This window comes from Bacillus sp. 2D03, assembly GCF_003946765.1.
GTDB lineage: Bacteria > Bacillota > Bacilli > Bacillales > Bacillaceae_G > Bacillus_A > Bacillus_A cereus.
This window is the reverse complement of the sequence record NZ_RPSJ01000007.1, coordinates 1-335,856: the sequence shown is the minus strand read 5'-3', so window position 1 is coordinate 335,856 and position 335,856 is coordinate 1. Positions and strand designations below refer to the sequence as shown.

The window sequence follows — 335,856 nt, the reverse complement described above, 5'->3', positions numbered from 1 at the left end:
TTAATGCAGATGTAAATGCTGCGGCTAACATTTTACGAAAAGTAATCCCAAATGCATGGACAAATGGGATAGAGGGGTTAGGCGTGAAACAGCTCGCTAATGTGTTAACTCCCCTGACGTTAATCGTCCGTTAGGTCGAAACGTTAGAAACCCCCACTTCAAGCTTTGCTAAGTGGGGGAGTGTTCATTATGTATTAAACCATCGTTACTTTTTCACAATTATTTATCCTTACGACCTGCCTCGGTTCTATATGAGATAAGTCTTCGCTATTACCGATATCTACTACAATTGTATTCGTTAGTATGTTAATAATGGAACCAATTAATTTTGTAGCATGATCGTGTCGATAAGAAAATTGAACAAAATCTCCCTTTTTAAAGTTGTGCTCTTCCATAGATAGATCCCCCTAAAAATAATGTTTATACATTATACATACACAAAATTATAAGTTTTAAACATTTATTAGTACGATTTAAGTGTTAAGCCGAGAAAGGTGTAGAAAATTTATTTATAATGAAAATAAAAAAATATGTTTAAAATTAATTTTTATGGGTAATTAAATAGTAAGAGTTTGAGATAAGGGGGCGGAAATGATGAATTTGGCAATAAATATTTTGCAAAATGATGTAGGTTATACAGTACAACTTAATGGTGAAATTGATGCATATACGGCATCAGATTTGAAAAATAAGATTATGCCTATTGCAAGCGAAAAAGAGGTTCATATTGTAGTAGATTTTACTGAGGTAGAGTATATGGATAGTACAGGTTTAGGCGTGTTTATAGCTCTATTAAAAGCAATTAAGAAAAATGATGGAAAGCTAGAGTTTATTGGTGTATCTAAAAGACTAAAAAGATTATTCGATATCACAGGACTAACAGAAATATTAAATTTGAATTCCGATTTTGAAAAAGTAGAAAGAAGGTGACTAGGGATGATGGAGAGATTTGAAAAGATAGAAATGAAAATTCCTGCAAAAGCAGAATATGTGGCTATTATTCGTTTAACAATGGCTGGTGTTGCGAATCGAATGGGCTTTGCTTATGACGATATAGAAGATATGAAAATTGCTATTAGTGAAGCATGTACAAACATTGTACAACATGCATATAAAGAAGACGTTGGAGAAATTACAATTGTCTTTGGCTTATATGAAGATCGATTAGAAATTATGGCTGCGGATAATGGAGTTAGCTTTGATTTTAATAGCTTAAAAAGTAAAGTTGGTCCGTATGATATTAATAAATCAGTAGAGCATTTGCCAGAAAATGGTTTAGGTTTATATTTAATCAATACGTTAATGGATGATATACAAATTATGCATGATGAGGGCATGACAGTTTTAATGACAAAATATATACAAAGAGAGCAGGTGGAGAATGATGGAAATCCAATCTCAACCTACAAATCTTACTAAAGAAGACGTTATTAAACTAATTGCAGACTTCCAACAAAACCAATGTGATGAAGCACAGGAAAGATTGGTTAATCACTATAAAAATCTTGTATACTCCATTGCATATCGCTATTCAAAAGGTGGGCCGATGCATGAAGATATTATACAAGTAGGAATGATAGGGCTCTTAGGTGCAATAAGAAGGTATGATTATTCGATAGGGAATGCTTTTGAGCCGTTTGCAATACCTACAATAGTAGGCGAAATAAAGAAATATTTACGTGATAAAACTTGGGGTATTCACGTTCCAAGGCGAATTAAAGATTTAGGCGGGAAGATTAGACTTGCGATAGAGGAGCTAACAGATCGTTTGCAGCGTTCACCGAAGATTATAGAGATTGCAGATCATTTAGGACTATCCGAAGAGGAAGTGCTAGAAATTATGGATGCGAAAAATAATTATCGCGTATCTTCCTTAGATGATGTAGTTGAAAATTCATCTGATGGCAGTTCGGTAGCGAGGATTGAATCTGTAGGTGAAGTAGAGCAAGGATATGAAGAGACAGAAAGGCGTCTCGTTTTAAAGGATATTTTTAACGTATTAAATGAGACAGAAAAGAGTGTTATTCATTATATATTTGGAGAAAATTTAAATCAAAAAGATACAGGGGAACGGTTAGGTATTTCACAAATGCACGTTTCTCGTATTAAAAGACAAGCGATAAGTAAATTGAAGCAAGCAGCGTTTTTAGATACATAAAAATTTTAAAGAGCTATGTTTAAAACATGAGAAAAGGGGTAGTTATTAAGTATAGGAGGAGATATAAAAATGTCACACGATGTGAAAGAACTAATCGAAGGATTGAATGAAGATTTAGCAGGAGAATACTCAGCAATTATTATGTATAACCATAATGCAGCTACAGTTTCTGGTATATATAGACAAGTGTTAAAACCTTTCTTTGAATCTGAAATTAGTGATGAACAAGGACATGCCCTATATTTAGCGGAGAAAATTAAGACGTTAGGTGGTACACCTACTACAATCCCTTTACCAGTGAAACAAGTAGAAGATGTTCGAGAAATGTTAGAATCCGCTAGACAATCAGAATATGAAACAATTAAGCGTTATGAAATGAGAAAAGAACAGGCAGCGAAATTAAATATGACAGAGTTAGTTGTAAAACTAGAAGATATGATTGCAGATGAAACTAATCATATGGAAGAATTAGATCGTCTTTTAAATGATAAAGCAATGGTGTTAAATTAAAAGTAGAAATTTATAGAGTGAAAGAACAAATTCCTATTTCTAGGGGTTTGTTCTTTTGTTGTATAAATATGTTTGAGTAAGAAATTTTCATTTTGTAACTGATTATGTAATACTAGAAAAATAGAAAATGATAATAGATTTACATTTTAAATAAGAAAAGGGGAAATAACTTGTGTCCATTTTAATTGTTGATGATAATCCGGTTAACATATTTGTAATTGAGAAGATTTTAAAACAAGCCGGATATCATGATCTTGTATCACTCAATTCTGCACAAGAGCTCTTCGAATACATACATTTTGGAAAAGATTCTTCCAGGCATAATGAAATTGATTTAATACTATTAGATATTATGATGCCTGAAATTGATGGACTTGAAGTTTGTAGGCGATTACAAAAAGAGGAGAAGTTTAAAGATATCCCTATTATTTTTGTTACAGCTTTAGAGGATGCCAATAAATTGGCCGAAGCTCTTGATATGGGGGCAATGGATTATATTACGAAACCTATAAATAAAGTTGAACTATTAGCACGTATGCGTGTAGCGTTACGCTTGAAATCGGAATTAAATTGGCATAAAGAACAAGAAGAAAATCTTCGGAATGAACTAGATTTAGCTACGCAAGTACAAAGAAATTTATTAAGTAGCCCATTAAGAGAAAATCATATAAAAATTGAAGCAAGCTATTTACCTTCATTCAAACTAGCTGGAGATATGTATTATTGGTATAAAATCGATGAAAACCGCTACGGTATTATATTATTAGACGTGATGGGACATGGTATATCTGCTTCATTAGTTTGTATGTTTATTTCGTCTGTATTACGTGAAACGATTAAATCTTTAATCGATCCAGAACTCGTCATTAAAGACTTAAATAAATATATGACTCTTTTACATAATGAGAATGACAATATTCCATATTATTTTACAACGATATACTTAGTAGTGGATACAGAAAAGAGAACAATTGAATATGTAAATGCAGGACATCCTGCTGGATACGTTTTAGTTGATGAAACAAATATGGTTGAACTGAATCGCGGGAGTTGCGCGGTAGGATTTTTTGATGAAATAAAAGTTAAAAAGACAGTTATACCTTTTGAGAAGAACGCTCAAATCATATTGTTTACAGATGGTGTTCTTGAAGCGATTGCAAATGATGAATTTGAGTCTGAAGAGAAATTACGTGCTTTTACAAAAAGGAAATGGGGAGATTTAGAAGAAGAGATAGAAGGGTTTTATAAGGAAGAACAGAAGAAAGAACAATCAGATGATATGTGCCTCATTATGATACAAACGAATGCGAAATAAAAAGCGTATGAAATCCAAATAAGGATTTCATACGCTTTTATTGTATTTTTTGATAGATTTGTTCGTTCGGATTAAATTGGATATAATGCGGCATTATATCGGAAAAACGAAGAGTTTCTTTATTTCCTAAACATAGGAATCCGTTGTGACCTAAACTTTCATAAAATAGTTGCTGTACTTGGTTTTGAAGTTTACTCGTAAAGTAAATTAAAACGTTACGGCAAAGTATAATATGAAATTCGTTAAAAGATTGATCAGTTACTAAATTATGCTGTGCAAAAATAATGTTTTGTAACAGTGATGGATTAAAATAAGCAAAACGATTATCTGTTGAATAATAGTTAGAAAATGCTTGTGTACCGCCAGCTTGTAAATAGTTTTTCGTATAAGTTTGCATTTTATTTAACGGAAGGATACCTTGTTTTGCTTTTTCTAACACATTTGTATTCATATCTGTTGCGTAAATAACAGCTTTTTCACTTAATCCTTCTTCGTGAAGTAAGATGGACATGGATAATACTTCTTCACCAGTTGCGCATCCGGCGTGCCAAATTCTAATTTCAGGATACTTTTTTAATTCAGGAATGACATGCTCTCTTAGCGCTTTAAAAAAATTAGGGTTACGAAACATTTCAGTTACGTTAATGGAGAAATCATTTAATAACTGTTCTAAAAACCCTTCCTCATGAATTACTTTTTCAATTAACTTTGAAATGGTTGGAATATTAGAGATCTGCATTCTATTACAAATTCTTCTATAAATAGATGTGCGAGCATATTGGCGAAAATCGAAGCCAGATAGTTTAAATACCGCTTCCAATAGTAATTCAATTTCTAAGTTCATGCGCTTATCCATATCTACAGATGGATCAAAATTATAATACTTATTTTCCACTCCAACTAAACCTCACTTATTTTATTAACCATACACTCATTACCGAATAGAGTTGATGTAAATTTAATGGTTTACTTATATAATCTGAAGCGCCAGCAGATAAACATTTCTCTTTATCATTTGGCATTGCTTTCGCAGTTAATGCGATAATAGGTATTTCACTTAACCCTAAGTTCATTCGGATATGTTCCATCGTTTCATAACCGTCCATATTCGGCATCATAATATCCATTAAAATAAGGTCAATATTTGTATTGTTTTTTAGTATGTCTAAACACTCTATGCCGTTTTGGGCAGTAATAATGTTGGCATGCTGTTTTTTTAATGCATTTTGTAATGCAAATATATTTCGGTGATCATCATCGACAATTAAAATAGTTTTCTCTTGGAAGACGTTATTTGTTTCGGTAGTAACGATAGTTTCCTCCACAACTTCAGCAGGAATAACATCTTCTATCGTTGCTGCAACTTCTAAATTGGATACTTGTATATCAGTTAATCCATTTGGAAGGTTAGGAATATATACAGTGAAAGTACTGCCTTCTCCTACATGACTCTCTAACGTAATCCAACCACCTAACAGTCTAGCAAACTCTTTACAAATAGATAATCCTAAGCCTGTACCACCATATTTTCGAATCGTTGCACCATCTGCCTGTTGAAAGGCTTCGAAAATAAGTTGATGCTGTTCTTTAGAGATACCAATACCAGTATCTTTTACCGAAATTTTCATCCAATCATTACTTATAGACTGCATATCATGACTCAAATTACTTATTTCTATTGAATCGAAATGTAAAGAAACGGATCCTTTTTCGGTGAATTTAAATGCATTGGATAATAAGTTTTTAATAATTTGCTCAATCCGTTTTGCATCTGTATAAAACAAATCCGGAATGGTGTCACTGTCTTTAATCGTAAATTCGACATTTTTTTGTGCAGCGATATGTAAGAAGTTTTGATGCATACTTGCTGCCATATCACTTATATTCGTTGCTTCGAAAATCACATCTAGTTTCCCAGCTTCTACTTTCGATAAATCAAGTATGTCATTAATTAAAGTAAGTAAATCTTTTCCTGATGAATGAATGACAGTTGCTAATTCAATTTCATCGTCGGATAAATGATTATCATGATTTTCTTTTAACATTTCAGATAATAGTAAAATACTATTTAACGGTGTTCGTAATTCATGTGACATATTTGCTAGAAATTCTGATTTGTATTTTGAGCTACGTAATAACTCACTTGCTTTTTCTTCTAATTCTGATTTAGTAATTTGTAAGTCAGCTGTCTTTTGCTCCGCCTCTTCCGTTCTAGACTCTAGTTGTTCATTCGTTGTTCGTAATTCTTCGGCTTGCATTTGTAGTTCTTCAGCTTGCGTTTGTAATTCTTCTGATTGAACTTGCAGCTCTTCTGTCATTGCTTGTGATTCATGTAAAAGGGTTTGAATTCGCATACGTCCCATAATGCTATGGATTGTTAAACCTAGATTATCAACGGTTTGTTGAATTAATTCTTGATGTAAGTCTGAAATCTCAGTTACACTTACTAACTCCATCACTGCGATCACTTCATCTTCAAATAAGATAGGGATGACTAGTAGGTTTTTAGGGCGTATTTCTAATAATCCGCTAGTAACATAACGAAATTCTTCTGGTATTTCTCGAAGAATAAAGCTTTGTTTTTCTAAAGCACATTGCCCAATTAAGCCTTCACCCATTTTAATGGACTGTTTTCCAACATCAGGACCTTGACCGGCGAAAGAAGCTTTTTTCACATAGTAGACAGTTTCTTCAATTTCTTCACGTACATAAAATGCACCGCAAGAAGTTTGCGTTTTTTGTATCATTCCACTAAGAATTTTGTTACCTAACATCTCAATAGAAGATACACCTTGATACATTAAAATTAATTCTGCAAGCTCAGTTTGCAACCACTCTCTTTTCGATATTTCGTCTAGTAAATGGTTCGTTGTATGAGCCAAATCTTTTATTTCATCATGGCTGTTCACATGAATTCTTTCCGTAATTTTTTCTTTAGAAGAAATGGATTTAATAACTTGAATTACATTTTTAATCGTTTTTGTAATGGAATTCGAAATATAGAGTGAAATGATAATGGAAATACAAGAAAGTAAGAACAATAAGCTGTATAACCAAATCTCTAATTTATTATTTTCAGTATCTAATTGTGCAGCTCTTTTTTTCGTTAGTTGCTCCTCTACACTACGGAAGTTAGTTAGTTGCGATTGTAATGATTGAATTTGAGTCGTGTCGATTGCTTGTACGTTATTACTATTGTGATTCGTAATGAATGGGTGAATCTCTTTATTAACCCAATTATTAATGTTTTCATTAATCTGTTTTAATTTTTCTTGCTGAGAAGGGTTATCCTCTAATAGAGCTAAAAGATTTTGATAATGTTTTTCGTAATCCTTTTCCGCAGCGTTAAGGGATTGAACGTAATTTGCATCATTAGAAGTGATAAATCCTTTCGCTTTATTTTCAATTGTTAGTAAATCTTTCTCCACTTGATTCGTTAAATTAAGAACTTTAAAATCGTGATCAATAATAAAATTACGAGATTTTTGTAAACTGGAAATCCCATTGTTTAACATAATGAAAGAAATAAGTAAGAACAAAATGATAACTAAATAACCAGCCATAATTTTGTAACGAATACTAAATTTTGCTTTCGATTTCATTAGAAATTCCTACCTTCAAGATTATTAAAAGTTTTCAATCGTAAAGAATGAAAACGTAATATATATTATATCAGTTTTCGTAAGACCAAACTAGAAATCCCCCTATTGTATTAGGGGGCTCGTTTTTCATAGAGGAAATCATTTTGAAATATAAAACTATATATGAAAAGTAACAATCGAGGGAATAGGGGATAACAAAACTTTTAAGAAGGAAAGAGTGTTCTTAAAGCTTTTTTTGCATCTATTCCTTCAAAGATAAATAATACAAGCTCTCTCTTTTTTACGGTAAGGAAAAAGGATACTAATGTGCTTAAGTTTTTAATAGAAGTAAGTGTTCCGTGTTTACTTATAAATACATTCGTTTGAAATGTTGTCATTAAAGCATAAAAATGATGAATCTGAGTTATTGTAGGTGTTTCATTATAAGAAATAGTAGTAGAGTGAATGGCGTTCATCGTAATATTCCTTTCCATATAGTAAGCATAACAATATAAACATACCCGTTTTAAAAAGTGTTAAACATATAAATAAGAAAAAATATAATTATAGTTTTTTACGTTTAGAAAAGGTTAGGAAGGGTATACATATACTACAAAGAGATTAACTGAAGATGAATTGTAAGATGTCTATGTTTAGTAGATTAGTCTATCAAAATATACTTTTACTTTAAATAAAAAGGAGCCTGGTATACATGAATGAAATGATGATTGATATTACATTTGATTTAATTTACTTGTTAAGTAGTTCACTTGTAGTGCTTTTACTATTCGCTTTTTTCGTAAATGGTTATGTTAATAAGAAGATTAGTGTATACAGAAATGAAGAAAAATAAAGATACATTATATAAAACTTTAGGAGGTTAATAGTTATGAATGTAGATAGAAAAATAGTAGGTGTCTTTAGAACAATTGATGATGCGGCACTCGTTATTAATGAATTAAATGAAAAAGGATACTCAGCAGATAACATTTCAGCTATTGCAAAGGATCAAAAGGAAATTGAACACCTTGAAGAAAAATCCGGTGAAAAAGTTAAGAATGAAACTGCACATAAAGCAGATATCTTTTCAGCAACAGGGCTTGTAGCAGGAGGAGTAGCAGGCGGACTCGGTGGTTTATTAACAGGTCTTGGTGTACTTGCCGTATCTGGACTGGGCCCAATTGTAGCAGCAGGACCTATCGCGGCAGCTATTGGGGGAGCCGGTATTGGCGGAGGAGCTGGAAGTTTAATAGGAGCATTTATCGGATTAGGAATCCCTGAAGAACATGCTAAGAAGTATGAAGAATACATTTACGATGGAAATATATTAATTTTAGTAGATGCAAAATTAGATGATAAGTTAGAAATCTATAAAATATTTGATAAGCATAATGCTTATAACTCTGATTTCTTTAAATAATATATACGTCACATATTTAAACATAATGAATATCGTTTTTGATCTTACAACTTTGGCACGGCCGAGGAGTCGTATGACTATGAGAGAGGAAGGGCTTATAGTAAAAGATCAAGTCCTATTATGATATTGAGAAGGGAAGAGGTGTCTATTCGTGATTGTAAAAATATTAAAGGATAGTAGTAATAGTTTCCTTTGTACGGTTCAAAATAAAAATGGAGAGAAGTATGTAAAGAAATGGTTTAGTAAACAGGAAAACAATGAAGAATTAGGGCGACCAACCTTTAAAGAAGTGGAAAAGGATTGGAAAGAAAATAGAAAATCGTTTATGTATCCTAACGTAAAAGCGCTTTATTAAATAATAGCCGTTTCATTCTTACAAAATTGTCACACTCCTGTAAGGTAATTCAATAGATTAGTTACTTTTTCCATGTCATAATAAAGACATAAGAAAGCTAATCAAAAATTATAATTTATAGGAGAGTGTCAGTCATGATTGTAACAACGACGTCTGGAATTCAAGGTAAAGAAATTATTGAGTATATCGATATTGTAAATGGTGAAGCTATTATGGGTGCAAATATTGTCCGCGATTTATTCGCTTCTGTTCGTGATGTTGTCGGTGGTCGTGCTGGTTCTTATGAAAGTAAGCTAAAAGAAGCTCGTGATATTGCGATGGACGAAATGAAAGAACTTGCAAAACAAAAAGGTGCGAACGCTGTCGTTGGTGTTGACGTAGATTACGAAGTTGTTCGTGATGGAATGTTAATGGTTGCTGTAAGTGGTACAGCTGTACGTATATAAGTAAATAAAAAACAGGCTCACCCCTTGAAGTTTATGCTTTGAGGGGATTTTTTTGTTTCATGATTAAAGTTAAAATGAAGAAGAGTTGATGGCGTATTATAAGTACAAAAAATAAGCAAAACGTTATTGTAAAAGATGCTAGGATTGGGGGTATTGCACGGGAATTTAGATACTAAGCAGACGCACCCGCTTATTTCAAATATAGTATATATCGTTTTCAAGGAGAAAAGTAAGAAATACAGCAATCTTTATATTTGTTTAACGAGAGTGTTAACTTTATGATAAATAAAAAAATTGTTATTTGAGGTAAGGGGAGAAATAATGGTATGAATAACGAGAGTGTATAGTTTATAGAAATAAACGATTGAGCATGTAAAGGGTTGTATTACATAAAATTTATAATGAATAGAGGCGGTTACATTATGTTTTGGTTAGGGTGTTTTTTAGGATATATTGTAGGTTCAGTTATTACATGTGCTCTACTTTACTATGGGTATAGATCCAATGAAAATAAAAAAGTGGATATACAAAAGAGGGAGGAGAGGAAAGTCAATAAAAAAGGTGTATAGGATGTGGAAGGTAAGGTGATAATGTTGATGCAACAATAAAGGACAGTACATATTTTATATGACGATTATGTACTGTTCCGCTTATTCTTTTTGGATTATGAAAAATTGTTGCCTGTCTTGCTATAAATTTCATAGGCGAAATAACCAAATAAATAGCCTATTCCAGACCCTAAACTAATGGAAAACAGTGAGAAATCTGGGGAAAACATACCGGAAATCAAACCAATCATACAGCCGACAAGCATTCCCATAGGTATGAAACTATCTAATAACAGTTGAGCTTTTTGAGATTTTTTCTTACCTAATTTTCCGTTCTTATATTTATGTTCCAATCTTTTAATTACAAATACTACAATTCCACCAACTATTACAACAGGCGCGATTGCCGTGATTAGCCACATGTGAAAATCTCCTTTCACCTTTTAATAGGATTATACCAGATACTTACAATTAGGTGTTCCTAAACGTACTATCTAGTCTATTTAAATGGCCAATCAAAAAGACTCCTTCAATTGTAGTCAGTAACCCGTCAAAAAAACTTTCCCTTTCGTTTTCTCCGCAGATTGCACAACATCAACCGCCGTTTTCACATCCGCTAAGTCATATGTAGAATGGACTTTCATAAAACGTAATTGCTCATTTTCTACTAGACGAATTAAGTGACGAAACGTCTCCTGCCATTTATATGCTGACACATTTTTATTCCAATGTCGTAAATGAAATATGTTTGCGTGTACTTTTGCTTTTGTGACAATCTCGGCCCAGTTCACTTGTATTCCTGATAGAAGACCGATCGTTAAAAAATGCCCGTTTGGACGTAAGGAAAAAGCTAATTCATTTCCATCCGGTCCTCCGATAGAATCAATCGCAGCATCCGCACCAATCCCGTTTGTTAATTCCATAACAGTTTCATAAAGCGGGGCAGTGGAAGTATCAATTACATATGCAGCACCAAGGCGCAGTAATTCTTCTGTATGCTTATTATTTCTTGTAACGGCAATTAATCGGAAATTTAAAATTTGGGATAACTGCGCAAATAGATGTCCAATAGCGGACCCACAAGCATTCACTAATAAAACGTCATTACGCTGTAAGTTTAACGTTTCTGTACAAGTAACCCACGCCGTAAGGGGATTAATATACATTTGTGCCGCTGTGAAATCATCAATGGAATCAGGAATAGGGACTACAAAATCAGCTGATGTCTTCACATATTCTTGCCAAGTACCTTCCCCGCGTAAAGGTAACACTCGTTTACCGATAAGCTCTCGAGAAACAAAAGCGCCAACATTTTCTACAATACCAACACCTTCATAGCCAGGTATGTTAGGTAAAGGAATTCTATGAGCGTACGCTCCTGTGATGGGAATTAAGTCAGATGGATTAATCGGTCTAACTAGCATACGGACGAAAACTTCATTATCTTTCAGTGGTTCTATATTTTTATATTCAACTTGTAATACGTCTTTTGGATTGCCAAACTTATGAAATTGAATGCATGTTCCAAGCAAAGTAATTTGCCCCCTTAGTTTGATTGGATTTATTATAGCATTTTTAGTTTGGGTGGTTACTTTGTTAGTGATAAATAGGGTTTTTAATTTACGTATTTATCAGAATTTTATAAAATGTGTATATAACTATAAAATGGGGGGATTTCTTCATGTGTACTAGTTTGACGTTACAAACTAAAAATTTCCAACATCTTTTTGCGAGAACAATGGATTTCACATTAGATATGAATCAGGAAGTAATAATCATTCCTCGGCGTTATCAGTGGAACAATATAACTGGTGAAACTATCCGAGCGAAAAAGGCTGTTGTCGGAATGGGAATTAATCATGAAGGAAGGGTCATTATGGCGGACGGAGTAAATGAAGCTGGTATGACGTGTGCCACTCTCTATTTCCCGGGATTCGCTACTTATAGTAACAGTATAGATAACCATAAAACGAATTTAGCGCCATTTGATTTTGTGGCTTGGAGCCTCACGCAATTTAATTCTGTTGAAGAGTTAAAAAAATCTGTTGATAACATTTCCCTTATAGATATACCATTACCAGTTTTAGGAATTACCCCACCGCTACATTGGATTTTAGCAGATAAATGGGGAGATTGTATTGTACTTGAGCCGACAACTGATGGACTAAAAATGTATGACAATCCATTAGGAGTGATGACTAATAGTCCGGAGTTTAATTGGCATTTACAAAATTTAAGACAATATATTGGACTTAAATCGCAGCCATTTGCGCCAACGGAGTGGGGAGATGTACCATTAAGTGCTTTTGGCCAAGGTTCAGGAACGATGGGACTTCCTGGAGATTTTACCCCGCCATCAAGATTTGTGCGGGCAGCATATGGCAAACAAAACATTCAAGGTATAGAGAACGAAGAAGAGGGGATATCGGCTATTTTTCATATCTTATCAAATTGTGAGGTCCCTAAAGGGGCAGTAATAACAGAAGACGGAACATTAGATAATACCATCTATACGAGTGCAATGTGTATGGAATCTGGAACATATTATTACCATACCTACGATTGTAGACAAATTATAGCTATTCATTTATTCCATGAAAATTTAGATACAGCTGAGATTAAAACTTATCCGTTTCAGCGGAAACAAAAAATATTTTATGAAAACTGAAGAGCCCCTGAAAAAGTGAAACTAATAAAAACACCTCCATTTAATTTGCATACTTAGTATGCGAATTTAGGAGGTGTTTTTTATCATTTACCAATATTCAGGTTTACTTCTTGCTATTCTATTAAGCCGAAGCCTTCTTCATTCTCTCAAGTAAACTAGACAACACATGCGTACGATAAGATTCTAGTTTTTTACCTTCATAAGTACGGATACCTAATTTTTTAAGTTCTTTTACATACCAACCTTTGCTTCCGAAATACATGTGATCGCTCCCCTTCAACTTTGTTTTTATTTATCCTGATTACATATGGAGGTACAGGAATTATAATGAAGGAAATGAATTTCGCACGAAAATGGTTAACTTTGTTGCAAAAGACATATATACTAAAGATAGTATACAACGAGGTGGACAAGACGTGATTATAGAGAAGCACGAAATTCAAATTGACCAAATTACTAGCGGTAAAGTGAATATCTTTACTTTCTATCGAAATAGAAAGCAAATTGATGATCATTTTTTACAATTGCAAGAACCATCGCTTACAGCAAACTACTTCTTCCATTTTCATTTTGATGCAGAGAGCTTGCATCTACTGCAGGAAGAGTTTCCAGGCGTATATCCGTACGACGGTAGTGAAACGATTCACGACTGGACGGAAAAGATGAAAGCAGAATTGCAACATCAGATCCAAACAGGTAAATGGAATAAACGCGTACGTATCGGTAATCGCATTCTAGATGTGGTGTTTACGTGGTGTGACGAAGATATAGTAGAGTGAAAAAGAAGCGGATGACGCTTCTTTTTTTAGCGCTGGAATAAAACGAGCTTACCTGCAGTAGATGTACAGCGATGTGTTTTTTCATACAATCCTTTTTCTTGTAAAATAGATTCACCTTTTGCTTTTGCTTCTTTTTCAGTTGCCGCCTCGAATGATTCGTCTAATGCTTTTGAACCATCTTTTTCAAAGACTGTTAGAACGTATACTCCCATGAAAATTCCCTCCAATAATTAAAATCAGAATCTTATAATTATTTTGGCATAAAATGCTACAATATGCAAAGAAATATATGACATTGCGTGGTAAAATAGAATGAAACTTTAATCATCGAGAATATTTTTATTCTCGATAATTATTAGTTTTCAGCGATTTTAATTTTGATAAAATGAAACTTTTGAAAGATAGAAAGGATCGTTATTTGTGAAACAAGTAAAGTTTATACATGCGGCTGATTTGCATTTGGATAGTCCGTTTAAAGGGATGGAGATGAATGTTGCGCAGTCTGTTTGGGAGAGAATGAAGCAAAGTACGTTTGAATCATTTGAGCGTATTGTTGATAAAGCGATTCAAGAGCGCGTTGATTTCGTATTACTAGCTGGGGATTTGTATGATGCGGAGACGAGAAGTTTGAGGGCGCAAGTGTTTGTGCGTGAGCAAATGAAGAGACTTTCGCAATACAATATCCCTGTTTTTATTATTCACGGTAACCATGATCATTTAGGGGGAAGCTGGGCAGCAATTGAGTTTCCGGAAAATGTTCATGTATTTACTGAGCCTTATGTAGAAGAGAAATCATTTTATAAAAATGGTGAGCTATTAGCTTCTATTTATGGTTTTAGTTATTTGCAGCAAGCGGTAACGGATAATATGACAGCGCAGTATACGAAAATGAGTGATGCGACTTTTCATATTGGTATGCTTCACGGAAGTGTGGAAGGAGATGCAGAGCATAACCGCTATGCACCGTTTCAAATTCGTGAGTTGAAAGAAAAACAGTTTGATTATTGGGCTCTTGGCCATATACATAAACGTGAAATTTTATCAGAAGAACCATACATTATTTATCCAGGGAACATACAAGGTCGTCATCGTAAGGAAACAGGCGAGAAGGGTGCGTACCTTATTGAACTTACGAAACAAGGAACGCAGTGTTCATTTTTCCATACGGCAGATGTTGTATGGGATGAAATCGAAGTTTGTATTGATGGACTTGAAACTGTTGATGAACTTATGACAAGCATATCTACTGCGATGAATGAATGCCGAAGAGAAGAGGAAGGTACGTTATTAACTGTCGTATTTACAGGACAAGGCCCACTTTCCCCTTATTTGCGCGACGAAAAGCGTGTGGAAGAGATTTTTCACATTTTAGCATCTGGAGAAGAGCGAAAAGACTTCGTATATGCGATGAAGTGGAAAAATGAGACGGTTTCTTTTGCGGAAATCGAACGTTTGAAAGCGGAAAATCATTTCGTCGGTAGTGTGCTAAAGGAGTTAGAAGCTTTCACTAATATGGACGGAGTATTGCGAACTATTTGGACATCTCCTGTAGCGCGTAATAGTATTGAATCTTTTACAGAAGAAGAGAAGAAAGAGATTCAGAAGGAAGCAGAAAATATTATTTTAGAACAATTATTCCAGCAAGAGAGGGATAAAAAATGAGAATTGAAAAACTCCATATTTATGGGTACGGAAAATTAGAAAATGTGGAAATGGATCTTTCCTTGCTGACAGTGTTATACGGTGAAAATGAAGCGGGGAAATCGACAATTCGCTCATTTATGAAAAGTATTTTATTCGGTTTTCCGACGAGAGGACAGCGCCGTTATGAGCCGAAAGAAGGCGGAAAATATGGCGGTGCGATCATTGTGCAAACGGAGCAGTACGGTCGTTTGAAAATTGAGCGATTGCCAAAGACGGCAGCTGGCGAGGTGATCGTTTATTTTGAAGACGGGAAAACGGGCGGAGAAGAAATTTTAAACGATATATTAAGCGGGATGAATGAAAGTTTATTTGAATCTGTCTTTTCATTTGATATGCATGGCCTTCAAAACATTCATCAGCTCGGCGAAGCGGATATTGGCAATTATTTATTTTCGGCAAGTGCAGTCGGAAGTGATGCGCTATTGCAGTTAGATAAAAAGCTAGAAAAAGAAATGGACCAGCGCTTCAAGCCGAGTGGTCGTAAACCAGAAATTAACGTGTCATTGCAAGAGATGAAGAAACTTGAAGAGAAGATGAAAGAGTGGCAAGGGAAAATCGGCACGTATGAAAAACAAGTGGAGCAGTTAAAAGAAAGTGAAGAGAAGCTTGCTTCTGTTCGCGGGGAAAAAGAGAGTGCAGAAAAACGAAAGCAAGATTATGAAATATTAGCAGCGCTTGAGCCACTCGTTATTGAAAAACGTGCGCATGAGAAAGTGTTAGAGAACGAGAGCGGGCAGTTTCCTGTAAACGGAATGGCGCGTTATGAAGGAATTAAAGCGAAGATGGAGCCGCTCCAATTACAAGTTGATTCGCTCTATAAAAAAATTGAGAATGTGCAATCGGAAATAGAATCAATTCAAATAGATGAGGATTTTTTACAAAAAGAAAGTTATGTAGAAGAACTTCGTATGCAGCATATGTCTTACGAAAATGCACGCCAAGAAATGCGTGATATGACAGGAAGTATTACGAATATAAAAGAAGAAATCGCAGAACTAGAACAACAAATTGGTGCTACTTTTGAAAAGGAAACAGTTCTGTCGTTTGATATGAGTTTGGCAACGAAAGAGTTAATTACGCAAACAGTGCAAAAGGCGCGTGAATTAGAAACGCAAAAAGCACAGCTTGATGATCGTTTTAAAGTAGCGCAAGAGCAATTAGAAGAACAAGAAGAAAATATAAGACAGATTAAGAAACAAATGTTAGTGGATGAAGAGAGAAATGTGTTAGTTGAGAAAGAGAAATCATTCCAAGATGCGGCGTTTATCGGTATGGGCGCAGAGAGAATGAAGCGTAAGTATGAGGAAAAAGCAGGAGCAGCTAAGCAAAAGAAAAAGCAGTGGCAAAGAGTTTGTCTTCTGTTACTTCTTATTAACACGCTTGTTTTATTCACAAGCTTATTTATAGATAACCGAGCGCTCTTATTTATTAGTGTCATTGTTTTTGTAGGGATTGTTCTCGCCCTTGTTTTATATAAAGATCCATCAAGTGGATTACAAGAAGAGTTCCTTACACTTCAGCAAAGTGCTGGCGGGAGACAAAGTGAAGAAGCGATGTCTGTTCGTTATCAGTTAGAAAAAGATGAAGAGGTTCGGAAGTTATTTGAGCGCGAGTCGTATAAGTTACAGCAGTTGGAACGAGCGTATGATAAAGTCGTTTCATCGTATGAGGAATGGGAGAGAGAAAAGTTCCAGGCGGGAGAACAAGTCGATGTGTATAAAGTGCGCTATATGTTCCCTGAATTTTATACGTATGCACACATATTGCCGGCGTTTGAGCGTATGGGAAAAATGCAGCAATTATATCGCGAGTTAGAGAAACAAAGTGAGCGGAAATCTTCATTATATGAAATGATTTCGCAATTTGAACATAAACTAGAAACTGTTATCGGTAGTGCGGAGTATAGTAAGCTGCACGAGGCGCAAATCCGTATGCAAAATGAGAAAGAAAAGCGCCAAACTTGTAAGCAGTTAAAAGAGAAGCTTGTGGAATGGCAAGAAGAATATGAGTTCATGCAAGAGCAATTAAAACAACTGTTAGTAGAACGAGATAGTTTATGGCATATCGCACATTCTACAGATGAAGAGATGTTTTTAAAAGCAGGTAAACTGGCAGAAAAACGTGAAGATGCTGCGCAGCAAGTCGGGCGTTTATTACCGCAAATTGATCTGTTAGAACAGCGTTTAACGAGTTTATCATTAGCTGAACATTATGAAGCTGACGGTTATGAAGAGAAATTAAAGAGAGAAATGACAGTCGTGCAAAATTGTCTGGCGCAAGAGAAAGAATTGACAGAGCGTATTGCGAAACATCGTATGGAAATTGCGAATTTAGAAGAAGGTAGTACGTACGGCGATTTAATGCATGAATGGGAAATGAAAAAAGCGCAAGTGCGTGAACAAGTGAAGAAGTGGGCTGCTTATGCGGCCGCAAAGACAGTGTTAACGAAAACGAAGCACTATTATCATGAAGTTCATCTTCCTCGTATTTTACAAAAATCAGAAGAGTATTTCGTCTATTTAACAGGCGGACGCTATAGTAAAATCTTTTCACCGTCAGAGGCAGAACCGTTTATCGTTGAACGTAACGACGGTATGCGTTTTTACAGTCATGAACTAAGCCAAGCGACAGCGGAGCAGTTATATTTATCGCTGAGATTTGCACTCGCGAAAACATTCGAACATGATTATCCATTTATTATTGATGATAGTTTCGTGCATTTTGATGCGGTAAGGACGAATCGAACGATTGAACTTATAAAGGAAATTGCAAAGGATAGACAAGTCATATTCTTTACATGTCATGCGCATTTACTCGCGTATTTTACAGAAAAACAGATTATAAAATTAACACATATGCGTAAAGAAAATGAGTTGTAGTGTGCTATACTAAAAGTAACTGATTTGGTGGAGGAATTCGAATGAAAAAGAAAATTGCAGAATATGAAGTTGGTGAACAAGTCGATATTTTCTTGTTAATTAAAACAGCGACAAAAGGTATCGCAAGCAATGGAAAGCCATTTTTAACAGTAATCTTACAAGATCCAAGTGGAGACATTGAAGCGAAGCTATGGGACGTATCACCAGAAGTTGAGAAACAATATGTAGCGGAAACAATCGTGAAAGTAGCTGGTGATATTTTAAACTACAAAGGACGTATTCAATTACGTGTGAAACAAATTCGTGTTGCGAATGAAAATGAAGTAACAGATATCTCAGACTTCGTAGAAAAAGCACCAGTGAAAAAAGAAGATATGGTTGAGAAAATTACGCAATACATATTTGAAATGAGAAACCCGAACATTCAGCGTCTAACAAGACATTTATTAAATAAGCATCAAAACGAATTTTTAGACTATCCAGCAGCGACAAAGAACCATCACGAGTTCGTATCTGGACTAGCTTATCACGTCGTATCAATGCTTGATTTAGCGAAAGCTATCTCAAATCTATATCCATCGTTAGATAAAGACTTACTATATGCAGGCGTTATTTTACATGACCTTGGTAAAGTAATCGAACTATCTGGCCCAATTTCTACAACGTATACGTTAGAAGGAAATTTACTAGGCCACATTTCTATTATGGTGAACGAAATTGGTAAAGCAGCAGACGAATTGCAAATCGATGCAGAAGAAGTATTGATTCTTCAACACATCGTTCTTTCTCACCACGGAAAAGCAGAATGGGGTAGCCCAAAACCACCATTAGTAAAAGAAGCAGAAATTCTGCATTACATCGATAACTTAGATGCAAAAATGAACATGATGGACCGTGCATTAGGACGCACAAAACCAGGCGAGTACACAGAGCGTGTCTTTGCTCTTGATAATCGTTCGTTCTATAAGCCGACGTTCCATAATTAATAGTGTGAATAAAGTGGCCTCATTAAGTGTTAATACGCTTAGTGAGGCTGTTGTATAATGATAATAAAGTTATTGAATTTTGATTATTAAAAAGCTAAGAGCCTTACTACATTCTACGTAGCAAGGCTCTTTAAAGTTGTTTCAAATTACATCCATCTGTTCGTTCAAGTGTAACTATTCGCAATTATTTGATATTATACAGGTGAATAGAAAGATACATTAAAATTTAGTTTCGTAGTTGTAAAAGGAGGTTATTTATATTATTCTCTTATAATTTTTCCAAAAAGGAGAGTTTATGAAAAAGATTATTGTTTTTGTATTAACGATATTTATATTATTCTCAGGATTTGCAACACAAAGTTATGCGTTGTCAGATTCGCAATCTGCGGCAATACAAGCGTTGCTAGATGATGCCTGTCGTATATCAGGTGTGCCGGGAATGTCAATCTCAATACTTGCTGATGATGAAGTGTTCTACTTTTCTTCAGGGTATGCAGACCGTGAAAAGGGGTTGTCTGCAAGTGAAAATACACTCTATGAGTTAGCCTCGGTCAGTAAAGCTTTTACCGGTATGGGTATTATGCTATTGGAAGAGCAAGGGCTGCTTTCAATGACTGACCCTGTCCAAAAATATTTACCTTGGTTTACATTAAAGTATCAAGGGAAACCTGTTGATATGCAAAGTCTTACACTAAATAACTTTCTTCACCATACCAGTGGTCTAACAAATATTAGGCATCTTCAAAATATTCCACAAGGCAATACACCGGATATGTTGCAAAAGACTGTGGAAATGCTCGTGGATGCTGAATTGGCGTTCCCTCCCGGTGAACAGTATAACTATGGAACCGTTAATTATGACGTATTGGGTTTGGTTATTGAGATTGTGTCGCGACAAAGCTATGAAGACTTTATGAAGGAACAGGTATTTCAACCGTTAGGTCTTCACCAGACGTATGTTTATAAAGAAGCTGCTCAAGCTACTGGACAGTTGGCACAGGGCTACCGTTCTTCCTTTTTTATGACAACTCCATTTAAAGCTCCGGATTATGCTGGGAATAAACCCGCAGGCTACATCATTTCTAATACAAAAGATATGGCTCGTTGGATGGGCATACAGATGGGTATCGTGCAGGACATACCCGAAATATTTCACACGGTTATCGAAAAATCACATAGGGGTGATATGTCTGTTTCGGCTGTCAACGGTATGTATTATGCGGCAGGTTGGTCCGTAAATGCCGATCAAACGATTATAGAACACACTGGGGGCAATCCAAATTTCAGAACCGAAGTAGTCATACTGCCAAATGAACGAACAGCCGTCTCCTTGCTGAGCAACGGCACAAATACCAATACAAACATGGTACTAAAAGTTAAAGATATATTAGAAGGCAATCTAACTCAGTCATATGAAATAAGCGGCACACAGCTTTTGGATATCATTTTGTCGTCTATCACAATTATTTTTTGCCTATTGGCCGTTTTGCTATTTCTCTTAGGATTACGCAGAAGGAGAACGAATGAGCGACAGCCAATGACAAAAAAGAGAATAACCGTAACAGTTATTTTCCTGATCGCTACGATTGCTCTGGGTATACTGTGCTGCGCTTTCGATTGGTCAACAATACTTATGTGGCAAACATATAGTGTTCTTACAGCTTTGATTTCGTCAGCATTATTAACAGCAAGCATTACATGGTTTGTATACACTCACCGATAAAATACCTCGCTCCTAAGATAAGCATAATGTTAAGTCATTAAATTTCAATTTATCCCGCTTTAATGGGCAGTAAGACCCCTAACTCAAAATTCAGCGAAAGCAAAGAATTTAGGTGGGGGTCGGGCTGCCCATAAAAGTCCGATTGGTGAGGGCTGATAATCAGTGGGGGGGGAAGAAAACCCCCACTGATTAAAGTTTCACTTTATTAAAAATGAAATAAAATAGTTAAGAAGTTCGCATGGGTGTAACGAAGAACTAATAAAACATATCTTGCCACTAGAATGGGGGCATATCAACTTTTAAATTGAGTACCGCCAGCATTTCAGAAAAAATATGTTAAGCAAAAAATACAATAAGCTGTCCATATGGGCAGCTTATTGTTATTCTACATTGTTCTTAAATAAACGTAATATTTGTTGAGCATCTGTATCCCTTATTATGTAATGTTCTAGATTTTTTTGTTCTTCATGATCTTGACGAGCAATTACAACTTTTTTATCCTCTAGCCAAATTAAATATGTTTCATTGGAACCATCTTGGTAATTTACATTCATTTGATAATCAATATTTGCTTTGGCCTCATCATCTAGCAAAAGAGGAATAACTCTTTCTCGATCCTTATCTATTCCTGTATGTTCCATGGATTTAATAATTTGATCAAACTCTAGATTTATAACTGCTTTTTTATTTTTTACCTTAGCGGATATAAGCTCAATTTTCTTTATTTCCTTTCCTTGAAAGAAAATAGGTTTATGATTTTCCTCTTGTTGTATTGAGGCAGTTTTTCCTTTTGGTTGTTCAGTAGTAGATGTACTACCAGTGTTTGTCTCAGTCGAACAAGCGGATAGATATAGGAATAATGATAAGGTCAGTAATGATATATTTTTATTCATAAATTAACCCCTTTCTTTTATGGATAATATTCCTTTTCACCATGTAATAAACCTTTTTAAAGGGGAGAAGTTGTCTACTCTTCGTATGAATACTTTATCCCGCGATAATGGACAGTAAAACCCCCACTGATTATTAGCCTTCACTTTATCATTCTCCAGTTCAAAATGTTATCCAATAAAAAAATATCTCGAATTTGAGATAAATTACTTGCTTTTTAATCACTTGAGTTGTAAAGTGATAGTAACGAAAGCGATTGAGTCATATGAAAAACATACACTCAGTTGTTTTCGAGTTAAAAACGAAAGTAACTTATGCAGTAAAAACTAAGATGAATTTACAAAAACATAATGAGAATAAATTGAACAGCTAAAAAAACATATTATTTTTTTATCATCACTTGACTAGTAAAATGAAGTGGAGGAATTACAAATGTATAAAATTAAAGGGCATCATCACATTTCAATGGTTACGAAAAATACAAATGAAAATAATCACTTTTATAAAAATGTACTTGGATTACGTCGTGTGAAAATGACAGTAAACCAAGATGATCCGTCAATGTATCATTTATTTTACGGAGATAAAACAGGAAGTCCGGGTACAGAGTTATCATTTTTTGAAATTCCTTTAGTAGGAAGAACATATCGCGGTACAAATGCGATTACTCGAATTGGATTACTCGTTCCTTCAGAGGAAAGCTTACATTACTGGAAAGAACGATTTGAGAAATTTGATGTGAAACATAGTGAGATGACAACATATGCAAATCGTCCTGCTTTACAATTTGAGGATGCTGAAGGTCTTCGCTTAGTACTACTCGTTTCAAACGGAGAAAAAGTAGAGCACTGGGAAACTTGGGAGAAATCAGAAGTTCCTGCAAAGCATCAAATTCAAGGAATGGGTTCTGTGGAAATGACAGTTCGTAGACTTGATAAAATGGCGAGTACACTTACAGAGATGTTTGGTTATACAGAGGTTAGCCGAAGCGAAGAGGAAGCAATTTTTCAGTCCATTAAAGGAGAGGCTTTTGGAGAAATCGTTGTGAAATATTTAGATGGTCCTACTGAAAAACCAGGCCGCGGTAGCATCCACCATTTAGCAATTCGCGTGAAAAACGATGCAGAGCTTGCCTATTGGGAAGAACAAGTGAAACAAAGAGGCTTCCATTCTTCAGGAATCATTGACCGTTTCTACTTTAAAAGCTTATATTTCCGTGAATCAAACGGAATCCTATTTGAAATTGCGACAGATGGACCAGGGTTTACAGTTGATGGAGATGTAGAACATTTAGGAGAAAAACTTGATTTACCACCGTTCTTAGAAAATCAGCGTGCAGAGATTGAAGCGAATTTAGCACCTATTGAAGAGAAGTAATAGAAGAAAATATACAACTTTAACATATAAATGAAACCCATTGGAGGAATATAAAATGAACCAATTAAAAGGAATTCACCACGTTACAGCGATTACAAGTAGTGCAGAAAAAAACTATGAGTTTTTCACTCACGTTTTAGGAATGCGTTTAGTTAAGAAAACAGTAAACCAAGATGACATTCAAACGTATCATTTATTCTTTGCAGATGATAAAGGTAGTGCAGGAACAGATATGACATTCTTTGACTTCCCAGGTGTTCCGAAAGGTGTACACGGTACAAATGAAATTTCAAAAACTTCATTCCGTGTTCCGACTGATGCAGCATTAGCATATTGGGTGAAACGCTTTGACCGTCTTGAAGTAGAACATACAGGAATTAAAGAGCAATTTGGTAAGAAAACTCTTTCTTTCGTTGACTTTGATGACCAACAATATCAATTAATTTCAGATGAGCTTGATAACGGTATAGAATCAGGTACACCATGGCAAAACGGACCAGTTCCATTAGAATATGCAATTACTGGTTTAGGGCCTGTATTCATCCGTATTGCAAACTTTAGTTTCTTCAAAGAAGTGTTAGAGAAAGTTCTATTATTTAAAGAGGTTGCGCAAGAAGGAGAATTCTATTTATTTGAAGTGAATAAAGGTGGAAACGGTGCTTCTGTCATTGTAGAACATAATACGGTTCTTCCAGAAGCACGACAAGGTTTTGGTACGGTTCACCATGCTGCATTCCGCGTAGAAGATCGCGCTGTATTAGAAGAATGGATTGAGAGAATCAGTAGCGTTGGACTTCCTTCATCTGGTTATGTAGACCGTCATTTCTTTGAATCATTATACGCAAGAGTTGCACCACAAATCTTATTTGAATTTGCAACAGACGGCCCAGGATTTATGGGAGATGAGCCATACGAAACACTTGGCGAAAAATTATCTTTACCTCCATTCCTAGAGCCAAAACGTGAAGAAATTGAAAAATTAGTTCGTCCAATTGATACAGTGAGAAGTACGAAGGAATTTATTAAAGAGTAAAAATAGAGATAGTAAGTAGGAGAGCAAGTAGTTTTAGCGGAGTGCTGGAACTACTTGCTTTTTTATTTATCCTAGTAAGTTTTCTGACAATTATTTCTCAAGTTATTAAAAAGGAAAAGTTTGGTATAATTAATTAAAATATTGAATTTTCTAATAATTATTTTTCAATACATAGAAAAGGAGTGGTAATATACAATTTTAATAATTGTATAAAAATCCTAATTTTGTAATTTTGGAGAAAAGGGGATGCGAGTGTATGGGAGCAGATGTAGTAACGCGGGAGCAAATGAAACATTCTTTAGATGATTGGTATCGTGTAATGTTGCAGCAAAATATAGAGAAGGCCACAGAAATGAAAGAGGAGATTGAAAGTAAGATTAGTGGGTTGGATGTGGATCAGGATGTATTACTTTATCATGCGTTGTTGAATTTTAGATATGATGCATTAGTTGATTGGATTTCAGTTAGAGAAGATAGTTTTGATAAAGTGGAATCTTTCGAAATTCCAACAGAGGGCTTTTTAGCTTATTATTATCACTTTTTTAAAGGGTTTCATTGCACATTAATTTCAAATTATAACGAAGCGAAAGAACAGTATGAGCAAGCTGAGAAGTTATTGAAATATATTGCAGATCCGATAGAACATGCGGAGTTTAATTATCGGATGGGATATTTTTACTATCAAGTATATCAGCAAATGTTAGCTTTAGATTATATCAAAAAGGCGAAAGAAATATTTTGTGAACATAAAGGTTACGAAGGAAACGTGGCGTTGTGTCATAACTTCATAGGATTATGTTGTATTGATTTTAAACAGTTTGAGTTAGCGGAGGAAAGTTTTAATACCGCAATCCATTTACTTCAACAACATGATAAAGAAGAAAAACATATTTTAATGGTTAGAAGTAACTTAGGGTGGTTATATAGTAGTCAGAATTTATCAGATTTGGCAATTAGACATTTAAGTGAAGTGACTAAGAAAATGCCTAAGCATTTTAAAGCGATTTTTACTGAAGCAGAGGAAAATTATAAACTGGGCAAAATAGAAATTGCTAATAACTTAATAGAACTAGGGCTGAAAATTTGTAATGAGTTGCAAAATAAAGAATTTCAACATCGCTTTATGATATTGAAGGAATTAAATATTAATTCGAGTGCTAATGAGTTAGAGAAAGTAACTGTGGAAAGTATTTCGTATTTTGAAGAACACTCCCTTTTAGATTGTGTTAAGGAATACGCAGAAATATTAGCTTATAAATTTTATCAAGAAGAAAAACATGAAAAGGCTAGTAAATACTTTTATATTAGTAGCCAAGCTCGAAAAAAACTTTTAAAAGAAGGAGCGCTAAAATAAATGAAAAAAATTAATGTATTGATAGCAGGTTTAGTAATACTACTTTCATTAGGGCTTACTGCTTTTACAGAGTCTGAACAACATGCTTTAAATAGAGGTGATGGTGGCGGAGCACCAGCAAGACCAGACTACGTTAACATTGGCGACACAGGAGGAGCACCAGCAGATAATAAAGGCGACGGCGGCGGAGTAAGCCAACTATAATAACAAAGAAAGGGACTTCAACATGAAGTCCCTTTTTCTATTTTCAGGTCATGTAGAGAAAAGAATTGACTTACTTTAAATCTGTAACTATAATAGTTACAGAATAACCATTAGTAATAGAAATGAGTTATATTTTTTTAGTATAATTGTAACTGTTTTAGTTACAATTAAAAAGAAAACATAAAACAACCAAAAAATGTAAAAACTTTAAATAGCAAATTGAGAAAGGAGACGGGAACTTTGAAACGGTTTAAGTTTTATTTGATTAGCGGTATTGTGCTTGTTTTGCTTATCGTATGTAACTTCGTTGATAAGCCGATTGCGAAGGTTGAAGAAGTGAAAGATACTGTTATGATGAAGCTGAATACGAAAGAGAGTATGGCGCAAATTGATGGGCAGACGATTTATTTTAAGCAAATTGGTGAGGGGAAACCTCCGTTACTCATGTTGCATGGGTTTGGTGGTTCTTCTGATGGGTTTAGTGATATTTATCCGGAACTAGTGCGAGATCATACGATTATTGCGGTTGATATTTTAGGATTTGGGCGTTCTTCTAAGCCGGTTGATTTTCAGTATTCGTTTCCTGCGCAAGTGAATTTATATTATAAGTTAATGAAGAAGCTCGGGTATGATCAATTCGCAGTACTTGGTCATTCGATGGGCGGAGAGATGTCTCTCAATTTAGCGTATTTATATCCGGATGCAGTGACGCATCTCATCTTGGCGGATGCTACAGGGATAGAGTCTTTCCAGCAAAAAGAAAGTTATGAAGTACCACCGCTATCGACGGACTTACAAACTGTAACCGAGATTACGAAGTATAATAAAAATGAAGTAAAAAATAGTCGTGATGATAAAGAGCATTATGATCAGCTTACGAAAATGAGAGAGCGCCGCATCGCGATGGAAGCCGATAAGATTAAGGTGCCGACTTTAATTATATGGGGACGACACGATAAGAGCGTTTCTTGGAAAAATGGTGAACTGTATCATGGGCTATTTGCAAATAGTACGTTTCATATTATTGAAAAAGGATACCACGCACCGTTTCGTCAAGAACCAATTGAGTTTATGGAATATGTACAAGCATTTTTCGCGAAGCATCCACAATAAAAATTTTAAGCATAAATCCACTTCTTTCCTCATAAAGTGAAACTAATAAGGCTTGTCTAAGGAAAGGAATGAAGTGATTTGGAAACTTTACCATGGTGGGTGTATCTTGTGATTGTCGGGATTGTACTAAGTGGCTACATGGTTTTATATACTTCGAAAAAAGAGCAAGATATGGATAATGAGTTTATTGAAAAAGAAGGCGAAGTATATATGAAGCGTTTAGAAGAAGAGCGTGAGAAACGTAATCAGGAAAGTGATAAAGATTCGGTATTGCTTTAATAGAAATTTTGAAAGGTTACCACCTAGTAGGATTTTACATCTCGGTGGTAGCTTTTTTTCTTCTGCGGGAGCAGTATATGTTCATCAAGCTAAGGTTATATTAGTTTAATTTTACATGTATAAGAGAGTCATCATAAACTTTTATTGATGGTATTTATATATTTTTTTACTCATAAGAATGGAACTAGTGGGGATTTTACTGGGGGGGGATTAACAATGCATAGGGATGAAACTTCATTACATCCGGATACAGGTGTTACATCTGTAATGTTTGTTGAGCGTTCATTAAATGAAATTCGTTTTTGGTCTAGAATCATGAAGGAGCATTCTTTTTTTCTTCGTTTAGGATTTAGGTGCGAGGATACTCAACTAATCGAAGAGGCGAATCAATTTTATCGATTGTTTGAACATATTGAACAAATAGCGCATTCCTATACAAATGAAACAGATCCTGAGCAAATAAAAAGATTTAATGCAGAAGTACAACAAGCCGCAACTAATATTTGGGGATTTAAACGAAAAATTTTAGGATTAATTCTCACATGTAAATTGCCAGGACAAAATAACTTTCCACTTTTAGTTGACCATACAAGTAGGGAAGCTGATTATTTTAGAAAACGTTTAATACAATTAAATGAAGGTAAATTAGATGCGCTTCCTGATGCTATTATTAAAGAAAATGTTTTCTTTTTACGGATTATGGCAGACCATGCTAAATTTATTGGCCATCTTCTTGATCCATCGGAAAGAAAGCTTGTAGATACAGCGCGGAATTTTAGCAATGATTTTGATGAATTGATGTATCAAGCAATTGACTTAGAATCTATGAAACCACAATCCCAAACAGCCCCTCTTTTAGATCAATTTTTAGATCAAAATCGTGTGTCGGTTGCATCTCTTCGGGATTTTAAGAAAACAGCACGTGATTTAATTGAGCAATGTAAAATAAAGAGTATCATTCATCCGTTATTAGCAGACCATGTTTTCCGTGAAGCTGATAGATTTCTTGAAATCATTGATATGTATGATGTTCATCTTACAAATATCCAATCACAACCTAGATATTAGAAGATAAGGAAAGATAGTATTTTACTTTCGATTGAGAAGTTAACAATTTATTGTTAGCTTCTTTTCTTTGTGATTAAAATTTTCTTTTAAGGACTACATAAATCCCTTTGACCAAATATGTAATTCTTTGTAAAATGATATATATGGAAAGATTATGAATATACAGGAAATCTATGGATAGTAGATTTTAATAAATTATTCGGGGGAAATTTATTAGTTAAGTATATTAACTTGTTTGCACTACATTTTACAAATAAAGGGGTATTAGTAATCATGAAAGCAAAGAAATTAGTAAGTTTAGCGTTACCAGTTATGTTATTGAGTGGTTGTATTACAATTGAAACTGATGGTAAGAAAGCTGAGCCAAAGAAAGAAGAAACGCAAAAGGTAGAGAAAGAGAATAAGACTTCTGAAAAAGAGAGTAAGTCAACTGATAGCAAGAAAGAGGATAGCTTATCTGTAGCGAAAGGTGAAGGTACAAACAGTAGTTCATCAAGTAGTCAACCAAGTTCTTCTTCAAATAATTCAACTTCTTCTAGTTCTTCAACTGGTAAGGTAACTGGTTCAGATGTTGAAAGGTACAAGGCAGATATCATAAATAGTGCTACTCAAATTGAAGATACAATGAAATTAATTGAAGGAATAGCAGATTCAGACGTAAAATCATATAAACAAAAGAAAAGTGAAGTACAACTGAGTTTAGGTGGAGCAAAGGCAACTGCAACGAAACTGAAGAATCTACAAGCGCCTCCTGAGTTACAGGGAGAACAGGCGAAGATAAAGCAGTCGATGGAACTATATGCGGATTGTTTTCAACTTCTCTTTGATGCATTGGACCAAGAAGACGAAAGTAAAATGCATCAATCATTAAGTAAAGCACAAGAAGGTTCGAAACTGTTTGAAGAGGCAGCGAAGAGTATCGGTAGTAAAACCAACTAAGAATAAATTATTTTAAGGGGTACTTGTGGGTGCAGTTGGTGCAAGTGAAGAGTTAGGAATTAGTTATGGAAACACATTACAAATTTATCAAATGGACGATAATGTTCGTATTCGATATGTAAAACAATAAATAATTGGTGAAAAACTCTGTAATAAATTTTACAGGGTTTTTTGTTAGTTCTAGTTTATTTTTTTTGGTCTTCCTAAGCGCTAAACATACTAGTATAAGTTGAGAAATGAACAAGAAGATTTGATGGGGAATATTGAATTTCCGATAAAAAATAACAATAGTAGACGCGTTTTTTCACGGTTTAAACCATAGTAACTGTAACCATCCAAAGCCCAATTCATACACTATGATGGAGGTTTTTTACTTACTAATCGGATGAAAAAGGAGTGTAATCATGAAGAAACGTACTGTTAATGAAGCGGGAGGGAATGTGCCACAACCAATCCGCAGCGACGGAGCGGGTGCGATTGATTCTGGACCTCGTAATGTTATGCGGGATATTCAAAATCCGAATATGCTTGTTCCGCCTATAACGGATGCAGGGTTAGTTCCTAACTTGAAGTTTTCATTCTCGGACACTTCTATGATTTTGAAACAAGGCGGGTGGTCTCGGGAGATTACTGCTCGGGAACTACCGGTTTCGACGACGATTGCGGGAGTAAATATGAGTTTAACGGCCGGTGGAGTACGAGAACTACATTGGCATAAAGAAGCGGAATGGGCGTATATGCTTTTAGGACGGGCGCGCATAACGGCTGTTGATCAAAATGGACGGAATTTTATTGCTGATGTTGGACCAGGTGATCTTTGGTATTTTCCGCCTGGTATTCCGCATTCCATTCAAGGATTGGAACATTGTGAATTTCTACTTGTTTTCGATGATGGACATTTTTCTGATTTATCTACTTTAGCTATTTCTGATTGGTTTGCGCATACGCCAAAAGAAGTGTTGTCGGCTAATTTTGGAGTACCTGAGAGTGCTTTTCATTCTATCCCTTCAGATCAAGTTTATATTTATCAAGGAGAGGTGCCAGGTTCGCTTGAAAGTCAGGAAATTCAATCACCGAAAGGAGAAGTTCCTTTAACATTTAAACATGAACTGTTAAAACAAAAGCCGATTAAGACGCCTGGTGGTAGCGTTCGAATTGTAGATTCTACAAATTTTCCTATTTCCAAAACAATCGCAGCAGCGCTCGTTGAGGTTGAGCCTGGTGGAATGAGAGAACTTCATTGGCACCCGAATAATGATGAATGGCAATATTATTTGACAGGGGAAGCGAGAATGACTGTGTTTCTTGGAAATGGTACCGCTCGTACATTTGATTATAGAGCTGGCGATGTCGGATATGTACCGTTTGCGACGGGGCATTATATTCAAAATACAGGTACCGAAACATTATGGTTTTTAGAGATGTTCAGAAGTAATCGTTTTGAAGATGTATCGTTAAATCAATGGATGGCACTGACTCCTAGAGAAATAGTGGAGAGTAATATACATGTTGGCCCGCAAGTAATGGATTCCCTGCGTAAGGAGAAGAGGCCTGTTGTGAAATATCCGGGGTTTTCATATAGTCCGAAAAATGATGAGTAAAAATGAAAATTTGCGTTATTCTTTCTGGAGACTGATAAGAAGGGATGGCGTATTTTTTATGCCTAATCTAGTCTTAACTAGTATCTGTTCGTTGTATTATTGTTTGGGAAATTATTATAGAAGAAAAATATATGAAATCGACATACTACATAGCTTTATTTTCAGGTGTAACGCACAAGTTGCACAGCTAACGCAACGACAACTCGCTTTACTCTTCATTATGTATTTGTCCATACTAGACGTAGAGAGGTGATAAACACAGTGTGATTTTTAGCGAACGTTTAAAAGAAGAACGAGAAAAACGAAATTGGTCACAAAATGATTTGGCTGAAAAACTTCATGTGAGTAGGCAATCTGTTTCGAAATGGGAGACGGGAAAGAACTATCCGAGCATTGAAATTATTATTCATTTAAGTGATCTGTTCGGTATTACAATTGATGAATTGCTAAGGGGTGATGAAGAATTGACGCAGAAAGTAATTGAAGATAGTAAGCAATTGGCGTATCCAAAATGGAAGGTGTTTTTTGATAGTCTATTTATGATAGGGGTATTTTTGTTTATTGCAAAAATCGTTGTATGGATGCTAAATAAGTTTGCAGGAGCAAGTATTACAATTGTAGCAGATGCGCCATATGTAATGAATCTTTTACCCCTTGCATTCATGATTATAGGTGGTATGGGATCGGATAAGTTGAAGAAAATATATAGATAGAGGAAAGATTTGAAAGAAATCCCCTACACTAGCTGTTCTTTTCACTTAAATTGTGTACTATAAAGGATAGGATGACATAAAGAAGGGGATATAGAGAATGGAATTTCATGAACAGAAGATTTTGCCGGCAGTGAGGCAAATTAAAGATTTGGAAAAGCTATTACATAGTTCGTATGAATATATTGTTATTTTAGATATTCATGTCGGTCAATTGAAGAGTGTTATATCGCTTGCGAAGCAATATTGTAAAAAGGTGTTTTTACATGTGGATTTAATTCATGGTTTGCAGAGTGATGGGCATGCGACGGAATATTTATGTCAGGAGTTTAGACCGTACGGGTTACTTTCAACAAAGGCGAGCGTTATTATGAAGGCGAAGCAAAAAGGTGTTGTGGCAATACAACGCATCTTTTTAATCGATTCGAGTGCGATGGAGAAGAGCTGCAATCTTTTAGATAAGACGAAACCGGATTATATTGAGGTACTTCCTGGAGCATTAACGGATGTTATTGCTGAAGTGAAAGAGCGTACTGGTGTACCGATTTTAGCGGGTGGTTTTATTCGTACTGTAGAAGATGTGGAAAGAGCTTTAAACGCTGGTGCGACAGCAATTACGACATCAAAACGCGAACTATGGAAACATTACCAAAAAAAGTGACGAAAATGTGAATTTTTTCGTTGACACCGCTTTCATTTACAGTTAACATTATAGACAAGTTAATAAACGTGACGGAGAAAAGTAGAGATCCACATTTCATTGTTTCTATATAAATTTATATAGAAGCGTGCAAGCTGTGGGTCTTTTTCTTTTGACAAAAACGAATGGCCATTCATTTTACCTCTATCACATTTGGAAGCGTTTAAATTGATTGTGGAGGGATACTATGTCAGCATTTTTAGGAGAGTTAATAGGGACTGCGTTGTTAATCGTACTTGGTGGCGGCGTTTGTGCTGGTGTAAGTTTAAAGAAATCGTTTGCGAAAGATTCAGGTTGGATTGTTATTACAATGGGCTGGGGCTTAGCAGTAGCGGTTGCAGCGTATGCGGTTGGATCAATTAGTGGGGCACATTTGAATCCAGCTTTAACAATAGGATTAGCATTTAAGGGAGCGTTCCCATGGAGTGACGTACCAGGTTATATCGCAGCACAAATGATTGGGGCAATTATCGGGGCAGTTATCGTATATTTACATTACTTACCACACTGGAAAGAAACAGAAGATCCAGGAACAAAGTTAGGTGTATTTGCAACAGGTCCAGCAATTCCGAACACATTTGCAAACCTTTTAAGTGAAATGATTGGAACATTCGTTTTAGTATTTGGTATATTAGCAATTGGTGCAAATAAATTTGCAGATGGATTAAATCCATTTATCGTAGGTTTCTTAATTGTAAGTATTGGTTTATCATTAGGTGGGACAACAGGATACGCAATTAACCCAGCACGTGATTTAGGTCCGCGTATCGCACACTTCTTCCTTCCGATTGCAGGAAAAGGCGGTTCAAATTGGAAGTATGCATGGATTCCAGTAGTTGGTCCAATTTTAGGTGGATCACTTGCAGGTTTATTCCATCAAGTTGTATTTGAAGGAAAACAAAATTCAGCACTTATTTATGTGATTATCGCAACTGTGATTGTACTAGCAATCTCTTATATGACAAGTAAAAAAAGCGGAAGCAATACAAATAGTAGAAAAGTAGCATAAGGGGGAAACCGATATGAAAAAATATATTCTTTCATTAGACCAAGGAACAACAAGCTCACGTGCAATTTTATTCAATAAAAAAGGTGAAATTGTTCATTCAGCTCAAAAAGAGTTTACACAACATTTTCCAAAGCCGGGCTGGGTAGAGCATAATGCGCAAGAAATTTGGGGATCTATTTTAGCAGTTATCGCAACTTGCTTAAGCGAAGCAGATGTAAAACCAGAACAAATCGCTGGTATCGGTATTACGAACCAACGTGAAACAACGGTTGTATGGGATAAAACAACTAGTAAACCAATTTACAACGCAATCGTATGGCAATCTCGCCAAACAGCTGAAATTTGTGATGAGTTAAAAGAAAAAGGTTATAGCGAAATGGTTCGCGAAAAAACAGGTCTTTTAATTGATGCATACTTCTCTGGAACGAAAGTAAAGTGGATTTTAGATAACGTTGAAGGTGCAAGAGAGAAAGCAGAAAACGGGGATCTATTATTCGGAACAATTGATTCATGGCTTGTATGGAAACTATCTGGTGGTAAAGCACACGTAACAGATTACTCAAACGCATCACGTACGTTAATGTTTAACATTCACGACTTACAGTGGGATGATGAGCTTCTAGACATGTTAACAGTACCAAAGAGTATGCTTCCAGAAGTACGTCCATCATCTGAAATATATGGAGAAACAATTGATTACCACTTCTTCGGTCAAAATGTACCGATTGCAGGTGTAGCTGGTGACCAACAAGCAGCATTATTTGGACAAGCTTGTTTCGGTGAAGGTATGGCGAAAAATACTTACGGAACTGGTTGCTTCATGTTAATGAACACAGGTGAAAAAGCAGTAGCTTCTGAGCACGGTCTATTAACAACAATTGCATGGGGAATAGATGGTAAAGTAAACTACGCATTAGAAGGAAGTATTTTCGTAGCAGGTTCTGCAATTCAGTGGTTACGTGACGGAATGCGTATGTTTAAAGATGCAAGTGAGAGTGAAGTGTATGCGAGTCGCGTTGAATCAACTGATGGTGTATACGTTGTACCAGCATTCGTTGGACTAGGAACACCTTATTGGGATAGTGAAGTACGCGGCGCTATGTTTGGTGTAACACGCGGTACGACGAAAGAGCACTTCATTCGTGCAACGCTAGAATCTTTAGCTTACCAAACGAAAGATGTATTATGCGCAATGGAAGCAGATTCAGGTATTGAACTGAAAACATTACGCGTTGATGGCGGAGCAGTTAAAAATAACTTCTTAATGAAGTTCCAAAGTGATATTTTAGATGTTCCTGTAGAGCGTCCAGTGATCAACGAAACAACGGCTCTAGGTGCAGCATACTTAGCTGGTCTTGCGGTTGGATATTGGAAAAACCAAGATGAAATTAAAGAACAGTGGCATATGGACAAACGCTTTGAACCAACGATGGAAGCGAAAACAAGCGAAGAGCTATATGCTGGATGGAAAAAAGCAATTGAAGCAACAAAAGCTTTCAAATAATCATAAACAGTGTTATAATGGTGACAAGTTAATAATTCGGTAGGAGATTTGGAGAGACCACAACGCGCTATAGAGGCGAAATCTATAGCGGAGTTTGTGGTCTCTTTTTTCGTTATCAAAGGGAGGAATTACCATGAAATTTTCAAGTAAACAACGTAAAGACGTATTAAACGGAGTAAATAAACAAGAGTTAGATGTGATCGTAATTGGTGGAGGTATTACTGGTTCTGGTATTGCATTAGATGGAGCAACACGCGGGTTATCAACAATTGTGTTTGAAATGCAGGACTTTGCAGCAGGTACATCAAGTCGTTCAACGAAGCTTGTACACGGTGGTCTACGTTATTTAAAACAACTTGAAGTGAAAATGGTAGCAGAGGTGGGTAAAGAGCGTGCGATCGTATATGAGAACGGTCCCCATGTAACAACACCAGAGTGGATGTTACTTCCGTTCCATACAGGCGGTACATTCGGATCATTTAGTACATCAATTGGTCTTCGTGTATACGACTTCTTAGCAGGTGTAAAACGAAGCGAGCGCAGAAAGATGTTTAACCGTGAAGAAACATTAAACAAAGAGCCTCTTGTAAAAAAAGAAGGATTAAAAGGCGGCGGTTACTACGTAGAATATCGTACAGATGATGCGCGTCTTACAATTGAAGTAATGAAAGAAGCAATTGAGCACGGCGCAAAAGCTGTTAACTATGCAAAAGTAGACAGTTTCTTATATAAAGATGGAAAAGTATGCGGTGTACGTGTAATCGATTTACTAGACGGAGAAGTATACGAAGTTTACGGTAAGAAAATTGTAAACGCAGCTGGCCCTTGGGTAGATACACTTCGTGAAAAAGATAATTCGAAAAAAGGAAAAGTACTTCAGTTATCAAAAGGTGTTCACTTAGTAATTGACCAAAAACGTTTCCCATTAGGTCAAGCGATTTACTTCGATACACCAGATAAACGTATGGTGTTCGCGATTCCTCGCGGCGGAAAAACATACGTAGGTACAACAGATACGTTCTATGATAAAGACGCAGCTGTACCACAAATGACAACAGAAGATCGCACATACATCATTAATGCGATTAACTACATGTTCCCAAGCGTGAAAATTACAGAGAAAGACATTGAATCAAGCTGGGCTGGTGTACGTCCGTTAATTTATGAAGAAGGTAAGAGTGCATCTGAAATTTCTCGTAAAGACGAAATTTGGACTTCTGAATCTGGTTTAATTACAATCGCAGGTGGTAAATTAACAGGATACCGCAAAATGGCTGAAATGGTAGTAGACTACGTAACGAACTTACTACAAAAAGAAGGTCATAGCGCATATCCGAAGAGCGACACGAAACATATGCCAATCTCTGGTGGACATGTAGATGGTTCACACGGATTCCCAGCATTCGTTGCGAAAAAAGCTGGCGAAGGTACGAAATATGGTTTAACAACAGCACAAGCAGAAGAATTCGCGAAATTCTATGGTTCTAACGTTGACGTACTATTTGACTTAGCGAAAAAACATAAAGACGAAGCGAAAGAATACAACATGCCGCTTGACGTTCTAATCCCGCTTGTATATGCAATGGATTACGAAATGACAGCAAAACCAGTTGACTTCTTCGTACGCCGCAGAGGCGCTGTATTCTTCAACATCCACTGGGTATACGAGTGGAAAGAAGCAGTAATCAACTACATGGCTGCGAAACTAGGCTGGAGCAAAGAAGAACAAATGAAATATACAGCAGAACTAGAAAAAGCACTAACAGACGCTGTTATTCCTGTAGATCAACAAGAACAGGCAGCTGCGTTAGCATAAAATAGAGAACCACCTGAAGGGGAGCCTTTAGGTGGTTCTTTTTTTATGGAATATTCTTCTGACTATATTGCATAACGACATATGTTGTTATACGATGTATATAAGGTGGTGGTATTGTTGGACAAAGAAATCTTGAAGGGAAGTATAGATATTTTATTACTTTCTATCATTGCAAAACGTGATACATATGGATATGAAATAGCTCAAAGTTTAAAGGATGCAAGTGAAGATTTGTATAGTATGGGGCAGGGAACTTTGTATCCTGCTTTAAAGAGATTAGAGAAAAAGGAGTTTCTTGAATCTTATTGGAATGAATCTGAGAATGGGATGAAAAGGAAATTCTATACTATTACAGATAAAGGGAAAAAAGAATTGCAGAAGAAAGTGAATTCTTGGGAGAGTGTAACAGCATTAATTCAAGCTTGTCAGAAAGGAGTTATTTATGAGTGAATTTGATGAGTATATTAAGTCTATTTTAGCCTATTCAGAACTTAGTGATATTGAACAGGATGAGTTATTTCTAGAAATGTATGATCACTTGAACAGCTTGAAAGAAGAATATATGGAACAAGGTATGAATGAAAAAGAAGCGATTTATAAAGCGATTCAAAGTTTTGGAGAATCAAAAGTTATTGGCGTAGAGATTAATAAATCGGTATACGAAGTTCCTAGACCATTAAAGGTATTATCAAAAATTTTATGTATTCCTTATATAATCATTTGTTTTATTGTCTTTTTAGGAACGTTTATTTCAACTTCTACATTTGACTCTGTTCGCAGTTTGACAGGTGGGACTGTCTATCATCCCATTGAATTTTGGCAGCAATTTTTACATATATCTGATTTAGAAACGTTATTACAACTTTTTGGAATAACACTTTGGCAAGTTAAAGATTTTATTGCACATCCAGGTCCTTGGGGAAACTCAACTTATTGGTTAAGTGTTTTACAACATATAATATTAGTAGTTCCATTTGGATTTTTCGTTCCAGTGCTGATTAATAAAGTGACTAACTATAAGAAAGCTCGTAAGTGGTATGTTATGACCTTTCTTGTTTGGGAGATATTACATTTACTAACTTTGTCTGATGTTTTTGATGTGTGGCGGATTGCTATAAATATGCTCGGTGCGTCGGTAGGATATCTTTTATTTATAAGCATGATACAAATAGATAATAAATTTAGGATAATGCGCAAGAAGATATTTGAAAATTAGCTTGCTATTTTGTAGTTTAAATTATACAAATTTAGTTTGATGGTAATAGAGTATTGCTGAAAACATAGGTGCTATATAGTGAGAGGATTTTTTATATTCGTAATAGGTGTTGTTCCTTGTTTACTCATTGTTATGAAGCGGGTACATAATCCGTCTTTATTGGTGCTATAAATGATGAGAGCGGCACAGCTGAGCTTGAAAAAGTCTAGCTGCGTTAGCGTAAAATAGAGAACTACCTGAAGGGGAGCCCTTTAGGTAGTTTTTCTCTTGACTAAAAATAAATAAAATGTGTTACAATGATGATAGAGTATGTAGTGTGAATTTTGCATAAAATAAAAAAGACAGAAGCCTGAGAAACTTCTGCCTTGTGTAACCTAACTTGCTATTGTGGTGGTAGTAGGTGCGGTTATAAGACAATTACATTAACGTTTTAGCCGAGAACCGCCCTTACCTTTTCCACGAAGCAGGGTGGTTCTCGCTTTTTTGTATACAGAAATTAGCCACGGACCGACGTATCTTCTACCGATGACAACGCCAGCTCCGGTTAGGATACCATACACTAATTTAATTACAAACATCGCGATTATATTATCACCTCCCCCTTTTTTCAAAATGGAAGAGATGATTGCCACACCTACTAGTTATAGCTTATTAAGTTACGTATTCATTGTATTATGTTTTAAAATAGGGAACAAGATATATGGATGAAAATTCCTAGTTTTAAATGGTGGTTGTGTAAATTGTAGTTTATCATGTATAACCTGTTTATGAATTTCCTACAAGTTAAGGTTTTCATGCAATTGCGTTATGTATAGAAGTTTAAATACTAAACTTGTATGAAGAATGTATTAGTTTTGATATTATCGATTCATCTTTGTATGGTCATGATATATTAGATTCTTTAAGTGAGCGTTAGAAAGAAGGGGGACTCGATTAAATCGGTTCTCTTTTTCATTTAGCGATGAGGGGAATCTTGATGATATAAAACTAAGACAAAATCCTTATTGTAAACTTAAAGAGCGCCTTGGGAGAAAGACGCTCTTTAGGTGAATGCATTGTAACGACTATTCGGTTTATTATATGTAATTTACTGAGGAAGTGCTTTATAAAAAATGTGATTGCCGATCGTATTTTTTTATACATTTATAAAACTTTTCCATACAGTGCGTCGTCTAATATATGGGAAGGAGGAAATGATGTGGATGAATTAACGATAGAAGCGTTTGAAATAGAAGATAAGGAGGACCTTATCGACGAAATAATGAACAAGTATGGACAAGAAGTCCTGCAGCTTGTGTATTCGTATGTGAATAATAAAGAGGTTGCGGAGGATGTAACGCAAGATATATTCGTGAAATGCTATAAATCTCTTCATACATATAAAGGGAATTCGAATTTAAAAACATGGTTATGGAGAATTGCAATCAATCAATGTAAGGACTATTTAAAAAGTTGGTATAACAAAAAGGTCGTCGTGACAGAGGATGAATCTGCTTATATAGGGGTTCAAAATGATAGTGTCGAACAAACTGTTATGCAAAATGCGGAGGACCGTGAGCTCGCGTCTGCGGTAATGAATTTACCAATAAAATATCGAGAGGTCATTTATCTATTTTATTATGAAGAATTATCAATTAAAGAGATTGCTACAGTAATAGAAGTGAAGGAAAATACGATAAAAACGAGACTGAAAAAAGCGAAGGAGCTTTTGAAGAAAGGATTGGAGGAATAATCAAATGGAAGATCGATTAAAAGGTTTGCGAAAATCAATGGAGAACACAACGTTTAAACATTTGAGTTTTTCTGATCAACATCGAAAGCGGGTACGCGAAAAAATCAATGCATCACATGAAAAGGAAGAGGACATCTCTTTAGCGATTTTACAGCTCCTCAGTAATGAAAAAACAGGGTACGAATTGTCGCAGCTACTACGAGGGAGAGGGATTCGGAAATTCGAAGGAAATGAAGGCTTTTTATATACCGTATTACATCGTTTAGAACAGAACCATTTTATCCAATCAAGCTGGGATCATGCAGGAGCGAAGTATTATCAATTAAATGATAAAGGAAGAAAGATGCTGCGAAAGGCAGAAAAAAATGCTACGAAGGTACAATTTATATTAAAAGGTTTAGTACAGGAGTGAGGCGGAATTGTATAAAAAAGGGGAGCGTTTTGTAAGCGAAGTTACGAATCATATTAAATCAAAAGAAGCAAAGAGCTTTGTAGCAACCGAACTAGATTTTCATTTAAAACAGGCAAAGAACACATGGATAGAAAAAGGTTTAAGTGAGGAAATTGCTGAAAATAAAGCTGTGGAACAAATGGGAAGTCCGAGTAAATTAGGGCGGGAATTTAATAAACTTCATAAGCCAAAGGTTGATTGGTTCTTACTTATTTTATTGGTGGCTGCGATGGGGTTAGGGTTTTTACCAGTTTTAGTTTTTGGATATACGAATGATGTAATAATGAATAAGGTGATATTTGTTATTCTGGGTGTTATAACAGCGATTGGGATGATGTTACTTGATTATCGGAAATTAGAGAGAATGGGATGGTTGTTTTACACAATCGGAGTAGTTGTCTTGTTAATTCTATACTGTTTTCCAAACGCTTCAATGATTGGAGAACCGTTAATAAAAATTGGTCCAATTGCAGTTGACTGTTTAATGGCAGTTCCTTTCTTTTTTCTAGCTTGGGCTTCTTTTTTCAATAATAATAGGTTAAAAGTTATACATCTTGTGGTTTTATATTTATTTTCTTTGTATTTATTTTTAATTGTATCCACCCTTTCGTCAATTTTCATCTATATTACGATGGTATTCGTTATGCTTTGGTGGAGTAAGCTAGGAAAGAAAACGTCGTTGATTATTACGGTTGTACCTATTTGTTTATTTATTATTAAGGTATCCGTATCATGGTCTTCAGGATACCACTTAGATAGACTTTTAGGGTATTTAAATCCTGAGAGTGATGCAGGTGGCGCAGGATTTATGTATATACGATTAAAAGAGGTAATGTCATCAGCAGGTTGGTTTGGTACATATGGAGATATGAAATTCATCCCTGCTCCGGATACTGATTTTGTATTTGCAAGTTTGACTTACTATTATGGGTATTGGCTTGCATTAATTCTTGTCTTCGTTCTTTCTCTTTTTGTAGCAAGATTAATAGTCATCTCTTATAAAATAAATGATCGGTACGGTAAATTGCTACTCGTTGGTGGATTGACTCTTTTTGTATTCCAGTTCATTTATAATGTTGGAATGATACTAGGATTATTGCCGCTTGCTGCTATATCCTTACCTTTTATTAGTTACGGATTAACGCCGACTGTATTTCATGCGCTTATAATGGGGATTGTGCTGAGTGTATATAGGCGTAAGGGTATTTCATTCAGGATTAGAAAGACACCTTGATACTTATATAAGTTGCATATAAAAGAATTCATTATTATGATCAAGTAAAAACGTAAATAGATAGTAGAAGAGGGGTATGATAAATACTCCTCTTTTCGTGTTTAAATAAGTGTACTCTCTTTAACAGAAATACATAATTCAGAACGAGATATCGATTCAGTTAGTTGTTGTAAATAGGAGTATTCTTCCGCATCTTTTTCGGAAGTGTTAGGATTTAATAAAGGTGAAGATAGAAGTACATCAAGTGTAAGAATGTCTGCATCATGAGAAGCGATACGATAACCTGCAAATACAGGGCGTTTTATGAAATTTAAGTAAGTGCGTGTTTGCATGCGTATCACTATTTTATGTACAATAAAAGAAAAGCCTCTTATGAGATGGGGAGAGAAAATTTCATGTCCAGCCAACAATTAGTGAATTTACGCATTGATTTTGCTTTTAAACAATTATTTGGCACAAGTGGAAATGAAGATATTTTAATTGCTTTTTTAAATGCGATGTTACAGGATTCTTTAGAATCACCCATTGTTTCGTTACAATTTGCAGATCCACATTTACACAGGGAACATGAAGAAGATAAGTTATCTATCTTAGATATTTCAGCTACATTAGACACAGGAACAAAAGTCAATGTAGAAATACAACTCAATAATAATCATGATATGATTAAACGTAGTTTATATTATTGGGGAAGGCTATACACAGCTCAACTTCAAAAGGGAATGCCATACAACAGGAGTTTTATGGAATCGACAACAACATAAAATATTGAGTAGTGATATCGAAGTTCACATCGTAGAGATTTCGAAACTTATGCAACAGTGGCGGAATGAACAAGTAAATCCTTGGGAAGATTTGTTTGTTCGTTGGTTATTATTACTTCCGGCAAACGAGGATGAACAACTAACCCAAACATTGGAGGACATTGCGATGAACCAAGATCCGATTTTACAAAAAGCGATGAATAAATGGGAGCGTATGAGTCAAGATTCTTCTTTCCGACAAGCATATGAGGCAAGAGAGAAAGCTTTGATGGATGAAGCCGCAAAGTTCGCTCATGCTCGTAATGAAGGAAAGAAAGAGGGAATTGAAGAAGGTAAGATTCAATTAATTCGTGGAATGCATAAAAATGGAATGCCAATCGAAGATATTGCAAAGTTTACAAATTTACGTTTAGAAGAAATACGAAGCATTTTACAAGTCTAAATGATAAAAAGAACACCTCCATTGAATTTGCATACTTAGTATGCGAATTCGGGAGGTGTTTTAATATGTGTCCCGTTTTCGGGGGTCACTTCCATCATCAAGGTGTTTTCATTATAAGCTCAAAACTCTCCGAATCAGCCCCAAGCACAAAAGGACTAACCTCGCCAACGCTATAAAGTTGTAATTCATGCATTGCGCGTGTACAAGCAGTGTAGAACAATCGACGAACGCTCTCATCGTTGTATACATCTTTAGACGCATCGTAAATAATAACGGCATCAAATTCGATACCCTTCGCTAAGTAAGCTGGGATCACGACAATGCCTTGCTCATACTCGGCTGAGTTACTCTTCACGAGTTTAATATTCTCGATAGGACTAAGTGCCTCATAGGCAGCGGCGCTTTCAGCTGCAGATTTACATATAATTGCGATCGTGTTGTGATTTTGTTTTTGTAATTCAGCAACTTTGGCAGTAATACGTTCGTGCAGTTCGCTCTCATTCGCTACTTTCGTCACTGTAGGTTTCTCACCGTCACGTTCAAAGGCGTGAATGTTCTTCCCTTCCGGTACGAGAGCACGTGTAAATTCAATAATTGGTTTTGTTGAGCGATAGCTACGAGTTAAGTTGATACCGTTCGTTTCATCTGGACCGTATAAGCTAGTAAGTGTATTGAAATTCACTGTTTCACTCGCATGAGCAAATATTGCTTGGTTAAAGTCTCCAAGTACCGTCATTCTTGCGGCAGGGAAGAGACGTTTTAAAAACTCGAACTGGAACGGCGAATAATCTTGTGCTTCGTCTACGAGTACGTGTTTAATCGATCTGTTCGTTTGGAAGCCTTCAATTAATTCTTTTAAAAGTAAGAATGGAGTCGCATCCTCATAATATAGTTTTCCTTCATCAAGCATGTTTACTGTTAAGGAGCAAATGTCATCCCACTCTTTCGTTTTTTTCTCAGTAACCCATGATGCATCTGTGAAAAGTTGTTTATATATGCCTGTGAAATTGATGAAACGCAATGTTTGAACACCTTTACGAAGGGGCTTCAATTTTTTACGGACAATCATACGTCCAAGTACTCTCGTTTCTTTTTCAAAATCATTAAAGGAGTTGTCGTCAAACTCTCCTTTTTTCTGCAAATATTTATAAGCTTTTTGGTATTCATCTTTACTAAGTAATTCAATTTCTTCTTCTACCCAAGGCTTTTTCAGTTCTGCTTTTTCAAGTGCATCTATTTGCTTATTTAGCCAATCCGTTAACTTCTCAATTCGACTATGGAAGCGGAGGGAGGAGTCGGTATTGTAAAATTGTTCTGTAATTTCTTTCGCAGAAACAATCAGTTTTCCTCTAAATTTCATTCCTCTAAATAGCATGCCTGAAGATTCAAGAGATTGTCTGTACGCTCTAATCATCTCGAAAAATTGAGTGGATGCTTTAAATCGGATGCTCGCATTTCTCGTTTTATAGGTAGGGCTATTCGTTTCAGTTAACATATATTCTAATTGCTCATAAGGATCTTCAACTTCAAATGACTTACTTAGTCTATGATTCAAATATTCTTGGAATGTAACTTGCTGCATATTTTCTTCACCAAGTTCAGGTAGTACGTTAGAAACGTAGCTATTGAACATAGAGTTAGGAGAGAAGAGAATAATTTGATCTGCTTTTAGCCATTCGCGATATTTATATAGTAAGTAGGCGATTCGCTGCAGAGCAGCTGATGTTTTACCGCTACCAGCAGCTCCTTGAACGATAAGGAGTCGGCCTTCATCGTGGCGGATAATTTCATTTTGCTCGCGCTGAATCGTAGCAACGATGCTCTGCATATGTTTGTTCGTACCTTTTCCGAGCGCTTGTTGCAAGATTTCATCACCAATTGTAAGGCTCGTATCGAACATAGAATCAATCTCGCCATTTTGAATAATGTATTGTAATTTTTTCTCCACATTACCGTGGATTACGCCGCCTGGTGTACTGTATTCAGCAGGTCCTGGTGGATAATCATAGTACACACTCGAAATAGGTGCGCGCCAGTCATATATAAGGAAGTTTTCTCCGCTTGCATCAGTAAGTGTAGCGACGCCGATATAAATTTGATCCGCGGCAGATTCTCCTTCTTCTTTGAAATCAATTCGTCCGAAATAAGGTGCTTTATGCATACGTCTTAATGCGGCAAGTCGATTAAAGGTGTGCTTATGGGTAATTTGTGTGACAGCTAGTGACTGAGCTTGTTGTCTCAAGTTGATAACTGTTTCAAGATAATCATCGAAAGTATCAGTATTAACTTTCACGTCATCCCAAAAGTGTTTACGAATATTGATTACTTCTGCCCGGCGTCTACCAGTTTCGTTTTCCAGTTTATCAATTTGCTCCGTAATTGTTTCAATTACGGTATCTAATCGTTTTTGCTCTAAATCAAGGTTTTTGTTCATACGGTAAGCACTCCTTTAAAAGTGAAAAATAGAGGTTGACTGAAGATGTGTTTTGGTGTACAATTAAGATACGGATAAATACGTTCTTTGTATTTTGTAAAACGTGTTTCTGTACTAATTTAACATAGTTTTTGAATTTAATCAATGATAATAAGATAAACCTTGGTTCTACGTGGCGTGGATCAAGGTTTTTTTGTGTTTGAAGAGGGAGTCACGCTTGTTGTCGTTTTTTGTCGGTAAGTCGATATATTTCGAAAATCGCTGATATAATTGGAGTTGCGCTGATATATTTTGAAAATCGCCGATATAATTTCATTTACCGAATCTAGATATAACTACCGGGAGAAGAGGGGATAAAAAAAGCTCGGGCCTAAGCCCAAGCTTTTTACTGCATTATTTCTTTTCGTCTTTTTTAGCGTCAGTTTTCTTCTCTTCGAAAAGATCTTTTAAATCTTTATCGTCAACTTTTACGTCAGCTTTTTTGATTTCTTTCATCATAAGATCGTTCATAAATTGGCCATCTTGCATTTTCTTTTGAACGATTTCTTTTTTGATGTCAGCTTTAGATTGTTCGAATGATTTTTCTGGTTCTTTAATGTCTGTTACTTTAATGATGTGGTAACCGAATTGTGATTTCACAGGCTCGCTTACTTCATCTTTTTTCAGTTTATAAGCAGCATCTTCAAATTCTTTAACCATTTTACCAGCAGTAAAGTAGCCAAGGTCTCCGCCTTTTTCTTTTGAACCAGTATCTTCAGAGTATTGTTTCGCTAACTCTTCGAAAGATTTACCTTGTCCAAGTTCTTCTTTTACCTTTTTCGCAGTAGCTTCATCTTTTACAAGAATGTGGCTTGCTTTAATTTCAGGCTTGTAGTTTTCTTTTAGTTCTTTATCAGTGATTGTTTTCTCGATAGCTTTTTCTTGAGCTAATGAAGCGCGAACGCCATTTTTGACTGTTTCTTCTTTAAGACCTTGTTGTTTTAATAATGTATCGAATTGATCACCGAGTTGCTTTTTCATCTCATCGTACTTTTTATCTACTTCTTTGTCGTCTACTTTGTAGTTTTTAATAAGTACTTTTTCCATAACCATGTTATTTAGTGTTTGTTTACCAGTTTGTGAATTTTTCATTTGTTCGTAGAATTCTTCTTTTGTAATGTCACCAGCTTTAGATGTAACGATTTTGTCTGATGATGATGTTCCACATGCTGATAATGCGATTACACTTGTTGCGGCTAAGGCAAGCATAGCTTTCTTCATTCAATAAACACTCCTACTATTATGTATTTTTAATTTATCCTACACCGATGAATTTTAGTTCATAAGAGCCCGATTAAGTCTCACTGATACTTTTGCTTTTTTATATTGGTAAAGCGCGCTTAACAGGGCTTACCGTGGCTGAGGATAAAGTTTTGATGAATGTTTTGTTCTATAGTATAAGCAATATGTACAAAATTTAATATATCATATTTCGAACCGTTTTCATATTGATAAAGAAAAATTAACCAGCACGTGTCAGATTTTGAAAGTGTGCCATATTGGGCGCATGCCGCATATACAGAATAGAGGAGGGGATGGGGATGAATTCTCAACTTATTTTATTACTTGTACTGTTTATTTTATTGGTTATTGTAGGTATAATTTGCTTATAGAGGAAAAAAGTGAGGAAGGGGCTTTCCTTCCTCACTTTCCATGAAATATAATTTCTATATAACTAGAAATTAATAAAATTGTTATACATACATTAATAACCCGAAAGACACCGGGCTGGCGGCTCGCAGCTATTTGTTTTCGTTCACACAGTGTATGTGTCATGAAATTCGTGTAAAATATAACAAGAAGTGCGAATGCGACAAAAACAACTGTTATAAGTGTCATGAGGCGAGACCTCCTTTTGGCTAAAATACATATACATATATTGTATCACACGATATTTTGTTCGTGTTACAAAATTCAGAAATAGAAGACTTTGTGTTAGAAAGTGAGGGAGAAAATGGACGTTGTTAGAAGATTAGAACAAGCTGAATACTATGTAGACCTATTATTTAAAATGATTGATGAAGAGAAGTGTCCATTTTATTCTTTGATCATAAAGAAAAAAGCTCGTAAAAAAGATATTGAACGTATACTAAATCTTTGTGAAAAACTGAACGAGCAATATGTAGTGGAGAAAGCAGAAGGGCTTCTTTTGTTCGATGCGCTGTTAGATCAATTTGAAAAAGCGCTTCCACATCAGCTCGAAGTACACGAAACTGCGGAAGCGCTAGCAAAACAAGGTTTATTTAAGCCGCTTATGAATGAATTCTTAAGCATGATTGCGAAAAAATAAATAGATTATTTCTTAACTAACTTTTGATCGGATTCTGTAAAGTTCTCTTCAATATCTTCTAATGATTTCTCAAAAATATCGATAAAGTCTTGTCCGTAAATATTACGCAGGATTGCAATCAGTTCGATATTTTCTGGGAACTTCCCATAAAAATTACGAAGTGCAAGAGCCCCATTAAACACTGAATTATTTTCAGGATCATACTCTTCCATTAAGCGAAGTAGTAATTCTTCCCCTTTGTCTGTAATTTCAATGTACGTATTTCGTTTATCATCTTCCTTTTTTGAGAATACAAGATAGCCGCGTTCTTCCAGCTTTTTCGAGAAGTTAAACGCTGTTGATACGTGCATAACTCCAAATTTAGCAATCTCAGAAATAGAAGCCCCTTTTAAATGATAAGCAATTGTTAAAATATGATGTTCATTAATATTTAAATCGTAAGGTTTAATCCACTGCTGCCAATCTTTCTCTACACATTTCCATAACGCTTTCGATAATTGAGCAATGCGTTGGCTGAAAATCATCGCTTCTTTTACCGAGTAATCTTTTTCTCCACTTTTCATTTACTCACCCACTTTAACATTCTTTTTTCATTACTATCTATTATGCCAGTAAAATAAAAATTAATAAAGTCTTTTTGTGAGAATTGTGAAAATTTTTCGGAAAAATGACATTCTATACAAATCATGCATAACTATGGAAGCGTTTTATGAGTCGTGAATACATACGTTGTCCTTACATGTTAAGTGATAACATATATTGTAAATGCATAAAAACACGGCATATCTATACGATATGCCGTGTCAAGGTCAATTTATATAAAAAATATTTGTTATATGCAAAAAACTAAGCAGGAATTTGTTTACGCTTTTTCTGGAACAGCTTCTTGTAGTTTCTCAATTGACTTTTGGATGTCCAAAATTTCTTTCTCAATATGGCGCTTGTTTTGAGAAATATCTTGCTTCCAGTTAGAAAGCGTGTCTTGCATGTCATCTTTTAATTCTTGAAACACTTCTTTACCTTCTGAAGCAGTTTCAATAATTTGACGCTTTAATAATTTCGTATCAGCTGTAATATCAGCTAAAGTCTTTTTAATATCATTTCCTTTTTCTTTTAACTTGCCGCGCATGTCTTTACCAGAAGAAGGAGTTGAGAAAAGAACAGCTAGTCCAGCAACTGCTCCGCCGCAAATAACACCTGTAATAAAGGATTTAGCTTTTGACATAAAAGGAGACCTCCTTATTTTTTGTTCGTATTCATGATGGGAAAAATATGCATATCTTTCTTATATGTGCTATGCACAAACAATCATCCCTGAGCATTTTAAGTAAAGAAACAAGCCATGCGGAATTTGATGACTTCAGGGAAGTGGCTTGTTATGTATTACGCCTTCTTATAGTGTCATTATTTCACACTATTTGCAATTGTACTTGCGATGTTTTGTAAATTTTCCATAGTGTATTCATTTTGATGTGATTTCCAAACAGCACCGAAACCATCTTTTTCACCGTAGCGTGGAATTAAATGAAGGTGGAAGTGGAACACAGTTTGTCCAGCTTTTTCACCGTTATTGTTAAGTAGGTTAAAGCCAACTGGATTAAACTCTGCTTTAATCGCATTTGCGATTTTTGGAACGACAGAAAAAATGTGTGATGCGATTTCTGGCGTTAACGCAAAAATGTCTTGTTTGTGAACTTTCGGAATAACAAGAGTATGTCCTTTTGTTACTTGACTAATATCTAAAAATGCAAGCACATGTTCATCTTCGTATACTTTTGAGCAAGGGATTTGCCCGTCAATGATTTTACAAAAAATACAATTGTCTGCTGTATGATTCATTGATCTCATCCTTTCAAATATCCTTAGCCGTATTTTACCATAATTACATAAGAGAACAAACACGAAAAACAGGAAGCTGACTCAGCTTCCTGTTTTCTGAAGAGGGATTGAAAAAGCATTATCGTAATTTACGTTTCGCAGACACCTCATTTATTTAAGAAATGCACGGTAAATCGGCTAAAGTTTCTGCCGTAGACACCCCATTTTCAAGTGAAATGAATTGCAATCTTTTTTAAAATGAAATTGTTTATTTTTTAAAACAGTATATGCTCTTTCAGAGACACCCCGTTTCGAAAATGAAACAAATGATCTGGTTATGTGTAAATTTCATTGTCCAACTTGGACACCCCATTTCATGATGACTTCACTATGTTGTTGTACTCATCAATAGGTGGTTGCTTTTTCAATGTGTTCCTTCTTCAATAATTATGATGTCCGCTTTCGGAAAAATATATGCTAATAAATTTAAAAATTTTTTTTGAGTACATGGATACTATGTAGTACAGCATAATTTTTGGTAAGATGAATATAGAATGAATACTAATGAAGAAAGTGGTGTCGTATGAGCGAGTTATTGCGTGTAGAAAATGTTACAGGAGGATATACGAAACGACCTGTATTAAAAGACGTTTCGTTCTCTGTTAATAAAGGCGAACTTGTCGGCTTAATCGGTTTAAATGGAGCTGGTAAAAGTACGACGATTAAACATATTATCGGTTTAATGGAACCGAAAAAAGGAACTGTCACAATTAATGGGAAAACAATTCGTGATGATATGACAGCGTACCGTTCTAGCTTTTCATTCATTCCGGAAACGCCGGTATTATATGATGAATTAACGTTAGAAGAGCATTTGAAATTAACAGCTATGGCGTATGGCGTTGATGAAAAACAATATGAAGAACGTGTAGGACAACTACTACAAGAGTTTCGTATGAAAAATCGTTTAAAATGGTTTCCATCTCATTTCTCAAAAGGAATGAAACAAAAAGTAATGATTATGAGCGCATTTTTAGTGGAGCCATCTCTTTACATAGTAGATGAACCTTTCGTTGGATTAGATCCGTTAGCGATTCAATCCCTTCTTCAAATGATGGACCAAATGAAAAAGAGTGGTGCCGGTATTTTAATGAGCACACATATTTTAGCGACGGCAGAGCGTTATTGTGATTCGTTCATTATTTTGCATCAAGGTGAAGTAAGAGCGAAGGGAACATTATCTGAACTGCAATCACAGTTTAATATGCCAGGTGCAACGTTAGATGATATTTACATCGCGCTAACAAAGGAAGAAGATTATGAATAGCACAGCGTTATGGAAAGAACGATTTCGTCACTTTCTAAAAGAAGTTCGTACATATAGTAAATACGTATTTAATGATCATTTGAAATTTATTTTCGTGTTCATCATTGGTGCGGGAGCGTATTATTACCAGCAATGGTTACAAACGTTAACAACTTCGTTTCCGGCGGCGCTCGTAATGGCAGTATTAATTGGACTCGTGTTAACGGCTGGATCCATTCAAACATTATTAAAAGAAGCGGATCTCGTTTACTTACTGCCAGTTGAAGAAAAGTTAAAACCTTACTTCACAAAGGCATTTCTTTTTACATTTATGATTCAGTTATACATAATCGCAATCGTAGCAGCTGCGCTTGCTCCGTTATACTTCCAACAAATGAAGCAAACAGGAGCGGCTTACATATGGATTGTACTCGCGTTTGTTATCGTAAAAGCGTGGAATTTATTTGTAGCGTGGGAAAAGTCATTTTTAACAGATCAAAATATACAAAGAGCGGATTGGTTCATTCGTTTTATCCTAAACGGTTTATTTGTATATTTCCTTGTAGAACGTACTTCAGTTCTTTTCATTGGTGGAATCGTCCTTCTCATGGTGTTATACCTTGCTATCATGCATCAAATGGTAAAGGGAAAGTCACTAAACTGGGAGTATTTAATTTCTGAAGAAGGTAAGAAGATGATGCTGCTGTACCGCATCGCGAACATGTTCGTTGATGTACCAGCATTAAAAGAAAGAGTAGCACGCAGAAAATGGCTCGATTTCATTCTTTCGATGATTGGTGAAAAGCGTACATATTTATACTTATATACGAGAACGTTTTTAAGATCAGGTAACTATTTTGGATTATATGTGCGTTTGCTCGCTCTTGGAGGAGTTATTTTGTACTTCATTCCGTTTTTATATGGACGATTTATCGTAAGCCTTATTTTCCTATACTTAATCGGTTATCAGCTCTTAACTTTATGGAAACATCACCGCATGAAGATTTGGCTTGATTTGTATCCGGTAGGGGGAGAAGAGAAGAAGAAAGACTTTCTTACTTTATTAAACGCGATTCTAATCATAGGGAGCGTAATCTTTACAGTTATATTTGCACTAGCAACGAAAGATTTCATGATGACAGGAATTTTACTTATCGTAAGCATATTATTTAGTATCGGTTTTGTTTACCAATACGGGGCGAAGCGCATTGAGCGTTTAAATTGAAAGGAATGAACCCATGATTACATACGAAGAGAAGGTTATAAAAGAATTGGAGCAGTGGAAAGCTACATTCATGAAAGATTCTTCTATGATGACACGGTTCTCCAAAAAAGTGCAGACGAAAGTGCAACAGCTCATTCCGGCGAAAGTACAAAAGGTACTAACAGAGACGATTCGTATGATGGTGCAAACGATCAGCGCCGGGTCAAACTTTATAAAGCCGAAGCTAAAAGAGACGACATGGTCATTGCAAAGACGAGACGATGAAGTACGTAAAAAAATGGATGAGTACAAAAAAATAGCAGCGGCAGAAGGAGCAGGGACGGGGGCTGGCGGTATTCTCCTCGGTCTTGCTGACTTTCCGCTTCTACTTACAATTAAAATTAAATTTTTATTCGATGCAGCAACGTTGTACGGATTTGATACGAGTAAACAAGAAGAGCGTCTTTTTATCCTTCACGTTTTCCAGCTCGCCTTTTCAAGTGACAATCACAGAAAAGAAATATGGAAAGCAATTGAAACGTGGGATACAGAAAAAGAAAATCATATGGACTGGGAAAAGTTCCAAACAGAATACCGAGACTATATCGATTTAGCAAAAATGCTTCAGCTCGTCCCGGTAATCGGTGCCCCAGTCGGCGCATATGCGAACTATCAATTGCTGCAAAGACTTGGAGAAGTGACGATGAATTGTTATCGTATGCGATTGCTGAATAGGGATTAAAAAGAAGGCGTCCTACATGTGTAACGTAGGACGCCTTTTCTTAGAAGCCAAGTCCGATATAGCTAACTCCAACTATAATCAATACGATAAAAAGTACAATGATTAATGAAAATCCGCTCTTACCAGCTTGTCCTGCTTCACCGCCGCCATTACCACCACTACCGCCATTACCACCAAGTCCCATATGATATCCTCCTTATTGTTATATGTTGCTTTTACTTTATAACTTTCTGTAATTTCCAATAAACACCTTCTAGAACGCTAACTAAATTGAAAATCATTTCGTTTTATTTTATAATTTACTTACCGACCGGTAAGTAAAAACAAGTGAGGTACAGTATGACGAAGAATTTACAAACATCGCAAAACATTGTAGAGGCATCATTTAAACTTATGGCAGAACACGGCATTGAGAAGATGAGTCTTTCCATGATTGCGAAAGAGGTAGGTATTTCAAAACCGGCTATTTATTATCATTTTTCTTCTAAAGAAGCGTTAATCGATTTTTTATTTGAAGAAATTTTCTCTGGATATCATTTCGTGAGTTATTTCGATAAAGAGCAATATACGAAAGAAAACTTTGCAGAAAAGTTAATTGCTGATGGTTTACATATGCTCTCTGAATATGAAGGGCAAGAAGGGATATTACGCGTTATCAACGAATTTATCGTAACTGCATCGCGAAATGAAAAGTATCAGAAACGCTTATTTGAAATACAAGAAGATTTCTTAAATGGTTTCCACGATTTATTGAAGAAAGGCGTAGAACTTGACGTAGTGTCACAACATGAAACGGAAGAAAATGCTCATACGCTAGCACTCGTGATCGATAATATGAGCAACTATATGCTCATGGGATTCCAGTTAAAGTATAAAGAAATTTGGATTCGAAATGTGAAAAACGTCATGAAGGAGGAGTAAAAATGAAAATGCAAAAAAACTGGTGGCTCGGTTTTCTTGGATTTATTGGGGTTTATAAAATACCAGGTATGATTGAAGCTTTTCAAGCGGATGGAAATTGGATGAAGTTAATCGGTTTCATTTGGCTACTTTGGTTCGGATATTTTATTCCTGAGAAGAAAGAAGATTAAATTTCAATTTTCTGTAAAGTTACGTAAAATATAGATTGAGAGAATTCATATATTAGATTACTAGATTTGGAGTGGTTACATGGATCCATTGAAAAATGAAATTCACCCTGACATGGTCAAGGTGTGGAAAGTTCGTGCTGTAATTGAAGAAGGGATCGGTATACTCGTTATTTTAGCTTACCTTTTCCTCATGATAAAGTTTGATTGGTGGGCGTGGATTTTGTATGTGATGATTGGGCTAACAGTTGTGTTCGCACCATTTGCGTACTTCTTATTCCCGAAACTACGTCAACGTTATTACAGCTACCAACTAAATGAAGAAGAACTTGAAATTCAGCATGGTCTTTTTGTCGTAAAGCGCGTATTAGTACCGATGATTCGTGTGCAGCACGTAACGATTGAACAAGGACCAATTATGAGAAAATATGGCTTAGCAGAATTACACATTTCAACGGCAGCAACTTCTCACAGCATCCCAGGCTTAACGATGTATGAAGCAGAAATGTTGAAAACGAAAATCGCAGAATTAGCGAAAGTGAGTGATGAGGATGTATAAGAGGCAGCATCCAATCACGATGTTATTAGAATTAAAAATAACAGATTTTATACCACTCATTATTTTCATGTTTAGCTTAAACGGAAAATTCCCGTTTTGGTATTTAATTCCTGCAGCATTTGGTTTACTCACCGTTTTTTCAGCATTTGAAAAATGGTATTACACAACATATTGGGTTGAAAATAACGTATTACATGTGAAAAAAGGTCTCTTCGTGAAAAAGGAAAGCTACTTAAATAAAGAACGTGTTCAAACGATTAATACAAGTTCTAACGTACTATATCAAATGCTCGGTTTGAAAAAAATTCAGATTGAAACAGCTGGTGGGGGCGATGAAGCAGAAGTTAGCTTAGCTGGTATTACGGCAGAAGAAGCGGCGGAGCTTATTGCTTTGCTAAATGAGCCAACTCCAGAAGTGAAAGCAGAAGGAACGTTAGACGAAGCAACAGAAAATGTAGTAGAAAAAGCAATTGTTACAGAGGAAAAACAAACGACAGAATATAAATTAACTTGGAAAGAGGTTTTATTAGCATCTGTTACATCTGGTCAATTTGGACTATTATTCTCTTTAATCTTTTTCGTTTATCACCAAGTAGATAAGTACATTCCGAAATGGATAGAGAATGGCGTAAAGTCGTATGTAATGGAACATGATATATATGGCTGGATTTTCATGGTAGCCATTTTACTCGTTCTTTCTTGGATTATATCTACAATCGGTTACGCGTTAAAACATGGCGATTTCACAGTGAATCGAAGAAATGACGAAGTTCGCATTTCACAAGGATTACTTGAGAAAAAAGAGCTCGTACTAAAATTGCATCGTATTCAAGGTATTACGATAAAAGAAAGTATTTTACGCCAACCATTCGGTTATTGTGCTGTGCAAGTAGAAGTCATTCAAAGTAAAGGAATGGGTGACGAAAAAGAAAAGGTTACACTGCACCCAATCATTCGAAAAGATCGAGTACAACAGTTACTCGCCCATTTACAATTACCATACGAACTGAATGCAAACATTATTGCATTACCAAAAGCAGCATTGCGCCGCTATCTCATTGATAGTTTTATCTTCTTCGCAATGCTAGCAATCCCGCTTCTTGGAATAAGTATATACTCTGAAAAGCACTTCATCATGTGGGCATTAATTCCGCTCGCAATCCTTATCTTTACACTTGGATACGCAACATTTAAAACAAATGGTTACAGTGTTAACGGAGAACAAATTACACTTGTCTATCGTAGCGTCGGAAAATATACAGGACTTATTAGAAGAAGACATGTCCAATCAATGGAGAAGACACAATCATATTTTCAGCGCCGTGCGGATTTATGTACGTATAAGTTTTCGAGTGCATCATCTAGTTACAAAATAGAGCATACGAGAGTAGAAGATGCGGAGAGAATGCAGGATTGGTATAAGAAGAAGTTAAGTGAGAATTAACCAGAGAAAGCTTGCCTATTATGAAGGGCAAGCTTTTTTGTTATAGGGAAAAGAGTGGTTTAATCCATATATTAGTACAACTACAGTATATGAAAAAAGGTAATTTGCTTCTATTTAAGGAAAATCTATGGGGTTTTTGATATAAATGGTATACTAAAATATAAATAGTATTAGGAGGTTATATATGATAAGTCAGTTGAAAAGAGAAGCACTTGATGCATTAAAAGGAAGATGGGGATTAGCGGTAGGGGCAACCTTATTAATCGGGATCCTTATTGGAGCTGTTGAAATGCTAACCACAGGTATTTTTTCGATATTTTGGGGTTGGGAAGAAGCAAGTGATTCACTTACAGTAAGTATTATTGTAATGCTTGTTATTGGTCCATTAACAATAGGTGCCTATTATCTTGTTTTAAATGCAATTCGTGGGACTGATGCTCGCATTGGTCATATATTTAGATGGTTTAGCGATGGAAGTAAGTTGATGAAGTCGTTTTTAACATATTTACTAATGTATGTATACTTGACTCTATGGACATTACTTCTTATTATTCCAGGTATTATTAAATCATTTTCTTATTCTATGACATATTTTATTTTGAATGATCATCCAGAATATACAGCGAATCAAGCAATTACTGAGAGTCGTCATATGATGAATGGACATAAAATGGATTACTTTTTACTATGCTTAAGTTTCTTAGGCTGGTTCATATTAAGTATTCTTACTATAGGAATCGGTTTCTTATGGTTAGCACCTTATTTCTACGCGACATCAGCCGCATTTTATGAAGAGATTTCAAAAGAATATTATAAAAAAGAAGGCACTACTTTCTAATAAAACATATAAACTATCTACCCTAAAGAATGTAGGGAGCAGATAGCAGATGGTTTAGGTGTTTTGATATTTGTCCTATTTTCGGGATTCACTTCAGGATAAGGTATAGATTTTTATATAGAAATGCTTCCCTCTATGTTTTATCATAGAGGGTTATTTTTTTATGTGAAAATGATAGGAAATAATGAATAATATATGTAAAGAAAAAAGCGAGGTGAATGAGAGTGAGCAAATTTTTAATACCGTATTCATTTTCTATATTAAGTTTCTTTATTTCAGCAACAGCACTTGATTTATATGATAGGATGGGAAACAATAGTGAGCTGGTTTCGCCGAACATAATTGGAAAGATAATTCAATCTACTGAGCAAATGGGAGTCCTTACATTGTATTTCGGAGTACCTATTATTTTAGGTGGCTGTCTACTTGGTGAGCTATTGTTTAGAGGTATCATTTTACGATTTAAACTAAGCTATATTATATCTTTATTATTATATCTATTTTTAGCTTTTAGTATTGTTTTCGTAACGGTAGGCATTCCAACTACATATGAAGATTCTAATACATTTTTCATGGGGATAACTATGATTTGTGCTGTTACATTCTTTGTGATTCGGAATATATGGGAAAACAAGTTAATAATGGAGTGACAAAATGAAATACACCTGTCCATGTTGCGGATATAAAGTTTCACTTTATTGGATCAGTTAGAAAACCGACTAGTGAAGATGTGAAGGATGCTAGTTGGCAGCGAATTTGTTAAGTAAAATGTTATTACTCAATTCAATGGGAGTAATAACATTTTTTATTTAGTGCTGAAAGAATTACTGCCGTCTTATAAAGTAATAAGAAGGACTAAATCGGTAAATTTTATTAATGGATATATTAGGAATGAATATGAAAGTATAGATGTATAGTCAATGTTGTGTATTTGATGTTATCATATTGAATGATATGGAAATTTTTAATAGAATAAGTAACTAAAAATTCAAAGGTAATGAAGCTTTTGTTGTATAAAGAAAATACTTAGTAGTAATCAACAATATTAAAAATAAGATTCGTATTTATATAAATTTAGTAGAAATGGGGTTTTAAAAAGGAATGAGTATAAGCATAACGCGGCAAAAGATTTTGGCGGCCGCTTCTCAAATTGTACAATGTAAAGGGGTTGCTAAATTAACTTTAGAAGCAGTGGCAAAAGAGGCGGGTTTAAGCAAAGGTGGATTATTGTATCACTTTTCAAATAAAGAAGCTTTAATAGAAGGTATGATAGTCCGAGGGGTAGAGGATTATGAAGGGGCCATTTACAATAAAGTAGCGGAAGACTCAGAGAGGAAAGGGAGATGGATTCGCTCTTTTGTAGAGGAAAGATTAAGTAATGAGAGAAGAACAGAAGAGTTGTCTAGCAGTATGATGGCAGCACTCATGTTAAAACCTGAATTACTTGAGCCATTACAACAATCATTTCAGCAACTACAAAAAAATATAGAAAATGATGAGATAGATTCAGTTTGTGCAACAATTATTAGATTAGCAGCAGATGGATTATGGTATTCGGAATATTTAGGGGTTGGAAGACTAAGCCCCGAGTTAAGAGAAAAAGTGATTCAAGCTCTTATTAGTAATTCATATAAATAGAATATACGAACTATATAATTTTAAAATGATTCACCATTGCTTCTTTAATGTAGTGGTGAATTATTTTTTTTATTAGAAAAATAGAACAATTTTATAGAGTATTGAATTATAACCGTCCAGACGGTATAGTAATATTTGGTTTAAGAGGAAAATGAAACAAAAAAAGAATAAAAGATATTTTTAGCACACTATTCGAAAGGATAGGCCGCAAAGCTTAGAGTCTACGGTAATACATATTGGTTACTAAGATCGTCTGGTTGCACATTTTTGATGCAACCGGACGGTCTTTTTTGTTATATAAATATAAAAAAATAGGAGGGAACTATGCAAATGAAAAGTACTAAAACACATATTTCAATGGTTTCATTAGTTTTTCTAGTATTATTTTCAGTGCTGAATGTGTGGGCTCCAGTTATTCAAGCTGCTGTGATGAAAAGTCCAGTGGACGAAATTAATATTTCCCGTACTGATGGCACGACATCTGAACCATATCAAGCCTCAGATGGTATGAAAGTAGAAGTGAAGTGGTCAGCTAAAGAAAAAATAAAAAGTGGAGATCAATTCACAATTGATATGCCAAAAGAGTTTCGGAAAGACCTTATGAATATGAGTTTTCCTTTAAAAGATGCTGAAGGAAAAACAGTTGGTACATGTGAGATGAAAAAGGGTCTATTAACGTGTACTATGGGTGATTACGTAGAAGGAAAGAATAACATTAAAGGTTCTTTATTCGTAGAATTCTACTTTGGTCTAGAAGCATATGATGGTGTTAAAGAAATTCCATTAGAATTTAACGTTGATGGTCAAATCGTAAATAAAGAAGTAAATGTAAGTAATACTACAGAGAGACCGAAGCCACAGCCCAATACAGATAATCTATTGAAATGGGGTTCTTATAATCAAGAAGATCCGTCCATTGCTGATTGGCTTGTATATGTAAATGCGACTGGAACAGAAATGCAAGATCTTAAATTAACAGATACATTAGGACCTGGGCATGAGTTAATTACAGACAGCGTAGTATTAGAAGAGGCTGTATTTGAAGATGGTTATGCACCAACAAATATTAAGCCAGCAGATTTATCTAACATTAAAATAAATGCAACAAAGGCTGGATTTACAATTGAATTTCCAGACAGTTCAAAAGGTTATATTTTAAGATATAAAACAAAGATTACTAATCCTGCTGCAAAGCCTCATAAAAATACTGTGAAATTAGAAGGTAAAAATATTAAAACTGAAGAAAAAGTAGGACAAGTATTTGTAAGTGGTGGAGGGGGAACCGGTTCAGGTGACGATAATCCACCTAGCATTGAAAAAAATATAGTTGATGAGAATGGCAAGCTTGTAGAGAATGAGCAGCTAACACAAATGAATCAAGTTATTCAATATCAAGTTGGTACACATATACCAAACGATCCTCCTAAATACACATCAATGGTAATTAGCGATGATTTAGAAGATGTTTTAGAAGTATTAGAGGCAAAAGTGTATGATCAAAATGGCCAAGATATTACTTCTAAAGGAACGCTAAAGATAGATAAACAAAGAAGTGAAGTAACATTTACGTTTGATGAGAATTTTGACTATAAGTCATATGAAGACCAGATAATTAATCTTAGTATCAAGGCGAAAATTAAAAATAATGCAGACTTATCTTCTTACGTAGATAAGAAGATTCCTAATAAAGCGGAATTACATTTTGATGATAAAACATTAACATCAAAAGAAGTAACTATTACACCGCCTGAAGCTCCAAAAGATGGTACAGTATCGCTTCATAAAATAGATTCTGAGAATCCGAACAAAGGGTTAAAAGGTGCCGAATTTGAAGTTCGAAATAGTGCAAATGAAGTTGTTGCAAAACTGACAACGGACGAAAAAGGTTTTTCAGTACCTCAAACTTTAGCTCCGGGGACATATAAAGTTTATGAAACAGTAGCACCAGAAGGATATCAAAAATTAACAAGCCCAGTAGAGGTTACACTTCAAGCTGGAGAAACAAAAACAATTGAAATTAAAAATACTGTGCAAAAGGGTCAAATTGAAATAAAGAAAATTGATTCGGAAAATGGTGAAAAACCATTAGCAAATGCAGAGTTTGATATAGTAAAAGACGGTGTAGTAGTCGAACATATTGTTACAGATAAAGATGGTAAGGCAACCTCTAAACCGTTAGCACTAGGAAAATATATTTTAAAAGAAACGAAAGCACCTGAAGGATACCAATTAAAAGAAACAGAGTTCGAAGTAAATGTAACAGGGGACGGCATATTCCCAATACAAGTGGAAAATGCAATGGTTGACAAAGGGAATATAGAAATCACAAAAGTGGATAAAGAAAACGGGGCAGTATTAGCGGGTGTCGAATTTGAAGTCCAAGATGAGAAAGATGGAGTAGTAAGAAAAGTAGTAACAGATAAAGATGGAAAAGCAAACGTTTCAGATCTATCAGTAGGAAAGTACAAATTAGTAGAGACGAAAAGCTTACCAGGTTATAAAAAGCTAACAGAACCAGTACCATTTGAAATTACAAAAGGTATGACAAAAACTGTATCGATAAAAGTAGAAAATGAGCAGTTAGACAAAGGCTCAGTAGAAATTACAAAAATAGATAAAGATAGCCAAAAAGTATTAGAAGGCGTAGTCTTCGAAGTGCAAGATGAGCAAGGAAAAGTAGTAACAGAAGTAAAAACAGATAAAGATGGTAAAGCAAAAATCTCAGATTTATCAGTAGGAAAGTACAAATTAGTAGAGACGAAAAGTTTACCTGGCTACAAAAAGCTAACAGAACCAGTATCATTCGAAATTACAAAAGGTATGACAACAGTCCTATCATTGAAAGTAGAAAATGAACAGTTAGATAAAGGTTCAGTAGAAATTACAAAAGTAGATAAAGACAACAAAAAAGCATTAAAAGGCGTAGTCTTTGAAGTGCAAGATGAAGCTGGAACAGTAGTAAAGGAAGTAAAAACAGATAAAGATGGTAAAGCAAAAATCTCAGATCTATCAGTAGGAAAGTACAAATTAGTAGAGAAAGAAAGTTTACCAGGCTATAAGAAACTAACAGATCCAGTATTATTTGAAATCAAAAAAGGCATGACTGAAGTTCTATCATTAAAAATAGAAAATGAAATGGTAGATACGGGAAATGTAGAGATAACAAAGATAGATAAAGATAATAAAGCACCGTTAGCGGGAGTAACATTCATCGTCCAAGATGAAAAGGGTAATGAAGTTACAAAAGTAACGACAGATAAAGATGGAAAAGCAAATGTTTCAGATTTACCTGTAGGAAAGTATGAATTAGTAGAGGTAGAAAGTTTACCTGGTTATAAAAAGCTAGAAAAACCAGTATCATTTGAAATCAAAAAAGGCATGACCGAGGTTCTATCATTAAAAGTAGAAAATGAAATGGTGGATACAGGGAATGTAGAGATAACAAAAATAGATAAAGATAGTAAAGCTCCATTAGAAAATGTTGTATTTGAAGTACGTGATTTAAAAGGAAAAGTAGTTGCAAAAGTAACGACGGATAAAGAAGGAAAAGCAAACGTTTCAGATTTATCTATCGGGAAGTATGAGTTGGTGGAAGTAGAAACACCGGCAGGATACAAACCACTAGAAAAGCCAATTTCATTCGAAATTGAAAAGGGTAGAGTAACAGCGCTAAAGCTAAGAGTAGAAAATGAATTAGTGGATACAGGAAATGTAGAAATTACAAAAGTAGATAAAGAAAATAAAGATGCTTTAGCTGATGCAGTCTTTGAAATTCAAGATGAAGCAGGACAAGTAGTCGCTAAAATAACGACAGATAAAAAAGGACAAGCACAAGTTACTAATTTATCAGTCGGCACATACAAGTTAGTAGAAGTAAAAGCACCAAAAGGATATAAACAATTAGTAGATCCGATTACTTTCCAAGTTGAAAAAGGCATGACAAAATCTCTTGCTTTAACAGTAGAAAACGAAATGTTAGACAAGGGAAATGTAGAAATCACAAAAGTAGATAAAGATAATCAAAAAGCATTAGCAGGTGTAGTCTTCGCAGTACAAGACGAACAAGGAAAAGTAGTAACGGAAGTAAAAACAGATAAAAATGGTAAAGCAAAAATCTCAGACTTATCTGTAGGAAAGTACAAATTAGTAGAGAAAGAAAGCTTACCAGGCTACAAACAATTAACAGAACCAGTATCGTTTGAAATCAAAAAGGGTATGACAAAAGTTTTATCATTGAAAGTAGAGAACGAACTGTTAGATAAAGGTTCAGTAGAGATTACAAAAGTAGACAAAGAAAGTGGCGCAGTATTAGCGGGCGTAACATTCGAAGTGCAAGATGAAAAAGATAAAGTAGTAACAAAAGTAACGACAGATAAAGAAGGAAAAGCAAAGATTGCTGATTTATCAGTAGGAAAATATAAGCTAGTAGAAGTAGAGAGCTTACCGGGATATAAAAAACTAGCGAAACCAGTATCATTTGAAATCAAAAAAGGTATGACAGAAGTCTTATCACTAAAAGTAGAGAATGAACTAGTAGATAAAGGTTCAGTAGAAATTACAAAAGTAGATAAAGATAGTCAAAAAGTATTAGAAGACGTAGTCTTCGAAGTGCAAGACGAACAAGGAAAAGTAGTAACGGAAGTAAAAACAGATAAAAATGGTAAAGCAAAAATCTCAGACTTATCTGTAGGAAAGTACAAATTAGTAGAGAAAGAAAGCTTACCAGGCTACAAAAAACTAACAGAGCCAGTATCATTCGAAATTAAAAAGGGTATGACAGAAGTCTTATCATTAAAAGTAGAGAATGAACAGTTAGACAAAGGTTCAGTAGAAATCACAAAAGTAGATAAAGATAGTCAAAAAGTATTAGAAGACGTAGTCTTCGCAGTACAAGACGAACAAGGAAAAGTAGTAACGGAAGTAAAAACAGATAAAAATGGTAAAGCAAAAATCTCAGACTTATCTGTAGGAAAGTACAAATTAGTAGAGAAAGAAAGCTTACCAGGTTACAAACAATTAACAGAACCAGTATCATTCGAAATCAAAAAAGGTATGACAAAAGTTTTATCATTGAAAGTAGAGAACGAACTGTTAGATAAAGGTTCAGTAGAGATTACAAAAGTAGACAAAGAAAGTGGCGCAGTATTAGCGGGCGTAACATTTGAAGTTCAAGACGACAAAGGCAAGGTAGTAACGAAAGTAACGACAGATAAAGCTGGAAAAGCAACAGTTGCAGATTTATCAGTAGGAAAGTACAAGCTAGTAGAAGTAGAGAGTTTACCAGGCTACAAAAAACTAGAAAAGCCTGTACCATTTGAAATTACAAAAGGTATGATAAAATCTTTAGCGTTCACTGTAGAAAATGAAATGGTAGATACGGGGAATGTAGAAATCAAAAAAATAGATAAAGACAGTAAAGCACCATTAGAAAATGTTGTATTTGAAGTACGTGACTCAAAAGGCAAAGTAGTTGCGAAAGTAGCAACGGATAAAGAAGGAAAAGCAAACGTTTCAGATTTATCTATTGGAAAGTATGAGTTAGTAGAAGTAGAAACACCAGCAGGCTACAAACCACTAGAAAAGCCAGTATCATTCGAAATTACAAAAGGTATGACGAAAGTCTTATCATTGCAAGTAGAGAATGAACAGTTAGACAAAGGTTCAGTGGAGATTACAAAAATGGCCGCTGAAAGCAAGGAAGTCTTATCAGGAGCTGTGTTTGAAGTTCATGATGAAAAGGGAAAAATAGTAGTGAAAGTAACAACAGATAAAGATGGAAAGGCAAAAATCACAGATCTATCTGTAGGTAACTACACACTAGTAGAAGTAGAAGCACCAAAAGGTTATGAAAAATTAACTAATCCAATTCCATTTGAAATTACAAATGGAATGATAAATGCAGTTCAATTAGAAGTATTAAACAAATTGAATCATTTAGCGCCACCAGGCCCAGAAACACCAGATCCAGAAAAACCTGGAACACCAGATCCAGAAAAACCTGGAACACCAGATCCAGAAAAACCTGGAACACCAGATCCAGAAAAACCTGGAACACCGAATCCGGAGAAACCTGGAACACCGAATCCGGAGAAACCTGGAACACCGAATCCAGAAAAGCCTGGAACACCGAATCCGGAGAAACCTGGAACACCGAATCCAGAAAAGCCTGGAACACCGAATCCAGAAAAGCCTGGGACACCGAATCCAGAGAAACTTGAAAAAGAATTACCGAAGACAGGGCAGAAAATGCCTGTGGAACTATATATGGGAGCACTTCTTGTAATGATGAGTTTTGGATTACTCATATTAGGTAGAAAACAGCAGAGATAATAAAGGTGAAAAGGTATCCTCAAAGTATTTGAGGATACCTTTTTTAGCATAAAAAAAAGCATCTAGCAAAAGTACTAGATGCAAATAAAAACACAAGGGAAGACAAAGTTCTTCCCTTTTCCCGTATGTAATTATATCAAAAAATTTATAAAAAACTAGCTATATTTAAAATATAATTTTTAAAAAAGTTATATACATAAATAATTGCAATACGCGCAGTTTTATCTTTCTGAAAAATCTATTTCTTTATTTTTGAATATTAAGACTAATGTTGATAAATCTTCAGATAATTAGAAAAAACACCCGAAAGGATATATAATATTGCTTAATAAATAATTTTAATGAGTTGCGTATATTTCATTTGATGTATTAATTGAATATCATAATTTAAAATTTTATTAAGCAAGAATCTCGGTTACGTATTGCATTTCTAACATAGGGTGAGAAAGAAAAATACAATAGTGTGGAGGTTTTTATAATGACGTTTGTTCTTAGTAAAATGAGTGGCTTTAGCATAGAAGAAAAGGTACATGAATTTGAATCTAAAGGATTCCTTGAAATCTCAAATGAAATCTTTTTACAAGAGGAAGAGAATCATAGTTTATTAACACAAGCACAGTTAGATTATTATAATTTGGCAGATGATGCGTACGGTGAATGTCGTGCTAGATCTTATTCAAGGTATATAAAGTATGTTGATTCACCAGATTATATTTTAGATAATAGTAATGATTACTTCCAATCTAAAGAATATAACTATGATGATGGCGGGAAAGTTAGACAGTTCAATAGCATAAATGATAGCTTTTTATATAATCCTTTAATTCAAAATATCGTGCGTTTCGATACTGAATTTGCATTTAAAACAAATATAATAGATACAAGTAAAGATTTAATTATAGGGTTACATCAAGTAAGGTATAAAGCTACTAAAGAAAGACCATCTTTTAGTTCGCCTATTTGGTTACATAAAGATGATGAACCAGTAGTGTTTTTACACCTTATGAATTTAAGTAATACAGCTATTGGCGGAGATAATTTAATAGCTAATTCTCCACGGGAAATTAATCAGTTTATAAGTTTGAAGGAGCCTTTAGAAACTTTAGTATTTGGACAAAAGGTCTTCCATGCCGTAACGCCACTTGGAACAGAATGTAGTACTGAAGCTTTTCGTGATATTTTATTAGTAACATTTTCTTATAAGGAGACAAAATGAGAGAGAATAAAATAATTATGATTTCTGGAGCCAATAGCGGTATAGGTCATGCTTGTATAAAATACTTTTTAGAAAAATCATTTCATGTAATAGCGCTTGATATTAATAATAATAACTTAATAGATTATATGAAAACAGATATGCCTTTGAAAGTAGTGCAAATTGATTTAAGTAATAGCGAAGCGATTCATAATCTTTTTACTCAATTAGATTTAGAAAAGCTTTCTCCTGATATATTAATAAATGCAGCTGGTATTCGAGAGATAACACCTGTTTTACATTTATCCGATGATATGTTTAAAAAAGTAATTGATGTAAATTTAGTAGCCCCATTTATCCTTTCTAGGGAAGTAGCTAAGCGATGGTGTGAATCGAAAATAAAAGGTTGTATTGTGAATATAGCATCGGTTTCTGGATTAATGGCTGAACCAGAGCGAGCTGCTTATGTTGCATCAAAGCATGCTTTAATCGGATTGACTAAACAGATGGCTATGGAATTTGGGAAGCAAAATATAAGGGTGAATAGCATTTCTCCCGGTGTTATTAGAACTGAACTTACAGAAGAATACTTTAGTAATACAGCCTTGATGTCTATGATAAAAAGTAATCAATCTTTAGATACTTGGGGGTTGCCGCAGGATATTGTTTCATGTATTGAGTACTTGATTTCTGATCAGGCCCGCTTTATTACTGGTTCTAATTTTGTAATTGATGGTGGTTGGACTGCTGGGAAAAATTTATAATTGAGTGTTTTTGAGGAAAAGCACCTGTCCTTTTTTAGGCTGGTGTTTTTCTCACTATAAACCGAGTTTTTATTGGAGGGGGATTAATTTGCTTCAAAAAAGTTTTAAGCAAGAGAAAACGGTACCGGCTTTAAAGATGATAGCATCAATGGTTATCTTTGGATCAGTTGGATTCTTTTCAGTTCAAACAAACTTACCTTCGTTTGAATTAGTGTTTGTAAGGTGTATTTTTGCGACAATATTTTTAAGTGTATGCTGGTTGCTTACAGGGCAATATAAACAAGATAAATGGGAACGAAAAGAAGTTATTCAAGTTTTAATATGTGGCTTTTTCTTAGTATTTAATTGGGTTTTCTTATTTAAAGCCTTTGAAAATATGTCAGTTACAATTGCTATCTCGGTTTATCATCTTGCACCAGTAATTGTACTGTTAATTGGAAGTATCGTCTTTAAAGAAAAATTAACATTAATATCTATCATTTCAATAGTTGTGTGTTTTGCAGGAGCTTTATTAATTGCTGGTATCGATGGAAGTTTCTCTGTCGGTTCATTAATGTCTTCAGGTATGATATGGGGATTTCTTGCAGCTCTCTTTTATGCATTTACAACTTTATTTGGTAAAGGGATTAACAAAATGAGTGCGTATGCAATGACATTTTTACAAACATTCTTGGGGATATTTCTTTTAATACCATTTATAGATTTAGATGCTTTTAGTGGCCTCACTCAAAGTAATTGGACATATATTATAGCTACTGGTTTTATTCACACAGGGATAGTATATTATCTGTTTTTTGATAGTTTACGCTATTTATCTACAAAAACAATCTCAATATTAGTTTTTTTGGATCCGGCAGTGGCAATATTATTAGATACTGTACTTACTGGATTCCGTCCAACTTTAATGCAAATAACAGGAATTCTTTTTATTTTTATTGGTATGACTTTAACATTAAAAAAATCTAAAGATAAAAAACTGAGCCAAAAAGAAAAGCGAATTGAAAGCGATGCTAGTATATCTCAACAATAATGAAATATATTGTGTATAAAACGATAAACCTTGCATGAATCATGTAAGGTTTATTTTAGTTCAATATAATTCATATGTATAATATATAATTTTCAAAACTGAGGTGTGTGTTTCTTTAATATGCTTTTAATTCATATATTTTTATTTGACTATAAATTTACAAAAATGTATATAAAATCTTATTTTTTGATAATATATAAGTAATAAATTTATAGAATTGGAGTGATGAGATGCAGCCGTTAGAAAGGGAGATTCATTCTAATATGCTGAAAGTGTGGCGAATTCACGCTTTAATTGGGACGGCAGTTATACTAACAGTCGTAATTGCGTATTTCTTTTTTATGATTAACTTTAACTGGTGGGGCTGGTTGTTTGGACTATTAGTAACAGGAGCTATTACATTTATTCCACTTGATTATTTTGTGTTTCCAAATTTACGTCAGCGCTATTATAGTTACAGATTAAATGAAGAAGAGATTGAGATTCAAAAGGGAATGTTCGTTGTAAAACGCGTACTTATTCCGATGATCCGTGTGCAGCACGTAACGATTGAGCAAGGGCCGATCATGAGAAAGTATAATTTAGCAGAATTACACATTTCAACAGCCGCAACTTCTCATAGTATTCCAGGTTTAACGAAAGAAGAAGCAGAACAGCTAAAAAGACAAATTGGAGAACTTGCGAAAGTGAGTGATAAGGATGTATAAGAGGCAACATCCGATTACGATATTGTTAGGTATTAGAGTTGCGAGTTTGTTGCCACTTATTATTCTTGTTTTATTTAAACCTGATGAACAAGTGGAACCTTGGTATTTATTTTATCTTTTCCTTCTGGTTGTTTTATTCATCATGGCTATTTTTTCAGCAATTAAATGGTATTTTAAAGTGTACTGGATTGAGAATAATATTTTACATATAAAGCACGGTGTTTTTGTAAAGAAGGAAAGTTATTTAAATAAAGAACGTGTGCAAAATGTTAGTACGTCTTCTAATGTCATTTATCAGATGCTTGGGCTTATGAAGTTAAATATAGAAGTAGCGGGTGGTGGTAGTGAACCAGAAGTGATGTTGGCTGGTATTAAAGAAGACGAGGCAAAACATTTAATCTCTTTATTACATAAGAAAGAAACTACTGTAAAAGAAGAAATAGAAGAGGAAGAAAGCAAGACGGTTTATCAGTTAACAGCGAAAGAGGTTTTAGCAGCAGCGATTACATCTGGTCGGTTCGGACTAGTGTTTTCTGGACTGGTACTTCTTTACACAAAGTTTGATTTTGTTCTTCCTGAAGGATTCACAAGTAAAGTAGAAGCGTATGTGATGGGAAACGGTGTTTATAAACTAATTGTAATAGCATTAATTTTAATGGCAATTTCATGGATTATTTCCACGGCTGGATATGTGTTGAAATATGCAAACTTTAAAATTGAGCGAAAAGGGGAAGAAATTCGTATCGTTCAAGGGTTATTTGAAAAGAAAGAGTTTGTCTTAAAATTGCACCGAATTCAAGCGATTACTGTAAAAGAATGTATGCTTCGCCAGCCATTTGGTTATTGCGCTGTTGAAGTGGAAGCAATTCACAGTATTGGAGCAGCAAGTAATGAAGTGATGCTGCATCCTTTTATGAAGAAAAAAGATGTACAGCACCTGCTCACATATTTAGAGTTACCTTATGAAATTGAAGCGGAGATCGCTCACTTACCAAAAACAGCGTTGCGTCGTTATTTCATTATGGGCTGGTTAATAAGTATCATACTCACAGTTCTAATTGCTAGCGTGAGTATATATTTAAAACAATATATTGCGTTATTTTTTATTTTACCGTTATTTATCGTGTTTTCGTTACTTGCGTATGCTAGATATAAAAGTGGCGGTTATGAATTAAGAGAAAATCAACTAACGGTTGTATATCGTAATTTTTCGAAATATACAGGAATAATGCGAAGAAGACATGTTCAAGCAGTAGGTTATAATCAATCGTATTTTCAAAGAAAGGATGAATTATGTACAACTCTTGTAGCGGTAGCGGGGCGGGGTTATGAAGTAAAGCATATGAGAAAAAAAGATTCACTTCGTATATATAATTGGTACAAAGAAAAAGGAAACACCGGTGTGTAATGGTGTTTCCTTTTTGTGTCATGATTTGTCGATAAGTCGATATATTCGAAGAATCGCTGATATAATTCGAGTTGCGCTGATATATTCAGAAAAACGCTGATATAATTCGAGTTGCGCTGATATATTCGAAGAATCGCTGATATAATTCGAGTTGCGCTGATATATTCAGAAAAACGCTGATATAATTCGAGTTGCGCTGATATATTCGAAAAATCGCCGATATAATTTCACATACCGCGGTTTCCGAACTCCAAACTCAAAAAAATTAAACTAATACATCAAAAGTAGTCACAAAAGAAGGGCGAGAGAAAATACTTTTCTGCTGTTCCGCATGTGGATGCGCCTGAGCCTGAGCTTGTCCTTCTGCTTGTGCAGGGCGTTTTTTATGAGCGTTTTCGAATGAACGTGATTCTGTCCAGTCTTTAAAGTTTTGCTCTGTTTCCCACATCGTTAAGATGACATATGTATCGTTACTTAATGGGCGTAGAACACGGATTGCTTGGAATCCTGGTTCGTTTTCAATAAGGCCTGCGCGGTTTTTAAAGCGGTTTTCAAATACAGGGCGACCTTCGTCTGTTACAGAAATATTGTTACAAACGATATAGCCAGGTTGTCCTTTAAATTCACCGACAGCATCTAGTACGTCATACTGAAGTGAGCCTTCTACAGATTCTTCTGTATTTTCTTTATAAAACATATTTTTCTCATCATTTTTTGCAGTGAAATGTACTTGTTCTAGAGGTGTTTCGTATGAAATAATAGCCTTCATTTTAATGCCCCCTTACTAGTTTGTTTCTATTATATCAACTCTCTTAAAAAACTTCGAAGATTATATACATAAAGATACTTCTTTTTCAAATAATAAATGTACCATCATTTGGAAAGAAGGACGATGTATGAAGAAAGTAAAGTGGACTTTATTAGGCGGCGTCGCAACGTTCGTAATAGCGATTGTACTCTATAAACTTATCGTGTTAGCTGGTGGCTATATGATGGATGAAAAGCAGCTCGTTTTCCACTCTTCATCACGTATCGTTGACCAGAAAGGGAAAGAAATTACGAAATTATATGTAGAGAATAGAGAGCTCGTACCGATCGAGCAAATTCCGAAGCATGTGCAGCAGGCATTTGTTGCGGTGGAAGATTCTCGTTTTTATGAGCATCAAGGGATTGATTATCCGTCTATATTCCGTGCTCTTTATAAAGATACGTTAGCTAGAGAGAAGGTAGAGGGCGGTAGTACCATTACGCAGCAACTCGCTAAAAACGTCTTTTTAACTCGTGAAAAAACATTTACGCGCAAATTGAAGGAAGTCGCAATTTCTCTTCAATTAGAGCAAAAATATACGAAGCAACAAATTCTTGAAATGTATATGAATCATATTTATTTTGGTCATGGGGCTTACGGTATTCAAGCGGCAGCAAAGTTATATTTTAATAAAAATGTTGAGGATTTAACAGTAGAGGAAGGGGCAATGCTTGCAGGCCTTCCGAAGTCACCAAACGGATATTCACCGTACTATTCTGCAGAGAAGAGTAAGGAACGCCGCGATCTAGTATTGTCACTTATGCATAAACAAGGCTATTTGACTGCCGAAGATAGCGTTCGTTATCAAGGAAAGACGATTGCTTTATATAAAAACTTAGACGAAAATGAGCTTGCATATATGCCGTATATTGATATGGTCATAGATGAAGCCGCTCGTTTATACGGGTTGTCTCATCAAGAAGTACTTCGCGGAGGATATACGTTTGTCGTACCTATGGATGAAAAGATTCAAAAGGTAGCATATAACCAGTTTCAAGATGCAAGGAATTTTCCTGGGAAAGAAGAAGGGGCGCAAGGTGCTTTCTTATTAATGGATAATCGTACGGGAGGGATTAAAGCGGCGATTGGGGGAAGAAAGTACGTCCCGAGAGGATTTAATCGTGTTTTTGCCAAAAGGCAGCCCGGATCTGTTTTAAAACCACTTATCGTTTATGCACCAGCACTAGAAACGAAAAAGTATAATCCGTATTCTTTATTAACAAATGAAAGAAATTCTTTTGAAGGGTATGAACCTCGAAATTATAATCATGAGTATTCAAAAGAAATGACGATGTATGATGCGATTTTAGAGTCGGCAAACGTACCGGCAGTTTCTTTATTAAATGAGTTAGGGGTAGAAGAAGGAAAGCAATATTTAGAAAAAGGAAATGTCCATATTGCAGATGCTGGTTTAAGTACAGCGCTTGGGGGACTAAAAAATGGCGTTTCAACATTTGATCTTGTAAAAATGTATCGTTCATTTTTAGCAAATGGAAATATTATTGAACCGCACGTTATTGATAAAGTATTAAACAGACACGGTGCAGTCATTGGGGAATCTCCAAAAGTAGAGACGAAAATCTTCTCGAAGCAGACAGCATGGTATATGACGAAAATGTTAGAAGGAGTTGTGAAGGAAGGAACAGCGAGAGTTGGTGTATATAACGGTGCGTTAGCTGGAAAAACGGGTACAACTTCATTGCCAAATGACGATAAGGGAGCAAGAGATATGTGGTTCGTCGGCTATACACCTAACTTAGTAGGCGCTGTTTGGATTGGTTATGATCGTACGGATAAGGAGCATCAGTTGCAAGGAGAAAGTGCATCTGCGACAAAATTGTTTAAGAAAATTTTAACGAAGGCTAATGTAGAACATAAAGAGAAGTTTATGAAGCCTGAAGGTGTGGAAACAATCGGCGCTCCGATTCGACTGCGCAAAATTGAAGATGTAAAAATGAAACTATCATTTAGCCCTTTCGGTTTATTTAAAGCAAAATTAAGTTGGACGCCACTTCCAGATAACAGAATTATGTACCGAATCTATAGAGTGGAGAACGGAATTCATACACATGTTAGCACTGTAAATGGTGCTGGGGAATATGAGGAAAAGTTCGTTAACATATTTTCAAAACCGAGCTTTTACGTTGTACCATATAATACACAAACGAATCGTGAAGGAGAAAAGTCAAAAGTAGCTAAACCATAGTTTTTCTCTGTGTTATAATAAGAATGTTGTGAAAATAGTAAGCGTTTTTAAGAATGTTTGTGTCAATTTAATGAACAACGTACATAATATTATGCATTTTGTTTTTACAAGCTGTATAGTAAAAAAAGATAAATATCGAACGTATTCGAAGCATTGGTAAGGAAGGGAGCAAGGGTCTTGGTAAGAACTATAAATGAGACATTTTTAAAAGCATGTAGGGGGGAACGTACCGATTATGTACCAGCATGGTATATGCGTCAAGCAGGTCGTTCACAGCCGGAATATAGAAAGATTAAAGAAAAGTATTCTTTATTTGAAATTACACATAATCCAGAGTTATGTGCTTACGTTACAAAATTGCCGGTTGATCAGTATAACGTAGACGCAGCAATTCTTTATAAAGATATTATGTCACCACTACCTGCAATTGGTGTGGATGTAGAAATTAAATCAGGTATTGGCCCAGTTATTGATAATCCAATCCGTTCTTTACAAGACGTAGAAAAACTAGGGGAAATCAATCCAGAAGATGACGTACCGTACATACTAGATACAATTCGTTTATTAACGACAGAAATGTTAGACGTACCGTTAATCGGTTTTTCAGGAGCTCCATTTACATTAGCGAGCTATATGATTGAAGGCGGTCCATCTCGTAACTACCATAATACGAAAGCGTTCATGTATGCAGAGCCAAAAGCTTGGTTCGCTTTAATGGATAAACTAGCAGATATGGTTATTACATATTTAAAAGCGCAAATAAACGCAGGAGCAAAAGCAGTTCAAATTTTCGATTCTTGGGTTGGAACAGTAAATGTAGCAGATTATCGCGTATTTATTAAACCAGCAATGGAGCGTATTTTTGCAGAAGTTCGTAAGATGGGTGTACCGATGATTATGCACGGCGTAGGAGCTGCACACTTAGTGAATGAGTGGCACGACTTACCGCTTGATGTAGTCGGCTTAGACTGGCGCTTACCGATTGAAGAAGCACGTGCACGTGGCGTTCATAAGGCGGTACAAGGTAATATGGACCCTTCATTCTTACTTGCGCCATGGTCTGTTATTGAAGAACATGTAAAAGGTATTTTAGATCAAGGGATGAAACAGCCGGGTTATATCTTTAACTTAGGTCACGGTGTATTCCCAGAAGTAAATCCGGATACATTAAAACGTTTAACTACATTTATTCATGAATACTCTAAAGGGCAGTTAGCGAAGTAAAGGAGAATTGCTGTATGAAAAAGAAAATTGGTTTGCTTGTAATGGCATACGGAACGCCATATAAAGAAGAAGATATTGAACGTTACTATACACATATTCGCAGAGGAAGAAAGCCAAGTCCTGAAATGCTAGAAGATTTAACAGAGCGTTACCGTGCAATTGGTGGTATTTCTCCTTTAGCTACTATTACATTAGAGCAAGCTAAGAAGTTAGAGAAGCGTTTAAATGAAGTACAAGATGAAGTAGAGTACCATATGTATCTTGGCTTAAAACATATTGAACCGTTTATTGAAGATGCGGTCAAAGATATGCATAACGACGGAATACAAGATGCAATCGCACTTGTTCTTGCACCTCACTATTCTACGTTTAGCGTGAAATCATACGTTGGACGAGCACAAGAAGAAGCTGAGAAACTTGGAAACTTAACAATTCACGGCATTGATAGCTGGTATAAAGAGCCGAAATTCATCCAGTACTGGGTTGATGCAGTGAAAGGTATATATAACGGTATGTCAGATGCAGAGCGTGAAAAAGCAGTATTAATCGTATCTGCACATAGTTTACCAGAGAAAATTATTGCAATGGGCGATCCATATCCAGATCAATTAAATGAAACAGCGGATTATATCGCGCGCGGAGCGGAAGTAGCAAACTATGCAGTAGGCTGGCAAAGTGCAGGGAACACACCAGATCCTTGGATTGGTCCAGATGTACAAGATTTAACGAGAGAACTAAATGAAAAGCACGGTTATACTTCATTCATATATGCACCAGTTGGATTTGTTGCGGAACATTTAGAAGTTTTATATGATAACGACTTTGAGTGTAAAGTTGTAACGGATGAAATTGGTGCGAAATATTATCGTCCAGAAATGCCAAATGCATCGGACGCATTTATTGATTGTTTAACAGATGTTGTATTAAAGAAAAAAGAATCTGTACTGTAAGAAGAAAGGGGGAGCCTGCTTGAGGAAAAAAGTTGTGATCGTCGGCGGAGGCATCACTGGATTAACAGCAATGTATAACTTACAAAAAAATATTCATGAAAAAAACTTGCCGATTGATACATTACTTATAGAAGCATCGGGTAAACTTGGCGGAAAAATTCAAACCGTTCGAAAAGATGGTTTTACAATTGAGCGCGGACCGGATTCTTTCTTAGCAAGAAAAGAAAGTGCAGCTAGATTAGCGAGAGAATTAGGTCTTGGCGATGAAATTGTAGAAAATACGACTGGTCAATCATTTATCCTCGTAAAAAATCGGTTACATAAAATGCCGAGCGGATCAATGATGGGAATTCCAACGCAAATTACTCCGTTTCTATTTTCCGGGTTATTCTCCCCAATTGGTAAATTAAGAGCTGGTTTTGATCTATTAATGCCGAGATCAAAGCCAGTATCTGACCAATCACTCGGACAATTTTTCAGACATCGTCTTGGAAACGAAGTGGTTGAAAACTTAATAGAACCGTTACTATCGGGTATTTATGCAGGGGATATTGATGAAATGAGCTTAATGTCAACATTCCCGCAAATGTATCAGATTGAGCAGAAACATCGTAGTATTTCGCTCGGTATGCGTACGCTCGCTCCGAAAAAAGAGAAAGCTGAACCGAAAAAGGGAATCTTCCAAACAGTGAAAACAGGTTTAGAATCTATCGTAGAATCTCTCGAAGTAAAGATGCATGAAGGTACGATAATAAAGGGAACTCGCATTGAAAAAGTTGCAAAACAGGGTGATGGTTATACGATTACTCTTAGTAACGGAAAAGAAATAGAAGCGGACGCCATCGTAGTGGCAACTTCGCATAAAGTATTGCCGTCCATGTTTGCTCAGTACAAGCAGTTTCGTTTCTTCCGTAATATTCCATCCACATCCGTTGCCAATGTCGCACTTGCTTTCCAAAAATCCGCAATCCAGCGTGATATTAATGGTACAGGATTTGTCGTATCACGAAATAGCGATTACACGATTACAGCATGTACGTGGACGCATAAAAAATGGCCGCATACAACGCCAGAAGGAAAAACACTCCTTCGTTGCTACGTCGGGCGTGCTGGTGATGAAGCGGTTGTAGAACAAACTGAAGAAGAACTCGTTCAGCTCGTACTAGAAGATTTACGAAAGACGATGGACATTACAGAGGATCCAGAGTTTACAATCGTAAGTCGCTGGAAAGAAGCGATGCCTCAATATACAGTAGGCCATAACGAGCGAATGAAACAGCTCACAACATTTATGGAGAAAGAGTTGCCAGGTATATACTTGGCAGGTAGCTCCTATGCTGGCGCTGGACTTCCAGACTGTATTAATCAAGGTGAGGAAGCTGCAAAGCGTGTATTATCTCATTTGGAGAAAGTAATAGATGCTGAATTAATCGCACAATAAACGAAACGCCTTCAATCATATTGAAGGCGTTTCGTTTGTTATATAAAATACTTATTCGCCAATAAACATATATAAGTTATTTGGCTTTATAACAGCATCTCCTGCATAAATAACCCACTCTGTTAAGTTATCAAAATCTAAATGATAACTATTTCCTTCACTCATATCTTTTATAAAATATGGTTCATTAATGAGTATTCCTTGAATGAAATCTTCCGTAATGTTTTGCATTTCAAACCACATATGTTCACTTTTTCCTTCTTCGTAGGAGACACCAAACTTAGCAAGGAAACGAAAATCTTCATTTGATTGTTCAATGTGAAAAATGTTGCTGAAATACCCAAAAGTATTTTTCGCATTGTAAGCCATACGATCGGTTTCACTATTTGTTTTATAGAACATGAGCCCTGTAGCTTCCTCGTGTTCTTTGAAAAAACTTTCAATATATTCTTCTGAAGTATTAAATTTGAATAAGAGAACGGATGGAGATTGATGGTATTCATCTCGGGCATCCATTCCGCCTAAGAATGTATTTTGTGCATCTATTGGTTGTAGTTTCACTTCTTCATCTTCGATTGAAGATAATTGGTCCATACTCGTTTTATGCCCTATATAAGATAATCCTTTTTCCCACGGAACAGCGACTGTATGTATAGAACCTTGCTGACTATGCGCGATAACGATAGGCTCATTCATAGGGACTTGTCCATTCTCAACGGCATTATTAGCAAATGTTTGAAAGAGATCGCTAATGCCGTAGTAGGAAGAAATGCGATTTGGAATAATTAACTCTATTTCAGTTACGCCTGCTCTTAAAAGACCATGTGTATGAAACCAATATTGCGTAGGCTCACCGTCTTTATCGTCTTCATAAACGGAATGAATAACGTATAAGTCAGGAATGTCAGGTAATAATTCATTTTCAACGTGATATTCAATATAGCTTCTAGATATCACTTTCATTGCTGCACTTGAATCGATTACAAATAACAAATCTGGGGCGAGATTCCATAAGAACTGTAACTGCTGGAAAAAGCAGTCCAGTACATCGCCTACAAATAGCGTACGAGTGAAAATTTCAGTGCCGAAAGCTGCATCTTCAAAATTACGATCTACGATTGTAGAATCTTGTCTATTGTACATTTTATATCCTTCTGGATCGTTCGGTTCATCAATATGCAGTTCATACGGTATGACTGTTTCACCCATATGTAATTCAACAATAAGGCTTGTCTCATCACTATAAACAATTTTTAAATCATCAACTTTAGTAGCGATTGTTTCTAGTCGCTGTTTTAACTGCTCAATTGTAATTCTAGTTGGTATAACGGCAATCATATCTGAAAAATGACGTTCTAATGTTCCATTCATAGCTGCGCGGTATGTTTCTGTTTGCACTTCCATCCAATCACTCCTATTCAAATGAATCCATTTTACATGCCAATCAAATGTCGATATTTTCTGTTTTCTCTCTCTAACATTATAGAGTGTATTTGTAGAAAGTGTAAAATTATTATTTTGTATTGTAGTTTGAAAGCTTGTAAATTAAATAAATTTTTTGTAAAACTTGTCGAAATATCATTCTATATAACGAATCATTTGTTATGATAGAAATGCTGAGAAAATATGAAATAGAGAGAGGAAAATGGCTGTGAAGAAATTGTTAAGTGTCTTTTTATCATTCTTGCTATTGCTTTCATTTACTGGAACTTTAGCGCAAGCAGAAGAAACTGCTTCTATGTCAGTAGAAAAAGCAATTCAAGTATTTAAGCAGCAAGGGAAAACGAAGGGGATAGTAGAAGGATATATTGTTGGATATACGCAAAGTTCTTCTAAATATACGAAGGATCCAGCTAAGTTTGATGATACAAACGTAGCAATTGCAGATTCGCCAAACGAAACGAATCCAGACAAAATCATGCCCGTTCAGTTACCGAAAGGTGATGTGAGAACGGCAGTGAATGTAAAAGATCACCCTGAAAATATCGGGAAGAAAGTTAGTTTGACTGGGACCCTTGAATTATATTTTAGTAACCCAGGTCTAAAATCAGTAACAGCTTATAAGTTTCAAGGTGAAGGACAAAACCGTGTTAGCGATGTAGTAGCTTCACCGAACGGTGGAGAAGTTGCTAAAGGAACAGCGGTAACATTAACGACGAATACAGAAGGCGCAACAATCTACTATACGTTAGATGGCTCTAATCCTACTAATAAAAGCGTTCGTTATAATGGACAAATTATAGTGAATGAAAATAGTGTAGTGAAAGCAATCGCAGAAAAAGAAGGACTTACTCCTTCAGCAATTTCGACATTTTCATTTATTATCGTAAATAATGAACAGGTTCGTATTCATGACATTCAAGGGAAATCACATATGTCTCCTTACAACGGGAAGAAAGTAAACAATGTGGAAGGCGTTGTCACAGCGCTTGATAAAAACGGCTTTTATATAGAAGATAATCAGCCAGATAATGATCCAGCTACTTCAGAAGGTATGTACGTATATAAAAAAGATGCGAATGTAGCAGTAGGAGATCTTATTCAAGTTGATGGAGTAGTAGAAGAATATGTTGGACCAGGATATGCAGAACGATTTGAAACAGACTTAACGACGACTGAAATTAAAGCGAGCCGCGTTGCTGTAATCGCAAAAGATCAATCTTTGCCAGCACCGATTGTACTTGGGGAAAACGGTGTGAAAATCCCGGACCAGATTATTGATAATGATGCATTTGGTTTATTTGATCCAAATGAAGATGCAATCGACTTCTATGAAAGTATAGAAGGTATGCGTGTTACGATGCCAACACCAAAAATTATTACACCTCAGAAAAACGGAAATTTATATGTAACAGTAAAAAATGGTGGAGATAAAATAGTAACACAATATGGCACACCTCTATTAGATGAAAATCAATTAAACCCAGAGCGCCTTTCTGTAAAAGTACCTCGCGATTATGTAGCAAAAGTAGGAGATACTTTTACTGGAGATATAACAGGGGTAGTAGGATATGATTACGGTTCTTTCCGTATTTCGCCAATAACAGAACTGCCAGCTGTAGTGGATGGTGGATTTAAGCAAGTAGGGGCAAATATTCAGCCACGTCTTGATAAGTTAACGGTTGCTACATATAACATTGAAAACTTCTCGGCGAATAAAAAAGAAACAACAGATGAAAAAGTAAAAGCGTTAGCGTATTCTATTAAATACAATTTAAAAATGCCAGATATTATCGGTGTAGAGGAAATGCAAGATAATAACGGATCAATTAATGACGGTACAATAGATGCGTCATTAAGCGCAAAACGTATCATTGATGCAGTTCTAGAAATTCGTGGACCGAAGTATGAGTATGTAGAAATCGCTCCAAACAATAATCAAGATGGAGGAGCACCAGGAGCGAATATTCGCGTCGGCTTTTTCTATAATCCATCACGCGTGAAATTAGCGACGGTACCGAAGTTACTTGATAAGAATGTTGTTCGTATTGGAGACGAAAATCCATTGTTTGAAAGTACACGTAAACCGCTAGCGGCAGAATTTACGTTCCAAGGACAAAACATTGTTGTCGTTGCAAATCACTTAAACTCAAAACTAGGAGATGCAACGCCATTTGGAAAAGTGCAGCCGCTCGTATTAAAGAGTGAAGACAAACGAATTCAGTTAGCACAAGAAGTAAATTATTTCGTGCAAGGAATTCAGAAAAAGAATACAAATGCACCAGTTGTTGTGTTAGGTGATATGAACGATTTCGAATTCTCTAAACCACTAAAAACACTAGAGGGAACAATCTTAAAAGATATGTTAAACACAGTGCCGAAAGAGAATCGTTACACGTACATTCACGAAGGAAATGCACAAGTGTTAGATCATATTTTAGTAACAAACAATATCGCACCACACACAATTGTAGACCCAGTACACTTAAACTCAAACATTATGAAAGAACAAGGACGTGTAAGTGACCACGACCCAGTACTTGCTCAAATTGATTTGAAGAAGGCTTCTTAAAGTGGGGAACGCTTAGGTGACTAAGCGTTCTTTTTTTGCATCGTTATAGAATAGTATAAAGAGATGATTCCTTTTTTTGTAATCTAATGATAAAATTGATTGAATATTTAGTTTTTAATAAGGAGGACAACAATGCAGTTACAAATAAATGGAAAGGTAATGAATCAGTTTGCAATTTTTTTTAGTACAATCATCATGCTTCAGTTTGTAGCTGATATAACAGGACTTACAAGCAATCTAGATATTACGTATAACTTAATACATACAGCAGCTTCTTATATAACATTTAGTTTGGCGGTTATTTTCACTTTAATAGGTGCAAGAAGAGAATTAAGTAAATATGCAATTGTTTCATTATGTTTAGTTGTAGGTATTAAAGCGATTTATTTTGTAGCGGTCGTTATTTTATGGGGGTTGGCAGGTACGCCATAAGTGAATAGTAAATAAACCCTAATTTCCAATATAGTAAGGAAATTAGGGTTTTATTATACTTGAAACGCTTTTCTACACCGCTCTCTTTTTTGCAGTCTTCTTTTATATTTTTTTCTATCCCGCTTTACTCCTTGTATATACATAAGTAAGCTAACGAAAAGGAAGAAAGCACATTGCGTCATTAAAATATATGGTGACATGCCTTGCAATGGTTGTTTCGGATCATATAAATGAAAAGGTGCTCCGCCTATTGAAGGAAGTATTGTATTTAGCAGGACGTACGGAATGGAGGCGGCTGCGAATGGAAAGAGAATTGCCATATAGTCTTTTTGTGACCATACAGATGCAGCAAGTCCTAAAAGGGCCATTAAACCTGCAAATAAAAAATTAATTCCGATATATACAGCAATGTAAGTGAGAGGCGCATCAAAATATAGGTTTGCGAACATTCCATCAGCATTTATGATGCCTGAACCAACCGTAGGTGTTCCGTCTGGAATGGTTAATTTGCAAAATAATAACGATAAGATGAATGGAAGTGTATAAAGAAATCCTCCGCAAAAAAAAGTAACGATATATTTCGCTACTGAATAAGGAAATATAGAAATCCCCTTACTCACAAACGGTTTAAAACCATCGGACTTATCCGAATTGTAACTTGTACTAAAGGGGAAACTCGCAATAACTGGCATTAATAATAAATAAACATCCATTTCATTGTCGCGAAATCCAATCCATTTTAAATCTGTTGATATAGGACCATTTGCTGCGTTTCCTAAATAACGAATTACATAATAATAGTGATAAATGCAAATAAGAACGAATCCACTAAGCATCATAATTAAAGAAATACGACTACAAAAAGCTTGCTTTATATTTAAACGAAGTGCACGCATCATGACTGAAAAAGCCTCCACTGTTTTGATAAACTTGTCTATTTTCTATATTACTATTAATTGTAAAGATTTTCTTGTTTTTTTATTTGATTATTTGAAAAAAAGGAAATTTGTTGTTGGTAAGTAAGGTTTAGCTGTATATCTCTAGAACATCTTTTCCTTTTCTCTTTTCTTCTGATAAACTATGGAAAGTATGATATACACTGACTGGAATTTTTTTATACTGGAAATAATAAAAAGAGAACTTGTATAGAATGTAAGCGTGTGGTAATATCAAAGATGTACTGATTGACTATATTATCCAATTGGTCATTTTTGGAGGTGATGATGTGGCAATAGATCGAAAACGTTCTATTATTGAGGCTGCAACAAAGTCTTTTTCAGCGTTCGGCTATAAAGCAACAACGATGGATCAAGTAGCGAAGTTAGCGAATGTAGGGAAAGGAACGATTTATACTTTTTTCAAAAATAAAGAAGAGTTATTTGGTGAAATTATTTCTAATTTAATTACAGAAATGAAGCAAGTTGCAGAAAGTGCAATTCGTTCAGATGTTTCATTTTTTGAAAATGTACATAGAGCATTATATAGCATCTTGGAATTTAGAAAAGAACATCAGCTCATGATTAAATTAATTCAAGAAGAGCGCGATATGGGAACGAAAGAAGTACAAGAAGTGATGCAACAAGTTGATGTGGAAATCGTTTCTGTTATTCAATCGTATTTAAAAATTGCGATTGAAAAAGGTGAAATTAGCAAATGTGATCCAGAAATTACAGCATTTATTATGCTTCGTCTATATGTATCGCTTATTTTTGATTGGGAAAAAAATCACGAACCGCTAGAAAAAGAAAAAATTGCAGAGTTATTTGAACTTTATTTACTAAAAGGATTGTCAAACTAAGATAATCCTTTTATTATTATAAAAAATGACCAATTGAACAAAGTGGTCATATATTTATTTTAGGAGGGATAATAGAAATATTCATTTCATAGTAAGGAACAGTTGCATAGTATAAATTCGGGGATAAGGCATATGTATGAATAGGTATAGCCTTTTTATTTGGGAGCAAATGACCATATGAACAATTTGGTCATTCAGAAAGGGGTAGAAATGATGAAATGGAATCAGTTACTTCGTAAAGAGTTTACTGAAATTATAAAAAGCAAAAAAATATTAATTCCGATTATCGCGGTTTTATTCGTACCAATTTTATATGCAGGTATGTTTTTATGGGCCTTTTGGGATCCGTATAAACAGTTAGATGATTTACCAGTGGCGGTAGTCAATTTAGATAAAGGTGCAGTATTTGATGGGAAACCAATTGAGGTCGGAAAAGGGCTTGTTGATAATTTAAAAGATAATACAAGTTTTAAATGGGAATTTGTAAGTGAAAAAGAAGCGAAAAAAGGAATGGAAGGCAGAAAGTATTACATGTTAGTACGCATTCCAGATGACTTCTCAAGTAACGCTACAACGTTATTAAAAGATGATCCAAAACCATTAAACTTAGAATATATCCCAAATGAAAGCTTAAACTTCTTATCTTCACAAATTGGCGGAACAGCCATTGAAAAAATTAAAGGTGAAGTATCAAGTACGTTAACGAAAACATATGCAGAGAAAATGTTTGATTCCATTCAAGACGTCTCAAAAGGATTAGCAGATGGGGCGGAAGGAGCAAGTAAACTACATGACGGATCAAGTGAACTGCATGATGGTTCAAGTAAAGTGACGGGTGGCCTTCATACACTTCAAGGGAAGTCTGGGGAGATGAAGGATGGAGTTGGGAAGCTATTTGATGGATCTGGGAAAGTAACAGCAGGTTTAAATACGTTAAACGGCAAAACAGGTGAGATGCAAATAGGTATCGGAAAATTAGTAGATGGATCCGGAAAAGTAACAGATGGTTTACATGTACTGAATAGCAATGCGGGTATCGGGAAATTAGTAGACGGATCCGGAAAAGTAACAGACGGTTTAAATACGTTAAATAGTAAAACCGGTGAAATGAAAAAAGGAATTAGTGAATTGCATGATGGATCTGAGAAAGTAACTAACGGTTTGAGCATATTGGTAAGTAAAACAGGTGGATTAAAAACAGGAACAACTGAACTATCAAATGGTATGGAAAAACTTGCGGGAGGGCAAAGTCAATTAGAGAAAGGTTCTCAAGAAATCCAAAAGGGTTTGCAAGAGTTAAATAATAAAGTACAAAACTCTGTTGCAGGATTAGAGGAAATGCAGTTGAAAGTTCCTGCTATATTGAATACAGTAAATGAGAAAATAGACGGGGCTGGGGCAAATGTAAATCAGTTAAATGAATTTACGCAATCAACAGCAGGAGATGCAAAAACAGCAGCGCAAGAGGTAGCGAATTTACAAAAGCAAATTGAAAGTTTACCGAAAGAGTATCAAGAGCAGTTACAACCATTCATAGCAAGTGCCGTAAAAAGTACAACGACAGTTCAGCAAAAAGCTGCCGGAGTAGCAGGTGGAACAAATAAATTAAATGAAGAAGTAAAACAATTAAAAGGTGAAATCGGTGAAAAGACAAGTGGGATGCAAAGCAAAATGCCGAATCCGGAAGATATAGGAAATTTAACGAGTGGTATTAAAAAATTAGCGAATGCACAAAACGAATTTGTAAGTAAGTTTCATGGATTAGGTGAAGGATTAGGTAATGCTAAAGTAGGTGCAGATCGATTAAAAAACGGATCAGGGCAATTAATTGATGGGGTAAATCAATTGTTTGATGGATCTGGAAAGGTAACAGAAGGCTTAGGTACATTATCTGTAGGAGCAAACCAAATGGCAGGTGGTGTAAATCAATTAGCAGATGGCTCAAGCCAAGTAACAGGCGGTTTAGGTCAATTATCTGTAGGCGTAACGAAATTAGCGGATGGTTCAAGCCAAGTAACAGGCGGTTTAGATACATTATCTGCAGGAGCAGGCCAAATGTCAGGCGGAATAATGCAATTAGCAAATGGCTCTGGCCAAGTAACAACAGGCTTAGGTACATTATCAACTGGCTCAACCCAGCTAATCGACGGCGTAAATAAATTAGCAGACGGATCTGGTAAAGTAACAGATGGCCTCGTAAAAGTAAACGATGGTTCAGGTGAACTTGCTGAGAAACTTGGCGAAGGGGCAGAGAAAACTGGTGAAGTGAAAGGAACAGATAAAACGTATGATATGTTTGCAAGTCCTGTAAAAGTGAAGACGGAGAAAATGGCGGAAGTTCCTAACTACGGAACTGGATTTACACCGTATTTCTTATCACTCGGTTTATTTGTTGGGGCGTTATTATTATCAATCGTTTATCCATTACGCGATACAGTTGGCGTTCCGAAATCTGGATTTAGTTGGTTTATTAGTAAGTTCGGCGTGTTACTATCAGTCGGTATTATTCAAGCGATTGTAGCAGATGTTATATTACTGTTCGGATTAGGTGTAGAAGTACAAAGTATTCCGTACTTCATACTCTTTAGCATCGTTACAAGTTTAGCCTTTATCGCATTAATTCAATGTTTAGTAACAGCATTCGGTGATGCAGGCCGTTTTATCGCCATCATCACATTAATTATGCAGCTTACAACAAGTGCTGGAACATTCCCACTAGAATTGATTCCGAAGTTTTTACAACCATTCAATGCGTGGTTACCGATGACATACTCTGTATCAGGACTGAAAGCAGTCGTATCAAGCGGAGACTTTTACTTCATGTGGCAAAACATAGGAATGCTCATGATCTTTATCGTTGTATTATCACTTGGAACGATCGCTTCCTTAACTTTGATGCACAAACGACAATTTAAAAATGTTGCTGAAAATCAATCGGTTGAAGCATAGATAAAAGCACCTTTTTGGTGCTTTTTTATTTTAATAGAGGGCATCTTTTCCGTAGTTCATCTATAAATCTTTCTAAAAGCTATAGAAACGAAAGAAAAGGAATTACAACAATTTACAGAGAAACATAGGGTAGAGGAGTTGATATGATGAAAGGCAATCTTACTTATTATTTTATCGTAAATCCGCTAATAATCTTTCTTGTTTATGCCCTTTCACCTATATTGTTTGATAAAGAAGTATATACAAGTATGAAAGATGCATTTGGAATACTTACGTTCTACTATGTGTTAATGGGTGGATATTACTTTATTGATATTTTAAGTGAAAAGATAAAGAAAAAAAGTGATAGAGGATAAAAAATGACTGAAAGTGAAATGAAATTCCGCGATACGACCATTCGTAACTTTTTCGATAAAGAGGATCGTTTAAAATCGATTCCAGGTCAAAAGAAGAAAAAACTAGTATTGTTAGAGCATTTAATTAGCAAGTTAGATGCTGGAAATCAATATACAGAAAAAGAAATTAATACATTTATAAAACAATATCATGATGATTTTTGTACAATTAGACGTGAATTTATTGTACATAGGTTTATGGATAGAGAGGATAATATGTACCGTATAAACGGGAGAGAAGTTTGGACGAAGTGGGAGGAGTTAAAATAATGAATCAGCGAGGGGATCCCCGCTGATTATAAGCCTGTGCTAGTCTTGCTGTTTCTTTGTAGTAAGTCTATGAACGCTTCAACATTCGAACTTGTAATGTATCCAAGCGTTATATATTCATCTTCATAGTAAAATATTATTTTTTTGTCAAAGATTCTTCTCTTCGTTTCTATGGATAGAATTTTTTCGTAATCAAATTCGGCAATGAATGTGTTTTTATATTGGCTAAAAAAGAGAAGTCTTTGATTAGTAGCAAGTAACATGCCAGGATATGGGACTTTATGCGTAATCATATAGCCAGTAAGTGAACATTTTAAAGTAGATAAAATCTTTTCTTCTTTATGTAATAGTTGTTTTGCAGCTGTTAATATTGGATTCATTGCATACATTCCTTTTATTTTGATGTATGAATATTGTATCAAGAGTAAAAAGATTCTCAATATGCAATATTGCATATTGGACGTTTTATAGTTTTAATATTATTTTTTAAAAGAAAAAGTACGAGGTGATTCAATGATACGATTAGCAAAAGAGGCTGATGCAGAAGCAATAATGAACATTAGAAAAGAAATTATATTATCGGAAAATACTACAAAGTTTTTCATAGTATCTCCAAAGAAATTACCGAATGATATTGATGCAGAAAGAGAAAAGATACGGAAAAGTAATGAGAAAGGTAATCTTTATATTGTGTATGAAGTAGATTATAAGGTGGTAGGCTTTTTACTTTTCAACCGATATGAACTAGAACGGTTACAACACGCAGGCACAATGGGAATGGGGATTAAAGAGGCGTATTGTAATCAAGGCATCGGCACGAAATTAATTGAATTTCTTATTAGTTGGGCTAAAGGGCAGAAAGGTTTAGAGAAAATTTGCTTAGGTGTAGTTTCTGTTAATGATCGGGCAATTAAAGTGTACAAACGTATGGGTTTTGTAGAAGAAGGAAGGCAACGAAAGCAAATTAAATATGAAGATGGATCATATGGAGATGATGTATTGATGGGCTTTTATATTAAATAAAGAATATATGGTATTAAGAAAAGGAATGTACATAACGTAAATTTCTAAAAGCAGTATATTGCCCCTGCATTAACAGACTTTTACCTATGTATAATATTAATATAGTAAAATCATAACAACCGATATTGCAGTTTCCAATAATATACTATATAATCAATTTAAGAAAACGTTTTCATGCAAAGGGGGAGAATTTCGTGTCGACTATAGAGGACGTGGCGAAATTAGCAGGGTTATCAAGGACAACGGTTTCTAGGGTGATTAATAATCATCCATATGTTTCAGATGAGAAGAAAAAAAGGGTTCAATTAGCAATGAAGCATTTAGGCTTCGTTCCTAATTCTGCGGCGAGAAGGCTTCGTAAACAAAAAACGGAAACAATTGCGGTGCTAGTTCCAAGGATTACAAATCCTTTCTTCAGTAGATTTATTGAAGCAATCGAGATTGCTGCTTCTGAACATAAATATAAACTGATTATTTGTCAAACAAGATATTTACCGGAAAAAGAGATGGAGTATTTACAATTATTATCTACGAAACAAGTAGATGGGATTATTCTATGTTCACTAGAAAATCCGTGGGAAGATGTAGAGCCATACTTACAGCACGGTCCAATCGTGTTGTGTAATGAATATATTGAGGAAGCAAATATTCCAACAGTGAAGTTTGATCATGCGCAAGGAGCATACATAGCTGCGAAGCATGTGTTAGATCAAGGATATCGTAATCTTATTTTTTGCCGTGGTAACGAAACCAAAGTCGTTAGCCAGCAGCGAAAAATGGGCTTTTTACGTGCAATAACTGAGAAGAGCCGCCAAGTAGAAGCGATTGACTTTCTTGAAAACGCTTTCTCTTGGGAAGATGGAAAACGAATATTCCATGAAGTATTAAAGGACAAAAAAAATCCTACCGCGATTTTGGCAGGAGGCGATGAGGTAGCAGCTGGAATTATCTCAGAGGCGAAACGCCATAACTGGAGCATTCCAGATGATCTTGCTGTTATCGGTTTTGATAATCAAATATTATCGCAGATTACAGAACCAGGTATTACGACAATTGAACAGCCAATTGATGAAATGGCCCGAAAAGTTGTCGACCTAATGATGGATAAAATCCATACGAAAAATTATCGAAAAAAAGAATTGTATGAGTTTGAACTGGAGCTCTTGGTGAAAGGTTCAACGATGAAGGATAAGATGTTATTAGCCTAGTAGACTATGTCTGCTAGGTTTTTTTATGTTCACAAACTACTATTCTTCGTGAACGCAATCGTCACATTTGTTATGGTATGCTTCGTGCTGCTCATCAATTTCTTTCCCGCAGTGTGCGCAAGTTTTCGTCGGTAAATTTCTGAAAAACTCCATTGGTTGATCGATCATGTCAATCCCTCCATTTCCATTTCTTACTATCATTGTATTAGTACAAAAAATAAAAGTCAACAACTGTTTTATAACAAAATTGAAAATTAATGAAAAAGTTTAGGAAATGGATTATAGTTAACAATGTAGGATGTAAGTAAAACATGCATTTCTACTCGGTTTTAGAAAGGATGGATACATATGAAAATGACTGTTGTCGGCTTTTGGGGCGGCTTTCCAGAAGCGGGAGAAGCAACGTCGGGGTATTTGTTTGAACACGATGGTTTTCGTTTACTTGTAGACTGTGGTAGTGGTGTACTAGCACAGCTTCAAAAATATATAACACCATCTCATATAGATGCAGTTGTACTGTCACACTATCATCATGATCATGTTGCGGATATCGGGGTATTGCAATATGCGAGATTAATTATGAGCGGGGCGAAGGGGCAACTACCGGAATTACCAATATACGGCCATACCTTTGACGAGAATGGATTCCATTCTTTAACACATGAACCACATACGAAAGGAATCGCGTACAATCCAGAAGAAACACTTCAAGTTGGACCGTTGTCGATTTCGTTCTTAAAAACTGTTCATCCTGTTACATGCTTTGCGATGCGTATTACAGCTGGAGATGATGCTGTAGTATACAGCGCTGATTCAAGTTATATTCCTGAATTCATTCCATTCACGAAAGATGCTGATCTTTTCATTTGTGAGTGTAATATGTATGCACATCAAGAGGCTGCAAAAGCAGGGCATATGAATAGTACAGAAGTAGCAAGTATTGCAAAAGATGCAAATGTAAAAGAACTTTTATTAACGCACTTACCGCATACAGGCAACCCATCTGATTTAGTAACAGAAGCAAAACAAATTTTCAGTGGCCACATTACGCTAGCGCATAGTGGCTACGTATGGAACTCATGAGGTGATACGATGTTATTTATTGATAATAAAGGAATTACAGATCCTAGAATAAACTTAGCGATTGAAGAATATTGTGTGAAAAATTTAGATATTAACGAAACATATTTACTGTTCTACATTAACGAACCTTCGATTATCATTGGTAAAAACCAAAACACAGTAGAAGAAATTAATGCAGATTACGTAAAAGAAAAAGGTATTCATGTTGTTCGTCGTCTATCAGGCGGAGGCGCAGTATATCATGATTTAGGAAACTTAAACTTCAGTTTTATTACGAAAGATGATGGAGACAGTTTCAGCAACTTCAAAAAATTTACAGAACCTGTAACGAAAGCGCTTAGTAAATTAGGCGTAAATGCAGAACTAAGTGGTCGTAACGACATTTTAGCTGAAGGTAGAAAAATTTCAGGTAACGCACAGTTCGCAACGAAAGGTCGTATGTTCAGCCACGGTACGTTACTATTTGACTCTGAAATCGATCACGTCGTATCAGCGTTAAAAGTAAAAATGGATAAGATTCAATCAAAAGGAATTAAGTCAATCCGTAGCCGCGTTGCGAACATTACAGAGTTCCTAAACGAAGAAATGACGACAGAAGAGTTTAGACAACTTCTTCTAGAAACAATTTTCGAAGGAGAAACAGAAATCCCAACGTATGAATTAACAGAAGAGGATTGGAAAGCAATCCATAAACTTTCTGAAGAACGTTACCAAAATTGGGATTGGAACTACGGAAAATCACCGAAGTTCAACTTACAACATTCACACCGCTTCCCAGTTGGACAAGTTGACGTTCGTCTTGAAGTGAAAAAAGGAACAGTAACAGAATGTAAAATTTACGGCGACTTCTTCGGTTCACTAGATGTTCATGATATCGAAGAGCGTCTAACAGGCGTTCAGTTCGATAAAGATGCATTCACTGCAGCTTTAGAAGGCGTAGATATCGCACGCTACTTCGGTAACATTACAACAGAAGATTTCTTACATTTATTCTTCTAAAAATGAGGGAGGCTTCCATAACGGGCAGCCTCTTTCTTTTTTGCGTAGATTGTCAGGTTTTGTCGGTAAGTCGATATAACTGAAAAATCGCTGATATAAATTGAGTTGCGCTGATATATTTGGAAAATCGCCGATATAAACCGAGTTGCGCTGATATATTTGGAAAATCGCCGATATAAATCGAGCTGCGCTGATATAACTGAAAAATCGCTCATATAATTTCATTTACCACAAAACATAAAATCACAGGACATTTGCCCCTCGTAAAGGAATATATATATTCAAAAGGAGGCGGATCGAAATGAAAAGGGTAATGTACGTTGTATTATTACTCAGCTTAGTTATCGGAATGACAGCGTGTAGCAGTGGATCGCCCTCAAGTCGTACAATTTTGTCTATCGGAAAACCAGCGGAGGATAATGTCATATATTTTACGCATACAGATAACAAACGAAAGATACATGATATACAAGACATGTTTCAAAATAAGAAGTGGAAAAGAAATGAAACATTCAGCACTGTTAATAAAACATCAGATGACGTCTTATCAATAGATGAAGACAATATAGGGTTACCGGCATTATATGTTACAGTTTATTTTCATGAAGATGGAGCGGATGCTCTTAACTTGCACGGAGAGCATACGACGTTAAATAAAGAGGAACTTAATAAACTTAGAGAAAAGATGAATGCATATTATCCTAAAATGATTTCTGGTCTAGTTTCATAAATTACTTGCGAACAAAATTCCCTTATCTTTCCAAAGTAAACTAAGAGAAGGTGATCTGTCTATATGCAGTTAATAGAATATCACTTGCTACTTTAATTTTCTTTTAATATAATTAATTTAGAATTTTTAAATATTCTAAATTTTATAAAGGTGGGGTTTTTGTGAATCTCGTTCAATCTTTGGCTGAAACGGCAAAAAAGAAGGGGGAAAAACCGGCTTATATATTTATGGATCAGTCGGTCTCATATGACCAATTAAACAAAATGGTCACAAGGTTTTCTAGCAATTTAGCAGAAATGGGCATTGGAAAAGGGGACAATGTCGCATTAGTTGTTGGGAACTCACCACATTTTTTGGTCGGTTTATACGGAACAATGAAAGCCGGAGCAACTGTTATTCCAGTTAATCCAATTTATACAGCAGACGAAATGCATTATATTTTACAAAATGGAGATGTAAAAACAATCATCGTACTCGACGTCCTTCTACCTGTTATACAATCTCTTACAACAAGACTTCCTTCATTAGAAAACATCATCATATGTGAAACCTCATCAGATTTTAACCATACAGAAACCGAAAAAATGAAAACGTTTACTAGTTTTGTGGGGACTGGAGATACAACTTACGAAGGTCCTGAACTAGATGAAGAAGATGTAGCGGTTATTCTATACACTTCGGGCACAACTGGAAAACCGAAAGGCGCTATGTTAACACATAAAAATTTATATAGTAATGCGAACGATGTGGCGTCGTATTTACAATATACGGCTGATGACCGCGTTGTTGCGGCACTGCCTATGTTCCATGTATTCTGTTTAACAGTTGCGGTAAATGCACCGATTGTGAACGGGGCAACGATTTTAATGTTACCGAAATTTAGTCCGAAAGAAGTATTCCGTATTTGTCGCACGTACGAACCAACGATCTTTGCTGGCGTACCGACGATGTACAATTATTTATATTTATTTGAAGAAGCAAGCGCAGAAGATGTGAAGACGCTTCGCCTTTGTATTTCCGGTGGTGCATCGATGCCTGTTGCTCTTCTGCAAAACTTTGAAAAACGTTTTAACGTTATTGTTTCAGAAGGATACGGTTTATCAGAAGCATCACCAGTTACTTGTTTCAATCCGCTAGATCGTCCTCGGAAACCAGGATCAATTGGCACAAATATTTGGCATGTAGAAAATAAAATTGTAAATGAACTTGGGGAAGAAGTACCTGTCGGCGCAGTCGGTGAATTAATTGTTCGCGGACCTAACGTTATGAAAGGATACTATAATGCACCAGAAGATACAGCTGCGACATTGAAAGACGGCTGGCTATATACAGGTGACTTGGCGAAAATGGATGAAGAAGGTTACTTCTATATCGTGGATCGTAAAAAAGATATCGTCTTAGTTGGCGGTTATAACGTATACCCTCGTGAAGTAGAAGAAGTATTATATACGCACGAATCAGTAGCGGAAGTTGTCGTAATCGGTGTTCCTGATGAAAACTTAGGAGAAGCTGTGCGAGCGTACGTCGTTTTGAAGCAAGCAAACGTAACAGAAGAAGAACTAATGCATTACTGTACGTTACATTTAGCGAAATATAAAGTGCCGAAAAGCATTGAGTTTTTAATAGAATTGCCGAAGAATACGACGGGTAAGTTGTTAAGAAGAGCATTGAGAGAGAAAGCGATGCAAGTGTAAAAATGAGGCAACCATCTTTGGAGGTGGTTGCCTCATTTTTTTTGTATTGATTAAGCGGTGGTGCCATATATTTAAACCTGTATATGACCAACAAGGAGGGGACATACGTAGATCAGAAGAAATTAACGCTTACGTCGGGTGCAATATCTTATTTGTGAAATTATGGATGAACTCTGAAAGTGATAAGAACGGTAATTTTAATCAAAATGGAGTAGTGGACTGTGAATCAATGGCTACGGTGTTAGTAAATGCATATAAATTAGAATGGAATGAAAATAGTAAGTTACCAAAAGAATTTGCTGATTTGAAAAATCATTGGGCTCAACGTATGCCAATATTTTAGTTTAATAAGAAAATTCAAATTCCAAGTTGACACATGTGAATTACAGAATTAAAATGAAAAGAAATCGAATAGAATACATTAGAAGCTAATCAGATAAACTGAAGGCGCACAATGTTCACATTTGTGAATATATTGTGTGCCTTTTTCTATTGTATAAACTAAGGGGGCTTAACGATGAAAAAGTGGGGTAAGACAGCGTTTATGAAAAGTACAGGTGTTTTATTATCAGCAGTTGTACTTTTATCAGGGTGTGGTTCGGCAACATCCACTAGTAATTCTGAAGGAAGTGGAGATAAAAAAACAGTTGAGCTTTTAAATGTTTCTTATGATCCAACGAGGGAGTTATATCAAGATTTCAATAAAGATTTTGCGAAGTATTGGAAAGAGAAGCACGGGCAAACAGTAAATGTAAAACAATCACACGGGGGATCTGGAAGTCAAGCGCGCTCTGTTATTGATGGCTTAGAAGCAGACGTTGTTACACTAGCACTTGCTTATGATATTGATGCGATTAGTAAGAAAAAACAATTAGCAGAAGATTGGCAGAAGCGACTTGCGAATAATTCCACTCCATACACGTCAACAATTGTATTTCTTGTTCGAAAAGGAAACCCGAAAGGTATTAAAGACTGGGATGATTTAACGAAAAAAGGTGTGTCTGTCATTACACCAAACCCAAAAACATCAGGCGGGGCACGTTGGAACTATTTAGCGGCGTGGGGATACGCACTGAAAAAATATAATAATAGTGAAGATAAGGCGAAAGAGTTTGTTAGCCAAATTTATAAAAACGTAGAAGTATTAGATTCAGGAGCGCGCGGAGCAACGACAACATTTGTTGAAAAAGGAATTGGTGACGTATTAATCGCATGGGAAAATGAAGCGTTATTATCCCAAAAAGAGCTTGGAAAAGATAAATTTGAAATTGTAACCCCTTCTATTAGTGTACTTGCAGAACCACCAGTAGCGGTTGTAGATAAAGTCGTTGATAAAAAAGGAACGAAAAAAGTAGCAGAAGGGTATCTTGAATATTTGTACTCAGAAAAAGGACAGGAAATTGCGGCAAAAAACTTTTATCGTCCACGTAATGAAAAAGTAGCAGAAAAATATACATCTCAATTTCCGAAAGTTCAATTATTTACAGTAGATGAACTATTTGGTGGCTGGAAAAAAGCGCAGGAGAAACACTTTAATGACGGCGGCGTATTCGATAAAATTTATCAAAAATAATGCGTACTGCTAAAGGGGGATGAGGTGAAAGAGGATGAGGAAGAAACGTGTTTTACCAGGGTTTGGATTATCGCTTGGATTTACAATGTTGTACATGAGTTTATTCGTACTTATACCACTTTCTATCGTATTTATTCAAACTTCACAGTTAGGTTGGAAGAAGTTCGCTGGGGTTATAACGAACGAGCGTGTGTTGCATTCCTATCAAGTTAGTTTTACAACTTCATTTGCAGCTGCTATTGTAAATGCCATTTTCGGTTTATTAATAGCATGGGTGCTCGTACGCTACAAATTTCCAGGAAAAAGACTATTAGATGGACTCATTGATTTACCGTTTGCACTTCCGACAGCTGTAGCTGGTATTACACTTACAACGCTTTATGCGGAAAATGGATGGATTGGGAAAATATTTAGTCTGTTTCATATAAAAGTAGCTTTTACACCACTCGGAATTATCGTTGCGCTTACTTTTATCGGTTTACCATTTGTCGTTCGAATGGTGCAACCAGTGCTGCAAAATATTGATAAAGAAGTAGAAGAGGCAGCTTCGAGTTTAGGTGCATCCCGCTTACAAATATTTGTGAAAATCATTTTACCAGAAATCTTTCCCGCTCTTCTTGCCGGTTTTTCACTCGCATTTGCAAGAGCATTAGGAGAATACGGATCTGTCGTTTTCATCGCAGGTAATATGCCGATGAAAACAGAAATTGCACCACTGATGATTATGACGAAACTAGAACAATATGATTACGCGGGGGCAACAGCTGTAGCGACCGTGATGCTTATTATTTCCCTCCTTTTCCTTCTTCTTATTAATATGATTCAAAGCTGGAGTAGAAGGCATGAACTAAAAAGTGAATAGGAGGAGAGAAAATGGAACCAACATTATTAGAAAAGAAAATAGTAAAAAGCGTATCAGCTAAAAAAGAATCTAAGCTTGTACCAGGCATATTAATTACGATTACAGTTTTATTTTTATCTCTCTTTCTATTACTGCCACTCATAACTATTTTTCTAAAAGCCTTTGAAAGAGGGATGGATGTATACATTGCTGCTATTACAGATCAAGAAGCATTTTCAGCAATTAGGTTAACGCTTCTCGTTACGTTAATCGTTGTACCGCTGAATACGGTATTCGGAATCGCAGCGGCATGGCTTATTACAAAGTTTCAGTTTAAAGGAAAACAAGTATTACTCTCTCTTATTGAACTGCCGTTTGCTGTGTCACCAGTTATCGCAGGATTAGTATTCGTTTTACTTTTCACACCGAGGGGTGCTCTTGGCGAATGGTTACTTGAACATGGAGTGAAAATCATTTTCTCTGTACCAGGTATTATTATCGCAACAATCTTTGTAACCTTCCCGTTCGTTGCACGTGAATTAATTCCGGTTATGCAGGCGCAAGGGAAAAGTGAAGAAGAGGCAGCTTTATCACTTGGCGCAAGTGGCTGGAAAATGTTTTGGCGCGTTACGCTTCCAAATATAAAATGGGGTCTTTTATACGGCATGATTCTATGTAATGCCCGTGCTATCGGTGAGTTTGGAGCCGTTTCTGTCGTATCAGGTCACGTGCGTGGCATTACGAACACGATGCCGCTCCATATTGAAATTTTGTACAATGAATATCAATTTTCAGCAGCATTTGCAGTAGCGACGTTAATGTCATTAATTGCAGTGTTTACACTCGTTATAAAAAATTGGATTGAATGGCGAATGGAAAAACGACAATAAGGGGGATTACGGTGAGTATTCAAATTCAAGGTGTATCAAAGCAATATGGTACATTTCAAGCATTAACAGACATTCATTTGGATATTCCAAAAGGTGAACTTGTTGCCTTATTAGGCCCGTCAGGTTCTGGGAAAACGACGTTATTACGCATTATTGCAGGATTAGAAGAAGCGGATGGAGGCTCTGTTTCATTTGATGGAGAAGATTTAACAGACATTCACGTGAAAAACAGGCAAGTCGGTTTCGTCTTTCAGCACTATGCGCTCTTTAAGCATATGAATGTATTTGAGAATGTCGCTTTCGGTTTAAAAGTAAGAAAGAAAAGCTTAAGACCGTCAGCAGAAGCGATAGAAGAAAAGGTAACAGAATTATTAAAGCTCGTAAAAATGGATGGCTTTGCTAAACGTTATCCAGCGCAATTATCTGGTGGACAACGTCAACGTATTGCACTAGCCCGGGCACTTGCAGTCGAACCGAAAATTTTATTACTTGATGAACCGTTCGGTGCACTCGATGCAAAGGTGAGAAAAGAATTACGAAGATGGCTCCGAAAATTACATGACGAATTTCAAATTACGAGCGTATTCGTAACGCATGATCAAGAAGAAGCGTTAGACGTTGCAGACCGCATCGTTGTAATGAATGAAGGCTGTATTGAACAAATGGGAACACCGGAAGAAGTATATGAAAACCCAGCAAGTCCGTTTGTATATGACTTTTTAGGAAATGTAAATTTATTTCACGGCCGCGTTCATAAAGGAAAGCTAAATGTAGGATCGGTCGAACTAGAAGCACCAGAGCATAAGCACGTTTCCAACGTAGACGGAATAGCCTACGTAAGGCCGCATGACTTATCAATCTCTCGTACGAAACAAAGCATAGATGCAATCCCCGCAAAAGTATCTTATTCTCACGCAGTCGGACCTGTCGTATATGTAGAATTAAAACGAGACGGAACAGATGAATATTTAGAAGCAGAAATTACGAAAGAACAGTTTAAACAGCTGAACATTCAAGCGGGTGATTTCGTATACGTACAGCCGAAAGAAGTGAAAGTGTTTATTCCGGAGGATTTTGTAATTTAAGAGTGTTTACTCTTAAATTACAAAATCTATTAATAAGAAAAGGTCTCCTAAAAGATATTTTAGGAGACCTTTTCTTTGTTTATCGTAATAACTTTTTCTCATATGAAATGTAGTAGGAAGTTTGTATATATAATAGCGGAGCGTGTTCGAACAACTATTTGATATGAGTAGTAATGAAGATATTCTTCCTACTTTCTTACATAAAATTTTTAATTTTGGATATTTGTATCATATGTTTCTGCAACAAACACAAAGTCTACATGCTCTTTATCAATAAAAATACTTGTTTTAGATGGAAGACCTGTTATGGTAGAAACAATATCAACCTCAACAAGGTCAAATCCTACACGATAAGCATCTGAAATTTCAATTCCACCAGTTAGAAAATGCAATCCATCCCCAAATGACTTAAATACAAATACATTTTCTTTCAAACTTTTATTATCCATTTCAATCCATTCTTCGTTAATATAAATCTTAAATGTCGTGCACTTTGGAACACACTCGATGTGATGTATCCCTTTATAACTATTAAGCGAAAACATATAGGTATGAGTTTCTTTAAAGTTAATATCTATCCCGTATTTAAAAGCAAAGGTTTTATATACCATTTCATAAAACAATGGCATTACAATATCATCCCATGCGTCATAGGCAAAAGCATGAATTGGTATTAGATGAGGATATAAACTTACAATCGCTTTTTGAAAATTAAGTAAGATGGTTGTATCTGTAATTTCTTTTAAAGAATCATCTATTTCATGGTCATAATCTTTCGAAATTCTGTTATCAATCATATGACAAACTCCTTACATAGTCTTCTATATACTACGTTTTTCCGCATCATCAGTTTGTGCCTTCTTCAACTAAATTGCAAGTTTAACCGATGATTCCAAAAAAGCCCTTGTCTTATTTTATCAATCGTTAAATGGGTTGGGATACTACAAGCATTAATGAGAAAAGAAATCGTCTTTTCTTTTTTTATGATAGATGTATTTATTTTTAAACTGCATTTACTTTACTCTTTATTTCATTTAGATTTGAATATGTAACATTATTGTGTTAAAAAATATTTCAGCGAGGTGAGTTTATGAAAGAAAAGAAATGGTATAGGCAATTAGTCGTGATGGTGTAGGAGAATCATCTAAGGCCATTTTAAATGTTGTTAAAACTGGTAAAAAAGTTATACAAAGTGGCGGTAGAACTAAATATACTAGTAAACAGGCTGTAGTAGTTTTAAATAAAAAAGGTAAAGTAATTACAACTTTTGCTAAAGGTTCAAAATACATAAGGAAAGGAAAAAATAAGGTTGTTTAAATTAAATAAAGAGATGCAGATTTTATTGAAACAGACATTAGAATCACAAAATAAACATTTACTATGGTTAAATGTCTATGAAGACTTAAGTATGATAGAAACTGAAAAAATAAATAAATTGAGAGATATTATAGCAGATGAATTAATGGAGAAAGGTTTTGATGAACGAGACAATATAAACGATTTGGGAAGAGCATTAGAAGAGCTAATTGATATCTTAGGAAATTTAATACCTTAGAAAATGTTAAGCTGTATTGCAAAGTTTTTAGCAGATGGAAAGTTCCGTCAATTACAGAATGAAAGATTATATAACTTTTAGCAATGCGCTTAATACGAGCGTAGCTATGATTAGAGAGTTTTATATGTGTAAAATAACTCCAAAAATATAAGGATATATTCTGAGGGCGTATGATTATATAGTATATTTACTTATTCGAATCTTTAAAAGGAGGGGGAACATGGGGAAAATAATAGGGATTATTCTGATTATAGGTGGTATGATTCCATTAATTTATGCAATGATACAAATCTATCGGCAATGGAAAGAAAAAGGGCCTTCTTTTGCTCTTAAATCAATAATTTTCCTAGCCGTAAGCATTTTGCTAGATACTGCAACAACTATTATATTGTGTATAGTAACAGTATTCATTGGTATTTGTTTAATTATCTACATATAATAAGTTCAAGAAGGCTAACTTATCGATTGGTACTAATTGGAGGAATTGTATGAACTTCATTTTACATGGATCTAAACATACAGTTTTAGCTTCCGTTTTTGACTCATTTCAAGGTAGGGAAAAAGAATTTAATTGGCTTATAACAGACATAGAGATTGTCGCACATCAGGAAGAGAAATTTATCCGAGATTATCCTAAAATGTCGCATCCAATAGTTTGGATAGCAGGTGAAGATCTTTCAAATCTCGTAAAGAAATATAATCCTCAATTTATTTGGGGCGTACTATCTGCGTTTGATAAGTCTATAAACATTGATATTAATAATTTGCTTGTAGAGCCCTATGCAAATGGAAACGAAGGGCTCTGGGTACCAAGTCCAAATATTCAGCACCCTCAAGCAAAACTTGAAATTGTTTGTTGGGATTCCAGTTTGATGTTGTTATTAAGTAACGATATAAATATTGATGATAAATTTAGAAATTACTTTAAAGAAGCTAGGGATTTAAATGCCTATAATTCGGAATTTTGATTTTAATGGAGACAACATTAATCCGTTATACGAAACAGATATGAAAAAGGGAACGGTATGCATACTCTACAAGTAGCGTATTATAAGGTGAAAAGCGGATTCTCTGTGAGGAGAATTAGATTATTATTGATTTATAAAAACAATTAGGAATAATAAACTTAATATTATTAAGTAAGAATAGGATGGGAATAAATATAACTTTGAGAGAAAAGAAGGTGTATTATGGAGTTTACATTCGAAAAGGTTCAATGTATTGAAGATGCAAATATATATCGTGTTAGTAATGTAACTGATATTTATGAAATAGATTTATTTGATGATGATAATCGTAATGTTGATAATTTAAGTTTACTTGTTCAAGAGAGGATTAATCAGTTTATTGTACATGTAGATAAATCTGAGGAAAAAAATGTGAAAGAAGAAATAGAGTCTAAAAACATTTCCTACACAGTTTTTGATTCGGGAAGAAGGAACCTTTTCTTTGTTTTTGATTCTATACCAAGGACAGAAGTATCATATATAATCAAGTATTTTTATGGTGTAAGTATAGAAAATACTTTTGCTATTATCAGTTTAGGAAATAGCGTTGGTATTAAACTAGAGGAAATAAATCAAAGTAAATTGATGAAGTGTTTAATGGGAGAATGTGTTGTACCACAAATCGAATTAGTTCCATCATCGGCGTGTGCATTTATCCAATATGATGGTGCGCTTTTAACAATTGCTAGTAATAATTTTGATATTTGTGCAACATGAAAATAATAAGATGTAATTAAATGATTTTTTTAGCGCAAGGAGATACAAGAGGATAGTTTCTAAGCTATTAAATGATAGTTTAGGATACATGACAATGTTACATATTAGTATGGTGTAGATGCAAAATGATTGTCGAATCTTTCTAGTGAAAATAGAATAGCTGCATTAAAAATTTACAATGAACCTTATGCTATAGGAAAAGAAAGAGGGAATTGTTGATGTGGATAGCGTTTCTAGAATTTTTAGAGTTTATTATAGTTTTGAGTTTAAGTCTTATATTAACATTGGTCGTTTTTTTTCAAGAAAATTATCTGTTTGATATTAAAGAAAGTATTACCAATAATAGGATCTTGTTAATTATTCAAGTCACACGTATTTTAATGGGAATGTGGATAGTATTTGTTACAGAAACTACTATAATTGCTGTCTCAAAAGTGACTGCAATTCAATTAATTATTTTACTTCTTTTTTGGGCATGCTCGAAGTATGTACAAAAAACTCGTGAAAATTGGCTAATTACTATAGTTGCTTTTGTTATTTATGGTGTTGGTACATACTTGTATATTCAGTTTGCTTTTAGAGGCTATTAATATATCACCAGAAAAGTTAGTGGTTAGAAAGATGCATTTGTTAAATGTGTATATGAAGGAAGAGCGAATATAGGCTCTTTTTTCTTTATATATAGGATAGGACATGTATCTAATCCTCGTGGGACAAATCAAAATAGAGAACGGAAGGAATTATATGAACAAAAAAGAATTAAAATTAAAGCTACTGCAAGGTCTAGGTGAAGAGTTAAAAGAAGACGGTTATAAGATTAGGATTACACAACAAGACCTGGTGAAAAAATTTGATAAAGGAAAAATCGGTATACATTTAGCCTTTATCAATCACCTAGAAGATTTTGATGTGACGGTGGATGTGGGAATTCGTTTTGATGAATTAGAAAATATGAAAAATCAATGGGCTGACGGTTTAACAATTAGAGAGAAAAAGGAGACCTATACAATTGGAGTTGATTTAGGGAATTTAGTCTATAGAGAGCAAAAAAGGTGGCGTGTTGAAAAGGAAGAAGATATTTTACCTGTTACTATGGATATTTTAAAAGAAGTTAAGGAATACTTCATTCCATATATTGATAAGTATGTAGATATGGAAAATGTATTTGATTTATGTGTAAGAGATGATGATGAGGCTGGATTAATAGGGACAATATTTGATGGGACGCGAGCACAAAATGCTATTGGATTAGCCTTGTTATTAAATAAAGAAGAGATATTAGAACAAATCATTGAGAAAAAGAGAGAGTATTTAAAGACGAGGGATAAATTTGAATTGGAGTTATTTGAAAACTTTCTTTCTAATATGAATCTAGGATAAACAAGGTTAGTTATTCATTTTCGTGATTATAGTGGGGTTAATTGTTTATATCTGGTTTTTCTGGTTGGAAAAACATTAAACTCTAGATTTTCTATTAATCATAAATATTGGTAGCCCCTAGAAGGAAACATTTGACGTTTTTATGATTAGATATAAACTTCGAATGTAACTTATAGGGGTTTTTATTTACAGGTTTTATAATACTGGAAAGCCCATATCGAATTTTAGCCGGTTTGAGATAGTGCCTGCGAGTGATGATGGTGCACTGTAACCTTGAGCAGTAGCGATAGACTTAGCCTTTGGAAGCAAAAACCCCACAGAGTCTAGTCAACTTACCTTTTTAAAAAGTGTATCAAAGAATTATTTATTTGAGCTCAATTATATTATGTGAAATAGGAGTGAGAATCTTGTTCCAAACAATAATTTACGATAAAGCTAAATATCATTATGAAGGAGATTTCCCACAAGAATTACCGATGGAGCAAGCATTTGTACATACTGGAATGTTCTTAGGTTGGATTATTGATAATAATTTATTTAGTGATGAATTTTTAGAAGAGACCGAAGAGGAAATTAATAAATTTAAGCTTAGAAAAATGACTGGGACTCAAGTTTATATGTTCTGGGATGGGGTTTTAAGCGATGACATGTTAAATGATGAAGGGAATCAATTTGCAATAGATTATTTTGATTTTGAAAAAGGTTTATATTTAGATGATTATGATGATGTATTTTTAGAGTGTGATACATTATATCAAGTGCAAGATACTTGGGAAAATTACTTTAAATTAAAAGAAGTGATCGATATTAGGTATACAGAATGGAAAAAACTTAAAAATAACGGGTAAAGAGGACTTTAAGTAATGGAATATTTTTTGTTCCAAATGAAGGTTTATTATATGCTATAGAAAAGGGGAGAAATAATGAAATTCCCAAAAGATGAAGATGGACAAGTATTAAATATGTTATACAAGCAAGGTATAGATTTTAATAAAAAACATATAGTAGATTTCTTTATTGCAATTCCTGATCAAGGTAATGGAGAAAAAATAATTGGCAGACTACAAGAGCTGGGCTTAAATTGTGAATTAGATTATAATGAAGAATTTGAAGATTGGACGTGTACTTGTTCTAAAGAAATGTTCTTAATTTATGAGGATATTGTAGAGATGCAAAAGGAATTGAATAAACTAGGTGAAGAGTTTGGTGGATATACAGATGGTTGGGGTGCATTTGTGTAATATTGAATTTATTTATCGTGATAAAATAAATTAGACGAAGTAAAGAAACTATTTACGGAAAGAAGGGCTTATATAAGTTCTTCTTTCTTTGTATATATTAAGATATCTTAGTGATAGAAACGTATATGATATGTGGGCGGGGGCTACTGGTAAAAGCCCAATTGGTAAGGGCTAATTAAAGTTTCACTTTATATAGGTTTTGAGAGAGTAAGATATATTGTTTGTAGCGGAGATCTTGAAGGAAGGGAGCGTGTGATAATTGGCAATGACGGATGAACAATTCGAAAATTATCTTGTTATGTGTTATGACAAATTAGAAAGTAAACAGCAAAAATTCATTTCAGATTATAATATCTATAACTTTGATGAGTATTGGTATGATCAAGATCAATGTATATTACAGTTTAAAAAAAATGGTCAAGTATTACTTGAATTTAGTGTTGTTTTTATAGGTTCTTGGTCTGAAAAGAGTAACAGTTGGATGTGGTCTTGGGCTAATGAGAATGTGGCTGATTATGCAAGAAGTAAGTCTAACTGTTTGAAAGATTTACAAAAGATTACAGGAAGTGAGGTTTTTATAAATCCACTTTTTGAATGCGATCAAGAAATGGCGTATGAGCTAGCAGCCTTTTCCATTAAATATTTAGATGCAGAAGGAGTGTATATAGCACCAGGTGAGAGAAGTGATGTATTTATGGCTGTTATGTCACCGTGTGCGTTGTGAGTAGAGCATATTAAAAATATAGATAAGGTAGAATGAAAAAGGAGTACAGTTTAATAAATTAATAAAAGGTATCATAGGTCCTCGATGCATGGTGATAAATTTAAAGGAGTGAATTATATTGCTTGAAGTAAAGTTTTACGATTGGAAAAAAAACGTCCTAAAAAACATTATTTGCTTGTACATGAAATTAGAATTTTTGAGCTAATTTTCTCAAAGAAAGTTAGCGAGTTTGAGATGGGATTAAGAGAGATTGAAAAAGTAACTGTCTTTTGTTTAGCTAACGAAAACACTGATATTTCATATGAAGTGAATAGAGCTTTGGGTGAAATTCGTATATATGTTCCATATGATTTTATGGACTTTTTAGCATTAAATTCAGTTGAAGAGAAATACAAAGAGTTTTGCAAATTAGTACGCCAATATGTTGTCCCTGGACTTGAAGAAAACTATACTCTTTCATCATCTGTTGTGAAAGGGTATATAGAGGAATCTTTAGATGAAATTGTGAAGCAAAACTATGAAGGAATATTTTTAGTTGGGAAGACACCTAAGAAAAGCCCAAGCCGTAAGAGGATAGCGATATTAAAAGGAATTCATCGTGTTAAAGGTTTCCAACTACGATGTGAAGTGTATGATGAAAAGGGATTAAAGATTCGAGATCAACTATTGGTGGAAGAGGTAGGGAATGAAATGGTATATTCTAGATTCTTAGGGACATTAAAATGGGAAAGTGAAAATCTAATAGTAGTTCAATCTAAATCCAGTAGTTGGAAAGAAGAAATCTATCTTTAATAACAAGGTTGTATAGTAGAAAGAGGGTTGTAGAGCATAAATGAATTTTTTTCGAAAAAATAAATTAAGTGACATTCAGAAAAAGTACTATGAACATTTTGGAGAGCCGATTCAATTTGTTAATTATTATAGCCGCGGATCGGTTATGTATTTTCAAACGGATGATAGGCTTTATTATGTTAATTTACTGAATGTATGAGGTGATAAATGTGAATGAACGTCTAAAGAAAATTGCAATGTTAAGAGAAAAGGTAGAGGAAAAGGCTACTAGAGAAAAGTTTTTAATGTTATGTCCGTCTATAAAAGAATTTGAGATTATTAGCGGGAAGAAAATTGCTTCATTAGTAAACTTTTTAATTGATGAAACACCGAATCCTATCAAAGTTATGAGTGAATTAAATGCTGAACAAGTTATCAATGAAATAAAAGAATTTGAACGTGAATTAACTAGTTTATTGTCTAAGAAGATTATTGTATGGTATGCACATGAAAATTGGGACTTTGGTGTGCAATTAGAATTAGAAGATTTCATGTTATATACAAAAGAAGTATTACATTTCATTGGATATGACGATGCTCAAAGAGGATTAATTTATTCTAGCCTTATTGTAGTAGATGAAGCAATGAGAAGTGCTTTTTCTTTTCTAAAGAATGAGTATAATGTCGAGATAGTACTATGGAAAGAAAGCTGAGTGTATTAGAGTGTTTTAAAACAAATTGGATGAATGGTTGAATTTATTATTGGAAGAAGTGGTGCGTGGTTTAGTGTGATAGAAAGAAAAAGAGAGTCTTCAAGGGATATGTATAAGAGAGTAAAGGAGAGGAAATATGTCTTTTTATAAAAAGGAAATAAAAGGGGATAAATTGATTATAAGTGACGAAAGCATTGATATTTTAATGGATGCTTTTCAAAATAAAGGTGAAGAGATGCCTAAAAATATATCATGGAATTTCATAGCGACGGTATTACTCGCGGGATCTTATTATGAATAAGTAAAAAAACGAAGAGTCTAAATAGTCCCTTCGTTTTTTTACTTATTTTTTCTCTACTAACTTTTTATTCTTCCAATCTAGTGTAAATGATTTATTAAATGTTTTTTGATCAACGTCTTTTACGTTGTTTCCAACCCAGTTTGCAGTTCCGAATGTGTAGCCTGGACGAAGTTGGTAGTCGTCGGCGTGTTTTGTATAAGCGACTTGTAAGTTAGATTGATCTGTATTTTTTTCAGAGATAACAACAGCAATCATACCAGGAGAGAAACCACTATTTGTTAATGCTGGAAGTTGATCCATCGGTATTAAATTACCTTTTGCATCAGATTCATATAGGTATGTGCGAGAGTACATAAACAGTTGGTTTCCGTATAAAGAATGGTAGGAATCACGTGTGTAAATACCCCAGTTTTGATTGTTATATCCGTTAAAGAATACGTTCCATTTTACGTTTTTGTTTGTTTGGTCAATTAAATTTGTTTTATAACTAGTTTGTTTATAGCTTACAGAGTCCGACCAAGTTACTTGACCAGTTGCACCAGCTTCACCGCTAGGGCCATTAGGCGTTACAGAAGCTTTAACAGAGCCACCAAGTTGATAAGATACGCTAGATGTTACAGTCGTTTCTTCTACAGCATTTGTAGGTGCTACGTTAAAGAAACGAGCGCTGTTATCTTGAAGGTTAAATGCAACATCATATTGTGAAGGATAACGTAATGTTGCACTAGCGCCAGGGATTGGGTAGTTATCAATAGGTGCATCACTTATAGTAGGATTTGCTTTTAGAAAACTACCAGTTGTATTAATAACGGCAATCTGTTTATCAGCGCTTGGGTCATCGATAAAAGTTACCTTTAAAGACATTGTCATATTATCAGCTTGATCATTATTAAATGTATTATAGCTCGTATGTGTTTTTGCATTTTGCCCGATATCTGTTACAACTTGCGATGTTGTTTGAGCATAAGCAGCAGGTGTTGAAAGAGTTACAGCGCTACTAGCAAAAACAGCGGATAATGCTAAATATTTTAAGTATGTTTTAGAACGTTTCATACAATCACTTCCTTTTATCTTTGTCGATATATGTCGTATTACATTTATATCGTAACATGAAAATAAAACGGAATGGATGGTTATGCATAATTGCATAGATGAGTTTTGAAGGATAAAGATAATAGAATTTCATCCAACACTTAAGACTCAAAAATGTCCATTACAGCCGTTCTTAAAAATTTTAAGACAATATGTTTATCAATGTTCTTATTCTGAAGATTGAAGCGCTTAATATTTACGTTATAAGTGCATAACAAGTTATAATAGAAGAAATCAATAAGGAGGCTGGCTGTGAAGAATCTTCGTTATCTCAATATATTTACCATATTAATTATATACACACTACTTATGTTTTACATCGGCTGGAACGGATGGGTTTGGCTTCATGCGGTATTTGGCTGGGAATCTTGGGGATATTATGCTTTTATAGTTGCATTTATTTCATATGCGTACATTCTCGTGCAAGTGTTTAAGTTTTTGCCATTTCTGCGAACGATAGGTTCGATTTGGTTTGCGGTTATACAATATGCGCTTATGCTGTTGCCATTAGCTAATATTATGGTCTTTCTTTTACAGTTTTCAGTAGAGAAAGAAGCGGCAATTATTTGGACAGGGGCGGCTGTGATAGCTGCATTTATCTTTATCTTTGCGTATGGAGTATTTAATGCGTATAGTCCGGTAGTAAGAAAGTACGAGGTGCACATACCGAAAAAGGTAGAGGGGCGTAAAAGTTTATGCATTGCGATGGCTTCTGATATGCATTTCGGTAAACTGTCTGGCGTTTCGCATTTAAAAAGACTTGTTCGTCATGTAAATGAGATGGAACCTGATATTATTTTACTGCCAGGTGATATTATCGATGATCATCCAGGTGTGTTCATTCAAAAGAATATGGGACCAATCATGAAACAAATGAAAGCACCATTAGGCGTATATGGCGTATTAGGAAACCATGAATACTACGGTAGAGCGGTTCCAGAGTTTTTACAAGAGATGGATAAGATTGATATTCGTATTCTTTTAGATGAAGTAATTACAATTGAAGGTGACTTTTATCTCGTTGGAAGAAGAGATAAAACAGAGCGAGATCGCCAAAGCTTTGAACAATTAATGAGTACGGTAGATAAATCGATGCCTGTTATCGCAATGGATCACCAGCCATTTGAGTTGAAACAAGCAGCGGAGGCGGGTGTTGATTTACTATTATCAGGTCACACGCACCGCGGACAAATGGCGCCGAATCATATTGTAACGAGAAGAATGTACGAATTAGACTGGGGATACGCACAAAAAGGTGCATTCCACGCGATTGTTTCTTCTGGATTTGGGTTTTGGGGACCACCGCTTAGACTTGGTAGTAGGTCGGAGATTGTGCAGGTAGAAGTTACATTTGAATAGGGGTTATGAAATAGAGAGCTGATGGCTCTCTATTTTTTTTAATAAAAACAAATAACAATAAATATTTATGTTGGTGCTAATTTCATAAAAGAGATACGATTATAAGACTCGATTAAAATAAAGGGGGATTGTAAGTGATCATATCAGATGTACTATACGGAGAATTTGAAGTGGATCAAGTAGTAGAAGAATTAATTTCAAGTAAGTCTATGCAAAGACTAAAGGGAATTCATCAAGCAGGCGCAAGTTACTTAATGAACGAGAAATGGAATGTAACGCGCTTTGATCATTCAGTTGGTGTTATGTTGTTAGTGAAAAAACTTGGTGGTTCAGTAGAAGAACAAATTGCAGGTTTACTGCATGACGTATCACATACTGCTTTTTCTCATGTGATTGATTATGTTTTTGATAATATAAATGAAAGTTATCATGAAGAGATATTTAGCTCCGTTGTGAAAAACTCAGAAATTCCAGTGATTCTTTCAAAGCATGGTTATAACTATAAAGATATTTTGTTAGATGATTCGAAATGGACGTTACTCGAAAGGTCAGCACCAGAATTATGCGCAGACAGAGTTGATTATACGTTACGAGATATGTATACATATGGGTATGTTTCTTTAGAAGAAGTTCACAGTTTTTTAGAGGATGTCATTGCTGTAGATGGGAAAATGGTCCTTCAAAATATCGAAATAGCTGAATGGTTTGCAGAAACGTATTACAAAGAAGTAATCGATTTCTTTATGCAACCAATGAATATTTACGGAAATGATACGTTAGCAAAAACGCTAAAGTTAGCTCTACACAAAAAGGTTATTCATGCAGATGATTTTCTTCTTGAAGATGATGAGCTAATTTCGAAATTGCAGCAATGTACTGATTCAGAAGTACATGCTTTATTAAGAAAAGTTCATCCGAATGTAAAAGTAAAAGAAGATAGAAACGATTATGATTTGTATCAGAAAAATAAAGTCCGTCTCATTGATTCTCCATTATTTCGTGAAGGTGAAGTTGTTCCATCGTCTGTTGTGTCGGAAAAAATAAGACAGATGAGCGAGGTCGCTTATGAAAAAGCGGTGAGAGGGATGTATGTGAAAGTGATTTCGGATTAAAAAGGAGAGCATATCTTTGCTCTCCTTTTCCTCATCACTGATCAAACCAATTCCAAACCTCAATATCCCCAAGAGTCGCATAACGCACATTCGGTGAGTTTTGTAATTTCAATAATTCTTTCGACGGGCCAGTAATGACCATGCCGTATACTTTAACGCCGTTATCTTTTATATACTGATAGCGCTTATCTAAGTTCAGATCCTTTTCACGAGTCCAAGTCGTTTTACTTACAGTTTCTTTATTTATAGAAAGAATGCGCATCATTTCGATTACTTCATCTTCTTTTGTGTGTAGTTTTTTTGTTTCATTTTCAGGAAGATTTATATGTTCTCGAAATCCGATAACTTCTCCGCTATGCAAGAGAAAATCGTCTTCATTTATTCTTTCTTGTCCTGTGTCTAAGGCGTACCATAAAGGAGTTGGTGGCATTTCTTGTGCTTCAAATGCGCTATATAGAATGGATTCGACTTCTTGTAAAGTGTAAACTTTATCGAAAGATATCGCTAATTCTGCAACGGTACCCTCATGTATCTTTCCAAGTGTATCCCAAACTTTTTTAGATGATTCTTTCAAAGAAGCTTCTTCCTTAATTTTTGGATGAACAAAGGAAAGTTTTTTTGAATAGGCTCTGTTTTCCCAAGATTGATTTGTGACAGTTACAGATGATAAGAAACTACGCATTGTTACTGTACCAATTGGAAATTCTTTTTTACCAATCGTTTTATATAAATCCATTTCAGTTTCTGTACGAAAGAAAGGTTTAACCTTCGTATTTCCTCCAGCGGAACGACTATTTGGCATTGTTGCTTCTATTGCGAGTGCTGGTATATCATCCACTTTCCGGAAGTTTTTCATTTCGTTCGAATAGAAGTAAAAGGAAGATGCAAAATGACCAACAAAATAGATTGCTATACAAACAGCAAGGACAAAACTAACGGTTTGCCAACGCTGTTTCCATTTTATTTTCCAAAACGGGACTTTTAGATTTTGTGGTGGTAGTCTTTTCTTTATCGGTTCACTTTTTGAAAGCAAATCATCTAAGTAATCGTCACACTCTTCACATGTTTCAATATGACTTTCTAACCGCTCTTGTTCATCCTGCGTGAGCGTTCCGTTTTCGTATTTCTCCCATAGTTTTTTAAACTTTGTACAACCCATCCTAATCACTCCTTTATGCCTTGTGTTTCTTTTCGTCCCCTGTGTAATTCAATTTTCACTTTCGCTAGTGAGAGACCAGTCATCTCTGCTATTTCCTTATACGAGAATCCGTAGTAATCTCGTAATAGTAGAACATTTCGTCTTTCAAGGGGAAGCGAAGATAAACTGTCTAACCAACTAGCAATCTCATGTTTTACAAAATAAGAGTGTTCTGTACTTGGTACGTTTGGTAAATGGAATTCTTCCACTGTCGTTGTTTTATATCTTTTTTCTTTTCGATACCAATCGATAAAGGCGTTGTAGGCAATTGTAAATAACCACGGCCTAATTTCTTCTCCTTTATAATAGTCAATATGGATGAGCATGCGGTAAAACGTTTCTTGCATGAGATCTTCCGCGTAGTGAGAATCTCCGGTTAGGGAGAGAAGATAGCGAAATAAATCTTGCATGTGCTCGGAGTAAATGTCTTCTAATGATTGTTTGCGTTTCACTACATTTCCCTCCCTTCATACATAACAACGAAATACATATCAAAAAGTTACATTTGTTTTTAAAAATATAGTAAAAAACGTCAAGAATTGGATAGGATTCTCTTTTATCATAATACATATAAGGCGGGTGAACAGAGATGGAAAGCTATGAAACACAAATTCAAAGGTCAATTGATTATATTGAGGAAGATGTCATGGAAAAACAGACGCTGCGTAATTTAGCACGTATTGCAGGTTTTTCTGAGTCGCATTTTCATCGTGTATTTCAGGCGTTAGTAGGTGATACAGTAATGGAGTATGTTCGAAAGAGGAGGTTAGCCCGGGCAGCTTATCAACTTTCTCATACGGATGAAAAAGTTATTGATATCGCATTTGAGCATGGCTTTCAATCTCACGAAACGTTCACGAGAGCCTTTAAGAAATTATTTCAAATGACACCGAGTGAATATCGAAAACAAGAAATTGAAACACCGATGTATTACAGCGTGAATGTAAAGCAAAGAAAATTAAATCCGTATTTAGGAGGCATACAAATGGAATATCGTATTGTAAATAAACCAGAATTTTTAATGGTAGGTTATGAACTGAAGACGACAAGTAAAGAAGGGAAAAACCATCAAGACATCCCAGCATTTTGGCAAGAATATTTACAAAAAGATCTTGGAACAACGATTCCGAATCGTAAAGATACGAGCCAATGGGTAGAGCTTGGATTATGTACTGATTTTAATTTAGAAACAGGGGACTTCACTTATATTATCGGAATGGAAGTTACAGACTTTGAAAATGTACCAAATGAAATTGCAAAGCGTACTTTCCCTGCAGCAACATATGCAGTATTTACAACGCCGAAAGTTCCTCATAAAGAAATGGTATCGTCTATTCACCAAACTTGGAATGCAGTATTCTCAGAATGGTTCCCACATTCAGGGTATGAACATTGCGGAGTTACAGAGTTTGAACTGTACGATGAGCGTTGCCACGAAGATAAAAGTGAGTTCGCTCAAGTAGAACTTTGGATACCGGTGAAGAAAAAATAATAGGGTAAGAGCGAATCATTGGGAGATGGTTCGCTTTTTCATAAAAGGAGAAATGGGAAAATGTTCAAAAAACTAGAATGTGTATCTATACATACGAAAGATATAGAAAGATCAGTTTCTTTCTATAAAGAAATGGGAATGAAGCAAAACTGGATGATAGAAAGAGAACTAGAAGAAGGAGCTATTTGGACGTTAATAGGATTGAAGTTTCCAGATGAAAAAAGTTCGGAGTTAGTAATAAGCAATCATCCGGATATTAATTTTATGGAAGTCGAAGTATTAGTAGAAGATGTACAACAAACGTATGAGAGTTTAAAAGATAATAAAGATGTAAAGTGGATTCGCGAACCATTTCCAACAGAATCAGGACATGTTGCCGTAATGGAAGCACCTGATGAGAATGTGTTTGTGTTAGTAGGGAAATAGCTGAAATATGGAGTGACCTTTCATAGTGAGTTATGAAAGGTTATTTTTATCCCGCTATTTGTCGGGCAGCCCGATTGGTGAGGGCTAATAATCAGTGCAGGATGAACAAAATCTCCACTGATTAAAGTTTCACTTTATAAGTGGATTGTTAAATTTGTATTTTTTTATCTGTAATACATATGAAAATGGTAAAATAAAACAGCAATTAAATATTGCGGGTGGAAGGTTATGCCCTTTCTTCATTTGGTGAAGAAAGGAGGTGTAATCGTATGGAATTTCTTTTGCAAATTTTGTTGGAAGTCACAAAAACTATAGCTAGAGAAGGTATAGTTTTGGGATTTAAGAAATTAACGGCAAAAAAGCGTAAAAAGAAGACCACCCGTCTGCCTGCGAAGCGTGGGAAGTCTTCTAAGCTCAAATAAGCTTTAGTTGCAACCTTCCACCTTACGGTAATTAGTTGCAGTGACGGGGTGTTGGAAGCACCTCGTCTACTTCATTTTATGCAAAACTTAGCTAGTTTATACTTCTATTTATAGTATAACAGTTTAGAAATGTATTTGTTAATAGTTTTATTTTTACTTTGTATAGTAGGGAGGTAGGTTAGTATTGTCGGTTTTTGTCGGTAAGTCGATATATCTAGAAAATCGCTGATATAATTCGAGTTGCGCTGATATATTCAAAAAATCGCTGATATAATTCGAGTTGCGCCGATATATTCAAAAAATCGCCGATATAATTTCATATACCGCTAAAACACCTCAAAAAAACGATCTGCATAATTTCAATTACCGAAAAACTCTCCCAGAAAAGAAAAAAAGACGCCACATAGCGTCTTTCTTACGAACGAAACGGAAATACAAGAATAATCGTCGTTCCTTTTCCGAGTGCACTATCAACGGAAATTGTTCCGTTATGAGCATGAACGAGCTGTTTTGTAATGGCTAGGCCAAGTCCAGTTCCAATGTTGCTTTCTTCTGTGTTTGTTCCGCGGTAATATCGTTCAAATAGAAGTTCTTTCGTTTTTTCATCCATTCCTTTTCCATCATCTGAAATGGAGAGTGTAAAGGAATTAGCGTTTTGTGATAGTTTTACGGTGACAGTAGTTGTTTCGTTATTATGTTTTACCGCGTTTACGAGTAAGTTTTCGATAATACGCTGGAACCATTTTTCTTCAATGAAATATTGAATTTTATTTGAGCTCGGTACGAATTCAATATTTTGATTTTGGAGTGTTGGATTGTTAATAAATTGCAATAATACTTTTTGAACGAACTGATTGATTTCAACGTTTACGTGTTGGGCAGGAAGGCTGTTATTTTTTAATTGATACGTTAAGCTTAAATCATCAATTAATGTCGTCATATATTGAGATTTCTCTTTCATAACACTACCAAATTGCTGAATATCACGATCAGTCCAGTTATATTGATTCGATTCGAGTAATAATGCGTAGCCATATATAGAGCTAAGTGGTGTTTTTAAATCATGCGTTAGACCGGTAATCCATTCTTCTCGTGTTTGCTGGAGGACATGTCTCATCGCATCATTTTTTTTGAGTGTAATAGAAAGGTGTTCTAGTGAACTTGTTACATCTCTAAACAAACGGAATGACCATTTTTCTTTACCAGATCGCCGGAACCTGACAGGTTTTCCTTTTTTACTAATAGGTTCTTCATACTTTCCACCAGCGATATTTTTAAGCCAGCGCATCGCATGTAATAATGGTTTCCCGAATTTATTACCGTACCAAATAGAAAGAATGACTAAATAAACAAATACGATAAGAAGGATTAATCCGCATCCGATGAGAAACTTCTTAGTAAATACATCTTCAATTTCGTCATTTGGATAGTAGTGCTCATTTTTTGCAGTTACAACGAGAAGGTTGCCGCTATTTGCATCGTAAAAGCTAGAAGTGTTTTCTTTATGATTCCACGGTTCTTTTTCATTAAGGGCAATTTGTATTGCTGAAAATATTTTTTTCTTTCCAGTTGGATAGGAAAAAACCTCTTCGCCATTTTGATTAAATATTTGAAGTGTTGCTTTTTCTTTAGATAGTAACTGTTTTTCTTGGTCTGTTAATGCGAACGAATCCATCGTTAAAGAGGAATGCTCCTTTTGAATTGCTGTCAGTAACGCATTGCTTTTTAACATACCACCATAAATAACAAGTGCTTTCTTTTCTTCTAATTCAATTTCCCAATATGTAAATTTATAATTGCTTTCGATATGATGTTGTATATATGCGACTAAAGATGTCTTCGTATAAGCATCCGGAACATCATTTGGTGTATTAAAGTGGTAGAGGATCTTTCCGTTTTCATCTACAACTTGGAGCCAATCATTTTTCTCCTTTATTAAATCTTGTACTTCAGATTGTAACGAAATATGCCCATCTTCTGAAGAGATGTATCTTGAAATTGTAAAACTATCAGAATCCGGAATGTTAGGTTCGTATAAAGTACTAGTAAGAAGAAAAATTAAATAAGTAAAAGCAGCAACTACAGCGATAAGTAATGTAACTAAAACAAAAACGTGTTGCATGATAAATTGAATAATAAGTCGTTTATTAAAATTCATATCGTCACCCTACTTTGTAACGAACTTATAACCAAGCCCGCGAACGGTTTTTATATATTCTGGTTTACTTGGATCGTGTTCAATTTTTTCACGTAGTTTTCGAATGTGGACCATAACAGTGTTGTCATCGCCATTATAGGCAGGTGCTCCCCAAACTTTTTCATATATTTCCTCTTTCGAAAATACGTAGTTCGGATTCTCGCAAAAGAAGAGTAGTAGTTGAAAGAGTTGAGCGGAGCATTCGACAATGTGCCCATCTACTGTTAGTTCTGCAGAGTGCTGATTAATTTCAAATCTTCCAAATGAAATTGAGTGTGGTTTTTGTTCGTGTGGTACGGTTTGTTTCATATGTCTCCGAAGCTGTGCTTTCATACGTGCTACTACTTCTAATGGATTAAATGGTTTCGTAATATAATCATCTGCACCGTATGAAAATCCGGATATTTTATCTAAATCAGATGCTTTTGCTGATAGGAAGAAAATTGGACAATCTGTTTGTTGGCGAATGATTGGACAAATATCAAAACCAGATTGTCCAGGAAGCATTACATCTAAAATAATTAAATCGTAATGGTTTTGCTTAGTTAGAGATAAAGCTATTTCAGCTGATGTTGCAGTTGTAATATGAGAAAAGCCTTCTTTTTCAAGAATGGTAGTTAGTAATTGTAAAATTGCTGTTTCATCATCAACGAGTAAAATATTTGCTTGGTACATAAATATCCCTCCTAATTTTCTCGAATATCATATCATCATTTTGTAACTTATGGAATTTTTAAGGAAATTTTAAGGTTTTCTTTCGCAAAAAATTAAGAATCAAATGATATGATAAAAGTAACATAGGGGAGGAGATGAGTGTGAACCCGTTTCAAGTGATGCGAGCTAGATATTTTTTAATTGTATTTGCACTATTAATTTTAATAGCGAGAAGTAGTGGCGATTTGCTAACAAGTATATTTCATATACAAAATTCTTCTTTTATAAATATCCTTATATTCTATATCCTTCCGATGGTATGGATTTCTTATGAGTATAGAAAGCACCACATTTCATTTTCATTATTTGTTAATAAAAATGAAACATTTAACTTGGTACAAGTTTTATACATTACGGTTATGTTATGCATGTTTAGTTACGGGTATCTTATTTTGTATATGTATAGTTTTGCATGGATTACACCGGACTTTATTATGAACGCCCTGCATGAACCAATTGTAGATAGTACTGGGGGATATGTATCTCAAGTCATTAGGGTCGTATTCATCGCACCAATTATCGGGGAATTTGTTTTTCGCGGATTTTTACTTCAACGTTTTGCAACAAAATGGGGAACGAGCATAGCGACCATCGTTGTAGCAATATTGTTTGCGTTGTTACATGTTGATTTCCTCGGTGCAGCCATATTCAGCATCGTATTGTCAATCGTATATATTCGTACGAAAAGTTTACTCATGCCAATTGCAATACATATGTTAAACAATGCATTTGTAATAGGTGCGTCTTTTCTAATAAGTAGAGAAAAAATTATGAGTTTTGCCGATTTCTCAAATTATACGACATTCTTTCCTGGACTTATTATTTTTATAACAGGATTAAACTTAGTACTTATCTTTTTATTTGTTAATCGCAAATATTGGAGTAAAGAAGTGCCAGTTATATATGCAGAGCAGAAAAAGAGCTTTTCAGATGTAGTCGGGAGTAAATAAGATGAAGAAGACGGTTGAAAAAATATTAAAAGACATTATAGATGCTACGTCTATTACAGATATGTGTGATAGAAGTGTTTGTCATTGGCTTCAACCTGTAGTAGATACGATTGTGTTTCCAGAGTATTACGTATTTTCTAGTACTCATTTAAAAGAAAATATTATTTCTCTTCTTATTGTGTTCGGGGTTTTACTAATATTTGGTCTAATTGTAGAAGAAATGATGAAGCGCATCTTCAAAAAGAATGAAGAGAAGTATATGTGGATTCATAAAGTATTCGAGAAAGTAATGGTGGCTTTCCTTTTGTTTTATGGTATGAAAACAATCATTTACTTTATAGCTTTGAAACATCATTAATTCGAAATTTGAAAGGGATGTATAAAATTATATGAATGAAACGATATCATCAAATAAGTTTTTTTATTTGATTTTACTTAGTCTAGTGTTAATAACGACAGTGAATGTTATTTTGCGCTGGGAGGAAGCTTATTTTTTCATGTATTTAGCGCTCCATTTGCTAGGGATTTTATGTATAAGTGGTGGAGTGGTTACTGAAAAAAAGAATGAAGAAAGCGTTAACTATATGTGTGTGATCGGTCTTGTTTTACTTTTAGCTGTACAGGGTATTATGAAATATAGTTCTTTCTCTTTACAAGATTTTAGTTTATTAATAGATGTACTTCCTTAAAGAGGCTTTTTATTTTATCTAAAAAGCAAGTAGGGTACGTGTTGGTTTGTAAGTGTGATCCTTATTACGGATTGTGAACCGAAGAAAGTGTCTAAAGGTAGGTAAAACTCTTCTATTTGTAGAAGAGTTTTTTTATGTAAATAAAAGGCTCTCGAGCAATTCGCATAATAAGCTTGTTCTAATTTAGCGTATACGAACTTACAATAATAATAGACAGGCAGCATAGAGGAGGGAATAGCGTGAGGAAGGTTATCGGTTGGTCGTTTTTTTTGTACGTTGGATTTGCGTTACTTATATATTGGTATTTATTTGGATGGAATCATGAACTTATTCCGGACATGTATAAAGGAACGAGTGCAGATCCAGAAACGTTTATGAGTGCTAGAGAGCTTACGCTAAGCCAAGATTATTCGCGCGTGAAAAATTTACTATACTTTTTAGCGACGCCTCTTGAATGGATTATTTTATTATTTGTACTTGTGCTAGGTATTTCAAGAAAGTTTGAGAAATGGTCGAAGGAAACGACTAAAATAAGTGTTTTGCAAGTTGCGATTTATTTCTTTTATTTATCATTATTGACAACAGTGCTTGCCTTACCGATGCAATGGATTGGCCGGAAAGTGTCCGTTGATTACGGCATTTCAACACAAAGTACACAAAGCTGGATAAAAGATCATGTTATCGGTTTTTGGGAAAGTTATGCGACTATGTTAATCGTAGTTACCGTTCTATTATGGCTTATCCGTAAATTTCCGAAGAGATGGTGGCTCGCAGGATGGGCGCTCTCTGTTCCATTTACAATCTTTTTAACATTCATACAGCCTGTCGTTATTGATCCACTGTATAACGACTTCTCGACGCTGAAAAATAAAGAATTAGAAACGAAAATTTTAGCGATAGCAGACAAAGCGGACATTCCTGCTAAACACGTATATGAAGTAAACATGTCAGAAAAAACGAATGCATTAAATGCTTACGTAACAGGAATTGGTCCTAACGCTCGTATTGTAATGTGGGATACAACGCTTAAGCAGTTAAAAGATAAAGAGATTTTATTTATAATGGCTCATGAAATGGGGCATTATGTTATGAAACATATATATTTTGGCGTTGCAAGTTATGTATTGCTATCGTTTATAGGTATGTTTTTAATTAGTCGTATTATAAATATGTGTATTCGCAAATGGGGAGATACATTGCAAATTTCAAAAGTAGCATGTTTCTCCATTTTACCTTTATTTTTCTTAATTTCTTCTGTCCTCTCTTTTGCAGCACAACCAGCAACAAACTACGTTTCACGTATAGAAGAAAGAGCCGCAGATCAATATGCTTTAAATATGACGAAGGACGGGAAATCTGGTGTGAAAACTTTTCAATATTTATCAAAAACAAGTTTAAGCCAAGTAAATCCGCCTGCGTTAGTAAAATTTTTCTTATACACGCACCCACCAATTTTTGAAAGAATTCATACGTTTGAACAATATGAGAAACAAAGCAAAAAGGAGTAGCATGATAGCTACTTCTTTTTTTATAGGGATATAAGTTTGATATTGGGAATATTTATCATTGCTTTTTATTGCGATTTTGTAAATAATAAGCTATAAAATTCTAAAAATCTATATATAAAGGAATAAAGGTGGAAAAATGTATTTTTTACAAAATTTAAAAGTGAAATATAAATTATTAGCGCTTATTTCATTAGCAGTTTTAGGTATGGTAATTATGAGCAGTGTAGCAATTAATTCTATTAATAAGATTAAGCACGATACAGAGGTTGTAGTAGATGATTATCAATATTCTGCAATTTTATTAGAAGGAATGCTTCGTACACAAAATTCATTAGAATATAACTTACTAGAATTAATTACGGCATCACAAAATGAAGTGGCAAATAAAGAGGGGATAATTGATAATATTGAAAAGGATCTTAAAAAATATGATTCTTTATTAAAAGAATATGATGATGGTTTTAATTTAAGTAAGCAAGAGGATGAACTATTTCAGAAGATGAAGAAATCTTTGCCAAGTTATAAAGATACATATAAAAAATTATTTGAAAAGGCGAAGGTAACAAATGAGCCACAAATGGTAAATGAATTTCAGAAGGAATTAAAACCGAAGGGAATAGAGTTAGCTGGTTATGCAGTGGATCTAGAATCGTATGTTTCAAATTTAGCTGACCAAGTATTTAAAGATTCTCAAAAAATGATTGATCGTTCCGTTATTACCTTTATCATTCTTGTAGTAGTTACTACAATCGTTATATGTATAGTAAGTTATATTATTAGCAAGCTCATAGTTGCTCCTTTACAAACGGTTAGTCGTATGATGGAAAGAGCGAAAGAAGGAGATTTAACCGTACATGGTGATTATACTGCTAAGGATGAATTAGGTATATTAGTAAGTAATTTTAACGAGATGATTGCAGGGCTAAGAACAAATATGCAAGAAGTAGAGAATAATATTCAGCTTTTATTCCAACATGCAGACGGAGTAGTATCTGCATCAGAAGTATCTAGTAGTGCAGCGAAGAAAATCACTATGGATATTGAAGAAGTTGCAAATGGTGCAGAGAGTCAAATGCAAGCAATGGAACAAACTGCGGGTGCGATGGAAGAGTTGACGCAAGGAATGCAGAGTATAGTCAATACATCATCCTCTGTAAATGAATTATCTGCTCAATCAGCATTAGATGCAGAGAGTGGTAACAAATTAATGAAACAAATGATTCAACAGATGGATACAATCCAAAATTCGGTACATAGCGGTGTGAAACAAGTAGAGACTATGAAAGAACAATCAGAAGAAATTGTTAAAATCATTGATGTTATGCAAGGTATTACCTCCCAGATTAACTTATTAGCATTAAACGCCGCAATTGAGGCTGCACGTGCTGGTGAAAGTGGTAGAGGATTTGCAATTGTGGCAGATGAAGTGCGGAAATTAGCAGAACAATCTAGTGATTCTGCAAAACAAATTGAGAATCTTATTACTCAAGTTATGGGAACAACGAACCATACGGTACATATGATGGGGAAAGTAGATAATGAGGTACAGGCAGGTACACAAGTAGTAATGCATACAGAAAAAGTATTTGGAACAATTACAGAAAAAGTACAGCAAGTATCTGAGCAAATTCAAACGGTATCTATGTCTACAGATGAAATTGCAGCGAGTAGTGAGGAAATCTCGGCTTCTGCAGAAGACATGGCTCAAATTTCCCAAAGATCATCTGACCGAACTGATAGGGTAAAAGAGTCTATTCAACAGCAAGAAAAATCTGTTCAAGAGATTTCGGTTTCAATTGAACATATGCATAACGCAGCAGGAAAATTAAAACAAATAGTTGCCCAATTTACTCTTCAAAAGTAGTAGCATATTTGAGTGTTAATAAATATAAAAAAATCATCCTCTTTTAAGAAAAAAGGATGATTTTTTTATCCTGTTATTTGCTGGGCAGTAAGACCCCCACCTCAAAATTCAGTGAAAAATGCTACCTCTGAAATATAAACCATGAATATAGTAACCTCCATTAGGCATCTCCTTTAGGTGCCAATAAAGGGAAGTTATAAAGTGAAAAGGAGTTTATAAAGAGATTGTAGAATGTTTTAGTATATAACACCTTAGATGTGACAACTTCCTTTTTGAAAAAGAAAGAAGGGGGTATAAAGCAGAAAGGTAGTGGAAATATTTCTTCTAGAAGATTTGCATTTTATCTTACATTCACAAAAAATAGTACTCCTGAAACAATGAAGTTCATTTTATTTGAATGAAATAGGGAGAGAGGATAATGAAGAAAAAAATATTGGGTGTAATGATGATTGCGACAATGGCAGGAGGTATATTTGCAGGGGCGAATGTGACACCTGTAAAAGCGGAAGAGTATCCACAAATGATTGTGTTTGAAGATGTTCCATACGGATTTTGGGCATATGATGCTATTATGGATTTAGCGTATCATAAAATTATATTAGGGTATGGAAACGGGAAGTATGGTGTTGGCGATCTTATAACACGTGAACAAGTAGCTGGGACTATTTACAGAACACTTGAGATAAAAGAAGAAGGGCCAGTAGGGAATCCATATAAAGATGTTTCTGATAGTACAACCACTTTTAAAAAGGAAATTTTAGCGTTAACAAAACGTGGTGTTTTTACAGGGGATGGCCAAGGGAATTTTAGGCCGAAAGCACCAATCTCTAGAGCGGAAATGGCTGTCATTTTAAAACGAGCATTTAATTTTGAAACGAAACAAAAACATACATTTAAAGATATTCCAAAAGGTCACTGGGCAGAAGATGCAATTAGTGCGTTACAATCTAATAATGTTGTGAGAGGAACTGGGAATGGCATGTATGAATTAAATCGCCCTGTACCTAGAGAACAATATGCTCAGTTTATTAATAATGCGATTATTAATTATCATTTGAAAGAAGATTGGAAGTAGAGTGAAATATGAAAGCACAAATAGAAAAATTTGTGCTTTTTTGTTTGTTTAAAAAAGAATTATTATTCGTATTTATGTATTTTTATGGTTATAAACAAGCTTTATAATCAACCCGATGAAAAAGACATGATGTGTAATATGATTCACAAAACCGTCACGAAATGTGTCGGAAAATATATTGTCACTATACCATTTATTCTGTATATTTTTAAAAAAACATATACATATTGGGGAGATAATTTGATGAGCAAAAAATTATTAAAAACAGCTACAGCATTAACAATTATGGGTGGGGTGTTATTCTCAGCAGAGAGTAATAGTGTAAAAGCGGAAAGTGCACCGTTGCAAAAGGCAAATACAATTGTATTTAAAGATGTACCAAAAGGACATTGGGCATATGAGGCAATTCATGAATTAGCGGAACAAGAAATAATTTTGGGATATGGCGATGGAATATTCGGTTTTGGGGATAATGTAACACGTGAGCAAGTTGCAGCTTTAATTTACCGTGTGTTTGATATGGAAGAACAAGATGAATATGAAAACCCATATGGAGATATCGATGAAAATTCAACAAGCTTTATCGAGGAGATATTGGCTCTAACGGAAATCGGAATTTTCCAGGGAGACGAGAATGGAAACTTTAGACCGAAGGCGACGTTAACGCGTGCGGAAATGGCACAAGTTCTTACGAATGCTTTTGACCTACAGGCAAAGGGATCTCATAACTTTAATGATGTTTCAGCAAATTCATGGGCAACGAATGCAATTAGTGCAGTACAAACAAATGGTATTACAATGGGAATCGGAGAAGGTAAATTCGGTCCGTCTATGAAGGTAACGAGAGAACAATACGCACAGTTTTTACATAGAGCAATATTGCATGATATGGAACAAGGGCAGTAATAAAGTTTAACTAGTCAAAGTGAAATTCAAAAATAATACAAAAAGGTCGTTGTTGTATAACAGCGGCCTTTTTTGTATGAAATAAAGCGCGAAAGAATGGCGTTTTGAAAAAAAACGAAATGAATTTTCGAAAAAAACTTCCTTTTCTGAAGATTTGTTATATAATATAAAACATGAAATCAAATCTGTTATAAAACAGTTTAAGAAGGGGATGCTAATATGTCGACGCAAACTTCACGGGTTACACTCGTTGGAGAAATGTTACCAGCGTACAGCGAAATATTGACACCTGAGGTGCTTAGTTTTTTGAAGGAACTACATGAGAATTTTAATGAGCGCCGCATAGAACTTTTACAAAAACGTGTAGAAAAACAAAAGAGAATTGATGCAGGGGAGTTTCCGAAGTTTCTAGAAGAAACAAAACACATACGTGAAGCGGATTGGACAATTGCCAAGCTGCCAAAAGACTTAGAGGATCGCCGTGTAGAGATTACTGGACCGGTAGATAGAAAGATGGTCATTAACGCTTTAAATTCAGGAGCGCATCTTTTTATGGCGGATTTTGAAGATTCGAATTCACCAACTTGGGAAAATGCAGTGGAAGGCCAAATCAATTTACGAGATGCAGTAAAGGGAACGATTTCACATGAAAATGATAAAGGGAAAGAATATAGATTAAATGAGAAAACAGCTGTACTCATTGTACGTCCAAGAGGATGGCATTTAGAGGAAAAGCATATGCAAGTTGATGGGAAAAATATGTCGGGTAGCTTAGTAGACTTCGGCTTGTACTTTTTCCATAATGCGAAAGCTCTTTTAGCAAAAGGGAGCGGCCCATACTTTTACTTACCGAAAATGGAAAGTTATTTAGAAGCGAGATTATGGAATGATGTATTCGTATTTGCTCAAAAATATATCGGCATTCCAAATGGAACGATTAAAGCAACTGTGTTACTGGAAACGATTCACGCTTCGTTTGAAATGGATGAAATTTTGTATGAGCTAAAAGATCATTCTGCTGGCTTAAACTGCGGAAGATGGGATTATATTTTTAGCTTTTTAAAGAGTTTCCGTAATCATAATAAATTCTTACTACCAGATAGAGCACAAGTCACGATGACGGCGCCATTTATGCGTTCGTATTCTTTGAAAGTAATTCAAACATGTCACCGCCGTAATGCACCAGCAATTGGAGGAATGGCGGCACAAATTCCGATTAAAAATAATCCAGAAGCAAATGAAGCAGCTTTTGAAAAAGTGCGTGCTGATAAGGAACGCGAAGCTTTAGACGGTCATGACGGGACTTGGGTTGCCCACCCTGGACTTGTACCGGTTGCAATGGAAGTGTTTAATCACATTATGAAAACACCAAATCAAATTTTTAGAAAACGTGAAGAAATATGTGTAACAGAAAACGATTTACTAGAGGTACCGGTGGGAACGATTACAGAAGAGGGCCTTCGCATGAATATTAGCGTAGGTATTCAATATATTGCATCTTGGTTAAGCGGACGGGGAGCAGCACCCATTTATAACTTAATGGAAGATGCGGCAACAGCTGAAATTTCAAGAGCACAAGTATGGCAATGGATTCGTCATGAAGGTGGAAAACTAAATGATGGTCGTAATATTACGCTTGAATTAATGGAAGAATTAAAAGAAGAAGAATTAGCAAAAATAGAAAGAGAGATTGGTAAGGAAGCCTTTAAGAAAGGGAGATTCCAAGAGGCGACAACGTTGTTTACAAATCTCGTTCGAAATGATGAATTCGTACCATTTTTAACATTACCGGGTTATGAAATTTTATAAAAAATGAAAAGGGGATGGAACAAATGAAAAACGAAAGAAGCGAGAAGTTACAAGAAAGCTGGGAATTAGATGAGCGTTGGAAAGGGATCACACGTCCATATTCGGCAGAAGATGTAATTCGCCTGCGCGGGTCAATTGATATTGAACATACGTTAGCGCGTCGTGGTGCTGAGAAGCTTTGGACATCGCTTCATACAGAAGACTATATTAACGCACTTGGCGCATTAACAGGAAACCAAGCGATGCAACAAGTAAAAGCTGGGTTAAAAGCGATTTACTTAAGTGGTTGGCAAGTAGCAGCTGATGCAAACCTTTCTGGGCATATGTATCCAGACCAAAGTTTATATCCAGCGAACAGCGTACCTGCTGTAGTAAAACGAATTAATCAAACGCTTCAACGTGCGGATCAAATTCAGCATATGGAAGGAAGCGATGATACAGACTATTTCGTACCGATTGTAGCAGATGCAGAAGCTGGATTTGGTGGGCAATTAAATGTATTCGAACTGATGAAAGGTATGATTGAAGCAGGTGCATCAGGTGTGCATTTTGAAGATCAATTATCTTCAGAGAAAAAATGTGGCCATTTAGGCGGAAAAGTACTACTACCAACGCAAACAGCAGTACGCAATTTAATTTCTGCACGCCTTGCAGCAGATGTAATGGGAGTGCCGACAATTATCGTTGCAAGAACAGATGCGGATGCAGCTGATTTAATTACGAGCGATATTGATCCTGTTGATAAAGCATTTATTACAGGAGAAAGAACACCAGAAGGGTTTTACCGTACGAATGCAGGTCTTGATCAAGCAATTGCGCGCGGTTTAGCGTATGCACCGTACGCAGACCTCGTTTGGTGTGAAACGTCAGAACCAAATTTAGAAGATGCAAAACGATTTGCGGACGCAATTCATAAGGAGCATCCAGGGAAGCTACTTGCATATAACTGCTCACCTTCATTCAACTGGAAACAAAAACTAGATGAAAAAACAATTGCAAGCTTCCAAAAGGAAATCGCATCTTACGGTTACAAGTTCCAATTCGTAACACTTGCTGGATTCCATTCATTAAATTACGGTATGTTTGAACTAGCACGTGGCTATAAAGAGCGCGGCATGGCAGCATACTCTGAACTACAACAAGCAGAATTCGCAGCTGAAAAACATGGCTACTCTGCAACACGTCATCAACGCGAAGTAGGAACAGGTTACTTTGATGAAGTGGCACAAGTGATTACAGGCGGAACTTCATCAACGACAGCGTTAAAAGGATCTACGGAAGAAGCACAGTTTACGAAATAAAAGGAAGGGGCACCTTTTTGAAAGGTGCCCCTTGTTATTTTCTAAACGATTCGAAAAGAGAGATTGAGTTGTCGGCAAAAAACGATACTAACTTTTCTTTATTACTAAATCAACTCCACTCAGCCCTATGATCACGAATAAACTTCATATCTTTCTCATAATGCTCTAGATGTCCTTCATCGATCATTCTTTGGAAATTCAAGTCGCCTTCTTGAGCTTTTCGTTTCATATATGTACATAACCCTTCTAATCGAAGCAACACCATTCCTAAGTAATCTTCATCCATATTTTTATCATAGGACTGAACGAACAAATTCACTCTCTCTTTAATACGATCTGCATGTTGCGATGAGTCATAATGAACGGCTTCACCGGATTCAGTATAATACACTCTACTTAAAGGCACACAAGTATAGAGTGTATAAGCGATATCCCATAGTCTTGGACCAGGAGCAGCAACATCGAAATCAATAATCCCTACTGGCTTCTCATTATTAAAAATAATGTTATATATGGCAAAATCATTGTGACATAAAACCTCAATGTTATTTGGAGTATGATCCATCGGTTTCCAATCAGCTAATAACGGAAAATCACTTACAGCATCATGGTAAAGGCGGAGCATCTTTGCTATTTTTTTTAATACATCATTAGATCGCATATATTCTTTTAAAGGATAATTGCCAGCTTCTCCTTCAATAAAGGATAAAATCTCTCTATCTTTTTCATCTACACCTAAAAACTTTGGAGCATAATGAAATCCTTTGTTTTCTAAATGTTGCAATAGCTTATGAATCTTTTCACTGCCTGGCTTTAACTCTCGCCGAACAGTATTTTCAGAACGATATACGCTTGAGACGTTTCCCCCTGTTAGCCTTTCTTCTTTAGCGTAGTTTGACATGTGAAAATTCCCCCTGTGATTAAAAAATCCAATTCCAAATAGTGAATAGACCAACAACGGCAGAAAAGAGAAGGGAAGCAAGCAATGCTAGACAGCCAAAAGGAACTAGCTTATCTTTCCATGTTTCTTTATACTCATAAATTAACTCCTCTGCTACTTTCTTCTGCACTGAAGATAAAGGTTGATCTTTATACAAACCTTTTATATGGTTAGAATCGCCTTTAAACTTTAAAGCACGTGCAATATGATGAGGACTATTTCCCATTGATTTTTCAAATAATAAACATGATTCATGCATAATATCTGTTTTATGCTCTTCTAGATACCAGTAACGTCCAGCCATTTCTGGATATTGTAATTTATAATAAATATCTCCGAGTTGTTTTCGAAGATGTAATTCATTTGGGTATGTAAAGATGAGGCCATGCAACCTATCTCTTGCTTTTCCAAGATTATTATTTTCAATATCCTCTTCAATTCTTTTTAATGTTTTTCTAGGAATTTTATTGGTCATAAATTCCTCCTTATTTAGAATAGAGATAATTATATTTTATAAGAAATACTAAAAATTAGAAATTCTATTTTCGAAAAAGATTGTACATTTTATTTTAATGTGCTATGATGATGTCAGTTGAATAGTTAAATTAAGCAATCCATATGTTATCAAGTGCTGAAAACGAACGAGAAAAAGTATGTGAGAACTAGTTTATGTTTCGTATTTGATAATGTGTGGATTCTTTTTTTAGACAGGAAGACTAAAAAATTTAAAATTTGTATTTTCTTAGGAGGAAATAATTATGGCAGTAACAGGACAAGTAAAATGGTTTAACAACGAAAAAGGTTTCGGTTTCATCGAAGTTCCAGGCGAAAACGACGTATTCGTACACTTCTCAGCAATCGAAACTGACGGTTTCAAATCTTTAGAAGAAGGTCAAAAAGTTAGCTTCGAAATCGAAGACGGTAACCGTGGACCTCAAGCTAAAAACGTAATCAAACTATAATTTTATAGTTGATGATGGAAAAAAGGATGGCTAATGCCATCCTTTTTTTGTTGTGGAGAAAGTTTTTTTAGAGCCTGTTTTTATATCTAAATCTCTTTTTCGATGTTACAACTGGTAAAAAATTATCTGGAATGCGTATTAGTTTCTGTAGAAGAATTAGTTCAGCAAGAGCATTTGCTGCGTATGATAGTAAATAACTATAAATTTGTATTCTCTGTTGAAATGGGGAAATCTTTTCCAGATAGACCTTGAGTAACATCTTTTTTGTTAGCGTTGTTGTTGGAATTTTGTACGTTTTGAGATGATGTTTCTAACAGTTGTTCTTGTTCCTTACTAGGGGTATTCAGAGCATCTGAGGGAATGCTATTAACCTGCTGATTTAATGGATTTTCTTTATCCATAGTATACAACTCCTTTGTAGAATTCGATAAAAAGCAATGTAATTATAAATAGCTACTTATATATATTGTGTTTTTGAATGACATTATATACAAAACTTATATTGCAAAGTTAACTAATTAACGAATTGTTAGTGATGGATAAAGATGTACAAATTTTAATTTTTTAATAAAAATTAAAAGCGGGTAACAAGTACAAATACTCTTTCTCATGTTTTATATAAGGATCATATTACAAATCAAAAAAGATGTAGAGAACCTTGGAAGAAAATATAGTCGTTTTTTAGGGGGAAGAAGAATAAATAAAATGATACTACGAATGTAAAAAGGCATTCCATAAAGGAAGGCCTTTTATTGTTCTTGCCCTGATTTTTTCTTCTCACGTTTTTTACATTCTGGACATTTTGATTTACGAAACGGTTTGGCAAAGAATAGCAGAATGAAAAATAAACCGAATATAATACTAGCTGAGTTTTTCACGATAATGACGCTACTATTTTTCATTTGAATCGATGGTTGGATCTCTTTTTCTTCCATAGTGGCCCTCCATATATTGGATTTACATTTTAATTATAGCAAAGTTAGTTGTTGTAATGATGTGAAATGAGGAATGGATAATAAATATTTATAGGTAGTATAAATGCTGTTTTTATAACTTTAAAATTAATTAATTTCTATATTGTGATTTTATTGTTTAACAAATGTTTGATAAATGATAAAAAATTGTAAAAAAGCGGAACTTGTAAGCTATTTCCTTTTCATAGATGCTAAAATTATATATGCAGCTGCTAATATAAATGGAAAAAAGGAGATAATGGAGTATGGAAAGTAAAGTGGAACGCTATGTCGAAAATTATGTTGTAACGAAAAATACGATGGCCTTACTTCCTGTTATTCTAAGTGAAAAGAAAATTGTTACGCGAGTCGTTGAAATGAATGATTCTTTTTTCGTATTTCAAAAACCTCTAGATATTATAGAAAGAAGTTGCCGCAAGCATGGCTCTAGTTTCTTAGGCAGAAAAGAAGGAACGAAAGAGTTAACTCATATTACACATAAAGCACCGATTGCGATTAGTCCAGCAGATCAACTTTATTTTTTCCCTACCTATTCTTACTCTAGAAAAGAGTGCGCTTGGTTGTCTCATTTTTATATTGAAAGTAATAAAGAATTAGAAGATGGAAATCTTATTATTAGATTTATAAATGGCTTTGCTGTGAAATTAGAAATATCAAAAACTAGTTTTGAAAATCAACAAAATCGTACAGCGAAATTACGTACTGAATATGAAGATCGTAGGAAAAAACAAGGGAATCCTTGTTTTAAAGAGGTCGATAAAAAAGAGGAATCAACATTAAGACCCGCTTATGAGAAGGTGTATTTTGTTAGAGAAGAAGAAGTGTAATATAGAAAAAGCTGCCTCTAGAATGTTGCTTTAAGCGGCATTCTAGGACAGCTTTTTTGCTATTTAAATATTAATAAGTTTCTTCCTTACGGGCAGCATCCATCATAATGAAGATAGCTGATAAAATATGCAAAATCATTCCTACAAACGGAATCCATGCAAGGCAAGAAGTTACAATTCCTAGCACATTACCGTTAGCGCTCATATTAGCTTTTTTAGCCAATACTAAAGTAACAATATGTAATACTAGCATGAAAAGAAGTGGTAACCAAAGTAAAGAAACAACAATAGTTCCTCCGAGTACAGGTATTCCCAGTAAAGCCTCTAAGGCACCAGTAACCCATTTTAATAATTTTACTGTGTCTTTCAAAGTATTTCCTCCTAAAAATATAAAATAAATATATTGCGATATTTAGTATAACAGATTTATGTTGTTTTTTTAATAAAAAATGTAAAAAATACTATTTTTTTATATTTAAATAAATTATTTGTAATATACTATTTTTGAAGGGATATAAGGATATTGTTGGATAGGGTGTTATTAATATGTAATATCTTGTCAAATATTGATAGATTATCATAGCTAAATAATGAAGGAATTCTTATGAAAGATATGGAAACTTTAATAAATACATCTCCGTATGTCGTATCTACCATTTCCTCTTTCATATAAGCAATGATACAGTAGGGATAGTATTTAGAGTAAAGGGGTAAAGTGTAGAATGGATTTTCAGACAATCAAAGAGTATTTTTCACCAGAAAATATGGATCATATTGTTGAGAGTTATAAAGCGTTCGGACCACTTCTTGGTATTGGTTTACCGATGATAGAGGCGTTGATTCCGGTATTACCGCTTATTGTATTTGTACTGGCGAATGCTGTTGCATTTGGCTTTTGGCTCGGTTTTCTTTATTCATGGCTTGGATCAGTAATGGGTGCATTACTTGTCTTTTTCATCATCCGCCATTTTGGTCGCAGTCGTTTCTTTTCGTTTGTAAATAAGCATGAGAGAGTACGAAAAGCAATGGGGTGGATTGAAAGGAAAGGATTCGCACCGATTTTTGTTATATTTTGTTTTCCGTTTACACCGTCAGCGCTAATAAATGTTGTCGCTGGTTTATCCCGAATTAGTGTAAAACAGTTTGGTCTAGCGTTAGCATTCGGAAAACTTGTGATGATTTTTATTTTAACGTATATCGGTCATGATTTAATGTCATTTATTCATAATCCAGTGAAATCAGTTATTGTAGGGATTGGTATTTTTATTTTATGGTATGTCGGTAAGAAAATCGAAGTAAAGTTAGAACTACATTAAGAATAGTCTTCTTTGTAAAGGAAAGCTTCAGTATTAAAGGATAAGGGGAGAAGCAGATGAAGAAAACTTTGAAAAAAGAAGGCATAGAGTGGATACGAACAATTTTAATTGGTGTATTATTAGCTGTATTTTTTCGAACGTTTTTCTTTTCAACGTATGTTGTAGAGGGGAAGTCAATGATGCCGACATTGCAAGATGGCAATATGCTAGTTGTAAATAAGGTGAGTTATCAAGTTGGGGACTTGAACAGATTTGACGTTGTGGTATTTCATGCGAATAAAAAAGAGGACTATGTAAAGCGGGTTATCGGTTTACCTGGAGATCATATTGAATATAAGCAGGATAAGTTATATATAAACGGTCAATTTATTGATGAGCCGTATTTAGAGAAGTATAAGAAAGAGATAAATGGAAGGCAACTAACAGGCGACTTTACATTAGAAGAGTTAACGAAAGAAAAGCTGGTGCCACCCGGGTTTATTTTTGTAGTAGGTGATAACCGGCTCGGGAGCTGGGATAGTAGACACTTTGGCTTTGTAAAAGCTGATACAGTTGTCGGTAAAGTTGATTTGCGATATTGGCCAATTCAAGAGGTGCAAACGAATTTTTCAAAAGGTTGATATAATGAAGTAGAAGTATAGAAAAGACAAACAACTCAGTTTGTCTTTTTTCGTGTACTATAATACAATTATAGTAGCAAACTAACGTTCGTTATGTAAGTGAAAGGTGGGGTTACATGTCACTTCGATTTGTAATTGGTAGAGCGGGAAGTGGAAAAAGTACACTTTGTTTACGCGAAGTGCAAGAAGAGTTAAAACAACGCCCGAGAGGGAAAACAATATTATATCTTGTGCCAGAACAGATGACATTCCAGACGCAGCAGGCGTTAATTGGAAGTGAGGATGTAAGAGGTTCTATTCGGGCACAAGTTTTTAGTTTTTCACGATTAGCGTGGAAGGTACTACAAGAAGTTGGCGGAGCGAGTCGTCTTCATATTGATGAAGCGGGTGTACATATGTTACTCCGTAAAATTGTAGAGTCTCGTAAAGATGGATTATCGGTGTTCCAAAAAGCAGCGGAGCAAAACGGTTTCTTTGAACATCTTGGCAGTATGATTGCAGAGTTTAAACGTTACAATGTAACGCCATCTAACGTATATGAAATGTGGCAACAATTGGATGCGCATAGTAGCAGTGCCGAACAAAAGTTACTAGCGAATAAAGTGTATGATTTACAGCTATTATACGATGATTTTGAACGTGCTTTAATTGGAAAATATTTAGATTCAGAAGACTACCTGCAATTGCTAGTGGAAAAGCTTCCGCAGTCTGAATATGTAAATGGTGCGGAAATTTATATAGATGGATTTCATTCATTCTCCCCGCAAGAGTTAGAGATTGTAAGACAGCTTATGATTTGCGGAGCGAGAGTTACGATCACGTTAACGATAGATGAAAAAACGTTAGCACAGCCAGTAAATGAACTCGATTTATTTTATGAAACGACGTTAACGTATGAAAAAATAAAACAAGTAGCGCGTGAAGAGAAAATAGAAATTGAAAAAACAATTCCACTTATGGAACAGCCGCGTTTTCATTCTCCCGCATTAGCGCATTTAGAAGCTCATTATGAAGCGCGTCCGAATGAAAAATTTAACGGTGAAGCGAGTGTAACGATTAGCACAGCTGCGAATTTACGAGCGGAGGTAGAAGGTGTTGCTCGTGAAATTCGTAAACTTGTTGCGAATGAAAAATATCGTTACCGAGATATTGCAGTGCTTCTTCGTAATGGGGAAAGTTATTACGATGTGATGCGCACGTTATTTACAGATTACAATATCCCGCACTTCATCGATGAAAAGCGCCCGATGTCACACCACCCATTAGTAGAATGTATTCGTTCTGCACTCGAGATTATTAGTGGGAATTGGCGTTATGATGCGGTGTTCCGCTGCGTGAAAACAGAGCTGTTATATCCATTAGACGTAAGAAAAGAAACGATGCGTGAAGAAATGGATGAATTTGAAAATTACTGTTTAGCGTACGGTGTACAAGGAAAGAGGTGGACTTCAGAGGATTCATGGATGTATCGCCGTTATCGTTCTCTTGATGATACGAACGGGATGATTACAGACAGTGAACGTGAAATGGAAGAGAAAATAAATAGGTTACGTGACGTTGTAAGAACACCTGTTATTCGCATGCAAAAAAGGTTAAAGCGTGCAGGAACAGTTATGCAAATGTGTGAAGCAGTTTACTTATTTCTAGAAGAGCTGGATGTTCCGAAAAAACTAGAAGAATTACGTATACGTGCAGAAGAAAGTGGAGATTTCTTATTTGCGACAGATCATGAACAAGTATGGGAAGAAGTAATGAGCCTTCTTGATACGTTTGTAGAGATGCTTGGTGAAGAGAAAATGTCTCTTTCTATGTTTACGGACGTTATGTCGACAGGTCTTGAGGCACTTCAATTTGCTAACATTCCGCCGTCATTAGACCAAGTGTTAATTGCTAATATTGATCACTCCAGGTTATCTGACGTGAAAGCAACGTTTATTATAGGTGTAAATGAGGGTGTTATTCCAGCAGCACCTATGGACGAAGGTATGCTTTCTGATGAAGAAAGAGAAGTTCTTGGTGCAGCAGGGATTGAATTAGCGCCAACGACGAGACAAACTTTGTTAGAAGAACAGTTCGTTATGTATCAAATGGTAACGAGAGCATCTGAGAAGTTATATATTTCATGCCCGCTTGCAGATGAAGAAGGAAAGACGTTACTTGCGTCTAGCTTTATTAAGAAAATAAAAAGAATGTTCCCTAATGTGAAAGATTTATTTATTACGAATGACGTAAACGATTTATCACGTTCAGAACAAATTTCATACGTAGCAACGCCAGAAGTAACGTTATCTTACGTTATGCAGCAACTACAAACGTGGAAGCGATACGGATTTGAAGGGAATTTAGACTTTTGGTGGGACGTATATAATTTCTACGTAACTTCAGATGAATGGAAACAAAAAAGTAGCCGCGTCTTATCAAGTTTATTCTATCGAAATCGTGCGAAGAAACTAAGTACAGCAGTAAGTAGAGATTTATACGGAGATATAATTAAAGGAAGCGTCTCTCGTATGGAACTATTTAACCGTTGTGCATACGCTCATTTTGCGCAGCACGGTTTATCGCTTAGAGAGCGTGATATTTTCAAGCTTGATGCGCCGGATATCGGCGAATTATTCCATGCGGCATTAAAGAAAATTGCGGACAAGTTATTGCGTGAAAACCGTACTTGGGCGGATTTATCCATAAAAGAGTGTGAGCATCTTTCTGTTTTAGTAATAGAAGAAATCGCACCGTTATTACAACGACAAATTTTATTAAGTTCAAACCGTCATTTCTATTTAAAACAAAAACTACAACAAATCATTTTCCGTACGTCAATCATTCTTCGTGAACATGCGAAGTCAAGCGGATTCGTACCAGTTGATTTAGAAGTGCCGTTCGGTATGGGTGGTACAGGCTCACTTCCGCCGATGGAATTCTCATTACCAAATGGTGTGAAGATGGAAGTTGTCGGCCGTATTGACCGTGTTGATAAGGCAGAAGATGAAAACGGGACGTTCCTACGTATTATTGATTATAAATCAAGTTCAAAAGCGTTAGATTTAACGGAAGTGTATTACGGATTAGCACTTCAAATGTTAACGTATTTAGATGTTGTTACTTCGAATGCGCAGACGTGGATGAAAAAAGGTCACGCAGCATCACCAGCTGGTGTATTGTATTTCCATATTCATAACCCAATCGTTGAGATGAAAGGTGACGCATCTGAAGCTGAAATTGAAAAAGAAATTTTAAAGAAATTTAAAATGAAAGGACTCGTATTAGGAGATGCTGACGTTGTTCGTTTAATGGATAACAAACTTTCAACAGGAAGTTCAGATATTATTTCTGCTGGCCTGAAAAAAGACGGTAGCTTTAGTGCGCGTTCAAGTATTGCAAGTGAGCAAGAGTTTAACGTACTGCAAAAATATGTACACCATACGTTTGAAAATATCGGAAAAGATATTACAGAAGGTGTTATCGATATTGCTCCTTATAAAATGGGAAATAAAGCAGCATGTACGTTCTGTAACTTCAAATCTGTTTGTCAATTTGATGAGTCACTTGAAGATAATCAGTTCCGATCGTTAAAAGATATGAAAGATAGCGAAGCGATGGAGAAAATAAGAGAGGAGGTTGGCGGAGAATGATAGAAAATTGGCCTAAAAAACCAGAAGATAGTCAATGGACAGATGACCAGTGGAAAGCTGTTGTAGCGAACGGGCGTGATATTTTAGTTGCGGCTGCAGCTGGATCAGGTAAAACAGCAGTATTAGTTGAACGTATTATTAAAAAGATTATTAATGAAGAGAATCCAGTCGATGTCGACCGCCTGCTCGTTGTAACATTTACGAATGCAGCGGCGCAAGAGATGAAAAACCGAATCGGGGAAGCGTTAGAAAAGGTATTAATTGATGAACCAGGCTCTCAACACGTAAGAAAGCAGCTGAGCCTATTAAATAAAGCTTCCATTTCAACAATTCACTCATTCTGTTTACAAGTAATTAGAGGATATTACTACATGCTTGATGTTGATCCTCGTTTCCGTATTGCGAATCAAACAGAAAATGAATTGTTAAAAGAAGAAGTGCTAGATGACATATTAGAAGAAGAGTACGGAATCGAAGATAATACAATCTTCTTTGAACTTGTTGATCGTTATACGAGTGACCGTAGTGATGATGACTTACAACGTATGATTTTAGCGCTTCATACAGAGTCAAGAGCGCATCCAAATCCGGAAAAATGGCTTGATAAATTAGTAGAAGCATATGACGTAGAAGGAAAGACAATTGAAGACTTAGTATATGCTTCTTATTTATTAGAAGATGTGAAATTCCAGCTTGAAACAGCGGAACAGCATATTCGTAAGGCAACTGAACTCGCAATGCTTCCTGACGGTCCAGCGCCTCGCATTGAAACCCTGCAAGCAGATCTAGCTTTACTTGGAACGCTATCATCAGCTGCTCATGAGTCGTGGACAAGTTTGTATGAAGCGATGCAAAACGTATCGTGGCAAACGTTAAAGCGTATTAAGAAAAGTGATTACAATGAAGATGTTGTAAAACAAGTAGACTCTCTTCGTAATAAAGCGAAAGATGAGGTGAAGAAATTACAAGAAGAGTTATTTAGCCGAAAACCTGAAAGTTTCTTACGAGATTTTCAAGATATGCACCCAGTATTAGAAAAGCTTGTTCAACTTGTAAAAGTATTTACAGAGCGTTTCCAAGCGATGAAGCGAGATAAAGGAATGGTCGATTTCACAGATTTAGAGCATTTTTGTTTGCAAATTTTAAGTGAACAAAGTGAAAATGGTGAAATGAATCCGTCAGCAGTGGCGCTCCAATATCGTAACAAATTTGCTGAAGTATTAGTCGATGAATATCAAGATACGAACTTTGTACAGGAATCCATTATTAAATTCGTAACGAAAGATTCTGAGAGTGAAGGAAACTTGTTCATGGTTGGTGACGTAAAGCAATCGATTTATCGTTTCCGACTAGCCGAACCAGGACTATTCCTAGGAAAATATAAACGCTTCACACAAGAAGGATTGGGCGGCGGAATGAAGATCGACTTAGCGAAAAACTTCCGTAGTCGTCATGAAGTACTAGCAGGTACGAACTTTATCTTCAAACAAATTATGGGTGAAGAAGTCGGAGAAATCGACTACGATGCAGACGCTGAATTAAAGTTAGGTGCTACCTATCCAGAAGGTGAAGATGTAGCGGCAGAACTACTGTGCATTCAGCAAACGGAAGAAGAAGTAATAGACGGAGAAGAAGGTGCAGAAGTCGAAAAAGCACAGCTTGAAGCTCGTCTTATGGCGCAGCGCATTAAAGCGATGGTTGATTCAGGTTATGAAGTGTATGACCGTAAAAATGATAGTATGCGCCCAGTACAATACCGCGACTTCGTTATTTTACTTCGCTCCATGCCGTGGGCACCGCAAATTATGGAAGAGTTAAAATTACAAGGAATTCCAGTATATGCAGACCTTGCGACTGGTTACTTTGAAGCGACAGAAGTAAATATTATGATGAACGTATTCCGCGTTATTGATAATCCGATGCAAGATATCCCGCTTGCAGCAGTACTTCGTTCACCGATCGTTGGATTAAATGACGAAGAACTTGCGACGCTTCGTGCTCACGGAAAGAAAGGGTCATTTTATGAAGTAATGAGCTCATTCTTAAAAGGGGCACCACTTGAAGAGGAGCAAGAACTTCATGATAAATTAGAGTGGTTTTATAACTTACTGCAAGGATGGCGTGAATTCGCGCGCCAACAATCACTTTCTGATTTAATTTGGAAAGTGTACGGTGAGACAGGTTATTACGACTTCGTTGGCGGTTTACCAGCTGGAAAGCAAAGGCAGGCAAACTTACGCGTACTATATGACCGCGCAAGACAATATGAAGCAACATCATTTAGAGGATTATTCCGCTTCTTACGTTTTATTGAACGTATTTTAGAACGCGGTGATGATATGGGTACGGCGAGGGCCCTCGGTGAACAAGAAGACGTTGTTCGCATTATGACGATTCATAAAAGTAAAGGGTTAGAGTTCCCAGTTGTATTTGTAGCTGGACTCGGTCGTCGTTTTAATACACAAGACTTAATGAAACGTTTCTTATTGCATAAAGATTTCGGTTTCGGTTCGCAATTTATCGATCCGCGTAAACGAATTAAATATACAACATTATCACAGCTTGCGATTAAGCGTAAAATGAAAATGGAATTAATTGCGGAAGAAATGCGCGTACTATACGTAGCATTGACGCGTGCGAAAGAGAAGTTAATTTTAATTGGAACAGTTAAGGATGCAAATAAGGAAATGGAAAAATGGCTTGATGCGAGGGAACATAGTGAATGGTTATTACCAGATCATATACGTGCCGGGTCGTCTTGTTATTTAGACTGGATTGCACCTTCATTATATAGACACCGTGATAGTGAAATGCTTCTTGAATTAGGACAAGGAAGTATTCCGGATGAAATTTACGGGTATGACACGAGCTGGAAAGTAGAAGTTGTGGACGGTAATACGCTACTTGCACCAGAGCCAGTTCAAGAAGAGAAACAAGAATTATTAGAAGCGCTTCGTGAGAAAAAGGCTGTGCCATTACAAAGTGAACGGAAAGAAGAAGTGTACGACAGATTAATGTGGAAGTACGGATATGAGGATGCGACATCTCATCGTGCGAAGCAATCTGTTACAGAAATAAAGAGAAATTATCAATCTGAAGAAGGTAGCGATAACGCCTTTATTAAAAAACTACGTGCACCAATTAAAACACGTCCGCGCTTTATGGAGAAAAAAGGGTTAACGTACGCAGAGCGCGGAACAGCAGTCCATGCCGTTATGCAGCATGTTGATTTGAAGAAGCCGATTACGGTTGAAGTTCTTCAAGAGCAAATTGCTGGAATGGTAAATAAGGAATTATTAACATTCGAGCAGGCGGAAGAAATAGCGATTGAAAAAGTAATTTCATTCTTTGACAGTGACTTAGGCAAAAGGGTATTAGCGGCGAAAAGTGTTGAGCGTGAAGTACCATTTACGATGATGCTTGCAGCAGAAGAAGCATATCAAGATTGGAAAGGGAATAGCGGGGAATCGATCCTTGTCCAAGGGGTTATCGACTGCATGATTGAAGAGGAAGATGGCATTACGTTAATCGACTTCAAAACAGATACGATTGAAGGGAAATTCCCAGGCGGATTCGAACAAGCGAAACCAATTTTAGAAGATCGATATAAAGTGCAGCTTTCGTTATATGCAAAAGCACTGGAGAAAAGCTTACAACATCCTGTGAAAGAGAAATGTTTATATTTCTTTGATGGGAATCACGTTGTAAATATTGAAGAATAGAGGGGCTTGAAAATGGTAACGGAAAAAACGTTAAGAACTTGTGAACAGGGACACGAGTACTATAAAAGTAGCGATTGTCCAACTTGCCCAACCTGTGAGAAAGAGAGAAAACCAAAAGAAGGTTTTCTCTCTCTTCTTTCAGCGCCAGCAAGAAGGGCATTAGAACACCATGGAATTCAAACTGTAGAAGAACTCTCAAAATATAGTGAAAAAGAAATTTCAAAACTGCATGGTATGGGGCCTGCGTCTTTGCCGAAGCTTAGGAAGGCTTTGGAGGAGAGCGGGTTATCATTTAAATAAAATGAAATAGTGCCTCTTCACTACTTACTTGTTTATACCACTATTTGTGGACAGTAAAGCTCTTGCTTATTAAAATTTTATTTTAATAATTTTGAATTAGATAAAAGAAAAAAGTAGGAGATATTCTCCTACTTTTTTTACGCTGTTCCAATCTGATCTTGATCTGCCACATCAGAATCAAATGTATTCGTTGCACTAACACCGTTAAACGTATTCACGACAAACCCAACATTGGAAGCTCCAGATCCGTTATAGGCTTTCGTGTTTTCTTTCGGAGATACGTTATAAAAATCTCCTAAGTTGAAAGAGCCGTTACTGTTTTGCACGACGAGATTTCCTACAACCGACGGCATACCATCCACCTACTTTACTAAGCTTTTTAATTACTATATGAATTATTGTGCGGAAGGTTCATCCGTAATATATTGGCGGATTTGTATAATACGAGAGTTATTAAAACCATAATCAACATTTCCAATTTGAAAGCAACCAGAATTTAAAAGTGTGCGTAATTCAACGTTATTAACTTCAATAAAAGGGCATTCATTTACAATGTTTAATTTTACATCTGTCGTTCGTTTTGGAATTGTAATGTGTTCATCTGTAAAGATTTCAAAAGCATCAAAGCGACCTTCTCCCCGTATATAAAAAGGAATTTCACGGTGGACGGCAATAGCTCTACTTTTTAATTCCATTTGGTTTGCATCTCCAACTTGAAATACAGCAGCAATCCCTAAAGAAATAATAGAAACATTTTGGACAATAGACACATGATGCAACATAATTTCTCAGTCTCCTTAACCTGGAGTAGGAGGGACATCTGTTACTAATGGTACAAATGGACCCTCTGTAACTGTTTCAAATGGTGTATCGAGAATAGAAGATAGAATGAGGAGATTTGCATCTCCAATTAAAAAGAGTGCGGACGACGATACACCGTTCATTTTAATCTGTCCGACTTTTAACTCACGGTTTACAACGTTAAGGTTCATACATACTTACTCCTTTCGGAAATTTCCCGGTATGTGCTGAATAAAGGAGAGAAAGGCTTTGTCAATATCTTGTTTCATTGCCTGAATAATGATATCTCGTAAATAATCTGGATCTGTTGAAATACCTTCATATGATTGCGCTTGTGATAAATAATAAGGGAGTCGATGCTCCATCTGTTTTTTTATGTCATCCACCATCATTTGTCGATACATTTCATCAAGCGGTGTTCGCTCTTCTTGTTCAAAATGGAGAATACGATTATATGCTTCTTCATCTAAGTATCGATGCATTTCTTGGAGGATACCTTGATAAAAGTCTGGGTTTGTTTCGGTTTCAGGGTTTACCTTCAATGTTTCTGTATCCACTTGAAGGTCTTCAATTTGTTGTCCTTTTGCTGAAAATGGGTTTAAACCAATATTTAAAGTACCATTTAAATTTTCGACTTTTAATTGATCGAATTTGTATTCCACTTTTCCTACAGAAGAGGAGGGGCGATTTTTTAATTCGTTAAGCTCTTCTTGGAGTTGGCGCACTTGATCTTCTAAATTCAGGATGGCTGCTTGTTGTGTTTGAAGAGCTTGTTGAAGTTGGTGTAAGTAAGTATATATATCTTGATTCATTTGTGAAACCTCCTTTTCAATAGGGAGGGTAAAAATATTCCTGCTATATATTTATGACAAGGATGTCTTAAGAAGAACTAGTTGATGGTTTGATAGAAATAATTTGTCCTTTCGCTTGTAATGGGCGAAGCGGCTCCGTAAATCCGCCCGTATTTGAAAATTTAGATAGGGCTTTAATACTTCCGGCAGTACCAATTTGGAACACAGAAGAGGTTGTAATGCTATCAATTTTAATGCTGTTAATGATGATGCTTTGGTTTACGTAAAAATTCAATACAATCGCCCCCTTTAAGTTGAACCAATTATCGCTTGATCGACGACATCTGAATCGTTGACAGTCGTTGCACTTTGATAATTGTAGACAGAAACGTTATCTCCAACATTAAAAGAGCCGGCCCCGGCGAAAGCACGTGAGTAACTAATAGGCCTAATCGCAAATACATCTCCAATATGAAAAATACCACTTGATCCAATATTGACGATACGAATATGTCCGACCATAGCTGGCATACAAAACACCCTTCGTTTTTAAAATTTTCTTTTCTACTATTGTATGGGCGTTTCCAATAAAATGTGTATTTTTTTGAAATAAAAGAAACACACGCATTATTGCGTGTGTGTTTTGAATGTTTGATTAGGGTGTAAATCCGTATGTACATGACAAATTACATTTAAGAGCCTGTCCAGTTCTTGGCTACAATCCACTGTTTTTTGAGAAGTCATTCCATAGCGTTCAGCAAAATAAATCATTTTTTCACGTTTTTTTTCAATCGCTTGCTCAAACATTGAAATCGGCTCCATCTCTAAATGAAATTTTTAGTATATATGTAGTACATATTATACAAAAACTTCATAAAAAAGAAATGCATTCGCTAAAAAAAGTAAAATTTCTACATTTTATGCCAAATGATAAAGGGTAACGAATAGGGTATGAGAAGAATATTGTAAAAATTAGCGTGCATGAGAAGGTTTTTTTCTTAAGGATGCGAATACAATTAAAGGGCATGAGTTTTAGGATGGAGAGTGGAAATATTGCGTTTTGTAACGGCGAAGAAAGAAGAAAAGGTATTTGTAGGTATTGTGGATGAAGAAGAAGAAAAGGTATTACACTTAAGAGAAGCGCAAAGACAAAAAGGGGAAAAGGTTACAATCCCTATTACAATGTTAGAGTGTATTGAAAGAGGGACTGAATGCTTTGAGAAAGTATGTGAAATTGTAAATTGGGCAAAAGAAAACGGGGAAGCGGCGTATTATCCGTTAACAGAGGTGAAAATATTAGCACCGATTCCAAGGCCAAGAAAGAATATTTTGTGCGTTGGAAAAAACTATCGTGAGCATGCGGTAGAAATGGGTGGAGTAGAGTCTATTCCAGAAAATATAATGATCTTTACGAAAGCACCAACAACAGTTATTGGCATAAATGAGCAAATTAATGGTCACCCTCATGCAACGGACGAACTAGATTACGAAGGAGAATTAGCTATCGTTATTGGTAAGCGAGGGAAACAAATTAAAAAAGAAAAAGCGCTTGAGCATGTTTTTGGTTATACGATTATCAATGATGTAACAGCTCGAGACATTCAAAGAAAACATAAACAGTTTTTCCTTGGGAAAAGCTTCGATACATTTTGTCCGATGGGACCGTATTTAATTCATAAATCGGTGGTTAATGCGCCGAATGCATTACACATTGAAACGGTAGTAAATGGAGAAGTAAGGCAAACTTCCAACACAAATAAAATGATTTTTTCAATAGAAGAAATTATTTCAACGATAAGTAAAGGAATGACTTTAGAACCAGGCGATATTATCGCAACAGGAACCCCGGCTGGTGTCGGAAAAGGTTTCACACCACCGAAGTTTTTACATGCTGGTGATGAAGTGGTTATTACAGTAGAAGGAATTGGTACTTTGCGAAATGTAGTGAAGTGAAGAAAAGAGCTATCTTGTTAAAAGATAGCTCTTTTTTATGGCCTTGGGTTATAGAGGTAATCAATAACGGAAAAAGTGTAAAGACCAATGAATGCAAGTGTGCAAATGCCAAATAGTATAACCGTAAGTGCGCTTTTTTCTCGTCCAAAACCAATGATAGTAAGAATAACAGCAGTCCAAAATGATGCTTTCAGTAGTGTGAATGTAGTAGGAGTTGAGTAGTGAGTAAGCCATGTTGTGGAAAGTAGGAAGCCAAAGAATGTAACTAAAATAAAAGATGTAGCTAAATAGTTAATATGTTTACCATATTTTAATAGCATATCGCACCTCCTTTACGATTTTAAAATACAGAAAATTAAAATTTCATCTTAATATAAATGAATATAAAAAGAAAGAGGTTGTCCCAACATGTCGGACAACCTCTCTATCATTACGATAATACAGCTTTAATTTTTTGGAATGCCCACTCTAAATCTTCTTCAGAGATTACTAGAGGTGGTGCGATACGAATTACGTTTTCATGTGTTTCTTTACATAGTAGACCAGCTGCTTTTAGTTGTTCACAGTAAGGACGAGCTGGCTCGTTTAATTCGATACCGATGAATAAACCTTTACCGCGAACTTCAGTGATCATTGGGTTGTCAATCTCTTTTAATTGCCCAACTAATTTTTCTCCTAATTGAAGAGAACGCTCTGTTAATTTTTCTTCTTCTAACACTTCAAGAGCTGCGATAGAAACAGCACATGCAAGTGGGTTACCACCGAATGTAGAACCGTGAGAACCTGGCTCAAATACACCTAAAATATCGCGGTTTGCTGCAACACAAGAGATCGGGAACACGCCGCCACCAAGTGCTTTACCAAGTATGTACATGTCAGGAGTTACATCGTCCCAGTCACAAGCAAATACTTTACCAGTACGGCCTAAGCCTGTTTGGATTTCATCTGCTACGAATAAAACGTTTTCTTTTTTACATACTTCAAAAGCTTCTTTTAAGTAACCAGCTGGCGGGATGTTAATTCCTGCTTCACCTTGAATTGGCTCTAAAATGAATGCTGCTGTGTTTGGTGTAATTGCGGCTTTTAATGCTTCTAAATCACCGTAAGGAATTACAACGATGCCAGGAAGCATTGGACCGAATCCACGCTTGTACTCTTCGTTTGAAGACATAGAAACAGAACCCATTGTACGTCCGTGGAAGTTATCTTCACAAACGATGATTTCAGCGCGGTTTGCTTCTACTTTCTTCACATCATAAGCCCAGCGACGAACTGTTTTAATTGCAGTTTCAACAGCTTCAGCACCTGTATTCATTGGAAGTACCATTTCTTTATTAGTTAGTTTCGCAACTTTTTCGTACCAAGGACCTAATTGATCGCTATGGAAAGCACGAGAAGTTAACGTAACACGATTTGCTTGGTCAATTAAAGCGTTAATAATTTTCGGGTGACGATGACCTTGGTTTACTGCAGAATATGCACTTAATAAGTCCATATAGCGGTTTCCTTCAGGATCTTCTACCCAAACACCTTCTGCTTTAGAAATAACGATTGGAAGTGGGTGATAGTTATTTGCTCCATATGTGTCTGTAAGTTCGATAATATCCTTAGTTTGAATCATGATTGTTCCCCCTTTTGTTATTACAAGAAGTTTGTAAATACTCTAAATATTATATCATTTAAATGTAAAAAAGCGAAACATTTCCTGAAAATAAATGAACATGTTATCATATAGAGTGAAAAAGTGTGAAAAGAGGAGGTAAGGGATACGATGGTACATATGCATATTACAGCATGGGCGTTAGGTTTAATTTTATTCTTCGTTGCGTATTCACTTTATTCAGCAGGAAGAAAAGGTAAAGGTGTACATATGGGGCTTCGCCTAATGTATATCATCATTATTGTGACAGGCTTCATGTTGTACATGAGTATTGTGAAGACAGCAACAGGTAGCATGCACATGTGGTACGGCCTGAAAATGTTAGCTGGTATTTTAGTTATCGGCGGAATGGAAATGGTTCTTGTAAAAATGAGCAAAAACAAACCAACAGGGGCGGTTTGGGGCTTATTTATTGTTGCGCTAGTAGCAGTATTATACTTAGGACTGAAATTGCCACTTGGCTGGTACGTATTCAAATAAAAATAAAACCACCTTATAATCTCAAAGACTTGGGAGATAAGGTGGTTTTTATTTTTTATGTCGCATCGATATGCAACTCTTCTCCATTTACTTTCGTAAAACGGAACATATTTTTATTTGACGTAGTGTGACGGACGAAATGGTGTTGCAGTGTACAGATCATTTCTTCGTTATCAAACAAAAGAATATTTACTCCTTCGCGTGACTCCTCTTTCGGTAAGAAAGATAAATAATTATGACAATACATGCAATCATATAAAGAGTAGTGAAGTGATTGCAATGATTCAGTTAATAATGTGAAGACAGAGTCAGGTAATTCCTCGAGCCATTCATTATAGCTAAGAAGTAACTTTTTTCGAATACGTACCATTTCACCATTTTGCAAATGGTGTTGCTCGTTGGCGATTTGTAATACATCTTGTTCATAGAAACGGGCTGGTAACCAATTGTTATTATACAAAATTTCAAACCCATCTTCGGCAATATCTTCTAATAGAAACGCTTCATCATTTTCATCATCAAAGAATACCCATTCATTGTTTATATATTCTACATTACCGACTGTATGAGCACGGGGCTGGTTATATAAAATATGTTTACGTTGTATCATATACGATTTCTCCTTTATGAAAAGTAGTTATTCCTGTTATAGACAGTTCGTGCGTTCTTTATAACTAGACACATCTAGACATAGGTGGGCATACAATAAAACACGTTTTACTGAGTGAGAATGCTATTCCATATGTGGATAGTAGGTTATCGTCAAGTTTTTCATTTTTTGATCCGCACTCTTAGGGTGGGGATTACTGCACGTTCAAGAAAAGAAATAAGATGGAAGGATGATTTATATGTGCGGGATTACAGGATGGGTGGATTATAAACGCTCATTAGAAGGAGAAAGAGATGTCGTTACGAAGATGGCTGAGACGTTAGCGAAGCGGGGGCCGGATGATAATAAAGTTTGGATTAAAGGAAATGTCGCATTTGGGCATAAACGGTTAATCGTTGTAGACCCTGAGGGCGGTAAACAGCCGATGACTTGTTTAAAAGATGAAACGAATTACGCCATTTGCTATAACGGTGAACTTTATAACACAGAAGACATTCGAAAGGAATTATTAAGAAGAGGGTATACGTTCAAAGGTCATTCTGATACAGAAGTATTATTAGCTTCTTATATTGAATGGAAAGAAGAATGTGTCGATCATTTAAACGGTATATATGCGTTTGCAGTATGGGACGAACAGAAAGAACAAGTATTTATTGCGAGAGATCGATTAGGTGTAAAGCCACTTTTTTATAAATATGATAGCGGACGCTTACTATTTGGTTCGGAGTTAAAAGCGATATTGTCGCATCCAGATGTGAAGGCGGAAGTAACATTAGAAGGGTTATCAGAAATATTCGGACTCGGACCGTCAAGAACGCCTGGCCACGGTATTTATGCTGGTATAAAAGAATTACGTCCAGGTCATGCGATGACATTTTCAAAGAACGGTTTGTGTATATGGAGATATTGGAATGTAGAAAGTAAAAAACATGAAGACTCTTTTGAAGAAACAGTAGAGAAAACGCGCTTTTTACTACAAGATGCCATTACAAGACAGCTTGTTTCTGATGTACCACTATGTACCTTTTTATCAGGTGGTGTAGATTCGAGCGCTATTACAGCTATTGCGGCGAAAGAATACGAGAGATCAGGAAAAGGACAATTACACACGTATTCAATTGATTACGAAGATAATGACAAATACTTTAAAGCGAATGCGTTTCAGCCAAATTCAGATGCTCCGTTTATTAATTTGATGACAGAGACGTTTCAAACAACCCATCATCGTTGCGTCATTTCGAATGAAAAACTAGCAGAGTATTTAACGGAGGCGGTACTCGTTCGTGATTTGCCTGGTATGGCAGATATCGATTCGTCATTATTATGGTTTTGCCGCGAAATTAAACAAGATTTTGTCGTCGGCTTATCTGGAGAATGTGCAGATGAAATATTTGGTGGATATCCGTGGTTTTATAGAGAAGATGATCTACAATCGAGTGCATTTCCGTGGATGCGCTCTACAGAAGCGCGTGAACAACTTCTAAAAAAAGAATGGAGAAATAAATTAAATTTACAACAATATGTACAAAGGCGCTATGAAGAGTCGATTCAAGAAGTTCCTATTTTAGAGGGAGAAAGTCCGCTAGAAGCGAAAAGACGCCAATTATTTTATTTAAATATGGTATGGTTTATGACAACATTATTAGACAGAAAAGACCGCATGAGTATGGGGGCAAGCTTAGAAGTACGTGTTCCATTTGCGGATCATCGTCTTGTCGAATATGCGTGGAATATTCCTTGGGAAATGAAAATGTATAAAAACCGCGAAAAAGGTCTATTACGTAAAGCGTTAGAAGATGTGCTTCCACATGACATCTTATATAGAAAGAAGAGTCCTTATCCGAAAACGCATAATCCGCACTATACGAAAGCAGTCACAGTATGGCTACAAGATTTATTAACAGATAAAGGTTCAATTTTACACGAACTATTTGATAAAGAGCAGTTGAGCGGATTGATTCAGTCTGGCGGCAGTGCATTTCAATCACCTTGGTTCGGGCAATTAATGACAGGTCCTCAACTTTTAGCTCATTTAGCACAAATTCACGTTTGGTTTAAAGAGTATGGGGTAAATATTAGGGAATAAGGGAAAAGCGACTTACTTTTATGTAAGTCGCTTTTTATTAAAGAAATTGTCAAATGAAATTTAAAATCATATTAGAAAAAATACTTATTTAGAATAATTATCTTTACGTACTTATTATTGTTTGTTATAATTGGAAACAAACGTTCTTGAAAAAGATTCTCATTTATAAAATTGAGGTGTTATATAGATGCCAAAGAAAAAAATAGGTTTACTCGTAATGGCGTATGGAACGCCAGAATCATTAGATGATGTAGAAGCGTACTACACACATATTCGCCACGGTCGTAAACCTTCCAAAGAGGCACTCCAAGATTTAATCGAGCGCTATAAAGCGATTGGTGGAATTTCGCCGCTTGCAAAAATTACGAAAGAACAGGCGCATAAATTAACAGATTCAATGAATAACATATTTACAGAGTATGAATTTACTTGTTACTTAGGTTTAAAACATATTGCACCATTTATAGAAGATGCGGTAGAAGAAATGAAGCGTGATGGGATTGAGCAAGCGATTAGTATCGTATTAGCGCCACATTACTCTACATTTAGCATTAAAGCGTATAATGACCGTGCTATTCGTCTTTCGCAAGAAATTGGTGGTCCTGTTATTGAACCAATTGAACAATGGTATGATGAACCGAAATTTATTTCGTATTGGGCAGACCAAATAAAAGAGACGTTTACAGAAATTGATAATAAAGAGAAAGCAGTCGTAATTTTTTCAGCGCATAGTTTGCCAGAAAAAATTATTGCAACAGGAGACCCATATGTAGAACAACTAAAGCATACGGCAGATTTAATTGCAGAAGCTGCAAATATTCAAAACTATACAATCGGTTGGCAAAGTGCTGGGAATACTCCAGATCCGTGGATTGGTCCAGATGTGCAAGATTTAACGAAAGATTTATATGAAGAGCATGGGTACGAATCTTTCGTATATTGCCCAGTTGGTTTTGTAGCGGAGCATTTAGAAGTTTTATATGACAACGATTATGAATGTAAAGTTGTAACGGATGAATTAAATGCCAAATATTTCAGACCAAATATGCCGAATGCACAATCTGCATTTATCGACTGTTTGGCTGAAATTGTTTCCAAAAAAGTGAAGGAAATAGTTGACAAAGATTTAGTTTTGAATAATAATTAATTTATAATAATTTTAAATAAATAATGATTACTACGAAAGAAAGAGGAGGATCCCCCTAGATGAATCCAAATAATCGCTTAACAACAAACCAAGGTGCTCCAGTTGGAGACAACCAAAATTCTCGTACAGCTGGTCGTCGTGGACCAGTATTATTAGAAGACTATCATTTAGTAGAAAAACTTGCGCACTTTGATCGTGAACGTATTCCGGAGCGTGTTGTGCATGCACGTGGTGCAGGTGCTCACGGTGTATTCGTAACGAAAAATAGTATGAAGCAATATACGAAAGCAGCATTTTTACAAAATGAAGGAACTGAAACGCCTGTATTTGTTCGTTTTTCAACGGTTATTCATGGTCAAGGTTCTCCTGAAACAGCACGTGACCCACGTGGGTTTGCTGTTAAATTTTATACAGAAGAAGGAAACTACGATATCGTAGGTAATCATTTACCAGTTTTCTTCATTCGTGATGCAATTAAATTCCCTGATATGGTACATTCCTTAAAACCAGCACCTGATACGAATATTCAAACGCCAGATCGTTATTGGGATTTCATGACGTTAAGTCCAGAATCTACACATATGATGACATGGGTATTTTCTGATTACGGTACACCAGCAAGCTATCGTGAAATGGAAGGTTTCGGCGTCCATTCATTTAAATGGATTAATGAAGAAGGTAAAATTGTTTATATTAAATACCACTGGAAACCACAGCAAGGTGTACGTAACTTAAATGCGAAAGAAGTGCAAGAAGTACAAGGGAAAGACTTCAATCATGCAACTCGTGACTTGTTCGATGCAATCGAGAAAGGAAATTACCCAAAATGGGATTTACACGTACAAGTTATGCAATTAGATGAAATGGATTCTTTAGACTTTGATCCACTAGATCCAACGAAAGTATGGCCAGAAGATCGCTTCCCATTAATGGAAGTAGGGACAATGACGTTAAATCGTAATCCGAAAAACTTCTTTGCAGAAGTAGAACAAGTAGCGTTCTCTCCAAGTGCAACTGTAAATGGTATTGAGCCATCGGAAGATAAATTATTACAAGGTCGTTTATTCTCTTACCCAGATACACAGCGTTATCGTCTTGGTGCAAATTACTTACAAATTCCTGTAAACTGCCCATACGCAGCTGTTCAGAATCAACAACGTGATGGTGCGATGCAAGTAAATCAAAACCCATCTACAATCAACTACGAACCGAGCCGTCATGCAGAGAATCCGGTTGAAGACAAAGCTTACCGCGATTCAACTATGAAAGTAGAAGGTTATGTATCTCGTGAAAAAATCGAGAAACCAAATGACTTCAAACAAGCAGGTGAGCGTTACCGTTCATTCTCTAAAGAAGAGCAAGATAACTTAATTGCAAACTTAACAAATGATCTAAAAGACGTAAATGAACGCACAAAATTATTAGCTGTTTGTAACTTCTTCCGTGCAGATCAAGAATACGGTATGCGTTTAGCGCAGGCATTAAATGTTGATATTACGCAATATGTAGGAAATGCTCCGAAATAAATAGGAAAAGACGACCGGGCTTCGGTCGTCTTTTTTGTGTGTAAATTTATGCCGGGGTATTTTTCATCTTCTTCATGTTGGAATTTGTTGGTAAATAGGTATCCTGTGTCGGAACGTCGATATATTCCTGACAGTATATTAAAAAGAGATGCAATCTACTATCGATAGATTGCATCTCTTTTTTAGTTTGCTCGCTCTGCATGTTCATAAGCCTTCTCACCATGCATTGAAATATCAAGACCCATGTGTTCTTCATATTCATCTACTCGAACAGGGAGGAAGAAGTTGATCGCTTTAATAATGGCATACGTCATGATGATTGTGAATGCATATGTTGCGCCAATCGCTATAAGTTGTTTAAACAGTAACGCGGCGTTTCCGTAAAACAATCCGTTCGCACCATCCCCGTTTACGGTAGTAGTTGCAAATAGTCCTGTTGCAATACCGCCCCAAGTTCCTCCGATGCCGTGGCATCCAAAGGCATCAAGTGTATCGTCATACCCAAATTTTGTTTTTAAGAAGAAAACGGCGCCAAAGCATAATATGCCACCAATTGCTCCGATAAGAAGGGCGGAGAAAGGTGTAACGAACCCGCAAGCTGGTGTAATAGCGACTAGACCAGAAACAACTCCGCAAGCAGCTCCCATTGCGGTTGGTTTTGATTGGAAGAACCATTCAGAAAGCATCCAAGTTAGAGCGGCGGCAGCGGCGGCTATATTTGTATTAATAAATGCAGTTAACGCTACGTCGTTTAAGGATAATGCGCTGCCGACGTTAAAACCGAACCAGCCAAACCATAATAAACCTGCTCCTAACATTGTAAATGGCAAATGGTGAGGAGAAGAACCATTTATGTTTTTTCGTTTTCCAAGGAAAATAGCTAATACAAGACCGGCAACTCCAGAAGTGATGTGAACGACGTTTCCGCCAGCGAAGTCTAGTGCACCAAGTTCCCTTAGCCACCCGCCGACGCCCCATACCCAATGAGCGACAGGATTGTAAACGATCGTTGTCCATAGAAGGATAAAAATAAGAAAGGCAGAAAATCGCATTCTTTCAGCAAATGCACCTGAAATTAAAGCTGGAGTTAAAATGGCGAACATGAGTTGAAACATCATGAATAAATTGTGAGGAATAGTAGAGGAGTAGTCTGGATTTGGTGCGTAGGTAACTCCGTTTAGACCGAACCAATCAAGTGTACCGATAAGCCCGTGCCAATCTGGTCCGAATGATAAAGAATAGCCGATAACAATCCATTGAATCGAAACGATAGCCATTGCGCTATAACTATGCATCGTTGTGCTGAGTACATTTTTGCTGCGAACCATACCTCCATAAAAAAGTGCCAATCCTGGTGTCATCAACATGACCATTACTGTCGTTACAAACATAAAAACTGTATCTCCCATATCCATGATCTCTCCTCCTGTAATGTTAGAAAAAATAACATCTATTTGTTATGTTTCATATCATATTCGAAATTAAACTAAAAATCAACTAAAAATTCAGAAAATTATATGAATGATGTCATGAAACCTAACATGAATTATTTTGTGAGGATTAAAATCGACATATGCGTTTCATTCGGATAATTGGTATAATATTCTTACAATTAAAAAACTTGGGGGATGCGTGTGGGAAAAATACGGACTAGGAAACTATTCATTTGTTTTTGCTTAGCTATTGTTTTGTTTGTACCAATACATACTTTTGCAGACGAAAAAAGAGAGTGGCGAGATGAAGTTATATACTCCATTATGATTGATCGCTTCAATAATGGAGAACCGAAAAATGACAAACAGTTAGAAGTTGGTAATTTAGAAGGGTATCAAGGAGGGGATATAAGAGGAATTATAAAAAGGTTGGATTACATAAAAGAAATGGGTTTTACTACCGTTATGCTTTCACCACTTTTTGAAAGTGGAAAGTACGATGGATTAGACGTGCGAAATTTTAAAAAGGTAAATGAACATTTCGGGACAGACAATGATGTGAAAGAACTTGTAAAAGAAGTTCATGCAAAAGGAATGAAAGTTGTATTTCAATTTCCGCTTGGAGAAAACGAACAACAGGTAATTAACGCAATGAAATGGTGGATAAAAGAAGTTGATTTAGACGGAAGTTATGTTATACATAGTGAAAAAAAGCCGCGTTCCTTTTGGGATAACGCGCAAAAAGATATGCAAGTGATAAAGAAAGATTTTCGTATTATGACAAAGGAGGATAGCGAATACAACGAAAAAATAGTAGAGTCGTTTTCTAAAGCAGATGTATCGGTGAAATCGTTATACGATGTGAGTAAAAAAGAAGGAGAATTTGTTACGTTCTTAGATAATCAAGAAACAAAAAGATATGCGCGTATTGCAAAAGAACATATGTATTATCCGCCATCACGTTTAAAACTGGCGCTTACTTATTTGTTAACATCACCTGGAATTCCGAATTTTTATTACGGAACTGAAATTGCATTAGATGGAGGAAGTGTACCCGATAATAGACGATTAATGGATTTTAAGTCAGACGAAAAGTTTATGCAACACATAGCAAAACTAGGTGAACTTAGGCAGGCGAGACCGTCTTTACGACGCGGTACGTTTGAGCTTCTGTATGATAAGAGCGGGATGAGCATACTAAAACGAAAATATAAAGATGAAGTAACTTTAGTAGCAATTAATAATACGAAAGAAACACAAAAAGTCTCCTTACCTGCAAGTGCAATTGGTGAAAAACAAGAGTTAAGAGGATTGTTACAGGATGAAATTATAAGAGAAGAAAACGGGAAATTTTATCTCGTTTTAAAGCGTGAAGAATCAAACGTGTATAAAGTTAACGGCGAAACAGGTGTGAATTGGTTATTTATCTCCTTAATCGTTGGTGTAAATGTATTATTTATTGCGTTTTTAATTGCAGTTAAAAGGAAACGTAGATGAGAAGTTGCTCGTTCTATGTTCATGTCTTCTTATTGTATTTGTAAGTTTGTTCGGCGGGGCAATAGTGTTTATTCTGTTGATATGAAATTTCTTAAGAGAAACGATGCGAAAATGAAAACTTCTCTAATGAGAGGGGGATTTCAGGTTAGGGAGAAAAAGTCTTCTTTCTAACCTGTTTTTGTGTTCATACGGATAGAGGAAGACCTTTGAAACAAACAATAATTGCAACTATATTAATTTTACATTACATTAAAAGTTAGAGAATACTCTTATACTAATATAGTGCTAAATAGTAGGTGAGCAAATGGAGTTTTACGATTTGGGTATTACCATTAAAGAGCTTAGAATTAAAAAAAATATATCACAATCCGAATTATGTCATGGAATATGTTCGCAAAGTCAAATTAGCAAAATAGAAAAAGGTGTGATTTATCCATCTAGTATATTGTTATATCAATTATCAGAAAGACTTGGTATTGACCCAAATAATATATTTGCATTAACTCAAAACAAAAAACTAAAATATGTAGAAAATGTAAAATGCGTAATAAAAGATTGCTTAAAGCAAAAACAATATAATGAACTTTATGAAATCGTGAAAAAAGAGAAAGATGAAAAGAATTTCCAGGCAAAAGAAGATAAACAATTTCTCCTATGGCATGAAGCAATTGCTATATTTGAGGCGAACAGATCCATAAAAACTGCTTTAAAGCTTTTAAATAATGCATTAAAACTAACTTTAACCAATGTTGATTTTTTATCAGAAAGAGAAATAGATATTATGCAGACAATGTCTATATTTTATGCGGAAAATAAAGAATATGATAAAAGTATTACTATATTAAGAAGGTGTTTAACTAATTTTAATAAGTTAGATTTTCCGAGAGATAAAGCGATTAAATTAAAAATCATTTTTAATTTAGCGAAATGTTTAGGTATGACCTATCAATATGAAGAGGCGGTAAAATACATTGATAAAGGAATCAAATTAGCTATTAATCTAAATACTTTATACTTATTAGGTGAACTTTACTATTTAAAGGGATGGAATTTATTAAGATTTAAACAACAGAATGAAGAAGATATTGCAAATAACATGAAAAAAGCATTATTTATATTTGAACTAACAGAAAAAGAAAATCTGATAAAAATGGTTAAAGAAAAATATTTTGAAAACCAAAATGAAAAAAGCCACTCATAATTCATTTGGGGATTACTTGAAATATAATAGAACCTACAGGGAAAATCCCTGTAGGTTCTAAACTTATAAACTTTCTTCTAAAATATTAGTGTTTAATATAAATTTTTGAATAAGAGTTTACTTAGTGTACTTTTTATTTTGAAGTCTGCATCTTTATTAACGATGTATGCTTCTTTTTAAATCCATCCGAATATTATTGGTTCAAGTCGGAGGAAGGCACTTTGGGGTGTCTTTTCTTTAGACCTTTATCATTAACTATTTAATGTTTTTTTAAATGATTACATGACATAGTTTTTTTGTACCAAGCTTTGTTGATACAGTTAGACTTATCCGTTAGTGAATTCGCATTATTAGAACATCCTACAGTATTTAGGGAGAATGTGGCCAATAAAAACCAGAGTATTAATTTCTTCATATAACCACTTCTAACTCTTTTTTAATTAACATTTTTTAAGTTCCTTATTAATTTTACATTACATTAAAGGTTGGGAAATATTCTTATACTCATAAATTGTTACGTTTTGGCGGGGGAGGAATTATGAGTTACAGCGATTTTTAAGATGACTTTGGTCTAGGGTGTAGTTACTAAGAAAAGTAATTCAAATCGAAGGGGGAAACGTCTTGAGGTGTCTTTTTCTTATTTTCAATAAGGTCTGCTAAATACATGTATAAAACAAATTCTACAATAAGGCCTAGTTTAATCATACGGTCACTTGTAAAGTATGCGTATGGTTAGACCCTGTTCACTTAGCAATTTTCACCGCATATACCTTTTTCTATAGTTTGTTCTCGTAATATTGTCTCTACAAGACAAAAAAGAAAACTCCTCTAATTAAGAGGAGTTTTCTTTTTAGCGGTAGTTAATGAACTGTACGTCGATTGGTAAATCAGCGCTACGAACAGCTGCGATTACTGCTTGTAAGTCATCACGGCTTTTTGCTGTAACACGTACTTGATCATCTTGTACTTGTGTTTTTACTTTTAATTTCACTTCTTTAATGATGTTGTTAATTTTTTTCGCGTTATCTTTATCGATACCTTGTTGAAGTGTTGCGCGTTGGCGAACAGTGTTGCCAGTTGCAGCTTCAACTTTTCCGTAATCTAAGTTCTTAATTGGAACGTTACGTTTTACAAGTTTAGAGATAAGAACGTCTTTTACTTGCTCTAATTTAAACTCGTCATCAGAAGTTAAAACAAGTACTTCTTTTTCTAATTTAATATCACTTTTACTTCCTTTAAAGTCATATCGGTTTTGGATTTCTTTTAATGCGATGTTAATTGCGTTTGTTACTTCAGGTAATTCTACTTTCGAAACGATGTCAAAAGAACTATCTTTTGCCATAGTTAGCACCTCCAAATAAATTTCTAATCTTGTTATGTACTGTACATACTAAAGTATATCTGAAAACGAGTCTAGACTTAAGTGTTTTCGTACTTATATTCATGTAACCTCATTTTATTATAGTGAATTTTGGGCAGTTGGACAAATATAGGAAAAATCATGTTATAATTAACTTTTGTTTGGAATGATAAAAAAGATAATTTTATATATATAGAAGGGAATTAAAAAATATGTATTTGCAAATAGGATCGATTGAACAGGTAACTGTTTTACGCGAAACGGAAATCGGATATATGGTTGGGAATGAAGAAGAAGAAATTTTCCTACATAAAAACGAAGTAGCTGGAGAAATTGAAGAAGGCGATACGATTGATGTATTCTTATACCTTGATCACCAAAATCGTATTTCAGCAACAATGAAGGAACCAATTATTACAACTTATGATTGGAACTGGGTAAAGGTTGTAGAAGTTATTCCTAGTTTAGGTGTGTTTGTTGATATTGGTGTGTCAAAAGATATACTAATTCCAGCTGATGAGTTCCCGATTTATATGCCAGTATGGCCAGAAGTAGGCGACGAATTATATTGTACGTTAAAATTAACGAATCGTGATCGTTTAATTGCTCTTCCGGCAAGAGACAGTGATATGCAAGAAATTATCGTAGATGCAACGCCATCTATGCGTAATAAAAACGTAAATGGACGTGTATATCGTTCGCTTCAAGTAGGTTCATTCGTTTTAACAGATGAACATTTCCGTGCTTTCTTACACCATACAGAAAGAAAAGAACAAGTCCGCATCGGTCAGCGTGTAACAGGCCGTATTATTGACGTAAAAGATGACGGTACAATTAACATTTCACTTCTTCCTCGTAAAGAAGAAGGAATGGAAGACGATGCTGCAGTAATTTATGCATATATGGAAGAACGAGGCGGAGCAATGCCGTTTTGGGATAAGAGCCATCCAGAAGATATTAAAGAACGCTTTAACATGAGTAAAGCTGCATTTAAGCGTGCACTTGGTAAGTTGATGAAAGAAGAAAAGGTTTACCAAGAAGAAGGTTGGACTTACTTTAAGAAATAAGATAAAAGATTAAAAAGCACAACCTTATCTAAAAAAATAAGGTTGTGCTTTTTTTAATTTCCTTGCGGAGAAACAAGAGTAAATGTATCTTTCAAATCACTATCATTTATTTTAATATTTGCCTTTTTTAATTCCTCTTGTAACAATTTTTTGCTGAATACAGGATCAGCAGTACGTTCTTCCTCTAAGTTTTTGCGAATAGAGTTTTTTACTTCATCGTAAGGTTTTAAATCTTTTTTATCAGTTAATTTAATAACGTGATAACCGTTTGATGATTTTACGGGGTTGCTAATTTGTCCAACATTTAGTTTGTAGGCAGCCGTTTCGAATTCAGGAGCCATTGTACCTGAATTGAAGTATCCAAGGTCTCCGCCTTTATCTTTTGATAGTAGATCTTGTGATTCTTGTTTTGCTAATTCTTCAAATGAAGCACCAGCATCTAGTTTACTCTTTATTTCTTTCGCTTCATTTTCGTCACTTACTAAAATGTGACTCGCTTTAATTTCTGGCTTATAGTGGTCTTTTACGTCTTTCTCTGTAATGCTTTTCTTAATCGCTTCATTCATAGCAAGTTTGAACTTAATTTGATTTTTAAAATCCTCTTCATCTTTTAAACCATTATTTTCTAATACTTTTTTGAATTGATCTCCATATTGTTTTTTTACTTTTTCTACTTCTTTATTTACCTCTTCATCAGATACTTTATATTTTTTTGTGATGACGTCTTGTGCCATCATTTCGTATAGCATGTCTTTTCCGTAACGATCTTTCAATTGTTTTTCGAAGTTATCCTTTGTAATGGTCGAGTCTGTTGCTGTAGCGACTGTAGCTGAGCCGTTTTTTTGTCCGCAAGCAGATAACATCAATATACTTATTAGTGCAGTAATAATGAAAATATGTTTCCCTCTCATGCCAACACCTCATCCGAATATGTTATCGCTATTGTAGAATATAGAAGTGAACATGAAGTGAATTTTTAATGTTTTTTTCCTTTAAAATGTAAAAAAGTACATCAACATAATTGTTGATGTACGATGGAATCAAAGGTGATCGGTCTTTTTAGAGTATGCACGTTTACCTTGCTGAATATTTTTTTGCTCTTGCTCATTTTTTTGTGTGCGTTTTGCGTTATTATCGCGTGCTTTTTTGTCGTTATCACTCGTATGTGGCATATGTATCAACTCCATTTCTAAACGTTGTACGTTTATCATTTCCTTTTTCGTAAAGACTATGTATAGCGGTGCATTTATGAAGGGTAAAGGTGGATTCCAAATGGATTTGAAGTTGAATTATACTGAACTTATAAAGAAGTTAATCGTTGTAATCATCGCAGGTTTATTAAACGCGATTGGGATGAATTTATTTTTAACGCCAGCAAAAGTGTATGCGAGCGGCTTTGCTGGATTGTCTCAATTATTATCGCAAATATTAGGTGATTTTTTATCGATTCACATATCTACGGGAGTATTGTTTAGCTTATTTAATATTCCTGTCGTTATTTTAGCGTGGAAAAAGGTTGGAAAGGCCTTCACCTTTTTTAGTTTTCTTTGTGTTATATTTATGACTCTGTTTCTAGAAATCATCCCTGTTAGAGCGGTTTCGAATGATATCATATTAAATGCGATTTTTGGCGGGATTATTTCGGCAATTGGAGTAGGGATTGCTTTAAAGTGGGGTGCTTCTACAGGTGGATTAGATATTATCGCCATGATTTTATCAAAAATAAAAGATAAGCCTGTCGGTACATACTTTTTCTTTTTTAATGCAATTATCATTATCGCTGCTGGCTATGTATATGGATGGGAAAAAGCGTTGTATACGCTAGTGACTTTATATGTATCAACGAGAATTATTGATGCAATTCATACTCGTCATGTAAAGATTACAGCATTAATTGTTACGAAGAATGGGACAGACGTAAGAAAGGCGATTCACTCGCGATTAGTAAGAGGGATTACAACGATACCAGCAACAGGTGCTTATACGAATGAAAATAAAGAAATGTTAATGATGGTTATTACCCGTTACGAGTTATACGAATTAGAGAGGATTATTAAACAAGTGGACCCAGGTGCATTTACAAATATACTGCAAACAGTTGGGGTGTTCGGATTGTTTCGGAAAGATTAAAGAGGACCAAAGTTGGTCCTCTTTTTTAATGTAAATTCGTGATGTTTTGCAATTGCTCTTGCATTTCACGGAGCTGAACTTTTTCAGCAGTTGAAGAGTTTGCGTAAGCGGATTGCAAAGCATTTTTTGCTCTATACACGAGATCTTGTTGCTCAGTACCGCTTGAACAAGATACGGCATTTTCAACAGCATCTCTAGCTTGTTGGAATAGTAAGTTCCCCATTTAAACCCCTCCAAAAGAAGAGTTACTTCTTGCTTTTTCTGCCTCAGCTAATGTACCTCTGTACGGGAATCTTGCATCATGCTTCATAACAGCATCGGCTCCTTGTTGGATAAAACGTTTTGATTTGTTCTTTTTACCCATTCGAAAAACCCCCTTTATTTAGCTGAAAACAATCGACGCAATGTCTCATGCGTCTACTTATAGTATGGACATTTGGCAGGAAACTATAAGTAGGGAATTTTTAGATTACAACCCAAGAACCTCTTCTAAATATAAAGCAATACCATCTTCTTCGTTCGTTAACGTCGTATGGTTTGCGAGTGATTTTAATTCAGGGATGGCATTTCCCATTGCGATGCCGTGACCAGCAAATTCAATCATTTCAAAATCATTATCTTCATCACCGAAAGCAATAATTCGCTCTTGTGGAATGTTGTAATGACTAGAAATTTTTTGTAATCCAACCGCTTTATTTAATCCGCTTTTCACAATTTCAATAATTGGCCAAGGTGCGCCCCATTTTCTATGGTCGATTACTTCCGCGTGCATATCGGTTAAATGTTGACGAATTGCAGTAGAATGCTCGTCATGTGCGTCAATTAATAAGCAAGTTGGATGATCGTTTAAAATATTTAATAAGTCTCCCGTAAAAATCTTAGGAGAGCCGAATTCGAAAATATGTTTTTTATCTTCATCAATTTCACGAACATACACATCGTCCATTACTTCCGCGTATATATTTTTTACGCCAAAATCAAAGCAAGCTCGGACAATTTCTTGCGCTGTTGCTAGCTCAAGAGGAGAGTGATGTGTTCCCCAGTTTGAATCAAGAGGATGATGTACGTAAGCGCCGTTAAAGTTTACAATAGGTGTGTTAAGATCAAGTTCTTTATAGTAATCATAACTAGCACGGAATGGACGTCCTGTTGAAATAACAACAATATGTCCCTGTTCCTTTGCTTTTGCAATTGTATGTTTCGTTCGAGTGGAAATTATTTTGTTGTCTGTTAATAAAGTGCCGTCTAAGTCTAATGCGATTAAATGTTGTTTGTTCATAATTTCACCTCTTATAATAATTTTTTTGTATCTATCTGTATTTCCGTTTTTAATATGCAGAAATAAGAGGTTAGACTCGGTGAAATCACCATAGATGGAAATTTCACTATATATCCATCTTACGTCTCAAAGTGCTGTGGTGTCTACTATTTATCGTTGGAAATTAAGAAAAGTCAACATCTTTTTAGAAAGTTCAAACAATGTTTCTTTCATTATGTACAAATTGTGAAAAGGGTTACATTGCTCGTGTGATGAGACATATAATGAACATGTAATCTTCTCGTATATGTTTGACTCTCCTTTGAAACTAGCCTAGGGTAGGTTGGTTTCTTTTTTTTTCTACAAGTAAGAAAGAAATCCCTGCTTACGCTTGTGTCATTCATATATATGTACAAGAATGAGATGTAGTACTGTTTCCTAAACATGACAGAAAAGCTTTCTTTTAAAATGGATATACTAATGAGGCAAGACGTCATGGAAGGAGAATGAAGATGGGACAAAATCGCAGGTTTCGTTCTGGACAAAAAGCGCCGAATGATGGCATTTACGTAGAAATTGGTGAAACGGGAAGTATGGTGAAAGATCCGCAAATGGTGAAATTAACTGCCGGTGAAAAGTTTCCGGATAACACGAATCATAACCGCCAGTGGACATATAAAAGAAAACCGTAACAGAAGCCGCAATCATTATTGCGGCTTTTTTGTCGTTACACATTGTAATTTCATTTACCGTATTTTTAGCAGTATAATGAATGCTCTCTTTTTCTTTTTCAAATAATAAGTTTGAAAATACATAGGCAAAATTATTGTATAAAAAAGTCAGTTGGCGTATAATCAAATAAAAGGTCAAAGAAAGTCAAACTTTTGGAGGGCTGTAAAGATGGACTTAAATCAAATGACAACAAAAACACAAGAGGCGATTATGAGTGCCCAATCTTTAGCGGTATCTCATCATCACCAAGAGGTGGATACTGTTCATCTATTACTTGCATTATTAGAAGAGCAAGATGGATTAGCAGTACGTATATTTCAAAAAATGAATGTTGATATAGAAGCATTAAAGCAAGGTGCTGAAAGTTTAATTAAAAAGAAACCTTCTGTAACGGGGAGCGGTGCAGAAGTTGGAAAATTGTATGTAACGAGCGCTCTGCAACAACTGCTTGTAAGAGCAGGGAAAGAAGCAGAAAAACTGCAGGATGATTACATTTCAGTAGAACATGTATTGCTTGCTTTTTCTGAAGAAAAAGGCGATATAAATCAATTATTTACAAGATTGTATATTACGAAAGATAACTTATTACAGTCTTTAATGACAGTTCGGGGGAATCAAAGAGTGACTAGTCAAAATCCAGAAGCAACTTATGAAGCGTTAGAAAAATATGGCCGTGATTTAGTGGCGGAAGTGAGAGCAGGGAAAATCGATCCTGTAATCGGCCGTGATAGTGAAATACGACGTGTAATTCGTATTCTTTCACGTAAAACGAAAAACAATCCTGTTTTAATTGGGGAGCCAGGTGTTGGTAAAACAGCAATCGTTGAAGGGCTAGCACAGCGTATTGTGAAAAAAGATGTACCTGAAGGATTGAAAGATAGAACGATTTTTGCGTTAGATATGAGTGCGCTCGTAGCAGGTGCGAAATTCCGTGGTGAGTTCGAAGAGCGTCTGCAAGCTGTATTAAATGAAATTAAAAAGAGTGAGGGCCGCATTTTATTATTCATTGATGAACTTCATACAATAGTTGGAGCTGGTAAAACAGAAGGAGCCATGGATGCAGGAAATATGTTAAAACCGATGCTTGCACGTGGTGAACTGCATTGTATTGGAGCCACAACACTAGATGAATATCGCAAATATATTGAAAAAGATCCAGCGCTAGAAAGACGTTTCCAACAAGTATTAGCAGAAGAACCAACTGTTGAAGATACAATCTCAATTTTACGTGGATTAAAAGAACGCTTTGAAATTTATCACGGTGTAAATATTCATGACCGTGCGATTGTAGCAGCGTCAGTTTTATCAGATCGATATATTTCAGATCGCTTCTTACCTGATAAAGCAATTGACCTTGTTGACGAAGCATGTGCAACAATTCGTACAGAAATTGATTCTATGCCGACAGAATTAGATGAAGTAACGCGCCGCATTATGCAGCTGGAAATTGAAGAAGCGGCTCTTGGAAAAGAAACGGATCGTGGTAGCCAAGAGCGTCTAAAAACATTGCAACGTGAATTATCGGATTTAAAAGAAGTTGCAAGTGGTATGAGAGCGAAATGGGAGAAAGAAAAAGAAGAAATTCACAAAGTTCGTGACTTACGTGAACATTTAGAACGTCTGCGTCGTGAATTAGAAGAAGCAGAAGGTAATTACGATTTAAATAAAGCAGCCGAACTTCGTCACGGGAAAATTCCAGCAATTGAAAAAGAGTTAAAAGAAGCGGAAGAAATGGGCGGGCATAATAAACAAGAAAATCGTTTATTACGTGAGGAAGTAAGTGAAGAAGAAATTGCAGATATTGTTTCACGCTGGACTGGTATTCCTGTTGCGAAACTCGTGGAAGGTGAACGCGAGAAATTATTACGCTTAGAGCAAATCTTATCAGAGCGTGTTATCGGACAAGAGGAAGCAGTAAGCCTAGTGTCAGACGCAGTTCTTCGTGCTCGCGCTGGTATTAAAGATCCGAACCGCCCGATTGGTTCTTTCATCTTCTTAGGACCAACAGGTGTTGGTAAAACAGAACTTGCAAAAACGTTAGCCCAGTCTTTATTTGATAGTGAAGAGCAAATGATTCGCATTGACATGTCTGAGTATATGGAGAAACACGCAGTGTCACGCTTAATTGGTGCACCTCCTGGATATGTAGGATATGAGGAAGGCGGTCAATTAACAGAAGCGGTAAGACGTAAACCATATTCCGTTGTTTTATTAGATGAAATTGAAAAAGCACATCCAGAAGTATTCAACATTTTATTACAAATGTTAGATGATGGACGCATTACAGATTCGCAAGGTCGTACAGTGGATTTTAAAAATACAGTTATTATTATGACTTCAAATATCGGATCTGCTCATTTACTAGATGGATTAGAAGAAGATGGTTCGATTAAAGAGGAATCAAGAGACCTTGTAATGGGGCAATTAAGAGGACATTTCCGCCCTGAATTTTTAAACCGTGTTGATGAAATTATTTTATTCAAACCTCTTACAACGAATGAAATTAAAGGCATTGTTGATAAAATTGTAAAAGAACTACAAGGTCGTCTAGCTGACCGTCACATTACAGTAGAATTATCAGATGCAGCAAAAGAATTTGTTGTAGAAGCTGGTTTCGACCCAATGTACGGAGCTCGTCCATTAAAACGATACGTACAGCGTCAAGTGGAAACGAAATTAGCACGAGAATTAATTGCAGGAACAATTACTGATAATAGTCACGTAGTTGTTGATGTAGAAAATAACGAATTAGTCGTTCATGTGAAATAAAAATAAAAAAGAGTTCGGATAAAATCCGGACTCTTTTTTTAGTGTTGTTCTACTGGCTCGTTTGGAATTGCAGCTGAAATTGCTAGTACTAACACAGCAAGAACAACTGAGAAAATAGACGCTTGGTTAAAGTCGTATGTACCGCCAGTCATAGAGCCGATTACATAGCTCATCATGTGTACAAGTAAGAACGACCAAATTAATGCCCAAATGAAACGCATATTTTACACCTCTATTCGTTCAATCTGTCCTTATTGTAACACAATTGAAAAAAGAATATAGAAAAATATTTGTAGATTTTTCAACGCAAATTTGCATTCCGTTCATACATTATAAAAGAGTACTTTTATATGTTTAGAAAATAAGGCGGGGGAAAAATGAGTATTACGGAACGTTTTTTTTACTTAGAAAAAGAACCATGTGTCATTTATTTACCGGAGAAGCCAAATGGATTTTCTGTTATGCTCCTCGGTGATTATAACTACTTTATTGAGAATGGTACAAGTTTATGGACACAACATGCGGGTAAATCTTATTTTTTACATGGTCTTATTGAACAAGGCTACACGGTCTTTTCCTCTAATTTATACGGAAGACATTGGGGAAACGATCAATCTGTTCGTCTGGCAAAACGTTTATATGATGTTGTTTTGAGAAAAGAGACGTTAAATGCGAAAATGCACATTATGGCAGATGGTATGGGAGCGCTTGTAGCACTTGAAATGATGAACAAATATCCTGAATGTATTCGTTCTGTTGTTATGCTAAATCCGTGTTTAGATTTACCGGAATATGTAAGTTTTGAGAAAGAGCATAAATTTTTTTACAAGAGACTCGTGAAGGAATTAAGTTTGGCGTATGATGCCAAAGAAGAAGAAGTAGAATCAAAAATAAATAAGAAATCATTTACGCTTCTTCCATCTTGTGTACCTGTTAAAATTTTCGTATCAACACAAGAAAAAAGAGGAAGAAAACAGCAGTTGCGTAGATATGAGAAAATGAGGCAACTAAATCAATGTGATACTTCTGTCTTGTTCCATCTGCAAGATGTGAAATATAAAATGGTTAGGCAAACGACTGATTTCTTTAAAAAATATGAAGAAGAATTATGAAGCTCCCATATACATAAATGAGGAGCTATTTGTTTCAGAGGGAAAGGGTTGGTGGTATGGAACGCGTGCTGATAATAGGTGCACTTACGTTTGTAGGTTATCACCTTGTAAATAAAATGATTGCAGAAGAAGTGGAAGTCTATGGTCTTGATTTTGATGAATTCGATAGTATGACCAAAATTAATGAAGAGAAGTTATTATTAATTGGGCGAAATGCGTTATTTACGTATTATTCGATAAGAGATGAAGATGGATGGAGATCGGTTGAGGAAGAGAGATTCGATACTGTTTATTTTTGCTTATATGAGCCAAATCAGCAAAGTGGATTTCGGAATGAAAGAGTCATATTACAATATTTAAAGCGAATTATAAGAATGTGTGAAGAACAAAAAGTGAAGTTAAATTTAATTTCTTCTATTGAAGTAGGCAGTACAGATGAATCCGAAAATAAGCGCCTATTTTTGAAAGTAGAAGAAGGATTGAAAAAAGGGAATTTACAATATAGTGTATTTCGAGTTCCAACATTATATGGACCGTGGCAACCGTCCTTTATGATGTTTCATCAGCTTATTTTATCAGAATTAGTTGAAAAAGAGTGGCGTTGTACGATTGAGGAAAAGGGGAATGATTTACTTTACGTTGAAGATGTATGTGAATACTTATGGGAACATGGAACGAACGGGGCGCATCTTGGTATATACAATTTACTTAGTGGTAAACAGTCATTATGGGAAAAAGGTATGAATCTTTTACGCGCGGATGATAAAGTAAATAAAAATAATAACGAAGTAAGAGATGAGGCTATCGAAGTAATTTCAATAAAAAGAAATACTCCGTTAGAATACGGTTTAAATAAGCAACTGGCACACATGAAAAAATATAAAGAGTTATACGAAGGGTAGTACGCGTGTTACACTATTGTATGTGAAAGTTTTAATGGAGAGGAAGAGCATAATATGAACGAAAAAAGCATGCAGTTTTTACAAATTGCAATGAAGCATTTACCGGAAGCAAAGGCAATTTTAGATGATAATGGAATTGCACTTGATATGGAGAAGGCACAGCCGGTGTTAGAGTTGTTAATGAAAGTTATGAACGAAGCTTATGAGCTTGGGAAAGCAGATAAAGAATAAAAAGCATCTTTTTAAGATGGAAGAGAGGCCCGAACCGTGGATAGAAGCGGTCAGGGCCTTTTTTATTCTCGCCTGGGGGAAAACCAGAGATATGAAGAGGATAAAGGAAAAGTAGTGAGGAGAACTCTCTAGTTTAGAAGGAAAGCAGATAAAGAATAAAAAGCATCTTTTTAGATGGAAGAGAGGCTCGAACCGTGAACAGAAGGGTTTGAGTCTTTTTATATTTGAGAGGTATGTTTCTGTTTCTTTTAATGAAAAATAACGTGAATAATGCGTTAGCTTTCTGTTTTATGCGAAATATATTCTAGACAAAAATACATTTATGTTTTAAAATTAGTACCAAGTCATAATAATTGATATAAAACGGAGGGCTGCGATGTGAACGTGGGCATTTTAGGGATCGGAAGATATGTGCCAGAAAAAGTAGTCACAAATCACGATTTAGAAAAAATAATGGATACATCCGATGAATGGATTCGTACGAGAACGGGAATTGCAGAAAGACGCATTGCCGATGATACAATAGATACTTCATATATGGCCGTAGAGGCTGCAAAAAAAGCACTTGAAGATGCAGGGGTTAGCGGAGAAGATATCGATCTTATTTTAGTGGCGACAGTAACACCAGATCGTGCGTTTCCAGCAGTAGCTTGTGTCATTCAAGAAGCGATTGGAGCGAAACATGCAGCTGCAATGGATGTAGGTGCAGCATGCGCTGGTTTTATGTACGGAATGATTACAGCGCAGCAATTTATTCAAACGGGGACTTATAAAAACGTATTAGTAGTTGGTAGTGATAAGCTATCTAAAATTGTAGACTGGAATGATCGAAATACAGCGGTATTATTTGGAGACGGAGCCGGTGCTATCGTAATGGGAGCAGTTTCAGAAGGAAGAGGCGTTCTATCTTTCGAATTAGGAGCAGACGGAAGCGGCGGTAAGCATCTATATCAAGACGAGTATGTTATGATGAATGGCAGAGAAGTCTTTAAATTTGCCGTTCGTCAACTTGGTGAATCTTGTCTTCGCGTGCTGGATAAGGCTGGTCTTACAAAAGAGGATGTGGATTTCTTAGTACCGCATCAAGCGAATATTCGTATTATGGAATCTGCAAGAGAGAGATTAAATTTACCACAAGAAAAAATGAGTATGACAATTGAAAAGTTTGGTAATACATCAGCTTCTTCAATTCCAATTGCAATGGTAGAGGAATTGCAAAATGGACGTATTCAAGATGGTGATTTAATTATACTTGTTGGTTTTGGTGGCGGATTAACATGGGGAGCAGTCGCTCTTCGTTGGGGTAAATAAGGACTGAGAGAAAAAAAGGAGTGTATTTTGTATGGAAAAAAAGAGGGTCGTAATTACAGGACTAGGAGCTGTTACACCGGTCGGAACAGATGTTGAAACAGCATGGGAAAACATTAAAAAGGGTGTATCTGGAATCGGACGACTTACAAGAATTGATCCGGAACTATTTCCAGCAAAAGTAGCAGCAGAAATTAACGACTTTGAAGTCGAGAAATATATTGATAAAAAAGAAGCGCGCCGTATGGACCGCTTTACACAATATGCAGTAGCAGCAGCGAAAATGGCAGTTGCAGATGCAAAGCTTGAAATTACAGAAGAAAACGGACCTCGAATTGGTGTATGGATTGGATCAGGTATTGGCGGTATGGAAACATACGAAGAACAATTTAAGATTTTTACTGAGAAAGGCCCACGCCGCGTGAGCCCATTCTTCGTACCGATGATGATTCCGGATATGGCAGCAGGTCAAGTATCAATCGCAACAGGAGCAAAAGGAATTAACACTTGTTCTGTAACGGCTTGTGCATCTGGTGCAAACTCAATTGGTGATGCATTTAAAGCAATTCAGCGTGGTGATGCTGATGCAATGATTACAGGCGGAGCAGAAGCACCGCTAACAAGTATGGCATTCGCAGGATTTAGCTCAGCGAAAGCATTAACATTTAATGAAGACCCAGCAACGGCTTGCCGTCCATTTGATAAAAACCGTAGCGGTTTTGTAATGGGTGAAGGCTCAGGTATTCTAATTCTTGAAGAATTAGAGCACGCATTAGCGCGTGGTGCTCACATTTACGCGGAAATTGCTGGTTATGGTGCAACTGGAGATGCGTTCCATATTACAATGCCTGCTCCTGGTGGTGAAGGCGGAGTGCGTGCAATGCGTCAAGCTTTAGCTGATGCAGGCCTACAGCCAGAAGATATTGATTACATTAATGCGCATGGTACAAGTACGGATGCGAATGAAAAATATGAAACGATGGCAATTAAAGAAACTTTCGGTGAGCACGCGTATAAAGTAGCGATTAGCTCAACGAAATCAATGACAGGTCACTTATTAGGAGCAGCTGGTGCTGTTGAAGCGATTTTCTCTATTAAATCAATTACAGACGGAGTAATTCCGCCAACAATTAACTATGAGACACCAGATCCAGAATGTGACTTAGATTACGTACCGAATCAAGCGAGACACCAAGAAGTAAATGCAGTATTAAGTAACTCATTAGGATTTGGTGGTCATAACGCAGTGTTAGTATTTAAATCGTATAAATAATAGATAAAATAAGGAGTTTTTTCGCAATATATTGCGAAAAAACTCCTTATTTATTTTTACGCCTTTTTCTCCTGTAGCATATACATAAGAAAAAGGAGGGATAAAGATGGGGATTGTTGAAACAGCTGAATGGCTACATTTATATTATGGGCGGCCAGAAAAACTTTGTGAGAAATTTACGAAGTATATTCCGTTGCCAAAAGAAAGGTTGTATCGCTTTTTAATTTCAAAAGGGATGTATCGCCCGATCATGCGCGGAGAAAAGGAAATTAAAGAATTAGAGGAAAAGGAAATTTGGAAAGAATTGAGCCTGGAGTATGATAAACTGAAAAACTGGTTAAAAGGTCCAGATGTCCCTGTCTTTATTTTATTATCAGATTCCTATAATCGAACTGTACAAGAAGAGTATAACGGTAGGGCTGGATTATCTATGCGTCATGTTATTTTCTTATTCGTATGTGGACGGAATTCGGTAGAAGAATTAAAAGTGTTATTAGCGCATGAATATCATCACATATGCAGGTTACATCAAATTGAGACGAAAGAAACAGAATATACATTACTTGATACGATGATTATGGAAGGGCTAGCTGAACAAGCAGTAACAGAAAGGTATACAGAAAAAAACAATGCACCGTGGACGGCGTATCTTTCAAAGGAAGAGGCTATTTATTATTGGAAAAATATTGTACATGAAAGAATAAGTATAAAACGAGGAACAAGGGAACATGACATCTTATTAAATGGCTTTCACTCTTATCCGAAGATGCTTGGCTATGCGCTTGGATTTCATATTGTCAAAGATTGTGTAACTTTGGAAGGAGAAGATACACTTTCTTTATTATCTATAGATGCAAAAGAAATATTGAATAAAGCAAGTACATTTCATATATAAAAAAACAGGATTTCTATTTCCTGTTTTTTTAGTATTAATAGAAGAAAAAATAATAATTAGAATATATTTCCTCAAGTGGAATAAAGTTAAGCAAAAATGAACATAATGATTGGTACAAACAGTAGTGAAGTGAGGGGTAGTGAATGTTATATCTACATGATGTATGGGTAAATTGGTTTGAAGGTGAAGAAAATGGGTATAACGTTTGTCATTTTTACGAATGGCGGAAAGATGATACGATTGAGCTATTAGATCAAGTGCCATTATTAAAAGTAGATGCCACATTATATCATTACATCGAGAACGAATTGTTAGAGCTTCCGCAAAAAATGCTGGAAGACGTACATCATAAGGCTTATATTCGTAAAAATCATGAACGTTTGCAGCAAGAGTATTGCTTTGTTGTTACAGATGGAAAAGGAATTATTGCGATTGACACAATTGGCTACAATGTACCAATTCGCAAAAGCAGACTTATACCACGCCAAGAGCAGATGGTATATGAGATGGTAGAAAACGTACAAGCAGAAAAGTATGAGTTCCAAGTAGAAGAAACAGAAAAAGAACATCACATTTTATCACCATCGCCTTTCATTATGAATGGCTTGACTCGTAAAGAAAGACAGCTAAAACAATTATTATTTATGGCGTTAGATCAATTACATACAACGAAAAATACAGCAGAAATTCGCTATTGGTTCACAGAGTGGGATCCATCAGCATATGGAATGGTTCAACATATGGAATTTGAAGATATTTGGGTTAAGCTGTATGATGAAGCGAAAACAGGCTGGTCTGATAAGCATGAACAATTATGCGAGCGTCTCGTAAAAGGACAGCCATTTTTTGAAAAGTTATGGGAAATGGAAAATGAGCAAAAGGTAAATTAAAAAACCGCCAATTGGCGGTTTTTTAATTTTGTAGTAATCCAGCTCCAGCGGCAAGAATGTTCGGTGGCTTCGCGCCTTCCTGCGAGGCAAAAAGCGCCTCTACGTCAGGAGCTCCATCCTCCTCACATTCTAAACGAGCCGCTTCCGCTTTATATGTAATCCAGCTCCGGCAGCAAGAATGTTCGGTGGCTTCGCGCCTTCCTGCGAGGCAAAAAGCGCCTCGCAGGAAGGAGCTCCATCCTCCTCACATTCTAAACGAGCCGCTTCCGCTTTATATGTAATCCAGCTCCGGCAGCAAGAATGTTCGGTGGCTTCGCGCCTTCCTGCGAGGCAAAAAGCGCCTCTACGTCAGGAGCTCCATCCTCCTCACATTCTAAGCGAACCGTCTCCGCTTTATATGTAATCCAGCTCCGGCTCCTAGCCCTTCGCGTCTAAGAACCTTCCCCACGAGAAGGTAAAAAGCACCTTCTATGGGAAAGAACCTTAGCCGTCAGGGCTAAACAGTCGCCTCCGCTTTTTGTAGAAATCCAGCTCCGGCAGCAAGCTCTTCGTGTCTAAGAACCTTTCGCATAAGAAGACAAAAAGCGTCTTCTATGCGAAAGAACCTTAGCCAGTCAGAGCTGAACGAGCTGCCTCCGCTTTATATGTTACCTACGTTTTCTGCTTAGTCCCATTGCGTTTTCTACTTTGCGTAGTTGTTTGAATGCAACGCGGTTTGCTTTTTCTGCACCTTTGTCTAGAATTTCGTCTAGTTCTGGTGAGTTGATTAGTTCGTTATATTTGTCTTGGATTGGACGAATTGCTTCTACGACTACTTGCGCTAGGTCGCCTTTGAAGTCGCCGTATCCTTTTCCTTCGTACATTGCTTCAATTTCTTCAACTGTTTTTCCAGAGAATGAAGAGTAGATTGTTAATAAGTTAGAGATACCAGGTTTGTTTTCTTTATCAAATTTCACAATACCTTCAGAGTCAGTAACAGCACTCTTAATTTTCTTTTCAATTGTTTTTGGTTCATCAAGCATACTGATCATTGATTTTGGATTCGGATCAGATTTACTCATTTTCTTCGTAGGTTCTGTTAATGACATAACGCGAGCGCCTACTTTTGGAATACGAATTTCAGGAATTGTGAACACTTCACGGAAGCGTTTGTTGAAACGCTCTGCTAGGTCGCGTGTTAATTCCATATGTTGCTTTTGGTCATCACCAACTGGTACGATTTCAGTGTTGTAAAGTAAAATATCAGCAGCCATTAATGGTGGATACGTAAGTAATCCAGCTGGAACTGAATCTCTACCCGAAGCTTTATCTTTATATTGCGTCATACGTTCTAATTCTCCAACGTAAGCAACAGATTGCATGATCCATCCTAATTGAGCGTGTGCTGGTACTTCTGATTGTACAAATAAAGTAGCTTTTTCAGGATCGATGCCGCATGCTACATAAAGTGCAGCAAGACTGCGGATGTTTTTACGAAGTCCGACGGGATCTTGAGGTACTGTAATCGCATGTTGGTTTACAATACAGAAATAACAGTCGTGTTCATTTTGAAGCTCTGTAAACTGCTTCATGGCGCCTAAATAGTTTCCAAGTGTAATCGTTCCACTTGGCTGAATACCAGAAAAGATAACTGACATAAGTAATTCCTCCTAAAATTGAATGCGTGATGGGGGGAAGAGAAGGCAAACAAAAAAGCCCATTCATCCCAAAAACTATAGGGACGAATGGACCGCGGTACCACCCTAATTATTTCACTACTGTGAAATCTCTCTAATCCATAATAACGTTAGGATATAACGCCAAAGCCTACTACTTTCGGTTCGGTTTGGTGCTCAAAAGCCCATTCCATACTGTACAATTACTTGTTCACACCAACCACAAGCTCTCTGAAATTGCCTCAATATGTACTCTTCTTTATCATCGCATACATATAAATTTATTTATTGTTACTTGAGCTCTTTTAATATGAAAGAACTAAAGTTTTATAACAAAATGTTTTGCTGATTATTATATCATATGGGATAGTGTTTGCAAACTACATCAAAATAGTAAAGCTAATGAGGGTCGAGAACAACCCAAGGAAGATACCTGTAATACAAATTGGATATGTCCATTTGAATGAATATGTTTTATAAATACGTTCTTTCTTATCTGTAGGTTCCTCGACTTCTTCAATTAAAGAGTCAATCTTTTTGTTCGTACCAAATACTCTTTGGAATGCGTAAATGGTTACATTGAAAAAACCATTTTGAAATATGTATAAAAAACCGCCGATAAGAATAAAAAACAGTGCAATATAAAACAAAATGTTGACAAAGTTCAACAAAAATTGAGATGAAATGAGGAATGCACCAATACTAGAAGCAATCATCGCTATAAAAATTAGTATACAAGTATGAAAAAAAACTTTATTCAAAATATTCCCCTCCGTCAAAATATTACTAGAATTATTATACTATAAAAGCTATAATAAGTACTAGGATTAATTTTTTGAAAATTATACGCAATTAAAGGTCTGATTTTAAGATGATGGTAGCAATGTTAATGTATCCCTTTACGAAAAATTAAAAATATAAATATTTTATTAAAAATTTTAACAAAAAAACAAAAAACTATATTCACAATTGTTATATTATATGTATAATGAAAATTGTAGAAACTTGGAGATTATTCTTTCAATTCTACTTTTTAACAAGTGAGGGTACAGGAAGTGCAATTAGGGGAGGCAACACAACATGAAGAAAAAGATACCGTTATTACTTGCATCGACTTTAACTGCAAGTATGTTGCTGGGTGCGTGTAGCTACCAAAAAGATGACGCAAAAGCAAAAGGGAAAGAAAACGCTACGAGTAGTAGTAACGGAAAGCAGACTCTTAATTTAACAGAGTTATCTGAAATTCCGTCAATGGATGCATCGCTAGCATCTGACTCTGCATCTTCTACAGCATTAAATAATACGATGGAAGGTTTATATCGTATTGGCAAAGATCAAAAGAGAATGCCTGGAGTTGCAGAAGATGTCGAAAAGCTAGATGATGGGAAGAAATACATATTTAAATTAAGAAGAGATGCGAAATGGTCGAATGGGGAACCTGTAACAGCTAAAGACTTTGTGTATTCATGGAAAAGAGCAGTAAATCCAGATACAAAAGCAACGTATTCATACATTATGTTCGATATTAAAAATGCAGAGAAAATTCATAAAAAAGAATTACCTGCTGACCAATTAGGTGTAAAAGCGATTGATGATTATACACTAGAAGTAGAATTAGACAATCCCGTTCCTTACTTTATCGATTTAACAGTTTATCCAGTATTTTACCCACTAAATGAAAACTTTGTAAAAGCACAAGGTGATAAATTTGGTTTAGAGGCAAATACAACATTATATAACGGTCCATTCGTTATGAGTGATTGGAAACATGAACAAAGTTTCCAATTCAAGAAGAATCCTTCATATTGGGATAATAAAACGGTTAAAATCGAAGAAATCAACTTTAATATTGTAAAAAATACAGCAACTGATGTAAATTTATATGAGACAAACGCGATTGATCGAGCGGCTTTAACGTCTGAATTTGTTGATAAGTTTAGAAAAAGCCCAGAGTTCCAAACAAGAAAAGAGGCAGGGGTTGCTTACTTAAGATTTAATCAAAGTAATCAGTACTTAAGTAATAAAAACTTAAGAAAAGCAATTTCAATGTCCTTTGACCGTGATAACATTGCAAAAGTTATTTTAAATAACGGCGCAATTGGAGCTTACGGATTTGTTGGAAAAGATTTCGCTGAAGGTCCAAATAAAAAAGATTTTCGAGCTGAAAATGGAAAGCTAGTTGAAACAAATCCAAAAGAAGCAAAAAAGCTTTGGGAAACAGCGAAGAAAGAGCTTGGAACTGATAAAATCGAACTAGAATTCTTAAACTTTGATAATGAAGATGCTAAAAAAGTTGGGGAATTCTTAAAAGGTGAGATGGAAAAGAACTTACCAGGTTTATCAATTAAAATTAAACAGCAACCATTCGCACAAAAAAATAAATTAGAAGATTCTCAGCAATATGATATTGCGTTTGGTATTTGGGGACCAGATTTCCCAGATCCAATCTCATATTTAGATATGTTTGTTACGAATGGTTCTCAAAATAAAACAGGGTATTCTAATCAGAAATATGATGAGTTAATCCTAAAAGCTAAAACAGATACAAAAGATTTACAAGCTCGCTGGGACAACCTTCTAGAAGTAGAGAAGATGTTAATTAAAGAGGATGCAGTTATCACTCCAATCTTCCAAAAAGGTTCAGCGTATGTAGTAAAAGGTGCCGTAAAAGATATTATCCCAATTAACTATGGTGGTAAATTAACTTACAAATGGGCATCTGTTGAACAAAAATAATCTTTTTTTTCCATCGTTTACAAGGGTATATGCCTATGATGGGCATATGCTCTTATTTTAAAAAAATAAAAGTAAGAATATTTTAAACTATCTTATTGCTTTTGAGAAAAACGGGGAGGTGCTTGACTATGGGACGTTATGTATTAAAACGTTTCGTGTACATGGCTTTGACATTATTTTTAATTACTACAATGACTTTCTTTTTGATGAAATTACTTCCGGGTTCTCCGCTTAAAAACCAGGAGAAGCTATCACCGGCACAAAAAGAAATCATTCTTGAAAAATACGGATTGAATGATCCGGTACCAGTTCAATATGCACGTTACTTAGGTAACTTAGCAAAAGGTGATTTAGGGGTATCATTCCAATATGATAACCGCCCAGTAACAGACATGATTGTGGATCGTATTGGACCATCAGCCCAATTAGGTTTACAAGCGATTATATTAGGAACATTTATCGGTTTAATTTTAGGTATTGTTGCCGCACTTCGTAATAATACGTGGGTAGATTATAGTGCAACAGTTATTTCGGTACTCGGAATGTCGGTACCATCATTCGTATTCGCCGCATTACTGCAATATTTCGTAGGGGTAAAACTTGGCTGGTTCCCAGTAGCATTCTGGAAAGGACCAGAGTTTACTGTAATGCCTACAATTGCATTATCGATGGGAGTTATCGCAACAATCGCACGTTTCTCTCGTGCAGAATTAATTGAAGTTATGCAAGCCGATTACATTTTAACAGCGAAAGCGAAAGGAATTAGCCAAGGCGTTATCATTGTCAAACATGCACTTCGTAACGCGTTAATTCCAGTTGTAACAATTTTAGGACCAATGGTTGCGGCATTAATTACAGGAACACTTGTTATCGAGCAAATTTATGCTGTACCAGGACTTGGGGAACAATTCGTTAAATCGATTACTTTAAATGACTATACAGTTATTATGGGAACTACGATTTTCTATAGTGCGATCTTCATTTTAGTTATTTTCATTGTCGATATTTTATACGGAATTATTGATCCTCGTATTCGTTTAGCGGGAGGGAAAAAATGATGAAAGATGTACAAAAATTATCTCCAGATTTATTTCAACAAGCCAATCAAAATAATGTTGATAATGAAGTCATTGCCCGTCCAAGCTTAACGTTTTGGCAAGATGTAAGAAGACGTTTATTCCAACATAAAGGTGCGATGCTTGGCCTTGTATTGTTAGTTATCATTGCGCTATTAGCGATTTTTGGACCGATGGTAAGTAAACACTCGTATAAAGAGCAAGATTTAGGTCGTGCGAAATTACCACCAAAAATTCCAGTTATTGAAAATGTTCATTGGTTACCATTTGACGGTACAGATCAATATGGTGTTGACCAATATGAAAAACGTGATATTAAAGAGTACTTCTGGTTTGGTACAGATGACCTTGGCCGTGACTTATGGACAAGAACATGGGAAGGTACACGCGTATCATTATATATCGCTCTTTTAGCGGCAGCAATTGACTTAGTAATTGGGGTTGCATACGGAGGTATTTCAGCATTCTACGGCGGTAGAGTAGATAACATTATGCAACGTATTATGGAGATTATTAACGGTATTCCATACTTAATCATCGTTATTTTAATGGTAATCATTATGGGATCTGGTATTTGGTCAATTACACTTGCGATGGCGATTACAGGTTGGATAGGGATGTCGCGTATTGTTCGTGGACAAATCTTAAAGTTAAAAAACCAAGAATATGTATTAGCATCTCGTACATTAGGTGCAACAAATACACAATTAATTGTGAAACATTTAATTCCAAACGTAATGGGACCTATTATCGTAATGACAATGTTTACAATTCCATCAGCGGTGTTTGGTGAAGCGTTCTTAAGTTTCATCGGTTTAGGAATTCAGCCACCATTTGCGTCACTAGGTTCTCTTGTAAATGATGGTTATAAATCTATTCAAACGTATCCGCATATGATGTTCATCCCTGCGGTTGTCATCAGTATATTAATTTTAGCGTTTAACTTAATGGCAGACGGATTACGCGACGCGTTAGATCCAAAAATGCGTAAGTAAAAGAGGGGAGAGGCAAAGATGAAAACATTGTTAGAGGTAAAAGATTTACAAGTCTCCTTTGATACACATGCAGGTGAAGTACAAGCTGTACGCGGCGTTACTTTTGATTTGAAAAAAGGAGAAACATTGGCGATTGTAGGAGAATCTGGTTCAGGAAAATCAGTTACTTCTAAAGCGTTAATGGGATTAATTCCGAATCCTCCTGGACGCATTAAAAATGGTGAAATCGTATTTGAAGGTCGTGACTTAACAAAATTAACAGAAAAAGAAATGCAGCAAGTACGCGGTAAAGATATTGCGATGATTTTCCAAGATCCAATGACATCATTAAACCCAACGATGACAATTGGAAATCAAATTATGGAAGGTCTAATTAAACACCAAGGGATGAGTAAAGCAGATGCACGTAAAGTTGCTTTAGAATTAATTGACCTTGTAGGTATTCCAAATCCGGAAGCTCGTTTAAAACAATATCCTCACCAATTCTCAGATGGTATGAGACAGCGTGTAGTTATTGCGATGGCGTTAGCTTGTAACCCGAAATTATTAATTGCCGATGAGCCGACAACAGCGCTAGACGTTACAATTCAGGCGCAAATTTTAGAACTTATGAAAGACATTCAGCAAAAAACAGAAGCAGCAATCATTTTCATTACGCATGACTTAGGTGTAGTAGCAAACGTTGCGGACCGAGTGGCAGTTATGTACGCTGGTAAAGTTGTTGAAATTGGAACTGTAGATGAAATTTTCTACAATCCGAAACATCCATATACTTGGGGTTTAATCGCATCTATGCCAAGTTTAGATGGTTCAGAAGAAGAGTTATATGCAATCCCTGGAACACCTCCAGATTTATTGAAGCCGCCAAAGGGAGATGCTTTTGCACCACGTAACCCACAGGCACTGAAAATTGATTTTGAAATGGACCCACCTTTATTTAAAGTAAGTGATACGCACTATGCGGCAACTTGGTTACTTCACGAGCAAGCTCCAGAAGTAAAACCGCCGGCAGTCGTTGAAAAACGCATTCTTCAAATGAAAGCAGGTGAACAACATGACTAAACAACGTGAGAAATTAATTGAAGTAAAAAATGTAAAGCAGCACTTCGACGTGAGTGGTGGTGTTGTCAAAGCGGTTAATGATATTTCATTTGATATTTACCGCGGAGAAACATTTGGTCTTGTAGGAGAATCAGGTTGTGGTAAATCGACAACTGGAAGAACGATTATTCGTTTATATGATGCAACTGCTGGTGAAGTGTTATTCGATGGTGAAAATGTACATGGTAAAAAATCACGCGCAGAGCTGAAGAAATTCAACCGTAAAATGCAAATGATTTTCCAAGATCCATATGCATCATTAAACCCTCGTATGACAGTAGGGGATATTATTGCAGAAGGTATCGATATTCACGGACTAGCGAAAAGTAAAAAAGAGCGCATGGACCGTGTTCATGAACTATTAAACACAGTTGGTTTAAATAAAGAGCACGCGAACCGTTTCCCACACGAATTCTCAGGTGGACAACGTCAGCGTATCGGTATCGCTCGAGCGCTTGCTGTAGACCCAGAATTTATCATTGCCGATGAGCCAATCTCAGCACTTGACGTATCGATTCAGGCGCAAGTTGTAAACTTACTGAAAAAGCTACAAAAAGAAAAAGGTTTAACATACTTATTCATCGCCCATGATTTATCAATGGTAAAATACATTAGTGACCGTATTGGTGTAATGTATCGTGGCCAAATCGTTGAGTTAACAACAAGTGATGAATTATATGCGAATCCAATTCATCCATATACGAAATCACTATTATCAGCGATTCCACTTCCAGATCCGGATTATGAGCGCAATCGTAAACGTATCGTATATGATCCATCACAGCATAATTATGGTAGTGAAGCACCAACAATGCGTGAAATTCGCCCAGGACATTTCGTACTATGTTCTGAAGCGGAGTACAAGAAATATAAAGAGATTTATCAATAAGAAAAAGAGCCATTCTTCTGTTATGGAAGGATGGCTCTTTTCTACTATATAAAAGAATTGTATACATTTGTCGGTCAGTCGATATATTTAAGGAATCGCCGATATAAATCTCATGTATCATTAGTGATATCCATATGCAAAATTACTGAACTTGAACAGAAACATTCTCCTCTTGTTCTTCAGGTTTAACAAGGGCATAACGCTCCCACGCTCTACTTTTCCAGCGGAAGAACATAATAATGGCACGTGTCCATTCGTCGATGGCGATTGCTAGCCAAATACCAACGAGACCCATATCTAAATGAAAGGCGAAAAAGTAACCTAGTGGTAAACTCATTAACACCATAGAGAATGCACCGATTAAAACAGGATATTTTGCATCACCAGCTGCACGAAGCGAATTAATGATGACGATGTTCATCGTACGTCCCGTTTCAAGTAGTACACTTAGTAAAAGAACACTTGCGCCTAACCCGATAATGTGCGGATTATCTGTAAATAGTCCCATTAATTGTGTACGGAATATAATAACGAGAGCGACCATACATAAAGTTACACCAATTGCCCATTTTACACTTTTCCACAAGCGTTCGTATGCTTCATCCTTTTCGCCACCACCAACGAGGCGGCCAATAATAATGGCTGTTCCCATACCAATCGCAATTGCAAATAAATAAGTGAACATGGAAATGTTAGTAGCGTATTGTCTAGCAGCTAATGATTCCGTTCCTAAGTACGTTGCGTAATAAAGGAAGACGATTTGACAAGCTTGATACATCACTTGTTCAAATGCAGATGGAATGCCAATTTTTAAAATTTTCCCAATGTATTCTTTGGATAAAGTGAAGTAATATTGTAATTTCACACGATATTCCATAACGCGGTATAGTAACCAGAAGAAAACAATAAGTGCGATCAATCGACTGATAGCGGAAGAAATTGCAGCCCCTTGTACACCGAGCTCAGGGAAACCAAATTTTCCGAAAATGAGTACGTAGTTTCCAGCGATATGAATCATATTCATTCCGAGTGAAATAAACATCGCTTGCTTTGTAAAACCGTGTACACGGATAATTGCGGCTAATGAGTTAATAATAGCTTGTAGGAAGATGGCTCCTCCGACGATAGATAAGTAGTTTTGCGCATACGTTAGTACATCGCCTTGTAAGTTCATTGCGAGCATCATATGTTTCGAAAATAAAAGAAAACCAGCGCTTATAACGAGCCCAACTATTAAATTTAATGTGACGGCTAATGCTGATATTTTAGATGCTTCCATAAAGCGTTTGGAACCGAGGTATTGAGATACAACGATAGCAGCGCCGTTCCCGATGACTTCTAATACCAAAATCGCAATATGAAGATATTGATTCGCTGCACCAACCCCAGATACAGCATCGTCTGATAATGCACTTAACATGAAAGTATCAGCGATCCCCATTAACATAAAAAGAAAAACTTCTAGAAAAATAGGCCATGTTAATAAGAATAAACTTAATTTCTCAGTAGGCCCGTTTTTTGCTTGAATTGCTGCCATGTCCGTCCCCTCTTTACCGATATCTATTTTTAGCAAAATGTATCGTAACATACTTTCTTAACCTTTGCACTCATTTTAGCCTACATATTTTTATTATGAAGAGAGTGCTATTTTATGATAAAAACAAAAGGATAATTATACATAAAATATTATGAGATATAAAATTCATTTTTATCTGATAATTTAGAAGAGTGTAAAAAATGTTATTTTTAACACTTTAGTAAGAATAATCAGCAATATGAAACGTTTACAAAGGTATATTTTTTAACGGAAAATTTTAATGAAATAGAAATATAAATATACAAAAAATATATTTGTGTGTATAATATGAATTATTAGAACATATATATATTTCTTTTTGTTTGAAAATGAAAGGGTTAACATTTTTTTGGAGGGTGGAAGTATGAAAAAAAAGATACCAGTTTTTGTAGCATCAACAGTAGCGATGAGCATGATGTTAGGGGCATGTAGCTATCAAAAAGATGAATCGCAAGCAAACGCTAAAGGGGATAGCGGAAAAAGCGGCGCGAAGCAAGTTATTAACTTAATTGAAACACAAGAAATTCCAACGATGGATCCAGCGTTATCAGCTGATGCAGTTTCTTCAAGAGTAATGACTAATACGATGGAAGGCTTATACAGTTTAGGAAAAGATGATAAGCTAGTTCCTGGTGTAGCGAAGGAATTCAAAAAATCAGAAGATGGTAAAAAATATACATTTAAATTACGTGAAGACGCAAAATGGTCAAATGGTGAGCCTGTGACGGCAAAAGATTTCGTATATGCATGGCAAAGAGCGATTAACCCAGATACAGCTGCGAAATCAGCGTACATTATGTATGATATAAAAAATGCAGAGAAAATTAATAAAAAAGAGATGAGTCCGGATCAATTAGGGGTAAAGGCGATTGATGATTATACATTAGAAGTGGAATTAGATAATTCAATTCCATACCTTGTAGATTTAATGGTATATCCAATCTTCTATCCTGCGAATGAAAAGTTTGTGAAAGAGCAAGGTACGAAGTTTGGTTTAGAAGCGAATACAACGCTTTATAACGGGCCATTTACACTAAGTGATTGGCAACATGAACGTAGCTTTAAAATGACAAAGAGCGCGTCATATTGGGACAATAAAGAAGTAAAGATTGAAGAAGTAAACTTTAATATTGTAAAAGATACATCTACGCCAATTAACTTATATGAAACAAATGCAATTGATCGAGCGTCGTTATTAGCGGAGTTTATTGATAAATATAAAGGAAAACCAGATTTCCAAACAGTAGAAGATACATCTGTATTCTTCCTTCGTTTAAATCAAAAAGATCCAGCTTTAGCAAATAAAAATATTCGTAAAGCAATTTCACTTGCTTTTGACCGTAAGCCATTCGTGGATACATTATTAAATAACGGTTCTAAGCCAGCGACAGGATTAATTCCTGATAACTTCATTAAAGGACCAGATAAAAAAGATTTCCGTGCTGTAAACGGGGATATTGTAAAACCAAACGTGAAAGAAGCGAAGAAATATTGGGAAGCTGGTAAAAAAGAACTTGGTAAAAATGAAATCGAATTAGAATTATTAAATGAAGATGTAGAGTTATCAAAGAAAACTGGTGAATATTTAAAAGGTGAATTAGAAAAGAATTTACCAGGTTTAACAGTGAAAATTAAACAACAACCATTCGCACAAAAACTAAAATTAGAAGATGCGGGCGATTATGTCATGTCATTCTCTGGATGGAGTGCGGACTTCCCAGATCCAATTACATATCTTGATATGTTTGTAACAGATGGATCACAAAATAAGATGAAGTACTCTAATCCAAAATACGATGAAATCATTATGAAGGCGAAAAAAGATGGAAGCGATGTAAATGCTCGTTGGAAGAACTTATTAGAAGCAGAAAAAATGTTACTTGATGATGCTGCGATCGTTCCAGTATATCAACGTGGTAGAGCATATTTACAAAGAGATTCAATTAAAAATATGTACAACCATAAATATGGCGGCGATTTAAGCTTTAAATGGGCTTCAGTAGAGAAATAAGAAAAAAAGCAGGTGATCACCTGCTTTTTTTAATACGTTCGTTTCTTATAAATGCCTTTTCCGCCAACTTGGTTCCAGCCAGATTGTACATCCAAACTTTTGTTAACAAACTTCATTTTTTCTTTTCCACCAAAGAGCTTTTCGCCGATGCTATTTGTAATGACACCAATCAATGCTGTTATTCCGATGATGAGGGCAGCAACCGTAATAAAATCAATAAAAAAAGCAATCATTTGAAAACTCCCCCTTTGCCTGTCTGTATGTTTATTGTATGAGATAAAAAATGAAAAAGAAAGAAATGTCAGAAAAATATTTAATTTACTTTAGAAATCATGTAGACAGGAGGGAGGATATTTGTTAAAATAAGAACAAGTGTTCCTTTTTATTCTCATTTGTATAGTCTTACATTTCTTAATTGATTTATCAAGAAAAAGTAAGAAAACGTTCTCTTTTTCATAGGGAAGATTATAGATAAATAACTATATATTATATGAAAAATCTATGGGAAGTGAGTAGTAAAAGGGTTGAAAGTTATTGTTAAAGTACAGCTGAAATGAGCGTAATCATGTTACATAGCAGTGAAATACACGGGAGAGTTTTCTCAACTAGCAGGAAATTTACTGTATATTTCTTGCAAAATCTATTGTATAATGATTATAGAAGTTACTTATTAAAAGTAATTGTTGTTTATTATAAGTTGTTGCTTACATGAAATGTGATTTTTGTACTTTTCAATAAGACAAGTTATCACGAAAAATTGCTGAAGTTAGAAATTAAAACTGTATTTAGTACAGAATTTGTACTCTTTAAGGAGAGTGAGCTTTGTATGGTAACATTATATAGTTCTCCAAGCTGTACGTCTTGTAGAAAGGCGAAATTATGGCTAGAGGAAAATCATATTCCCTATACAGAACGTAATATTTTCTCAGATCCATTAACGATTGAGGAAATTAAAGAGATTTTACGTATGACAGAAAGCGGAACGGATGAGATTATTTCTACTCGTTCGAAAGTTTTCCAAGAATTGAATGTAAACTTAGAGTCTTTACCACTTCAAGATTTATATAAGATGATTCGTGACTATCCAGGGATTTTACGTCGTCCAATTATGATTGACGAGAAACGCCTTCAAGTTGGTTACAACGAAGACGAAATTCGTCGTTTCTTACCACGTACAGTAAGAACGTTCCAATTACGTGAAGCACAACGTCTTGTAAATTAATTATAATAATATGAAAACCTTCTACCTATTATATAGTAGAAGGTTTTTTTTAATGTTTCACATTGCGTAATCGAACTTGTTGTACAATAAAGCCGATGCATAAAATAGTGAAAATGAACAAATAAGGAATGCTTGCAGTGAAACTTGGATTGTTATGAAAAAAGGTTGCAAGTCTGTCTTCATGTGTAACCATTTTTCCTGCAGTATAGGCAAGAATTGCTGCACCGCAATAAATGAGGAATGGAAATCGCTCCATAAGTATTAAAATAAGTTTGCTGCCCCAAATAATAATCGGGATAGAAATGAGTAAGCCGATTATGACGAGTAAAAATCTCCCGTGAGCTGCACCTGCAATGGCAATAACATTATCAAACCCCATAACGAGATCCGCGAAAACAATTGTCCGCACAGCTTGAAATAAAGTTGTTTTTCCTTGAATAGAAGAAAGATCGTTGCTATTATCGGTTAATAAATTGACTGCAATTAATGTAAGTAAAACCCCGCCAATCAATTGTAGAAATGGAATGTCGAGTAAATAGACAGCTAGTATAGTAAGGACAATTCTTAGTACAATCGCTAAAAGAGTACCGATCAAAATAGCCTTATTTCGTTTCGATTCAGGTAAATTTCGGCTAGCTAGTGCGATGACGATTGCATTGTCACCACCTAATACAACATCGATACCGACAATCATTAGTACGGATGTTAAAAACTCTAAGTCCATTCGTCTGCCTCCATTTATGATGTTTTAATAAGCGAACTATATGTATGTGATGAAGAAAGTTGTTGTTAAATAATCTCTTCTAATAGAAGTTTCACTTTATTACAGTGTACGGGGGAATGTGGAAATGTATGTCCAAATTTTTTGTAAGTAAGAAATCGCTATAATAATATATTTACGTAGTTGATCGAGTAAAGATAGGCATATAACTATTTTTGTAAAATAAATCGATTTTATTTCCATTCTGGAGAATCTTATCATAAAATGAGAGTACAAGAATCTATTGATTTGTCATATGAGTGGGGAATCCCTTCATAACAATTCTAAGCAGGAAGGGAGAGTTGTATTTTGGATATTGAAAGAATTAATGATCATACGATGAAATTTTTTATTACGTACATTGATATAGAGGATAGAGGATTTAATCGTGAAGAGATTTGGTATGATCGCGAACGAAGTGAAGAGCTCTTTTGGGAGATGATGGACGAAGCTCGTGATCATGACGATTTCTTTATTGATGGACCGTTATGGATTCAAGTGCAAGCAGTCGATAAAGGGATTGAAGTACTTGTCACGAAAGCAGAGCTTTCAAAAGACGGGCAAAAGCTGGAACTACCGATAGGGGTAGACAAAATTATAGATATTCCTCTAGATGAAGGCATCGAATCATTATTCCAACAAGAATTAGTCGAAGAGGTAGAAGAACAAACAGGAACAAACTTTAATGAAGATGGTACGTTTGGCTTTTTAATTAAGTTTAATGATTTTGAAGATGTCATTTCATTAAGTCATCGTCTTATCTTTGAAGATATAAAAGATGAGCTGTATTCATTTGAGAACCGCTATTATGTATATGTGGAATTCGATGAAGTGCTACATGATGAAGAAGAAATCGATCGTATTTTAAGTATTATTTTAGAATATGGGGAAGAATCAACTTTAACAATTCATCGTGTAAGTGAGTATGGAAAACAAATTGTGAAAGAGCATGCTCTTGAAACGATTCGCAATAATTTTCCTGCTAAAACGTAGGCCGATTTCTGTAGTATGAAATCGGCTTTTTATATGAAGAATAGGAAAGCTTTCTTAGTTAGGAGGTAAGAGATGAAAAATACGTTAAAGCTGATTTTCTTTATACTGCTATTGTTCGCATTATTTGTTTCGTTACGTATGTTTATTGATGTAGCATTTTATTCAGATGTGATTGGGATAAAAGATGTTTCGATTTTAGGTATTATCAGTATTTTATTTACAGTATCTGCGTTTTTAATTGGTTGCGTTATTTTCTTAGAAAATCGACATCCATCTAAAACACTTACATGGTTAATTGTTTTAGGAATTTTTCCGGTATTTGGCTTCTTTGCTTATTTATTATTTGGACAAAATTTTCGGAGAAAAAGAATGTTCCAAAAGAAGGCGTTACTTGATGAACAGGCGTTTTTACAATATAAAGGGCATGAAGATTACGAAGAACGAATTTTACGCAATCATAAGCATCAAGAACTGTTATTTCGTTTAGCGGATCGATTAGGTGCTTTAAATATTTCATTTCAAACTGAAACGAGGACATTAACAAATGGAGATGAAACGTTTCGGGCTATTTTAAATGGGTTAAAACGAGCGAAACATCACATTCATATGGAATATTACATTGTGCGTGATGATAAGTTAGGAACAGAAATTAAAGATATTTTAATACAAAAATCGAAAGAAGGCGTTGTTGTTCGCTTTTTATATGATGCGGTTGGAAGTTTTAAGTTATCGAAATCGTATATTGAAGAATTAAACGATGCAGGTGTAGAAATGATTCCATTCTTTCCTGTGCGCTTTCCGATTTTAAACGATAAAATTAATTATCGAAATCATAGGAAAATTGTTGTGATTGATGGGAACGAAGGGTTTGTAGGCGGTTTAAATATCGGTGATGAGTATTTAGGGAAAAATAAATATTTTGGCTTTTGGCGAGACACACATTTATATTTGCGTGGTGAAGCTGTACAAAGTTTACAGCTTATTTTCCTTCAAGATTGGTTTTATATGACTGGGGAGGCTGTGCTAGCCCCTGAATATTTACAAGCAAAAGCAGTTGAGGGTGATCATTGGGGAGGAGTGCAGCTAGTTGCAGGTGGCCCCGATAATAAGTGGGAAACGATTAAGCATTTATATTTTGCAATGATCGCTTCTGCTCGAAAATCTATTTGGATTGCAACGCCGTATTTTATTCCGGATGATGATATTTTATCCGCATTAAAGGTTGCTGCACTTGCTGGTATTGATGTTCGTTTATTAATGCCGAGTAAACCGGATAAGCGGACTGTCTTTTATGCATCGAGATCGTACTTCCCAGAACTTTTAGACGCAGGAGTAAAGATATATGAATATGAAAAAGGTTTTCTTCATAGTAAAGTTGTCATCGTCGATTCTGATTTAGCTTCAATTGGGACAGCTAATATGGATATGAGAAGTTTTCATTTGAATTTTGAAGTAAATGCCTTTTTATATGATACAGAGAGCATTAGAAGACTTGTTCAAGACTTTAAAGATGATTTAGAAGAATCAAGTGAAATTCATGTTGATCATTTTCATAAAAGACGTCTTCATAGACGAATTGTTGAATCAACGTACCGCTTATTATCACCTTTATTATAAAAAGAGATGTCCGAAATTGGGACATCTCTTTTTTTAAAAGGAATTTGTAACAAATTGTAGAATATAAGGAGCTGAAAGGGTGTGATTACGATATTTATCGCTAAAAGAGAAAACGGAGAAAAAATTCATTTACTCTATAATTGTAATGAAGAGCTTTTGCGCCGTATGCGTCAACAAGAACGATTCTTTTGTGTAGCTTGTGGAAAGGAAGTGCAAATGAAATTAGGGAAACAAAAAAGTTGGCATTTTGCTCATAAAAAAGTGAATTCATGTCTTGCCTTTTATGAAGCGGAATCAACGTATCATATGCATGGTAAAGAATTGTTATATAGATGGTTTAAGCGTCAAAACTTTCAGGTGGATATAGAGTACTACCTTCCAGAAATTAAGCAACGACCAGATGTTTTTGTAGAGAGGGCGGGCAGAAAAATTGCAATTGAATACCAATGTGCAAACCTCGCTATAGAGCAGCTGTACAAAAGAACATATTCGTATTGGCAAGCTGGTATACAGGTCATTTGGATCGTTGGTGGAAATCAATTAAAAAGGCAATCTGCATATTGGATGAAATTTTCCTCACTTATGGCTTTCTCCTTACAATCTTATCCTCAGCCACTTCTTATTTTCTTCTGTCCGAAACAAAAATCATTTATGAAATGTGCATTTGTCACTCCCTTTTCTACAAATGTCTTTTTCTCACATACTATATATTTACCAACTGATACGACTACTTTTGAAATTCTTTTTTCTCCCGTGCCTTTCGGGAAAGAAAGATTGGGTGAAGAGTGGAAGAAGAGAAAGAACTACTTCCGCAAAAATGCCCTGCCGATTTGGAATTATAATTATAAGTCATTATTACGCCTCTTATATCAATTTAAATGTACCCCAGCAAGCTTTCCTTCTGAAATTGGTGTTCCACTCCCTTCTGCATTTGCTTTACAAACAAACCCATTTATATGGCAAGCTTTCCTATATATGAAGTGTGTAGGGGAGCTTGCAGTAGGAGAGTGTATTTCTCTTCAATACGTGTGTAGTTATGTAAAAAGGTATACGAAAAGGCGGATACTTCCGTACTTTTCAAAGCACATATGGAAAGTGGCAGTTACTGAATATATGACATTTTTATGCTATATAGGTGTTTTGCGTAAAGTGGGAACTTATACATACCGGAAAATAAGGGATATCGTGATGTTAAAAACAGAGGAGGAAATTATGAAACATGATGAGATTTGCTTAATACATGCGCTATCTTTATTTGAGGTGAATTTTAACATGAGAGGAGGAAAAGGGGATATAATAAAGAATGATTGTGAAGGAATTACATAAGAAAAAAACGAATTGTACTTAAGTAGAGATATTTAAAGGAGGGCTTAAAGAATGTCTGAACAAAACAAAGCGAAAGCATTACCAGATCGCAACGAGATTGAAGAAGCAAGTACGTGGCGATTAGAAGATATTTTCCAAACGGATGCAGAATGGGAAAAAGAATTCCAAGCTATTAAAGAGCTATTGCCGAAGTTAACTGAATTTAAAGGGAAACTTGGTGACTCTGCGGACAATTTACTTGAGGCATTGCAATATGAAGATGAAATTTCAATGCGATTAGGTAAGTTATATACATATGCTCATATGCGTTACGATCAAGATACAACAAACTCTGTATATCAAGCATTAAATGATCGCGCAACAAATTTATATTCACAAGTATCTAGCAGCACAGCGTATATTGTGCCTGAAATTTTATCGATTTCAGAAGATACACTGCAAACATTCTTGAAGGAAAATAGAGATTTAAGTGTATATGAACATGCATTAGAAGAAATTACACGTCAACGCCCGCACGTATTATCAGAAGCTGAGGAAGCTTTATTAGCGGAAGCATCTGAAGTAATGAGTTCATCAAGCAATACATTCGGTATGTTGAATAACGCGGATTTAAAATTCCCATCTATTAAAGGGGAAGACGGAGAAGAAATAGAAATTACACATGGCCGTTACATTCAGTTTTTAGAAAGTGATGATCCTCGTGTTCGCAAAGATGCATTTAAAGCTGTATATGAAACGTACGGAAAATTTAAAAACACATTCGCGAGTACGTTAAGCGGAGCAGTAAAACGTAATAATTTCAATGCGCGTGTTCGTAAATATGATTCTGCTCGCCAAGCTGCACTGAGCAATAATAATATTCCGGAAGCAGTATACGATCAACTCGTTGAAACAGTAAATGACAACTTACATTTATTACACCGTTACATCGATATTCGTAAGCGTGCACTAGGACTTGATGAGCTTCATATGTATGATTTATATACACCACTTGTACCAGAAGTGAAAATGAATGTGAAATACGAAGAAGCGCAAGACCTTTTATTAAAATCTTTAAACGTACTTGGTGATGAATATGTTGATATTTTGAAAGAGGCATATGAAAATCGCTGGGTAGATGTGTATGAGAATAAAGGAAAACGAAGCGGTGCATATTCATCTGGTGCATATGGAACAAATCCGTATATTTTAATGAACTGGCATGATAATGTAAATAATTTATTTACACTTGCTCATGAGTTTGGTCATTCGGTGCATAGTTACTATACAAGAAAAACACAACCGCACGTATATGGTGATTATTCCATCTTCGTAGCAGAAGTGGCATCTACTTGTAATGAAGCGCTTCTAAATGATTATTTATTAAAAACGACAGAAGATAAGAAAGAGCGTCTATATTTATTAAATCATTATTTAGAAGGGTTCCGTGGTACTGTATTCCGTCAAACGATGTTTGCAGAGTTTGAACATATTATTCATAAGAAAGTACAAGAAGGACATGCTGTTACGCCAGACATGCTAACGGAAATTTACTACGATTTAAATAAGAAATATTTTGGTGACGCTTTAGTAATCGACGAAGAGATTGGTTTAGAATGGTCTCGTATTCCACACTTCTACTACAACTATTACGTATATCAATACGCAACAGGATTTAGTGCAGCGACAGCTCTATCTAAACAGATTTTAGAAGAAGGACAACCAGCAGTAGAACGTTATATTAACGAGTTCTTAAAAGCAGGAAGCTCTGATTATCCAATTGAAGTGCTGAAAAAAGCAGGAGTAGATATGGCATCTCCTGAACCAGTAAAAGAGGCGCTACAAGTATTTGAAGAGAAATTAAATGAATTAGAAGCATTATTATTTGAAGAAAAGTAATGAAAAAAGACGAGGGATTGTATCCTCGTCTTTTTTGTTGAATAGATTTAATGTCGATATTTGTTGAAGAGAAAGGTGGATTTCTTTGTTTTTTCTAACTGAAAGGATAGCTTTACGGCTGATTTTTGAAATTAAAACCCTTTGAATCGTTTTTTATAATTGAAATAAGAGAGTGTGATAACGATGATTCCGAATAAAAGAGGTAAGGCAATAATTTTAGGAAAAGCTTGTAGTAGAGAGAGGATGTACAAGAAAAAAGAAACGATGACAGCTAGAAAGAGAAGAGCAATATAAGATTTTTTCATAAATAAACCCCCTAAATGACCTTTTTTATAGCTTATTCAAAAATGAAAACGTTTAGAATGTGACAAAAGTGTGAAATTCGACAAAAGGGGTTGTCATCTGACGTCGAATCTTGTAATATAATAAGCGTGAACGAATTCACATACAAACATATACCCCTTTGTTTGAACGTGAAAATTTCTCCCATCCCCTTTAATATTTTTATAAGCCGTAAAGAAGAAGACCTGGTGTTTACACCAGGTCTTTTTCTTTTGCTATCCATTTCCAATAACGTTCGCATTTTACTTCTATCATTTGTACTTTTCGTTTCAGTTGTAATTTTTTTAGTTCGCGTTCAATTTCTTGTTGCGGACAGTCATAAATAAATGCTACTTCTTTTGAAGATATAAATTGTGTTGCTTCTAGTAGCACTTCTAAAGGTGGTAATGGTTCTGGCTCAATTTCACATTTTACAAGTTCTTTCAATAATTGTACGTATACATCGTAGGAATAATTTCCAGCGATTTTAATACCTTCTTCATCTGAGTTCGCATGAAAAAAGACGAGGGAAGGTATTTCTGTAATATGCATTTCATTCGTGAATTTCAAGTCACATTGGAAAGCTTTTTTTGCACTAGCAGAATGTAGATCTTTTTTAAATTCTTCTACATCAATATTGCTATCTCTCGCACATGCAAGTAATAGTTCGCAGTCAGGGTTTGATACATTTTCAAGGAAAATGTATTCTTGGAGTTTTCGCAAAAACTTCGAACCTGCTTTTCGGCCTTGCAACTCCGCTGCCTTAATTGCCATCGAAACTAAATATGGTGTTGACGATGCTTCTTGCATATGTACCTTTCCATCACATGAAAAACCTTGTAAACTGGTTGTCTTTTCCCACACAAATCGAATATTAGCAGGTTTATTCCATTTGTGTGAGGAAGCGTTCGTTCCATCCACTTTTCCTGTTACGATATGACGAATAGAGAAGTATTTCCCGTATTCAAGCCATAGTTTAATAATAAAAGGCTCAATTTCCCAGCAATCTTTACAAAGTGGATCAATAAATAAATATGCTTCTACAGACTTATGCTCACATGCGGAAGGAGATGGCATATTTATATGCTTTGCTTCCTGCTTATCCATTACACTTCACCTGTTTCGTTTGGAGTATTAACCATATGCTGAGCGGTTAATGCTAAACGTTCAAAAACAAACTCTCTTATATGACCATGCACTCCAGTATCATCCATTGCTTGCTCCATACATGATAGCCAAGCCTCTGCTCGTTTCGGGGTAATCTCAAACGGGAGATGGCGCGCTCTTAACATAGGATGACCATGTTCTTCAGTGTACAAATTAGGACCACCTAAATATTGTGTTAAAAATTGCTTCTGCTTCCTAGCGGTTTCTGTTAAATCTTCCGGGAAGATGGGAGATAAGTCAGGGTGTTTACTGACATAGGAATAAAATGTATCTACTAATATTGCAATGCATTGTTCACCGCCAATTGCTTCAAATGGTGTCATCGGTTGCTTGCTCATCCTTTATAAACTCCTTTTTCCATGAAATGTATATCTATTGTAGCAATGGAATGTTCGAGAGGGCAAATAAACAGCCTTCTCAAAGACTCTTTGCTTATTCTACGGGTGTAAACTTTTTTAGTGAGATGTATCCACTAGTGAAACATATTCACTAGTGGAATTTTCACTTTAGCGTGCTTTGTTTTGTTTGGCAAGGAAAAAGCGTTTTACTTTGTTATTTGTATGGCGAATAGGTATGTTATGTTGCGTTAATAAATCAATAAATGCAGCTTTTCCTGTTTCTTCATCTTGCACTTCAAATTCAATTTCATAATCATCGTGATTGTAATAGAAACTATGATCAAAGACAAGCGTTCCGCCTTTAAATAATGTTTCTGCTCTTTCTGTTGTTAAACTACCCATATATGTTAAAGCAGAAATAGGAATTTGTAATTTGTGTAATTGATCTACTACTGCTCCTTGAATGATTGTGTTTGTTTCCATCATCATTTTTGCTTCGTCTTCTGTTACGACTTGATGCGTTTCTAATAAACCGATTTCTGCAGGTTGTTTCAACGTTAACGTATAAGTTTCTCCTTTATGACGAATACGAAGTGCAGAGCCAGCTTCTTTTAACGAGAAGTCAGGTGTTTCAAAGTAGTGATTCACTTGTTTTGTAAATGCTTCAATAGAAAACGATTTACATAATGTATCGAATTCTTCTTTTGTAACGATATTTTTGAATTCAATTTCAATTTCTTGTGTCATTGTATAATCTCCTTTTGAAAAATAATTCTTTACACATTATCGCTTTTTCATAAATTTGGTTCAATGTTTTATTTGTTTGCGTCCATGTTATGATACAATAATACTGTTAAGTAAGACAGGAAGTTGAGATGGAGGAGTTAGAGCATGCAAAATAAAATCCAAGTTAAGAGCGTAGAAAAGAGAGAGAATGCTCTTATTTTTTGTGCGGAAAATAGTGAAATAGAGGTAAAGGAGTTAAGTGCGCGTAATCACGTACTTGTAGACTCAGACAATTTATCATTTTTATATATCTTAGAAAATGAATCATCTTTCATTTATGTAAGTATTCCGCACACATGCTGGGAAGCAATGCATGAAGCGATGAATAACGATGTGGTTATGTTCGTTCGCGTGAATGACATTGAAATGGAATTAGAAGGATTAAAAGAAGAAGTAGAATATTTAGTTGAAAATATTGAAGGTAATGCAAATTACGGAGAAGAACTAGTAACTGCTGTAGAAAAAGTATTTCTATAAGCAAATGGATTGATTTTGGTGGTGGTTGAAATGAATCGAAATTGGGAAGAATTTTTAGCACCTTACCACCAAGCGGTGGCAGAGCTGAAAGTGAAACTAAAAGGAATGCGTACTCAATTTGCAATGTTAACAGAGCATTCTCCAATTGAGTTTGTAACAGGAAGGGTAAAGTCGGTTGCAAGTATTATTGATAAAGCGGAGAAGAGAAATGTACCGCTAGACCGATTGAGAGAAGATATGCAGGATATTGCTGGGCTTAGAATGATGTGTCAATTTGTTGATGAGATTAAGCCTGTTGTAGAATATCTTCGAAAACGAAATGACTTTGAAATCGTGGAAGAACGTGATTATGTTACGCAAAAGAAAGATAGCGGTTATCGTTCTTATCATGTTGTCATTAGTTATCCTGTTCAAACGATTCAGGGTGAACAAAAAGTATTGGTAGAAATCCAAATACGCACGCTAGCAATGAACTTTTGGGCAACAATTGAGCATTCTTTAAATTATAAATATAGTGGACGTTTTCCTGAAGATATTAAAATAAGGTTGCAACGTGCAGCTGAAGCGGCGTTTTTATTAGATGAAGAAATGTCTTCTATTCGTCTTGAAATTCAAGAAGCGCAAAAGGCTTTTTCAAGAAAGCAAGAAACGAAAGATTCTGAATCATAAACTAAAGGGTGTTGGGCGATGAAATTTACAATTATGTCAAAGGGAGATCAATCATCAGATACACTGGCAAGCACGATGAAAGAGTACTTGCTAGATTTTGGATTTATAATGGATGAAAAGGAACCCGATATTGTAATTTCTGTTGGGGGAGATGGAACGCTTTTATATGCGTTTCATCGTTATTATAATCGATTGGATGAAACAGCATTTGTTGGTGTACATACAGGACATCTAGGTTTCTATGCAGATTGGTTACCGACAGAAGTAGAGAAATTAGTAATTGCAATTGCGAAAACACCATTCCAAGTGGTGGAATATCCGCTTTTAGAAGTTATTATTCGCTATGTGAATGGAAGTAAAGAGTCACAGTATTTAGCGATGAATGAGGCGACTGTAAAAAGTGCAGAAGGTACATTAGTAACAGAAGTAGAAATACGCGGAGAATATTTTGAAACATTCCGCGGAGACGGCCTTTGTATCTCTACTCCTTCAGGAAGTACCGCGTATAATAAAGCGCTTGGCGGAGCGATTATTCACCCATCTATTGAAGCGATACAAATTGCAGAAATGGCGTCCATTAACAATCGTGTATTTCGTACTGTAGGATCGCCACTTGTATTGCCGAAGCATCATACATGTGTGTTAAAGCCAGCTGCAGGAATGAACTTACAAATTACAGTGGATCATTTAGCGATGGTTCATCAAGATGTGAAATCAATCCAGTATCGCGTCGCAAACGAGAAAGTACGATTTGTTCGTTTCCGTCCATTCCCGTTCTGGAAACGAGTTCGTGACTCGTTTGTTGCAGATAAATAGAAAGGGTTATATATTTGAACAGATTTACATTGAAATGGGATATAGGTCCGGCTGAAGAGGGAACTTTAGTTAGGGAATTTTTGAAAACGAAATGTATTTCTAAAGCCGCTTTAACGGATATAAAGTTTCACGGCGGGGCAATTGAAGTAAATGGTCAACATGCGAGTGTTCGTCATCAGTTGCGTGCTGGTGAAAAATTACGTGTCTTTTTTCCAGTTGAGGAAAGAAGTGAAGGGATGATGGCAGAAGATATCCCTTTAAGCATTGTATATGAAGATGACGCGGTTCTTATCATTAATAAAGAGGCGAACATGTCAACGATTCCGTCTAGAGAACATCCGACAAGGAGTGTTGCCAATGCGCTTTTATCTCATTATGATAAGCAGCACCTTGCAAGTACAGTGCACATCGTAACACGTTTAGATCGTGATACTTCGGGGCTTATGCTTATTGCAAAAAATCGTTTCGTGCATCATCTTTTATCGAAGCAGCATCAACAAAAAGCTGTGAAACGAACGTATGAAGCAATTGTTCATGGAAAGATTGTAGAACGAGAAGGAATGATTGATGCACCAATTGGTCGAAAATCTGATAGCATTATTGAGCGAACGGTTTGTGAGGATGGACAAAGGGCAGTTACTCATTTTAAGGTAATTGATAGTACATATCATAAGACACATGTAGCGCTTGAGCTTGAGACAGGAAGAACGCATCAAATTCGTGTGCATATGGCTCATATAGGACATCCGTTACTTGGTGATAGCTTATATGGAGGGGGAAGGGATGAAATGAAACGGCAAGCACTTCATAGTAAATCTTTGACGTTTTATCATCCTATTTTAGAGAAAGAGATGTCTTTCACTATAAAGCTTCCAAGCGATATGCAAGAAGTGTTGCGGCATACTTAAAAAGGGAACAAAATTCTTATATTATAAAGAATTTTGTTCCCTTTTTTCTTAGCGGAATAATATTAAAATTTGATTTTCACCCGTACGCTTTATAACGAAAAATCCATTTTCGGCTTTTGTAGCAATGCCATTGTCATTTGGACGACAATATCCATGTGCTTCGCAAGTGCCGTCATCACGTACTAACATTTGTCCAATTAATCCGACAGGAAGCCACTCGGCGCGATCCTTTCTTGCTACATATTTGCAAGTTGGATCCCATTCTGTATTTAAAAGAGGTTGTATTTCTTCGGTTTCCGTCCATACATATTGGCGTTTTCCAAAGTTATCTGTTTTATAACGTTTTTGCCAACTTAAAGCCCCGCTATTTCCTATAAGGGCAGGGGTTGCACTAGATATTCCTAAAATGAACGAATCGCGTGAAGTAGCTATCCGAATTTTTTCTTCGTTACTAAATGTAACGAAATAACCGACATCAATAGGTTTATGATCTTCGGTTTCAAACATTTGTGCAAAATCCGTTCCGCTTGCATTGTAAGACGCGCCCTCAATGTACATTTCTCCATTATGAGCAAGCCATTTAGCCCCGATATTATGGTCGGTGTCGCTTACACCATTTGCAATAAACCAAGAATAAGCTTCTTCTGCAGTGCCGAAGCGCCCCATAATATGGCTACCTGCAAAATGAGCTGTTGATGTATGATGACCTTCCGCATGAGAAGAGGATCCGTTAGCGATAGTTGCGTTTCCTTCTGCGTGTGCTGCTTCGCCTAAAGCAATCGTCTGTTTACCCTCCGCATGAGAATAAGCCCCGCCTGCTGTCGTTTCACTTCCCTCACTATGCGAACTATGTCCAGTTGCTTTTGAGTTTGATCCTTCTGCATGAGAGAAAGAACCTTTTGCGTGTGTTAATAAGCCTTCCGCATGTGCTGCCATGCCCTCCGCATGAGAGTGAAGCCCCTCTGCATATGCATATCGGCCGCCCCTTTTAACTTTTGTATTTTCAGGTGTAGGTGTCTCAATTATGAGTGGTTTTTCAATTTGTATATCATTCGATGAAGCTAATGCTTCTTTTATTTTTTTTACTTTGTTTATAATAGCAGCTGGAATTTCTGGTTCCACTTTTTTATTCATTGCTACAGAAATATTTTCTTCCGTCTTTTCTTCTGTTTGGTTAGAATGTAGTATCTGTTCATCTTGATTTGAAAGCTGTTTATTTTTTTGTTGCATCTTTATTTTTCTGCGATCGATTATGCGGCTCATCACAGCATTTTCTAAAGAGACATATGTTGGTTTTACTTTGCTTTTTTTTGATGACTCTTGTTCTTCCAGTTCTTCTATCGCTGCAGCCCGAATACTACACCAGTTGTTAATTCCGTACATGGGCAGATATAAAGGGGGGAATTTTCTTTTTTGTTTAGAAGATTTTTTCTTCATTCTGTCACCTCCTGCGACATTATATGTAGGGTAATTAAAAAAAGATGCACTTTATTGCATCTTTTTTTAATTACTTTACCTAGTTTTATATGAAATCTGCCTAAATAATGCTAAGTAAGGTAGTTATGAAATTGGACGGAATTTCTCAGCGACAAAAGGTAAAGAAGAAGGGACAGAGATAGTCTCCATTTCAGGATAACGTAATCCGGTTAATTTGCCACCAAATACAGCACCAGTATCAATATTGACTGTCTGATTGACGAATCGAGGTTCTGCTACTGGTGTATGTCCATATACAATCCAAGCTTGTCCCTTGTATTCTTGCGCCCAATCGCGACGGACCGGTGAGCCATCGGCATGCTTTTCTCCTGTAATATCGCCATATAATACAAAGGTTTGTACTTTTTTATCTCGTCTTCCTATGTAATCTTGCCGAATCCCAGCGTGACATACGATTACTCTTTTTTCGTCTAGTATGTGGTAGAGTGGTGATTGTTCATAAAGAGTGATAAACTTTTCTTTTATAATGTTTTGCTTATGAGAAGGAAGTGCCTCATATTCAGCAACAGTTGTTTCAAGTCCGTGAGCGACTGTTACATTACGCCCAAGGAAAAATCGATATAGTTTATTACAGTGATTTCCAGGAGCGTAATAAGCTTCTTTTTTATGTATGACAAGTTCCCATACAATTTCAATCATACGTAATGAATGAGGACCACGGTCTGTAATATCGCCAACGAATGCAAGTTTGCGTTGGTCAGGGTGAACCGGTAGACCGCTACTCCAGTTATATCCTAGCTTCTCTGTTAAATTTTGAAACTCTTGGAAACATCCATGAATATCTCCTATAATGTCATATTTCATATTTAAACCTCCATCGTATTTTTCATTAGTATATCTAAAAAAGGATAGAGATAAAAATATAGCGTTTTTGTGTTGTTCATTTAAACATAAAGATTTTCGTTCTTGAGCGAACATTTAAAATGAACCCAATCGCAATCATGTATGTAAGCAGTGAACTTCCTCCGTAGCTCATAAGAGGTAATGTTATCCCTGTAATGGGAAGTAATCCGATTGTCATCCCGATATTTTGGAATACTTGGAAAGTAAACATTCCGATTGTACCAGCGCAAATGTAACTACCAAAAGGGTCATTACTTTCTAAAGCAATATGAATCATTCGAAAAATGAGTAAGAAAAAAAGAGAAATAATGACACTTGCGCCTAGAAATCCAAATTGTTCAGCGACATTAGTGAAAATAAAATCTGTATGTGGTTCTGGAAAATATACTTGTCCATTTTCCCACCCTTTTCCTTGCATTTCTCCGGATCCAGTCGCTAAGAATGCTTGTCTTAATTGATATCCTTGTGCATCATATTTGTAAGGTGCTAACCATCCGTAGAAGCGATTTAATTGATATTCTTTTAAAATATGTGCTTTAAAGAAATCTGTGTGAGTAAAAAAAATATATATTAATGTAGATCCAGCCACGAAAGTAGCTGAAACTAATCCGAAAATAAAACGCCATCGTATGCCAGAAACTAGTATCATTGCTGCAAGCATCGCTGAAATGACCATTGTATTTCCTAAATCTGGTTCCTTTGCGATGAGTAGTAGTGGTGGCAAACTTGTTGCAAATATTTTTCCAAGTAGTAAAAAATCGTCATGTATTGTTTGGAGAAAATATTTCTCATTATGGTTTGCTATAATTCGTCCAATGACGATAATTAAAAATAATTTCATAATTTCAGAAGGCTGAAAATTTCCGATGCCTGGGAGCCTGTACCAAGCTGTAGCGCCTTTAATTGTAACGGCACCTGGTACTTGAAGTTCTAGTCCAATAAGTAGTACCATTGCAAAGCTGTACAAATACCAAGCGATTTTTTGATAACGGTCGAAATCGATAATCATAATAACACCAATGGCTATAAATCCAATGAAATACCATTGGATTTGTTTTAGTACAAAATTGACGTTTTGTAAAAATGGCGGTAAAGAGGCTTGCGCACTTGCAATAGCACAACAACTAACAATCCCAATGGCAAATAAAATAAATAGTAATACGTAGTCTATTTGATATTGAGAATTTGGATCTTTCAATGTAGGTATTCCTTTCTACTGCTCTTTATAGTAATGGATTTTATCCCGCATTAATGGGCAGTAAGACCCCCACCTCAAAATTCAGCGAAAGCGAAGAAGTTCGGTGGGGGATCAACTGCCCGTAAAAGCCCGATTGGTGAGAGCTGATTAAAGTTTCACTTTATAGTATGAGAAAGAATGTATGAACTATACAAATAATTCACATATAGTCCATACACTTTTGATTTTGCAGAGTAGTTTAATTGTTTAACTCTTTAATAATTATATCCAAACAATGGGAAAGACGTACATGTGCGTCAGGAAAAATATCTAGTTGATGAAGATAGTATTTTAAGGAACTTTTACACCATTGGTAAGCACTAAGTAGAGCTGCTCTATAGTCCGTAGTATTTTGTAAAAAGCCATATTCTTTTGCTGTTATAACAAGGTGTGTGAAATCTTCACAACCTTGAAGGAGCTTATTGTGTATTTGTTGTCCAGCATGGTAGCGAAATTGACTTAAAGGCTCAGAAATGTATATTGCATTTCCTTTAGAAAGTAAAGAAATCCATGAGGCCATATCAACACTACAAGAATATTGTCGCTCTTTAAGGGTGCCAAAAGGTTCAGTGAGCAATTCCTTTCGGAACAAAGTAGTTGTAGGCTCACCGATAATGTTGTGTCCGCCCTTTAACATCCAATTACCTAAAAATATCCCGTTTAATGGGGTATCTTCACTATATAACCTTTGTGTTGGATGGGAATCACCTATTAGATTTCCATGATCATCAATACGTACTCGATAAGAAGTAACAAGAGCAAGGTTTTTATTGGGATCTTGCTCAAAATAGGCCATCATTTTTTGTATTTTATGCTTATAAAACACGTCATCGTCCATTAAAAAATTTATATACTCACCATTTGATTTTTCTATGAGCATAAGGTCATTGTGAAATTGTCCTAGAGTAGGGATATTTCGAATGTATGTTATATTTTTATAATTTGGTAAGTATTGTTCACGTATTAAAGTTGCTGTTTCATCATTTGTACTATCATCTCCGATGATGATTTCAATATTAGAATAAGTTTGTGCCAATGCACTTTCTAGAGCAATTTTGAAATAATGAGGCCGATTATAAGTGGGAATAAGGATGGAAACGAGAGGTGGATTTTTTTCATTTATCATACATAACTTCCTTTCAGAAGCTTTTTTTTGTAAGAACAATATCTTGGTAACTTGTATATTCATGTCTGCCGCACCATAAACCGTAATGCGGCTTATTGATTATTTCTAGGCCGTACTTATTCAATAGATTGCAAATATCTGTCTCAGGATAAGCAACTGCGAAATTCGGAATATCTTTATTTACAACGTAGCAATTTTCGATTCGATGATAAAAACCTAGTGTACTTTGTCCTGCATTTAAATAATAGGACGATTCAGGATTTATAAGAAAGAATGTAATGAAACATCTCCCGTCTTTTTTTAATACACGTACAATTTCAGATACGTAATGTTCTAATTCTTTTGGGAGAAGATGCGTAAATACAGAAGTTAAAAAGATAAAATCGAATGTCCCGTCTTCATAGGGAAAACGATATTGAGAGGCATCTTCTTTTCCTTCTGGATTATAGAATTGATTGTATATGTCAACATGTTCAAAGTGAAAATTATTACGCATAGTTGAAATGTTATTTTGACACCAAGTAATTCCATCTTTAAACAAATCAAATCCATAATACGCTCCATCATCATGTAAGTAATTCAATAATGGTACAGCCATTCGGCCGACGCCGCAGCCTACATCTAATACTTTTTCATTTGGTTTTAAAGCGCCAATTTGAATAAAATGCTTTAGGAACTCTTTTCCAACTTTTTTGAAGTCGCCACCTACATATTGGACGAGTTCAGGAGGGGGGAGTAAAGTCATTTCTTTGTTAAGTTCGCTCATGAGTATACCCCTTTCTTGTATGAGAAGATGCAGTAAATCTATTAATAAAATTTTCAATTTGTAGTGAGAGAACACAGGAAAACAATTGTTATATGTAGGGAGATTCCGAAAAAGAATACTTAATTGGATTAGAAGTAAGAGAAGAATGAGTGAAAATGGAATCTCCTATAGATTAAATCTTTTTTATTCTTTTCTCCAATAAACACCAAATACATCAATTTTAGTAATAGGGGCTTTTAAATTCCGTTGATTTCTAAAGTCTGTCACAGCCTCAGCGCATGGTGGTAGCCCGTAGTCATCGATAATTATATAGCCACCTTTAGAAACTTTATCATATAAGTTCACGAGACCATCCATTGTGGATTCATACATATCACCATCAAGCCGTGCAATTGCAATTTTTTCAATTGGTGCTGTTGGTAAAGTATCTTTAAACCAGCCTTTTAAAAATTTCACTTGATCATTTAGTAAATCATATTTTTTGAAATTCTCTTGTACTTGTTCTAAAGAGACGCGTAAGTAATCGAATGTGTGTAAATAATCACCGTAATCTTTTGGATATTGTTCTAGATTCGGTGCTGGCAAACCTTCAAATGAATCTGCAACCCACACATTACGATCCGTAATGTTGTTTGCTTGTAAAAAACCATTCATAAAAATGCATGATCCTCCGCGCCATACACCTGTTTCAATAAAATCACCTTCTATATTTTCACGAACAACGGTTTCCATCGCCTCTTGTAATTGGTTCATACGTTCTCGACCAATCATGCTATGTGCTGCTCTTGGCCAATCCATTCCATCATGGCGTTCACTTTTTGAAACATTTGGTTTTACAATTTTTAAGTTATGGTTTTCAGCATATTGCTTAATGAATAAAGGGAGGGGGACTGTAACTGGTTCGAATTCTGGTTCTTTCGAAATATGTAGAGATGCGGGTAAGTATGCCTCATATTCTAACCATATTTCAAATAAAATTGTCTTTTTTAGCAATTCGAGGTAAAGCTGAACAGCAGATTTACTTTCCATATTTGTGCCTCCTGCAAAATGTCATACAACAATATGATTATGTACATAATGAACGTTTCATGATTGAATTTGAAATTGAAAAAGCAGTAAAACTGATATCAGTTTTACTGCTAAGTAAAAAATTAAGCAATTTTTTCAATAATAATGGATGCACTCGTGCCAAGAGCTAATGATAACCCAAGTCCTGTAACAATTACTTCAACTAATGATGGAGTTGTCGTAATTTGCGTAATGGCTTGAACAACGATAGGTGATCCAACTGAAATTAAACTCGTTCCAGTACCTGGTACAGGTACTCCGTTCACTTGGATTGTAAGACCTCCTAATAGACTTACTGCTGCAGTGTATACGATAACAGTAATTTTATAGAATCCAGTTTCACTAATTACGAAAGTATCAGCATCTAATTGAGAAATTGCTGTACCAAACTGAGATCCAACAGTATTAAATGGTACTGGAGCATTAAGTCCAAGATCCAAAGAAATCCCAGCGGAGTTAAATGCATATAGTCCTGCTGGAAGTCCTAGTCCTGATGGTCCAGTAGGTCCAGTAGGTCCAGTAGCCCCAGTAGGTCCAGTAGCTCCAGTTGGTCCAGTAGCCCCAGTGTCACCAGTCGGCCCCGTAAGTCCAGTAGCCCCAGTGTCACCAGTCGGCCCCGTAGGTCCAGTAGCCCCAGTGTCACCAGTCGGCCCCGTAGGTCCAGTAGCCCCAGTGTCACCAGTCGGCCCTGTAGGTCCAGTAGCCCCAGTGTCACCAGTCGGCCCCGTAGGTCCAGTAGTCCCAGTGTCACCAGTAGGTCCAGTAGGTCCAGTTGGCCCAGTCGGTCCCGTAGGTACAGTCGGCCCCGTAGGTCCGGTCGGTCCCGTAGGCCCGGTCGGCCCAGTCGGAAGGGTAAACGGTGGTATCGGTGGTAATGTAGGTCCTACAAGATTAGGGTCAAATGCACTAGCTGATAAAGATTCATCGGGATTTAATCCATTTGAATAATTATTATTTGACATAAATTCACCTCCATAAAGCGTTCATTATATAGTAGATGCAAAACCGAAAGAAAATGACACGGACATTTGAATTATTGAAAAGAAATCTTAAACTACTTGAACAATTTAAAAAAATGGAAAGTTTAGTATATGTATAACATATGATTGATTTGGAAGAGGGTGATTATGTTGAACAAGCAAGGAATTACAATTAGTTTATGTATGATTGTTCGAGATGAGGAGGAGACAATAGCCCGTTGTTTAGACACAGTTGAAAAAATTGTGGATGAAATTATAGTGGTTGATACAGGCTCCGTCGATCGAACGAAAGAAATCGTAGAGAAATACACTTCTAACATATATGATTTCCAGTGGATTGATGATTTTGCAGCAGCAAGAAATTTTTCTTTTTCAAAAGCGACGCAAGAGTATATATTGTGGCTAGATGCAGATGACGTCTTATTAGAAGATGCTCAAGAAGCATTGAAACTTTTAAAAAGAGAATTAGATCCTAAAATTGATGCTGTTTCGATGCCTTATCACCTTGCAATGGATTCTAACGGGAAACCTTTATATTGTACAAAAAGAAATCGACTTGTAAAGCGTGAAAAACAATTTCAATGGTTTGGAAAGGTTCATGAGTATTTAGCTATTTCTGGTGAGGTTTTTAGTAGTAATGTTGCTATTACACATAAAAAAGAAAAAAAAGTAACAAATCGTAATTTGAAAATTTTTCAAAATACTGTAGCGGCAGGTGAAGAATTAAGTCCGAGAGATTTATTTTATTACGCAAATGAATCTACGGATAACCAAAAATATGATGATGCAGTTCTTCTATATGAAACATTTCTTAATCAAGACGAAGGATGGTATGAAGAGAAAATTTATGCATGTGGTAAGTTAGGAGATTGCTATGCAAAGCTCGGAATGTGGGAGAAGGCAATCGAATCTTGTGTGAAGTCGTTTCGGTATGACGTCCCTAGAGGAGAGAATTGTACAAGAATAGGATATATATATATGGAACAAGAAAAATATAATGAAGCGATATTTTGGTTTAAACTTGCTACGGAAGTACCAATGGCAACGGAAAGTCCTTTCCATAGTCCAGCTAGCTACACATGGCTACCCTATTTACAAATGTGTATTTGTTATAGCAGGTTAGGAGAGCAGGATAAAGCATATTATTACAATGAATTAGCAGCTTCTTATGTTCCGAATAATGCTGCAATTGAATATAACCGTAAATATTTTCGTGGAGTTTTTGATAAACCATATAAAGCGTAATAGGTTTCGTTTTTTGTAGAAATGATTTATCGTTATTCTAACTCTAATAGATTGGTTATATATTAGAGTATCAGTAACGTAACCAATATAGATAAAAAATTTTATACTGCTATTTGCGGACTAATAATCAATGGGGAGGAACAAAAACTGCACTTTATAGAATTCATATGAGATTTATATTTCTAATTCAATTTGCATAAGGAGTGTGTGAAATGAATCGCGAAAAAAGTTCTTTATATGAAGAAAAATCCGAACATTATTATAATGCAGCGAATCCGAATTTATTAAAGCATATAAAAAAGGAATGGAAAGAAGTTCTTGATATTGGTTGCTCGAGCGGTGCATTGGGAGCGGCTATTAAAGAAAATGGTACACGTGTATCAGGAATTGAGGCGTTTCCAGAGGCGGCAGAAAAAGCGAAAGAAAGACTAGATCATGTTATTTTAGGGGATATAGAAAAAATAGATCTTCCTTATGAGGAGGGGCAATTTGATTGCGTCATATTTGGGGATGTATTAGAGCATTTATTTGATCCGTGGGCTGTAATAGAAAAAGTAAAGCCATATATAAAGCAAAATGGTGTGATTTTAGCAAGTATACCAAACGTTGCTCATATTTCAGTATTAGCTCCCTTACTTGCTGGAAATTGGACGTATACAGAATATGGTTTATTAGATAAAACACATATTCGTTTCTTTACATTTAATGAAATGCTAAGAATGTTTTTAAAAGCAGGATATGTTATTAGTAAAGTAGATCGTGTATATGTTGATCATAAAATGTATGAACCGCTTATTGAGGAGTTATATGGAATTTGTAAAAAATATCGTCTTGGAAGTGGCTTCATGGCTGAGACAGTTGTATTTCAGTATATTATTGAAGCTGAAAAATCACAATTATGAGTGCTGCAGACAAAACAATATTATTTGTTACATGTATAAATGATCGGAAATTGTATGCAAACTGCGTGCGTCATATATTGCAATTGTTAGTACCGCCAGGGTATATTGTACAATTTATGCCGATTCGAAATGCGAAAAGTATGACGAGTGGATACAATCAAGCCATTTCGCATCCAGCGAAGTATAAAGTTTATTTACATCAAGATGTTTTTATTATAAATAGGGCTTTTTTATACGGATTACTTCAATTATTTGAGGAACATGAACACCTTGGGATGATTGGGATGGTTGGAGCGCAATATGTTCCTCCGACTGGCGTATGGAACGAAGGGCGTGGAATTGTAGGAAAGGTCATTGGTTATATGAATGATTTGTTTTATATGGCAAGTTTAGAACAACCGTATCATGAATCAAAAACATTTATTCCTGTAGAATGTATTGACGGTTTATTAATGGCGACACAATATGATGTTCCGTGGCGAGAAGATTTATTTGACGGATTTGATTTTTATGATGTATCTCAATCATTTGAATTTAAAAAAGCAGGATATACAGTCGGTGTACCTGTACAGCGCGATGCTTGGTGTATCCATTATCATTTTGATGTGAATATGACGAACTATGAAAAGTATCGGAAAATATTTGTGGAACACTATATGTCAGATGTAAATAAGGAAGAATAAAAGGGGGGACAAAAATGAAAGATCATACAATATTAGTCGTTGTTTGTGTAAATAATGAGGAGCTTTTCAAACAATGTGAGAGCCAAATAAGAAACATTTTTGTTCCCCCAGGTTACACAGTACAAATTTTTCCGATACGAGATGCACAAAGTATGGCAAGTGCTTACAACCGAGCCCTTTCATATCCAGCGAAATACAAAGTGTATATACATCAAGATACATATCTTATTAATCGAGACATGTTTTCTACACTTATATCTCTTTTTAAAGAAAATGAAAAGCTTGGTTTAATAGGAGTCGCTGGGGCTCAGTTTTTACCGAATAACGGGATATGGTGGGAAGGGAAAAATTTAGTAGGGAAAGTGATTGAGTATAGAAGACGGAATTATCAATTATTAAATTTAGATCAGGTTTTTTATGGCAATCAACCATTTTTGTCAGTTCAGGCAATTGATGGTTTATTCATGGCAACGCAGTATGATATTCCGTGGCGAGAAGATTTGTTTCAAGGGTTTCACTTTTATGATGTGTCACAGTCTTTAGAGTTTCAAAGGGCTGGTTATTTAATCGGTATCCCAAATCAAGCAAATTTATGGTGTATTCATTACAACGGGGATGAGTTTGATGCGGATACATATGAGAAGTACCGGAAAGTGTTTGTAGAACATTACAAAGATATATTATCTCCATCATAAAGGAGAGATGCAAAGTGAAAGGAATTATTTTAGCAGGTGGTACTGGATCGAGATTATATCCAATAACGAAAGTAACGAATAAACATTTACTTCCTGTTGGTCGGTATCCGATGATTTATCATGCGGTATATAAGCTAAAACAATGCGATATTACAGATATTATGATTATTACAGGTAAAGAGCATATGGGGGATGTTGTTAGCTTTTTAGGGAGTGGTCATGAATTTGGAGTGTCCTTTACGTATCGTGTGCAAGATAAAGCGGGCGGGATCGCACAGGCGTTAGGGCTTTGTGAAGATTTCGTCGGGAATGATCGTATGGTAGTTATATTAGGGGATAATATTTTTTCAGATGATATTCTTCCGTATGTTGAAGAGTTTGCAAACCAAAAAGAAGGTGCGAAAGTGCTATTGCAATCTGTAGAAGATCCCGAAAGATTTGGCGTAGCACATATTCAAAACCGAAAAATAGTTGAAATTGAAGAAAAGCCGAAAGAGCCGAAAAGTTCTTATGCGGTTACGGGAATTTATTTGTATGATTCGAAAGTCTTTTCTTATATTAAAGAATTAAAACCTTCTGCACGGGGAGAACTTGAAATTACAGATATAAATAATTGGTATTTAAAGCGAGGGGTACTTACTTATAATGAAATGAGCGGCTGGTGGACTGATGCGGGAACTCATGCTTCGCTTCAAAAGGCGAATACGTTAGCACGGGATATTAATTTTGGGAAACAGTTTAACGGAGAATAGGTGAGAATATGAAAGTTGTAGAAACAAATTTTACCGATGCAAAATTGTTAGAACCGAGGTTGTTTGGAGACGATCGTGGCTTTTTTTCAGAGAGCTATAATAAGCAGGTGCTAGAAACATTAGGGATAACGTATTCATTTGTACAGGATAACGTATCTTATTCGGCTAAGGCAGGAACGATTCGGGGACTACACTTTCAAAAAAATCCGAAAGCACAAACGAAACTCATTCAAGTTATGCAAGGGGCAATTTATGATGTTATCGTTGATTTACGAAAAAAATCACCGACATTTAAACAATGGAAAGGATATATTTTAAGTGCAGATAACCATCGGCAATTACTAGTGCCAAAAGGGTTTGCACATGGATTTTGCACGCTTGTCCCGCATACTATCGTTATGTATAAAGTAGATGAATATTATAGCGCAGAGCATGACTCAGGATTACTTTGGGAAGATAAAGATTTAGCAATTCCTTGGCCAGTAACCGATCCTATATTGTCCGATAAGGATCAGATATTACCATTACTAGAGGAATATGAAGATAGTTTTTAAGTAGGAGAGTTGTTTATGAATATATTAGTAACAGGTGGGGCTGGATTTATTGGAAGTAATTTCGTTCATTACATGCTACAAAGTTATGAAACATATAAAATTATTAATTACGATGCATTAACATATAGTGGGAATTTAAATAACGTAAAATCTCTTCAGGATCACCCGAATTACTCTTTTGTAAAAGGAGAAATTCAAAATGGAGAGCTATTAGAACACGTTATAAAAGAGCGAGACGTACAAGTGATTGTAAATTTTGCAGCTGAATCACATGTGGACCGTAGTATTGAAAATCCGATTCCTTTTTATGATACAAATGTAATTGGAACGGTCACTTTATTAGAACTAGTTAAAAAATATTCGCATATAAAACTTGTGCAAGTGTCAACGGATGAAGTGTATGGCTCTTTAGGAAAAACAGGGAAGTTTACAGAGAAAACACCGTTAGCTCCAAATAGTCCATATTCTTCAAGTAAGGCGAGCGCGGACATGATAGCTCTATCTTACTATAAAACATATCAATTACCGGTTATAGTAACGCGTTGTTCTAACAATTATGGACCGTACCAGTATCCTGAAAAATTAATTCCATTAATGGTTACGAATGCACTAGAAGGAAAAAAACTACCGCTATATGGTGATGGTTTAAATGTAAGAGATTGGTTACATGTAACGGATCATTGCAGTGCGATTGATGTTGTTCTGCATAAGGGACGTGTCGGAGAAGTATATAATATAGGTGGAAATAATGAAAAAACAAATGTAGAAGTTGTGGAACAAATTATTACTCTTTTAGGAAAAACAAAAAAAGACATTGAATATGTTACAGATCGTTTAGGGCACGATCGTCGTTATGCGATTGATGCAGAGAAAATGAAGAATGAATTTGATTGGGAACCGAAATACACGTTTGAACAAGGATTACAAGAGACGGTGAAATGGTATGAAAAGAATAAGGAATGGTGGAAACCACTAAAAGACCAGTAAGGGGCATGTTAAATGAAAGAGAGGGTTATCATAACAGGAGCAAACGGTCAATTAGGAAAGCAACTATTTGAAGAGTTAGACTCTGAAGAATATGATATATATCCATTTGATAAAAAGTTATTAGATGTGACAAATATATCCCGAATACAACAAGTGGTACAAGAAATAAAACCACATATAATTATTCATTGTGCTGCCTATACGAAAGTAGATCATGCGGAGAAAGAACAGGATTTTGCGTATAGAATAAATGCAATCGGAGCTCGAAATGTAGCGGTTGCTTCACAATTAGTAGGGGCGAAGCTAGTTTATATTAGTACTGATTATGTATTTCAAGGTGCCAGACCAGATGGATACGACGAATTTCATAGTCCAGCGCCGATAAATATATATGGGGCCTCTAAGTATGCGGGGGAGCAGTTCGTCAAAGAGTTACATAATAAATATTTTATCGTTCGCACATCGTGGCTATATGGTAAATATGGAAATAATTTCGTGAAAACGATGATGCGATTAGGAAAAGAAAGAGATGAAATATCCGTTGTAGCGGATCAAGTTGGCTCTCCTACGTATGTGGCGGATTTAAATATGGTTATTAATAAGCTCATTCATACTTCTTTATACGGTACATACCACGTATCAAACAGTGGTTCATGCTCTTGGTTTGAATTTGCACAAAAGATATTTTCGTACGCCAATATGAAAGTGAATGTATTACCTGTTTCAACGGAAGAATTCGGGGCTGCAGCTGCGAGACCCAAATATTCTGTTTTTCAACATAACATGCTACGATTAAATGGTTTTTCACAAATGCCGTCTTGGGAAGAAGGATTAGAGCGGTTTTTTATAGAAACCAAAAGTCATTAACAAATTTCTGTTAATGACTTTTTTGTTTGCCTTTAAGCGGTTTTATGGTACTATAATTATAGTATCAGGTACTAATAACAAGTATAAGTATTTCTGGGAGGATATATCATGGAACTATTACAAGGGAAAACATTTGTTGTTATGGGCGTTGCGAACCAAAGAAGTATTGCATGGGGAATTGCTCGCTCTTTGCATAATGCAGGTGCAAAATTAATATTCACATATGCAGGAGAACGTTTAGAAAGAAACGTTCGTGAATTAGCGGACACATTAGAAGGACAAGAATCACTTGTATTACCTTGTGATGTAACGAATGATGAGGAACTTACAGCTTGCTTTGAAACAATTAAACAAGAAGTAGGTACTATTCACGGTGTAGCACATTGTATTGCTTTTGCAAATCGCGATGACTTAAAAGGTGAGTTTGTAGATACTTCTCGCGATGGATTTTTACTTGCACAAAATATTAGCGCATTCTCTTTAACAGCTGTAGCAAGAGAAGCAAAAAAAGTAATGACAGAAGGCGGAAATATTTTAACGTTAACATACCTTGGCGGCGAGCGTGTTGTGAAAAATTATAACGTTATGGGTGTTGCGAAAGCTTCATTAGAAGCGAGCGTGAAATATTTAGCGAACGATTTAGGTCAACACGGTATTCGTGTTAACGCTATTTCTGCAGGACCAATTCGTACGTTATCTGCAAAAGGTGTAGGCGATTTTAACTCAATCTTAAGAGAAATTGAGGAGCGCGCACCACTTCGTCGTACAACAACGCAAGAAGAAGTTGGCGATACAGCAGTATTCCTATTCAGTGATTTAGCACGCGGTGTAACAGGAGAAAACATTCACGTTGATTCAGGGTATCATATCCTAGGATAAATATAATATTAATTTTTAAAGGACAATCTCTAAATGCTGAGATTGTCCTTTTTATTTGTTCTGAGAAAGAACGATTTTTAACGAAAGTTCTTACTACGTAATGAATATAACTATAATAGTACACGATTTATTCAGCTACGTATGGAAGTGGGAGGGACGAGTGTGAAGAATAAAAATAAAAGTTCAACAGTTGGAAAACCGTTGTTATATATCACGCAAGTAAGTTTAGAACTTGCTGCACCGAAAATCAAAAGGATTATTCTGACAAACTTTGAAAATGAAGATCAAAAAGAGAAAAGTAATGGACATGAAAATATTGTAAGCAGTGCTGTGGAAGAGGTAATAGAACAAGAACAACAAGAAGAGCAGCAAGTGGAAGAAAAAATAGAAGAAGAAAAAGAAGAACACATAGAACAAGAAGAGCAAGAACCAGAACCAGTAAGAACTGTCCCGTATAATAAATCATTTAAGGATATGGATAATGATGAAAAAATTCATTTTTTACTAAACCGCCCTCATTACATTCCGAAAGTAAGATGCAGAATAAAAACAGCTACAGTCTCATATGTTGGATCGATCATATCGTATCGTAATGGCATTGTATCTATTATGCCGCAAAATAGTATGAGAGATATTAGGTTGTCTATAGATGATATCCAATCGATTAGTATGGCCGGTTTTTAAATATGTAAAGGTGGTAGAAAGCTTCTACCACCCCAATAGTTTTTTAGTTTACTTTACGATAGAAACGTCGCGTAAGCATTGAATCGCACAGAAACAGCTTAAATCAACAGTAATGCAAGTAGTTGTAGATATTAATCTTGCATTTGGTACAGCTAAAAACGTACAAATTGGATCGTCACCAGGTGGTACTGGAGAACTGTCACCTAATACTACAGTTAATACACGTAGCACAGCACAGCTATCATCATCTACACTTTCCACACGGAAAATTGGAGATCGGCAGCTAGTAAGGCTTGCTGATGGTGCGAATGCTTCAAAAGGTTCTCCAGTTTTTGTGTATAAAATAAAAGGGCGTGTATTTGCTACTGATGCAGTATTGTGTGCACCTAAAAATGGGATTTCACAACCAGATCCACATGTTGTTGTAGAACAATCTTGTAATTCATTGATGAATTTTACAACGTCAACTACACAATGAGAAGAGCCATGGTGTTTATTTTCGTTACAACTCATTAATGTCACTCCTTATCTTCTTGTTTGTATTTACATTAATAAGATATTGGAGTCGAGGAGATTTGGTCACAATCTCAAGACCTTTTTTTTTAAATAGGCGAAAGAGGATAAGGGAAGGTGAAATTATGCTGTTTACAAGCTGGCTTTTATTTTTTATTTTCGCGTTAGCAGCTTTTAGGCTCACTCGTTTAATTGTATATGATAAAATAACAGCCTTTTTGCGAAGACCATTTATTGATGAATTAGAGATTACGGAGCCGGATGGAAGTGTATCAACGTTTACAAAAGTGAAAGGTAAAGGATTAAGAAAGTGGATTGGCGAATTATTAAGCTGTTATTGGTGTACAGGTGTATGGGTTAGTGCTTTTTTATTAGTTTTATATAATTGGATCCCTATCGTTGCGGAGCCGTTACTTGCATTATTAGCTATTGCAGGTGCAGCAGCAATCATTGAAACGATTACAGGATATTTTATGGGAGAATAATATATTTTCATAATACGAGAAAAAGCGGAGTTTAAAAGAATGAGGGAACGGAAATAAAAAGTTGTTCATATAGTAAATAGACAGAATTGACAGTAGAGGAGATGTTTGCTGTGAGCAATAATCCAAGGCAAAATTCATATGACCTGCAGCAGTGGTATCAAATACAGCAACAACACCAAGCACAACAACAGGCATATCAAGAACAATTACAACAACAAGGATTTGTGAAGAAAAAGGGATGCAATTGCGGGAAAAAGAAGAACACAATAAAACAATATGAAGAATGAAACACTCATGCTACTGTGAGTGTTTTTTATTATGTATAAAAAGCGGTATTTCTGTATTAGAAATACCGCTTTTTACTAGCTAATTTGTGCAACTGTTAATGCTGCCGCACGGATGTCTACAGTTCCAATTAACTCAACTGGCACAATTTGAATTAAGTCACCAGGATTTAAGTTAATAAGAATGACACCACTGGATACATCTACTTCACCAGTACCAATAACGTTAGAACGAACTGCTGTACCTGATCCAGGAATAATATTAGCTGGTGTATTTAATGATAAGAAGAAACGACCAGCTTCTGGTGCAGTAGGTACGTTATCAAGACTAATTGTTAATGTATAACTAATTTGATAAATACCAGCTCGTAGAATTCGAATGCCATCTCCGACACTTACTGTATCGTTGATTACAGGAACAGTAATATTTGGGTTTGGACTTACACTAGGTAATAGTAGTGGTGTAAATAGTGAAGCGAACTGAGGTGCAGAAGCATTGAAAGCAAAACCAAAGGCAGGTAGTGTACTAGCTGGTTTTGCCTCGCAATCGATTTTAGTAAATTCGCAATCAGAAGAGAACATGTTTTTCACTCCTTTATCTGTTTCTACTTTCAGTTAATGAAAAGGACAGGTTCTATGTTCTAGACAAGTTCCCAATTTTAAGAAATTTACATAAGAATACTCTTTAAGCATGGATTGGGTGGCAGAATTATCTGCCACCCAATCCATGCTTAACTCATTATTTAGTTTTAAATAGAAACATCACGTAAGCATTGAATAGCGCAGAAGCAACTTAAATCAACAGTAATGCAAGTGGAGGTTGATATTAGTCTTGCATTTGGTACAGCTAAAAACGTACAGATTGGGTCGTCACCAGGTGGTACAGCGGTACCATCACCTAAAACTACAGTTAATACACGCAATACAGCACAGTCGTCATCATCTATACTTTCTACGCGGAAAATGGGAGATCGGCAACTAGTAAGGCTTGAAGATGGTGCAAATGCTTCGAAAGGTTCTCCGGTTTTTGTGTATAAAATAAAAGGACGTGTATTCGCTACTGATGCATTGTTATGTGCACCTAAAAATGGAACTTCGCAACCAGATCCACATGTTGTCGTTGCACATTCTTGTAGTTCATGTATAAAACGAACGACATTCGATACACAGTTGAAATCACACTCATGTTGATGATCTTCATTACAATTGCAGCTCATTATGTTCACTCCTTCTCGTGAGTTCTGACATACACTATTACAATATGAGTGGGATATGGCTGATATTACGTTAATTCTCACGATAAAAACAAGGAATTTATATAGGAGGGATGTACATAGCGTGATATAAAAAAAGACATCCTTATTTAGTGGATGTCTTTTCAGGTAAATCTTTTCGCACAGTATATAAAAAACGAGATATATCTAATTTCTTTCCTCTGAAAAATTGCGGAGAAGAAATGTAAAGTTCTTCTTTCGCACGTGTAATGGCGACATACAGTAACCGGCGTTCTTCTTCTAACGCTTCAGAAGTTTCCGTAACACGATCATTTGCATCTTTTAAAGAAGAAGTATGGGGCAGGATTCCATCACTCGCTCCAAGTAAAAAGACACATGGAAATTCAAGGCCTTTTGCGTTATGAATTGACATAAGTGAAACGGCATCTTTTTGCGGCATTGTTTTTAATGCTTCCATTTCTTTTTGACCTTGAATCGCCTCGTCGATAAATTGTAAATAAGCTGGAATATCGGTGAAACGAGTGGCAGACTCCATTAATTCTTCCAACATTTCTTCTTGTATGTCTTTATGCATTGTAAAGGAAGAACGATCGTTACTTTGCAAGTACTCTAAATATTTTCCTTTACCATGAATGATTTCTTTTAATGCTTTTTTCGGTTCTAATTCTTTTATAAATTTAATAAAATCGATGCGCTCATTTACCTTTTTCACTTGAAAAGGTTTTAAGCTTGGATTTAATAGTAAGAAATGAAGAAGAGAAGGGAAGCGCCCCTCACCATATTTCCATTGTTCACGTTCAATAAATGAAATACAATCATCACGTCCGATATACATCGTCGGCAATATGTTTGAAAGTGATTCTAGTCGAAACGGCTCAATCACAAGTCGTAGATGATCTAATACAGGCTTAATTAAAGAATGTTCATAAAATGATTGGCTCGCTCCATGTTTAATAAACGGGATTTTATGAATGGTAAGCTGATCAAGTAACGAACGACTTACAGAATGTGTGCGATATAGTAAACAAAAATCTTTATAGTTTCGTTCACCGCTATCTACTTTTTCTTGAATGAGCTGCAAAATTTGATTTGCTTCATCAAGAGTTGTAGCAGGTCTTGCATAAAAAGGTTGTACACCTTCTTCACGAACGGAGTATAGCTCTTTATCAAAACGTTCTTGATTTAATTTTATAACTTCATTTCCAAGCCCGACGATAAAGGGATTGGATCGATAATTCGTATTTAGTGCAATGATTGTTGTGTTATCAAATTCTTTTGGAAAAGATAAAATAATTTGGTGACTTGCTCCTCGCCAGCCGTATATCGCCTGGTCGTCATCACCTGCGATAAATAAATTATTTCTTGGCGTGGCTAACAATTTTACAATTTCATATTGTGCATAGGATGTATCTTGAAACTCATCTACTTCAATGTAGTGAAAACGTTGTTGTAATTGAGTTAGTAAAGGAGCATTATTTTCTAACATATAATATGTTTCCAATAAGATGTCATCGAAATCAATATAATTGTATCTTTGTTTTACCTCTTCAAAACGTTCGTATACTTCTTTAAATTCTTGTTCGACTGGTGTTTTCGCTTTTACATCTTTCGGACGATTTAATTTGTTTTTCTCAAGTGAAATCATCGCGAGCATCGTTTCCGCATCGTAATCGTCTTTTAAACGCAATTCTTTTAAAATTTTTTTTATCATAATTTGTTTATGTTTTTCATTTGCTAAAATTTGCTGATTATACCCTTGACTACGAAGCAATTTTAAGAAAACAGAGTGGAATGTACCAGCAACAACGTAGCTACTTGCTGCATGATTCATACCTGGTAACTTCGCAACACGACTTCGGATTTCTTCAGCTGCTTTTTGTGTAAATGTAAGTAATAAAATATTTCGTGGATGAACTTGTTTTACATTTACTAAATAACCAACGCGAGTTGTTAAAACAGATGTTTTCCCGCTTCCGGCACCAGCTAGTGTAAGAACAGGACCTTCTGTTGTGCGCACGGCTTCTAATTGTTTTTCGTTTAAAAAAACATTTTGTTGCTCGAGAGCGCGGAAATAAGCCGCATCTACATCTTCTTCCATAATTAAATGGGTAGATGTTTTTGGAATATGAAATGTCGCACGCGGAATATCAGCGTGTGTTAACGATTTTTGTGAAAATTTTTCTTGTGTCATATGTTCACCTTCAAAACTATAGCATCAACATTTAACTTTAGCGGAAGAAAAAGAAAATAGCAATGTAAAAAAACAGGAGGGGTCACCTCCTGCTTTCAAATTACAATTCTTTTATCATTACGACGTGCGGGATATTTGCTTCCATAAATACATCAGAACTTGTTACATATCCAAGTTTTTTATAGAAATCTTCAGCATGTGTTTGAGCGTGAAGTTTCAATTTCGGTAGCGAATTTTCTTTTGCATACGCTTCAAGCGAATCCATAACAATTTTTCCGATGCCTTTTTTACGATGGGAATTTAGCACGCAAATGCGTTCCATTTTTCCGATACCATCAAGGGTGCGAAAACGTCCAGCACCAACTGGAACATCATTGTCATATATAACAACGTGTGTTGAAGTTTCTTCAAACTCATCGTACTCTTCTTCAGCAGAGACACGTTGTTCATTTACAAACACTTGTTTACGTACAGAGAATGCATCTCTTAGTTGTTCGTCCGTTTGTACAATCTGTGCGTGCAAATTAGTTGTTCCCCTTTCCAAGACGGAATGTTTCGTGTACAGTCCATGTTCCATTTTCTAATTGATATAGAAGATGGAAACGATCAATTGGTTGTTCGTAATAGAAATCTTTCATACGTAATCGGCCCAACACATCAGCATGCTCTGCATCTGATAAGCCTTGTCCGATTGTTAAATGAGGTACGAAAGCATATTCGCGTTCTTGCGTGAATAACCCGCTATGCATTTCTTCATTTAAGAAAGTAAGTTCAGGTGTTTTTTCTACTTTAAAGTAAAGGACGTTATTAACAGGTGCGAATGAACCAACTTTCCCAACATGAAGGGTGAAAGGGTTCGTTTTACTTGCGATTGTATGTAACTCGTTTACAATCGACTCTAATTGTTCATCTTGCGCCTCAAAGGGTGTTTTCAATGTAATATGTGGCGGAACTAATGCGTAGTGCGGGTCATAACGTTTACGCAATCCGTTCGCTTTATCTTGAATCATTTTAGATGGAAAAATTACAATGCCTAATTTCATGTTCCAATTCCTCCCTTTGTAAGTCTAGTTAGATTTTGAGATAAATAAATCTCTTTATCTATTATATCAAATTATTCTGAATACTGCTCTCTATTATTTCATTGATAGAATATGAGAGAAGGCTTTCGGTAAATCAGTCTGCCAATATTTCCAAGTATGATTGCCTTCAAATTCCTCGTAATGCGTGATGAAGTTTCTAGCTGTAAGAAGCGTATTTAACTCACGGTTCGGCCCTACGAAATCAGATACTTGTCCATCAGTACGCTTTACAGCCGTTTCTTCTGTACCGATGACGTGATACAGTTCTAATGCCTGTGGATCTTTGAATTCTTTTGCTAAGTTCATCACTGTCTCATCCACAAATGGTGATTGCATAACGACTTTACCGAATGTATGCGGATACATAATTGCAGTCATAAAGGAAACTGTTCCGCCAAGAGAATCACCAATTAACACACGACCTTTCCCCATTTGGTACGTTGGATAATTTTCATCAATATATGGTGCAAGCTCGTGAGCAAGGAAACGAATATATGCAGCATTTTTTACTTCATTTGGGAAATATTTTTCTTTACGATCATGTACATTTTTATATGGAATACCGACAATAATTGTACGGTCAATTTCTTCGGTTTCACGAAGGCGCTCAATTACACGGTGCGCTTTACCGAGCTGAAAATAATCTCTACCATCTTGTGCAATTACAACTGTATGTTTGTGCAGTGGTGTGTAATTTACTGGTAAATAAACGAGAAGTGTAACGTCTTCTTGAAGTGATGCGCTATAAAATGAAATTTCTTCAATTCTCCCTATTGTTTGACTCATGTAGATCCCCCTAAATAAAAATTTACTGTAACGATTGTAAGAGCGACGCTTGTAGTGAAAAGGAAAGAAATATTCACTAATTGGTGCCTTAATTTCTATTTTACCATAATGGTACGAAGAATCTAAAAAATTAGTATTTAAGTTACGAAAGAAAACGGATATAATGAAGTGGGATTTTTGACAGGTGAGAGGGGAGACAGGATTTGAAACAAGAAAAATCAATCGCACTACCATTGGCTATTTCTATAATTGCCATTTCCTTTGCAGCAGTTTTTGTAAAGATGTCCTCAGCACCATCTTCAATATTAAGTATGTACCGCTTATGGATTATTGTACTTATTATGCTGCCTATCGTATGGAAAAAAAGAGAGGAATTTAATAAGATTCAAATGAAAGATTGGGGCTTTTTAATTGGATCTGGTTTCTTTTTAGCACTTCATTTTCTTTTATGGTTTGAATCTTTAAAGCATACAACAGTTGCTAGTTCAACAATTATTTTGGCACTTCAACCGATCGTATCTTTAGTTGGAGGTTTTTTTCTATTTAAAGAAAGAACAACATATTCAGCCATTGCAACGATGGGAATCGCTATTTTAGGAGTAATGTGCATTGGTTGGGGAGATTTAGGTTTAAGTAAGCAAGCAATTTATGGTGACATATTATCCTTTCTAAGTGTAATAGCAGTTGTCGGTTATTTATTTATCGGGCAAACGACAGTGAAGAAAGTATCACACTGGATTTATAGCTTTACAGTCTTTGCGTGCGCAGGTCTTTTTATGGGGATTTATAATGTCATATTACAAGTACCCTTTACAGGTTATACGAAGTGGGATTGGACTGTTTTTCTTTTACTTGCGGTTGTGCCGACAGTGTCACATGTAATTAATAATTGGCTGTTAAATTATGTGAATGCAACGACAATTTCAATGAGTATTTTAGGAGAACCTGTTGGAGCATCTATACTTGCGTTCTTCTTACTTGGAGAAAAATTAAATGCAATGCAGATTATCGGTAGCATGCTCGTATTGTTTGGTGTATCTGTTTTCTTACTGCAGCAACAAAAGCGAATAGCAAAAAATGTCGTAAATGAGCCAGTGTATACACAGGAATTATAATGTTGGAGAAGAAAAGAGAAGTTATGATACTTCTCTTTTTGTTTTATAGAAATGCGGGCGTAGAAGGGGGAGGAAAATGGAAGAGATAGTAAAGAAGTATATGAATAGATTTACAACACTAAGTGAAGAAGAGTAGCAAATGATCCTCAGTGAATTACAAATTGAAGAATATAAAAAAGGAACAGTATTCCTAAGACAAGGAAATGTTTCGTTAAAATGTTATTTTGTATTAAAAGGATGCGTTAGGCAACATAGTATAGATCAAGCAGGGAAAGAAGTTACATCAAATTTTTATACAGAAGAACAGGCAATTTCGAATTTCAACCATCATAAACAAGATAAATCTTCATCTTTTTTTATTAATCTTGTAAAAAGTAAAAACTCAAATATTGAAATCAAGTAAAAGAGTGGCTACGAAGCCACTCTTTTACTTTGGATTTGTCATATAAGGTTGTACATGAATGACACATAGGTCACGGAATTTGCCTTCAGCAGTTGTGACAATTACGACTGCTTTACCTGCACTTTTTCCAGTAATCGTTACGGTGTCATCTTTTGGATATATGGTGATGATATCAGAATTCATATTTGACCAAATAAGCTCTTTATTCGTTGCTTGTATTGGTAAAATGGAAGCTGATAACACAATGTTTTGTCCCGTTTTTATTTTTAATTTATGTTTTTCCATATGAACACCGATGACTGAAATAACAGAAGGAGCAATTGAAATTTTAGGCGGATTAGGTTGCATGTTTAAACAAGACGCAGAAGTATTTGTGATAGGTGAAAATTTTCGTGTTTGTTGTTGCTGGAAAGCTGCTAACATGTTGGAGTCCCCTTTCTGTATAAGTGCTGATACTCATACTATAAAGGAGTAGTGTTATGTTAAATTTAACGAAACATAAAGAATTTGTTAAATTTGATAAGAAGATTGTCGAACTGTAAAAAATCTCTGCTGTTATGATAACAGCAGAGATTTTTTTATAAATTATGAAGATGTTGTTTTTCGAAATCCTCAAATTGCTCTTCAACTTCTTTTGAAGGTTGTGTTAGTAAACTAACAATTACGATGGCTAGTAAACTAATAGCGAAGCCTGGAATCATTTCATATAAGAAATCTTTTAAGAATTTGAATTGAGTCCATATAATAACAGTAGCGGCACCAGAAATCATACCGACAAGTGCGCCCCATTTCGTCATACGTTTCCAATATAAGCTTAATAAAATAGCAGGTCCAAATGAAGAGCCGAACCCAGCCCAAGCGTATCCAACAAGAGCTAAAATTGTATCATTTTGTTTAAATGCTAAAGCGCATCCAACTAATGCAATAACAAGTACAGCCATACGACCGACAAATACAAGCTCTTTATCAGAGGCAGAGCGTTTAAAGAATGTACGATATAAGTCTTCCGTTACTGCACTTGAAGTAACGAGTAACTGAGATGAGATTGTACTCATAATCGCTGCTAAAATAGCGGCTAATAAGAATCCAGTAATAAGTGGATGGAATAAAATTTTTCCTAGTTCAAGGAAAATTGTTTCCGGGTTAGATAATGTTAACTCTTGTTGTGAATAGTAAGCAATACCGATAAGACCAGTAAACATAGCTCCGACAACAGAGAAAATCATCCAGCTCATACCAATTCTTCGTGCGCTTTTCAGTTCTTTTACGGACGAAATCGCCATAAAGCGTACGATAATATGAGGTTGTCCAACATAACCAAGCCCCCATGCGAATAAAGAAATCATTCCTAAAGTAGAGGCACCTTTAAAAATATCTAAACGTGTTGGATCTACAGAGCGGATTGTATCAAATGCAGGTCCAAGTCCATTCGAATTCATAATTGTTACGATAGGAACAAGAATAAGAGCGACTACCATAATGATTCCTTGCACGAAGTCTGTCCAACTTACTGCTAAGAACCCACCAAATAATGTGTAAGCTACAACAACGCCTGCAACAATGAATAATCCAACGTGGTAGTTCATACCAAATGAATTTTCAAATAATACAGCGCCTGAAACTAATCCTGAAGCTACATAGAAAGTAAAGAAAATCATAATAACAAGTCCAGATACTAAACGTAGCATATGAGATTTGTCGTGGAAACGGTGTTCCAAAAATTCTGGAATAGTAATAGAGTTATTTGCAATTTCTGAGTAGGTACGTAAGCGAGGAGCAACATAAAGCCAGTTTGCGTATGCGCCTAGTGTTAGGCCGATCGCAATCCAACTACTACTTAATCCAACGCTAAACATTGCACCTGGTAATCCCATTAAAAGCCAACCGCTCATATCGGATGCTCCAGCACTTAATGCCGTTACTGCGGGGCCTAGTGTACGCCCGCCAAGCATATAATCTGTTAAGTTGGACGTTCGTTTATAGGCGAAATAGCCGATTACTAACATCCCGAGCATGTAAATAGAGATTGAAGTTAAAGTTAACATCTGCGTACTCATGAAGTTCCCCTTCCTTTTGTCATGTCTTTTGATGCGTTAATACCTGATTGATTAAAGTTTCACTTTATAATCTATCATGATTATTCTGAAAAATCCATATAGAAATACGAATTTTCAGAAATGTAAGCGTTTTTTGATGTTATTTTACTTTTTTAATATATAATATTCATACAAAAAACCTTATTTTTAATAGAGTATTTATTATATTTACATAAAAAGAGGTTGTTTTGTCAATATAATATTGAAAGGAAAGAAAAATAAAATTTTTTAAAAAGTATTGACTTGTAAAAAAAGTCAGGTCTATAATGAGTGCAACTTAAAAAAATGCAAGCGTTGATGAAGAAGAGTACACATGATGAACATGTCAGAGAGCTGATGGTTGGTGCGAATCAGTATGGAATTGATGTGGAATGGGCTTCGGAGCTTCCAAACCGAAACGAAAGAAGTAGGCTTTGGCGACATGATCTCATCGATACAAGAGACACGTATTGTTTTTGATACGGTAAAGTGCGTTACATTTGTAACGAATTAAGGTGGCACCACGGGAGTACCCGTCCTTTCTATAGGATAAGTACTCCCTTTTTGTGTATAAAAAATTAAATAAATGAAATCGTTTAAGTAAGAAGAGTACGTATATTGGAGACGTTACAGAGAGCCGGGAATAGGTGGGAGCCCGGTACGGTGCCATATACGGAATGGGCTTACGAGAGGTATGCTGAACAATTATTTTCAGTAGGCAACCCGGGTTCCGCCGTTACAAGGATAAGGTATAAATTTTGTACCTGAACAAAGCGGGATGCTTTTGCATCCAACACGAGGTGGTACCGCGGTATATTTATCGTCCTCTACATATTTTCGATATGTAGGGGACTTTTTTATTTTTCAGGGTGAGGTGAAGGACATGATGACGAAAGAAGAATTTATAAAACAAAAAAGAGCGAGAAAGACATTTTTAGTAATCACTGAAGAAGAAGGAGATAGCATTACGCCAATTTCTTTATATAGACGTATGAAAGGGAAGAAGAAATTCTTATTAGAAAGTTCACAGCTTCATCAAGATAAAGGGCGTTATTCTTACTTGGGATGTAATCCTTATGGAGAAGTGAAAAGCGTTGGTACGGAAGTGGAACGAACGATTTACGGCCGGGCAGAAAAGTTACAAGGTAACGTACTGCAAGTGTTAGAAGAAGTAATCGTACCATCACAAGTAGACAGTCTATTTCCATTTTGCGGAGGAGCAGTTGGTTATATTGGATATGATGTCATTCGGCAGTATGAAAACATTGGAGCGGATTTACACGACCCATTAAATATTCCGGAAGTACACCTTTTACTATATCGTGAGTTTATCGTTTACGATCATTTACGCCAAAAGTTGTCGTTTGTATATGTATGCAGGGAAGATGATTCAACAGATTATGAGGAAGTATACGAAAGGCTACGAGTATACAAAGAGGAAGTGCTACAAGGAGAAGAAGCTGAAGTAAATGCAATACAATCCACATTATCATTCACTTCTTCTATAACAGAAAAAGAGTTTTGTGAGATGGTAGAAATTGCGAAAGAATATATAAGAGCGGGAGACATATTCCAAGTCGTACTATCACAGCGTTTACAAAGTGAATGTATTGGGGATCCATTCTGGTTATACCGAAAACTTCGAATTGCAAATCCATCACCATATATGTTCTATATCGATTTTCAAGATTATGTTGTACTCGGTTCTTCGCCGGAAAGTTTACTATCAGTAAGGGAGGATAAAGTGATGACGAATCCAATTGCTGGTACAAGGCCGAGGGGGAAAACGAAGAGGGAAGACGAGGAAATCGCAAAAGAACTGTTAGGCAATGAGAAAGAGCGAGCAGAGCATATGATGCTTGTAGATCTTGGGCGAAACGATATTGGTAGAGTGAGCGAAATCGGCTCGGTTACGATAGATAAATATATGAAAGTAGAAAAATACTCTCACGTTATGCACATTGTATCTGAAGTTTACGGAACATTGCGAAAACAAATGGGCGGATTTGATGCGTTAGCGTATTGCTTACCAGCAGGAACGGTTTCTGGAGCTCCGAAAATTAGAGCGATGGAAATTATAAATGAACTAGAGAATGAAAAAAGAAATGTATACGCTGGTGCAGTTGGATACGTTAGTTTTTCAGGAAATCTTGATATGGCGCTCGCTATTCGAACGATGGTCGTAAAGGATGAAAAAGCATACGTTCAGGCAGGAGCAGGAGTCGTTTACGATTCAGATCCAGTAGCTGAATATGAAGAAACATTAAATAAAGCGAGAGCGCTTTTGGAGGTAATGAAATGATTGTACTTATCGATAATTACGATTCGTTCACATATAACTTGTATCAACTGTTAGGCGAACATGAAGAAGAAATTGTAGTTGTAAGAAATGATGAAATAACGATAGAACAGTTAGAAGAGATGAATCCAAGAGGAATTGTACTTTCACCAGGACCAGGAAAACCAGAGGATGCTGGCATTTGTATCGACGTCATCCGTCATTTTTATAAGAACGTTCCCATATTAGGGATTTGTCTTGGTCACCAAGCGATCATAGCTGCATTTGGAGGAGACATTGTTAGAGCAGAACGTATTAAACATGGAAAAACATCGCGTGTGAAACATAACGGAATGTCAATCTTTTCATACGCTACACAGCCGTTAACGGCAATGCGCTATCATTCCCTTGTTGCAGAGCAAACGAGCTTGCCAGAGTGTTTTGACATATTAGCGACAGCGATGGACGACGGAGAGATAATGGCAGTCCGTCACAATTATTATCCGCTCTTCGGATTACAGTTTCATCCGGAATCAATCGCAACAGAAGAAGGCGGAAAGTTAATACGTGCCTTTTTAACAGAAGTAAAAGAGGAGGAAAGAGTATGAATAACTATCTTCGTAAATTAGTGGAGGGTCAACATTTAACAGAAGAGGAAATGTATAAAGCAGGACTACTTTTATTAAGTGAAAACATATTAGAAAGTGAAATTGCAGCTTTCTTAGTCTTACTGAAAGCGAAAGGTGAAAATGCAGAAGAAATATACGGTCTCGTTCGAGCTCTTCGCGAAAAGGCACTACCATTTTCGAACCATATACAAGGAGCAATGGACAATTGCGGGACGGGTGGTGACGGTGCTCAAACGTTTAATATTAGCACAACATCAGCATTCGTACTGGCAGGAGCTGGCGTAAAGGTTGCAAAACATGGTAATCGTGCTGTTTCTAGTAAAACAGGAAGTGCAGACTTATTAGAAGAACTAGGTGTAAATATTAGTAGTACGCCAAACGAAATTGATTATTTACTAGAGCATGTGGGCATTGCATTTTTATTTGCACCAGTGATGCATCCAGCACTAAGGCGCATTATGAAAATAAGAAAAGAGTTAAACGTGCCGACGATCTTTAATTTAATTGGTCCTTTAACAAATCCAGTGAATTTAGAAACACAATTTGTCGGTATTTATAAACGAGATATGTTATTACCAGTTGCACAAGTATTACAAAAGTTAGGCCGGAAACAAGCGCTTGTCGTAAATGGAAGTGGTTTTTTAGATGAAGCGTCATTACAAGGGGAAAATCACGTAGTCATTTTAAAAGATAATGAAATAGTAGAAATGAGTATTGATCCAGAAAAGTATGGTTTTTCAAGAGTGAAAAATGAAGAAATTAGAGGGGGGAATTCAAAAGAAAATGCAAAGATTACAGTCGGCGTATTGAGCGGAGAAAAGAGTGTTTATCGTGATACCGTTTTATTAAATGCAGGTCTAGCTCTTTTCGCAAATGGAAAAACGGAAACGATTGAAGAAGGAATTAAACTCGCGGCACATAGCATTGACTCTGGAAAAGCATTAACCAAATTAAACTTATTAATTGCAGCAAGCAACGAAAAATTAGAAAGGGTGAACTAAAGTGGGGACGATTTTAGATAAAATTGTAGAACAGAAGCGAAGGGAAGTTGCGGAGTTGTATGAAATATATACACCAGTAAAAACAAAAAGAAAGACACATTCACTTGTAGAAGCGTTACAGCAGTTTACTGTCATTACAGAAGTAAAGCGAGCATCACCATCAAAAGGAGATATCAATTTACACGTTGACGTACGAAGACAAGTGCAAACATATGAGAAATGTGGTGCAGGAGCAGTCTCTGTTTTAACAGATGGTCAATTTTTTAAAGGATCGTTTCACGATTTACAAACAGCAAGAGAAGAAAGTAACATTCCGCTTTTATGTAAAGATTTCATAATAGATAAGATTCAAATCGATAGAGCGTATGAAGCGGGAGCAGATATTATTTTACTAATTGTAGCAGCGTTAACGAAAGAGAAGTTAAAAGAGTTGTATAGCTACGTGTTAGAAAAAGGATTGGAAGCGATTGTTGAAGTTCATGATGAACAGGAATTAGAAACTGCGATTGTATTAAATCCGCACGTTATTGGTATTAATAACCGTAATTTAAAAACGTTCGAAGTAGATTTAAGCCAAACTGAAAAGCTTGGAAAAAGATTGAATGAGGAGAAATTACTTTGGATTAGTGAAAGCGGGATTCATTCAAAAGAGGATATTATTCGTGTTAAAAAAGCCGGAGCAAAAGGTGTATTAATTGGAGAGGCACTTATGACATCATCTTCTATTAGTAACTTTTTTGAAGACTGTAAGGTGAATATATGAAAGTGAAAATTTGCGGCATCACTGATATGGAAACAGCAAAACGTGCTTGCGAATACGGTGCAGATGCACTCGGATTTGTTTTTGCAGAAAGTAAGCGAAAAATCACTCCAAAGAGAGCGGAAGAAATCATTCAGGAGCTTCCAGCCAACGTGTTAAAAATCGGTGTTTTCGTAAATGAATCAGTAGAAGTGATCCAGAAAATTGCAGATGAGTGCGGGTTAACACATGTACAACTACATGGAGATGAAGATAATTATCAAATTAGAAGATTGAATATTCCGTCTATAAAATCACTAGGAGTAACTTCAGAGAGTGATATGAAAAACGCTCAAGGGTATGAAACGGATTATATATTATTTGATAGCCCGAAAGAAAAGTTTCATGGAGGAAATGGAAAGACATTTTCATGGGAACTACTTGGGCATATGCCAAAAGAATTGCGAAAGAAAACGATATTAGCTGGTGGATTAAACGCTCTTAATATAGAAGAAGCAATTCGAACTGTTCGGCCTTATATGGTCGATGTGAGCAGCGGAGTAGAGACAGAAGGAAAGAAAGATGTAGAGAAAATAAAACAATTTATTATAAAAGCGAAGGAGTGTTCCAAATGAACTACGCATATCCAGATGAAAAAGGACATTACGGTATATACGGAGGACGATACGTTCCAGAAACGTTAATGCAATCTGTACTAGAACTAGAAGAAGCATATAAAGAAGCGATGCAAGATGAAGCATTTCAAAAGGAATTAAATCATTATTTAAAAACGTACGTCGGAAGAGAAACACCGCTATATTATGCTGAAAATATGACGAAGTATTGCGGTGGTGCAAAGATTTATTTAAAACGTGAAGATTTGAACCATACAGGAGCTCATAAAATTAACAATACAATCGGTCAGGCACTACTTGCAGTGCGAATGGGCAAGAAAAAAGTTGTCGCTGAAACAGGAGCCGGACAACACGGAGTTGCAACAGCTACTGTATGTGCTCTTCTCGGGTTAGAATGTGTTATTTTTATGGGAGAAGAAGATGTAAGACGTCAAAAATTAAATGTGTTCCGAATGGAATTACTCGGAGCGAAAGTAGAAAGTGTAGCAGCAGGTAGCGGTACATTAAAAGATGCGGTAAACGAGGCGCTTCGTTACTGGGTTTCACATGTGCATGATACGCACTACATTATGGGATCTGTTCTCGGACCACATCCATTCCCGCAAATTGTCCGTGATTTCCAAAGTGTAATTGGGAATGAGACGAAGAAACAATATGAAGAATTAGAGGGGAAATTACCAGAAGCAGTTGTTGCTTGCATTGGTGGTGGGAGTAACGCGATGGGAATGTTTTATCCATTTGTACATGATGAAGAAGTTGCTCTTTACGGCGTAGAAGCAGCTGGAAAAGGCGTTCATACAGAAAAGCATGCAGCAACTTTAACGAAAGGAAGTGTCGGTGTTTTACACGGATCAATGATGTATCTTCTGCAAAACGAAGATGGGCAAATTCAAGAAGCACACTCTATTTCAGCAGGACTTGATTATCCAGGTGTTGGTCCAGAACATAGCTTGCTAAAAGATATTGGCCGCGTTTCTTATCATTCGATAACAGACGAAGAAGCATTAGAAGCATTTCAATTATTAACGAAAAAAGAAGGCATTATCCCGGCGCTAGAAAGTTCACATGCTGTCGCATATGCATTAAAATTAGCTCCGAAAATGAAGGAAGAAGAAGGACTTGTTATTTGCTTATCAGGCCGCGGTGATAAAGATGTAGAGAGTATAAAACGTTATATGGGAGAGGTGTAAAAAATGGGAGTAGAAAAAATTAAATCAGCGTTTGAAAATGGCAAGAAAGCATTTATTCCGTACGTAATGGGCGGAGATGGCGGCCTTGAAAAATTAAAAGAAAGAATTCGTTTTCTAGATGAAGCTGGAGCAAGCATCGTTGAAATTGGTATTCCGTTTTCGGATCCAGTTGCAGATGGGCCAACGATTCAAAGAGCAGGAAAGCGAGCGCTAGATAGCGGCGTAACATTAAAAGGCATTTTTCAAGCGTTAGCAGAGGTAAGGAAAGAAGTACAAATGCCCTTTGTTCTTATGACATATTTAAATCCTGTACTTGCATTCGGAAAAGAGAGATTCATCGAGAACTGTATAGAAGCAGGTGTAGACGGCATCATCGTTCCAGACTTACCGTATGAAGAACAAAATATTATTACGCCGTTACTTCGAGAGGCAAACATTGCGCTCATTCCACTCGTTACCGTAACGAGTCCTATTGAAAGAATTGAAAAAATTACGAGTGAATCAGAAGGGTTCGTTTATGCTGTTACAGTAGCGGGCGTAACGGGAGTACGTCAAAACTTTAAAGAGGAGATTCATAGTTACTTAGAAAAAGTAAAATCACACGTCAACTTACCAGTAGTCGCAGGATTTGGTATTTCAACAAAGGAACATGTAGAAGAAATGATTACAATATGCGACGGAGTTGTCGTTGGAAGTAAGATCATTGAGCTTTTAGAAAATGAAAAGCAAGAAGAAATATGTGAATTAATATATGCAACAAAACAAAAAGAAGAGGCGTAGTCTCTTCTTTTTGTTTTGCGTAATAAATGTTAAAATATACAGAAAATACATATAATTTAGAGGGTGAGAAGGCATGCTAAGACGTAAACTACTATATCTATTTTTAACTGTACCGCTATACGCTTGGCTTATTAGCATGACGAAAATAGAGTTAATGGCTCTATTTTTAGGGTATGTATTCATCTTTTCCAATTTAAATCGCATTCAAGAACAGTCTATTTTAGAAATATGTCTATTTTCGATTAGTATAGAATTATTTAGTATCGTTTCGATTGTATTATTAAACGAATTATTTCTACGGATTCATTCATTTGCATTAATGAAATTTTGGAATATTATATTGCAAGCAATATGTACTTACATTGTGTTTGTTGTGTTGAAAGAAATAGTCGGAAAGCAGACAGTTTTTCAGGATAATAGAAAATGGGAGTGAATAAAAAGGAGCCGTTTGGTTCCTTTTTTGAATCTGTTGTAAAAACAATTGAAAATTATGACATCTGTTATATAATAGTTAAAAATTGTATTTTTAATGAAAAGAGATGATAACATGGCCATATTGTTGGCACTTATCCCAATTATGATGATTTTCATTTGTTTATTTTTATTTAAACAAACGTCATTAAGGTCCTCGTTAATTTCTTATGCTGTGTCTGTTGGAATTGTTTTACTCTCGCCAATGTTTCAATTAGGGATAAGTGAAACTGTGCACGCAACGATTAAAGGATGGTTAATTTGTTTTATTGTCGGGTACGTTTTATTTTTCGGTATTTTTTTATTTCACCTCATGAACAAAATGGGGTACATCGATCAAGTAGCACGTTTTCTAGAAGCAGTTACTCAGGATCGCTTATTACAAATGCTGCTTATGTGTTTTGGCATTTGCCCGCTTATTGAATCAGTAAGTGGATTCGGTATTGGCTTCATGGTTGCAGCACCTATTTTTCTTTCACTAGGATATAAACCATTTCAAGCTGTACTACTCTCATTCATCGGCTTACTAGCTAGTTCATGGGGCGCAATGGCAACTGGTACGATTATCGGTTCGCAGCTAATAAATATGCCTCTTACAACACTTGGCACAAATACAGCGCTATTAAGTATTCCGATGTTTGCTTACTTCGTTATTCTTTCTTTACACGTTGTTGGCGGCTGGCAAGCGGTTATAGAAAAGTGGAAAGAAGGAGTAGGGTTCTTTCTATTATTTTCTCTCGGAATCTATCTTTCTAATGCGTACGTAAGTGTTGAACTAGCCGGGATATTAAGTTCTATCGTTACGATTACCTTTGGCTTTTTTATCATTAAATTAAAAGGAAAAAGTGGGCAAAATCTTATAACAGAACATGCGGCTGCAACGGAGAGAGAAGTATCCATTATAAAAATTATTAGCCCTTATATATTTCTAACAGTTTGTATTTTACTTTCTCGCCTCGTTCCAGCATTACATGATTTGTTCAGATCATATGCGGTTCTTGATTTGAAATCATACTCTTACAAACTAGAGTTACTATATTCACCAGGATTTTGGCTCGGTATGACTTGCTTATTTACTATTATTTTCTTCCGCATCCCGCCTAATATTATTAAACAATCACTCTCACAAACGATAAAACAATGGATTCCATTTGCTATTACGACGACAATGTTTATCGCCATTTCAGAACTAATGGGTGCATCAGGCATGCATTCATTACTCGCAAAGACAGCTGGTGAAACATTTGGAACCTTTTTCGTTTTCGTTGCTCCGTTTATTGGCGCTATTGGTGGATTTTTAACAGGTAGTAACGCAGGATCAAATGCAATGTTTATAAAACTACAAATGCAAACCGCACAAAACGTAGCACTCCCGTGGCAATATGTCACAACACTTCAAAACACTGCATCATCAGTAGCTACAATCGCTTGTCCATCACGGATTACACTAGGTGCTTACTTATGTAATATCCCTTACCGTGAAAATGAACTATTAAAGAAGACGACGTTAATGATCTTTGGTGCGGTTTTGCTTGTAGTGGTAGAAGTTATTGTTTGGTATATGTTGAGAAATTAAAAATCCTCCTAACATAGGAGGATTTTTTTTATGAGTGGATAATGATTTAAATATGAATAGCTTCTACTAAATGAATAGGAGATGAAATGTATGCCCCTAAAAAACTACGGTGTGTTAAAAGGTACAGTTATACAATCAAAGATTGGAAAAGGGAAAACACCTCATTATCAAGTTCATTTACAGGGCGAGACAGGAGTAGATTATCGTATTGCAATTAACGTAAAGTCGCAAAGTTATCCATCAGAAGTTTTATATTTTGCGAGTAACAATATTAAGTCAGAGGCGATTCATATTTTACCGACATTACCATTCGGTTTTACAGAAATAAAAAACAATGAACCGAAAGTAGCTTTAGATTATGTAAGAGGAAATCTATTTGACTCAAATCAAATGATTCCTTTACCTCCCGAAAAAGCAGGAACAGATAATGATTTAAATGAAAAAATAGAACGTTATATAAAACGAGCAATAGAAGAAAAAGCAATTATTTACGCGTTTGGTGAAAGATGGGGACCAGAAGAAAATACACCAGATTCCTATTTTCATTTCAAACCAGGAAACGGTATACATGATATTCATATGAATCAAGGGAATGTAGAAAAATGGCAAGGTGATGATGGCATATGGCAAGACGGAGGAATACTCATTCACTTTGAAAAGGAAGAAGAATGGATTGGTATCTTTCTTGCATTCCAATCACAGTCATGGTGTACCGATGAAGAAGGGCATGCTCGCGTTCCGGTTGAGCATTGTGATTATAAGGGGAATAATTAATAAGAAGAGGGCGTTTAAAAAGAACGCCCTCTTCTTATTTTATAAAACGAAAAACTAACAAGTGTAGAAATACAAGAGAAAAGCAGTGCTACACTAGAAAACGCAATGAGATACATATTATATTTCATAACCTGTCCAATTAGCTGGTTACTGTCGTATTGAAACAGTCCCGCGATGATGTTGAATAAAAATAAAACGATAAACATGACGATAACACCGTCTATTGATCCTTTAATGTCTGGTTTACTTAAAGCGATATGTGCGGAAATGCAAATGGCGATAAATAAAAATAACCAAAAGGAAGGATTCAATAAATTGCCGATTGTAAATAAGCTTTTCAATAATACAAACGTCGACAAGAGCATGTTTTGGATCATTTCTACATTAATAGAAGTAGAAGCAATCGTTTTTTCGAGAGTTGTATTAAATAAAAAATATGATTCTGGTACGAAATAGCGCATTAAAAGGATTAGTGCAGTAATACCAGAAATAATAGGCCCAATGCCGATGAAGAAATTCCCAATCCGTTGATACACACTTTTTTGATTGTATTGATGTTGTACGTAACCTAAAGCCCCTTGACTTGTATCTGTCGGGAAGAACTGCGTTGCTACAATCTTATGACGGAACAGCACGCACATAATGGCATGTCCAAGTTCGTGAATAGGAACACCAATCCAAGCCGTTAATAGGAATCCTTTTCTTCCAAAAGCTCTCGACCAATACATGCGTGTGAGAGATTCTAAATAGCCTAATAGAAATCCAATTACAATGATAACGCCAATTAAAGATAATAATTGGATTACGCTTGTAAGGAGTATTTGAAAAATTGAGTTTACCAATTCCATTGCCAGTCATCCAATCTGTTAAAAATATTATTTATTCTGTTTCATAATAGCATTTTTTTTCAAGATTGCTAGCACATATATTTCTTTCAAAAGAAGGATTTCAGAATCTTTTTCTTGTAGTCATGTTTTATGTACAAATTCATATATTGAATTTGTAACACCCTATACGGTATATCCTTAAGGAGGGATAAGAGAATGAAATGTCCGTCATGTTATACAGAAAATGCATCAGAGGCAAAGTTTTGCGGGAATTGTGGACATTCGTTAACGGAAGAAGTAGTGGCAAGTAGTGGCCAAGAAGAAGGGCCGGAACAAGCACGTGCGGCACCAGCAAAGGAAGCTCGGCCAAATGAAACGGTAGAGCAAGCGAAGCGGTTTGCGAGCGGCTATTTTCAATTTTTTAAACATGCATTACAAGCACCGACAGCGATTATGAAAAGTGGCGCTATTGAAGTGCGAAATGGAATTGTAAGTCTTGTTCTTATTTGTTTTTTAGGAGCATGTATTTTTTATAGAATGATGAGTGCAGCATCAGCAGTTACGAGAACATTTACACCAGATATATCTACTCCCACGTTTTTTGGAGAATCTATAACGGTCTTTTTCTTTTTATTAATTTTAACTTTATTTGTCGGATTTATTATTTTTGTAAGTGGTAAGATGATGAAATCATCTTTTTCATTTCTTGAAGTATTCGGTATATGGGGAACGATAGCGACGCCGGCTATTGTCATATTAGTCCTTTCTTTTCTTTTTAGTTTCTTATTAATTTTTTTCTTACCGATATTATTATCGGTAGCTGCAACTTATATAGGGATTAGTATAACTGTAGCCGTATTAAAGCTAGACAATGGCGGATTAGATCTCGTTTACACACTTATTATTGCAAATGTTTTAATTGGAATTGCAACATTCATTGTACTTTGGTCTTACATTAGCACGATAATTCAAGCCTTAACACAGGGAATAACTGGCTTCTAATGAAAAGGTGGTTGACTGGATGAATGTATGTACAAAGTGCGGAATTCAGTTTGAAGATGGTGTGCAATTTTGTCAAAACTGCGGGACGAAGAGGAGACGTTCTGTAGTAAAGAAGAACATGAGCGGTGGTGCAAAAGTTGGCATTACACTGTTAGCGCTATTTGTTATAGCAATTATTGGATTGTATTTGTACGGATCGTCGTATTATACGCAGGTGGCACAAGTAGACCGGATAATTACGATTTTACAAGAGAGGGACGGAGAGAAATTAGCTGAGATCGTTACGGCAGATGATCCATCGGTTATGATAACGAGAGAGAGTGTAACGCCTCTATTTTCATATATAAAAGAAAATCCATCTTACGTAAATGAATTAAAACAATATTTGAGACAAGGTGAAAAACAACGGGACGGAATAGAAAAAGCTGATTTTTCATTAACGAAAGACGGAAAGTATTTCTTTATATTTGATCGATATAAATTGAAAGCAAAGACGTACTATACAACTTTGCTTACAAATGAAAAAGACGTATCGTTAAAAATGAACGGAAAAGAAATTGATAAGACAGATGACAAAAAGTTTGAGAAGCAATATGGGCCATTTCTTCCGGGAAATCAAGTGTTTCAATCAGAGTATAAAAATGACTACGTAAAATTATCTCGTGAGGAAAAGGTTGTACTTATGAAACAAAGCCAAAATAACGTAACGATAGATTTAACGTTGCAAGGTCAATATATTACAGTTCAAACGAACGCGCCTGGTGCAACATTGTATGTAAATCAAAAACCGGTTACAGCGCTGGCAGGAGAAGAAATTACATGGGGGCCTGTAGCGACTGATGGAAGTGCGACGGTTTATTTAGAACGAAATGGAGAAAGTGGACGAGAAACGACAAAAGTAGAGACGGTAACGGCACTTTCGTCTTATAATCTTCCATTTCAAAAGAAAAGTACAGAAAAAACAGTTGTTTATAATGTTACTCCAACGCCCGCGACTGGGTATGTATATAATGGTTTCATCTTTCCTGATAGTGATATTCGAAAATTAACGAGCGCAGATTTAACATATTTATCGAAAGAGCAGTTGAAAATTGCTAGAAATGAAATATATGCAAGGCATGGACATATTTTTCAAACGAAAGATATGCAAGCATATTTTGCAAAACAGCCTTGGTATAGAGAAAATCCTTATTTTAAAGGAACGTTAACAGATATCGAAACTTATAATATTGAACTAATCAAATCAACAGAATAGAGCGCTTGAAAAAGGTACAGTGTATATTGCTGTACCTTTTCTATCGTTATTTGGCTGGAGCAGGTTCCCTAGAGAAAAAGATATGAAAGAGAAATGTGACTTTACTTGCCCCTCCTGATGTACTGGCTTGCACATCAGATAAAGAACTAGACGTTAAAGCAGCTTCAGAATGTGGAGGGACGATTATTTTAAGAGCATCTTCTGATTCCGATGATATAGTAACCGTTATTGTATCATCAGAAACATTTACAATTTTAACAGTACCGACTGGGAAGATGGACCTACCAGCGTGTGATGCAGAAGCGAAGCGGGTAGCTTTCCAAATAGTTTGAGAGAAAGTGTCATTGTCTGATAACCAAGCGCGAGCACTGTATAATGTTGCATTAATGGTAAATTCTTGTTCAAGCGGGAGGGCGGCTTTCGGTTCTTTCGGTTCCTCTGGAAACTGAGCGAGAAGACCAGCGCACATGTATGTTTCACCTACTTTCAATAGTTACTGTTATAGCATATTAAACATGTTGTTTATAAGACACGACAGTTACCTATTCATACATAAGTTTGTGCACCAAATTTGAAGATGAAATTCTCTTTCTTTACAATGGAAGTAGGTGTTATTTCTATAAAATATGGAAAACGTAAAGAGTATGTAAAAAAGAAGGAGTGGTAAAGTGAACTATGTCATTATTGGCGGAGATGCAGCTGGTATGAGTGCAGCGATGCAAATTATTAGAAACGATGAAAATGCAAATGTTGTAACTTTAGAAAAAGGTGAAATTTATTCGTACGCTCAGTGTGGATTACCGTATGTCATTAGTGGTGCTATCGCTTCAACTGAAAAGTTAATCGCGCGCAACGTGAAGACGTTTCGTGAGAAATATGGAATTGATGCGAAAGTGCGTCATGAAGTAACGAAAGTAGATACGGAAAAGAAAATGGTGTACGCAGAGCATACAAAGACGAAAGATGTCTTTGAATTTTCGTACGATCGATTATTAATTGCGACCGGGGTACGTCCTGTTATGCCGGAATGGGAAGGACGGGAATTACAAGGCGTTCATCTTTTAAAAACAATTCCGGATGCTGAGCGTATATTAAAAACGCTAGAAACGAATAAAGTTGAAGATGTAACCATTATTGGCGGTGGTGCAATCGGACTGGAAATGGCAGAAACATTCGTCGAACTTGGTAAGAAAGTAAGAATGATTGAGCGAAATGATCATATCGGTACGATTTACGATGCAGATATGGCAGAGTACATACATAAAGAAGCAGATAAGCATCATATTGAAATTTTAACGAATGAAAATGTAAAAGCGTTTAAAGGGAATGAACGAGTAGAAGCAGTCGAAACGGATAAAGGTACGTATAAAGCAGATCTTGTTTTAGTGTCGGTTGGAGTGAAACCAAATACTGATTTTCTTGAAGGGACAAATATACGTAAGAATCATAAAGGAGCAATCGAAGTAAATGCATATATGCAAACGAATGTGCAAGACGTATATGCAGCTGGTGATTGCGCAACACATTACCACGTTATAAAGGAAATTCATGATCATATCCCGCTCGGAACGACTGCCAATAAACAAGGGCGACTTGCTGGGCTGAATATGCTTGATAAACGAAGAGCATTTAAAGGCACGTTAGGCACAGGCATTATTAAATTTATGGATTTGACGCTCGCAAGAACAGGCTTAAATGAAAAAGAAGCGAAAGGGCTACACATCCCGTATAAAACAGTTAAAGTAGATTCTACAAATATGGCGGGCTATTATCCAAATGCAAAACCACTTTATTTGAAATTACTATACCGTTCTGACACGAAACAATTATTGGGCGGGCAAGTAATTGGAGAAGAAGGTGTAGATAAACGTATTGATGTGATTGCGATGGCGCTTTTCAATAAAATGAGCATTCATGATTTAGAAGACGTCGACTTAAGTTACGCACCACCATATAACAGCGTGTGGGATCCAATTCAGCAAGCGGCAAGGAGAGCAGAATAGCACTTTTTAAAGTGCTATTTTTTTTACAATGAGGGAGTAAATAAAGTTTCACTTTATTTTGAATATACCGTTCCCTCTTGAAAACATAGTACGTATCGCTTATATTTTCATATAGTATTTATTTTTTAAACGAAGCAATGAACGAACCAGGGGGCGCAGTATGGCAATTAACATGAAAACAATTGAAGAATGGATTGCTGAATCAAATGCAAGACATGAAGAAGACTTTGGACACGTTGTGGAAGAAATGAAAGAAGTATGTGTCGGACTTGATAACGCGACATTAATTTATACGAAAAATGTATTTTGTTTCGGTAAAAAAGTAGAAGTATTTTTCTTCTTCCAAGACCATGTCGTGATTGGACAAGAAAAAGACGAATATGTTGAGATTGAAAAATTAAAGTATGATGACATTACAAATAGTAACTTAAAAACAAATGACAAAAATACTACGTTAGAATTAAAGTTTGCTAACGGACAATCTATTAATTTAGATAGTTTAAATGATAACTACGGTACGAAAAATTGGTTATTTGCTAGACAAATTAAGAGTATCTTTAAATTAATCTAGTAAAAAAGCACGCCGTCCATCGGCGTGCTTTTAACTATGCAAAGCCCCCTTTAACCAATTCCGCGCTCGATACGCCCCAACTGGAACTTGAATAAGAGACGTTTCATTCCCAGCATCAATACCGTACAATTGATCACATGAATTTGTATCAAAACTTAGTAACGGATGCCCGCCCATCCCCATAGCAGTTGTAGCAAAAACGAGTTTATGAACGAGTATACCTGCTTCCATTTGATGAATACGGTACCCTCTATAGCCTAGTGCATTTGTATAATAATCTTTCTTTCCGACTACATGTAAGCAAAGTGGTACTTGAAAAAGGTTTACGTTATCCATCGTCATACTAGACTGAAGTGGGTAGCGAAGGTCTCCATATCGAATTGGTTGTATGGAATGTGTTTTACTGTTATAAGCGTAAGCCCCGTTTTCAATATTTTTCACGTTATAAAAACATCCATATAAGGAGACGCGTGCATTTTCATTTGCATACTTACCGTCAAGGTCGTTGTAATAGGGGAAGGAGAGGCTCGCTTCTTGTAGTAAAGTAGCGAGCTCAGCTGCATCCCATTTCGTTAAAATAAAGTCCGCATCAGGAGAATATCGTTTTTTACAAAGTTGTAGGAAATCATACGATAACCGTTCTACTTTTGGTAGCTGTACAGCGTACGCATTATGTTGATAGTGCTCTTCATGAAGTAGTGTTTGGAAGTGTGCTGTCGATTCGATCATAGAAGCTTCATTTATTTTTGTTATCATCGGATATTCATCTACATGTTTTGAGCGAACGAAATGTTCATGTGCGAGCGGCGGAATTTGTTGCAACAACTCATGAGAAGTAACTATTTTATTTTCACGGTAATCATTGTGAAACCAATTAGTTTCTGGCTCTGTACTTAAAGGAATAACGGCATACACACTTTCTTCACCTTCTGACAATCCGAGTAAATGGTTCAGTGCACGGTCTAGAAATTGAAAGTATACGCCGTTCGTATAACCGAACTGTTTTGCACATTCTAGCAATTGTCCAATGAGAACCCCGCTATCTAATCCTTGCAGTCGATATGAAAAATTATTGTATTTAAAGAAATTTTTCCAAAACATAGTGGATACGAATGCAGCACCGAAACAATCATGTATATTACAGCGATTACCGAGTGCGTCTTCTAAATAAGCATCGAAATTTCCTTCGCGAAGTAAAATAAGTCGGTGATGCGCGGCGTCATAATGGTAAATGCCGTCTGGGTAATCGTCAATCTTTAAATAGATATACAATTCATTCGGGTATAAGGCACCGCCTGAAGGAATGGATCTACGTAATACATTTCTCTCGCTATTTAGCTGACATAATTGTGTTACACCAAATGAATACCAAAGGTAGTGACCAATCTCATTTAGAGTAGGTGTAGTAGAAGAGTTCGATAAAGATAACGGGATTTCTAAGGAGAGCGGGATGGTAGGTACATTTCGATATAATTTATAAGGAAGCGGTGCGTCTTTCCAGTCCACCTCATGATTCGGCATAATTTCATCGATAGAGAAATGGAGATGATGTAAAAAAGTATCTAGCTGCATGAAATCCCTCCTTTACTATGGAAACGGATGTGGATGTGGATTTAATTTTTCATTCGTTAAAGGTTCGTCTGTATATCCAAGTGTCATCGGTACGGTATATACCCGGTCTAGTCCTGTAACCCGAGTAAGATGGTGTCCGAACGTCATTGGTAACATGCCTGGAATAATAACTTTTACACAATGTAATCCGTTCTTTTCTATAAGGGGAACGGTTTGATCTACTACGATTATTTCAAGATTAGATTGATGCAAACGATTTAAAAGTTGGTGGAGATCGGATGTTAAATCCATATCAAATGATTGTGGTACATTCATTTCTTGGAACGTTTGCACCGGTGCATCTTCTCGTAAAAGGAAGTGAAGACGTTCTTCCGTTTCTTTCAATCCATACAGCATACTATGGTCTTCCATTTTATTAACGAAATAAGAATCTTGTAAGCATTTTTCGTAGTATTCTCTTTTGTGCTCGAGCTCATCGTCTGTTATAAGTAACATGCCTGCTATTTCTTGAATGGCGCTTTTTAAGGCTCGAATAGGATCTAAATGAGCGCCTCCTGCACAAACAACGTTCATTCCATTTTCACGCGTATTTTTTGCAATTACCCATAAGCTCGGGATGCCGTGTTCCATCGTCGCATTAAAAGCGTGTAATTCGTACCCGGTAATCGTACGTAACCGCTGGATCATTAATTGTAATTCTGTATCATTTGCTGAATTAAGATCCAGGCGGGGAAGAGGTAATTCGGCATACCAAGTGAGTAAGAAGGCATCACGCTCTACAATTTCTAAAATGCCGTGAAAAATCGCTTCTTCTAAACTACCGCCAATTGCACATCCATTTGATGTTTCATACACGAAAGCATCTCGATGACCGAGGCTATAATAAGCAATTGATTCAGGAACTAAAAGCGGTCTGTTTTGTGATAAAGAATATCCCCATACCCAGTTTTGCTCATAATCAGGATCAAACGGTTTAAATGGAAAACCATCACGATTATAATGTTCATTGGTATGTACACCGAGCGAGAGGGGATTTAGTGCATGTTCCTCTAAATCATGAAAACTACCATGCACATTTGTCTTTTTCCCTCGAGGTGACATACCACAATATCGTTCTAAACCTTCTAAAATAGCAGTTGCTTCACTTACTGCAAATGAATGGGTTCGGCCTGCAACACCTTCATTTCCAAACATCAATGGCATGTTTATAATGACGTCAGCGAATGGTAATACAGAATGCTGCATTTTGCCGTTCAACATACCGACCCGATAATCTAAATAGTCTCTCGTTAAAAATGTGTTTAATTCATGAATGGAACGGCAGCGATACGTTTCGGTGCTTACTTTTAAACTTGGTTGTAAAGAAACTTCCGCCGCATCCGCAGTATCATCAGGTAAATTACTACATACAGGACAGAGAGGATCTGGAAGAAAAGAATGCCGCGTACATTGTAATGTTTGTAAGTTTAGTAAAATAAGTTCATTTTCTAAAGAAGAATGGTTATAAGTTAATATTTTTTCTGTTTCTGCGCAAATAAGATGGCACATTTGCAACATTCCATTTTGGGTGGCACGTACATCACGTCTCGTTACATTATCTGCTTTAAAGGCATATTTCCGCTGTAGTTCCCACATTTCTTTTTGATCAAAGCCAGCGATAAAACGGCGTCCATCAGAACAATGGGAACATCCGGGCGTAAGAGGATGAATGTAAGGACCGATAATACCTTCACCAAATGAAGTAAAACCACGTAGCCACGGAATATGATTTGAACGAAAAATTAGCTCAGCATCATGATGAATAGTAGAAGGAGATCCATCATGTAATACGAGAGCGAGATGAATATTTTCAGGAAGTTCTTCTGTAAGAGTATGCTGACGAATGATGGAATATTGTTTGCATAATTGATCATGTACATAGTCTGCAAGAAGGCCATCTCCTATAAGCAATATATTTTGAATCATAAACCGTCCTCCTTTGCAATTAATACCCCATACACACCGTCTAAGTTTTCTTTCAAAAATGGTTCAATCGCTAAATCAAATACGAAGGGGTAAAAATTATGTTCTTCTAAATGTTGTAAGGCGAGTTGTAAAGATTGTACGCTTGGAATTTCTTCTTCCGCTTGTATTTCCACTCTAAAAGAATACGTGTCATATAAAATAATAGAGGATTCAGGCAAGATATTAGCTCTGTAAGGAATTTCTTCATTTTGAACGTGAAAGAGTGATAGTTGTAGTGCGTTTCGTAACGCTAACGTCATATTAATATTAGATGCACCGTACCATCTATCATTTATACCAACCCAAACGACTGGAAAACTGAGAATCTCTTCACTCATTGCGATTTTAGGCGTTTCATGGATTGTAGAGAGAGCATCGTAATAAAATCTACAATGTTTATCTTGAATATCAGTTAACTCAACAGTTGTAAGTTCCTCTAGCATATGTGACTGCCGCTCATACAGTTTATTGTTTAAATGTTGTTGCAGTGCGCGGTAAAATCCTTCTGTCATCGTTTCTCCAGCACCGATACCGATATTGTTATGTTCAGGAATAAGGCGGTGAATGATTTCTGCTACATATGTTTCAATTCCTGTTAAACCAGCTTCTCGGCGTGCTTCATTATGAGTCAATCCACTGCGAGTCATAAGAGGCAGAAGGGAAGCTGGGCCATCTGATAGTGGAGTGGCTACTTGAATATAGCATTGTGATAACGGTAATTGATATGAATCTTGTTCATCCCATACATGGAATATACCGGCTTCTTTAGAAGTTAATGAGTCGAAAAATCGGAATACATCAGTTGAAGTATGTTGGCCATACCGATGCTCAAGTTTTTCAGAAAGATTTTCTATCGTATCAATTGTAAAACTTTCATCAGTTGCAAGAGGGTGTTTTATAAAAGGATGCCACGTTCCTTCAAGTGTTTCATAGTTTAATAAAAAGAATTGTGATTCTTTTTCACGATATGAATCATCCGCGACATGTTTAAATAATTCAAAAACGATTACATTTGCTAACATGGCAGATGTAATTGGTGAGACGGAATCCGATGAATTTTCATTTTGCAAAGTCGTTTCATGTAGCCGATGCCATGCGGATTCCCAGCATTCATCACGATTTTCTGTTACGACAGGTCCAGCTATACCGAGTGTTGATAAACAAATAGCTGGTATGAAATTCTTTTTCGTTTCTCTACAAATAGTGTGAACTGTTTTTAAACCGTCAATGTCTCCGTTTTGAGAAACATATAAAATCCAATCAAAAGGTTCGAATACCTCATGTAAGGGACGGTCAATTGTAGTATCGATTTCTTGAAGGAGTACACTGTTATCAACTTCATATGCACGTTCTATTAGCTCATGTATTCTGTCATAGTTTGTTTCATCCCGATCTGTAACGAGGTAATGAAATGTAGGTAAACCAGATTCTAATAAAGAAGAAACTAAGGAAGTAAGCATATTACCAGAACCAATTATAAGGACATTTGCCGCGCGATACGTTTCGAATTTTAGAGCACCTGAATGAGAATCTGCTTCTAAAAATTCAATTTGCGAAGCATATCTATCAAGTAATGCGCTGTTTAATTCATGAGGTGCATCTTGACTTACATCACGGACAAATCCATTTGTATATAAAATCTCTCCAATTTCAAGTACACGATTTTGATAGGGAAGAGGGAGACCATCCGTTATTTCTGCTAAAGAATAATTACCGTCAAACATCGGCATTAATTTTTCAATCCAGTTATAAATTCCGTCACCGTCCATACGAAATGAACTGGCGTTATTTCGAAAATAGACACCCCCGTTTGAATCGGGGAGGAAGAAAGTATCCTTATTTACTTTAAGTTTTGCATGAATTGGAAGGTTATTCATTTTAATCCTCCTTACGTTTAGGCATACATTATTACCTTATGTCATGAAATTTGTCCCGTATGAACACAATAAAAAAAGGCTGTAGAATGAATCATTCTACAGCCTTTAATAGATTTTTAATCTATCAACCTTCTAATAATAATGACTTTGGATCTTCAAGCATATCTTTAACAGCAACAAGGAAGCTAACTGCTTCTTTACCATCAACAATACGGTGATCGTAAGATAAAGCAATGTACATCATTGGGCGGTTTTCCATACGCTCGTTATCAATTGCAACTGGGCGTACTTGGATTTTATGCATTCCTAAAATACCAACTTGTGGGCTATTTAGGATCGGTGTTGACATTAGAGAACCGAACACACCACCGTTTGTAATTGTAAATGTACCACCTTGTAGTTCTTTTAATGAAAGTTTGTTGTCACGTGCTTTTTTACCTAATTCACGAATTTCACTTTCAATTTCAGCGAAATTTAATTGGTTAGCATCGCGTACAACTGGAACAACTAATCCATCTGGAGCTGCTACTGCAATACCGATATCATAGAATTTTTTAATGATAAGCTCGTCACCTTGAATTTCAGCATTTAATAATGGGAATTGTTTTAATGCTGCAACAACTGCTTTTGTGAAGAATGACATGAATCCAAGACGTACATCATGTTTTTTCTCGAAAGCATCTTTGCGTTCTTTACGTAATTCCATGATCGCACTCATATCAACTTCGTTAAATGTTGTTAACATTGCAGATGTTTGTTGAACTTCTACAAGACGTTTTGCAATTGTTTGACGGCGGCGGGACATTTTCACGCGCTCAACTGGTTTTTCGAATTCCGTTTTTGCAACTGGAGCAGGAGCTGGACTCTTTGGAGCAGCTGGTGCTTCTTTTGGTGCTGCAGCATGAGCTTGTACATCATGTGGTCTCACGCGTCCAAGTGGATCTGTGCTACGTACGTCGTTTAAGTCGATTCCTAATTCACGAGCCATTTTTCTAGCAGCTGGTGATGCGATAGGACGGTTTGTATTTGGTAACCCTTGTAGTGTTGCAGTTTGCTCAGCATTTGGTGCCGCAGCTTTCGGTGCTTCAGTCGTTTCTTGTTTTGGTTGCTCAGCCACTGGTGCAGGTGTACTTACTGCAACTGGTGCTCCATTAGCATCTAAAATTGCGATAGTTGCGCCAACTTCAACTGTATCCCCAGGTTCGCCTAGTAACTTCGATACAATACCTGAATCTTCTGCAATGATTTCTACATTGACTTTATCAGTTTCAAGCTCAACAACGCTGCCACCTTTCTCAACTTTGTCGCCTACGTTGATAAGCCATTGTGAGATAGTTCCTTCAGTAATAGATTCTGCAAGCTCAGGTACTTTAATTTCGATCATTTTAAATGTCCTCCCCTTATTTGCCTAACGGTGTGTTTTTTCTTCTTTTGTTTTCGGTAATCTCCATTTGTTAGCCTGCCCCTGGGCAGAATATCTGCCCAAGTAACAAGCTAGAAACTTTCATTGTTACTTTCTAGTTGCTGAAAACTTCAATTTCTTGTTTATCTTGACGGAAGTTATACTTCACATCTAAAGCGTGTGAAACAATTAGTTCTTGCTCAGCTTTGTGAGCGAATGGATCGCCACCAGATGGGCTAGAGCGATCTGGGCGTCCAATATAACCTGTTTTCACTTTATCTCCAGCTAGTTCGAACAGAATTGGAGCCATGTAATGCCATGCGCCCATATTACGAGGTTCTTCTTGAACCCAAATAATTTCTTCTAAGTTTTTAAAGCGTTTAATAATAGATTGAATTTTCTCAGCAGGGAATGGGTATAGCTGTTCAATACGAACGACATGAATTTCATCTAAGTTGTAGTCATGTTTACCAGACTCGATTTCTGCTGCTAAGTCAATCGCCATTTTACCTGTGCTTAAAACAAGGCGTTTTACTTTGTTTGGTTTCGTGCCAAGGTTTTCTTGTTCTAGAGCAGGTTGGAAACGTCCTTCGCTTAACTGACTAGCAGTTGAAAGCGTAAGCGGGTGACGTAATAAACTCTTCGGCGTCATCAGTACTAATGGTCGAACAGCTTCTGTTCCTAAGATAGATGCTTGACGACGCAGGATATGGAAGTATTGTGCCGCACTCGTTAAGTTGGCAACTGTCCAGTTATTCTCAGCAGCTAACTGTAGGAAACGTTCAGGACGTGCACTAGAGTGCTCTGGTCCTTGACCTTCATAACCGTGTGGTAATAGAAGAACTAAACCAGATTTTTGACCCCATTTTGCTCTTCCAGCTGAAACATATTGATCAAATAATGCTTGCGCAGTATTTGAGAAGTCACCATATTGCGCTTCCCACATAACAAGCGTTTCTGGAGCGAATACGTTATAACCATATTCGTAACCAACAACAGCAGCCTCTGATAACGGACTGTTATGAACAGAGAATGAAGCGTTAATGTTTGGTAAGCGATGTAATGGTGAATATGTTTCATTTGTATCAGTATCGTGTAATACGATGTGACGATGAGCGAATGTACCACGCTGTGAGTCTTGACCAGTTAAACGAATTGGCGTACCTTCTTGTAAAATAGAAGCGAATGCTAATGACTCAGCAAGTGCCCATTCAATTTTACCGTTCTCTTCAAGAGCATCTTTACGGCGTTCAAGAATTTTCTTCACTTTCGGATATACGTTAAAGCCTTCTGGCCAAGATAGTAGACCTTCATTAATTGCACGAAGTGAGTCAAGCTCAACACCAGTATCAATTGACTGAATGCCCTTTGCAACAACATCTGGCACTTTAACGTGAATTGTTGCATCGCTCGTATCAGCTGGTGGTACTTGTGCATAGTCAGATTTTAATTGTTCTTGTGTAAACTGCGTAATTGTTTCAATCTCATCTGCATTTAGAACACCGGCAGCTTGTAATTGATCTGCATAAATTGCTCTTACAGTTGGGTGATTCTTAATCTTTTTGTACACTTGTGGTTGCGTAACTGCTGGGTCATCCATTTCGTTATGACCGTAGCGGCGGTAACCAATTAAATCGATTAAGAAATCTTTTTTGAACAACATACGATATTGAATCGCAAGGTTAGCAGCTGCAAGACAAGCTTCCGGATCATCAGCGTTCACGTGAACAATCGGAATATCGAAACCTTTTGCAAGGTCGCTTGAATATTTCGTAGAACGAGAATCATAGCTATCAGTCGTAAAACCAACTGCATTGTTTGCGATAACATGAATCGTTCCGCCTGTTTGGTACGCGTTCAATCTGCTTAAGTTGAGCGTCTCAGATACAATACCTTGACCAGGGAATGCAGCATCACCATGAACTAAAATTACGAATGATTTTGAAGTATCTTGATCTGGAAGACCAGATTTTTTACGATTCTCTTGAGCCGCACGTGCGAAACCTTCTACTACAGGATTCACGAACTCAAGATGACTCGGGTTATTTGCTAATGTAACGCGAGTGCTAACTTCTTCGTTACTAACGACTTGTTCTCTACCTAGGTGGTATTTCACGTCGCCAGTCCAGCCAGAATTAGCTACTGCGCCTTCTATTTTTGCATGTTTGAACTCAGCAAACATGTGGCTATATGGTTTTTCTAATACGTGAGCAAGTACGCTTAGGCGACCGCGGTGAGCCATACCAATCATGACATCCTCTACGCCGTTCTTAGCACCTTCTAGAACAATTTCATCTAAAACAGGTACAAGCATATCAACGCCCTCGATAGAGAAACGTTTTTGCCCAACGAATGTTTTATGCAAGAATTGCTCGAAACCTTCAACAGCTGTTAAACGTTTTAAAAGAGCAGTTCGTTTTTTATTTGATAGTGGTTGACGCAATGAATTTGATTCCACCATTTGATGCAACCACGCGCGTTCTTCACTATCTTGTATATGAGAAAATTCATAAGCTAAAGATTTTGTATAAACGTCTTTTAATCTATGAATTACATCAAGTGCAGTGTGAATACCTTCTGGTGCATCTGGCCATACTGTTTTCGCTGGAATCGCTTTCAAGTCAGCATCGCTTAGTTCGTTCATTGCTTTCTCAAGAAGAGATTGTCCATTTGCAGCATCTTCCATCGGGTTGATGTGAGCCAACGTGTGCCCGAAAGAACGAATCTGCTCAACAAGTTGAACGACTTTAAGAATTTTTTCAATATTACCTGTGTTTTGAGGAGAAAAATGTGTTGCTGTGTTGTCCCCTGTTACGACATCATCTTGAAACGAAGGAGCTCCAAAAATTTCAAAAAGCTCTTGTAATTCCGGATCAACAGAACCTGCTCCAGTTACGTAAAGATCATACTGCTCAATAACATAACCAAGGTTCGGACCGTGGAACTTGGCCCAAGGGTTTGTCGTTGTATTCTTCCTCGTCATTTGTTTAAACCTCCCAATGCATATAATCCTTTTCCATACAAAGGTGCATTTTGCTCTTTTTCAATAAGTAATGAATCAGTAATCAATGTAAATGTTTTCTTTACTCTTATGTTATTACAATAATTTACATAATACCAAACACTATTACTTATCTGTTTTGTAAAAAAACATTCACAATAACTTATCACCCAAGTTAATCTTTCATGTTATAAAGTAATTTTACAGAAAAATGGGGTGGATATATTTGGTATGCCTATACTAATAGCTATAATTGCTGTATTTAAATATAGGTATAATAGTTAGAATGTTTCGATAAAAATAGTTTGAATTATGTATATTGAAATAATAAGCGCTTTCATAGGTATTATACAACAATATAACGGAATATAGTATAAAAAATAAAAAATTATGAATTTATCGTAAACTTTATTTAGATAGTGTTAAATATTGAAAGGAAAGTGAAGGATTTCTACAAAAAAAGTTGCTAAACATAAAAAATGCTCCATAAACAGTTAGTTTCTATAAATATGACGAAAAACACCGTAAAACAAATAACGCATTTCGTGAAATAAAGAAATAAATGAAATATTTTAAAAGGATAAAACAAATATGGAGATATTAAATTTTAAAAAAAGAAGTGAGGAGATATAGTAACATTTATTTATAGTGTTCCGTGTTTCGCTTCAAAATAGACGTGCTGAAATTTAAAAAAGTTTCTTCTATATAAATAGCGTGAATAATAATCAAAATATATGTAAAGGGAACTTGACGTAAAGTTTCCTTTACATATATACTCGGTATATGGAAGGAGGGAGAAATTTCCTTGGAAAATAAAATGGTCGAATACCGAAAAAAAATTGGACTATCTCAAGAAAAGTTGGCTGAGAAACTTGGAGTTTCCAGACAAACCATTATCTCAATTGAAAAAGGGAAATACGATCCATCACTTCCGCTAGCATTTGAAATAGCGAAAACATTTCAGACAACAATAGAACATGTATTTATTTATGAAGGAAAAGAAGAGGGGGAATAGGGATGAATTATTCACAAAAGTACTTTGTAATTATGGGGATTATTTTTCTATTTATGAGTGGATTTATGATATTAACAGGTATAATGACGCATTCTGCACCGCCAGCCATAACGTATCCATTGCTGGGGATGATGATTATGAGTTTCTGTCTAAGCTACTTGCATCCGCAATTTAAAGAAAAAGACGAGCGAATGAAACTTATTCGTTATAAAGGAATGTTTGTAACCTTTTTTGCATTAACGGCATATTATCTTCTTTTCTCTATCGGCTTAAACTTAAAAATACTTATACTATCAGCTACTGAATTATTGAATATACTTATGGCACTTACAATGAGTACCGTCTTTATCTCATTTGTTGTTTTGGCAAAAAGATATTAAGATGGAGGAGAGAAAGGAAGATTAACATATGCAAATGATGTATGCTTTTGGCATTGGGCTTGTATTATTTTTAGCCGTATTCTTATTTATTCGTAAAGACGTTCAAGGCGGGACGTTAACGAAGCGAGGATTTTATAAATTAATCGGCTGTTTAGTTGTTATGCTTATAGCAATTATTGTAATGATCGTATTAATTAATCAGTCACTATAGAATGTAAAAACGGAACCTTACTTCGGTAAGGTTTTTTTATTATTAAACCTAAAAATTACCACCAAATCCATTTACCGTAAATAATTTGTGTTATATAATCCAATGAAATGATAGATAAGGAGTGTAGTATATGAATAAAAGAACTATCTTCTATTTATTAACTTGTATACTACTGGTAGCTAGTACTACTTATATAATATGTAACAAAAGAGAACAAGTGCCACCTATATTAGTATGGGACGAACAAGAATACTATGTTACGAATGAACCTGCCAAAGTAGAAGAAGTTGGGCAAAAACTTGGCGAAGTAACAAAGAAAATTAAAACAAGTAAAAAACCTACTAAAAATAGAGAATCTAATACATTACAAGAGAAAACAGAAGTATTCATAATGATTGAGGAAGAAAAAAGTGATTACCCGCCTTTAATCATAAAGGAAGCTTATAGTGATGAATATAGGGTAGTGAGACCGATGTTGAAGCAAGTATTATGATGAAAAGGGGATTCATATGCAGACAGTAACTTTGTATCCGTAGTCGTTAAGAAAAATATTTGTCTTTTTCCTCCTATTGGTGCCGCTTACATTTTGATGAATAGAGGAGCAATACAAAAGAGAGATTTCATTTTATATTTATTATTTGCTACTATGAATATATCGCTTTGGTTATCGCTTATGATTTTTGATTGGAGTATGTGGATGGTATTAGATAGTAGGGAACAGAAAATGTGGTTCATTTGTGCTACGGATACAGATTGATATAAGAGAGGCCTTGTAGGAATGCTGCAAGGCCCTTTACCTTTTGGGAATTAATAGAAAACGAATCATATAAATGCTATACTAAAAAATGTTTGTAATGTCAGTTTCATAATATTGTATGATGCTGACTTACTAGAAAAGATAAGAGGAGAATGAGCGTGCAAAAGATAAAGAGATTATTGCTATTAATGATGGTAGTAGGATTAACAGCAGGTGTTTTAGCAGGGTGTGCAAATCCGAAAGATACTACAGAAGAATTTTTAACAGCGATACAAAAAGGTGATGTAGAAAAGGCTCGTACATTTGTTGAGAGTGACAAGGAATTTAATAAACTAAATGAAAAAACAGATGATGCTGAGGCAAAAGCAATGCTGAGTGCAATTACGAAAAACTTTAAATTTGAAAAGCTAGAAGAAGTATCGAAAAAGGATGACAAAGCAGAAGTGAAAGTGAAAATTACATCTGCAGATCTATCCGTTGCTGTAACAAAAGCAGTGGGAGAAGTTATGCCAATGGCCTTCGCTAGCGCATTTAGTGAAGACAAAGAACAATCTGAAAAAGCGATCGAAAAAACAATGACCTCAACTATCATCAAAAACTTAACGGATAAAGATGCAGCAATGGCAACTCGCGAAGTTACATTGAACTTAAAGAAAGACAAAGATGGCGACTATAAAATCGTTGCTGACGATAACTTGAAAGAAGTATTGTTTGCCAATGCGAAGTCTTTGGAGAAGATGTTTGGTGGAAAGTGATTGAATTAGATAAAAAGAGACACCATATCACGTAGAAGGTTGATATGGTGTCTCTTTTTTATGACCCCGGAGAGGCTCGAACTCACGACCTCCACCCTGTCAAGGTGGCGCTCTCCCTGCTGAGCTACGGGATCCCAACTATAAATATTACGACCAGCAATATGTTTTCATTCATATAATAAGATAATTTATTGAATATTGTAACATTTGGTGTATTCCTATAATAGCAACAAACTTCAATAGTGTAAAGATGAAATTTTCGTAATATTAATGCTCGAATTTTTATATAAAAAATAAGCCCCGAAGAGCTTATTTTAATAATAATATCACCGCAATTATCAATGATAGTATCAAAAATACAATCATAAATAATGCAACTCAGTCATGAGCTATCGCCCTGTAACTGTCATTCCTGCTGTGTAAATTGTATCAATAGAACCGTCAGCGCCTTTTATTTCGACTTTATAACGATATGTTCCATCCTCATAAATATCATCGCCATATCCTGTGAAAGTTGCAATTTCATCATTGCTTCCAGCTGGGACCCATTGATTTTGCCAACGGAAGTTGGTTTCAAATTCTCCCCATCTATCGCCATATTTCTTTTCAAGGCTGACATTGTAATGAATTTCTTCAGCTCGGTCATTTGTAATTCTTGCAATTACGCTGTTACCAAAAGTAACTTGTGTAGAGTGTACCTGAACTGTAACACCGTTCACCGTTTCACCAGGACCACAAATGTAATGACAACCATCCCATTCGTCAGCATGTGCCTTCGGTGTATCAATGTTCATAGCTGTTAAACCGCCTAAAGCTAAAGCGCCTGTTAATAATACCTTACTAAATGCGTTCACTTGAAATTCCCCCTAAGTATATTCTCAATTCGTTCGATAGATATCACATTAATCTAATCGAACGTTTTTTCCTTAAGTGTATTCGCTATGAATCTTTCATCTTGTAGTAATCTAATCACTACATAAAATTTCATAGTTTTGATTCCATATATGTATCATGATTTATATAGAACAAATCTGTTAATAGGCTTTGGTTATTTACTTATTCCACTACTTCTTATTACCTTTTATTGGTAAAATGTTGGTTTTATTATATAACATTATTATCTATTTACAAGAGAAAATAATACTGTATGCAAAAATGCATAATAAAAAACACTGCTTGTATTCTAGATTACAGATTAAATGGAGTGTTGGGTTTCAATTAATATTTGAGTGGAACTTAATGCTAATTTTTATGCTTAACAGTATGCATATATCATCGTTTATTAAAGGCATAATTGATAAACCTTGTTCAGGGGACGCTCTTCCTGCTGAGCTAGAGAATCTTCAAAAGGGAAAGTATAAGCGATTATGCTAGTAATGTATGAAGGAATAATGATGAGAAGCGAATTTAGTAGAAAGTAGTCTTTGGATGTAGTGGTTATATTATTTACGATACCAATCCGAAGGACCTTCAGCACTCAAATCAACAAGAAAAGGGAGTAAGAAATGTAAAGGTAAGCTTATAAGTTCTGGCATAGCGTTCACCGTTTTCTTTGATAGATATTGTCTCATAAAACAATACGGACAATCCTTTTCAAATGTCACGAGTATTGCCCATACATCTTTTATTGTCCACTTCGTTTTACAATACGTACAACGCGTCATGAGGTTCCTCCTCATTTTAAGTTTTCTTCTAGTATACTCCATTCCATTGTAAGAAAGTCATTTGTATTTGGTGTGGTAAAATGTAAGTTATTTTATTTTTATGTGAATCTATTTAGTCATTTATGATCAATTACATATCATTTGATATTTTTGCAGAATGATAGATTTTCAGTTTCAATATGCCAATTGGCCAATATATCCTTTTTACAATTTACTGAAAATCATGTATAACAGAGATACATGATTATTTTATCTCGCTATTTGCGGGCAGTAAGATCCCTTACCTCGAAATTCAGCAAAAGTAAAGAAGTTCGGGTCGGAATGCCCGTAAAAGTCCGATTCGTGAGGGTTGATGAAAGTGTCACTTTATAAATATTCAGAAGTAGAGGGAGAAAAGTTGTAATGGTAAGAAAAACGTTCAAGATGCGCGTGTCTAAAAATAGAACGATTTCGATTAATGGATCGATTCTTGATGTGGATGTTACACATGATGAATTTTTACAAGAGTTTGTTGAGTGGGTTGATTCTAAAGGTTGGTCGTTTATGGGAATAACAGATGAGATTACGCCCGAGGAAGCTAGTCAAAAGTTAATAGATTCGTTGATTGATGAGAAGGATAAGAAAGAGTAATTCCTTCTTATTTTTATTGTATATTTATGTTCTTTATCGTAAAAGTATGATATAGTAAAAAATAGTGAAAATTCTTCCAATATAATACAAATTACATATGATTGGTAGATTTATTATTTTGTTAAGGAGTAAATGGAAAAGGGAGAGTCATATGGTAAATTTTAAGAAAATTTTGGTTTTTATTACAGTTATTTGTTCGTTTTTTTTGACGCCCATAACATTGCGTGCTGAGACGAATATTGGAGTAAATCCAGAACAAGTTGCACCACCACCTGCGGAAGGACCGAATGTTTTTAGTCAGTTTGCAACGACAATTGATGCAAAAACAGGAGATGTTTTGTATGACAAAAACGCATATCACCGCGCATTTCCTGCTAGTACGACGAAGGTGTTAACAGCGATTTTACTCATGGAGCATACAAAGCCAGAGGATCAATTTACATTTTCACAATTAGCATTAGATCAAGAGAAGAGTAATTATCAAATTGAGTTTCAACCTGGAGAGACAATTAATAGAAATACTGCGCTTATGATTTTAATGGTGCTGAGTGCGAATGATGTGTCGTATGCGATTGCGGAGCGGATTGGCGGGAGTGTTGAGAATTTCGCTAATATGATGAATGAGAAAGCGAAGCAATTAGGGGCGAAAGATAGCCACTTTGTAACACCGAATGGATTGCATGATCCGAACCATTATACGACGCCGTATGATATGGCTATGATTACGAAGGGTGTGCAAAAGTATCCTGAAATTTTACAAGCGATGAATACGAAAAGAACGACAGTTACGACGTCTAGGCAGACGGTGTCTATTTTTAATAAATCTAATTTTTTTGAAAATCCATATAGCATTGGCGGTAAGACAGGGTTTACGAATGAAGCACGTAATACACTTGTTTTATTAAATGAGAAAGATGGAAATCGTATTATAAGCGTAGTAATGGCTTCTCAAAGACCTGAAATTTATGAAGATTTGAAGCAGATGGCGGAATATTCTTTCGGTCAATTTACGAAGCAAATGGTGCTTGATAAACATAATTGGCATCAAAAAACAACATATTTAAATAAAGATGTTAATTCTGAGTTGGAACAAAGTGCGGAGCTTATGCTTAAGAAAGATGAAGGGAAAAATGTGAAAACTATTTTCCGGGCGGCTTCATTAGATAAAGAATCTTTATATCATAAAGGAATACATCGTGGTGAGGTAGTTGGTGCAGTTGATATTACGAAAAATAATCAAACAATTGCGACGGTAAATGTTCTTTCAACAGAAGATGTCACTTTTACGATGCCTAAAAAAGATACAACTATGCCTGAAGTAAAAGACTCAAATGTGAAAGTAATAAGTGTTGGGATAGGTGCGATTATATTATTTGGAGCAATTTTATATGTAGTGTTGCGCCGAAATACAAAAGGAATGAAATCAGAAGGTAAATAAATTACTAATAAAAAGACTGTGTAAAATTTTGGCACAGTCTTTTTTCTATATTTTAAATAACTAATAATTGTAAATTTTCTTATTGCAATAACTTAAAGTTCGTTATATCATTTACTTGTGTTCTTGTTAAAGAACAAAGTGGATATTGCATACTTCAAATAATATAAAACAACGGAGAGGGAGAGAGACGATGAAATTAATATGGAAGATAATTAGCAACGCGATCTCATTTGTTTTATTTGCATTGATGGTTTTTTTAGCTTTTGTAGTTATTTCTTCAAAAGCAAGCGGTGGTGATCCGACAGTGATGGGATATCAATTTAAGAGCGTTCTTTCAGGATCAATGGAGCCGACGTTTTTAACAGGATCAATCATTGCAATAGAACCAAACAAAGATGGTTCTAAATATCAAAAAGGTGATGTTATTACCTTTAAAGAGAAAGATCAAAAAATTATCACTCACCGTATTATCGGTGTGAAAGATACAAATGGAAAATTAATGTATGAAACAAAAGGGGATAACAACAACGGACCAGATTTAGAGCCAGTACTTGCAGAAAATGTAGTTGGAAAGTATGCAGATATTACAGTTCCGTATGTTGGTTATTTACTGAATTATGCGAATTCAAAAGCGGGAGCAGCATTACTTCTTATTATTCCAGGAGTCTTTTTACTTGGGTATTCCGCGATTTCTATTTTTGGTGCTATTCGTAGCATTGACGGAGAAAAGAAAGATAAAAAAGTAGAACAATCCGTCTAGTTCGTTTGGTTATACTTTCCGTTTAGGAAGTTAACAAATATATATTAAGGGGATATGGACATGACTTTAAAGAAAAAATTAGGAATGGGTATTACATCAGCAGTATTAGGAGCAGCTTTAGTTGGTGGAGGAACATTTGCATTTTTCAGTGATAAAGAAGTGTCAAATAATACATTTGCGGCTGGAACACTGGATTTAGCATTAAATCCATCAACAGTTGTTAACGTATCGAATTTAAAACCTGGGGATACAATTGAAAAAGAATTTAAACTAGAAAATAAAGGCTCTTTAAATATTAAAAAGGTTCTACTGAAAACAGATTATAATGTAGAAGATGTAAAGAAAGACAATAAAGATGATTTTGGTAAACATATTAAAGTAACATTCTTAAAAAATGTAGATAAGCATGAGACAATTGTGAAACAAACTACTTTAGATAAATTAAAAGGTGACACACTTACAGCTGTAGATAATGATTTATCGGCTTGGTTCTGGGATGAAAAAGGTATTTCAGCAGGTAAATCTGATAAATTCAAAGTGAAATTTGGGTTCGTTGATAATGGAAAAGATCAAAATCAATTCCAAGGCGATAAGTTACAATTAAATTGGACGTTTGATGCACAACAAACAGCAGGTGAAGAAAGATAATAAGAAAAAGGGTTATCACATGGATAGCCCTTTTTCTATTTTTCTAGTATTTGTCTATCAATTTTAATAGTTCTTTACTATAATATAGATAATGTTCTGTATAAAGAACGTAATGTTCGATGGGAGAGATTAAGATGCTGAAAAGACCGCGTAATTTTAAAAAGATGCTTATATTGCCGTGTATGTGTTCTATTACGTTTTATTTAGGATCTCAAATTATGACGCATACAGAAGCGGCGTTCATTCATGAAACGAAAGTAGAAGCGACGCTTTCTACAGCAATTATATTTCCGAAAACAGTTAATACGTTAAAAGAGCAATCTGAGAAACATAAACAGTTTATTGAGCGTGAGTATGGAACGATGAAGGGAAAATCGAAAGCAACTTCTATTGAAGAAATAAAACAGGCGATTTCTGTATGGCAACAAGGGCGTGAGAAAATTGTTGCTGAGAAGGAAGCCTTGCAAAATGTATATACTGAAATAGAAGCTCCTTACAATCAAATACAAGAAGAATTAAAGGTAAATAAAGATGAGTCGATGCAGCAAGTGTCCATATATGTAAATGAAGGCTTCCGCAGTATCAAAGAGAAGCGTGACTATATTGAGAAAGAAATTAGCTTGAAAGCTATTGATGAGCAAATTCAGGCTCTTCAGCAACAATTAAACGTTGCAATTGAAGCGGAAGGACAAAAGAAAGCAGAAGAACAGAAGAAAGCCGAAGAACAAAAGAAAATAGAAGAACAGAAGAAAATAGAAGAACAGAAGAAAGTAGAAGAACAGAAGAAAGTAGAAGAACAGAAGAAAGTAGAAGAACAGAAGAAAGTAGAAGAACAGAAGAAAGTAGAGGAACAGAAGAAAGTAGAAGAACAGAAGAAAGCAGAGGAACAAAAGAAAGCTGAAGAACAGAAAAAAGTAGAAGAGCAAAAGAAAGCGGAGTAACTACTTTAGTGAAACAGCCGGAAAACAAGAATGTGGTGTAAGAGAGAGTGAACGAATAAGCAAGACTAGTAATATTTATACGAGTGTGAGGGAACGTTAGCCCTCACCTCTTTGTTTTTCTTTTTTCTTATAGTATTAAATGATTTGAGTGTGAAAAAAGTTATAAATTATCATTGTTTTTTTCTGAAAAGTCTAAATGATATTGAGAAATAAAAATAACTGAAAATATTAATAAATATGTGTTGTGTTTATATAGGGTTGTTCGTTATAATGAACATAAGGTTTTTAAAAAAGAACGCATATTAGCTAAGCTAATATAGTTTTCTTTACATCTCTTATTGAAAAATAAGTGATAAAAATATAAAAAAAAGCTAGGGGGAATTGATTGTGAGTCTGAAAAAGAAATTAGGTATGGGAGTTGCATCAGCAGCATTGGGGTTAGCTTTAATTGGTGGAGGAACATTTGCATTCTTTAGCGATAAAGAAGTATCAAACAATACATTTGCAGCTGGGACGTTAGACCTTACATTAAACCCTAAGACGCTTGTAGATATTAAAGATTTAAAACCAGGGGATTCTGTTAAGAAAGAGTTCTTATTACAAAACAGCGGTTCGTTAACTATTAAAGACGTTAAATTAGCAACAAAGTATACTGTTAAAGATGCAAAAGGTGATAATGCTGGTGAAGACTTTGGTAAGCACGTTAAAGTAAAATTCCTTTGGAACTGGGATAAACAAAGTGAGCCTGTATACGAAACAACTTTAGCAGACTTACAAAAAGTTGATCCAGATCTTTTAGCTAAAGATATCTTTGCTCCTGAGTGGGGAGAAAAGGGTGGATTAGCAGCTGGTACAGAGGATTATCTATGGGTACAATTTGAATTTGTAGATGATGGAAAAGACCAAAATATCTTCCAAGGTGATACATTGAATTTAGAATGGACATTCAATGCTAACCAAGAAGCTGGGGAAGAAAAATAATAAAAAAGCGGGTATTCCCGCTTTTTTTTATAAAGAAAAAGAAGTGCTGGTTGTAAGCACTTCTTTCTATTATTATTTTTGATTTTGCTTCCACTTTGTAAATTCAAGAAATTCACGAAATTGTTCTTTGGAGACACCAGAGTTCATTGCATCTTTAACGAGTTGTGTCCATTCGGAGTCTAGGTTAGTTTCCCTTGTTGTTTCATCATGAAGTAAAGTATCAACTGGAATTTGTAGAACTGCTGCGATCTTTTCAAGAAACTGAATGGAAGGGTTTTTTTGTAAATTTCGTTCTATAGAACTAATGTAAGATTTAGCAACGCCAGCTTTTTCGGCAAGTTCAGTTAATGAAATCCCTTTTTGTAAACGAAGGCGTTTTATACGTTCTCCAATCATATTTGCGCACCTTTCTATCAATATGTAGTTGTCTTATGATGTCATTATTATAACATAAACTTCGTTAAAAAGAACAAACCTATTGAGCCTGACTGGATGGCTTCATACGTTGGAAAAATTGCTCGATGTCTTGCATGGCGATACCAGCATCTAGAGCTTCAAGTATTAAATCAATCCATTCTTGATCCAGTGCGTCTGTCTTATCTTTGTACAAATGTAATTCCTCCCTAATTATCGGTCATAATTGCTGCTACAGAATACGTGATAATGCAATCCGCTTTTGTGTTTTATATAGTGAATTATCAAATATTGTGTAGATGAAACAAAGATAAAATCCCCATTAAACTCCCTCTATGGAAATTATAAATTGTTCGATAAAAACTTTCAATATTTTCAGAAAACATTGTTGAATTGTGATATATTCGTATGCTAACTATGAAATTTTTACAAATATATTAAAAACATTACATAATATGACTAAATATTGAAAAAATATTGAATTTTTAATAAAATTCAATTTGTAATACATATTATTTATTAGGGGAGGAAATAAGGGATGAACAAGAAACCGTTCAAAGTTTTGTCATCAATCGCATTGACAGCTGTATTAGGCCTTTCATTCGGAGCTGGCACTCAATCTGCATATGCTGAAACGCCTGTGAATAAAACAGCTACGAGCCCAGTTGATGATCATTTAATTCCGGAAGAACGTTTAGCAGATGCATTAAAAAAACGTGGGGTAATTGATTCGAAGGCTTCAGAGACAGAAACAAAGAAAGCAGTCGAAAAGTATGTAGAGAACAAAAAGGGTGAAAATCCTGGGAAAGAAGCAGCGAATGGGGACCAACTTACGAAAGATGCATCCGACTTTTTAAAGAAAGTGAAAGATGCGAAAGCAGACACGAAAGAAAAATTAAATCAACCAGCAACAGGCACACCTGCAGCGACAGGCCCAGTTAAAGGCGGTCTAAATGGTAAAGTACCAACTTCTCCAGCGAAACAAAAAGACTATAACGGTGAAGTTCGTAAAGACAAAGTACTCGTTTTACTTGTAGAGTACGCTGACTTTAAACATAATAATATCGACAAAGAGCCTGGATATATGTATTCTAACGATTTTAATAAAGAACATTATGAAAAAATGTTATTCGGCAACGAGCCATTCACATTAGATGATGGAAGTAAAATCGAAACGTTTAAACAATATTACGAAGAGCAATCTGGTGGTAGTTACACAGTGGACGGAACAGTTACAAAATGGTTAACAGTTCCTGGTAAGGCGGCTGATTACGGTGCAGATGCTGCTAGCGGCGGCCATGATAATAAAGGACCAAAAGGGCCACGTGATTTAGTAAAAGATGCTTTAAAAGCAGCTGTAGATAGTGGTATTGATTTATCAGAGTTCGACCAATTTGATCAATACGATGTAAATGGTGATGGAAATAAAAATCAACCAGACGGTTTAATCGATCACTTAATGATTATTCATGCGGGTGTTGGACAAGAAGCAGGCGGTGGTAAATTAGGCGATGATGCAATTTGGTCGCACCGTTGGACAGTTGGAGCAAAGCCATTCCCAATTGAAGGTACACAAGCGAAAGTACCATATTGGGGTGGAAAGATGGCAGCATTCGACTACACAATTGAACCAGAAGATGGAGCGGTTGGTGTATTCGCACATGAATATGGTCACGATTTAGGTCTTCCAGATGAGTACGATACACAATATAGTGGTCAAGGTGAGCCGATTGAAGCTTGGTCTATTATGAGTGGCGGAAGCTGGGCTGGTAAAATCGCTGGAACGACGCCAACGAGTTTCTCACCACAAAATAAAGAGTTTTTCCAAAAAACAATCGGTGGTAACTGGGCAAATATCGTAGAAGTAGATTACGAGAAATTAAATAAAGGTATCGGTCTAGCGACATATTTGGATCAAAGTGTTACGAAATCTAACCGTCCGGGTATGATTCGTGTTAACTTACCAGACAAAGATATAAAAACAATTGAGCCGGCATTTGGAAAACAGTATTACTACAGCACAAAAGGTGATGATCTTCATACGAAGATGGAAACACCACTGTTCGATTTAACAAATGCAACGACTGCAAAATTTGACTTCAAATCATTATATGAAATTGAAGCAGAGTATGATTTCCTTGAAGTACACGCTGTAACGGAAGATGGTCAACAAACGTTAATTGAAAGACTTGGTGAGAAAGCAAATAGTGGAAATGCAGATTCGACAAATGGAAAATGGATTGACAAATCATATGATTTAAGTCAATTCAAAGGCAAGAAAGTAAAATTAACATTTGATTACATTACTGATGGTGGTTTAGCATTAAATGGATTCGCTCTTGATAATGCTTCATTAACAGTAGATGGTAAAGTAGTATTCTCTGATGACGCAGAAGGTACACCACAATTAAAATTAGATGGTTTCGTTGTATCTAACGGAACAGAGAAGAAAAAACATAACTACTATGTTGAGTGGAGAAACTATGCTGGGGCAGATAACGCGTTGAAATTTGCTCGCGGTCCAGTATTTAACACTGGTATGGTTGTATGGTATGCAGATTCAGCTTATACAGATAACTGGGTTGGTGTACATCCAGGACACGGTTTCCTTGGTGTAGTTGATTCTCATCCAGAAGCAATTGTTGGTACTTTAAATGGTAAACCAACAGTTAAGAGTAGTACACGATTCCAAATCGCTGATGCAGCGTTCTCATTCGACAAAACGCCAGCTTGGAAAGTCGTATCTCCAACGCGTGGAACATTTACGTATGATGGTTTAGCAGGCGTACCAAAGTTTGATGATTCTAAAACGTATATTAATCAACAGATTCCAGATGCAGGACGTATTTTACCGAAGCTTGGTTTGAAATTTGAAGTAGTAGGACAAGCTGATGATAATTCTGCAGGTGCTGTTCGTTTATATCGTTAATACAGTAAAACTACCGAGAGATTTTCTTTCGGTAGTTTTTTTGTGAGCAATGAATTTTATATAGCTGAAAAAGTCATATATAATGTAACCTTAAGAATAGAGATTTGTTATATATGAAGTCTATATAAATAATGAAAGAATTGGATAAAAATAGTGGGAGAAGGTGAGTGAATGAGTATTTCCTCTATTGTAAGTAGGCAAAAGGAATATTTTTTAAAAGGGCATACGAGAAGCATCGAAATGAGAAAGAATAATTTGAAGAAGCTTTATGAAGGCATTCAGCGTTTTGAAGAAGAAATATTTCAGGCATTGAAATTAGATTTAAATAAGTCAGTTCACGAGTCGTTTACAACGGAAGTTGGATATGTATTAAAAGAAATTTCCTTTCAATTGAAACATATGTCATCGTGGAGTAAACCGAAACGAGTTCGAACAGCACTCACTCATTTTGGATCAAAAGGAAAAATAGTGCCAGAACCGTATGGTGTGACGCTTATTATTGCACCGTGGAACTATCCTTTTCAATTAGCAATTGCACCACTTGTAGGAGCACTGGCAGCTGGAAACACAATCGTTTTAAAGCCGTCAGAGTTAACGCCAAGCGTTTCAAAAGTGCTTAAGAGAATGTTAGATGAATTATTCCCAGAAGAGCTTGTAGCGGTAGTAGAAGGTGGCGTTGAAGAGAGTACATCTTTGCTGAGGGAACCGTTTGATTATATTTTCTTTACTGGTAGTGTTGGAGTTGGAAAAGTTGTAATGGAAGCAGCAGCGAAACAGTTGACGCCGCTCACTTTAGAACTTGGCGGGAAAAGTCCTTGTATTGTACATAAAGATGCAAAGATAGAGATGACAGCAAGAAGAATTGTTTGGGGTAAGTTTTTAAATGCAGGGCAGACGTGTGTAGCGCCTGATTATATGTATGTGCATTCTTCCGTGAAAGAAAAGCTAATTGAGGCACTGCGACATGAAATTACAGAGCAGTATAGTAAAGAACCTTTGCAAAATGAAAATTATGTGCGTATTGTAAGTGAGCGTCATTTTGAACGATTATGTGGATTCTTACAAGATGGTCAAGTCGTAATTGGTGGAAACTATAAGAAAGATACATTACATATTGAACCGACAGTACTAGCGGATATTACATGGAAAGATACTGTTATGGAAGATGAAATTTTTGGTCCGATTTTACCAATCATAGAGTACGACAACATAGAAGATGTAATTGGCACAATCCAGCAACATCCGAAGCCGTTAGCGTTATATGTATTTTCTGAAGATAAAGAAGTACAAAAGAAAGTGACGAGTAATATTTCATATGGTGGAGGCTGTATTAATGATGTTGTCTATCATCTTGCCACGCCATATTTACCTTTTGGGGGTGTTGGAAGTAGTGGATTAGGGGGTTATCATGGGAAAGAAAGTTTTCGGACTTTTTCACATTATAAAAGCATTTTAGCCCAATCTACAGCATTCGACATGAAAATTCGTTACTCTTCTACAAAAAGTGCTTTAAAATTCATACGAAAGTTGTTAAAATGATGATGGTGTTTATCAGTAGGCGTAGCCGTATGATAATAGCCCCTTCGCAATGGAAGGGGTTTTTCTGTTCGACGTTATGTATCATGCGAAAATGAATCCAACATACTACATAAAGAATAGAAACGAACGCTTGTTAAATAACCATTTTTGTTTGGATCGAAACAAAAAATAGTCTATAGAACATAAATATTTATTCATGAATATAAAAATTAAAAATTTAAGGTAGATAGGACGGGAAAATGAAAAAGATTATTAAAGTTGAAGCAGTTGAAAAACATTTTGGAAATCAAGTGATTATCCCACCTCTTTCTTTAGATATTAAAGAGGGAGAGTTTTTAACAATTTTAGGGCCGAGTGGCTGCGGGAAAACGACTTTACTTCGTATGATCGCAGGATTTGAAACTCCAACTAAAGGGAATCTTTTATTAGATGATGAAAGAATTAACGATTTGCCGCCATATAAGCGTCATATGAACCTAGTGTTCCAACATTACGCACTATTCCCACATATGACAGTAGAGAAGAATATTTGTTTTGGTATGAAAATGCAGAAAGTATCAGCAGCAGAGCAGAAAGAGCGTGCTGAAGAGGCAATGCGTTTAACGCAGTTACTTGAGTTCCGTAATCGTAAACCTGCGAAGCTTTCTGGTGGACAACAGCAGCGTGTTGCAATTGCAAGAGCGATTGTAAATAATCCGCGTGTATTACTATTAGATGAGCCACTTGGAGCGCTTGACTTTAAGTTACGAAAAGACTTGCAACGTGAATTGAAAAACTTACAACGTAATTTAGGAATTACGTTCATATACGTAACGCACGATCAAGAAGAAGCAATGAGCATGAGCGATCGTATTGTAGTTATGAATAAAGGACATATCGAACAAATCGGAACACCGAAAGAAATTTATAATAAGCCGAAAACATTGTTCGTTGCGACATTCATCGGTGAAAATAATATTGTGAAAAACGGGGAAGGCTATGTAGCAATTCGCCCTGAAAATGTAAAAGTACGTTCGGTTGAAGAGTCAATTTTAAAAGAATACCATCTTGGACATATTGAAGATATCGAGTTTGTCGGAAATATGGAGAAGCTTTATGTACGTGATGAGAAAACATCAGAATTACTAATGGCATATCAAACTGCTGAAGAGGCAGCGCAGTGGAGCATTGGAGATAATGTATATGTAGGCTGGGAGCAAGAGGACGAGGTGACCTTAAATTGAAAAAAGGGAAATTACTCGCACTACCTACAGTCGCGTGGCTGTTAATTTTCTTCCTAACCCCGCTCGTATTCGTATTAGGATTCGCCTTCATGCAGCGCGGAGCTTACGGGACAGTAGAAATGCAATTTACGCTGGAGAATATATCCCGTGTGTTTGATCCATTGTACTTAGGAACGTTATGGGAAACTGTTAAAATCGCAGTTATTACAACAGTAATATGTTTATTAATTGGCTATCCGTTTGCGTATACAATTACAATTGTTGACCGCAAATACCGCTCTATTCTTTTATTATTGGCAACGATCCCGTTTTGGATTAACTTTCTTGTTCGTTCATACGCATGGATTGTTATTTTACGTTCACAAGGTCTTGTGAATACGTTGTTATTAAAGCTTGGCATTATTAGTGAACCGTTAAATTTATTATATAATACTCCTTCTGTAATACTCGGAATGGTCTATTCTTTATTACCATTTATGATTTTACCAGTGTATGCAGCAATTGAGCAGCTGGATAAGCGTAAGCTAGAAGCGGCTTATGATTTAGGAGCAACACCAATAAAGGCATTTTGGAATATAACAGTGCCGATGACGATGTCAGGAATTGCGACTGGTTCTATTTTAGTATTCGTTTCTTCTATCGGAATGTTTGTTGTATCAGACGTGATGGGCGGATCGAAAGTAGCATTAATCGGAAACGTTATTCAAAATCAATTCTTAGGTGCACGTGACTGGCCATTTGGATCTGCGTTATCGATTATCGTTGTTCTATTCTCTGTTCTGTTAATTTACTTATATTATCGTGCAACGAAAGTATATAAATATAATGAGAACGGAGGGGAATAGGCAAAGATGAAGAAGTTTTTAGTTTCTTATTCTTGGTTAATTTTGTTATTCTTGTATTTTCCAATGATGGTTTTAATGGTCTATTCTTTCAACGACTCTCGCATTAATGCGGAGTGGGAAGGTTTTACATTCCATTGGTATACAGATTTATTTCAAAAACAAGATGTTATTGATGCATTTGTAAATAGTATTACGATTGCAGTTATAACAACGATTGTGACAACGGTACTTGGTGTATTCTTTGCAATTGCTTTACATCGTTATAAATATCGTTTCGAAGGGGCTATTAATGGCCTTGTATATTTACCAATTTTAATTCCTGATATTTTAATGGGATTATCTTTACTAATTCTTTTCAGCCAGTTAGGAATGGAACTTGGACAAACAACGATTATTATTGCACATATTACATTTAGTATTTCGTTTGTTGTTGTTATTTTAGCTGCGCGTCTTTCAAGTATGGGACGTGACTTAGAAGAAGCTGCAAATGATCTAGGAGCAACGCCTTGGCAAACGTTTCGTTATGTAACGTTCCCAGCAATTGCACCGGGAGTTATTTCGGCAGCATTATTAACATTCACATTATCAATTGATGATTTTGTAATTAGTTTCTTCGTATCAGGACCAGGATCAACAACATTGCCACTATACATTTACAGTATGGTTAAGCGCGGAGTATCACCAGAAATTAATGCTCTTTCTACAATTTTAATTGTTGCTATCGTAGGATTAATGGTTCTATCTGAAATCTTCCGGAACAAAGGTGCAGATGGTGAAGAAAACTCTGGAGGACACCTTCCTTTATAATACGAACGATATAGAAAGTACAAGGGGGTAATAAACCGATGAAATTAATGAAAAGAATAGCTGGCGCAGCAATTAGTTTTAGCCTTGTTGCTGGTGTGCTTGCTGGTTGTGGTGAAAAGAAAGAAGAATTAAATATTTATAGTTGGGCTGACAATTTTGATGAGCAAGTGCTAAAAGATTTTGAAAAGAAATATAATGTGAAAATTAACTATGACAAGTACGCAAGTAATGAAGAAATGCTTGCGAAATTACAAGCTGGTGGCGCAAAGTATGACTTAATCCAGCCGTCGGATTACATGGTTAAAACAATGGCGAAAATGGACTTATTAGCGCCGTTAGATAAAAAGAATATCCCGAATATCGAAAATATGGTTTCTAATTTCAAAACACCTGCGTTTGATCCAGAGAATAAATATTCTTTAGTGTACACTTGGGGTGTAACAGGGATTGCATACAATAAAAAGTATGTGAAAGAAGCACCTACAAGCTGGGCGGACTTATGGAATGAGAAATATAAAGGACATGTAACGTTACTGAACGATTCTCGTGAAGTATTAGGAGTGGGTCTTAAGAAGCACGGGTTCTCAAACAGTACGAAAGACGATGCACAATTAAAGACAGCAGCAGATGATTTAAAGAAGCTGCTTCCAAACTTATTAGCATTTGATACAGATAACATTAAACAAAAATTCATTACAGAAGATGCTTGGATCGGAACAGTTTGGTCTGGAGATGCAGCATTTATCGCAAAAGATAATAAAGATGTAGAATATGTTGTACCGAAAGAAGGCGGCACAATTTGGGCTGATACGTTAGCAATTCCAAAAGGTGCAAAACATAAAGAGCTTGCTGAGAAATTTATGAACTACTTACTAGATGAAAAAGTAAGTGTGAAAAACTACGAGTCAATTGGTTACAGTAATCCAAATGAAAAAGCTCATCCTCTTCATAGTAAAGAATACCGTGATAATCACATGATTTTCTTAACGAAAGAAGAGTTAGATCGTACAGAATGGCTTGTTGATGTAGACGATAAGTTAAAAGACTATGATCGTTACTGGACAGAGCTAAAAACAAAAGGTAAATAAGTAAGGAAATGCGGTTTCTAAAGTAGAAATCGCATTTTTTCATAGTAGGAGGAAATCGTTTGAATAAGAAGTTACATCAGTATGAGGTAATGTGTATCGGTTTGTTATTTGCTGTATTTGGTATTGTTGCTTGGCGCGTACATGCAGGTGGCGTTACAGTGATGGATACATATGTCCGTGGATTAGTAAGAGGGCTACAAACGGAAAGTTCTCTTATATTTTTCTCGTACTTTACAAAATTGGGATCAGCAATTGGGATAGTCGCTACGCTCGTTATAAGCTTGCTTGTTTTTTGGAAGAAGCGTTATTATGCTGCGATGATTGTATATCCAATGGGAATTTTAATAACACATCTTGTGAATAAAGGGATAAAAGAGATTGTAAAGAGAGAACGTCCGTCATTAAATGAAGCGCTAGATGCACTTGGATATAGTTTTCCTAGTGGACATGCAATGCTATCGATTATGACATTTGGATTTCTTACTTATATCATTGCTGCTAATTTGAAAAGCGTAGCTGGGAAATGTGTCACAACGATTTTGATGGGTATAGTAATTCTATCGATTGGATTAAGTAGAGTCATTTTAAATGTACATTACCCAACTGATATTTTAGCTGGTTACTGCGTAGGTGGTATTTTGTTAATTATCGCGATTTACTACCATCGTTTACTTACTGAGAGATTAGGGCTTAATAAAGAGAGATAGAAAAACGTCTGGAAAAACTATTATTATAGTTTTTCCAGACGTTTTTTGTTTATATCAAGATGTGATACAGTATAAGTGACAATTGAATTATTTAAAGTAGGTGAAAATGTGTGAAGACAAACGTACATAAAGTTGATAAGTGGGGGAAGTTAGGAGCCTTTTTGTATCAGTTTCGTTATACAGTAATTCTAGCGTTACTGTTGCTCGCAATCGCACTTGGGATTTTTGCTCCAAAGCTACCGGGAGTATTAGGTGGTGACGGTTTCCAAACGGCAGGCGACTATCAAAAAACAAAAGAAATTTTAGATCAAGATTTTAAGAAGACTCAAGATACGCTTCTGCTCGTTTTTGAGAAAAATAAAGATGCTTCGCATGAGGAATTTAAAAAGCGAATAGATGAAATTGTAAAGAATGTTCAAGAGAAAGAGAGCTATGAATCTTTCCATCACCCAATCCAAAATAAAGAAATGCTACAAGATGACATCGGTTATGCGACAATTTTATTTTCCGGGAAAACAAATAAAGAAAGAATGGAAAAGACATTACAATTTGCTGATGAGATTGAGAAAGAAAGTAATGTAGCATTAAAAGTAACACCTACAGGATTTCCGAAAATTAATCAAGAGATTAATGAAAGAACGCAAAATGATTTAAAAGTAGCAGAAATGATTGGATTACCAATTGCGTTTCTTGTATTACTATTTTCGTTTGGTAGTCTTTTGGCATCAATTTTACCGATTTTGAATGGGGCGCTTAGTGTTATTAGTACGATGGGGATATTGTATTTCATCGGTGTTGATAAAGAACTATCTATTTTCGTGTTAAACGTTGCACCGATGATTGGACTTGCATTATCTATTGATTTTGCGCTATTATTTGTGAACCGTTTTCGAGAGGAAGTTGCTAAACGAACGGTAAAAGAAGCGATAGCAATTACATATCAAACGGCAGGACGTGCGATTGTATTTTCAGGATTATGCGTATTTGTTGGGTTATCCGGTTTGTTTTTCTTTAAGATAGATTATATTCAATCTGTCGCGATTAGCGGAATGATTGTTGTCATTATGAGCATTTTATTCTCACTCACACTTCTTCCAGCACTATTATCGTTAATAGGTAAAAGAATATTAAAAAAGAATCAAGTAGCACATACGCCGGCAAAAGCATGGCGTAAATTTGCACAATTTGTGATGAAACATCCAATTGCAATGATTATTGTTGTTACAACATTTATTGTTATTTGCTTATTACCATTACGTACAGCGAATTTGCAGTTCCCTGGTGTTGAAGCTTTACCTGAAAAGAGTGATACAAGGATTGCATATGAAAAGTATGAAGAAGCATTTAATGAAACTTTCAAAACACACGCTGATGTTACGTTAGTTGTAGAGACGAAAAAAGATATGAAAGAAAAAGAAAGTCTACAAAAGATAGAAGAAGTCGTTCAAAAGTTAAAAGATGATAAGAAAGTACATGAAGTAAGAAGTTTATACGACGGGTTAACTGGAATGAAAGCAGATCAAGTTGTTGGAATATTGCAGTCGCCAGAATCAGCGAAACTAATTCCTGTATTTGAAGCATACACGCAAGGGAATAAGACGACGATAGAAATCTTTTTGAAAACAAAACCACGTACAGAGACTGCAAAACAGTGGGTACGTGACTTTAAAAAGAACTATAAAGAAACGGATGTTACGTATTATCTAGGCGGAATGACGACGTTTCAACAAGAATTAGAAGATGAAATTAAAGATAAAGTTGTAATTGGTATGTCTGTTATATTTGGATCGACCTTTGTTATATTATTATTTGCATTCCGATCTATACTCATTCCAATTAAGGCAATTGTTATGAATATACTTAGTTTAAGTGCAACCATTGGAATTGTTGTTTGGTTATTTGAAGGTGGTCATTTCGGTTTAGAAGCGAGTCCGGTTCTGTTTGTCTTACCAATCTTCATTTTTGGCCTCGTATTTGGGCTTAGTATGGATTATGAAGTATTTCTTATTTCACGTATTCATGAGCTCTATGAAGAAACAGGAGATAACGATCAAGCAACGTTAGAAGGGCTCGTTTCAACAAGTAGAATCATTACATCAGCTGCTTTAATAATGATTGTTGTAACTGGTGCATTCGCATTTACTGATATTTTACCAGTAAAGCAGATGGGGCTTGGCGTTGCATTAGCAATATTTCTTGATGCAACAATTATTCGTCTTATGCTCGTACCAAGCTTAATGAAGTTATTTGGAGACTGGAACTGGTGGTTACCATTTCGAAAAAAACGAGAAAAATCATCATAAAAAATGCTCATCATATTGATGAGCATTTTTTATGAATAGCAAAGCCTACATTTTGCAAATAGTATGTGATAAGAACATTACATAATAAGTAGGTGAAGGCAATGTTTCGTTATTTTAAGTTTAAGTTAAATGATACAGTACAGTTTGCCGAGAACGATGGGCATATGTATCGCATTGTCGGTTATCGGTTAGAAAAAGGATTTTATCCAAAAGATGAATGGACTCATATCATTTATGAACTACTTAGAGAATTTGACGGGTATACGATGGATGCAGAAGAGGAAGAACTTGTAAAGGTCGTTCAAGTAGAGGATGAGTATTACAAAATACAAGAAGTATCAGGTTATCGCTATCCAGTAAAAATGAAACAAAAACAACAAGTGATGAAAATAGAAAAGATGGACGATTTATTAGATGCTTACAATGATTATAAAAGGTTGGCGGATTTCTTTAAAGATTTATCGTATGAGCAAAAAGCTGAAGAAGTATTGTTAGAAATGAAAAGACTTAGAGCTTGAGGGGCAGTCTATTATAAGACTGTCCTCTATTTTTGGCAGTGCATCAAAGTGTGTTTTCCGTTACAATGAGAGAATCAATAGAAATAAGGTGATAAACAGTATGGAAACAAAGAAAAAGGGCGAATGGTGTGAAATTATCGTTCCAGCTAAATGGAATGGTATAAGTATTGAATCGGTATTAAAAGTAGAATGGGAAATACCGAAAAAGCTATTACATCAGCTTCGTATGGAAAAAGGTGTTACAGTTAACGGGGAACAAAGAAGATGGAATGAGCTTTTAAAAGAGAACGATAAGTTACAAGTCCATATGTTTGCGGAGGAAGAGTACGGTGTAGATCCAGAATATGGTGAATTACATGTAGTATACGAAGATGATCACGTACTTATCGTAAATAAACCAGAGCAAATGGACACACACCCTGCTGAAAAAGGTGGAACCGGGACGCTTGCAAATCTTGTTGCTTTTCATTTTCAAATGCAAGGTTTAGAGACGAAGGTGCGTCATATTCATCGTTTAGATAAAGATACGACAGGTGGTGTCGTGTTTGCTAAGCATAGAATTGCTGGTGCAATTATGGATCGTCTATTAATGGAAAGAAAAATTAAAAGAACGTACGCAGCGCTCGTTGAAGGGAAAGTAAAGAAGAAACAAGGAAAGATTGATGCTGCTATCGGAAGGGATCGCCATCATGCTACAAGGCGTCGTATTTCTCCAAAAGGTGACCAAGCTATCACATATTATAAAGTAGAAAAGTATTTTAAGAAGCAAAACACGACTTTCGTAACGTTACAATTAGAAACGGGTAGAACACATCAAATTCGTGTTCATATGAGTCATAATGGTAATCCACTAGTTGGGGATGTATTATATGGTGGACAAACAAAATATATGTCCAGTCAAGCATTGCATGCGATGAAGATAAATTTCTTGCATCCAATTACGAAAGAAGCAATTGAAGTTGATGTGCCGTTTCCTACAAAGTTAAATAATAAAATAAAAGAATTTCAAAAAGAAAATGCGTAAAGTATAAGTTTTAACTTGAAAAAAGTAGATTTTTGCAGGGATTTCTCTAAAAGAAGCGAAGCCGTTAAGAGAAAAGAGAGGTGAGAATCACTTGATCAAATATAAGTATGTACTTGGAATATTTTTCGCTTGTCTTTTACTTACTCTATTTCTCTATCCCTATTTACCAAATCGTATGGCAGTACATTGGAATGTAAATGGTGAGCCAAACGAGTTTATGAGTAAACAAGTTGTTGTAGCATTTATTCCTTGTTTTATTATTTTTTCATATGGATTTTTGTATATTATTTCACATAATATATTTAAGTTTAATGAAAGAGAGCATGGTATTATAGGCGGATTTATAAAGAAAATTACGTTATTTATGTTGTTTATTCATATGCTTATCCTCTTTATTAATTTTGGGGAGTTGATATCCTTTCAAACAGGATTAACGATTGGGATTAGTATGTTTCTTTTTATGCTGAGTAAAGAATTTAAGAAAATAAAAGGCAAAGAAAAAGATCCAATTAAATTACAAAAAATTCGTTTAGTAAGTAGACGAATTTTTCAAGTGATGGCATGTGGCATATTGTTTTCATTGTTTTTGAACTTAGAGTGGGGATTTTATGTATTGCTTAGTGTAATAAGCTGTGGATCTATGTTGTTTATGTTATATATTTTCTATTCATACATAATAGAAAGCTATGAAACTTAAAAAAGAGTCTTCTCATGAGAAGACTCTTTTAATCTATTTATTTCGTAATAAATTGTTGTGTCCAGTAGTTGCCGCTTTCTACATAGCCAACACCGATGTGAGTGAAGCCGTTATTTAAGATGTTTGCACGGTGTCCAGCGCTGTTCATCCAAGCTTGTACTACTTCTTCAGGTGTACGTTGGCCTTGAGCGATGTTTTCACCTGCAGATGTATAAGAAATACCAAATTTCTTCATCATATCAAACGGAGATCCGTATGTAGGACTGTTATGATCAAAGTAGTTGTTTTTTTGCATATCTTCAGACTTAATACGTGCTACTTTACTTAATTCAGTATCGATTTTTAGTGCTGGTAAGCCTTGTTTTGCACGCTCAGCGTTTGTTAATTCAACAACACGTTGTTCAAACTCGCTTAAAGATTTTGCTTCTTCAGCAGGCTTTTGCTCAGCTGGTTTTTGTTCAGCAGGTTTTTGAGTATTGTTGTTTTCAGCAGGTTTTTGAGCTTCTGGTTTTTGAACTTCTTCAGCAGGCTTTTGCTCGGCTGGTTTTTGTTCAACTGGCTTTTGAGTTTCTGGCTTAGCTGTTGGTTGCTCAGTTACAACATTTTCAGTAGGTTGTTGACCAGGAATGAAGCAGTTTGGTTGGAAGTTTCCTTGTTGCCATTGTGCTAATGATTCAACTCCCATAGATTGTAAGAATGCTTGTAATTCTTGTTGGCTCATTTGTTTCATCATCACTTTTGAATGCTGAATATTTTGAACCTTTACGTTAGATGGTTGTACTGTTGCAGCTTGTGCATCTAGAGAAGATACTCCTAAAGTAAGAGCTGTTGCAGCAGCTACAGATAATAAAACACGCTTTTTCATGATGTGTGTCCCCCTATATAAAGTTTTAATTTGTTTTCACACGATTTGTTTTTGACAGCCTGTCTGACTGACAAATTCATCGTAGCATACAATTTGCGAGAAAAAAGATGGAAAAAAATTCATAGACTTTAAAATTACCTAATTTATCCTAAGAGAAGAAGGGAGCAAAAATAAGAGAAATATAGAGTATAAAAGGAATTTATAGTGTTTTTATACTTGGTTTTAAGAGGGGATTTTTGGATAAAGTTACCTAAATAGAAAATGAAGAATCCTATTGTATCAATGGTTTGAGCGTTTTTTTGAGGAATATAATGGATTGATTTTTACAAAACTGTAATGTTTCTGTTGTTCTTTTTTATAATAAAGTAACATATTTTTAATGTTGTAGCAGACAAAAAAGCGGCTATCTCTTTACATAGACGAAGGAGATAGCCGTTTTCCTATTATTACGTATGTTACGAGTTATTACGAGTTAGTTTCAATTGCTTCTAATAATAAATCCACAATGTGAATTCCTCTCATCTTATGAGAAAGCCCTTCTCGCTCAATACCCAATTTCATTTGTAATAAACAACCCGGATTTGCAGTAACAATGGTTGCTGCTTCTGTTTCATGCACACGGTCCATTTTGTAATCTAGAAATTCCATTGATAACTCTGAATGAACAATATTGTAAATACCAGCAGAGCCACAGCAACGATCGGCATCTTTCATTTCTCGATATGTTGCACCTTGGATAGCCTCTAGTAACATACGAGGTTCAGAAGATGTGCGCATAACATTGCGTAAATGACAAGAGTCTTGATACGTAATAACTTGCGGCGTGAGTCGTAAGTCAGTTCGCTTATGGAAGTCTAGTTCTACTAGTATAGCAGTAATATCTTTAATCTTAGAAACAAACTGCTTAGCACGTTCAGCCCAATCCGGATCATCCTTTAAAAGATAATCATAGTCTACGAGGTAAGCTCCGCAACCACCTGCATTCGTAATAATATAGTCGATGTTTAAGTCTTCGAATGCTTTTATATTGCGCTTTGCTAATTCTTTTGCTCCACTCTTTTCACCAGCATGTCCATGCAATGCACCGCAGCAACTTTGTGTTTTCGGAATAATGATATCACAACCAGCTAATTGAAGAAGTTTCATCGTTGCGTTATTTGTTTCTAAAAACATCGTATCCATTAAGCAGCCTGTGAAGAATGCAACTTGTTTTTTCTTTGTACTTTCTGCAGGTAAAAATGAAGGACGATCTTTCATCGCTTTCATTTTAGGGACTTTTGGTAAAACGAGATCCATCGTTGCAAGTGTTTCGGGGAATAACTTCATAATCCCTGTTTTATGTGTTAGCGTTTGTAAACCAGAACGTTGATAAAATCCGATTAGTCCAGTTAATGTTCTCATTCGATTTTGATGGGGGAATAATCCTTCAAAAACGACTTTTCGAACAGCTTTCACTGGCACCGAGAATTTTTTATTTTGATTAATAATATCACGAGCTTCTTCTAATAAATGCCCATAATTTACACCAGATGGACAAACAGGCTCACAAGCACGGCAACCAAGACAAACGTTTAATGTATTCTCAACATCTTCATCTGGTTCGATTAAACCATCAACGACAGCTTTCATTAATGCGATACGTCCGCGCGGTGAATGTGATTCTTTATATCCGGATTGAATGTAGGTAGGACAAGTAGGTAAACAAAAACCGCATCGCATACAGTTTAGTAATTCATCTTCACTTAATCGTTCTTTAAATTCTTTTTGAATATTTTCTTTATTCAATGTCGTCATCGCTCAACCACCACTCTTTTTCGGGTGTCTTTCGCGAACATTTTTCCAGGATTCATAATGTTATTTGGATCGAAAGCTTGCTTTATTCCTTGCATAGCTGCAATACCTTCTTTACCTAATTTCATTTCTAAATATGGAGCTTTCATCGCACCAACACCATGTTCACCAGTAATTGTGCCACCAAGTTCAATTGCTTTCGCAAATATTTCAGCAAAAGCTTGTTCAGCTCGGTGCATTTCTTCTGCATTACGAGCGTCTGTCATACAAGTTGGATGTAAGTTACCATCACCAGCGTGTCCAAACGTACAAATAGGAATATTATATTTTTTTGCAATGGTATTAATAGCTTCAACCATTGGAGCTATTTGTGAACGTGGTACAGTTGCATCTTCTAATATTGTAGTAGGTTTTAATCGTGCGAGCGCTGATAGGGCACTACGGCGAGCGGTACGAAGCGCATCTGCTTCCGTCTCATCTTTTGCAACGCGAACATCAACTGCATTCATAGAGTGACAAATGTTAGCCATTTTTTCAATATCACGATTGACTACTTCGGGTGGACCGTCTTGTTCGATTAATAAAATTGCTTTTACATCTGTAGGTAAACCGATTTGTGCAAACTCTTCTACTACTTCAATTGTCGGTTGGTCTAAAAACTCCAGTGTTGCTGGAATGATTTTATTTGCAATAATAGAAGAAACAGCACGTGCAGCTTCATTAATATCTTCATATAATGCAAGCATTGTTTTCTTTGTTTCAGGCATAGGAACAAGTTTTAATATGGCTTCTGTTACCACGCCAAGTGTTCCTTCAGAACCGATAAATAAACGAGTTAAATCGTAACCAGCTACATCTTTTGCTAATTTACCACCAGTGCGAATAATATCACCATTTGGTAAGACAAGTTCAAGCCCCATTACATAATCACGTGTTACGCCATATTTCAAACCGCGTAATCCACCTGAGTTTTCATTAATATTACCGCCGATTGTAGAAATTTTCATCGAGCTTGGATCTGGTGGATAAAATAAACCTTTTTCTTCTACCGCTTTAATAATATCAAGTGTAATGACACCAGCTTGTACAGTAATTGTTAAGTTTTCTTCATCAATTTCTAAAATATTGTTCATATGGCGGAAAATAAGGACGATACCGCCTTCAAGTGGACATGTTCCTGCGCAAAGATTTGTTCCAGACCCGCGCACATACACAGGAATTTTGTGAGTGTTACATACTTTTAACACTTCAGCTACTTCATTTGTATTACGAGGAGCAATGACTGCATCAGGCATTGCTTGGAAGTTTGGAGTGGCATCATAACTATAAGTTAAACGCCCCATATTGGATGTATCTACATTATCTTCGCCAACAATAGATACGAATGAATGAATAATTTGTTTTTCTAACATTGGAAATCCCCCTCAAACTGTTAACGTGTTTAGTTATAATAAACAACGTGGTAACAGTGCTTTCATTATAATGATAAAAAAGTCGAGGGATTCTTTCTATGTATAATCATCTAAAGATTAATCTGTTTTATCGTTCTTTTTTGTATGATTATCTAATAGGAGGAGTGCGAAGTATAAAACGTTTAAGTCTTTGAATTGTTTTGGATCAAGTCCTGTATGTTCTTCAATCTTTTTTAGCCTATAATGTAAGGTGTTAATGTGTATATGTAATTGTTTAGCTGTCTGTTTATAAGATTGGTTATAATCGATAAATAAGCGTAAAGTGTGCATAAGCTCAGGAGATGATAGTAAGCTTTCGATGGTACGCTCTAGAAATTGTTCACGCGTTTCGGCAGAAATATCTTGTAAACACATTTCTAAACGTAAATCTTCATTAAATACAATTTTTTTCGTTTCCAATGATACAGAAAGAGCACGTAATGCTTGTTCGTAACATATGTTCATATTGTTTGGGGTAACTGTTTGCCCAATCCCGATATATAAAGGAATAGAAAATAAAGCTTCGCAGTCTTGTTTTAACCGTTTTAAAAACTGATAAGTTTGTTCTTTGGAGCTCATCGCTGTAAATAAAATAAAACGATCATTTCCCCAGCGAACAAATAGATGCTCTTTTGTTAAAATATTTCGTACATGTTGCCATATTTTACGCTGGAGCATTGTGTCATTTTTGCCAATAGAAAACAAAACAAGTTGTTTTTTCTTATATAAATCAATGCCAAGTGTTTTGGCACGATCAAGAAAACTCGGGGACCACTCTGTATTTTGAAGCCAATCAAAGACAAAAGCTTCATAAGAACGGTGCTCAAGTTCTAATTGCTCTAAAAAGTAGTTTTCATGAATTAATAATTCGGTCATCTTACGCAATATTTCTCCGTAGCGTGAAATATTTTCAGGTTCTCCGGTAATCCCAATGACACCAATTACTTCATCATGAAATAATAGAGGAAGATTCATCCCAGCCTTTACACCTTGCAATCGCCTTTCATCTTCTTTTGTAATGATGACGGTTTTCTTTTGTTTAGCGCAGCGGAGTGCACCTTCATGAAATTGGCCAATTCTTTCTGTATCTGTACTTGCGATAATAACGCCTTCTATATTAATGATAATTATATTTTCTGTAATTAGTCTGCGTACTTCTCGTACAATTTTATTCGCTAAATCAGGAAATAGCATAATTGACACACCTCAAATTCTATTTGTTGTACATTATATATGTAAATTGAGTAAGAAAGGGAAATTTCACACTTTCCACACATTTATTTGTTATTTTACAATTATAACGAAATCATCTGAAGATGGAGGGAATCTTTTGAGAAAGTATGTTTTTCTTCTCTGTTTTTTATTTCTATTAGTAGGGTGTCAAGGAAGTTCATATACACCAATTGCTAAAGATAAAAATGTTATTATAACTACGAATATAAAAGAAGGCAGTATTAGTTTTATTGATAAAAAAGATAAAAAGTTAATTACGACATGGGAACTAAATGAGCCAATGGCCGGAATCACACTGCTTCCAAATGGCGATGAAATACTTGTATACGGTAAGCAATTAGAATATATGTATGTATATTCACTAGCGGAAGGAAGGCAAGTGGAAAAATATAAAACTGGAAAGGGCATTGTAAATGTGGTCGTATCAGCAGATAAAAAACAATTATTTGCTGCTGATCAAAATGTTCAAAAGGTAAGGTTCTTTACGATAAATGGGAAAGAGACAGGAAATGTTTCAACAGGAAAAGGGCCTATAACGATGGTAGAGTATCAGAATCGGTTATCTGTACTAAACTTTTATGATACGAAACTAACGACAATTGATACGAAGAAAAAAGAAGTTGTTCAATCCTTTATGATTCCGCCAGCATCAACAGGAGCGACGATTAGTCCTGATGGGAAAGAAATATGGATTGGCGGGCATGGTGATGGAAATCAAGTGAATGAGAAAGTATTAGTGTATTCTTTACAGAGCGGTGAAATGGTACGTTCTTTACACGCTCCATTTATGCCTGTGAACATAACGAAAGATAATAAGTACATATATGCATTAAGCCACGGTTCGAATATGCTTAGAAAATTTGATATTAGTACGTATAAAGAGGTAGCTTCCGTTGAAATAGGCTCAAATCCATTTGCATTTTTGAAAAGCGGAGCAGAAGGATATGTAGCAAGTTATGATAGTGATGAAGTGTGCGTCATGGATATGAAGAGTATGAAAATAAAACAAACAATTAAAGTCGGAAAAGGACCGTTTCAACTCATAGAGAGGGAAGGGAAGGACAATGAATAAATATAGAGTGCTAGTTGTAGATGATGAAAGTGATATGAGACAGCTTGTTGGAATGTATTTGGATAACTTTGGATATGAGTGGGGAGAAGCTGAAAACGGAAAAGAGGCTCTTAAAAAACTAGAAACGGATCATTATGATTTCGTTGTATTAGATATAATGATGCCAGAAATGGATGGACTTTCAGTTTGTAAAGAAATTAGAAAAACGTCAGATGTGCCGATTATATTTTTAACCGCAAAAGGTGAAGAGTGGAATAGGGTGAATGGCTTACGTATGGGAGCAGATGATTATATTGTAAAACCGTTTAGTCCTGGTGAATTGGTTGCCCGTATGGAAGCCGTACTAAGAAGATATACAAAGCAAGAACAGCAAGAAGAGATTCAATTTGGACCAATTCTTATCAATGAAAAAAGCAGACGAATTGAGGCGAATGGTGAGTTGATTTCTCTTACTGTAAAAGAGTTTGATTTACTATATTTTCTTTGTCAGCATACAGGACAAGTATTTAGCCGGGAGCAATTACTTGAAAAGGTATGGGGATATGATTATGCCGGAAGTACAAGAACAGTAGATACGCACGTGAAAACGATGCGCTTGAAGCTTGGAGAAAGTGGAAACTACATTCAAACTGTTTGGGGTGTAGGCTATAAATTTGAGGTGTAACATATGTTTACGATGGTACAAAAACTTTGGCTTACAGTAGTATGTGCAGTATGTGTAACAGTGTCCTTTCTTTATTTCGTATCTTTATACTCGTATGAAAAGTTATACGTTGATAATTTAAAAGCTTCGTTAGTAATGGAAGGAAAAAGTCTTGCTGCTCAATATGATAAGCGTGAAGGAATATCAACTTTTGAAGAGAAAGTAAGATCGTTTGATCAAATATCTAGTTCGGACGTTATTTTCGTATCTAATCCGCGTGATTTAAGCGCATGTTTGCCTTTTGATGTGCATCATCATTCTCTTATAAGTGAAGGAGATAGGCAAACGCTATTAGATGGGGAAACTGTGACAAAAATAGGATATGAAGAACATTTTGACCGTAATATTATGGGGGTTGTCATTCCTGTATTGGAAAATAAAAAATTAGTCGGAATTGTCTATTCGTATATTCCTTTAAAAAGTATAAAAGATTTAATCTATGATATGGGTCTTATTTTAGCACCGTTAGCAATTGCTATGATTTTAATTACGATATGGGTTGGAAGAAAAATTATAATTGCAATTACGAAGCCACTTTCGCAAATGGAGCGGGTTGCAAATCATTTGGCTACGGGAGATTTTTCGGAGCGGATTACAGTTTCTTCAGAGGATGAAATTGGACGATTAGGAAAAGCATTTAATAAAATGGCAAATTCATTAGAAACAGAAGATGTAAAGCGTAAGGAATTTTTAGCAAATGTTTCGCATGAACTTAGAACACCACTTAGTTATATAAAAGGGTATAGCGAGGCTATTTTAGATGGTGTTGCAAAGGGAGCTCAGCAGGAAAAAGTAACTCAGCTAATTCATAAAGAAGCAGGTCGTATGCAGCGTCTCGTTCATGACTTGTTAGACTTAGCACAATTAGAAGGTGAGCACTTTCCGTTAAAGAAGCAACCTATCGTTTTTTCACAGCTGATTGAAGACGTATTAGATACGTATGAGATTAAGTTTATAGAAAAAGAAATTCATATTTCAACCAATTTAAATCCAGAGGTCATTGTCATGATTGATGAGGATCGTATGCAACAAGTGCTTCATAATGTGTTAGATAATGCGATACGATATACAAATCAAAAAGGAAATATCGTTATAACTTTAGAGCAAATCGATGATTACTGTGAATTAAAAATAAAAGATACAGGAATTGGCATTGATATAGAGCATTTGGAGAATCTTGGGGAACGCTTTTACAGAGTTGATAAAGCGAGAAGTCGTCAACATGGTGGAACAGGTTTAGGCCTTGCTATTGTGAAACAAATTGTTCATATACATGGTGGACAGTGGAAAATTGAAAGTGAAAAAGATAAGGGAACAACGGTTATTATTAAACTGAATGTACAGGATGAGGGGGGCATGTTCTAATTTTCAGGGCATGTTCTTTATATTGAAGAAAATATTTATCCCGCTATTCGCTGGTCAGTAAGACCCTCACCTCAAAATTCAGCGGAAGCAAAGAAGTTAGGTGGAGGCACTGCTGCCCGTAAAAGCCCGATTGGTGAGGGCTAATAATCAGTGGGGGATGAACAAAACCCTCACTGATTAAAGTTTCACTTTATACGTAAAAATATAAATTAATATGTAATAAATATCGAAAATTTGACTATTTTATGAACAAAACATTTGTACTTCTTATCAATTCGGTCTAAAATAGTTATGATGCAAAGTTCTTATAAATCGTTTCAATTGTTGTTTGGAAGATACTGAGGTGATTTAACTGGAGTACAAATCTATTAAACCGAAAAAAATTTACGAAGAAGTATCTGAAGCTATTTTAACAATGATTAAAAATGGTACGTTAAAACCTGGTGACAAACTACTCCCTGTGCATCAATTAGCTGAGCAGTTTCAAGTTGGCAGATCTGCTGTTCGTGAAGCGCTAAGTGCGCTAAGAGCGATGGGCTTAATTGAGATGAAACAAGGAGAAGGTACATATGTGAAGAACTTCGATTCTTCTTCATTAACGAAATCATTAAACAATAGATTATTAATGAAGAAAGAAGATATTTTGAATTTATTAGAAGTACGAAAGGTGCTTGAAGTGGGGGCAGTTCGAGTAGCGGCGGCAAAACGTACGGAAGATAATTTACAAAATATGAAACATTGGTTAGATGAAATGGCAAAGAGCATTGGAGATGAAAAGGCTGGCGAAAAAGCCGATTTTCAATTTCATATGGGAATTGCAGAGTCTTCGCATAATAGCATTTTGCTTGAACTCATGAATCATGTTTCAGAGATGATTGCTGAAACGATTGGTGAATCAAGACGCATTATTTTATATGGTGAACAAACGACATCAGAACGACTTATAGAAGAGCATCAAGTTATATATGATGCGGTGTTAAAACAAGATGTAGAATTAGCGCAGCAAGCAATGCTAGATCACTTAACAAATGTAGAACATATTGTCACAGGTAAAAACGATATAAATTCGTAATTTAATCTTTTAAAAATTTAATTTTCTGATAAAATAGAGAAAGATTAAGTAAGCGTTTTCTTTAGAAGAGGGAGAGGATAGGCCATGGTTGAGCCTATTTCTTCTCTGCTAAGTCATCTGATGACCATATGTTTGTTGGTGAAGTTGTAAAAAGGGGGAGTAATAGTTATGAAAGTTACTTTATTTGTTACTTGTTTAGTCGATATGTTTGAAACAAATGTCGGCAAAGCAACGGTTGAAGTGTTGGAGCGTTTAGGTTGTGAAATTGAATTTCCAGAAGCGCAAGTTTGTTGTGGTCAGCCTGCTTATAATAGCGGCCATGTAGAAGCAGCAAAAGAAGCAATGAAACATATGATTGAAACTTTCGAAGATGCAGAATATATTGTTACGCCATCTGGTTCTTGTGCGACAATGTTTCATGAGTATCCACATGTTTTCAAAGATGATCCAAAGTGGGCTAAACGTGCACAAAAAGTTGCTGATAAAACTTATGAATTTACACAGTTTATTGTGGATGTTTTAAAGGTTACTGATGTTGGTGCAAGTTTACCAGGGGTCGCTACTATTCATAAATCATGTCATATGACACGTATGCTTGGAATAAAAGAAGCACCAGGAATTTTATTATCAAATGTAAAAGGATTAACTGTGAGAGATTTGCCAAACGTGCAAAATTGTTGCGGGTTTGGGGGAACGTTTTCAGTTAAGATGACTCCAATTTCTGAGCAAATGGTAGACGAAAAAGTAGATAGTGTAATGGAAACAGGTGCAGATTATTTAATCGGTGCAGATTGTGGGTGTTTGTTAAACATTGGCGGACGTATTGAGCGTTTAGGAAAAGAAGTAAAAGTAATGCATATTGCTGAGGTACTGAATAGTCGCTCATGAAGGGGGAACATAAGCTATGTCTATGAAAATCAGTGAGAAAAAATTTAATGATCGCGTTGGTGATGGAATTCAAGATTCGTTTATGCGCGGAGCAGTATCTTCTGCACAAACGCGTTTATATACGAATCGCTTAAAAGCCGCAGATGAACTAGGAAACTGGGAAGAGTGGCGTGAACTAGGTGAACAAATTCGTCAACATACGTTAGAAAATCTTGATTATTACTTAATGCAGTTAAGTGAAAATGTATCAAAAAGAGGCGGACACGTGTACTTTGCGAAAACGAAAGAGGAAGCAGCAAAGTATATTCAAGACGTTGCAAAAAAGAAGCAGGCAAAAAAGGTAGTAAAATCAAAGTCGATGGTAACAGAAGAAATTAGTATGAACCATGCGCTTGAAGAGATTGGCTGTGAAGTGTTAGAGAGTGACTTAGGAGAGTATATCTTGCAAGTAGATAACGATCCACCTTCACATATTATTGCACCTGCACTTCATAAAAATAGAACGCAAATTCGCGATGTATTTAAAGAAAAGCTAGGCTATGAAAATTCTGATGACCCGTATGAAATGACAAAGTTTGTTCGTAAACAACTTCGTGAGAAATTTATGGATGCAGAAATTGGTGTAACTGGTTGTAACTTTGCTGTTGCAAATACTGGCTCTCTTTGTTTAGTAACGAATGAAGGTAATGCAGATCTTGTTATGTCAATTCCTAAAACACAAATAGCGGTAATGGGTATGGAACGTATGGTTCCGACAATGGAAGAATTAGATGTTTTAGTTGGTTTACTATGTCGTAGTGCAGTAGGTCAAAAATTAACAAGTTATGTAACAGTAGCGGGGCCAATTCAAGAAGAGGAAGTTGATGGACCTGAAGAATTTCATTTAGTTGTTGTTGATAATGGTCGCTCTCAAATTCTTGGATCTGAATTCCGTTCAGTATTACAATGTATTCGTTGCGCTGCTTGTGTTAATGTATGTCCTGTATATCGTCACGTTGGTGGACATTCATATGGATCGATTTACTCAGGACCAATCGGTGCGGTATTAACACCGCTTCTAGGTGGATATGATGATTACAAAGAGCTTCCTTATGCATCTAGTTTATGCGGAGCATGTACAGAAGCTTGTCCAGTAAAAATTCCATTGCATGATTTATTATTAAAACATCGTCAAGTCATCGTTGAGCAAGAAGGTCGTGCACCACTTGCAGAAAAACTGGCTATGAAAATGTTTAGTATGGGTGCTTCTTCAGCTGCTTTATATAAAATGGGTTCAAAAATGGCACCAGCGGCAATGAGTCCATTTACATCTGGTAATCGTGTATCAAAAGGTGTTGGACCACTTAAAAACTGGACGGATATTCGTGAATTCCCAGCTCCAAGTAAAGAACGATTCCGTGATTGGTATAAAGATCATAAGAAAGGCGGGGATAAATAATGACAGGATTAATTCAAAACCGTGATGCCTTTCTAGATAACATTGCAAAAGAACTTGGGCGCGCGCGTAAAACAGAAGGCGTAGAGCGTCCAGTATGGAAAAGTAATGTGAATATAGAAACGTTAAAAGATTATTCACAAGAAGAATTACTAGAAGTGTTTAAAGAGCAATGTACAAACATTCATACAACTGTAGTAGAAACGACAAACGACCGTTTAGGTGAAGACCTTCAAAAAGTAATCATGGAAAACGGCGGGGGACCTATTTTATTATCAGCAGATGCGCGTTTTGATGCATATGGTTTAACATCTTTATTTAAAGAAGAACTTCCAAAGCGAGATGTTGAAGTAAATGTATGGGATCCAGAGAGAAAAGACGAAAATATGCGTTTAGCTGAAAAAGCGAATATTGGTATTGCATTTAGTGATTATACATTAGCTGAATCTGGTACAATTGTTGTACAAAGTCATAAAGGTCAAGGGCGTTCTTTACACTTTTTACCGACTGTATATTTTGCTATTATTCCACGTGAAACACTTGTGCCTCGTATTACACAAGCAGTTCAGGATATGAACTCACGCGTAGAAAATGGGGAGACAGCGGCATCTTGTATTAACTTTATTACAGGGCCAAGTAACTCGGCTGACATCGAGATGAATCTTGTTGTCGGAGTACATGGACCATTAAAAGCAGTTTATTTCATCGTATAAAAGAGGGGAAAGCAGGCCAGGAAATGGCCTGCTTTTTAGTAGAATAAAGGATAATATGAAGTAGAAGTTCTCTCCTTTTTTTGCTATGTTTTTTGGGAAAGGAGAGGAAGGGATGTTCACTTATTTATATGCACTGTTAGCAGGGATGGTGTTTGGTTCTTTTTTTATGCTAGTTGCGATGAGGGTTCCATTAGGTGCTTCTATTATTACCCCGCGTTCACATTGTGGTTATTGCAAATATGTGCTAAGGACAAAAGAACTAATCCCTATCATTTCATTTTATATACAAAGAGGCTGTTGTACGAATTGTAAGAGGAAAATTCCAATTATGTATGTAGCATTTGAATGTATAACAGGAGGTATATTTCTTCTTACAGTGTATATGATTGGAATAGAACGAGAGCTTATTATTATTTTATCCCTTTTTTCGCTACTTCTTATTATTTCAGTTACAGATTACTTATATATGTTAATTCCTGATTGTATTTTAATTTCGTTTGCCTTTTTACTCATTCTCGAAAGTGTTTTTGTACAATTAGTTACTTGGACAGATAGTATAGCTGGTAGTGGTGTTATATTTATTTTGTTATATTGCATGCAAAAGATATATCCAGAAGGGCTTGGCGGAGGAGATATAAAACTACTTTCGTTACTTGGATTTATAGTAGGAGTGAAAGGAGTTTTTATCGTTTTATTTTTAGCATCTTGTTTTAGTCTTTGTTTTTTCGGGATTGGTATCGGATTAAAACGTATAGAAGTACGAAAGCCAATTCCATTTGGTCCTTTTATTAGTCTCGGGGCAATATGTTATGTATTGGCCGCATATTCAAATTAGAGAGGGAATCGAAAATGAACGTATATATGGATGATCAAAGAAGTTGCCCGTTCGGGTATGTGCCCGCAACTACAGTAGAATGTGCTTTGCAAATGGTTCGGGATTATGATGTGAATATTCTTTCTCTTGATTTTAATATGGGATGGGGAGCGAAAAATGGACTAGATTTTGTAGAAGCTTTTTGTACAGAGGGGTTATATGTAAATGAAATTCACTTTCATACGAATGATGTTATCGGTATGCACAAGATGAAACAGAGAATGGATAAGGGAAAGGAAGAAGGAGAAATTACTCCTCACCTTGTTGTTAAATACGTGGGAAGCTAAAAACTCCAAAGTAAAACTTTGGAGTTTTTAATGCTTCATATGGGCTTGTAAAGGAATAATCTCTTCTTGTTGAGCTGTTGCGATTTCAGTTTCTTCCTGTTGAACTTCAGGCGTTTTCTTTGTTAAGTAGTGGTATACCATACCGACAAATACTGATCCGCCAATAATGTTACCAATTGTAACAGGAATTAAGTTATGAATAGCACCTGAAAAAGAAATTGTCTCAGGATGCGGTGAAACTAAAGATAAAGCAAAGAGTGATAAGTTTGCAATACTATGTTCGTAACCAGATAAGAAGAATGTGAAAACAAGTAGCATCATGACCATTATTTTTGCTGTGTCACCTTTAACCTGAGAAGGTAAGAAGCAAGCAAGACATACGAGCCAGTTACATAAAATGGCTTTAAAGAATAACTGCATTGTAGGTGTATTCATCTTTCCTTCAACGACTTTACTCATTAAGTGACCGTGATCAATTGCTTCAAAAATTCCAGTTGCGTAAAATAGTAAGGCAAAGAATAATGCGCCGGCTAAGTTACCTGCATAACAAGCAACCCAGTTACGAAGTGTATCAGAAATCGTTGTTTCTTTTCTTAAAGTTGCTACAGTAAAGTACATTGTGTTTCCAGTAAACAATTCAGCACCGCCATATATAATAAGTACGAGAGCAATCCCGAAAAACATAGAGGCAGATAAATAAGTTGCTGGTGAATCTGCAATGTGAAAAAAGTTACCTAATTTAAAACATAGTACAATAATAAAACCGATATAAATCCCCGCAAGTGCAGCACGAATGAAATATTGCATTGGGTTTGTATCTAGTATTTTCTTTTTGCTTTTAGCCAGTTTGACAACATAATCTAGTCCTTGTTCTAGCATGAGTAATACGCTCCTTTAGTAAATCTTCTATAAATACTCCTTATATGAATAAAGTACATGGAATTGTTCCTACTTTCAATGAGTTTGTGCAATGTTTCACAAAAAGGACATACATACATTAAGAAAACGTTTACAAAAGGTAGTATAATGGAATTTTTTCTGGACATTGCGAGGAAGAAAGGAAAAAGAAAAAGCGCTGTAATTACAGCGCTTTTTCGTCTAAATTCTTTTCCACTTTTACTTCTACTTCTTTTGAGAAGAACCAACCACCAACTGCGATTCCGACTAATACAATCCAGAATGTAAGCTTCCACGGAGTGGATTCTGGGAATGAATGTGGAATTACATTTAATGCAGGGTGTGCTAACGTATAAACTGCTAGCTTCACACCAACCCAACCTACAATTAAGAATGCTGCAGTTTCAAGCCCTGGTTTACGTTTTAAGATTTGTACGAAAGCAGTTGCTGCAAATCGCATAATGATTAATCCGATAAGTCCACCTACAAAGATAACAACGAATTGCCCAGTATCCAGACTACCAATTGTACCTAGTCCTGTTTTTGGTAAAGTCATTGCTAGTGCAACAGCAGCTAAAATTGAATCAACTGCGAAGGCGATATCAGCAACCTCAACTTTAAATACAGTCCACCAAAAGTTCTCTTGTTTTTTCTTTGCTTCTTTTTCTTCTGTTTCTTCATCTGTATTCTTTTTAACATATGTTTTAAATAAGTGATTACCAGCGATAAACATAAGGTAGATGGCACCGATTGCTTGCACTTGCCATACATCGACTAAGAACGAAATCATAAATAACGATCCAAATCGGAAAACGAATGCCCCCGCTAATCCGTAAAATAGTGCTTTCTTTCGTTTTTCTTCTGGTAAATGTTTTACCATAATTGCAAGAACAAGAGCGTTATCAGCCGCTAAAATCCCTTCAAGTGCAATTAGGATGAGTAATACCCAACCATACTCCAATAATAATGATACATCCATGTACATTCTCCTCTCATCTCTATAACTTCTAAATAAGTGAAGAATTTCCCCACTATTTAGTTTCCCCATACTCCTGCCTATTAACTTTGGAAGAATCTGGAAATGAATACAAAAAAGACCTCTGCCGTTAATAGGCAAAGGTCTTGCTAGACATATGTAATAAAAATGCCAACAAAGCCGGAAGAACTAAGTTCTACGTAATGACGACTTTGTTTCCAAGATATATTCTTGGACGCTACTCCCCTTTGGAGATATGTTATTGTATTCTCATTATATGGATAATTTATACGGTTGTCAACCTGTTAAAATATCTTCATTCGGATATTTTATTTTTCGGTTCTTTTTACGAGCAAATGAAAATGCCAATGTTAAAGGACCCATTTTCCCAAAAAACATCATAAAAATAATAATCGCTTTTCCAATTATAGTTAAGTGGGGTGTTAAGTTCATACTGAGGCCAACAGTCCCAAATGCTGAAAATACTTCGAAAGCACTCATCAATAGAGGAACTCGTTCAGTAATACTCAAAATTAAAATAGCAAAAAAGATAAATGAAATAGAAATAATAGTAATGGTTAATGATTTGACAATGAGAGTATCTTTAATGGATTTTTTAAATACGACAATATCTTCTTGTTCTTGTAAAAATTTAAATACGCCAAAAAATATGATTAAAAATGTTGTTAACTTAATCCCCCCACCCGTTGAAGCACTACCAGCACCAATAAACATAAGTAGCATCATTAATAGCAGGGAAGGTTTTGACAATGTAGAAATATCAACTGTATTAAACCCGGCAGTTCGCGTTGAAATTGCTTGGAAATAAGAGGCCATTCCTTCTTCAAATGGGGTAAAACCTCTCATAGAAAGAGAGTTATGGAACTCGAATATAAAAATAAAAAGGGTAGCAATAATGTTGATGATTAGAGTAGAAGAGAGCATAAGTTTTGAATGTAGTGTAAGGTTTTTAAAGTTTTTCTTTCTTTTTATGTCTACGATCACTGTAAAACCAATTCCACCTAAAATGATGAGAGAGGAAATGACGAAATTGACAATAATGCTATGAGAATGGGACATTAAATTATCGCTCCACACAGAAAAACCAGCATTGTTAAAGGCTGAGATTGAATGGAAAAAACTATAATAGATCCCTTTGGTAACCCCGTATTTTGGTACCCACTCAAAAGAAAGAATTAAAGTAGCGATACATTCGACTGTAAAAGAGAATAAAAATAATGCTTTGGCAAGACGGATGACGCCGCCTATATTCGTTTGATTTAATGCTTGTTGTAATAAAATACGGTTTTGAAGACCGATTTTTCTGCCGAGCATAATCGCAATTAAGACAGCAAAGCTCATAATACCAAGTCCGCCAACTTGTATAAGCGTTAAAATGACACATTGTCCAAACAAAGTAAATACTTTTCCAGTGTCCACAACACCAAGCCCTGTAACCGTACAGGCAGAAACTGTTGTAAATAAAGCATCGAGCCATGAAATAGACGTTGTTGTAGCGATTGGAAGCTTTAATAAGCATGTACCTATAATTGATAACATGATAAAAGACAAAGTAAGAACGCGGGGAGGACTCATACGAATGTTAATCCGTTTCATGTTATATATCGTTCCTTTCTGTTTGCTCTTACTAGTATGTGAAAAAGTCCGATTATGTATGTGAAAAATAGAAAGAGGCAGAGAATATCTGCCTCTAAGCCATATGTTATATTATTATCCACGTAATTGTTGTTGAGCTAAAGAAACAAGACGTTTTGTTACTTCACCGCCAACTGATCCGTTAGAACGAGATGCTGTATTAGACCCTAAGCTTACGCCGAATTCTTGTGCAATTTCATATTTAAATTGATCAAGTGCTTGTTCAGCACCTGGAACTAGTAATTTGTTTGTTTTTGCCATGATGATACACATCCTTATGAGTAATCCAGTCCAGATAAGTACTTATCTGAATTGGTACTGTTATTTTATGTGGAACCGGCGTGCTCATACGCGGAAGTAATCGGTGTGATTAGAAGTTATTGGATAGAAAAAAGAGTAGCAAATTTGCTACTCTTTTTTTAGTATTGTCGCTGTACCTTCCACGACAATATCATCCGATTGATTATATATATTTGTTTGCAACGTAATGATTTTTTTATCGTCACGCTTCTTAATAACCTCTGCCACAACGCGAAGTGTATCACCGATTTTGACAGGGGCACGGAATGAAACATTTTGGGATAAATAAATCGTATTTTTGCCTGGGAGTTTCGTTCCAAGGATGGTAGAAATAAAACTCGAAACGAGCATACCATGGGCAATGCGTTCTTTAAACATTGTCGTTTTTGCAAAAGAGTCTAAAATGTGAATAGGATTCACATCCCCAGTCAATTTTGCAAAATTGATAACATCTTCATCTGTAATTGTTTTTGTAAGGGATGCTTGATCACCGACTTGAATCTCATCATAACGAAGCTCCGGGACGGTTTGTGCTTCTTGAAATGGATTCATTTTGTCCTCCTTCTTTTCCATATCGAAAAATGCCAGCCATCTTGATGTAGTAGGAGGAAGAAAGAGTTTTGTTTGTGCTGCAGTTAGCTCCCACATTTTTCTTACTTGATGGAAGTAAATAGATTTTTTGAGTTTTCCTCGAACTTTTTTGCGAGTTCCAACTGTTTTGACTTGAACTCTTCCAAAAAACCTTCTAACTGTTTTTGAGCCTCTTCACGTTGTAATTGTTGTTGCTCAATAAATTGTTTTGTTGTTTCTTCAAATTGACCGCTTGTTTGTGTAAGAATTGACAAAGATGTTTTTGTAGGAGAAACAGTAAGTTGATGCATATGAGCAGAAAGTTCCTTCCATTTGTCCTGCCACTCGTTAATTTGATCATTTAAGGAGTTTCCAGTTAATTGTTTCACGTAATCTGTATATTGGTTGTTGAACTGAGCAGTGAGTTGTTGTAGTTCTTTTTCTAGTTCATCTACTCCTGATGTTAATTTATGCAAAGCGTCTTGTTGTTGTTTTAATGTTTCTAAAGTAAGCTGCTCTAATTGTTTCCCAGCTGAAGAGAAAAGGGAAAGTGATTGAGACCAGTTTTTCCAAAATGCATCGACTAATTCGTATGGTTTAGTTTCCATTATTTGACCCCCAAATGTTTTTTTGCATATTGTGAACGCAGATTACTCTGCTGTACCACCAGGTGAAGATGAAGAATCCTTTTCATCCTTTTCTGGAGAAGTAGAAAATGGAAAGAATGCATTGGTGTATAACGTGAAAAACGTTCGCAACATATTTTGATAATGTTCAAAAGAAGTCGCACATGTTGTTAAATATTGCTCTCCATATTCAGTTAAAGAATAAATTCTTTTTGCCGGCCCTCCATCGCTTGTATCCCAAGTAGAAGAAATAAGGTTTTCTTTTTCTAATTTGCGTAGTGTTCTATAAACATTACCTTGGTCAACAGAAGAAAAGCCGATATCCATTAGCATTTGAATAAGTTTGTAACCATGAAGACTCCAGTCTTTTAGACATAGAAGTAAGAAGGGAACTAAGAAGTTTTTTGGCATGGAGTTTGGTTGTTTCGCTTGGTTGCTCTCCAAACTTTCGCGTTGTTCTGGTTCATTTTGTAGCATGATTGTGCATCACCTCATGAATCAGTTAGATGGAATTTTTTGCTTATAAGTGCAATTTACACCTATCTGTTTTTAAAGTCAACACATTTGTTAGAAAATAGAAAAAAATAAAATATAGACTTGAAGTTTTATTCAGAATATTAGAAAATAGTGAATAGGTTGAATTGTTTCAAAAACGAAAAAAGGAGTGTAGGTAAAGTGATTGATCAAAAATTCGATCCACTACAAGCATGGAAAAATGCTTATGAACAAACCGAAACATTTTGGGGAAAAGCGCTCAATGAAACAATTAAAACAGAAGAATATTCTGCTTGGATGGGCAGCGTTCTAGATTTGAATTTGTTTTATCAAAAAGCATTAAATGATACGACAAAAAACTATTTAGAACAAGTAAATGTGCCGACGAAAGAGGATATCGCAAGAGTGGCTACGCTTGTTATTAACTTAGAAAATAAAGTAGATAACATTGAGGAGTTTCTAGAGGAGAAAGTCGATTCTTTAGGACAAGCTCCTACATTAAAGCGTGATGTGACGAAAGTGAAACAAGATATTCGTACGCTTGAAACAAAAGTAGATCAAATTTTAGAATTGCTAGAAAAGCAAAATGCAGTACTAGCTAAACTACAAGTACCTGTAAAAGAAGAGGTAAAGCCTGCGAATAAGCCAGAAAATAAAAAATGATAAAAGCGCTTGTTTATAACAGATAAAAGAGAGAGGGAGAATCTCTTTTCACGTATAAACAGCGAAACATAATTATATATGGACTCTATAGTATGAGTACCAAAATGATTCATAACAATCGTTCACAAATTCATTTAAGGGGGAAAAGAAATGGTTCAATTAAATGGAAAAGTAGCAATCGTAACAGGTGGAGCAAAAGGAATTGGAAAAGCAATTACAGTAGCATTAGCACAAGAGGGAGCGAAAGTAGTTATTAACTATAATAGCAGTAAAGAAGCAGCTGAAAATTTAGTAAATGAATTAGGAAAAGACGGACATGATGTTTATGCAGTGCAAGCGGATGTTTCTAAAGTAGAAGATGCAAACCGACTTGTAGAAGAAGCTGTGAATCATTTTGGTAAAGTTGATATTCTTGTTAATAATGCTGGTATTACAAGAGATCGTACATTCAAAAAGTTAAATCGTGAAGATTGGGAGCGCGTAATTGACGTGAATTTAAGTAGCGTATTTAATACGACAAGCGCTGTTCTTCCATACATAACAGAAGCGGAAGAAGGAAGAATTATTAGCATTTCTTCTATTATTGGTCAAGCAGGTGGATTTGGCCAAACAAACTACTCAGCAGCAAAAGCAGGTATGCTAGGATTTACAAAATCGTTAGCGTTAGAACTTGCAAAAACAAATGTCACTGTAAACGCTATTTGCCCAGGATTTATTGATACTGAAATGGTAGCAGAAGTACCAGAAGAAGTACGTCAAAAAATCGTTGCAAAAATCCCGAAAAAACGTTTTGGTCAAGCTGATGAAATTGCAAAAGGTGTAGTATACCTATGCCGTGACGGTGCGTATATCACAGGTCAACAATTAAACATTAACGGCGGATTATATATGTAATGAAGCAAGAAAAAAGTGCATATCCATAGCAGGAATGCACTTCTTTTTTTTAGAAGGAAATCGACCAAAAAGGAGATAGAAAAATGACTACATTCGCAACAGAATGGGAAAAGCAATTAGAGCTATACCCAGAAGAGTACCGAAAAGCATACCGCCGAGTGAAAAGGGCGAGTGAAATTTTATTACGTGAACCAGAGCCGCAAGTAGGATTAACGCCGAAAGAGGTTATTTGGACGAAGAATAAGACGAAGCTTTATCGCTACATTCCAAAACAAGAAAAAACACAAAGAGTTCCAATTCTGTTAATATATGCTCTTATTAATAAACCATATATTATGGATTTAACTCCTGGAAATAGTTTAGTGGAATATCTAGTGGATCGTGGTTTTGATGTGTATATGCTTGATTGGGGCACATTTGGTTTAGAAGATAGTCATTTGAAATTTGATGATTTCGTGTTTGATTATATTGCAAAAGCCGTAAAAAAAGTAATGCGAACTGCGAAATCGGACGAGATTTCTTTACTTGGTTATTGCATGGGTGGAACGCTAACTTCTATTTATGCAGCGCTTCATCCGCACATGCCAATTCGTAACCTAATCTTTATGACAAGTCCTTTTGATTTCTCTGAAACAGGATTGTATGGTCCTTTATTAGATGAGAAATACTTCAATTTAGATAAAGCGGTTGATACATTTGGAAATATTCCGCCAGAAATGATTGATTTCGGAAACAAAATGTTAAAGCCAATTACGAACTTTGTTGGTCCATATGTTGCTTTAGTAGATCGTTCAGAGAATGAACGCTTCGTCGAAAGCTGGAGATTGGTTCAAAAGTGGGTTGGTGATGGTATTCCGTTCCCAGGTGAATCATACAGACAGTGGATTCGTGATTTTTATCAAAATAATAAATTGGTTAAGGGTGAACTCGTTATTCGCGGACAAAAGGTAGACCTTGCAAATATTAAGGCGAATGTCTTAAATATTTCTGGGAAACGTGATCATATCGCTTTGCCATGTCAAGTAGAAGCATTGCTAGATCATATTTCTAGCAATGATAAACAATATGTATGTTTACCGACAGGACATATGTCTATCGTTTACGGTGGAACAGCTGTAAAACAAACATATCCGACGATTGGAAATTGGCTTGAAGAGCGTTCTAATTAAAGATAAAAAATCCAACTAGCCTATGTTAGTTGGATTTTTTTATGAAAAATAACAAAACATAGAAAGGAGAAATTTATATTTTAGGAGTATAATTATGAAACTTATGATGGGTAAGTTGTTTTGGAATACAGGAGTTTCTGTACCTTGTTATCCACTGTTAGAAAATGATATGATATGTGATGTGCTCGTAGTCGGAAGCGGCGAAGCCGGTGCTCATATAGCGCATTCGTTAGCGAAAATTGGCATGAGTGTTACACTTATTGAAAAAAGAGCCATTGCATGTGGTAGCACAGCTGCTAATACAGGTTTACTACAATTTCTTCATGATAAATCGTTAACCTCTCTTATCCATACATTTGGTAAAGAAAAAGGGGTGCGAGCATATAAGCTTTGTTATGAAGCGCTAAGAACAATGAAAGCGGTAATACCGACTCTTGATATTAATCCCCATTTTATTCTGCGAAATAGTTTATATTATGCAAGTAAAAGTGAGGATGTCTCATTTTTACAAGAGGAGTACAATACGTTACAGAATTATGGATTTCCTGTTGAGTATTTTACAGCATCTGATATTAAGGAGCGTTATCCTTTTATAAAACAAGCGGCATTATATACACACGGTGATGCTGAGGTAAATCCGTATTTATTAGCACATAGTCTTTTGCATAAAGCAAACCAAATGGGAGCTAATATATATGAACATACAGAGGCAATACATATAAAAAAACGCAAAAATGATTTAATTTGTTACACGAAAACAGGGAATCAAATTGTAGCAAAGAATATTATTATGGCGACAGGTTATGAAGCGCTTTTTGGAAAGAAAGAAAAAAATACAACAGTAGACACCTCTTATGCAATTGTAACAAATGAAATAGATCAGTTTGAAGGCTGGCATGAGCGATCGTTAATTTGGGAAACGGCACGGCCCTACTTATATTTTCGAACGTATCAAAACCGCATTATTGTAGGCGGATTAGATGAAGCGATGCAAATTCAAACAATCGGTGATACGAAATTATTGCATAAGCGTGATATCCTTATTAATATTGTAAAAGAGATGTTCCCGCAGTATAAAAATATACAGGCAGACTACTATTGGGCAGCTGTATTTGGTGGTACTCATGATGGTCTTCCCATTTTAAAAGAAGATGAAAAGATACATAATTTATTTTACGCATTGCCGTATGGAGGTAATGGAACTGTATATGGAATGGTCTTTGCCAAATTATTTGAGCAGTTATTTACAAATAAAGAAAGTAAAGATTTTTCTTTATTTAATCGATAGAAAAAAGGTAGCGAAGTGATGGAATGAGAGATATAAAAAAGTTTTTACAAAAATTACGTCCTGTACAACTCATCGTTTTGTTTTATTTATTAGCGGTAGTTGTATCGGTGATATTGCTTAGTTTCCCGTTTGTTACGAAGCCCGGTGTGAAATGGACATTTATAGATGCTCTTTTTACATCGGTTAGTGCGGTAAGTGTTACGGGGCTGTCTGTTATTACGATTCCAGATACGTTTACTACTGCAGGAATTATTGTTTTAGCTCTTATTTTACAATTAGGCGGCTTAGGAATTATGGCGCTTGGTACATTTGTTTGGATCATTACGGGGAAAAAGATTGGTTTGCAAAGAAGAAGATTAATTATGGCAGATCATAATCAAGGGAATTTATCGGGTCTCGTAGAATTGATGCGTTCTATTTTAATTGTAATTATTTCGATAGAACTTATTGGAGCAATCTTATTAGGTACAAGATTTTTACTTTACTTTCCGACTTGGCAAGAAGCTTATTTTCACGGTTTCTTTGCAGCTGTTAGTGCGACTACGAACGGCGGATTTGATTTAACAGGACAGTCATTAATTCCGTATAAAAAAGATTATATTGTTCAAATGATTCATATGTTACTAATTATTTTAGGAGCGATTGGTTTCCCTGTGCTAATGGAAGTAAAGCAATTTCTTAGTAAAAGGCGACAACAATTATTCCGTTTTTCATTATTTACAAAATTGACGACAACAACATTTTTCGTACTCGTTGTTGTGGGTACAATTATGATTTTTTTACTGGAGAGAAATCATTTTTTAGTAGGAAAATCATGGCATGAAACTGTATTTTATACATTATTTCAATCTGTGACGACGCGAAGTGGTGGACTTGCAACAATGGATATACGTGAATTATCACAACCGACGCTTTTATTTATGAGTATATTAATGTTTATAGGGGCATCTCCAAGTTCGGTTGGGGGCGGAATACGTACAACTACATTTGCTGTTAGTATATTGTCACTATACACCTTTGCAAGGGGCGGTAGAACAGTTAGAGTCTTCAAACGTCAGCTACATGAAGAGGATGTACTGAAAGCATCTGTCGTTATGACGATGGGGATTTTGTTATGTGCTACTGCGCTATTCATTTTATCTATTACGGAAAATGTACCGCTTATGAGCTTAATTGTTGAAGTTTGTTCTGCTTTCGGAACGACGGGACTATCAACAGGTGTTACGCCTGATTTAACAACTGTTGGGAAACTTGTACTTATTGTGCTTATGTTTATCGGACGCGTTGGTATTTTAACATTTATTTTAGCTAGTGGTGGAAGGGAACAACCACCTCGCTATAAATACCCGAAAGAGCGGATTATTATTGGATAGTATGAAACCATTCTACCTACGTTAGGTAGAATGGTTTTTTAGTCGTTAATGCCAAATTGTGGATGCATAAAAGCTTCATTTTTATTATCCACTTCGTTTTTTAGTAACTCTTGATTTTCTTCTGAAATCCACCCAATATCATTTGTCGGATGGATCCACTCATCGCCAGCCATAATGGCAGGATCTACTTCATCACTCCAATTGTTAAGCGGACTGTTCTCGGAATTATATTTACTGTCTCCAATTACAACATTATATTGATTCACAAAAGGTTGTTGCATCGTTTTTCCTGTTCCTTTAAAAGATGGAAAATTCATTTGATGCGGGAGCGTTTCGTCTAAAATGGGTGATTGAATCTTTTCTTTTTTCTTCAAAATTATCGCTCCTTTTTATAATGATTTCTTCATATGTAGTATTTCCATCTAACGCCTCTTATGTACTTGTTAACACTTGCCAGTAATAATTATTTTAAGTTGTTTCAAACTAGAGTAGAAAGTGATTTCTTGAGAGCAGGTGAATGTATTGGTAAAAAGAAAAGTGAAACAAAATGCGGCAATCAATAATAATAAAACTCCGAAAGAAAGCTTACCAGATGCAGAATTTGCATTAGAGTATGAAGGAGAAAATAGCGCAAAGTATGCGAATCGTAATTCAAAAAAAGGGAAACAAAAATGAGGCGTTTTTTACAAACGCCTCATTTTTTTGTGGGATTATAAAGGTTTTTTTAATTATTTGTAAATTTAGTGTTTTCTATTAGCGGAAAAATGCGAAAAAACATAGAAGTAGCAACGTATTACACAAAAACAAACAACAAACAAAAGATTAATGTTGGTTTAATACTGCTTTTACACTAGTTGTTTATATTTGAGTTGTACATAAGATTTGTAAAAGGAGAGAGAAACAGTGAAAAAAACAATCTTTAAAGCTGTAGCGACTGGAATGGTATTTTCGTTATTAATGGGGTGTGGTGCAAAGAAGGAAGAAAGTGCTGGAGCGAAAGTGAAAGATGACAAATTATCTGGATCATTAACTGTTTACACAGCAATTGAAGAAGAACTTGTACCAATTTATCTTGATTCCTTTAAAAAGAAATATCCTGATGTGAAATTGAACATTGTACGTGATTCAACAGGAGTTATTACTGCGAAATTGCTAGCTGAAGGGAAAAATACACAAGCAGATGTTGTATGGGGAACTGCGGCATCAAGTCTATTAGCTTTAGATAAAAAAGATATGTTAAAAGGATACTCTCCAAAAGGAGCAGATCGTGTTCTTCCACAATTTAAAGATGATAAGCAACCTGAAAAATGGGTAGGAAATACTGCATTTATGACGGGGATTGCTGTAAATAAAGAAGAGTTAAAGAAGAAAAATTTACCGATGCCAGAATCATATGAAGATTTAACGAAACCAGAGTATAAAGGAACACTTGTTATGCCACATCCAGCATCATCTGGAACAGGATTTTTAACAGTTTCTGCATGGCTACAAATCATGGGTGAAGATAAAGGCTGGGATTACATGAAGAAACTTCATGATAATATGGCAAGTTATACGCATTCAGGATCAAAACCAGCGAAATTAGCAGGAGCGGGTGAATATCCAGTTGGCGTATCAATGGTTTATAGTGCTTTGAAAGAGAAACAAAAAGGTGCACCAGTTGAAGTTGTATTGCCGAAAGAAGGATTAGGTTGGGAAGTAGAAGCGAACGCACTTATTAAAAAAGATAATGCAAAAAATGAAAAATTAGCGCAAGCATTTTTAGATTGGGCGATTACTGATGATGTAATGAAGTTATACTTCGAGAAAAATGGATTTGCGACAATTAAAAATGATTATAAACTTCCAGATGGATTCCCTAAAGATGTAACAGAAAAGTTATACAAAAAGAATGACTTTAAGTGGGCAGCAGAAAATCGTGACAAAATTTTAGAAAAATGGGAAAAAGAGTTTGGCCAAAAAGCAGAACCGAAAAAGTAAGTGAGTGGGAGAGAGAAAAAATGAGCGAATATTTATCAATTCAACACATTCAAAAACAGTTTGATGCATTTACAGCGTTAAAAGATATTTCTTTTACTGTGAACAAAAATGAGTTTGTATGTTTATTAGGCCCAAGTGGTTGTGGGAAAACGACATTGCTTCGAATTTTAGCAGGTCTAGAAGAGGCAACAACAGGTAGTATAGCTGTGAATGGAAAAGATATTACAGCATTACCTCCTGGAAAGAGAAACTTCGGAATGGTGTTTCAATCGTATGCATTATTTCCGAATTTAACAGCACTTGAAAATATTGAATACGGCTTAAAGACAAAAAAATATGGAAAAGCAGAAGTAAAAGAGAAAGCGCTAGAGGCGTTAAAACTTGTAGATTTACTGAATGTAAAAGATAAATATCCTGCTCAAATGTCTGGTGGACAACAGCAGCGAGTGGCACTTGCACGTGCGCTCGCTCTGTCTCCAGATATTTTGTTACTTGATGAGCCGTTATCTGCTTTAGATGCGAAAGTACGTGAAAAGTTACGTAGAGAAATGCGTGATTTGCAAGAGAAAGTAGGAGTAACAACTATTATGGTCACGCATGATCAAGAAGAGGCATTAACGATGGCTGATAAAATTGTTGTAATGAATCATGCGGAAATTATGCAGATTGGAACACCAGAGGAGATTTATCAAAGACCAGCCAATCCGTTTGTGGCAGATTTTATTGGTTCTATTAATTTCTTTTCGAAAAATAACGAAGAGCATGCAATTCGTCCTGAACATGTAACAATTGTACAAAAGGACGGTATTAAAACAGTTGTGGAAAGTATGGAGTTTCGTGGATCTGTATATCGGACGGAAGTGCGAGTCGTAGAAGAAAACACATACCTTTATAATGAGAAAATTGTAGTGGATATATTAGCATCAGAAGTAGAAGTAGCTGATATTAGAAAAGGAAAGCCGATTCAAATCTCTTTCTCAGAAAATCATATGTTGTCATATGGAAAGAAGGTCATTGTATAGATGGAGATGTTAGAAAACTACAAGGTAGAAAGTGCGAAAAAAAAGATTAAGAGAAGTATAGGGAAAGAGGAATGGATCCAAAGGCTTGTAATTATCGGTATGATTCTTTCCTTCCTTATCATACTTGTATTACCACTATTACAACTATTTACACAAGCTTTTTATAATAAAGATGGAGTTTTCATTGGTTTAGCGAATTTCAGTAAATATTTCACAACACCGACTTTAGTTCAGTCTTTACAAAATACGGTATGGATTTCGGGCGCAACAACAATTATTTCAGTTTCAATTGCATTCGTTTACGCATATGCGATTGCCCGTACGAATGTTTTTGGAAAGCGTGTATTTCAGTATGTAGCGTTATTACCATTGTTTGCACCAACGATGATGCACGGTATAGCACTTACATATTTATTTGGTAATCAAGGGCTAGTAACGAAAGGAATGTTTGGGTTATTTGAAGGTATACAAATCCCTTTATATGGACCAGTAGGAATTGTAATAGCTGAAGTTATGTATACATTTCCGCAAGCCTTTCTCATATTACTAATTGCCTTTCAAGGATCCGATTATCGTTTATATGAAGCTTCTAATATGCTAGGGGCGAGTAAAACAAAACAATTTTTCACGGTTACTTTACCTAGTGTAAAGTACGGATTAATTAGTGCAATGTTTGTTGTGTTTACACTTAGTTTCACTGATTTTGGGGCACCAAAAATTGTTGGTGGACAATATAATGTGCTTGCTACTGACGTATACAAACAAGTAATTGGACAGCAAAATATGTCGATGGGTGCAACAGTTGGAATGATTTTATTAATCCCAGCTATATTCGCATTTGCAGTTGATCGTATTACGCAAAGAAAGCAGGCGAATTTCTTATCTTCAAAAGCAGTACCATACAGAATAATAGCTAATAAGAAAAGAGATGTCATCTCATTCATATACTGTAGTGTGATTACATTTATGATCATTTTGTTATTTGTGGCAGTTGGTATTGCTGCAAGTGTGAAAGTATGGCCATATAATATGAGTTTTACATTTGAGCATTTTAATTTTTCGAGTTTAACAGGAGATGGACTTGAAGCATTTAAAAATAGCGTAATTGTTTCAGCAGTTACAGCAGTTATTGGGGCGATTTTAACATTTGTATTTGCATATGCAATTGAGAAAATAGACCAGCTACAATTCTTCCGAAAAACAGGTTACTTTTTCTCTATCGTTCCTTTAGCCATACCAGGTTTAGTACTCGGATTAGGATATGTCTTTTTCTTTAGTCAACCAACGATTCAAATTTTGGGACTATCAGTAACGAACCCGTTTCATTCTTTATACGGAACAATCGCTGTGTTAGTACTAGTAAATATCATTCATTTTTATTCTGTAACATTTGTCACGGCAACGACTGCTTTAAAGAAATTAGATCGAGAGTTTGAGCTTGTTTCGCAGTCGATGGGTATTCCGTTTTATAAAACATTCTTTAGAGTAACGGTACCAATGTGTTTACCAGCAATTTTAGAAATGGTAATGTACTACTTCGTAAATTCAATGGTAACTGTATCGGCAGTTGTATTCCTATATGCAGCTGATTTTAAACTAGCTGCCGTATCAATCGTAAATATGGATGATGCAGGAAATGTGGCGCCAGCAGCTGCAATGAGTGTGCTTATTGTTGTTACAAATATTGTAGTAAGAGTTGTATATGAATGGGGAACGAAAGCACTTCGTAACCGAACTTCACAATGGCAAAAAAGATAAGTAAGAAAGGTGATGGACAGAATGAAAATTGAAGCAGTTATTTTTGATTGGGCAGGGACAACAGTTGATTACGGATGTTTTGCACCACTAGAAGTATTCATGGAGATTTTTCATAAACGGGGTGTAGCAATTACAGCAGAAGAAGCTCGTAAGCCAATGGGGTTATTAAAAATAGATCATGTAAGGGCACTTACTGAGATGCCTCGTATTGCGAGTGAGTGGAATCGTATTTTCCGACAATTACCAACAGAAGCAGACATTCAGGAGATGTATGAAGAATTTGAAGAGATTCTCTTCGCTATTTTACCGCGCTATGCTTCGCCGATTAATGGAGTAAAAGAAGTGATTGCTTCTTTACGTGAAAGAGGAATTAAAATTGGTTCAACGACTGGTTATACGAGAGAAATGATGGATATTGTAGCAAAGGAAGCAGCGTTACAAGGATATAAACCTGATTTTCTTGTTACGCCAGATGATGTTCCAGCAGGCCGTCCATATCCATGGATGTGCTATAAAAATGCAATGGAACTTGGTGTGTATCCGATGAACCATATGATAAAAGTTGGGGACACAGTATCAGATATGAAAGAAGGTAGAAATGCTGGAATGTGGACAGTGGGTGTAATTCTTGGCAGTAGCGAGCTCGGTTTAACGGAAGAGGAAGTGGAGAATATGGATTCGGTAGAACTTCGTGAAAAAATAGAAGTAGTTCGCAATCGTTTCGTTGAAAATGGGGCGCACTTTACGATAGAAACGATGCAGGAACTCGAAAGCGTAATGGAACATATCGAGAAACAAGAACTTATTATTTCATAAAAGGGGAATAGGATCATGACTGAAAATCACTACTTATTATTAACACCAGGACCATTAACGACAACAAAATCAGTAAAAGAAGTTATGCTATACGATTGGTGTACGTGGGATGATGAATATAATACGATGGTGCAAGAAGTAAGAGCTAAACTTGTATCGTTAGCGACGAAGGAAGAAGAGAAATATACAACAGTGTTAATGCAAGGAAGCGGTACGTTTTCAGTTGAAGCAGTAATTGGTTCTGTTATTCCGGCAAATGGGAAGCTTCTCGTTTGTACAAATGGTGCGTACGGTAAGCGCATTGTGCAAATGGCAGAGATGTTACAGATTGATGTAGTGGTCAGTCAAACAGAAGAGTGGGAACCTACTAATATTGTAGAAGTAGAGAAGTTATTGCAAGAAGATAAAGAGATTACGCATATTGCAGTTGTTCATTGCGAAACGACGACAGGCATTATAAATCCAATTGTAGATGTATGTAAATTAGGAAAACAGTATGGAAAGGTTACAATTGTTGATGCGATGAGTAGTTTCGGCGGGATTGAAATAGACAGTGCTGATTTACAAATTGATTTTTTAATTAGTAGTGCGAATAAGTGTATTCAAGGGGTTCCTGGATTCGGATTTGTAATCGCAAAACGTGATGAATTATTGAAGTGTAAAGGGCAAGGACGCTCTTTATCTCTTGATTTATATGATCAATGGGAAACGATGGAAAAACAAAATGGGAAATGGCGTTTTACTTCACCTACACATGTTGTACATGCTTTTTATCAAGCACTACTTGAACTAGAAAAAGAGGGAGGAGTAAGAGCGCGTTACAATCGATATTACAACAATCAAAAACTACTAGTAAATAGAATGGGAGAAATCGGATTTAAGCCACTAGTAGATGAGGAATATCAATCTCCTATTATTACATCTTTCATTTATCCAAAAGAGGGATTCGAGTTTCAACAGTTATATAACGAATTAAAGCGTTTTGGATTTGTTATTTACCCTGGAAAAATTTCGAAAGTAGATACGTTCCGCATTGGAAATATCGGTGATGTACATGAAGAAGATATTAATCGCTTAGTTGATAGTATTGCTAAAGGAGCTGTTATTGGGTGAAAGTATTTTGCTTAGGTGGAGCAGGTAAAATTTGTCACGAAGCTATTTTGGATTTAGCTCAATTTTCATCTTTTGAGACAATTACAGTAGCTGATTTTAACGAGGTAGAGGGCCGTAAAGTAGTAGAATGGCTCAACGACCCTCGTGTTGATTTTGTAAAAGTAGATGTAAAGAATCACGAGGATACGGTTGCAAAAATGATTGGTTATGACATTGTAATGGACGGTACGACGATAAAGTTAAACAGATTGTCGACCCGCTGTATTGCAGAAGCAGGCTGTCACGGTGTGAACTTAAATGGATTTGGTGAAGAAAATGAATCGCATGCTATATTTGTTGAAAATGAAAAGATATGTTTACCTGGATTTGGCATGACGCCAGGTGTAACGCAAATGATGGCAATGCATGCAGCAAATCAATTGGATACTGTAGAGTCTGTCCGTGTAAGTCACGGTTCGTATCGTCCGATTGCTTTTTCTGCATCAATTACAGAGACAACGACATATGAATATGATCCATATTTACCATCGCGTACAGTGTATGAAGATGGTGAATTTAAGCAAGTACCTCCGTTTGCGCGTCCGAGAGAAATAGAATTGCCAGAGCCTTATGGTAAGGCAACGCAGTATATCATTCCGCATTCTGAAACGATTACGCTAGCAAAGGCATTAGAAAATAAAGGTGTCAAACTGATAGAGACGAGAGGAACTTGGCCACAGCAAAATATGCAACTTGTACGTGCTTTATATGATTACGGCATATTGCGTAATGATCAGATTGAAATAAACGGGAAAGAAATAGGCATTATGGATTGTATTTCACAGTATTTATTGCAATCGAAAGAAGGGCAAGAAACAGAGCTTTATGGTTATGCACTTCATGTAGAAGTAATAGGTATGAAAAATAATGAGAAGCAAAGACATGTGTTATATCATACACATCCGTTATCTGATGGTTCTGTTGTAGGATGGGAAAAATTAAGAGCGTATACGAGAAACGTCGGTATTCCATTTGGGATTGCTGCAGAGTTAATTGCAAATGGAAATGTAAATAGGGTGGGTGTTGTTACGCCTGAAGAAGCCTTTGAAAATCCACAATTGATTTTTGATGAGCTAGCAAAGCGCGGTATTCATATTCATGAAGAAGTTTCTACTTATAAAGAAAATTATAGCTTTGTATAAGTAAGGAAGTTTATAAGGGAGATATAAATGAGGTGAAGCTATGTCTGTAGTAGGAGAAGAAAGAAAGCGAACCATTCTTGAAAAGGTAGAATTTAAAGGGAAAGTAAAGGTTTCAGAATTAGCGAGAGAATTTGCTGTATCAACAGAAACGATTCGTCGATATTTAGAAGAATTAGATCGTGAAAAGAAGCTGAAAAAAGTGTATGGTGGAGCTGTTCAACTTCCAGGCGCTGGAGTAGAGGCACCAATGTTAGAAAGAGAAATGCTACATATAGAAGAGAAGAAAAGAATTGGTTATAAAGCAGCGACATTTGTAGAAGACGGTGATGTCATTGCAATTGATGATGGAAGTACACCGCTTCAAATGGTTCCATACCTTGTTCATCGTAAAAACTTAACGATTGTAACAAGTTCATTTCCAGTCGCAACACAATTAATTTCTTCTATTAATAAAAAGATGTTTCACGGTGAAGTTTTATTTATAGGTGGAAAAGTATCTCCAAAGCATTCGCGTGTATCAGGGTCTATTTCTCAGCAAGTCATACAGCAATTTCATTTTCATAAAGCGTTCGTTTCGATTGATGGGTTATTACCTAGTTTTGGAGTTTCCAGCTTTGAATTAGAGAAAGCGAAATTGTCAGAGGCGATGATGAAATTAGCTGAGAAAACATATATTTTATGTGATCATACGAAGGTAGGAGTGAAAGGGAATTATCGTATAGCAGCAATTTCGCGTATTCAACACGTAATTTGTGATAAAAAAATGCCATATAGCTTTGAAGAAGAACTTAAGAAGCATAATATTCAGTGGACAGTTTGTTAAATACAGTGAAAGCACATAAACTCCCGCCTAATTTTTAGGAGGGAGTTTTATTATCTGTAAATCGTAAAATAAAAGATTTGCAGTTATGCAAAAAGTGGACACATTTTCTCACCTCTTTCATATAATTTACCAATACAAAAAAAGTTGGTCGAAGGAAAGAAGGGAGAACATGTCAGAACGAATATATAATAAACTTGTATTGTACGCGAATATTTTGCAAAAAATCGGTGTCATCAATGAGAAGGAAAAAAGTGAAATTCTTCATACGATAGGTAAAAAAGCCCTTTGAATAAAGGGCTTTTTTATTTTTTTATCTTTAAAAATATAAATTTAATGTAATATTCTCATTGACAATGATAATGATATTCATTATCATTTATTTGCGGATGATTGATAATACTTATCAATTGTAAAGATTATATATGATAGGGGATATTATTTTGAAAAAAAATTACATGAAGGCGCTAGTAGTAGCGACAACATTAGCAATTCCATTTGCTACGTACTCTACTCCAGCATTAGCGGCATTAAAAGTTGAAGCAAATCAATCGGTAGCAGCAGCGAGTGATCGCACGTATGATACTGAGATTAAAATATATAAGGACCAAAAAGATGAGCCATCTATGGTTTCTCAATATATAAAAGATCCTAAAGTAACGATTGCAGCTGGCAAAAAAATTGTCACTGTAACAATGCAAGATAGTGATTATTTTCAATATCTTAGAATAGAAGATAGAAACCAGCCTGGTGTATTTCATGATGTGAAGGTTTTGTCAGAAGATAAGAGGAAGAATGGAACGAAAGTAGTTCAATTTGAAATTGGTGAGTTTGAGAAGAAGCACAATATGCAAATGCATATACTTATTCCAGCTATTGGATATGATCACAAATATCAAGTTCAATTTGAAATTAAAGATCCAACTGTAGGTAACAAAGAAACAGAGAAACCAGATGATAACTCTAATTCAGGCAATACGGAAACGGATAATCCAGTTGATAATCAAAATATGATAACAGATAACAAATTAAGAGAACTTGTGAATAAAAAAGTATTTAATAGAAAAGATTTAAATACACCAATTACGAAAGAAGAGTTATTACAAGTAAAGGATTTGTTTTTAAATACGAATGAGATACTTGATTATAGTGCATTAAAATATATGCCAAATTTAAAATCTTTAACAGTTGCGAATGCGAAGATAAAAGATCCGTCGTTCTTTGCGAACTTAAAGCAATTAAGTCATTTAGCTTTGCGTGGTAATGAATTTTCAGATGTAACGCCACTTGTTAAGATGGATAATTTAGAATCTCTTGATTTAAGTAATAATAAAATTACAAACGTTGCACCACTAACTGAAATGAAAAATGTAAAAAGTTTATTTCTATCAGGCAACCAAATAGAAGATGTAACAGCATTAGCGAAAATGGAACAACTAGATTACTTGAATTTAGCAAATAATAAAATTACGAACGTTGCTCCATTAAGCGCTTTGAAAAATGTAACATACTTAACTTTAGCAGGTAATCAAATTGAAGATATTAAAGCGTTATATTCATTACCTTTAACAGACTTAGTATTAACACGTAATAAAGTTAAAGATTTATCCGGCATTGAGCAAATGAAGCAATTAGAAGAATTGTGGATCGGGAAAAATGAAATAAAAGATGTTACTCCTCTAAGTAAGATGACACAGTTAAAACAATTACACTTACCTAACAATGAGTTAAAGGATATTACGCCATTATCAAGTTTAGTAAACTTACAAAAGCTTGATTTAGAAGCGAATTATATTTCAGACTTATCACCAGTTAGTAATTTGAAAAAATTAGTATTTCTAAGTTTTGTTGCAAATGAAATTCGTGATGTCCGACCAGTTATAGAACTAAGTAAGACGACTTATATTAATGTCCAAAATCAAAAAGTATTTTTAGAGGAAACAGAAGTAAATAAAGAAATAAAAGTACCTATATATGAAAAAGATGGTGAAGTTTCTACGAAAATCCGTCTGAAGAGCGATAATGGTACGTATAGTAATGGCGTAGTAAAATGGAGTACACCAGGTGAGAAAATATATGAATTTGGTGTGAAAGATCCATTCGCGGATACAGGAATTTTCTTTACAGGGTCTGTTATTCAAAATGTAGTAGAAAGTAAAGACGGTAATACGTCTAAAGAAGATGAGAAAACAGAAGTGGTAGAATTTAAAGATGTACCAAAAGGACATTGGTCAGAAGAAGCAATTAATTACTTAGCGAAAGAAAAATTATTTATAGGCTATGGAAATGGTGAATTTGGATTTGGTGATAACATTACTCGTGGACAAGTAGCTCTTCTAATACAAAGGTATTTAAAATTAGAAAATAATCTAGTACCAAAAACGGCATTTACAGATACGAAAGGAAATATGTATGAAACGGCTATTGATGCAGTGGTTCAAGCTGGAATTATGACAGGCTATGGAAATGGTATGTTCCGTCCAGATGGAGTATTAACTCGATATGAAATGTCAGTAGTATTACAAAGAGTATTTCAGTTAAAAGAAAATGAAAATAGTGCAGAGAATTTTAAAGATATACCAAATGGCCATTGGGCGAAAGGATATGTGAAAGCTTTAGTGGATAATAAAATATCAAAAGGCGACGGGGAAGGGAATTTTTTAGGAGATAATTTCGTAACACGTGAACAATATGCACGGTTTTTATATAATGCAATAAAGAAATAAAGTGAAACTTTAATCAGTGGGGGGGTTGTTCATTCCCCACTGATTATTAGCCCTCACTAATCGGGCTGCCCGTTAATGCGGAATAAAAAATGAGGAAAATACGCTATTATTTAATTAAAGAGTAGCGTATTTTTTATGTACAAAATGAAATAGGAAATAGATAGGAGTATAGACATATGAATAGCCTATTTTAAAGAAGAACCACGAAACTATATTGACAAAAAAGCGTTCTCATGTGATAATTCAATTAATTTTTAGAATAATCAAAAAATATTCCTTTTACATAGAAAGGATTCGAACCTTATATGAATATTATGCCGGGGGTGACGAAATGTTATTTTTTCTGAAGAAATGGAATGAATTAAAAGATGTGAAATCTGAATTGGCACTTCGTGATTGGTTTTATGGTACCAAAATTAGCTTATCGCTATGTACGTCAAAAGAGCCGTTAACATTCTTAGTAAATGTTGAGGGAAGAGATAAAGGGCTATTTTCGGAAGAAGATTTTATTGTCGTAAATTGCATGTGCGAGTCAGTATTTGAAAATGAAGAAAAACCAGCTGCAGAGTCATTTATGCATGCGGATATTTATAAAAAAAGTAGTGCAGGATGTATTTTACAAGTGCAGACTGTAGATAGTCATTTAATATCAGAGTTATATGGGGAAGAAGGAGAAGTAACGTTCGATAAACGCAGTGTGGAGCGTGTTTTCGGAAAAGAAGGTATAACAGAAATGACAATTCCAATTGTAGAAGATGAAAAAAAATTCGCTGATTTATTAGAAAGGAATGTTCCGAATTTCATTGAAGGTGGAGGAGTAGTTCTTGTTCATAATTACGGCATGATTGTGTGGGGAAAAACGCCAGAAGAGGCGAAAAAATGGCTAGAGGGTATAGAATATTTAATGAACTATCATGTAAAGTTATTAATGATTAAGGGGGCAAGGAGCTCTGTTATATAAAAATGGATGTGATATAGCTACAAGTTAATAAATAAATGAAAGCGTTTTAAAAATAATTTCACTCATAAAATATAGGTCTCCTTATTATATATAGATTACATGTTGACATGTAAGGAGGAACATATTTTGCGAGTTAAATATCATTTTCTGCCAAAGCAGCAAGTAACATTTTGCAAAATAAATGATTCTGGTGAAGAGGCACTGCAAATGATGAACGAAACGGGATTTCGAGCCATCCCGGTATTAGCAGAAGATGAGAAGAAATTCACAGGGATTATTTATAAAGTAGATTTATTAGAAAAAAAATGCAATAGCGGATTAGAGCATGTAAGTGCAGGAGATATGCTCGATGATTCTAATGCATTTATTTTTGAAAAGGATTCCTTCTTCAGAGCTTTTTATGTAATTCGTCGGCTTCCGTTTTTAGCCGTGCTAAATGATTATAATGAATTTGTCGGTATGTTAACGCATTCGAATATATTTGATGTTATTGAAGATTCATTTGGTATGCGAACAGGTGGTTATATATTAACAATTGCAACACAAGATTGTAAGGGAACGATTAAAGAGCTTGGGACATTGTTAAAAGCATATAATATCGGTGGCCTATTTACGCTAGATAACGGTGATCAATATATCCGCCGCGTTATTGTAAATATATCAGATGAGTTAGATGAAACAAAATTAAAGCAATTAATCGGAAAAATAGAGAAAAAAGGATTCAGAGTGAGTCATGTAGATTATATTTAAGTTAAAAAGAAAAGTACCTATCTGTTATATATAGATAGGTACTTTTTTGTCCCGCTATTTGTGGGCAGTAAGATCTTCGCCTCAAAATTCAGCGCAAGCAAAGAAGTTAAGTGGGGGCGGACTGCCCGTAAAAGCCCAATTGGTGAGGGCTGATTATATGTGAGTAATGAACTTTATTTTGAAACAGGAGGCGGGGATAATGCTAGATCAGATAAGAAAATAAAGTCTGCATGCTCACGAATTTTAGGGATAGAAGTTTCAATAACGCGTGATGTAATTTCACCTGGGGGGCCCACATGCCCGATAGCTACCATAATAGGTTTTTCTTGAATTTTTTTGATGAGTAATTGGGCTTGTTTTGAAATATGCCCTGCTGTATATACATCATCAAAAAATAGTTGGTTTTCAATAATAGGAACTCCTAATTCTTTTCCGATTTTTGGGACGACACTATTAGGATTCGTTTTACTATCTAAGTAAAATAAACCGTGTTTTTTACAAGCAGCAAGTATAAGGCGAACAATTCTTTCATCCGCTGTTACTTTTGACCCCATATGATTGTTCATTCCAATTGCATGCGGTACTTCTTGAATCGCTTGTTCAAGTCGGTTGTTTATTTCTTCATCGCTTAAATCAGTTGTAATTGCTTTCGGCCCAAGCCATTCTTTTTTACCTTTTATAGGTTCCATTGGCATATGTATAATAACTTCATGTCCTTTCTTATGGGCAGCTATTGCGTCTTCTTTTGTGGAAGGAAGAAAAGGCATAACAGCAACAGTGAGTGGAATGGGAAGTGATAACATTTGATTAGTCCCCTTCATATTATTACCGAAATCATCAATGACAATAGCAACTTTATTCGTATGAGCATTTGCTTGAATAGGAAATAAGAAAGACGGTAAAAACAAAACAATGATGAATAATGCAATCGTATATTTTCGCATATAAATATTTCCTTTCTATTGTTATCCTGCTATTTGTGGGTAGTAAGACTCCCACCTCAACATTGGGCTGGATAGGTGGGAGATTCACTGCCTACCCGATTGGTGAATGCTAATTATCAGTGGGGGCTGAACAAAAAAACACTGATTAAAGTTTCACTTTATCAATCATCATTATGTTTTGCTTTTTTATATAAATTAAACAAAAAATGTCGAAGAAAAGTAGGTGGAAAATTAAGAATCCCCGGTTTACGTAGGATTTATAAAAAAAGAAGATGAAAAAAATGTCTATTATTGCGAATGTATTTACAAAGATAGAATAATTTGTAATAATTCTCAAAGTGAGGGTAAAGATTTGTAAATTACAGGGAGAAAATGTTAAATTTTCTGATTCTTCAAATTTGCATATGATTAAGTAGTTAAAAAAAGTCAATGGAGAAGTGAAGTTAAGAGCATGGAAGTATAATAAGGGGGATATGGATGTTTACTGTAAAAAGGAAGTACACATTAGAAAAGCTTTCACGTGATATTCATATGAAACGTGAAGAAATGATTCAACTAGGATTAACAAGTGGGCTAAATAGTAGGGAGACAATTCAAGTTAGTCAAGAATTGGACAAGCTTATTTTACAATATCAATGTTATAAAGAAAAACAAACACCGAAATGGTTTTCAATTATAAAAATACCTATTTTCCAAATCGGGTATGAAGGAAAATCAAATAATTTTTGGCGAATGCTTGTGGCTGGTTTTATGAAATAAGTATAATTACCCTTATAGGATAAGGATAATTATACTATGTGTAACGGAATTTCGATATGAACTGTCGTTCCTTCGTTTTCTGTACTGTCGATAAAAATATGCCCATTATACATCTCTACAATTCGTTTACATATGACAAGTCCAAGACCTGTTCCAGTATCTTTATTAGTAAAGAACGGATGAAAGAGGTGTTTTTGAATATGTTGCGGAATTCCTTTTCCAGTATCTGTAATATGCAGTTGTGCGTGTGTTTCATTGTTTTTTACTACAATGGTTAGTGTATCATTAGAAGTCATGGCCTCAATTGCATTTTTGGTAATGTTTAAAACCACTTGTTTCATATGGTCTTTCGAACAACGGATATGAACAGGATGGTCTGGCAAATGTAAATGGAATACAATGTTATGTAAATTCGCCTCAGATTGAATAATTAATGCTACCTCATTTAGAATTGTTCTTACATCATATGTTTGTTCGATGATGGCGGTTGGCTTTCCTAGAATAAGAAATTCACTTACAATTTCATTGATTCGCTCTATTTCTTGTTCAATTACGGAAAAGTAGAACTGATCTTGTTCATCTTTATATTTCTCTTTTAATAGAGCGACGAGTCCTTTAATTCCAGTAAGAGGATTACGGATTTCGTGTGCTGTACTCGCTGCAAAAGTTCCAACTAATTCAATTTTCTGTAGCTCATTTTGTTGTCTTTCAAGTTTTGTTTGACGTTTTAACAACATATATTGAGCAAGCAAAAATAAAATAGACATTAAAAATAAAGTAGCTATACACTCTATTGCAACCCACTGGTATAAGGTTTTTTGATGAATGGGTAATGGAGAAACAGAGACCTTCCAATTCAATCTTTGGAGTGGGGTAGTAAGCATATTAGAATGCGTATCACTTGTGTCGTTATTATCATCGGTTAGAAAAACTACATCATGTTTATCAGTTACCTCAAAATGGTATTGTGGTTTAATGGCATTTAAAGAAGAGGAAATGTAATCAAAGCGTAAACTAGCTAATAATAATCCTGAGAGCTCCTTCTGTTTATTAAATATGGGGGCAGCAATCATAATAGCTTTATGTCCAAGAACGCGATCAGTAATGACTGATGATACAGTGGTTTTTTTAGTTTGGAGCGCGTCTTGAATATATTTACGGTCTGAAACATCTATAGGCTTTGATTCATCTTCAGATGCGATTGTAATGACTCCTTCTGGTGTAGCGTAATATAGACCAGAAAAGCGTGCATCGTTTCCATCTGTATCATGTACAATTTGTTTAATGCCATTTATATTACCAGTCTCGGTGCCTACAACTTTTGCAAGCATGTCTAAAGCAGAAATTGTTTCACCAAGATGATGATCCAAATAATCTCTATATAAAAAGAGAACTGTATGAGCAGATAATTTGTTTTCCTGTTTCATTTTATATGTATGATACGAATAAAATGTAGCACCAATCCCTATTGTCGGTAGGATAACAAGCAATATATATATAATTATGCTTTGGAATTTGACTTTCAAATGTGGTACTCCTTCTTTTTTTATTATCATTATATATAAACTATGTTAAAATTGTCATGTTTTTATTCAAGAATGATTTTTAATATATTAGGGGAGAAGAAATGGATGAGTGAATGCTCATTCGGAATTCACATGAAGTATGAAGTGGTATTTTCTTTTTATTGCTGAGAATTTAAGTGAAGGGTTGAAAGTTGTATGACATCAAATAATGAACGAGAAGATATTTCTCAATCTTTAAAAGTATTTATTGCATTATCTCGTGTACATCGTTCTGTTATGGATACTACAAATAAATCTATACAAAGTAACGGGTTAAATCCAACTGAATTTGCTGTATTAGAACTGCTATATCATAAAGGCGGTCAACCACTCCAGCAAATTGGTGAGCGCATTTTAATAGCTAGTGGCAGCATTACATATGTTGTAGATAAGTTGGAGAAAAAGGGATTAGTAAAGAGAATCCCATGTCCGAATGACAGACGTGTTATTTACGCGCAATTAACTGAGTCTGGCGAGAACTTTATTGCTTCTATTTTTCCGGGGCATGAGAAAGTTATACATCAGTCTTTTGAAATGTTAACGAAAGATGAAAAAGATGAATTACTTGATTTATTAAAAAAAATTGGGAAGTATGAAAAATAATATGTTCCAAAGGAGCTTTGGATAAATAAATCCAAGGCTTTTTTATTTGTAATGAACTCAGGGCAGTCACTGCCGAAATTTGTTGAAAATTAAGAGGGGATTCGAGAATACGTATTGAATTATAATAAAGGTATGTAATGGAGAGGAGGCTCGTTCATGTCATTTAAAGACTATGAATATAAACGCCCAAATATTGAAGAGTTAAAAGAGAAATTTACTGTTGCTTTAGAGAAGTTTGATAACGCAAAAACTGTAGAAGAACAAAAACAAGTCATTCATTCAATTAATGAGATTCGCAACGATTTTGGTACAATGGGAAACCTTTGTTACATTCGCCATTCTGTTGATACGACGGATACTTTTTATAAGGAGGAGCAGGATTTCTTTGATGAATTCTCTCCAGTTGTACAAGGATATGGTACAAAATATTATAAGGCACTCATTAATTCTCCATTTCGTGAAGAATTAGAGGCGTATTATGGAAAACAATTATTTGCTCTAGCAGAATGTGATTTAAAAACATATTCAGATGAAGTCGTAAAAGATTTACAATTAGAAAATAAATTATCATCGCAATATACACAGTTATTAGCATCTGCAAAAATTGACTTTGCTGGAGAAGAAAGAACGTTATCGCAACTGATTCCGTTTATGCAAGGAAAAGAAAGAAGCGAACGTAAAGCAGCAAGTGAAGCATACTACGGATTTTTAGCTGGAAATGAGGAAGAACTAGATCGTATTTATGATGAGCTTGTTAAAGTGAGAACGAAAATCGCAAAATCTTTAGGTTTCAAAAACTTTGTTGAACTTGGATATGCAAGAATGTACCGTACAGATTATAATGCGGAGATGGTGGCTAATTACCGTCAGCAAGTGCTGGATTATATCGTTCCTGTTACAACGGAATTAAGAAAGCGACAACAAGCACGTATCGGTGTAGAGAAGTTAGCTTATTACGACGAAAATTTTGAGTTTGCTACAGGTAATCCAACTCCAAAAGGAGATGCGGATTGGATTGTTGATCATGGAAAGACGATGTATAAAGAGTTATCGGCTGAAACAGATGAATTTTTCAATTTCATGCTAGATAATGATTTATTAGATTTAGTTGCGAAAAAAGGAAAAGCTGGCGGCGGATATTGTACATATATTGAGAATTATAAAGCGCCATTTATTTTCTCAAACTTCAATGGAACATCTGGTGACATTGATGTATTAACACATGAAGCAGGTCATGCTTTCCAAGTATATGAAAGTCGTAAATTTGAAATTCCAGAATATAATTGGCCAACATATGAGGCATGTGAAATCCACTCTATGAGTATGGAATTCTTTACATGGCCATGGATGAAGCTATTCTTTGAAGAAGATGCAGATAAATATTACTTCTCTCACTTAAGTTCAGCACTCCTGTTTTTACCTTATGGTGTATCTGTTGACGAATATCAACATTATGTATATGAAAATCCTGAAGCATCACCGGAAGAGCGTAAGACAGCATGGCGTAACATAGAGAAGAAATATTTACCGCATCGTGATTATGAGGATAATGATTATTTAGAGCGCGGTGGTTTTTGGCAACGTCAAGGACATATTTATAGTTCGCCGTTCTATTATATTGATTACACGCTTGCTCAAATTTGTGCGCTACAATTTTGGAAACGTGCAAGAGATAATAGACAAGAGGCTTGGGAAGATTATGTGAATCTGTGCCAACAAGGTGGAAGTAAATCGTTCTTAGAATTAGTAGAAGTTGCAAATTTAACATCACCATTTGCTGAAGGCTGTGTGAAAAGTGTTATTACAGAAATTGAAGCATGGTTACATGCGATTGACGACACAAAATTGTAAAAAACATGCGCTTTTTTTCACATGTTTAACATCGACATAATGGGAAAATGATGAGATAATAAAAGAAAATTCAGAATACTAAAGAGGTGTTTCTAATAAGGAGCACCTCTTTTCACAAACAAAAGGGGGGAACAAGTATGCTTCAATCTAATATGGATGTAAGTTTAGAAAGTTTAGTAAACTCATTACAGTCTACTCGAAGCACGCTATTATCAGAAATTGAAATGTTAAATGACACAGAAGTGAATGTAAAGCCACGCCGTGATAAATGGAGCATTATTCAAATTTTACACCACTTGCATTTAGTTGAACAATCTGTCACGTCTGCCCTTGTATATGCTTTACAAAAAAAGGAAAGAAACATGACTCCATTTAAAGACCTCCAACTTACGCTTGATCGCACACATAAACGAGAAGCTCCTCAGCAAATGCAACCAACAGAAACTTTAATGAAAAAACAGCAAGGAATTCAATTACTAGAACATTCACGCCAAGAACTATTACACGCGCTTCATAGTGTTATAGATGAAAAAGATTTATTTGAAAATGGATTAAAGCATCCTGTTTTTAATGATCTGAATTTGTATCAATGGGTTCAATTTCTTGATTTGCATGAACAAAGACATCTTACGCAGTTAAAAGAGGCGAAACATGCAATTTTGCAACGCTAAAGTGGAAGAAGTGGGAAACCACTTCTTTTTTGATACGTGCATAGTTTTCTTTCTTATTTTGGAATACTACATGGAGAAAGAAAAGAAGGAGCTGAAAAAACATGTCTAAAAAGAAGCGAGAAGAAGAGCGCGCCTGGAAAGCACGTAAAGAAAATCAACAACCGCACGGAAAAGTGAAAGCTTTTGCTGAATTAGTTGAAGGAACAGAAAAAACGTGATGATTATTTCATCACGTTTTTTGTATGAGTGGAAAAGTTAATAAAAAGGTTGTACCGATTCCTTTTTCACTTATAATATCAATTTTTCCATTCATAGCTTGAACAACACTGAATACGACCATCATTCCAAGTCCAGTACCTTTTTCTTTCGTTGAATAAAAAGGAGAGCCAAGACGTTTTACTTGTTCTGAATCCATACCGACTCCTGTATCTTTTATATATAACTGAATATGCTTATGATCAGGAACTAATGTGAAATAAAGGTCACCGCCTTTTGGCATAGCCTCAATGCAATTTTTTAAAATATTTAATAAACATTGATTTAGTTTTTGCTTTTCACCAGCGATAAAAAAAGAAGTGCTTTGCTTTATATAATGAGTACGTACATTTGTTAAATTAGCAAGCGGTGTAATTAACGACAATGCATGTAGTAATTCTTCTTCTAACTGTAATGTTTGTTCTTTTTCAATGCTTGGTTTAGCAAAGGTTAAATAATCTGTAAGAACATGATTTGCTTGTTCGATGCCGTTAATGGCAATGTCGATATATAATTTTCGTTCCTGCTCAGTACAGGTATCTGATTGTAACAGTTGTAAAAACCCTTTCGTTGAAGTTAATGGATTGCGAATTTCATGAGAGATAGACGCTGCCATTTCACCAATTAAATGAAACTTTTCAGCATTTATAAGTTCGTTTTGGAGACGAACTTGAGTTTGTAATATGTGTAGTAAATATAGAATTAGAATCGTACCAAGCATTGAACATAACTCATACACAATAATATGCGGTATATAATCAGTCTTATTTGTAACCTTTGAAAGGAAGAAGGGTATCCAAATAAATCCGTATGTGAGACTGTAGATAATAGCAAGTGTTATTTTTATACGATTAGAAGTTCGATTAAAAAATTTATATGTTAATAGTAGAACAATAAATAGAAGAACAGAACCGATAAGAGATGGGAAAACACCTACCCCCCCTAATAATAAGCGATATATGTTTAATACAACTAAGATAGAACCACCAGCAATAGGCCCTCCCGTTAATGTACCGACAATTAATACAATATGGCGCATATCAAATTGAAAACCATTATTTGTTTTTGCTGCAAATGTAATACAGAGTACGGTAGCGAGGCAACAGAGTACAATGAATATAGCTGAATTTAATTTAGGAGAGCGTTTCCCTTTTTGATTCCAAAATAAATGATATACGAGCATTGTAATCAGGATGAATAATATATTTAAAAAGAGATAAATAATAAAGGATTTCAGTGGGATGCCTCCTCTCTTCTTAGATTAAATTAATCATACTATAAAATGAAAGAAATGAAATAATAAATAGCAGAAAAATCAGAAATTTTTACGCTAGTATACAATATGTTACAATAAGCTGTGTCAATGAAAGAAGAAATTCCGTGCACCGCGCGGGAGAGGTTCGCGAACTCCCTCTATAAAAAACTATGGAAACAACAATATCCTTAGGTATTGTTTTGTTTTTTTATTGTGACAGTTCAAGAACGTTCTTTCTTCTTATTTATAGTAGAGAAGGAGAATGAGTGAAATGAAAAAAGAAAAAGCAGTTGTTGTTTTTAGTGGAGGACAAGATAGTACGACATGTTTATTTTGGGCAATAGAGCAGTTTGCAGAGGTAGAAGCTGTAACGTTTAATTACAATCAACGTCATAAGCTAGAAATTGATTGTGCAGTGGAAATTGCAAAAGAGCTAGGAATAAAGCATACGGTACTAGATATGAGTCTATTAAATCAACTTGCTCCAAATGCGTTAACGAGAACGGATATGGAGATTACACATGAAGAAGGTGAATTGCCATCGACATTTGTAGATGGACGAAATTTACTCTTCTTATCATTTGCTGCTGTATTAGCAAAACAAGTTGGAGCACGTCATATTGTAACGGGTGTATGTGAAACTGATTTCAGTGGTTATCCAGACTGCCGTGACGTGTTTGTGAAATCGTTAAACGTTACTTTAAATTTATCTATGGATTACCCGTTTGTTATTCACACGCCACTTATGTGGATTGATAAAGCTGAAACATGGAAATTATCAGATAAACTTGGAGCATTTGAGTTTGTTCGAGAAAAAACATTAACATGTTATAACGGAATCATTGGTGATGGTTGCGGTGAATGTCCAGCATGTCAACTTCGTAAAGCAGGATTAGATACGTACCTACAAGAACGCGAAGGAGCGAATAACTAATGGATAACTTTTTTGGATTTCGCATCGTAGAGAATTTGCAAAAAATGGACAAGGATATTCAGCGTAAACAACTCAAATACCATAATAAAAGAGTAATGGTCAGCAAGGAATTTACATTTGATGCAGCACACCATTTACACTGTTATGAAGGGAAATGTAAAAACTTACACGGTCACACATATAAAGTTGTATTTGGAATTAGTGGATATGTAAATGAAATAGGTCTTGCAATTGACTTTGGAGATATAAAAGAAATTTGGAAAAATGAAATCGAAATTTATCTAGATCATCGTTATTTAAACGAAACGTTACCTGCAATGAATACGACTGCTGAAAATATGGTCGTTTGGATTTATGAAAAGATGGCAGAAGCACTAACAAAAGAGAATCGAGTGAACGAATATAAAGGAGCTCGCGTTGAATTTGTTCGTCTATTTGAGACGCCGACTAGTTATGCGGAAGTAAGACGGGAGTGGATGCTCGATGAGTAAAATCCCTGTCTTAGAAATATTCGGTCCGACTATTCAAGGTGAAGGAATGGTTGTAGGGCAAAAAACAATGTTTATCCGTACAGCTGGTTGTGATTATAGCTGTGCTTGGTGTGATTCTGCTTTTACGTGGGATGGATCAGCTAAAGATCAAATTAGACAGATGACACCAGAAGATATTTGGGATGAGCTTGTTGCAATTGGAGGAGAAAATTTTTCTCATGTTACGATTTCAGGTGGAAATCCGGCATTACTGAAAAATATTGAGTTTCTTCTTTCTATATTAAAAGAAAATGGAATGCGAACGGCAATTGAAACGCAAGGGAGTAAATGGCAAGATTGGTTACTTCAAATTGATGAGGTAACAATTTCTCCAAAACCACCAAGTTCAACGATGAAAACAGATTTTCATAAGTTAGATGCTATTATTCAGAAACTAGCAGGAAAAGATATTAGTTTAAAAGTAGTAGTATTCGATGATCATGATTTTGAATATGCAGTTAAGATGCACGAACGTTATCCAAAGGTACCATTTTTCTTACAAGTAGGAAACGATGATACAAAAACAGTGGATGATGCGATGCTTATTAAAAAATTATTAGATAAGTATGAGTGGTTGATTGATAAAGCTGTAAATTGTAAAGAGATGAATGATGCAAAAGTATTGCCTCAGCTTCATGCGTTAGTATGGGGAAATAAACGCGGCGTATAATGAGAAGGGATGTTTAAAATGACAGGAAGATTAGATGAAGATTTGAAAGATGTAACATTATTAGGAAATCAAAATACAAAATATTTATTTGAATATAGCCCAGAAATATTAGAGGTATTTGATAATAATCATCCAAACCGTGATTATTTTGTAAAGTTCAATTGTCCTGAATTTACAAGTTTATGCCCGAAAACAGGACAACCAGATTTTGCAACAATTTATATTAGCTATATTCCAGAGCAAAAAATGGTAGAGAGTAAATCTTTAAAGTTGTATTTATTTAGTTTCCGCAATCATGGTGATTTCCACGAAGATTGCATGAACGTTATTATGAACGATTTAATTAAATTAATGGATCCGCGTTATATTGAGGTATGGGGGAAATTCACACCACGTGGTGGCATTTCAATTGATCCATACTGCAACTACGGTCGCCCAGGTACGAAGTATGAACAAATGGCTGACTACCGCATGATGAACCACGATCTGTATCCGGAAACAATTGATAATCGTTAATAGAAAGAAAGGGCCTGTATACTATACAGGCCCTTTCTTTCTATTATATTATGCATTTTGATTAATGACAGTATAGTTTTTATGACTTACAACTGTAAGAGGTTCCATATCTAGTTCTCTAAAATTCTTCATAATTGTTATATCAACAATAACAGAGTTTTGATTTACTTTTTGAACACGGCCTTGCATTCCACCTTTAAATTCGATGATATCTCCAGTTTCTGCGATCTGCATAAGCAACTCTCCTTGTTACAGTTTTCCCAAAAAAAGAATAAATTTGGGTTTTTTTATTTCCTCCTATTTTGAACCATATTTCCTACTTTGTAAATGTTTCCAAAGTAAAAATTCGAAAAATATTCACTTTTTGTAAGAAAATATGTAGAAAATCCATGTTTTTTAGAAAAAATAGCAAAAATACGAGAATCTTTATATCGAGGTATAATGAAAAAGTAGAATAACCTGCTGAAGTGGGAGAAATTAGAGGCGGTAAAATGATGTTTGAATTTGTGGGGAGTGTTATAGCTTTAGTTTTATTTTTATTTTCTTATATGCATTTAAAAAAGATTCGTCAATATGATACGAGTACATATTTTGATGGGATGGATGGTATCCATGCTTCGATAACACATGATAGTGGTGGGGAGATGTAAAGGTATATAACTTTATTTTTTTGCGTGGTATGATGTTTAGAACTAGTGCATAATAGAGTTCATAAGTGATGAATGGAGAGTGAAAAGAATGAAGATTTCTTTTATTCGTCATGGTTGTTTAAGTCGTATAAGAGAACCGATGACAATTAATTCATTTCACGAATGGATGAAACAGTATGATTCCGAGTCAATGATACAAAAAGCTAAAATACCGATAGAAACAATAGAGGCAATTGAAGCAGCGAAATTTGTCTTAACAAGTGATCAAAAGCGTGCTGTACAATCAGCAGCTGAATTGACGGATTCTTTATCTTTTATGCAAAATTCTCTTTTTAGAGAAGCTGAAGTTCCTTCATGCTTTTTTGCTCCGAAGTGGTTGAAATGCACAATTAAGGTATGGATGTTCATTGGACGAACATTATGGATACTTGGCTACCATAAAGATGTTGAGTCTTATAAGGAAGTAAGAGAGAGGGTAAGGCAAGCGGCTTACCTGTTACATCGTTATGCTCTCGTGCATGGAAGTATAGCTCTTGTAGGTCATAATTATGTGAATGTAATGATTGGTGCCGAACTGAGAGCGATGGGATGGTCTGGTTCTCCTATTTTGCACAGAGAGCCATGGGGATGTACAACATATACGTTTCACGAGGCGATGGATGGAAATATATTAAATACAAATTTAACATAAAAGCACACGATTTATATAAATCGTGTGCTTTCTTTTTAAGATATAGAAATTTTGACGTTTAATGGTTTTACGAGATGAGCATAAGGTTCCCCTACTAGCATAACAATTTCATCTTTTTTATAACCTAACTTTTCGTATAGTGAATAGGCGCGTTTGTTTTCTAAATTAACAAGTAAAGCGATTTTTTTATGCCCTTTTTCAGTTGCATAGATTTCGGCAGCTTCAATTAATTTAGAACCTATACCTTTTCCGCCGTGTGCACTTGAAACTGATAATGTATCAATGTAATACTCATCAAGCTCAGCTTCTTTTTCTAACGTAATTGATTCATCTTTATGTAATGCTCTTAAGTGATGTACAATTGGTGCGTCAAGCTGTGTTGCTTCACTACCGTGATAAGCGACAATAATTCCAACTGCACTCTCGTCTTGTTCATAGACAAAACAGTTTTCGTAGCTCAGACGGTTATTTTCTTTTGAGAACCATGTCTCAAGTCCTAGTAATACTTCTGCTTCAACTGTGCTACCTGTGATTTTTTCAGCAATTTCATGCAGAGCATTATACAATAAAGGAGCTATTGCCATTGCATCTGTCTTTTTTGCTTTCCGAATCATAGTATCCCTCCTAGTTCTATTTGTATATTGTAGCATAGTGGTATGGAACTTTGCATAATTGAATGCCGAAATGTTTGATATAGAGAAGTAGCTATGTTAGTATATGATATTTAGTGGACATATAGTAAAACAATATTGTTTGCGAAATAACGAAAATAAAATCATGGCATAACAACGAGATAAAGTGAAACGTTAATCAGTAAGATTTTTTGTTCATTCCACGACTGATTAGTAGTCAACACCAATCGGACTACCTGCAAATAGCGGGATAAATTTACAGTTGTTGACCTATAGAATATAAGATAAAATAAAATATTGCAGAGAGGTGAAATACATGGATAAAGAATTAGCAAATACAATTTTAGATCAGCTAAAAAATGGTGAAATAAAGGAGTATGTTGTTACGAAAGATGTATTTTATACGTTCAGAGAAGTTGTTGTAAATAGAGAAGACTTTAAGCATTTCATTGGTAACGCACAGCGAGGCGGGCAAGTGATTTATACATATTCAGAAACGCCACGTTCATAAGGGGGAATTTTGATCAGCAGGGCATCTCTCACTGATTAGTAGCCTTCACCAAACGGACGTTTCATGCGGGATAAATAAAAGATAAAGGAGAGGGGAATTATGGGCGATTTTAAACAAGGCATTTTACCACATTGGGATTATATGTGGAAAGATAGAGCCGGCAATCGATTTATGGGAATGGTTATGTATCCAGAGAAACGAAAATGTTCAGCAAAAATGCTTCAGAAAATAAAAAGAGCATATGAAGAAGCAATAGAAATTAAAGTAACTGTACAAGTTCAACATACATATCAGTACGTAGAAGGACTGATTGTATACTTTGATGAAGAGGCTCCTGTATGTACAATGATTGATAAAGATGAAAATCCACATCATATATTTGTAAAAGATATTTTGCGCATTGAGTACTCTGAATAAACTTTTCATAAATAAATTGAAGTTCCATAATAATAATCTTTTTCTATAATAGTTATCTTTTAGTATGTAACGAAAAACGAAAGTATATGTATAATATATTTAATAAGGTAAATTTGATAAATGTAATCGTTTTTTAGAGCAGATTATCGTTTCATATCTGTTCTTTTTTGCGTGATGCTGGAGAAATATATTTCTTCAGCATCTACCGTTTTATGACAAAATATATTATTAACTTTTTTAAAAATAAGGTTAAATTCGTTGACAACTTTTTTGAAAAGCACTTTATTGACATGAGTTTTAGAATGTTGTTTCATAGTCATTGTATTGAAAAAAAACGGCTATCATGTCGAAAAGTAAAAGTTAAAAAAAGAAAGAATTTATACATATATCTTGTGTCTTATTTTGAAACGTAATACAATATATAGAGAAATCAAGAACGACATATAGAGAATATAGATTTGAGAGGGAGGGTCGGAAATGTTAGTTGCATATGATTCTATGACAGGAAACGTGAAGCGTTTCATTCACAAATTAAATATGCCGGCCGTTCAAATTGATGAAGATCTAGTAATAGATGAAGACTTTATTCTTATTACGTATACAACAGGTTTTGGAAATGTACCAGAACGTGTTTTAGACTTTTTAGAGCGCAATAATGAAAAATTAAAAGGCGTATCTGCAAGCGGCAATCGTAACTGGGGAGACATGTTCGGTGCAAGTGCTGACAAGATTTCTACTAAATATGAAGTGCCTATTGTATCAAAATTTGAGTTGTCTGGAACAAATAACGATGTAAAATATTTTAAGGAAAGGGTGCGGGAGATTGCGACACATTGAACTGAATAATGAAATCACGCAAATGCAGGACGGTTTTTATCAGCTTCATAAAGATAAAGAGGCATTAGAAGTCTTTATGGAAGAAGCTAGAGAGAATACCGTTCCTTTTAATAGCGTGGCAGAGCGAATGGAGTATATGAAAGAACATGATTACTATTACAACGTTCTGGACGAGTATAGCTTGGAGGAAGTAGAGGAAGTATATAACATCGCTTATGGTGAAAACTTCGAGTTCCAATCTTATATGGCAGCATCTAAGTTCTACAAAGATTATGCGTTAAAAACGAATGATCAAAAACAATACTTAGAAAGCTATGAAGATCGTGTAGCAATTGTGTCATTATACTTAGGACGCGGTGATGTTTCGAAGGCAAAACAATTCGCAAGCATGATTGTAAAACAAAACTACCAACCAGCGACACCAACCTTTTTAAATGCGGGAAGAAGCAGAAGAGGAGAAATGGTGTCTTGTTTCTTGTTAGAGATGGACGATAGCTTAAATTCAATCGGCTTTAACATTAATACAGCAATGCAATTATCGAAAATCGGCGGTGGAGTAGCTTTAAACTTATCTAAGCTACGCGCACGTGGTGAGCAAATTAAAGGTATCGACAACGCTGCAAGTGGTGTAGTACCTGTTATGAAATTGCTTGAAGATTCGTTTTCATATGCGAATCAGCTTGGCCAACGAAAAGGTGCCGGCGCAGTATATTTAAACATTTTCCATTGGGATATTATTGAATTCCTTGATACAAAAAAAATAAATGCCGATGAGAAGAGCCGTATTCAGTCTCTATCAATCGGAATTATCGTTCCAAGTAAGTTCTTTGAACTTGCTGAGAAAAACGAACCTTTCCATGTTTTCGCGCCTTATACGGTTTATAAAGAATATGGCAAGCATTTAGATGATATTGACATTGATGAAATGTACGATGAATTAATGAGCAATCCGAAAGTGAAGAAGAAGCCACTAGATATTAGTGCACGTGATATGCTTATTAAAATCGCTATGATTCAGCTTGAGTCTGGTTACCCATACTTAATGTTTAAATCAAATGCAAATAATCAACATCCATTGAAGGATATTGGAACTGTGAAGATGTCGAACTTATGTACAGAAATCTTCCAGCTTCAAGAAACTTCAGAAATAAATGATTACGGTACAGATGACATTATCCGTCGTGATATTAACTGTAACTTAGGATCGTTAAATATCGTAAACGTAATGGAAAATAAAGAAATTCGTGAAGCAGTTCATGCGGGAATGGAAGCTTTAACAGCTGTTTCTGATATGACGATTATTCCAAATGCACCAACTGTGAAAAAAGCAAATGACGAGCTTCATTCAGTTGGACTTGGAGCAATGAACTTACACGGATATTTAGCAAAAAATAAAATCGCTTATGAAAGTGCAGAAGCGAAAGAATTCGCTCGTACATTCTTTATGATGTTAAATTACTACTCTATTGAGAAAAGTATGGAAATCGCTACAGAAAAAGGCGAGACATTTAAAGACTTCGATAAATCTGATTATGCGAATGGCACATACTTCGAAAAGTATGAAACGACAGATTACAGCCCAGTAACTGAAAAAGTTCAGCAACTATTCGAAGGAATTCATATTCCAACAAAAGAAGATTGGACAAGTTTAAAAGAGCAAGTTCAGAAGAATGGTTTATACAACTCATATCGTCTTGCCATTGCTCCAACACAATCAATCAGTTACGTTCAAAATGCAACTTCAAGCGTAATGCCGATCGTAAGTCAAATCGAATCAAGAACATATGCGAACGCGACAACATATTATCCAATGCCGTATTTATCAAAAGATACGTTCTGGTACTATAAATCTTCTTACGATATGAATCAGTTTAAATTAATTGATTTAATCGCAGAAATTCAAGAACATATTGACCAAGGAATTAGTACAATTCTTTACGTTAATAGTGATATTTCAACACGTGAATTAGCACGTTACTACATCTATGCACATAAAAAAGGCTTAAAGAGTCTGTATTATACGAGAACACGTAAATTAAGCGTGGAAGAGTGTGTGGCTTGTACCGTTTAATATAAAAAGTGAGACATGATGAGCAGGGTTTTCTGAACCCTGCTCATGCTTAGTTATCATATTTAGAAAAGGGGCGATTTAATGCGTGCGGTAAACTGGAACAAAAAAGAAGATGATTTTAGTTTAATGTTTTGGAAGCAAAACATCGCTCAGTTTTGGACAGAAGAAGAAATTGCGGTTTCGTCTGACAAAAATACTTGGGTGCAATTATCGAAAGAAGAGCAAATTGCTTATAAACGTGTATTAGGTGGTTTAACACTTTTAGATACGAAACAAGGTGGCGAAGGAATGCCACTTGTACTTGTTCATCTTGAAAATTTACAAGCGAAAAGTGTATTAGCTTTCATGGGAGCTATGGAAGAAGTACATGCGAAAAGTTATAGTCACATTTTCACAACACTAGCTACAGAAGAAGAGATTGATGATATTTTTGACTGGGTAGACAATCATCCGTTACTTGAGAAAAAAGCTGGTATTATTACTAGTTACTATCGTCGTTTATTAAAGCCTGAAGTAACAAAAAAAGAGTTATACATGGCAATGGTAGCAAGTGTGTTCTTAGAAAGTTACTTATTCTATAGCGGATTCTTCTATCCACTTTACTTAGCTGGTCAAGGAAAACTAACAGCAAGTGGTGAGATTATCAACTTGATAATTCGTGATGAGTCAATTCACGGCGTATTCGTCGGTATTTTAGCACAACAAATCTTCGCAGAACTTTCTGCAAAAGAGCAACAAGAAGTGCAAAAAGAAACACAAGAGTTATTAATGGAACTATATGAAATTGAAATGGCCTATACAGAAGAAATTTACACTTCTATCGGTCTTGTAGAAGATGTAAATCGTTTCGTTCGTTACAATGCAAATAAAGGGCTTATGAACTTAGGGCTTGAGCCGAAGTTTGAAGAAGAAGAAATTAACCCAATCGTTTTAAATGGTTTACGTACAGATACGAAAAACCATGATTTCTTCTCTGTAAAAGGAAATGGTTACGTAAAAGCAACGAACGTTGAAAAGTTAGCTGACGATGACTTCGTGTTTAACTTTTAATATAGGATTATAAAGAAAAACTGTCTTATTCATTGATAAGACAGTTTTTCTTTATAATTTTGTTTACATAACACTATTATTTTTGTATAGCGATTTATATTTGGGAAGTTCTATTCGTTTAACGGATAGAACTTTTTTGTAATTAAATGGGTATTTACAAACCTTTTGTATCGGTGTATTATTTAACTAGTACACTGATACAAAAGGAGGGAAGAAATGAAAATAGAGTTTTCTCCAAATACACCAATTTACATTCAGGTAATGGAATACATAAAAAAAGAGATCGTAACAGGACATTTATTACCTGGTGATAAAATTCCCTCGGTCCGTGAATTAGCGAGTGAATTACAAGTGAATCCAAATACGATTCAGCGTACATTTCAAGAGCTAGAACGGGATGGAGTTGTTGTCACACGTAGAGGAATGGGACGGTATGTAACGAATGAAGGGGAGAAAATTATGGAGCTACGAAAAGAGATGGCGAAAGAATTACTTCATTCTTTTATAGATGGAATGGACAATTTAGGTTTTTCAGAAGAAGAAATTCTTACAATTCTTCGTTCTTCATTACATGAGAAAAGGGAGGAGAGCGAATGACAGAGCTATTAAAAATAGAAAATTTATGGAAGAGATACGGATTAAAAGCAGTGATTCGTGAATTAAACATAGAGATTCCGGAAGGGAAAATCGTTGGGCTTGTTGGAGATAACGGGAGCGGGAAAACGACGTTATTGAAAATGATTGCAGGCTTGCAACACCCTTCTGAAGGTAGTATTACAATAGACGGTAAAAAGGTAGGATTACAGACGAAAGAAATCGTTTCATTTATGTCCGATAAGCCAATCTTTGATGATTGGATGACTGTAAAAGACGCTTTATTTTTCTACCGGGATTTTTACAATGATTTCGATATTCAAAAAGCGGTAGATACGATTGCAGAATTTAAAATACCGTTAGAAGAAAAAATTACAGCTTTATCAAAAGGTATGGTTGAAAAGCTTCAAATTATATTAACGTTTTCGAGGAAAGCGAAGTTATACGTATTAGATGAACCGCTTGGCGGGATTGATCTTGTTTCTAGAGAGCACATATTGAATCTCATTCTACAATTTTATAGAGAAGATTGTACGATACTAATCTCGACGCACTTAATAAACGAAGTTGAAAATATTTTTGATGAAGTGATCTTTTTAAAAGATGGGGAAATTGTATTGTATGAAAATGTAGAAGAGTTACGTTTTCAGAGAGGAAAAGCTGTTACAGAGGTGTTTAAGGAGGTGTTTAGTAGATGAAGCCGAGCTTAATATATATGTACAATATAAATAAAAAGCAAATAATTATTTCTTTGTTAACATTTATATTCGTTGTCGCTGTAGCTTTCGTAAGTTTGGGGAATTATATTAAGCAAGAATCAGGAGAAGTAAGACAAACAATTATAGTTAGTTTCGTTATTCTAGTATATATAACTTTTTTAGCAATGATAGTTATTCAGGCGGTGTCTGCATTTGGAAAAATGACTGAAAGCACATTATTTCGGTTAACATCGATATCCGGTAAAAAGATTGTTTTAGCAATATTGTTATACGCTGTAATTTATTTACTTATTTTCGAATTAATAGGATCTATTTTTTTATATGGTATTTCTATGAAAATAATAAAAGGTACAGAGCTCTATGAGGTATTATTTACTCAAAGTGTATTCAATCCACTAAAGCACCTCTTTAGTACTATGTTATATGTATTTAATTTATCAAGCATATTGCTAGTATTACTTTTTTCAGTAGCAAGCGTTAAAGTGTTTTCTTTGAAAAAGAAGAAGTTAAAATATCCACTGGTATTTTTCTTATTTTTACTAGTAACAAAATTATTAGGTACTATATATGGAATGTTGGGTGGTCTTGCACCTACGACGCCTTTAATAGCAAAGTTAGTATATATAGATGAATCATCAGAAGTGAATGTGTTTCTCTATCCAGAAAAACTTATGAATTTATATAGTATTGCTTTTTCAATCGGTATATTTGTTCTACTTATTTATATAACAGGTCGCATTATCGATAAAAAACTAGAAGTCTAAAGGAGGAATCAGCATTGGGAAACGTAGTAGTAAAGTTAGAGAATGTTCGAAAAAAGATTGGTGGAACGGAAATTATTCGTGGTTTATCATTTGAGGTTCGTGAAGGAGAAGTATACGGTTTCCTTGGACCGAACGGTAGCGGTAAGACGACGACGATCCGTATGATGACAGGTCTTATTTCAATGACAGAGGGCGATATTACAATTTGTGGACATAGTATTCGCTCGGAGCGTGAAAAGGCACTAGAGCAAATTGGAGCGATTGTAGAAAATCCTGAACTATATGATTATATGACAGGAATGCAGAACTTAAAGCATTTTGCGAATATGGCCATTACACCAATTAGTAAAGAGCGCATTGCTGAGATTATAAAGCTTGTTGAGTTAGAGCATGCGATTCATAAAAAGGTGAAAACATATTCACTTGGCATGAAACAACGTTTAGGAATTGCACAGGCATTACTTCATCAGCCGAAAATCTTAATTTTAGATGAGCCGACAAATGGATTAGATCCAGCTGGTATTCGCCAAATTCGTGATTATTTACAACGTTTAGCGAAAGAAGAGAATATTGCTGTAATCGTATCAAGTCACTTATTGAGTGAAATTGAATTAATGTGTGATCGCGTTGTTATTATTAAACAAGGTGAGTTTGTACAAGAGTACAACTTACATGAAAAAGTGAAACATGATGAGGCAGTCGTTGTAGCGTTTGAAGTAGATGAAGTTCAGAAAGCAAATGAAATCATTAAAGGCAAAGCAAAAGGGAATGTAATTGTAGCATCTGTAACAAAAGACAACATTCCACAACTTGTAAAAAAACTTGTTCATGCTGATGTGCTTGTATATGGCGTTACTGTTCAAAATAAAACGTTAGAGGATGAGTTCTTAGCGATTACTGGGGGAGTGAAAGCGTAATGTTTAAATTAATTCAAAATGAATTTTTAAAGTTGCATGCGAAAAAAGGTATGTATATTTTAATTGGTGTCATTGCGGCACTCGAAATTTTAGGTACTTTAGCAATGTTGAAGTGGGGAAAAGGTGATGAGTTTAAGGGGTCATATTTAGATTATGCAAACTCAGAGATTGGCTTAATTGTTTTATTTACAACGATTTTTGGGATTACACTTGCTGCCCGTACTCTTACTGATGAGTTCCAAAAAGGTACAATTAAACAATTGTTAATCCGTCCAAGAAAAAGACTTGCAGTTTTATTTTCTAAATATATTACAGTGTTATTAGCAATGTTATTTATCGTATTAGCTGGTATGCTAATTGCAATGATTATTGGCAGTATTGTAATGGATGGTAGTAAAACAGAATTAACATTAGGAATCGTAATGAAGTCCACTTTATATCAACTACTTTCACCGTTCTTTTTTGCAACACTTGCATTTTTCCTAGCAAATGTCTTTAGAAAATCTGTATTACCATTAATTATTACGATGTTCCTATTCTTCTTACAAGGTGCAATTAATATGGTATTAATAATGTTTGCAAAAGGTGTAGCGAAGTTTGTAGTATTCAACCATTTGGATTTAAGAGCTTACGATAGTAATAAATTAATCAATGGTGGAATGGAACCAACATTTACAGAATTTACGTTTACAACTTCATTATTACTTGTAGCTGCATACTTTGTTGTGTTACTTGTAGCATCAAGTGCATTATTCCAAAAACGTGACGTATTATAATAAAAGAAATCCCCGCTTGTAAAAACGGGGATTTTTATTACATAAATTTCTCTTAGATTGCAACCTGAAGAACAGCGATATGTTATTTTAAGAGATATGCTGTTTGAAATGATTTGAGAAAAATAGGAAGAATTTCAACTATATTCATATTATAATTTAGTTATCCTGCTATTTATAGGGAAAGGATTGCCTATAAAGTATTGATTAAAGTTTTATTGTATTTTTACTATCTTTGGGGGTGTTCTATATGCACTATGCATTTTCACGTATAAGGCTACGTAGCTTTTTTGGATGGATGATTATAGGGGTGCTCCTTATAATGATCCCATTAGGTCTAGCAAATGTTTCTGAGAATACGATGGAGGTTATTTCACAAATAACTGTATTTTTTGTATTTCCGTTACTTTGGCTATACGTAAAAACAAATAAAAATAATATTGTATTTAACAGTTTTTTTTATAAGCCAGGACATTTACCTTGGGGATTAATTGTATTAGCAACGATAATGGGAATGATTTTTTCAGTTGGCATATCTCAGATTCAATTTTACATATTAGCACATACGTTACCGAATTTCTTAGTTACTATGCTAGAAGACGGAAATGTTATTAATACGAGTAACGTATATATGACGATATTTACTTTCATTTCAGCATGTGTGTTAGCACCTATTATGGAAGAGGTTATTTTTAGGGGATTTTTCTTACAGCGAATGGCTTATAAATGGGGAATTAAAAAAGCTGTAATTATATCTTCAATTATTTTTGGCTTAGGACATTTTGATGTTATTGGTGCGTTCATGTTTGGTGTCGTTATGTGTCTTTTATATATAAAGACACAAAATATATGGACGAATATAGCTGTGCACGCTCTAAATAATTTGATTGCAACAAGTATGCAATTTTTTGGTGGAGAAGAAAGTGGTACAATCTCAATTACTGAATTACAAGCGCAAAGTAATTTATGGATTGGTATCGGTCTTACAGTTGTTGGATTACTTTGGTTAATTCCTTATGTTTGGAAACAATGGCGTACAGTAAAAGAAGTTGGCGTGCCACCAGTACGTTTTATAAATGAGCAAAAAGTAGTGAGTTCATCACAAGAAAATGAAGTGTATAGTCAAGTGATCGTAACCGATAGATTGATGGCCATAGAGTTACCAGATGAGGCTGTAAATAAGCTTAGGTTAGAAGAAAATGATTATGTAACAGTATCTGTAGAAGAAGATAAAATCGTTATAAAGAAAGCACATAATAGATAATTAAAAAGTAGCTCCTTAAGAGCTACTTTTTAATTTGTAATAATTTCCACGCGGAAATTATTACCGTTCTTTACATATTTAATATCTGTAACAGTGCGGACTGTTTTTAAAATCTCAACTTTTTCACCAATTCGCGGGATGGTCGGAACATTGTCCCAAATACCAAGCAAGTCATCTAATTGTGCCGTTTTTTCATAAAACCAGATTTTCAATGTAAAGCCCCTTTCTCGAACCTTATGTATTTTAATACATAATATATTATTTTTATTCTTATTGTAAGGGGTTTTTTTATATTTTATGAATAAAAATAAATTAATCTTCTGGGAAGATATGTTCAATATCAGGAGTAAGAGATACTTCTGATAATACGATATGAGAAACGGTCGTTGCATATGAAGAAACATCATTGATAAATTCTTCAAGTTCAACGAGTGAAGGAACAGAAATTTTTACAATGTAGCATAAGCTTCCTGTTACTCGGTAACAAAAACTTGCAGATGGATAAGACTGAATAAACTGTTGCATACGTGTTGTATCACCATTTTTTAAAGTGATTTCTAAAATACAATCTAAAACGAGTCCAGCCTTTTTATAATCAATATCGATTGTGTATTTTTGAATAACACCTTCGCTTTCGAGCTTACGAACACGTTCTGAAGTAGACGGAGCAGATAAGTTTACTCGTTTCGCCAATTCACGCATCGAAAGGCGACTATCATTATATAATTCATTTAAAATTTTTCGATCAACACGGTCTAGTTGCATTTGTAAATATACCTCCAGTAAAATAATGATTTTTGTAAAGGAAAAATATAAATTAAGATTCATATGAAATGTAAAGTGAACGTTATTTATTTTACAATAAAACAGAAGGAAATAGGAGGGGAAATGATGGAGAGAATTTCATTATCAAATGTAGGAGATACAAAGTTTCAAAAGTTATTAGGGCATAATTCGGATATATTACATTCGTGGAGTACGTTAGAAGATACACTGTACAATAAAGGAACTCTTTCAGCAGAGTTGAAGGAGCAAGTGAGAAGAACATTAGCGTATGGGAATGAATGTCCGTACTGTATGGCAAAAGGAAGACCTGATGATGTGCAAAAGGCAGAGGAGATTGGTGTAGCTGTTATTTTTGCGCATACATTTGTTCATGACCGAAAAGCAATAGATGATACTATGTTTCACGTATTAAAACAATATTGGACAGAAAAAGAAATTGTAGAGCTTTGCGCCTATGTTTGCTTTATTACTGCGTCACAACAACTTGGTTTTCTATTTCAATTACAGCCAAATTAAGGGGGAAATGATGACAAATCAAATAGCACTTATCATAATCGATGTACAAAAGGCATTTCAATTACCAGATTGGGGCGAGAGAAATAATATTTTTGCTGAAGAAAACATGAGAATTTTATTAGAAGAATGGAGAAAAAGGAAACGACCAGTTTTTCATATTCAACATGTAAATAAAGAAAATGCGCAGTCAATGTTTTATGAGAGAGCGGAAACGGTAAACTTTAAAGAAGAAGTGCAACCACTACTTGGTGAAGTGGTTATTCATAAATTCGTTAATAGCGCGTTCATTGGGACAAATTTAGAAGAGCAATTAAGAGAGAACAAATGTAATGCAGTAGTGGTTGTAGGATTAACGACAAATCACTGTGTGGAAACTACGACACGAATGGCAGGGAATTTAGGATTTACAACATATTTAGTGAGTGATGCAACGGCTACTTTTAACCGTAAAGGTTTAGATGGTAAGGAGTATAGTGCAGAAGATATTCACAGTATGACACTTGTAAATTTACATGAAGAGTTTGCTACGATTGTGACGACAAAAGAAGTATTAAAATTATTTTAAGAAAATAATTACAAATTATGTAGAAAAAAATAAGAATATTTCGTATAATCTAAGTACAATCATTTTGAAAATAGGGGTGGCATCATATGGAGCAAATTTCAGTAAAGAAATTAGAAGAGGTACTTGTTGTAGCAGGGGATGATAAACAGAAGCAAAAGGAATTTTATGAATTGCTCTTATCTACTGAGTTTTATGTTGCTGGTTCACTAGAAGCAGAGGACGGGGCAACAGAGGGAATACTTCGTTTGCGTCATTTCCAAGGAGAAGGTAGATGGATCGTTCCGTTCTTTACACAAATGGAATTTGTAAAAGATGTGTTGCCAGAAGGAACGCCCCTTATTACGATACGTGGGAAAGAGTTATTTGGTAGCATTGAGAAAGATGCTACAGCTGTATTAAATGTTGGTACTGATATAAGTAAAACATTTATTCCAGAAGAAATTGCAGATATCGCATCTGGACGAATTTTTAATTATTATAAGTAAAAGGAAAAGCGTAATCGCTTTTCCTTTTTAATTTGAATATGGAGTGGCTATACCGGAAGAAATAGAGACTGTTTTATTATTCGTGTTTATTGTCGCTGTAGCTCCAAGTGGAATACCGATGTTTGGATTTATATGTCCAATTGGTAAACCGAATAGGACCGGTATATGATATGGTGCGAAATATTCATATAATATTGTTTGCAATGATTGAGATGGCTTTGAAGGAGTGCAGTCGTGACAACTTGTGAAAATAACGCCCCTACATTCATTAAACTTTCCAGATAAAAGTAGCTGATTTAACATACGGTCAATGCGGTACGGTTCTTCACCAATGTCTTCAAGTAATAAAAGTGTATTGTCCGTATTTATCTCGTAGGGCGAGCCAATTATACTTGTTAACACAGCTAAATTTCCTCCAACTAACGTACCTGTAACTGTACTGTGAGAGCTAGGTACGATACATTCTGATGCAGATAAAATGGTTGAATACGGATGGAATAGCTGATTGAAAGAAGATAAAGAAAGAGAATCTACACCTTTCCCTAATTCTTCAACCATTGGGCCATGAAATGTCACAAGCTTTGCATAACGTGAAACAGCAGTATGTAAAGCTGTAATATCGCTATATCCCCAAAAGATTTTAGGGTTTTGCCGAATGATTTCATATTGAATGTGAGGGAGGAGACGAGCACTTCCGTAACCACCTCGTGCACAGAAAACGGCCTTCACTTCATTATTTGTAAATGCTTCATGTATATCGTCAAGCCGAACTTGATCACTTCCGGCTAAAAATCCATATTTCTCGTAAACACTCTTCCCGATTATTACGGATAACCCCATCTCTTGTAATACATTCACACCTTTTAATACATTTTCGATTGTAGGTGGACCAGATGGTGCAATGATCATTACTGTATCACCTTGTTTTAATGCATCTGGATAAATCATTAAGCTCAGCCTCCTTCTCTTTCAATATATTCGCTTCATATGAAGTTCAACCCTTGCAAAAGCAGGGGAAAGCTTATCAAATAAAGAAGATATAAGGGAAATAGGAGGGGAAATGATGTTTACAAGTCGAGTAACAGACATATTAAAAATTGAGTATCCCGTTGTTCAAGCCGGTATGGCAGGCGCGATTACGACGCCAGAACTTGTTGCAGCAGTAAGTAATAGCGGAGGATTAGGGACGCTTGGAGCGGGCTATATGAGCCCAGAACAAATTCGTGAAGCGATTTATAGAATAAGAGAACTAACAGATAAGCCTTTCGGTGTTAATTTACTTGTAACGAAAGAGATAGAAATAGAAGAAGAGAAGGTAAATGAGGCGAAAGTATTACTAAGCGGAGTGAATAGAGAATTAGGTATAGAAGTAGAAGGAACGTTAAAGCTTCCAAAAAGCTATAAGGAACAATTACAAGTGCTATTAGATGAAAAAGTACCGGTCGTTAGCTTTGCATTTCAAACGTTAGAAAAAGAAGAAATAAATGATTTAAAAAGAAGTGGAATAAAAGTTATCGGAACAGCTACCCATGTGAAGGAAGCGAAAGTACTTGCTGAGCTAGGAGTAGATATTATTATTGGGCAAGGTAGCGAAGCAGGAGGGCATAGAGGAACGTTTATTGGGAAAGAACGAGATGCTATGATTGGTACTTTTGCGTTAATACCTCAGTTAGTAGGGGTTATTCCGCATATCCCAATTGTCGCAGCAGGTGGTGTAATGAACGGACAAGGGCTTGTTGCGGCATTGGCACTAGGAGCAGAAGGTGTTCAAATGGGATCGGCCTTTTTAACAAGTGAAGAGAGTATTACGCACGATGTGTATAAAGAAGCGGTTTTACATAGTACAGATACGAGCACAACTGTAACTCGTGCGTTTTCTGGGAAATATGCGCGGGGTATTCGGAATGAATTTATAGAGAGACATGAAGGAAAAGAAGAAGGGCTGCCGATGTATCCAGTGCAAAACGTATTAACTTCTAAAATACGCCAAGAGGCAGCGAAGCAAAATAAGGAAGAATATATGTCACTTTGGGCAGGACAGGCAGCATCATTAGCTCGAATCGAATCAGCTCAGCATGTAGTGGAGCGAGTTATGAAAGAAGCAGAGAATGCAATCGAACAATTACAAAATATATACAAAAAGACCACTTGAGTAATTGAAGTGCACCCCAATTGTTAGACACATAACTAACAATTGGAGGTGCATTTTTTATGGCTAAATTTTCTTCAAAAGATAAAATAAAAGCAGTAAAACGATATCTAGAAGGTACGGAAGGCGGAAAAA

At 35.5% G+C, this 335,856-nt stretch carries 345 protein-coding genes, 1 tRNA gene, 6 pseudogenes, 3 riboswitches and 3 other annotated features; of the genes and pseudogenes, 242 read left to right on the top strand and 110 right to left on the bottom strand.

What is annotated here, in order from left to right:
* Positions 1-194: 194 nt before the first annotated feature.
* Positions 195-395: a methyltransferase gene (locus EBQ15_RS18320; RefSeq protein WP_000390990.1), complete on the bottom strand. Its 201-nt coding sequence runs from the start codon at positions 393-395 to the stop codon at positions 195-197.
* Between the two features lie 196 nt (positions 396-591).
* Between EBQ15_RS18320 and rsbV the strand changes: the two genes are divergently transcribed.
* The 5 genes from rsbV to EBQ15_RS18295 all read left to right on the top strand — a co-directional run bounded on the left by rsbV (position 592) and on the right by EBQ15_RS18295 (position 3,983).
* On the top strand, positions 592-930 hold the full coding sequence (gene rsbV / locus EBQ15_RS18315; protein WP_001999229.1) for an anti sigma b factor antagonist RsbV: 339 nt from the start codon (positions 592-594) through the stop codon (positions 928-930).
* A gap of 6 nt (positions 931-936) precedes the next feature.
* A complete protein-coding gene (gene rsbW, locus EBQ15_RS18310; RefSeq protein WP_001999230.1) occupies positions 937-1,419 on the top strand; it encodes an anti-sigma B factor RsbW in 483 nt (160 codons plus the stop codon).
* A complete protein-coding gene (gene sigB / locus EBQ15_RS18305) occupies positions 1,382-2,158 on the top strand; it encodes an RNA polymerase sigma factor SigB (RefSeq protein ID WP_033682779.1) in 777 nt (258 codons plus the stop codon). The genes rsbW and sigB overlap by 38 nt, the downstream gene beginning before the upstream one ends.
* 69 nt (positions 2,159-2,227) lie before the next feature.
* Positions 2,228-2,668 (top strand): ferritin-like domain-containing protein, encoded by a 441-nt coding sequence (locus EBQ15_RS18300; RefSeq protein WP_000017753.1) that lies wholly within the window; start codon positions 2,228-2,230, stop codon positions 2,666-2,668.
* Between the two features lie 172 nt (positions 2,669-2,840).
* The gene (locus tag EBQ15_RS18295) at positions 2,841-3,983 is read left to right on the top strand and encodes a fused response regulator/phosphatase (protein ID WP_000025506.1); all 1,143 of its coding nucleotides are present in this window, start codon (positions 2,841-2,843) and stop codon (positions 3,981-3,983) included.
* 37 nt (positions 3,984-4,020) lie between these two features.
* On the opposite strand, the gene EBQ15_RS18290 is transcribed toward EBQ15_RS18295, so the two are convergent.
* The 3 genes from EBQ15_RS18290 to EBQ15_RS18280 form a co-directional block, all read right to left on the bottom strand.
* The gene (locus tag EBQ15_RS18290; RefSeq protein ID WP_000429024.1) at positions 4,021-4,878 is read right to left on the bottom strand and encodes a CheR family methyltransferase; all 858 of its coding nucleotides are present in this window, start codon (positions 4,876-4,878) and stop codon (positions 4,021-4,023) included.
* A gap of 16 nt (positions 4,879-4,894) precedes the next feature.
* The gene (locus EBQ15_RS18285) at positions 4,895-7,585 is read right to left on the bottom strand and encodes an ATP-binding protein (RefSeq protein WP_000836709.1); all 2,691 of its coding nucleotides are present in this window, start codon (positions 7,583-7,585) and stop codon (positions 4,895-4,897) included.
* A gap of 203 nt (positions 7,586-7,788) precedes the next feature.
* Complete coding sequence (locus EBQ15_RS18280; protein WP_000991358.1) at positions 7,789-8,040, bottom strand: hypothetical protein; 252 nt, start codon at positions 8,038-8,040, stop codon at positions 7,789-7,791.
* A gap of 236 nt (positions 8,041-8,276) precedes the next feature.
* Between EBQ15_RS18280 and EBQ15_RS31230 the strand changes: the two genes are divergently transcribed.
* From EBQ15_RS31230 to EBQ15_RS18265, 4 genes are all read left to right on the top strand, one after another.
* Complete coding sequence (locus EBQ15_RS31230) at positions 8,277-8,417, top strand: hypothetical protein (protein WP_001004567.1); 141 nt, start codon at positions 8,277-8,279, stop codon at positions 8,415-8,417.
* A gap of 36 nt (positions 8,418-8,453) precedes the next feature.
* Positions 8,454-8,984 carry a general stress protein gene (locus EBQ15_RS18275; RefSeq protein ID WP_001100096.1) on the top strand — a complete coding sequence of 177 codons (531 nt, stop codon included), beginning with the start codon at positions 8,454-8,456 and terminating at the stop codon, positions 8,982-8,984.
* Positions 8,985-9,135: 151 nt separating this feature from the next.
* Positions 9,136-9,339 (top strand): DUF4028 family protein, encoded by a 204-nt coding sequence (locus tag EBQ15_RS18270; protein ID WP_000635857.1) that lies wholly within the window; start codon positions 9,136-9,138, stop codon positions 9,337-9,339.
* A gap of 134 nt (positions 9,340-9,473) precedes the next feature.
* Positions 9,474-9,785: a YbjQ family protein gene (locus tag EBQ15_RS18265; protein WP_000637512.1), complete on the top strand. Its 312-nt coding sequence runs from the start codon at positions 9,474-9,476 to the stop codon at positions 9,783-9,785.
* 664 nt (positions 9,786-10,449) lie between these two features.
* On the opposite strand, the gene EBQ15_RS18260 is transcribed toward EBQ15_RS18265, so the two are convergent.
* Positions 10,450-10,755, bottom strand: a complete 306-nt coding sequence (locus EBQ15_RS18260; RefSeq protein WP_000266269.1) for a hypothetical protein — start codon at positions 10,753-10,755, stop codon at positions 10,450-10,452.
* A 117-nt stretch (positions 10,756-10,872) separates the two neighbouring features.
* A complete protein-coding gene (locus EBQ15_RS18255; protein ID WP_000901746.1) occupies positions 10,873-11,865 on the bottom strand; it encodes a zinc-dependent alcohol dehydrogenase family protein in 993 nt (330 codons plus the stop codon).
* Between the two features lie 149 nt (positions 11,866-12,014).
* Between EBQ15_RS18255 and EBQ15_RS18250 the strand changes: the two genes are divergently transcribed.
* Positions 12,015-13,001: a choloylglycine hydrolase family protein gene (locus EBQ15_RS18250; RefSeq protein ID WP_000337592.1), complete on the top strand. Its 987-nt coding sequence runs from the start codon at positions 12,015-12,017 to the stop codon at positions 12,999-13,001.
* Positions 13,002-13,122: 121 nt separating this feature from the next.
* Here EBQ15_RS18250 and EBQ15_RS18245 read toward each other — a convergent pair whose 3' ends face one another.
* Positions 13,123-13,263: a YflJ family protein gene (locus EBQ15_RS18245; RefSeq protein ID WP_000273536.1), complete on the bottom strand. Its 141-nt coding sequence runs from the start codon at positions 13,261-13,263 to the stop codon at positions 13,123-13,125.
* A gap of 154 nt (positions 13,264-13,417) precedes the next feature.
* Between EBQ15_RS18245 and EBQ15_RS18240 the strand changes: the two genes are divergently transcribed.
* Positions 13,418-13,780, top strand: coding sequence for a hypothetical protein (locus EBQ15_RS18240; protein WP_000582773.1), 363 nt, complete (start codon positions 13,418-13,420; stop codon positions 13,778-13,780).
* A gap of 26 nt (positions 13,781-13,806) precedes the next feature.
* On the opposite strand, the gene EBQ15_RS18235 is transcribed toward EBQ15_RS18240, so the two are convergent.
* Entirely contained in the window at positions 13,807-13,992 is a 186-nt protein-coding gene (locus tag EBQ15_RS18235) for a YhzD family protein (protein ID WP_000539552.1), read from the bottom strand.
* A gap of 208 nt (positions 13,993-14,200) precedes the next feature.
* On the opposite strand from EBQ15_RS18235, the gene EBQ15_RS18230 reads away from it, so the two are divergent.
* The 4 genes from EBQ15_RS18230 to EBQ15_RS18215 all read left to right on the top strand — a co-directional run bounded on the left by EBQ15_RS18230 (position 14,201) and on the right by EBQ15_RS18215 (position 21,072).
* Complete coding sequence (locus EBQ15_RS18230; protein ID WP_000815710.1) at positions 14,201-15,442, top strand: metallophosphoesterase family protein; 1,242 nt, start codon at positions 14,201-14,203, stop codon at positions 15,440-15,442.
* The gene (locus tag EBQ15_RS18225; protein WP_001217595.1) at positions 15,439-18,363 is read left to right on the top strand and encodes an ATP-binding protein; all 2,925 of its coding nucleotides are present in this window, start codon (positions 15,439-15,441) and stop codon (positions 18,361-18,363) included. Before EBQ15_RS18230 ends, EBQ15_RS18225 begins: the two co-directional genes overlap by 4 nt.
* 41 nt (positions 18,364-18,404) lie before the next feature.
* Entirely contained in the window at positions 18,405-19,349 is a 945-nt protein-coding gene (gene yhaM, locus EBQ15_RS18220; protein WP_000726639.1) for a 3'-5' exoribonuclease YhaM, read from the top strand.
* A gap of 295 nt (positions 19,350-19,644) precedes the next feature.
* Positions 19,645-21,072 (top strand): serine hydrolase domain-containing protein, encoded by a 1,428-nt coding sequence (locus EBQ15_RS18215; RefSeq protein WP_000720973.1) that lies wholly within the window; start codon positions 19,645-19,647, stop codon positions 21,070-21,072.
* A gap of 380 nt (positions 21,073-21,452) precedes the next feature.
* Here the strand turns inward: EBQ15_RS18215 and EBQ15_RS18210 are convergent, their stop codons facing one another.
* Positions 21,453-21,965, bottom strand: coding sequence for a hypothetical protein (locus tag EBQ15_RS18210; protein ID WP_001038846.1), 513 nt, complete (start codon positions 21,963-21,965; stop codon positions 21,453-21,455).
* Between the two features lie 430 nt (positions 21,966-22,395).
* On the opposite strand from EBQ15_RS18210, the gene EBQ15_RS18205 reads away from it, so the two are divergent.
* The 16 genes from EBQ15_RS18205 (at position 22,396) to EBQ15_RS18130 (ending at position 37,886) form a co-directional block, all read left to right on the top strand.
* Positions 22,396-23,340 carry a ring-cleaving dioxygenase gene (locus EBQ15_RS18205; RefSeq protein WP_000276688.1) on the top strand — a complete coding sequence of 315 codons (945 nt, stop codon included), beginning with the start codon at positions 22,396-22,398 and terminating at the stop codon, positions 23,338-23,340.
* Positions 23,341-23,395: 55 nt separating this feature from the next.
* Complete coding sequence (locus EBQ15_RS18200; protein ID WP_001072573.1) at positions 23,396-24,373, top strand: ring-cleaving dioxygenase; 978 nt, start codon at positions 23,396-23,398, stop codon at positions 24,371-24,373.
* Between the two features lie 256 nt (positions 24,374-24,629).
* The gene (locus EBQ15_RS18195) at positions 24,630-25,727 is read left to right on the top strand and encodes a response regulator aspartate phosphatase (RefSeq protein ID WP_000500590.1); all 1,098 of its coding nucleotides are present in this window, start codon (positions 24,630-24,632) and stop codon (positions 25,725-25,727) included.
* Positions 25,728-25,931, top strand: coding sequence for a hypothetical protein (locus EBQ15_RS18190; protein WP_000723609.1), 204 nt, complete (start codon positions 25,728-25,730; stop codon positions 25,929-25,931).
* A gap of 240 nt (positions 25,932-26,171) precedes the next feature.
* Positions 26,172-27,044: an alpha/beta fold hydrolase gene (locus EBQ15_RS18185; protein ID WP_000819468.1), complete on the top strand. Its 873-nt coding sequence runs from the start codon at positions 26,172-26,174 to the stop codon at positions 27,042-27,044.
* A 78-nt stretch (positions 27,045-27,122) separates the two neighbouring features.
* A complete protein-coding gene (locus EBQ15_RS18180; protein WP_000449225.1) occupies positions 27,123-27,323 on the top strand; it encodes a sporulation YhaL family protein in 201 nt (66 codons plus the stop codon).
* Positions 27,324-27,539: 216 nt separating this feature from the next.
* Positions 27,540-28,391 (top strand): DUF2935 domain-containing protein, encoded by an 852-nt coding sequence (locus EBQ15_RS18175; RefSeq protein WP_000554479.1) that lies wholly within the window; start codon positions 27,540-27,542, stop codon positions 28,389-28,391.
* Between the two features lie 273 nt (positions 28,392-28,664).
* Positions 28,665-29,330 (top strand): DUF7018 domain-containing (lipo)protein, encoded by a 666-nt coding sequence (locus EBQ15_RS18170; RefSeq protein WP_000644835.1) that lies wholly within the window; start codon positions 28,665-28,667, stop codon positions 29,328-29,330.
* A 404-nt stretch (positions 29,331-29,734) separates the two neighbouring features.
* Positions 29,735-30,931, top strand: a complete 1,197-nt coding sequence (locus EBQ15_RS18165) for an oxalate decarboxylase family bicupin (RefSeq protein WP_000747510.1) — start codon at positions 29,735-29,737, stop codon at positions 30,929-30,931.
* Between the two features lie 263 nt (positions 30,932-31,194).
* Positions 31,195-31,644, top strand: a complete 450-nt coding sequence (locus EBQ15_RS18160) for a helix-turn-helix domain-containing protein (protein ID WP_000577650.1) — start codon at positions 31,195-31,197, stop codon at positions 31,642-31,644.
* 97 nt (positions 31,645-31,741) lie between these two features.
* Entirely contained in the window at positions 31,742-32,302 is a 561-nt protein-coding gene (glpP, locus tag EBQ15_RS18155) for a glycerol uptake operon antiterminator GlpP (RefSeq protein ID WP_000394285.1), read from the top strand.
* Positions 32,303-32,528: 226 nt separating this feature from the next.
* On the top strand, positions 32,529-33,350 hold the full coding sequence (glpF, locus tag EBQ15_RS18150) for a glycerol uptake facilitator protein GlpF (protein ID WP_001272195.1): 822 nt from the start codon (positions 32,529-32,531) through the stop codon (positions 33,348-33,350).
* Positions 33,351-33,363: 13 nt separating this feature from the next.
* Positions 33,364-34,854, top strand: a complete 1,491-nt coding sequence (gene glpK, locus EBQ15_RS18145) for a glycerol kinase GlpK (protein WP_000760006.1) — start codon at positions 33,364-33,366, stop codon at positions 34,852-34,854.
* Positions 34,855-34,987: 133 nt separating this feature from the next.
* Positions 34,988-36,670 (top strand): aerobic glycerol-3-phosphate dehydrogenase, encoded by a 1,683-nt coding sequence (gene glpD, locus EBQ15_RS18140; RefSeq protein WP_000672831.1) that lies wholly within the window; start codon positions 34,988-34,990, stop codon positions 36,668-36,670.
* A gap of 117 nt (positions 36,671-36,787) precedes the next feature.
* The gene (locus EBQ15_RS18135; RefSeq protein ID WP_000356630.1) at positions 36,788-37,120 is read left to right on the top strand and encodes a PadR family transcriptional regulator; all 333 of its coding nucleotides are present in this window, start codon (positions 36,788-36,790) and stop codon (positions 37,118-37,120) included.
* Positions 37,113-37,886: a VanZ family protein gene (locus EBQ15_RS18130; protein ID WP_001288383.1), complete on the top strand. Its 774-nt coding sequence runs from the start codon at positions 37,113-37,115 to the stop codon at positions 37,884-37,886. The genes EBQ15_RS18135 and EBQ15_RS18130 overlap by 8 nt, the downstream gene beginning before the upstream one ends.
* A 422-nt stretch (positions 37,887-38,308) precedes the next feature.
* Here EBQ15_RS18130 and EBQ15_RS18125 read toward each other — a convergent pair whose 3' ends face one another.
* A complete protein-coding gene (locus tag EBQ15_RS18125; RefSeq protein WP_000497655.1) occupies positions 38,309-38,464 on the bottom strand; it encodes a hypothetical protein in 156 nt (51 codons plus the stop codon).
* 620 nt (positions 38,465-39,084) lie between these two features.
* On the opposite strand from EBQ15_RS18125, the gene EBQ15_RS18120 reads away from it, so the two are divergent.
* The 3 genes from EBQ15_RS18120 to EBQ15_RS18110 are packed head-to-tail and all read left to right on the top strand — an operon-like array spanning position 39,085 to position 41,303.
* Positions 39,085-39,618: a sigma-70 family RNA polymerase sigma factor gene (locus EBQ15_RS18120; RefSeq protein WP_000344006.1), complete on the top strand. Its 534-nt coding sequence runs from the start codon at positions 39,085-39,087 to the stop codon at positions 39,616-39,618.
* 4 nt (positions 39,619-39,622) lie between these two features.
* Complete coding sequence (locus EBQ15_RS18115; RefSeq protein WP_000390173.1) at positions 39,623-40,030, top strand: PadR family transcriptional regulator; 408 nt, start codon at positions 39,623-39,625, stop codon at positions 40,028-40,030.
* Between the two features lie 7 nt (positions 40,031-40,037).
* On the top strand, positions 40,038-41,303 hold the full coding sequence (locus EBQ15_RS18110) for an FtsW/RodA/SpoVE family cell cycle protein (RefSeq protein ID WP_000276946.1): 1,266 nt from the start codon (positions 40,038-40,040) through the stop codon (positions 41,301-41,303).
* A 101-nt stretch (positions 41,304-41,404) separates the two neighbouring features.
* Here EBQ15_RS18110 and EBQ15_RS18105 read toward each other — a convergent pair.
* Positions 41,405-41,608: pseudogene (locus EBQ15_RS18105) on the bottom strand (hypothetical protein); the annotation flags it as partial.
* A 90-nt stretch (positions 41,609-41,698) separates the two neighbouring features.
* Here EBQ15_RS18105 and EBQ15_RS18100 point away from each other — a divergent pair.
* A pseudogene (locus tag EBQ15_RS18100) lies at positions 41,699-42,509 on the top strand (Rpn family recombination-promoting nuclease/putative transposase).
* A gap of 97 nt (positions 42,510-42,606) precedes the next feature.
* Here the strand turns inward: EBQ15_RS18100 and helD are convergent.
* From helD to EBQ15_RS18080, 3 genes are all read right to left on the bottom strand, one after another.
* Positions 42,607-44,943: an RNA polymerase recycling motor HelD gene (helD, locus tag EBQ15_RS18095; protein WP_001038959.1), complete on the bottom strand. Its 2,337-nt coding sequence runs from the start codon at positions 44,941-44,943 to the stop codon at positions 42,607-42,609.
* 393 nt (positions 44,944-45,336) lie between these two features.
* Entirely contained in the window at positions 45,337-46,203 is an 867-nt protein-coding gene (prsA, locus tag EBQ15_RS18090) for a peptidylprolyl isomerase PrsA (protein ID WP_000710067.1), read from the bottom strand.
* Between the two features lie 423 nt (positions 46,204-46,626).
* The gene (locus EBQ15_RS18080) at positions 46,627-46,821 is read right to left on the bottom strand and encodes a hypothetical protein (RefSeq protein ID WP_000172690.1); all 195 of its coding nucleotides are present in this window, start codon (positions 46,819-46,821) and stop codon (positions 46,627-46,629) included.
* Between the two features lie 115 nt (positions 46,822-46,936).
* On the opposite strand from EBQ15_RS18080, the gene EBQ15_RS18075 reads away from it, so the two are divergent.
* Positions 46,937-47,272 carry a DUF1878 family protein gene (locus EBQ15_RS18075; RefSeq protein ID WP_000383655.1) on the top strand — a complete coding sequence of 112 codons (336 nt, stop codon included), beginning with the start codon at positions 46,937-46,939 and terminating at the stop codon, positions 47,270-47,272.
* 5 nt (positions 47,273-47,277) lie between these two features.
* Here EBQ15_RS18075 and EBQ15_RS18070 read toward each other — a convergent pair whose 3' ends face one another.
* The 3 genes from EBQ15_RS18070 to EBQ15_RS18060 form a co-directional block, all read right to left on the bottom strand.
* Positions 47,278-47,835, bottom strand: a complete 558-nt coding sequence (locus EBQ15_RS18070) for an HTH-type transcriptional regulator Hpr (protein WP_000834924.1) — start codon at positions 47,833-47,835, stop codon at positions 47,278-47,280.
* A gap of 299 nt (positions 47,836-48,134) precedes the next feature.
* Positions 48,135-48,497 (bottom strand): YtxH domain-containing protein, encoded by a 363-nt coding sequence (locus EBQ15_RS18065; RefSeq protein ID WP_000030299.1) that lies wholly within the window; start codon positions 48,495-48,497, stop codon positions 48,135-48,137.
* Between the two features lie 179 nt (positions 48,498-48,676).
* The gene (locus tag EBQ15_RS18060) at positions 48,677-49,111 is read right to left on the bottom strand and encodes an HIT family protein (protein ID WP_001016835.1); all 435 of its coding nucleotides are present in this window, start codon (positions 49,109-49,111) and stop codon (positions 48,677-48,679) included.
* Positions 49,112-49,673: 562 nt separating this feature from the next.
* Here EBQ15_RS18060 and ecsA point away from each other — a divergent pair.
* Genes ecsA through ecsC form a run of 3 tightly spaced genes read left to right on the top strand, consistent with a single transcriptional unit; the run spans position 49,674 to position 52,342 of the window.
* Positions 49,674-50,417: an ABC transporter ATP-binding protein EcsA gene (ecsA, locus tag EBQ15_RS18055; protein ID WP_001292603.1), complete on the top strand. Its 744-nt coding sequence runs from the start codon at positions 49,674-49,676 to the stop codon at positions 50,415-50,417.
* Entirely contained in the window at positions 50,410-51,621 is a 1,212-nt protein-coding gene (gene ecsB, locus EBQ15_RS18050; protein ID WP_001089129.1) for an ABC transporter permease EcsB, read from the top strand. Before ecsA ends, ecsB begins: the two co-directional genes overlap by 8 nt.
* A gap of 13 nt (positions 51,622-51,634) precedes the next feature.
* The gene (gene ecsC, locus EBQ15_RS18045; protein ID WP_000634143.1) at positions 51,635-52,342 is read left to right on the top strand and encodes an ecs operon protein EcsC; all 708 of its coding nucleotides are present in this window, start codon (positions 51,635-51,637) and stop codon (positions 52,340-52,342) included.
* A gap of 40 nt (positions 52,343-52,382) precedes the next feature.
* Here the strand turns inward: ecsC and EBQ15_RS18040 are convergent, their stop codons facing one another.
* The gene (locus EBQ15_RS18040) at positions 52,383-52,526 is read right to left on the bottom strand and encodes a YjcZ family sporulation protein (RefSeq protein ID WP_000522760.1); all 144 of its coding nucleotides are present in this window, start codon (positions 52,524-52,526) and stop codon (positions 52,383-52,385) included.
* Positions 52,527-52,681: 155 nt separating this feature from the next.
* Here EBQ15_RS18040 and EBQ15_RS18035 point away from each other — a divergent pair, with 155 nt between their 5' ends.
* The 13 genes from EBQ15_RS18035 to EBQ15_RS17980 all read left to right on the top strand — a co-directional run bounded on the left by EBQ15_RS18035 (position 52,682) and on the right by EBQ15_RS17980 (position 69,343).
* Complete coding sequence (locus tag EBQ15_RS18035) at positions 52,682-53,263, top strand: TetR/AcrR family transcriptional regulator (RefSeq protein WP_000164831.1); 582 nt, start codon at positions 52,682-52,684, stop codon at positions 53,261-53,263.
* Between the two features lie 2 nt (positions 53,264-53,265).
* Positions 53,266-53,433, top strand: coding sequence for a hypothetical protein (locus EBQ15_RS31225; protein ID WP_000783813.1), 168 nt, complete (start codon positions 53,266-53,268; stop codon positions 53,431-53,433).
* Between the two features lie 79 nt (positions 53,434-53,512).
* Positions 53,513-53,989 carry a PH domain-containing protein gene (locus EBQ15_RS18030; protein ID WP_000371357.1) on the top strand — a complete coding sequence of 159 codons (477 nt, stop codon included), beginning with the start codon at positions 53,513-53,515 and terminating at the stop codon, positions 53,987-53,989.
* Positions 53,982-55,433, top strand: coding sequence for a PH domain-containing protein (locus EBQ15_RS18025; protein ID WP_000278213.1), 1,452 nt, complete (start codon positions 53,982-53,984; stop codon positions 55,431-55,433). Before EBQ15_RS18030 ends, EBQ15_RS18025 begins: the two co-directional genes overlap by 8 nt.
* A 184-nt stretch (positions 55,434-55,617) precedes the next feature.
* Positions 55,618-56,271, top strand: coding sequence for a DUF975 family protein (locus EBQ15_RS18020; protein ID WP_000625399.1), 654 nt, complete (start codon positions 55,618-55,620; stop codon positions 56,269-56,271).
* 224 nt (positions 56,272-56,495) lie between these two features.
* Positions 56,496-56,921, top strand: coding sequence for a hypothetical protein (locus EBQ15_RS18015; protein WP_033682783.1), 426 nt, complete (start codon positions 56,496-56,498; stop codon positions 56,919-56,921).
* Positions 56,922-57,372: 451 nt separating this feature from the next.
* Entirely contained in the window at positions 57,373-57,909 is a 537-nt protein-coding gene (locus tag EBQ15_RS18010) for a TetR/AcrR family transcriptional regulator (protein ID WP_000028008.1), read from the top strand.
* 172 nt (positions 57,910-58,081) lie between these two features.
* Positions 58,082-58,174, top strand: a riboswitch (cyclic di-GMP riboswitch).
* Between the two features lie 59 nt (positions 58,175-58,233).
* A complete protein-coding gene (locus tag EBQ15_RS18005; protein ID WP_033693066.1) occupies positions 58,234-64,239 on the top strand; it encodes a SpaA isopeptide-forming pilin-related protein in 6,006 nt (2,001 codons plus the stop codon).
* Between the two features lie 478 nt (positions 64,240-64,717).
* The gene (locus EBQ15_RS18000; protein WP_000144823.1) at positions 64,718-65,455 is read left to right on the top strand and encodes a 2OG-Fe dioxygenase family protein; all 738 of its coding nucleotides are present in this window, start codon (positions 64,718-64,720) and stop codon (positions 65,453-65,455) included.
* Positions 65,452-66,198, top strand: a complete 747-nt coding sequence (locus EBQ15_RS17995) for an SDR family NAD(P)-dependent oxidoreductase (protein ID WP_001208941.1) — start codon at positions 65,452-65,454, stop codon at positions 66,196-66,198. The genes EBQ15_RS18000 and EBQ15_RS17995 overlap by 4 nt, the downstream gene beginning before the upstream one ends.
* Positions 66,199-66,286: 88 nt before the next feature.
* Positions 66,287-67,228 carry a DMT family transporter gene (locus EBQ15_RS17990; protein ID WP_000939630.1) on the top strand — a complete coding sequence of 314 codons (942 nt, stop codon included), beginning with the start codon at positions 66,287-66,289 and terminating at the stop codon, positions 67,226-67,228.
* A 230-nt stretch (positions 67,229-67,458) separates the two neighbouring features.
* Entirely contained in the window at positions 67,459-67,935 is a 477-nt protein-coding gene (locus tag EBQ15_RS17985) for a PH domain-containing protein (RefSeq protein ID WP_001182725.1), read from the top strand.
* Positions 67,928-69,343 carry a PH domain-containing protein gene (locus EBQ15_RS17980; protein ID WP_000278148.1) on the top strand — a complete coding sequence of 472 codons (1,416 nt, stop codon included), beginning with the start codon at positions 67,928-67,930 and terminating at the stop codon, positions 69,341-69,343. The genes EBQ15_RS17985 and EBQ15_RS17980 overlap by 8 nt, the downstream gene beginning before the upstream one ends.
* 265 nt (positions 69,344-69,608) lie before the next feature.
* On the opposite strand, the gene hmoB is transcribed toward EBQ15_RS17980, so the two are convergent.
* Positions 69,609-70,112, bottom strand: coding sequence for a heme-degrading monooxygenase HmoB (gene hmoB, locus EBQ15_RS17975; protein WP_000644099.1), 504 nt, complete (start codon positions 70,110-70,112; stop codon positions 69,609-69,611).
* Between the two features lie 127 nt (positions 70,113-70,239).
* On the opposite strand from hmoB, the gene EBQ15_RS17970 reads away from it, so the two are divergent.
* The 4 genes from EBQ15_RS17970 (at position 70,240) to hemY (ending at position 75,972) form a co-directional block, all read left to right on the top strand.
* Entirely contained in the window at positions 70,240-72,357 is a 2,118-nt protein-coding gene (locus tag EBQ15_RS17970; RefSeq protein WP_000756281.1) for a transglycosylase domain-containing protein, read from the top strand.
* 177 nt (positions 72,358-72,534) lie between these two features.
* The gene (gene hemE, locus EBQ15_RS17965) at positions 72,535-73,581 is read left to right on the top strand and encodes a uroporphyrinogen decarboxylase (protein ID WP_000252605.1); all 1,047 of its coding nucleotides are present in this window, start codon (positions 72,535-72,537) and stop codon (positions 73,579-73,581) included.
* 14 nt (positions 73,582-73,595) lie between these two features.
* Positions 73,596-74,531: a ferrochelatase gene (gene hemH, locus EBQ15_RS17960; RefSeq protein ID WP_000726774.1), complete on the top strand. Its 936-nt coding sequence runs from the start codon at positions 73,596-73,598 to the stop codon at positions 74,529-74,531.
* 19 nt (positions 74,532-74,550) lie between these two features.
* Positions 74,551-75,972 carry a protoporphyrinogen oxidase gene (gene hemY, locus EBQ15_RS17955; protein WP_001228096.1) on the top strand — a complete coding sequence of 474 codons (1,422 nt, stop codon included), beginning with the start codon at positions 74,551-74,553 and terminating at the stop codon, positions 75,970-75,972.
* A 51-nt stretch (positions 75,973-76,023) separates the two neighbouring features.
* Here the strand turns inward: hemY and EBQ15_RS17950 are convergent, their stop codons facing one another.
* Positions 76,024-77,376: a DUF4026 domain-containing protein gene (locus EBQ15_RS17950; RefSeq protein WP_000453722.1), complete on the bottom strand. Its 1,353-nt coding sequence runs from the start codon at positions 77,374-77,376 to the stop codon at positions 76,024-76,026.
* Between the two features lie 241 nt (positions 77,377-77,617).
* On the opposite strand from EBQ15_RS17950, the gene EBQ15_RS17945 reads away from it, so the two are divergent.
* Positions 77,618-79,984, top strand: a complete 2,367-nt coding sequence (locus tag EBQ15_RS17945) for a DUF6359 domain-containing protein (RefSeq protein ID WP_000279280.1) — start codon at positions 77,618-77,620, stop codon at positions 79,982-79,984.
* 132 nt (positions 79,985-80,116) lie between these two features.
* Positions 80,117-80,416 carry a hypothetical protein gene (locus EBQ15_RS17940; protein ID WP_001176844.1) on the top strand — a complete coding sequence of 100 codons (300 nt, stop codon included), beginning with the start codon at positions 80,117-80,119 and terminating at the stop codon, positions 80,414-80,416.
* Positions 80,417-80,469: 53 nt separating this feature from the next.
* Here EBQ15_RS17940 and EBQ15_RS17935 read toward each other — a convergent pair whose 3' ends face one another.
* The gene (locus EBQ15_RS17935) at positions 80,470-81,315 is read right to left on the bottom strand and encodes a hypothetical protein (protein ID WP_000984174.1); all 846 of its coding nucleotides are present in this window, start codon (positions 81,313-81,315) and stop codon (positions 80,470-80,472) included.
* A 326-nt stretch (positions 81,316-81,641) separates the two neighbouring features.
* On the opposite strand from EBQ15_RS17935, the gene EBQ15_RS17930 reads away from it, so the two are divergent.
* The 4 genes from EBQ15_RS17930 (at position 81,642) to EBQ15_RS17915 (ending at position 85,828) form a co-directional block, all read left to right on the top strand.
* Positions 81,642-82,214 carry a TetR/AcrR family transcriptional regulator gene (locus EBQ15_RS17930; RefSeq protein ID WP_000963381.1) on the top strand — a complete coding sequence of 191 codons (573 nt, stop codon included), beginning with the start codon at positions 81,642-81,644 and terminating at the stop codon, positions 82,212-82,214.
* Between the two features lie 213 nt (positions 82,215-82,427).
* Positions 82,428-85,163, top strand: coding sequence for a YhgE/Pip domain-containing protein (locus EBQ15_RS17925; protein WP_000871868.1), 2,736 nt, complete (start codon positions 82,428-82,430; stop codon positions 85,161-85,163).
* 143 nt (positions 85,164-85,306) lie between these two features.
* Positions 85,307-85,519, top strand: a complete 213-nt coding sequence (locus tag EBQ15_RS17920; protein WP_016117390.1) for a hypothetical protein — start codon at positions 85,307-85,309, stop codon at positions 85,517-85,519.
* A 3-nt stretch (positions 85,520-85,522) separates the two neighbouring features.
* Positions 85,523-85,828, top strand: a complete 306-nt coding sequence (locus tag EBQ15_RS17915; protein ID WP_000140286.1) for a DUF2087 domain-containing protein — start codon at positions 85,523-85,525, stop codon at positions 85,826-85,828.
* Between the two features lie 26 nt (positions 85,829-85,854).
* On the opposite strand, the gene EBQ15_RS17910 is transcribed toward EBQ15_RS17915, so the two are convergent.
* Positions 85,855-86,208, bottom strand: coding sequence for a PH domain-containing protein (locus EBQ15_RS17910; protein WP_001068220.1), 354 nt, complete (start codon positions 86,206-86,208; stop codon positions 85,855-85,857).
* 133 nt (positions 86,209-86,341) lie between these two features.
* Between EBQ15_RS17910 and EBQ15_RS17905 the strand changes: the two genes are divergently transcribed.
* Together EBQ15_RS17905 and EBQ15_RS17900 are read left to right on the top strand one after the other, a co-directional pair.
* Positions 86,342-86,851 carry a GNAT family N-acetyltransferase gene (locus EBQ15_RS17905; protein WP_000620018.1) on the top strand — a complete coding sequence of 170 codons (510 nt, stop codon included), beginning with the start codon at positions 86,342-86,344 and terminating at the stop codon, positions 86,849-86,851.
* 194 nt (positions 86,852-87,045) lie between these two features.
* Positions 87,046-88,059, top strand: coding sequence for a LacI family DNA-binding transcriptional regulator (locus tag EBQ15_RS17900; RefSeq protein WP_000103715.1), 1,014 nt, complete (start codon positions 87,046-87,048; stop codon positions 88,057-88,059).
* A 39-nt stretch (positions 88,060-88,098) separates the two neighbouring features.
* Here the strand turns inward: EBQ15_RS17900 and yhfH are convergent, their stop codons facing one another.
* Positions 88,099-88,227 (bottom strand): protein YhfH, encoded by a 129-nt coding sequence (gene yhfH, locus EBQ15_RS17895; RefSeq protein WP_000567010.1) that lies wholly within the window; start codon positions 88,225-88,227, stop codon positions 88,099-88,101.
* 180 nt (positions 88,228-88,407) lie between these two features.
* Here yhfH and EBQ15_RS17890 point away from each other — a divergent pair, with 180 nt between their 5' ends.
* From EBQ15_RS17890 to EBQ15_RS17850, 9 genes are all read left to right on the top strand, one after another.
* Complete coding sequence (locus tag EBQ15_RS17890; protein ID WP_000784681.1) at positions 88,408-89,142, top strand: MBL fold metallo-hydrolase; 735 nt, start codon at positions 88,408-88,410, stop codon at positions 89,140-89,142.
* A 9-nt stretch (positions 89,143-89,151) separates the two neighbouring features.
* Positions 89,152-90,141 (top strand): lipoate--protein ligase, encoded by a 990-nt coding sequence (lplA, locus tag EBQ15_RS17885; protein WP_000897275.1) that lies wholly within the window; start codon positions 89,152-89,154, stop codon positions 90,139-90,141.
* Positions 90,142-90,442: 301 nt separating this feature from the next.
* Positions 90,443-90,871, top strand: a complete 429-nt coding sequence (locus tag EBQ15_RS17880; protein WP_000832644.1) for a hypothetical protein — start codon at positions 90,443-90,445, stop codon at positions 90,869-90,871.
* A 161-nt stretch (positions 90,872-91,032) separates the two neighbouring features.
* The gene (locus EBQ15_RS17875; RefSeq protein ID WP_001055200.1) at positions 91,033-92,565 is read left to right on the top strand and encodes a fatty acid--CoA ligase family protein; all 1,533 of its coding nucleotides are present in this window, start codon (positions 91,033-91,035) and stop codon (positions 92,563-92,565) included.
* A gap of 166 nt (positions 92,566-92,731) precedes the next feature.
* The gene (locus EBQ15_RS17870) at positions 92,732-92,908 is read left to right on the top strand and encodes a hypothetical protein (protein ID WP_001999272.1); all 177 of its coding nucleotides are present in this window, start codon (positions 92,732-92,734) and stop codon (positions 92,906-92,908) included.
* A gap of 174 nt (positions 92,909-93,082) precedes the next feature.
* Complete coding sequence (locus EBQ15_RS17865) at positions 93,083-94,138, top strand: sulfate ABC transporter substrate-binding protein (protein ID WP_000758703.1); 1,056 nt, start codon at positions 93,083-93,085, stop codon at positions 94,136-94,138.
* Positions 94,139-94,172: 34 nt separating this feature from the next.
* On the top strand, positions 94,173-95,000 hold the full coding sequence (gene cysT, locus EBQ15_RS17860; protein ID WP_001227879.1) for a sulfate ABC transporter permease subunit CysT: 828 nt from the start codon (positions 94,173-94,175) through the stop codon (positions 94,998-95,000).
* A gap of 11 nt (positions 95,001-95,011) precedes the next feature.
* The gene (gene cysW / locus EBQ15_RS17855; RefSeq protein ID WP_000433827.1) at positions 95,012-95,869 is read left to right on the top strand and encodes a sulfate ABC transporter permease subunit CysW; all 858 of its coding nucleotides are present in this window, start codon (positions 95,012-95,014) and stop codon (positions 95,867-95,869) included.
* An 11-nt stretch (positions 95,870-95,880) separates the two neighbouring features.
* Positions 95,881-96,954 (top strand): sulfate/molybdate ABC transporter ATP-binding protein, encoded by a 1,074-nt coding sequence (locus EBQ15_RS17850; protein WP_000027103.1) that lies wholly within the window; start codon positions 95,881-95,883, stop codon positions 96,952-96,954.
* Between the two features lie 209 nt (positions 96,955-97,163).
* Here EBQ15_RS17850 and EBQ15_RS17840 read toward each other — a convergent pair whose 3' ends face one another.
* The gene (locus EBQ15_RS17840; protein ID WP_000566766.1) at positions 97,164-97,751 is read right to left on the bottom strand and encodes a hypothetical protein; all 588 of its coding nucleotides are present in this window, start codon (positions 97,749-97,751) and stop codon (positions 97,164-97,166) included.
* 512 nt (positions 97,752-98,263) lie between these two features.
* Between EBQ15_RS17840 and EBQ15_RS17835 the strand changes: the two genes are divergently transcribed.
* From EBQ15_RS17835 to EBQ15_RS31220, 12 genes are all read left to right on the top strand, one after another.
* A complete protein-coding gene (locus tag EBQ15_RS17835; RefSeq protein ID WP_000475563.1) occupies positions 98,264-98,509 on the top strand; it encodes a hypothetical protein in 246 nt (81 codons plus the stop codon).
* Positions 98,510-98,729: 220 nt separating this feature from the next.
* The gene (locus tag EBQ15_RS17830) at positions 98,730-98,948 is read left to right on the top strand and encodes a hypothetical protein (RefSeq protein WP_000516159.1); all 219 of its coding nucleotides are present in this window, start codon (positions 98,730-98,732) and stop codon (positions 98,946-98,948) included.
* 49 nt (positions 98,949-98,997) lie between these two features.
* Positions 98,998-99,477: a hypothetical protein gene (locus EBQ15_RS17825; protein ID WP_001009365.1), complete on the top strand. Its 480-nt coding sequence runs from the start codon at positions 98,998-99,000 to the stop codon at positions 99,475-99,477.
* Positions 99,478-99,699: 222 nt separating this feature from the next.
* Complete coding sequence (locus EBQ15_RS17820) at positions 99,700-100,233, top strand: hypothetical protein (RefSeq protein ID WP_000397228.1); 534 nt, start codon at positions 99,700-99,702, stop codon at positions 100,231-100,233.
* A gap of 218 nt (positions 100,234-100,451) precedes the next feature.
* The gene (locus EBQ15_RS17815) at positions 100,452-100,823 is read left to right on the top strand and encodes a hypothetical protein (protein WP_000264707.1); all 372 of its coding nucleotides are present in this window, start codon (positions 100,452-100,454) and stop codon (positions 100,821-100,823) included.
* A gap of 154 nt (positions 100,824-100,977) precedes the next feature.
* Positions 100,978-101,613: a hypothetical protein gene (locus EBQ15_RS17810; protein WP_001034373.1), complete on the top strand. Its 636-nt coding sequence runs from the start codon at positions 100,978-100,980 to the stop codon at positions 101,611-101,613.
* A 407-nt stretch (positions 101,614-102,020) separates the two neighbouring features.
* On the top strand, positions 102,021-102,461 hold the full coding sequence (locus EBQ15_RS17805; RefSeq protein WP_000487868.1) for a DUF7832 domain-containing protein: 441 nt from the start codon (positions 102,021-102,023) through the stop codon (positions 102,459-102,461).
* 75 nt (positions 102,462-102,536) lie between these two features.
* Positions 102,537-102,854, top strand: a complete 318-nt coding sequence (locus EBQ15_RS17800) for a ribonuclease E inhibitor RraB (RefSeq protein ID WP_000671650.1) — start codon at positions 102,537-102,539, stop codon at positions 102,852-102,854.
* A 259-nt stretch (positions 102,855-103,113) separates the two neighbouring features.
* Entirely contained in the window at positions 103,114-103,578 is a 465-nt protein-coding gene (locus tag EBQ15_RS17795; protein ID WP_001251760.1) for a DUF6882 domain-containing protein, read from the top strand.
* 234 nt (positions 103,579-103,812) lie between these two features.
* Positions 103,813-104,370, top strand: a complete 558-nt coding sequence (locus EBQ15_RS17790; protein ID WP_001999281.1) for a hypothetical protein — start codon at positions 103,813-103,815, stop codon at positions 104,368-104,370.
* Positions 104,371-104,579: 209 nt separating this feature from the next.
* Complete coding sequence (locus EBQ15_RS17785) at positions 104,580-105,062, top strand: hypothetical protein (RefSeq protein WP_001005736.1); 483 nt, start codon at positions 104,580-104,582, stop codon at positions 105,060-105,062.
* Positions 105,063-105,198: 136 nt separating this feature from the next.
* The gene (locus EBQ15_RS31220; protein WP_000011711.1) at positions 105,199-105,363 is read left to right on the top strand and encodes a hypothetical protein; all 165 of its coding nucleotides are present in this window, start codon (positions 105,199-105,201) and stop codon (positions 105,361-105,363) included.
* Between the two features lie 42 nt (positions 105,364-105,405).
* Here the strand turns inward: EBQ15_RS31220 and cytK2 are convergent, their stop codons facing one another.
* Together cytK2 and EBQ15_RS31890 are read right to left on the bottom strand one after the other, a co-directional pair.
* Positions 105,406-106,416 (bottom strand): beta-channel forming cytolysin CytK2, encoded by a 1,011-nt coding sequence (gene cytK2, locus EBQ15_RS17780; RefSeq protein WP_000830638.1) that lies wholly within the window; start codon positions 106,414-106,416, stop codon positions 105,406-105,408.
* A 143-nt stretch (positions 106,417-106,559) separates the two neighbouring features.
* Positions 106,560-106,673: pseudogene (locus tag EBQ15_RS31890) on the bottom strand (TetR family transcriptional regulator); the annotation flags it as partial.
* A 34-nt stretch (positions 106,674-106,707) separates the two neighbouring features.
* On the opposite strand from EBQ15_RS31890, the gene EBQ15_RS17770 reads away from it, so the two are divergent.
* Positions 106,708-107,814 carry a metallophosphoesterase gene (locus tag EBQ15_RS17770; RefSeq protein WP_000793733.1) on the top strand — a complete coding sequence of 369 codons (1,107 nt, stop codon included), beginning with the start codon at positions 106,708-106,710 and terminating at the stop codon, positions 107,812-107,814.
* Between the two features lie 134 nt (positions 107,815-107,948).
* Positions 107,949-108,926, top strand: a complete 978-nt coding sequence (locus EBQ15_RS17765) for an HD domain-containing protein (protein ID WP_000587062.1) — start codon at positions 107,949-107,951, stop codon at positions 108,924-108,926.
* Positions 108,927-108,960: 34 nt separating this feature from the next.
* Here the strand turns inward: EBQ15_RS17765 and EBQ15_RS17760 are convergent, their stop codons facing one another.
* Together EBQ15_RS17760 and EBQ15_RS17755 are read right to left on the bottom strand one after the other, a co-directional pair.
* A complete protein-coding gene (locus EBQ15_RS17760; RefSeq protein WP_000501953.1) occupies positions 108,961-110,085 on the bottom strand; it encodes an anti-sigma factor in 1,125 nt (374 codons plus the stop codon).
* 5 nt (positions 110,086-110,090) lie between these two features.
* Positions 110,091-110,576 (bottom strand): RNA polymerase sigma factor, encoded by a 486-nt coding sequence (locus EBQ15_RS17755; RefSeq protein WP_000823978.1) that lies wholly within the window; start codon positions 110,574-110,576, stop codon positions 110,091-110,093.
* Positions 110,577-110,713: 137 nt separating this feature from the next.
* Here EBQ15_RS17755 and EBQ15_RS17750 point away from each other — a divergent pair, with 137 nt between their 5' ends.
* From EBQ15_RS17750 to EBQ15_RS31215, 3 genes are all read left to right on the top strand, one after another.
* Positions 110,714-111,616 carry an AraC family transcriptional regulator gene (locus EBQ15_RS17750; protein ID WP_000446847.1) on the top strand — a complete coding sequence of 301 codons (903 nt, stop codon included), beginning with the start codon at positions 110,714-110,716 and terminating at the stop codon, positions 111,614-111,616.
* Positions 111,617-111,676: 60 nt separating this feature from the next.
* The gene (locus EBQ15_RS17745; protein WP_000473642.1) at positions 111,677-112,042 is read left to right on the top strand and encodes a VOC family protein; all 366 of its coding nucleotides are present in this window, start codon (positions 111,677-111,679) and stop codon (positions 112,040-112,042) included.
* 269 nt (positions 112,043-112,311) lie between these two features.
* Positions 112,312-112,464, top strand: a complete 153-nt coding sequence (locus EBQ15_RS31215; protein WP_000394953.1) for a hypothetical protein — start codon at positions 112,312-112,314, stop codon at positions 112,462-112,464.
* A 415-nt stretch (positions 112,465-112,879) separates the two neighbouring features.
* Here EBQ15_RS31215 and EBQ15_RS17740 read toward each other — a convergent pair whose 3' ends face one another.
* Positions 112,880-114,622 carry a sensor histidine kinase gene (locus EBQ15_RS17740; RefSeq protein ID WP_001010438.1) on the bottom strand — a complete coding sequence of 581 codons (1,743 nt, stop codon included), beginning with the start codon at positions 114,620-114,622 and terminating at the stop codon, positions 112,880-112,882.
* A 9-nt stretch (positions 114,623-114,631) separates the two neighbouring features.
* Positions 114,632-115,336: a response regulator transcription factor gene (locus tag EBQ15_RS17735; RefSeq protein ID WP_000283862.1), complete on the bottom strand. Its 705-nt coding sequence runs from the start codon at positions 115,334-115,336 to the stop codon at positions 114,632-114,634.
* A 140-nt stretch (positions 115,337-115,476) separates the two neighbouring features.
* On the opposite strand from EBQ15_RS17735, the gene EBQ15_RS17730 reads away from it, so the two are divergent.
* The 10 genes and pseudogenes from EBQ15_RS17730 to aceA all read left to right on the top strand — a co-directional run bounded on the left by EBQ15_RS17730 (position 115,477) and on the right by aceA (position 125,477).
* Positions 115,477-116,325, top strand: coding sequence for a CPBP family intramembrane glutamic endopeptidase (locus EBQ15_RS17730; RefSeq protein WP_001067986.1), 849 nt, complete (start codon positions 115,477-115,479; stop codon positions 116,323-116,325).
* Between the two features lies 1 nt (position 116,326).
* Positions 116,327-116,683: a hypothetical protein gene (locus EBQ15_RS17725; RefSeq protein WP_000754331.1), complete on the top strand. Its 357-nt coding sequence runs from the start codon at positions 116,327-116,329 to the stop codon at positions 116,681-116,683.
* 31 nt (positions 116,684-116,714) lie between these two features.
* The gene (locus tag EBQ15_RS17720; protein ID WP_001006050.1) at positions 116,715-117,014 is read left to right on the top strand and encodes a DUF2101 family protein; all 300 of its coding nucleotides are present in this window, start codon (positions 116,715-116,717) and stop codon (positions 117,012-117,014) included.
* 239 nt (positions 117,015-117,253) lie between these two features.
* Entirely contained in the window at positions 117,254-118,522 is a 1,269-nt protein-coding gene (locus EBQ15_RS17715) for a M48 family metallopeptidase (protein ID WP_001233273.1), read from the top strand.
* Positions 118,523-118,658: 136 nt separating this feature from the next.
* Positions 118,659-119,438: pseudogene (locus EBQ15_RS32070) on the top strand (MCP four helix bundle domain-containing protein); the annotation flags it as partial.
* Positions 119,433-120,386, top strand: coding sequence for a methyl-accepting chemotaxis protein (locus EBQ15_RS32065; RefSeq protein WP_409194079.1), 954 nt, complete (start codon positions 119,433-119,435; stop codon positions 120,384-120,386). The pseudogene EBQ15_RS32070 and the gene EBQ15_RS32065, both read left to right, overlap by 6 nt.
* A gap of 418 nt (positions 120,387-120,804) precedes the next feature.
* The gene (locus EBQ15_RS17705; protein ID WP_000727096.1) at positions 120,805-121,461 is read left to right on the top strand and encodes an S-layer homology domain-containing protein; all 657 of its coding nucleotides are present in this window, start codon (positions 120,805-120,807) and stop codon (positions 121,459-121,461) included.
* 138 nt (positions 121,462-121,599) lie between these two features.
* Positions 121,600-122,367, top strand: coding sequence for an S-layer homology domain-containing protein (locus EBQ15_RS17700; protein ID WP_114159535.1), 768 nt, complete (start codon positions 121,600-121,602; stop codon positions 122,365-122,367).
* 219 nt (positions 122,368-122,586) lie between these two features.
* Positions 122,587-124,176 (top strand): malate synthase A, encoded by a 1,590-nt coding sequence (gene aceB / locus EBQ15_RS17695; RefSeq protein WP_000107347.1) that lies wholly within the window; start codon positions 122,587-122,589, stop codon positions 124,174-124,176.
* A 23-nt stretch (positions 124,177-124,199) separates the two neighbouring features.
* Entirely contained in the window at positions 124,200-125,477 is a 1,278-nt protein-coding gene (gene aceA / locus EBQ15_RS17690; RefSeq protein ID WP_000787378.1) for an isocitrate lyase, read from the top strand.
* A 109-nt stretch (positions 125,478-125,586) separates the two neighbouring features.
* Here aceA and EBQ15_RS17685 read toward each other — a convergent pair whose 3' ends face one another.
* Together EBQ15_RS17685 and EBQ15_RS17680 are read right to left on the bottom strand one after the other, a co-directional pair.
* Complete coding sequence (locus EBQ15_RS17685) at positions 125,587-126,378, bottom strand: phosphotransferase (protein WP_000073796.1); 792 nt, start codon at positions 126,376-126,378, stop codon at positions 125,587-125,589.
* A 19-nt stretch (positions 126,379-126,397) separates the two neighbouring features.
* Positions 126,398-126,892 carry a DUF6584 family protein gene (locus tag EBQ15_RS17680; RefSeq protein WP_000182391.1) on the bottom strand — a complete coding sequence of 165 codons (495 nt, stop codon included), beginning with the start codon at positions 126,890-126,892 and terminating at the stop codon, positions 126,398-126,400.
* Between the two features lie 283 nt (positions 126,893-127,175).
* On the opposite strand from EBQ15_RS17680, the gene cspA reads away from it, so the two are divergent.
* Positions 127,176-127,379, top strand: a complete 204-nt coding sequence (gene cspA, locus EBQ15_RS17675) for an RNA chaperone/antiterminator CspA (protein ID WP_000301518.1) — start codon at positions 127,176-127,178, stop codon at positions 127,377-127,379.
* A gap of 197 nt (positions 127,380-127,576) precedes the next feature.
* Here the strand turns inward: cspA and EBQ15_RS17670 are convergent, their stop codons facing one another.
* Positions 127,577-127,780, bottom strand: a complete 204-nt coding sequence (locus EBQ15_RS17670; RefSeq protein ID WP_000356922.1) for a hypothetical protein — start codon at positions 127,778-127,780, stop codon at positions 127,577-127,579.
* 348 nt (positions 127,781-128,128) lie between these two features.
* Positions 128,129-128,314, bottom strand: a complete 186-nt coding sequence (locus EBQ15_RS17665) for a hypothetical protein (RefSeq protein WP_000391373.1) — start codon at positions 128,312-128,314, stop codon at positions 128,129-128,131.
* A gap of 284 nt (positions 128,315-128,598) precedes the next feature.
* On the opposite strand from EBQ15_RS17665, the gene EBQ15_RS17660 reads away from it, so the two are divergent.
* On the top strand, positions 128,599-129,180 hold the full coding sequence (locus EBQ15_RS17660) for a competence protein ComK (protein WP_000444440.1): 582 nt from the start codon (positions 128,599-128,601) through the stop codon (positions 129,178-129,180).
* 70 nt (positions 129,181-129,250) lie between these two features.
* Here EBQ15_RS17660 and EBQ15_RS17655 read toward each other — a convergent pair whose 3' ends face one another.
* Positions 129,251-129,550, bottom strand: coding sequence for a hypothetical protein (locus EBQ15_RS17655; protein ID WP_000655757.1), 300 nt, complete (start codon positions 129,548-129,550; stop codon positions 129,251-129,253).
* A gap of 352 nt (positions 129,551-129,902) precedes the next feature.
* On the opposite strand from EBQ15_RS17655, the gene EBQ15_RS17650 reads away from it, so the two are divergent.
* The 5 genes from EBQ15_RS17650 to EBQ15_RS17630 all read left to right on the top strand — a co-directional run bounded on the left by EBQ15_RS17650 (position 129,903) and on the right by EBQ15_RS17630 (position 138,770).
* The gene (locus EBQ15_RS17650) at positions 129,903-130,496 is read left to right on the top strand and encodes a TVP38/TMEM64 family protein (protein ID WP_000347520.1); all 594 of its coding nucleotides are present in this window, start codon (positions 129,903-129,905) and stop codon (positions 130,494-130,496) included.
* Between the two features lie 56 nt (positions 130,497-130,552).
* Positions 130,553-131,116 carry a signal peptidase I gene (gene lepB, locus EBQ15_RS17645; protein ID WP_000751910.1) on the top strand — a complete coding sequence of 188 codons (564 nt, stop codon included), beginning with the start codon at positions 130,553-130,555 and terminating at the stop codon, positions 131,114-131,116.
* Positions 131,117-131,232: 116 nt separating this feature from the next.
* Positions 131,233-134,748, top strand: coding sequence for a helicase-exonuclease AddAB subunit AddB (gene addB, locus EBQ15_RS17640; RefSeq protein ID WP_000058603.1), 3,516 nt, complete (start codon positions 131,233-131,235; stop codon positions 134,746-134,748).
* Positions 134,745-138,470 (top strand): helicase-exonuclease AddAB subunit AddA, encoded by a 3,726-nt coding sequence (gene addA, locus EBQ15_RS17635; protein ID WP_000572262.1) that lies wholly within the window; start codon positions 134,745-134,747, stop codon positions 138,468-138,470. The genes addB and addA overlap by 4 nt, the downstream gene beginning before the upstream one ends.
* Positions 138,471-138,482: 12 nt before the next feature.
* On the top strand, positions 138,483-138,770 hold the full coding sequence (locus tag EBQ15_RS17630; RefSeq protein ID WP_000255724.1) for an RNA polymerase alpha subunit C-terminal domain-containing protein: 288 nt from the start codon (positions 138,483-138,485) through the stop codon (positions 138,768-138,770).
* A gap of 137 nt (positions 138,771-138,907) precedes the next feature.
* Here the strand turns inward: EBQ15_RS17630 and gerPF are convergent, their stop codons facing one another.
* From gerPF to EBQ15_RS17595, 7 genes are all read right to left on the bottom strand, one after another.
* The gene (gene gerPF, locus EBQ15_RS17625; protein ID WP_001141566.1) at positions 138,908-139,123 is read right to left on the bottom strand and encodes a spore germination protein GerPF; all 216 of its coding nucleotides are present in this window, start codon (positions 139,121-139,123) and stop codon (positions 138,908-138,910) included.
* Positions 139,124-139,165: 42 nt separating this feature from the next.
* On the bottom strand, positions 139,166-139,552 hold the full coding sequence (locus EBQ15_RS17620) for a spore germination protein GerPE (RefSeq protein WP_000902319.1): 387 nt from the start codon (positions 139,550-139,552) through the stop codon (positions 139,166-139,168).
* Positions 139,553-139,567: 15 nt separating this feature from the next.
* Positions 139,568-139,762 (bottom strand): spore germination protein GerPD, encoded by a 195-nt coding sequence (gene gerPD, locus EBQ15_RS17615; protein WP_001052807.1) that lies wholly within the window; start codon positions 139,760-139,762, stop codon positions 139,568-139,570.
* Positions 139,763-139,768: 6 nt separating this feature from the next.
* Positions 139,769-140,383, bottom strand: a complete 615-nt coding sequence (gene gerPC / locus EBQ15_RS17610) for a spore germination protein GerPC (RefSeq protein WP_001070762.1) — start codon at positions 140,381-140,383, stop codon at positions 139,769-139,771.
* 67 nt (positions 140,384-140,450) lie between these two features.
* Entirely contained in the window at positions 140,451-140,657 is a 207-nt protein-coding gene (gene gerPB / locus EBQ15_RS17605; protein WP_001012508.1) for a spore germination protein GerPB, read from the bottom strand.
* Positions 140,658-140,671: 14 nt separating this feature from the next.
* Positions 140,672-140,893 (bottom strand): spore germination protein GerPA, encoded by a 222-nt coding sequence (gene gerPA, locus EBQ15_RS17600; RefSeq protein WP_001111188.1) that lies wholly within the window; start codon positions 140,891-140,893, stop codon positions 140,672-140,674.
* Between the two features lie 96 nt (positions 140,894-140,989).
* Entirely contained in the window at positions 140,990-141,169 is a 180-nt protein-coding gene (locus EBQ15_RS17595) for an aspartyl-phosphate phosphatase Spo0E family protein (RefSeq protein ID WP_000462841.1), read from the bottom strand.
* 246 nt (positions 141,170-141,415) lie between these two features.
* Here EBQ15_RS17595 and EBQ15_RS17590 point away from each other — a divergent pair, with 246 nt between their 5' ends.
* Complete coding sequence (locus tag EBQ15_RS17590) at positions 141,416-142,315, top strand: fumarylacetoacetate hydrolase family protein (protein WP_001213075.1); 900 nt, start codon at positions 141,416-141,418, stop codon at positions 142,313-142,315.
* 35 nt (positions 142,316-142,350) lie between these two features.
* Here the strand turns inward: EBQ15_RS17590 and EBQ15_RS17585 are convergent, their stop codons facing one another.
* Positions 142,351-142,635, bottom strand: a complete 285-nt coding sequence (locus tag EBQ15_RS17585) for a hypothetical protein (protein ID WP_000925342.1) — start codon at positions 142,633-142,635, stop codon at positions 142,351-142,353.
* A gap of 110 nt (positions 142,636-142,745) precedes the next feature.
* Entirely contained in the window at positions 142,746-143,936 is a 1,191-nt protein-coding gene (rocD, locus tag EBQ15_RS17580; RefSeq protein ID WP_000616657.1) for an ornithine aminotransferase, read from the bottom strand.
* A 150-nt stretch (positions 143,937-144,086) separates the two neighbouring features.
* Here rocD and EBQ15_RS17575 point away from each other — a divergent pair, with 150 nt between their 5' ends.
* The gene (locus EBQ15_RS17575) at positions 144,087-144,455 is read left to right on the top strand and encodes a YisL family protein (RefSeq protein ID WP_000233495.1); all 369 of its coding nucleotides are present in this window, start codon (positions 144,087-144,089) and stop codon (positions 144,453-144,455) included.
* Between the two features lie 55 nt (positions 144,456-144,510).
* On the opposite strand, the gene EBQ15_RS17570 is transcribed toward EBQ15_RS17575, so the two are convergent.
* A complete protein-coding gene (locus EBQ15_RS17570; RefSeq protein WP_000616050.1) occupies positions 144,511-145,065 on the bottom strand; it encodes a DUF2777 domain-containing protein in 555 nt (184 codons plus the stop codon).
* A gap of 238 nt (positions 145,066-145,303) precedes the next feature.
* Between EBQ15_RS17570 and asnB the strand changes: the two genes are divergently transcribed.
* The 3 genes from asnB (at position 145,304) to katB (ending at position 149,824) form a co-directional block, all read left to right on the top strand.
* Positions 145,304-147,151, top strand: coding sequence for an asparagine synthase (glutamine-hydrolyzing) (asnB, locus tag EBQ15_RS17565; RefSeq protein ID WP_000334002.1), 1,848 nt, complete (start codon positions 145,304-145,306; stop codon positions 147,149-147,151).
* Between the two features lie 187 nt (positions 147,152-147,338).
* Entirely contained in the window at positions 147,339-148,298 is a 960-nt protein-coding gene (gene hemH / locus EBQ15_RS17560) for a ferrochelatase (protein ID WP_001124849.1), read from the top strand.
* 59 nt (positions 148,299-148,357) lie between these two features.
* Positions 148,358-149,824, top strand: a complete 1,467-nt coding sequence (gene katB / locus EBQ15_RS17555; RefSeq protein WP_001069181.1) for a catalase KatB — start codon at positions 148,358-148,360, stop codon at positions 149,822-149,824.
* Positions 149,825-150,006: 182 nt separating this feature from the next.
* Here the strand turns inward: katB and EBQ15_RS17550 are convergent, their stop codons facing one another.
* Positions 150,007-151,239 (bottom strand): ammonium transporter, encoded by a 1,233-nt coding sequence (locus EBQ15_RS17550; RefSeq protein ID WP_000367132.1) that lies wholly within the window; start codon positions 151,237-151,239, stop codon positions 150,007-150,009.
* A 213-nt stretch (positions 151,240-151,452) separates the two neighbouring features.
* Between EBQ15_RS17550 and EBQ15_RS17545 the strand changes: the two genes are divergently transcribed.
* Positions 151,453-152,754, top strand: a complete 1,302-nt coding sequence (locus EBQ15_RS17545) for an alpha-amylase family glycosyl hydrolase (RefSeq protein WP_050427509.1) — start codon at positions 151,453-151,455, stop codon at positions 152,752-152,754.
* 304 nt (positions 152,755-153,058) lie between these two features.
* Positions 153,059-153,955, top strand: coding sequence for a helix-turn-helix domain-containing protein (locus EBQ15_RS17540; protein WP_000397894.1), 897 nt, complete (start codon positions 153,059-153,061; stop codon positions 153,953-153,955).
* Positions 153,956-154,805: 850 nt separating this feature from the next.
* Here the strand turns inward: EBQ15_RS17540 and EBQ15_RS17535 are convergent.
* A complete protein-coding gene (locus EBQ15_RS17535) occupies positions 154,806-155,297 on the bottom strand; it encodes a YajQ family cyclic di-GMP-binding protein (protein WP_001040151.1) in 492 nt (163 codons plus the stop codon).
* 230 nt (positions 155,298-155,527) lie between these two features.
* Between EBQ15_RS17535 and EBQ15_RS17530 the strand changes: the two genes are divergently transcribed.
* Positions 155,528-156,382: a CvfB family protein gene (locus EBQ15_RS17530; RefSeq protein WP_000281262.1), complete on the top strand. Its 855-nt coding sequence runs from the start codon at positions 155,528-155,530 to the stop codon at positions 156,380-156,382.
* Between the two features lie 53 nt (positions 156,383-156,435).
* On the opposite strand, the gene prsA (EBQ15_RS17525) is transcribed toward EBQ15_RS17530, so the two are convergent.
* Positions 156,436-157,293, bottom strand: a complete 858-nt coding sequence (gene prsA, locus EBQ15_RS17525) for a peptidylprolyl isomerase PrsA (RefSeq protein ID WP_001214216.1) — start codon at positions 157,291-157,293, stop codon at positions 156,436-156,438.
* A gap of 129 nt (positions 157,294-157,422) precedes the next feature.
* Positions 157,423-157,554, bottom strand: coding sequence for a DUF3941 domain-containing protein (locus EBQ15_RS17520; protein WP_001120851.1), 132 nt, complete (start codon positions 157,552-157,554; stop codon positions 157,423-157,425).
* A gap of 100 nt (positions 157,555-157,654) precedes the next feature.
* Between EBQ15_RS17520 and EBQ15_RS17515 the strand changes: the two genes are divergently transcribed.
* Positions 157,655-158,512: a YitT family protein gene (locus EBQ15_RS17515; protein WP_000364437.1), complete on the top strand. Its 858-nt coding sequence runs from the start codon at positions 157,655-157,657 to the stop codon at positions 158,510-158,512.
* A 25-nt stretch (positions 158,513-158,537) separates the two neighbouring features.
* On the opposite strand, the gene EBQ15_RS17510 is transcribed toward EBQ15_RS17515, so the two are convergent.
* From EBQ15_RS17510 to EBQ15_RS17500, 3 genes are all read right to left on the bottom strand, one after another.
* On the bottom strand, positions 158,538-158,735 hold the full coding sequence (locus EBQ15_RS17510; protein WP_000527407.1) for a DUF3813 domain-containing protein: 198 nt from the start codon (positions 158,733-158,735) through the stop codon (positions 158,538-158,540).
* The gene (locus tag EBQ15_RS17505; RefSeq protein WP_000516816.1) at positions 158,736-158,876 is read right to left on the bottom strand and encodes a hypothetical protein; all 141 of its coding nucleotides are present in this window, start codon (positions 158,874-158,876) and stop codon (positions 158,736-158,738) included.
* Positions 158,877-158,981: 105 nt separating this feature from the next.
* Entirely contained in the window at positions 158,982-159,791 is an 810-nt protein-coding gene (locus tag EBQ15_RS17500; protein ID WP_001041232.1) for a Cof-type HAD-IIB family hydrolase, read from the bottom strand.
* Between the two features lie 491 nt (positions 159,792-160,282).
* On the opposite strand from EBQ15_RS17500, the gene EBQ15_RS17495 reads away from it, so the two are divergent.
* Both EBQ15_RS17495 and clpB read left to right on the top strand, forming a co-directional pair.
* Positions 160,283-160,462, top strand: a complete 180-nt coding sequence (locus tag EBQ15_RS17495; RefSeq protein WP_000531421.1) for a YjzC family protein — start codon at positions 160,283-160,285, stop codon at positions 160,460-160,462.
* Positions 160,463-160,670: 208 nt separating this feature from the next.
* Positions 160,671-163,271 (top strand): ATP-dependent chaperone ClpB, encoded by a 2,601-nt coding sequence (clpB, locus tag EBQ15_RS17490; RefSeq protein ID WP_000365407.1) that lies wholly within the window; start codon positions 160,671-160,673, stop codon positions 163,269-163,271.
* A 38-nt stretch (positions 163,272-163,309) separates the two neighbouring features.
* On the opposite strand, the gene EBQ15_RS17485 is transcribed toward clpB, so the two are convergent.
* Positions 163,310-163,492: a YjzD family protein gene (locus tag EBQ15_RS17485; RefSeq protein WP_001211116.1), complete on the bottom strand. Its 183-nt coding sequence runs from the start codon at positions 163,490-163,492 to the stop codon at positions 163,310-163,312.
* Between the two features lie 156 nt (positions 163,493-163,648).
* Between EBQ15_RS17485 and EBQ15_RS17480 the strand changes: the two genes are divergently transcribed.
* The 7 genes from EBQ15_RS17480 to EBQ15_RS17450 all read left to right on the top strand — a co-directional run bounded on the left by EBQ15_RS17480 (position 163,649) and on the right by EBQ15_RS17450 (position 169,882).
* The gene (locus tag EBQ15_RS17480; RefSeq protein WP_000028692.1) at positions 163,649-164,383 is read left to right on the top strand and encodes a lipase family protein; all 735 of its coding nucleotides are present in this window, start codon (positions 163,649-163,651) and stop codon (positions 164,381-164,383) included.
* Between the two features lie 29 nt (positions 164,384-164,412).
* The gene (locus EBQ15_RS17475; RefSeq protein ID WP_002102826.1) at positions 164,413-165,285 is read left to right on the top strand and encodes an NAD-dependent epimerase/dehydratase family protein; all 873 of its coding nucleotides are present in this window, start codon (positions 164,413-164,415) and stop codon (positions 165,283-165,285) included.
* A 54-nt stretch (positions 165,286-165,339) separates the two neighbouring features.
* Positions 165,340-165,516, top strand: a complete 177-nt coding sequence (locus tag EBQ15_RS17470) for a ComZ family protein (protein ID WP_001986215.1) — start codon at positions 165,340-165,342, stop codon at positions 165,514-165,516.
* Between the two features lie 378 nt (positions 165,517-165,894).
* Complete coding sequence (fabH, locus tag EBQ15_RS17465; RefSeq protein WP_001100533.1) at positions 165,895-166,827, top strand: beta-ketoacyl-ACP synthase III; 933 nt, start codon at positions 165,895-165,897, stop codon at positions 166,825-166,827.
* Positions 166,828-166,858: 31 nt separating this feature from the next.
* Positions 166,859-168,097, top strand: a complete 1,239-nt coding sequence (gene fabF / locus EBQ15_RS17460) for a beta-ketoacyl-ACP synthase II (protein WP_000412656.1) — start codon at positions 166,859-166,861, stop codon at positions 168,095-168,097.
* A 106-nt stretch (positions 168,098-168,203) separates the two neighbouring features.
* The gene (locus tag EBQ15_RS17455; RefSeq protein ID WP_000513275.1) at positions 168,204-168,992 is read left to right on the top strand and encodes a DUF2268 domain-containing putative Zn-dependent protease; all 789 of its coding nucleotides are present in this window, start codon (positions 168,204-168,206) and stop codon (positions 168,990-168,992) included.
* Between the two features lie 143 nt (positions 168,993-169,135).
* Positions 169,136-169,882, top strand: coding sequence for a YjbA family protein (locus EBQ15_RS17450; protein WP_000966128.1), 747 nt, complete (start codon positions 169,136-169,138; stop codon positions 169,880-169,882).
* A gap of 647 nt (positions 169,883-170,529) precedes the next feature.
* On the opposite strand, the gene trpS is transcribed toward EBQ15_RS17450, so the two are convergent.
* Both trpS and EBQ15_RS17435 read right to left on the bottom strand, forming a co-directional pair.
* Positions 170,530-171,519 (bottom strand): tryptophan--tRNA ligase, encoded by a 990-nt coding sequence (trpS, locus tag EBQ15_RS17440; RefSeq protein WP_000110985.1) that lies wholly within the window; start codon positions 171,517-171,519, stop codon positions 170,530-170,532.
* A gap of 76 nt (positions 171,520-171,595) precedes the next feature.
* Positions 171,596-171,812, bottom strand: a binding site (T-box leader).
* A 105-nt stretch (positions 171,813-171,917) separates the two neighbouring features.
* The gene (locus EBQ15_RS17435; RefSeq protein ID WP_001044997.1) at positions 171,918-172,298 is read right to left on the bottom strand and encodes a DUF3899 domain-containing protein; all 381 of its coding nucleotides are present in this window, start codon (positions 172,296-172,298) and stop codon (positions 171,918-171,920) included.
* Positions 172,299-172,617: 319 nt separating this feature from the next.
* Between EBQ15_RS17435 and EBQ15_RS17425 the strand changes: the two genes are divergently transcribed.
* The 5 genes from EBQ15_RS17425 to EBQ15_RS17405 all read left to right on the top strand — a co-directional run bounded on the left by EBQ15_RS17425 (position 172,618) and on the right by EBQ15_RS17405 (position 178,334).
* A complete protein-coding gene (locus EBQ15_RS17425; protein WP_000727212.1) occupies positions 172,618-174,273 on the top strand; it encodes a peptide ABC transporter substrate-binding protein in 1,656 nt (551 codons plus the stop codon).
* A gap of 128 nt (positions 174,274-174,401) precedes the next feature.
* Positions 174,402-175,331 (top strand): oligopeptide ABC transporter permease, encoded by a 930-nt coding sequence (gene opp3b, locus EBQ15_RS17420; protein WP_000534172.1) that lies wholly within the window; start codon positions 174,402-174,404, stop codon positions 175,329-175,331.
* Entirely contained in the window at positions 175,328-176,344 is a 1,017-nt protein-coding gene (gene opp3C / locus EBQ15_RS17415) for an oligopeptide ABC transporter permease (RefSeq protein ID WP_000974106.1), read from the top strand. Before opp3b ends, opp3C begins: the two co-directional genes overlap by 4 nt.
* Positions 176,345-176,362: 18 nt before the next feature.
* Positions 176,363-177,406, top strand: coding sequence for an ABC transporter ATP-binding protein (locus EBQ15_RS17410; protein ID WP_125653116.1), 1,044 nt, complete (start codon positions 176,363-176,365; stop codon positions 177,404-177,406).
* Positions 177,399-178,334 carry an ABC transporter ATP-binding protein gene (locus EBQ15_RS17405; protein ID WP_000166348.1) on the top strand — a complete coding sequence of 312 codons (936 nt, stop codon included), beginning with the start codon at positions 177,399-177,401 and terminating at the stop codon, positions 178,332-178,334. The genes EBQ15_RS17410 and EBQ15_RS17405 overlap by 8 nt, the downstream gene beginning before the upstream one ends.
* 142 nt (positions 178,335-178,476) lie before the next feature.
* On the opposite strand, the gene EBQ15_RS17400 is transcribed toward EBQ15_RS17405, so the two are convergent.
* Entirely contained in the window at positions 178,477-179,922 is a 1,446-nt protein-coding gene (locus tag EBQ15_RS17400) for an MATE family efflux transporter (protein ID WP_016117419.1), read from the bottom strand.
* A 352-nt stretch (positions 179,923-180,274) separates the two neighbouring features.
* Between EBQ15_RS17400 and EBQ15_RS17395 the strand changes: the two genes are divergently transcribed.
* Positions 180,275-181,921, top strand: a complete 1,647-nt coding sequence (locus EBQ15_RS17395) for a peptide ABC transporter substrate-binding protein (RefSeq protein ID WP_000727249.1) — start codon at positions 180,275-180,277, stop codon at positions 181,919-181,921.
* Between the two features lie 29 nt (positions 181,922-181,950).
* On the opposite strand, the gene EBQ15_RS17390 is transcribed toward EBQ15_RS17395, so the two are convergent.
* Entirely contained in the window at positions 181,951-182,154 is a 204-nt protein-coding gene (locus EBQ15_RS17390) for a hypothetical protein (protein ID WP_000559971.1), read from the bottom strand.
* Positions 182,155-182,747: 593 nt separating this feature from the next.
* Here EBQ15_RS17390 and spx point away from each other — a divergent pair.
* Positions 182,748-183,143, top strand: a complete 396-nt coding sequence (gene spx, locus EBQ15_RS17385) for a transcriptional regulator Spx (protein ID WP_000258267.1) — start codon at positions 182,748-182,750, stop codon at positions 183,141-183,143.
* A gap of 49 nt (positions 183,144-183,192) precedes the next feature.
* Here spx and EBQ15_RS17380 read toward each other — a convergent pair whose 3' ends face one another.
* On the bottom strand, positions 183,193-183,867 hold the full coding sequence (locus tag EBQ15_RS17380; protein ID WP_000362615.1) for a TerC family protein: 675 nt from the start codon (positions 183,865-183,867) through the stop codon (positions 183,193-183,195).
* Between the two features lie 345 nt (positions 183,868-184,212).
* Between EBQ15_RS17380 and mecA the strand changes: the two genes are divergently transcribed.
* The 4 genes from mecA to pepF all read left to right on the top strand — a co-directional run bounded on the left by mecA (position 184,213) and on the right by pepF (position 189,717).
* Positions 184,213-184,896, top strand: coding sequence for an adaptor protein MecA (gene mecA / locus EBQ15_RS17375; RefSeq protein ID WP_000350716.1), 684 nt, complete (start codon positions 184,213-184,215; stop codon positions 184,894-184,896).
* Between the two features lie 72 nt (positions 184,897-184,968).
* Positions 184,969-186,513, top strand: coding sequence for a cardiolipin synthase (locus EBQ15_RS17370; protein ID WP_000799195.1), 1,545 nt, complete (start codon positions 184,969-184,971; stop codon positions 186,511-186,513).
* An 81-nt stretch (positions 186,514-186,594) separates the two neighbouring features.
* Positions 186,595-187,839 (top strand): competence protein CoiA, encoded by a 1,245-nt coding sequence (locus tag EBQ15_RS17365; RefSeq protein ID WP_000628326.1) that lies wholly within the window; start codon positions 186,595-186,597, stop codon positions 187,837-187,839.
* Between the two features lie 51 nt (positions 187,840-187,890).
* Positions 187,891-189,717, top strand: coding sequence for an oligoendopeptidase F (pepF, locus tag EBQ15_RS17360; RefSeq protein WP_000003348.1), 1,827 nt, complete (start codon positions 187,891-187,893; stop codon positions 189,715-189,717).
* Positions 189,718-189,848: 131 nt separating this feature from the next.
* Here pepF and EBQ15_RS31210 read toward each other — a convergent pair whose 3' ends face one another.
* The 4 genes from EBQ15_RS31210 to EBQ15_RS17345 all read right to left on the bottom strand — a co-directional run bounded on the left by EBQ15_RS31210 (position 189,849) and on the right by EBQ15_RS17345 (position 192,290).
* Positions 189,849-190,022, bottom strand: coding sequence for a hypothetical protein (locus tag EBQ15_RS31210; protein WP_000750355.1), 174 nt, complete (start codon positions 190,020-190,022; stop codon positions 189,849-189,851).
* Positions 190,023-190,251: 229 nt separating this feature from the next.
* The gene (locus EBQ15_RS17355; RefSeq protein ID WP_000360656.1) at positions 190,252-191,145 is read right to left on the bottom strand and encodes a ClpXP adapter SpxH family protein; all 894 of its coding nucleotides are present in this window, start codon (positions 191,143-191,145) and stop codon (positions 190,252-190,254) included.
* The gene (locus EBQ15_RS17350; protein ID WP_000043386.1) at positions 191,145-191,543 is read right to left on the bottom strand and encodes a globin domain-containing protein; all 399 of its coding nucleotides are present in this window, start codon (positions 191,541-191,543) and stop codon (positions 191,145-191,147) included. The genes EBQ15_RS17355 and EBQ15_RS17350 overlap by 1 nt, the downstream gene beginning before the upstream one ends.
* Before the next feature lie 168 nt (positions 191,544-191,711).
* Positions 191,712-192,290, bottom strand: a complete 579-nt coding sequence (locus tag EBQ15_RS17345; RefSeq protein WP_000191119.1) for a CYTH domain-containing protein — start codon at positions 192,288-192,290, stop codon at positions 191,712-191,714.
* A gap of 144 nt (positions 192,291-192,434) precedes the next feature.
* Between EBQ15_RS17345 and EBQ15_RS17340 the strand changes: the two genes are divergently transcribed.
* The 4 genes from EBQ15_RS17340 to EBQ15_RS17325 are packed head-to-tail and all read left to right on the top strand — an operon-like array spanning position 192,435 to position 195,199.
* Entirely contained in the window at positions 192,435-192,806 is a 372-nt protein-coding gene (locus tag EBQ15_RS17340) for a UPF0738 family protein (RefSeq protein ID WP_001180003.1), read from the top strand.
* 30 nt (positions 192,807-192,836) lie between these two features.
* A complete protein-coding gene (gene yjbM, locus EBQ15_RS17335) occupies positions 192,837-193,475 on the top strand; it encodes a GTP diphosphokinase (RefSeq protein WP_001081482.1) in 639 nt (212 codons plus the stop codon).
* A gap of 18 nt (positions 193,476-193,493) precedes the next feature.
* Positions 193,494-194,291 (top strand): NAD kinase, encoded by a 798-nt coding sequence (locus tag EBQ15_RS17330; RefSeq protein ID WP_000673189.1) that lies wholly within the window; start codon positions 193,494-193,496, stop codon positions 194,289-194,291.
* 14 nt (positions 194,292-194,305) lie between these two features.
* Positions 194,306-195,199 carry an RluA family pseudouridine synthase gene (locus tag EBQ15_RS17325; protein ID WP_001079133.1) on the top strand — a complete coding sequence of 298 codons (894 nt, stop codon included), beginning with the start codon at positions 194,306-194,308 and terminating at the stop codon, positions 195,197-195,199.
* 48 nt (positions 195,200-195,247) lie between these two features.
* On the opposite strand, the gene EBQ15_RS17320 is transcribed toward EBQ15_RS17325, so the two are convergent.
* From EBQ15_RS17320 to EBQ15_RS17290, 7 genes are all read right to left on the bottom strand, one after another.
* Complete coding sequence (locus EBQ15_RS17320) at positions 195,248-196,636, bottom strand: peptidase G2 autoproteolytic cleavage domain-containing protein (protein ID WP_000730513.1); 1,389 nt, start codon at positions 196,634-196,636, stop codon at positions 195,248-195,250.
* A 123-nt stretch (positions 196,637-196,759) separates the two neighbouring features.
* Positions 196,760-197,500, bottom strand: a complete 741-nt coding sequence (prpE, locus tag EBQ15_RS17315) for a bis(5'-nucleosyl)-tetraphosphatase PrpE (RefSeq protein WP_000872698.1) — start codon at positions 197,498-197,500, stop codon at positions 196,760-196,762.
* Positions 197,501-197,576: 76 nt separating this feature from the next.
* Positions 197,577-198,737, bottom strand: a complete 1,161-nt coding sequence (locus EBQ15_RS17310; protein WP_000654697.1) for an FtsW/RodA/SpoVE family cell cycle protein — start codon at positions 198,735-198,737, stop codon at positions 197,577-197,579.
* Between the two features lie 238 nt (positions 198,738-198,975).
* Positions 198,976-199,902: a glycosyltransferase family 2 protein gene (locus EBQ15_RS17305; RefSeq protein WP_001999321.1), complete on the bottom strand. Its 927-nt coding sequence runs from the start codon at positions 199,900-199,902 to the stop codon at positions 198,976-198,978.
* A 13-nt stretch (positions 199,903-199,915) separates the two neighbouring features.
* Positions 199,916-200,668 carry a class I SAM-dependent methyltransferase gene (locus EBQ15_RS17300; RefSeq protein ID WP_001292836.1) on the bottom strand — a complete coding sequence of 251 codons (753 nt, stop codon included), beginning with the start codon at positions 200,666-200,668 and terminating at the stop codon, positions 199,916-199,918.
* Positions 200,669-200,851: 183 nt separating this feature from the next.
* Positions 200,852-201,697, bottom strand: coding sequence for a TylF/MycF family methyltransferase (locus EBQ15_RS17295; protein ID WP_000444389.1), 846 nt, complete (start codon positions 201,695-201,697; stop codon positions 200,852-200,854).
* Positions 201,698-201,819: 122 nt separating this feature from the next.
* Positions 201,820-202,698: a BclA C-terminal domain-containing protein gene (locus tag EBQ15_RS17290; RefSeq protein ID WP_086392113.1), complete on the bottom strand. Its 879-nt coding sequence runs from the start codon at positions 202,696-202,698 to the stop codon at positions 201,820-201,822.
* A 165-nt stretch (positions 202,699-202,863) separates the two neighbouring features.
* Between EBQ15_RS17290 and EBQ15_RS17285 the strand changes: the two genes are divergently transcribed.
* From EBQ15_RS17285 to EBQ15_RS17240, 10 genes are all read left to right on the top strand, one after another.
* Positions 202,864-203,961: a glycosyltransferase gene (locus EBQ15_RS17285; RefSeq protein ID WP_000932907.1), complete on the top strand. Its 1,098-nt coding sequence runs from the start codon at positions 202,864-202,866 to the stop codon at positions 203,959-203,961.
* Between the two features lie 212 nt (positions 203,962-204,173).
* Positions 204,174-204,863: a class I SAM-dependent methyltransferase gene (locus EBQ15_RS17280; protein WP_001078431.1), complete on the top strand. Its 690-nt coding sequence runs from the start codon at positions 204,174-204,176 to the stop codon at positions 204,861-204,863.
* The gene (locus EBQ15_RS17275; protein WP_001271183.1) at positions 204,860-205,546 is read left to right on the top strand and encodes a glycosyltransferase family protein; all 687 of its coding nucleotides are present in this window, start codon (positions 204,860-204,862) and stop codon (positions 205,544-205,546) included. Before EBQ15_RS17280 ends, EBQ15_RS17275 begins: the two co-directional genes overlap by 4 nt.
* A gap of 14 nt (positions 205,547-205,560) precedes the next feature.
* Positions 205,561-206,241: a glycosyltransferase family protein gene (locus EBQ15_RS17270; RefSeq protein ID WP_000651520.1), complete on the top strand. Its 681-nt coding sequence runs from the start codon at positions 205,561-205,563 to the stop codon at positions 206,239-206,241.
* 14 nt (positions 206,242-206,255) lie between these two features.
* Positions 206,256-206,993, top strand: a complete 738-nt coding sequence (locus EBQ15_RS17265) for a sugar phosphate nucleotidyltransferase (protein ID WP_000676160.1) — start codon at positions 206,256-206,258, stop codon at positions 206,991-206,993.
* An 8-nt stretch (positions 206,994-207,001) separates the two neighbouring features.
* Positions 207,002-207,547, top strand: a complete 546-nt coding sequence (gene rfbC / locus EBQ15_RS17260; protein ID WP_000869413.1) for a dTDP-4-dehydrorhamnose 3,5-epimerase — start codon at positions 207,002-207,004, stop codon at positions 207,545-207,547.
* A gap of 15 nt (positions 207,548-207,562) precedes the next feature.
* Positions 207,563-208,534, top strand: a complete 972-nt coding sequence (gene rfbB / locus EBQ15_RS17255; RefSeq protein WP_001024171.1) for a dTDP-glucose 4,6-dehydratase — start codon at positions 207,563-207,565, stop codon at positions 208,532-208,534.
* Positions 208,535-208,546: 12 nt separating this feature from the next.
* Positions 208,547-209,401 carry a dTDP-4-dehydrorhamnose reductase gene (rfbD, locus tag EBQ15_RS17250; protein WP_000664648.1) on the top strand — a complete coding sequence of 285 codons (855 nt, stop codon included), beginning with the start codon at positions 208,547-208,549 and terminating at the stop codon, positions 209,399-209,401.
* Between the two features lie 108 nt (positions 209,402-209,509).
* Positions 209,510-210,280 carry an enoyl-ACP reductase FabI gene (fabI, locus tag EBQ15_RS17245; protein ID WP_000421886.1) on the top strand — a complete coding sequence of 257 codons (771 nt, stop codon included), beginning with the start codon at positions 209,510-209,512 and terminating at the stop codon, positions 210,278-210,280.
* 141 nt (positions 210,281-210,421) lie between these two features.
* On the top strand, positions 210,422-210,964 hold the full coding sequence (locus EBQ15_RS17240) for a spore coat CotO family protein (RefSeq protein WP_001999361.1): 543 nt from the start codon (positions 210,422-210,424) through the stop codon (positions 210,962-210,964).
* A 48-nt stretch (positions 210,965-211,012) separates the two neighbouring features.
* Here EBQ15_RS17240 and exsY read toward each other — a convergent pair whose 3' ends face one another.
* Complete coding sequence (gene exsY, locus EBQ15_RS17235) at positions 211,013-211,477, bottom strand: exosporium assembly protein ExsY (protein WP_001277740.1); 465 nt, start codon at positions 211,475-211,477, stop codon at positions 211,013-211,015.
* A gap of 125 nt (positions 211,478-211,602) precedes the next feature.
* Here exsY and EBQ15_RS17230 point away from each other — a divergent pair, with 125 nt between their 5' ends.
* Positions 211,603-211,962 carry a DUF1360 domain-containing protein gene (locus EBQ15_RS17230; RefSeq protein WP_000899662.1) on the top strand — a complete coding sequence of 120 codons (360 nt, stop codon included), beginning with the start codon at positions 211,603-211,605 and terminating at the stop codon, positions 211,960-211,962.
* A gap of 101 nt (positions 211,963-212,063) precedes the next feature.
* A complete protein-coding gene (locus tag EBQ15_RS17225; protein ID WP_033682795.1) occupies positions 212,064-212,249 on the top strand; it encodes a hypothetical protein in 186 nt (61 codons plus the stop codon).
* 75 nt (positions 212,250-212,324) lie between these two features.
* Here EBQ15_RS17225 and exsF read toward each other — a convergent pair whose 3' ends face one another.
* The 6 genes from exsF to EBQ15_RS17195 form a co-directional block, all read right to left on the bottom strand.
* On the bottom strand, positions 212,325-212,828 hold the full coding sequence (exsF, locus tag EBQ15_RS17220; RefSeq protein ID WP_000492942.1) for an exosporium protein ExsF: 504 nt from the start codon (positions 212,826-212,828) through the stop codon (positions 212,325-212,327).
* 167 nt (positions 212,829-212,995) lie between these two features.
* Complete coding sequence (cotY, locus tag EBQ15_RS17215; protein WP_001277719.1) at positions 212,996-213,463, bottom strand: spore coat protein CotY; 468 nt, start codon at positions 213,461-213,463, stop codon at positions 212,996-212,998.
* A 142-nt stretch (positions 213,464-213,605) separates the two neighbouring features.
* Positions 213,606-215,672 carry an ATP-dependent helicase gene (locus EBQ15_RS17210; protein ID WP_000191160.1) on the bottom strand — a complete coding sequence of 689 codons (2,067 nt, stop codon included), beginning with the start codon at positions 215,670-215,672 and terminating at the stop codon, positions 213,606-213,608.
* Positions 215,673-215,772: 100 nt separating this feature from the next.
* Positions 215,773-216,195, bottom strand: coding sequence for a GNAT family N-acetyltransferase (locus tag EBQ15_RS17205; protein WP_000543307.1), 423 nt, complete (start codon positions 216,193-216,195; stop codon positions 215,773-215,775).
* 1 nt (position 216,196) lies between these two features.
* A complete protein-coding gene (locus tag EBQ15_RS17200) occupies positions 216,197-216,715 on the bottom strand; it encodes a YjcG family protein (protein ID WP_000765863.1) in 519 nt (172 codons plus the stop codon).
* Between the two features lie 93 nt (positions 216,716-216,808).
* On the bottom strand, positions 216,809-217,540 hold the full coding sequence (locus tag EBQ15_RS17195) for an alpha/beta hydrolase (RefSeq protein ID WP_000084008.1): 732 nt from the start codon (positions 217,538-217,540) through the stop codon (positions 216,809-216,811).
* Positions 217,541-217,743: 203 nt separating this feature from the next.
* Between EBQ15_RS17195 and EBQ15_RS17190 the strand changes: the two genes are divergently transcribed.
* Both EBQ15_RS17190 and EBQ15_RS17185 read left to right on the top strand, forming a co-directional pair.
* Entirely contained in the window at positions 217,744-218,655 is a 912-nt protein-coding gene (locus tag EBQ15_RS17190; RefSeq protein ID WP_000806934.1) for a DMT family transporter, read from the top strand.
* A 76-nt stretch (positions 218,656-218,731) separates the two neighbouring features.
* Positions 218,732-219,004: pseudogene (locus EBQ15_RS17185) on the top strand (Crp/Fnr family transcriptional regulator); the annotation flags it as partial.
* 78 nt (positions 219,005-219,082) lie between these two features.
* On the opposite strand, the gene EBQ15_RS17180 reads toward EBQ15_RS17185, so the two are convergent.
* A complete protein-coding gene (locus EBQ15_RS17180; protein ID WP_000878733.1) occupies positions 219,083-219,481 on the bottom strand; it encodes an Ig-like domain-containing protein in 399 nt (132 codons plus the stop codon).
* A gap of 155 nt (positions 219,482-219,636) precedes the next feature.
* Complete coding sequence (putP, locus tag EBQ15_RS17175; protein ID WP_000107213.1) at positions 219,637-221,115, bottom strand: sodium/proline symporter PutP; 1,479 nt, start codon at positions 221,113-221,115, stop codon at positions 219,637-219,639.
* Positions 221,116-221,439: 324 nt separating this feature from the next.
* Positions 221,440-221,677 (top strand) — a binding site (T-box leader).
* Positions 221,678-221,719: 42 nt separating this feature from the next.
* Positions 221,720-221,964 (top strand) — a binding site (T-box leader).
* Between the two features lie 52 nt (positions 221,965-222,016).
* Here putP and trpE point away from each other — a divergent pair.
* The 10 genes from trpE to EBQ15_RS17120 all read left to right on the top strand — a co-directional run bounded on the left by trpE (position 222,017) and on the right by EBQ15_RS17120 (position 231,206).
* Positions 222,017-223,435 carry an anthranilate synthase component I gene (gene trpE / locus EBQ15_RS17165; RefSeq protein ID WP_001999355.1) on the top strand — a complete coding sequence of 473 codons (1,419 nt, stop codon included), beginning with the start codon at positions 222,017-222,019 and terminating at the stop codon, positions 223,433-223,435.
* On the top strand, positions 223,432-224,019 hold the full coding sequence (locus EBQ15_RS17160) for an aminodeoxychorismate/anthranilate synthase component II (RefSeq protein WP_000636317.1): 588 nt from the start codon (positions 223,432-223,434) through the stop codon (positions 224,017-224,019). Before trpE ends, EBQ15_RS17160 begins: the two co-directional genes overlap by 4 nt.
* The gene (gene trpD / locus EBQ15_RS17155) at positions 224,016-225,041 is read left to right on the top strand and encodes an anthranilate phosphoribosyltransferase (RefSeq protein ID WP_001067356.1); all 1,026 of its coding nucleotides are present in this window, start codon (positions 224,016-224,018) and stop codon (positions 225,039-225,041) included. The genes EBQ15_RS17160 and trpD overlap by 4 nt, the downstream gene beginning before the upstream one ends.
* Before the next feature lies 1 nt (position 225,042).
* Positions 225,043-225,804 carry an indole-3-glycerol phosphate synthase TrpC gene (gene trpC / locus EBQ15_RS17150; protein ID WP_000536719.1) on the top strand — a complete coding sequence of 254 codons (762 nt, stop codon included), beginning with the start codon at positions 225,043-225,045 and terminating at the stop codon, positions 225,802-225,804.
* Entirely contained in the window at positions 225,801-226,415 is a 615-nt protein-coding gene (trpF, locus tag EBQ15_RS17145) for an N-(5'phosphoribosyl)anthranilate isomerase (protein ID WP_000865118.1), read from the top strand. The genes trpC and trpF overlap by 4 nt, the downstream gene beginning before the upstream one ends.
* Positions 226,412-227,605 (top strand): tryptophan synthase subunit beta, encoded by a 1,194-nt coding sequence (gene trpB / locus EBQ15_RS17140; RefSeq protein WP_001105038.1) that lies wholly within the window; start codon positions 226,412-226,414, stop codon positions 227,603-227,605. The genes trpF and trpB overlap by 4 nt, the downstream gene beginning before the upstream one ends.
* Positions 227,606-227,608: 3 nt before the next feature.
* The gene (gene trpA / locus EBQ15_RS17135) at positions 227,609-228,385 is read left to right on the top strand and encodes a tryptophan synthase subunit alpha (RefSeq protein WP_000537850.1); all 777 of its coding nucleotides are present in this window, start codon (positions 227,609-227,611) and stop codon (positions 228,383-228,385) included.
* A 73-nt stretch (positions 228,386-228,458) separates the two neighbouring features.
* Positions 228,459-228,818, top strand: a complete 360-nt coding sequence (locus EBQ15_RS17130) for a DUF4029 domain-containing protein (RefSeq protein ID WP_000946130.1) — start codon at positions 228,459-228,461, stop codon at positions 228,816-228,818.
* Positions 228,819-228,932: 114 nt separating this feature from the next.
* Positions 228,933-230,432 (top strand): L-lactate permease, encoded by a 1,500-nt coding sequence (locus EBQ15_RS17125; protein WP_000996242.1) that lies wholly within the window; start codon positions 228,933-228,935, stop codon positions 230,430-230,432.
* Positions 230,433-230,522: 90 nt separating this feature from the next.
* Positions 230,523-231,206, top strand: coding sequence for a DUF2278 family protein (locus EBQ15_RS17120; RefSeq protein ID WP_001128606.1), 684 nt, complete (start codon positions 230,523-230,525; stop codon positions 231,204-231,206).
* 14 nt (positions 231,207-231,220) lie between these two features.
* On the opposite strand, the gene EBQ15_RS17115 is transcribed toward EBQ15_RS17120, so the two are convergent.
* On the bottom strand, positions 231,221-232,054 hold the full coding sequence (locus EBQ15_RS17115) for a hypothetical protein (RefSeq protein ID WP_000424529.1): 834 nt from the start codon (positions 232,052-232,054) through the stop codon (positions 231,221-231,223).
* 195 nt (positions 232,055-232,249) lie between these two features.
* Here EBQ15_RS17115 and EBQ15_RS17110 point away from each other — a divergent pair, with 195 nt between their 5' ends.
* Together EBQ15_RS17110 and EBQ15_RS17105 are read left to right on the top strand one after the other, a co-directional pair.
* Complete coding sequence (locus tag EBQ15_RS17110; protein WP_000650106.1) at positions 232,250-233,035, top strand: zinc ribbon domain-containing protein; 786 nt, start codon at positions 232,250-232,252, stop codon at positions 233,033-233,035.
* A gap of 19 nt (positions 233,036-233,054) precedes the next feature.
* Entirely contained in the window at positions 233,055-234,290 is a 1,236-nt protein-coding gene (locus EBQ15_RS17105; protein WP_001099917.1) for a TcaA 3rd/4th domain-containing protein, read from the top strand.
* Between the two features lie 46 nt (positions 234,291-234,336).
* Here the strand turns inward: EBQ15_RS17105 and EBQ15_RS17100 are convergent, their stop codons facing one another.
* On the bottom strand, positions 234,337-234,759 hold the full coding sequence (locus EBQ15_RS17100) for a hypothetical protein (protein WP_000332392.1): 423 nt from the start codon (positions 234,757-234,759) through the stop codon (positions 234,337-234,339).
* A gap of 199 nt (positions 234,760-234,958) precedes the next feature.
* Between EBQ15_RS17100 and EBQ15_RS17095 the strand changes: the two genes are divergently transcribed.
* Positions 234,959-236,293, top strand: a complete 1,335-nt coding sequence (locus EBQ15_RS17095) for a CoA-disulfide reductase (protein WP_001110192.1) — start codon at positions 234,959-234,961, stop codon at positions 236,291-236,293.
* Positions 236,294-236,453: 160 nt separating this feature from the next.
* On the top strand, positions 236,454-236,864 hold the full coding sequence (locus tag EBQ15_RS17090) for a DUF3908 family protein (RefSeq protein ID WP_000996783.1): 411 nt from the start codon (positions 236,454-236,456) through the stop codon (positions 236,862-236,864).
* Between the two features lie 30 nt (positions 236,865-236,894).
* Here EBQ15_RS17090 and EBQ15_RS17085 read toward each other — a convergent pair whose 3' ends face one another.
* The 5 genes from EBQ15_RS17085 to odhA form a co-directional block, all read right to left on the bottom strand.
* Positions 236,895-238,436 carry a SagB family peptide dehydrogenase gene (locus EBQ15_RS17085; RefSeq protein ID WP_001175543.1) on the bottom strand — a complete coding sequence of 514 codons (1,542 nt, stop codon included), beginning with the start codon at positions 238,434-238,436 and terminating at the stop codon, positions 236,895-236,897.
* A gap of 15 nt (positions 238,437-238,451) precedes the next feature.
* Positions 238,452-240,401 (bottom strand): TOMM precursor leader peptide-binding protein, encoded by a 1,950-nt coding sequence (locus EBQ15_RS17080; RefSeq protein ID WP_000615605.1) that lies wholly within the window; start codon positions 240,399-240,401, stop codon positions 238,452-238,454.
* Positions 240,398-242,317, bottom strand: coding sequence for a putative thiazole-containing bacteriocin maturation protein (locus EBQ15_RS17075; protein ID WP_001061570.1), 1,920 nt, complete (start codon positions 242,315-242,317; stop codon positions 240,398-240,400). Before EBQ15_RS17075 ends, EBQ15_RS17080 begins: the two co-directional genes overlap by 4 nt.
* A gap of 124 nt (positions 242,318-242,441) precedes the next feature.
* Complete coding sequence (gene odhB / locus EBQ15_RS17070; RefSeq protein WP_000569926.1) at positions 242,442-243,701, bottom strand: 2-oxoglutarate dehydrogenase complex dihydrolipoyllysine-residue succinyltransferase; 1,260 nt, start codon at positions 243,699-243,701, stop codon at positions 242,442-242,444.
* Positions 243,702-243,834: 133 nt separating this feature from the next.
* Entirely contained in the window at positions 243,835-246,702 is a 2,868-nt protein-coding gene (gene odhA, locus EBQ15_RS17065) for a 2-oxoglutarate dehydrogenase E1 component (protein WP_000197123.1), read from the bottom strand.
* Positions 246,703-247,525: 823 nt separating this feature from the next.
* On the opposite strand from odhA, the gene EBQ15_RS17060 reads away from it, so the two are divergent.
* From EBQ15_RS17060 to EBQ15_RS17040, 6 genes and pseudogenes are all read left to right on the top strand, one after another.
* Positions 247,526-247,735: a helix-turn-helix transcriptional regulator gene (locus EBQ15_RS17060; protein WP_000428519.1), complete on the top strand. Its 210-nt coding sequence runs from the start codon at positions 247,526-247,528 to the stop codon at positions 247,733-247,735.
* A gap of 2 nt (positions 247,736-247,737) precedes the next feature.
* A complete protein-coding gene (locus EBQ15_RS17055; RefSeq protein ID WP_001109899.1) occupies positions 247,738-248,115 on the top strand; it encodes a hypothetical protein in 378 nt (125 codons plus the stop codon).
* A 28-nt stretch (positions 248,116-248,143) separates the two neighbouring features.
* Complete coding sequence (locus EBQ15_RS17050) at positions 248,144-248,326, top strand: DUF3976 domain-containing protein (protein WP_001178294.1); 183 nt, start codon at positions 248,144-248,146, stop codon at positions 248,324-248,326.
* Positions 248,327-248,456: 130 nt separating this feature from the next.
* The gene (locus tag EBQ15_RS17045) at positions 248,457-248,819 is read left to right on the top strand and encodes a hypothetical protein (RefSeq protein ID WP_001042763.1); all 363 of its coding nucleotides are present in this window, start codon (positions 248,457-248,459) and stop codon (positions 248,817-248,819) included.
* 96 nt (positions 248,820-248,915) lie between these two features.
* A pseudogene (locus EBQ15_RS31205) lies at positions 248,916-249,102 on the top strand (hypothetical protein).
* A 139-nt stretch (positions 249,103-249,241) separates the two neighbouring features.
* Positions 249,242-249,838, top strand: a complete 597-nt coding sequence (locus EBQ15_RS17040; RefSeq protein WP_001169495.1) for a DUF4878 domain-containing protein — start codon at positions 249,242-249,244, stop codon at positions 249,836-249,838.
* Between the two features lie 61 nt (positions 249,839-249,899).
* Here EBQ15_RS17040 and EBQ15_RS17035 read toward each other — a convergent pair.
* From EBQ15_RS17035 to EBQ15_RS17025, 3 genes are all read right to left on the bottom strand, one after another.
* Positions 249,900-249,972 (bottom strand) — tRNA-Val (locus EBQ15_RS17035).
* Positions 249,973-250,227: 255 nt separating this feature from the next.
* Positions 250,228-250,692, bottom strand: coding sequence for a hypothetical protein (locus tag EBQ15_RS17030; RefSeq protein WP_000991074.1), 465 nt, complete (start codon positions 250,690-250,692; stop codon positions 250,228-250,230).
* 588 nt (positions 250,693-251,280) lie between these two features.
* Positions 251,281-251,502 carry a hypothetical protein gene (locus EBQ15_RS17025; RefSeq protein WP_000196289.1) on the bottom strand — a complete coding sequence of 74 codons (222 nt, stop codon included), beginning with the start codon at positions 251,500-251,502 and terminating at the stop codon, positions 251,281-251,283.
* 402 nt (positions 251,503-251,904) lie between these two features.
* On the opposite strand from EBQ15_RS17025, the gene EBQ15_RS17020 reads away from it, so the two are divergent.
* From EBQ15_RS17020 to calY, 6 genes are all read left to right on the top strand, one after another.
* Positions 251,905-252,132, top strand: a complete 228-nt coding sequence (locus EBQ15_RS17020) for a hypothetical protein (protein ID WP_000251856.1) — start codon at positions 251,905-251,907, stop codon at positions 252,130-252,132.
* Positions 252,133-252,283: 151 nt separating this feature from the next.
* Positions 252,284-253,570 carry a D-alanyl-D-alanine carboxypeptidase family protein gene (locus tag EBQ15_RS17015; RefSeq protein WP_000247029.1) on the top strand — a complete coding sequence of 429 codons (1,287 nt, stop codon included), beginning with the start codon at positions 252,284-252,286 and terminating at the stop codon, positions 253,568-253,570.
* Between the two features lie 190 nt (positions 253,571-253,760).
* A complete protein-coding gene (gene sipW, locus EBQ15_RS17010; RefSeq protein ID WP_000767790.1) occupies positions 253,761-254,330 on the top strand; it encodes a signal peptidase I SipW in 570 nt (189 codons plus the stop codon).
* Positions 254,331-254,390: 60 nt separating this feature from the next.
* Positions 254,391-254,978 carry a CalY family protein gene (locus EBQ15_RS17005; RefSeq protein ID WP_000172855.1) on the top strand — a complete coding sequence of 196 codons (588 nt, stop codon included), beginning with the start codon at positions 254,391-254,393 and terminating at the stop codon, positions 254,976-254,978.
* A gap of 134 nt (positions 254,979-255,112) precedes the next feature.
* Positions 255,113-255,919 carry a DUF4047 domain-containing protein gene (locus EBQ15_RS17000; RefSeq protein ID WP_000919962.1) on the top strand — a complete coding sequence of 269 codons (807 nt, stop codon included), beginning with the start codon at positions 255,113-255,115 and terminating at the stop codon, positions 255,917-255,919.
* Positions 255,920-256,306: 387 nt separating this feature from the next.
* A complete protein-coding gene (gene calY / locus EBQ15_RS16995) occupies positions 256,307-256,900 on the top strand; it encodes a biofilm matrix protein CalY (RefSeq protein ID WP_000053713.1) in 594 nt (197 codons plus the stop codon).
* 72 nt (positions 256,901-256,972) lie between these two features.
* Here calY and EBQ15_RS16990 read toward each other — a convergent pair whose 3' ends face one another.
* Together EBQ15_RS16990 and EBQ15_RS16985 are read right to left on the bottom strand one after the other, a co-directional pair.
* Complete coding sequence (locus EBQ15_RS16990) at positions 256,973-257,296, bottom strand: helix-turn-helix domain-containing protein (RefSeq protein ID WP_000578888.1); 324 nt, start codon at positions 257,294-257,296, stop codon at positions 256,973-256,975.
* Positions 257,297-257,375: 79 nt separating this feature from the next.
* Positions 257,376-257,510 (bottom strand): anti-repressor SinI family protein, encoded by a 135-nt coding sequence (locus tag EBQ15_RS16985; protein ID WP_000276219.1) that lies wholly within the window; start codon positions 257,508-257,510, stop codon positions 257,376-257,378.
* Positions 257,511-257,852: 342 nt separating this feature from the next.
* Here EBQ15_RS16985 and inhA1 point away from each other — a divergent pair, with 342 nt between their 5' ends.
* The 11 genes from inhA1 to EBQ15_RS16930 all read left to right on the top strand — a co-directional run bounded on the left by inhA1 (position 257,853) and on the right by EBQ15_RS16930 (position 270,994).
* Positions 257,853-260,243, top strand: a complete 2,391-nt coding sequence (gene inhA1 / locus EBQ15_RS16980) for a M6 family metalloprotease immune inhibitor InhA1 (RefSeq protein WP_001035942.1) — start codon at positions 257,853-257,855, stop codon at positions 260,241-260,243.
* Between the two features lie 171 nt (positions 260,244-260,414).
* Complete coding sequence (locus EBQ15_RS16975; RefSeq protein WP_000028379.1) at positions 260,415-261,782, top strand: aldehyde dehydrogenase; 1,368 nt, start codon at positions 260,415-260,417, stop codon at positions 261,780-261,782.
* A gap of 239 nt (positions 261,783-262,021) precedes the next feature.
* Positions 262,022-263,005, top strand: a complete 984-nt coding sequence (potA, locus tag EBQ15_RS16970; protein ID WP_000720336.1) for a spermidine/putrescine ABC transporter ATP-binding protein PotA — start codon at positions 262,022-262,024, stop codon at positions 263,003-263,005.
* Complete coding sequence (gene potB / locus EBQ15_RS16965; RefSeq protein ID WP_000715501.1) at positions 263,002-263,850, top strand: spermidine/putrescine ABC transporter permease PotB; 849 nt, start codon at positions 263,002-263,004, stop codon at positions 263,848-263,850. Before potA ends, potB begins: the two co-directional genes overlap by 4 nt.
* A 6-nt stretch (positions 263,851-263,856) precedes the next feature.
* On the top strand, positions 263,857-264,657 hold the full coding sequence (gene potC / locus EBQ15_RS16960; RefSeq protein ID WP_000714192.1) for a spermidine/putrescine ABC transporter permease PotC: 801 nt from the start codon (positions 263,857-263,859) through the stop codon (positions 264,655-264,657).
* 38 nt (positions 264,658-264,695) lie between these two features.
* Positions 264,696-265,745 carry a spermidine/putrescine ABC transporter substrate-binding protein PotD gene (potD, locus tag EBQ15_RS16955; protein ID WP_000772485.1) on the top strand — a complete coding sequence of 350 codons (1,050 nt, stop codon included), beginning with the start codon at positions 264,696-264,698 and terminating at the stop codon, positions 265,743-265,745.
* A 59-nt stretch (positions 265,746-265,804) separates the two neighbouring features.
* The gene (locus EBQ15_RS16950) at positions 265,805-266,452 is read left to right on the top strand and encodes a phosphatase PAP2 family protein (RefSeq protein WP_001035521.1); all 648 of its coding nucleotides are present in this window, start codon (positions 265,805-265,807) and stop codon (positions 266,450-266,452) included.
* Between the two features lie 110 nt (positions 266,453-266,562).
* Positions 266,563-268,755: an MMPL family transporter gene (locus EBQ15_RS16945; protein ID WP_000856399.1), complete on the top strand. Its 2,193-nt coding sequence runs from the start codon at positions 266,563-266,565 to the stop codon at positions 268,753-268,755.
* Positions 268,756-268,856: 101 nt separating this feature from the next.
* Entirely contained in the window at positions 268,857-269,273 is a 417-nt protein-coding gene (locus EBQ15_RS16940) for a hypothetical protein (protein WP_000490301.1), read from the top strand.
* 100 nt (positions 269,274-269,373) lie between these two features.
* Positions 269,374-270,297: an RluA family pseudouridine synthase gene (locus EBQ15_RS16935; protein ID WP_000448321.1), complete on the top strand. Its 924-nt coding sequence runs from the start codon at positions 269,374-269,376 to the stop codon at positions 270,295-270,297.
* Positions 270,298-270,388: 91 nt separating this feature from the next.
* Positions 270,389-270,994: a DUF1648 domain-containing protein gene (locus EBQ15_RS16930; RefSeq protein ID WP_000598996.1), complete on the top strand. Its 606-nt coding sequence runs from the start codon at positions 270,389-270,391 to the stop codon at positions 270,992-270,994.
* Positions 270,995-271,031: 37 nt separating this feature from the next.
* Here the strand turns inward: EBQ15_RS16930 and EBQ15_RS16925 are convergent, their stop codons facing one another.
* The 4 genes from EBQ15_RS16925 to EBQ15_RS16910 form a co-directional block, all read right to left on the bottom strand.
* Positions 271,032-271,859 (bottom strand): CAP domain-containing protein, encoded by an 828-nt coding sequence (locus tag EBQ15_RS16925; protein ID WP_000747596.1) that lies wholly within the window; start codon positions 271,857-271,859, stop codon positions 271,032-271,034.
* 465 nt (positions 271,860-272,324) lie between these two features.
* A complete protein-coding gene (locus EBQ15_RS16920) occupies positions 272,325-273,653 on the bottom strand; it encodes a (Fe-S)-binding protein (RefSeq protein WP_000209645.1) in 1,329 nt (442 codons plus the stop codon).
* A complete protein-coding gene (gene glcD / locus EBQ15_RS16915) occupies positions 273,650-275,062 on the bottom strand; it encodes a glycolate oxidase subunit GlcD (RefSeq protein WP_000890753.1) in 1,413 nt (470 codons plus the stop codon). The genes EBQ15_RS16920 and glcD overlap by 4 nt, the downstream gene beginning before the upstream one ends.
* 117 nt (positions 275,063-275,179) lie before the next feature.
* Entirely contained in the window at positions 275,180-276,304 is a 1,125-nt protein-coding gene (locus tag EBQ15_RS16910) for a CdaR family transcriptional regulator (RefSeq protein ID WP_001999325.1), read from the bottom strand.
* Between the two features lie 127 nt (positions 276,305-276,431).
* On the opposite strand from EBQ15_RS16910, the gene EBQ15_RS16905 reads away from it, so the two are divergent.
* The 9 genes from EBQ15_RS16905 to EBQ15_RS16865 all read left to right on the top strand — a co-directional run bounded on the left by EBQ15_RS16905 (position 276,432) and on the right by EBQ15_RS16865 (position 284,743).
* Positions 276,432-277,406, top strand: a complete 975-nt coding sequence (locus EBQ15_RS16905) for a YncE family protein (RefSeq protein ID WP_001234145.1) — start codon at positions 276,432-276,434, stop codon at positions 277,404-277,406.
* Positions 277,399-278,070: a response regulator transcription factor gene (locus EBQ15_RS16900; protein ID WP_001046399.1), complete on the top strand. Its 672-nt coding sequence runs from the start codon at positions 277,399-277,401 to the stop codon at positions 278,068-278,070. The genes EBQ15_RS16905 and EBQ15_RS16900 overlap by 8 nt, the downstream gene beginning before the upstream one ends.
* A gap of 3 nt (positions 278,071-278,073) precedes the next feature.
* Entirely contained in the window at positions 278,074-279,474 is a 1,401-nt protein-coding gene (locus tag EBQ15_RS16895; RefSeq protein ID WP_000494794.1) for a sensor histidine kinase, read from the top strand.
* A gap of 382 nt (positions 279,475-279,856) precedes the next feature.
* Complete coding sequence (locus EBQ15_RS16890) at positions 279,857-280,546, top strand: FadR/GntR family transcriptional regulator (protein WP_254904472.1); 690 nt, start codon at positions 279,857-279,859, stop codon at positions 280,544-280,546.
* 168 nt (positions 280,547-280,714) lie between these two features.
* On the top strand, positions 280,715-281,434 hold the full coding sequence (locus EBQ15_RS16885; protein ID WP_000869150.1) for a (Fe-S)-binding protein: 720 nt from the start codon (positions 280,715-280,717) through the stop codon (positions 281,432-281,434).
* 16 nt (positions 281,435-281,450) lie between these two features.
* Positions 281,451-282,872: a LutB/LldF family L-lactate oxidation iron-sulfur protein gene (locus EBQ15_RS16880; RefSeq protein WP_000061930.1), complete on the top strand. Its 1,422-nt coding sequence runs from the start codon at positions 281,451-281,453 to the stop codon at positions 282,870-282,872.
* Positions 282,872-283,582 (top strand): LutC/YkgG family protein, encoded by a 711-nt coding sequence (locus EBQ15_RS16875; protein WP_000147183.1) that lies wholly within the window; start codon positions 282,872-282,874, stop codon positions 283,580-283,582. The genes EBQ15_RS16880 and EBQ15_RS16875 overlap by 1 nt, the downstream gene beginning before the upstream one ends.
* 112 nt (positions 283,583-283,694) lie before the next feature.
* The gene (locus tag EBQ15_RS16870; RefSeq protein WP_000495718.1) at positions 283,695-284,417 is read left to right on the top strand and encodes a prepilin peptidase; all 723 of its coding nucleotides are present in this window, start codon (positions 283,695-283,697) and stop codon (positions 284,415-284,417) included.
* 14 nt (positions 284,418-284,431) lie between these two features.
* Positions 284,432-284,743 (top strand): cyclic-phosphate processing receiver domain-containing protein, encoded by a 312-nt coding sequence (locus EBQ15_RS16865; protein ID WP_001103761.1) that lies wholly within the window; start codon positions 284,432-284,434, stop codon positions 284,741-284,743.
* Between the two features lie 27 nt (positions 284,744-284,770).
* Here EBQ15_RS16865 and EBQ15_RS16860 read toward each other — a convergent pair whose 3' ends face one another.
* From EBQ15_RS16860 to phaQ, 7 genes are all read right to left on the bottom strand, one after another.
* Positions 284,771-285,622 (bottom strand): formate/nitrite transporter family protein, encoded by an 852-nt coding sequence (locus tag EBQ15_RS16860; RefSeq protein WP_000893029.1) that lies wholly within the window; start codon positions 285,620-285,622, stop codon positions 284,771-284,773.
* Between the two features lie 202 nt (positions 285,623-285,824).
* Positions 285,825-286,619 (bottom strand): TerC family protein, encoded by a 795-nt coding sequence (locus EBQ15_RS16855; RefSeq protein WP_000383326.1) that lies wholly within the window; start codon positions 286,617-286,619, stop codon positions 285,825-285,827.
* An 82-nt stretch (positions 286,620-286,701) separates the two neighbouring features.
* Positions 286,702-286,875: riboswitch (yybP-ykoY riboswitch) on the bottom strand.
* Positions 286,876-286,913: 38 nt separating this feature from the next.
* Positions 286,914-288,233 carry a TrkH family potassium uptake protein gene (locus tag EBQ15_RS16850; RefSeq protein WP_000822339.1) on the bottom strand — a complete coding sequence of 440 codons (1,320 nt, stop codon included), beginning with the start codon at positions 288,231-288,233 and terminating at the stop codon, positions 286,914-286,916.
* Positions 288,234-288,347: 114 nt separating this feature from the next.
* Positions 288,348-288,533 (bottom strand): alpha/beta-type small acid-soluble spore protein, encoded by a 186-nt coding sequence (locus tag EBQ15_RS16845; RefSeq protein ID WP_001140707.1) that lies wholly within the window; start codon positions 288,531-288,533, stop codon positions 288,348-288,350.
* Positions 288,534-288,680: 147 nt separating this feature from the next.
* The gene (locus EBQ15_RS16840; protein WP_001067916.1) at positions 288,681-289,124 is read right to left on the bottom strand and encodes a MaoC family dehydratase; all 444 of its coding nucleotides are present in this window, start codon (positions 289,122-289,124) and stop codon (positions 288,681-288,683) included.
* A 101-nt stretch (positions 289,125-289,225) separates the two neighbouring features.
* The gene (phaP, locus tag EBQ15_RS16835) at positions 289,226-289,750 is read right to left on the bottom strand and encodes a polyhydroxyalkanoic acid inclusion protein PhaP (protein WP_000448594.1); all 525 of its coding nucleotides are present in this window, start codon (positions 289,748-289,750) and stop codon (positions 289,226-289,228) included.
* A gap of 42 nt (positions 289,751-289,792) precedes the next feature.
* Positions 289,793-290,245 carry a poly-beta-hydroxybutyrate-responsive repressor gene (phaQ, locus tag EBQ15_RS16830; RefSeq protein WP_000939955.1) on the bottom strand — a complete coding sequence of 151 codons (453 nt, stop codon included), beginning with the start codon at positions 290,243-290,245 and terminating at the stop codon, positions 289,793-289,795.
* A 198-nt stretch (positions 290,246-290,443) separates the two neighbouring features.
* On the opposite strand from phaQ, the gene phaR reads away from it, so the two are divergent.
* From phaR to EBQ15_RS16805, 5 genes are all read left to right on the top strand, one after another.
* A complete protein-coding gene (gene phaR, locus EBQ15_RS16825) occupies positions 290,444-290,926 on the top strand; it encodes a polyhydroxyalkanoic acid synthase subunit PhaR (RefSeq protein ID WP_000566942.1) in 483 nt (160 codons plus the stop codon).
* 150 nt (positions 290,927-291,076) lie between these two features.
* Positions 291,077-291,820 (top strand): acetoacetyl-CoA reductase, encoded by a 744-nt coding sequence (locus EBQ15_RS16820; protein ID WP_000250407.1) that lies wholly within the window; start codon positions 291,077-291,079, stop codon positions 291,818-291,820.
* An 83-nt stretch (positions 291,821-291,903) separates the two neighbouring features.
* Positions 291,904-292,989 (top strand): class III poly(R)-hydroxyalkanoic acid synthase subunit PhaC, encoded by a 1,086-nt coding sequence (gene phaC / locus EBQ15_RS16815; RefSeq protein WP_000206333.1) that lies wholly within the window; start codon positions 291,904-291,906, stop codon positions 292,987-292,989.
* A gap of 94 nt (positions 292,990-293,083) precedes the next feature.
* Entirely contained in the window at positions 293,084-294,277 is a 1,194-nt protein-coding gene (locus EBQ15_RS16810; RefSeq protein ID WP_000772520.1) for an NAD(P)/FAD-dependent oxidoreductase, read from the top strand.
* 23 nt (positions 294,278-294,300) lie between these two features.
* The gene (locus tag EBQ15_RS16805) at positions 294,301-295,650 is read left to right on the top strand and encodes a TrkH family potassium uptake protein (protein WP_001204692.1); all 1,350 of its coding nucleotides are present in this window, start codon (positions 294,301-294,303) and stop codon (positions 295,648-295,650) included.
* 38 nt (positions 295,651-295,688) lie between these two features.
* On the opposite strand, the gene EBQ15_RS16800 is transcribed toward EBQ15_RS16805, so the two are convergent.
* Entirely contained in the window at positions 295,689-296,024 is a 336-nt protein-coding gene (locus EBQ15_RS16800; protein WP_000726028.1) for a DUF3905 domain-containing protein, read from the bottom strand.
* 148 nt (positions 296,025-296,172) lie between these two features.
* Here EBQ15_RS16800 and EBQ15_RS31200 point away from each other — a divergent pair, with 148 nt between their 5' ends.
* The 11 genes from EBQ15_RS31200 (at position 296,173) to cbpA (ending at position 308,777) form a co-directional block, all read left to right on the top strand.
* On the top strand, positions 296,173-296,325 hold the full coding sequence (locus EBQ15_RS31200; RefSeq protein WP_000240799.1) for a hypothetical protein: 153 nt from the start codon (positions 296,173-296,175) through the stop codon (positions 296,323-296,325).
* 228 nt (positions 296,326-296,553) lie between these two features.
* Positions 296,554-297,630, top strand: coding sequence for a putative 2-aminoethylphosphonate ABC transporter substrate-binding protein (locus EBQ15_RS16790; protein WP_000750895.1), 1,077 nt, complete (start codon positions 296,554-296,556; stop codon positions 297,628-297,630).
* Between the two features lie 20 nt (positions 297,631-297,650).
* Entirely contained in the window at positions 297,651-298,652 is a 1,002-nt protein-coding gene (locus EBQ15_RS16785; RefSeq protein WP_000006191.1) for a putative 2-aminoethylphosphonate ABC transporter ATP-binding protein, read from the top strand.
* Positions 298,653-300,410: a putative 2-aminoethylphosphonate ABC transporter permease subunit gene (locus tag EBQ15_RS16780; RefSeq protein WP_000425514.1), complete on the top strand. Its 1,758-nt coding sequence runs from the start codon at positions 298,653-298,655 to the stop codon at positions 300,408-300,410.
* Positions 300,411-300,431: 21 nt separating this feature from the next.
* Entirely contained in the window at positions 300,432-301,226 is a 795-nt protein-coding gene (gene phnX, locus EBQ15_RS16775; RefSeq protein ID WP_000687362.1) for a phosphonoacetaldehyde hydrolase, read from the top strand.
* A gap of 15 nt (positions 301,227-301,241) precedes the next feature.
* A complete protein-coding gene (phnW, locus tag EBQ15_RS16770; RefSeq protein WP_000138232.1) occupies positions 301,242-302,339 on the top strand; it encodes a 2-aminoethylphosphonate--pyruvate transaminase in 1,098 nt (365 codons plus the stop codon).
* Positions 302,336-303,520: a saccharopine dehydrogenase family protein gene (locus EBQ15_RS16765; protein WP_000862126.1), complete on the top strand. Its 1,185-nt coding sequence runs from the start codon at positions 302,336-302,338 to the stop codon at positions 303,518-303,520. Before phnW ends, EBQ15_RS16765 begins: the two co-directional genes overlap by 4 nt.
* Positions 303,521-303,560: 40 nt before the next feature.
* The gene (locus EBQ15_RS16760) at positions 303,561-304,343 is read left to right on the top strand and encodes a DeoR/GlpR family DNA-binding transcription regulator (RefSeq protein WP_000117667.1); all 783 of its coding nucleotides are present in this window, start codon (positions 303,561-303,563) and stop codon (positions 304,341-304,343) included.
* A 422-nt stretch (positions 304,344-304,765) separates the two neighbouring features.
* Positions 304,766-307,066: an NEAT domain-containing leucine-rich repeat protein gene (locus EBQ15_RS16755; protein ID WP_001999381.1), complete on the top strand. Its 2,301-nt coding sequence runs from the start codon at positions 304,766-304,768 to the stop codon at positions 307,064-307,066.
* Positions 307,067-307,397: 331 nt separating this feature from the next.
* Entirely contained in the window at positions 307,398-308,027 is a 630-nt protein-coding gene (locus tag EBQ15_RS16750) for a class II aldolase/adducin family protein (RefSeq protein ID WP_000896005.1), read from the top strand.
* A 126-nt stretch (positions 308,028-308,153) separates the two neighbouring features.
* Complete coding sequence (gene cbpA, locus EBQ15_RS16745; RefSeq protein WP_001264207.1) at positions 308,154-308,777, top strand: cyclic di-AMP binding protein CbpA; 624 nt, start codon at positions 308,154-308,156, stop codon at positions 308,775-308,777.
* A gap of 173 nt (positions 308,778-308,950) precedes the next feature.
* Here cbpA and EBQ15_RS16740 read toward each other — a convergent pair whose 3' ends face one another.
* Positions 308,951-309,721, bottom strand: a complete 771-nt coding sequence (locus tag EBQ15_RS16740) for a divergent polysaccharide deacetylase family protein (protein WP_001234107.1) — start codon at positions 309,719-309,721, stop codon at positions 308,951-308,953.
* 477 nt (positions 309,722-310,198) lie between these two features.
* Between EBQ15_RS16740 and EBQ15_RS16735 the strand changes: the two genes are divergently transcribed.
* A complete protein-coding gene (locus EBQ15_RS16735) occupies positions 310,199-310,480 on the top strand; it encodes an aspartyl-phosphate phosphatase Spo0E family protein (protein ID WP_000495536.1) in 282 nt (93 codons plus the stop codon).
* A gap of 29 nt (positions 310,481-310,509) precedes the next feature.
* Here EBQ15_RS16735 and EBQ15_RS16730 read toward each other — a convergent pair whose 3' ends face one another.
* Positions 310,510-312,006, bottom strand: a complete 1,497-nt coding sequence (locus EBQ15_RS16730; RefSeq protein ID WP_000865062.1) for a DUF3149 domain-containing protein — start codon at positions 312,004-312,006, stop codon at positions 310,510-310,512.
* A 195-nt stretch (positions 312,007-312,201) separates the two neighbouring features.
* Between EBQ15_RS16730 and EBQ15_RS16725 the strand changes: the two genes are divergently transcribed.
* The 4 genes from EBQ15_RS16725 to EBQ15_RS31620 all read left to right on the top strand — a co-directional run bounded on the left by EBQ15_RS16725 (position 312,202) and on the right by EBQ15_RS31620 (position 315,388).
* Positions 312,202-312,648: a MarR family winged helix-turn-helix transcriptional regulator gene (locus EBQ15_RS16725; RefSeq protein ID WP_000203336.1), complete on the top strand. Its 447-nt coding sequence runs from the start codon at positions 312,202-312,204 to the stop codon at positions 312,646-312,648.
* Positions 312,649-312,804: 156 nt separating this feature from the next.
* A complete protein-coding gene (locus EBQ15_RS16720; RefSeq protein ID WP_000008576.1) occupies positions 312,805-314,499 on the top strand; it encodes a M3 family oligoendopeptidase in 1,695 nt (564 codons plus the stop codon).
* A 137-nt stretch (positions 314,500-314,636) separates the two neighbouring features.
* Entirely contained in the window at positions 314,637-315,170 is a 534-nt protein-coding gene (locus tag EBQ15_RS16715; protein WP_000941970.1) for a DinB family protein, read from the top strand.
* A 101-nt stretch (positions 315,171-315,271) separates the two neighbouring features.
* Complete coding sequence (locus tag EBQ15_RS31620; protein WP_000038355.1) at positions 315,272-315,388, top strand: DUF6254 family protein; 117 nt, start codon at positions 315,272-315,274, stop codon at positions 315,386-315,388.
* 11 nt (positions 315,389-315,399) lie between these two features.
* On the opposite strand, the gene kinB is transcribed toward EBQ15_RS31620, so the two are convergent.
* Positions 315,400-316,608, bottom strand: a complete 1,209-nt coding sequence (gene kinB, locus EBQ15_RS16710) for a sporulation sensor histidine kinase KinB (protein WP_000964153.1) — start codon at positions 316,606-316,608, stop codon at positions 315,400-315,402.
* Between the two features lie 206 nt (positions 316,609-316,814).
* Positions 316,815-316,858: riboswitch (PreQ1 riboswitch) on the top strand.
* A gap of 93 nt (positions 316,859-316,951) precedes the next feature.
* Between kinB and queC the strand changes: the two genes are divergently transcribed.
* Genes queC through queF form a run of 4 tightly spaced genes read left to right on the top strand, consistent with a single transcriptional unit; the run spans position 316,952 to position 319,330 of the window.
* Positions 316,952-317,614 (top strand): 7-cyano-7-deazaguanine synthase QueC, encoded by a 663-nt coding sequence (gene queC / locus EBQ15_RS16705; RefSeq protein ID WP_000711604.1) that lies wholly within the window; start codon positions 316,952-316,954, stop codon positions 317,612-317,614.
* On the top strand, positions 317,614-318,105 hold the full coding sequence (queD, locus tag EBQ15_RS16700; protein WP_000368414.1) for a 6-carboxytetrahydropterin synthase QueD: 492 nt from the start codon (positions 317,614-317,616) through the stop codon (positions 318,103-318,105). The genes queC and queD overlap by 1 nt, the downstream gene beginning before the upstream one ends.
* Positions 318,098-318,814, top strand: coding sequence for a 7-carboxy-7-deazaguanine synthase QueE (gene queE, locus EBQ15_RS16695; protein ID WP_000036297.1), 717 nt, complete (start codon positions 318,098-318,100; stop codon positions 318,812-318,814). Before queD ends, queE begins: the two co-directional genes overlap by 8 nt.
* A gap of 18 nt (positions 318,815-318,832) precedes the next feature.
* On the top strand, positions 318,833-319,330 hold the full coding sequence (gene queF / locus EBQ15_RS16690; RefSeq protein ID WP_001986050.1) for a preQ(1) synthase: 498 nt from the start codon (positions 318,833-318,835) through the stop codon (positions 319,328-319,330).
* 48 nt (positions 319,331-319,378) lie between these two features.
* Here the strand turns inward: queF and EBQ15_RS16685 are convergent, their stop codons facing one another.
* Positions 319,379-319,564 carry a YkvS family protein gene (locus EBQ15_RS16685; RefSeq protein WP_001165082.1) on the bottom strand — a complete coding sequence of 62 codons (186 nt, stop codon included), beginning with the start codon at positions 319,562-319,564 and terminating at the stop codon, positions 319,379-319,381.
* A 260-nt stretch (positions 319,565-319,824) separates the two neighbouring features.
* Between EBQ15_RS16685 and EBQ15_RS31195 the strand changes: the two genes are divergently transcribed.
* Entirely contained in the window at positions 319,825-319,980 is a 156-nt protein-coding gene (locus EBQ15_RS31195; protein WP_016117452.1) for a hypothetical protein, read from the top strand.
* 88 nt (positions 319,981-320,068) lie between these two features.
* The gene (locus tag EBQ15_RS16680) at positions 320,069-320,671 is read left to right on the top strand and encodes a histidine phosphatase family protein (RefSeq protein ID WP_000703096.1); all 603 of its coding nucleotides are present in this window, start codon (positions 320,069-320,071) and stop codon (positions 320,669-320,671) included.
* A 35-nt stretch (positions 320,672-320,706) separates the two neighbouring features.
* On the opposite strand, the gene EBQ15_RS16675 is transcribed toward EBQ15_RS16680, so the two are convergent.
* Complete coding sequence (locus EBQ15_RS16675; RefSeq protein WP_000619548.1) at positions 320,707-321,285, bottom strand: GNAT family N-acetyltransferase; 579 nt, start codon at positions 321,283-321,285, stop codon at positions 320,707-320,709.
* Between the two features lie 334 nt (positions 321,286-321,619).
* Here EBQ15_RS16675 and EBQ15_RS16670 point away from each other — a divergent pair, with 334 nt between their 5' ends.
* The 11 genes from EBQ15_RS16670 (at position 321,620) to EBQ15_RS16615 (ending at position 331,220) form a co-directional block, all read left to right on the top strand.
* A complete protein-coding gene (locus tag EBQ15_RS16670) occupies positions 321,620-321,814 on the top strand; it encodes a hypothetical protein (protein ID WP_000356684.1) in 195 nt (64 codons plus the stop codon).
* 99 nt (positions 321,815-321,913) lie between these two features.
* Positions 321,914-322,231, top strand: coding sequence for a hypothetical protein (locus tag EBQ15_RS16665; RefSeq protein ID WP_000502196.1), 318 nt, complete (start codon positions 321,914-321,916; stop codon positions 322,229-322,231).
* 477 nt (positions 322,232-322,708) lie between these two features.
* Positions 322,709-323,068, top strand: a complete 360-nt coding sequence (gene nrdI / locus EBQ15_RS16655) for a class Ib ribonucleoside-diphosphate reductase assembly flavoprotein NrdI (RefSeq protein WP_000959448.1) — start codon at positions 322,709-322,711, stop codon at positions 323,066-323,068.
* Entirely contained in the window at positions 323,055-325,139 is a 2,085-nt protein-coding gene (gene nrdE, locus EBQ15_RS16650) for a class 1b ribonucleoside-diphosphate reductase subunit alpha (RefSeq protein ID WP_001215835.1), read from the top strand. The genes nrdI and nrdE overlap by 14 nt, the downstream gene beginning before the upstream one ends.
* 81 nt (positions 325,140-325,220) lie before the next feature.
* A complete protein-coding gene (nrdF, locus tag EBQ15_RS16645; RefSeq protein WP_001203030.1) occupies positions 325,221-326,189 on the top strand; it encodes a class 1b ribonucleoside-diphosphate reductase subunit beta in 969 nt (322 codons plus the stop codon).
* Positions 326,190-326,405: 216 nt separating this feature from the next.
* A complete protein-coding gene (locus tag EBQ15_RS16640; RefSeq protein WP_000687513.1) occupies positions 326,406-326,786 on the top strand; it encodes a GntR family transcriptional regulator in 381 nt (126 codons plus the stop codon).
* Entirely contained in the window at positions 326,783-327,481 is a 699-nt protein-coding gene (locus EBQ15_RS16635) for an ABC transporter ATP-binding protein (RefSeq protein ID WP_000137710.1), read from the top strand. Before EBQ15_RS16640 ends, EBQ15_RS16635 begins: the two co-directional genes overlap by 4 nt.
* Positions 327,478-328,266 carry a hypothetical protein gene (locus EBQ15_RS16630; RefSeq protein ID WP_000804806.1) on the top strand — a complete coding sequence of 263 codons (789 nt, stop codon included), beginning with the start codon at positions 327,478-327,480 and terminating at the stop codon, positions 328,264-328,266. The genes EBQ15_RS16635 and EBQ15_RS16630 overlap by 4 nt, the downstream gene beginning before the upstream one ends.
* A 14-nt stretch (positions 328,267-328,280) precedes the next feature.
* Positions 328,281-329,183 carry an ABC transporter ATP-binding protein gene (locus tag EBQ15_RS16625; protein WP_000528786.1) on the top strand — a complete coding sequence of 301 codons (903 nt, stop codon included), beginning with the start codon at positions 328,281-328,283 and terminating at the stop codon, positions 329,181-329,183.
* Positions 329,183-329,959, top strand: coding sequence for an ABC transporter permease (locus EBQ15_RS16620; protein ID WP_000475431.1), 777 nt, complete (start codon positions 329,183-329,185; stop codon positions 329,957-329,959). The genes EBQ15_RS16625 and EBQ15_RS16620 overlap by 1 nt, the downstream gene beginning before the upstream one ends.
* 247 nt (positions 329,960-330,206) lie before the next feature.
* Positions 330,207-331,220, top strand: coding sequence for a CPBP family intramembrane glutamic endopeptidase (locus EBQ15_RS16615; protein WP_000558818.1), 1,014 nt, complete (start codon positions 330,207-330,209; stop codon positions 331,218-331,220).
* Positions 331,221-331,249: 29 nt separating this feature from the next.
* On the opposite strand, the gene EBQ15_RS16610 is transcribed toward EBQ15_RS16615, so the two are convergent.
* Together EBQ15_RS16610 and EBQ15_RS16605 are read right to left on the bottom strand one after the other, a co-directional pair.
* Positions 331,250-331,432 carry a DUF3913 family protein gene (locus tag EBQ15_RS16610; RefSeq protein WP_000707107.1) on the bottom strand — a complete coding sequence of 61 codons (183 nt, stop codon included), beginning with the start codon at positions 331,430-331,432 and terminating at the stop codon, positions 331,250-331,252.
* 100 nt (positions 331,433-331,532) lie between these two features.
* Positions 331,533-331,985 (bottom strand): Lrp/AsnC family transcriptional regulator, encoded by a 453-nt coding sequence (locus EBQ15_RS16605; protein WP_001175505.1) that lies wholly within the window; start codon positions 331,983-331,985, stop codon positions 331,533-331,535.
* A gap of 126 nt (positions 331,986-332,111) precedes the next feature.
* Between EBQ15_RS16605 and EBQ15_RS16600 the strand changes: the two genes are divergently transcribed.
* From EBQ15_RS16600 to EBQ15_RS16590, 3 genes are all read left to right on the top strand, one after another.
* A complete protein-coding gene (locus EBQ15_RS16600; protein WP_000439754.1) occupies positions 332,112-332,522 on the top strand; it encodes a carboxymuconolactone decarboxylase family protein in 411 nt (136 codons plus the stop codon).
* A gap of 10 nt (positions 332,523-332,532) precedes the next feature.
* On the top strand, positions 332,533-333,087 hold the full coding sequence (locus tag EBQ15_RS16595; RefSeq protein WP_000184434.1) for a cysteine hydrolase family protein: 555 nt from the start codon (positions 332,533-332,535) through the stop codon (positions 333,085-333,087).
* 86 nt (positions 333,088-333,173) lie between these two features.
* Positions 333,174-333,572, top strand: a complete 399-nt coding sequence (locus EBQ15_RS16590; protein ID WP_000435265.1) for an SseB family protein — start codon at positions 333,174-333,176, stop codon at positions 333,570-333,572.
* A gap of 27 nt (positions 333,573-333,599) precedes the next feature.
* On the opposite strand, the gene EBQ15_RS16585 is transcribed toward EBQ15_RS16590, so the two are convergent.
* Positions 333,600-334,520, bottom strand: coding sequence for a S66 peptidase family protein (locus EBQ15_RS16585; RefSeq protein ID WP_000639987.1), 921 nt, complete (start codon positions 334,518-334,520; stop codon positions 333,600-333,602).
* A gap of 115 nt (positions 334,521-334,635) precedes the next feature.
* On the opposite strand from EBQ15_RS16585, the gene EBQ15_RS16580 reads away from it, so the two are divergent.
* A complete protein-coding gene (locus tag EBQ15_RS16580) occupies positions 334,636-335,724 on the top strand; it encodes an NAD(P)H-dependent flavin oxidoreductase (protein WP_000495278.1) in 1,089 nt (362 codons plus the stop codon).
* Positions 335,725-335,856 lie beyond the last annotated feature (132 nt).

Bases quoted from the DNA above. Each gene is read 5' to 3' on its own strand.
- EBQ15_RS18320 (WP_000390990.1), bottom strand. From the start codon at position 395: ATGGAAGAGCACAACTTTAAAAAGGGAGATTTTGTTCAATTTTCTTAT.
- rsbV (WP_001999229.1), top strand. From the start codon at position 592: ATGATGAATTTGGCAATAAATATTTTGCAAAATGATGTAGGTTATACA.
- rsbW (WP_001999230.1), top strand. From the start codon at position 937: ATGATGGAGAGATTTGAAAAGATAGAAATGAAAATTCCTGCAAAAGCA.
- sigB (WP_033682779.1), top strand. From the start codon at position 1,382: ATGATGGAAATCCAATCTCAACCTACAAATCTTACTAAAGAAGACGTT.
- EBQ15_RS18300 (WP_000017753.1), top strand. From the start codon at position 2,228: ATGTCACACGATGTGAAAGAACTAATCGAAGGATTGAATGAAGATTTA.
- EBQ15_RS18285 (WP_000836709.1), bottom strand. From the start codon at position 7,585: ATGAAATCGAAAGCAAAATTTAGTATTCGTTACAAAATTATGGCTGGT.
- EBQ15_RS18280 (WP_000991358.1), bottom strand. From the start codon at position 8,040: ATGAACGCCATTCACTCTACTACTATTTCTTATAATGAAACACCTACA.
- EBQ15_RS31230 (WP_001004567.1), top strand. From the start codon at position 8,277: ATGAATGAAATGATGATTGATATTACATTTGATTTAATTTACTTGTTA.
- EBQ15_RS18275 (WP_001100096.1), top strand. From the start codon at position 8,454: ATGAATGTAGATAGAAAAATAGTAGGTGTCTTTAGAACAATTGATGAT.
- EBQ15_RS18265 (WP_000637512.1), top strand. From the start codon at position 9,474: ATGATTGTAACAACGACGTCTGGAATTCAAGGTAAAGAAATTATTGAG.
- EBQ15_RS18260 (WP_000266269.1), bottom strand. From the start codon at position 10,755: ATGTGGCTAATCACGGCAATCGCGCCTGTTGTAATAGTTGGTGGAATT.
- EBQ15_RS18250 (WP_000337592.1), top strand. From the start codon at position 12,015: ATGTGTACTAGTTTGACGTTACAAACTAAAAATTTCCAACATCTTTTT.
- EBQ15_RS18245 (WP_000273536.1), bottom strand. From the start codon at position 13,263: ATGTATTTCGGAAGCAAAGGTTGGTATGTAAAAGAACTTAAAAAATTA.
- EBQ15_RS18235 (WP_000539552.1), bottom strand. From the start codon at position 13,992: ATGGGAGTATACGTTCTAACAGTCTTTGAAAAAGATGGTTCAAAAGCA.
- EBQ15_RS18225 (WP_001217595.1), top strand. From the start codon at position 15,439: ATGAGAATTGAAAAACTCCATATTTATGGGTACGGAAAATTAGAAAAT.
- yhaM (WP_000726639.1), top strand. From the start codon at position 18,405: ATGAAAAAGAAAATTGCAGAATATGAAGTTGGTGAACAAGTCGATATT.
- EBQ15_RS18215 (WP_000720973.1), top strand. From the start codon at position 19,645: ATGAAAAAGATTATTGTTTTTGTATTAACGATATTTATATTATTCTCA.
- EBQ15_RS18210 (WP_001038846.1), bottom strand. From the start codon at position 21,965: ATGAATAAAAATATATCATTACTGACCTTATCATTATTCCTATATCTA.
- EBQ15_RS18205 (WP_000276688.1), top strand. From the start codon at position 22,396: ATGTATAAAATTAAAGGGCATCATCACATTTCAATGGTTACGAAAAAT.
- EBQ15_RS18200 (WP_001072573.1), top strand. From the start codon at position 23,396: ATGAACCAATTAAAAGGAATTCACCACGTTACAGCGATTACAAGTAGT.
- EBQ15_RS18195 (WP_000500590.1), top strand. From the start codon at position 24,630: ATGGGAGCAGATGTAGTAACGCGGGAGCAAATGAAACATTCTTTAGAT.
- EBQ15_RS18190 (WP_000723609.1), top strand. From the start codon at position 25,728: ATGAAAAAAATTAATGTATTGATAGCAGGTTTAGTAATACTACTTTCA.
- EBQ15_RS18175 (WP_000554479.1), top strand. From the start codon at position 27,540: ATGCATAGGGATGAAACTTCATTACATCCGGATACAGGTGTTACATCT.
- EBQ15_RS18170 (WP_000644835.1), top strand. From the start codon at position 28,665: ATGAAAGCAAAGAAATTAGTAAGTTTAGCGTTACCAGTTATGTTATTG.
- EBQ15_RS18165 (WP_000747510.1), top strand. From the start codon at position 29,735: ATGAAGAAACGTACTGTTAATGAAGCGGGAGGGAATGTGCCACAACCA.
- glpP (WP_000394285.1), top strand. From the start codon at position 31,742: ATGGAATTTCATGAACAGAAGATTTTGCCGGCAGTGAGGCAAATTAAA.
- glpF (WP_001272195.1), top strand. From the start codon at position 32,529: ATGTCAGCATTTTTAGGAGAGTTAATAGGGACTGCGTTGTTAATCGTA.
- glpK (WP_000760006.1), top strand. From the start codon at position 33,364: ATGAAAAAATATATTCTTTCATTAGACCAAGGAACAACAAGCTCACGT.
- glpD (WP_000672831.1), top strand. From the start codon at position 34,988: ATGAAATTTTCAAGTAAACAACGTAAAGACGTATTAAACGGAGTAAAT.
- EBQ15_RS18130 (WP_001288383.1), top strand. From the start codon at position 37,113: ATGAGTGAATTTGATGAGTATATTAAGTCTATTTTAGCCTATTCAGAA.
- EBQ15_RS18125 (WP_000497655.1), bottom strand. From the start codon at position 38,464: ATGTTTGTAATTAAATTAGTGTATGGTATCCTAACCGGAGCTGGCGTT.
- EBQ15_RS18115 (WP_000390173.1), top strand. From the start codon at position 39,623: ATGGAAGATCGATTAAAAGGTTTGCGAAAATCAATGGAGAACACAACG.
- helD (WP_001038959.1), bottom strand. From the start codon at position 44,943: ATGAACAAAAACCTTGATTTAGAGCAAAAACGATTAGATACCGTAATT.
- prsA (WP_000710067.1), bottom strand. From the start codon at position 46,203: ATGAAGAAAGCTATGCTTGCCTTAGCCGCAACAAGTGTAATCGCATTA.
- EBQ15_RS18080 (WP_000172690.1), bottom strand. From the start codon at position 46,821: ATGACACTTATAACAGTTGTTTTTGTCGCATTCGCACTTCTTGTTATA.
- EBQ15_RS18075 (WP_000383655.1), top strand. From the start codon at position 46,937: ATGGACGTTGTTAGAAGATTAGAACAAGCTGAATACTATGTAGACCTA.
- EBQ15_RS18070 (WP_000834924.1), bottom strand. From the start codon at position 47,835: ATGAAAAGTGGAGAAAAAGATTACTCGGTAAAAGAAGCGATGATTTTC.
- EBQ15_RS18065 (WP_000030299.1), bottom strand. From the start codon at position 48,497: ATGTCAAAAGCTAAATCCTTTATTACAGGTGTTATTTGCGGCGGAGCA.
- EBQ15_RS18060 (WP_001016835.1), bottom strand. From the start codon at position 49,111: ATGAATCATACAGCAGACAATTGTATTTTTTGTAAAATCATTGACGGG.
- ecsA (WP_001292603.1), top strand. From the start codon at position 49,674: ATGAGCGAGTTATTGCGTGTAGAAAATGTTACAGGAGGATATACGAAA.
- ecsB (WP_001089129.1), top strand. From the start codon at position 50,410: ATGAATAGCACAGCGTTATGGAAAGAACGATTTCGTCACTTTCTAAAA.
- ecsC (WP_000634143.1), top strand. From the start codon at position 51,635: ATGATTACATACGAAGAGAAGGTTATAAAAGAATTGGAGCAGTGGAAA.
- EBQ15_RS18040 (WP_000522760.1), bottom strand. From the start codon at position 52,526: ATGGGACTTGGTGGTAATGGCGGTAGTGGTGGTAATGGCGGCGGTGAA.
- EBQ15_RS18035 (WP_000164831.1), top strand. From the start codon at position 52,682: ATGACGAAGAATTTACAAACATCGCAAAACATTGTAGAGGCATCATTT.
- EBQ15_RS31225 (WP_000783813.1), top strand. From the start codon at position 53,266: ATGAAAATGCAAAAAAACTGGTGGCTCGGTTTTCTTGGATTTATTGGG.
- EBQ15_RS18030 (WP_000371357.1), top strand. From the start codon at position 53,513: ATGGATCCATTGAAAAATGAAATTCACCCTGACATGGTCAAGGTGTGG.
- EBQ15_RS18025 (WP_000278213.1), top strand. From the start codon at position 53,982: ATGTATAAGAGGCAGCATCCAATCACGATGTTATTAGAATTAAAAATA.
- EBQ15_RS18020 (WP_000625399.1), top strand. From the start codon at position 55,618: ATGATAAGTCAGTTGAAAAGAGAAGCACTTGATGCATTAAAAGGAAGA.
- EBQ15_RS18010 (WP_000028008.1), top strand. From the start codon at position 57,373: ATGAGTATAAGCATAACGCGGCAAAAGATTTTGGCGGCCGCTTCTCAA.
- EBQ15_RS18005 (WP_033693066.1), top strand. From the start codon at position 58,234: ATGCAAATGAAAAGTACTAAAACACATATTTCAATGGTTTCATTAGTT.
- EBQ15_RS18000 (WP_000144823.1), top strand. From the start codon at position 64,718: ATGACGTTTGTTCTTAGTAAAATGAGTGGCTTTAGCATAGAAGAAAAG.
- EBQ15_RS17995 (WP_001208941.1), top strand. From the start codon at position 65,452: ATGAGAGAGAATAAAATAATTATGATTTCTGGAGCCAATAGCGGTATA.
- EBQ15_RS17985 (WP_001182725.1), top strand. From the start codon at position 67,459: ATGCAGCCGTTAGAAAGGGAGATTCATTCTAATATGCTGAAAGTGTGG.
- EBQ15_RS17980 (WP_000278148.1), top strand. From the start codon at position 67,928: ATGTATAAGAGGCAACATCCGATTACGATATTGTTAGGTATTAGAGTT.
- hmoB (WP_000644099.1), bottom strand. From the start codon at position 70,112: ATGAAGGCTATTATTTCATACGAAACACCTCTAGAACAAGTACATTTC.
- EBQ15_RS17970 (WP_000756281.1), top strand. From the start codon at position 70,240: ATGAAGAAAGTAAAGTGGACTTTATTAGGCGGCGTCGCAACGTTCGTA.
- hemH (WP_000726774.1), top strand. From the start codon at position 73,596: ATGAAAAAGAAAATTGGTTTGCTTGTAATGGCATACGGAACGCCATAT.
- EBQ15_RS17950 (WP_000453722.1), bottom strand. From the start codon at position 77,376: ATGGAAGTGCAAACAGAAACATACCGCGCAGCTATGAATGGAACATTA.
- EBQ15_RS17945 (WP_000279280.1), top strand. From the start codon at position 77,618: ATGGCTGTGAAGAAATTGTTAAGTGTCTTTTTATCATTCTTGCTATTG.
- EBQ15_RS17940 (WP_001176844.1), top strand. From the start codon at position 80,117: ATGCAGTTACAAATAAATGGAAAGGTAATGAATCAGTTTGCAATTTTT.
- EBQ15_RS17935 (WP_000984174.1), bottom strand. From the start codon at position 81,315: ATGATGCGTGCACTTCGTTTAAATATAAAGCAAGCTTTTTGTAGTCGT.
- EBQ15_RS17925 (WP_000871868.1), top strand. From the start codon at position 82,428: ATGAAATGGAATCAGTTACTTCGTAAAGAGTTTACTGAAATTATAAAA.
- EBQ15_RS17920 (WP_016117390.1), top strand. From the start codon at position 85,307: ATGATGAAAGGCAATCTTACTTATTATTTTATCGTAAATCCGCTAATA.
- EBQ15_RS17915 (WP_000140286.1), top strand. From the start codon at position 85,523: ATGACTGAAAGTGAAATGAAATTCCGCGATACGACCATTCGTAACTTT.
- EBQ15_RS17910 (WP_001068220.1), bottom strand. From the start codon at position 86,208: ATGAATCCAATATTAACAGCTGCAAAACAACTATTACATAAAGAAGAA.
- EBQ15_RS17905 (WP_000620018.1), top strand. From the start codon at position 86,342: ATGATACGATTAGCAAAAGAGGCTGATGCAGAAGCAATAATGAACATT.
- yhfH (WP_000567010.1), bottom strand. From the start codon at position 88,227: ATGATCGATCAACCAATGGAGTTTTTCAGAAATTTACCGACGAAAACT.
- EBQ15_RS17890 (WP_000784681.1), top strand. From the start codon at position 88,408: ATGAAAATGACTGTTGTCGGCTTTTGGGGCGGCTTTCCAGAAGCGGGA.
- lplA (WP_000897275.1), top strand. From the start codon at position 89,152: ATGTTATTTATTGATAATAAAGGAATTACAGATCCTAGAATAAACTTA.
- EBQ15_RS17880 (WP_000832644.1), top strand. From the start codon at position 90,443: ATGAAAAGGGTAATGTACGTTGTATTATTACTCAGCTTAGTTATCGGA.
- EBQ15_RS17870 (WP_001999272.1), top strand. From the start codon at position 92,732: ATGAACTCTGAAAGTGATAAGAACGGTAATTTTAATCAAAATGGAGTA.
- EBQ15_RS17865 (WP_000758703.1), top strand. From the start codon at position 93,083: ATGAAAAAGTGGGGTAAGACAGCGTTTATGAAAAGTACAGGTGTTTTA.
- cysT (WP_001227879.1), top strand. From the start codon at position 94,173: ATGAGGAAGAAACGTGTTTTACCAGGGTTTGGATTATCGCTTGGATTT.
- cysW (WP_000433827.1), top strand. From the start codon at position 95,012: ATGGAACCAACATTATTAGAAAAGAAAATAGTAAAAAGCGTATCAGCT.
- EBQ15_RS17840 (WP_000566766.1), bottom strand. From the start codon at position 97,751: ATGATTGATAACAGAATTTCGAAAGATTATGACCATGAAATAGATGAT.
- EBQ15_RS17830 (WP_000516159.1), top strand. From the start codon at position 98,730: ATGGGGAAAATAATAGGGATTATTCTGATTATAGGTGGTATGATTCCA.
- EBQ15_RS17825 (WP_001009365.1), top strand. From the start codon at position 98,998: ATGAACTTCATTTTACATGGATCTAAACATACAGTTTTAGCTTCCGTT.
- EBQ15_RS17820 (WP_000397228.1), top strand. From the start codon at position 99,700: ATGGAGTTTACATTCGAAAAGGTTCAATGTATTGAAGATGCAAATATA.
- EBQ15_RS17815 (WP_000264707.1), top strand. From the start codon at position 100,452: ATGTGGATAGCGTTTCTAGAATTTTTAGAGTTTATTATAGTTTTGAGT.
- EBQ15_RS17810 (WP_001034373.1), top strand. From the start codon at position 100,978: ATGAACAAAAAAGAATTAAAATTAAAGCTACTGCAAGGTCTAGGTGAA.
- EBQ15_RS17800 (WP_000671650.1), top strand. From the start codon at position 102,537: ATGAAATTCCCAAAAGATGAAGATGGACAAGTATTAAATATGTTATAC.
- EBQ15_RS17790 (WP_001999281.1), top strand. From the start codon at position 103,813: ATGGGATTAAGAGAGATTGAAAAAGTAACTGTCTTTTGTTTAGCTAAC.
- EBQ15_RS31220 (WP_000011711.1), top strand. From the start codon at position 105,199: ATGTCTTTTTATAAAAAGGAAATAAAAGGGGATAAATTGATTATAAGT.
- cytK2 (WP_000830638.1), bottom strand. From the start codon at position 106,416: ATGAAACGTTCTAAAACATACTTAAAATATTTAGCATTATCCGCTGTT.
- EBQ15_RS17760 (WP_000501953.1), bottom strand. From the start codon at position 110,085: ATGGGTTGTACAAAGTTTAAAAAACTATGGGAGAAATACGAAAACGGA.
- EBQ15_RS17750 (WP_000446847.1), top strand. From the start codon at position 110,714: ATGGAAAGCTATGAAACACAAATTCAAAGGTCAATTGATTATATTGAG.
- EBQ15_RS17745 (WP_000473642.1), top strand. From the start codon at position 111,677: ATGTTCAAAAAACTAGAATGTGTATCTATACATACGAAAGATATAGAA.
- EBQ15_RS31215 (WP_000394953.1), top strand. From the start codon at position 112,312: ATGGAATTTCTTTTGCAAATTTTGTTGGAAGTCACAAAAACTATAGCT.
- EBQ15_RS17740 (WP_001010438.1), bottom strand. From the start codon at position 114,622: ATGAATTTTAATAAACGACTTATTATTCAATTTATCATGCAACACGTT.
- EBQ15_RS17735 (WP_000283862.1), bottom strand. From the start codon at position 115,336: ATGTACCAAGCAAATATTTTACTCGTTGATGATGAAACAGCAATTTTA.
- EBQ15_RS17725 (WP_000754331.1), top strand. From the start codon at position 116,327: ATGAAGAAGACGGTTGAAAAAATATTAAAAGACATTATAGATGCTACG.
- EBQ15_RS17720 (WP_001006050.1), top strand. From the start codon at position 116,715: ATGAATGAAACGATATCATCAAATAAGTTTTTTTATTTGATTTTACTT.
- EBQ15_RS32065 (WP_409194079.1), top strand. From the start codon at position 119,433: ATGATTGCAGGGCTAAGAACAAATATGCAAGAAGTAGAGAATAATATT.
- EBQ15_RS17705 (WP_000727096.1), top strand. From the start codon at position 120,805: ATGAAGAAAAAAATATTGGGTGTAATGATGATTGCGACAATGGCAGGA.
- EBQ15_RS17700 (WP_114159535.1), top strand. From the start codon at position 121,600: ATGATTCACAAAACCGTCACGAAATGTGTCGGAAAATATATTGTCACT.
- aceB (WP_000107347.1), top strand. From the start codon at position 122,587: ATGTCGACGCAAACTTCACGGGTTACACTCGTTGGAGAAATGTTACCA.
- aceA (WP_000787378.1), top strand. From the start codon at position 124,200: ATGAAAAACGAAAGAAGCGAGAAGTTACAAGAAAGCTGGGAATTAGAT.
- EBQ15_RS17685 (WP_000073796.1), bottom strand. From the start codon at position 126,378: ATGTCAAACTACGCTAAAGAAGAAAGGCTAACAGGGGGAAACGTCTCA.
- EBQ15_RS17680 (WP_000182391.1), bottom strand. From the start codon at position 126,892: ATGACCAATAAAATTCCTAGAAAAACATTAAAAAGAATTGAAGAGGAT.
- cspA (WP_000301518.1), top strand. From the start codon at position 127,176: ATGGCAGTAACAGGACAAGTAAAATGGTTTAACAACGAAAAAGGTTTC.
- EBQ15_RS17670 (WP_000356922.1), bottom strand. From the start codon at position 127,780: ATGGATAAAGAAAATCCATTAAATCAGCAGGTTAATAGCATTCCCTCA.
- EBQ15_RS17665 (WP_000391373.1), bottom strand. From the start codon at position 128,314: ATGGAAGAAAAAGAGATCCAACCATCGATTCAAATGAAAAATAGTAGC.
- EBQ15_RS17660 (WP_000444440.1), top strand. From the start codon at position 128,599: ATGGAAAGTAAAGTGGAACGCTATGTCGAAAATTATGTTGTAACGAAA.
- EBQ15_RS17650 (WP_000347520.1), top strand. From the start codon at position 129,903: ATGGATTTTCAGACAATCAAAGAGTATTTTTCACCAGAAAATATGGAT.
- lepB (WP_000751910.1), top strand. From the start codon at position 130,553: ATGAAGAAAACTTTGAAAAAAGAAGGCATAGAGTGGATACGAACAATT.
- addB (WP_000058603.1), top strand. From the start codon at position 131,233: ATGTCACTTCGATTTGTAATTGGTAGAGCGGGAAGTGGAAAAAGTACA.
- addA (WP_000572262.1), top strand. From the start codon at position 134,745: ATGATAGAAAATTGGCCTAAAAAACCAGAAGATAGTCAATGGACAGAT.
- EBQ15_RS17630 (WP_000255724.1), top strand. From the start codon at position 138,483: ATGGTAACGGAAAAAACGTTAAGAACTTGTGAACAGGGACACGAGTAC.
- gerPF (WP_001141566.1), bottom strand. From the start codon at position 139,123: ATGCCGTCGGTTGTAGGAAATCTCGTCGTGCAAAACAGTAACGGCTCT.
- EBQ15_RS17620 (WP_000902319.1), bottom strand. From the start codon at position 139,552: ATGTTGCATCATGTGTCTATTGTCCAAAATGTTTCTATTATTTCTTTA.
- gerPD (WP_001052807.1), bottom strand. From the start codon at position 139,762: ATGAACCTTAACGTTGTAAACCGTGAGTTAAAAGTCGGACAGATTAAA.
- gerPC (WP_001070762.1), bottom strand. From the start codon at position 140,383: ATGAATCAAGATATATATACTTACTTACACCAACTTCAACAAGCTCTT.
- gerPA (WP_001111188.1), bottom strand. From the start codon at position 140,893: ATGCCAGCTATGGTCGGACATATTCGTATCGTCAATATTGGATCAAGT.
- EBQ15_RS17595 (WP_000462841.1), bottom strand. From the start codon at position 141,169: ATGTTTGAGCAAGCGATTGAAAAAAAACGTGAAAAAATGATTTATTTT.
- EBQ15_RS17585 (WP_000925342.1), bottom strand. From the start codon at position 142,635: ATGCTATTAAAATATGGTAAACATATTAACTATTTAGCTACATCTTTT.
- rocD (WP_000616657.1), bottom strand. From the start codon at position 143,936: ATGATTCAAACTAAGGATATTATCGAACTTACAGACACATATGGAGCA.
- EBQ15_RS17575 (WP_000233495.1), top strand. From the start codon at position 144,087: ATGGTACATATGCATATTACAGCATGGGCGTTAGGTTTAATTTTATTC.
- EBQ15_RS17570 (WP_000616050.1), bottom strand. From the start codon at position 145,065: ATGATACAACGTAAACATATTTTATATAACCAGCCCCGTGCTCATACA.
- asnB (WP_000334002.1), top strand. From the start codon at position 145,304: ATGTGCGGGATTACAGGATGGGTGGATTATAAACGCTCATTAGAAGGA.
- hemH (WP_001124849.1), top strand. From the start codon at position 147,339: ATGCCAAAGAAAAAAATAGGTTTACTCGTAATGGCGTATGGAACGCCA.
- katB (WP_001069181.1), top strand. From the start codon at position 148,358: ATGAATCCAAATAATCGCTTAACAACAAACCAAGGTGCTCCAGTTGGA.
- EBQ15_RS17550 (WP_000367132.1), bottom strand. From the start codon at position 151,239: ATGGATATGGGAGATACAGTTTTTATGTTTGTAACGACAGTAATGGTC.
- EBQ15_RS17545 (WP_050427509.1), top strand. From the start codon at position 151,453: ATGCGTGTGGGAAAAATACGGACTAGGAAACTATTCATTTGTTTTTGC.
- EBQ15_RS17540 (WP_000397894.1), top strand. From the start codon at position 153,059: ATGGAGTTTTACGATTTGGGTATTACCATTAAAGAGCTTAGAATTAAA.
- EBQ15_RS17535 (WP_001040151.1), bottom strand. From the start codon at position 155,297: ATGGCAAAAGATAGTTCTTTTGACATCGTTTCGAAAGTAGAATTACCT.
- EBQ15_RS17530 (WP_000281262.1), top strand. From the start codon at position 155,528: ATGTATTTGCAAATAGGATCGATTGAACAGGTAACTGTTTTACGCGAA.
- prsA (WP_001214216.1), bottom strand. From the start codon at position 157,293: ATGAGAGGGAAACATATTTTCATTATTACTGCACTAATAAGTATATTG.
- EBQ15_RS17520 (WP_001120851.1), bottom strand. From the start codon at position 157,554: ATGCCACATACGAGTGATAACGACAAAAAAGCACGCGATAATAACGCA.
- EBQ15_RS17515 (WP_000364437.1), top strand. From the start codon at position 157,655: ATGGATTTGAAGTTGAATTATACTGAACTTATAAAGAAGTTAATCGTT.
- EBQ15_RS17510 (WP_000527407.1), bottom strand. From the start codon at position 158,735: ATGGGGAACTTACTATTCCAACAAGCTAGAGATGCTGTTGAAAATGCC.
- EBQ15_RS17505 (WP_000516816.1), bottom strand. From the start codon at position 158,876: ATGGGTAAAAAGAACAAATCAAAACGTTTTATCCAACAAGGAGCCGAT.
- EBQ15_RS17500 (WP_001041232.1), bottom strand. From the start codon at position 159,791: ATGAACAAACAACATTTAATCGCATTAGACTTAGACGGCACTTTATTA.
- EBQ15_RS17495 (WP_000531421.1), top strand. From the start codon at position 160,283: ATGGGACAAAATCGCAGGTTTCGTTCTGGACAAAAAGCGCCGAATGAT.
- clpB (WP_000365407.1), top strand. From the start codon at position 160,671: ATGGACTTAAATCAAATGACAACAAAAACACAAGAGGCGATTATGAGT.
- EBQ15_RS17485 (WP_001211116.1), bottom strand. From the start codon at position 163,492: ATGCGTTTCATTTGGGCATTAATTTGGTCGTTCTTACTTGTACACATG.
- EBQ15_RS17480 (WP_000028692.1), top strand. From the start codon at position 163,649: ATGAGTATTACGGAACGTTTTTTTTACTTAGAAAAAGAACCATGTGTC.
- EBQ15_RS17470 (WP_001986215.1), top strand. From the start codon at position 165,340: ATGAACGAAAAAAGCATGCAGTTTTTACAAATTGCAATGAAGCATTTA.
- fabF (WP_000412656.1), top strand. From the start codon at position 166,859: ATGGAAAAAAAGAGGGTCGTAATTACAGGACTAGGAGCTGTTACACCG.
- EBQ15_RS17455 (WP_000513275.1), top strand. From the start codon at position 168,204: ATGGGGATTGTTGAAACAGCTGAATGGCTACATTTATATTATGGGCGG.
- EBQ15_RS17450 (WP_000966128.1), top strand. From the start codon at position 169,136: ATGTTATATCTACATGATGTATGGGTAAATTGGTTTGAAGGTGAAGAA.
- trpS (WP_000110985.1), bottom strand. From the start codon at position 171,519: ATGTCAGTTATCTTTTCTGGTATTCAGCCAAGTGGAACGATTACACTT.
- EBQ15_RS17425 (WP_000727212.1), top strand. From the start codon at position 172,618: ATGAAGAAAAAGATACCGTTATTACTTGCATCGACTTTAACTGCAAGT.
- opp3b (WP_000534172.1), top strand. From the start codon at position 174,402: ATGGGACGTTATGTATTAAAACGTTTCGTGTACATGGCTTTGACATTA.
- opp3C (WP_000974106.1), top strand. From the start codon at position 175,328: ATGATGAAAGATGTACAAAAATTATCTCCAGATTTATTTCAACAAGCC.
- EBQ15_RS17410 (WP_125653116.1), top strand. From the start codon at position 176,363: ATGAAAACATTGTTAGAGGTAAAAGATTTACAAGTCTCCTTTGATACA.
- EBQ15_RS17405 (WP_000166348.1), top strand. From the start codon at position 177,399: ATGACTAAACAACGTGAGAAATTAATTGAAGTAAAAAATGTAAAGCAG.
- EBQ15_RS17400 (WP_016117419.1), bottom strand. From the start codon at position 179,922: ATGTTACGATACATTTTGCTAAAAATAGATATCGGTAAAGAGGGGACG.
- EBQ15_RS17395 (WP_000727249.1), top strand. From the start codon at position 180,275: ATGAAAAAAAAGATACCAGTTTTTGTAGCATCAACAGTAGCGATGAGC.
- EBQ15_RS17390 (WP_000559971.1), bottom strand. From the start codon at position 182,154: ATGATTGCTTTTTTTATTGATTTTATTACGGTTGCTGCCCTCATCATC.
- spx (WP_000258267.1), top strand. From the start codon at position 182,748: ATGGTAACATTATATAGTTCTCCAAGCTGTACGTCTTGTAGAAAGGCG.
- EBQ15_RS17380 (WP_000362615.1), bottom strand. From the start codon at position 183,867: ATGGACTTAGAGTTTTTAACATCCGTACTAATGATTGTCGGTATCGAT.
- EBQ15_RS17370 (WP_000799195.1), top strand. From the start codon at position 184,969: ATGAAAAATACGTTAAAGCTGATTTTCTTTATACTGCTATTGTTCGCA.
- pepF (WP_000003348.1), top strand. From the start codon at position 187,891: ATGTCTGAACAAAACAAAGCGAAAGCATTACCAGATCGCAACGAGATT.
- EBQ15_RS31210 (WP_000750355.1), bottom strand. From the start codon at position 190,022: ATGAAAAAATCTTATATTGCTCTTCTCTTTCTAGCTGTCATCGTTTCT.
- EBQ15_RS17355 (WP_000360656.1), bottom strand. From the start codon at position 191,145: ATGGATAAGCAGGAAGCAAAGCATATAAATATGCCATCTCCTTCCGCA.
- EBQ15_RS17350 (WP_000043386.1), bottom strand. From the start codon at position 191,543: ATGAGCAAGCAACCGATGACACCATTTGAAGCAATTGGCGGTGAACAA.
- EBQ15_RS17345 (WP_000191119.1), bottom strand. From the start codon at position 192,290: ATGACACAAGAAATTGAAATTGAATTCAAAAATATCGTTACAAAAGAA.
- EBQ15_RS17340 (WP_001180003.1), top strand. From the start codon at position 192,435: ATGCAAAATAAAATCCAAGTTAAGAGCGTAGAAAAGAGAGAGAATGCT.
- yjbM (WP_001081482.1), top strand. From the start codon at position 192,837: ATGAATCGAAATTGGGAAGAATTTTTAGCACCTTACCACCAAGCGGTG.
- EBQ15_RS17330 (WP_000673189.1), top strand. From the start codon at position 193,494: ATGAAATTTACAATTATGTCAAAGGGAGATCAATCATCAGATACACTG.
- EBQ15_RS17320 (WP_000730513.1), bottom strand. From the start codon at position 196,636: ATGAAGAAAAAATCTTCTAAACAAAAAAGAAAATTCCCCCCTTTATAT.
- prpE (WP_000872698.1), bottom strand. From the start codon at position 197,500: ATGAAATATGACATTATAGGAGATATTCATGGATGTTTCCAAGAGTTT.
- EBQ15_RS17305 (WP_001999321.1), bottom strand. From the start codon at position 199,902: ATGATAAATGAAAAAAATCCACCTCTCGTTTCCATCCTTATTCCCACT.
- EBQ15_RS17300 (WP_001292836.1), bottom strand. From the start codon at position 200,668: ATGAGCGAACTTAACAAAGAAATGACTTTACTCCCCCCTCCTGAACTC.
- EBQ15_RS17295 (WP_000444389.1), bottom strand. From the start codon at position 201,697: ATGGAAAGTAAATCTGCTGTTCAGCTTTACCTCGAATTGCTAAAAAAG.
- EBQ15_RS17290 (WP_086392113.1), bottom strand. From the start codon at position 202,698: ATGTCAAATAATAATTATTCAAATGGATTAAATCCCGATGAATCTTTA.
- EBQ15_RS17285 (WP_000932907.1), top strand. From the start codon at position 202,864: ATGTTGAACAAGCAAGGAATTACAATTAGTTTATGTATGATTGTTCGA.
- EBQ15_RS17280 (WP_001078431.1), top strand. From the start codon at position 204,174: ATGAATCGCGAAAAAAGTTCTTTATATGAAGAAAAATCCGAACATTAT.
- EBQ15_RS17275 (WP_001271183.1), top strand. From the start codon at position 204,860: ATGAGTGCTGCAGACAAAACAATATTATTTGTTACATGTATAAATGAT.
- EBQ15_RS17270 (WP_000651520.1), top strand. From the start codon at position 205,561: ATGAAAGATCATACAATATTAGTCGTTGTTTGTGTAAATAATGAGGAG.
- rfbC (WP_000869413.1), top strand. From the start codon at position 207,002: ATGAAAGTTGTAGAAACAAATTTTACCGATGCAAAATTGTTAGAACCG.
- rfbB (WP_001024171.1), top strand. From the start codon at position 207,563: ATGAATATATTAGTAACAGGTGGGGCTGGATTTATTGGAAGTAATTTC.
- rfbD (WP_000664648.1), top strand. From the start codon at position 208,547: ATGAAAGAGAGGGTTATCATAACAGGAGCAAACGGTCAATTAGGAAAG.
- fabI (WP_000421886.1), top strand. From the start codon at position 209,510: ATGGAACTATTACAAGGGAAAACATTTGTTGTTATGGGCGTTGCGAAC.
- EBQ15_RS17240 (WP_001999361.1), top strand. From the start codon at position 210,422: ATGGAAGTGGGAGGGACGAGTGTGAAGAATAAAAATAAAAGTTCAACA.
- exsY (WP_001277740.1), bottom strand. From the start codon at position 211,477: ATGAGTTGTAACGAAAATAAACACCATGGCTCTTCTCATTGTGTAGTT.
- EBQ15_RS17230 (WP_000899662.1), top strand. From the start codon at position 211,603: ATGCTGTTTACAAGCTGGCTTTTATTTTTTATTTTCGCGTTAGCAGCT.
- EBQ15_RS17225 (WP_033682795.1), top strand. From the start codon at position 212,064: ATGTTTGCTGTGAGCAATAATCCAAGGCAAAATTCATATGACCTGCAG.
- exsF (WP_000492942.1), bottom strand. From the start codon at position 212,828: ATGTTCTCTTCTGATTGCGAATTTACTAAAATCGATTGCGAGGCAAAA.
- cotY (WP_001277719.1), bottom strand. From the start codon at position 213,463: ATGAGCTGCAATTGTAATGAAGATCATCAACATGAGTGTGATTTCAAC.
- EBQ15_RS17210 (WP_000191160.1), bottom strand. From the start codon at position 215,672: ATGACACAAGAAAAATTTTCACAAAAATCGTTAACACACGCTGATATT.
- EBQ15_RS17200 (WP_000765863.1), bottom strand. From the start codon at position 216,715: ATGAAATTAGGCATTGTAATTTTTCCATCTAAAATGATTCAAGATAAA.
- EBQ15_RS17195 (WP_000084008.1), bottom strand. From the start codon at position 217,540: ATGAGTCAAACAATAGGGAGAATTGAAGAAATTTCATTTTATAGCGCA.
- EBQ15_RS17180 (WP_000878733.1), bottom strand. From the start codon at position 219,481: ATGTTAGCAGCTTTCCAGCAACAACAAACACGAAAATTTTCACCTATC.
- putP (WP_000107213.1), bottom strand. From the start codon at position 221,115: ATGAGTACGCAGATGTTAACTTTAACTTCAATCTCTATTTACATGCTC.
- trpE (WP_001999355.1), top strand. From the start codon at position 222,017: ATGATGACGAAAGAAGAATTTATAAAACAAAAAAGAGCGAGAAAGACA.
- EBQ15_RS17160 (WP_000636317.1), top strand. From the start codon at position 223,432: ATGATTGTACTTATCGATAATTACGATTCGTTCACATATAACTTGTAT.
- trpD (WP_001067356.1), top strand. From the start codon at position 224,016: ATGAATAACTATCTTCGTAAATTAGTGGAGGGTCAACATTTAACAGAA.
- trpF (WP_000865118.1), top strand. From the start codon at position 225,801: ATGAAAGTGAAAATTTGCGGCATCACTGATATGGAAACAGCAAAACGT.
- trpB (WP_001105038.1), top strand. From the start codon at position 226,412: ATGAACTACGCATATCCAGATGAAAAAGGACATTACGGTATATACGGA.
- trpA (WP_000537850.1), top strand. From the start codon at position 227,609: ATGGGAGTAGAAAAAATTAAATCAGCGTTTGAAAATGGCAAGAAAGCA.
- EBQ15_RS17130 (WP_000946130.1), top strand. From the start codon at position 228,459: ATGCTAAGACGTAAACTACTATATCTATTTTTAACTGTACCGCTATAC.
- EBQ15_RS17125 (WP_000996242.1), top strand. From the start codon at position 228,933: ATGGCCATATTGTTGGCACTTATCCCAATTATGATGATTTTCATTTGT.
- EBQ15_RS17120 (WP_001128606.1), top strand. From the start codon at position 230,523: ATGCCCCTAAAAAACTACGGTGTGTTAAAAGGTACAGTTATACAATCA.
- EBQ15_RS17115 (WP_000424529.1), bottom strand. From the start codon at position 232,054: ATGGAATTGGTAAACTCAATTTTTCAAATACTCCTTACAAGCGTAATC.
- EBQ15_RS17110 (WP_000650106.1), top strand. From the start codon at position 232,250: ATGAAATGTCCGTCATGTTATACAGAAAATGCATCAGAGGCAAAGTTT.
- EBQ15_RS17105 (WP_001099917.1), top strand. From the start codon at position 233,055: ATGAATGTATGTACAAAGTGCGGAATTCAGTTTGAAGATGGTGTGCAA.
- EBQ15_RS17100 (WP_000332392.1), bottom strand. From the start codon at position 234,759: ATGTGCGCTGGTCTTCTCGCTCAGTTTCCAGAGGAACCGAAAGAACCG.
- EBQ15_RS17090 (WP_000996783.1), top strand. From the start codon at position 236,454: ATGGCAATTAACATGAAAACAATTGAAGAATGGATTGCTGAATCAAAT.
- EBQ15_RS17085 (WP_001175543.1), bottom strand. From the start codon at position 238,436: ATGCAGCTAGATACTTTTTTACATCATCTCCATTTCTCTATCGATGAA.
- EBQ15_RS17080 (WP_000615605.1), bottom strand. From the start codon at position 240,401: ATGATTCAAAATATATTGCTTATAGGAGATGGCCTTCTTGCAGACTAT.
- EBQ15_RS17075 (WP_001061570.1), bottom strand. From the start codon at position 242,317: ATGAATAACCTTCCAATTCATGCAAAACTTAAAGTAAATAAGGATACT.
- odhB (WP_000569926.1), bottom strand. From the start codon at position 243,701: ATGATCGAAATTAAAGTACCTGAGCTTGCAGAATCTATTACTGAAGGA.
- odhA (WP_000197123.1), bottom strand. From the start codon at position 246,702: ATGACGAGGAAGAATACAACGACAAACCCTTGGGCCAAGTTCCACGGT.
- EBQ15_RS17055 (WP_001109899.1), top strand. From the start codon at position 247,738: ATGAATTATTCACAAAAGTACTTTGTAATTATGGGGATTATTTTTCTA.
- EBQ15_RS17050 (WP_001178294.1), top strand. From the start codon at position 248,144: ATGCAAATGATGTATGCTTTTGGCATTGGGCTTGTATTATTTTTAGCC.
- EBQ15_RS17045 (WP_001042763.1), top strand. From the start codon at position 248,457: ATGAATAAAAGAACTATCTTCTATTTATTAACTTGTATACTACTGGTA.
- EBQ15_RS17025 (WP_000196289.1), bottom strand. From the start codon at position 251,502: ATGACGCGTTGTACGTATTGTAAAACGAAGTGGACAATAAAAGATGTA.
- EBQ15_RS17020 (WP_000251856.1), top strand. From the start codon at position 251,905: ATGGTAAGAAAAACGTTCAAGATGCGCGTGTCTAAAAATAGAACGATT.
- EBQ15_RS17015 (WP_000247029.1), top strand. From the start codon at position 252,284: ATGGTAAATTTTAAGAAAATTTTGGTTTTTATTACAGTTATTTGTTCG.
- sipW (WP_000767790.1), top strand. From the start codon at position 253,761: ATGAAATTAATATGGAAGATAATTAGCAACGCGATCTCATTTGTTTTA.
- EBQ15_RS17005 (WP_000172855.1), top strand. From the start codon at position 254,391: ATGACTTTAAAGAAAAAATTAGGAATGGGTATTACATCAGCAGTATTA.
- EBQ15_RS17000 (WP_000919962.1), top strand. From the start codon at position 255,113: ATGCTGAAAAGACCGCGTAATTTTAAAAAGATGCTTATATTGCCGTGT.
- EBQ15_RS16990 (WP_000578888.1), bottom strand. From the start codon at position 257,296: ATGATTGGAGAACGTATAAAACGCCTTCGTTTACAAAAAGGGATTTCA.
- inhA1 (WP_001035942.1), top strand. From the start codon at position 257,853: ATGAACAAGAAACCGTTCAAAGTTTTGTCATCAATCGCATTGACAGCT.
- EBQ15_RS16975 (WP_000028379.1), top strand. From the start codon at position 260,415: ATGAGTATTTCCTCTATTGTAAGTAGGCAAAAGGAATATTTTTTAAAA.
- potA (WP_000720336.1), top strand. From the start codon at position 262,022: ATGAAAAAGATTATTAAAGTTGAAGCAGTTGAAAAACATTTTGGAAAT.
- potC (WP_000714192.1), top strand. From the start codon at position 263,857: ATGAAGAAGTTTTTAGTTTCTTATTCTTGGTTAATTTTGTTATTCTTG.
- potD (WP_000772485.1), top strand. From the start codon at position 264,696: ATGAAATTAATGAAAAGAATAGCTGGCGCAGCAATTAGTTTTAGCCTT.
- EBQ15_RS16940 (WP_000490301.1), top strand. From the start codon at position 268,857: ATGTTTCGTTATTTTAAGTTTAAGTTAAATGATACAGTACAGTTTGCC.
- EBQ15_RS16935 (WP_000448321.1), top strand. From the start codon at position 269,374: ATGGAAACAAAGAAAAAGGGCGAATGGTGTGAAATTATCGTTCCAGCT.
- EBQ15_RS16925 (WP_000747596.1), bottom strand. From the start codon at position 271,859: ATGAAAAAGCGTGTTTTATTATCTGTAGCTGCTGCAACAGCTCTTACT.
- EBQ15_RS16920 (WP_000209645.1), bottom strand. From the start codon at position 273,653: ATGACGACATTGAATAAAGAAAATATTCAAAAAGAATTTAAAGAACGA.
- glcD (WP_000890753.1), bottom strand. From the start codon at position 275,062: ATGTTAGAAAAACAAATTATTCATTCATTCGTATCTATTGTTGGCGAA.
- EBQ15_RS16900 (WP_001046399.1), top strand. From the start codon at position 277,399: ATGAATAAATATAGAGTGCTAGTTGTAGATGATGAAAGTGATATGAGA.
- EBQ15_RS16895 (WP_000494794.1), top strand. From the start codon at position 278,074: ATGTTTACGATGGTACAAAAACTTTGGCTTACAGTAGTATGTGCAGTA.
- EBQ15_RS16885 (WP_000869150.1), top strand. From the start codon at position 280,715: ATGAAAGTTACTTTATTTGTTACTTGTTTAGTCGATATGTTTGAAACA.
- EBQ15_RS16880 (WP_000061930.1), top strand. From the start codon at position 281,451: ATGTCTATGAAAATCAGTGAGAAAAAATTTAATGATCGCGTTGGTGAT.
- EBQ15_RS16875 (WP_000147183.1), top strand. From the start codon at position 282,872: ATGACAGGATTAATTCAAAACCGTGATGCCTTTCTAGATAACATTGCA.
- EBQ15_RS16870 (WP_000495718.1), top strand. From the start codon at position 283,695: ATGTTCACTTATTTATATGCACTGTTAGCAGGGATGGTGTTTGGTTCT.
- EBQ15_RS16865 (WP_001103761.1), top strand. From the start codon at position 284,432: ATGAACGTATATATGGATGATCAAAGAAGTTGCCCGTTCGGGTATGTG.
- EBQ15_RS16860 (WP_000893029.1), bottom strand. From the start codon at position 285,622: ATGCTAGAACAAGGACTAGATTATGTTGTCAAACTGGCTAAAAGCAAA.
- EBQ15_RS16855 (WP_000383326.1), bottom strand. From the start codon at position 286,619: ATGGATGTATCATTATTATTGGAGTATGGTTGGGTATTACTCATCCTA.
- EBQ15_RS16850 (WP_000822339.1), bottom strand. From the start codon at position 288,233: ATGAAACGGATTAACATTCGTATGAGTCCTCCCCGCGTTCTTACTTTG.
- EBQ15_RS16845 (WP_001140707.1), bottom strand. From the start codon at position 288,533: ATGGCAAAAACAAACAAATTACTAGTTCCAGGTGCTGAACAAGCACTT.
- EBQ15_RS16840 (WP_001067916.1), bottom strand. From the start codon at position 289,124: ATGAATCCATTTCAAGAAGCACAAACCGTCCCGGAGCTTCGTTATGAT.
- phaP (WP_000448594.1), bottom strand. From the start codon at position 289,750: ATGGAAACTAAACCATACGAATTAGTCGATGCATTTTGGAAAAACTGG.
- phaQ (WP_000939955.1), bottom strand. From the start codon at position 290,245: ATGCTACAAAATGAACCAGAACAACGCGAAAGTTTGGAGAGCAACCAA.
- EBQ15_RS16820 (WP_000250407.1), top strand. From the start codon at position 291,077: ATGGTTCAATTAAATGGAAAAGTAGCAATCGTAACAGGTGGAGCAAAA.
- phaC (WP_000206333.1), top strand. From the start codon at position 291,904: ATGACTACATTCGCAACAGAATGGGAAAAGCAATTAGAGCTATACCCA.
- EBQ15_RS16810 (WP_000772520.1), top strand. From the start codon at position 293,084: ATGAAACTTATGATGGGTAAGTTGTTTTGGAATACAGGAGTTTCTGTA.
- EBQ15_RS16805 (WP_001204692.1), top strand. From the start codon at position 294,301: ATGAGAGATATAAAAAAGTTTTTACAAAAATTACGTCCTGTACAACTC.
- EBQ15_RS16785 (WP_000006191.1), top strand. From the start codon at position 297,651: ATGAGCGAATATTTATCAATTCAACACATTCAAAAACAGTTTGATGCA.
- EBQ15_RS16780 (WP_000425514.1), top strand. From the start codon at position 298,653: ATGGAGATGTTAGAAAACTACAAGGTAGAAAGTGCGAAAAAAAAGATT.
- phnX (WP_000687362.1), top strand. From the start codon at position 300,432: ATGAAAATTGAAGCAGTTATTTTTGATTGGGCAGGGACAACAGTTGAT.
- phnW (WP_000138232.1), top strand. From the start codon at position 301,242: ATGACTGAAAATCACTACTTATTATTAACACCAGGACCATTAACGACA.
- EBQ15_RS16760 (WP_000117667.1), top strand. From the start codon at position 303,561: ATGTCTGTAGTAGGAGAAGAAAGAAAGCGAACCATTCTTGAAAAGGTA.
- EBQ15_RS16755 (WP_001999381.1), top strand. From the start codon at position 304,766: ATGATAGGGGATATTATTTTGAAAAAAAATTACATGAAGGCGCTAGTA.
- EBQ15_RS16750 (WP_000896005.1), top strand. From the start codon at position 307,398: ATGTTATTTTTTCTGAAGAAATGGAATGAATTAAAAGATGTGAAATCT.
- EBQ15_RS16740 (WP_001234107.1), bottom strand. From the start codon at position 309,721: ATGCGAAAATATACGATTGCATTATTCATCATTGTTTTGTTTTTACCG.
- EBQ15_RS16735 (WP_000495536.1), top strand. From the start codon at position 310,199: ATGTTTACTGTAAAAAGGAAGTACACATTAGAAAAGCTTTCACGTGAT.
- EBQ15_RS16725 (WP_000203336.1), top strand. From the start codon at position 312,202: ATGACATCAAATAATGAACGAGAAGATATTTCTCAATCTTTAAAAGTA.
- EBQ15_RS16720 (WP_000008576.1), top strand. From the start codon at position 312,805: ATGTCATTTAAAGACTATGAATATAAACGCCCAAATATTGAAGAGTTA.
- EBQ15_RS16715 (WP_000941970.1), top strand. From the start codon at position 314,637: ATGCTTCAATCTAATATGGATGTAAGTTTAGAAAGTTTAGTAAACTCA.
- EBQ15_RS31620 (WP_000038355.1), top strand. From the start codon at position 315,272: ATGTCTAAAAAGAAGCGAGAAGAAGAGCGCGCCTGGAAAGCACGTAAA.
- kinB (WP_000964153.1), bottom strand. From the start codon at position 316,608: ATGCTCGTATATCATTTATTTTGGAATCAAAAAGGGAAACGCTCTCCT.
- queC (WP_000711604.1), top strand. From the start codon at position 316,952: ATGAAAAAAGAAAAAGCAGTTGTTGTTTTTAGTGGAGGACAAGATAGT.
- queD (WP_000368414.1), top strand. From the start codon at position 317,614: ATGGATAACTTTTTTGGATTTCGCATCGTAGAGAATTTGCAAAAAATG.
- queE (WP_000036297.1), top strand. From the start codon at position 318,098: ATGAGTAAAATCCCTGTCTTAGAAATATTCGGTCCGACTATTCAAGGT.
- queF (WP_001986050.1), top strand. From the start codon at position 318,833: ATGACAGGAAGATTAGATGAAGATTTGAAAGATGTAACATTATTAGGA.
- EBQ15_RS16685 (WP_001165082.1), bottom strand. From the start codon at position 319,564: ATGCAGATCGCAGAAACTGGAGATATCATCGAATTTAAAGGTGGAATG.
- EBQ15_RS31195 (WP_016117452.1), top strand. From the start codon at position 319,825: ATGTTTGAATTTGTGGGGAGTGTTATAGCTTTAGTTTTATTTTTATTT.
- EBQ15_RS16680 (WP_000703096.1), top strand. From the start codon at position 320,069: ATGAAGATTTCTTTTATTCGTCATGGTTGTTTAAGTCGTATAAGAGAA.
- EBQ15_RS16675 (WP_000619548.1), bottom strand. From the start codon at position 321,285: ATGATTCGGAAAGCAAAAAAGACAGATGCAATGGCAATAGCTCCTTTA.
- EBQ15_RS16670 (WP_000356684.1), top strand. From the start codon at position 321,620: ATGGATAAAGAATTAGCAAATACAATTTTAGATCAGCTAAAAAATGGT.
- EBQ15_RS16665 (WP_000502196.1), top strand. From the start codon at position 321,914: ATGGGCGATTTTAAACAAGGCATTTTACCACATTGGGATTATATGTGG.
- nrdI (WP_000959448.1), top strand. From the start codon at position 322,709: ATGTTAGTTGCATATGATTCTATGACAGGAAACGTGAAGCGTTTCATT.
- nrdF (WP_001203030.1), top strand. From the start codon at position 325,221: ATGCGTGCGGTAAACTGGAACAAAAAAGAAGATGATTTTAGTTTAATG.
- EBQ15_RS16640 (WP_000687513.1), top strand. From the start codon at position 326,406: ATGAAAATAGAGTTTTCTCCAAATACACCAATTTACATTCAGGTAATG.
- EBQ15_RS16635 (WP_000137710.1), top strand. From the start codon at position 326,783: ATGACAGAGCTATTAAAAATAGAAAATTTATGGAAGAGATACGGATTA.
- EBQ15_RS16630 (WP_000804806.1), top strand. From the start codon at position 327,478: ATGAAGCCGAGCTTAATATATATGTACAATATAAATAAAAAGCAAATA.
- EBQ15_RS16620 (WP_000475431.1), top strand. From the start codon at position 329,183: ATGTTTAAATTAATTCAAAATGAATTTTTAAAGTTGCATGCGAAAAAA.
- EBQ15_RS16615 (WP_000558818.1), top strand. From the start codon at position 330,207: ATGCACTATGCATTTTCACGTATAAGGCTACGTAGCTTTTTTGGATGG.
- EBQ15_RS16605 (WP_001175505.1), bottom strand. From the start codon at position 331,985: ATGCAACTAGACCGTGTTGATCGAAAAATTTTAAATGAATTATATAAT.
- EBQ15_RS16600 (WP_000439754.1), top strand. From the start codon at position 332,112: ATGGAGAGAATTTCATTATCAAATGTAGGAGATACAAAGTTTCAAAAG.
- EBQ15_RS16595 (WP_000184434.1), top strand. From the start codon at position 332,533: ATGACAAATCAAATAGCACTTATCATAATCGATGTACAAAAGGCATTT.
- EBQ15_RS16590 (WP_000435265.1), top strand. From the start codon at position 333,174: ATGGAGCAAATTTCAGTAAAGAAATTAGAAGAGGTACTTGTTGTAGCA.
- EBQ15_RS16585 (WP_000639987.1), bottom strand. From the start codon at position 334,520: ATGATTTATCCAGATGCATTAAAACAAGGTGATACAGTAATGATCATT.
- EBQ15_RS16580 (WP_000495278.1), top strand. From the start codon at position 334,636: ATGTTTACAAGTCGAGTAACAGACATATTAAAAATTGAGTATCCCGTT.